Here is a 461,373-nt window from a genome sequence, read left to right as displayed (position 1 = left end):
AAATGTAGCCGGTCACAGGATGTCGTCGGCAAATCTTTTGTGTTAATTTGGCGGCGCATCAGGATGCAAAAATAGAAATCGTGTCAATAATCGTACCAATTCTAGCTTTATAAAAAATGAGGTTATATAAATCATATGCTTACAGTTAAGTCGGTTCCGACCCTCGTACCATCTACTCTTCCAGAGTAGTCCAAAGAAATTAAAAAACCCGCTAGCCGCAAGGCTTAGCGGGTTTTTTATTGTCCAAAGAAAACCAACAAAATGCAGTAACAGCTTGCATTTTTTGTAGTAAGTCGAAATTCAGTAACAAAAGTTACTGAATTTCCGCTGCTGAGTTACTGTAAAAATCGGGGGTTTGAATGGCAAAACAACTGCTTAAAGACATTTCAGTTTGCAATGCCAAGCCAGCTAGCAAAGATCTCCGTCTAAACGACGGTTCCGGTTTGTATTTGCTGGTTAAGGCCAGTGGCGCCAAATGGTGGCGCTTCGATTATTCCGTTGACGGTCGTCGAAAAACTATTTCTCTTGGTGTTTATCCCTCCGCCGGCTTGGCTGATGCTAGGCGTAAAGCGGACGAGGCCAGAGTGCTCGTAGCAAGTGGCGTTGACCCCAGCGATAGCCGCAAAGCCGATAAAACCGCTAGAAAAGATGCAATCGAACAGGAAATGCGCCTCGATGCCGGTCTGCCGCCAATCAACAGCTTCGAATACGTCACGCGCGAATGGTTAGCTTCAAACGCTCACACCGTCCGCGACATTACCCGCCAAAAGAAACTTCGCCGATTCGAGCTGTATGTGTTCCATGCAATCGGCCAAATGCCGATCGGCGAGGTGAAGTTGCTGGATGTTTTCGCCATCGTGCGTCGGTTGATTATCAAAAACCAATTGGAAACCGCGCACAGGCTGCGCTCTGATATCAGTGGCGCCTTTGCCTATGCCATCCCACGGCTTCACCGATTACGACCCAGCGCAAGCTATCGGCGCCCAGATGCCCGCGCAAAAAGTTACCCATAACGCCGCTTTAACCGATCCCAAGGAGGTCGGCCAATTGCTGCGGGACATTACTCACTATCAAGGCACCTTTGTTGTGCGAACCGCGCTCAACCTGTCGTTGTTGGTGTTTGGTATCGCCCAATTACGACGTGAAAGCCGGTAGCCTTTGCGGTTATCGATTTTTCTTTTGGGGCATATTTACCTTAATTGATGCATAATCACTGTTCGGTTGTTGTAGCAAACAACCGGGAACACACCAGTAATGGTTTTTTTAAAGTTAAGAGTAATTTATGGCAGCATTAGTACAAGGCAAAGTTAAGTGGTTCAACGATGACAAAGGCTTCGGCTTCATTGAACAAGATGGTGGCAAAGATGTGTTTGTACACTTTAGCGTTATTCAAGGTAGCGGGCGCAAAACCCTGAGAGAAGGCCAGAGTGTAACGATGGAAGTGACCGCCGGAGCCAAAGGCCCTCAAGCGGAAAACGTGACTCCTCTATAGTGGTCATTTGGTTGCTATCATAGCGAAGCATCGAAGCCGGGTAACACCGGCTTTTTTTTTGCAAACACAAAAATCCAGATTCCGGTAATGCCCCTAGTCTATTTTTATCCCTCTGTAAGCATCGAGTTTTAGCATATCGATCCCCCTGAAAATTATGCCTCAAATATCTGGCTCCATATCAAAACACACCGATTCTAACCGCAAGATCTCTACACTAAAGGCATTATGGCCGTTTATGCGCCCGTATCGGGGCAGAATGCTTCTGGCTTTTTGTTTGTTGTGCTTGGGTTCTGCGACGATTCTGTTAGTGCCGTTGGCGTTCCGCGACCTGATCGATTTTGGTTTCGGGCAGCGGCAAACTGAGCAGGGCGGTTTGTTGGGTTCGCTGAGTATGGATGGGCATTTTCTGGCTCTATTTGGTTTGGCCTGCCTATGGGCGTTGACGATAGCCGCGCGTTATTACACTGTTAGTTGGGTCGGCGAACGCGTGACCGCGGATTTGCGCAGCGCGGTATATGAGCGGGTGCTGGCCCAGTCCCCGCAGTTTTTCGAAACCTTGCAAACAGGGGAGGTGCTGTCACGACTGACCGGCGACACCACCTTGATCCAGACCGTGGTGGGCAGTTCGATTTCCATGGGTTTGCGTAGCGTATTCCAGTTCATCGGCGGTATGATCATGTTGGCGGTTACCAGCTTACAGTTGTTCTCGCTGATTCTTGGGTTGATGATTTTGCTGGCTTTACCTATTCTGGCAATGGGCCGAAAAGTGAAGAAGCTGTCGCGCGAGTCGCAGGATAAAATTGCAGACGCTTCGGCGCTGGCCGGCGAGATTCTTAACGCGGTGCCTACCGTTCAAGCTTATACCCAGGAGTGGCGCGAAGCGGATCGCTTTAGCGAGCGTGCCGAAATCGGTTTTCTCACGGCAGTCCGTCGTAGCCGATTCCGCTCTGCGTTGACAGTCATCGTCATCACGGCCGTGATGGGTTCCATTATTTTCGTGTTGTGGATAGGCGCCAACCAGGTCAACGCGGGCGTCATGACCGGCGGGCAACTGGCTTCGTTCGTACTCTATGCCACGCTGGTTTCCGGCGGTGTCAGCACTATAGCGGAAGTCTGGGGCGACGTGATGCGGGCAACCGGCGCTACCGGGCGCTTGCTGGAGCTGCTGCATGCCCAACCGGCGATAGTCGAGAATGCCACACCCCAGCCTTTGGCGGATAGGGACAAGGCAGAGATTCGATTTCAGCAAGTCGGCTTCAGTTACCCGTCGCGCTTGCAAACCGCCGCGCTGGACGGTATCGATCTGACTATAGCGGCGGGAGAGAGCGTTGCGTTTATCGGGCCGTCCGGGGCCGGCAAGACCACGTTGTTCCAACTGCTGCTGCGTTTTTACGATGTTAGCCAAGGCACTATTCTTCTAAATGGTCAGGATATTCGCGACCTTTCCTTGCAAGAACTGCGCAGCAAAATTGCTATTGTGCCGCAAGATGCGGTGATTTTCTCGGCCTCCGCACTGGAGAATATTCGCTACGGCAAGCCCGGCGCCAGTGACGAGGAGGTAATGGCGGCCGGGAAATTGGCGCAGGTGGAAGAGTTTATTAAGCGCTTGCCGGACGGTTACCAAACCTTTCTGGGCGAGCGCGGCACACGGCTTTCCGGCGGTCAGCGCCAACGTATTGCCATCGCGCGCGCTATTTTGAAAAACGCGCCGCTGTTGTTGTTGGACGAGGCCACTAGTGCGTTGGATGCGGAGTCCGAAGTTTTGGTGCAGCAGGGATTAAATGCCGCGATGCAAGGGCGGACTACTCTGATAATTGCCCATCGCTTGGCCACCGTGCATAAAGTCAGCCGCATCGTGGTGCTGGAACACGGGCGTATTGTGGAATCCGGTTTGCCGGAAGATTTGCGCAAACAGGGCGGGCTGTATGCGAGGCTGGCGAATCTCCAATTTGACGTGCAATAAGCCGGCATAATTACTTTGTCAGAGCCGGTAGCTTCGGAAACGTGATCGCCCTGCTTATTCAGGTAGCGTATTTTTTCCAGCAGATAAGCTACTTTTTCCGATGCGAATATGTGTGTGGCATTTTCAATTTATACTGTTGCTGCATTAATTTTTTGTTCTCGCAATTCTTAACGGCCAAATCAATTCATGCGACATAAACTAATTAATTTTATTCGAGAAGATATCTGGTTGTTACATGAACAAAAGCTGCTGGGTGTCCAAGAAAAACTTATCAAGTCTTTAAAAGTTATTATTTTATCTTTGCAGGGTTTTGGACGAGATCTTTGTCTATTGCGAGCCTCGGCCTTAACGCTATACAGTATATTATCGATAGTGCCGGTTATTGCGATGCTGTTCGGTATTGCCAAGGGGTTCGGCTATGAAAAAATTTTGGAACAGCAACTGCTTGAGCAGGCACCGAATCAAGATTCGCTGGTGTTGCAGTTAATCGGATTTGCGCAAAATCTATTGGATAGTACAAAAGGCGAAGTAGTTGCGGGTATTGGCTTGGTGGTGTTGTTTTGGACGGTTATCACCCTGATCGGCAATATTGAAGAGTCTTTTAATTATATATGGAAAATAGCCAAAGGCAGGCCGTTAGGCCGGAAATTCAGCGATTACTTGTCGCTGATGCTACTGGCGCCGGTGCTGTTGATTGCTGCCAGCAGTATAACTGTGTTTGTTGGCACCCAGGTAACGTGGCTGATAGGTGTGATGCGCTTGCCGGAGTTTGGCACTTGGCTGGTGATTAACGCACTGAGTTTATTGCCTTTGCTGCTGATGATAGGGTTGTTTGCCTTTATCTTTATTTTTATGCCTAATCATAAAATAAATTATCGGGCGGGTTTGATTGCCGGTGCGGTTACAGGACTTATTTATCATCTATTGCAATGGATTTATTTAAGTTTGCAGATTGGTGTTTCGAGTTATAACGCCATTTACGGCAGTTTCGCGGCTCTGCCGCTATTCGTGGTTTGGCTGCAAAGTTGTTGGATCGTGGTCTTATTTGGCTGCGAGATGGCTTTTTTTATCCAAAATTATCAAACCTACCGCAACAATAACCGCTTTTCCAATTTAAGTTTTGCTTTAAAAAAATTCATCGCTTTACAAGTTATGCATTTGATAGTGAAAAACTTTAGTCAATTGAATGTGCCTTTATGCGCGGCCGAAATTGCCGGAAGATTGGTAGCGCCAATAGAGATTGTCCAAGCCATATTGTCTAAGTTAATCTCCGCACATCTTATTGCAGAGCTCAAAGGCCCGGATGAAAGTGAAGAGATTTATCTGCCTGCCGTGGATATTAATATACTCAGTATCTACTTTGTGATTAATGCGCTTGAGCAGTGCGGACAAAATTATTTGCCTGACAGCCAGCAGGTGCCGCGAATAAGCGATGCGCTGGAGAGCTTTGCCGGAGTAATTCAATCATCGGCATATAATTGTTTGTTAAAAGATATTTAATTCCTCGCATCGGTTGGAGAAAGTCTCCTTAAGGCATTCCGGGCGGATTTTCACCGACTGACAGTCTCCAGGCGAAATTTTTGGTGTCAGTGTGGCGATTTTCGGGTCCAATTTTCGCCTTGTGGCAAAAAAAATTAACTGCCTCCGTAGTCTGGAGCAAGATAAGCCAAATTGTTTTTCGGCTGTAAAAAAGTCATTAAAAACAATTGGATAGTTAGGTGCTTTGTTTTGTTACCAGATATTTTTAATCTTGGTAAACGATTCTATTAGATAAGCATTTCTAATATTGTCATAAGCGCTATTTTTCTGGCTTTGCGCGCCTTGACAGTCGTTAATCCGACAGCGTATCTTTACCGCAGTCATCTGCTGACCGGACCACCGGAAGCCAATGAATTCTTTTGAGTTCATTGGCTTTTTTTTGGTCTGAAGAAATTCAGAACGCGGTATGGCCTGGTCATTTGCCGGCTACAAGTTCGATCGGTCCGATGATTTATTACTCAAAATTGATGGCTTTCGTTGGGCACTTAAACAACGCATTGATCCATTGACCTTAACCATTATCCAGGGATATACCATGTCAGATATTCATCAAGCTCATACCGCGTTAGGCGACGTTGCCGCGCGTACATTATCGAACGCAACGAAAACAGTACCTATGATGGGTACCATTACCCCACGTTGGTTGGTACATCTGCTGCAGTGGGTGCCGGTCGAAGCGGGTATTTATCGAGTCAATAAAGTTAAAAGCGAAACCAGTATCGCTGTCGACTGCTCAAGCCTGGACGAAAAAGTACTGCCGCAAACCTTCGTCGATTACGAAGAGTGGGGCCGTGAGTACCGTTTGAATGCCGTCAACACCGTGTTGGATGTTCATACTCGAGTCGCCGATCTTTACAGCAGTCCGTACAACCAAATCCACGAACAGTTGCGCCTGACTATCGAAACCGTGAAAGAACGTCAGGAAAGCGAACTGATCAACAATACCGAATACGGTTTGCTGAACAACGTCGCGCCTTCGCAAAAAGTGCAAACCCGTAAAGGCTCGCCAACACCCGATGATTTGGACGAGTTGATTGCCCGCGTATGGAAGGAGCCCGGTTTCTTCCTGGCTCATCCTCGCGCGATTGCCGCATTCGGCCGCGAAGCGACCCGTCGCGGTACTCCGCCACCAACCGTATCGCTGTTCGGCTCGCAGTTCCTGACTTGGCGCGGTCTGCCACTGATCCCAACCGACAAACTCAAAATTGTAAACGGAAAAACCAATATTCTGCTGCTGCGCACCGGCGAAAGCCGTCAAGGTGTGGTCGGTTTGTATCAGCCTAACTTGACCGACGAACTGAGTATGGGATTGTCTGTCCGTTTCATGGGTATCAACCACAAGGCGATTGCCTCTTATTTGGTGTCCTTGTACTGCTCGTTAGCGGTATTGACCGAAGATGCCATTGGCGTATTGGAGAATGTCGAAGTAGGCAACTATTATGACTACTCATAACAGCGAATTGTCTGCGTTGGCGCAACAGGCGTTGAGCGGCGGGACTGTTCCTGACGGCTTGCCGGATGTCGCCGAGCTGACCCGGTTGGCGAATCAATTTTTTCGGGAGGTGCCGAACGCTAACGATGCGATCGACACCGTGCCGGTTTCCGCCGCAACATCCGAGTCGTTTAACACAGTGCCCGCCGGTTTTAATTCTCGGCCCGGTATAGACGATAACGCATTGTCGGCTTTGGCTTTGCGCAGCTTCGGTCTGCCCGGTTCTAATGACCTGCAAAAAGCGTTGGCAACGCCATTCGGCGGCAAGCAACCTTCTGCGGTCGAAGGATCGTCGTATTATTTTATAAACAACGTGCCCGACTTGGCTAAGGCGGCGCAGATTCCCGGTTTGGGATCGGCCCATCCGGCGTTCGACGTTCATGCGGTGCGCCGGGATTTCCCGATTTTGCAAGAACGGGTTAACGGCTATCAACTGGCCTGGTTGGATAACGCTGCAACCACGCAAAAACCGCAGGAGGTAATCGACAGAATTTCCGAGTTTTATAAACACGAAAATTCCAATATCCACCGTGCGGCGCACGAATTGGCAGCACGAGCCACGGATGCCTACGAAGGCGCACGCGACATCGTTGCTCGTTTTATCAATGCGTCATCGTCAGGTGAGGTAGTGTTCGTACGCGGTGCCACCGAAGCCATCAATCTGGTGGCAAAAAGCTGGGGCAAGCAAAACATCGGCGAAGGCGATGAAATTATCGTTAGTTGGTTGGAGCATCATGCCAATATTGTGCCCTGGCAACAGTTGTGTGCGGAAACCGGGGCCGTATTGAGAGTAATTCCGGTGGACGATAACGGCCAGGTAATTTTGGCCGAATATCAAAAACTGTTGAATGCCCGCACCAAGCTGGTGTCGTTCACTCAAGTCTCCAATGCACTGGGTACCATTACCCCCGCACAGGAAATTATTGAGTTGGCGCATCGGGCCGGCGCTAAGGTACTTTTGGACGGCGCGCAATCGGTATCGCATATACGGGTTGATGTGCAGTCCTTGGATTGCGATTGGTTTGTGTTTTCCGGACATAAAATATTTGGACCGACAGGCATTGGCGCGCTTTACGGCAAGGCTGACATTCTGGATGCCACCCAACCCTGGCAGGGCGGCGGTAATATGATCGAAGATGTCACGTTCGAGAAAACCGTATACCAGCCGGCACCCGCGAAATTCGAAGCCGGCACCGGCAATATTGCCGACGCGGTGGGATTGGGCGCGGCTTTGGAGTATGTCAGTAAATTGGGTATCGAGAACGTTGCCCGTTACGAGCACGAGCTGTTGGTGTATGGCATGCACGCCTTGCAGTCCATACCGGGGGTGCGCTTGATAGGTACCGCGCCGGAAAAAACCAGCGTGCTGTCGTTTGTATTGGCTGGGCACAGCACCCAGGATGTGGGTAATGCGTTAAATCAAGCCGGCATCGCGGTGCGTTCGGGCCATCATTGCGCGCAACCCATCCTGCGCCGGTTTGGTCTGGAGAGCACGGTGCGGCCATCGTTGGCGTTCTACAATACTTACGAAGAGCTAGACAGACTGGCGGGTGTTGTAAAGCGCTTGCAATGCAGCAAACGGAGTTTTGCGATTTAACGCTACCGCAATTCGCTGCTTTTAGCCGCCGAATCCACTTGGATAGGCGGCTTTTTTATATGTATTTGATGGCCGAAAATTACAGTTCAGGCCCCCACTTACCTCCGAATTTCAATACATCTGGTTGTATGTCGTGATGCAACAAAGCCGTTTTCCGTCGGCAACGCGTTTATTGGTATTCTGCCACCTTATTTCACTCAATAAGGGCAAACTATGAACGATTCGGATGAAGCCAAAAAAGTCATCGTGGTGGATTTACAGATGCCGTTTTTTTCCATTGTGGTGTTGATGGTGAAATGGGCGTTGGCATCCATCCCCGCCATAATTATTCTGGCCGTGATCTTTAGTTTGGTCAGCGGTTTGATGGGCGGATTGCTGTTTCCGCGAATTTGAATCTTCGCCACAGCTGCCGCCGCGTTTAGTTTCAATCGGATTGCGCGGAATTGTCGGGCGTCGACCGTTTTGCGGTTTGCCGTTTCTTTCTGATGGCATAGAAGTAGGTCATGCCGGAAATGGTGCCGCATACGGTGGCCAATTTATCCAGGATAGGGGCCACGGTTACGATCAAGGGTTCATCGATTAACCCCAACCACACGCCAAAAGCGGAAAGTCCGGTCGGGGTGGCAATCGTCGCCGCGGCAGCTGAAAGCCCGGCAATGATACCCGTCGCCATCGCGACATGTTCTACCCGGGCGGCAACGACTTCGTGATTCATTTGAGTTTTTGGCGCTTATAAATTTATAGATGGCGTTTTTCGAATCTTCGTATCCGGATTGCCCAGTGGCGACCTGAGATACGGTTTTCTGTATTTTAGCCAGTTTCGAACTGAGTGTCAGCGCTTGAGATAAGCTTATCGAACTGAGGTTTCCCGGCAGAATTGTGTTTGCTTAAGTCGCAAAAATGGGAGTTGACTTTTTTTGTGGCGAAGAGTAATACGGTGGCGTGCGGGTTCAATCAAAAATGTGTGGTCAACCTTTGTATTAGCATTAAGGGAGTTTGAGATACGCCATGTCTTCTCTCAACGTATCCAGCGTCAATCAATCCGGCTTTCAACAGCTAAGCGCGCTCACGGCCAAGAGAAATGCCGATCAGGCTCAGCAAATGGCGCAAGCCCTGAGAAAACAGGCGGATGCGGTTCAAGCGCAGGCAGATCAATACGAAGCTAAGGCCCAGTCTTTGAATTCGCAAGCCAATAAAGCACAAGTGAATGCCGATGCCGAGCACTTGCGGCTGAATCTTTCCGACGCATTTCAAGAAGCGGGTTCCCAAGTAAGCAATATGATCCAAAATGCGGTCGTTAAGCCGGCGGCTTATGCTCCGCAAGCTACGGCTGCGGCCATCGCTTCGGCGGCCAAGGACACGCGCACCGTTGGAACCAATATCGATACCGTTGCCTGACCGGCAAACAAACGGCCTGACCAAAATCACGGGGTCCCATTAGACAACTCGGGGCTTTAGGTGCGATTAAGTTCCGCTGCTGGCCTTAGTGCCGTCAAAACGAACGAATTTATATCTCGAGACCATTTATTTCTGCTACTGTGCGGACAGCCTATAAATCCTTGTGGGTCGATATTAGCATCCCCGCTAATAACAGCTGGAAGGTTAAAATGGTCAATAAACGCGTATTGCTGAGTGTCATTTGCTTGGCGGCTCTGTCAACAGCCGCCCAGGCTTCGTCTATTTCAGCCGAGTCGCTGGTGTGTTACGGCTACTTTGGCTCCGCCTCAAATCCCCAACCGGCTTGCGCGCCCGGCAATGCCGGCGGCGGGGGCGGGGTTGTGATTGGCGGCAGTGGCGTAGGGTCGGGTATCAACATTCCTTTTCAGACCGATAGTGCCAATTCCGAGTTCTCGGCCTCCGCGGCGGCCTTGCAAGATTACGGCATCTTTCGCGGCTACGCCCATGTGCATGTCACCGATCAGAATCCAGGCATTTTCGGCGGCGGTGCCGGTGCGCAGGCTAGTGGTGAGTTTGTTGAAATGTTGACAATCAATGGCGGCACGGGTCAGGGCAGGCTCAATCTAGGCTTCACCCTCACCGGCAGCGGATCGGCCAACGTATTCTCGTCAGGCGGAACCGGCACTACCAGCGGCCAAGCCGATTTGGCGATCTCGGTGCGCTTGAACGATGTATTTGGCGGCGCGATTGTGGCGAATCGGGGCGGCACTTACGATCTGCCGCCGGATGGCCCCAATGCCCTGCTGTTTACGTTCGGCGTGCCATTCAAACTGAGTGTGTTGAGTGTGGTAAGTGCGGGCGGCGGTTACGATAGATACAACCCGCCGATTTTCTTTCAGGCGGATGCGAATGCGTCGTTCGAGCATACCGCTATCTTATCCAGTATCGCGGCCACCGATATATTCGGCAATAAAATTCCGAATATATCCTTGATTGCGGAGTCCGGGACTCACTATCCGCTGACCGCTCCCGATCCGACCGTGGTTCCGATTCCAGGCGGCTTCGCACTATTTGGTTTCGGCGCCGCCACTATCGGCTTGCTTGGACGCCGCAGAAAACGCGCCTGATTTTTCTTACCAAGCACCCTGATCAGGCGATGTCGAGGGGCCACCTGTGGCGGTCTCCTAATCAGCCACTTCTTCGGTACGAACCATAAAGCTCTGTAGGGTATTCGGACCGAAGCTACAGCTAATCGGTACATCGGCCGCATCGCGGCCGCGAGCGATTAGCACCCGGCCGATGCGCGGGATATTGTTACGGGCGTCGAAGGTATACCACTGGCCGTCAAGGTAAGCCTCGAACCAGCCGGCGAAATCCATCGGGCCATAGGGCGGCGGCATGCCCATGTCGCCCAGATAGCCGGTGCAATAGCGTGCCGGAATGTTCATGCAGCGACAAAAGGTGATGGCGAGATGGGCAAAATCGCGGCAGACACCGGTCCGTTCTTGATAGGCCTCCCAAGCCGTCTTGGTGCGTCTGGCGTGTTGATAGCCAAACTCAATATGCCGATTAACGTAGTCGCAAATCCATTGCACCCGCGCCCAGCCGGTCGGTGCACTATCAAACAGCTGCCAGGCTATTTCGGTCAATCTATCGGTCTCGCAATAGCGGCTGCCAAGCAGGAATACCAGAGTGTCGTCGGGCAGATATTCCACCGGAGTTTGCTTGGCTTGCGAAATGAGTCGATCCGGCAAGCCGCTATCCCTGACCAACCCATCGGCAAATAGCCGGAGCCTGCCCTTGGGAGCGACGATGCGGCTGCACCAATTGCCGAAGTTGTCGCGATAGGCAGTGATGGGGATAGCCGGTTCCGTCATTAGATAGTCGGGAATAATAACGTCGGAGACGCGGGTGTAGTGCACGCCCAAAGTCAGCAGCATGGGGGTGGGTTGCGGACAGTCGTAAATGATTTCATAGCCGATACGGATCTTCATGGTAGTACTCCAGGGTGGGCTGAATAGTTTGCTAAGGCTTGGTGTAGCGATGCGACGATCTGCCGGCGCAAGGCCGGCCAATGCGGGCCTGCCGTTAAAATGTGCTTTTGGTTAATTTCCAGTTCGATACCCAGATAGATATCGGCAGGTAGCCGGCGGCGAAACCAACGGGTTTGACCATCGGCTTTGCCGGCATACGGATAGTTTCGGCGGATTATCAGTTCTGGGGCACAGGTAGTTAACGCTGATTTCCAGTGCTCACAGAACGCCACTTCGCCAGGTCGAGACGGATCGTAAAGCAAGCCGATGTCGGCGTTTCGCCGCTTGCCGTCCAGTTCGGGCGTAAAACTGTGAGAGGCAAGGTGAATCACCTGGCGATGATCGGCCAGCGATTGCCGGACAAGGCGATCAACCCGTGTCCGATAAGGCTGGTAATAACGCTGCACGATTTGTTGACGCAACTCTGCCGGTGCATTTTGAATACTGCTGAAGTGCAGAGTCGGATGGCCTAGGGATCGATTCAGGTCTACCAGCAGACGGCTGATGCTGGAGGCCACTAGCGGTGCCGAAAATGCCTTTGCCAAGGCTTCAGCCATAATCAGCGCGCCGGGATCGAAGCCGCGATGGGTATTCAGCAAAGCCTGATAGCCGTCAAAATAAGCTTGATACGGTTTGGGAATCCGGTTGCCGCCGTGTTCGCAGGTAACAACTAGGCCATACTCCCCGAGTTGATCGTTCACCGCCGGCTCGGGCCCCATGTGCGCGACTCACCAATCCAGATCGGACAATTGATCGAATACTTGCCGGGTGCCTTCAGTCCATTGTTTACCCAGTTCAACGAAGTAGGCATCGCCTTCGCCAAAACGCCGCCGCATCTTTACAGTAAGGCTGTCGCGTTGATAACAGAGCAGATCGATAGGCATGCCCACCGACAAATTGCTGCACATCGTCGAGTCGAACGAGACCAGCACGCATTTCGCGGCATTGTTCAACGAGGTCGAGCGGGTAATCACTCGATCGATAATCGGTTTGCCGTATTTGGTTTCGCCGGTCTGAAAATACGGTGTCTCGATACTGGCCTCGATGAAGGTGCCCTCGGCATAAATCCGAAACAGACGCAACGATTCGCCGGCGATTTGGCCGCCCAAAATAAAAGAAGCGTTAAAACTGATTTTGCTGGCCGCCAAATGCGGACTATCGCGCTGATCGACCTCGCGCATCGCGTCGGACACCAGCAGCGCGGCATCGAACATCGATTCCGCGTTCCACAGATTCGGCGAGCCGGGTTTGGCATTTCTTTGTTTCAAAATGCTGATGACGGCCTGCGTGCCGGCCAAGTTGCCGGAACTCAATAGCACGATTACCCGATCACCGGCCTTTTCAAATACGGTCATTTTGCAGAAGCTGGCGATGTTATCGACCCCGGCATTGGTGCGCGAGTCCGATGCGAACACCAGGCCGGTGTCGAGCATGACGCCTATACAGTAAGTCATGAGTGTGTCTTCTTGTTTCGATTCGATGAGAAAGCGCGTCGCGGGCGGGCACGCCGCTTTAGGTATGGATGTTAGCCCGTTGATGCGGCTTTATCTGTACGCTGTCGCACCTAGTGCGGCACCAGCAATCCGGGCCTTGATCTTTCGGCCGGCACTTACGCAATTTGAGCGCTTTAACAGGGAGAGGGAAGGGCGTAAATAAGCGCACCAGCCATTTCCCGAATGACGCCAAGCTGAACGAACGATCCGGCTATTAGTCAGGCTAGGATTTCCGAACAGTGCGGGCGCGTTTCCATAGGCCGCGAACGGACGCTAACAGACCCGGAAGGCGTATAAAAACTGTTCGAAGGTGCGTTCACACCCCAGGACCGCGCATCCGCAGTTCCGGAAGGCGTATTCGAGGTAGCCGAAGGTATGCGCCAACTCTCGGAGGGTGCCTTCGCCTGGTTTTTATATGCCTACGCGGTGACAGGATATGCGTTCGCCGGCATTTTATAGACCAACAAAGCGGTGGGAAGTCCGTATATCGCCGAATATTGTGCCTTCGGCGCCGCTTTGCATGCCTAAAGCCGAGTTAGCGGTACGACTTAAATCGAATATTAGGCATATTCGGACGGTTTCGTCCCGCTCCATAGCAGAACCTTTCCAAGCGGATTCATGGCAAATACGAACGCGGATATTGGGCGGGCGCCAAAAATTTGCCTCGTCACTCTCCTTCTCATCGTTGAGCAGCTAGAATTAGTTTCCTACTAATCAGCTTTGGTAATCGGGACCATGTTTAACGATCAAATCGCGCTATACCTCAATCTTGCCACCACCAAAACCCGCGGGGCCGGAGGCAGCCTGAGCTGGTTGACCGGGAATGAAGAACCCAGGATAGAAGTCGGTCATTCCACTTCGCAGGAAACGCAATGTATGGTGATAGGCAGCAGTATCTGGATCGCCAATAACGAAGATGTGGATACGGACTTTCAACTGCTATTTCTGAATCGTATCGGGGTGGATAGCTATCCGAAGCTGAAAGCGCATGTGGAGGCAAACAGCATTCGCTTGTTGCCGTCGCATGCAGGCCGGATCAATGTCGTGGGCGGGTCCCGGCCGGGTGAAAAATTGATGGCACGCTTGACCGGCACGGAAAATCGCACACCGGCTCTCGCCGACGGATTTGCGATGCCGGTCCAGCAGGCAGCCTGTCAGTCCTACAGTTTATCCAGCGTCAATGCGCCACCCGCCAGCGGGATTGTCTTCGTCAAAGGCTCGTATCAGGGAGCCGGCGGTGAAAATGAACATGCCGAGCAGAAATTGCTGGCGGCTTTTGGCCACTATCTGCGCGGCTACGGTACTTCGCTGTATTCCAAAACCCTCGATGTTTCGGGTTGCAAGAGTGCCTGTTCCACATGCCGTGGCGTATTGGAAGCGGTAAGGGAAAGGCTGCGCCAGGCTCCATCGAGAAACCGGGTTTTTTTCGACGAGCCGGACATGGTGAATCATCGCGGCGAGGTTGGTATGGGCGCCGCGCATCCTCATGGGATAAAAGCCTTGGATGTGGATCATTATTTTCCGAATTAACGGCCCGTGGGGTTTTGGCTTCATGAGCTTGAGGCGGCTGTCACTAAGTGTGGACGGGGATTTTAGCAAGGCGCACCCGCAGACCCGCACATTAAGCCGTTGAGCAATTTTTATATTCTCTTTACGGATAACTGGCTGATTTTTACGATCTTTTAATTTGTGTTTCGGTAGATTATGCGACATGCGATCAAGGACGGTCGCTTAATGGTGCAGGGATGCATTTATATTTCACTCACTGCTATCGACATTTAGAGTTCTTATCGTCAGCAGCGTCCTTTAGGGGGCAAAATGCACAAATCGAACAATTTCTACAGAGACCTATTCACCGGATTGACTTTTACCACGGGACTGTTTGTGTTTATGTCCGGCGAATTTATTATCTCCACCCTGCTGTTTTGCCTGGCGTCCATCTCCAGCAATCTCGATTTCGGTTCATCGTTCCGCGCTTGACGTCCGGTCCGGCTTCATATTGTTAAATCCTGGTAACGCCGGTTTTTAAGGTGTTGCCGGCGGTAACTCGTTGCCAATTTATAACCGGCTGGGGGTATTGAGAAAATCTCCCCCGTCCTCTCTTGTTCAATGAGGGAATTAACAAAGCCAAGGCTTGCGTATTCTCAAATAGGCATCGCCATATCGGCGTCATTTTATCGATGGTAATTGCCGCCATACTGCTTTCAGTGTGGGGTAATTCTTATGATTCATGTAAGGCTCCTGCTTGTCGGTCGGCGCTAAGCCGTTGATTGACCTCGGCCCCTCCATTCCGGTGGAGGGGCTATTTTTATGCCGAAATTCTGGGCTCGTAACGGCGAGAAATTACAGAGACGAGTTTTTTACTTTTCCTTTACATCGGCTGTGGATATTTTTACGACTTTTTTATCGGTCGTTCTGTACATTGTTTAACAGGCGGTCGCGGCTGATTGCAATCGTAGTTTTTTCAATTTTAACGAGGTAATCCAAATGGATATTGCGTATTTGCTGTTAACGGCGGTGTTCTTTGTGGCGACCGCATTATTGATCGGCGCTTGCGAAGCGCTGAGGGGGTAATCATGAGCTGGATTTATTTACTCAGCGGCGGCTTGACGCTGGCCGTATTTGTTTATTTGGTCGTGGCATTGTTTTATCCGGAGAAATTCTGATGACAGGTCAAGGTTTTTTACAGATTGCCATTTACGTCTTTACGCTGTTGGCTTTAGCCAAACCGCTGGGCACTTATATGGCACGGGTTTATCAAGACGAGTCGGTGGGCTTGAACCGCTGGTTTGGCGGCGTTGAAAGACTGTTTTACCGCCTCAGCGGCGTCGAACCGGAACAGGAAATGCGTTGGTCGCAGTATGCGCTGGCGATGCTGGCGTTCAATTTGTGCGGTTTGCTGGCGGTTTACTGCCTACAACGTTTTCAGGACGTGTTGCCGCTGAATCCGCAAGTCTTAGCGGCAGTGACGCCCGATTCGGCGTTCAATACGGCGGTCAGCTTCGCCACCAACACCAACTGGCAAGGCTATAGCGGCGAAGCGACGATGAGTTATCTGACCCAGATGCTGGGGCTGACCGTGCAAAATTTCGTCTCCGCCGCCAGCGGCATGGCGGTGCTGGTGGCGCTGATTCGCGGCTTTAACCGCCGCAACAGCAACAGCATCGGTAACTTCTGGGTGGACATGACACGTAGCACTTTATACATCTTGCTGCCCTTGTCGTTTTTGCTGGCGATCGTATTGGTCGGGCAGGGCGTGGTGCAGACGTTTAACCCTTATCAGACCGTCAATTTGCAGGAGGCGGTTAGCTATTCGGCACCGAAACTGGATGCCGATGGTAAAGCCGTTGTCGACGCCGAGGGCAAACCGATGACCGAAACCGCGTCCACGCAAACGCAAACCCTGGCGATGGGGCCGGCGGCTTCGCAAGTTGCTATCAAACAATTGGGTACCAACGGCGGCGGTTTTTTTAACGTCAACTCCGCTCATCCGTTCGAGAACCCCACGCCGTTGTCCAATTTCCTGGAAATGTTGGCCATCCTGCTGATCCCGGCAGCCTTGTGTTACACCTTCGGGGTGATGGTCGGCGATACCCGCCAGGGCTGGGTTATCCTCGGTGCAATGACCCTGGTGTTTGTCGCGCTGATCTTCGTGACGGTGCCGGCCGAACAACGTGGAACGCCGGCCCTGACTTTGCTGGGTGTCGATCAAACCGCCACCAGCCAACAGGCCGGCGGCAATATGGAAGGCAAGGAAACCCGTTTCGGCATCGTCAACTCCGGCCTGTGGGCGGTGGCGACGACTGCGGCATCCAACGGCTCGGTCAACGCCATGCATGATTCTTTTACGCCTATCGGCGGCATGGTGCCGATGTGGCTGATGCAATTGGGCGAAGTGATTTTTGGCGGCGTCGGTTCCGGCCTGTACGGCATGATTGTGTTTGCCATCGTCGCGGTGTTCATCGCCGGCCTGATGATAGGCCGCACTCCGGAATATTTAGGCAAAAAGATCGAAGCCTATGAGATGAAAATGGCCGCCATCATTATCCTGATTCCGCCGTTGATGGTATTGGGCGGTACGGCGCTGTCGGTGATGTTGGATGTCGGCAAAGCTTCGATCTTCAACCCCGGCGCTCACGGTTTCAGCGAAGTGTTGTACGCCTATTCCTCGGCCGGTAACAACAACGGCAGCGCCTTCGGCGGTTTGTCGGCCAACGTGCCGTTCTATAACTTCATGCTCGGTCTGGCGATGCTGTTTTCCCGCTACTGGCTGATGATTCCGGTGTTGGCGATCGCCGGTTCGCTGGCGGCTAAAAAGACCGTGCCGGTCGGCCCCGGCACCCTGCCGACCCATACTCCGTTGTTTGCCGTTTTATTGATCATCACCGTGCTGATGGTCGGCGCGCTGACCTTCGTCCCGGCCTTGGCCTTGGGGCCTATCGTCGAGCATTTGCAAATGATCGGTCATCAATAATTTCAGGACAGGTAACCCTATGACTAGCAAACCCGTTTCAACGTCCTTACTGGACCCGCAAATTCTGCAACAAGCCTTGTTCGACGCTTTTGCCAAACTGACGCCGCAACAACAATGGAAAAACCCGGTGATGTTCGTGGTCTACCTCGGCAGCTTGTTGACCACCGTGTTGTGGTTGCAAGCGCTGAACGGCGAAAGCGAAGAATCCGCGGGTTTTATACTGAGCATCACTCTGTGGCTGTGGTTTACCGTGCTGTTCGCCAACTTCGCCGAAGCGGTGGCGGAAGGCCGCAGCAAAGCCCAAGCCGCGTTTTTGCGTAGCGCCAAACGCGACATCGCCGCCAAAAAGCTCGACGAACCCAAATACGGCAGCAACTACAGTAAAGTCGAAGGCTCCAGTCTGCGTAAAGGCGATGTGGTGCTGATCGAAGCCGGCGATTTCGTGCCTGGCGACGGCGACGTCATCGAAGGCGTGGCATCGGTGGACGAAAGCGCGATCACCGGCGAAAGCGCGCCGGTGATCCGCGAATCCGGCGGGGACTTCAGCTCCGTCACCGGCGGCACCAGGGTGCTGTCCGACTGGCTGGTGGTGCGTATCAGCACCAATCCCGGCGAAACCTTTCTGGACCGCATGATAGGCATGGTGGAAAGCGCCAAACGGCAAAAAACCCCCAACGAGATTGCGTTGACCATTTTGTTGGTGGCGTTGACGCTGGTGTTCCTGATGGCGACCGTGACCTTGCTGCCATTCTCGCTGTACAGCGTGCAGACCGCGGGCGCCGGCAACCCGATCAGCGTCACCGTGTTGGTGGCTTTGCTGGTGTGCCTGATTCCTACCACTATCGGCGGTTTGCTGTCCGCCATTGGCGTGGCCGGCATCGGCCGGATGATGCAAAAAAACGTGATTGCCACCTCCGGCCGGGCCGTGGAAGCGGCCGGCGACGTCGATGTGCTGCTGTTGGACAAAACCGGTACGATCACCCTGGGTAACCGCCAGGCCTCCGGTTTCTTTCCGGTCAAAGGCGTGACGGATCGCGAACTGGCCGATGCCGCGCAACTGGCATCCTTGGCGGACGAAACCCCCGAAGGCCGTAGCGTCGTGATATTGGCGAAGCAAAAATACAATATCCGCGAACGCGATATCCATTCCCTGGGCGCCACTTTCGTGCATTTCAGCGCCCAGACCCGGATGAGCGGCGTCAACCTGGAAGGCCGGCAAATCCGCAAGGGCGCGGCCGACTCGATTCGGCAACATATCGAAGAACAAGGCGGTAAGGTGCCGCAAGAGCTTAAGAAAATGGTCGACGATGTCGCACGCCGGGGCAGCACGCCGCTGGTGGTATCGGATGGCGCTAAAGCGCTGGGCGTTATCGAACTGAAGGACATCGTCAAGGGCGGCATCAAGGAACGTTTTATCGAGCTGCGGCAGATGGGCATTAAAACCATCATGATCACCGGCGACAACCGCCTGACCGCCGCCGCGATTGCCGCCGAAGCCGGCGTCGACGACTTCCTGGCCGAAGCTACTCCGGAAGCCAAGCTGAATCTGATTCGTCAACATCAAACCGACGGCCGCTTGGTGGCGATGACCGGCGACGGCACCAACGACGCCCCGGCCCTAGCGCAAGCCGACGTCGCGGTGGCGATGAACAGCGGCACCCAGGCCGCCAAGGAAGCCGGCAACATGGTCGATCTGGATTCCAACCCGACCAAGCTGATCGAAATCGTCGAAACCGGCAAGCAAATGCTGATGACGCGTGGGGCGCTGACCACGTTTAGTATCGCCAACGACGTCGCCAAATATTTCGCGATCATCCCGGCGGCCTTTGCCACTACCTATCCGGCCTTGAACGTGCTGAACGTGATGGGTTTGGCGACGCCGGCCAGCGCGATTCTGTCGGCGGTAATCTTTAACGCCCTGATCATCATCGCGCTGATCCCGTTGGCTTTAAAAGGCATCAGCTATAAACCGGTCGGTGCGGAAAAACTGCTGCAAAACAATTTGCTGGTCTACGGCGTCGGCGGTCTGATCGTGCCGTTTATCGGCATCAAGGCGATTGATTTAATTCTGGTTGCGATGAACCTGGTGTAAGGAGAGAACATGTCTACCTATTTAAAACCCGCAGCGATGATGCTGTTTCTGCTGACCCTGGTGACCGGCGCCGCTTATCCGGCGCTGGTGACGGTGCTGGCTCAAGCCTTGTTCAGCGACCAAGCCAATGGCAGCCTGATCAAAAACCAGCAAGGCCAGCCGATCGGTTCGGAACTGATCGGCCAAACTTTCGGCGAGCCGAAATATTTCTGGAGCCGGCCCTCGGCCACGGGTCCCTATGGATATAACGCCGCCGCTTCCAGCGGCTCCAACCTGGGGCCGACCAATCCGGCCTTGACCGACGCGGTCGCCGCCAGGATACAAGCGCTGAAAGACGCCGATCACGGCAACAACTCGCCGGTGCCGGTGGATCTGGTCACCGCGTCCGGGAGCGGCCTGGATCCGCATATCAGCGTTGCCGCTGCCGAATACCAGATCAAACGTATAGCCAAGGTACGTAAAATTAACGAAGCCACGCTGCATGAACTGGTGGATGCGCATACCGAAGGCCGGCAATGGCTGCTGTTCGGCGAACCCAGGGTCAACGTGTTGAAGTTGAATCTGGCTTTGGATCAAACCGGCCGCTAGTGGCGGCCGAGGGGAAACAGCGATGAACACTTTCGGGCCACCTAAACCGTTAACAAAAGCGCATCAAGCCATCGCTGCGCTAAAGCGATGCTCGGTCGATCATCGGTTAAGCAAATTTGGACGTGGAATTTACAATATGCGGAAGCTGCTAATGAACCTTGGATGGGGCTTACTATTGCTGCCGGCGTTGCTGCAAACGGCTCATGCCGAAGTTAACTATACCGACCGCTACGCCTTGCCGCCCAGTAAGGTCAACCTCGAAACTTGCCAACGCGAGGCGCTACGCCTGCATCCGGGTTTTATCGACGAGTTACGCATATTGCCGCAGCCGAAAACCTTCTGGATTCGTTACCAAATTCATATGCGAGGCGGCTTGGAATGGTCCGTCGTTTGCGATCTAAGCGACGGACGAATCGCGCGCGATCAAGCGCTGGATTCGAACTAAGGGATCGTGGTTGCGCCTGATTTTGAAAGTTTTGGGTCGGCCAATAGCTGACTGCAGTATTTCGACGATCAGTGACCGCACGCGAATGGATAGCTGTCTTAAAGTAGCTTCATTGCGCAAAACTTTCCCAACTAACTCGTGCTTTTCAATTTTATTGCGCCGGATTTGCTGGCCTATTCAAAACTGCCAGTTTCCCGTCTCTCCAACTCTAGCTCCCATCGCTCTTCGGATGAAATTGCATCTGACAGTCGCTTTTTTTCTGCTGAAATCAAATTCGAAAGCTCGGGATCGTCAATGGGATTGAATTGATCAATTAGGGAAAACCTCTGCCGCATAATTGCAGCGCGAGAGCCGGACCAATGACTAGGAGAAAAACGTCGTACTAGAATTTCGAGAATTTTGTGTTTGTCGGGCGCTATTTCTAATAGGGAAATTGCATCCGCAGAAATAGAAAGAACATTCTCGTTGTTCGGATCGTTAGTATTTTGCCGTTCAAATAGCTTGCAACCTTCAGCGACGAATTTACATCTTTCAACTGGGGAAGCCTTACACCATTCGATAATCGCATCTATCGGCACATCAGCCAAAGCTGCTTCGTCATTCCTACTCGTCTGCAAAATAAGAAAACGCTGCATCGAACTGACCTCATCATTGCAATAGACCCCATCTAGCGCATCAATTGGATTTTCCTTGAAAAACGGCCTAAGCAGGTCTCCGCAGCGCATCATAAATTTGAAATCATCTTGCGCAAACAAACGTTTTATAGAAAGTTTCGTGATTTTGTAAGGGTCATTTCCTGATAGCGCAAACTCGATGACGTTCTCAAGATGGTATTCAAAATTGTGGTTTTTAAAACTCAATCGCGCCCAATCTATTTCAGCCACAAAACCCGAGACATAGGCTTGCAATTCCTGTCGATAGTTCGCGTCTTTGTCAGTAGCGCAATGAATCACCATATAAATTATGTCGATCACCGCCTCCATTCCGTTGTCCGGCCTAGACTTCAGCAGATTCAGCAGCGCAGCAAGTTGTTCTACTGAAAGTGCGTCCGTTCTGGGCCCTAAACTAAGCTGAATGTAGCGCCAACTGGGTGCCAGTCCTATTTCCAGCGACTTGATTAGCCTGCCATACGCAACGTCATCGACAGGCACCGAAAGTTGCAGCATGGGAAAATAGGCAGCCCAAATCGGATCGCCGATAGCCGAGTCCATAAAAATTCCGACTTCTTGGGGTTTTACCGAATGCCATCCTACTAACAAGCCGTGCACAAAATTTAGGTCGAATGCCCGGTTAGGATTACTATTGATAATTCCACAAATTTGAGTAATGAGAGCGCCGACCGCGGAATGATCCTTACCTACGCCAATACCAAAACAATACGGTTTGGTTGTGTGTCCTGAGTGAAATAGAAAAGGATGTAAGTCGGATAGCACTGTTTCATCTGTGGCTGCGGCTTTTCCAAGCGCTTCGGCTTCTCTTGAGATCTTCTCATACCAGTCAAACCCAGAGTTTTTATCAGGCTCATCCTCATATTCGCCGTCCAGTTCAACACTATAGTCGCCGCGCCGCAATATTTTCGCCTGAATTTCCCCCCACAGATCGCACGGAGCTAATTGTTTTTCGAGCATTTTCAATTGCTCCAGGGATTCCCCGTTTATCGCCTCTTTTTCCCACCTCAGCGCGTTGCGGATACCTATCCATCCGTCAGGCCAGCCATCTACAGCCGCCAGTTCTCGAGCAACTTCGATTAATCTTTCATTCAGCCATTCGTCCCCCCAAAGGCCGCGAATGGCTCTACCCAATATGCCTCTGGCGTCCAACCCAACCGGGGTGTCGGATTTTCCAATCTGTGCGGCAAGTTGGACGAAAGCGCCATACCAGTTTCGAAAATCATCAAGTGTTCTTGGATACCATCCATAGCTCCGTTTACGTGCGCCAAAATCGAAGCTGAAACTGGACGAGCAGTGGTATGCCTCAAGTCCTGCCTCCAACAAACTAATTGCCAACTTTAACTTCGCATCGTCGTTCGACAAAACTAACGCATTTACAAATTCAGTTCGCTGTTTTGGCGAAGCTAGTGTTCCAGAGAAATGCGAATAAAATAACGATTTTAGGATCTTACGTCCTGAATTAGAGCTTCCTTCCTCGGGTTCGGCCAAAGCAAATTTCAATAAAGTGGAAGCTGCCTTTTCGAATAAATCAGCCTCGTATGCAAGGGATCGAAGCAATAGGGTAAATTCCGCGCGCTTCTCATTGGAATGCGATATGAGTTCTTCGTTCTCGGTTGCCCGAAGCAGGGTATCAAGAGCGGCAGATTCGTTAACCGGCGCAATGTTTTCCAGCATTTGCCATTCGAGTTCGTTGAGCCTAGTCGCATCCCCTAATAAGCCTCTAAGTTTTAACCACTCGCTAACTATAGCGGCGGCTACTTTTGATTCGTGCAAGTAACCCAACCGACGGGAAAATGACCGCGCTACGCGCGCAGACGCTTCGGAAACAAATTTTTTTATCAAAAATTGTGGTGAAAAATCCTCCAAACATCGCATCGCTAGACGATTTGCAATGGCATGAGGCAATACCGCGCGCCATTTACCGCGTGCCTGAATCAAACCTCGTCGTTTTAACTCTGCAACATTCCTCAAAAATGCCAATATTGAAACGTCGCCGACAGCGGCGAGTATGGCCAACTCAGAAGTTTCCGAATCGTCTTCAGCGTCGAACGAATAAACCAGGCTTGCAGCCTTTGCGCATCTAAGAAGTTCGTCGCTTTCGGATTGCTTCTGAATAAATAAGCGCCTGAAAAGTTCGTCATCCCTGAGTTGAGCCAACTGTCCTTTCATCGAAGAGGTTGACGCGAGGGCAAATGCGACCCTCGCGTTACCCGCGGAAAACTCGACAATCTTATGCACGTCCAAGTCGGACAGCATTTGGTAGTGACGCTTAAGTAATTTTGCGATCACTTCATCAGACGATCCTTCCAGCCGGTAGCATGCTGTGCCGGTTGGCAAATCTTCTCTGATGTCGTATTCAACAGTTACCAAGCGTATCTTGCTCTCTGGACGCTGGACGATTTCGGTGAGTTTTGCATGTGCGTTCTGTCCGCAGTTGTCGATTATTACCACGCAACTCGATTCATCTTGAATCAATGCTTCGAGCATTGCGGTTGGCTGAGGGTTTGGATCGTCCGATAAATCGGTATAGAGAACGTTCTCTCGATCTAGCGCGCTTGATGCTTCTATACGGATGTCAAACAAAGCTTGAACGAGCCGCGTTTTTCCAACTCCCGAGAGTCCGACTATTCGCGCTGAGGTGCGCGGTGTTGCCAGTTCCGCGCGAAGGCGTTTGAGAGCGTCGATTACGGAAATCGCTTCATCCGTATTTGGAACGAATACCTTAATCTTATCGTCAAGCAGATACTCATCATCAATAGAAATCTCTTGATAGGCCCAAGGTCCATAAGGTTTCCAGCCTTGGATAGGCCTACGCAAAACGTCCCGTAACCAGACCAAAACACCAGGATGACTTCCGGCCCAGTCGGCAATCCGTCGGCTATCATAAAAGTCGAGTTCAAGGTGTTCATTTAGTCCGTGTTCCTCCAGACACTTCGACATGGCTTGTTTACGACTGATTAGAAACGAGTCGGAACAATTGTCTATGGTCGACACGATGATATACGCGCCGGAATTCTTGCTCAGCTCCACGATTGCCGGACGTAATTTGCCTTTTGGAGCCATTTCACCGGGAATTTTTGAAGGTTCAAACTTTTCGGCTTTGACCTGATAAGCAGTTACACCCTGGGGGATATAGCCAGATAATGCGGATGATGGTGGAATATCGACTCTAACATCAACTCCGCCGTCTTTCGCTCGTTGATCGCCCCCCCATGTGACTGGAGCTGTTCCAATACCTAAGGCCTGAAGTTCGGCTTTACAAAGGCGAGCAATCAATTCACGAGCTTGCTCATCATTCAGGTTTTGAATATCTGAGGCTGTGACTTCAAAAAAAGGGTGCATAACTGTGAGTAAAATATTATCAAGGTTTTAGCGTGATCTGCATGGTCAGTATAAGGTTTAAACCAGACGTTTAAATTAAAAACACGAACTTCAGCTTGGAGTCGGTTTTGCCCGGTCAATTCCGACTGATCAGCTTTTGCCGATTTCCAAATGTCGGCCTGGTAACATTTCAATGCGGATTCCGGCAGTTGACTAAGCGCAACTGCCACCATTCAAACATCGACGTGCCAACGGGGGCTTATTTGTTACAAACGCAACATATAAGCTCAGCCGTTCTTGTAAACTTATCAATCGTTTATAAGTTGGTGCAAAATTTGAATTAAGCAGTTATACAAAAAATCAATGCGGTGTTTGCTTGCTTATCATTTTACGGTGCTTATGTCCGAAATCATCCAGTTCCCCGTTTCCAACAAACAACAAAAATCAGATCTTGATGCGTTTATCGATGAAGCACTAAAGGCCATCCCGAGGGCGGACAGAGAGAAGCTCAGGTTTGAGTTACTCAAAACGATAGACAGCTACGGCGGTTTTTTTTCGGAATGGTCCTTGAATCTACCAGACGATAGTGACGAAACGCTGAGAAAACAAATCTACGATATTGCGCATCAGGAACATGATCGAAAGATACAAATGTTGAAAGACATTATGCGGTTAAAGATCAAAGTGTTGGTTGCGGAATACCGGCAACGAAGGTAACGCGGTTTGTACTGAGCGATCCGGCTCCGTGTCCGCTGGATTCGGCGGGGCGCGGATTAACAACGCCAAAGACCATTGTTGCAAGACCTTGCCATGGTCGTTCTTTGGTCCAAATATTCAATAAAGGAGTGTCACATGAATCAACTTGCTGATGTAAATAGTGTTGCGGAGCTTGAAGTCGATGTTAATCAGCTGATCGTGGCTTTCGCCAGTTCGGACGGGGATATTGTCAATCAGCATTTCGGTTCGTCTTCGGGGTTTCATGTATACGGTATCGATGGTAGTACCGCTACGCCATTGGCGGTTAAGTCGTTTGCTAAAGAACAACGCGACGGCAACGACGACAAACTAAAACCCAAGCTTGCCTGGTTAGCCGGCAGCGATATGGTTTATTGCGGTTCCGTCGGCGGTACGGCGACCAATGAGTTGATCAAATTGGGCGTGCATCCTGTCATCGTTAAAGGCGGCCCCGACATCGAAGAAATCATTACCGAGTTACAACAAGAAATCGCCGGGACTATGTCGCCGCTGCTGGAACGCATTTTTAAACAAAAAGCCGGTAAAGATCAGAGCCGTTTTGCCGAGATGGCCGACGAAGGATGGGATGAATGAGGCTGTCCGTCAATTTTGCCTAAATGCAATTTAAGGCAGCTTTGCCGGGCTTTTGAGCGGATCGGGCTTGTGCGTGGCAAGCCCAACGTTCATTCATTATCGCCGGCCAGTGCTGTGTCCACTGCTCGCAAAATATAGTCGTTGTTACGAATATCCTGTGCGAGCGCTACGATCTCTTCATAGGCGTAGTTCTGCAAATTGAAACTCATCTTGTCGATGTGTTTGTCGTCAATAAAAATATCGAGTACCAACAGCACGGCGTTGTCGTGCTGATGCGCGTCATCAAGCACCTTAACGCTGGACACGATTCTCATATATTCGTCAATGGTATTGATATATCGCAACGACGATAACTGCTCGATTTGGGTGGGGGTGAATGCGGTTTTATTGGTCATCATGATGTGAAATAAAGGCTAGCGCAGTTGTTGGCTAAACAAAGTTCATGCCAGATTTATTTTTCTAACTTAGTAGGTGGTCGAACTCTTTCGTTACCTGGCTCCCGATTTTCAAAATAGCCAGTCCTATAGCTAACTCGCGTGCCGTGGTGCGTTCTGCTTGTGGGGGGAGGAATTCGATCTGAGTGCGCCGTTTTATTGGTGTGCAATTTGCTTGATCATTAAAACTTCGTGTTGAACGGGCTAATTTTGTAGTGTTTACCTCAATCCTTCCCACATTTGTTGCAAGCTATCGGACGAGAACCGACCGGCGCAGTACCTGCGTCAGCGCTTGGCCCGGTGGGCATTGCAACGGCGAAGTCGAGGAAGCAATATATGGCTGACAGGGTTGTGGTCGATGAAGAATGGGTGATCTGGAATGGCGCGCTCGGCCTCGTCACCACGGTGACGATTCAGCGGGTCGAAGTCGGCACCTGCGGTAGAGACGCCTGGCTGGATGAACCCTTCGACATGGTGGGTCCTTTTAGTTTCGACGAGCTAAAGACGCATGGCCGCATCGCCTTCGCCGCCTGTATCGTCATGTCGCGCCAAAGATGGCAAGACGAGCAGGTGGAACTGCGGCGGGAGTCCTTGAAAATTCGTCGTGCTGCGGAACAAGAATTAAACGAGAAGTTTGAGCGCCTTTACGGCGGCCACGGCCGGCATCAAGTCAACCGCAAGCCACACGACGAGCGGCAACATCGCGAGACCCTAAAGCTGCCAATCGACGGGGCGCTGGAGTCAGCCCAGATCAAGGCTGCTTTTCGGCGGCTCGCCCAAAAGGCCCATCCCGATGCCGGAGGCAGCAACGAGCAGTTCATTCGCATCACGGAAGCGCGCAACGCCTTGCTTGCGTATATTTCGTGAGTGCTGCGAGCGAACGGAGTTTTAGCTTGTTGGTATTATCGAATTTGACGTTTCGGCCATTTTGCCGCAATCAGAAAGCCGAAAAACGGTCGCTCGCCAGCGACCGTTTTTGGATGAATCTGACATCCGTTTCATGTCTATTTTGAAAAAAGACAGGTAACCGGATGTCAGAGTATTAACGACTGTAATCGCCGGCGCGGCCTAGACTGCTTGGACACCGGTGTGAATGATTGTGCCGACGTGCTCGCCTCGTAGGGCTGCGGTGAGCCGCCCCGGTACCAGCCCATTCACGATTTGCACGTGCTCAAGGTGGCGCGCGGTTGCCATCACCTCAAGAAGCGCTCGGTCAAACGGCAACGTGTCCTGATGCGCTGCCAGATCGGCGACAGTCGTCTCTCGAACAAGTTGCGCTTTTTCTCCGTCGGGACCTTTGGGATCGCCGGTGTATAAGCCATCGACGTCTTCCACGATGGTGAGACCCGCCGCCCCTAGCGCGTCGGCCAGCAGGAATGCGCCGGTATCAGCCCTATGCGTCGGAATTCGCGAGTGGGGAAACTCGTGATGATGATAGGGTGGAAAGGCGCTGCCGACGACCGCGCGCGCCGCTGAAAGGTGAATAGCTAGTTGGCTCTCGATGGTGGGGTGTTCGACGTAAGAAACTCCCTCCGGTGCCAGTAGAGACGCAAGAATATGACCGTTTTGACCAGCCTCGCTGGCAGCGAGCGGGGCTAGCGATCCAACCGGGAGGCCAAGGTCGAGACCGACGCTGTAGAGGTGTCGGGCACGGATACCCGCGCCAGTCAGAATTAACAGACGGTGCTCGGGTAATACCTTACGAATCTCGTCAACGATAGGCAGAATCGCCGCTGCGCCGCGGTCCATAATGGCGCGGCCGCCAATCTTAACGACCTGCAGCCAAGGCAGGAGCCGAATCGGGCGCACACCGGCAACAGGGCGGGTAAGCTCGTTGTCCTGTAAGGTTTGGCGTGCGAGTGGCGAGGCAACGTGCTTGATAGTGTTTGTGGTTTCAGACATGACAGTAACTCCCTAACTCGCGGTGATGATGGTGCCGACGTGCTCGCCAGCGAGGGCGCGGGTCAGATTGCCTGGGACAAGACCGTTCACAATTTGTACTTGACGAATGTGGCGCGCAGTCTTCAATAAGTCGAGCATAGGGAATTCAAGAATCGAATCGTGAAGTCCCTTCGCTTTCATTTCGTCAACCGAGATCCGAGGAATGAAGGTGGCGTTTTTCGATGTCTTGGGATTTGCGGTGAAGAGACCGTCTTCGTCCTTGACGAAAACCATGGCTTTACAACCAAACTGTTCGGCCAGCAGGAAGCAGCCGGCATCGGTACGGTAAGGCGGGATAACGCCTTCTACCGGAGGGCGCGTCCAAAGTTTGTAAGGCGGCATGCCGCTAAAGATAACCGCATTCACCTCGGCAAGATAAAGCGGCACTGCCGAGAGTCCCGCCCCCTCAACTGCGGAGATCCCGTGCTTGGCGAGTAGTTGTCCCAGCATTATTGCATTCTGATCGGCAACCGAAGAACCCAACTGCGAAAGCACGCCTGCCGGCAGGTTAAGCCCGGCGGCAATGGAATAGAGGTGTCTGGCCCGAGTGCCCGCGCCGGTGCCGATAAGTAGTTTATGAGCTTTGCGGGCCTCGACAATTTCGTCCACCAGTGGGTAGACGGCCGCGCGGCCGCGGTCGATGATGCTCTGTCCACCGATCTTTATCACCGTGGCGTCCGGCAGAATTCTAAAGTCCTCGGCTTCTTCCGCCGCAGCTAGAAGCTCCGCATCTGTCAGCGATCGCTGCATGAGGAGCTCTTCGAGCTTAGATGTTGTTGTGTCGGTCATGCTTGGGTCCCCTTCATCACCATGATTCACTGCAATAAGTTTCGGTGGAGTCTGGTATTGCTCCGACAACCCCGAGGTAAAATTTCCAAGGCTAGCTTTCGCGAGATAATTCAGCGCTTGTCAGACCTGCCTGAAATATCAGCATGTCTGCAAAACTAGTACAGACTACACCTTCATTCTATTACACGTTTGAGGGCAACACTACACGAAACCTTGTTTTTTCTAAGCGATTAGACGACTAGGTATGGTGGGTTAGATAGCCCTCTAGGTATTGATTCTGGGTCGGGTTACAGGATTTATTTGGGAAAGGACGGCGAACGACTCGTGATTCTGAAGGCTGGCTGCACAAAAAAGTGGCAGCAAGGCGACATTGAGGATGCACAAAACAGATGGAACGATTACAAGCAGTGAAAACGCCAGAGAGCTGACAAATGACTTTAACCCGCAGTTTCAAAGATACCGTGATAGCGAGCTTCGGGCGGGTCACAGAGTTTCGCGATGCTTCGCTACGCGACGGAGTTGAATCTCTTTTGCCAGGGGATGTGGATACAGGCATGTGCGGGGTTCGGCTGTTCCCAAGTGTCCTTTGCCGTAGTTTTCCTTGCCGCAGACCGGACGGATGCAACAGCCCAAGCGCCACATTACTGTTCGCCATCGTGCAAGCGGTAACCGACCCCGGCTTCTGTCAGCAAATAGCGGGGGCGAGTGGGGTCGGCTTCCAGTTTATGGCGCAATTGCCCCATATAAATCCGCAAATAGTGGCTGTGTTCGACGTAGCTCGGTCCCCAGACTTTTTCCAACAATTGCCTATGGGTGACGACAAAGCCGGCATGGCGAACCAGTTCCGTCAATAATCGGAACTCGATGGGCGTCAGGTGAACTTCGCGTTCGCCGACAAACAAGCGGCGCCTGCTCAGCTCTATCCTAAGGTCGCCGGCATGGAAAGACATTTGCTCATTTAAGGCGGGGGCAGTCACGCGCCGGAGCAAGGCTTTGATTCGGGACAAGAGTTCGGCGTTGCCGAAGGGTTTGGTTAGGTAATCGTCGGCACCGTTATCCAAGGCCAGGGTGATGTCGCTTTCCTGATTGCGCGCGGATAAGACCAGGATGGGCAGATTCGACCACAAGCGCAGCCGACGGATCACCTCCTGGCCGTCGAGATCGGGCAAACCCAAATCCAGAATCAATAAATTGGGGTGTTCGTTGCGCGCCGCGTTGAGGCCTTCCCGCCCGGTTGCGAAAGCCGACACTGCATAATCTTGGTGCTCCAGTGTCGTCGCCAATAACTGGCGAAACGGCGGATCGTCTTCGATCAGCAAAATTTTGGGTTTGTCGTGTTTCATTTATTCCTCTTCTTCCACGGCGATACAAGGCGGGCATTCCGCGCAAGGCAGCCGCAGATCGAAAATCGCTCCGCCGCCTTCGCGTTGCCTGGCAACGATATTTCCGCCATGAGCCTCCGCGATGGCCCGGCAAATGGACAATCCCAGTCCAACGCCGCTTTGCGCGCCCTCCGGATGCATTTGAAAAAATTTGTCGAAAATTTTTTCTTCGAATCCCGGCGTTATGCCGATGCCGCGGTCGGCAACTCGAATGCTGACGCCTTGCTCATCGGTCGAGACCGCGATGTCTATGGGATTGCCGACGGCAGAATATTTATCGGCGTTATCGAGCAAATTGACTAAGACTTGTTGCAGCAATACGGCGTCGATATGGATCAAGGCGTGGCTGTCGGCGATCTGAATATTGATTTGACGATTTTTCAGGGTTTTGTCGAGTCTGTGCAATGCGCTGCCGATGATTTCTTCCGTTTCGTACCATTGTCGATTCAGTGTGACTTCGCCGGCTTCCAAACGCGCCATTTCCAAGATTTTGGTGGTCAGATCGGCCATGCGCCGCGCTTCGTTGCTAATCGTCCGTACTAACTTTTTCCGTTTGTTGTCCGGCAGCCGCTCTTCGTCGGTTTCCAAGGTGCTGGCGGCGCCGACGATAGTTGCCAATGGCGATCTAAGGTCGTGGGAAATGCTGCTGAGTAAAGAGTTGCGCAAGGTTTCGGATTGAATTTTTAACGAGGCTTCCTTGGTTTGCTCGACTAAATATGCCCGTTCCAAGGTATGCACGATCTGGCTGATAAACGTGTCCAAAAACAAACGCTGTTCAGTTTGGGCGATGCTTTCGGCTGCGGCGGGCTCCAAGACCAAGACGCCAAGGCTGCGAATCACGCCCTTGAGCGGAAAATATAGAGCAGCGTTTTCGTTAAAGTAATCGCACCCTGGGCCGGCGGTTTTGCCATGGTTAAATACCCAAGCCGCAATCCTTAGGTCGGCGTTGCGCCAGGAAATCGACCATGGCGGCTGTATGGGGTAGCGCAATTGCCCATCTCGGCCGGCCAGCAGAACGGTATTTTTACCGCCGAACTCCGCATGAATATGGCGCACGCCGATTTCGACGATATCCGATTCCAAGCGAGCTTCCGCCAGTTCCTTAGTCAAACGGTATAGCGCGGAAGCGCGTTGTTCCCGGCGTGCGGCTATCCAAGCTTGGGTGCGTACGCGCTCGGCAAGGTTACTGGTCACGGTGCCGATCAGGAGCATGACGGCGAGTCCGACGATATTTTCCTGATCCGCGATCGCAAACGAGAAGATGGGCGGGGCAAAAAAATAAGCGAATGCGGCGGCACTGGTTAACGATGCCAGCATCGACGGCCACAAACCGAATCGTAACGCCACAAAAAACACGCCCAACAAATAGACCAACAGAATATTGCTGGGTTTGAGAACTCCGCGGAACGGCCAGTCGAGCAAGGTCAGCAGTAACGGTGTCAGTAGGCTGACCAGCAGCTTGCCGAACACTTTTGGGATATTTCGGGGCGAAGTTTTCATCGTGTGATGGCTGATGCTACTGGGACGCACTGAATGCTGTGCTGGCGTATTCCTGTAATTTTTTATCCTTTTCGTAGATCAGCAGCACTTTTAGATTTTCGGTTTCGGCGATTTGCATGGCTTGGGTTTCGCCGGCACACAGCAATGCGGTGTCCCAGGCATCGGCCCAGGTGGGGTCCTCGTGAATCACTGTCACCGAACGCAAACGATGAGTCACCGGCCGGCCGGTCTTCGGATTCAAGATATGGGAATAGCTAAGGCCATTTTCCTCGAAGAAATTGCGATAGGTGCCGGCTGTCATCACTGCCGTGCCTTTGGTCTCCTTGATGTCGATGATTTTCTGCAGTCCCCGGCCGGCGGGTGTTGGTGTTTCGATACCGATACGCCAATCTTCACCGTTTGCCTTGCGGCCTTTCACCATCATTTCACCGCCAATCTCGACCAAATAATCGCTAATACCTAAGGCATCCAGCTGTTGGGCCACCTGTCCGACACTATAACCTTGGGCGATGGAGGACAGATCGATTTTGATTTTTGGATCTTTTTTCCTGATCCGTTGCCGAACCGAGTCGATTTCCAGTAGCGGCATGCCAATATGCGGCATTAGCGCGGCGATTTCCTGGTCGTCAGGTACTCGATTCTCATGGCCGGAAAATCCCCAAAGATCGAATAAGGGTTTTATGGTTAAGTCGTAACAGGCTTCGGAATGCCGATAAATGTGGTTCGCAATAGTCAGCAAAGTAATGATCTCCGGAGAGGCGTCTAACCATTCGGCAGTTTCCTGCCGGTTTAAATATGATATTTCGGAATCGTCCCGGTAATTGGACATTTTGGCATCTATATCGGCCAGCACGCTGGCAATTTGCCGGCGGGCATCCTCCAATTCAGCGGAATGTTGGTTCAATACCAGCTTGATATGATAAGTCGTGCCCTGAGCGGCGCCGGATATTTCGGTTTCGCGCGGGGTGTTTTTACACCCGGTTAAAAGCAAGCTGAGGAGTAGAAATGGAAATAACTTTTTCTTTTTGAAAGCTGTCGTTATATGGCGCATGACGATTAACCCGTCTTAGAACTGAAAGCCGTTAACGATATAGAGCGTGAAAATGCTGGCGATGAAGCCCAATAAAATGGCGGGCATCCAGCGTAAATGCAGGGTAAAGGTGTAGCCTTCACCTTCGTTCATATTGCCTTTCATTAAGCCCAGTACGTGGAGTGCGGGCGCGGAACCAATGGCTAGCAAACTCCCGCCGACGCCCAGGGTCAAGGTTAACAATAGCCATTGGCCCATCGGAAAGGGCGGGTGCATGTTTAATACCGCAAACATCAATGTGCCGTTGTCGATACATGCCGATGACAAACCAATCAGCACGTTTGCTATCGTAGGGCTGATTTGGGTGAATAAATAATGAGCCATGGCATCCAAATAACCCAGGAAACTCAGGGCCCCGACAATCATCATTGCGCCATAGAAGAATAATAAGGTGTCCCAGTCGACGCCGGCTATACATTTAAACACGTCGAAGCCTTTTTGCGATTCAAGATAATCTTGTTTTTCATGGTAGGTTAAAAAATAATGAATTCTCGCTGATTTGCGCTCGGATTTCGTTAGGTAATAAGCAAAGAATTGCAATATCGCTAAACCGAATATCATGCCCGCTATTGCCGGCATATCGAGAAAGACGTTAGATAAAATGGTAATGCTGAATGTGAGAATAAATATAAAAATTATGCGTTTGCTGCCGCGTTTTAAAACCGGCGTCTCGGGAGAAAAACTTGGTGTGTCTTTAGTCACCGAAAAGTGCATAATCGCTGCCGGGACCAAAAAATTTACCATGCACGGAATAGCTAAGATAAAGAAATCGGTAAACTGCAGCATATTCTGCTGCCAAACGAAGAATGTGGAAATACCACCTAAAGGACTCATCGTGCCGCCGGCATTGGCGCCGATCACCGCGTTTAATCCGGCTAAACCGATAAATTTAGGTTGGCCTTTTCCTATCTGCAATATGATGTAGCCCATCAACAAACCTACTGTTAAGCTACTGATAACCAAAGACAATAAAAAGGCTAGCCCGCCGGTAATCCAAAACAATTGCCGATAACTATATTGTTTATTGGCTAATACAATACGCAACCCGTCGAAAATGCCTCGTTCGGTCATTGAATTCAAAAAAGTCATTGACACAGTGATAAACAAAAACAATTCCGCATAGGCCGTTAAATTGCTTTGGAAAACAACAGCGACATTCTTTGCTGTACCGTATTCCGACGAATAATAGATAAAAATTACAAACCAAATTAAGGCGGATCCTAAAACCATGGGCTTGGCCTTGCTCAATTGGTGCAAATCTTCCGTCATGGCAAGGATATACGCAATAATAGTTACGGCAATCGCGAAATAACCGACAAAATGCGTCTTTAAATCCAATTGATTTGTCTCTATGGCTTCTTGAGAAAAGCATAACTCCGGAATCAGGAGAGCCAATATTAATACGGTTATCCGATATAAACTGATGTGCTGTGGTTTATTCACTTGATTTTTCCGGTTAATTAAATAGGTTTATATTTTGTTTATGCAATAATATAGGTGCGGCATAAATTATCGATATAATAGGTATTTTGGTGCCGGGTTTTATTCATGGTTATAGGATTAATTAAGCCGTTTATATTAATTTCGTGGTGTGGGGATATTAAATTTTTCGAAATAAAGATTTCGTTAAGATAGGGTTACCATGGTGCAATTCATTGTTGCTGATGGGTAAACAATGGAGAGAGCTGGCGGTTTTGTGAGAGGGGAAATGAAGGGTAGGAGAAAAGTCTTCTGCAAATGCCTTAATGCCGGGCCGGTTCAGTAGCCAACTTAAGCGAAAGGTATTGTCCGGCGATAAATCGCTGTTGATTTTTATGGCACGCTGGCCAGCCATTTCGGAGCGGGTAGACACGAAACTCTTTCATGAAATGGCGCCTCGCGAATTTTTATATTTTCTTTATGTTTCCGCTCGGAATATTAACGACCTTTTTACGGCCTTATTCGTAGACTATTGCCGTCCTCAACAACGCGGGAAATTCCATGAACGAGCGAAGTTACGTAGGTATAGACAACACGGATAAAAATGAGTGGATCGCGGTTTTGTGGTGCGACGGGAAAAGCGTTTTTTCCAGACCTTATCGGAACACGCCAACAGAACTCGAGGCCTTGGTGCGCTTCATTACCGAACGTTGCGACAGGCCGAAAATCTGCCTGAATCCTGCGCATCCCCGCGCGTTTGAATTGGTGAAATGTATCAGCGGCATTGCCGGCGTCGAAGTGGTGTTGATGTCCAACGCCGGTTTAAGACTGCATTTGGATTGGCTGCCAAGCGATACCATGGCACCGGTATTTCAGGCCGATTCGCGCCGGGCTTATCTATTGGCCTGTTGCGCCGAACGCATGATTTGATGAGGCCATTATCCAAAACTCATTACACCTGGGGCCAGGAACGAGCAATTTTTCCAGACGTGCATAGGGCTTAAGACGGCAGGATTGTGCTAGCTCTCCAATGCAATTCCAGACATACAGCGAATAACGGAAGGCGATGATGAATACGGAACGACCCGATCCTGATCAATTGCTGGCCCGCGTCGAGCGGGACAAGGCTAAAGCCAAGCGCGGTCGCTTGAAAATATTTTTCGGCGCGGCCGCCGGGGTCGGCAAAACTTTCGCGATGCTGTTGGCCGCCAAAGAGCGGCGTGCCGAAAATCTGGATGTGATTATCGGTGTTGTTGAAACTCACGGCCGCAAGGAAACCAAGGCCTTGCTGGATGGATTGGAAGTGCTGCCCCCGCGCAAAATCGATTACAAAGGTACGGTCCTGCACGAATTCGATATCGATGGCGCCTTGAAACGCCGGCCGGCGATTATTTTGGTCGACGAATTGGCGCATTCCAATGCACCAGGCTGCCGCCACCCGAAACGTTGGCAGGATATACACGAGTTATTGGAAGCCGGTATCGACGTTTATACCGCGCTAAACGTGCAGCATCTGGAAAGCCTGAACGACGATATCGGCCAGATCTCGGGCATAAGGGTGTGGGAAACGGTACCGGACACGGTGTTCGAAGAGGCGGATGAAGTGGAGTTGGTGGATCTGCCGCCGGACGAATTATTGCTACGACTCAAGGAAGGCAAGGTCTATCTGCCGCAACAAGCGCAGGAAGCGGTGAATCACTTTTTCCGCAAAGGTAATCTGATCGCGCTGCGGGAATTATCGCTGCGGCAAACCGCCAATCGCGTCGACGCGCAGATGCTGGATTATCGCGAAGACAATGCGATCCGCGAAGTATGGCAGGTCAGCGACCGCATCTTGGTTTGTATCGGACCTAATGACCTGGCCGAACGCCTGGTGCGGGCCGGTAAGCGTTTGGCCACCAGTCTGCGCGCCGAATGGATCGTCGCTTACGTGGAGACCCCGCAATTGCAGCGGATGCCGGCCGTGAAGCGCGACGGCATCCTGCGAATTTTACGGCTGGCGGAGCAACTCGGCGCCGAAACCGTCACCCTCAGCGCGCCGGAGATGAGCGAGGCCCTGATTCGGTTCTCGCGCGAGCGCAATATCAACAAAATCGTGATCGGCAAACCCAGCCGGCGCGGCTGGCGGCGCTGGCTGATGGGTTCGGTGGTCGATGTCTTGATCTCGCATGCCCACAATATCAATATTTACCTATTGGGTAGCCCGCAGATCAGAGGGCGTACCACCGAATTGCAGTCCGAATTATCCTTGCTGAAAAAAAGCCCATTGCCCGGGCTAAAGCAACGCATACCCTCCAAAACCAAAAAGCGCTACGGCGGTTATGTCTGGGCTGTTGTGGTTACCTTATTGAGCACGGCCGTGGGCAGTTTGATGTTCGAGCGCCTGGAGCTGGCGAATCTGGTGATGGTGTATTTATTGGGCGTGGTGTTCGTCGCCACCCGTTTCGGCCGCGGCCCTTCGATACTGGCATCGGTCCTCGGCATCGGTTGTTTCGATTTTTTGTTTGTACAACCCTATTACAGCTTTTCGGTGTCCGACAGTCAGTACCTGATTACCTTGCTGGCAATGCTGGTGGTCGGTATCGTCATTAGTAATTTGATGATTAATGTTCGCTCGCAGGCCAAGGTGGCGGCGCATCGGGAGCGGCGAGCGGCGGCGTTGTACTCGATGAGCAAGGAATTGAGCAGCAGCCAAGCGGAAGATGAAGTTGTGCGCATCGCCGTCAGGCATCTGTATTCGGAATTCAGCAGTCCCAACGTGATTCTGTTTCCGAATAATAGCGGACGCGTGGTTTTTCCCAGGAAACAGGGCATTGCCGAATCCTTGCGCGGCGCCGATCTGAGCGTGGCGCAATGGGTGCTCGATCATAACGACATTGCCGGACACGGCACCAATACCCTGCCGGGGGCAGCGGCGGTCTACTTTCCGATTCATAACGACGACAAGGTATTGGGCGTGTTGGCCTTGTTGCCTGTGAATCTGCGCCGGGTGTTTTTACCCGAGCAGCAGAAGCTGCTGGAGACTTTTTTACGGCAAATCGGCCAGGCGGTGGCGAGAATCCGCTTTTCCGAGCAGGCCCGCTCGACGCAAATGCAGATGGAAGCCGAACGCTTGCGTAACTCTTTGCTCAGCGCAATTTCGCACGACTTGCGCACGCCGCTGGCGACCATCATCGGTTCGGCGAGCGCACTGCTGGAAGACGGCGGGAAATTGATGCCGCAAGACAAACTGGAACTGAGCCGGGGCATCGTTGACGAGGCCGAACGCATGTCGAATCTGGTCAACAATATTCTGGACATGGCCAAGTTGGAAGCGGGGGTGCTGGAGTTGAATAAGCAGTGGCATCCGCTGGAAGAAATCGTCGGCACGGTGTTGACCTTACTGCATACCCAATTGACCGGCCGGCCGGTAAAAGTCAAACTACCGGAAGGCATACCGATGATATTGGCCGACTCGGTGATGATAGAGCAGGTGTTGATCAATCTGCTGGAGAATGCGGTGCGGTATACGCCGCCCGGCAGCGGACTGGAAATTATTGCAGAAATCAACGAATCCGCCGCGGAAATAATTGTTGCGGATCACGGACCCGGTATTCCCAAAGGGCAGCAGGAGCGCCTGTTCGAAAAGTTTTACCAGACCCGTCACGAAACCGCACAAAGCGGTGTCGGCTTGGGGCTCGCGATTTGCCGGGCCATTGTCGAAGTGCACGGCGGCCGGATTATTGCCCGGAATCGGGCCGAAGGCGGCGCCGAGTTTGTGATTACCTTGCCGCTGGATCAAGCGCCGCCCAGCGTGGAACCGGAAGAATGACAGAGGCCGGAAATGCAAAAGCATACGGGCGGATACCGAATTTTTTACAAGTAAGTCGATTTCACTTTTTCGCCTAAATTAATGACTCATGGCTAAAACCGACCCCGTTATTATCGTGATAGAAGACGATCCCTCCATCCGGCGGTTTCTGCGCACCAGTCTGAGTACCCAAGGTTTTAACGTCTTCGAAGCAGCCGGCGGCAAACAAGCCATCGTCGAAGTCGGGGTGCGCAAGCCCGATTTGCTGATACTCGATTTGGGCTTGCCGGATATGGACGGTATCGAGGTGATCAAAACCGTCCGGCAATGGTCGGCCGTGCCCATCATCATCCTGTCGGCGCGCAGCAGCGAACAGCAAAAAATCGACGCGTTGGATGCCGGCGCCGACGACTATTTGACCAAACCCTTCGGTTTCGGCGAGCTATTAGCCCGGATAAGGGTAGCGCTACGGCATGCGAACCGGCCGCAGGAACAAAGTCCGAACGATGTTTTCGTTACCGCCAATCTGAAAGTCGATCTGCTCAATCGGGTGGTCAGCGTGGACGAGCAAGAAATCCATCTCACCCCGATTCAATACCGCTTGCTGACGGTATTGGTAAAGCATGCCGGCAAAGTCATGACCCATCAGCAAATCCTCAAGGAAGTTTGGGGGCCGTCCTATCAGGAAAATGCGCATTATTTACGGATTTACATGAGTCAACTGCGCCAAAAACTGGAAACAGACCCCACTCAACCCAAGTTTTTATTGACCGAGTCGGGCGTGGGTTATCGGTTAAAAGTCTGGTAACGGGCAAGTCGTAAGCCCGCTTAACGCGACTTTGCCGTCCGCAATGGGATGGACGCTACGAATTATTTCACTCGAAAGCGTGGCTGCGGATGACAAATTTTTACAACTTTTTTAGATGCGATTCCGTATAGTCCGCGCCCTGGCGCCTGTTCGGCCGGTGATCTTTGGTCAACGGCCGTAAAGCTTGCCATTTTTTCCGGATCCAAGAATTCGATTCATCCTCCCGTTACCCATGCGATTTTGCGATGTCCGCCGATAACAAAACCCAACCTTTAAGTGGATTAACCCTGAGCGCGATAGGCGTCGTCTTCGGCGATATCGGCACCAGCCCCTTATATGCCGTCAAGGAAGTGTTCCATGCCGGCCTAAGCACCGACATTACGCATATCCTGGGCGCGCTGTCGCTGATATTTTGGTCCCTGGTGCTGGTGGTCACCACTAAGTATGCGATTTTCATCATGCGCGCCGACAACAAGGGCGAGGGCGGCATCATGGCTTTGCTGGCCTTGGCGCTGCAAACCGCCAAGAACAATCCGCGAAAAACCCGTTTTATCGTGACCACCGGTTTAATCGGCGCGGTGTTGTTCTACGGCGATAGCATTATCACCCCGGCCATTTCGGTACTGAGCGCGGTGGAAGGTCTGCAAATCGTTGCGCCGCAGTTGGAACACTATGTGTTGCCGGCGACTTTTGCGGTCTTGGGCGCTTTGTTCCTGATTCAGTCCAGAGGCACCGAGGCCGTCGGTAAATTGTTCGCGCCGATTATGTGTGTCTGGTTTGCGGTATTGGCGCTGATGGGGGTGATTAATATTTGTCAGCAGCCCGAGGTGTTAAAGGCTGTCAATCCGTATTATGCGATCAGTTTGTTAGGTGCGCTGGGTTGGAAAGGCTTTTTAATCATGGGCTCGGTGGTGCTGGTGATTACCGGCGCCGAAGCGCTGTATGCCGATATGGGGCATTTTGGCTTGAAGCCGATACGTTATGCCTGGTTCAGCTTCGTATTCCCGGCCTTGTTGCTGAACTATTTCGGGCAAGGTGCGCTGCTGATCGGCCATCCCGATGCGATCGAAAATCCGTTCTATCTGCTGGCGCCATCCTGGGCGCTGTATCCCTTATTAATATTGTCGACTCTGGCGACGGTGATCGCCTCGCAGGCGGTGATTTCCGGCGCGTTTTCGCTGACTCGGCAGGCCATTCAATTGGGTTATTCGCCGCGCATGAACATCCTGCATACCTCCGGCGACGAAATGGGCCAGATCTATATTCCGGCCGTCAACTGGCTGTTGATGTTCTCGGTCTTTGTGCTGGTGGCGGGTTTTAAGTCGTCTACCGCACTGGCTTCCGCCTATGGCTTGGCAGTTACCGGCACCATGATTACCACGACGATATTGGCCTTCATCGTCATTTCCGAATTGTGGCGGTGGAACAAAGTCACCAGCATCCATTTTCTGTCGATTTTTTTGACGCTCGACATTTTGTACTTTCTGGCTAACAGCTTGAAAATTCCGGAAGGCGGCTGGTTGCCGTTAACGGTCGGCGCTGTATTGTTTGTGGTGATGACCACCTGGATTAACGGGCGCGAGTTGTTGGCCAGGCATATGGATGAAAAGCGGCTGATGTTCGAAGAGCTGGAGCGTAGGATTCAGGGCCGCAGTCTGGCAAAAGTACCGGGTACCGCCATTTATTTAGCTAAAAACCTGCACGGTGTGCCGCAAGTTTTACTGCACAATCTGGAGCATAACCATGTGCTGCACGAACAAATGATCGTGTTGACGATAGTCACCAAGGACGAGCCGTATATCGATGAAGCGCATCGCTTAAAAATTAGAACCTTCGGCGAGGCGGGCAATTTTTTCCGGATCAAAATGTATTTTGGCTTTCAGGAGCAGCAGGACGTGCGCCGGGCCTTGCAGTTATGCTGTCACGAAGGCTTGACCATCGATCAAAAAATGGCCTCGTTTTTTATCGGCAACGAGCGGCTCTCGTTCCGCCGCCGCAGTCCGATGCCGAAATGGCGCAGGGCGCTATTCAGATTCTTGCTGCACAATGCTTCGAGTGCGATCGAATATTTCAAAATTCCGGTCGAGCGTGTAATCGAGGTTGGGATTCGGATCGAGCTTTAGAGCCGAGGAGGGACGCGGAAGGTTTATGCAAATCTACGACTATTCAAGCTGAGGACAATGACATTCAGTTTTGCTTGAGTTCGATATGGTGTTGCCGGCATTCGCGAGGACTTAAAATATGGCACAAAATACCAAGCAAAAATTTACCTGAACCTGACGGCCGAGGTTTTAAGACTGTCCCGGCTGAACACCAATATCAAGTCGGCGGAACTATCGCTGGGAAGAAAGCGGATGCTTTCATCGCAATGTCAGGAAAATACTTACGACTTTCGGGAATGCCGTGCAAACGGAGTCCTATACGGCCACAAGGTAGAGGAAGATTTAGGTTCTATACCGGCCACGTTCACCGCATACGACAGGCAAATTAAAATTTGATTGCGTTTTAGAACCGGTAAGGTAAAAAGTTAAGCAATTTTGCCGGATATAAAAAATAACTGAATGAGTTTCCAAGGTTATTACTCACCAACGTGTGCCAAACTCGCACTTAGGTATTTTGCCGAATCAGCTGTTGCTGAATATAGCCCGCACCCATCGGCATCACGCCATGCATTTCACCGGCGTTTTCAATATCGACGCCACCTTCAACTTTCAGTTCAATGCCGGAGCGAGGCCGGCGCTGCGATGACTTCGGTGTCCGGCGAGTTAAGATTGAATGGCGGCAATCTGAACGGCGTTTATCTTTACAAGCCTTGCGACCGCGAGGGCTTTATATCATTGTGTTAGGTATTTCAAATAACCATGACCGATCTGGCGCAACCGGGTGCGCCGGAAATCACTATTTCCAAATAAGCGGGAGAATTTTTTGACCGAGACTATCGATAACAGCATGGTGATGCGCTGTGTGGCCTATCAAAAAGGCGTAGGCATCGGCGACGTGACCATCGAAGACATCAGCGAAGTTCTGCTCAATGAAGATACCTTCGTCTGGCTGGGTTTACGCGAGGCCAACACCGAGATACTGAGGAAAGTGCAGCAGGAATTCGGTCTGCATGATTTAGCCATCGAAGATGCCTGCTCGGCCCATCAGCGGCCAAAAATCGAGGAGTACGGCGATTCGCTGTTTATGGTGTTGCATACCGCCCAATTGGTTGAAAACAGCGTCGAATTTGGCGAGACGCATATCTTCATGGGACCGCGTTTTCTGGTCACGGTTCGTCACGGCGCATCGCAAACGCTGAGTAAAGTACGGGAGCGCTGCCAGGCTATGCCGCACCAACTGAGCAAGGGGCCGGGTTTTGCGTTGTATTCGATTATGGATTTTATCGTCGACAATTACATGGTGGCGATTGCCGGCTTGCAGGACCGCTTCGATTTGCTGGAGTCGGCGATTTTTCAGTACCGGCCCAGCCGGCAAACCATGGAAGACTTGTACCAGTTAAAGCGCGAGTTATTGTTACTGGAGGGAGCAATCAATCCGGTGATCGACATTTGCAACGAATTGATGCGCTTTCACGGCGGATTGATTCATAAGGATGTAAGAGTTTATTTTCGCGACATCGCCGACCATATCAAGCGTGTCGATCAAGCTATCCAGGGCATGCGCGAGATGTTACTGGCGGCGATGCAGGTGCATCTGACTTTCGAAACGGTGCGGCAGAATGAGGTGGTAAAACGCCTGGCGGGCTGGGGGGCGATTTTGGCAATACCGACCATGGTATTCAGTTGGTACGGGATGAATTTCCGGCATATGCCCGAGTTGGATTGGCCTTACAGCTATCCGCTGGTGGTCGGTGGCGTGGCGCTTTGCAGTCTGGCGCTGTATTTGCGTCTGAAACGGGCCGGCTGGCTGTAGGTCGAAGCAATGAACGGCGAGCGTCCCAATCCAGATCAATTATTGGCGCGCGTCGAACGGGAGAAGGCCAAGGCCAAGCGCGGCCGGCTGAAGATTTTTTTTGGTGCGGCGGCAGGGGTTGGGAAAAGCTTTGCGATGTTGCTGGCGGCGCGTGAGCGGCGCGCGGAAAATCTGGATGTGCTGGTCGGTTTAATCGAAACTCACGGCCGCAAGGATACCGAGGCTTTGCTGGAAGGGTTGGAAAGTTTGCCCATCCGCAAAATCGAGTACAAAGGCACCACACTGCATGAATTCGATCTGGACGCGGCTTTGAAACGGCGGCCGGCGATCATCCTGGTTGACGAACTGGCCCACACCAATGCGCCGGGCTGCCGGCATCCGAAACGCTGGCAGGACATTCGCGAATTGTTGGAAGCCGGTATCGATGTTTATACCGCGTTGAACGTGCAACACCTGGAAAGCCTGAACGACGACATCGGTCAGATTGCCGGCATTCGAGTGTGGGAAACCGTGCCGGATACGGTCTTCGAAGACGCCGACGAAGTTGAGCTGGTGGATTTGCCGCCGGACGAGTTATTGCTGCGGCTCAAGGAAGGTAAGGTCTATCTGCCGCAACAAGCGCAGCACGCCATCCAAAATTTTTTCCGCAAGGGTAATCTGATTGCATTGCGGGAGTTGGCGCTACGGCAAACGGCCAATCGCGTCGATGCGCAGATGCTGGACTACCGGGAGGACCATGCGATTCGGGAGGTTTGGCAGGTCAACGAGCGGATATTGGTCTGCATCGGTCCTAATTTGCTGGCCGAGCGGTTGGTGCGGGCCGGCAAACGCCTAGCCACCAGCCTGCGCGCCGAATGGTTGGTGGCTTATGTGGAAACGCCGGAATTGGCGCGGTTACCGGCCGATAAACGTGACGGCGTGTTACGGATTTTAAGGCTGGCGGAACAGCTAGGCGCGGAAGCGGTGACGCTAAGTGCGCCGGACATGAGTGCAGCGATCATCCGTTTTTCCCGCGAGCGTAACATCAACAAAATTGTAGTCGGCAAGCCTAGCCGGCGCGGCTGGCGGCGCTGGTTGCTGGGCTCGTTGGTGGATGCGTTAATCAGCCGTGCCCATAACATCAATATTTATCTGTTGGGCAGTCCGCAACTGGGCGAGCGCGATGCGCTGGATGCCGAATTATCGTTGCTTAAAAAAAGCTCGTTGCCCGGATTGCGGTCGCGGATACCCGCCAAAACCAGGAAACGATACAACGGTTATCTCTGGGCGATAGCGGTTACCGCTATCAGCGCAGCCTTGGGCTGGTCCATGTTTGGCCGCCTGGAGCTGGCTAATTTGGTGATGGTGTTTTTAATGGGCGTGGTATTTATTGCGACCCGCTTTGGACGCGGGCCGTCGATTTTGGCGGCGGTGTTGGGCGTGGGTGTGTTCGATGTGCTGTTCGTGCAGCCGTTTTACAGCTTTTCGGTGGCCGACAGCCAATATCTGATTACCTTGCTTGCCATGCTGGTGGTCGCCATCGTGATCAGCAATCTGATGGTTAACGTGCGTTCCCAGGCCAAGGTGGCGGCGCATCGCGAACGCCGCGCCGCCGCGCTGTATGCGATAAGCAAGGAATTGGCCGGGAGTCAGAGCGAGGAGGAAATCGTGCGGATTGCGGTGCGGCATTTACACGCCGAATTCAGTAGCCGCAATGTGATTCTGTTTCCGGATCGCAAGGGCCGGGTGAAATATCCCAAGCAAAAAGCCTTGGCGCAATCGTTGCTCGGTGCCGATATCAGCGTGGCGCAATGGGTTTTGGATCATAACCAAACCGCCGGCCAGGGCAGCAATACTTTACCGGGAGCGGCGGCGGTGTATTTTCCTATCCACGATGAAGAGCGGGTATTGGGCGTACTGGCCTTATTGCCGGTTAATTTGCGTCGGGTGTTTTTGCCGGAACAGCAGAAATTGTTGGAAACCTTTCTACGGCAAATCGGCCAGGCCGTGGCGCGGATTCGTTTTTCCGAGCAAGCGCGGCTGACGCAAATGCAAATTGAAGCGGAGCGTCTGCGCAACTCGCTGCTCAGCGCGATTTCTCACGATTTGCGCACGCCGCTGGCTACCATCGTCGGTTCCGCTAGTACTCTGGTTGAAGGCGATCAACATCTACAGCCGCACGATAAGCTGGAATTGAGCCGGGCGATTGTCGAAGAAGCCGAGCGTATGTCGAATTTGGTGAATAATATTTTGGACATGGCCCGGCTGGATGCCGGTGTGGTGGAATTGAATAAGCAATGGCATCCGGTCGAGGAGATTATCGGTACGGTTTTGACGCGCTTGCAAAAACAACTGCTGGGGCGGCGGCTCAAGGTCAAATTGCCGCCCGGTATCCCGATGGTGCATGCCGACGCGGTGATGATAGAGCAGGTGTTGATCAACCTGTTGGAAAACGCGCTACGCTACACGCCCGCCGGCAGCGATTTGGAGATTGAGGTCGAAATCGGCGCAAGCGCGGTGGAGATTGCCGTGGTCGATCATGGTCCCGGTATCCCGCAGGGAATGGAAAGTCGTTTGTTCGAGAAATTTTATCAAGCCCGTCATGAAGCCGCACAAAGCGGAGTGGGCTTGGGCTTGGCGATTTGCCGGGCCATCGTCGAAGTTCACGGCGGTCGCATTCATGCCCGCAACGGCACGGATGGTGGCGCCGTGTTCAGCTTTAGCCTGCCGCTCGATCAGCCGCCGCCAGTGATGGCGTTGGATGAAGACGAAAGATGAACATGGTTGTGGATGGAGATTTCTCGGGCATGCTCATTACCGCGGAACTCAAACTGCCAATTTATAATTTTTGCGTATTAAGCAGCTTCTTTTAATCGGTCAATCGCCTGTCGCAAAATCGTTTTCATGGCGATGCCGACATGTTGCCAGTGACCGACAATTTGGCGGCGAATACTGTTAGTCATTTGGCGTGGATATGTTTTTCCCCGCTTGTCCCGAACCAAAGCTGCTTGGTCAAGAAGCATAAAAAGCCTCGCTTCGTCTAAATTTTGCCGGAACCGTATTTATGGCAAATCACCTTTTGCCTGAGTCATATCCCATAATCAGTAGGGTAATAGGCAGCTAATTTATCGTGTAGGCTAATGTTTTTTAATGAATTTTCAATGAGGCCTGCATTTTGCTGTACCGATAACGGCCCCTTGCTATGGGGTTGTCTCGCCGGTGGCGGTTCGGCAAGGTTGAGATTGCCATTCGGGAGATTTATCAGGAAGCAGTAAATATTGAGTATCGGACTCTGGGGGGAGGACGCTCAACAACTGCTTTTACCGAAATCGTTAATCAGGAAATATTGATATGAAACATGTTAAAAAAGCTGTCGCGCAGATTTTGACCGGTACCGCATTAGTCTTGACGGCATCCCACGCCGGCGCCGTGAGCGTGAGTTCTTCGCCGGAGACATTTGCCGCAACCGGCACCATCACCGACATTAACGGGGCGACCACGACTATAGGTACCAGCTTAAATAATGCCAATGGCCATATTTATACCGTGGGCGCGTCGCAATCGGCTGTGTATCATGATTACACCACTGTTAAATCCTGGGCGGATTTGGCAATCGATTTGGGTTGGATGCATAACGTCGATTGGGTGCAAATCAACGTGACCGATTCAGGTACCTACAACATCAGAAGCCAAGTTTTGGGTTACAGAAATATCGCAACGGCCGCAGATGCGACAAATTCCGCAACCGTTCTGGATAACTCTATCCATCCGGCGTTCTCCATCTGGTCATTGGCCGGCAATACCTTCACCAGCAGCGGCTCCTCCAACAATCCAACCACGGTGCAAAGTCCTTTGGCCTATGGATACACTTCCGGCGGCAACAACAGCACAATGGGATTCAATCAAGTAGCCGCACCGTCGGCAACCAACAACAGCAAGTTTTTATTGGCTGGCGGTGTAAACGGTATTGTCGGTTATTCCAATTCCGGCGTATCCGGTTGGTATAACGGCAACGGCGACCTGGTCGGCTCAGGTTCCGCCGGCGCCTCATCGGGTACCGGCGCCAACGGTTTCCTGTATGCCGATTTAACGACCTATCTCGCGGCCGGTAGCTATCTGATCGCTTCCGGAGGCAGTTGCGTCGATGTGGTGGACTGCGGCCCTTACAGAACCAATTTGACCACCGGGGCGAAATCCTGGGGTACCGGTTGGTACGAGTTGAAAGTTGCCGCAGTGCCCGTTCCCGGCGCAGTCTGGCTGTTCGGTAGCGCCATGGCAGGCATGATCGGCTTTGGTCGCCGTAAACAAGCTTTGGCAGCCTAATCGCGCAAGTTAGGGTTAGTAGGGGTGGGAGGACAATCTTGCCCCTATTTCTATCCCAACGGCATTTGGCAACTGTTTAAGGCTAAGTACGCGCCGGTGGTTGAAAGATTGCCGGTACCGGCGCCATGACCGATTAACGCTGACCGGGCATGGGCTAAGGTTGCCTGGGTTTTGACCTTGAGCCGTTGTAAACACGCCTGCGAAAGCGACAAGCATTTTTTCGATTTATAACATGGGTAAACATTATGAAATTTCTCGCAAGATTGTTAGCCGTCCCCGGCTTGGCGAGCCTGGCTTTGGCCTCTCCGGTACAGGCCAACACCTTACTGCTTTCCGGGACGATTTTCAAAAATACCGGCGGTACGACTTTCGACACCTGGAATTTAAATTTGCAGGTTTCCGGTAGCTTTACTGTCGATGTCGGTGCCTATGAAGCCTCGCAGAACAATATTGCCACCGCCGGCTACGCTACGGCCGACATCAACGGCGACGGCGAGCTGACTTGGCTGGATCCCGACACCTATTTTTACAAAAACGACGGTCATTTGGATGCGGTCGACGCATTGGTCCGTTGCGATGACGTCGCCAATAATTGCGCGCTTTATCAAAACGGTTTGACTGCCGCGACCAGTCCCGTCGTGGTCACAACCCATTTGCAATCCGAAGCGCCAACCGACGGTTCGATTCACTTTCGCCGCGATCCGTGGTACGACGTAAACGCTTTGGCGGGCAATTATTCGCTGTTGATAGCCGATTACCGGCTCGATCCGGCCGAGGCGGCCGCCGGCATCAACCCGAGCGATAGCTTTTCGCCGCCGACCAATTATGTCAACCCGATTCTCGATCACGCCGATTACCAAATAAAACTAAGCTCCGATACCCTGAATTTTTCAATTTCCGGCAACACCATTACCGTTTCCCAGGTGCCATTGCCTGGAGCCTTCTGGTTATTCGCCAGCGCAATAGCCGGTTTGCTTGCCACGGGCCGGCGCAAATTCGCACACACTTGACTTAAAAACTACCTTGGCGGGCAAGGGCTCGTCCCTGTACGGGAAATTTCGGTTTCCCGTATTTTTTTGCCGGACGATTTTTGTTCGCGGTTCGTTCTGCGGTCCGCTGCGATTATCCGGCGCTATTAACGCCTTAAGCCGGGTAAAATGCCGCAACAGACCCATTTCCACTCATTATTTGACCGGCAATGAATCAAGCACTGTCTCAAAAAACCGGACGTAACGACCCTTGTCCATGCCGTAGCGGCAAAAAATACAAGCATTGTTGTGCCGCGTATGCGGCCGTCGATCCGGCAGGCGCCGATGTCGAGCTGCAGCATTTGCTGGAAAGCGCGCGTAATCATGCCTACCGGCAAGGCAATTTTGCCGCCGCCGAGCAATGCTATCGCGACGTGCTGGCGATTAAGCCTAATAATGTCGAGGCTTTGGCTGGCGTCGGACAAGGTTTGTGTTGGCGGCATCGGCGCGCGGCAGGCCGGCAATATTTGGTGAAGGCGGCCAAGCAGATGCTACGCCGTGCGGAAAAAACAGAAGGCCGGGTATTGCTGGAATTGGCGGAACAACTGCAAATGTGGGGCGATTTGGATGTGGCGCTACAATTGGCCAGGGCGGCGGTCAAGCGCATGCCGGAAAATCCGTCGGCCCAATTCGGCCTGGCGGCCTGCTTGCATCGCCTGAATCACGCAGACCAAGCCATCGCGGTCTTGAGTAAAGTGTTGACCTTAATCCCCCAAGATGCCGGATGCCAAATTTTGATGGCGATACTGGAGTTCGACAAAAAGCAGTATGTCGAAGCGCGGCACCGATTGGAACGGGTGTTGGCCAGCGAAACCGATCCGAAACAACTGGCGCGGGCCAGCTTGGAATTGTCCAAGGTTTACGACAAGCAGCGGGATTATGCCGCCGCATTTGCGATGTTAAGCAAGGCCGGTACGCTAAATGCGCAATTGCCGGAAACTCGGCAGATCGATGCCGACTATATTTTCAATAAAATCGCCTTATTTAAACACGGTTACGACGACGGTCTGCTAAAACGCTGGTCGGCCGCGGATTTTGCGGACGATTTGCCGGTGCCGGTGTTTTTAATCGGATTTTTACGCTCCGGAACGACGCTTACCGAGCAGGTATTGGCGGCGCATCCGGAGGTATTGACATCGGATGAGAATCAGCTGATCGAGGAAGTGCTGGCCGAATTGGCCGCGATCACCGGGATTCAACACAATCCGCCCGAGGCCTTGCGCTGTCTGGATATTGATCAGGCTCGACGCCTGCGTCGTTTCTACTGGCAACGCGTAAGCGAAGAATTTACTCCGGCGGCTTTGCAAAAGCGTTTTGTGAATAAAGTAGCGTTGAACAGCATCGAAACCGGCTTAATCAGTTCCCTGTTTCCGGAAGCTAAAATCCTGTTTGCATTGCGCGATCCGCGCGATATTTGTTTGAGTTGCGCGATGCAGTCTTTTACCGCGTCTCCGGCCACGGTGAACTTGAGCTCTTGGCAGGGTATCGCCAAACAATATGCCGCGGTAATGGATTTGTGGCTGAATTTAAGGGAGCGAATTGCCCCCGAATATCTGGAATTGCGTTACGAAGATGTAGTTGGCGATTTTGAAACCAGCTTCCGCCGGGTGTTTGCTTTACTAAATGTAGCCTGGGATCCGCGAGTGATTCAATATCATGAAAAGGCGGCGGGCCGCTACGTTGCGACTCCGAGTTTTGCTGCGGTATCCCAGCCATTATACAATTCGGCCGTAGCGCGCTGGCAGGGCTATGTCGAATATTTTCAGCCAATCATGCCGGTGCTCGCCCCCTATATCGAAGCATTCGGTTACCGATAGTTTTTACATTATCGGCTCGGTTCGCTTAGCAGTCCGGGCCGATTTTTCCCGGCATCAAACTAAGTTGGAGTGTTGTTACGGCAACAGTTGCTTTAGCTTTGTATATCTCATTATTAGATTTACATTTCTATATATATCGTTTTCAATCGTTTTCCGGCTTTCTTATCATGCCGTCCATGGTCACCGGTGTTTGCTTGTGACTCTACATCATCAACCCAAGGTAACCCACCAAACCAGAGGAGGCTATATGGCGATTGAACTCAACAGCCATGCTGTCAAGCAGGGCGACAACAAGGAAATCGCCTTGCAAATCGCATCGATATTGCAAGGTATCCGTTTCGGCTCGGTCGAAGTCGTCGTTCATGACGGACGGGTCGTGCAAATTGATAAACGAGAGCGGTTTCGGCTCGGTCCCCAAAAAGAGTCCGCATAGACAATAAGGCTATTTCCTAACGGATTAAGATCGCTCTGCTATTTTTATCCGTTAAGCCGCCCGGCCCATGGATGGGGCGGAGTGGCAAGGCTTGTTTTATAAACAAGAAATCAAATCCCTAACCCATAAGTAAAAACATGAAACGTCACTTATTCAATTCGGTGTCGGCATCGGGCGCCCTAGGTCTGATACTGGCATGGTCAGGTTCGGCGGCTGCCGAGGATTATTACGTAAAAACCAAAGGCTATCGGGTCGAGCCGGAGCCGGATCCGCCCAGCTATGTGCGTAATTTAAGCAAAACGCAGTTCGAGCAATTTCGCGACGTGAAATGGCTGGATGTGGGGCTGGATTTTCGCACCCGTTACGAATACCGGGAGAACGACTACCGTCCGACCGGCAGCCGCTTCAAAAACGATCCGGATAACGTTTGGTTGTTGCGGACTCGGGCTTATATCGGTATCCATGACATTCTTGACCCGTTCCGCTTCGTGGTGGAGGCGCAAGACTCGCGCAGTTACAACAGTTTGTACCCCAAGACCAGTCAGGACGTTAACGAATTCGATCTGATTCAGGGCTACGGTGAGTTGTATTTTGAAAATGCCTTGGGTCACAACCGGCCGCTGAGTATTCGCGCTGGCCGCCAGAGCTTGGAACTGTTGGATAGGCGTTTGATCGGTAACAACCAGTTCCGCAACACGACCAATAACTTCGAAGGTTATCGGGTGCGTTTCGGCAAAAAGCAAAACAACTGGGATTTGGATACCTTTGCGCTGCAGCCTGTCGATCGAATCATGAACGAATTCGACCAACCCGACGAAGATACCTGGATTTACGGTGCGGTGTTGAGCATAAAACAGTGGTCGGAGTTTGTAACGATTCAACCGTATTTTTTGGGTAGAAAAGTGGACGGCGACCCTTTGAACCGGGTCAGCGCCAATCGTAAAGCGGATATGGATATTTATGCGCCTGGCCTACGGGTTTACGGTGTGGTTCCCGATACCGGGTTCGACTACGATACCGATATCAACAAGCAATTCGGTCGTTTTGGCAAGCTGGATGCCACTAAACGTAATGGAGAGGTATTGCAACAGGACGATGCGATCGCGTACTCCCTGGAATTGGGGTACAGCTTCGATCACGACTGGAAACCCAGGGCTAGCGCTTATTACGGTTATGGCTCGGGTGACAAAAGTTCCAGCGACAGCACTAACCAGAATTTTGATGTGTTTTACGGATTCAATCAGCCCTGGTCGCGTAACGATTATTTTTCATGGAATAACATCCACGCGCCCAAAGTCCGCTTGGAGTTTACGCCCTATAAGGATGTGCAAATCGATACCGGTTACAACGCCTATTGGATGGCCAGCGACGGCGGCGGCTGGAACCGCGCCGGCTTAACCAAGGCAAACGGCAAGACCTTTTTGGGGCATGAATTCGATATTCGCTTACGCCATAAACTCAACCCCTATGTGGACTGGAGTTTAAGCTATGCGCGCTTTACGCCGGGCGATTACACCACGTCGCAAAACGGCGTTCTGCAATCGGCAACGGCAACCGGCGCGCCGTTTACCAACGAGCCGAGCAACTTCTTCTATTTCGAAGTCTCGCTCAACGCGTTTGGCGACGGTAAGCCTACCTATAAGTAGAGCATTGCAAGGTGCCGGGATTTTTCATCCGCATCCCGGCCTTGCTCGAAATGCAGCGTGGCTGATGCCATAGGAAACGCGAGATGTATTTGAGGCGTTATTGCTAAACGCCGGGGCTATTTCCGGCATTTAGTATCTAATTATTAGATATTAAATTCTAAATATATCGTTTTTATTGTTTAATTGCTTTGCATAACATAAATATCGTGGCCAAACAAAACCGAGCTTGCCGCGAGATTAACCCGATAATTACTTTTCAGGAGCAACCATGAAATTATCTCAATCAGTAAAGCCTTTACTATTCGGCATCGCGCTGGCCTTAAGCGGCAATGCGATGGCGGAAAGAACTCTGCTGAACGTATCTTACGACCCGACCCGCGAGTTGTATAAAGAATACAACCAGTTATTTACTAAATACTGGAAAGGCAAAACCGGCGAAGATGTGACCATTCAGCAGTCGCACGGCGGCGGCGGCAAGCAAACCCGAGCCGTTATCGACGGTCTGGAAGCGGATGTCGTGACCTTGGCGCTATCCGGCGATATCGATCAGATCGCTGAGAAAGCCAACTTGTTGCCTAAGGATTGGCAAACCAAATTACCTAACAACAGCTTACCTTATACCTCGACCATCGTGTTTCTGGTTCGCAAAGGCAATCCGAAAGCCATTAAAAACTGGGACGATCTGGTAAAAGAAGGCGTATCGGTAATTACCCCCAATCCAAAAACCTCGGGCGGCGCACGTTACAATTATCTGGCGGCCTGGGCCTTTGCGGAAAAGAAAGACGGCAGCAAGGACGCCGCCAAGGCTTTCCTGACCAAGTTGTTTAAAAACGTGCCGGTACTGGATTCCGGCGCGCGCGGCTCCACCACGACCTTTGCCGAACGCGAAATCGGCGATGTGCTGATCACTTGGGAAAACGAAGCCTATCTGGTGTTGAAGGAATTCGGCGCGGATAAGTTCGAAGTCGTCACCCCGCCGTTCAGCATCCTGGCCGAGCCGCCGGTGGCCGTGATCGAAACGGTTGCTAAAAAGAACGGTACGCAAGATTTGGCGGTCGAGTACTTGAAATATCTGTACACCAAGGAAGCCCAAGATATTATCGCCAAAAACTTCTATCGCCCTACAGATAAGGAAGTGGCTGCGAAATATGCCAAGCAATTTCCAAACTTGGAATTGGTTAGCGTAGGTCAATTGGGTGGCTGGGGCGCAATCCAAAAGGAACATTTCGACGATAACGGCGTGTTCGACAAGATATACGGACGTTAAGTCCAGTTAGATGGCGGAGGGTGTAGCGATGGTGGAAAATACAATCGAATTGATTCGGGAAGATCTGGAACGCGCTTTGTATCTGGATCTGGACGAATTCAAACTGGAAATTGAGCAACAGGAAGTGCTGAGCCGGTTTATCGGGCTGCGCATGCGCAGCGAGTTTCAACCGATATTCGATGCCGGCAAGTCCGAGGGCTTGCTGGGCTACGAAGCCTTGCTACGCACTTCCACCGGTCTGGAAGCTGTGAGTCCGGACTTTGCATTCAGTTGGGCCGACAATCAGGGCAGGTTGGTGAAGTTGGATCGGGTGGCCAGAACCTTGCACATGCTGAACTATCTGAATTTGCCGGCGGATAAGGGATTGTTGTTTTTGAATGTACATCCCAAGTTGCTGGTTAGCGTGAATACGCACGGCAAGGTGTTCGAGCACATTTTGCATCTGCATTCCGTGCCGACCACGCAGGTGGTGTTGGAAATCATGGAAAACGCGGTGGAAGCCGATCAACAGTTGCTGGAAGCCGTGGAAAATTATCGCGATCGCGGTTTTCAGGTGGCAATCGATAATTTCGGCAGCCGGCATTCCAATTTGGATAGGTTGTGGCGGCTGTCGCCCAGTTTTGTGAAGCTGGATTTAAGCATCATTCATCAGGCGCAAACCGATGCCAAAATCCGGCGGGTGTTGCCAAAATTGATCGAAATCGTCCATGCCCTTGGGGCGCAGGCCATTATCGAAGGCATCGAAAATGAAGTGCAGCTGGATATCGCCCTGGATGCCGGCGGCAAATTATTACAAGGCTATTTTCTGGGCAGACCGGCACCGGCCGCCCATTGGAACAAACCCAGACACTTGCATCAGGACAACCCGTTAATGCCCGGCGCGCCGCATCATTTCGGCAGTTTCAGCGTCGCCGCCCAGCACGGGATGTAAGCTCTAGCGGCGAATTAAATCGCCGCCAAGCCTAATGGCAGCGTTTGCCGGCTTCGACGGGGTCTAGGTATTGCGGCCGCTGCTAGTCAAGGCCGGCCGCAATAAGCAATCCGTGTGAGGTTCTCTCCTGTGGCAATCCTGCTAACCCCGCTGTTAAGGCGGGTTTTTTTTGGGCGCCGACAGCGCGTCCGCCGCCTCGGTTTGGATAAATAATCCGCTGCCGGTCGCCTAACCGCGTTTAAGGCCTACACTAAGTCTGTCGTTCTTTCAGAGGAAAACCGCATGCCGTCCTGGTTCCCGGACAATTCGTTATCGATAGGCCGTACGCCCCTGGTACGGCTGAATCACATCAGCCGCGGATTGCAGGCGACGCTGCTAGCCAAGATCGAAGGCCGCAATCCGTCTTATTCGGTGAAGTGCCGGGTCGGTGCGGCGATGGTGTGGGCGGCCGAACGTCAAGGCTTATTGACGCCAGGCAAGACTTTACTGGAAGCCACCAGCGGCAATTCCGGGATTGCGTTGGCTGCCGTGGCTGCCGCGCGCGGTATACCCATTACCTTGACCATGCCGGACAATATGAGCGCGGAACGCCGCAAATTACTGCTGGCTTACGGCGCCGAGCTGTTGTTGACCGACGGCGCGTTGGGCATGCAGGCGGCGGTCCGGAAAGCCGAGGCTATCGCCGAGGCCGACCCCGAACGCTATTTGTTGCTGGAGCAATTTAAAAATCCGGCCAATCCGGCGATACACGAGCAAACCACCGGCCCGGAAATCTGGCGCGATAGCGGCGGCATAGTCGATATTTTCGTGGCGGGCGTTGGCACCGGCGGTACGATTACCGGCGTGTCGCGTTATCTGAAACGCAGTTGCGGCAAGCCGGTAATCAGCGTTGCCGTCGAACCGGCCGGCAGTCCGGTATTAAGCCAGACTCGCGCCGGTCTGCCGCTGCAAGCCGCCGCGCACAGAATTCAGGGCATAGGCGCCGGCTTCGTCCCCAGGAATTTGGACTTTTCGTTGATCGATCTGATCGAGCCGGTTGAGGACGACGAAGCGATAGCCTATGCCCGGCGTTTAGCCAGGGAAGAGGGTATCTTGGCCGGTATTTCCAGCGGCGCGGCGGTAGCGGCGGCAGTTAGGCTGGCTAAATACCCGGAACACGCCGGCAAGACAATTGTCATGGTGTTGCCGGATTCCGGCGAACGATATTTGAGTTCGGCGTTGTTTGCGGCTTAGCCGCGGCAATTTAACCGCTGGTGCCTCTGTTATGACATTATTCGATGCTAATTTCGAATAATGTCGTTTTCTAATATACCGGTCCGTCGCTACCATCGCCTTGTATCGTCAACTACAAGGAATGGACTATGCCCCACCGAAATAAACTGCTGTTATTAAGCGGTGCGTTCGCAATCATCACTCTTTCTCCCTCCGGCGCAAGCGCTACTAACGGCTATTTCGCCCACGGATACGGCGCCCGCAGCAAGGCCTTGGCGGGAGCGAGCACGGCATTTTCGCAGGACGCGATTGCGGCGGCGGTCAATCCGGCCGGCCTGGTTTATGTCGGCGACCGGGCTGATATAGAGCTGGAATTGTTCGCGCCGTTTCGCGAATATCAAGTTAACGGAGGTGCCTCGCCATCCTCCGTATTTCCGCTGAATCCCGGCACACAAGAAAGCGAAAGCAATTTCTTTCCGGTCGGCACGCTGGGCTGGAGCCACAAACTGGACGAACAACAGAGCATCGGTCTTACGTTGTACGGTAACGGCGGCATGAACACCGACTGGCGGCAAGTGAACAATACCTCACCGTATTGTGGCGGCCAACCCGGCGTGTTTTGCGCCGGCCGTACCGGGATCGATATGGCGCAGGCGTTTTTGGTAGGCACCTACGCGCGTTCTTTCGATCATGGCCGTTATGCGATCGGTATTTCGCCGATTTTTGCCGCGCAAACTTTCAAGGCGCGTGGTTTGGCTAGCTTTGCCGCTTTTTCCAGCGACCCGAATCATTTATCCGACAAAGGCCGTGACTACTCCTTCGGCGCCGGTTTTAGAATCGGCGGGCAGGCGGAGTTGATACCCGGTTTGCGCTTGGGCGCGTCTTATAAAAGCCGGATTTATATGTCCGAGTTTGAACGTTACTCGGGATTGTTCGCGCAGCAAGGCGGGTTCGATATCCCGGACAGCTTCAATGTCGGCCTGTCCTGGGATGTAAATCGTGAGCTGACCACCAACTTCGATATCGAGCACATTCGCTACAGCGAAATTAAATCGGTCGGCAATACCCTGCAACCGCTGACGCCGGGCAGCTTGGGCACCGGAGCGGGACCGGGCTTTGGCTGGAACGATATGACGATTTATAAATTCGGCGCGCAATGGAAACAAAACGCGGAATGGATTTGGCGCGGCGGCGTCAGTTACGGCCAACAACCGATCGAAGGCTCGGAAGTGTTGTTCAACATTCTGGCGCCAGGCATACAGGAATGGCATTTGACTGGCGGCTTCAGTCATGCCTGGAGCAAACAGGACGAGTTAAGCTTTGCGTTCATGTATTCGCCGCAGAAAACCATCACCGGGCCGAATCCTTTGAGTCCGGGCCAAACCATCGATCTGTCGATGACGCAATTTTCATTGCAATTCGCCTGGTCGCGGCGTTTCTGATTCAATACCGGGTTTTTGCCTATACAGACGCATGAATAATTTGACTATCCTAAGCTCGCTGGCCGGCGGCGCACTAATCGGTTTATCCGCGGCATTGTTGCTGTTTACCCATAAGCATACCGCCGGCATCTCCGGAATAGCGGCCGGGATTTTGCCGCCTTGGCGAGCAGGGACGGCGGGTTGGCGCTGGTGGTTTCTGGCCGGCCTGCTGGCCAGCGCGCCGCTGTATCGCTTGAGCGGCGCCGGCATCCCATTGGAGCTGGACGCCTCGCCGGGCATACTGGCGATTGCCGGCCTGCTGGTGGGTTACGGTACCCGGCTTGGTGGCGGCTGCACCAGCGGGCACGGCGTTTGCGGCATAGCGCGCTTGTCGGTGCGCTCCATCGTGGCGACGCTGACCTTCATGCTAGTTGCAGGCATTACGGTGTTTATCGTTCGTCACCTAATCTGAACGGGAAGATCTTGATGAAAAATACCGCGTATTTATTCGCTTACGGTTTGTTGTTCGGATTTGGCTTGATCGTCGCCGGCATGAGCAATCCGGCCAAAGTCTTGGCATTTCTGGATGTGGCGGGGGCGTGGGATCCCAGTCTAGCCTTGGTGATGGCTAGCGCCTTATTCACACTAGGAGTGGCCCGCTATTTGATGCATCGCAATCACGAAGCAGCAGACCGGGAACAAGAACCATCGGCCGCCGTGCCCATGGGCATAGACGGTAAATTGATAGCCGGCGCGGCGATTTTTGGAGTCGGCTGGGGCCTGTCCGGCTTCTGTCCAGGGCCGGCTTTGCTGGGATTGACGGCCGGCGTCTTGGGTAACTATGCCTTTGTCGCGGCGATGTTTGCCGGGTTTTGGGTATTCCGACTGTTACACCAGCGTTAACGGGCAGCCGTCCTCGGCTGCCGGCCTTTGCTACATCCTTCGGCACGGCTTAATCCTCTCATTTGACCTAGTCCGTCACCATCATCTTTAGTCGGCGGATTCGATCCGCGCGAGTGCATCGCGGAGTATGCCGTTGCATCGGCATTGTTTCGCAAGTGGGCTTTTGCGGTTTTAATATCTCGATTAAAGATATAAGTTTCAATTTATATCATTTCACAAGCTATTGAGCATTCTTTACCATCTCTACCGGATATAACGCCCTAAACCGTATCTGCTTAGAGAAACTAAATGACGCAAAGCAACATCATGCCGGGATTTCGACCGGCGCTGGCTTACACCTTGTTCTACCTGACGCTGGTGGTGCTGATTCCGTTGAGTACCCTGGTATTCAAAAGTTTGCATTTAGGTTGGGACGAGTATGTGGACATCATCACTAATAATCGGGTGGTATCGTCGTTTCGGGTCAGCTTCGGTACGTCCTTGATCGCGGCCTTGGTGGCCGGTGTGTTCGGCTTCGTAATCGCCTGGGTACTGGTGCGTTATCCGTTTCCCGGTAAACGCTTTCTGGATGCGTTGATCGATTTGCCGTTCGCTTTACCGACCGCGGTGGCGGGCGTGATATTGGCCACGATATTTCAGCCTAGCGGTATGCTCGGTAAGTGGTTGATGGGTACCTTTGGGGTGCAGGTAGCCTACAAACCGTTAGGTATTGTGGTGGCCCTGATTTTTATCGGCATTCCGTTCGTGGTACGGACCATAGAGCCGGTTTTGCAGGAGTTCGATACCACCATGGAAGAAGCGGCATCCAGTCTGGGCGCCACCCGCTTGCAGGTGTTTACCCAAGTTATATTTCCCAATATTTTTCCGGCTTTGCTGACCGGCGTTTCGCTGGCTTTTGCGCGCGGCGTTGGCGAGTACGGTTCGGTAATTTTCATCGCCGGTAATCTGCCTTATGTCTCGGAAATCGTGCCGTTGTTGATCATCACCAAACTGGAACAGTACCAATACGCCGGGGCCACCGCCATTGCTTTGACCATGTTGTTGGTGTCGTTCTTGTTGTTGCTCATTGTCAATTTATTGCAACTCTGGGCGCGCCGTCGCTCGGGGCAAATCTAGGAGAAATCATGCATGCTAATGTTCATGTAATCGGCGACGCCAGCGGTCAGGCCAATTTCAAAGCCCTGCACGACCCATTTTGGGTGCGTTGGAGCCTGGTCGGCGTGGCGGTAGGTTTTATCGCCTTGTTTCTATGTGTGCCGTTGGGCTTGGTATTGTTTCAAGCTTTTTCCAAAGGCTGGCAGGCCTATTGGACCGCGCTGTCCCAGCCGGATGCGATCGCGGCGATGCAGCTTACTTTATTGGTGGCACTGATTACTGTGCCGTTGAATACCGTGTTTGGCGTGGCGGCCGCTTGGGCGATTACCCGTTTCGAGTTTTGGGGCAAAAGCCTGCTGACCACGTTGATCGATCTGCCGTTTTCGGTGTCGCCGGTGATTTCGGGGTTGATATTCGTATTGATGTTCGGCGCCCAGGGCTGGTTCGGTCACTGGTTTGCCGCCCACGAGATTAAGGTCATTTTCGCGGTGCCCGGCATCGTGCTGGCGACGATATTTATTACCTTTCCGTTTGTGGCGCGGGAATTGATCCCGTTGATGCAGGAAATGGGCTGCGAGGAAGAGGAAGCGGCGTTATCGCTCGGCGCCACGGGCTGGAAAACCTTTTTTCTGGTCACGCTGCCCAATATCAAATGGGCCTTGTTATACGGCGTGTTGCTGTGCAATGCCAGAGCCATGGGCGAATTCGGCGCGGTGTCGGTGGTGTCCGGACATATCCGCGGCGTGACCAATACGCTGCCGCTGCATGTCGAAGTCAGTTACAACGATTATGACGTGATCGGTGCATTTTCCAGCGCCTCGATATTGGCCTGCCTGGCGATCGTGACCCTGGTTTTGAAAAGCTTTTTGGAATGGAAGCAGGCCAGGACTTAATGGCGAACGGCAAATCTTGCCATTCGCCCCCGAACCAAGAAGCAGGTCAGGGGTTTTGCATAAGCCAACTAATATGAATTTCGAGAGATAAACATGAGTATTCTGCTAACCAACATCAGCAAAAACTTCGGCAAATTTGCCGCGCTGTACGACGTCAGTTTGGAAATTCCGGAAGGCGAATTGGTCGCCTTGTTGGGTCCTTCCGGCTGCGGCAAGACCACCTTGCTGCGGATCATTGCCGGTCTGGAAACCCCGGATTTCGGCAGGGTGTTGCTCAGCGGCGAGGACAAAACCGAACAACATGTCAGCCGCCGCGGTATAGGCTTCGTGTTTCAGCATTACGCCCTGTTCCGGCATATGACCGTGTTCGACAATATTGCCTTTGGTCTGCGCGTCAAGCCGCGCAAGGAACGCCCGAATGAGGCCTTTATCAGCAAAAAAGTGCACTCCCTGCTGGAGCTGGTACAACTGGATTGGCTGGCCGACCGCTTTCCGGATCAGTTGTCCGGCGGACAGCGGCAGCGGATTGCTTTAGCTAGAGCTTTGGCGGTAGAACCTAACGTGTTATTACTGGACGAACCCTTCGGCGCCTTGGATGCCAGCGTGCGCAAGGATTTGCGGCAATGGCTGCGTAATCTGCATCATGAATTGCACGTCACCAGCATTTTCGTGACCCACGACCAGGAAGAAGCCATGGAAGTGGCCAGCCAGGTGGTAGTGTTGAATCAGGGCCGCATCGAGCAACAAGGCGCGCCGGCGGATATTTACGATCATCCGGCCAATGCCTTCGTTTCCAAATTCATCGGCCAAACCAATATCTTCGATTTGTCGGAAAGCGAGAGCAACTGGCTGCAACGCGCCGGCATTTTAGCCGAAGAGCCCAAAGGCATTTTTGCCCATGTGCGGCCGCACAACATCGATATTGTGAAAGCCGACGAGGCATCCGGTTCGCCCGTGACCCTGAAGGACTGGCAGCATTTGGGGGCGACGATACGCATCGAATTGTTCAATCCGCAACACAACGGTTCCGGTGCGACATTGTTTGCGGAAATGCCTAACGAACGTTTCCGCGAGTTGAATTTACATAAGGGCGACCGCGTGGCTGTGCATATCAAGCAGGCGCACTGGTTTAATTGATAACGGGAAGGACAGGCTCGGGCTATCGGCAGCGTAGCCCGGCATGGATGCAAAAACGGTTCGGTAGTGCTGCCGATCGCTCAAATCACCCCACGGTAAGGCCGGTATGAATCTTAATCAGCTTGAATTATTGCGAGCCCTGCAGGAAACCAATTTCAACCAATCCAAGGCCGCCGAGAAAATGCACGTGGTGCAGTCGGCCGCCAGCCGCCAGCTACAGTTGCTGGAAGAGGAATTGGGCTCGCCGCTGTACGAGCGCCATGGCAAAAAACTGCTGGGATTGACGCCGCTGGGCGAGCGGGTCATGGAACAGGTGGATAGGATCAATCAGGCGAAAAAAAATATCCAGTCTATCGCCGACGACTTTCGCGACAATCGCAACGGCACCTTACATATCGCCACCACCCACACCCAGGCCAAATACCTGTTACCGGTGCCGGTGCAAAAGTTTCGGGAAAAATACCCAGGCATTACGATTTACATGGTGCAGTCGTCGCCGGAGGAATTGATCGAGCAACTGCATCATCACAAAGCCGATATCGCGATTTGCACCGAAAAACTGGACGAGGACGACAAACTGGTAGTGACGCCTTGCTATGAATGGCAGCACATCGCCGTGGTGCCGCGTCACCATCCGTTGGCGCAGGGCGACATCACGCTGGGCCGTCTGGCTTCGTTTCCGATTTTGACATACTCGCAGGGTTTTACCGGCCGCTCCAATATCGAAAAAGCCTTTAAGAACGTTGGTAAGGAGTTGGACATTACCTTGTCCGCCGCCGATTCCGATGTGATTAAAACCTATGTGCGGCTGGGTTTGGGAGTGGGGATTATCGCCGGCACTTCTTACGAAAGCGCCGACGACGAAGATTTGGTGGCGCTGGATTTATCACATCTGATTCCGCGCTCGGTGACCAAGATCGCGTATTTGAAGCAATTGTATTTGCCGACCTATCTGCAATATTTCATCAGCGAATTGCTGGCGCGGGCCGGGCAAAACAGCTAAGCATATTCCGGTAACTGTTGCTCAAGCCGGTAACACGGATTTGGTTTGCGCCGGATCCACCGGCCAATCCGCGGCATCCACCGAGTCCAGCGGCAGGTTTTGAATTTCGGCTTGCCAGCTGCGGATAAATTTCCCGTGCGGATCGTATAAACGGCTTTGTTTCGCCAGATCGAAATGCCTTTTGCCGCGCGGATCGGCGCCAACGCCTGCCAGATATTGCCAGTTGCCCCAGTTGCTGGCGACATCGTAATCCAGCAGTTGCTGCTCGAAATAAGCCGCGCCGAACCGCCAATCCAGTTCCAGTTCGTTTACCAGACAACTGGCCGCTATTTGCCGGCCGCGGTTGGACATAAAACCGGTGGCGTTCAACTGCTTCATGCAGGCGTTTACCAACGGGAAGGGCGTATTGCCTTGGCACCATTTTTGAAAGCGTTCCGCGTAAAAACAAGTCAAAGGCTTGCGCTGCGTAATACCGCGAAACGCAAACAAGCGCTTGCCGTACTGGTGGGCATACCATTGAAAATATTCGCGCCACAGCAGTTCCAAATATAGCCAATAGGTCGATTCGTTGGCCCCGTGATCGTGTTCGTAGCGGCGTAAATCGGCGTGAACCTTACGCACCGACAGATTGCCGTGGGCCAGCCATGGCGAAAACTTGGTGGAGTTTTCCCAGCCGTCCAGTTCGTCGCGCAAGTCTTTGTAACGGCTGGCATAGCCGCTATGAAAATAAGTTTTTAGGCGTTTGTTTCCCGCTGTCTCGCCGCCGTGAAACGGCAGATCCGGGTCGAGCGCGTAGCTGGCCGGCAAATACACCGGAAAATTCAACAGCCAATCCGATTTGGGTTCGGGGCAGGGCGGCAGCGCATCCGCCGCCGGCAAGGGATGATCAACCGGTAAGTGCTCGACCAGTTCTTTAAATTGAGTGAAGGTCGGCGGCAATTGGGCAAACGGCAAGTCTTTCAGGTTAAACAGAGTGTGCGTATCCGACTCGATAAAACGCAAGCCCGGTATGTGCTGCTGCAGTGCCAGCCACTGCTGCCGTTCCTGAAAGCCGCAATGGCGGCTACGATAAACCACCGATACGCCATGTTTGGCAACCAGCGCGCCGATGGCCGTCACCGGCGCGTCGTAACAAACCAGCAGGCGTTGCCCGGCTTGCTGTAGATTCTTATCCAGGTCTTGTAGGGCTTCCTTCAAAAACCGCCAACGCTGGGGCGAGAGCCTGGCCAGGCCGTATTGATTGGGGCTCAGCCATTGCGGGTCCAGACAATACACGCACAGCAACTGATCGACGACCGCGCCGGCTTGTTGCAGGTTGGCGTTATCGCGAACCCGCAAATCGTTACCAAACCAGTAAAGTCCCACTCTGCGCATCGATATTTCATCCTGAATAAAAAGTACCGGCGTTTCGCCGGCGAGAGCTAAGGCTTATCGCTTTATTTCTCCGATAACAAGGCGCCGATCTTTGCATCCAGCTGTTCCGGCGTCACCTCGCTGGAAAAGGCGGTCACGGCAGTGCCATTGCGAGCGATCAAATATTTATGAAAATTCCATGCCGGCGCCTGACCGGTGGCCTTGCTTAGTTTTTGGAAAAAGCCGTTCGCCGCGGCGCCTTTCACCTGACTTTTTTCCAGCATCGGGAAGGTGACGCCGTAATTGATGTAACAGACGTTGGCGGTTTTTTCCGCTTCGGCGAACTCCTGATTAAAATCGTTGGACGGAAAGCCGACCACCACCAAGCCCTGATCCTTATACTTTTGGTATAAGGCTTCCAGACCTTTGAATTGCGGCGTGTAACCGCAGTTGCTGGCGGTGTTGACGGCCAGGATCACCTTGCCCTGAAAAGCCTGACAAAAATCGATTTGCTCGCTGGAGCGTAATTTAGTCATTTTGTAATTCAACAAATCGGGGCAAGGCTCTGCTTCGGCTATGGACAGTGAACACAGCCACAGGCTGGCGGCTAACAATAGAACCTTCATCATCATTCCTCCTGATTGACTGTTAGCATACCAGCTTAGGGGCAAAGTCAACCCGGTCCGCTTAGCGGTTTACCGTGTCATGGCAGGGCATGGCCGGTTCCTGCAATCAGTGAGTTTGCAGCATGCCTTGTTTGATAATAAAGTCGGCTATCGCGTCCAAACCATTGCCGGCTTTGATGTTGGTGAATACAAACGGCCGCTCGCCGCGCATCTTCTTCGCGTCGCGGTCCATTACTTCCAGCGACGCGCCGACGTATGGCGCCAGATCGATTTTATTGATCACCAACAAATCCGAACGGGTAATGCCGGGGCCGCCCTTGCGCGGAATTTTGTCGCCGGCCGACACATCGATCACGTAGATAGTCAGGTCGGCCAATTCCGGGCTGAAGGTGGCGCTGAGATTGTCGCCGCCGCTTTCCACCATCACAAAATCCAGCTCCGGCCAGCGCTCGCAGAGTTCGTCTACCGCTGCCAAGTTCATAGAGGCGTCCTCGCGGATGGCGGTATGCGGACAGCCGCCGGTTTCTACACCTAAAATCCGCTCTTCCGGCAAGGCCTGGCTACGGATCAAGAATTGCTGATCCTCGCGGGTATAAATATCGTTGGTGACCACGCCGATCTCATAATCGTCGCGCATCCGCTTGCACAAGGCATCTACCAATGCTGTTTTGCCCGAGCCGACCGGGCCGCCGATGCCTACTCTTAATATTTGTTTGTCGCTCATAGTATTTTTCTCAAGATGGTGTTTGGGTTATTTAAAAGGGTAGGTCAGGGTACGCGCAGCGCTCCCTGACAATTTCAGAATATTTTTACCTTGTTCATCAAATCAATTGGCGTAAGTTTTACGAGCGAAACAGCCGCGAATACTGCATTTCATGCCGGCTGCTAGCCAAGGCCAAACCAAAACAACTGCCGCCGATTTCGGCGTCGTTTAGGTTTAAAGCACGTTCCACCAAAGCCGGCAATTCGTCGGCCAGATTTTTTAATAGCCGCTGCCCGGCCACTTGCCCCAGAGGGACCAATTTGACCGCGCACAACACCTGATTCTCCAACCAGCCCCACAAATAGCCGATGAGAGCATCGGCTTTGCTGATTTGCCAGCGTGCCGCCGCCAACGCGAACATGGTCCCCAAGGTCGCATCCGGGCGTTTTAGCCAGTCATTGGCCTCAGGTAATTCCAAATTCACCAGCAAGCGCGCTAGCGCCTGGCCGGTTTGTCTATCCTCCGCGCGCAACTCGGCGGTTTCCCGGCAGGCGGTCAGGGTTTGGCTCCAATGTTCAACCGCCGCCATGTCGTCAACGCTCCAGGCATCGTAAAGCCGCGCCAGAATCGGTGCATCGACCAAACCCAAACCGTTTTGCAACAAGCCTTGCAGCCAGCCGTCAACTTGCTCGGCGTTGGTAAGCCAGCCATCGTCCACTGCGCGTTCCAGCCCCTGCGAATAACTGTACATGCCGATCGGCAAACCGGGGCTGACCAGTTGCAGCAGCCTTAACAGCGATAAATCAGTGACCATGGCTGTGATACGCGCCGCTTTCCGGTTCGAAGGGCAGGGTGTGATGTTCGACCGTCAATCCCAAACCGACCAGCATTTGATCGAGCACGTGATCGGCCAGATAGCGCAATTCATCCGGCAAAATTTGCAGGGCGATGTGGCGGTTGCCTAGGTGGTAACACGCTTTAGCAAACAGCAGTTGATCGGTGCATTTCACCACCGACAGTTGTTCCGGGGCGGCATCAATGCGTACTTTAAAGCCTTGGCTGTTGGTGAGGATTGCGCCGTGTCTCAGGGTTTGTCCCCTTGGCAGGAACACGCCGACTTGGATGCCGCCTTTGGTGGTGGCGGGTTGTCTTGATTTTTGGCGGGCTTCGAAGGGGAGGGTTAGGGTGTCGTCAGGGGGTTCTTGGGTTTGGGTGGTTTCGGTGAGTTTTAGCATATTTGTTTTGGTTAGATTTTGCTTGGCACGCTGGTTCCCAAGCTCCCGCTTGGGAACGATGTCTCGAAAGCTCTAGCTTTCATTGGTGTTGTGTCGCTAGCGCGACGGGTTGTTTGGGAGTCGGGTCTCGGCCCGACAGCCGAGTGACTTTTCTTTGTTTGGCCAAAGAAAAGTCACCAAAAGAAAGGCCACCCCATGCCGCTTGTATCCTGCGCTCCGAAGGGTTTGAGCGGGGTTTTTCGAAGGGGCGTCCAGCCCCTGCGAAAAACGGGCGGCGTCCTTGCCGCGCCCCTTCGGGCTGATCCGCCCAAACCCTCCAGTGCTCGGCGCGGCATCAGGGGATAAAAACCGTTCCCAAGTTTGAAGCTGTCTTGTTTTTTATCGTTCCGATGCCCCAATTCCGGAATGCGTTTAACCTAACGATTCACAACCAAAGCGCGGGTTTCTAATCAGATTCCAATGAGTTTTTTAGTATTTGTTGAAACATCTGAATAGTTTCGTCAGTATTGACAAAAGACCACTCTAAGGATGCCATAAGCACTCTTGTCAAATCATCAGTATTTTTTAAGAAGCTATGACTAAATCCGTCAATATGAAGTTTTCGGCCTAATGCAGCGACAAGATCATGTCCATGAAGTTTTTTTGATGAATCAAGTTTTTCAGCTCTAATAGTCAATATATCAATGGCTTCGGGTAACTTTTCTGCTATTTCCTGTCGCGCAGCATTTTTGTCGCCAACTTTATTGCAATAATTTTCAAAAGAGAATGGCTCCTTTTTTTTAATAACATCTTGAATGTCTATCAGTTTCCAATTGGCGCCTATGTACTCTTTAGCCGCTCTGAAAATGCATATTTCATGTACTATTGGCTCAATAAAGTACATTAGCTCGTCCCATTTTTTTTCTGGGTTTCCACATCCAATTCCTAATGACAAAAACTTAAGAATAATATCCTTTTTCCAAAATATTAATTCAATGCTCGTTCCTTTGGTGCCATGGAGAGGTGGAGCGTAGTTTGCTTTTTCTAATAGATAGTCTAAATCTGAATCTATTACAAAAATAATCTGCGAGTGAAGGTCTATATCAGATGCTAATTTTTTTGCGGCCGCTATTACACGTTGCCTGCAGCCTGATGTTAATCCATGTTCTTCAAGAGCCGAGTCTGGTATATCTAAAGTTGATATAGGATACACGCACAAATTAGCAAATCCTAGGTGCTTGAAAATCCATCTATATATATCCCTGTCAAATGTTCCTTCTACATAAACCTCCTGTATGGTTTTTTCTAGGCGTAATTTAACCCTTGTTTCATTGATCGTTCTTTTTGGTAATTCCATATTTATGACCATCTGTCCTATATATTTCAGGATCGAGAGCAATAACCATGTCGTCGTGTTGAGACAATAACTCAATTGAATGTGTAGCGATAATAATCTGTAAGCTCGAATCGCTAATTATTTCGCGCATCGCATTTATAAGCTCTCTTTGCCATTTGATGTTTAACGATATCTCTGGTTCGTCGATGATAAATATGCTCTGTTTATCTTTGGCAACCAATAGGTAGCAAAACAATAAAAGCAACTGCTGTTCTCCAGAAGACAACTTTTCAGGACCAAGTGGCTCACCTCCGTTAGTGCCATAAATCATAAAGCCATTGGAAGGAGAAAAGCTAATGGTTTTATGCTTAAACAAGCTGTTTAATGTGTTTAGAAAATTCTCAATTACCATTCCAACTGGCTGTAGTGCTTTCAATCTTGCAGTCAAGCTATCGATATAAGGTGAAAGAATTTTGTTTAAAATAACTCCGTTTCCAGTTGAGGATTCTTTGATGGCCTTATTTATATTAATAAAATCAAGCTCGGGTGCTAAACCTAAATCTGAATATTTCCTATTTTGCGCAGAAAGTTCTGTTAAGCTCGTTACTAGGTCGTCTACATTAGAAGTAGAATTATCATCAAAAAACTTTTCCGTAGAAATTCTATAAATTAGATCTGCATAAATATCATTTGTGCTTTTTGACCCTGTGTTGGACGCACCTATTATTTGTCTATTTATATATTTCGCTGCACTGTTTAAGGCTTCTTTTATATATTGCGTGCGTATACGTGTAATTAAATCTGTGCCAGAATTTTCATTAGCTTGCTGATATGAAGGTGCTTTAGTATCTTCAATCGAATCACATGCCATTCTCCTGTCGGCAGCCATAAAATAGCAAGTGATTTGTAAGTCTTGCAACGCATTAAGGTATTTTTTATGGGCGTCATCATCAACATTAAATAAAGAATACTGCAGGCTATTTAATAAATTCTTTTGATAAAGTTTTTCTTTGACGGATTTTGTGGCTTTAGCACTGGCTTTTCCTTGCATTTCTCTTTCAACAATATCTAACAGAGATTGATTTCTAAGTGTTTCTGGAATAAAGCTATACTCAACGCCCTTTGAATTAGCTCTTTGTATTTTAAATAAAATTGGCAAGCTGTTTGAGTTATCGTGTCTTTCTGCGCTTACCACACTTCCATCAGAAAGAAAAACGCGCACATGTTTAAATTGCACCTTAGCTATTGAGTTTAAGTGGCCTTTATTGGTCTGAGAAGATAGAAGGTGGAACAATAAATATAATATTGTTGTTTTTCCGCAGCCGTTATCACCATATAAAATTATAAGGTCACTAGACAGGTTGCTGAGGCTACAGTCGCGGTAACTGTATAATCCATGTAATGCCTCAATTGAGAAACTGGATATTCGTATCATAATATTCCTTGAATTATGCAAAAGCATAGAAAATAACAATAGTCCGTAGGCTGGGTAGAGCAAAGCGAAACCCAGCGATGTAGGCTATCGTTCCAACTCAGCCTACCAAAAAGCCTTTGCTACACGCAATAACCGTTGGAGTGAAGCATTCCCGTTATTTCGCCCCGAGCATCGCAGCTTTTGGCGAGATTAGCCCGCAGGGGAGCGGCAGGGATGCCGCTCGTTTTCGGAGGGCCAGGGATGGCCCTTCCGAAAACCCTCGCCAAAAGTGAGAAGCGCAGGATAAAGGCGGAATGTCGGGTGGCCTTTTCTTTGGACACTTTCTTTTGGCCAAGCAAAAGAAAGTGTCTCGGCTGTCGGGCCGAGACCCGACTTAAAACTGCCCGTCGCGATAGCGACACAAAAAACAAAAAACCAAAACCCAGCAAAGCTTTCACCATAACCCATTAAAACTGTGAAAAACCTCACACTTTCCCAGCCAACAAGTTAACAGAGAACTCCCCCCGATTTCCCTAAATTAACACCGTCCCCGCTAATTACGCAGCCACCAAAACAGAAGCGCTAATGCCGCCGGACACGCTGCCCTTGAATTTCCGGGAAAGCCAATTTTTACCCGAGAAGCAAGTACAGCGTTAATTCCTCAACTCTCGTGTTTAATTTACAAAAGGTGAAGGTCATGAAAACAATCAAAAATCTATTCTTAATGCTATCTATCGTTGCCGCTTCCATGTTTGGCGCCAGTGCGGCCAATGCGGCGAGTTGTTCCGCCGGTTGGGTGAATGTCACCGGTGTTTACGAATATAACGTTAACGGTACGACATACGGCTATATCTACACCGTACCGGAGCACAGTGTGTTGCCGGCCTATACCAATTACTTCGTGACCTACAATCAAAACGCCTTGAGTCAGGCCAAATTGGCGCTGCAAAACCATCAAACCTACTATTTGTATGGTGACTTAGGCACTGCTGCCTGCCCAACCTCCGGCTCTTACCGCTACTTGGGTACTTTAACCTATCTGTACGAGTATTAATCGCTGCATCCGATCATGCGGAATCTTTGGTCCGGCTTATTCGACCGAGATTCCGCTCTGAGCAAACTCAACCAAAAGGTCAAGATCATGAATAAAATTGTCTCCATAATGGGTGTGGCTAGTGTTTTTGCGAGCGGATATTTTGCCGGTCAGCAATTTACCGGTCCCAGCGAGAGCCAATCCGTGGCCCGGCCGGAAAAAACCGCTTCGCTTCCGGCTCCTGCCATTGAAATCGGCGAAAATAGCAATCTCCGTATTTCGCCAATGAATGCCGGAATGTCTTCGGCGGCGCGATTGCCCCCCCACGAGCGACAGCTAGCCGAGCTTGCCAACCCCTTGTCACCTCAGGACGAGGCGGCTCGTGGCGAGGCCAATGCCGAGATGATCGCATCGATGCGGGCCAACCACTTACCGGAAGAGCAAATTGCTCAGCTGGAGCAGACTCTGAAAGAACAAGAATCTGCTGGCCCCGTTCAGCCCGGAGAACCGGTAGCAGAACGAACTAGCGCGGAATTGAGCGCTGAGTTACGCGAAAGCCTAAAGCAATCCGGTGCGCCACCGGAAATCATAGAAGCCATGGCTCACCAAATCGAAGCCGGCGTAACCACCTCGGATGAACCGGTTCTACCGCACAAAAACAATACCCCAGGTTCTTAGTTTTAACTGATGGCAAATGCCGCGATCGCTTCCGCCTGATACAGTTTGTTTTCGGCTGGGCCACGGATGGCTCTACCGAAAACCCTGACCCATCTCAAAACAAGAAATACCGCTGCGCCATCGGTAACACCACCGCCGGTTCGCAAATCAACAACTCCCCATCTGCCCGTACTTGATAAGTTTGCGGACAAACCTCCATCACCGGCTGATAGTCGTTCAGCTTCAAATCCGCCTTACCGATAGTCCGGGTGTTTTTCACCGTACCCACCCGTTTTTGTAGACCCAATTGGCCAGCTAAGCCGGAGGTCACCGCTACTTGCGGCAAAAAGATCATCGAATTGTGGGCGGCGGTGCGGCCGAAGCTGCCGAACATCGGCCGGTAATGCACCGGCTGCGGCGTGGGGATAGAAGCGTTAGCGTCGCCCATCGGCGCGGCGGCGATCAGGCCGCCTTTGATGATCAGGCTGGGTTTAACGCCGAAAAAGGCCGGTTGCCACAGCACCAGATCCGCCAGTTTGCCGGCTTCGACGGAACCCACTTCGTGGGCGATGCCGTGGCTGATGGCTGGGTTGATGGTGTATTTGGCGATGTAGCGTTTAATGCGGAAGTTGTCGTTTTGCGCAGTGTCGCTACCCAGCGCGCCGCGTTGCGTCTTCATCTTGTGCGCGGTCTGCCAAGTGCGGATCACCACTTCGCCGACTCGGCCCATGGCTTGCGAGTCCGAGGAGATCATCGAAAACGCGCCCAAGTCGTGCAGGATGTCTTCGGCGGCAATGGTTTCGCGGCGGATGCGTGATTCGGCGAAAGCCACGTCTTCCGGAATGCTGGGGTCGAGGTGATGGCAGACCATCAACATGTCCAAATGCTCGTCGACCGTGTTGACCGTGTAAGGTCGGGTCGGGTTGGTCGATGACGGTAAGACGTTACTCAAACCGCAGGCCTTGATGATGTCCGGCGCATGGCCGCCGCCGGCGCCTTCGGTATGGTAGGTATGGATGGTGCGGCCCTTAAAGGCGGCGAAGGTGTCTTCCACAAACCCAGATTCGTTCAAGGTGTCGGTGTGGATCGCCACCTGCACGTCGTAATCGTCGGCCACGCCCAGGCTGCAATCTATCGCCGCCGGCGTGGTGCCCCAGTCTTCGTGCAGTTTCAGGCCCATTGCCCCGGCTTTGATTTGTTCTTCCAGTGCGCCGGGCAGGCTGGCGTTGCCCTTGCCCAACAAGCCAAAGTTCATCGGCAAGCCGTCCAGCGCGGTCAGCATTTGTTGCAGATGCCACGGCCCCGGTGTGCAAGTGGTGGCGTTGGTGCCGGTCGCCGGACCGGTACCGCCGCCGATCATCGTGGTCACGCCGGAACACAGCGCTTCCTCGATTTGCTGCGGGCAGATGAAATGGATATGGGCGTCGATGCCGCCCGCGGTCAAAATCTGGCCTTCGCCGGCGATGACTTCCGTGCCAGGGCCGACGATGATGTCCACGCCGGGTTGAATGTCAGGATTGCCGGCCTTGCCGATTTTGAAAATTCGCCCCTGCTTGATGCCGACATCGGCCTTGACGATGCCCCAGTAATCGATGATCAGCGCGTTGGTAATTACCAAATCCACGGCCTGATCGTTGCCCAATTGGCTTTGGCCCATGCCGTCGCGGATCACCTTGCCGCCGCCAAATTTCACTTCGTCGCCGTAGACGGTGTAATCGGCTTCCACTTCCAGAATCAAATCGGTGTCGGCCAGCCGCAGACGGTCGCCGGTGGTGGGGCCGAACATGTCGGCATAAGCCGCTCTCGAAATCTTGCTCATGCGGTTTTCTCCAGTGCGCCCATTACCTCACCTCTAAAGCCGTACACCTCGCGCTTGCCGGCGAAGGTCACCAATTGCACCTCGCGCTGCTGGCCCGGCTCGAAACGCACGGCGGTACCCGCCGGAATATCCAGCCGAAAGCCCAAAGCCACGCTGCGCTCGAAATGCAAAGCCGGGTTGGTTTCGTAAAAATGATAATGCGAGCCAACCTGAATCGGTCGGTCGCCGCTGTTGGCGACCAGGACTTTAACGGTCGCACGGCCGGCATTGAGTTCGATGTCGCCGGCGGCGGGGAAGATTTCTCCGGGGATCATGGGGGGCTCCTTTTATATTTGGTTTTCCGCGTGGGCACGATAAATCGTGTCCACCCTACATATTGGGTTTTCTAGCGGTTCCGACAGATTTTCGTAGGGTGGGCACACGCTTTTTGTGCCCACGCGATGACTAAACAATCGGCTCATGCACCGTCACCAATTTTGTGCCGTCAGGAAACGTAGCCTCCACCTGCACCTCGGTCAACATCTCGGCGATGCCGTCCATCACGTCGTCGATGCTCAATAGTGTTCGGCCATAAGCCATCAATTCGGCGACGGTCTGGCCGTCGCGCGCGCCTTCCATGATCGCGGCGGAGATATAGGCCACCGCTTCCGGGTAATTGAGTTTCAAGCCTCTGGCTTTGCGGCGCTCGGCGAGGAGGGCGGCAGTGAAGAGGAGGAGTTTGTCTTTTTCTCTGGGGGTTAATTGCATAGTCGTTTCGTTAATGTGACGTTTTCGTGGGGTGGGCACGTTTAATCGTGCCCACGCGTTTTTCCAATTTGCAGTAGCCAACCGTCGGCGTTAAGCTATCGTACACTTTTTCGTACAACAGGAGCATCAATGGACGCCATCAGTTACAGCGCCGCGCGCGCCAATTTGGCTAAAACCATGGACAAGGTTTGCGCCGACCATGCCCCCATCATCATCACCCGCAAAAGCGAATCCCCGGTGGTGATGCTGTCTCTGGAAGATTTCCAAGCCATGGAGGAAACCGCCTACCTGCTGCGTTCGCCAGCCAACGCCCGCCGCTTGCTGGAATCCATCGCCGAGTTGGAATCCGGCCAAGGCACCGAGCGCGAACTAATCGAGTGAAAATCACCTTTTCCTCCGATGCCTGGGATAGCTACCTTTACTGGCAAACCACGGACAAGGCCATTCTTAAGCGTATCAACCAACTGATCAAGGAAATCCAGCGCCAGCCCTTCGAGGGCATCGGCAAGCCGGAACCTTTGAAACACGGTTTGTCCGGCTATTGGTCGCGGCGAATTAACGACGAGCATCGGATCGTTTATAAAGTTGCCGGGGATTCGTTGTTGATTGCGCAGTTGCGGTTTCACTATGAGTATTGACGTTGGTTGTTTATGTTGTGTCGCTGCCGCGACGGTTTTTTAAATGTCGGTTCGCGGACCGACAACCGCGATACTTTCTTTTGTTTGGCCAAAAGAAAGTATCCAAAGAAAAAGCCACCCCATGCCGCTTAGATCCTGCGCGCCGAAGGGTTTGAACGGGGTTTTCGGAAGGGCTATCCCTAGCCCTCCGAAAACGAGCGGCGTCCCTGCCGCTCCCCTGCGGGCTGATCCGTCCAAACCCTTCGGTGCTCGGCGCGGCATCAGGGGAGAAAACCCTCCCAAAATCTTAAGTACTAAAATCTGGATAACAGTATCTACCACGCTAGTTATTGTCATTTTGAAAAACTCTTGAGAACAACGACAAGGGATATGAACACCAGACAGAAAATAAATGAGCGACAAGCGCATATGTAAGTGCTTCGGATGGATGAAGAGGACTAGGTATAAAAAAATACACTGCTGATAAAGTACTTAAAATCGAAAAGACTATTCTCGAAATAGTCATCTTTTCACTTAACTGTGACAGTGCCAAAAGCCAAGGCCAACATGCTACGCCCGCAAGCAACAACAAAACTCCTATTGAAAGTACTAGTTCTGTGCCTCCATAACTTGAAAACTCGTCATGCATTCCCGGATGCTTAAAGAACGCAATTCCAACTAGCCCAACATTTATAGATAATGATGTAAGTACAAAAAACTTTAATAATAAATATGTTCATGGGCGATTTTTGAATTTGAAAGTTCGCAAGCTGGGCTGAACAAATTGAAACGCATCGTTCGCGACAGATTAGCCTCCTATCGTCGGTATCCTACGATAGAACTTGAAACCCAAAATACAAATTTATCCAACAACTTTTCTCCGCGCCACGGTTTTCTCCCCTGATGCCGCGCCGAGCACCGAAGGGTTTGGACGGATCAGCCCGCAGGGGAGCGGCAGGGACGCCGCTCGTTTTCGGAGGGCTAGGGATAGCCCTTCCGAAAACCCCGTTCAAACCCTTCGGCGCGCAGGATCTAAGCGGCATGGGGTGGCTTTTTCTTTGGATACTTTCTTTTGGCCAAACAAAAGAAAGTATCTCGGCTGTCGGGCCGAGACCCGACATTAAAACAAAGCCGTCGCGGCAGCGACACCAAAAATACCCCTCACCCCAACCCTCTCCCTCAAGGGGGAGAGGGAGCTAAAACCCTAGCAAAAACAAAATCTCACGTAGCCCAAATCCTCGGCGCACAAACGGCCTTGCCAACCACATCCCCCCTTACCAATCCCCAAACCCTCTCAAAAAACCCCTTCAACAAATCCGCCCGACGATCTAAACCACGACAAATCAACAAACCCTCAATCAAAGTCACCCCGCGATTAGCCTCATCCCCAATCATTTCTTGCACCGCCGTCAACTGCGAAGCCGTCGCCGGATAAACAAACATCGTTCCGCAAGCCGAATGCCCGAACAAACCCCAGCGGGCTTGAAATGCTGCTGCATCCAGGCGCAAACGCTCCATGTAGACCAAGCGCCCGGCGAGGCTGATGCGCCAGTTCAGGCTGGCGGCCCCGTTGTCGAAGCCTTCGCCGGCAGCGGGGCGGCCCAGGGCCAAGATTTCCCAGCCGATGAAGTGGGCGTGATCGGCCAAATCGATATTCATAGAAGAATTCAACTTAGCGCCTTGGTAAACAATGGTTTCCTGCGGCAACCATTCCAAACTGGCGTTTTCGCCGATTGTTAAATTGACGGTTTGCTGTGCTTCGCCGCCGCCGCTGCGATAAAACTTGCCGGCGGCGGGCGTGGTGATGAGCGCTTGAGCATCGGCTTCCACATCGGCGGTAATGCTCAACTGATCGCCGGCTACCACGCCGCCGGGCGGGTGCAGCAAGTACACATGGCAGACGCCGCCTTCCGGATAAAAAGGCCGTTGCACGGTTAATGGGCCGCGATGCTGGCGTTTGCCCAATACGGTTTTGTCGCCGCGTTGGGCAAAGCCCAGTTTCAATTCGGCTTCCCAGGCCGATGAATCGGCTATGGAGTCAGTATTGGAAGGGACAGCAAAGTCTGGACGCATGGCGGCTGAGGCGATTGATTTACAGTTTATTAGCCTTCGGCGCGACGGCTGTTTTCAACTTGAGGGCAGATTGATTCGGGATAGTGCCAATCGGGCGCCGAACTATGTGCAATATAACCGGGCCAAGTACCAATCCCAAAATCAATGCGCTAATCAGCAAGGCCGGGAGATAAGGGGTTTCCAATATCGGATGGATTAAAGCGCGGGTTAATTGCAGAAAGTTGCCGCCTTGCATCATGGCTTCGTGACTGTCGTGTGCTTCGCCGCGCATCGACCAGATCAAAAGCAAGGCGCTGAAAGCAGATAGATATTTTTTAGAATTCATCGTAAGTTCTCCCAAATGGATGTAATCGGTAGGGCAATGCCGTAAAGTTTAGACAGATATTTCCTTCTCCCTCAGGGAGAAGGTTAGGATGAGGGAATCAAGTAATTTACCCTTTTTAATTCTCCTCACCCAACCTTCTCGGCAACTGCTACCAGCGTTGCCCTACCTCCTGCGTCCGTGCAGTCGTCCAGCGGGAGATGGCGGCTACCCACCTTATGTGTATTGCAGTTATACCGTCAAATACCGCTTCACCATATCGTCTGCCAATTCGTTCATCGCCCCCACCGCCACATGCCGGCCACGGTCCAAGATGCAGAATTGATTGGCCACTTTGCGCGCAAACGGCAGTTTTTGTTCGACCAGCAATACCGTCACGCCCAGTTCTCTATGGATACGATCGATGGCTTGGTGGATTTCGCCGGTTTCCGGTTTGGGTATTGGGCTGGACACACCGCGCGATTTGTTCAGACGAATGATCACGTCGCCGATTTCGCTGACGATGTTGGGCTGGATGCCTTCGGTGGGTTCATCCAAAATCAACAAGCGCGGATTCAATACCAGCGCCCGACCTATCGCCAATTGCTGTTGCTGGCCGCCGGACAGGTCGCCGCCCCGGCGCTTCAGCATTTGTTTTAACACCGGAAAAATCTCGAAAATACTGTCCGGGACTTTTTTGATGCCGTGCTTGTTGGCGGCGCGCAGGCCGGTTTTCAGGTTTTCTTCCACGGTTAATAGCGGAAAGATTTCCCGGCCTTGCGGCACGTAACCGATGCCCAGTTCGGCACGGGATTCGGCTTTGGCTTTGGCCAGTTCCACGCCGTCGAATTGAATGCTGCCGTCCGCGACCGGCAACAGGCCCATGATGGCTTTCAGTAAAGTGGTTTTACCGACGCCGTTACGGCCCATCAGGCAGACGCAGGCGCCCGCCGGTACGCTCAAATCCAGGTCCCACAGGGTGTGGCTGGCGCCGTAGTATTGTTGCAATGCGCTGATATTTAACATCATCCCCCCAGGTAAACTTGAATCACGCGAGTATCGTTTTGGACTTCGTCCATGGTGCCTTCGGTGAGCACCGAGCCTTCGTGCAGCACCGTCACTTTGCGAGCGATGCTGCGCACGAATTCCATATCGTGCTCGACCACCACGATGGAATGCTTGCCTTGCAGGGACAACAACAATTCGGCGGTACGCTCGACTTCCTGATGGGTCATGCCGGCGATAGGCTCGTCGACCAGCATCACTTTCGGGTCTTGCATCAGCAGCATGCCGATCTCCAACCATTGCTTTTGGCCGTGCGACAGCGCGCCGGCCAATTGCCGTTGTTGAGCGGGCAGGGCGATGGTTTGCAAGACGTCCTGGATGCGGTCGCGTTGCTCGCTGTTGAGTTTATGAAATAAAGTCGGCCAAGTGCGTTTGTCGGTTTTTAAAGCCAGTTCCAGATTCTCGAACACGGTCAAGGCGTCGAATACGCTGGGCTTTTGAAACTTGCGGCAAATGCCGGCCTGGGCGATAGCCGGTTCGTCCAGTTCCAGCAAATCAATGGTCTGGCCGAAGAATACCGAGCCGCTGTCGGGCTTGGTTTTGCCGGTAATCACATCCATCAGCGTGGTCTTGCCGGCGCCGTTGGGACCGATTAGGCAGCGCAATTCGCCGTCGTCGATGTACAGGGATAAATGGTTTAGCGCCCGGAAGCCGTCGAAGCTGACGCTGACGTCTTCCATGTACAGAATAGGGCCGTGGCGGGCGTCGACTTCGCCGTCCAGCGGCAGGCTGGCGCCGCCTTCTGTGGTAGTTGCAGCCGAGATCATCATGCCGGTTGTCCTCCGGTAGCGTTAAGAGTGGGTTTGGGTTTACTGCGACGGCGCAGCAGGCCGACGATGCCGTCGGGCATTAACAAGGTGACCAGGATGAAGGCGCCGCCCAGGCAAAACAGCCAGGCATCGGGCATCAGACCGGTCAACACGGTTTTGGCGTAATTGACCAGCACTGCGCCGATGATCGCGCCGTACAAAGTACCGCGTCCGCCGACCGCGACCCAGATGACGATCTCCAGCGAGTTGAGTGGTGAGAATTCGCTGGGGTTGATGATGCCGACCTGCGGCACGTAAAGCGCCCCGGACAGCCCGGCCAGCATCGCCGCGAACACGAATACCCAGAGTTTGAACAATTCCACCCGGTAACCGAGAAAACGCACCCGCGATTCCTGGTCGCGAACCGCGGTGACCACCCGGCCCAGCTTGCTGTTCACAATCCAGCGGCACAGCAGCAAAGCACCGATCAGGCTCAGTCCGGTCATTAGTAATAACACCGAGCGGACCGCTTCGGATTGGATATTGAAGCCCAGGATGTCTTTGAAGTCCGTCAAACCGTTGTTGCCGCCAAAGCCCATTTCGTTACGGAAGAAAGCCAGCAACAATGCGTAAGTCAACGCTTGGGTGATGATGGACAAATAAACGCCGGTCACCCGCGAACGAAACGCCAGCCAGCCGAACACGAAGGCCAGCAAACCGGGCGCGAGCAATACCATCAGCATCGCGAAACCGAAGTTCTCGAAGCCATGCCAATACCAAGGTAGTTCGGTCCAGTTTAGGAACACCATAAAATCCGGCAGTTCGGCATTGCCGTAGACGCCGCGGGTGCCTATCTGCCGCATCAAATACATGCCCATTGCATATCCGCCCAAAGCAAAGAATGCGCCCTGGCCCAGAACCAGAATCCCGGCGTAGCCCCAGACCATGTCCAGCGACAGGCCGAGCAGGGCGAAGGTGAGGTATTTGCCGATTAGGGATACGCTGTAAGCAGAGAAATGTAGGGCCGAGTCTTCGGGGAAGATTAGGTTACAGAGGGGGATTAATAGGGTGACGCTGGCTAGGGCGATTAGCACAGAAGCGTAGGTTTTATCTTGGGTCAGATTGGTAATATTCATTTTTGACTTCCGTCTAATTTAAAGTGTCGCTATCGCGACGGCTTTTTTGGAGTCGGGTCTCGGCCCGACAGCCGAGGTACTTTTCTTTGCTTGTCCAAAGAAAAGTACCCAAAAGAAACGACACCCGGATGCCGCTTTTATCCTGCGCGCCGAAGCTTTTATCGAGGGTCGGCAGAAGGGGCTTCCCAGCCCCGCCGCCGACGCAGCGCATCCATGCGCTGCCCCTTCGGGCTGATCTCGATAAAAACTTCGGTGCTCGGCGCGGCATACGGGATCAAACAACCTCAGCCGCCCAGATTTGCGTAGGGTGGGCAACTTTGCCCACCGTTGGCTGTGGACTCCGCTTGGGCACTTAATAGTGTCCACCCTACGACTCCTATTCGAAATTACTTAAAATATTATTCAATTCTCTAATTTGTTGTTCAGCCATACCTGACTTGCAATATGTGTAGGATGATGCAACCCATGATGATGAACCTCCATTAATATCTGCCTGAACAGAGCAAAACTGTTCTCGATATTTCATCCAAGTCATTTGAGATTCCACTAAATTGTCAGCTTGTTTTTTATATGAGTCTGACTTAGAAAGAATTTCCAATAACTTTCTATATGTAACATCTAGATCTTTTTCTGTAGTTTCTAAAGATGATTTAGCATCACAGTCGGACCTTATTCCACTACCTGTTGGAAGTTCGTCGCATTCATTTGAAAACGCGTTTAACGGAAATAACACTAGGATAAATTGCAAAACGACCATTTTCATTGGAACCCCCCGTAACTTGAATCGTGTGTCAACAGAGTGTAGGAGTTATCTCTTCGTTTTGTACATCCAATAAGCTTTCTCTCGTTCCAACTCGGCGCATATGACGGCTAGCCCGTAGGATGTGCTGAGCGAATGCGAAGCGCATCTGTCGCGAGCGATGCGCCTCCTATCGTCGGCACATCCTACAAATTCTTACCATAGTCAAGCTATCCATCCACTCAAAATCTCGCGAGGTATATACTCCCCTCTGCCGCGCCGAGCACCGCAGGGTTTGAACGGAATAGCCCGCTAGGGGCGTCGCATGGATGCGGCGCGTTGCATGTAGGGGCTGGGAAGCCCCTTCAGGCAACCCCGTTCAAACCCGAGGAGCGCAGGAAGCAAGCGGCGGCGGGGTGGCTTTTTCTTTGGATACTTTCTTTTGGCCAAGCAAAAGAAAGTATCTCGGCTGTCGGGCCGACACCCGACTTCAAAACAACCCGTCGCGGTAGCGACACAAACCCCAAAACCTTAAGACTCAGCAGCCCTCCCTTTCTGCGGAAACAATCCCCTAGGCTTCTTCTGAATAAACAAAATAATAAACACCAACACTAAAATCTTCGCCAACACCGCCCCCGCATAAGGCTCCAACACCTTATTGGCAATGCCCAGCGAAAACCCAGCGACCAAGGTACCGAACAAATTCCCCACGCCGCCAAACACCACGACCATGAACGAATCCACGATATAAGCCTGACCGAGATTCGGCCCGACGTTGGTGATCTGACTCAAGGCTACCCCGGCCACGCCGGCGATACCGGAACCCAAACCAAAGGTCATCGCGTCTACCCGTGCGGTGGGGATGCCCATGGCCCTCGCCATGCCGCGATTTTGCGCGACGGCACGTACTTCCAATCCCAATTTTGTGCGTTTCAAGATTTGCAGCAGCGCGGTAAACACCAGCAGGCAGAAGATCAGGATGTAAAAGCGGTTCCAGGTCAGCGAGAGGAAGTCGTTGATCTGCCACGAGCCGCTCATCCACTCGGGTGTGGAGACGCTGCGGTTCAGCGGCGAGAAGATAGAGCGCACGCTTTGTTGTAAAAACAAACTAACACCGAAAGTGGCCAACAGTGTTTCCAGCGGCCGGCCGTACAGGAAGCGAATGATGCCGCGCTCGATGGCGATACCCACCAAGGCGGCAACTAAAAACGCCATCGGGATCGACAAGATCAAGGCCGTGCCCAAATAATTAGGCATGATTTGTTGCATCACGTAAGTGGTGTAAGCGCCCAGCATCATCAGTTCGCCGTGAGCCATGTTGATCACGCCCATTACCCCAAAAGTGATGGCTAGACCAATCGCTGACAGCACCAGCACCGCGCCCAGACTCAAGCCAAAGAACACGGTTTCGGCGGCGGCGTAAGCTTGCATGCGTTCGCGGATTTTGATCAGTGCCGCTTCGGCCAAATTGCGTACGTCGCTGTCGGCTTCCAGGAAATTGCCGTCGGCGTCTTTCTCGATGACCGCTTGCAGTTTGTTGACCACGTCCTGGCTGTCCAGGTCTTTTAAGGCGGCGATAGCAGCTATGCGTTGGTCTTTTTCCGGGCTGTTGATGTCTTGCAATAACAGCATTTTATTAATCGCGCTTTTGATGTCGGCGTTGGTTTCGGTGGCCAGATGATCGCGCAATAAAATCACGGCTTTGTCGTCTATTTCATTGGCCAATGCTTGCACGGCCATCAGGCGCAGCAGCGGATCGGCGTCGTTCAATTGCAGCAGCGCGATGGTTTTGCGCAGCACGCCGCGCAGTTTGTTGTTTAAGCTGATTTTTCCTACCGCGCTGCGTTCAACTTCCGCCAATGCCGCGCCGCTGAGCGGATCGCTGAGTTGGTAACCGGTCGCGCTTTCCTGCGCCAGAACCAGTTTGCTTTCGGTTTTGAAGTCGAACAATTTGCCATCTTGCAGGGCTTGCAGCAGCTTCAGGTTATTGCTGTCGCCGCCCAGGGTTTCGATGGCTTGCTCACGCTCCGGCATGCTGCCTGTTCTGAGTTGTTCCAACGCGCTGCCGGCGTCTTGGGCCAAGGCCGGTTGCGCACTAAGGCATATTATCGCCAGTAGCCAAGCGGCCAGTTGTGGAAGCCGTTTAAAAACGCCGCCGGCTCTCAATCCGGCCTGAGTAGAAGCTATAGTCATCATGCTCAAGAAGCTGTCCTTGGGGGAACGGTAAGCCGGGTGCGAGCCGGACGGCGTTTTTAAACGGGTTCTAAAACGGGGTGTGTGCATCGTCTGGCCTCTTTTGGGGGGCGAGGCCCGCGGCATCCTGCCGTGAACCTCGCGGGTAACATCCGCTGTTAATAGTTCTGTCCTGAACACTTTTTGGTTTTGGTGTTGTAGTTGCCGCAGCTGATAGGCGCGGTCCAGTCGGCGATGATCGGTTTGCTGTCCGGCAGGAAGTCGGACCAAGCGTCGCCATCGACCAGTTTGTTGGTTTGCCAGACGGTAACGAATTGACCGTCGTCTTGAATCTCGCCAATCAACACCGGTTTGCTGATGTGATGGTTAGGCAGCATTTTCGACATACCGCCTGTCAGGTTGGGGTATTCGACGCCGATCAAAGCTTTTTGTACCGCGTCAGAATCCGTGGTGCCGGCTTTCTCGACGGCTTTCACCCACATGTTAAAGCCGATGTAATGGGCTTCCATTGGGTCGTTGGTGACGCGTTTCGGATTTTTGATGTAGTCCTTCCATTCCTTGATGAACGCGGCGTTCTTCGTGGTATCGACGCTCATGAAGTAGTTCCAGGCCGCCAAGTGGCCGACCAAGGGTTTGGTGTCCATACCGGACAATTCTTCCTCGCCTACAGAAAAGGCGATGACCGGGATTTTTTCCGCAGAGATGCCTTGATTGCCCAGCTCTTTGTAGAACGGAATGTTGGCGTCGCCGTTGATAGTGGAAACCACTGCGGTTTTCTTGCCGGTAGAGCCGAATTTTTTGATGTCGGCGACGATGCTTTGCCAGTCGGAATGACCGAATGGCGTGTAGTTGATCATGATGTCCGCCGGTTTAACGCCTTTGGATTTCAGGTACGCTTCCAGGATTTTGTTGGTGGTGCGTGGGTAGACGTAGTCGGTACCGGCCAGTACCCAGCGTTGCACTTTCAGATCGTTCATCAGGTAATCGACCGCCGGAATCGCTTGCTGGTTGGGCGCGGCGCCGGTATAGAACACGTTTTTAGACGACTCTTCGCCTTCGTATTGCACCGGGTAGAATAGGATGCTGTTTAACTCTTCGATGACCGGCAATACCGATTTGCGCGATACGGAAGTCCAGCAGCCGAAGATAGCCGAGACCTTGTCTTTAGTGATCAGCTCACGGGCTTTTTCCGCAAACAAGGGCCAGTTGGAGGCCGGATCGACCACCACTGCTTCCAGCTTCTTGCCCAGCAGGCCGCCTTTTTTGTTTTGCTCGTCGATCAGCATCAACATAGTGTCTTTTAGCGTGGTTTCGCTGATCGCCATGGTGCCGGAGAGGGAGTGCAGCACGCCGACTTTGATGGTGTCTTCGGCGCGGGCGGTCGAGGCGCCTAGCAGCAGCGACGTTAGCGCGGCGCCCAGTGCCAGTTTACGTAAGGGATTGCTCAGTAAATTCATCGTGATAGTCCTCTGTTATTAGAAAATTAGATTTGCCATTGGAAGCCGACCATGACCTGGCTGGCGTTTGTACCCGAGTCGGTTGATTTAAAGTCGCTGGCGACGCCTTTGGTCAACAGATCGCCGTATTGGTAGGCGGCAAAAATTTTGGCGTTGTGGCCGTCGATGATGTAGTTGACGCCGCCTTCGTAGACTTCGCGGGTGCTGCTGGTGCTAGGTGCGACGTTGACGTAACGCAGATAAGGTTGGAACTGGCCGATACCGATTTTTTGCGGGAACAGATACATACCGCTGACATCGTAGGCATTGCCCTCGAACATGCCGAAGGTATTGCTGGAGAAAGGTACGTCGGCGTCGCGGCTTGCCTGGCTGAAGCCATTGGAAATGCCGTAGTTTTTGTATTCGCCGTTCAGCGTAACGACGCCGCCGCCGGGTAAGACTTTTTCCATCAACACGTCCGCCGTGGTGCCGCGAAAGTTACCCGGATCAGCCGCCGTGCCGGCGCCGCCTTCTTGATATTGATTGGAGACGCCGACTGTCAGAATGTCGCCGCCTTTACCGTAATAAGTGCCAGAGGTGTAGTAGCCGGGGTTTTTTTCGACTTCCCAGAAGTTATAAGCAAAGCGTTGGGCGTAGAGGATGTTGTGGTTTACATTGGCGCCGCCGCGCAAGCCGCGGAAGAAGCCGGTCGCGTATTGGAAACGGCCGTCGAGTACGGCGCCCCAGAAGGTGACACCGTCGTCGCGGCCGAATGAGCCGGCAGAGTTGCCGTTGGAGCCGATGGTCAGGTTGTAGTCGGCCGGTTCGAACGGGGTGCCGGCGGAGAAAATGTTGTATACCGCGCTATAAAACGGACCGTTCATTTCCCGGCGTTCGGCGGGAACCAGCATCCGGCCTACCCACAAATTGGCGTAAGGCGTTACCTCGAATTTACCGATCGCATCCAGCACCCGCACTTCGCCGCCGTTGCCGCAGGTTTGGCAGTCGGTGTTGAATTCAACTTTCAGGTATTTGTGAATCTGACCGTTGATATATAAACGGATATTGTCCAGGTTGAAGTCGTTATTCCATTTTTCGCCATTGGCCCCGGCGCCGCTTTCCTGGGCGCGGAAGCTGGTCCTTAAGCCCGCGCCGACGCTGACCCATTTGGTGTCGTCGATTTTAAACGTCGCGCCGGCCTGCGCTTCCGGCGCCTGTACCAGGCCGATGGCACCCAAAGCCACCCCGCTCAGCAAGCCGATGGCCCGGCCGCTTAATTTTTGTGGGTTAAAACCAGTCATTTGCATTCCCCTTTATCTGGATTAAACAAACCATTGCCGGCGGCGATGGCGATTGAAAACGTCGGGGAGATTGTTGAATTTTGCCGGCAGCGCCACAATCGGGTGAATGACTCATCAGTCATTTGACGTATGGCCGGTAATAGGCGGCTTCCGTAGAGTGCGGCTTAACTTGGGAGATTTACGATGATGAAAAAAACATCCGATATTGGTTTTATTGCCGGCCTGGCTTTATCGGCATTGATGCAAAACCATCCGGCGTCGGCCGAGCCGGCGGCCGATGCCGTTAAACCGTTGCAGGCTATCGAGTTTGTGTTGGCGGAAGACAACCTGCGGCAATTTGCAATGCCAATTGACGCCGCGCCGATAGTTGAACGCGTGCGGGCTAATTTGGCGGAGTGGGAGTTTCCGTTAGCAACCAAAGGCCCATATAGCTATAGCTTGCAGGCCAAATTGGGCAAAGTCGCCCACCGTGAAACGCCGGTGGGTTTTTCCTTTTCCAGCGGTAACTCCGATCCGCGCGCGACCGATTTCCAAAAAGCCGATGTGTTGCCTATTACCTGCACCTTGCGCGATACCGGCAATCAAGCCGTATTGCTAGAACGGGAATCGACCTTTAGCGCCCATGCCTTGGACAAGGACATGTTGCCGGCACGGATTGTCGATAAATTGGTGGATCAGATCGGCACCGCCTGTCTGGATGTACTGGAACATGCGCCGTTGCCGAAACAACCCGGTCGCGTGAAAACCGAACTGTTCAAACCCAAATGGATGCCGGATGTGCGGGTGGAGGTTCGGGAAGTTCCTGCTGCAGCGTCTGGAGTGGGTACGGCAGCGCAGCCGGCAGCCATTGCTGATGAGCCGAAGAAGGAGATTATTATTCATAACCAGGGAACGCCGGTGATATTTCAGTTTGGGCATGAGAGGAAGTGATTGGTTGTTATGCATCTCAGGGATGCGGGCATCCAGGGCCAGGGATGGTGGATTTGATTTTTGTGTTTTAGAACTTGTTGATCCTATTATTGGGAAGGCCTGTTCCTTCTCCCTCAGTCCCCACAGGGCATAAAGGAGAAGGCTAGGATGAGGGGGTAAGAAGGTGTCGCTGGCGCGACGGCTGGTTTTAATGTCGGGTCTCGGCCCGACAGCCGAGATACTTTCTTTTGCTTGGCCAAAAGAAAGTATCCAAAGAAAAGGCCACCCGGAATTCCGCCTTAATCCTGCGCTTCTCGCTTTTGGCGAGGGTTTTCGGAAGGGGCTTCCCAGCCCCTCCGAAAACGAGCGGCATCCCTGCCGATCCCCTGCGGGCTATTCTCGCCAAAAGCTCCGATGCTCGGGGCGGAATAACGGGATCAACCCCGTCTCGAGATTGCAAGAGTTTAGATGATGTTGATCGTCTTCATTTTATTGGAGCATTCATGAAATTATGTTAGTAACATGTCTTTAGTTACCAACACATCTTAAATTAATAATGAAACTTCGAAATCATTTAACTCCAGAACAAAATATTATTCGTTTAATCTATTTAAGGGTCCTTTCTATAAGTTCGCCAGTAGGCGAATTCGCCACTTGGGTTCTTACAGGAACCGCGGCGATCTTGGGTGCAATTGTCGTTAAGGTAGAAACCATATCGAAAGTGCTCTCTGCACCGAGTCTAAAGTGGGGTTTGGCTTTACTAGTAGTTTCATTGCTAGCCGGTGTTATCACCAAACATCTCAGTATCGCTTTGTCAGCAGCTTTATCGCTATCTGAAGAAGTTTATGAAGAACTCATTTCTTCGGAGGGTATAAAAACGATACAAAGTATGACGTCTTCATTGAATGAATTGAATTTGGAAATGGTATCGGTCTTTACCCTTCCATTACGTAGGATCATGAAAAACTCTTTCGAGCATGGCTGTGTGGATCAATTAGCAAGCGAAAAAAGATTAGTGCGACTTTTTAATATTCAGTTTTATGCCTTTTTGTGCCAAGGACTTTTGGGAGCTTTGGGGTTGTTAGTTTTAGTATTAGGTATTAATTGATTTGGTAAGCTGCGTAGGGTGGGCACGTGCTTTTTGTGCCCACGCGGGGAAACCACAAACCCTGATTTAACCACCGAAAATTAACAACCAAAAATGTCCCGTTACCGCCGCTCGCAAAATCCCGGAGCAACGTATTTTTTCACGGTGGTGACGTATCGGCGGCAGACGATTTTATGCGATGAACCGATACGGGGGGCTTTGCGCAAGGCGATTGCAAGCACTCGTGCGAAACGGCCGTTTACCATTGATGCTTGGGTTTTGTTGCCGGACCATTTGCATTGCATTTGGACATTGCCGGTTGGCGATGGAGATTTTGCAACTCGTTGGGGCATCATCAAACGGCAGGTGAGCGTGGCATGTGGTGACGCATATCGGCGGGCCGAATGGATCAATGCGTCCAAGCACAAACATCGGGAATCGACCTTATGGCAATGTCGGTATTGGGAGCATCAAATACGGGATGAAACCGATTTTGCCCGGCATATGGATTACATTCATTACAACCCGGTGAAGCATGGTTATTGCCAGCGGGTAAGCGAGTGGCCTTATTCGACGTTTCATCGTTATGTTAAGGAAGGTGTGTATTCGATGGATTGGGGCGGTGATGGTGTTGATGAATTGGTTGCGGGGGAAGAGCGGTCTGTCCGCGTGGGCACAAAAAGCCGTGCCCACCCTACGCCTACGAATCGGGATGGTTTTCCTCCCGTTATTCCGCCCCGAGCATCGCAGCTTTTGGCGAGAACAGCCCGATAGGGGAGCGGCAGGAATGCAGCTCGTTTTCGGAGGGCCAAGGATGGCCCTTCCGAAAACCCTCGGCAAAAGCGAGAAGCGCAGGATTAAGGCGGAATTCCGGGTGGCCTTTTCTTTGGATACTTTCTTTTGGCCAAGCAAAAGAAAGTATCTCGGCTGTCGGGCCGAGACCCGACATACAAAACAGCCGTCGCGGTAGCGACACAACAAATGACAGCCATTCACCAAAACATCACCAAAATCCGCCGCGACTATAACGCCCTGGTCGCCAACGAAACCCTGGAAGACTATGCGCTTCGCTACGCGCCGCGCAGCTTTCGGAAATGGAGCGAATTCCAGGTCGCCAATACCGCGTTCGGCTCGACGTCGTTTCTGGTGTTGGAAGCGATCGGCGGTTTTCTGTCGATCAATTACGGCTTTACCAACGCCTGCTGGGCGATTTTGATCGTCGGCATCGTGATTTTCATCACCAGCTTGCCGATCAGTTATTACGCGGCCCGTTACCATATCGACATCGATTTGCTGACCCGTGCCGCCGGTTTCGGCTACATCGGCTCCACTGTCACTTCGCTGATTTACGCCTCGTTTACCTTCACGCTGTTTGCGCTGGAGGCTTCGATCATGTCGTTGGCGATCGAACTGTATTTCCAGATTCCGCTGGCCGTCGCGCATGTGGTCAGCGCAGTGATCGTGGTGCCGCTGGTGACGTTTGGGATTACTACCATCAGCCGGATGCAGTTATGGACTCAACCTGTCTGGTTGGCGCTGTTGATTGCGCCTTACATTGCCGTGGCCCATGCCGAGCCGGAAGCGCTGATGACCTTAAAGACTTATTTTTGGATCGCCGGCAGCGGCCAGGGTTTCGATTGGCTGTTGTTCGGCACTGCCACCACCGTGGCGTTTTCGATGGTGGCGCAAATCGGCGAACAGGTGGATTTTCTGCGCTTTATGCCGGATAAAACCAAGGCCAATAAATTCAAATGGTGGGCAGCGATGCTGGCGGCCGGTCCGGGCTGGATCGTGTTTGGGGTGGTCCGGCAAATCGCCGGTGCCTTGCTGGCGCATCTGGCGATTCGGCACGGTATCAGTCCGCAGCATGCCCACGAGCCGACGCAAATGTATCTGGTGGCCTATAACGCGCTGTTCGAGAATCCGCAATGGGCCTTGGCGACCACCACCTTGTTTGTGGTACTTAGTCAGATCAAGATTAACGTCACCAATGCATATGCCGGCTCGCTGGCTTGGTCGAATTTTTTCTCAAGGTTGACGCATAGTCATCCGGGCCGGGTAGTGTGGTTGTTGTTTAATGTACTCATCGCTTTGTTGTTGATGGAGTTTGGGGTATTCGGCGCGCTGGAAAAGGTGTTGGGTTTGTTTTCGAATATGTCGATTGCCTGGATCAGTGCGGTGGCGGCGGAATTGATGATCAACAAGCCGTTGGGACTCAGCCCGAAGGAAATCGAATTCAAGCGCGCCTATTTGTCCGACCTGAACCCGGTGGGGATGGTCGCCACGTTTGTGGCGTCGGTGGTGTCGATTCTGGCCTATGTGGGTTTGTTTGGCGAATGGCCGAAGGCTTTTTCGGCTTTTATCGCCTTGGGGCTGGCCTTTTTACTGGTGCCGATCATCGCGTATTGTTGCGGCGGCAAGCACTATCTGGCGCGCGACCGGAAAAAGCATAATCGTAAATCGCACGACAAATGCTCGATTTGCGAGAACGAATTCGAACACGACGACATGGCCTATTGTCCGGCCTACGCCGGTAGTATTTGCTCGCTGTGTTGTACGCTGGACGCGCGCTGTCTGGATGCCTGCAAACCGGGCTTCCGCTTTGACGATTATTTGGAGAGTCTGGCCAAGAGCCTGATGCCGGATTTTATCGGCATCACTGCGCGTTTGCGCTTGTTGCGCTTTGGTCTGTTATTCGGTTTTTTGACCATCCTGACCGGGATTTTTATCAGTATCATTTATTACCAGGATTTATTGAGCGTCCAGCATAACCAGCCGGCCTTTGGCTTGTTGATCAACAACTTCCTGAAGATATATGCGTCCTTGCTGGTGTTCATCGGCCTGTGCACCTGGTGGTTGATTCTGAATGCCGAGAGCCGGCGGGTGGCGCATGAGGAAACCGCCAAGCAAACCCAATTGCTGCTGCAGGAAATCGAACAACATAAACAGACCGATCTGAAGTTGCAGCAGGCGCGGCGCATGGCAGATGCCGCGAATCAGGCCAAGAGCCGCTTCTTGAGCAATATGAGCCACGAGATTCGCTCACCGTTGAACAGCATCGTTGGCTACGCGCATATTTTGCATCAGGACCCGAATATCCCGGACAACCGCCGTCAGGCAGTGGACACCTTAAAGCGCAGCGGCGAGCATTTGAGTGCGCTGATCGAGGATATTCTGGACATTGCCCGGATCGAGGCGCGCAAATTCGACTTCAAATACCAGCCTATTGATTTTCCCGGCTTTATCGAACATTTGGTGCATGTCTACAAAGCGCAGGCCGAAGACAAGGGGTTGAGTTTCAATTGTCAATTGACTACGGTGTTGCCACAACGGATACGCGGCGATGAAAAGCGGGTGGGGCAAATATTGATGAATTTGCTCGGCAATGCCATCAAGTTCACCAGTCAGGGCGGCATCGTGTTTCGGATCGGTTACAGCAGTGGCGTGGCCAGCTTTCAAGTTTCGGACACCGGCAGCGGCATCGACGAGCAGCAATTGCAAAATATTTTTCAACCGTTCACTCGGCTGGACACGCCGACCGGCAACGCGGTGTCTGGCAGCGGTTTGGGGCTGACTATCAGCAAAATTCTGACCGAGGTGATGGGCGGCGAGTTGACTGTGCAAAGCGGATTGGGCTTGGGTTCCACGTTTAGCGTGCGGCTGTTGTTACCGAGCCTGGGGGTAGAGAACGAGGCCGAACCGCATGCACCCATCATCGGCTATCAAGGTGCGCGCCGTCGTATCATGATTGTGGACGACCAGCGCGAGCATCGGGAGTTATTATTGTCCTTACTGGAGCCGTTGGGCTTTTATCTGGAAGAGGCCGATTCCGGGGAGGCTTGCTTGGATAAAGTGGTGGAACAGCACCCCGATCTGATTTTGTTGGATATTTCCATGAGCGGTATAGACGGCATCGAAACCGCGATGCGTCTGCGCGAACGCGGTTTACAGATGCCGATTGTGGTGCTGAGTGCCAACGCCTATCCCGGCGATCGGCTGGCGGTGTTGAATGCCGGTTGCAACGACTTTCTATCCAAGCCGATTCAGGTGCCGCAGTTGATGAGCAAGCTGAAGCTGTATTTGTCGCTGGCCTGGGTCTATCAAGACGATGCCGCGCCAGCGGTTTCCGAAAAACTATCCGAACCGATGTTGGTGCCGCCGCCGGAATTGTTGCAAGCCTGCGTCGAATGCGTGCGAATCGGCGACTTGTTGGGCTTGAAGAAAGTGCTGGCGCAACTCGGTCAAACCGAACCGCGCTATAGTGCTTTCTTTGCCAAGCTGACGGTCTTGGCTAACCAATTTCGAGTGGGCGAGATCAGGAAATTGTTGAATATGCAAAAACAGGAGGTTTCCCGATGATGGATGTATCCGCCAGCAATGGCACAGTGTTGATAGTCGACGATACGCCCGGCAATTTGGCCCTGTTATCCGATACGCTGTCCGAAGCCAATTACCGGGTATTGGTGGCTACCGACGGTTGTTCCGCGATAGAGCAGATTCAATACATCAAGCCCGATATTATTTTGCTCGACGTGATGATGCCGGGTATCGACGGTTTCGAGACCTGCAGCCGCTTGAAAGCCGATCCGGACACCGCGCCGATTCCGGTGTTGTTCATGACCGGCTTGAGCGAGCTGGACGATTTGCTGCGTGGCTTTGGCGAAGGTGCCTTGGATTACATTGTCAAACCGATTCGGCCGGCCGAAGTGTTGGCGCGCATTGAGGTACATTTGACGCAAACCCGGAATTTGCGGCGGGCGGAAAGTTTGTTGGATCACCATGAATTTGCTGCCGTGGCTGTCGACGCATCCGGGCAAATGGTTTGGTTAACGCCGGCCGCCAGCGAATGGTTGACTGACTTTGCCGAATTGCAGGGCACGGCGCCGCCCGAGAATAGTAGGCTGCCGGAAACGCTGCACGGCTGGTTTCAGCGTTGGTTGCGGCAAAGTGGGCGGAATGATACAGAAGCGGAATCCGAAGCTCATCGCTTGGCGCCAGGGTTTACGCTTAGAGTGAGTGCTTGCCAGAATCCGGATGAGTTCCTGCTATTGTTGCAGCGCGACGACGCGCAATGGACGCCGGAAACCTTGCGCGATAAATTGAAATTGACCTTCCGCGAAGCCGAGATTTTGATGTGGATCGCCCGCGGCAAGACCAATAAGGAAATCGGAATTATCCTCACCACCAGTCCCAGAACGGTGAATAAACATCTGGAACATATCTTCGAAAAGCTCGGTGTTTCCACGCGAGCGGCGGCAGTGGCGATGGTGTTGCAGCGCGCTTAGTTTAAAGCCAACAAAAAGGCCGGTAACCTTATGGGTTGCCGGCCTTTTTGGGGTCTGGAGAAAGCTTGCTGCCTTTAAGGCATGTACATGCCGCCGTTCACATGCAAGGTTTCGCCAGTTATATAGGATGCTTGTTCCGAAGCCAGGAAAGATACGGCATGAGCAATTTCTTCCGGCTGGCCCAAACGGCCCAGCGCAATCGAGCCAAGCAGTGCGTTTTTAATGTCTTCCGACAGTTCCTTGGTCATATCGGTATCGATAAAGCCGGGAGAGACGGTGTTGACGGTGATGCCGCGCGAGCCGACTTCTTTCGCCATCGATTTGGCAAAGCCGATCATGCCGGCCTTGGCTGCCGCGTAGTTGGCTTGGCCGGCGTTGCCGGTGGAACCCACTACCGAGGAAATATTGATGATGCGGCCGTAACGGACTTTCATCATGCCGCGCAACACGGCTTTGCTCATCCGGAAAATTGAGGTGAGATTGGTGCTGATGATGTCGTCCCATTCCTCGTCTTTCATTCGCATCAATAGGTTGTCGCGGGTGATGCCGGCATTGTTGACCAACACCGCCGGTGTGCCATAGACGTCGCCGGTGGTTTTGATAAAGCTTTCGATGTCCGTGGCGTCGGCCACATTCAGTTTATAACCTTTGCCGTTGTCGCCCAGATACGCGGAAATGGCTTCGGCACCGCTGTCGGAGGTGGCGGTACCGACGACCCAAAAACCGTCGGCGACTAATTTTTCGGCTATGGCCCGGCCTATGCCGCGGCTGGCGCCGGTTACGATAGCAAGTTTTTTATCCACGGAGTTGCTCCACAGCATTGTTGATGGTATCGGTGTCGAATAAGGTCAGATGAGCCGCGTCCGGCGCGATGCGTTTGTTTAAGCCCATCAATACTTTGCCTGGTCCGCATTCGACAAAGGCGGTAACGCCTTGCTCGTGCATGAATTTGACACTTTCTACCCAACGCACCGGCTTGAATAATTGTTCTTTCAATGCGTAACGAATCACTTCCGGCGAGCCGTGCGATTTAACGTCGGCGTTGTGGATGAGCGTGCTATTCGGCATCTCGACATTAATGCCTTGCAGTATTTCGTACAATTGGTTGGAAGCGGCTTCCATTAGCGCGCAGTGCGACGGGACACTTACCGGTAATTTCAACGCGCGTTTCGCGCCCAATGCTTTCAGCGCTTCCATGGCCCGTTCTACCGCCGCAGTTTCGCCGGCGATGACGACCTGGCCCGGAGCGTTGAAATTGGCGGCGGCAACAATTTCGCCTTTGGCGACTTCGGCGCAAGTGTTAACCACTTGATGATCTTCCAGACCCAGTATTGCCGCCATCGCGCCCTTTTCGGCCGGTACGGCTTCCTGCATCAATCGGCCGCGTTCGGCCACCAGACGAATGGCGTCTTCAAAGCCCAGTGCGCCGGAGCAAACCAGAGCGGTGTATTCGCCCAAGCTGTGGCCTGCCATCCAGGCCGGTCTGATCGCGGTTTTTTCGCACCAGGCACGCCATACCGCGACGCCAGCCGCCAGCATAGCGGGCTGGGTATTGTGGGTTTGATTCAAGTCGGTATCGGGGCCGTTTTCGACCAGATTCCATAAGTCAAAACCCAACACGTCCGAGGCTTGTTCGAAGGTTTGTTTTACCAGGGGGTTGGCGGCAGCCAAGGTACCCAGCATGCCGACGGCTTGTGAACCTTGCCCTGGAAATACGAACGCCAGATTGTAACTTTGTTCTATCGTAGTCATGTTTAGTACCTGATTAATGCGGAACCCCAGGTGAAGCCGGCTCCAAATGCTTCCATTAATACGGTTTGTCCGCGTTGAATACGGCCGTCGCGCACGCCCTCGTTAAATGCTAGCAACACAGAGGCGGATGAGGTGTTGCCTTGAGTTTCCAAGGTCAGTATCACTTGATCCATGGACATGCCCAGTTTCTTGGCGGTAGCGGCGATGATGCGGGTATTGGCTTGATGCGGTACCAGCCAATCGATGTCGCTTTGCTGCAAGCCGTTGGCTTCCAGGGTTTCGTCGACAATCCGTCCCAGCGTGTTGACCGCCACTTTAAACACTTCGTTGCCGCGCATACTGATGTAAGCCGCTTCGTTTTGTTTGGCGGCCGCCGCGACTTGCGGATTGGGGCAGTACAGTAAATCTTCGTAGCCGCCGTCGGAATGAATATGCGTCGAAAGAATACCGGGTTGATCGCTCGCGGTCAGCAATATTGCGCCGGCGCCATCGCCGAACAGGATGCAAGTGCCGCGGTCGGTCCAATCGACAATCCGCGAACAGACTTCCGTGCCGACCACCAACACATTTTTGGCAAAACCGGTTTTGATGTATTGATCGGCAATGCTCAGGCCGTAAACCGAGCCGGAGCAGGCGGCTTGAATATCGAAGCCCACGCATTGTTTGATGCCCAGGCGCTCCTGCAATAGGCAGGCGGTGCTGGGGTAGACCCGATCGGGGGTGCCGGTGGCGACGACTATCATGTCGATGTCTTCGGCGGCAATGCCGGCCATTTCGACGGCTTGTCTGGCGGCAATTTCCGCCATGCTGGACGCGGTTTCTTCCGGTCCGGCTATACGGCGGCTTTTGATGCCGGTTCTTTCGTAGATCCAGCTGTCGGACGTATCCACCATGGTGGATATGTCGTCATTGGTGCGTATGGTTTCAGGCAGGTAGCCGCCCGTACCGATAACATGAGTCCAGCGTGTCATTCCTCAACCTTTTGGGCCAGCGCGAGTTCTAATTTTTCGCTGATTTTACGAATAACGCCTTGCGCAACTTCGACTTCGGCCAAATGGATGGCGGTTTCGAAAGCCAGCGCGTCGGCGCCGCCGTGACTTTTGATAACCAGGCCGCGCAGGCCGATGAAACTGGCGCCGTTATAGAGGCGCGGATCGATGCTGTCCTTGAAGCGTTTCAGGACAGGATAAGCAATCAATCCAGCTAATTTGGTCAGCCAGTTCTGTGAAAAACTGTCTTTCAATTTGCCGCCTATCATTTTTGCCGCGCCTTCAATCGATTTTAGCGCCACGTTACCGACGAAACCGTCGGATACGATTAAATCGACTTTGACGTTGCCGGCGTTGATCGAGTTGCCTTCCACGTAACCGATATAGTTCAGCGATGAATTTTCCAGCAATTTGGCGGCGGCTTTGACTTGTTCGTTGCCTTTCATATCTTCTTCGCCGATGTTCAGCAAGCCGATGCGCGGGCGATCGATTTTTTCCACGGCCTTGACCACTTCCTCGCCCATCACCGCGAATTGGTAAAGATGTTCGGCGCTGGAGTCGACGTTGGCGCCCAAATCCAGCATGTGGGTATGGCCGAAAACCGATGGCAGGGTGGAAATGATCGCCGGGCGCTCGATGCCCGGAATCATTTTTAAGACAAAACGGGCTGTAGCCATTAAGGCACCGGTATTGCCGGCACTGACGCAGGCATCGGCCTTGCCTTCCTGGACCAAGTTAATCGCAACCCGCATTGACGAATCCTTTTTGTTCTTCAAGGCTTTTTGCGGTGCTTCGTCCATTTCGACGACCTGCGAGGCGTGTTGAATACTGATCCGACCTTTAAACTCGACCAGCGCTGGCGACAACAGCTTATTGAGAATTGCTTCATCGCCTACCATGATCAGATTTAAATCAGGATTTTTTCTTAAACAGGCCAGTGAGGCGGGAACGGTAACTTGAGGACCAAAATCCCCACCCATGGCGTCAATTGAGAGAGTTGAGCTCACGCTTAGGACTAACTCCAGTAGTTGAAAGGAGCCAAGCGCTGTCGAAACGCGTCGGCTTTACCCAGAGACTATAAAAATCGAATATTACTGCTTGCAGTTATGACGCTTGCGGGGGAAGCGGGATACTTGCGGTCAGTATCCGAGGCTTACCCGACTCGTTCCTTAATAAGCAGCGAGCCAGGACCTACGGCAGTTTAAAACGGTTAATCTTCGTCGTTGCCGGCAATGATTTGACGGCCTTTGAAGAAACCGTCCGGCGTCATGTGATGACGCAGATGGGTTTCGCCGGTCAACGGATCCTGAGCCAGGGTTTTGCCGACTAATGCATCGTGTGAACGACGTTGACCGCGTCTGGAACGCGATACTTTGCTCTTTTGTACTGCCATTTCAATCTCCAGTTTTTTTAAGTTTTGCTAAAACAGAAAAAGGGTTATTCGCCTTAGTCTGACTATCTGTTGCGCTGTAATCGGCGTCTTGCGAACGGTTGTGCGCGAGACAATCGTGTTCGTGCCGGGGGTAATCGGGTAAGGCCAGCAAAATTTCGTCTTCGACCAGCGCGGTTAACGAAATCGTGTCACTGTCCAACAATAGCGGTTCACAATCGTCCAGCTGCTTCGCTTCTTGTAGCGAAGAGACAACAGCCAATTTAAAATCGATATCCAGCGGCCACACCAATGGCTGTAAGCAGGATTGACATTCCAGCTCGACAGCACCTTCGATACGGCCGGAAACGACAATGCGTTTGCCTTCCTTACCGAACTCGATCTTGGCGCTAACATTGCCGCCGTGATCGATCACGCTATCAGACAAGCGCTCGAGCGTCGCGATTTTTAATTCCCCGGACAAAGCGCTTCGTCTTTCGGCGAAGAGTAGGGGATCGATAAGGTCGGGAAACTTGTCTGACATAACTGTACAATCATACAGATAACTATCTGTTGCGTCAAACGCACACTTTCTTAAATCAATACTTAGTCATGACCGCCATTGTTCTCGCCTCAAGCTCGAAATACCGCCGCCAGTTGTTGGAAAAACTGGGTATCGACTTTCTCAGTTTCAGTAGCGAGATTGACGAGAGTCCGTTAACTGACGAGTCGCCGGAGGCTTTGGTAAGCAGATTATCGATTGCGAAGGCTGAAGAAGTGGGTAAAACATACTCCGACCACTTAATTATAGGCTCCGATCAGGTTGCCGTGCTGGACCGAGAGATATTGGGAAAGCCGGGTGGGCGCGATGCGGCGATAGAACAGCTTACCAAGCAATCTGGCCGGATAGTGCAATTTTATACGGGCATCTGCGTGTTGAATAGTGCCAGCGGTCTACACCTGACGGATCTGGATATTTGTAGCGTGTATTTCAAAGCGCTGGAGTATGCTCAAATTCAGAGATACATCGAGCTGGATCAACCGTTCGATTGCGCCGGTAGTTTCAAGTCGGAAGGTTTGGGGATTGCTCTATTCAGCAAAATTGTCGGCGAGGATCCTAATGCCTTGGTCGGTTTACCGTTGATAAAACTGGTGGCACTGCTGGAAAAGTTTGGCGTTCATGTGATTTAGCCTAAAGCTTTCTCAGTGAGCCTTAGGCGGCCTTCAAGATCAAATTCAATGGAATTTTTTGTTCGGGCCGAGCAATTCGAACATCTGTAAAAACTCTTCGTCCACTTGCTCCATAATCGTCGCTATATGTTCTCGGCTTAGGCGTACCAGTTTTAAGGACTGATTAGAAAATTCCGCAATAGCGGTGTTGACGCCGTCGGCAAACCGGCCGCTATCGGCTAGGCGCGCTGCCATATGCAATAGATGAGCGTCCAATTTATGCACTTGGGCTTCCGCTGGGGCCAGATAGCAGCCTATGGTTTCGTACAAGGATTCCGGGAGTCCCCACGATTTCAATAACTCCCGTCCGACGTCCGCATGGGTAAAACCAATCAAATCCAGTTCGAAATCCGGTAGTAATCGCCTGTCATGATTGGCCGCTCGTAATACGCTTAGATATTGCTCTGGCATATTTTGACTCAACACCAGCGAACCGATGTCGTGCAGCAAGCCTGCAATAAATAGGCGTTCACTATGCAGCACCGCGCTTTGCTTTGCCAGCAAACGCGAAATTACCGCGCAATGCATGCTGCGTATCCAGAACGAGGTCATATCGATCAATTCACATGGGATATTGCTGAAACGATCCACTACGGTGGTGGCAAGCACTAAATTGGATAAATCGTCGATGCCAACTACCGCGACGGCTCGAGAAATAGTATCGATTTTGGCTTGAAAACCGTAGAAAGGGCTATTGACGACCCGTAACAAACGTGCGCTTAATGCCGGGTCTTTTGCAACAACCTTGCCGATGTCGGCTAGCGAGAAACGCGAATCGCGGATCATTTCGCTGAGTTGAAAATAAATGTCGGGCAGGGAGAACAGTTCGGTCGAGCCGGCGATTAATTGCTTGACAGCGGCCGTTTTCAATTAGCTTTTCCGATACAGCGATAGTACATGCTGCACATAATTACGGGTTTCAGGATAGGGTGGTACGCTGTTATTGTATTTCATCACCGCGCCTTCGCCGGCGTTATAACCCGCTACCGCCAGGGTTAAATTGGAATTGAACATCGCCAGCAAGTCTTTCAAATAACGGGTGCCGCCATCGACATTCTGCTCGGCATCGCGCCTATCGGTAACGCCGTAGCGGCGCGCCGTGTCGGGCATTAGTTGCATCAAACCCACCGCGCCGGCCGAGGATACGGCATTGGGGTTATAGGCCGATTCGGCTTGAATCACTGCGTGCAGTAGTTTTGGGTCTATTTGATGCTTGGCGGCGGCTTTGGCGACTAACTCGTTGAATTTAAGTTTATTGCCAGACATGAATTTTAGATCCCGGTTATAGGTGCGCGGCCGGGTACGGATGATCAAGCGGTAATCGAAACCTTTTTTCGGCTCATCGGTGTAATACACGTGACCGCTAGGGTCGGTATATTTAAAAATATCCGCCGCCGCGTCCGTGATCAATCCTAGGGATAAAGTGGCGATCAGCAGTGGTTTCATCGCAATCACCTTTAACGAATTCAACTCACTCAGTGACGCTGATCAGGCTGGCAGCTCGAACCGCTTTGGCGCGTGCATCATCGATGTTGTCGGCCGTGGCGAGTGCCACACCCATACGCCTCGTTACAAAAGCTTCCGGTTTGCCGAACAGGCGAATCTCGGTATCGGCGACAGCCAGAGCTTTATCCAGGCCATGATAGCTCACGGCTTTGGCGTCTACGCCGCCCAAAATCACCGCGCTGGCGGCGGTTTTATCCAATGCGGTATTGACCGGCAAGCCAAGAATGGCGCGGGCATGCAAATCAAATTCGCTTTGCCGCTGGCTTGCCATCGTGACCATGCCGGTGTCATGTGGCCTCGGGCTGACTTCGCTAAACCAGACTTGGTCGCCGGCAATAAACAATTCCACGCCGAACAAACCCAAGCCGCCCAAAGCAGTTGTTACTTTGTCGGCGATTTGTTGAGATAACGCAACGGCTTTGCTGCTCATCGCCTGCGGCTGCCAACTTTCCCGGTAATCGCCGTTTTCCTGACGGTGGCCGATAGCTTCGCAGAAATAGGTTTGTACTTGGCCGTCAGAATCCAAGGCTCGCACCGTGAGCAGTGTGATTTCAAAGTCAAACTCTATTTTGGCTTCGACGATAACCTTACCTGTGTCTGCGCGACCGCCGGCCTTGGCGTAATCCCAGGCAGCTTGTAACTGGTCCGCGCTTCTCACCATGGATTGGCCCTTGCCGGACGAAGACATCGTCGGTTTGATAAAGCAGGGGTAGCCGATGCCGCCATCGACGGCGGCTTTTAGTTGTTCGAAGGTTTCTGCAAATGCGTACTTCGAGGTTGGTAGTCCGAGTTCGGCCGCAGCCAGTTCGCGGATGCCCTCGCGGTTCATCGTCAACTGAATTGCTCTGGCATTGGGTACGATGTTGGTTTGGCCTAGGGCTTCAATCTCCGCCAGGGCATCGGTAGCAATCGCTTCAATTTCGGGGATGATGTAGTGCGGTTGTTCACTGGCGACTAGGGTTTTTACCGCTGTAGCGTCGGTCATGTCGATCACGTGGCAGCGGTGTGCGACTTGCGTGGCCGGTGCGCCCGCGTAGCGATCGACGGCAATCACTTCCACGCCGTAACGTTGTAGGGAAATGGCGATTTCTTTGCCTAATTCGCCGCTGCCTAGTAATAAAGCTTTGGTGGCGCTGACGCTGTCAGGGGTGCCTATTTTCATGATTTTGCTAAATAGTTATCGATGTCTTGTTTGGAAAAACCAATTTTTTTCGCCACCCGGTCGGCGTGGCTGACTCTGGAAATACCGGCGATCAATTTAAAAGTCGGCAAGTCGTCTGCAAATTCCACTTGTTTGGGCACGGCGATTTTTCTCTTTACGAATACATCCACCAATTGATGGTTGTGGGTAATTAAAATGGTGCTGTTGCCCTTGCGGTAAAAACCGTCCAGGACGTCGATAGACGACTGCATCTTCTCTTCAAAGGTAGTGCCTTCCGCCATTTCGTCAAGCACCACCAAGCTTTTTGCGGTGCTGGTCAGGAAAATATCGCGGGTGCGTTTCAGTTCGGTACCGAAACGGCCTTCGCCGTCGTCGAGGTGACTGATTTCCGGGCATTGATAGAATATCCTGTCGGCGACGCTCAAGCTGGCTGCCTGAGCAGGTACGAAACAGCCGATCTGCGCCAGCAATTGAATCTGGGTGACGGTTTTGCAAAAAGCGGTTTTGCCGCCGCTGTTGGGGCCGGTTACGCACACCAGACGCTCGTCGTCCATACTAAAATCGTTGCCGACATAGTCCGGATTTTTCTGACCCAGTACCGGGTTCTTTGCGGCGACCAGCTTGATATTGTGACGTCCGCTGGCGTTTAGGTTCGGCAGAACCATCTCGCTACCGTAATCTTCGGCATATTTTATAAAGGCGAGCAATTCGTCGAGTTGGCCCAGGCCGTCCAGCATGTCGCCGAGCGCCTGCGAATTTTTATAGATGTTGCGTAGCGGAATGATGCAGTTGTCTCGGTCGTAACCGCCGATTACCGGAATATAAGCCAAGGCCAAAGGCAAGAAAAACACCGAAGCCACCGACAAACCGTCGCGGGTGACCTGGAACATATCTGTGGGGAAAATCTGCATCAAGCCCCAGATCGCCGCAATTAACAAACCGATCAGCATCGGCTTGAACAGGGTCGGCCGGAAGATCGTGGCAGGGGAGAACGAATTTTTGCGTTCTTCCTTGCTTTGCAGGCCTTTCTCGCTGTTGTAGACCGGGCCTACCATCAGTGAATATTCGTTGCTGTGCGAAAAATTGCCGATTTTTTCGAATACGCTTTGCAGATAAGGGCTTTGCGGTTTACCGGAGTTGTAGATCGCGCCGACCAAATTCAATACGACGCGTACGCCACGTACATATTGTTTGTAGCCGTAACCTTCGATTTGATTATCCTGGCGCGCGGTGCCGAAGCCGCCCAGAAATTCGCCGAATAATAATAGGTAGAGCCGGTTTTCCGAAGCGGCGGCATCGGCGACGATATTTTCGACATTGGCGCGCACATCCGGATTGTCTTGAATTTCCCGCACCGCCGCTTGTTTGGCGGCTATCGCCTCCAGATTGTCCAAGGGTTGGCTGAGCGAACGGTACAGCACGGTTTTTCCGGCGGTGGTGCTGGCATAGTTCACGTAATCGAACAGCTCGTCCACTTCTATCGTGTTAAACGCGCCCTGATCGATCACGCCGTCACCGGTAGGTAAGGGTTGGCTTGTGCGTACCGCCGGCCATTCGTCGTTCCAGCTTTGTAAGATGTTTTGTTGCATGTTGCCCCCCGGATTATGTAAGCCGCGCTTTATTTAGTGCGCGTTTTTGATTAAATCAAGCATCACCTCGACATGAGCGTCGCTGTCGTTTAAACACGGAATGTAACGATAACCCTCGCCGCCGGCTTCCAAAAAAACTTCTCGGTTAGCAATGGCTATCTCTTCCAGCGTTTCCAGACAGTCTACCGAGAATCCCGGACAAATCACGTCCACGTTTTTGATGCCTATTGTCGGCAATTCCTGCAAGGCCTCCACACAATAAGGTTTTAGCCATTCGGCTTTGCCGAAACGCGATTGAAACACCAGTTTCCATTGTTGCTCGTTCAGTCCCAATTGCTCGGCGAGCAGGCGACCGGTGGTTTGGCATTGATAAAAATACGGATCGCCCCATTCGGTGAGCTTGGCCGGCAAGCCGTGGAACGACAGTAGCAACAATTCGGCCTGGCCGTTGGCTTGCCAATGCTGACGCACAGATTGCGCCAAGGCTTCGATGTAACTTGGGTGTTGATGAAAGTCGCTGATGAAATGCAGGCCGGGCATGTGCCGCCAGCTGACGAACTCTTCGGCAACCACGTCGAAAATCGAGGCAGTTGTGGTTGAGGAATACTGCGGGTACAAGGGCAGGATGACGATTTCGTGGACGCCTTGCTTCTGAAAGTTTTGCAATTTCTCCCGTAAGGCGGGTTTGCCGTAGCGCATTGCGCAATCGACTACTAAATGCGCGTCGGCGACTCCTGCCAAGTCCTGCAGTTTGGCGGTCAATTTCTGAGTGAACACGATCAATGGCGAGCCTTGCTCGGTCCAGATCGATTGGTAAGCGTGCGCCGACTTTTTCGGCCGAAAAGGCAGTACGAATAAATTGAGGATCAGCCACCACAAAGGGCGGGGCAGATTGACTACGCGCGGGTCGCCGAGAAACTCGCGCAGAAAACGGCGCACGTCGCCGGTTTTGGGAGAGGCGGGCGAACCCAGATTGACCAGCAATACGCCGGTCTTTTTTGCGCCGGTTTCGGTCATGATTATTTACGGTTGATCAGGTTTAGAAATTCGGAGCGGGTGCTGATTTCTTCTCTGAAAATCCCTAACATCACCGAGGTAGTCATTACGGAGTTTTGCTTTTCGACGCCGCGCATCATCATGCAGAGATGTTTCGCTTCAATGACCACCGCTACGCCGCGGGCATCAATGGCCTGCTCCACCGCCGTGGCGATTTGCCGGGTCAATTGTTCCTGAATTTGCAGGCGGCGACCGTACATATCAACGATCCGTGCCAACTTTGATAAGCCTAGAACTTTGCCTTTCGGCAGGTAACCGATGTGGCATTTACCGATGAATGGCAATAGATGATGCTCGCATAGCGAATACAGCTCGATGTCTTTTACGATCACCATGTCTTCGGTATCGGCCTGAAAAATTGCGCCGTTCAGTACTTCTTCCAGGGTTTTTTCGTAACCGTTATTCAGGAATTTAAAGGCTTTCGCGGCACGTTTCGGCGTGTCGCGCAAACCTTCCCGATTCACGTCTTCGCCTATTGCTTGAATGATTTTGGAGAAATATTCTTCCATTGCCGCCCCCGAGTAAAAAAATGTCGTGAGTATACAGCATCAAACTGTAAATTCTAAGGCGTCCAAAACCACCTGGCTGCCGGCTCCGAAACGGGTGGCATTTTCGCTGAGATGGCGGCGCCAGGCCCGCGCGCCGTCAACGCCGTGAAACAAACCCAGCATATGGCGGGTAATACAATGTAGCCTGACCCCTTGCTGCAATTGTTGTTCGATATACGGTAACAGCGCCAATACCGTTTCCTTCCGCGATTTGATCGGATGTTCGTCGTTGAAGATGAGTCCGTCGACTTCGGCTAATAAGTAAGGATTATGGTATATCTCGCGGCCCAGCATTACGCCATCGACTTTTTTCAACATATCGAGCGAAACCTCCAAAGAATTAATGCCGCCGTTGATGACGATTTCCAGTTTTGGAAAGTCTTGCTTGAGTTGGAACACCACATCGTAACGTAGAGGCGGAATGTCGCGATTTTGCTTGGGCGATAAGCCGGATAGCCAGGCTTTACGGGCATGCACGATAAAAGTCTCGCAACCGGCTGCCGCTACAGTACTTATGAAGCGCGTCAGTTCTTCATAAGAGTCGCGGTCATCGATACCGATCCGGGACTTTACAGTGACCGGTATAGATACCGCCTGTTGCATAGCAGTTACGCATTCGGCGACCAGCTCGGGTTCGGCCATCAAACAGGCGCCGAAGCGGCCGTTCTGTACCCGGTCGCTAGGGCAGCCGACATTCAGATTGATCTCGTCATAGCCGTAAGCGGTCGCGATCCGGGAACACTCAGCCAGATCGGCCGGATTACTGCCGCCGAGTTGGAGGGCGACCGGGTGTTCTTCCGCATTGAACTGCAGGTGCCGGTCGCGGTTGCCGTGCAAAATTGCGCCGGTGGTGACCATTTCCGTGTATAGCAGGGCGTGTTGCGACAGGGTTCTATGGAAATATCGGCAATGCGGATCTGTCCAATCCAGCATGGGGGCAATCGAGAATCGGCAGGATGGTCTATTGTCGGCGTTGCGCCGTTCATGGTCGCGGTCAGCGGTCATTTAGGGTTTTAGTAGTTAGGGAATGCGATTTAAATATCAAGGTCCAATTATACTGTGCCGGGCGCAATAAAAATCGTCCACACTTGCTTGGCAGGAAAGAAGACTTTAAACGGCGAGGTATGAAATGTGTTGTTGGCGCGAGTGCGCGAGCAAGAATGGAATGCTCAGTCGGATTTATCCGTATAAATTTTTTCGACTAAATCTTTAAACCAGCGCGGGCGGAAAATGACCACGTACAAACCTATGCTGCTGGTGATGGGGACAGGGCCAATACTGAACAGTATCAACACGATGAACAATGCCGCACATTTAAATCTGGTAAGACTTGAAGAGTTCATGCCTCAACGCCGATTCCAATTGATTCCTAACGCTAACATGTTGCTAATGGTGTGGCTAGCGAAAGCGATGTATTTGGAATGTTTGTTCGTCTGCTAAAGGGCTGCGGTGCTTGGCGGCCGGCTATCTTCTGATTTGTCCGCGCGGACGTTTTAATTTTACCCAGAGTGCCGAAAACACTTATTTATATTGCTTGCCGGCTTTGTTTCCAGACAGGTTGGGAATGCATTTGCGATCCACTGGCTTGGTATGAAACCGATTCAGAGTGTTGCCAACGGGCTGAACCAGTGCCTGGGTGGCGGATTTGATTGGGCGTGAGGCCAGGGTGTTTATTATTGCTAAGCTTTCCAGGCATTGGTTCTGATTCGGCGAAGGGGCTGCGGGGGCATTTTGCGTCGCCAGAAATACGCCGATAACGATCAGTAAAAAACTTATGCCGCAACGTTTTAGTTCGCGTATACAGGTTTTTAGGATTTCTTCAGAGTTCATACGTTTGTCTCCATGAGTGTGAGGTTGAGAAATATCCAGCAGGGTTGTCCGTTTGGGGCTGTCGTACCATCGGCGTGTGTGATTTCGGCGTGACCGGCCAAAACCAGCAGCCAACTCTTGCGCAAACGCAATCGGAACAAATTTGTAGCTAACCACATCTTCTGGTCGCAAACTGCGTGATGCGGCCGGACTTATAACAAAACAATCCTTAAACCAATCTGAAGCGATTTTTTTCGACATGATTTTTTGCATGCATCTCTTGGTAAATTTCCAAGGCTTCGCTACGCATGTGTTCGCAGAATGCGCATAGATCGCCATTTTCGCTGTGTAATTTTTCGTGAGCCGACAATAGATCGCCGCATCTTTTACAACGAGTAATTTTATGGATTTGCATGGTGATCGCCTCGTAATTGGAATTAATGGAAATTTTTATATCCGGCCCTCTTCAATCGGAGGGATGTGCTATCTATCGCAAAACGGGTGCCACCATTGAGCTTGCTATGGACACTAATTTGTAACTACTTGTTTGTGTAATATTTTATGAAAGAACAATCTTGGAACGGAGTGAAAAAATACACACTGAATTGTTTATTTCAGCACTAAATATCGTGCCGATTACGAAATGTCGTACAAAGCGATAAAATGCGCCGATGAATTAGATGTATCAGAGGTTTTCGTGAGCTGCCGATCACTCATGTCCTGAGTTTACGTGTTGGTGCCTACCGGCCCAGTATCGGATGTGAGCGGCCCTCGACATAACGGACAAGTTAACGGTATCGGATTTTTGTTTGCACGACGGTCGGCGGGGATTGAAGAAGGCGTTAATAATCCTGAGTTACTTCAGGTTGTTGGGGCCGCTCCTAGTGAATTGGCTAGTGAATAGGGTAATTGCTCCGAGATTTCTGGTACTAGGTTTTGCGGTCTGGTTTTTGACGAAATGTCGTCAACTATTCCGAGAAATGTGATACATTTCTCTTTAATTGCATCGCGAGGTTATTCCCGCTTAACTTAGGTAGTGTCCGTATCCTACCGATTAAATGCTAGAGAGCAAGCATGCGGCAACGATACTATCCAAGCCTATTTCAAACCCTAAGCGGCATCGGCGTTTATTTTTTCTGCGGACTCATGGCGGCAATGCCTGCTACGGCTGTGGCAAGCGGCCACGCGGGCCATATGTCCGGGGACGATGCCAGTGGGTTGCCTGGGGATTTTCTATTGTTTCCGGCCGTGACCGGTATCGTGCGTTTCGATCAAGAACCGCAAAAAAAACTCAGCAATAGCGATGTTATTCCCGAGCTTAACATGTTTTACACCATGGACTATCAACGCTTTCGTTTCCTCGGCGAATGGCTGGTCAGCACTAAAACCCATAATCTGGAAAGATTCCAACTGGGCCTGCATGCGGGGGATGAAGCTACTGTCTGGCTAGGACGTTTCCATAACCCGATTGGCTATTGGAACATGCAATTCCACCACGGCGGGTTTTTACAGACCACGATTACTCGGCCGGGCATTATGGCCTTCGAAACAGCCGGCGGCGTGATACCCAACCATTTAACCGGATTTTTATGGGAAGGTTTACACGAACTGGGCGAAGGCGGACTGTATTATACGGTCGGAGCCGGCGCCGGACCGCAAATCAATAAAGGCTTGGAAGCCTTTAATCTTGTCGAACCGGGGGGCTCGCACCGGCCGGGAGTGTCGTTCCGCTTGGGCTACCAACCCATCAGCTACGGTATCGATGAATTCGGCGTGTCCGGGGCCTATAACCAAATACATTCCGACGAGTTGGCCGTGAAAAACGTCAACCAATTTGTGGCTAGTGCCTATGCCAACCGGCAAATCGATTCGGTGCGTTTGTTAAGCGAGGTCGTCTATCTCAACAATACGCTGGAAAGTCCGTTGGGCGGCAAAACCCACGACGACTTTCTCAGTGCCTACGGGCAAGTCGAATGGCAGCTCAATCCGACATGGACCTTGGTGGGGCGGGTTGAAGGCACCTTTGGCGCGCGTAACGATCCTTATCTGGCAATGTTTCCCAAATATGTGGAGGACAGGTTTCTGGGCGGCGTGCGCTTTAAACTCAATCACTCCAACGCGTTAAAGGTCGAGGCCTCTAGAGATCACTTGCGGAACGATCACTTCGGTCAGGTCATGTTTCAATGGAGCGCGGTGTTTCCATGAAAATCGTGCGCGTTCTCGGCATCTTTGGCTTGCTGTTCTTGCTCGGCGCGCAGAGTCTTAGGGCCATTACCCGCCATTCTTTGGTGTTAGCCACCAGTTCCCACTCGTCGATACCCGCTTTAACCGTACAGGAAGCCAGAAAGCTGTTTCTCGGGGTACCGCTGGAGAAGGGCGGCGAACATCCGGTACCGTTGCTGAATATCAGCGATCCCCTAATTTTCGAAGTATTCCTGCAAAAAGTGGCCTTTATGTCGGCCAATACCTATGAAAGCCAAACGATATCGGTGGTATTCCGCTTGGGCGGTAAACGTCCGGAAAGCTATAACGATCTGAAACACTTGGTGGACGCATTGCAGCAAAATCCGGGTACGGTGACGTATTTGTGGGAGGATCAGGTTCAGGCTAATCAAGGTCTTAAAGCGGTTAACGTGTTATGGCAAGGAGCCCTCGAATGAGTCGGTTTTTTCACAGTTTTAACGGCCGGATGATCCTGGCGGTGGTCGGTATACATTTGTTGTTGGTGCCGGTGTTGTTGTTCGGGATTTATCGGGTGATCAAGCCCAGTTTGGAATCGCAATTCGTCAATTATGTCAGGTCGGATGCCTTACTATTCAGCAGTCTGGTCACGCCAAGGCTCGCGCCGGCCAAGTCTGCCGAATTGCAGGGTTTATTGGGCGAGTTCCTGCTGAACGGCCGCTTGGCATTTGCGGAAATCGCCACCGAGACCGGCATTATCCGCGCCGATATCGAGCTCAACGCCGAGCAGCAATTTCAAGAAGATTTTTTCTTTGGCGAACACGACGACGATATTTATTTTCTGGCTGTGCCCATCGTCAGTCCCGAAGACGGCTCGTCGGCCATGTTAAGGCTAGGGTACGACGAAAGGCAGATTCAGCGGGACATCGCGACGATTTATCAGCGTAGCGCTTATTTCGTGGCGATCTACATGGGTTTGACGCTATTGGTGGTCGGTTTATTCGGCCGCAAACTGGTGTTGCCGTTGGAACGCTTGCGCGACGAAGCCGAGCAAATCGCCGCCGGCAATCACACCGGACAATTCAATTCCGGCACTAAGATTACCGAGGTGGCGGCCTTGGCCGAACATCTGGAGAAAATGCGGCAGGCTTTGCTGTCCGCCCGCGATGCGGCGCTGCAGGCCGCCGGTGCGAAAAGCGAGTTCCTGGCGAATATGAGTCATGAAATCCGCACACCGATGAACGGTATTATCGGCATGATAGGCCTGGCGTTGCGTACCGAACTCACGCCGCAGCAACGCGAGTTTTTGGGGATGGCAAACAGTTCCGCCGATGCCTTGCTGCGCATCGTTAACGATATTCTGGATTTTTCTAAAATCGAGGCTCGTAAACTCGAACTCGACCATGCGCCGTTTAAAGTGCGCGAAAGTCTAGGCGATACGTTAAAGTTGTTAGCCGGCCATACCCACGAAAAAGGTCTGGAATTGATGCTGCGCATCGATCCGGAAACGCCCGACGATTTGATTGGCGACATCGGCCGCTTGAATCAAGTCATTATTAATTTGGTCGGCAATGCCATCAAGTTCACCCAGCACGGCGAAATTGTCGTCCAGGTTAAACCCGAGGCCGTCGACGAAAATAAAGTTTGTCTGCAGATTTCGGTGACCGATACCGGTATCGGTATTTCGCCCGATAAGCAACAGCTGATCTTCGAGGCATTTGCGCAAATAGACGCTTCTTCGACCCGAAAATTCGGCGGCACCGGTCTGGGCTTATCGATTTCTTCGCGGCTGGTCGAGTTGATGGGCGGACATTTATCCCTGGAGAGCGAGGAGCATAAAGGGAGCACGTTTTTCTTTACCGCCGTGTTCGACCGGCATAGTAAGGATGAACCCGAGGCGCCGTTCCAACCTTTGATCGATGTTAAAGGCCTGCCGGTGTTGATTGTCGATGATAACGCCATCAATTTACGGGTGTTTTCGGAAATCTTGAATCATTGGGGCATGCGGCCTACAACGGTTGATAGCGGCGAGGAAGCTATCCTGGCTTTGCGCAATATGGCTGAATCAGGTGAGGCTTACGCGCTGATTTTACTGGATGCGATGATGCCGATTATGGATGGTTTTATGGTTGCCCAGACCATTCGGGAGGATCAACGCTTTGAGCCGGTGACCATCATGATGTTGTCTTCGGCCGATCGTCCGGACGATTGCGAGCGCTGCCATGATTTGGGTATCAATTTGTATGTGCGTAAACCGGTCAAACATTCAGAACTGTGGAATGCCATTCAATCGGCGTTGGGTAAATCGGCTGCCAAAGCACCGGAAGCCTTGCCCGCGGCGTTAGCCGAACCGCCTCGCAAATTGAAAATTCTACTGGCGGAAGATAATCCGGTTAACCAATATATGGCAGTGGTGTTGTTGGAGGAACGCGGCCATCGGGTGCAAGTGGCCAATAACGGTCAGGAAGTGCTGGATTTATTGGCGACCGATGCCGAATTCGATTTGATTTTAATGGACGTGCAGATGCCGGTAATGGACGGTTTTCAGGCGACCGAAGCCATTCGGCTGCGGGAGCGCGATACCGGCGCGCACATGCGGATTATCGCGATGACGGCGCATGCCTTAAAAGGCGATAGGGAGCGCTGCTTGGCGGCCGGGATGGATGACTATATCGCCAAGCCGGTGCAAGAGGAAGATTTGTTATCAACCGTGGAGTGCTGGAATATGACGGAATCCGGGCAAGGGAACGACACCGATGGCGCGCTGGCCGTCTTGGCCGAGCCGGCCCTTGATTGGCAGCAAGCTTTGAATCGGGTCCGCGGCAGGCAGCAAATGTTATGCAAAATGATGATGCTGTTTCAGGAACAGTCGGGGCCGTTGTTGAATGATTTAGCCGATGCGATACAGCGCCGGGATGCGGATTTGCTTCGATTATCCGCCCACACGCTTAAAAGCTCCGCCAACAGCATCGGTGCCTTTCCGTTCGGCAAAATAGCCCAGCAATTGGAAACGATGGGGCACGAGGCTATGTTCGCCGATGCCGCCGCCAGCTATGAGTTGCTGCAGCAAGCCAATATTCGGCTGGAGCCGGCCATTCAAGACTATTTGTACGAATTTCAGGAATGACAGCTGCGGATAGCTCAGGGGAAATGCATGACAGATAAACGGCAGCGGGAAAAACCGTTAATTTTGATGTTGGACGATAATCCGGTTAATTTGGAAGAGTTGGCTGGATTGGTCGATGAGGCTGGGTTTGAAGTGCTCCGCGCGGAAACCGGGGAAGTCGCTTTAGTACAGGCAGTGGCGCATCTGCCCGATCTTATTCTGCTGGATGTAATGATGCCAGGCATGGACGGCTTTACCGTCTGTCAACACTTGAAAGCCATTCCGTCGACTCGCGATATTCCGGTGTTATTCATGACCGCATTGGCCGACACCGCCGATAAGTTGAAAGGCTTTCAAGTCGGTGCGGTCGATTACATCACCAAGCCGTTTCAATACGAAGAAGTACTGGCCCGGGTGCAAACCCATCTCACGCTGCAAAAGTTGAAACTGGAACTGCAAGAAAAAGAGCAGCGTCTGTCGCGGATTTTCGAGAACGCGATGGATGCGATTCTGACCTTGGATGAAGCCGGGCGGATAACCCTGTTCAACGCGGCGGCGGAACAGATGTTTCGCTGCAAGGCCGCCGACAATATCGGCCGGGCCGTTGATCGATTTTTGTCGCCCGAGCTTTATAAAACCCTAGTCAACTTTCGCAACGGGGTGCCGCCGGAGCAGGCTATTTGGGTCTCGGAAGGCTTGAACGCGGTGCGGGCCGATGAGAGTAATTTTCCGATCGAAGCGACCATCTCTCGGGTGGAAGCCATCGGGCAGCAACTTTACATTCTGATTCTGCGCGATATCAACGAACGCAAAGCCAGACAGCAGGCGGAAGCGGAATGCAATACCTTGCGCGGCATTAATCTGTATCTACAAGAAGAAGTGTTGGCCAGCCGCGACGGCGAGGAATTGATCGGCAATTCCCCGGCGTTGCACCAGGCCATGGATCTGGTGAGGCAGGTAGCCAATACCGATGCCACAGTGTTAATTACCGGCGAGACCGGCACCGGCAAGGAATTGATCGCGCGGGCGATACACAATCTCAGCGCGCGCAAAGACAAGACCTTGGTGAAATTGAATTGCGCGACGATTCCGGAGAATTTGGCGGAAAGCGAATTGTTTGGTCACGAAAAAGGCTCATTTACCGGCGCGATTGCCCGCAAGCTGGGCCGTTTTGAATTGGCGGACGGTGGCACCTTGTTTCTCGATGAAATCGGCGAATTGCCGCTGGAAATGCAGGCCAAATTGTTGCGGGTATTACAGGAAGGCGAGTTCGAACGGGTGGGAGGTACGCAAACTCTGACCTGTAATGTACGGGTGATCGCCGCTACCCACCGGGATCTGGCGCAATTTTCGCAGCAGGGTAAATTTAGGGCCGACTTGTATTACCGTTTGAATGTCTTTCCCATCAATCTGCCGCCGCTACGCGAGCGTAAGGAAGACGTGCCGTTTTTAGTGAAGCATTTCATCGATAAGTATGCGGCAAAGTTCGGCAAGAAAATCCAATCGATTCCGGAACGGATGATGGCCGATCTACAGAGCTATTTCTGGCCGGGGAATATTCGCGAGTTGCAACATATCATCGAGCGCGCGGTGATTTTAACCAAGGGCAGTCAGTTGGCCGCCGTGGACTGCGTGAATGTGATGGGTGCCGGCGCGCCTACCGCAGCGCCGATTGTCACGCTGGACGAAGCGGAGCGCGCGCATATTCTGAAGGCGCTGGAAGCGACTTCCTGGCGAATCGCCGGCAATCAGGGCGCCGCGAAGATTTTGGGCGTGCCATCCACGACCTTGCGCTCGCGGATGGAAAAGTTGGGGATCAGTAAGCCGGTCTAAAGCCGCCTAGTTTTCAAACACATCCACGCCTTTCGGCGCTTTGAAATTAAACAAGGCCTCGTCCAGTTTGGGATTGAGCTGGATGTTGGAAAAATAAATCCGGGTGAGTTGGCCGAAATTATCGCTCAACTCCATGCCGCCCAATTGGTTGCCGTTCAGGCCGATCAAGATGTATTTAAAACCGCTTTCTTCGTTTTTGGGCGACAGTTTTACCCAGTTCATCCCGTCGTCCTCCTTACCTTGTTCCTTTAGGATAAACTTTTCCTCGATATCCACTTCGCCGGTCAACAATAAGGCTGGGGTCGAGCCAAGCGAATCATCGAGTTGCTTGACCGTCACCTGTTCCAAGTCGGCATCGTAAAACCAGACTTTTCCGGCATTCGACACAATCTCTTGCACAAACGGTCTTTGGTAATTCCAGCGAAATTTACCCGGCCGGCTTAAATAAAATTTGCCGAAGCTGTTTTGCGCCGGCCGGCCGCTTTTATCGAAACTGATTTGTTTGAAATCAGCCGCCAAGGAGGCACTGCTGGCTAAAAAGCTTTTCAATCGAGTAATCGGGGTATCTTCAGCCCGTGCCGGGCTGGCAATGGCAATCAGGAAAACCAGGGTGGAAATTATCTTCAGTAGCATAGTTAAAAGGGGTTCAAGTTATTAAGCCAGCTTTCGCCGGATTCCGGGCTTGCGCCGCAGTCGGCGAATTGGCTGGGCGCCGAGCCTTCCACGAAAGGCATTAATTTGGCGCCGGGGCAGCCTTCTTGGCTGAGCAGGCCGCTGGCCTGATCTATCCAGGTCATTTGTATATTATCCGGCGGCACCAGCGTGACCGGTTTTTTCGACACTTGGCGCATTAGCTCGGACCAGATTTGCAAGGCACCAGTTCCGCCGGTCAGGCCCGTTGGTTTGTTATCGTCGCGGCCGACCCATACGACCGATAGAAAATCGCCGCTAAAGCCGGCAAACCAGCTGTCGCGCAATTGATTGGTGGTGCCGGTTTTGCCAACTAGGGCCATGTTTTGCGGCATGTAATTGTAGGCGGAATGACCGGTGCCGGCGTACATCACTTCCTGCAAAATCGTATTGGTGATAAAGGTGGCGGCGGGATCCACGGCTTGTCTTACCGTAAACGGATAACTTTGCAGCGCTTTGCCGTCGGCGGCATTCACCGCACGGATCGAACGCAACGGGGTGGCGTAACCGTCGCCGGCCAAGGTTTGATAAAGCTGAGTCACTTCCAGCGGCGTCAGCGGTTGCGCACCCAGCAGGAAGGACGGAAACAAATCCACCGGCCGGCTGACGCCCATGTTTTTTAAAGTATTGGCGACTTTGGCCAAGCCGATGTCCATGCCGATCCGCACTGTGGCCATATTGTAGGAATGGGCCAGTGCGCTATGTAGCGGCACGATGCCGTGTTCCTGATTGTCGTAATTGTCCGGCGACCAGGTTTTGCCTTTTTCGGCCGGAATTTCCAGGCGGGTGTCGCTGATCGGTGTGGCTATAGTGTAGCGATCGGAATATTCCAGCGCGGTAAGGTACACAACCGGCTTGATCAGGGAGCCGATAGGCCTTACCGCATCCAGGGCGCGGTTGAAACCGATGTCGTCGGCCTGACGGCCGGCGGTTAGCGCGACGATCTCGCCGCTGTCGCGGCGCGTGACGATGGCAGCGGTTTCCAGGTCGTTGCTTTTCGGGCTTTTCTCCAGCTGTTTCAGTTTGCTGGCGATGGCCTGCTCCAGAGTGTCCTGTATGTGCGTATCCAGAGTGGTGACGATACGCAAGCCTTCGGAGGTCAGGTCTTCTTCTTTATATTCCTGCTTAAGTTGCCGTTTCACCAGATCTATAAAGCCGGGATAGCGATTGGCTGAGCGATGAATGACCGTTGCCACGCCAAGCGGCTGTTTTTTTGCTTCATTGGCTTGCTGTTCGTCGATGTAGCCTTCGTTGTGCATCGCATCCAGCACGATGTTGCGGCGCTCCAGCGTATGTTCGGGATTGCGGCGCGGGTCGTATTCCGAGGGCCCGCGTACCAATGCCACCAGGGTGGCGACTTGATGCAGATTTAGTGTTTTCAGCGATTGGCCGAAGTAAAATTCGCTAGCCAGGCCAAAGCCGTGTACCGCGCTACCGCCGTCTTGACCCAGGAAAATCTCGTTCAAATACGCTTCCAGAATTTCGTCCTTGCTGAAACGGTATTCCAGAATCAGCGACATTAAGGCTTCCTTGAGCTTACGGCGCAGGGTGCGTTTGGGGTTCAGGAAAAAATTCTTCACTAACTGCTGGGTGATGGTGCTGCCGCCCTGCACCATGCCGCCGGCTTTTAGGTTCGACCACATGGCCCGGACGATGCCTTTGGGCGAAATGCCGAAATGGTTGTAGAAATCTTTATCCTCGGTAGACAGCAGGCCTTGTACCAGCGTCGGCGGCGCCTCGTCCAATTTGATCAGAATGCGGTCTTCCTTGCGAGTCGGATAAAAACTGCCGATCTGCACGGGATCCATTCGGACAATGGCCAGGCTTTCGTCAGTCGTGGCGTCGTTCAGGCTGGCAATGCCGCCAGCGCCGAAGCGTACGCTGATTTTTCGGCTTTCCTGGGGCGTGTCGCCGAAATTGAAGGCGCGGGTACGGATGTTAATCTGGCCGCTTTTCACGACATACGAACCTTCGCCGGCCAACTGCGGGTCTTGCCGGTAATGTAATTCCAGCAGCAGGTCTTCCAAGTTTTTACTCGATATTTCGTAGCCGGCATACAATTCCACCGGGCTGGCGTAAACCCGGGCCGGGATAGACCAACGTTTGCCTTCGAATTGCTCGCGTACCGTATAATCAAGGTAACTGACGTATGCCGCGAGCACGAATCCCGCGATCAATATCACCGAGATCAGGCTGCGTTTCAGCCAGGATGCTTTAGGTTTCGATCTACTGCGTCTAGCGGTCGATTTGCTGCTTCTGGGTCTTCTGGCCATTAAGTTTGTATGTGATGCTCACGCTGCCGGCGTTAATCGGCACGTGTTTGAATAGGATGGAAATCGCGCCTGCCGGTTCGGCGGATTCGTAGAGGCAGATATTATCTAATAAAATTGTAACTTCCGTACATATTGCTGGACCGATCGAAAAGGAGCGGGGCATGAATAGGGTGAAGGCGATTCCGGAATGGCCGATGTGGCTATTGCCGGTGATCATGCGGCTAAGTCTGGTGTTGTTGATAGGCATCGGGACGGCAACGCACGCCCGTGGCGACCATCTTGATAATACAGCGGATATTCAAGCGTTTGTCCGCGATGGTTGTGAACATTGCGAAAAAGCCGAACAGTTTTTGGCCGATCTGCAACGCAATCAGCCCGAATTACGGATTGTCATCAGCAACGTCAGTCAAGATCAGGAAGCGATTGAACGTTTGCGGAGGCTTTTCGAGATTGGGAAGGCGGGGCCGGTGCGGTTACCGGCGATCGTCGTGCGGGGCGAGTTGATCGTGGGATATGCGGATGAAGATACCAGCGGAGCCTTAATCCGCAACGCGTTACGTGCGGGTGCGGCCGAAAGTAAAACGCAAGGCGGCGAACAAGCGGGCAGTTGCGAATTGGATGCAGGTTTGTCGTGCGAAGCCCCTATCAGCCGGCAAACCGCTGTCCCGGCGGAACAATTTACCGTGACCTTACTGGGCCGGCGCATCGGTCTTGAAGATGTCGGATTGCCTGCCTTTACGTTGGCGATGGGTTTGCTGGACGGTTTCAATCCTTGCTCGATGTGGGTGTTGATTCTGATGATATCCATGTTGGCGCCGATGCATAATCGGCCCAGAATGTTGGCGGTGGCCGGGATTTTCGTCGCGGTGGAAGGGCTGGCTTATTTTGTGTTCATGGCCGCCTGGTTGAATCTGTTCTTGTTGATCGGTTTGTCGCGGGCATCGGAGTTAGCGATTGCGGTGATCGCTATTGTGGCCGGCGTCATCAACCTGAAAGATTTTTGGGCATTTGGCGCGGGGATATCCTTGTCGATTCCCGCCTCCGCCAAACCCGGTATCTACAATCGAATGCGACGGATACTGTTGGCCGAGAATCTGGCCGGCGCCATGCTGGGCGCGGTGGTATTGGCCGCGCTGGTGCAGATTGTCGAATTGCTTTGCACTTCAGGTTTCCCTGCCTTGTATACCCGCATACTGACGTTACGGCAAATGCAAGGCTTGGATTATTACGGCTATTTATTGCTGTACAATCTGGCTTATATGTTGGATGACCTGATAGTGCTGGGGATAGGTGTGGTTACCTTAAGTCAGCGCCGTCTGCAGGAAAAGGAAGGTCGCAGGTTGAAATTACTGAGCGGATTGGTGATTCTGGGATTGGGTATATATTTGTTTTTGCGGGGTTTTGTACAGTAAGCGTTTCATATGCTCACTGGTCTTAGAGCCTAACCGATAAAGGAGAGTTCGTGGTTGATAACAAGCGCAGGCACCCGCGCCTTAAGCATCGTGCCAAAATCAGACTGACAGGAGCGGCGTTCTCCGAGGCTGTGGTTGTGGATATGCGGGATTTTTCGGAAACAGGTCTGTTTTTAATCTGCGCCAACGAGTTAATGCCGCCGGTAGGTACGCTCGTGGAAGTGCAAACCACCGAATTCGACGACGCGCCGATACAAACGGCCGTGGTGGTCAGAGTTGAGCCGGGTGTGGGTTTCGGCCTGGAGTTTGCGCCGCGCTGATCAGGCGGTAAGGTCGATGAGGCGGCCGTTACGGCTGGGCTCTTTTTGCAAATTTAATAATTCGGCGCGGGCCTTGTTAGCCATTGCCGCCGCTTTGGCGGCAATGCTTTGATCGGGGCTCGACGGATTGGTCGGCGCCAGTGCCGCGCGGCGGATGATTTCGGCTTTACGCAAGGTGGCTTCAGGATCCCCGGCAACCTCGGAAACATCGATTCCAACTTCACCGCCGCTGGCGTAGCGTTGGCCATCCGGTCCCGTGACATAACTGAATTGCGCACCGCTGACGGCAAGATTGCCGGCGGCGCTTAAATGGGCCTGCTCATGGTTGCGTACTTCCCGATCACGCGCTTTTAGGTTGTCGACTTGGCGTTGTTGCTCTTCGGTGAGTTGAATGCCGCCGGCCTGTGCGGGATTGGCGGTCTTAACCGAGCTCTTATCGCCGGGCGCGGCGCCGGATTGGCTGTGAAAGCTGTAGAGTGCGGGAAGATTGGAAGAGGCGGCGACAAGCATGCTCGCTCCGATGTTCTGTTAACTGCTTCACAGAATATACCCGTCGACGACAAAAACTCAAGCGGCGTTTAAGCGTTGCAACGCCCAGATAATGTGCTCGCGCACCATCTCCGCATCCTCGTTCAATCTGCTAGTCAGTGCGGCTTTAGCTGCATCCGTCGGTTTGCCGTTGCCCAAGGCGACGGCGATATTGCGCAGCCAGCGTAAATGACCGATGCGGCGAATCGCCGAGCCTTCGGTTTTTTGCAGAAATTCGGCTTCGGTCCATTGAAACAATTCGATTAAGGTTGCCTGATCCAAACGATGTCGGGGTTTGAAATCGCTTTCCGCGCTGAGTTTGGCGAAGCGGTTCCATGGGCAAACCAGCTGACAATCGTCGCAACCGTAGATGCGGTTACCCAGCAAGGGCCGCAACTCCACCGGAATGCTGCCGTGTAGTTCGATGGTTAAATACGATACGCAACGGCGGGCATCGACCTGATAAGGGCCGACGATGGCTTGCGTCGGGCAAATGTCCAAACAAGCCTGGCAGTGCCCGCAATGATTGCCGGCCGGCTGATCGCTGGGTAAAACCAGGTCGGTATAAATTTCGCCGAGAAAAAACCAGGAGCCGGCGCGGCGATTGATCAAATTGCTGTGTTTGCCTATCCAGCCCAGTCCGGCTTTCTCGGCGATGGCTTTTTCCAGTACCGGCGCGCTGTCGACAAACGCCCGATAGCCGAACGGGCCTATCGCTTCCGCGATTTTGTCGGCCAGCTTTTGCAATCTATTGCGCAGCAGCTTGTGGTAATCGCGGCCCAAGGCGTAGCGGGAGACAAATGCGGCGGCCGGATCGTCCAATAGCTGTTGGCTGGCAACTGGCGATTCCGGCAAATAATCCATCCGCGCCGAGATAATGCTGCGCGTGCCTTCCTGCAATAAAGCCGGCCGGCTGCGTTTCAAGCCGTGCGCGGCCATGTATTGCATCTCGCCGTTAAAGCCCTTATCCAGCCAGTCATGCAGATGCCGTTCGGCGGTATTTAAATCCGTGTCGCTGATGCCGATCTGCTGAAAACCCAATTCCTCGCCCCATAGTTTGATGCGTTGGACAAGCTGTATCGGATCTTCGGCTTGGGACAGAGGAATATTCAATTTAATGAAACCTTGGGCTTATAAACAACTGACAGGCCGAGTCAATTCGGCTCTACATTCCAACATTAGAAGAGGCGATCCGTTAAAAAGTCTACCAAAACGTTTTTGACAACCAGGCACTCGTTCTTCCCGGTTATTTATCTTCCTTCTTATCAAATACCCCGCTAAAACTAAAGCCGATGTCGATTTTGCCGATTTCTTCGATCACTTTTTGACTCAATTCATTCACCGGCTTATCGGAAAACACTGTGTAGCGCATCAGGTTTTCCGTATAGGTTTGTTTGTCTTTGTATTGGCTGTAAAACGCGAACATCAACGCCGCAATGCCGGTCACCGTGGTTTGCACGATAGCCGATTTATACCATTCGCGCTCGCCCAGCCGGTCTTTCATCAACACCCCTAGCGACGGCCACAGAAACACCGCCACCGCCGAAACCAGCGAGAGCCAGAAAAACACTTTATTTAAAATCGCATAGCTTCTGGCTTTGGCATACAGATCGTAAATCAACACCAACTTGCGCTCTTCGTCTACTGTTGTAGGTTTAACTTCGCCTGCCGGGCCAGTTTTACACACGGCGGTTTTGGCGTAATCCATCAGCAATTTTGCACTGGTTTGGTTGGGATTGAGGATATTGATGACATCCTTGTCGCAGGATTCCGACGCGCATCCGCTCAGTGCAATCAGTGTCGCGGTGATCAACAGAAACTGACGCATGGTTTTGCTCCGTATCGATTTAGTGCGGTAATTGTGACACAGCTGATTTGATAGATCGTGGGAGAAATTGCACAAGGGGGACTTGGATTTCTGGTGATTTGTCGAGATTGTGTCTCGAAACCTCCTATAATCCGTCCGCTCGCGTAAATTTGGATATGCTTTTCTAGCTGCTCAATTTCAGTTAGACGGGGTTTCATTAGGACACCATCCAATCCAACAACGTGTTGAGATCTATTTTTGATCAACAAAAACGCGCCCCTTCTATAGGCCTCGAAATTATTGAGGATAAACATGTTTCATGATAGATATAAGGCACTAACTAATTCCTTTTAGGGCCTCATTTTGGCTACTGCAACAGCGCTTTCTATTTTCGTAGAAACCCTCAAAGTGTTACCTGGGGCATTATTGTTCCCGTTCTCCATTTATTTTGCTTGGAAAAAAGTAGGGCAAAGCGTTGGTGATCTTGCCCTGATCTATCGGACACTCGGCTAAGAGAGTAATCTCTAACCCCGAGGAAAATCATGAAAGCCCAAAACGAATCAAAGATCCCCGTTGTCCGCAACAAATATACCGCGCAGTTTAAAGAACAAGCCCTGGAGCGTGCCGACAAGGATGGCATCCCAAAGGCGGCCAAAGATTTAGGGCTCGCCGAATCGATGCTGTACAACTGGCGAGCCAAGCGTCGCCAAACAGGACAGCCCTTCGAAGATCAAAAGCTACAGCAGGCCGAAATGGCGCGGCTTAAACGAGAAAACACCCGCCTGGAAGAGGAAGTCGCCTTTTTAAAAAAGGCGGCAGCGTACTTTGCCAAACAGCCCAAGTGAAGTACGCCATGATCAAAGCTAATGAAGATCAATTCCCTGTGGGACTCATGTGCCGCCTGTTAACGGTCTCACGGAGTGGCTACTACGACTGGAAGTGCAGGCCACTTTCCGATAGAGGCGAAGCGAATAAATGGCTAGCCAATGAGATTAAACGTATTTTTGAGGATGAGAAAGGCCGTCCTGGTTCACCCAGAATTACACAGCGACTACAAGACGAAGGAAAATCAGCAGGCCGACACCGGGTAGCCAGGATCATGCGAAGCCATGGCTGGAGAGCGAAGGCGGCTAAGAAATACAAAGCCACAACGAACAGCAACCACTCGTTACCGGTCGCCCCGAATCGGTTGGAACAAAACTTCACGGCAGACGGCCCCGATCAAAAATGGGTATCGGATATCACCTATATTTGGACGGAAGAAGGTTGGCTGTATTTAGCGGTGGTACTTGAGCTTTATTCACGTCGAGTGATCGGTTGGGCCATTTCCGAACGGATGACGGCAACGTTGGTTTGTGATGCCCTGATCATGGCGTTATGGCGTCACCGAATGCCTAAAGGCGTCATTGTCCATTCGGATCGAGGCAGCCAGTATTGCTCTGCCGCCTACCAGAAGCTTTTCACCAAACACCAATTGATTTGCAGCATGAGCAAGAAAGGCGATTGCTATGACAACGCCGCCATGGAAAGCTGGAACCACAGTTTTAAAGTCGAGGCGATTCATGGTGAACGGTTTTTAACCCGATCAGCCGCCAAGTACCAAGTGTTTGAATATATCGAAGTGTATTACAATCGAAAAAGGCTTCACTCCAAATTAGGCTATATCAGCCCGGAAAATTTTGAAGCTAAAAAAGTCGCTTAGTTGAGTGTCCGTCAAATCCGGGCAAGATCATCGCTTATGCACCCTACGACTGCGGACAATCATATGGTGGCAAACGAACAGTTAGAGTTCATTGAAGTTGCGTCACCAAGAGACAGCTTTTGGCTGACAGGCACCGGAGCAAACCATTTAACCAATCTCTGTAAAATCTGCGGAAAAAACCTATCGAATCCCCAAGGCCAAGCCATGCAAATACCCCCAATCAAACTCTACTGCACCGCCCAAATCCGCGAAGCCGAACGATATGCGATCGACGAGTTAGGAATTCCCGGCCGGGAATTGATGCGCCGGGCTGGTTACGCGCTATTCGAGCAGTTAGGACAGCGCTGGCCGGAACAACAGGCAATCACAGTGTTTTGCGGCGCCGGCAATAACGGCGGCGATGGTTACGATGTTGCGACGCGGGCCTTACAAGCCGATTATCAGGTAACCGTTTATGCCTTGACCGATCCGCAAGGTTTACCGGGTGATGCTCTGAGTGCCTATCAAGATTTTTTACAGGCTGGTGGCAGTGTCAGCGACTTCGAAGCCGGACAATCCAAACTGCAAGGGGTCATAGTCGATGCCTTGTTCGGTATCGGCTTGAGTCGTGATGTAGGCGAAGCTTTTGCGTTAGCCATTGCGGCTATCAATGCTTCGAGCTGTCCGGTGGTTGCCGTTGATGTGCCGTCCGGTTTACATGCCTACACCGGCTCGGTATTGGGTTGCGCGGTCAAGGCCGATGTGACGGTGACCTTCATCGGTTTGAAGTGCGGCTTGTTTACCGGCGAGGCTCCCGAGTATTGCGGCGAGATTATTTGCAACACCTTGGATATCGATGCGGCAGTGTTGGCGGCGATGCCGCCGTTCGCGCTGTTGCTGGATAAACTCGATTTGCCGCGCCGCGCGCGGGTTGCTCACAAAGGCCATTTCGGTCACGTATTGTTGATCGGCGGCAACTTGGGTTATACCGGGGCGATACGCTTGGCCGGCGAGGCGGCCTTGCGTTCCGGCGCCGGCTTAGTTAGCATCGCCACCCGCGCCGCGCATAGCGGGCTGATCAACATCGGCCGGCCGGAGCTGATGTGCCACGGCGTGGAATGCGGCGAAAGCTTGCAAGCCTTGCTGCGCAAAGCCAGCGTGGCGGTGATCGGGCCGGGACTGGGACAGGACGATTGGGCCAGGGAAATGTTTAGCACGGTAATGGCTAGCGATAAGCGCTGCGTGCTCGATGCCGATGCGTTGAATTTGCTGGCGGAGCAGCCGACGCGGCGCGAAAACTGGGTTTTAACGCCGCATCCGGGCGAAGCAGCGCGCTTGCTGGACTGCAATACCCGGCACATCTCGGCAGACCGTTTTGCGGCGTTGGCGGATTTGCACAATCAATACGGCGGCACTTGTTTGTTGAAAGGCGCCGGTACTTTGATTACCGGTGGCGAAACCGTGTATGTCGGCACCACCGGCAACCCCGGCATGGCTAGCGGGGGTATGGGCGATGTGTTGTCCGGCCTGATCGGCGGTTTGCTGGCACAAGGTTTGAGTTTGGAGCAGGCGACCCGGTTGAGTGTCTATGTGCATGGCGAAGCGGCCGACAGTCTGGCGGCGGAATTTGGCGAGCGCGGCTTATTGGCCGGCGATTTGTCGGAACGAATTAGGAAATTATTGAATTAATGAACATCACGCTGGAAACTCCCGAAGACACCGAAGCGCTGGGTGCCGCGCTCTGGCAGGCACTGCCGGAAAAATGTCTGCTGTTTTTGTACGGTGAATTGGGTGCCGGCAAGACCACGCTGGTGCGCGGCTTGTTGCGCGCCGCCGGTCATCAAGGCGCGGTAAAAAGCCCAACCTACACCTTGGTTGAAGAATACGAAATCGACGGCCGGCGCTTGTTTCATTTCGATTTATATCGGCTCAAGGACCCGGAAGAGCTGGAATGGATGGGGATGGACGATTATCTGAATCAAGATGCTTTATGCTGCATCGAATGGCCGCAAATGGGTGAGGGATTTCTGCCGGCGGCCGATCTGGAAGTAAGGTTGAATTATTTTCAACAACAACGTTCGGCTGAAATCAATATGTTAGCTAAAAACGCCGGGCTTGGCATAAAACTAAACTGGAAAAACAAAGACCTACTGCTATAATCTCAACAATATTGTCACTAGCGGTCGAGTGGGTCATGCAGCAAATTTATCGAATTTTCTGGATATGGGGCATGTTATTGCCTTCGTTCTCGGTGTTTGCGGCCCAGACCGAGCTGGGTGCCGTAAGCTATTCTGCGTCGAATCAGGTGGCGTTTAATCTGCCGGGCGCGGTGCGGCATAAGGCATTCGTATTAAAAAATCCTAGCCGTTTGGTGGTCGATTTTATCGATGCCAAAATGTCGCAAGCGATTGCACAACCGTCCGCCGATCACCCGCTGTTCGGTTTCGCCCGGAGCGCGGTGCGCAATACCGGCGATTTGCGTGTGGTGGTGGAGTTAAAAGCCGAAGCCGATGCCAAAGTGGCGCTGGTGGGTAAATCCCTGCAAATCGATTTGGCGACCAAGTCGGCGCAGCCTGAACCGGTAGTGCTTGTCAAACCTGAAAAAGCGGCAGTGGTGGCTGCGGCGGCCATGCCGGAAAAGCCCTCCGCCCCCGCCAAAAAACAGGAAGCCGTTCTCAAACCCTCTGTGCTTAAAGCCGCGGGCAAAGCCAAGGGCCGCCATATTGTCGTGGCGATCGACGCCGGCCACGGTGGTAAGGATGTCGGAGCGCAGGGTGCGAACGGCACACAGGAAAAAGACGTGGTATTTGCGATTGCCAAGAGTCTGCAAGGTATGGTCAACAGCCAGCCGGGCATGAAGGCGGTGATGATTCGCGACGGCGATTATTTTGTGAAATTAAACGAACGCCGCCGTATTGCCCGGGCCGCGAAAGCCGATTTGTTCGTGTCCATCCACGCCGATGCGTTTAGCGACAGCCAAGCGCACGGCGCATCCGTCTATACCTTGGCCAGCAACGGCGCGTCCAGTGCCGGCGCCGGGTGGTTGGCTGCCAGCGAAAACGCGGTGGATGGCGGCGCTGCGGAGGACAGGGACGATACCTTGACCTCGGTGTTGATGGACTTATCCAATAAAGCGGCGAAAGAAGCCAGCCAGAACGTCGGCAACAAGGTTTTAAGAAGCGTGAAAAGCGTCGGCCATCTGCATAGAAGCGCAGTGCAAAAAGCCGGGTTTGTGGTGTTGAAGTCCGCAGAAATTCCGTCGATTCTGGTGGAAACCGCGTTTATCTCCAATCCGGAAGAAGAGCGTCGCTTAAACACCAAGGCTTATCAAAACAAAATGGCGTCGGCGGTGTTTAGTGGGATAGTCGGTCATTTTAAACAATACGCGCCGGCAGATACGATGATGGCGCAGCTAAATCGTTCCGGCAAATCCAAAGCCGTGCAACTGGCTAGTGCCGATATAGAAGACAGTGCGCCGGCTGTTGTTAAGTCGAAAGTCGAGCAAAAACCGGTCCTGGCGGTTAGAGAAGCGGATGCGAGTCCGACCTTGGTGGCTAGCAACGCGGCAACCCAGCATGTGATCAATCGCGGTGAAACTTTATCTGGTATCGCCCAGCAATATGGGATAAGCATGCGGGCTTTGCGGATGGCGAATGCGATGAACGACGGCAATGTACGCGTCGGCCAGGTATTGCAGATTCCGCGAGACAGCTAATCAGGCTGAAGCACACAATATTTCTTCTTCCGCGTACATGCAGGGCGTAGAGGAAAGGGGGAAGCTGGCAAAACAGGGTACCGATCAATTCTTATCTACCCAATCCTCCCGGCAACTACCCCCTGCGTTGCGCTACCTGCTGCATCAGTGCAGTCGTCCATCAAGGGAGCAATTTCTCGGTGATTTGGAGAGTTTTGTAATTCGCTGAATCATTTCGCCCCGTTTCATTTTCATCCGCTAAAATACGCGCTTTTTCCCGAGCACAGCCCATGCGGATTCACGCTTTACCTACTCAATTAGTCAATCAAATCGCTGCCGGCGAGGTGGTGGAGCGCCCGGCGTCGGTGGTGAAAGAGCTGGTGGAAAATTGTTTCGATGCCGGCGCCACCCAGATTCAAATCGACGTCGAGCAGGGTGGGGCGCGGCAAATCAGAATTCGCGATAACGGCTGCGGCATCGTCAAAGACGACTTGGCTTTGGCCTTATCCCGGCATGCTACCAGCAAGATTGCTTCCTTGGACGATTTGGAGCATGTGGTCAGCATGGGTTTTCGCGGCGAGGCCTTGCCTAGCATCAGTTCGGTGGCCCGTTTGACCTTGATTTCCCGCGCCGCCGATGCCCAATGCGCCTGGCAAGTTAGCGCCGACGGCACCGAGCAAAACTTCGATCCGCAACCGGATCCGCATCCGCCCGGCACCACCGTCGATGTGCGCGATCTGTTTTACAACACGCCGGCCCGCCGCAAGTTCTTAAAAGCCGAGAAGACCGAGTTTGCCCATATCGAGAGCCTGATCCAAAAGTTGGCGCTGGCGCGTTTCGATGTGGGCTTTGTGTTGAATCACAATCAGCGCGAAGTACTGAATCTCAAGCCCGCCGCAACGCAGGCCGCGAAGGAAAAACGCATCGCCGCGATTTGTGGCTCGGCGTTTGTCGAGAACAGCGTGAACATCGATTTTGCGGCGTCCGGTTTGCATCTACACGGCTGGGTCGGCTTGCCGACTTTTTCCCGCAGCCAGCAGGATATGCAGTTTTTCTACGTCAATGGCCGCTTGATCAAGGACAGGCTTGTCGCCCATGCGGTGAAGCAGGCTTATCAGGACGTACTATATCATGGCCGGCATCCGGTGTTTGTGTTGTTCCTGGAACTCGATCCGGCCTTGGTTGATGTGAATGCTCACCCAACCAAACTTGAAGTGCGGTTTAGGGAAGGGCGGATGGTGCATGACTTTCTATTTCAGGCTTTGCATCGCAGCTTGGCCGATCAGAGACCCGGCGGGGCGCAAGTGGCACAGCAGATCGAAACTGCCTCCGATTTTTCGGAAACACAAACTTCGGTAACACCACTACTAACGCCGTTGAATCAACAAACTTCCCTGCCGCTGGCCTTGCCTGAGACGGGTTTGGATAGCATGCAACAGCGAACCGCGCCGGAGGCCTTCGGCGCTTATCGCTATCAGCCCGAGCGAACGAATTTGTCCGACGTGGCTGAGCAAATCAAGGCTTACGGCAAACTTTATCCGCAAACTGACCGGTCAAATCCGATACAGGCACCGACCGACTCGGCGATGCCGCCCTTGGGTTTTGCCTTGGCGCATATTCACAATATTTACATCCTGGCCGAAACCGCCAACGGCATCATTTTGATCGATGCCCACGCGGCCCATGAACGGGTGACGTATGAGCGTTTGAAACAGCATTATCACAATCGGGCCATTGTCTCCCAGCCCCTGCTGCTGCCTATCAAGTTACAAGTCACCGCCGCCGAGGCCGACTTGGCCGAGCAAGAGCATGAATTTTTTACGGGTTTGGGTTTTGAAATAAACCGCTCCGGCCCGGAAACCGTCGTGCTGAGAGCCACGCCGGCCTTGCTGGCAAAAGCCGATGTCGATCAGTTGGTGCGCGATATTCTGGCCGATCTGGTCACCCACGGCGTCAGTCATAAAGCCCAGGAAAGTATTAACGCGATTTTAGCGACCATGGCTTGTCATAGCTCGGTGCGCGCCAAGCGCAAACTCAGCATCGAGGAAATGAACGCGTTGTTGCGTGATATGGAGCAGACCGAGCGCATCGGTCAATGCAACCATGGCCGACCGACCTGGGTGGCGCTGAGCCATCAGGATTTGGACCGGTTTTTCATGCGCGGTCAATAAATGACTGAAATACACAAACCCTCGGCCATCCTGTTGATGGGGCCGACCGCATCCGGCAAGACCGCGCTCGGTGTGGCGATGGCTCAAGCCTTGAACGCCGAGATTATCAGTGTCGATTCGGCCTTGGTTTACAAAGGCATGGATATCGGCACCGCCAAACCCTCGCTAGCCGAACGCGCGGGCGTACCGCATCACTTAATCGACATTCTCGATCCCCGCGAGGCGTTTTCCACCGGCCAATTCCGCAACCGCGCTTTGGAATTGATGGCGGATATTACGGCGCGCGGCAAGCTGCCCTTGCTGGTCGGCGGCACCATGCTGTACTTCAGTGCCGTGACGCAGGGCTTGGCGCAATTGCCGGAAGCCGATACGAAAATCCGGCAACGGCTGGATGATGAATTGCAGCAAATGGGTAAGGATGTTTTGCATGCCCGCCTGGCGCAAGTCGATCCGCAAGCGGCGGCGCGGATTCATGTGAACGATCCGCAACGGATTCAACGGGCCTTGGAAGTTTATGAAATCAGTGGCCGGCCCTTATCCAGCTTTTTTGATGCGGATCAGCAGGCCGAGCAGCCTTACCGGTTTATCAAACTCATTGTCGCGCCTGAACATCGTAAAACCTTGCACGACAAGATTGCCGAGCGTTTCGATCAGATGTTGGCGCAAGGCTTTCTGGAAGAGGTTCAGGCTTTATGGCAACGCGGCGATTTGGATGAAAGCATGCCGTCGATCCGCTGCGTCGGTTACCGGCAAGCCTGGTCCTATCTGAGCGGCGAATATGATTTCGAGACGATGCGGGACAAGGCCATCATCGCCACCCGGCAACTTGCCAAACGTCAGTTTACCTGGTTGCGCAAGGAGCAGGATGCGCATCATCTGATCACTGGTTCTGAAGGCTTGTTTGAGCAAGCTTTGGCATGCTGCCGTAACCATGAATAAAACCGAACAACGTCAGATCGCCTACGCGGCCCGCAACGCTCAGGCCGATAAGGATGAAGTCAGTGTCGAAATCTGTCGTAGTGTTGTTGCACAGCCTTGGTATCAAGCCGCGCGAACGGTGATGTGGTATCTGCATTGCCGTTCCGAAGTGCGCACCCTGTCAGCGGTGGTCGCCGAGCTGGATAGCGATAAACGCATCGTTGTGCCTTATTGCTCGGTCGATGCCGAGGGTCAAAAACAACTGGGTTTGTGGCATTTAGAAACGCTCGATGAATTACAACCTGGCATGTGGAATATTCTGGAACCGCCGCGCGAGCGTTGGCTGGAGCAGGGTAAACAGGTTTGCGCGGATGAGCTGGATGTGATCGTGGTGCCAGGTGTGGCGTTTGACGAGCAAGGCGGGCGCTTGGGTAACGGCGCGGGCTATTACGACCGCTTGTTGCGAAAAGTGCGGCCCGACACGGTGTTGGCAGCGGTGTGCTACGAAGCGCAATTGCTGCCGCGGGTCGCGATGGATACGCATGATGTATACATGGATTTTGTTATTACCGAAGGGGCGATTTACCCTGGAAAGGGCCGCGCTTGACTATGAACCCCACGGCGTTGAAACGGCAAATTCCAAGTTCGCCGGCCTTTGTGCTTAATGAAGAGCAAGTGCTCGCCAATCTACAACCCTTGTTGGCCTTACGTCAGGCAACGGGTTGCAAGATTTTATATTCGATGAAAGCGCTACCCTTGGCGTCTTTGCTGGAACTGTTGTCTGGGAGAGTGGACGGCATTTCGGTCAGTTCCCTGTTCGAAGCGCGGCTGGCGAACGAAGTTTTGGGGGCAGAAAGCGGTAGCATCCATTTAACCTCTCCCGGCATACGTTCCGACGAATTCCACGAGCTGGGCCAGCTTTGCAGCCATATCAGTTTCAATTCGCTGTCTCAATTTCAACGGTTGCATACGTTAGCCGACGGCTATTCGAAAGGCTTGCGGGTCAATCCCAAGCTGTCGTTTGCCAACGACCAACGCTATGACCCGTGCCGGCCGCATTCCAAACTGGGTGTGGATATAGCGCTATTGCAAAACGGAGTGCCTGACGGTATCGAAGGGCTGCATTTTCATACTGTGTTCGCTTGCCTGGATTTCGCGCCGTTGCAGCAAACCCTGGAAAAACTGCTGCCGATTTTGAAATGCAGTCAACTTAAATGGATGAATCTGGGCGGCGGATATTTGTATCACGGCATTGCCAATCAGGGGCAGATCACAGAATTGATCAAACGGCTCGGAGTTGAGTTCGGCGTCGAGGTGTATTTGGAGCCTGGCAAGGCCGTGATGGGTAACGCCGGTTATTTGCTGACCACCGTGCTGGATCGATTTGTCAGTGATGGCAAGGAGGTATTGATATTGGATACCTCGGTCAATCATCATCCGGAAGTGTTCGAATATCAGCGCAAACCGCGCTTGTTGGAGGAAGATGAGGCAGGCGAGCGTACGGCAATTTTAGCGGGATCGACCTGCCTGGCCGGCGATTTGTTTGGTGAATATCGATTCGAGCAAATTCCGGAAGTGGGCGACAAACTGGTATTCGCCGATGTCGGCGCGTATTCCTTGATCAAGGCCAACCGCTTTAACGGCTACAACTTGCCGGATGTTTATGGTTTAAAACAGGGTCAAGTAAACTTGTTAAAACGCTATGAGTTTGATGATTATCGCCGGCAATGGGTAAACGGCGGCGACAAGCTTTGATGAAACCGGTTGTTCGTCTAAGGGTGCCCGTGCGGCGGCGCTTGGTATTGGTCCAGGCCGGCCATTAAGGCTTCCATCTTTTGAATGCTGGCATCGCAGCCTTCGATGCTGGCTTGTACCTTGGCTTTAAAGCGCAAGCCCATGTGTTCGCCGTCGCTTTCGCGTTCGGCATATTCGTTCAGCAAATGGCAAGCATCGTGCATCGCTTGTTCGGTGTTTTCGAATATGTCGTTGTCCGGCAATTGATCGGCTTCGTTCAGCATCATCAGCCGGCTCAGCACGGCATTCTGGTGGCGAAACACCGATTCGGCGTAGTCGGCAAAGCTATCGTGCTGGCTATTGGCCGGTACGCTGGCGCAACCGCTTAAGCCGCAGCCCAATATTGTAAACAGTGTCAGAAACTTCAAACGCGGTAAAACCATCGGCATCTTGTTTAAGCCTTTTGTGCAGTAAATATGCAATATTCGGTCAGTTTTTCGGTAAATAACCGGTGCTGTGCCAGACCGACCAAATAGTTGGCGGTTTGTGCCTTGGAACGCAATCCCAGCCAGTGGCTGATAGTTTGTACCGGTTTCAGGCGTTTGGCTACTTTGTACATATGTTCGACCGAGGCCTGGGTTTGCGCGGTGATGTCGTGGCAAACGATGGCTTGAAAACCTTGTTGTTCCAACAAACCGCTGAATTCGTCGCGCGCGCACAGATTCGGCACGGCCCAACCGTTCAAGCAAGTGACGACAGCCTGCCATTGCTGTTCGTTAAATTGCCGCTGCAATACAAAGCCGTCGCAGACCACAACCCGCCCGCCTGGCCGCAATACCCGCCAAGCTTCGCGTAAAAACTCGCCTTTATGCAATGCATGGCATGAGCTTTCCAAAGCCCAGACTACATCAAACGATGCATCAGGAAATGGCGTGGCACAAAAGTCAGCGACTTCGAAATCGACCAATTCCGCAACGCCGTGGCGTTTGGCGTGTTGCCGTGCATAGTCGGCTTGTTTGGTGCTGATGGTGATGCCGGTTACCCGGTTGCCATGCTGTTTTGCCATCCAGATCGTGCTGCCGCCGATACCACAGCCGGCGTCCAACACTTTATCGCCGGCTTGAATGCCGGCCTTTTTATAAAGAACCTGATTTTTGTTCAGCAGGGCTTGGTGTTGGTCGTAAGGCTTGCCTTCGTCCCAATAACCGTAATGCAAGGCCAGATTGTCGCGGTTGCACCAGGCTACCAGGTAGTCGTTGTAACAATCATCGTAGTGCTTAGCTGCATCGGCTTGCAGTTCGGTACTGGATAGTTCGGCGTTATCGCGCAGGCTTTGGTCGCGGTAATCTTGATTGGGTTCTAGGGTGTACATTGTAGCGGGAATCGAGGAAGGGGACGGCTGAGCGTAAGGCAAGGTAAACGGCCGGATTAGTTAGATTGGCGGCCATTATAATTCAGATCGGCGACTTGCTTCATGTTAGCCGAGAGATTATTGAATTGCGTGTGATTGATTTCCAGCAAAGAAAATATCTGTTTTATCGGTAATGCCTTGATTTGCGCCGGTTCCATACCGAAGCGAATCTTAAATAGGCTTCGCTGTTTGCCGACCGGTAGTGCCGCCATAATTTCGCTTAAGCGCTGATCGATCAATTGCCTAGCCAAGGTCAGCTCCGGACTCAGGTTTTCGTCTTTCGCTCGGAACGTCGGTTGAGTAGGCGCGGGTGCCGGCTGATTTGCCGTGGTCGCGCGCTGGCGCATCTCTTGCAAACGCGAGCTTTTGCCCGGATTAACCAACAGTGAATCCGCTGGACGGCTGGGTGATTTAGCCATGATGTTTGTTGTGGGTCGAATGGGCTGGATCGTGAATCAAATTGCGTATCACCACCGAGGCGCAAACCCCGCCGAATGCCGCCGGCAAATAGGAAATCGTGCCGTAAGCCGATTTCTTATAATTGCTGCCGTCGGTAAACATCAACGAATCCTTGTTGACTACTTCGGGCGAAAACACCACCTTCACGCCGCGGCTGATGCCGTGTTTGCGCAACCGTGTGCGAATGAATTGCGCGAACGGGCAGTTATAGGTTTTGGAAATATCCACCACTTTTAAATGGGTCGGATCCATCTTGCCGCCAGCGCCCATCGAACTGACGATTTTCATGTTGCGGGCCTTGGCCGCGCGGATTAACGTGATTTTCGGCGTGAGGCTGTCGATGGCGTCGACTACATAGTCATAATGCTGGCTCAATAGCTCGTCGGCGGTGTCGGGTGTGATGAATTCGTGTTTGATGGTCAGTTTTAAATCCGGATTGATAGCCAATAAGCGTTCGCCCATGATGTCAGCCTTGGACTGGCCGTGCGTCGTGGATAGTGCCGGCAGCTGTCGGTTACGGTTGCTGGGATCGACCACATCGCCATCGACGATGGTCATTTCGCCGACGCCGGCCCGGCAAATAAATTCGGCCGCAAACGAGCCCACACCGCCCATTCCGACCACCAGCACATGAGATTGCTGCAGTTTGTCGAGTTTCGGCTTGCCGATCAATAGTTCGGTACGGGAGAGCCAGCTTAAATCAGTCATTCAGAAATACTCGTTTGAAATTGCTTAGGCTTTGTTGGCGCAAGGTCGCGATGTCTAGGCCGAGCATTTTAGCCGCAGTGGCGTATATTGCGTCAATGGATACCTTCGCGGCGTCGGTTTCCAGAAACAAGCGATCAATTGGCGTGCCCCGCAAGGCTTCCGCGGCATGACTGCGAGGATGCAGCAAGGCGGCGCCAAACGACAGATAAAAGCCGTGTCCTATTAATTGCCCAGCCAATGTGGGGTTGCCGTTAAAGCCGTGAATGATCCAGGGTGTCTCGGCGTTTGGCGTGGATTTTTTAATTTGGATGAGTTCGTTAAAAGCGCGTACGCAATGGATGATCAGCGGTTTGCCAAGTTGTTTGGCGAGATCGATTTGGCTGGTAAATGCTGCGGTTTGCAGCGGCAAAGGCGCAGCAATTGCTTTATCCAGTCCGCATTCGCCGATTGCCAGTAATTTGGGGTCCTGGCTTGCGGCACTAATTTTCATTAAAGCGGTTTGCGTGTCTTCTCGGTCGAGATACCAGGGGTGCAGGCCCAAACTATAAAAACCCTTTTGCGCTGCCACGAGGTCGATATCCTGAGTGCCGATACTGATTATTTCAAGGGTCTGATTTGCACGGGTTTGGTGGCAATGGATGTCGATATAGGCATCGGCTAAGCTAAGCGCCTCTGGATCTGATTCAATTTTCATTGATTTGCCACCTGTTGCCCGATAAAAATTAACACCCTTAAAAAACCGTTATCGCACGGTATAATGCCATTTTATTTTCTTCAGCAGAAAAACAATGGCGCAATATATTTTCTCGATGAACCGGGTCGGCAAGATCGTACCGCCCAAAAAGCATATTCTTAAGGACATTTCTCTATCGTTTTTTCCAGGCGCGAAAATCGGCGTGCTGGGTTTAAACGGTTCCGGTAAATCCACGCTGCTGCGCATCATGGCCGGCATCGACAAGGAAATTGAAGGCGAGGCGATTCCGCTGAAAGGTACCAAGATCGGGTATTTGCCGCAGGAGCCGCAACTTGATCCAAACAAAACCGTGCGCGGTAATATCGAAGAAGCGGTTGCGGAAATTAAAGATGTGCTGGTCAGATTGGATGCGGTCTATGCCGCTTATGCCGATGCAGACGCCGATTTCGATGCGCTCGCTGCCGAACAGGCCAAGCTGGAAGACATTATCAACGCTTGCGACGGTCACAACCTGGATCGTACGTTGGAAGTCGCCGCCGATGCCTTGCGTCTGCCGGATTGGGATGCCGACGTCACTAAGTTATCCGGAGGCGAAAAACGCCGCGTGGCGCTGTGCCGTTTGTTGCTGTCCAAGCCCGACATGCTGTTGCTGGACGAACCTACCAACCACTTGGATGCCGAATCGGTGGCCTGGCTGGAGCGCTTCCTGCACGATTATCCCGGTACTGTGGTGGCGGTCACCCATGATCGCTACTTCCTCGACAACGTCGCCGGCTGGATTTTGGAGCTGGACCGGGGGATGGGCATTCCTTGGGAAGGCAATTATTCGTCCTGGCTAGAGCAGAAGGAAAAACGCCTGGAGTTGGAGGAGAAGCAAGAGTCTTCTCGGCAAAAAGCCATGAAAGCCGAGTTGGAGTGGGTGCGCTCAAACCAAAAAGGCCGTCATGCCAAGAGCAAGGCGCGTCTGGCGCGTTTTGAAGAATTGTCGTCGGTCGAAACGCAAAAACGTAACGAGACCCAGGAAATTTATATTCCACCCGGTCCGCGTCTGGGCGATGTGGTCATCGAAGTTGATAACATCAATAAAGGTTTCGGCGACAGATTGTTGATCAATAACCTCAGTTTCAAACTGCCGCCGGGCGGCATTGTCGGTATTATTGGACCTAACGGTGCCGGTAAAACCACGCTGTTTCGGATGATGGCCGGCTTTGAAAAACCGGATTCTGGCGACATCAAATTTGGCCAAACCGTGCAGATGGCTTATGTGGACCAACTACGCGACGACATGGACAACAATAAAACAGTTTGGGAAGAAATTTCCGACGGCCTGGATATGATTACAGTCGGCAAATACGAAACGCCATCGCGGGCTTATATCGGTCGCTTTAATTTTAAGGGTGGGGATCAGCAAAAGCGTATCGGCGAATTATCCGGCGGCGAACGAAATCGCGTGCATTTGGCCAAGCTGTTGAAAAGCGGCGGCAACGTGCTGCTGCTCGACGAACCGACCAACGATTTGGACGTGGAAACTTTGCGGGCCTTGGAAGAGGCTTTGTTGGCGTTCCCTGGTTGCGCGGTAGTGATCTCGCATGATCGCTGGTTCCTGGACCGTATCGCCACGCATATGCTGGCATTCGAAGGCGATAGCGAAGTGGTCTGGTTCGAAGGCAACTATGCCGATTACGAAGCCGATAGGCATCGCCGCTTGGGAATCGATGCCGATAACCCGCATCGTCTCAAATATAAAAAAATCGGCTAAGCTGAACTTAAGCGGCCGTTGTTATTTTCGCAACGGCCCTGCGAATAAAGATCGGATTGAACTTGAAATAGCGCAGGCCAGTCCCAAACTCATTAAAAGTTTTTTATTGATCCGCATCCCGCGTGTTGAAATTGGCGGGGGTAGCGGGTAATGTATTAATAGCGCACCGAAAAATAATAAGGAGAAATAGGATGTCGAAAGCACAAAACTTGCAGGACAACTTTTTGAATGCCCTCAGAAAAGAGCACACGCCTGTGTCGATTTTTTTGGTTAACGGTATCAAACTGCAAGGCCGCGTCGATTCTTTCGACCAATACGTGGTGATGCTGAAAAACACCGTGAATCAAATGGTTTACAAGCACGCCATATCCACCATCGTTCCCGGGAAAAATGTCACGATGCACCGTGAGCCCGACGTTAGCGATGAAAGCTAAGAGGTTTATTTTTGTTTGAACGTCCCGATGCGGGTGAACGAGCCATTCTCGTTCACCTCAATTTGCAAGTTGGTCAAGAAGACCTCGACGAGCTGAAAGAATTAACCAAATCCGCAGGCGCCCAACCCACGCACGTAGTAACTGGTAGCCGTCATCGGCCCGATCCGAAATATTTCGTTGGTACCGGCAAGGTTGAAGAAATCCGGTCGGCGATCATCCAGCACGAAGCCAATATCGTTATTGTCAATCATCCGCTAACCCCCAGCCAAGAGCGCAATCTGGAAAAAGCGTTGGAAGTCAGGGTGGTGGATCGCAATGGCCTGATTCTGGATATTTTTGCGCAGCGGGCGCAAACCTTCGAAGGTAAATTGCAGGTGGAACTGGCGCAGCTCAAGCATTTGTCTACTCGCTTGATTCGCGGCTGGACGCACTTGGAACGGCAAAAGGGCGGTATCGGTTTGCGCGGACCTGGCGAAACGCAGCTGGAGACTGACAGACGTCTGTTAGCGGTACGCATCAAACAGATTCAACAGCGCTTGGGGAAGGTTGAAAAGCAGCGTCATCAAGGCAGAAGTAAACGTAAAAAGGCCGAAATTCCCACCGTGTCCTTAGTTGGCTATACCAATGCCGGTAAGTCGACGTTGTTTAATACTTTAACCGGTGCCGGTATTTATGCGGCCGATCAATTGTTTGCCACTTTAGATCCTACCTTGCGGCAATTGTCGCTCAGTAATGGCGGGGAGATCATTCTGGCGGATACCGTCGGTTTTATCCGGCATTTGCCGCATGAATTAGTGGCGGCTTTTCGTTCGACTTTGCAGGAAGCCAGCGAAGCGGATCTGCTGTTGCACGTAATCGATGCCGCCGCCGAAGATCGTGAAGATACGATTTATCAAGTTAATCAGGTCTTAAACGATATCGATGCCGCTAAAATTCCGCAGCTGATGGTTTTCAACAAAATCGATTTGCTCGAGGATGTTGCTCCGCATATTGACTACGATGCCGACGGCAAACCCGCCAGTGTCTGGATTTCCGCGCAAAACGGGGTAGGCTGTGATTTGTTGCAGCAAGCCTTGTCTGAATTATTTGCTAGCAGCAAGGTAATTCGGAAATGCTTTTTACCTGCCGGACAGGTTGGTTTAAAGGCTAAATTATTTAATTTTGTGAAAATAATCAATGAAGTAAATAACGACAGCGGCGATTGCGAATTGACGATAGAAATCGACAGAAAGCATTTGGGGTTGTTGAAGGATATCGAGCTAGACGAACCGGTTTAATCGGGTAGTGGCCGTGCCAATCACCCAGTTATTTGCTCGGAAATGGCTAATTTACGATAGAATGGCCGCCTTTGCGGATAGACAAGTCTATGGCTCGAATCTTCGAGCGGGTAGTTTTCTGCAAGATGCAGTTTTTAGAGTTTTCAAATCCAATTATTGGAGTGTTTGGTATGTCTTGGAATGAGCCCGGTGGTGATAAAAAAGACCCCTGGAGTGGTCGTAATGAGAAGAATGATCCACCCGATTTGGACGAGGTAATTCGTTCTTTACAGGACAAGCTGGGCGGTATCTTCGGTGGCGGCTCCAAAGGCGGTTCCAGTAACGGGCCTTCTATGAAAGGTGTCGGTTTATTGGCTGCCGGTGCTGTAATTCTTTGGGGGTTGAGCGGATTTTATACGGTCGACGAAGGTACTCGCGGCGTAGTGACTCGTTTCGGCGCATACGTGAATACCACGCAACCCGGTTTGAACTGGCATATGCCGGCGCCGGTAGAGCAAGTGTTGGTCATTAACGTCGAGCAACAACGGTTTATCGAAGTCGGGTATCGTTCCGGCGGCGGGCAGGGTATGGGTTCCGTGCCTAAGGAAGCCATGATGCTGACTAAGGACGAAAACATTGTCGACGTGCGTTTGGCTGTCCAATACCAAGTCAAGGATGCCAAGGACTATGCTTTTAACGTACTCGATCCCGCCTCAACGTTGAAACAAGTCACTGAAAGCGTACAGCGCGGAGTAATCGGCCGCAGCGACATGGATTTTGTGCTAACCGAAGGCCGTAGCGACATCGTGTTGGCTGTCAAATCCGAAATTCAGTCGGTAATGGATGCATACAAAACCGGTATCTTAATCACCAGCGTCAACTTGCAAGACGCTCAACCGCCGGAACAAGTGCAAGGTTCATTCGAGGATGCGATCAAAGCCAGAGAAGACAAACAACGCTTGATTAACGAAGCGGAAGCCTATTCCAACGATGTGGTACCCAAGGCACGCGGTGCTGCGTCGCGTATCGTACAAGAATCAGAAGGTTACAAAGAAAAAGTCATTGCCCGTGCTAACGGCGATGTCAGTCGATTCTCGCAATTGTTGACCGAATACAGAAAAGCCCCCGCGGTAACCAAGCAGCGCATGTACATCGAAGCGATGGAATTGGTGTTGGGCCGTTCCAACAATGTATTGGTTGATGTGAAAGGCGGTAATAACATTATGTATCTGCCACTGGAGAAACTTACGAACAAAGTGGCCGAAGAATCGTCGCCTGCGCCGGTAGTCAGTCATGAACCGGTTTCTTTGCCGTCGCCGCCCGTGAAAGAAATTAAAACCGATACGCGCGCGTCAAGCCGCGAACGCGATGTGAGAGGACGCTAAGATGGGAAATAAGATTCTAGTCGCCGTTGGCGCAGTAGTGGTCTTGCTGTCGATGTCGGTATTTACCGTCGCCGAGACCGAGCGGGTCATAAAATTTCAATTAGGTGAGATTGTCGGTGCGGATTTTCAGCCCGGCATGCATTTTAAGTTGCCGTTCATCAATAACGTCAAGAAGTTCGATGCGCGTATCCTGACCATGGACTCGACGCCGGAACGTTTTTTAACTGCCGAAAAGAAAAACGTTATCGTCGATTCTTTTGTGAAATGGCGCATTGGCGATGTTAAAACCTTTTATACCACCGTTGCCGGTGATGTGAATCAGGCCAATATTCGTCTCGATCAAATCATCAAGGATTCCGCGCGTAGCGAATTCAGTAAGCGTGAAATTAAACAACTGGTTTCCACGGATCGCAGTGCGATTCGCGATGCGCTGATTACCAATGTGTCGCCGCATGCCGCAAAACTGGGTATCACTATTGTCGACGTGCAAGTAAAACGTATCGATTTGCCTAGCGAAGTCAGTACCTCGGTATATCAACGTATGGAAGCGGAACGGGCCAGGGTTGCTCGGGAGTTTCGTTCTCAAGGTTCGGAAGCCGCCGAGCGGATTCGCGCCGATGCCGATAAGCAACGCGAAATTATTTTGGCCAATGCTTACCGCGATTCCGAAGTAATGCGCGGCGAAGGCGATGCGAAGGCTGCCGATATTTTTGCTAAAGCGTACAGCGAGGACAGCGATTTCTTTGCTTTCTACCGCAGCCTGATTGCTTATAAGGAAAGTCTGGGCAAGTCCGGCAACATCATGGTGCTGGAACCGAATTCCGATTTCTTCAAATATTTCAAGAATCAGAAATAACCCCCCATTTGGATTATGTATAGGCAAACGCCCCGCCATGCGGGGCGTTTGCTGTGTTTGAGACAGACAAAAATGCAAAGAAAAGACACCTGGCTATTGCCGGAAGGTATTAGTGAAGTATTGCCGGAACAGGCTGCGCACCTGGAGAAGTTGCGGAGAAAGCTGCTGGATACTTTTGCCTGTTGGGGTTATCAATTGGTCATTCCGCCGTTTGTAGATTTCCTGCACTCTTTATTGATCGGTTCCGGTCATGATTTGGAGCTGCAGACTTTCAAACTTACTGATCAGTTAAGTGGCGAAATGTTAGGTGTACGGGCGGACATGACACCGCAAGTGGCCAGAATCGATGCACATCATCTGCAACATGAATGGCCGACTCGGCTGTGCTATGCCGGTACTGTGCTGCACACCCTGGGCGACCCCCTGGAAAAAAGCCGCAGCCCGATGCAGATTGGCGCGGAATTATACGGTCACGCCGGTTTGGAGAGTGATTATGAAGTGATTCAGCTGATGCTGGAAATGCTGGCAATCACCGGTCTGGAAAATGTACATCTGGATTTGGGGCATGTCGGTATCTATCGAACTTTGGCCAAACGAGCCGGCCTTAATTCACAGCAGGAAGGCGAGTTATTTGACGTTTTGCAGCGTAAGGCCAAAACCGAACTGGCGGAGTTGTTGGCCGAGTTTGCTATAGATCAGTATTACAAAGACATTTTTAATGCTCTGCCGAAACTGAACGGTGGTATCGACGTACTTGATAAGGCCAAAACCTTGTTAAGCGGTTTTGATGGTGCGGAAGGGATCTCCACGGCCCTGGCCGATTTGCAAGGCATTGCGGATAAATTGCGCCGCGATTTTCCGACATTAACGATCAGTTTTGATTTGGCCGAGTTACGCGGTTATCACTATCACACCGGCATGGTGTTTGCCGCGTTTGTGCCGGCGCTGGGTAAAGAAATTGCCCGTGGCGGCCGTTACGATAACGTTGGCAAGGTATTCGGTCGCGCGCGTGCCGCCACGGGTTTCAGTGCCGACTTAAAAACTTTGGCTGCGATGTTCAATGTCGATGGTGACGAGCCGGCACAAGTCGTGTTTGCGCCGATTGCCGAGGACGCCGATTTGCGGGAGAGAATCAGGGATTTGCGCGCGCAAGGCTTGACCGTCATTCAGCGGCTGCCGGAGCAACAGGGCGGCGCCGAACAACTGGGCTGCAATGCTGTTTTAGAAAAACTCAATCAACGCTGGGTCGTTAAACCACTAGTTTAAGGTTAGTAAATATGGGTAAGAATGTTGTTGTTATCGGCACGCAATGGGGCGATGAAGGTAAAGGTAAACTGGTCGATCTTTTAACCGAACAAGCTGCTGCCGTGGTGCGTTTTCAAGGCGGTCATAACGCCGGCCATACCTTGGTGATTAACGGTGAAAAAACCGTGCTGCATTTGATCCCTTCAGGCGTCTTGCGGGAAGGTGTTCAGTGCATGATCGGCAATGGTGTAGTGCTTTGTCCAGAAGCGCTATTGAAGGAAATCGAGATTCTGGAAAAATCCGGCGTGCCGGTCCGGCATAGATTGCAAATCAGCGAAGCTTGCGCATTGATTCTGCCAATACACGTTGCTATTGATCAGGCCCGCGAAAAAGCCCGTGGCAGTAAAGCTATCGGTACTACTGGTCGCGGCATTGGGCCGGCTTATGAAGATAAGGTCGCTAGACGCGGTTTGCGAGCCGGCGATTTGCGTAACCGCGAAGAATTTGCCGCGCGCTTAAAAGAGCTGATCGACTATCACAACTTCATGTTGGTCAATTATTATCACGCCGAGCCCGTCGATTATGACGAGGTGCTGGCGAATACCTTGCGCTTGGGCGAGATCATCAAACCTATGCTGACCGATGTTGGGGAGGCGATATACTCTCACCAAAATCAAGGACATAACGTATTGTTCGAGGGAGCGCAAGGCGCGTTGTTGGATATTGACCACGGTACTTATCCGTATGTAACCTCATCCAATACTACTGCGGGCGGCGCAGCTACCGGCACTGGCGTCGGGCCTTTGGCGCTGGATTATGTATTGGGTATTACCAAAGCCTATTCGACCCGAGTGGGTAACGGCCCGTTCCCGACTGAATTGCTGGATAACTACGGTGAGCACCTAGGGGTGATTGGTCACGAGTTTGGCGCCACCACCGGTCGTAAACGCCGTTGCGGTTGGTTCGACGCGGTATCTATGCGTAAATCGGCTCAGCTCAATAGCCTAAGCGGTATCTGCCTGACCAAGCTCGATGTGCTGGACGGGCTGGATAAAATCGGTATCTGTACTGCTTATAAAATTAACGGCCAAATTACTGAAACCGCACCGCTGGGAGCGGATCAATACGCTGCTTGCGAGGCTGTGATCGAGGAAATGCCCGGTTGGAGAGGGACGACGGCCGGCGTTACCGATTTTGCGCAATTGCCGGAAAACGCCAAAGCCTATATTGCCCGGATCGAGCAATTGGTTGGCGTAAAAGTAACCATTTTGTCTACCGGCCCGGACCGGAACGAAACCATAGTCTTGGAAAATCCGTTCCAGGCTTAACGCTTAAGTAATACACGCTAATTTTAAACGCTGAATATATTCGATGAATGTATTCAGCGGCTTTTTCAATTTCTGTCTAGTGAATATTGGGTTTAAGCAATCTTCTCAAGCCTCGGGTTTTGTTGGTTAGGTATTTAATCTGTTGCGACGGGTCTATTCCGGTTAGTGATCCATTCGCTCCATGAGCCTGCATAAAGTTTCGAACCACTTAATCCGGCAATTTCCATTGCTAATAGGTTATGACAGGCTGTTACGCCGGAGCCACACATGTGAACCACTTGTGTGGCAGGATGGGGAGCTAGTAGCTTGCCAAATTGCTGACGTAGCTGGTCGGCGGGTAAAAACAGTCCGGATTTATCCAGATTCGATTGTAATGGTCTGTTTAGCGCTTTGGGCACGTGCCCTGCTATGGGGTCTATTGGTTCTTGTCGGCCATGGAAGCGCTCCGGCGTTCTGGCGTCTATCAGCGTGATTTTTCGTGCCGCCAGACCGTCCGCAACTTGAGTGGCGTCCAGCCATTGTTGATTGTCCAGGTAGACGCGGAATTGACTGGTTACAATTTTCGGAAGTGAGGTGGTGACTGGCGAACCTTGTTTTCGCCAATGCCCAAATCCGCCATCCAACACCGCGACTTGGGTATAGCCCATGCTACGCAGCAGCCACCACATGCGGCCGGCAAATGCGCCACCGGCATCGTCATACACCACGATTTGACTACGGCTGCTAACTCCCCAATCGCCTAGCTTTTTGCCTAATAAGGTAAAGTCCGGCAATGGGTGGCGGCCGGTATAGGATTGCACTTGCGAGGACAAATCCCGGTTTAAATCGGCGTAACGCGCCCCGGGAATATGCCCTTGTCGATAGGCTTTATGGCCAGCTGTCACGTCAGCCAGAGAGAATCGACAGTCGAATATTCGCCAATCCGGGTTGTTTAGGTTAGCAGTTAGAGTGTCTGCGGAAACCAATGTGGTGTAGGACATGCTTATACCTCCAGAATAATTTTACCGATATGTTGACCATTTTCCATTCGTTCGTGGGCTTGTGCGGCTTTGGCGAGCGGAAAAATTGAGTCGATGATGGGTTTGATCCTGCCCGCTTCCAGTAGCGGCCAGATTTTGTCGTAAAGTTGCCGGGCTATATTTGCCTTGAAGTCGTCGCTACGGGGGCGTAGGGTTGAGCCGGTAATGCTGAGGCGTTTCATCAGTACGGCAGTCAGATTGATTTCGCTCTTACCGCCGTGTTGGATGGCGATCTGTTGTAGTCGTCCATCCACGGACAGGCATTTTATATTGCGGGACAGATAGTCACCACCAATCATGTCCAGGATTACATCGACGCCTTGGCCGTGGCGATACTGCAATGCTGCTTCGACGAAGTCTTGTTGCCGGTAATTTATCGCCAGATCTGCGCCCAGTTCTCGACAATAACTGCATTTGTCGTCGCTGCCGGCAGTGACGATGACTTGGGCTCCGAAAGCTTTAGCGAGTTGAATGGCGGCGGTACCTATGCCGCTGCTGCCGCCGTGCAGTAACAAACATTCGCCGGGTTTCAACTTTGCGCTATCAAAGACGTTACTCCAAACCGTAAAAAAAGTTTCCGGTAATGCGGCTGCTTCGTTAGGATTAAAGCCCTTTGGTATTGGTAGGCAGCAACAGGCGCTGGCGAGGCAATATTCGGCATAGCCGCCGCCGGTCAGTAGTGAGCAGACCGAGTCGCCAACTTTAAAATTATGTACCTCGCTACCGAGTGCGGCGATGGTGCCGGCCACTTCCAATCCGAGTACGCTGGATGCGCCTGGCGGCGGCGGATACAAACCTTGACGTTGCAGCAGGTCTGGCCGATTTACTCCGGCTGCCGCGACTTTTATCAACACTTGATGTGAAGTAGGGGTGGGTAGCGGCTGATCAGTCAGGATTAAATCGGTCGATTCGGCAGTGCGATAAATATCGATAGCGCGCATGGTTTTAAGTTTTGCGGAGAGAGTGTCGTATTATATGCGCCGCATTAGTTCAACAGTATATTTTCAGCGAGAGCATTCATGATACGTGCAGGTATTGTCGGCGGTACCGGTTACACCGGAGTCGAATTGTTAAGAATTTTGGCATTGCACCCGCAAGTCGAAGTTGCTGTAGTCACTTCGCGCGCCGATGTGGGATTGCGAGTTGATCAGTTGTATCCGAGCCTGCGCGGATATTGCGAGGTAACATTTAGTTTGCCGGAGCTGGAAAATTTAAAAGACTGCGATGTGGTGTTCTTCGCGACGCCGAATGGCACCGCAATGCTGATGGCGGAGGCGTTGTTGGCGCTAGGGATCAAAGTCATCGATTTGTCTGCCGATTTCAGAATTAAAGACCCGCAAGAATGGGAAAAATGGTATGGCATGCAGCACGCCAGCCCGGATTTGATCGTGGAAGCTGTCTATGGTTTGCCGGAAGTCAATCGCGAGCAGATCAAAGATGCGCGCTTGATTGCATGTCCTGGATGCTATCCGACTGCCGTGCAATTGGGTTTTTTACCTTTACTTGAAGCATGTGCGATTGATGAGCAGCATTTGATAGCCGATGTGAAATCCGGCGTCAGTGGAGCAGGGCGCAAGGCGGAAATTTCTTCGTTGATGAGCGAGGCGGGAGAAAGTTTTAAGGCCTATGCGGTTGCGGGGCATAGACATTTGCCGGAAATCAGGCAGGGTTTGCAAAATGTCGCTAAGCAGGCGGTTGGCCTAACTTTCGTGCCGCATTTGACGCCGATGATACGCGGTATTCATGCGACGCTGTATGCGCGTTTAAACCGGAAGCTGGATTTACAATGTGTGTTTGAAGAGAAGTATCACGAAGAGAGATTTGTCGATTTATTGCCGTTTGGTAGTCATGCCGACACTCGCAACGTGCGCGGTAGCAATCGGTGTCAGATTGCGGTACATCAACCTCAAGGCGGCGATACGGTGGTGATTTTATCCGTGATTGACAATCTGGTGAAAGGTGCGTCAGGACAGGCTGTACAGAATATGAATTTGGTCTTTGGGTTGGATGAATGCCAGGGTTTAGAGACAGTGGCCCTTTATCCCTAGTGCCCACAAGGCTTGGAGCATAAAAAAACCGCCTTCCGGTCTGGTCCGGAAGGCGGTTTTTCTTTTGAGGGCTTCTGTGGGTTTATGCGGTAAGGGCTTGGTTTTTGCGATTCATTCTCCAGCCCAGGACGCCGCTAGCCAATAACAACATGCTGGTTGGTTCTGGAACGCTGCCGGCGCCACCGCCACCGCCAGAGGAACCGGCAGTGCCGGTTAGTCCTGACAACTTAAAATAATCGTTGCCATTATTTACGCTCGAGTCGCCTTTTCCGCTACCGTATGCACTACTGTAGGCGCTTATCAGCCAGTAGCTGGATGATACATTGGCGCTATTGATAGTTTTTGCGGTGTTCAGCGCCATATCGTAACTACCGATAAACGACCAGCCGTTGGCTAATAACGTGGCGATACTATCTCCGGTAACGTTGGAGCTAGCGGGCAGTGAGCCATTGGTCAATGTACCGGTATATGCCAGGACAGACAGGTCGGCATCGCCTCCGTTATTCCAACCGATAGTTAAGCTATTTAAAATGGTGCTAGAGTTGAAATTAAAAAGTAACGCCTCTATCGCGCCAACGTTATCCATGGCGTGCTCGGGCGAGGTAGTTGTTTCATTAATAGCAGTGGCCGTTACGCCCAAGTTTCCGCCATAATTTGCCCAGGTAGCAGATGCAAATGTCGATGTTGTGGTTGTTGCGGAAAATGCATTAATGCTGGTGATGCCCTGCGGCGGTACCACCGAGCCTGAACTTGGGAAAGACCAAGCCGTGGCGTGAGCAGAAAGCGGCGCCAGTAACAGCACGGTTATAGCCAAATAATTCCTATTCATGATGATTCCTCACTTTTTCGAAGTCTTTTTCGCATTGTCGGTGTTGGACCAGTAATAACTATTGTACTTCTGGGCAGGCACTACAAGTCGCGATTTAAAACTTACCAGCAAGTTATGGGCCTATAGTATTTTTTATGATAGAAATCATTCTATTACGGCTTATAAGTCGGGAAGGCTGATCAAAAAAGATCAGGGATGTAAAATAAACCGACAATTTTTTCAAAATTAGGCTACTCACGGAGCTTTTCGAGTAGCGCTTTGGCTTGTTCCTGACCATTGAAAGAAGTCTTGGATTTTAGCGCTTCAACTAATTCCTGCTTGGCTTCTTCTTTGCGCTGTAACTTACTTAGTGCAACTGCAATGTGGTAGCGAATCTCAGGATCTTGCGACAAACGCGAATGGGCGTTACGCAGATAGTGCAGACCCTGTTCGGCTTGGCCTTGGTTGACCATTATCCAGCCCAGGGTGTCGTTGCTGGCTGCCTGATCCGGTGCTAATTTTTGGGCTTGCTCGGCATAAGATAAAGCTTTATCGTTGCCAGTATTCAAGTAAATATAGGCGAGATTGTTGAGAAACTGCGGTTCGTTGGGGAATTGTTTTAATAACGCGTCGTAGTGCTTTTCCGCCTCTTTAAACTTGCCATTTTTAAGCAATTCGTTCGCGAAGGCTACCGTCGGCCGTTGGTCTTGCGGGTGCTTTTTAATCCACTGATCCAGCAAATTAAAGGCTTTGTCCAGTTGGCTGGTTTTTTTAAGACTTTCATAAAGTTGCATCAACGACGTTGTGTCCGGCTCCAGTTCGAAAGCGGATTGGTAATGGCTGGTGGCCAAACTGAAGTTTTTGTCGTGATCGGCAATATCGCCTAATAGCTGGTGAGGAAAAGCGCGATTTGGATATTGCTTTAGTAGGCTTTCCGCGCGGTTTAACGCAAATACCGGTTTTCCATGGTTCAGTTCCATTTCCGTTAAGGCAATTTGCGAAGGTATATGGTTTTCGTCGACCAAAACTGCTTTTTTTAAGGTCTTTATGGCTTCAAAATAGTCGCCGGCATCTATTTGATAACGAGCCGCTTTGTAAAGCTGTTTGACATTAAATCGAGCTTGGTCCGCCATGCGGATAAATACGCCCAAGGCTTTCTCTCGGTTATTGTTTGCCAAGTAGCTACGAGCTAAAGCATCGATAACCTGAGGGTTATTCTTGTCGATCATTTCAGCGGCTTGCGCTGCGGTAATAGCTTCAGCGGCTTTACCCATTTTCAGATCCAAGTCGACCAGCGCCAAAAGTGTCGGTAATGATTTTTGGTCTATCATCTTTGCTTTTGTTAACCAGTCATTGGCTGCCTCAAATCGCCCGGCACTTTGTTCCACTCTGGCCAATTCAATCAGAATATCTATATTGCCCGGTTGATTCTGTTGCAGGGCTTGCAGGCGTTGTCTGGCTTGATCGAAGTTTTTCTCGCTGACGTCCAGTTTACTTAAGTTAATTTTAGCGTCGTGAAAATTGGGGTCCAATTCAATCGCTTCCTCGAAACTTTGCCGCGCCTGTTTGTACTGTCCGGTATTGAATTGGGCAATGCCTAATAAATTTAGTAGTGTAAAGTTTTTCGACGCTTTTTCGTGTAGCGCTTGTGCTGTTTTTAACGCTTTTTCCGGTTCGCCGCGGCTCATGTAAAGTGCGACGAGAGGAATACCTGCTTGAATCGCATCCGGGTTTCTTTTGAATGCTGCTTCAAAGTCTTGAACTGCCGCTTGTTCCTGGCCCATGGCCAATCTGTTCATACCGATTTCAGCTTGGAGACTGCCGCTATCGTTGCCAAGCGAGGTGGCTTTGCCGAACATTGTATTGGCCATGTCGTGCTTGCCGGCTTGCATGAACGCGCTGCCCAATAAAAAAGCGAGTCGCTGATCCTGAGGATTACGGATTTGCAGCGGACGAAGCAAATCGATTGCTTGTTCCGGTTCGTTTTTTTGTAAAAGAATGCTGGCCAGCAATTTGTACGGGCCGGATTGTTCCGGGTATTGCTTAACATATAGACGCAGATATTCGGCGGCCAGATCGAACCGTTGCAGGCTGTAGTTAACCAAGCTGGAGAGCATTAGAGTCGGACCGTGCGCCGTCAGATATTCCGGTTTGATACCCGTGATGATGTCGGCCGCTACCTCCAATTCCTTGGTTGCCGCTTCCTTTTGATTATTGCGCTCCAGTAAAACCGCATGCAGATAGGCGGCTTTGGGTTCGAGCGGATCGGTCCGGCGCAAATATTCTAAGTCTTGCATTGCCTTTTCATCCTGCTTTAAATCCATTAGCAAGCCGGCTCTGGCAAGTCGGGTGTCTACATGTTCGGGATTCAACTCAATCGCCTTGTCATAAAACTTCAGCGCGTCATCCAATTCCATACTGGCGTGCTTGATTGAGCCTTTCGCGAACCAGGTGCCAGGGTCGTTGGGTTGAATTTGTAAAGCCTTTTCGGCGGCCTGATCTGCACCTTTGATATCGCCGCGCTTTAACAAGGCATTTGCGCGCCCAATTACGGCATTAATTTGGTCTGGAGCAATTTGCAACGCAATGTCAAATTCGTTCAGCGCTTCGCTAATTAGATTAAGTTGCAGGTACGCGTTTCCGCGGTACACGTGTAAAACCGGGCGTACCTCAGTGTTAAAGTGCACCGGATCGATTTCTCTGAGTAAGTCGTTGTAGCGGATTTGGTAGGTGTAAAGTTTGGCGAGGTTTTCAACGATTAAAGATGGGTCCGCGCCTAATTGTTTGGCCAGACTAAGTTCAACTTCCGCTGCAGATAACGATTTCTGTTGCAAGTAAATGTCGCCAAGCAATACGTGAGCTGCAACATACTTTTCGTTTTGTTGTAGTGCATTCTTTAATTGGATGATGGCTTCGGCGTTATTTTGATTTCTGTAGGACTGTAACGCCTCTTCGTAAAATTTTCCGGCCTGGACGTCATCGGCATAGCTCATCTGTATTGGGTTGAGCGCCAGAATCAGTAACAGTTTTTTTAGCGGGAAATTGGATGTCATCGGATGTTTGCGCATAACGAAAGTGGGGGTTGCTCAAGTGTGTGCATAGCATAGCCGTAAAGCCAATCCGTCACCAGTCCGGAGCCGATAGCGGTTTTTCGGTTGTCAAAAACTTGACTGGTATTTAATAAGTGTTTGTTTTTATGTGAATATTTAAGTGGTCTAAATTTTGCGTGCAGTGCTTTAACTATCAAATAGGCGACTAAATATGGGCACTTTAGAGCTTCATCAACAACAAAAAACCGAACGCTTAACAGATGCGTTCCGGATTTTTAACGAACTTTCGGAAAATCTGGCGCATTCTTATCAGGGCTTGGAAGAGCAGGTGGCCAAGCTCAATCGGGAGTTGCAGGCGGCGCGTAGCGAGCGCTTGACCTCGCTGATCGAGAAAGAAAAGCTTGCCAGTCGCCTGCAGCAGATTTTGGCGGCGTTACCGGCGGCAGTAATCGTGTTGAATGCGCAGGGCGTAATTATCGATTGCAATGCCCATTCCTTGGATTTTTTGGGTGAACCGCTGCTGGGGCAATTATGGGCGAATGTGGCCGCACGCAGTTTGCAACCGGTTTTCGAATCGCCGCATGAACGCCAACTCAGAGACGGTCGCAAAGTCAATATCACCCATAGTGCGTTGGGTAACGATGCCGAACAAATTATTTTATTGTCCGATGTCAGCGAAATACGCTCCTTGCAAGATACTTTGGCTCAGCATAAACAGTTGAGTGCGATGGGGGAAATGGTGGCCGGTCTGGCGCATCAGGTTCGGACGCCGCTGGCAACGGCGATTCTCTATGCTTCGCAAATGAGCAAGCCGGCGGTAGCCGAGGAGAAGCGGCAACAGTTCTCCGAGAAAATTTTAGAACGCCTGCATTACTTGGAGCGGCAAGTCAACGATATGCTGATCTTCGCCAAACAGGGTCGTATGGCGATGCAGAGTTTTTCGTTGCAACAACTTTTGAATCATCTTGCGGAAGCAGCAGATCATTTTGCCGGCGAATTCAGCATCAAAAATCGAATCTCCACCGATCAGTTGCTGGGAAATGAAGATGCTCTGCGCGGGGCGTTGTTGAATTTAGTAAATAACGCGGTTGAAGCCGGTGCTCGCAACATTACAGTCAGTATTCAGCCAGGCGATTTGGGTGGCATCGGTATCGTGGTTATGGATGACGGTCCCGGCATAAGCCCTGAACAGCAAAGTAAATTATTCGAACCGTTCTACACCACTAAGTCCAATGGCACGGGCTTGGGGTTGGCGGTAGTCGATAGTGTGGCGCGCGCGCACGGCGGCAGCGTGACGTGTCGTTCAACGCTAGGGCAGGGCACGCGCTTTACCCTGAATCTGCCTTGTATCAGTCAATACACTTTGGGATTGTCCACCGGTATAGTCAAAATGGAGCAAGATTATGAAACAGTATGACTTACTTGTCGTAGAAGACGACGTGGCTTTATGCGAAGCGCTGTGCGATACCCTGGAAATAGAAGGTTATCGGGTAATTGCCGCAAAAAACGGCATTGAGGCGCTGAGCCAGTTGGCCAAGTATCCGGTTAGGTTGGTGGTCAGCGATGTACAAATGCCTGTAATGGACGGGTTTCAGCTATTACAAAACATTCAGCAAAAATTCGAGCAGTTGCCTGTGCTATTGATGACGGCTTACGGCACCATACCCAAGGCCGTGGAAGCCATGCAATCAGGGGCGGCCGACTATCTGATAAAACCGTTCGAAGCAGCCATGCTGGTGGATAAGGTGGCGTCGTTAATCACACAACAAGCGCCGATAGCCAGTGAGCGGGTAGTAGCTGACGAACGTATGAAAAAGTTGTACGGATTGGCCAGTAAAGTTGCAAAAACCGATGTGACCATGTTGCTGGAAGGTGAGAGCGGTACCGGTAAGGAAGTATTGGCCCGCTATATTCATAGAAACTCACATTATCATGCCGGTCCGTTTGAGGCCATCAACTGCGCGGCGATTCCGGAAAACATGCTGGAAGCGATGTTGTTTGGTTACGAGAAAGGTGCATTTACCGGCGCCATTCAATCGGCGCCCGGCAAATTCGAACTGGCGCAAGGCGGTACCTTATTGCTGGACGAGATTTCCGAGATGGATATCTCGTTACAAGCCAAGTTGTTGAGGGTATTGCAGGAAAAAGAAGTCGAGCGCTTGGGTAGTCACCGCAAGATAGCGTTGAACGTCAGAATTTTGGCGACCACCAATCGTAAGTTAAAAGACTATGTAAACGAAGGTCGGTTTCGGGAGGACTTATATTTCCGCTTAAGCGTGTTTCCGCTCAGGATTCCGCCGCTTCGGGAGCGGGTTGGCGATATTTTGCCGTTGGCGCACGAGTTGTTGAGCAAGCATAGTCCGGCTGGCAAAGCGGTTTGCAGTTTCGACGACGATGCAAAGGCTAAGCTATCTCAATACAGTTGGCCGGGTAACGTCAGAGAGCTGGAAAATGTCGTGCAGCGCGCTTTAATCCTGCATAGCCGAGGTCAAATCGGCGCCGACGATCTAATTTTTGAAGAAGACATGCTGGTTTTGCCGAGTTTACCCGCCGCTGTGCAAAATATTGCCGTAGAATCCGGGCAAGCCGATGCTGACACGGGTTATGCCGAGCCGGGTAGCTTAGGCGACGGTGTGCGTTCAGCCGAGGAAAAAATTATTTTGCAGATGTTGCGCGATGTCAGCGGTAGCCGGAAAACCACGGCCGCCAAGCTCGGCATCAGTCCGCGCACCTTGCGCTACAAGATTGCCAGGATGAAGGAAGCGGGAGTGATGGTGCCTGGTTAATGTTTTTGGCTTAAAAAATGCTAGGTATAGGTAAGGCAACCAAATAGAGTCATTATCATGTCAGATATGAATGTTAACCAAGTGCTCGCCCAGATGCGGGCCATGTCCATCGAGGCCGGCTCCAAGCCGCAAGCTGGCGACACCTCCGGCGATTTTGCGGCTATGTTGAAACAATCGATCGATGCCGTGAACAATACCCAGCAAACCGCCAGTGGATTGGCGAAATCGTTTGAAATGGGGCAGAGCGACGTAAGTTTGGCGGAGGTAATGATCGCTTCGCAAAAAGCCAGCGTTTCCTTTCAGGCCATGCTCCAGGTAAGAAATAAACTGGTGGATGCCTATAAGGATGTGATGGGTATGTCCATGTAGGATATTGGAAGATAAGCCATGAGCGAGTTAGACAGAAATCTACCAATGGAGGCCCACAGCCAACTAAGCGTCACGAACGCCGACAAAATGCATCCTGCCTTAAAAAGCTTAAGCAAAATGTCGGTGACCCGCCAGCTTGGCTTGATGTTGGGTTTGGCGCTCAGCGTTGCACTGGGTGTGGCCGTGGTGTTGTGGTCGCAGGCGCCGTCCTACGATTTGCTGTTTTCCGGTGTGGCTGAAAAGGATTCCGCGGAAATTCTCGATGCGTTAACCAAGCTGGATGTCGACTACAAAGTCGAAACCGGCTCCGGCGCAATTATGGTTCCCGCCGATAATGTCCGAGAATTGAAGTTGAAATTGGCCGCGCAAGGTTTACCACGCAGTACCAGCCTGGGGTACGAACTGCTGGATAAAGACAACGGCTTCGGCGCCAGCAAAAATGTTGAGCAAATGCGTTTTCAGCGCGCCCTGGAGGGTGAAATCGCGCTGACGATTCAAACCATCCAAAACGTCAAATCCGCGAAAGTGCTGCTGGCGATTCCGGTGCAGTCGGTATTTGTCCGCGAACGTAAAAAACCCAGCGCCTCGGTGGTGGTGGAGCTATATCAAGGCAGAACGCTCGAGAAAGAACAAATAGAATCCATCGTACATTTAGTCGCATCCAGCGTGCCTCTGATGGAAGCCAGTCAGGTTACCGTCGTCGATCAGAAAGGCCGCTTGCTGAACAGTAAGGAAGGCGGCGAAGATATGTCCTTGTCCAGCAAGCAGTTCGAGTACAAGAAAAATATAGAAGAACATCTGCGCGAGCGCATCGAAAATATTCTGACGCCACTGGTCGGCGGCGACGGTATGCGGGCGCAAATTTCCGCGGACGTCGATTTTACCGTTACCGAAAAAACGCAGGAAATGTTTAACCCGGATTTGCCCGCTTTGCGCAGCGAGCAAACCCAGGAAGAAAATAACTCGCTGTCCAAAGTGCAAGGGGTGCCCGGTGCCCTTTCCAACCAGCCGCCGCCCACCGGAACCGCGCCGGAAGTGGCCAGTGGTCAGGAAAAGCAAGCTGCCGCGGAATCCGGTTCGTCCAATAAAACCGCAACCCGCAATTACGAACTCGATAAAACCATTACCCACACTCGGCTGGCCACTGGTGCGCTAAGACGCTTGTCGGTGGCGGTAGTGGTTGATGACAAGAAAGTAGTACAAGCCGACGGTAAGGCTACTCTGGCGGCGTATTCGCAAGAAGACCTCAATCAACTTCGCGATTTGGTCAAGCAGGCGGTGGGGTACGATAATAGCCGAGGCGACCAAGTCACTGTTACCAATGTTGCCTTTAGATTGCCGGATGCGCTGGAAGAAGTGCCGGCCGAGCCTTTTTGGCAACAAGCCTGGTTTGCCGGCGCAATGAAACAGCTGGCGGCCGTCGCGGTGGTGTTGTTGCTGATCATGGGGGTATTGCGCCCAGGCCTGCGCACCTTGATTGACAAAGAAGAACAATTAGAGGCGCTTGAGCAAGCCAAAGCAATCGCGGAGGCGAGCGGCGGGGTGGTACGTTTTGACGAAACCGGCAAGCCGGTGGCAGTAGCCGTATCGGTTGACGAGGAAACCGGCGAGGTGCGCACCATTACCACCGGCGTCGAAGACCTGTTATTACTCGAAGCGCCGCAAAGCTACGAAAAACGCCTGGAATATGTACAAAAACTGATCGACGAAGATCCTAAATTAGTCGCGCAAGTGATTAAAACCTGGTTAAAAGACGATGGCTGAGCAAGAGAAATTAACACACGCGCAACGGGCTTCGCTGCTGCTATTGGCGGTGGGACAGGATAGGGCGGCCTCGGTATTGAAGCATATGGGTCCGAAAGAAGTGCAATTGATCGGTTCGAACATGGCTCAGCTCGGACCCATTAGCTCGGGCATGGTTGACGAGGTGCTAGAAGAATTCATCATCGAAATCAAAAATGAAACAGGCTTGGGTCTGGATTCCGACGAATACATCCGCAACATGCTCACCAACGCGCTGGGCGCCGACAAAGCCGGCAGTATCATCGACCGGATCCTGCTGGGCGCCAATAGCAAGGGTATCGAGCAATTGAAGTGGATGGATACCCGCTCGATTGCGGACTTGATCCGCCTGGAACATCCGCAAATTATCTCCATTATTTTATCTTTATTGGATGCCGATCAGGCTGCCGATGTGCTGACCTTGTTGCCGCAAAATATGCGCTCCGATATTTTGATGCGCATCGCCACCCTGGAAGGCGTGCAGCCCGCCGCCTTGCGTGAGCTGGACGACATCATGGAAAAACAGTTGACCGGCAGTGATGGCGTCAAATCCTCGCAAATCGGCGGTATCGACGCCGCGGCCAACATCCTCAACTTTATAGAAAGCGGTGTCAGCGATCCGATGATGCAAGATATCAACGAAGCTAACGCCGATCTGGGGCAACGCATCCAGGATAAAATGTTCGTGTTTGGCGATTTGATTAACGTCGATGATCGCGGTATTCAAACCTTGTTGCGTGAAGTCTCCACCGACCAATTGCTGCTGGCCTTGCGCGGCGTGGAAGCCGGCTTGCGTGATAAAGTCTTTGCCAATATGTCCAGACGTGCGGCGGAAATGTTGCGGGACGATCTGGAAGCGGCGCCTCCCGCGCGTTTGAGCGAAGTGGAAGCGGCACAAAAAGATATTCTGGCGATAGCCAAACGCCTGTCCGATGCGGGTGAAATAGCCTTGGGCGGCGGTGGCGGTGGTGATGAGTTCGTCTAAGGGCAATAAATTTTCCGAGTCCGAGCTACAGGCTTTGGATCGTTGGACCAATCTGCAGGATTTTAGTAATCCGCGTTCCGAGTCCGTCGAGTTGGAGGACGTGACCGAAGTTCTAACTGCCGAGCAAATTGAAGAAATTCAGAAGCAGGCTTATGCCGAAGCCTTTGAACAAGGCAAGCAGCAAGGTTACGCGGACGGACAAAAGGCAGGTTTTGAAGCTGGACTTAAACAAGGTTACGAGGAAAATCTGCACTTATTGCAAAAGCAGGCCGCCGAGCTCACCAGTTTGCTGGAAGCTCTGAGCGAACCCTTCAAGCAACTCGACGAATCGGTCGAACAAGAACTAGTGAAATTGACCATCGCCATGGCCAGTCAATTAATCCGCCGGGAATTGAAGTTGGAGCCCGGCGAGATTGTCGGTGTGGTCAGAGAGGCCATTAATGCCTTGCCGTTGGCCTCGCAGAAGGTCACCGTTAATCTACATCCCGAAGATGCCGCTCTGGTGCGCACCGCGTTAAAACTCGATGAAAACATGCCGCCCTGGCGTTTACATGAAAATCCTTTGTTGAGTCGTGGCGGCTGCACCGTGGAAACCGAAGTTTCCAGAGTCGATGCCAGTGTAGAAAGCCGGGTGGCTGCGGTTATTGCCACAGTGTTGGGCGGCGAGCGCCGCGAGGATTTTGGGCGATGATCCCCAGTGCCGACCGTTCAGATTCGTGGCTGGCGCGCTTGCAGCCATACCGGGAAAGACTGGCTGCGGACCCGCTGGAGTTGGTAGTCGAAGGCAAATTGTCGCGCATGGTGGGTTTGACCCTGGAAGCGGAAGGTTGTCGGGCGGCAATAGGTTCGCTGTGTCGGGTAATTACCAAGTCCGGCAAGATTATGACGGCTGAAGTGGTTGGTTTCGGCGGGTCGCGTTTATTTTTGATGCCAACCGGCGATACCCATGGTCTGGAGCCGGGGTGTCGGGTGGTGCCCATGGGTAAGAACAGTCTGGCAAATGTCGGTTTCGGTTTGTTGGGACGAGTATTGGACGGTGCCGGCAATCCCTTGGATAGCAAAGGTCCGCTCGATACCGATGCCAAGGTGTCCTTGGCTGGTGTCAATATCAATCCACTTAGCCGCAAACCGATCCGCGAAGCGCTGGATGTCGGGGTGCGGGCGATCAATGCCATACTCAGCGTCGGCCGTGGTCAACGCATGGGTTTGTTCGCCGGTACCGGGGTTGGTAAAAGCGTACTGCTCGGGATGATGACCAAGTTTACCAATGCCGATGTGGTGGTGGTTGGTCTGGTCGGCGAGCGGGGCCGGGAGGTCAACGAATTTGTGTTGAAAATTCTTGGTGAAGAAGGTTTGCGCAGAGCCGTAGTGGTGGCTTCGCCGGCCGACGATTCGCCGTTGATGCGGGTGCACGGGGCTTTGCTGGCGACCAGCATCGCCGAGTATTTCCGCGATCAGGGCTTGGATGTATTGCTCTTGATGGATTCCTTGACCCGCTACGCTCAGGCGTATCGGGAAATCGCGTTGGCGATAGACGAGCCGCCGGCTACCAAGGGCTATCCGCCCTCGGTGTTTGCGAAATTGCCGCAACTGGTGGAGCGGGCCGGAAACGGCGACGAAGGCGGCGGTTCGATTACCGCGTTTTACACGGTGTTGGCGGAAGGCGACGATACCAACGATCCGATTGCCGATGCGGCGCGCGGGGTTTTAGATGGTCACGTGGTGCTGTCGCGCGGCTTGGCGGAGTCGGGCCATTACCCGGCAATCGATATCGAAGCATCGATCAGTCGGGTGATGCCGGATATCGTCGAGCCTGAACACCTGCAAATGGCTCGCGATTTGCGGCGACTGTATTCCACCTATCAACAGAATAAGGATTTGATCAGTGTTGGTGCCTATCGGCAGGGCGCCGATCCGCGCATTGATAAGGCGATAGAAAAAAATCCGGCGATTATGGATTTTCTGCAACAAGGCATGGACGAGTCGGTCGATTTAAGCCGCAGTCTTGGCGATTTGGCGCAGTTGCTGGCTAGCTGATGAAAAAGTCGCAACGGCTTAAAGTCATTATCGATCTGCATGCGCGTCAGGAACGTGACGCATTGGAAGCTTTGGGGCTTAGCCAAAAAAAGTTGCAGGATCAGCAAAGTCAGTTGGAAAGCTTGGAAAGTTACCGTCTGGATTATTTGGCTAAATTTGCTGCCAGACAACAGGCCGGTATCAATGTTAGTCAATTGATGGAATTTAGGGCCTTTGCCGATAAGCTCGATAATGCTATCGATGGCCAAAAGCAAGCGGTAAAGAGTCACGAGCGGGACGTGCAGCGCGCCCGCAAGCACTGGGAAGAGGCGCACCAACGGACTAAAAGTCTGCAAAAAGTCAGCGATTTGGCGCTGGCTGAAGAAATGAAAGTCGAACATAAACGCGAGCAGGCCGAGCAAGACGACCGGGCCGCGCGATCAGGGCGTAAGGATGGCACGGGAAGTGCTTGATTAACTAAAAGTGTTAGGAGAATTGCCATGAACATCCAAGGTTTAAATCCACTGTCTTTATTATCCTCGGTAGATGGAGCCGGTACTACGGCTGCCGGTTTGGCGGGCGAAGGCGGCGTGTTTTCGGCGACGCTGCTGGAGCAGTTAGCGCAATTGCAGAACAGTTTGTTAAGTAAGGGCGTCGCGGGCAGTGCCGGACTGGCGGAATTGCAGCAGCAGTTCGGCGCTTTGGGCGGCGATACCTTAAATAGCCAAAACATGCAGAACTTTGCCGCATTATTCGGAAATAGTTTGCCGACGGCAACCAAGTTGAAACCGGACATAAATCTGGATGATACGCTGCATACGCTAGCGGATGTTTTGCAATATTTGCAAAGTTTGGAAGCAGTGCCAGCGGCGCAACAAAGCCCGGTTTTACCAACCGCGCCGGAAAATAAAGAAGATTTATCCGACACCGTAGCGGAAAATGCGGAATTGGCCGGGCAACAAGTGGCCGCGCCAGCAATGACGGCCGGCGTGCAAGTGCAGCCAGCAGCGGATAACGGCAATAATGTCAACGATGCGTTAAAGACAGCGTTAGTCACCAGTCAGGCGTTGTCTGCAATGAAGAAAAACCCGCAATCACCCAGCATGGAGACAAAGCAAGATGTTTTAGCGGCGCTGAGTGGCGATGGCGACGGACAGAAAGGCCAGATTCCGGATGGTGGGTTCGCCAAGACGTTAGCGGCTCACGATGGAGGGGCTCAGCAATTTGCTCAGGATACCTCAACTGGTAACGCTTTTCAGAGCGAGCAGGCCGCCGCGACGAAAACTCAAACCGGCGGTGGGGAAGCGGAGAGTAGTATATCCAGAATGACTGCCGATATTGCCCAGCTTAATAAATCGGTCAATAACGCCGATCAAACGCCGGCTCCGGCGATACAGAAACATTTAACGCATCCGGAATGGAATACCGAACTAGGTGACAAATTGTTATGGATGCACAAGCAAGCAGTGCCTTCGGCGGAAATTCGATTGAATCCCGAGCATCTCGGTCCGATTTCCATCAAAATCGATGTGAATCAGGATCAGGCCACTGTGGCGTTCACCGCCCAACACGCAGCGGTTAGAGATGCAATAGAAGCGGCTATCCCTAAGTTGCGGGAGATGCTGGGTGGACAGAATTTGAATCTGGCCGATGTTAATGTGTCCCAGCAGCAATCCGAACAAAAACAAGGCCGGGAGTTTTTTCAAATGGCCGGCGAGCAAAACCGTGGCGGCAACGGTCAGTCGCGGAATCAGCCAGAAACGCCGGCAAACGAATCAGCCGCCACTATTCTCGATGAAATTGCCGCCGGTAGAGCCATTGCCAGCAACGGTTTGTTAAGCCTGTTTGCCTAGTCTCCATAGGCGCTGTTGAAAAATTGCTTTGCAAAAACAGCGCCTATTTCTATAATGCCCAGCTTTTTGGGGAATTTATCCCCATCCCTTGCTTCACTGTCCCCGCGGACGGGAAGCTTTTAAACCCGTAAGGAGAAATCATGCGACATTATGAAATTGTCTTCTTAGTCCACCCTGATCAAAGCGCTCAGGTTCCGGCTATGATAGAACGTTATAAATCCACCGTTGAAGAAGCCGCCGGCAAAATTCACCGTTTGGAAGATTGGGGCCGTAGACATTTGGCTTACCCTATCAAAAAAATTCATAAAGCACATTATGTGTTGATGAATATCGAATGCGACCAAGCCACTCTTGAAGAACTGGAAAGCGGTTTTCGATTCAATGACGCTATTTTGCGCAGCCTGACCTTGGCGCAAAAAGCCGCTGTCACACAACCTTCCGCGATTGCCACCAGCGGTAACGACGGACAAAAAGCCGGCAGCCGCGTTAAGGAAGAAGTCGAAGAAGAGACAGAAGAAGTCGAAGTGGGAGTCGTCGAAGAGACTCAAGCTGAAGCCGATTCCGAATAATCCATATTGAACCAAGAGAATAGCCATGGCACGTAATAACATTAGACGCAAAAAAGGTTGCCGTTTTAGCGGCGAAGACGCGATCGTAATCGATTATAAAGATTTAGATTTGTTGAGCGAGTATGTCACCGAAACCGGCAAGATCATTCCCAGCCGTATTACCGGTACCAGCGCGAAATATCAAAGACAGTTGACATCCGCTATTAAACAGGCGCGTTTCCTGGCTTTGTTGCCGTTTTGCGACGCACACAAGTAATTTAGCGCGGAGGAGGGCGGTAGCGTGCAATTTCTGGCCACTTTCATTATGAAAGGACGGATGCAGGCCATGACGGTCGCATCCAGTTTGGCCTTGCTATCCTTGCTTTTTCCTCCTGTAAGTATCGTAAGTTCGGCCGCGGTAGCGCTAGTGACGTTGCGGCGCGGCGCGGGTGAAGGCTTGTATGTGTTGGTCTGTTCCTGTATGGCGGCGGCAGCTTTAAGTACCCTGCTAATCGGCAATTACCAATACGCTTTGCTTTACAGCTCGGCGTTTTGGCTGCCGGTTTGGCTGATTTCGATCGTGTTGCGCGAGGGACGATATCTGGCGCTCGCAATAGAGATAGCCGTCATGTTGGGGGTTGCTGTAGTCCTGGGCGTTTATGTGCTTCAGGATCAGCCTGTGCAGTTGTGGCGCGAAGTACTGAACTTCATGATGCAACCAATGCTTGAAGGCAAAACCGATGTGCCGCTTGAGCAGATTAAGCAATCAGCGGAACTTTTGGCGCATTTTATGACCGGGGTCGCCGCTGCAGGCAGCGTTTACGGTCTGCTGTTCGGTTTGTTTCTGGCTAGATGGTGGCAGGCGGTACTTTATAATCCCGGTGGTTTTAAAGCCGAGTTTTTGGGCTTGAAAGGGCATTTTCAGCTGACATTAATTACCCTGCTTGTAGCGGTGGCGGCGTACTTGACATCCGGTAAGACTGCCGAGTTGTGCTGGAACGTCTTGTTGGTGCTATTGGTGACTTACACGATGATAGGCACCGCAGTGTTGCATTCCGCGTTTTCGGTCATGAAAGGCAGCCGTTTTATGGTGCCTTTTTTGTATGTCACTTTAATGTTAATTCCGCATGTGATGATAGTGATTGTGTTATGCGGACTGACCGATACCTGGCTGGACTTACGTAATAAACTAAAACCAAATGGAGCGTAAGCTCCCGATTTTTCGACAATAAAGTCGATTTAAGAGGTAAAAAACGATGGAAGTCATTCTTCTGGAAAAAACCGCGAACCTGGGTAATCTGGGCGACAAAGTAACCATCAAAGCTGGTTACGGCAGAAACTATCTGATTCCGCAAGGTAAAGCAGTTCCTGCTACACCTAAGAAAATCAGAGAATTTGAAGAACGCCGCGCCGAGCTGGAAAAACAAGCAGCTGAAAAATTGGCTGCAGCCAATGCCCGCGGCGAAGCAATCAGCAAACTGAACGTGTCTATCGCGCACAAAACCGGCGACGAAGGTCGCTTGTTCGGTTCTGTCGGTACGCAAAACATTGCCGATGCGATTACCGCTGCCGGCGTAAAGGTCGAGAAGCACGAAGTGCGTTTGCCAAACGGCGTAATCCGCAATATTGGCGAATACGATATCGCTATCAATCTGCATACCGACATCGTTGTCACGCTGCCGGTTAAAGTGGTAGCCGAGTAAAATCCGTGATCATCGTAACCGGTGGCGCCGGCTTCATTGGCAGCAATCTGGTATTGGGGCTAAATGCCCGCGGTTATGATGAAATTTTAGTAGTTGACCATTTAACCAACGGTATCAAGTATCGGAATTTGGTTGATTGCAAAATCGCGGATTATCTGGATAGAAGCACCTTTTTGGAACGACTGCAACAAGGTGCTTTCCATGCCGAAGCGATAGAAGCCATATTCCATCAGGGCGCCTGTTCCAGCACGACTGAATGGGACGGCCGCTACATGATGGACAACAATTATGAATACAGCAAAACGCTGTTTCATTATTGCCAAAGCCATAAAATCCCGTTCATTTACGCTTCCAGCGCCGCTACCTACGGTGCGGATTTAACCTTCAAGGAAGAATTGGCCTACGAAGGTCCGTTGAATGTCTACGGCTATTCCAAGTTTCAATTCGATCAATATTTGCGCAGACACACCAAGCTGACGGCGCAGGTGATTGGTCTACGTTATTTCAACGTCTACGGTCCGCGCGAAGCCCATAAAGGCAGCATGGCCAGCGTTGCCTTCCATTTGAATAATCAAATCCAGCAATCCGATGAACTTAAGTTGTTTGAAGGTTGCGACGGTTACGGCAACGGCGAGCAGCGTCGAGATTTTATCTATGTCGGCGATGTGGTAGATGTCAATCTCTGGTTTCTGGACAATCCGCAAGCCTCTGGTATCTTTAATTGCGGCACCGGCCGCAGCCAGACCTTTAACGATGTGGCCAATGCGGTAATTCGTTATCACCAACGTGGATGTATCAAATACATACCGTTCCCCGAACATCTGAAGGGTTGCTATCAAAGCTTTACCGAAGCTAACCTGGAAAATCTGCGTGGCATAGGATGTCAGCATCAATTTAAAAGCGTTGAACAAGGCGTTCAGCTTTATATGGAGTGGTTAAACCGCTAGCAAACGCAGTCTGCTCATCAGTGAGCTGACGGAGTTAACGTACTCCTAGCGTTTTCTGTTCATTCTCAGGCCGTGCAGCAGCCAAACTGCAATATTTCCCCTTCGTATAAATTGTAACTGACTGAAATATCAGGTATTTGCATCCCCTTCCAGTTTGTCCAGCTCGAATCCCGTTCTTGTATTAGTTTGCCCTGCCTAGTCTGCGGCCGCGATGGGGTGCAGTCTCTCAAACATAATCGGTTTCGGTGCCTATTCTTGTATCCCAGGACAAGTTGAATCAGCCTGTTCTATCACAGTACGCACTTGCCGATTGTCCGCAACGGCGTATGCTTATAGCTATAAGCATAACAATAGCCAAGGAGCGCATCATGTCCGAGCAAAATCAATATATTCGCTGGTTTGAAGAACTCACCATTAATGATATCCCATTGGTCGGTGGCAAAAATGCCTCGCTTGGCGAGATGTATCGCGAGTTGGCCGGGCAGGGGGTGATTGTGCCCAACGGTTTTGCGATTACCGCCGAAGCTTATCGGTATATGTTGGATCAGGCTGATGCCTGGCCTCGGTTGCACAACTTACTGGATAACGTGGATGCCGACGATGTCGAGGAACTGGCGCGCCGGGCGCAACAAGCCCGGGATTTGGTTTATGCCGCGCCGTTACCTGCCGATTTACAGCGCGAAATTCACGATGCTTTCGCCAAATTGCAGCAGGAATACGGCGAGGACTTGACAGTCGCCGTGCGCAGCTCAGCGACAGCCGAGGATTTACCCACTGCCAGTTTTGCCGGTCAGCAGGATACTTACCTCAATATTCGCGGCGGTCAGGCCTTGCTGGATGCCTGCAAACGTTGCTTCGCCAGTCTTTTTACCGACCGCGCCATTCATTACCGGCTCGACCAAGGTTTCGATCATTTCAAGATCGGTTTGTCGATAGGGGTAATGAAAATGGTGCGTTCCGATTTGGCTGCAAGCGGCGTGATGTTTTCCTTGGATACCGAATCCGGCTTCAACGATGCGGTTTTCATCACAGGTGCCTATGGTCTGGGCGAAAACGTGGTGCAGGGTGCGGTCGATCCCGATGAGTTTTATGTGCATAAACCCACTTTTGCTAAAGGCTATCGCGCCGTATTGCGGCGAACGTTGGGCGCAAAAAAAATCAAAATGATTTATAGCGATGGCCGCACCCGCGAACCGATTCGCAACGTGGCTACTTCAAATCACGAACGCCGGCAATTTTGTGTTGATGATGCCGAAGTTTTGCAACTGGCGGATTACGCGCTGAAAATCGAACAGCATTACGGTCGGCCGATGGATATGGAATGGGCCAAGGACGGATTGGACGGTAAGCTTTATATTGTTCAGGCGCGTCCGGAGACTGTCGCCTCGCAAAAGGTTGGTAATGTGTTGGAACAGTATCAACTTAAACAAACGGGTGGGGCAATCGTTAAGGGGCATGCAGTCGGCAGTAAGATTGCAGTCGGCGAGGCGCGGGTGATCGGCAATGTGGCCAAGCTGGGAACATTCAAACCGGGAGAAGTGTTAGTGGCGGACATGACTACCCCGGATTGGGAGCCGGTGATGAAAACCGCTGCGGCCATCGTTACCAATCGCGGCGGGCGCACCTGCCATGCGGCAATAATTGCCCGCGAATTAGGTGTGCCGGCCGTGATCGGCTGCGAGAATGCGACGTCGGCGATAAAAAGCGGCGGTTTGGTAACCGTATCTTGCGCGGAAGGCGATGTCGGCAAAGTTTATGAAGGGCGCTTGGATTTCGAGGTGAAACATACCGATCTTTCGCAACTGCAACGGCCGAAGACCAAGATCATGCTCAATCTCGGCAATCCGGAATTGGCTTTTAAACACAGTTTTTTGCCCAACGACGGTGTTGGTCTTGCCCGGATGGAGTTCATTATCACCGAGTACATCAAGGCTCACCCCTTAGCATTGATTCATCCGGAAAGCGTTCAGGATGCAGGTGAAATGGAAAAACTGAAGCATTTGACTGCTGGCTACGCCAAACCGGAAGAATTCTTTATTCAGCGTTTGGCGGAAGGTGTCGGTACCATAGCAGCGGCGTTTTATCCCAAGCCGGTAGTGGTTAGGATGTCCGATTTCAAGACCAACGAGTATGCTACTTTGCTGGGCGGCCGCTGGTTTGAACGCGACGAGGCAAATCCGATGATCGGATTTCGCGGCGCCTCGCGGTACGTGCATCCGGCTTATGCCGAAGGTTTCGCACTGGAATGCGCGGCGATGAAAAGGGTGCGCGAGCAGATGGGCTTGAAGAACGTGGTGTTGATGATCCCTTTCTGCCGGAGGATAGACGAAGCTGAGCGGGTGTTGGATTACATGGCGAAACTGGGATTGAAACGCGGTGAAGAGGGGCTGGAGATCTACGTGATGTGCGAGATACCCAATAATGTGATTTTGATCGACGAGTTCGCTAAGCTGTTTGACGGTTTTTCTATCGGTTCCAACGATTTGACGCAATTGACGTTGGGTGTGGACCGCGATTCGGAGATTGTCGCCAATGACTTTGACGAGCGTGATGCCGGGGTCAAGACCATGATCCGCATGGCGGTAGAGGGCGCTCGCCGCAATGGTAGGCATTCAGGTTTATGTGGTCAGGCGCCGTCGGATTACCCGGAAATGGCCGAATATCTGGTAGAAATCGGTATCGATTCGATGAGTCTGAATCCGGATACGGTACTGCAAACCACCCAGCAGGTGCTCGATTTGGAACGGAAATTAGGGTGCTATAGGGGTTTCGCCGTAAGCTAGTAGGGGAGTCCTTCAGCATGGCGGTCTAAATCCTATGCCAGATTGCGGGCTTGGCTTAAATTCTTTTAGATAGATCTGCCAAAGAACGATGCCGATAATGTTAGCTGGGTCGTTGCCAAGCGCCGATGTATACTTTGCCAGATGGAAAACGGATGTGGGCCGAGATGGATCTAACTTAAACTAGCTCAAGTGTACTAGCTCAGACTTGATCTGACAGAGAGCGCACAATCGGTAACTGCCAGGTCGAATCCTGGCTATTGCAAACAACGGCGTCATTGCTTCTTCGTTTAATTTGTTCTATCCCATGATTTTCCTGCCGTTTAAAATTTCCAGCGAATATATTTCGTTGCCGAGCAAAAAAGTTAGCTTATTCATCGGCGGGCGTAGCCAGGGATGCACCGCGACCTAGAAACGTTCGAAATGGTTTATGTCGAACCCTTCAGGGTTCTCCGCGTGATTAATGTGAAGTGGCGGCGCTACAGGTCTCGGCGTTTTAGGCGTGGTTCTCGTGGAAGTGCGGGAAAAAACCGTTTGCGCATTTTCGATTTTGAAAAAGCTCATCAGGCTTTGTAATTGTGCGGCTTGACTGGTCATTTCTTCGGCGGTCGCCGCCAGTTCTTCGCTTGCGGAAGCATTTTGCTGGGTAATTTGATTCATCTGACTCATCGCGATATTAACCTGCTTAACGCCAGCCGATTGTTCCTGGGAGGCTGCGGCAATTTCTTGGACCAAGTCAGAGGTTTTGGCAATGCTGGGTAAGATGGCGTCCAGCAATTGCCCGGCACTTTCCGCGGTTTTCACACTACTTTCCGCCAGTTGACCGATTTCTTGCGCCGCCACTTGGCTGCGTTCCGCCAGTTTTCTGACCTCCGCGGCCACCACCGCGAAGCCTTTACCGTGATCGCCCGCTCGAGCCGCTTCGATAGCCGCGTTGAGGGCCAGCATATTGGTCTGATAGGCAATGTCGTCGATGATGCCGATCCGATTAGCGATATCCTTCATCGCTGCTACGGTCTGTTTAACGGCCGTGCCGCCCGCGGTCGCTTCTTGGTTGGCTTTACCGGCCATGCCGTCGGTCACTTTGGCATTTTCCGCATTCTGGTTAATGCTGGCGGCCATTTGTTCGATACTGGCGGTGGTTTCCTCGACGCCGGCCGCCTGTTCGCTGGATGCTTGCGATAAGGATTGCGAGGTCGCGCTGATTTGTCCGGAGGCGTTTCTTAATTGATCGGCGGCACTGATAACTTCCGAGATGGTTTGCGAAAGTTTGACGATGGTATTGTTAACCGTGTCTTTAAAGTCATTGAGTTGACCTTTGTAGTCTCCCTTGATTTTACGGGTCAAGTCGCCTTGTTCGACCAGGGTCAGTACTTCGACAGCCTCATTCAGAGGCAGAATGACCCCGTCCAGGGTGTTGTTGAAACCTTCCACTATCTTACGAAAGTCGCCCTGATGTTTGCTGGCGTCGGCGCGGGTCTGTAAGCGGCCTTCCACTGCCGCTATCGAGAGTTTGTCGGCGTCGGATACCAAAGCCTGAACATTGCTTTTTAGCAGCATTAGCCATTCATGAATCTGGTCGTCGTTTGAAGCTTTGCCCATCGCCGCCGTCATGTCGCCGTTGGCGAGTTTGGTGACGTAAGCGATCAAATCCGATAGCCAGGTATGTACGCCGTTAACGGCTTGCTTCATCTTGTCATGGTCGCCTTTACAGGCGATTTCGACGCGTTGGCGTAAATCGCCGCCGCGAATCATGCTGAGAATTCGGTTGCCTTCGCCGATCGGCACCAGAATCGCGTCCAGCATTTCGTTGACGCCAGCAATTATCTCGGCGTATGCGCCTTTAAACTGTTCGGGTTTTCCTCTATCGGAGAGCTGGCCATCCCTCGAGGCTGTGGTTAGGCGGTGCAATTCTTTCTGCAGACCTTGCAAGGTGACGGCCATGTTGTTGACGGCCAGTTTCATTTTTTCGTGATCGCCTTGGTAGGTTTGTTCGATCAATTCGTCGATCTTGCCGCCGGAAATTTGCGCCAGGATGCGATTGCCCTCGCCAATTGGCAATAGAATGGTGTCCAGCATTTCATTGACGCCGGCGATGACTTCGGCGTAGGCACCTTTAAATTGCACGGTATTGCCGCGTTTGGATAATTGCCCTTCTCTGGACGCTGCTTGGAGTCTTTGCAGCTCTTTTTGCAGACCTTGTATCGAGATGGCGACGTTATTGACCGCTAGTTTCATTTTTTCGTGATCGCCCTGGTAGGTTTGTTCGATCAATTCGTCGATTTTGCCGCCGGAAATTTGCGCCAGAATACGATTGCCCTCGCCAATCGGTAACAGAATGGCATCCAGCATTTCATTTACTCCGCCGATGACTTCCGCATAGGCGCCTTTAAAATGTTCGGCTTTACCCCGCTCGGTAAGCTGTCCCTGTCTGGAAGCGATGGTGAGACGTTGCAATTCATGTTGCAAGCCTTGCAGGGTGGAGGCCACATTGTTAACGGCCTGTTTCATTTTCTCGTGATCGCCCCGATATGTTTCGCCGATCAATTCATCAATTTTGCCGCCGGAAATCTGCGCCAGAATGCGATTGCCTTCCCCGATTGGCAGCAGAATGGCGTCCAACATTTGATTGACCCCGTGAATCACTTCGGCGTAAGTGCCTTTAAATGCGGTCGCGTTGCCTCGCTCTGTTAATTGACCATCCTTGGACGCGCCGGTCAAACGCTGTAGTTCGTTTTTCAAGGCCTGCTGCACATCGATAATTTTGACCAAGCTCTGCGCCAAGGTATCGTGTTCGGAACGCACGTTAATACGGGTAGTGAAATTGCCATCGGCAATTGCCTGCGCGGCGGCCGTTTGCTGGGTGATGGCGTCTATGAGCTGATTGAGATTGTTCTTTAGCGTATTGAAGTCGCCACGATAATGAGTGCCGATTTTAGCCGGAACCGCGCCGGCGGCTATTTGTTCGACGCAGTCGGCAACCGTATTGTACGGCTGAGTGATAGCGTCGAGGATCTGATTAATCGCATGACCAAATTGTATGTTGTTCTCGGTAAATCCGGCGGTATTGACTCTTACATCCAATTGTCCGGCGATGACGGCTTGAGCGACGCGTTCGATTTCGGCGCTGGTAAGTTTTTCCACTTCTTGCTTGTGGTTTGAAAAAATGTGAGTCAACTTCATAAATATATCTCCTCGGTTGGGTTTATTCAGAATTTAAACTGTCGTTGCAAGTTGCCGAATGATCTATCGCGCTATCCTCCAGTCTCAGGAGAAAACGGGAAGAGCAAAGGCAGGGCGGAAAAGTTCTGGTGTGGTATCGATTCAATGCCAAGCCTACATCCGAAATTGAGCACGCCCGTAAAAGCAAGATGCTTGGAATCAGCGGTATCGAAAGCCGGTATTTAGGCAATTCGATCTATCATTCCAAATGGGTTGACTGGTGCGTGATCTGCTGAAATGAAACATAAATTTACCTCTATTTATCTAGCGTGACGATCAGTATAGACGGTAATTGAGTATTGGCGACGACTAATGAATAGTGTTAGTTATGAGGTTGCGCGAAGTGGTTTTCATCCTGAGTTTGGGCGAAAAATGTTTGCCGCTAAGTAGCGTCTGCAGTGGCTGTCATGCATGGTTAATGCCTTCGGCGGGAAAATATGCCGCATCGCTGGGGTGGATAATTAAACCTTACGCTTTCCCACCTTAGGACCGGATACCGGATTGTTGTTCGTTATATTAGGGCGGATTCAAAACCGAAGTGCAACACCCCAAACACCAGTAAGGTATGCACATGGAATCCACCTCAAAACATTATCAACAGCTTCAGCCTGAAGATCGCATCACGATCAGCAGCCTGAAGCAACAAAACTACAGTCTTCGGGCGATAGCACGGGTTCTGCAACGGTCCGCCAGTACCATTAGCCGAGAGCTTCGTCGTAATGGTGCGGGCGATCATTACATCAGTGTCCAGGCACAGCAAACCTGTCAACGTCGTCGGCGTCAATCGCGTCCACGAGAGAAGCTGCATGCTGAGGGACTGCTGTTTGGCGTCGTCCAGTATTTTCTGCAACTTCGCTGGTCGCCGGAGCAGATCGCACTGGTGCTGGCACAGCTTTATCCCAAAGGCCATGAGTATCGCGTGTCACACGAAACCATTTACAACTGCATCTATGCGCAACCGGTCGGCGAACTAAAACGTGACCTGATTGCCTGCCTGCGCCAGGCTAAAAACAGACGTGTCCCCCGCAGCAAAGGACAAGACCGTCGCGGCCAGATACCCGACATGCTCAGCATCCATCTAAGACCACCCGACATCGAAGATCGCCAGTTTCCGGGACATTGGGAAGGCGACCTCATCAAAGGCGCGGCCAACGCCAGTGCGGTGGGTACCTTGGTGGAGCGGACCAGTCGCTTGCTAATGTTGATCAAACTACCCCATCCGCAGCCTGCCAGTGCCGCTAACGTGCTGCAAGCCTTTACCGACATGCTCAACCGCATTGCTCAACCAATGCGGTTGAGCATGACCTATGACCAAGGCCGCGAGATGGCTTTACACAAGCAGTTAACTGCGAATACCGGCATTGCCGTGTACTTCTGCGATCCCCATAGCCCTTGGCAGCGCGGCTCCAACGAAAATATGAACGGCTTGATCCGTCAGTATTTACCTAAGGGCACCGATCTATCAGGCTACACCCAGCAACAACTGGATACGATTGCCGATCAAATTAACGCTCGCCCTCGAAAAGGTCTTGGGGTACGCTGCCCGCTTGCTGTCTACAGGGAATTACTGCTGAACAGCTCACAACCGTCAAATCTCATTCATTAATAGCGTGGTGTTGCACTTCGGTTTTGAATCCGCCTAGCTTAAACGGTTTCGATGCGGCAGGTATATTACGGTGGGATGATGGGCGAGATTTGTCGGGTAATCGTTTAAGATTGCATGGGATTAATCCAATAATTTATGAGAACGGATGTAATGCGTTATCTATACACGCTAATTTATGGTTTGTTGTTGCCCGCTATTTTGTTGCGACTGTATTGGCGTGGCTACAAGGCGCCGCAATATCGGCAACGCTGGTTAGAGCGCTTAGGCTGTTACAAAGGGTCGCCCAGTCTGGGAGTGATTTGGGTACATGCCGTTTCGGTGGGGGAGGCGGAAGCGGCTTTCCCATTAATCGGACAATTGCGCAGTCGGTATCCGCAGTTGCCGGTACTAGTGACCACCACTACGCCAACCGGTTCGGCCCGGGTGCTGTCGGTATTGGCTAGTCAAGTGGAGCACGTCTATCTGCCCTATGATCTGCCGTTTGTGGTCGCGCGCTTTTTCAAACATTTTCGGCCTCGGCTGGCAGTCATGATGGAAAAGGAAATCTGGCCCAATTTGTTCGCCGCCTGCGCGGCGCGAAACATCCCGCTTTTCGTGATCAATGCGCGATTGTCGGCACGTTCCGCGCGGTCGTATCGAAAAATTCCCGGATTGGTAAAGCCGGCCTTGGCTTGCGTCACCACAGTCGCCGTGCAAACCGAGGAAGACTGCTTACGATTTATTGAGATCGGCGCGGCTCCTCAACAAGTTCAGGTGCTGGGTAACATTAAATTCGACGTGATGATAGAAGCTGCCTTGATCGCGGAAGGGCGTGTACTGAAGCAGCAGTTATTTGCAAACCGCTGGACTTGGATTATTGCCAGTACTCACCAGGGCGAAGAAGAGACGTTTTTAGCGCTTTACCCTGTTCTTAAAGCGGCGATACCGGAGTTGCTGCTTATGATTGTGCCGCGTCACCCGGAGCGCTTTCAAACGGTGAAAAAACTTTGCGAACAGCAGGGCTTGATGGTGGTGATGCGCAGCGAACGGCGGGCTTGTCAGCCGCAGACAGATGTGTTTATCGCCGACAGTATGGGCGAGTTAAAAATGTTATATGCGGCGGCCGATCTGGCTTTCGTCGGCGGTAGTTTGGTGCCGGTGGGCGGGCACAATGTTCTGGAGCCCGCCGCCGTCGGTGTGCCGGTGTTGTTTGGGCCGAAAATGTTCAATTTTCAGGAAATTGCTGAACGGATTTTAGCTGTGGAAGGCGCGATACAGTGTTCCGATCGTCAAGCTCTGATTGATGCCGTGCTGCGAATATATGGAGATGACGCGTTTCGGAACAGGCTGGTCGATAACGGCAGACTGTTTGTGCAAAATAATCAAGGAGCTACCGTTCGGGTGGCAACATTGCTGGGTAAATACTTGTAAGTTTTACGCTACTTTGAGCGCGGTTTGCGGGCAATTTATTGAGGTTTTCCGTTATAATTCGCCGGTTTTTAATTTGTAAAAGGTGTGAAGCGCGTTATGTCGGATATTAAAAAAGTGGTGTTGGCCTATTCCGGTGGTTTGGATACCTCGGTTATTCTGAAATGGTTGCAAGATGTGTACGGCTGCGAAGTCGTGACATTTACCGCCGACATCGGTCAGGGTGAAGAGTTGGAGCCGGCCCGCGCTAAAGCAACTGCTGCCGGCATCAAGGAAATTTATATCGACGATTTGCGTGAAGAGTTTGCTCGCGATTTCGTATTTCCGATGTTTCGCGCTAACACTATATACGAAGGCGAGTATCTGCTCGGGACCTCGATCGCCAGGCCGTTGATCGCCAAACGGCTGATCGAAATTGCCAACGAAACCGGCGCCGACGCGGTTTCTCATGGGGCTACCGGCAAAGGTAACGACCAGGTCCGCTTCGAGTTGGGGGCTTATGCCTTGCGCCCGGATATTAAAATTATCGCGCCGTGGCGCGAATGGGATTTGAATTCCCGGCAGAAATTGCTCGACTATGCCGAACAGCACGGCATTTCCGTGGAAATGAAAAAAGGCAAAACCTCGCCTTATTCCATGGATGCCAACTCGCTGCATATTTCTTACGAAGGCCGTATCCTGGAAAATCCCTGGACAGAACCTGAGGAAGATATGTGGCGCTGGACCGTATCGCCGGAAAATGCGCCGGATCAAGCCACCTACGTCGAGCTTACCTATCAGAATGGTGACATCGTCGCCATCGACGATGTGCCACACACGCCACATCAAGTGATGGAAAAATTGAACAAAATCGCCGGTGCCAACGGTGTCGGTCGTCTGGACATCGTTGAGAACCGCTATGTTGGTATGAAGTCCCGAGGTTGTTACGAAACCCCGGCAGGCACCGTGATGCTGAAAGCGCATAGAGCCATCGAATCATTGACGCTGGACCGCGAAGTCGCGCATTTGAAAGACGAACTGATGCCACGCTATGCGTCCTTGATTTACAACGGTTACTGGTGGAGCCCGGAGCGGGCCATGTTGCAGACCATGATCGACGCTTCGCAGGTTAATGTTAACGGCAAGGTGCGGGTGAAATTGTATAAAGGTAACGTGATCGTGGTCGGTCGGGCATCGGAAACCAATAGTCTGTTCGATGAAAATATCGCGACTTTTGAAGAAGATGGCGGCGCTTACAACCAAAAAGATGCCGAAGGCTTTATCAAACTGAATGCGCTAAGAATGCGGATTGCCGCAAAAAAAGGCCGTTGATTGCGGTTTGCATAAAACAGGACATTTTCGATTTAGCTTGTATAATGCCGCGATGTATTTCCATTGTGCATGTGGTGCCGTTTAGGTGCTACATGATCTAGGTAGTACCAATAGGGCTTCCCGATTAGCAACACTAAAAGAATAATGAGCGATATGCCTGAGATTAATCTGGATGATGTCAATACCGATAAGCATGAGATAGTCTATCTGCGCGCCCATCAGCATCAGGCGCTGATCAAGGCCAATCGCTTTTTGTTAATGTTGGTTTTAGGATTGATGGCAGCGGTTTTTTTGCTGGGTTTTGTATTGTTGCCTAAACAGAATTTGTTGACCGAAATCCAAAAGCATCAAGCTGTTTCTATGGCTTACGCTACGCAGAATCCGGCGCTATCCGCTGAAATCAGCGCATTGAAAGGCCAATTATTCGGTTTGCTGAGTGGTTCTATCGACAGCAAGTTAAAAGCGCTGGAAGAGAGTATCAAAAAGGGTAGCGTCGCCGATTCTTTGGATACCATTCAGGACTTGAAAGGCGACGTGAAAATACTCACTACCTATTCCGTCGATTCTCCGGCTAAGGTTGACGGTGTAGCTGCCAATCAAGCTCTGATCGAGGAATTGAACGACATTAAGGATTTGGTATATTTGACCTTTGTGTCTTGTGGGCTGATGATCGCGTCGATTGCCGGGGTCTGGCTACGCAACCGTTATCGTTTGAGTCATCAGCGCGGTAATCAGGTCTATATCGGGCGACAAGATTAAGTCTTAGTTTTATGCCGGACATAAAAAAGCCGCTATCCGAAAGGGTAGCGGCTTTTTGTTTGCCCGGGGGCGACGATTATTTTTTCAAATATTCGTAAACGGCATCGATAGCTTGGTCTTCGGTGTAACCTGCTTTTTTCACAGGACCGACTTCCATGATGGCTGCAACAGCTTTAGGCATACCGTTTTTGCCTTCTTTTAATACTTTGGCGAATTGGTCTTTAGGCAGTTTGCCTGCGCCAATCAAAGCGGAAAGTTGTGGGTTGGAAGCGATGTCATGGCAGGCGCCGCAACCGCGACCGAAAGCGCGTTCGTAAATTTTTGCGCCGATTTCTTCTTGTTCGTTAGCGGCAACTTGGCCGCTGATAGCGATTAAAGCAGCGCCTACTAATAAACCGAATGATTTTTTCATATGATTCTCTCGTTGTGATAAAAAAAGAACTGCATATTGTTATTTGAATAGACAGTTCATTGGGAAATTAAGCGGGTAAAGGATAGGGAACTTTAACGAAAAATTCAATCGATTTTCTCTTTCGTAAATACCTTCACCGGGCCTGCGGACTGATTTTTCCAAGTAAAACTTAACATTATCTGAATTAGGGAAAAACTCACAAATACTTAGATGCGATCGAGTTGAAACCATTCCAACTGTTTGCGCAGGTGCACAACAGTGCCTACGATAATCAAGGTGGGTGGCTTGATATCGGCGCCCTCTACGCGCTTAGGCATATCGCTCAAGGTGCCGGTGATTACCCGTTGATGACGGGTGGTGCCTTGCTGAATAAGCGCTATAGGTTGATCGGCCGGGCAGCCGTGGTCGATCAAGGATTGGCAGATAGTTTCCAGTCCAACCAGCCCCATATAAATTACGATGGTCTGGTTGGGCGAAGCTAGCTGGCTCCAGTTAAGATTGATATTGCCGTCTTTCAAATGTCCGGTGACGAAGGTGCAAGATTGCGCATGATCGCGATGGGTTAACGGTATCCCGGCGTAGCTGGCGCAGCCGGCCGCAGCGGTAATGCCAGGTACGACCTGAAATTGAATGCCTTGCTGCATCAGGGTTTCGATTTCCTCGCCGCCACGGCCGAAAATAAACGGATCGCCGCCTTTCAGGCGCGCGACACGTTTGCCGGACAGGGCTAAATTCGCCAACAGTTCGTTGATCGACTCTTGCGGTAGGCTGTGATTGCTGCGTTGTTTGCCGACGTAAATTTTTTCGGCGTCGCGGCGAGCCATCTCCAAAATTTCTTCGGAAACCAGTCGGTCATAAACAATAACGTCCGCTTGCTGCATCAGGCGCAAAGCTCGGAAGGTCAACAAATCCGGATCGCCGGGGCCGGCCCCGATCAAATACACTTCGCCGCGATTTTGCGTTTGTTCCGCTGTATCGAGTTTGGCTTGTAATTCTGTTGCGGCTTGTTCGCGGCGGCCTGAGAACACTAATTCGGCGATATGTCCCTGCAAGGCGTCTTCCCAGAATACCCGGCGGCGATTGGGTTCTTTCAACCGTTCCTTGACCAATGTTCGAAAATCCTCGGCAAACTGCGCTAGCAGGCCGAAAGCGGCGGGGATGGTGCTTTCCACCTTGGAGCGCAGTAAACGTGCCAGTACCGGCGATACGCCGCCGGACGACACCGCGATGAGCAGTGGCGAGCGATCAACGATCGCTGGAAAGATAAAGCTGCATAAATCGGGATTATCGACCACATTCACCGGAATATTCTGTGCCGTCGCGGCCCGAGCCACCGTTTCGTTGACCGTTCGGTTGTTGGTGGCGGATATAACCACGCGCATGCCTTTTACATCGTCCGCGGTAAAGGCCTTTTGTTGGATACGCAATTGATTATTCCGTCCCATCTCCTCGACACTGGTGCCAATTTCAAGTGCCACCACCGTAATATGTGCTCCGGTTTTTGCCAAGAGTTCGATTTTACGCGAGGCGATTTCACCGGCGCCTACTACTAGGCACGGCTGGTCTTTGAGTTTTAAGAAGAGCGGGAAGTAATCCATGGTGCTTGATTTTCGTGGCCTGAGGTTGGTGTTATTATAAGTGTTGTCTAACGAACAGTTGAGTGAACACTGATATGATCGAATTTGATTTGGAAGTCGATGCCAGCGGATTGCAATGTCCGTTACCCTTGCTGCGTTTGAAGAAGGCAATTATGGAAGTTGAAAGCGGTAGAGTGGTCAAAGTGATCGCTACCGATCCGGCGGCCCATTTGGATTTCGGCGTCTATATCGATCAGGCCGGACATATTCCGTTGAAGATATTCAAGGAAGCCGACAAACAAGTTTTCTTTATACAGAAAAAGTAGAAGCGATTCAATATTATCAGGATTCAAAATGGCGATCCCCTTGAGTCTTGCCTTCCTTGCCTATATCCGCAAACTGATGATCGGCCAGTTTGCTTGTTGCGCCGCCTGCAGCAATTTTGCGTCCGGGTCGACGGCGACAGGCTTATCGACCAGACTTAACAGCGGTAAATCGTTATGCGAATCGCTGTAGAACCAACTACCCGCCAGCGTTTCTTCGGAATGGTTTAGCCACTCTTGCAATAGAGTGACCTTGCCTTGTTGGAAGCAGGGCGTTCCGTTGAATTTGCCGGTGTAACGGCCGTCCACAAATTCCGGTGTAGTTGCCAACAGGTTGTCGATACCGTAAAGCTGCACAATCGGCTCGGTGACGAAGCGATTGGTCGCAGTAATCACCAGCAAGGTATCGCCGTTTGTCCGATGTTTTTCCACTAAATCCCGGGCGGCGTCCAGCATGATAGGCTTGATTAGGGTTTCGACAAATTCCGCTCGCCATTGATAGAGTTGCTCTGCGTCGTGTTGGGCAAGGGGCGCCAGCGAAAAATGCAGAAATTCGACAATGTCCAAGGTGCCTTGTTTGTAATCTTCGTAGAACTTTTTATTGGCTTGTTCGTACCGGTCCTTATCTACGATGCCGCGGTCAACTAAAAACTGGCCCCATAAAAAGTCGCTGTCATCGGCGATCAGCGTGTTATCCAGATCAAAAATCGCTAAGCTCACGGCAAATCCGTCATCGAAAAGAAAAAGTAGCGGCTTGTGGCATCCGCCGGTTATTTGTGGAACAATTGCGCCATTCATTTTAATGGCCGTGCCGTTGTTAATTTTAACACTCAGGCATTAGCAACAGGGCGGCAAATAATACAGGTTTTTTACATGATAGACTCGAAAGGATACCGGCCTAATGTCGGCATTATCCTTTGCAATGACGAGGGTCGTGTGTTCTGGGCAAAGCGCAAGGGCGCTAATTCTTGGCAGTTTCCGCAGGGCGGAATCGATGGCGACGAGGATCCGGAAACCGCGATGTATCGGGAGTTGTGGGAGGAAACCGGCTTGTGCGCGGAACATGTGCAACTGCTGGGGCGCACACGCTATTGGTTGCGTTACAAATTGCCCGATCGCTATATCCGCAAGAATTCCACGCCGTTGTGCATCGGACAAAAACAGATTTGGTTCATTCTACGCCTGACGACCGACGAATCGATGGTGCGGTTCGATTGTGGGCATAAGCAGGAATTCGATAACTGGAAGTGGGTGGAGTATTGGTATCCGCTGAAGGACGTAGTTTATTTCAAGCGGCGGGTGTACCGCAAAGCCATGGACGAACTGGGGGCTTTGTTAGTCAGCAACGATTTGGGTATCAACACCGAGAGTTATCTATCCGGCAGATTGGCGGTCGGTTAATAGCTGTGAACGTTGATTTGAAGAGCGCTCATACCAATCGGCACTCTATGGCAGTCAGAGTGTAGGCTACCGTCCTCAAATAGCTCAAATATTCGATAACCCGGCGGCAAGGAGTCCAGTTCAAACTCGGTCGCAAACGGTTTGAACTGAAAACAGCTAGCCGGCGCGGCGAATATCGCCATGTGCTTATAACTGGTCTGCATTTCCTGATGTAAATGGCCGCATGTGATAGCTTTAACTTGCGGAAAACATTCCGCTACCGCCAATAATTCCTTGCCGTTCTCGATTTTCATCGTATCCATCCAGTCGCTTTGGCTGGCAATGCAATGATGATGTACCGCCAACAGGGCAGGCATCTGATTTGCCGCTAGGGTCTGCTCCAAAAACACTAATTCTTCCCGAGTTACAAGCCCGACAGGGCTTGCTGGTTTTTGGCTATTTAACGCAATAATCTGCCAATTTTTCAGCAACAGGTGTTTGCGGCAACTTACGAAACCCTCGTTCAGTTCGGTTTCCATCAGTTTCCAGTCGTCATGATTGCCGGGCAGGCATAAGCAAGGAGTGGCATAGGTTTGCAGATGCCGGCAAATTCGCCGGTAACTATCTGCGCTAGGGTCTTGGCCCAAATCGCCGGTCAACAAAATCAGATCGAATCCGCCATGCGTGGCATGGGCATGTGCCAGAGTTTTTTGGAAATACTGCTCCGTATCGATTCCCAGCATTTTGTCGCCGGCACGCGGCAGGATGTGTAGGTCGGTTAGTTGCAGGACTTTTAGCGCGGACATTATTTAACGCAGATAAGGAAAGTAGGCTTGGCTGTTAACGTGTACTTCATCAAGGTCTTCGTGATCGGCGAACCAGCGATAGCCACAATGCTGTTGTTGCGGCAGTTTTCCCCGATCTATATCCAGCGATAGCTGATAGGCTAAAACCACGTAATGGGTGCCAATACCGGGCACGTTGGCGAAATTATTGTCGTATAAATGGGTGAAAGCATTGAGGAGCAGGGCATTTTCAATGCTATGGGCTGTGCCTAATTCAGTTTCCGTGATTCGCAAAAAGGCCGCTTCCAGCGTTTCGGATTTATAGATTCTGCCACCCGGTACAAACCAGTAGCCGGCGGCGGGCTGATTGAGCCGTTTGCCCATCAGTATCTCGTTCTTCCTTGAGCGTACAACTAAATCGATGGACACTAAGGGTGTGTGTTTAACGACAGTAAGAAAGTCCTGTTTGTCGAGCATCGGAAAATCCCGTTTCGGTGAATTGATGACAGATAGCGCGGTTGGTTTATTGCACGTCTTTATACAACACCTTGGAATTACGCTGGTAGTTGTAAGCGCTTTTCATCGGCTCCGGCAAGTCCTCGATTTCGCAAGGTGTGAAGCCGCGCTCGACAAACCAGTGTACGGTTTGCGTGGAGCGGACGAATAGACGCCGGATTTGTTCGGTTTCGGCTTTATTACTTAGATAGTCCAATAAGCTGTTGCCGCGCGCGCCTTTTTGATAATCGGCATGCACCGCCAGACAAGCAATTTCCGCGCTTTTGCCGTCGTTCATCGGATGAAAGGCCGTGCAGCCGATGATCAAACCGTCGCGCTCGATGACGATATAATCGCCGATTTCCATTTCCAGCTTTTCCCGGGAACGCTTGACCAGGATGCCTTGCTGTTCCAAAGGTTTGATCAACTCCATGATGCCGCCGATATCGTCCAATGTCGCCGGCCGTATTGTTTCGAACGCCGTCGAACTGACCAGCGTACCGATACCGTCGCGGGTAAACAGTTCCAGCAGCAGGGCGCCATCCACATGCCGATTAATCAGATGCGCGCGCTGCACGCCTTTCTCACAGCTTTGCATGGCGGCACTTAACGAACGGGCCACTTCATCAGGCAGGGTTGGAGTATCCTCCAATAACTTTGAAACTTGATCCGTGGTGAGCTGTTGGATCGGCTGCTTATCGTCAGGCGATAAGCAGTTTTGTTCAGTTAACAAAATTAACTTTTCGGCTTGCAAAGCGATGGCGACTTCGGTGGCAACTTCCTCGGCCGACAGATTGAATACTTCCCCGCTGGGCGAATAGCCGATGGGCGAAATCAGCACCACATTCTGCTGATCCAGCTGTTGATGAATGCCTTGCGCATCAATGCGCCGCACCTTGCCGGTGTGGCAATAATCGATGCCGTCCAACACGCCCAAAGGTTTGGCGGTAACAAAATTGCCGGAAGCGACGCGGATCTTGGCGCCGGCCATCGGTGAGCCCGATAAGCCCATCGACAATAAAGCTTCTATTTCCACCCGCACCAAACCTGCTGCTTGTTTGACGTATTGCAGAGTAGTGGCGTCGGTGATGCGTAAATGATGGTGAAATTGCGGTGTGTTGCCGTGTTCGGTTACTTGTTCGTCAATCTGCGGTCGAATACCGTGCACCAATACCAGTCTGACGCCCAAACTTTTCAGCAATGCGAAATCGTGAATCAGATTGTCGAAATCCGGCTCGATGACCGCATTGCCGCCGAAAAAAATCACGAAAGTGCGGTTGCGATGGGCGTGGATGTAGGGCGATGAGTTTCTGAACCAGTTGACGAAGGTCGATTGATATTCCATTAAGTATTTACAAATTGGTTGCGGCGTTTCTAATTAATAAGTTTAACCTTGCCGGCGTTAAAACCCAATTGACGACTGCTTACTTGGAATTTTTCCAACGGCTGGCGACATAATCCAACGCTTCCTGAATGTTAAGGTCTCGGGTGCCGCCGCCCGTGCGCACGAAGAATTTGGGTGTGTTGCCTTGGGTCAAAAACACCGGTCGCCGTGACGGTAAAACGATCACGCGGCAGACGTCTTTATCGGCAACTTTATGAAACAGCACATGCACCAGCGGGCACAGGTCGGCGCCGAGATTGGCGGATATGCTTGTGATCAGGGTTTGCTCGAAGCCGTCCTGGTCGGTTTTTTTCAGGGTTTGAAAATCGGCCTCCAGGCCGAGGATCTCGCCGTTGTCCGCCACGCCGATCAGCAAGGTGCCGCCGACCGAACTGTTGAAAAATCCGGCCAGGGTTTTCAGAATCACGCCTTCCAGCGTTTTATTCACGCGCTGCTCCTGAATGTCCCAGCGCAGCGAAGATTTAAACTCCAGCAACGGCCCTTCGCCCTGGCGAATGATGGTCGGCAAATCCTTTTCCAGCTCGGCCTTCAGTGCGTCCAGGTCGACCAGACGCCTGTGCAATATCTGATAAAAACCCAGTGACAGCAGGCCCAATATCGCGCCGATTTCGGCATAAAACAAGATCAGATTGTTTTGATTGATCTGGCCGGACATTACCTCGGTGAATTGGCCGAGCACGAATTCTATCGATGAAATAGGGTCGGCGTTGCGCTCGCGCGAACTTATGTAATCGTAACTGGGCGCCAATAAAAATATCCCCATCCCGGCACCTATCCAGCCGGCCAGGACATATATTTTTAGTTTTTGTTTCCAGATATAGAGAAGTTGGAGCAGAAAGCGTTTCATTGCGTGTATTCGTCTTTACCCTATGAGGATAAGGATGCATCTTCAATTTGTTTAATGGTTTGTCCGTTGACTGTTTTCCAGCTTTGAGGACCGCTTCTCGATGTGCCGGCCACAATTGCAGCTGCATAGGTTGAAGAACTTAATAAGATGTTCTCACTGGATACGAGAATATCGCCCTGTTCTACAAGTGCACCTTCTTTGATCAAGCGTGCTTTGATAGTTGCAAGTTTACCTGGCATGCTATGGGTGTTTGTTTTGGAAAGTTGCGAGCCTCTTTTAAGTACAAAACCTTCATCGGTAAATGCACCATAGGCTATTAACTGATTGACCGTAAAAACAAGTTCCCGCAGAGGGTCGATAATACCGTTATTATTATCGATTGGAGTGTTTGGTTCGGGGTTAGAAAGAGATTTTAAGATTGGTTCAAGGACGGGATAGCCTAGTATTCCCAATACCATTCGAATATTTTCACCGAATTCTTGCATGGCGTCCCGATCAGCACGAGGAAGGCTTGATTCAGGGGGGGCATTTCCATTTTCTAACTGGTATCTGTCTGCTTTTTTCGATAAGCAGGTTAAAGTAGACTCCAAGTACTTTATGTGGGCCTTAGTAAGGTTTTCATCCTTGCTAGTAAAGATAACGACTTCATTCCAAAAATCCTTGTTTCTGTCATGTGAAGTGAGCCGTTGTGAGACGTTCTCTGACTCACCAATATAAGCAACTGGTTTTGAGTCAACAAAGCGACTTTCAAAAAGAAAATACACTCCTGGTTTTGCTGCTTCATGCCAATTTGTTAGTTCGCTTAATCTGTTGCGAGGGCACGCAATTGCATGCCCTGTCCAGTTTACTAACTCTGCATATCTAATTCCTGTAACTGTGCCATCAGCTAAATAGACTCGGATAGATTTACCAATTGCCATGGTTCATATCTCAATATAAGTTTGGTATTACTAGATGGCATTGTAAATCCGAAATATCCGTTACTTAGCTTTAAATGCTCTATTTTCTAGTACGCATCCAGGGTCCCCGCGTATTAATCCTCAAGCTTTGACAAATCCCGCACCGCGCCCCTGTCGGCGGATGTAGCAAACATGGCATAGGCTTTCAGTGCCACCGAAACTTTGCGGGCACGCGGCTTGACCGGTTTCCAGCCTAGCTGGTCCTGCTCCACGCGGCGTTGGCCCAGTTCCTCGTCGGATAGCAATACATTGATGGTGCGGTTTGGAATATCAATTCGAATACGGTCGCCGTTGCGCACCAGACCGATGGCACCGCCCGCGGCGGCCTCCGGCGAACAATGGCCGATGGATAAACCGGAAGTGCCGCCGGAAAAACGGCCGTCGGTTAATAGGGCGCAGGCTTTGCCCAAGCCCTTGGACTTGATGTAGCTGGTCGGATAGAGCATTTCCTGCATGCCGGGCCCGCCTTTGGGGCCTTCGTAGCGCACGACTACCACGTCGCCGGCTATGACTTTATTGCTGAGGATATTTTCCACCGCTTCGTCTTGCGACTCGACTACATGTGCATTGCCTTCAAACACCAGCAGGCTGTCGTCTACACCGGCACTTTTAACGACGCAGCCATCCAGCGCGATATTGCCATACAGTACCGCCAGACCGCCCTCTTTGCTGAAGGCGTGCTCAAAAGAACGAATACAACCTTCGGCACGATCCAGGTCCAGGCTGGGCCAGCGCGTGTTTTGACTAAAGGCTATTTGGGACGGAATGCCGGCAGGCCCTGCCAGATAAAAGTTTTTTACCGTTTCGCTCGGATTAGCGGCAATATCCCATTGCGCCAAGGCATCGCCCAGAGTTTTGGCATGCACGGTGGGGACATCGGCATGTAATTTACCGGCCTTGTTAAGCTCAGCCAGAATCGCCATGATGCCGCCCGCGCGGTGCACGTCTTCAATATGGTATTTATTGGTGTTGGGTGCCACTTTGCATAACTGCGGCACTAGTTTGGACATGCGGTCGATATCCGCCATCGTGAAATCGATGCCGGCCTCTTGGGCGATAGCGAGTAGATGCAATATTGTGTTGGTTGAGCCGCCCATCGCAATATCCAGCGCAATGGCGTTTTCGAACGCTTTAAAGCCGACGGAGCGCGGGAGTACAGATTCGTCGTCCTGCTCGTAATACTGTTTGGCCAATTCGACGATACGCCGCCCGGCTTGTTTGAACAACAGCTCCCGGTCGGCATGAGTGGCGACCACCGTACCGTTACCGGGTAAGGATAGACCTAAGGCTTCGGTCAGGCAGTTCATGGAATTGGCGGTGAACATGCCGGAACAGGAACCGCAGGTCGGGCAGGCGGAGCGTTCGACTTCCGCCAAATCGCTGTCGGACACTTTGCTGTCAGCCGCCATTACCATCGCGTCGATCAAGTCCAGTTTTTTGATTTCGATCGTGTGGCTTTGCGGATTGGCCAAGCTGACTTTACCGGCCTCCATCGGCCCGCCGGAGACAAAGATCACCGGGATATTGATACGCATCGCCGCCATCAACATGCCGGGGGTGATTTTGTCGCAATTGGAGATACAGACCAGTGCATCGGCGCAATGCGCATTAACCATATACTCGACGCTGTCGGCGATCAAATCGCGGCTGGGCAAGCTATACAGCATGCCGTCGTGGCCCATCGCAATGCCGTCGTCGACCGCAATGGTGTTGAATTCTTTCGCCACGCCGCCGGCTTGCTCGATTTCGCGCGCCACCAGCTGGCCCAGATCTTTTAAATGCACATGGCCGGGCACGAACTGCGTGAAGGAGTTGGCAATCGCGATAATGGGTTTGTCGAAGTCGCCGTCTTTCATGCCTGTCGCGCGCCATAACGCGCGCGCGCCCGCCATGTTGCGGCCTTGAGTGGTGGTATGAGAACGATATGCGGGCATGGTAATTCCAACTGAAAGCAAAAAGCGGCACTAAAACTGCCGCAGTGGAAAGGATGTCATCAACCGCGGGGCAAGCCGGCGGTTAAATCCGCTAAAAATTAAAAACTGTCCCAGCCGCTGGAACGGCGGCGCCAACTAAGTTTGGGCAGAATAAATCCCAATAATACGCCGAATAAGGCCAAGCCGCCGCCGTATAAAAACCAGTCCTGGTTGCTGCTGTCGGTCAAAGCCTGGTTTTCGCGCTTCAGTTGTTGTAATTCGCGTTCGACGGCGATCACGCGCTCCTGCAATTGGTCGCGTTGTTGTTTGAGTTGTATCGCATTGGCAGCGGTTTGCTGTAATTCGCTGAGTTCGGTGCTGAGGCGGTCACGCTCTTTGCCGGCTTCCTGGCCGGTGGCTTGCGCGGACTTCAACAGTTTGTTTTCTTCTTGCAGCACTTCCAGTTTTTTGGCGGCCGCTTCCAGTTGGGTACGGGCGCTGGGCTCGCCTGTCAAGTAACGGCTAAGAATGAAGCCCTCCGCACCGTTATTGGTTTGAATATAGGTGTAGCCGTTTTCGGTGCTTTCTTGCAAAACGCTGACAGGAATGCCGTTTTCCAACATTTTGACGATCTTGGTGCGCTCGCTTTCGCCGCTGCGTAATGGCACCTCGACCTTGTCCGTTACATAAGCGGTTCTGGCCGTGGCCAGCGGGCTAATCAGCAGACAGGCAAAAATGTAGGCAAAAGACTTTTTCACAGTATCACTCTTTGTTCGGCTTAATAAGAAAGCGGCGATTCTAGCGAAATTATCGGCAGATGAGAAATTCCAATAGCGCTTTCTGAGCGTGCAGCCGGTTCTCGGCTTCCGGAAATATCACGCTTTGCGGACCGTCGATGACCTCGGCAGTGACTTCCTCGCCCCGGTGGGCCGGCAGGCAATGCATGAACAGCGCGTCGGATTTAGCGGCAGCCATGGTTTTGGCGTTGACCTGAAAATCCTTAAACACGGATTCGCGCTTTTTCTGCTCTTCTTCCTGACCCATGCTAGCCCAGACGTCGGTCACCACCAAATCGGCTTGCTGAGCGGCTTGCTCGGGCGTATTGAAAAACGCCACCCTATGCCCGGCGGCATCGACGATGCTTTGTTGCGGGCGGTAATCGATAGGGCAGGCGATGTTCAACTTAAAGTCGAATTGGCGGGCGGCGTTGATATAGGAATGGCACATATTGTTGCCGTCGCCGATCCAGGTCACGGTTTTGCCGGCAATGTCGCCGCGAAATTCGAAATAGGTTTGCATGTCCGCCAGTAGCTGGCAGGGATGCAATAAGTCGGTCAGGCCGTTGATCACAGGCACCCGTGAATGTTTGGCAAAGGTGGTGACCGTGTCATGATTATTGGTACGCAACATGATGCAATCCACCATGCTGGAAATAACTTTGGCGCTATCTTCCAAAGGTTCGCCGCGGCCAAGTTGGGTGTCGCGGGGCGATAGAAAGAGTGCGCTACCGCCGAATTGGGCCATGCCGGCTTCGAAAGAAATGCGGGTGCGGGTGGATGATTTTTCGAAAATCATCGCCAGCACTTTGCCTTTGAAAGGTTGATAATCCGGATCGCGATGGTTCTTGAGCTGAATTGCCCGTTGGATCAGAGTGTGTAGTTCTGCGCTGGACAAATCCAGCAGGCTGATGAAATGTTTGGGTTGCATGGCGAGCTACCTGCTAAATTCCTGAATGAGCGCCGACAATGTCTCGGTCAGCATGGCTATTTGCGCGTCGTCGATAATCAACGGCGGCAATAAACGAATAGTGCTATCGGCGGTGACGTTGATCAACAAGCCTTGTGCCAGGGCTTTGCCGACCAATTCGCCGCAAGGGCGATCCAATTCAATGCCGATCATCAAGCCTTTGTGGCGAATATCGACAATATGCGGGTTGTCGGCCAGCGCTTTTTTAAACTGATCGCAAATCCGTTCGCCCTTGGCCTGTGCATCGGTAATCAATGTGCCGGATGTTAACGTTTCCAATACCGCCAAAGCCGCACTACATGCCAGCGGGTTGCCGCCAAACGTCGAACCGTGATTGCCGGCTTGCAATACGTCCGCCGCTTTGCCGCGTGCCAGGCAGGCGCCGATCGGCACGCCATTGCCTAAAGCTTTGGCCATCGTACATACATCCGGCAGGATGCCGTTATGTTGATGGGCAAGGAAGCGCCCGGTTCGGCCGACGCCAGTTTGAATTTCGTCCAGCATCATCAGTAAATTATGCCGGTCGCATAGCTCGCGAATTTGATTCAAATAATCCGCCGCCGGGATATTCACGCCTCCTTCGCCCTGTACGGGTTCGACCAGGATTGCAACGATGTTTTTATCGGCGGCGACGGCGGCTTCAATGGACGCAATGTCGTTGTAGGGCGCATGGACAAATCCTGCCAGCAGCGGGGCGAAACCCTGCTTGATCTTGCTATTGCCAGTTGCGCTCAGGGTGCCCATGGTACGGCCATGGAAGCTTTTTTCCATGGTTAATACCACGGGGTGTTCTATGCCTTGTTGGTGGCCGTATTTGCGGGCGATTTTTATAGCCGCTTCGTTGGCTTCCGCACCGGAGTTACTGAAAAACACATTGTCCATGCCGCTCAGTTCGATCAGTCGATCCGCTAATTGCGACTGCAACGCCACGCCATATAGATTGGAGGTGTGCAGCAAGGTTTTGCTTTGCCGGCATAAGGCCTCATGCACGGCCCGATGGGCGTGGCCGAGGTTGCAAACCGCGATGCCTGCAACCGAGTCGAGATAGCGGCGGCCATCGATATCCCACAGCCACGCGCCTTCGCCGCGTGCAAAAGTGACCGACTGGCGGGCATAAGTAGGCATGATGTGATTGGGCATTTTAATAAGGCTCTGAAAGTGTTTTAAAAAACGCTATTCGCTCGAAAAAAGCGCGCGATTATATTTTTTCCAACCGATATAAGCAATAAATAGTTTTTCATGGAAACCCGGCCGTTTTTATCGCTGAAAAGTGCCGTTTGGGAGGTGCGGATCAATGTCAAAAGTGCTGATTTTGTTGTAAAGGTTTTAGTCAGCGGCGGTAGTCGCCGTCGTCGGCATAGCGGATAGGGTTGTTAGGTCGTTGAAATTTCAGAGGCATGTATTCCGGAAGTTGGGTTTTAATAGCGACTTTTAGAGATCGCCCTAAGTCGGCTTGGATAGTACGGTGGATTCGGCGTTTCTGCTGGTGACCTGCTTTTGTCAGTCTCTACGCTGGACACCGGTCTTGCCATTTAGCTATGCTGCCGTTTGATTTTACAGTTACGCAGGAGGTAGCGTGTCATTGACCCCTTTAATATTTCCGGAATTGATTCAGGCGCTCCTCGACAATATTGAAGCGCATGCCGAGGAAGTCACCGAGCTGGATCAAGCAATAGGAGATGGTGACCACGTGTTTAATTTGCAGCGCGGGTTGCAAGCCTTGCGCGAACATGCCGGCGAGATCGCACAGTTAGACTGGGTCGCGGCATGGCAAAAAATCGGTATGACGGTAATGGCCGCTGTCGGCGGTGCTTCCGGCTCCTTGTACGCCACATTGTTTATAGCGTTGGCGAAAAACGGTAAAGATAGGGTTGTGGATTTAGCCGGGTTTGCCGACGTATTTTTGCTGGCGGTGGAGGCCGTCAAGCAGCGCGGAAAAGCCGATGTCGGCGAAAAGACGATGCTGGATGTGCTGGTGCCAGTGGGGTTGGCCTTGCGGGATGAGGCTGCCGCCGACAAACCGCTGGCGGAGGTTTTGGATAGGCTTTGCGCCGTGGCGGCGGATGGAGTGGAGGCTACTCGCGAGATGCTGGCTACCAAAGGCCGGGCTTCGTTTCTGGGGGAGCGCAGTAAAGGCCATATCGATGCCGGCGCCAAGACGGCGCAATTGATGATCGCGGCGATAGCCGGGGTGTTGAAAAAGTCCGGTAATTAGGCGTTCCGGACCGGTCGGTTACGGTTTTCTCCGGGCGCCAATTCAAATTTCTGGGGCTTTATTTTTTCTTTAACAGCCCCAGCGCAGCGCGGCGGTATTTACCGGTGCATCCCACAAAGTCAGCATTTCTTCATCCAGCAGCGTCAGGGTCAGTGAGCAACCGGCCATGTCCAATGAGGTGGTGAAATTGCCGACCAATGAACGCTGGACTTTCACACCGCGCTGGCTGAAATATTGCCAGGCCAGCTCGTAAATCAAATGTAATTCGATTAAGGGAGTGGCGCCGAAACCGTTGACATGTAGTAACGCGGCTTGGCCGGCCGCCGGTCTTAATTCGTCGAGAATATGTCCGGCCAATTGCTTGACAATTTCGCTGGCGCTCACCAGTTTCGCGGTTTCGCGGCCACGTTCGCCATGGATGCCGACGCCCATTTCGATTTCGTCGTCAGCGATGGCGAAAGTCGGATGGCCTAGCGCCGGCACCGTGCAGCTACTTAAGGCTACGCCTAGCGAGGCGGTAGCTTGATTGACGCGTTCGCCTAGTGTTTTGCAAGCCGCTAAATCCGCGCCTTTCTCCGCGGCTGCGCCGACAATTTTCTCGACGATAGTGGTGCCTGCCACTCCGCGCCGGCCGATGCTGTGGGTTTTGGGCAGGGAAATGTCGTCGTTGATTAAAACGCTGGTGTTAGGTAAATCCAGCATTTCGCCGGCCATTTCAAAATTCATCACATCGCCGGCATAATTTTTCACGATAAACAGTACACCTGCGTCGCCATCCACGGCGTGCGCCGCCGCCAACATCTGGTCCGGCGTCGGGGAGGTAAATACTTGGCCGGGACAAGCGGCATCTAACATGCCGACACCGACAAAGCCGCTGTGTAAGGGCTCGTGGCCGGAGCCGCCACCGGAAATCAGCGCTACCTTGCCGGTTTTGCGAGTGTTTCGATAAACGAAACGCGGTTCCGGGTTGAATTGCACGATGTTGGCATGGGCCTTGGCAAAGCCTTGCAGACTGGTTTGCAATAAGGTGTCCGGGCTGTCGATAAATTTTTTCATGATTTGCCTCCGCTGTGTTGGCGTGGACCGAAATTAAAGAGTGTTAGTACGCAATATGGCGGTAATGTCGCGGATGTCCGGCACGACCCAGGTCGGTCCGAAATCGGCCGCCGCGACGTCTTTTTCGGTGGATACGCCGCTAAGTACCATCAAACTGCGGATGCCTGTGCGCACCGCGCCGAGAATATCGGTGTCCAGCCGGTCGCCGATGGCGACAGTATAGGCCGGGTCAACATTCAACAGGCTCAATGCTTGCCGGTAAATAATAGGCTCCGGTTTGCCGATAATCATCGGCTTAATGCCGGTGGAAGCAGTCAAGCCTGCCAAAATAGCGCCGTTGCCATGTGTTTCACCGCGTTCGGTCGGTAGAGAAAGGTCGCCATTAGTGCCGATAAAATGCGCGCCCGCCCGCAGATTCAGGGTGGCGGTCGCCAGTTTGTCCCAGCTCAGCTCCCGGTCCATACCGCACACCACCAAGTGCGCGCGCTGGTCGGGTTCGGTCTCGTAGAGCCCGGTAAGCTTAAAGCCCATATCCAACAGCGGCTGTCGGGCGCCGATGCCGCCTATGACAAATACGCGCGTCATCTGTGGATCGTAGCGTTCGGATAGATACAGCGCGGTGGCCATGCCTGAAGTCAGAATCTCGTTCAACTCGACCGATACACCCATTTTCGCCAGCTTGCCGACATATTGTTCCGCTGTCAGGCTGGCGTTATTGGTGGCCAGAATGAACGGCAGCTTTAGGTCGCGCAAAGCTTGAAAAAAATCAACCAGGCCGGCTTGAGCTTGGTCGCCGTGCCACAGTACACCATCCATATCGATGATCAGGGCGCGGATGTCGGTAAAAGCTTGCATAAAGGGTCTCGGGTATATGGGCGATTTGAAAAATAGACGTGTGTACTGCTGGTGTCAGATGTTTCATAGTTGAAATGCAGATATTCTGCGCTGCGCAAGAATTGCACAAATCGTCGCTTACTGTCCAGCGAGGCGCCGCTAAAGGTATTTTCCTTGACTATTCGTGTATAACCTAGTTTAATGTGCGGCTCTTGACGCCCAGGTAGCTCAGTCGGTAGAGCAGAGGACTGAAAATCCTCGTGTCGACAGTTCGATTCTGTCCCTGGGCACCATGTTTTCTTTTTCGCTTAGATCGCCGCCCAGGTAGCTCAGTCGGTAGAGCAGAGGACTGAAAATCCTCGTGTCGACAGTTCGATTCTGTCCCTGGGCACCATGCGAACAGCTAATGGCGATAATCAGCCGGTTCGGCTAAAAATTTTCAAGTTCTGTGTTACACAGTGCCGAGCGTTCGATCAATTGTGTCTCCTGGTCTCGAGAGCCAAGTCCGGTACATTGTTCCCGACAAAATTCATATCCGATCCGTCCTTGACGTAATTTTGTTCAGGCGGTTGAAATGGTGTGACTGCCGAAAGCCGGCTTCTGTGATTGCTTCCAGAATACGCGACACTTTGGGCTTGTTATCCGAGGAAGACGGGTTAAGCTGTTTAATGCGTTTCGTTTTCTTAATCCAGATTGTCGAGCTGTCTGGTAATGTTCGTTTACATTTGTAGGGAATTCCGTTACAATTCGGTTTTTATTTTCTGTCGGAAGATGTTCTGGCGGGAAATTTTTCCAGGATCGCGCGGCTTCAAGATTGAAAGTCTGTCTAAGCTGCATTAAATCCTGGACGCTGGCTACCAGCGTGGTTTTAATAAATAAAGCCCCTATTTGGGGTTTTTTGTTTTGTGGGCTTTCGAAAACGTAATGCCCATGGGTTTTTGGTTGTTTATGGAAGAGCCTGCGGCTCTTTTTTTTTGGGTTTGAAAAGGCGAGGCGTTAATGAAACAGGCTCCTGAACATTTGGTGGATTTGATCGAGCCAATTGTGGAAGGTCTTGGCTACGAATGCGTGGGTATCGAATATAACCCGCATCCGACACACGGCATGTTGCGCATCTATATCGACAGTGAAAACGGTATTTTGCTGGACGACTGCACCAAGGTTAGTCATCAGCTTAGCGGTGCGCTGGATGTTGAAGATCCGATCCAGGGGGAATATCAGTTGGAAGTATCCTCGCCCGGCGCGGATAGGCCGTTTTTCAAACTTAGTCAGTTTCAACGCTTTTTGGGTAGTACCGTGCTGGTGAGCCTGTTCAAGCCTATCGATAAGCGTCGCAAAATTACCGGACAGATCAAGGCCGTCGAAGGCGAGACTGTTCTGCTGCAGGATGGTGAACAGCTGTTAAGCGTTCCGTTTCAGGCAATGAGCAAGGCACGTTTGGTGCCGGATTACTTACTCAATAAAGGAGGTCGCAGTGGCAAATAAAGAAATTTTATTAGTAGCAGACGTTTTTGCTAATGAAAAAGAAATAGACAAGGAAATTATCTTTCAGGCCATTGAGTCCGCATTGGAAGCTGCGACTGTCAAGCGTTACGAAAATCCGATCAAGGCTAGGGTGGCCATTAACCGTCAAACCGGCGATTATTTAACTTACCGGCGCTGGCAGGTGGTAGATGCCAATCCGGAAATTAATGGGGACGTCGAGCACCCTGGCTGGCAGATATTGTTGGAAGCGGCGCAAATCGACGATCCCAATATTGAGGTCGGCGATTATGTCGAAGAAGAAATCGAGTCGGTCGATTTTTGCCGGATTGCCGCGCAAACAGCCAAGCAAGTGATCATCCAAAAAGTGCGAGAAGCCGAGCGTAAGAAAATTGTCGAAGCTTATCAAGACCGCGTCGGCGAATTGGTTACCGGCGTAGTGAAACGTTTGGAGAAGGGCAGCGTTTATCTGGATCTGGGCGGTCATGTTGAGGCCTATATTGCTCGCGAAGATATGATTCCGAAAGAGCCGGTGCGGATGGGCGATCGCGTGCGCGGTTACCTGAAAGCCGTGCGTTCCGAACCGCGCGGTCCGCAATTATTTGTTAGCCGCACCGCGCCGGAGTTGTTGATTGCACTGTTCCGTCTGGAAGTGCCGGAAGTCGGCGAAGGTTTGATCGATATTTTGGCCGCGGCCCGTGATCCTGGCTCCAGGGCGAAAATCGCCGTCCGAGCCAATGACCCGCGTTTGGATCCGGTGGGTGCTTGCGTAGGTATGCGCGGGTCCAGGGTGCAGGCTATTTCCAACGAATTGGCCGGTGAACGCGTTGATATTATTCTATGGAATGGTAACGATGCCCAATTCGTCATCAATGCGATGTCGCCGGCGGAAATTCAATCCATCGTGGTGGATGAGGACAAGCACAGCATGGATGTCGCGGTTGCGACCGACAGTTTGTCGCAAGCCATAGGCCGCGGCGGTCAAAACGTGCGTCTGGCCACCGAGCTGACCGGTTGGGAATTGAATATTCAAGATGCCGCGCAAGTGGATAAAAATCACGACGAAGCGGCCGCCAAATCCAAGCAGCAGTTCATGGAGCTGTTGGATGTCGATGAAGAAATTGCCGGTATTTTGGTGGATGTAGGTTTGAATAATATCGAAGAAATCGCTTATATCCCGGTCGATGAAATGTTGGAAATCGAAGGTTTCGACGAGGAGTTGGTGGAAGCTTTGCGCAGCCGCGCTAAAGACGCATTGTTGATCAGTGCGATTGCTTCCGAAGAAAAAATCGAAACCGCGGAGCCGAGCGAGGAGTTGCTCGCTATGGAAGGGATGGACGAAGAATTGGCGCATCAGATGGCGACCAAGGGCATCGTGACCTTGGATGATCTGGCAGAGCAGGCGATAGACGACATTATCGAATTTACCGGTATGACCGAGGAGCGTGCTGGTAAACTAATCATGAAAGCCCGCGAATCTTGGTTCGCAGAGGATAAGGGCTGAGGCAGGAGGATACTATGAGTGATAAAACAGTACAGGAATTGGCAGAGGTTGTTGGCATCCCTTTGGATCGTTTTTTGGAACAATTGAAGGAAGCCGGTTTAACCGCCAGCGCGCCGGACGATGTGATCGATGATGACGAGAAAGTTAAATTACTCGCGCATTTGCGTAAACGTCACGGTAAGTCGGACGCCGATCAGGAAGCCGCCGCACCCAAGCGCATCACCTTGAAGCGCAGTACCAAAACCGAATTAAAACAGTCCACACCGCCGGGTACCGCAGTGAAAACAGTCAGTGTTGAGGTGCGGAAGCAGAAGACTTACATTAAGCGTAGTGACGCGCATGTCAGCGATGAAACGAAGCAGGCCGAGTTAGCCAAGCAAGCCTTGGAAGAGCAAAAACGGCAGCAGGTTATCGAAGAGGAAAAGCGCAAGCATTTGCACGAGCAGAAGCCTGCCCCGGTTGTCCAGGAACAGGCTGTGGCCGGTCAAGATGGCGATAATGCCAGCGAAGCAACGCAATCAATCCCCGCGGAGCTGCCGTCGGCAGCAGTAGTTGTCGAGCAATCGGAAGTCGAAAAGCCGCAAGCGGTTGCGGAAGTTCGGCCGGAAACGGTTGTCAAGGTTGAGGCTCCTGTTGCAGTCCCTGCGCCGGAATTAACCGAAGAACAGCGTTTGGAGAAAGAAAAGAAGGAAAGACTGGAAGCCGCAGTACAAAGAACCGCTGAAAAAGTCAAACAGAAAGCCGAAGCCAAACAACAGCAAACCACGCTGCACAAGAAAAAAGCCGAATTTAAACCTACCCGTGGTCCGGCGACTGACGGTGATATCGGTGGCGGCGGCGATGCAGCGCGGCGCGGCGCCAAAGGCAAAAAAGGCAAAGCGCCTTCCCGTCGCGAGAAGCCGGAATTTGAGATCGATATCAATCAGGCTCGGCATAAATTCGAAAAGCCGGTCGCGCCGACTGTTTACGATGTGACCATTCCCGAGACCATCGTGGTTTCTGATTTGGCGCAAAAGATGAACGTCAAGGCCGCCGAAGTTATCAAGCATTTGATGAAGCTGGGCATCATGTCCACGATCAATCAAACCATCGATCAGGAAACGGCGGTGATCTTGGTCGAGGAAATGGGCCACAAAGCCATCATGCAGAGCGAGGACGACTTCGAACAGGAAATGCTGGCCGAAGTACAAGGCGAAAGCGACGAACGTAAAGTTCAACTGAGAGCGCCTATCGTTACCATCATGGGTCACGTCGACCACGGTAAAACCTCCTTGCTGGATTACATCCGCAAAACTAGGGTGGCTGCCGGCGAAGCGGGCGGGATTACTCAGCATATCGGTGCTTACCAGGTCAAAACCGACCATGGCGCGGTTACCTTCCTGGATACTCCGGGCCATGCGGCGTTTACCGCGATGCGGGCGCGTGGCGCGGAAGTGACCGACATCGTCATCGTAGTAGTTGCGGCCGACGACGGCGTAATGCCGCAAACCAAGGAAGCAATCGATCATGCTCGTGCCGCTAATGTACCCATTATAGTTGCGTTGAATAAAATCGATAAACCGGAAGCGAATCCGGATAGAGTGATGCAGGAATTGGCTACGCTAAATGTGGTGCCGGAAGAGTGGGGCGGAGATGTGCAATTCCTTAAGGTATCGGCCAAGGTTGGTACCGGTATCGACGAATTGATCGAGGCGTTGATCGTACAAGCCGAGATTTTGGAATTGAAAGCGCCGGTCGATGGTATTGCTTCCGGTATTTGTATCGAATCTCGTCTGGATAGAGGCCGCGGTGCGGTAGCCACTATATTGATTCAGAAAGGTACTTTGAGCAAAGGTGAATTTGTCCTTTGCGGGCACGAGTATGGCCGGATTCGGGCGATGTTCGACGAAAATGCACACGCAATCAAATCGGCCGGCCCCAGTATGCCGGTGGAAATTCTCGGTTTGTCCGGTACCCCGGACGCTGGCGATGAATTCCTCGTCGTACAAAACGAACGTGTCGCTCGTGAACTGGCTGCTCACCGGGAAGACCGCAAGCGCTCCAATCGTCACGCCGCGCAGCACGCCTCTAAACTGGATGACGTGTTCTCGCGGATGTCCGCCGGTGAAACTTCCACGCTCAACGTCGTTATCAAAACCGATGTTCAAGGTAGTTTGGAAGCCTTGCGCGAATCCTTGGTCGGCTTGTCTACCGAAGAAGTACAAGTTAAATGCATCTTCGGCGGTGTCGGCGGTATTAACGAAGGCGATGCCAACTTGGCATTGGCGTCCAGCGCGATTCTGATCGGTTTCAATGTCCGTGCCGATGCGGTAGCCCGCAAATTGATCGAAGAAAAAGACATCGATTTGCATTATTACAGCATCATCTACGAAGCGATCGACGAAGTGAAGCGGGCTATCAGTGGTATGTTGGCACCGGAGATCCAGGAAAAAATCGTCGGTCTGGCCGAAGTGCGGGATGTATTCCGTTCGCCGAAATTCGGCGCGGTTGCCGGTTGCATGGTTATCGACGGTTTCGTCAAGCGCAATCTGCCGATCCGAGTTCTGCGCAACAATGTGGTGATTTACGAAGGTCAGCTGGAATCCTTGCGCCGCTTCAAAGACGATGTTAATGAAGTGAAAATGGGCATGGAATGCGGTATCGGCGTGAAAAACTACAACGATGTGCAAAACGGCGATCAGATCGAAGTCTTCGAGCGTATCGAAGTCAGACGGGAAATTTAAGTCATGGCAAGAGAGTTCGGCCGCAGTCAGCGGGTGGCGTCGGAAATGCAGAAAGAGTTGGCGTCGATACTGCAACGTGATGTCGACGACAGCCGCTTGGGTTTTGTCACCATCAACGACGTTGAGTTGTCCAAGGATCTGGCGGTTGCCAAGATTTACGTGACGGTGTTGGATGCCCAGGACGATGCCGCTAAGCGTGCGAATGTGAAGGTATTGAACGAGATATCGCCGTTTATCCGGCATGAGCTGGCCAGACGTATGCGTTTGCGGCATATCTCCGAGTTGCATTTTTACTATGATCATTCCTTCGATACCGGTATGCGCGTTGCCGAATTGCTTGGCGATTTGCATCACGACGAAGCGGCGGAAGCTAGTTCGGCGCCGGAAGCAGGTGCCGATAAACCGCAACAGGACGATTAATGGCAAAACGTAAGTCCGGGCGCGATGTGCATGGCATTGTGCTGCTCGACAAGCGATTAGGCGCATCGTCCAATCAGGCCTTGCAGGAAGTCAGACGGTTGTTCAATGCCAACAAGGCGGGGCATACCGGGGCGCTGGATCCGTTGGCGACCGGTTTGCTACCCTTGTGTTTTGGCGAGGCCACTAAAGTATCGGCGTTAATGCTGGATGACGATAAACGTTATCAGGTGACGATGCAACTGGGTGTAATGACCGACACCGGCGATAGCGAAGGTAAAATTGTTGCCGAAATGCCGGTGCCGTTGCTGGATGACGAACGCTTACAGGCTTGTTTGCAGCATTTCACCGGGCCGATCGAGCAGGTGCCGCCGATGTATTCGGCGCTTAAGCATCAAGGCAAGAAATTGTATGAATTGGCTAGGGAAGGCAAAACCGTCGATAGGCAGCCCAGAGCCATTACAATTTATGAAGTGCAGTTATTGCATGTCGATGTTGGGGCCGGGCAATTGAGTTTGGATGTATTTTGCTCTAAAGGTACTTACATTCGATCGCTGGCGGAAGATATTGGGCATTGGCTAGGCAGTTGCGGTACGGTAACCGCGCTACGCAGAACCAGGGCCGGCATGTTCGGGTTGGATCAGGCTCATACCTTGCAGCACTTGCAGGGCATGGACTTCGCGCAATTGCAGAATACCTTGATCCCGCTGGATATGCCTCTTAAAAATATACCGGACGTGTCCTTATCCTCGGAGCAGGCTGAAAAGATCAAGCAAGGGCAACGCATAGCCTTTAGCGGGGGTATGGCCGGCCAGGTCAGAATATACTCGCCGCAGGCCTTTTTGGGGTTGGGGGAAATCCTAATGGATGGTAAACTAGCGCCGAAAAAACTGTTTCATTTGGATAGCCAATTAACTTGATTATCCAGGAAAATACCGCAAAGTTTCTACACCCTATTGTGGAAATGCGGCTACACGGTCATCACACGATGGCCTTTATTTAATCAAAATTAATCGATAGGGATTAAGAATGTCATTAACCGCAGAACAAAAGAAAGCAGTCGTTGAAGAATACCGTTTGTCGGACAGCGACACTGGCTCAACCGAAGTACAGGTTGCTTTGTTGACCGCCAATATCAACCAATTGACTCCGCATTTCGCTGCTCACAAAAAAGACAATCATTCGCGCCGCGGCTTGTTGCGCATGGTAAACCAACGCCGTAAATTGCTGGATTACCTGAAAAACACAGATGTGGCCCGTTATCGTTCGTTGATCGAACGCTTGGGTATCCGTAAGTAGCACAAAACTGGAAACGGCGCATCGGGCGCCGTTTCTGCTTTAAGGCAAATTTTTAGCATAACCTTTAAACAAAGGAACCTTATAGTGAATCCTATCAGGAAAGAATTTCAGTACGGCGATCGTCTCGTCACCTTATCCACCGGTGAAATTGCCCGCCAAGCCAACGGCGCGGTAATGATCGATGTCGAAGGCACCTCGCTGCTGGTGACAGTGGTCGGTAAAAAAGAAGCTAGCGGTGGCGATTTTTTCCCGCTCACCGTTAACTATCAGGAAAAAGCCTTTGCGGCCGGTAAAATCCCCGGTGGTTTTTTCAAACGCGAAGGCCGTCCCAGCGAAACAGAAACCCTGATTTCCCGCCTGATCGACAGACCGATTCGTCCGCTGTTTCCGGAAGGATTCACCAACGAAGTACAAATCATCGCCACGGTAGTGTCGTTGAACCCGGAAGTGGATACCGAAATTCCAGCCTTGCTGGGTGCTTCCGCCGCGTTGGCCGTATCCGGCTTGCCTTTCAACGGCCCGTTGGGCGCGGCTTGCGTCGGATATAAAGACGGCGCCTATTTATTAAATCCAGACAAACCCGCGCTGAAAGAATCGCAACTGCAATTGGTAGTTGCCGGTACTCAGCATGCGGTATTGATGGTTGAATCCGAAGCGGATTTGTTGTCTGAAGAAGTCATGTTGGGCGCAGTATTGTTCGGTCACGAGCAAATGCAAGTGGCCATCAATGCTATCAATGAATTTGCCGCTGCAGTTGGCACGCCAGCTGTCGCCTGGACGCCAGCGGAAACTAACACCGAATTAAAAGCGGCGGTAGCCGCCGAAGCCGAACAAAGCATCAAAGCGGCTTATCAGGTTGCGGAAAAACTGGTTAGACAAGACACGCTGAGCGCAATCAGAAGCGCGGTAGTTGAAAAACTGACTGCCGATGGCCTGTATAACGAAAAAGACATCCGTAACGTCATCGAACATTTGGAATACGACGTGGTGCGTGGTGCGATTCTTAATGATCGTAAACGTATCGACGGCCGCGATCTGACCACCGTCAGACCGATCACCGTTAGAACCGGTGTGCTGCCCAGAACTCACGGTTCTGCGTTGTTTACCCGCGGCGAAACTCAAGCCTTGGTAGTAGCGACCCTGGGTACTGAACGCGATGCGCAAATCATCGATGCGTTGTCTGGTGAGTACAAAGATCCGTTCATGCTGCATTACAACTTCCCTCCGTATAGTGTCGGTGAAACTGGCTTTGTCGGTTCGCCGAAACGTCGGGAAATCGGTCACGGTCGCTTAGCGAAACGCGGTGTGGCGGCAGTATTGCCTAACATGGCGGAGTTTCCTTACGTGATCCGTGTAGTCTCGGAAATCACCGAGTCCAACGGTTCCAGCTCCATGGCTTCGGTCTGCGGCAGCAGCTTGGCCTTGATGGACGCCGGGGTGCCGATCAAAGCCCCGGTTGCCGGTATTGCGATGGGTCTGATCAAGGAAGGCGATAAATTCGCGGTATTGTCCGACATCCTGGGTGACGAAGATCACTTGGGCGACATGGACTTTAAAGTGGCCGGTTCCGAAAACGGCGTGACTGCGCTGCAAATGGACATCAAGATCGATGGCATCACTGCCGAAATCATGAAAGTCGCGCTGGAACAAGCTAAACAAGGCCGTCTGCACATTTTGGGGGAGATGAACAAAGCCTTGTCCAGCACCCGCTCCGAAATGTCCGACTTCGCGCCGCGCATCATCACTTTCAAAATCGATCCGGCTAAAATCCGCGAAGTGATCGGTAAAGGCGGCGTCACCATTCGCGCCATTACCGAACAAACCGGTGCCAGCATCGATTTGACCGATGACGGCGTGGTTAACGTTGCCTCTGTCGACAGAGCGGCCGGCGAAGAAGCCAGACGCATGATCGAAGAAATCACCGCCGAAGTTGAAGTGGGTAAAACCTACGAAGGTAAAGTCGTGCGTCTGATGGACTTCGGTGCGTTCGTGACCATTTTGCCGGGCAAAGATGGGTTGGTGCATATTTCGCAAATCTCCGACGAGCGTGTGGAAAAAGTCAGCGACAAACTGTCGGAAGGCGATGTGGTAAAAGTCAAAGTGCTGGAAATCGACCGTCAAGGCCGGGTGCGCTTGAGTATGAAAGAAGTCGATAGCGAGTAAAAAGCATAAGACTGCGAAATAGAAAGGGCCGTAAGGCCCTTTTTTATGGACATAGCTCAGGCTAAAGTGGAAAGATAAAATACACAAGCCGAGCCAACCATCAATTGCCCGTTAGCCTTTATTGCCAAAAAATGTCGATCGCAAACTACTTCAATCAAGACTGTAAACAATGCTCACGACTTGCGGAATTTCTCTGCGATGTGAAGAGCAAGTATCCGGTTTATCATGCCCAACCGGTGGCGCCGTTCGGCGATGCCGACGCACGGCTCTTGATCGTCGGATTGGCGCCCGGCATGCATGGCGCTAATGCGACAGGCAGACCGTTTACCGGCGATTATGCGGGTCTGTTGTTGTATCAGGCCTTGTATGATTTCGGTTACAGCAATCAACTGCACTCTACCGATTTGGCCGACGGGTTAAGGCTTAGCAACTGTCGGATAACCAACGCCGTCAAATGTCTGCCGCCGCAAAACAAACCGACCGGTGACGAGATCAAGCAGTGTAATCCTTATCTGGCCGCCGAGATAAAAACGCTGCCGCCGCGCTCGGTTATTTTGGCGTTGGGCAATATCGCTCATCAGGCCGTATTGCGCGCGTACGGTTTAAAAAGCAATGCAGCTAAATTCGCTCATCATGTAAGCTTCGGCTTGCCGGACGGCAATACTTTGGTCAGTTCTTATCATTGCAGTCGCTATAACGTGCAAACCAAGCGCTTGAACATGGAAATGTTATCGGCGGTATTTGCCACCATTCAAACTTTGTTGGCAACATGTGACTGAGATGGAGCAAGTCAGCTTTGACGCCAAAGCGTTTTTAAAGACCTTGACCCAGCGTCCCGGCATATACAAGATGCTGGACGATAAGGGCGAGATTATTTATATCGGCAAGGCCAAAAACCTGAAGAACCGGGTCTCCAGTTATTTCCGGAGTCAGGGCGCGTCGCCCAAGCAACAGGCCATGGTAGCCAAGGTCGCCGGGATAGAAATCACGGTGACACATACGGAAGGCGAAGCGCTACTGCTGGAAAGTCAGCAAATTAAGCGTCACAAACCGCGTTACAACATTAGTTTGCGCGACGATAAATCCTATCCTTACGTTTTTATTTCCAGTTTTCACGAATTTCCGCAACTAGCCTACCATCGCGGCGCGAAGAAGCGGCGCGGCAAATATTTTGGGCCTTATCCCAGTGCCAGTGCGGTGAAGGAAACTTTGAAATTGTTGCAGAAAATTTTTCCGGTGCGCCAATGCGAAGACTCCTATTACAGCGCCCGCTCCAGGCCTTGTTTGCAGCACCAGATAGAGCGTTGTACCGCGCCTTGTGTCGGCTTGGTGTCCAAGGAAGACTATGCCAGCGATGTGGAAAACACAATTTTGTTTTTGGAAGGTCAGGGCGGCTTGTTAATAGACCGTTTGGTCGGCAAGATGGAGGCTGCGGCTGCGCAATTGGAGTTTGAGCAGGCTGCGTTTTATCGGGACCAAATTGGCCGATTGCGTGCCGTGCTGGAAAAGCATTGCGTCGAAGGCGAAAAAGGCGATGTCGATATCTTGGCGTGCGCGGCAAATGTGGGCATGGCCTGCGTGCAGGTGTTTTTTATCCGCAACGGTCAGCATTTGGGCAATCGGCAGTTTTTCCCGAAAGTTGACGATGAAAATCAAGTTGCTGAGATTCTACAAGCGTTTATCGCGCAATATTATCTGGATAAAACGGTGCCGCACGAGTTGATCGTCAGCCATGCGTTGCCCGAATCGGCTTTAGTGGCGGAGGTGCTCGGCCAGCAGGCCAAGCATGCGGTAGCGATAGTTAATAACGTCCGCGGTGAACGGATGAAATGGCTACAAATGGCGATGACCAATGCCGAAAACGCCTTGGGAGCTCGATTAGCCGATAAGCAGGGATTGCAAGGGCGCTTTATTAGTCTGCAGCAAGAGTTGGGTTGTGCCGCCACACCCAGTCGCTTGGAGTGTTTCGATATCAGCCATACCCAGGGAGAGCAGACGGTGGCGTCGTGCGTGGTGTTCGATAGAGAAGGGTCCGTAAAGTCCGACTACCGGCGCTTTAATATCGAAGGCATTACCGCCGGCGACGATTATGCAGCGATATATCAGGCGGTTTCCAGACGATTTAAAAGGCTGAAGCAAGGTGAGCATCAGGCGCCGGATATTCTTTTTATCGATGGGGGTAAAGGTCAAGTGGCGGAAGCTGAAAAGGCTTTGGCTGAATTGGAGATAAACGATGTTATGATAGTCGGCGTCGCCAAGGGGCCTGATCGTAAAGCCGGCATGGAGAAAATCATCCTGGTGGGTAACCAACAGCCATTGGATGTAACACCTGGTGCGTCCGCGTTGTTATTGATTCAACAAATTCGCGATGAAGCGCATCGTTTTGCCATTACCGGGCACCGGCAACGACGCGGTAAGCTTAAAAAGCAGTCGGTATTGGAAGATATTGCCGGGCTGGGGCCGAAAAGAAGACAGGTTTTGCTGAAACAGTTTGGCGGATTACAGGGTGTATCCAGCGCGGGTGTGGATGCTTTAGCCAGCATAGATGGCATTAGCCGACAATTAGCGCAGCGAATTTACGATACATTTCACCACCAAGATGGCCATTAGATTCACCATTCCGACCTATTTAACTTTATTACGCATCGCCCTGATACCGTTGTTGGCGATTGTGTTTTATTTGCCGTGGCATTATGCCAATGTTGCCTGCACCGCCATTTTTTTGATCGCCGGTTTTACCGATTGGTTGGACGGTTATCTGGCGAGGAAGATGAATATGCAAACGGCATTCGGAGCGTTTCTGGATCCGGTGGCCGATAAATTAATGGTTGCTTTTGTCTTGGTATTGGTAGTGCAAGCGCAGGGTAATCCATATTTGGCTATTCCCTCCGCAATCATTATCGGCCGGGAAATCGCAATCGCCTCGTTAAGGGAATGGATGGCGGAGATCGGTCAGCGCGCCAAGGTCAAGGTGTCGCAATTGGGGAAATGGAAAACCACGGCGCAGATGACAGCTGTCAGCTTGTTGCTTTATCGGGACGATTTATTAGGCCTACCTATCAATGTTATGGGTTACTGGTTGTTATACTTGTCGGCGATATTGACCTTGTGGTCTATGGTTAATTATCTTATCGCGGCGTTCTCCACCATCAACGAATAATAAAAGCAGTATCGATACTGCCACAACAGAGAGTAAACAGCAGGTAAAGCTGTATATAAGAGCATGGAACAAGAATTAGAACTAGAAAATACAGAGATCAAAACCGTCAGTCAGGATGAAGTGTTGCAGGCAGCGTTAAAACTATTTGCGAAGAAAGGGTATTTCAATACTTCATTAACTGATATTAAAGAAGCCGCGGGTATAACAACCGGTAACGGCATTAACCAATTTTTCAAAACCAAGCAAGCGATAGCACAAACGCTGCATGAGAATATTCTGGATAGTCTGAGTATCTCCATTGACGATATTCGCCGCAGGAATCGAAAAGCGGCAGAGCAGTTGCGAGAAATCGTCGACTTGCTATTCAAATTAACCGATGACGCCCCGGAAATTGTCCAGTTTTTACTTTTTGTCAAAAGTGAGGAGTTTTTGGCGGAACCCAAGCCGCTATTGGAAAGTGCGGCGTTTATTAAAATAAAGCGGATTTTTCAAAACGGTGTCAAAGACGGTGAAATGAAAGCTATAGATCCATTATTGGCCTACACTTATTTCTTCGGCATCATCAACCACACGTTAGGCATGGTGTTGGGCGGCAATTTGCCAAAAACGGCGGAAAGCTATCAGGCTCAAGCCTGGTTGACGGCATGGGGCTGTATCGTCAAAAAATAATTTAGTGTCATTAATACTCAAAGCTGGGCAGAGGAGGAGTTACTAGATGTTAGATAACATTAAAATCGGCATGATTGGGCTTGGTTACGTGGGATTGCCGTTAGCTGTCGAGTTTGGTCGTAAATATCCAACCGTGGGTTTCGATATCAATCAGCATCGGATCCAAGAGTTGCGTTCGGGTCGGGACCATACCCTGGAGGTGAGCGAAGAAGAGCTCGCCGATGCCAAGTTGTTGACTTATAGTGCGGATTTGCAGGATATTGCCGATTGTTCGGTTTATATAGTGACGGTGCCCACGCCGATCAACGAGCACAAGCAACCGGATTTGACACCCTTACAAAAGGCCAGCGAATTACTGGGCAAGGTAATTAAAGCCGGTGACATCGTCATTTACGAATCGACCGTATACCCCGGTGCCACGGAAGAAGTTTGCGTACCCATTCTGGAAAAAGTATCCAGTTTGGCATTTAACCGGGATTTCTACGTCGGTTATAGTCCGGAACGAATAAATCCTGGCGACAAGCAGCACCGGGTTACCAATATTCTGAAAGTGACCTCGGGTTCAACGCCGGAAATAGCGGAAAAAATCGACGCATTGTATAAAAGCATTATCACTGCCGGTACGCATAAGGCAAGCAGTATCAAGGTTGCCGAAGCCGCTAAAGTGATCGAAAACACCCAGCGCGATGTCAATATAGCGTTGATCAACGAACTAGCCTTAATTTTTAATAAGTTGGGTATCGACACCGAAGAAGTGTTGTTGGCCGCAGGCACTAAATGGAATTTTTTGCCGTTTCGGCCGGGTTTGGTTGGCGGACATTGTATAGGTGTCGACCCTTACTATCTGACGCACAAAGCCCAAGCCATAGGCTACAACCCGGAAGTCATCCTTTCCGGCCGCCGAATTAACGATGGTATGGGAGTGTATGTTGTATCACAGTTAGTAAAGCTAATGCTGAAAAAGCGCGTGCATGTGCAAGAAGCCAATGTACTGATCATGGGACTGACCTTCAAAGAAAATTGTCCGGATATACGAAATACCCGGGTGGTGGATATTGTTGCGGAGTTGAAAACCTATGGTGTAAATGTCGAGGTTTACGATCCTTGGGTCAACCCTCAGGACGCGGAACATGAATACGGTATTTCGCCGGTCGAGAAACCAGTCCCAGGCAAATACGACGCGATTATTCTGGCTGTCGCCCATGACCAATTCAAAAAAATGCCAATTTCGGAAATCAGGGCTTTGGGCACGCCGCAGACCATCGTTTACGACCTAAAATACTTGTTCCCTACTGATCAAACCGACGCAAGGCTTTAAGAATGAAGATCATGGTGACCGGTACTGCCGGGTTTATAGGTAATCATCTGGCACTGAGACTATTGGAGCGCGGTGATGAAGTCATTGGCGTCGATAATCTGAACGACTATTACGATGTTAACCTGAAATTAAGTCGGTTAGATCGGATCAAGGATTTTACCGGTTATACCGATGTCAGGCTGGATATTGCCGATAGAGCCGGCATGGATGAACTGTTCAAAAAACATCAGCCGCAAAAAGTGGTTAATCTGGCCGCTCAGGCCGGTGTACGTTACTCCATCGAGAATCCGCATGCCTATATTGATAGTAACATCGTCGGTTTTATCAATATATTGGAAGGTTGCCGGCATAATCGGGTGGAGCATTTGGTGTATGCCTCCAGTAGTTCGGTATACGGTGCGAACGAATCGATGCCGTTTTCCGTGCATGACAATGTCGATCATCCGCTTAGTCTGTATGCGGCATCCAAAAAAGCCAATGAACTGATGGCGCATACCTATAGCAATCTCTACCAACTACCTACGACGGGTTTGCGCTTTTTTACCGTCTATGGTCCTTGGGGACGCCCCGACATGGCTTTGTTTTTGTTCACCAAGGCTATTTTGAACGGCGAGAAAATTAATGTATTCAATTTCGGCAAACATCGGCGTGATTTCACTTACATAGACGATATTGTCGAAGGTGTGATTCGCACGCTGGACCATAATGCTTTGCCCAATCCTGAGTGGAGCGGCGCGAGTCCCGATCCTGGCACTAGTAGAGCGCCTTGGCGAGTCTATAACATCGGCAATCAAAGCCCGGTGGAATTGATGTCTTATATCGAAACCTTGGAACGCTTTCTCGGCAAAACCGCGGAGAAAGTATTGCTGCCGCTACAACCGGGCGATGTGCCGGATACGTTTGCCGATGTAGAGGCGCTGGTTGCCGATGTTGGTTACAAACCTAATACTACTATAGAGCAGGGTATAGAACGGTTTGTTACTTGGTATCTCGATTATTATCGTTAAGTAGCTTTTTCAGGTTGCGTAATATAGGGTTTAATTCTTAAATCGCGCAACCTGGAAATCCGTGTTATACAATTCAAATACATGAATTGTTTACCGTAAATAATGGGTCGCTTTTCAGAAAGTCATCCAATACGGCTTTAAGATTTGTAAATATATCGGGATGTAAATCTATTACATCTTGATACGGGTCTTGTTCTAAATCATATAGCTGGTAAACGGGTTCGGTATAAGTGGCTATATAAATTAGTTTCCACTTTTCGTTTTGCACAGAGCGGCTTTTTGCACGAATAACGGTAGGGTAGTGTTTTTCATTGACTACTAACGTACCCGTTTTTTCATCCGGAATATCCAATAATTCGACAATATTAGGATAAAGAATTTGCTCTGGATGTAATCCCGGGACTTTTCCTAACCAAATTCCCGTTTCCTGAAAGGCAAAAAGCTCTGGCGATTTCAGTGCATTAACATAAGGCATCAAATTAACGCCATCCAAGTTTGTTGGGATTGGAATATTCAATAAATTCAACAAGGTCGGCATTACATCGATTGAGCGGGTGACGGGCTCGAAATTTATACCTTTAGGCACTCCAGGACCTTTGATTACCAGAGGTATTCTGCCGCTGGGGTCGTCTCCAACCAAGGTATTGCCTTGGCCCCAGCATCCGGTCTCAAAAAAGTCTGCGCCATGATCGCTATATATAATTATGATGGTGTTATCAGACAGACCCGATTTATCAATATAATCGACTATTTTTCCAACTTCATCATCGAATTGTTTGACGCAGCTGTCGTATAAATTAATGATTTGTTGTACATCAAAAAACTCTGCGCCTCGTTCTTGTTTGTTGACAATTTCTTCCGCGGAAGCCAGTCGGGTCATGATAAATCTGGACTCGCCTTTGTAATTTTTCGGGGTGAATAGATTGTAATAAGGGTATTCCGAATTGAAAGGAACGTGCGTGGACGAAGTAAATAGATTAATAAAAAAAGGTTGCGAATTTTTCGCTGAACGTGCGATCGCTTGACGGCATTCGCGGCCTAAACTACGGGTTAAAGGTACGCCGGCCAGATAATAAAATTCGGGTAAAAAGCGTTTTCCCAAAGGATTATTTGTGAATAAAGACAGGACGTTTCGAATTAAGGAAGGGCCTTGCCGCAATAACAGCTTTATATTCCATTGATCTTCCGCTACGGAAGTTTCCTGAAAGTTGAAACTTAACTTTGCGAAATCCGCGCCGCACCAATCTGATATCGCTGCGGTGAGGTAACCGTGATCGTTCAAGATGTCCACTAAAGAAGCTTGCGGTAGTTTACAGTCTACGTCCGCAGGATAATTGTCCCGAACTTTATGGTTATGAGGCCATAGTCCGGTGAATAAAGATGCCACGCTGGGAGCTGTCCTGGCGAGAGGTGTAATACATTTTTTTAGGCGCAACCCGTTGGCGGATAATTTATCAATATTAGGGGTCAGATTTCTATGATAGGTCCCTCCGCCTATTCGGTCATGGCGTAATGTATCCGAGCCTATCATTATTACATTGGGTTGTGCCTGAGATGGCGAGTGCACGGCGGCCGGCTCAGTGCTGATTGCTGAATAATAAATAAAGGCGTATAGAAAGGCGACCGTTAATATGTAAAAAGTGAACAGGGTATTGTTTTCTTGAGCGGCAAAAAATAGAGCAATCACCGATGTGGCAAGAAATAGTAGGGCTAATAAGTATTTTATGCCGCTTATTAGTCCCGGTGAAAGTACTTTCCATAAAACAAACAATCTGGAAAATCGATACTGAAAAGATAGCTGAATAGTGCCTGGAGTATACAGTAATTGATATAAAAAAAAGTAAGAAGTGATAGCGGTTGTCGATAGAAAACCACCAAGTAAGCCGGATATAAAGTTAAATTCAATCGACGGCGCCAGCTTTGATAAAGAATATGCAGCAATAGTGCCGGATAAAGAGGTCAGGAAAAATATTACAAACAGCCATAATGCAAGTCTGGATAATGCGAAAGCTACATAATAGCCAAATTTTTTTTCTATTTCTTTTTGGATGCCTGGGCCGGTCCGAGAGTAGTTGTGTAATGTAAGTAGTATTAATGTAATAGTACAAAGCAGTGCGGTAATGGATGGGCAGTAGAGGGATAATAGTATTTTTTCCATCTCTATTTATTGTATTAGGTTAGGGCGATAGTTGATCAAATAGCGAGCTTTCGATTTTTTTGGGTTTTCTGATCAGCTATTTTCGCTTTTTCTGAAAACTCTTCCAGTGCGAATTTTTTTATTAATACCGATATAAATATTAAATGATATAGCAAGTCCCAATAGGATAAGCCGAGAAAAGCTGTACCAACCATATAGCAAACTATCGATGTTCTGACCATTAAGCTGTAATGATTAACCCACTCCATGCCTTCAATGCGCTTTGCTTGTCTGGATAGAATGGTTAAATTAAAAACGCTGCCCAATATCATGGAAATCCAAAGGCCGAATGCAATAAAGCCGTGTTCCGCTAGCATTTCGACATAAGAGCTATGCCAGTCGCGCATGGTGACGTGTATCCAGCCATCGAATCCCGCGCCGGTAAAGGGATGGCTCAGGGCATAGTTCCAGCCATCGGTCCAAGCCTCGATTCGGGACATTGCGGAAAGATCTTCTTCGTAAGTTTCAAGGGTATGCATTCGTCCGAACCATTCGTCGGGTAAATAAGGTATGACGAAAAACGTACCGATAATGACTAAAGGAATCATCATGTATTTGCGCTTACTGTTTGAAATCAATGTAAAGGTTAGCGCAATCATGGTCAGCAAAGCGCCGCGAGACCACGACGATAAGGATGCGGCGTAAATAACTGGAATGGATAATAATATTCCCTTTCTTAACCAATTTTTTTGAACTTCTTTTTCCCAGATTAAGATAAGGGGGATGGCAATAAGCATGGCTACAGCGAATAAATTGTTATCCTCGAATTGGGTATTTGGCGGTCCATAAACACGATGGCTAAATCCGGTCAAAATTGCAAAAATACCGCCTTTAACAGCGACAACGCCAATGGATGCGCCTATTGTGGAAATTAAATAATAAAGTTTTTCCCTAGTGTTTATGAGAACCCAGGTAAAATAAAAAGGTAAGAATATTTTACAAATTAACCAGAATTTACTTAAAGATATATCAAACAATGGCGCTTGGGTTGTGGTAAATGCAAAATAAAACCAAAGCATGATAAAGGTGGTTATACGCCAGTCCTTGGGAATGGGTTGTTTGTCTTTTGTCCACATGGTGCCAAATGCCACTACTAAAAACAATACGTAATAAACCGGCAGGGAGCGTACGAATCCCCACGCATAGGCATGGGGATTCAAGTAGCTGAATACGGCTAACGACAATACGCCCCACCACGGTTTTTTTATCGCGGCAACTATGCAGGCTAACAAAAATATAAAGACAACTATGTCGCGCAAGGAGTTTTTTAGGTATGTTGAATCAAGAAAATAAGCTTTTTATATCGATTTAGCCGGCTTAGCTTTCAGATGACTTTTTTTTCCACCGCAAAAAACAGCCGGAAATTTGTCCTAAAGAATAACTAATATTCATAGCCTGTCGCAGACTATTTTTCAGTGAGCAGGCCAGTAATAACCACTGCCATATTTGTCTGATAAGTTGTGCGACTAAGAATGGCGGTATGCCGAGGTGAGTACGATTATATGCAGGAAAGTCATTAATTGCCCCACGGAAACCGGCAAGAAAATGTACCTTGATGAAATAGTGTCGCTGGAGCCGCCAAGGTTCCACCGCATGAAGTATTGCCATGTCCGGGCGATAACGGATCCTGCGCTTTTGTTGAAGCAGAAGATTAAACATCATTAAATCTTCGCCGCCGCCTATGGTCTTACCTTTGCGATCGTATCTTCGATCGAAACGCAATGTCGGGTCTCTGCGGAACAAGTCCATATCGTAGGCAATGTTACCTGCCCAGACGGGTGTTGTGTTGTCTTCTATCCAAAAGGCGCAGTCTCCATGATCCAAGGCACCAAGAAATCCCAGTAATTCGTCGTCGAGCCATCGTGGCCGATTTTGGTTGGAAAAATCTATATCAATACGCCCACCCACGCATTCGGCGCCTTCGTTAATGACGGCATCCACTGTAGCATTTAATAGCCCGGGAAGTGGTAATTCGTCATCGTCAACAAAAACTAGAATGTCCGAATTGAGAGCTTCTTGGATGGCTCGATTGCGTGCCGCGACAATCCCCTGCGTGGGTTCATGCACCCAATGCAATTCGGGGCCAGCTAGCTGAGTGAGTTGATTTAATATGTCACTTGTGGAGTCGCTACTGTTGTTGTCGATTGCAAGAATTTTGAACGGAATCGGGCACGATTGAGCGCGCATGCAAGCTACCAGTTTCTCCAATCGTTCCACACGGTTAAAAGTGCAAAACGCGAATGTCAGGATCTTGTCAGTTTTTTCCGGGCTCATTTGCGGTATTAAGGGTCGGGTGTAATGAAGTGTTGTGCGCCACAAAACACGTTTTTTGACCGGGAGGATTGGGTCGATGCCAAGGCTATGGAAAGCGAAATGATTTTAGTCAACAGAATCCCTGGAGATTTGCTCATCGTATCTATGTTAGAGGGTAGTGGCTGAAAACGTGGCTCGGATTTGCACTGAAATTTCAATTCCAAGAACTGCGAGATAGTTTATCCCAGGCCCGGCCGGCATAATATCGCGCCATTTTTTTCCAGGAGACATCGTTGTCTGCAAATGTTAATTTGCGGGCCAGGGTACTTGCGCTGTCGCCGGAAAATATTGCAATTCGCCTAATCATATAGGGATTGTTTTCACTACCGAACCAGCCGGGTCGGGTGGTACAGGCAAGGTTGTATCCGGTCTTTTCGGCCGCAGTTACCGAATCGGCGTTAAATCTGCCAAACGGATAAGCCAAGCTGGTTACTTGGGTAGATAACAGGTCTTCGAGTACGCTTTTCGCCTTTGAAAGTTCAGCTTGCTGTTGATTTAAGCTAAGTATTGAAAGATCGGGATGCGAACATGTGTGTGAAGCAATTTCCATCCCTGCGGTATGCATTTCAAGTAGACGTTCCGAATTCAGCATTCGGGTTTGCATGGATGGCTTGCCCAGCCAGTGCGCATGGCCGCTTATACAGTCGGTCGCGATAAACCAAGTGGCTTTCATTTCGTGTTCCAATAGTGGTAAAAAAGCACCGAGATAATTATCGTCATACCCATCGTCGAAAGTTAGAACAACGCTCTTTTCTGGTAGATTTTCGACATTTCGCAGATCCTTAAACAGTGCGGTTTTCCAGCCCGCTTGCTTCAAATACCCTAAATGTTTGGCAAATAAGTCGGCGCGGATCGAGTAATGGGAATCGGGCTGGCTGTCGGGAGTGCCGTGATACATCAAAACGATGGGGCTGCGGTATTGGCTCATGGCTTTTTCTGCTTGGATAAGGTTTGCAATGGCATTGGTGGAAGTGTATTGCATATAAGCAAGAATTTCAGGGAAAAATTGTCGGCAGCTGTTTGGCTTCGATGTCGGAGATTCTTAAAAGATGGTTTGTGGTATGCGGAGGCGCCCTTAAAAGATACGGTGGTATCCGAAAGTAAATTTTTAATAACCAAGTTATTTACTCGGGATTTAAATAAGACTAAAATAGTCCTAAATGAAAAGAGAGAGTAATGTTACGGCTAAGTAAGTTAACGGACTATGCGACGGTGATCTTGAGCTATATGGCCCAGGACAGGAGTCGCGTACATGGCGCTCTGGAAATCGCCGAGGCGACAGGCATCGCGCAGCCTACGGTCAGCAAAATATTGAAAATATTACTCAAGGCCGGTGTGTTGAGCTCCATGCGTGGTGCTAAGGGCGGTTATGCATTGGCAAGAGAGCCTAGCCGAATTACCGTGGCAACCGTAATTAGTGCTTTGGAAGGGCCGATTGCTCTGACTGAATGCACTGTGTCGCACAAGAGTTGCGACCAAGCCAGCGGTTGCCGGATTCAAGGCAATTGGCATTTGATCAACCAAAAGATCGCCAATGCACTCGAATCGGTGACCTTAGCCGATCTGATTTTGCCGTTTAAGCCGCCGGAAGAAGTCTCGATTCCGGTTAACCAGTTGTTTCGCTAATTATTGAAAAGATTATGTCTACAAGCGCACAAGAAATTGAACATCTCATCAGTCAGGAATACAAACAAGGCTTTGTGACCGAACTGGAAGTCGATACGTTTCCGCCAGGCTTGGACGAAGACGTGATTCGCCGGCTTTCCAAAGTCAAAAACGAGCCGGAGTTTATGCTGGAGTATCGCCTCAAAGCTTTCCGGCATTGGCAGAGCATGCCATCGCCGGACTGGGCGCAACTTAAAATTGATCCGATCGATTACCAAGCTATCAGTTACTACTCGGCGCCAAAATCAAAAAAAGCCGGTCCGAAAAGCCTTGACGAAGTCGATCCGGAGTTGCTGGATACCTATAAAAAGCTGGGCATCCCGCTCGACGAACAAGAGCGTCTGGCTGGCATTGCGGTGGATGCGGTGTTCGATAGCGTTTCTGTCGCCACCACCTTTAAAGGCAAGCTAAAGGATGCCGGGGTGATCTTTTGTCCGATTTCCGAAGCCTTGCAGGAATATCCCGATTTGGTGAAGCAATATCTCGGGACGGTGGTTCCGCCTGGAGACAATTTTTTCGCGGCTTTGAATTCTGCGGTATTTACCGACGGCTCCTTTGTTTATATCCCTGCGGGCGTTCGTTGCCCGATGGAGTTATCGACCTATTTTCGGATCAACGCCGCCAACACCGGTCAATTCGAACGCACCTTGATCATTGCCGACGCCGGTTCGCACGTTTCGTATCTGGAAGGCTGCACCGCGCCAATGCGCGACGAAAACCAGTTGCATGCGGCGGTAGTAGAGCTGGTAGCCTTGGACAATGCCCAGATCAAATACTCCACCGTGCAGAACTGGTATCCAGGCGACAAGGACGGCAAGGGCGGCATCTATAACTTCGTCACCAAGCGCGCCGAGTGTCGCGGCCACAATTCCAAAGTGTCTTGGACCCAAGTCGAAACCGGCTCCGCGATTACCTGGAAATACCCAAGCTGCGTGTTGCTGGGCGACGATTCGGTGGGCGAGTTTTACTCAGTGGCCTTGACCAACAACCTGCAACAAGCTGACACCGGCACCAAGATGATCCACATCGGCAAAAACACCCGCAGCACCATTGTGTCCAAGGGTATTTCCGCCGGTCGGGCGCAAAACACTTATCGCGGTTTGGTGAAAGTGGCTAAATCCGCTGAAAATGCCCGTAACCATACCCAGTGCGATTCGCTGTTAGTGGGTGATAAATGCGGCGCGCATACCTTTCCCTATGTGGAAGTGAAACAGCCGACCGCGCAGATTGAGCATGAGGCGACCACGTCTAAGATCAGCGAAGATCAATTGTTCTTTTGCCAGCAACGCGGATTATCTGCCGAAGATGCGGTGTCGATGATTGTGAATGGGTTTTGTAAGGAAGTGTTTAAGGAGTTGCCGATGGAGTTTGCTGTGGAGGCGCAGGCGTTGTTGGGGATTAGTCTTGAGGGGGCTGTGGGTTAAAAGGGGTTTTTCTCGTTCCCAAGCTCCGGCTTGGGAAAGCGATCTTGAAAGCTCTAGCTTGCATTGCTGTTTGAGGTGTCGCTGTCGCGACGGGTTTTTTATAAGTCGGGTCTCGGCCCGACAGCCGAGATACTTTCTTTTGCTTGGCAAAAAGAAAGTATCCAAAGAAAAGGCCACCCGGAATTCCGCCTTAATCCTGCGCTTCTTGCTTTTGGCGAGGGTTTTCGGAAGGGCCATCCTTGGCCCTCCGAAAACGAGCGGCATCCCTGCCGCTCCCCTGCGGGCCAATCTCGCCAAAAGCTGCGATGCTCGGGGCGGAATAACGGGAAGAACCCCGTCGCGGGATTGATAGTGGTTAGATTATTTTGTTTGTGTTGGATGTGGGATGGAGTTTTAAGATGCTGCCGACGATATGAGGCGCATCGTTCGCGACAGATGCGCTTCACTCCGTTCAGCACATCCTACGTATTTTGATTTTTTAGCATGGATAGCTTCGGCGGCGGATGGTTTTGGTCCTGTATGCCGCGCCGAGCACCGGAGCTTTTGAACGGAATAGCCCGTAGGGGTGCCGCATGGATGCGGCGCGTTGCCGAAGGGGCAGGAAGCCCCTTTCGGCAACCCCGTTCAAAAGCGAGGAGCGCAGGGGATAAGCGGCATCCGGGTCGCCTTTTCTTTGGATACTTTCTTTTGGCGACGCAAAAGAAAGTATCTCGGTTGTCGGGCCGAGACCCGACATTAAAAAAACCGTCGCGTCAGCGACACAAATTAAAGGTTTAAATGCTGGGTTTCACTTCGTTCTACCCAGCCTACATTTTAAAAACTTAGGTAAAAAACGTATGCTCAGCATAAAAAATCTCCACGTAACCATCAACGACAAACCTATATTAAAAGGCCTAACCCTGGACATTAACCCAGGCGAAGTCCATGCCATCATGGGTCCCAACGGCGCCGGCAAGAGTACCTTATCGCATGTGTTGTCCGGCAAAGCCGGTTACACGGTCACCGAAGGCAGTGTGACCTATAACGGCAAAGACTTGCTGGAATTGGCGCCGGAAATCCGCGCCCGCGAAGGCGTTTTTCTGGCCTTCCAATATCCGGTGGAAATCCCCGGCGTCAGCAATATCTATCTTTTAAAAGCCGCGCTGAATGCGATGCGTAAACATCAAGGCCTGCCGGAAGTGGATGCGATGGATTTCCTGACCATTGTGAAAAGCAAGGTCAAGTTGTTGCAAATGGACGAGAAGTTTTTATATCGGGCGGTTAACGAAGGTTTTTCCGGCGGCGAGAAGAAGCGTAACGAGATTTTGCAGGCAGCGATACTGGAACCCAAGCTTTGCATCCTCGACGAGACCGATTCCGGTTTGGACATTGATGCCTTGCGTATCGTCTCCGAAGGCGTGAATTCCTTGCGTAACGCCGAGCGTTCTTTCTTGATGATTACCCACTATCAACGCTTATTGGACTACATCAAGCCTGACGTGGTGCATGTGTTGGCCGACGGAAAGATCGTCAAATCCGGCGGGCCGGAACTGGCATTGGAGTTGGAAGAACGCGGTTATAGCTGGCTGGAAGGGCAAGCGGCATGAGCGGCGCAGCGTATTTAACAGAATATTCTGGCTTGGCGGCGAGTCTGCCGGGGCTTGACTTGCCTTGGCTGCAAGGCTTTAGAAAGCAGGCCTTGCAGGTGTTTGGCGTCAGTGGCTTTCCTGGCAATCGCGAGGAAGAGTGGCGTTACACCAATTTGTCGGCGCTAAACAAAACCTTGTTTGCACCCAGCGCTAGCCAGATTGTCGATGAGGACTGGTTGAATCAATACCGGTTGGACGATGCCGCGAGTGTGGTGTTGGTCAACGGTCAGTTTTCCGCGTCGCTGTCACGCCTGCAGGACTTGTCAGGCCAGGTGTCTGTTTCCAGTCTGAAACAGGCTCTGCAAGACCGTCCGGCCTGGTTGGAAAGTCGTTTGGGACAAGCTGTTTCCAGTTCCGAACACAATTTGGTGGCGTTCAATAATGCCTGGTTTGCCGATGGTGTGGTGATCGAAGTGGCGGCCAAGCAGCAATTGGAAAAGCCTCTGCAGATTCTCCAGGTGGTTACCCAAGCCGATGCGCTGGCAGCAACCCGGAATTTGTTTGTCCTGGATGAGCAAGCCGAAGCGGAAGTGATAGAAACCTATATTGGCAGCGTCGATAGCTATTTCACTGCCTCGGTCAATGAATGTCTGTTGGGCAACAATGCGGGTTTGACGCTGTATAAAGTGCAGCTTGAAGCGGAAAAAGCTCAGCATTTTGGCGGTACCTACGTAAAACAGTCGCGAGATAGTCGCTTTAACCATCACAATTTTGCCTTGGGCAGCGGGCTGGCGCGCAGCGATATTCATAGTGATCTGGATACTGCCGCGGAATGTTCTCTCAACGGTTTGTTTGTAGCCAGCAAACGCCAACATATCGACAATCACACCCGCATCAACCATCTTAAACCGCACGGCATTAGTCGCGAGTTTTACAAAGGTGTGCTGGATAACAAGGCGCGCGGAGTGTTTCAAGGCCGGGTGGTCGTGGCAGAGGACGCTCAGCAAACCGATTCGGAAATGAATAACCGCAACCTGCTGTTATCGGCGGACGCGGAAGTAGACACCAAACCGCAGTTGGAGATTTATGCCGACGATGTGAAATGTTCGCACGGCGTCACGGTGGGGCAGTTGGAGGAAAAGTCGGTGTTTTATCTGCAATCGCGCGGTCTTGATGAAGAGGCGGCCAGAAACATTCTGACTTTTGCGTTTGCCAATGAGATGGTGGATAAGGTCGAGAACGCCGAATTAAAGGCTTTGCTGCTGAAAGAGTTGTTGGAGCGGTTTCCGGCGATCAGTTTATAAGATCGAAGCGATTGAGACTTCAAGCTCCGGTAAGGCCGCTAGTTTGATGCTATCAGCCTTGGTCAGTACGGATTTATCCAGATAATCGCCGTCCTGCGGTTGCCGATACACTTCCAGGCAATTGTCGATCAGGTTGACGATCCAGTATTCGGTAATACCGTGGGTAGCATAGAGCCGCAGTTTTTGGGTGCGGTCGAAGCGCAGGGTACTGTCTGAGACTTCGACCAGTAGCAAGACGTCAGCAGCGGCAGGGTGACGGGTAGTGTAATCATCGGCATCGGGTTTGACTAAAGTCAAATCCGGCTCCGGTTCCGATAGGTCGCCAAGTTGGATTGGGCTTTGGACGCGGACGTTTACACCTTCATTCCATAAACGGGCAAAAATACGATTTAAACGATTAACGTGACCAGCATGATTGAATCCTATCGGCGCCATAGTGAGAATTTCTCCTTCAATCAGTTCCAGTCGGCTTTCGGGCGGAAAAATCCCGGCCTCGCCCATGCGATGCCATTCGGCGATGTCGGTGAGGTGTTTTTGCGGAAAGACGGCGACCATAGTTTTATCCCATTAGCGAATCGACTGGCTCGATTCTAGTGTTTAGTAAAAACGAAATCAATTAAACCAAATAGTTAGCGATGAGCATATTTCCAGTAGAACAAATCCGCGCCGATTTTCCTATCCTCGGCGAAACCATTCGTAACAAGCCTTTGGTTTATTTGGATAACGCCGCCAGCTGTCAGAAGCCGCAAGCGGTGATCGACAGTATCGTGTACACCTATAGCCACGAATACGCCAACATCCATCGTGGCGTGCACACTTTGAGCGTGCGGGCTACGGACAAGTTTGAAGGTGCTCGGGAAAAGGTCAGGGCGTTTATCAACGCCGCCAGCACTAAAGAGATCATTTTCGTGCGCGGTGCCACCGAAGCGATCAATCTGGTGGCGCAGAGTTACGGTAAGTCGCAGCTTAAACACGGCGACGAAATTGTCATTAGCGCCATGGAGCATCACGCGAATATCGTGCCTTGGCAAATGCTTTGCCAGCAAATGGGTGCGGTATTGAAAGTGGCGCCGATGAATCAGCAAGGCGAGTTGTTGTTCGACGAGTTTGAGCAGTTGTTGAATGCCAAAACCAAGCTAGTGGCCATCACCCAAATGTCGAACGCGCTAGGTACGATCAACCCGGTGGAAAAAATTATTGCTGCTGCCCACGCTAAAGGCATTCCGGTATTGCTGGACGGTGCGCAGGCGATTCCGCATATGGCGGTGGATGTACAAGCCTTGGATTGCGACTTTTATGTGTTCTCCGGTCACAAGCTGTATGGGCCATCGGGCACCGGTGTGCTGTATGGCAAGCAGGCATTACTGGAAGCCATGCCGCCGTATCAGGGCGGCGGCGACATGATACGGCAGGTCACTTTCGAAAAAACCGAATACGCCGGCCTGCCGCATAAGTTCGAAGCCGGCACCCCGGCCATTGCTGAAATCATCGGCTTGGGCGCGGCAATCGATTACGTCACTGCCATCGGCATGGATAACATCGCAGCGTATGAAGCCGAGTTGTTGGATTACGCCACCCAGCAAGCCGAGCAGATCAAAGGCCTCAACATCATCGGGCAAGCGGCGCATAAGGGCGGCATTTTGTCGTTCACGCTAGATCGGATTCATCCGCACGATATCGGCACCATGCTGGATAGTTTGGGTATCGCGATTCGGGCCGGCCACCACTGTGCGATGCCGGTGATGGACTTTTACGGCGTACCGGCCACGGCGCGGGCTTCGTTTGCCATGTACAATACCCGCCAAGAAATCGATGTGTTGATGCAAGGCATCAAATCCCTAATAGAGGTATTCGGCTAATGTTTGAAGATTTACGCGATCTATATCAAGAGGTCATATTCGACCACAACCGCAATCCCCGCAATTTTCGGGTGATGGACAATGCCAATCGCCAAGTGGAAGGCTTTAATCCCTTGTGCGGCGATAGGCTGACTTTGTTTTTGAAAATAGATGATCACGTCATCAGCGATGCCAGTTTTCAGGGCTCTGGTTGCGCGATTTCCACGGCGTCGGTGTCTTTAATGACCGAAATCGTCAAAGGTAAAACGGAAGCTGAAGCCGATACCTTGTTCAAGCAGTTTCATGAAATGACTACCGGAAAAACCGAAGATATTAATCTGGAAGCGATTGGTAAATTGGCGGTTTTAGCGGGTGTGCGCGAGTATCCGGCGCGAGTGAAATGTGCGACGCTGGCTTGGCACACTTTAGATGCTGCCTTAAAAAACGAAGCCCAGTCTATTTCTACCGAGTAACTTATACTGCGTGACGAGTTTGTCGGAACAAGGCGTGGTGGTCTATGCCGATGACGCGTTATTTGCCCCCAGTCAGGCGCTAGCCGAGCGTTTGGGCTGGCCCTTGCTGGCTTTGCCAGCGCTATCCGCAGAATCCCCGCAAGCGTTTTTCCTTTGTTACCGGGATGCTTGTCTGAAGTTATTGGATAAACAGACCCTGAAAAAAGGCGGTTTGGCTGTCGATGTCGATCCGCGTCCCGGCGAGCAACACTCCTATCCAGCCCCCAAAAAAGACTTGTTAGCCCAGGCGATCGGCAAGAAAACTAAAACAGTCGTCGATGCAACGACGGGCTGGGCACAGGACAGCTTGGCTTTGTTTCGCATGGGTTATGACGTGCAATGCATTGAGCGATCGCCGGTAATGGCCGAATTGATTCGAGATGGCTTTCAGCGTTTGGCGCAAAAAGACTGGGTGCAGAGCCGGCAATTGCAAAGGCCTGCTCTGATGGTGGGTAACGCAATTGAGCTGTTGGCCCGTTTGCCTGATGCGCCGGATTGCATTTACCTGGACCCCATGTTTCCTCCCAAACGTAAGCAAACCGCAGCGACGCGCAAATCAATGGCTATCCTCCGCGAAATTTTAGGCGACGACCTGGACAGGGCCGATCTGTTTGCGGCTGCATGGCAGGCGACGGGTAAGCGGGTTGTAGTCAAAAGCCCGGATTATGCGGAGCCGCTGGGCGGCAAGCCAAGCGAAAGCTATCAGGGCAAATTGCTCCGATACGACGTTTATCTAAAATGAAATTGCAGACGAAACTTAAACCCAAACGAGGCAAGCATGAGCGATTGGATTGATGTAGTGACCGAATCGGCACTGGCAAATGGCGAACATGTACTGGTTGATATCGACGGTACCGATGTGGCAATTTTTAAAATCGATGATCAACTTTATGCAATCGAAGACGTGTGCACCCATGACGGTGCTGAAATCGCTAGCGGCGAGCTGGATGGCGATGAAATTGTCTGTCCGCGTCACGGGGCGCGGTTTTGCGTTAAAACCGGCGCCGTCAGATGCGCGCCGGCTTATGAAGATGTCGCCACCTTTCCGGTACGGATCGTCGACGGCAGAATTCAAGTAGCCGATCCAAATTGACCTGCGCAAGATAAACGGCGAAAAATCCCAGTCGGCGTTAGAATCGCCGATCATTTGCTTAAACCGTACCCACTTTTCGCATAATCATGGAACATTTGATCTGGAATATTGACCCCATTCTCGTCGATTTCGGCTTTCTGAAAATTCGCTGGTACGGCTTGATGTTCGCATCCGGCTTTGTCGGCAGTTTTTTGACCATGCAATGGATTTATCAGCGCGAAGGTAAAAATATCGAAGAGCTTGATACGCTGCTTTGGTATATGGTGATCGCTACCATCGTCGGCGCGCGTCTGGGGCATACCTTGCTTTACGATCCTGCCTATTATTTATCGCACCCTTTAAAAATTCTGGCAGTCTGGGAAGGTGGATTAGCGAGTCACGGCGCGACGCTAGGTATCATTTTGGCCTTATATCTATATCGGCGCAAATACGGCGATAGCTATTTTTGGTTGTTGGATAGAGTCAGTATTCCGACTGCCTTGGCCGGCGCCCTAATCCGCGTCGGGAATTTCTTTAATTCCGAGATTCTTGGGGTGCCCTCCGAGCAACCGTGGGCCGTGGTGTTTTCTCGGATCGATCCACTGCCGCGTCACCCCGTACAGCTTTATGAAGCGGCTTGTTACCTGTTGATATATATGGTTTCCCTGGCGATTTATAAAAAACAAGCCGACAAGCCAGGCTTTGTGTTCGGTTGTTTCATTAGCATGCTGTTCACTGTGCGTTTTTTCCTGGAATACTTCAAAACCGAGCAAGCCATGTACGATACCGGTGTGATGTTTACCACCGGCCAGTTGCTTAGCGTGCCGTTTGTGTTGGCGGGCATTGCTTGCATCGTCTGGTCTTTAAAAAACCGTCAGCCCAACCCGGTGGCGTAATCGTTTATAATCCACGGTTTTTTGAATGCGCCGGGCATAGGTCGGCGTCTCGTGCCCCGTGTGGGTATTGGCTTGGGTTTTGAGGTTCATGCAAGAAATTAATCCGATTAAATACAAGATAGCCGACCTGCGCGAGCGCAGTGCGGGCCTGAAAAGCTATCTTGATTTCGACAGCAAAAGTGAGCGCCTGGTGGAATTACTGCGCGAGTTGGAAGATCCGGCGATCTGGAATAAGCCGGAGCAAGCACAAGCCATGGGTAAGGAACGGGCCATGTTGGAAGGCATCGTCAACACTATCCTGGAATTGGAACAAGGTTTGTCCGACGCCGAAGAGTTGCTGTTGATGGCGGTGGAAGAAAACGACGAAGAAACCGTCGATACCGTCGCTGCCGATCTGGAACAATACGAAAAGCAAGTGGCCGGTCTGGAGTTTCAACGGATGTTCTCCGGTGAGATGGACGCCAACAACGCCTTCCTGGATGTTCAGTCCGGTTCCGGTGGTACCGAGGCGCAGGATTGGGCATCAATGATCGAACGGATGTATCTGCGTTGGGGCGAAGCGAAAGGCTTTAAAACCGAATTAATCGAGGAATCGCCGGGCGATGTGGCCGGGATCAAGAGTGCAACTATCAAATTCGAAGGTCCGTATGCCTTTGGTTGGCTGCGTACCGAAACCGGGGTGCATCGTTTGGTCAGAAAGTCGCCATTCGATTCCGGCAACCGCCGTCACACTTCTTTTGCCTCTGTGTTCGTCTCACCGGAAATCGATGACGACATCGAAGTGGATATTAACCCTGCGGATTTGCGCATCGACGTTTACCGGGCCAGCGGCGCCGGCGGCCAGCACGTCAACCGGACCGAATCGGCGGTGCGGATTACCCACGGTCCCAGCGGTATTGTGACCCAATGTCAAAGCGATAGGTCGCAGCATAAAAACAAAGACACGGCGATGAAGCAGTTGAAAGCCAAGCTGTATGAGATGGAAATGCTGAAACGCAGCGAAGGCTTGCAAGCGATTGAAGACTCCAAATCCGACATCGGCTGGGGCAGCCAGATTCGTTCCTACGTGCTGGATCAATCCCGCATTAAAGACCTGCGCACCAACGTGGAAACCGGGAATACCCAGGCGGTATTGGATGGGGCGCTGGATCAGTTTATTGAGGCTAGTTTGAAGAGCGGGTTGTAAAAGTGCCAACTTACTTTATCCATTTTCTCAGAATTACCAATTTTAAAAGTATCGATTCCTTGGTGTTGGAAAATGTCCAGCCGTTTTCGGTATTTGCTGGTGCGAATGGTTGTGGAAAAAGTAATTTTTTTGATGCTTTAAACTTTATCAGTTTGTTTGTTCGAAATGGTATTCATGATGCGCTGAGGAAATACGGTGGTTATGAGCATGTCCATTCACAAAAGCGTCGTAAATCAAAGGCTCGTAGATTTGATTTTGAAATTGATGTTAGTCTGGAAGATCATGGGCATACAAGTCGATTTAAATATTTATTGAGTATTGATGGCTTTGATAAAAATCCATCAATTTCGGAAAGTCTGTATTTAAATAATACACCTCTATTTAAGCGAATTAGGAGTGACTTCCCTGTAGTAATTCAAAATTATAAAAACGGCGAAGCCGAATTAATAGCAGTTGAGGGAAGTTATGGTGCTTTGGAAGTAAAAAATTTTCCTGTTGATTATTCGGCGTTGCTTTTGTTTTCCGAAACACCTATAGGCCTTTTTCTTAAAAACATACGTCTCTATAGAATCGATCCGATTAGATCAAAAGAACCAAATAGTTCTGATCAAGATCCTTCTAATTTGAATAGCAAGGGCGATAATCTTGCAAGTGTCTTGGGACGTCTGGAAGGAGACGAGAATTTTCGCGGTATTATTCTGGAGTGGATGGAAACCCTGGTTCCGGGTATAGAAAAGATTAATACTGAAAGGCAAAAACTGGATAGTAAAACCGCTATTTTATTCAAAGAGCTAGGTACTAGACGGCTATTTCCGGCAAATATGGTTTCGGACGGAACTATTTATGTATTGTGTTTGCTGGTGGCTGTATTGGATAGCCCTGAATATGGTTTGACTTTAATTGAAGAGCCGGAAAGAGGTTTGCACCCCAAAGCTATTAACGAGTTGGTGGGTTTGATCCGGGAATATAGTCGGCCTGGGTCGGCAATTTGGATGTCGACACATAGCGAAGCCGTCGTGCGAGCCTTGCAGCTCAAGGAATTATGGTTGGTCGATAAACAGGAAGGCAAAACCCGAATGAGAAATGCCGTCGAGCAAGGATTGACGGACGAAGATTTAGCGCCGTTGGGATTAGATAAGGCTTGGCTATCTAATTTGCTCGATGGAGGATTACCTTGGTAACGGTTGGATTCGTTGTTGAGGGTGCTTCTGATAAAAAACTTGTTGAAAGTCAGTCTTTCAGGGACTGGTTGATTCAAGATTATCAATTGCAAGTTATCGATCAGGTTGTCGATGTAGGAGGCAACGGGAACCTTTGCGCTCGAAACATCGCATTCTATGTCAATTTGTTTAAAAAGCAGCATAACCCAGATAAGGTCGTTGTTATTGCCGATTTAGACCCGGAGAAATGCGCTCCATGTATTACCAAACGAAAAGAAATTATCGGTAGCGAAAATATCGATTTGGTGATTATTGCCCGTAAAGCAATGGAGTCTTGGTTTTTAGCTGATACCGACGCAATGAAAAGCTGGACTAAGCGAGGTTCGTTTTTCGAGGAATATCCGGAGAAAACGCTTTCTATGCCTTGGGATAGATTAAAGGAAATTGGATTGCAAACTATTGGTCGTGGTCCCGGAAGCAGCAAAATTGCTTTTGCTGATAAATTTATCAAACATCATAGATTCAGCGTAGTAAAAGCTGCTCAGCATCCTAATTGTCCTAGTGCTAGGTATTTTGTAGAGAAATTGGAGCTATTGGGCTAATCGGATTTTTTATTAAGCATTAGAAATTTACTAAGAAAACATGTCAGAACTCGAACACGACGAACAAGAACAGATCAAACAACGCCGCGAAAAACTTAACGCTCTGCGCGAAGAAGGTATCGCATTTCCGACCGATTTTCGGCGGAATGTGGTGGCCGGCGAACTACTGGCCGAATACGGCGACAAAACCGAGGAAGAGCTGCTGGCCGAGCCGATTCGAGTGAAGATAGCCGGGCGAATGATGACGCGTCGTATCATGGGTAAGGCCAGTTTCTGTCACTTGCAGGATATGTCTGGTCAGATTCAGGTTTACGTCGCGCGCGACAATCTGCCGGAAGGCGTATACAACGATCAGTTCAAGAAATGGGATATTGGTGACATTGTCGGAGCCGAAGGTACTTTGTTTAAAACCAAGGTCGGCGAACTGAGCGTTAGGCTGGACGATATTCGCTTGCTGACCAAAGCCCTGCGGCCCTTGCCGGAAAAGTTTCATGGCATTGCCGATCAGGAGATCAAATATCGTCAGCGCTATTTGGACTTGATCATGAGCGACGAGACGCGCAAGACTTTCCTAATGCGATCAAAAATCGTCAATTACATCCGCGAATTTTTGATTGCCCGCGACTTCATGGAAGTGGAAACACCGATGATGCAAGTCATCCCCGGTGGCGCGACCGCTCGGCCGTTTACTACTTTTCACAATGCGTTGGATATGGAACTGTATTTGCGCATTGCTCCTGAACTGTATCTGAAACGTCTGGTGGTCGGCGGTTTCGAACGGGTGTTCGAGATCAACCGTAACTTCCGCAACGAAGGTTTGTCCACTCGGCATAATCCCGAGTTCACGATGATGGAGTTCTACCAAGCGTACGCCGAATACGGCGACTTGATGGATTTGACCGAAGCGATGTTGAAAGGCATCGCCGAAGATGTGGTCGGCAATAGCGTTATCGAATATCAAGGCGATCAATACGATTTCGGTAAGCCGTTCGCGCGGATGACAGTGTTGGAATCCATCCTGCATTTCAATCCGGAATTGACTTTGGTTGATTTGACGACTCGCGAAGCGGCGGTCAAGGTCGCCGAGAAATTGAAAATTCCGGTTAAAGACAGTTATGGTTTGGGCAAGGTACAAATCGAAATTTTTGAAAAAACCGTCGAACACCGCTTGATGAACCCGACTTTCATTACCGCCTATCCGGTGGAAGTATCGCCGCTGGCGCGCCGTAACGACAATGATCCGCATGTCACCGATCGTTTTGAGTTTTTCGTCGGCGGCCGCGAGATTGCCAACGGTTTTACCGAGTTAAATGATGCCGAGGACCAAGCCGAACGCTTCCAGAAACAGGTGGAAGAAAAAGAGGCCGGCGACAATGAAGCCATGCATTTCGATGCCGATTATATCACCGCGCTGGAACACGGCATGCCGCCGACTGCCGGCGAAGGTATCGGTATCGACCGTTTGGTGATGTTGTTCACCAATTCGCCGAGCATCCGCGATGTGTTGTTGTTTCCGCATATGCGCCCCAAAAACTGATAATGCAAGCAGACGTTTGTTCTGCGTTATTGCTATTGACGATTGCTGCTTAAGTAGTAATCGTCTCAGGACCTAAGAGAAAATTATGAGCGTTGAAGCCAAACAATTTAAAAATGCCCTCAAGTTGTGGGCCAGCGGCGTGACCGTGGTTACCACTCGGGGTCGCGACAATCAGCTTAGAGGTATGACCGCGACTGCGTTTAGTAGCGTGTCTCTGGAGCCGCCGCAAATTCTGGTATGTCTAAATCAAGCGACCGATACCGGTGCTGCCTTATTGGAAAGCCGCCATTTCGCGGTGAATATTCTCAACAGCGGGCAAGAAAGCGTTTCCAACCAATTCGCGGGCAGTATTACCCAAGAGCAGCGTTTTGCCAGCGTTGCCTGGCAAGCAGGGGAAAGCGGCGCGCCGATTTTGACCGAAGCCCTGGCTGCACTGGAGTGCCGGGTTGTGCAACAAATTCAGGCCGGGAGTCATTGGGTGATCATTGCTGAAGTCGATAGCGTGGTTTGCCGGGAAGGCGACCCTTTGCTGTATTACAATTCAGCTTATCGTTCGGTCGCGGCGCAAGATTAAGTCAAAACATTCCGGCAAGAGTTTGTTGCGTCAATATTGTCGACAATTGTCGTGTTTGCTACAAATATCCTAGTTTTTGTGGGTGAATAGATGCGGCTTTTTAGATGCGTTTTTTGTAACTCTATGAACTGCAAGCGAATTAGCTGGCTTTGGAAAATGGCAGTTATTTTGCATAGATAACTTTGGATTTTATCCATCCTTCAGAGTTATCACGGAGTTATCAATGTCAATTAAGGTCATCAAAGAATTTTCTGAAAAAGCCAAGGGCGACGAGGGGCTGAAAGAAAAGTTGAAAGCCTGCGTCAAAATTAAGGAAATGCTGTTATTGGCTAAGGAAAACGGGTTTGAAATCGAGGAAGATGAACTGTACCCACCTAACGAACCGCAATTCGTTGAAGAACAGCTTTCAGAAAAACTTGCTAAAGCTTTACTAAGAGTTTAGCGACTGAAATTGCCATCCTGCCGCCCGGCAGGATGGTAGCCCGTTGGTTGTATTGTTTAAAACGGCTAGCCGGTAAATTTAAAAATCCACTCGACAACGGTAAACTACAGGTTTGCTGCTATCGAGGATTTTTAAAGCATGTTTAACGCGATCGACAGACCCCAATTAATGGGGATACTCAATGTCACCCCCGATAGTTTTTCCGATGGCGGTAAATTTACCGGCTTGGCGGCGGCGATAGCGCAAGCCGAAAAAATGATAGCCGAGGGTGCGGATATTATCGATGTCGGCGGCGAATCGACTCGGCCGGGCTCGGATCCTATATCCGCTGATGAGCAAATCCGCCGGGTTGTTCCGGCAATAACAGCGATCAGGTCTATCGGCTCTACTGTCAAAATCAGCATTGATACTACTTCAAGCCAAGTGGCGGCGGCCGCTTTGGACGCCGGAGCAGGTATCATCAACGATGTCTCAGCCGGGCAGGGCGATCCCAATATGTTGGCTTTCGCGGCTTCGGCCCAGGTTCCCATAATCCTGATGCATATGCAGGGTACTCCCAAAACCATGCAGGATCAGCCGCACTACGAAAATGTGCTCGCCGATGTGATTGCCGCATTGCAACAACGTATCGCTGAAGCTTTAGTGGCCGGCGTATTAGCCGAAAATATTGCGATAGACCCCGGCATTGGTTTTGGCAAAGGTAAGCAAGACAATATTGATCTTTTAGCGCATTTGCGTACATTTGTCGATTTGGGTTACCCGGTGTTACTTGGTACCAGCCGCAAGCGCTTCATGGGCAGCATTTGCAATGTCGGCGAGCCAGCGGAATTGGTCACTGCGACGGCCGTGACCACCGCGTTGGGAGTGATGTCCGGCGTGCAGATGTTTCGGGTACACGATGTTAAAGCCAACCGCCAGGCGGCGGATGTGGCCTGGGCGATCAAACAAGCGCAGTGACGGTTTTACATCCTCGCCTGCAAGCTTTAGAACGGCAACTGCATCCCTCGCCGTTGACCAGGGTCGTAGACACTGCGTTGAGCAGTCGCGGGCTGGCGTTGTGGATCAAGCGCGACGACATGCTGCATCCGATTATATCCGGCAATAAGTGGCGCAAACTGAAATATATTCTCAACGACGCGTTATACAGCGGGGCCGATACCATTGTCAGCATGGGCGGGGCCTATTCCAATCATTTACACGCTCTGGCTTTTGTGGGGCGGGAATTGGGTCTGAAAACGGTCGGCTATATTCGAGGTGAGCGCCCTGCTCAACTTAATCCCACGCTTAGTGACTTAATCGATTGGAATATGGAGTCGCGTTTTGTATCGCGTAGTGACTTCCGGCAATTGCGAGAGTATACACAACACGAGAGCTTTCCTGAGCTGCGGCAAGGTCAGTATTGGTTGCCGGAAGGCGGCGCCACTGAGTTAGCCTTGCGGGGCGTTGCCGAGTTGCTTGATGAAATTGAACTGGAATTTGATACATTGGCCGTGGCCTGCGGTACCGGTACGACCTTGACGGGTCTGGTGGCCGCTGCGCCGCCTGCCAGCCAAGTACTGGGTGTAGCGGCTTTGAAGGGCGGCGACTTTCTGGCCGACGATGTTAAGCAAATGCTGGATACCCGGGGTATCACCGCTTACGCGGACTGGAGGATTTTATTGGATTACCATGGCGGCGGCTTCGGCAAAACTTCGTCCGCATTGCTAGGGTTTATTCGGGACTTTCAGAATCGGCATGACGTGGAGTTGGAGCCAATCTACACGGGCAAACTGATGTTTGCGATTTATGAGCTGATCCAGCAAGACTATTTTCCGGCAGGGCAGCGGATAGTGGCTATCCATACCGGCGGTTTGCAAGGCAAGCGAAAATAGTATTCACAGTCGTTTTACCGGTTAAAAATCAGATAGATATTGAGTCGTAACTCAAAATAGTGATAATAGCCATTGCCTAAAAATAACAAAAAAGGTGGCATTGTGGTGGCGCAGATCATTTCATTTCCCGAGCAGAAAAGCGGCAATAAGCTGGCGGTATCCTTCCGCTTTTTACTAAGTTTGTATGCGATTGTGCCTTTGTGTTTGCTGGTACTTTGGTTGGACAGGTTCGGTTTCAATTACGCGCTTCGAGATATGCTGCCCAGCAGCCCGACCCATTTTTTGTTGTTTCAAATTCTGTTCGGTACGCCGCATATCGTTGCCAGCAATCTATTACTGGTCAGTCAAAATGAGTATCTGCAAGCCTTTAAAAGCAAATTGATCCTGATGACCTTGGTCATCATTGCGTTTTTTGGCATCGGCAGTTTGTTTATCCCTTACCGCGTGCTTTACATCATTACTGCCTGTTGGACGGTTTACCACGTTTTGAAGCAGCAGCACGGCATTGCGAAGGCGGTTTGCCGTTTGCCGAGTTGGGCGTTTTATTTGCAGTTATGGCTTAGCGTCAGCGCCGGAATTTTTATTTATATGGGGATATTTCTAAAAAATAGCCTGGAGCCGGACCAAGCCGCGTTGGTGTTACAAGTGGCTAGTGCGTTAACGATGGCATTAGCGATCAGCACGTTAATTTGTCAGCGCATTGTTCCGAGCCGTTTCGGCCAATATTTTCTGTGGGCCAATACCTTGCTGGTGGTGAGCAGTTGGTATGTTTACAGCGAGCAATATTATTTTCTGGCCATCCTGATGCCGCGTTTGGTGCATGACATTACGGCCTACAGTTTTTACGTCAGCCACGACGTCAACCGCCACGGCGAACAGCCGCAGAATAATTTGTTTAGAGCGGCCACGGCCTTTAGATTACCGGTCTGGCTGGTATTGCCTTTACTATCTTTCCTGTTGACCTATTTATTGCAGGCCTATGGTGACGATTTGGTCAATCTGTTGCTGCAGACTTTGTTTGCCACTCAAATTTACAAAGCCGTAACCCTAGGTTTTCTCGGCTACTTGGCCCTGATGCATTACTACACCGAAGCCTTCGTCTGGGCTGCGGGTTCGCCGCTAAGACGCTATATTCGCTTTAGCGGCATCTAATCGGCTTAGTGTGGTAGCGTGTAACCCACTTTAATCGTCACTTGCCAATGCGCGACTCTGCCGCCGTCTATATGGCCGCGGGTTTCGATTACTTCAAACCAGCGCATGTTTTGGATGGTCTCGCCGGCTTTGGCCACGGCGTTTTCGATGGCTTGCTGGATGCCTAGGCTGGATGAGCCGGTCAGTTCGACTTTTTGATAGACATGTTCAGGCATGATGTTTACTCCGGTGGCTGGTTGAATAGGGCTTGGTAGGCGCGCGCCGCCGCTTCCGGTTCATGGTCGAAAACGCCGCCTATCACCGCCAGTAAGTCTGCGCCCGCCGTCAGTAACTGTCCACCGTTTTCCGGCAGAATGCCGCCGATAGCGACAATGGGGACGGTTATCGATTGTTTTGCGCGTTCCAGACTGATAATTTCGGCCGGCGCAGCCAGCGGTTTGGTGCCGGACGGGAAGAAGCGGCCGAAAGCCACATAATCCGCACCCGCTACGGCCATGGCCCGGGCTTTTTCAACATCGTTATAACAAGATACACCGATGATAGCGTTCGGACCCAGCTTACGCCGAGCCGCGGAAATTTCGCCGTCGTCGCGGCCCAGATGTACGCCGTCTGCGCCGACCGTCAATGCCAGCTCGATGCTATCGTTAATTAATAGCGGAGCATCGTAGGTGTGGCAGATTTCCAATAACAGGCTCGCTAATTGCGAAGCATTCACCGGGTTTTTATCGCGGTATTGAATCACTCTTGCGCCGCCGCGCAAGGCAGCTTCCACGTCTTTTACGACTTGGTTGATCGTTTTGTTTTCCGGTTGGGTGATGGCGTACAAGCCACGGCGCGGAAATTTCATGCTTCCACCCAAAATAACCGGTCCGGATTGTATTGGCCTTGTCCGGGGCGGTAAGCGGCGGCCAGCGACTGCCAGGTAAACTCCTGGGCTTCGCTGACGGCGGTAAACACGTCCAGGCCTTGAGCAAGCAGGGCTGCGCTGGCGCTGGCCAATGTGCAGCCAGAGCCGTGATAGCTGTGTGGCAGACGCTCCCAGTTAAAGGTTTCATGCAGACCGTCAGGCATGTACAAACGGTTATGCACCAGCTCCGAGCTTTCGTGGGTGCCGGTGATCAGCACGTATTCGGCACCCTTGCCTCGCAATAAACGGCCGCAGTCGCCAAGATCGCTTTGCCCTGATAGGCTGCGGGCTTCTTCGCTGTTGGGTGTTAATAAGGTGGTCAACGGCAGTAGTTGCTCGACGATCACGTCTATCAATTGCTGGTTGGCTAATTCCGTGCCGCCACCGGCCGCTAGAACCGGGTCCAGTACTACCGGTATAGCCGGATGTTGCCGCAAAATTTGCGCAATCGCTTCGGCTACGCCGGCATCGCCGATTAGGCCGATTTTGAACGCGGAGACTTTAACGTCGGCCAACAGCGTTTGCGCCTGGCTGAGAATGTCTTCCGGCCGTTGCGGAAGCAGCTTCTTCACGTTACGGCTGTCTTGTTCGGTTAAGGCAGTAATCACGCTTGCCGCATGGCATTGATGGCCGATGATGGTTTCGATGTCGGCTTGCACGCCGGCACCGCCGCTGGGATCGTGACCGGAAAAACACAGTACCACCGGGCGGTTGCGGCTCATAGGTCATCTCCGGCCAGTAATTTCAGAAATTCCTGCTCAGTAATAACAGTCACGCCTTTTTCTCGCGCAGTAGTGATTTTGTTGGCGCCGACATTGTCGCCGGCTACTAGATAGTCGGTTTTCGCCGATACCGAGCTACCGACTTTAGCGCCTTTGGCTTTGGCCTGTTTACTCAAGTCGTCGCGGCTACCGCTGTGCAAGGTGCCGGTGAATACCAGCGTGTTGCCTGCTAATGGATGGGCGTTGTCGGTGGCCTGGTTTTGTGTTGGTGTCAGAATAAAACCCAGCCCGATCAGAATATCGAACAAGGGTTTGATTTTGGCAAAGCCTTCCGTGATCACCGCTGCGGTTTTTTCCGCAAAGCCTTCGATGGCGACGATGTCGGCTTCGCTGAGGTTGAAAATATCCGGCAAGGCATAATGTGCTAGCAGCCGTTCGCAATTGCCCAGCCCCATTCGAAACACCCCAAACGCCGCCAGAAAGCGCCAGTCTTCAATGGCTTCGTTACGGCTGCGCACCAATTGATCGACCAGGTTTTGCGATTGCTTGGGGCCGAAGCCCATGCTTTCGAATTGTTCCGCGGTCAATGCGTAAATTTCGTCTACCCTGCGGATGCCGTATTCGTAAAGCTTTTTGATCGTCGCGGCCCCGAAGCCGTCGTTGTTTTTCAGCACTCGGAAGAAATGCTCCATGCTGTTACTGATTTGCGCCGGACATTCCAAGTTATTCGGACAGATCAGATAGTCGTTGTCCCAAATTAATTCGTGCCCGCAGCTCGGGCAGGTGCTAGGTATTTCCGGTTCGGCGGGACGCAGAACTTCCTCGATTTTGGGTATTACTTCGCCGGAGCGAGCTAAGCGGATCAGCGCGCCGGGGCCTATACCTTTTTCAACCACCATTTTGTAATGATGGGCGGTTGCTCTGGATAGCAAGGCGCCGCTAAGACGGACCGGTTCCAGTTCGGCAACCGGGGTGATGCGGCCGGAGCGCGAGGTTTGCGGCGTGACTCCGATGACGGTGACTTCGGCAGTTTCCAGGTTCTCCTTATAAGCCAGCTGCCAGCGGTGATGGTGGCGGGTGGCGCCCATCGCTTGCTTGAGTTGCTCGTCGACGATTTCCAGAATGACGCCGTCGACGTCGTAATCCAACTTATGCCAGATGTCTTTGACGATGGTTTCGAAGCTATCGATCAGGTCCTGCCAGATGCCGGTCCAGCAGGGCAGTATCGCAAACGGATAAAATACTGCGGCATGATCGGCGATGGCGCGTTCGGCGTGCTCGTCCAATTCCTTTTCTTTGATGACGCTGGCCTGGAAATTACGGGCATTGTCGAAAAACTCTGCCAGATTCTCGTCGAAATAACTGCGGCTGACCACGATTTCGCCGGCACCCAAGCCGCGTGGGCCCTGATTCGCGACTTGCAAGCCGCGTTCGAATACGCGGGTAATATCGGTGCCTTTGCGACCGTCGCCACGGGTATACAGCATCTGTCCATCGTCGTAGGCGGCGTAGCCATCCAGCTTGGGCGTGACCTTAAAGATCAGCTCGGCGAAGTTTTTGTCCAGATCGATAGCGGCTTTTTCGATACGGCCGGCCCAGCGTTCCACTTCTTCGCGGTTGTAGGCTTTATCGGTGGACAGCATGATGGTCGGCAGATCGACCGTTTTGCCGGCGAATGCAGGTTCCGGTTCGACGGTATCCAGCAGCGGATGCTCGGGCTGGCGTTTTTTTAACTCCGCCAAATACACAAAATCGTAATCGGCATCGCTGATGATCGGTTCGCCGCCGCGATATAAGGCGTTGGCTATTTGCAGGAATGCGATTAATTCGCTATCGGTTGCGGTATTCAGCAAATCCGCTTGTTCGCATAATTCGCAAAAACGTTGCTCGCCAATAGCGTTCGGATCGAGGGTGGTTTGCAAAAGAATGGTTTTTTGACTGTCGGTAAGCATGCAGGATAGATGAGTCTGGTCGGGCGGCGATTATAGGATAATACCGCAAAAAAAAGGCGGGAGAGAAACTCGCCCGCCGAAGCATCTATCTTTCAAGAGGATCATGTCAACGGTAGGAAAGCGCGTGACATGGGCTTAATATAAAGTTTTTTGCCGAACGGGCGTTGATCTGGGTCAATGTTTATCGGGTTTTTATGCGGGCGTTTTCGCAAGACTATTGGCAACGGATTTGCAAGACTTACATAAGCCGTGAATTTCGATGGTTTTACGTTGCGGCATAAAGCCGGCCTCGCTCAATTCGCCGGCAAGCGCGCTTAGCACCAACGGCGCCGACCTTTCTTCCACGGTATTGCAGGCGGTGCAGATCAATAACAACTGATCGTGCTGGGTGCCGGAACAGTGGCAACCCACGAAGGCATTTAAACTTTCCACGCGATGAATCAAACCCTGTTCCAGTAGAAAGTCCAAAGCCCTGTAGACCGTGGAGGGCTTTGCGGCATCGTTCACCGGTCTGATTTGATCGAGCAAGTCGTACGCTTTAACCGCCTTGTGGCTATTCCAGATCAGCTCCAAAATCTTATGTCGAATGGGGGTTAGCTGCACGCCGCGTGACAAGCATAGCTGTTCGGCTACACTTATGGCCTTATGTATGCATATGCTATGGTCGTGCTCAGGTTCCGGGAGGAGTGCTGTGTCGGTCATTTTAGAAAGGGTGATTAGGTTCATTCATTTCGGAAGCTCGGTAAGTTATAGTGCCAGCATAAACAAGCCATTTCAATTTGTATTGTTGAATCCCCAATATACAGGTTTTTAGTGGTTAGTCGGGCGCCATAGTATGGTTGTTTGGTAGTCCTGGATGGATTTTAGCGAAGCGGCTATAAGCATTTTCGAGGCAATAAATGAGAAGGATTACATTCCTGGTTTATACAGTGCTATGGATTTTATTGATTAGCCTGAATCTCTACCAGCAAGTAACGGATACCAAACAATACGCGCAAAAGATTGCCACCCGGCAAGCCGAGATGTTTTTTGATCATATTGTGTCGGTCAGAAAATGGAATGCTTCGCATGGCGGCGTCTATGTGCCGATTACCGAAAAAACCCAGCCAAATCCCTATTTGGACGTGCCGAACAGAGACGTCGAAACCACCAACGGCAAACGGCTTACCTTGATCAATCCCGCTTATATGACTCGGCAGTTAGCGGAAATGAATGAAGGTAGCTCTGGAATTGCTTTTCATCTGACCGGTTTCAACCCGCTTCGCCCGGAAAATCGGCCCGATCTCTGGGAGTCCGAAGCGCTGCTGGCTTTTCAAAAAGGCCAAAAAAGCGTCAGCGACATGGGCACGATCAACGGCCGATCCTATTATCGCTATATGGCGCCGCTGACGGTCGACGAAAGTTGTCTCAATTGTCACCAAGGTTATAAGGTCGGAGAAGTGCGCGGCGGAATTAGCGTCAGTATTCCCAGCGCCAATATGGATGCTTTCGTTAATGAGCGCCTGGAGCATCTGATTATTACCCATGCGATTGTGACCTTGATCGGTTCGATCGTTTTGCTATTGTCTTATTTGGCGCAGGCGAGGCTGAGCCAGCGTCTGGATAAAGCCAAAAGCCGTTTGCAATTGGCCTATCTGGATTCTTTGACCTTGCTGCCCAACCGGCGCTACTACGATGCTTTTGTGAAAAGAGAATGGAAACGGGCCTTGCGGCATCAGTATCCGATTTCGATGATCATGATCGACATCGATTTTTTCAAGTTATACAACGACAACCTCGGTCATATCGAAGGCGACCACTGTTTACGGCAAGTGGCCAGAACTTTGAAACGATTCTTTCGTCGGCCGGGCGATTTGATTGCTCGCTATGGCGGAGAAGAGTTTTGCGTGGTCGCGGCCTGCGATGCCGAGCAAATCATGGTGCTGGCGGAGATACTCAGAAAAGCCGTGGAAAGTATGCGCTTGCCGCATCCGGCTTCAAAAGTCTCGGAATTTGTCACGATCAGTTTGGGCGTGGCCACCATCGTTCCGGGAGACGATCAAGCGTTTGAACGTTTATTGCATTGCGCGGATCAGGCGCTTTACGACGCGAAAGCTTCCGGTCGAAACCGGGTTGGTCAGTATCGGGGCTAAATTGGCAAAGGGCCGGCGTAACCGGCCCTAATCATGCTGACTTGCTTAAGTACGTTTTTCCAGAAGCTTGGCGTGCGCCGCCGCCAAGCGCGCCACCGGAATGCGTGGCGCGGAACACGATACGTAGTTCAAACCCAGGTCGTGAACAAAACGAATCGAGCGTGGGTGCCCACCATGTTCGCCGCAGATGCCGATTTTTAAATCGGGCCGTTGTTGACGCCCCAGTTCCACGGCCATTTTCATCAGCTTGCCCAAACCTTCTACGTCCAGCGTTTCGAATGGATTATCTTCCAACAGGCCGGATTCTTCATATAAAGGTAGAAATTTATTCTCGGCATCTTCGCGGGAGAATGAGAAAGTGGCCTGGGTTAAATCGTTGGTGCCGAACGAGAAGAATGCGGCGGTTGCGGCCAACCGATCGGCGCGGGTACACGCCCTGACGGTTTCAATCATGGTGCCGAATTTGAAGTTGAGTTTGAGTTTATATTGAGCTTCCACTTCGGCTTGAATTTCGTCCACATAGGCTTTGACGGTTTTCAATTCCTGTGCGGTGATTACTTGCGGTACCATAATCTCCGGTTCCACTGGAATCTTCTGCTTCACGCAACGCGCCGCCGCTTCCAGAATCGAGCGGATCTGCATTTTGTAAATCTCCGGATAGCTCATGCCCAATCTGACGCCGCGATGGCCCAGCATCGGATTGACTTCGTAAAGTTCCAATACTTTGTCCAGCATCATTTGCTTTTTACCGATCGCTTCCAGGATGACGTCTTCATTCAACATATTGAACGGCGGCGGCATTTCGGCGGGATGCAGCAGGGTATCCAGCGTCACGCGCTGGCCTTTGACGATGGTCAGATAATGTTTCAGCGCATCCAGTTCTTCGATTAGCTGATGCTCGTTGGGCAGGAACTCGTGCATCGGCGGATCGAGCAAGCGCACGGTCACCGGATGCGGCGACATGGCTTCGAACAATTGTTGGAAGTCGTCGCGTTGGATCGGGAACAATTTGGCCAATGCGGTTTCGCGTTCCTCGGTGTTGTGCGCCAGAATCATATCCACTACTAATGGCAAACGGTCGGCGGCATTGAACATGCGTTCGGTCCGGCACAAACCGATACCTTTGGCGCCGTAACTGACCGCTAAGCGTGCGGTTTCCGGCGTATCGACGTTGGCATGTACCCGCAGGCGGGCGATGCTGTCCGCCCAGCCCAGCAAGGTTTTAAGTTCCTCTGAGAATGAAGGCGGAATGGTCGGGATACGGCCCAAATAAATATTGCCGTTGCTGCCGTCAATAGTGATCAGGTCGCCTTCTTTGATATGGATGTCGCCAACGATGGCCAAACGGGCGCGCACATCGACTTTGATATCTTCGGCGCCGGCCACACAGGCTTTACCCATGCCACGCGCCACCACTGCCGCGTGCGATGTCTTGCCGCCGCGGCTGGTCAGGATGCCTTGCGCGGCGAAAAAGCCGTGGATGTCCTCGGGTTTGGTTTCCTCGCGCAGCAGAATCAGGTCTTGGCCAGTTTTGCCCAGACGGACCGCGGTATCGGCGTCGAATACGCAATGGCCGCAGGCGGCACCGGGTGAAGCCGGTAGGCCTTGCGCGATGGCTTTGAGCTCGTGGTTGGGGGCCAATTGCGGATGCAGCAGCTGCTCTAGCATATCCGGGTTGATCCGCAACAGCGCTTGTTCCTTGTTTATCAGACCCTCGGCGACCATGTCGATGGATGATTTTACCATCCCCGCCGCGTTCATTTTACCGTTGCGGGTTTGCAAGCAATACAGAATGCCGCGTTCGATGGTGTATTCGTAGTCTTGCACTTCGTGATAATGAGCTTCCAGCTTGTTGCGCAGTTCGACCAGTTGTCGGTATTGCTCGGGCATTTCCTTAGCCATTTCATGCACCGGTTTGGGAGTACGAATGCCGGCTACGACGTCTTCACCCTGAGCATTGACCAGATATTCACCGTACATTTCGTTAATGCCGGTACCCGGATTGCGGGTGAAACCGACGCCGGTGGCGCAGTCATCGCCCATATTGCCGAACACCATCGTGACAATGTTCACGGCGGTGCCATTAGCAATGTCCGGGGTGATGTGAAATTCGCGGCGATAATCCACCGCGCGTTTACCCAGCCAGGAATTAAATACCGCGCGGATGGCGATTTCCAGTTGTTGGTACACATCTTCCGGGAAAGGCCGGCCTGTTTCTTCGTGAACCACTGTCAGAAATTGTTCGCTGATCTCTTGCAGTTGATCGGCTGTTAACGCGACATCGGCTTTTATGCCGGCAGCGCGTTTGACGTTATTGAAATGCACGTCGAATTTTTCGTCGTCGATGCCCAGCGCGACTTTTCCAAACAATTGGATGAAACGGCGATACGCATCGTAAGCGAAGCGTGGGTCGTCGGTCATTTCAATTAAGCCGGCCAGGGTTTGCTTGTTCAAGCCTAAATTCAGGATGGTATCCATCATGCCGGGCATCGATATGGCGGAGCCGGAACGTACCGAAACCAGCAGCGGGTCGGTTGCGCCGCCAAAGCTCTTATTGCTGGCGCGCTCGATTTCGGCGATTTGCTCACGCACTTCGTCCATCAGATCGGCGGGTAATTGTTTATTTTCCAGATAGGTCAGGCAGGTTTGCGTAGTAATCACAAAGCCGGGCGGTACGTTAAAACCCATTTGTGTCATTTCGCAAAGATTGGCGCCTTTGCCGCCCAGTAAAGCCTTGTTTTTGCCGTCGCCAGTATTGAATGAATAGCTGTATTTTGGAGTCATTATGGCCTTGTCGAAGTGTTGAAGTTGGGTGATGGCTGCGGGAAACGCGTCGGTCAGAGGATATGCGTCTCGGTACCCTGGGGTTTCCGGTTAGAATACCCTACTTTTTACCGATTTTTTTATGTCTTTACAAGCAATGCTCCATGGATAAAGCAGACGTCGTTATTGTCGGTGCCGGTGCCTCCGGTCTTATGTGCGCTATCGAAGCCGCCAAGCGTGGTCGTCGGGTGCGGATACTGGAGCACGCCAATAGGCCGGGTAAAAAAATTCTGATGTCCGGCGGGGGGCGCTGTAATTTCACTAACTATAGTATCGAGCCGGCAAACTACATCTCGCACAATCCGCACTTTTGTAAGTCGGCGCTCAGCCGCTTTACGCAATGGGATTTTCTAGGGTTTGTGCAACGCCACCAGATAGCGTTTCACGAACGCTTGCACGGGCAATTATTTTGTGACCACAGTGCCAAAGACATTCTGGATGCGTTATTGAAGGAATGTCGGGCAAACGGCGTGGCCCTCGACTCAAATTGTCGGGTGGAACAAATAGAGAAACTGAGCGAAGGCGATTTTTTATTGCATACCGGTAATGCTGAGCTGACAGCGTCGGCATTGGTGATCGCCAGCGGCGGTTTGTCGATACCCAAAATCGGCGCCACACCCTTTGGCTATAAGGTGGCCGAACAGTTCGGCATCAAGGTTTGGCCGACTCGCGCCGGTTTGGTACCTTTAACGCTACAGCCTGACGACAAGCAACGATTTACGCCGTTGACCGGTATTGCGGTACCCTGTCGGGTAAGCTATCAAAAGCAGTCGTTTAAAGAAAATATTTTGTTTACCCATCGCGGTTTGAGCGGTCCGGCCATCCTGCAAATTTCGTCGTATTGGCAGCCGGGCGAGGCGCTGACCTTGGATTTGTTGCCGGATACGGATTTGCTTCGTGAGCTTAAGGAACATCGCCGGCAGGGCAGTAAGCAAAAAGTACAAAACCTGTTAGTCGAATATTTACCGAAACGTTTGTTGCAGGCTTTATTGGACGAACGCTATCTGGAGATGACCGTTGCCAATTGCGCCGATAAAGACCTGAGCGCTATAGCGGAAAGTTTGCACAACTGGACGATCAAACCCAATGCTACCGAAGGTTATCGCACGGCAGAGGTGACCGTCGGCGGTGTCGATTGCGATGCTATCTCCTCGAAAACCATGGAGAGTTTGCAGGTATCCGGTCTATATTTTATCGGCGAGGTTTTGGACGTGACCGGATGGCTGGGAGGATACAACTTTCAATGGGCCTGGTCTTCGGGCTGGTGCGCGGGTCAGTATGTCTAACTTTGTTGGACGCTGTTTTTTATAATACAGCCAAAAAATAGGCGGAATGATTGCCCATACGCTGAGCAACGAACATGTGTCTTAATTTGGGATGCATTAGTCCACAAGGGTTTGGCCTAATTGGCTGCCTGTGTGATAATCGGAACCAACTGCTAAGCTTCTGCTAACAGAAAACTGAGGAAACCATGTCAAACGATACTTTACTGGTCAGGCGTAATGCCACCGGAAAAGAAGTGGAATATCCGTTGTTGAAGGGGTCTTTGGGTGCAGATACCGTTGATATTCGCTCTTTGAACAAGGATTTGGGGTGTTTCACTTACGATCCGGGCTTTATTGCTACTGCCGCTTGCAAAAGCAAAATTACTTATATCGACGGCGATAAAGGTATTCTTTTGTACCGCGGTTATCCGATTGAGCAACTGGCGGAAAACTGCGAATTCACGGAAGTTGCCTATCTGTTAATGAACGGCGAGCTGCCTGACGCGACGCAGTTGCGCGACTTTAACGAAGAAATCAGCGACCGGGCCATCATTCACGAAGCCTTGCGCAAGTTCTTCGATGGTTTTCACTACGACGCTCATCCAATGGCGATGCTGGTCGGCGTGGTGGGGTCCCTGTCCGCGTTTTATCATAGTGACCTGAATATCAAGGACCCCGCTAGCCGCAGAGTCTGCGCGACGCGCATGATAGGCAAAATGCCGACCATAGCCGCCGCATCCTATCGACATTCGATCGGTAGGCCGTTTGTCTATCCGCGTATGGATTTGAGTTATTGCGAAAACTTCCTGAATATGATGTTCTCGCGTTCATCGCAAAACTATATCGATCAGGAACACTATATCGATCCCAATTTGGTTAAGGCGCTGAATCTACTGTTTATTCTGCATGCCGACCATGAGCAAAACGCCAGTACTTCGACCGTGCGTATGGCGGGCAGTACCGGGGCCAATCCTTATGCCTGCGTTGCCGCCGGGATAGCGGCACTATGGGGACCCGCGCATGGCGGCGCCAACGAAGCCGTTTTGAATATGTTGGCGCAAATCGGCAGTGTCGAAAACGTACCGAAATATATTGCCAAGGCCAAGGACCATGACGATCCATTCCGTTTGATGGGATTCGGCCATCGCGTCTATAAAAATTTCGATCCGCGCGCCACCATTATCCGCAAAACTTGCTACGAAGTATTAAGTCGAACCAACACCAGCGATCCGCTGTTCGAATTGGCATTGGCTTTGGAAGAGTATGCGTTGAAAGACGAATACTTTATCGAGAAGAAGCTTTATCCCAATGTCGATTTTTACTCGGGTATCATCTACAAAGCCCTGCACATCCCAGTCGATATGTTTACCGTGATGTTTGCTATTGCCAGAACCGCGGGCTGGGTGTCGCACTGGTTGGAAATGATGGAGGATACGGTGACGCCGATCAGTCGGCCTCGACAGCTATATGTCGGCCCGCCGCGACGAGATTTTGTGAATATCGGCAATCGCTAAATAGTCATCGAACCATATGAATTCGGACCAAACTACGCAACAAGAATCGCTTGAAGGCGCACTGCCGAAAACGGACAAAATCTTGCCGGATGAAAAGTCTGCTGCAGTTCCGGAAGAAATCAACGGCCCGAAAGGGCCTGAGCCTACGCGATTCGGCGATTGGGAACGAAAAGGGCGCTGTGTCGACTTTTAACGATCTATTTTTTCAACTATCACCAAGGGTAAATCATGTCAGCTAACAGACCACTTTCACCCCATCTGCAAGTCTATCGATTGCCCTTAACCGGCTTGGTTTCCATCACGCACCGCATGACCGGGGTCTTTCTGTCCATGGGTCTGGTACTGTTTGTGTATGTGCTGTTCGCCATTGCTGCGGGCGAAGGCGCTTACGGCGCGATGCAGAGCTTTATGGCATTCTGGTTGTTCAAGCTGGTTTATTGGGGCTTTATCTATGCGCTATTTTTTCATTTGGTGCATGGTATTCGCCATTTGATTTGGGATACGGGTAAGACTTTTGATCGCGTGACCCTGGATAAGTTTGCGGTTTACGAATTGATTGCGTCCGCATCGCTGACGCTGATCACCTTTGTTGTGTCTTAAGAAGAGGCTGTTTATGGATTACAAAGCATCGCTGGAAAAAGCCGCCGATTTTTTCTCGGTACATAGCGGTTCAGGACATTTTTGGTACCAGCGGGTGACCGCCGTGGCTTTGGTGCCATTGTCGATTTGGTTGATTGTTTTACTAAACAAAGCCTTAACTGCGCCGTATGCGGAAACGGTCAATTGGTTGTCTTCGCCGTTCAATACCCTGGCGATTATCGCCTGGACTGTGGCGGTGGTATATCACGCCGCTTTGGGTGTGCAGGTGGTGATCGAAGATTATGTGTCCACAATCCCGGTAAGAAACTTGGCGATACGCGCCACTAATCTGACTTTTTTAGTTTTGGGCGTTGCGGCATTGCTCGCGATTATCATCATTCTTTTGGCAAGGTAACCCATGGCCTCAGCATATAACATCATCGAACACCAACATGACGTCGTGGTGGTTGGCGCCGGCGGGGCCGGCTTGCGGGCCACTTTCGGCATGGTGGAAAAAGGTCTAAAAACCGCTTGTATCAGTAAAGTGTTTCCCACCCGCAGTCACACCGTGGCGGCACAAGGCGGTATCAGCGCCGCGCTGGGGAATATGGGCGAAGACGATTGGCGTTTTCACATGTACGACACGGTAAAAGGTTCGGATTGGCTGGGCGATCAGGATGCCATAGAATACATGTGCCGGGAAGCGATTCCGGCCATCATCGAATTGGAACACTATGGCGTACCATTTTCGCGGACTGCGGAAGGGAAAATCTACCAGCGGGCTTTCGGCGGTATGTCCACGCATTACGGCAAAGGCCAGGCGCAAAGAACCTGCGCGGCGGCAGATGTGACCGGGCATGCGATTCTGCACACCTTGTATCAACAGGCCTTGAAGCACAAAGCCGAATTTTTCGTCGAGTACATCGCACTGGATTTGATCATGGAGGACGGCGAGTGTCGCGGCGTCCTGGCCTGGTGCCTGGACGACGGCTCCATTCACCTATTTCGCGGTCACCAGACTGTATTGGCAACGGGCGGATACGGCCGTACCTTTTTGTCCTGCACCTCGGCGCATACGGTGACGGGTGACGGCAACGGCATGGCGTTACGGGCGGGATTGCCGTTGCAGGACATGGAGTTTGTGCAGTTTCACCCTACGGGTATTTATGGTTCCGGCTGTTTGATGTCCGAAGGTGCGCGCGGGGAAGGCGGTTATTTGACCAACTCCGAAGGCGAGCGATTTATGGAACGTTATGCGCCGCATGCCAAAGATTTGGCCTCTCGCGATGTGGTCAGCAGGGCGATTACGGTCGAGGTTAACGAAGGACGCGGTATCGGGCCTAAGAAAGATCATGTGCATTTACATTTGGAGCATCTCGATCCGGCGATTATCCACGAGCGTTTGCCCGGCATCACCGAAACAGCCAGGATTTTCGCCGGTGTGGATGCGACCAAACAACCGATTCCGGTTTTGCCGACCGTGCATTACAACATGGGAGGCATTCCAACCAATTACAAAGCCGAAGTCGTTACCTTGAAAGACGGTAATCCCGATTATGTGGTACCGGGCTTGATGGCAATCGGCGAAACCGCCTGCGTTTCAGTGCATGGCGCCAATCGTTTGGGTTCTAATTCTTTACTGGATTTGGTGGTATTCGGCCGGGCGGCGGCGATTCGCTGCACCGAGTTAATCAAGTCTGGTATGCCGCATAAGCAGTTGGCAAAAGACGCCACGGATCAAGCGCTCTCTCGCTTCGATAAAATCAGACACGCCAACGGTAGCCGTAAAACCGCAGAAATTCGTATGGATATGCAGACGGCGATGCAGTCCAAGGCTGCGGTGTTCAGAACTGAAGCTACGCTAAACGAGGGGATTAAAGCCATAGGTGAAATTGCCGCATCCTTCAATGACGTAAATGTTGGCGATAAATCGTTGATTTGGAACACCGATCTGGTGGAAACCTTGGAATTGGACAATTTGCTTGGTCAAGCTCAGGTTACCATTACCGCTGCCGGTAATCGCCAGGAAAGTCGCGGCGGTCATGCACGCGAAGATTTTCCGAAACGCGACGATAAAAACTGGATGAAGCACACCCTGACTTGGCGCCACGACAATCAGGTTAAGATCGACTACCGTCCTGTCCACCTGTATACGCTCACCGACGAAGTCGAAGTCGTTGCGCCTAAAGAGAGGGTTTACTAATGGTTGAATTTACACTGCCCAAAAACTCGGTGATTAAAAAGGGTAAAACCTATAAAGCCGAAGGCGCCACCAACATCCGTCATTTCGAAGTTTATCGTTGGGATCCTGATTCCGGTGAGAATCCGCGCATCGATACTTATGAAATCGATATGGACCAGTGCGGTCCAATGGTGCTGGATGCGATTCTCAAAATAAAAAATGAGATTGATAGCAGCCTGACGTTTCGTCGCTCCTGTCGCGAAGGTGTCTGCGGATCCTGCGCGATGAACATCAACGGCAAAAACACGCTGGCGTGTACCAAAGCGATTAGCGACTATAAAGGCACCGTGAAAATATTCCCGTTGCCGCATATGTCGGTGGTCAAGGATCTGGTCGCGGATATGACGCATTTCTTCGAGCAATATACGTCGATAAAACCCTGGTTAACCGCCGAATCGGCTGCACCAGCGGAAACCGAACGTCTGCAAAGCAGGGATGAGCGTGCCAAACTCGATGGCCTTTACGAATGCGTACTCTGCGCTTGTTGCTCAACCAGTTGCCCAAGTTATTGGTGGAACAGCGATAAATATTTAGGCCCTGCGATCTTGTTGCAAGCCTATCGCTGGTTGGCCGATAGCCGGGACGAAAACGATAAAGAACGTCTGGATGAGCTTGACGAGTCGTTTAAATTGTATCGTTGCCACACCATTATGAATTGTACAGATACTTGTCCTAAGGGGCTTAACCCTGCCAAGGCGATTGCCGAGATCAAAAAATTATTGGTCCAGCGCGACCATCTGTGAGCGAAAATATTAACAAACTGCGCTGGCGTTGCCGGCGCGGAACCCTAGAGCTTGATTTGATGCTGCTAAGGTATTTGGATAGTCGCTATATTGTTGCCGATGGGGCTGAACAGCTGGCTTTTTTGCAATTGTTGGAGCTGGAAGATACCGATTTGATGAGGTATTTGATGGGGGAGCAGTTGCCGAAAGATCAAAACCTGGTGCGGCTTGTGTTAGCCATAAGGGCTTTGACAGCTTAAATCCGCAAATTCTAAGTATTGATTTCAGATAAAAGTGGCATATCTTACGTCAGTGTCTCTCGTTTAAGTCTTTATCATTCCCAAGCATCTTTTTTACGGCCCGCCGGTAGCTAACCGCGTAGGGTGTATCCAAATTCAAAAAACATTTTATGAAAAAGAGCGACTTTAATTACCAGTTGCCTGAGGGACTCATTGCGCAATATCCGTTGCCGGAACGGAGTTCTAGCAGACTGCTGCGCTTGGACAGACAAGCAGCATGTATTTCCGATTGTCGGTTCGCCGATTTTGTCGATATGGTAAGCAGCAAAGATTTACTGGTGTTTAACAACACTAAGGTGATCCCGGCCCGCTTATTTGCAAATAAGGCGAGTGGCGGAAAAGTCGAAATTTTGATCGAGCGTCTCGAAGATACACAGTGTGCGCTTGCTCATGTCAAGGCGAGTAAATCCCCCAAAACCGATACGCTGTTACATCTGGAAAACGGCTCGCTCTGCCGGGTGCTTGGGAGAGAGGGAGATTTGTTTCGTTTGCAGCTTGAATCCGAGACTAGCTTGTTGGAGTTGTTGGACGAAGTTGGGCATATTCCGCTGCCGCCTTATATCAGCCGTGCCGACGAAGTCAGCGATTTAGACCGTTATCAAACCGTCTTTGCCGATCAGCTTGGCGCCGTTGCAGCACCGACAGCTGGTTTACATTTTGATCAATCGATATTGGACCGGTTAGCGCAAAAAGGTGTGGCCCGCAGTTTTGTGACTTTACATGTCGGTAGCGGGACTTTTCGACCGGTACGTGTCGAGAACTTGTCCGACCACGTAATGCATAAAGAGTTTTACAGTGTATCTCAGGCTTGCGTGGACGCAATAAATCGGACCCGAGAGCAAGGAGGGCGGGTACTGGCAATCGGCACTACAGTCGTCAGAGCGCTGGAGTCGGCTTCGACTAGTGGTGTTTTGCAGGCTGGATTTGGCGATACCAATTTATTCATTACACCGGGTTATACTTTCAAAGCGGTCGATGCCTTGCTGACCAACTTCCACTTACCGGAATCGACTTTGCTGATGTTGGTGTCGGCGTTTGCTGGTTACGATGTGGTGATGAACGCTTATCGTCATGCCATCGAGCAGCGTTATCGGTTTTTTAGTTATGGGGACGCGATGCTGGTGATTTAGTATCAATATAAGCTAGCTGCAATTAGTCCCATTGAGTTTCATCGGTATCTAAAAAGTCGCCATCATTGTTTCTATCCCAGCGTCTTACCCCCGTATTTGTAAGTTCAAGTACTCCGTTTCCAGTCTGAGGACCAGTGGGTGTAGCTCTTAACGTGTAGCTGGTTGTCGATGCCGCGCTAATGATTATTGTGTAATATTTGGCAGTGTCAATTGGTATGGTGTAGATAGAGGGCGTTCCTGTATCTTCTGTTCCAGTGCCGCAATTAGCTACCAAGGTGCCCCCGGCTGCACTATCACAGTAATTATTATTTTCAGTGTAATGCCGTTCCATAGCATTTCCTAACGCCAATAATGCACCAGTTGCATCTGCTCGACGTGATTTGCTCACACTAGCCTGATAGCTTGGAATTGCTATGGCAGCAAGCACTCCAACAATCACCACTACCGTCAGTAGCTCAATTAAAGTTACGCCTTGTTGTTTCAGTTTCATAGTTAAATTGTGTACTTTATGAGTAATTTTTGAATTCCAGGGATATTTCTAACCGCTACGGCCAAAAATATCCCTAAGTCTAATAAAATTTTTGGCTGGTTATCTTAATTGGCGCCAGGAGACTCTTTTTCCTGAAGTTGAACTGCCGGTTGTAGTGGTAGCGCTACTTTTTAACGTAATATTTCCAAGATCCCCACTAGAACCGGAAGCGTATCCATGTGAGGCAACGATACTCAGGTTTTTGTGTATGCCTATTCCCAAGTCAATACCTGACGCCGCAATTAACTTACCGTTCACTTTAATTAGATCCGCATTATCTACTTTGTTATCTTTTGATAGGCTGGGTGAAGACGCTGTACCACCAAACAGATCAAAGTTGGCGCTGCTTGATCTTTTGCCAGTAACTGCTTCAAGGAGCATTAGTCGGCTCTGTCCTCCACTTGCACATGGATCTGCACTTGGAATAATGGTAGAAAAAATTACCATATCTTGGTACATGACAGGCGGCGTTACAACACGCTCCCCTTTCGGAGTATTTGCGGGTTTTACTATCAAATCTATTAACCAGCCGCGCTTTAGGTTTGATGAACTACAAGTGGTTGTTAGTGTATCGTCATCGTTTGCCGGAGTAGTGGATGTTGAATAGCACACTGTATTTCGAGACGTTGCACGCACGACTGTCGAACTTGTCGAGCCTGAGTTGTTAACAGCTACACCTTCAAAATCGATGGTTTGTGTCTGAAGATTTGCTCTATCGGTGATTTTTCCAGTGTTGTTATCCCATAAGCCGTAAAACGTTTCCACTTGCGGATTCGTTGGTACTATCCCATCGGACGTTTCAAAATATTTGCCGGTGCCAAAGTAAACCATAATGCCGGCAGACTGATCAGGGCTTATGGCGCCAACGCTAGGTTTGCCGGTGATAGGTTGAAGATCACTTGATGAACATGTCGCGCCTGCTGCTGCACAAGCAACAAACAGAGGCGATCCACTGTTGGCTACAGCCCAACTGGTGGGCGAAGTGGCGCTGACATCGAACTTCCATAGATTTCCGTAAAGATCACCCGCATAAATCACATCAATTTTCTTATCGTTATTTGTGTCTACGGCAACTGGAGAGGACAGTCCGTTCTTATTCGTCGAAGTACCCACGCCAGTGTCAATTTTCTTGATTAGAGCGCCTGTTTTTGCGTTGAGGATAAACAGTGCGGCATGACCCGCATCACTGTTATAGCCATTAGCGGCGATGACAACCCAACTGCCGTCATTCATTTTTCCTAGAACTGGCTGCCCAAAGGTATATCCTAGATCACTGTCATTGACGTTGGTGAATTCCCAGAGCGCGCTGCTGGTGCCAAACGTATCGGGATCAGTCACGTTGAGGGCGAATAAGGCACGACCACCGGCGCCCGTAGCGCCTGCCAGTAATGTATGCCATGCCGAATCGTAATATACGTCAGAAACATTGGAGATCCCATCCACGTAGTATTGGTGTTGATAGGTGGGTAATGTCAGTTTGCTCAATTCAGGAAATAAAGCATTGGGAACATACGCAAATATTTCTTTACCGCCCCCGGTAAAAGTACCTGTATTTTTTCTCGCATCAAAGCCATGTAACATCCCATCGTTAGCCCCCATATAAACCATAGGCCTACGATTTACGTAACTACTACTCGCCCGAAAAGCCGTGTAATCGGTGCCCTCAGCGCCTGGTAAACTGCTAAAGCCAAAATCATCCGTGCCAACGTAAATCGGATCTGAGTTGACGATATCGCCTAATTTATTGGTCTTGATAGAGCCATCGGCTAGATCTGTTGCAGACGTAAGAAAGCTGTCGTTCACAAAACGCTTGATTCTATTTCTAAAGGTACCGCCTAAACGATATTCTTTGGAATTGTCGCCGCGCAACCAGTTAAGGCGATCTGAACCTTTCGTATCGGGAACGCCTGATAATTGATTCAAATAGTCTTGCTGAGATGTGCCGCTGGGTGTGCTGGTTAAACTGGCCCAGAGGAATGGAATACCTCTTGATCCGGAGGTCGCCGCCGGGTTGTAAGTGTATATATTCCGGTCTGATGCCGCGGGCAGGACAGTTGCAGCTTCCCAGTTTGGAGTTGTAGTGTCAGGAATGCCGGTAATTGAATCTACAGCGAGAGCCAACAATTGTCCACTCCAATCTCTAGGGTCAAACCGGGCCTGATAAACAAGTGTGCCAGTATTTAACTTGGTAGTGTTAGCAGCCACGGCTGAAGCTGAACTTACGATGTTGATCAGGCGTGCAAATGCTTTGCCCAACTGGACGGAGAGCTGGCTAGCGTTGGTGACCAGAAAATAGCCGTCCGGTACGCCATCAGGTAGGCCATTGGGGGTTGTATTGTTTTCTGCGTCCCATTCGTTGGTGTCGAGAATACCATCGCCATTTTTATCTGCTACGCCCCATTTGGCGGCATACCAAAGCGGATCGTGCGCAACGAAGCTTGCAGAGGTATTGGTGCCTAGCGAATAATTTCTAGTATGCGTAGTGGGTAAGGCTACACCTGATCCGCGGTTGTGTGGAGTGTCTAGGTAATAGTCTATATCACTACCGGAAGCGGTGTCGGGGTCTCTTACTTCTAAGTAAGTGCCGTCGGCGGATGTGCCCGAAATAACGTATCCCATATGCTGTATACAACCTCCGGCTGCATAATTTGACGCAACCTTGACATCCACGGTGTTGTTTGAGTTTGCCGTTAACTCGTACTCGGCAATTGCATCCATGTCGTGATCCGAACCATATTCTGAATCTTCGTAATTGATTCTAAATTTTGCATAGGCCCTACCCCCGTTTACCGTTGAGTCAACATTTGATACGTCGGTGTTTTTAATGGTATCCACATAAAAGTCGACAATAGTATTGGTAGGTTGGTAGCTGCCGACGGAGGTTGAGATACTACCGCACCCACCAACGGTTTTAGCGAATGGCACCAGTGTAATTATACTGTTGGCAAGTGGAAATCTAATACGTGGTAGCGGCGACGCCAAAGCGACGCTCAGCGTATCTGGTTGTTGCTTGCCGGTAGCCGGATTGACATCATTAAGTCTACCGAATAAGCCAATACTTCCAGGATAGTAGCCGCCTTGTTGTGTTGGTCCTTCCGGAGCAAGACCGCGTATATTGCCAAAACTTGTCACTGTTTTAGCTGTGGGTGCGCCATCGTAGGTGCCGCCAGATTGCCCAATAAACAAAGATTGAGACGAGCCATACTCTGTTGCCCAAATGGTATCCGCAAGGCTTTCAACGTTTAAATTCGTAATATCGCCGGTAAATGTCGGAGTAGTTGAAGGTACTGTGTATGTGTGTCTTCCTGGTAATAGATCGGTGTCGTAATTTGGGTTGATGTCGCTAATTACTAATTGCGATGGCTTGGCGCAGGAAAGGTAACCGCCTGATGCGGTACTCCGATAAGGATCCAACCAGGTTGGTAGCGGCAATCCCAGATTACTGTCATCGGTACCGGTACTTGCTATCGAAAACTCGGTCGTAGGTGTGGCTTTCCCAGCAAAATACCGCAGGCCTTCATACATCATTTCGCCAGTAGGGTTGCCCCACATACGGCAGCGGCCTTCCGCCAGTGGGCCGCCCACTTCAGGAACGCCGCAATTATTGTTGTAATAATAGTCTCCGGCAAAGTCGACGATTTTAAGGGCGTTAATTGTCTTAATAACGCCGTTGGTACTGGTGAATACGCCCGTAGCTGCGTCAATCTCATCGGTTAGGGAAGATATGTTTTTTCGTAGGACGCCACCTGAGACATTTTTGGCATATGACCCCGTAATCAAACCAAATGCCATCTTGTCACCCTCGCCGTATTCCTGTAAAAGTCCGGCGGGTTTATATGAAGTTGGGGCCGTAGTAGGGTAACCTCGGCATTGGCTTTCTAATAAGCCACTTACACAAGCGTCGACTCGTACCACATAATCGGTTATTACAGATGACGGTAGGGTTTTTTGCCAATACAGGTAATAATTGTCCCCTCCTGTGTATTCCTGATGACGAAATCTGATGGTGTGGCTTCCTTCAGATAGAAATTTGCTAGCGGAGTGACTGGTAAGCGAACTGCTACTATTGTTATTCCCGTGACCACCATACCATCCGACTAAAACACTGCCATCGATAATCACCTCGACGGCGTCGTCACCATCAACCGCAAAACTGTACGTTCCACCCTCTCCATTAGGAATGACCAGATTTCCATCGAATATGGTTAGATAATTGTCTTGTGAACCACTGGCGCCTGAGTTTGGATTGCCGCTACCGTTGATTTGGTTAGCGGTGGTAGTGCCGAATTTCTTTGCAGTAATCCCGTAAGTACTAACTAGAGTGTCAAATTGGGTATGGTCATTTGGCCATGTATTGTATCCGGTGGTGTTATAAGTTGTTTGTGTGAGGTTTGAAAAGTAACTGCTAGGCACAATAACCCAATTGGCGATTGCAGCAGCAACAGCACAGTTACTGCGTACATTATTGCCGGTTGCACATTGAACCCCTGCTACCGGGCGCTCAATTGAAAGCCATTCCCAAACTCGAAAAGCGGTGTCGTTAAGCACGCGTAACAAAGGCAGACCTGAGTTGCTGTTGCAACCCGGATCTGAATTGCCGGATGGACAGAGTAAAGTGGTATTTGCAAACAGGTGGCGAGTTCCGTTTGTCGGTTGTAAAAGAGGGGTATAGTCAGTAATTTTGTAGCCATCAATTAATTCGCTGGTATATTCCTTTCCCCAACTGTGAGCGTCTTGAGGAATGTATGAGCGTTCAAGTATTGTGCTCGTCGTAGTATCGGTACTGCGTTTGCCACCGTATAAAACGCGACGCAGCGCGTCCATGCGAGAGGTGGTCAGGTAATTGAGAAAATCTCCACTCCAGGCGCTGGAACATTTTTTATTCAAAGTGACTGTTGCGGGCGTGAATTTACCTGATGCGTAGCTGTAACACTTATGTGAGTCGAAATAGCCAAAATAGTCGATTGCCGGGTTATAGCGAACATCTAGTACGCCGTCGCCATTGATGTCCGACGCGTCATTGTATGCTTCATAGTAAAGTTTGTGATCGCGTTCCATTGTCAGCATGACGATAGGAGGCACGCTGGATGTCAAGAACAGAGGTTCCTTTGCGATTGTTGCCGCACCAGCCTTGAAAATCGGGCAATTCAACATTACAAAAATTAAAAAAACTGTTGTTTTCATTGATGGAGCAAGTTGTATCTTCATAATCGTCGTCCTCGATTTCTGTCTGTCGTAAGGGACAAGACGGTCTAATCGATTAAATTTGATAAATTGATTGCAGCATAACAATCGTTTCCGCTGAACCACCGATGGCACGGGCAGTAACTCGGTAATTGTGTACGCCAGGGCAAGCAGCGGGTGCGGGAAGGCAGCCTAGGTCTTCGATAATATAGCGGGGGTTAGCGCTTAAATTGGATAACACGCCAGTGTAGGCAACCGAATCAGTACTTGCCCAGGTGATGCTATCCCATACTTCGCTAGTCTCAGCTGTGCCGGAATTGCAGTCTTTGTCGCGTGGGTTGAATCTGCCGCTTGTTGGAGTACAGGTAAATGTATTGCTCGCAAGCCACGATTCCCCGGCGTTTAACGCTGACTCTGCGGCTTGAAATGCCAAATTGCGATCACGCATATTGCCGGCCATTTTCTCTTCAAGCCCCGTCACATTAGAGCCGGCGACTCCAATGACAGTTAGTAGAAGCAGCATCACCAGGGCGACAATAAGCACAACACCGGATTGGGTTTTGGAAATATGTCGTTTATCCATTTTCGCGGCTCCAGGTTAATTCAAGCGATTTCGCACAGCAATAGTTGCCTCAAAAACGCGGCGGATGCGATTATCGGTAGGAATAATCCCTGTCGTGCCGTTATAGTCGTAAGTAAGTGCTTGTGATGCGACATTGTTTCCGGTTCGCGCTAATAGCGAGACGCGGATGCTCACGACATTAGCCATATTGGTGACATTGGGTGCAATAAAATAGCGGTTGGCGACGCCATCAGCGTCAGTGTCTTCACCGTAAAGAATTTGCATGTTTTCTATTCCTTCGATTAATTCCAAAGGGTTAGTGCTGCTGGTAGATATAGTGTTGTCATATCGCCATAACGATGGCTCGCCGCTCGTACCCGTGCGTATAAAATAGCTGTAGCTTCGATAAGCAAATACTTCGGCTTTGGCTGTATAACAAGGTGGAGTGGTGCAAGTGGCTGGCAATGCTGGGGTGTGTTTTATTAAGGTAGAGGTTGTGTTGGCGGCTGCACGAAACATATCGGCTTTCGCGCAATCAGATATCATGACGGCATCCCCGCTGCTTATTCCGCAGCTATTAGTCGCCGGAATGGTCACATCTGCTGTCGAACTTGCCATATCAGCAGTTAGATATCCCCCACAGCTTTCCCCATACATAACACTTATAACGTCTGTGCCGTAAGTAATAGTCGGACTGCTTAAACCGGACAAGGTGGCGGGTAATGCTGGCGTCCATGTGCTGGTGGCCGGCGATGCCTGACTACCGTCATAACCAACAAGGACGGTGGCAGTCGTCGGGGCTGAAACGGTAGGCGACGTAATGGTACTTACCGGCGTTATGGATGTTACGGATGAACAGCCTTGAAAACCACTCAATCTCAGGTCTTTCCCCAATACTTCAAGAGCAAAGCGACTACTTTCTTGCAATCTGGAAAGATCTTCTTCCATGCGGTAAGTTTGTTTGGCATTAATGAATATGTTGATTAAACCCCCAAGTAGGAATGCACCGAGTAGCAATGCCACCATGATCTCGATGAGGGTCATACCTGACTGAGCGTAACGGGCAGAGTGTCTTTTCATGGCTGAAAACTCATAACAAATCGCTGGGTTGTAACGCCATCCTGATTGGCATCGCCGATGTCGTCCGTCCACCAGATTTTGACCGCGAATGTCGTGCCTGATCCGTCGCAAGCAGGGGTGGCGGACGTTCCGTCGAGAGGCGTATTGTCAAGGCAAACAACACCGGCCCCACTGGGCAGGCTAGCTAAATGGCTATTCCATTGCGTCAAGTCGTAACCGGCCATTTGCGTTGGAGTGCAAACATTCGCTAGGCAGTCGCTATTGGTGCCGGCTTGATTGTTATAGTTTCCAAGCGGGTTGGCGCGAATCCGATCGGTAATGTCATAAGCAAGCTGGGTTGCCTGTGAGCGCATATAGGCACTTTGGTTGTTTCTAAGTGTAGCTGTCTGTAGGCCTGCCAATCCGAGCAAACCTATAGCCAATATGACGACTGCTACCAACACCTCTATCAATGTAAAGCCGGATGCCTTGTTAATCATTTTAGAACCCCGAGGTGCAGGAACTGATTTCGACGCCACCATCTTTTTCCGGGATGCCGTCGTGGTCGGCATCGGGTGCTATTCTGATTCTCCCCGTACCTTTAATGATGATTAACCTGGACTTGGCAACATTCAGGGCATTGCAGATTACGAAACTGCCGCCACCAGGATTACTTAAGAAGCCAGTCGGGGTATACCGGACAAAATATGTGAAATTATTGTTTCCTCTTAAACTATAAGAAGAGGGTAAAGCTGCGAAAGTTTTAATCAGAATATCGCCAGTTTCAAAACTGCCATCACCATCCGTGTCGGTAAACACATCCCACCCATCTTCCCAGTTCGCGCCACTCCAGTTGGCGGTGTCTCCTGAATGGGTTGACGAGTTATCGTCAACTTTACGGACTGTGACAGACTGACCGCGCCTAATCGCTTCACTACGTGCCAAATTTAATGCCGAGATCAACTCATTGGTAGAAGCGGTCAGCCGGCTGCTCGTGATGATTGATTGGAAACCAGGAACGGCAATACCAACCAGAATGCCGGCGATGGCGATAGTGACCATCAACTCGACCAGGGTAAAACCATTAGGTTCTCGCTTAGTCATGGTCTTCATAAGCTTTGAATTGGCTACTGGGGCTTTGCAGCATATTTTTGTTCTCCGATGGTTGTGTTGCCCCTTAGTCTAAATATTTCCCGCTAAATTCTAGGGTTCTGCTAGGCAATATGTTGACGAGTCAAAATCCAGCTTCAAGATAGCACAGGATTTAACAAAGATATGCGAGTTAAAGCACAATCGTAATGTGCTAGGCATGGATTTCGCTAATGTCTGAAACTAGTGCGGACTTGGCAAATAAAGTTTCTGGAAATGAGGATTTTTTGGCAAGAACGCGTTTCTGTGGCTACACTCCTGGGGATACTTAAGTAAACTTTGATATGGATTTGAGGTGCCCGTTATAGAGTTTTGGATGCGTACACTCAGAGTTAAAGAAAAGGTTTTAAAAATATTTGATTAAATTGGAGGAGAAAAACGTGGCAACAATTCTAGCTGTAGACGATTCCGCCTCGATGAGGCAGATGGTGGCGTTTACCTTAAAAGGCGCGGGTTATAACGTGGTTGAAGCGGTAGATGGAGCGGATGCCTTGAATAAGGCTAAGGCGCAAGCATTCGATTGCGTTGTTACCGATGTGAATATGCCAAATAAAGACGGAATTGAGTTGATTAGAGATTTGCGCGCTTTACCGAACTACAAGTTCACGCCCATGTTGATGCTGACGACCGAAGCCGGAACCGATAAAAAACAGCAAGGTAAGGATGCCGGCGCGACGGGTTGGATAGTGAAGCCGTTTAATCCCGATCAGCTGTTGAAGACAATTAAAAAAGTGATGGGTTAACTGTTAGCTTTTTCAGAGAATCCATCAAACGGGTAATTCTATGGCTATCGATATGGCACAGTTTCATCAGGTTTTTTTCGAAGAAAGTTTCGAAGGGCTTGATGCGATGGAGTCGGGGTTGCTGAATCTTGATTTAGGGGATGTCAATGTTGAGGATATCAACACGATTTTCCGCGCCGCACACTCGATAAAAGGTGGCAGCGGCACGTTTGGATTTACTGCCGTGTCCGACTTTACGCACGTCATGGAGACCTTACTCGATGAAATGCGCGATGGGCGCCGAAAAATCACGCAACCGGCAGTCGACGTTTTGCTGGGGTCGGTCGATTGCCTGAGGGATATGTTGCAATCGATACGGCACGGTAGCGCGATTGACCAAACTGATGTGGCTGAGCATAAGCAAGCTTTGGACAACGAACTTATTAATGCCACACCAGCCAGTGTTCCTGCCGAAAAACACCCGATTAAACCAATCTCAGAAGATTCTGTTTCGCGGGTTAATGCTTTCTCGAACGTCGTGGGGTGGAAAATTGCCTTTAGCCCGCACCTGCACTTGTTAAAAACCGGTAACGAGCCGGTGAGGATGTTCCGGGAACTGGCGACTTTAGGTGAATTTACGTCGACAGTGGATCTGCAAGGTGTCCCCGATTTTTACGATTTGGATCCGGAGGAATGCCACTTATCTTGGAAACTTGAGGTAATGGGCGATATACCCGAAGCCGAAATTGATGAAATTTTCGATTGGGTCGAGGACGATTGCGATTTGGCGAAACAGCCAGTCTATAGTGCCGTGAGTCCGACCGCGGATGCGCCAAGCACCCGGCAAACGGCGGCGGAAACTTCCACCGACGGCGGTCAAACCGTAAATGCCGAGCTTTCTTCCAATAGTGACGAATTGAATTCGAACTTGAAAGATCGCGATAGCGGCAAAAAAGAAGACACAAAAACCGCAACCAAGGGTTCCAGTTCTATCCGTGTGGACACCGGTAAAATCGATACCTTGATTAATATGGTGGGAGAGTTGGTTATTACACAATCAATGCTCAGTTTACTTGGCGAGCATTTTGAATTGAATAAATTGGATCAGTTAAAAAACGGCCTCTCCCAATTGGAACGCCACACCCGCGAGTTGCAAGAAAGCGTGATGAACATTCGTATGTTGCCTATCAGCTTTGTGTTCAGCCGATTTCCCAGATTGGCGCACGATATCAGCAGTAAATTAGGCAAAAAAATTGAACTCAAATTGGTCGGTGAAAACACCGAAGTCGATAAAACTGTTGTCGAATTACTCAGCGACCCTTTGGTTCACTTAGTTAGAAACAGCCTTGATCATGGCATCGAAATGCCAGAAGTCCGGCTTGCCGCCGGCAAGCCGGAAACGGGCACCGTTACACTGGAAGCGTATCATCGCGGCGGCAATATTGTGATTGAAGTGGCTGATGACGGCAAAGGCCTGGATAAAGACAAACTGCGGGCCAAAGCGATAGAGAAAGGCTTGATCGATGCAGATGCGATTTTGAGCGATAAGCAAACCTACGAGTTGATTTTTATGCCCGGTTTTTCCACTGCCGAAAAACTCACGGATATTTCCGGGCGTGGCGTGGGAATGGACGTGGTGCGGCGCAATATCCAGGCTTTGGGCGGCAATATTGAAATACTCTCGGAGTTGGGCAAAGGCTCCACAATATCCATACATTTGCCGCTAACCCTGGCGATATTGGACGGGCAATCGATTGCTGTCGGCGATGAAACCTATATTTTGCCGTTGGGCTCCATTATCGAATCGCTTCATGTGAAAGAAGATAGGCTGAATCGGGTAGCCGGCAAGGGCGAAACATTCTGGCTTCGCGGTCAGTATCTGCCCATCATTAGAATGCACGAGATTTTCAATGTACCTAGTGCCAGAACCACAAAACTAACAGAGGGACTTATAGTCGTCGTCGAAGGACAAGGGTTGCGTTGCGGTTTGTTCGTGGATGATCTGCTTGGACAGCAACAAGTTGTGATCAAGTCTTTGGAAGCCAATTATCGGCGTATCGAAGGCGTATCCGGCGCGACTATTTTGGGCGACGGTTCGGTGGCTTTGATCCTGGATATTCCCGGTTTAGTGCGTTTGGCCAATCAATAATCCGATTCGAATACATCATGTCAGAACTAATCGAACACAGCAGCGCGGACCGGCAAGACGGAAAAAGACAGGAAAGTAGTCTGCAATTTCTCAGCTTTACTTTAGGCCAGGAAGAATACGGCGTGGATATTCTGCGGGTGCAAGAAATCCGCAGCTGGGAACCGGTATCGAGAATTCCGAATGTTCCGAGTTACGAAAAGGGTGTTGTCAATCTGCGAGGGGCCATTGTGCCTATCATCGATTTACGCGAGCGCTTTCAATTGCAGCACAGTGATTATTCGCCGTTGACGGTGGTGGTCGTGTTGCAAGCGAAAGTCGCCGATAAAACCAGGATCATTGGGGTAGTAGTGGATTCAGTTTCCGATGTGGTAGATGTCAATAAAAAAAGCATCCAGAGCGCACCTAATTTTGGAGGCAAAGTCAGTACTGAATTTATCAACGGACTGGTTTCGGTAAATGGCCGAATGGTGATGCTACTGGATGTTGATAAATTATTAAAACTTGATGGCTTGGATGGTGAAGATGAAAGTTGAAAAAAAAGCTATTTATGGCTGGGTTGTAACGGAGAATATGCAATGAAACTCAATCACCCTGTGACCGATCGCGAAGTCTTGATGAAGCCCGGCACCATTTTGGTAACGCGTACCAATTTGAAAGGCATCATTACTTATGCAAACGACGCTTTCATCGAAATTAGCGGTTTTGGCAAAGACGAGCTAATCGGTGCCAACCACAATATGGTCAGGCATCCGGACATGCCGCCGGCGGCGTTTGAAGATTTATGGGTGTGTTTAAAAGCCGGGCGTCCCTGGACCGCACCGGTTAAGAACAGAACGAAATCGGGCGATTACTATTGGGTGGAAGCTAACGTTACGCCCGTCTTCAAAAACGGCAAAGTCCAGGAATATTTGTCCGTACGTTACGCGCCGTCACGTGAGCAAATCCAGCAGGCCGAGTCCTTATACGAAAAACTAAATGCCAATAAAGCAAGCATACGCCCGACAGGGATCAAGGCAGGCGTCAAAAATTTGCTGAAATTAGGTTTGTGGAAAAAAGTCGGGATAGTTTATCTGATCTTTTTGTTACCGATCGTCAAATCGATTTACGATCATTATGCCAATGAAAGATATATCGAAATGTCGGTGTTTTTGGGCTTGGCTGTGTTGGCCTCAATAATTGGGTATTCGGTGATTCGGCATGTAATCGATGCCTTGGAGAAATCGAGAAGTATTTGTTATCGCATGGCCGATGAGCAATTCAGGAACACCATCGACCTGGATCGTGGCGACGAAATAGGCGATTTCTATCGGGCTCTGTATGGTATGCAAGTTAAATTAAATTCCGATTTGGCTTATTCCAAACAAGTGGCTTCGGAGGCGATGCGCATTAAACAGGCTCTGGACAACGTACAGTCCTGCGTAATGGTGGCAAACAACGATTTAGACATCATTTATATGAATAAAACCGTTGCCGATATGTTTCAAAACGCCGAATCCGACATTCGCAGGCAATTGCCTGAATTCGACGCCAGTAAATTGATGGGGGCCAATATCGATCAATTCCATAAAAAACCGGCTCATCAACGTGGCCTGCTGGCAAATTTAGCAAGCACATTTAGTTCTGCATTGGTAATTGGCGGCAGACATATGAACATCGTCGCCAATCCAGTCAAGAACGAAGAAAACGAGCGAATTGGGGTTGTGGTCGAGTGGCTGGATAGAACGCACGAAGTAAAAATCGAGCAAGAAATTGCCAGCATTGTGGAAGCGGTTAAGGCCGGTGAGTTGTCCAGCCGAATAGAGTTGGCGGATAAACATGGCTTTTTCGAAACCCTTAGCGAAGGCATTAACGAACTGACCGATGTGATTGAAAACGTGTTTAGGGATGTCGGCAGTACCATGCAAAGCATGGCGGCAGGTGATTTAACCAATCGGATCACCAGCGATTATCAAGGCGTCTATTTAAACTGCAAGAATGATATCAATGCCACTATCGATAAATTGAACGAGATTTTCGGCCAAGTTAGCGAGTCGGCTCACTTCATCAACAACTCATCCCAGGAAATTGCCAGCGGCAATAACAATTTGTCGCAACGTGCGGAACAGCAGGCAGCAAACTTACAACAAACCGCGGCCAGTATGGAAGAACTGACCAGTACCGTAAAAAACAATGCGGACAATGCGCAGCAAGCGAATTTGGTCGCCAATAATGCCAAGGAACTGGCTGAAAAAGGTGGTAACGTGGTGAAAGCTGCGGTCTCCGCCATGCAAGAGATCAACGAAAGCAGCAATAAAATTGCCGATATTATCAGTGTGATCGATGAAATTGCTTTTCAAACCAATTTATTGGCCTTAAATGCGTCGGTGGAAGCTGCCAGAGCGGGCGAGCAGGGCCGAGGATTCTCGGTAGTTGCTACGGAGGTCAGGAATCTGGCGCAACGCAGTGCCACCGCTGCCAGGGAGAGTAAGGAACTCATTCAAACCAGCGTGCAAAAGGTAAGAGCCGGCACCGAGTTTGTGAATGAAACCGGTAAAGCGCTTAACGAAATCGTGGCCGGTGTGAAAAAGGTTGGCGACATAGTCGCCCAAATTGCCGATGCCAGCGTCGAACAATCCTCCGGTATCGGACAAGTCAATCAAGCTGTTGCGCAAATGGATGAAATTACCCAGCAGAACGCCGCATTAGCTGAAGAGGCATCGGCGGCCAGTGTTTCGATGAGCGATTTGTCGACAAATATGGTTGAAATGTTGGCGTTCTTTAAAACCGATAAAAAAAATGTTCAGCATCAGGGGATACATCATGCCGAAAGTACCAGTGTTGTTCGCGCGGAAGCCAATAGAGCAGCGATCTCGCAGCCGGGCCGCCAATCCAGCGCATTCAAGTCGGTAGCACAAGCCGATGAAGAATGGCAGGATTTTTAGCGAAGAGGATCGATTGACCATCATATCGTATAGGAAACTACAGCCATGACAGCCGACTTAGGGTCTGATAAACAAGTTGAGCAATTTCTGACCTTTGAGTTGGAAGGTGAAGCGTATGGCATTGAAATCTTGAAAGTGCAGGAAATAAGAGGCTGGGAGCCAATCAGAAAAATCCCAAATACGCCGGATTTTGTGAAGGGAGCTTTGAATTTACGTGGTTCCATTGTGCCCATCATTGACCTGCGCGAGCGTTTTCAGATGGAAAAAGTCGAATACACACCGATTACCGTGGTTATCGTGATGAGTGTTAGGACCCATTCCGGGACCACTGTAATGGGAATAGTGGCGGATGCGGTGTCAGACGTTCTGGATATTAATCCGCAGGAGATCAAAGAGGCTCCGAATTTGGGGTCAAAAATCAACACTCAATATATGCGCGGAATGTTCGTGGGTAAGAAAAATATGGTGATGCTGTTGGATGTAGACAAATTACTGAACCCCGAGGAGTTTGTAGAGATTTCGGGGCTTGCGATTATGCCAGAGGGTAAATGAGCGTCAGGATTGTAGCGGTCCTTAATCAAAAAGGCGGTGTTGGAAAAACCACAACTTCGGTCAATTTGACTCATGCTCTGGCTAAGCTGGGTAAAAGGGTTACCGTAATCGACCTGGATCCGCAGAGTCATTTGGCCGTTTCGCTGGGGGTGGTCGATTCCCGGAAAAGTGGTATCGATGCGGTGATGCTGGGGCTTTGTAGTCTGCAGCAACAACTCATTCCGGTAAGAAAAAATCTCAATTTGGTGGTTGCCGGTCCGCGCTTACAGGAAATCGAACAATTAATGGATGGCGGCGCCCGGCGTGGCGATTTACTGCGCAACGCCTTGCTCGACGGCTATTTCGATCAGGATTTTATATTCGTCGATTGTCCGCCTTCTTCCGGTGTGTTGGTTGCCAACGCCTTGTTTGCCGCCGACGAAATATTAGTGCCAATGACTAGCGATTATTTGGCGCTGCAAGGCGTTTCACATTTGATGGGGACCATCAAAAAATTCGAAAATGCTCTGAAAAAGCCATATAAATTTTCTTTGGTCATGTCGAGATATATTCCGACGAGACGCATTTCAAAAGAAGTATTGGGTGTGTTGCAAAAATATTTTCCAGGACAAATTTTGGCGACGACTATCCGCGAAACGGCATTACTTGCCGAATGCCCTAGTTTCGGCAAAACCATATTTGAATATCGTCCGGGTTGTCGTTCGGCGAGAGATTTTACTGCGCTTGCGAAAGACTTTTTGGAAGGGAGAATGATGTGATGGCGGAAAAAGACGAAGAAAGTTTGATCGGTTACGATCCGTTGGCTTGGATGCATCAAACTGATTTTAAGCAAGTGTATCAGTCGGACGATATTCCTAATTTGGAATCCGGGTCCGCAGCCAAGTTTTCAGATTTAAGCCCTGAAAACGTTATGATTTCAGAAACAGAAACAGAAACAGAACAGCGCCAAAATCTGCCGGGGAGCTTCGCGGATGACGGCAACGAAACAGGGAGGATAGCATTAGCCCCGGTGCTCAATATTCAAAATGTTACTGCTTTGCATCAGCAATTGGCGCATATGTTGGCTAATTTCGATCTTATTGAAATCGATGCATCGGCAGTTACCATGATAGATACATCCACTTTGCAACTGCTATTAATCTTGAAGCAGACAGCCATTGGCTTGCAGAAGTCAATATCAATCGATTTCCCATCCGATAAATTTATCGAAGCAGCCGAGTTGTTGGGTATCGCCGAAATGCTGGAAGTCGATCAGGCTGCGTCCGGCTTATTCTAATAGCGTCGTTTCGCTTAACTGCTAAGGGCGATCACTAGATAATGAAAGAAAAGTCACGCGAATTTGAATATACCCAAGCGGATTTTGATGTCTTAAGGAAAATATCCAACCAATATTCCGGGATTTTAGTCCCGGACGATAAATTCGATATGTTTTATTCGCGGCTGTCGAAACGTCTCCGCATGTTGGGATTTACCCGTTTTCAGCAGTATTGCCAGTACTTGAAAAATAACCCGGATAGGGAATTTACCGAATTTATTAATGCGGTCACCACTAATCTCACTTCGTTTTTTCGCGAAAACCATCATTTTGAATATTTAAGCCTAACGGTTGTACCCGAGTTGCTTAAAAAAAAGGCTGCCAAAAAACAAATTAGAGTATGGTCTGCCGGTTGTTCAACCGGCGAAGAGCCTTACTCCCTGGCCATGACATTGAAAGAATGCGTTCCTGCGGATTGGACCATTATTATTCTAGCTACCGATCTGGATACCAATGTGCTGGCGACGGCTTCGGCAGGAATTTATGTGGCCGATCGGGTCTCTGGCATAGCCGATCACCGACTAAAACGCTGGTTTCAAAAAGGTGTGGGCCGGCAGGCGAACAAGGTAAGAATTAAAGCTGAGTTAAAAGAGTTGATAGAGTTTAAACAATTGAATTTGATTCAGGAATGGCCGTTTAAAGAGTATTTCGATTTTATTTTTTGTCGAAATGTGCTGATTTATTTTGATCGGGAAACCAAGATAAAGTTGGTTAACCGATACTGCGGCTTATTGGAAGAGGGGGCGTATTTGTTCATTGGACACTCAGAGTCCTTGCATCAACTTGATGCCGGATTCAGCTTAATAGGAAATACCATTTACAGGAAGTCGAGCAAGTGAGCCATATACAACCTGTCGAAAGATCGCTCATTGCAGGTTTCGAAAGCGTCAACCGCTACTGGGATCAGGAAAATCAGATAATCGCAGCGAAATTGATGCCGGGCGACTATTACGTCACCAAGCAAGACGAAATGATCACAACGGTACTGGGTTCTTGTGTCGCCGCTTGTATTCGTGATGCCGTATCCGGCGTAGGCGGCATGAATCATTTCATGCTGCCTGAAACCAGTAAATGCCGCTTAAACGATAGGGACGAAGCGGTGGTTGGCAATGCCTTGCGATACGGGAATTACGCCATGGAACATTTAATAAACAGTATTTTGCAAAATGGCGGCAAGCGTAAAAACTTGGAAGTTAAATTGTTTGGGGGCGGCAAAATCATAGCCACGCTGGGCGATGTCGGTGCCAGAAATATCCAATTCGTATTGGACTATGTCGATACCGAAGCATTGAATTTGGTGTCGCAGGATTTGGGCGACATATACCCGCGTAAAGTGAATTTCTTTCCGCATAGCGGACGGGTCAGAATGAAAAAGATTAAAGACCTGCATAATCAAACTATCTTCCTACGCGAGAAACAATACAGTTCGAGTATCAAGGATGCGCCGGTTGAAGGTAGCGTTGAACTGTTTTAGGAAGCGTAAATGAAAAAAATTAAATTACTGATTGTTGACGATTCGGCATTGATTCGCCAAATGCTGACCCAAATTTTCAATGAATCTGGGGACATTGAGGTCGTGGGGACTGCTAGCGACCCTATTATTGCCAGGGATAAAATAAAGGCGTTGAATCCCGATGTGTTGACCCTGGACGTGGAGATGCCGCGGATGGACGGGTTGACCTTTTTACGGAATTTGATGCGCTTGCGGCCCATGCCGGTGGTGATGATTTCGACGTTGACGGAAAAAGGCGCGGAAGTGACGTTAGAAGCGTTGGCGTTGGGCGCAGTCGACTTCGTCGCCAAACCCAAGGCCGATGTGTCTCATAGCTTGCGCGCCTACGCCGATGAAATAGTCGCTAAAATCAGGATGGCCGCTCAGGCCAAAGTGAAAGCGTTAGAAACCAACAAGGCTAGTAGCTCGGCGACTAGTGTTGTCAACGACTCTGCGAACCTCGGGATGAAAAGACATTTTAAAACCACCCATAAAATTATTGCCGTGGGTTCGTCCACAGGCGGCACCGAAGCAGTCAAGCAATTGGTGAAAAACTTGCCGAGAACGGCGCCGGCTATCGTAATTTCGCAACATTTGCCGCTTGCTTTCAGCGCATCGTTTGCCAAGCATGTGGACGAGGCATCCGAGATGACCGCTTGCGTGGCAAACGACGGGCAATTAATCTTACCGGGGCATATCTATATCGCGCCCGGGGATCAGCATTTGCTGGTGGTTCGGGATGGTGCACGCTATGCGTGTCACCTGAATGACGGGCCGCCGGTTAATCGGCATAAACCCTCCGTGGACGTATTGTTTCGATCGATTGCCGAAAATGTGGGCAGCAACGCCATAGGCGTGATGTTGACCGGAATGGGAGCCGATGGTGCAAGATGCATGTTGGAGATGCGAGATGCCGGTGCAATCAATATAGTTCAAGACGAAGCATCCAGCGTGGTATGGGGTATGCCAGGGGAGGCCTATAAACTGGGCGCCGCTCATCATGTGTTATCCTTGGATAAAATAGCCGAAAAAATTCTGGCCCTGGTGGATTGAGTTTATGTTGCAGTTCCTCAAAGACAACGCTCTACTCGTTTTATTGACGGTTGTCGTTTTGTTTTTGCCGCTTTTGTTTCCAAGCCCTCTTGCATATGGCACAGCCGAGGTATTTGCGACATTGTTGTGGGTTTTTAAAGCTTTTCAATTGCATTGTTCCGGATTGATCGCCGCCACTATCCAGGGCGAAAACAATGAAGCGGACTTGGTGCGGGCGATTGACGGTTATTTACTAAACCTCAACGACTGCATCGGCCAAGAGTCAGGTTATTTTCGCGCTGAACTGAATCAATTGAAGTCGATGCTCGCCGATGCGGTGAGGACCATGTCGGACAGTTTCAATAGTTTGGCCAGTTTGACCTCGGGGCAATCGTCGATCGTTTATTCATTGGTAAACGATTTAGAAGGCACTACCGATAAGGGGCAAAATAGTCTGAATTTCAGCGGTTTTACTAGGGAAACCGACTGTGTCTTACAGTTTTTTATCGACCATATTTTGCAAATCAGTAAGCAAAGCATGGAAATGGTGGCGGTGATCAATGATGTGGGCGGCCACATGGCTCATGTGGAAAAGCTGCTGGGCGACGTACAAAAAATAGCCGATCAGACTAATTTATTGGCATTGAACGCGGCGATAGAGGCAGCCAGAGCAGGCGAGGCCGGCCGTGGGTTTGCCGTGGTTGCCGGCGAAGTGCGGAATTTATCGAAAAACTCGGATAAATTTAGCGAAGAAATAAAGGTGGTCGTAAAAGCTTCCAAGGAAAATATTCGCGATGCGCAAAACATGATCGAGATCATGGCGTCCAAGGACATGAACGTGGCGATTAGTTCCAAAGCCAATATAGATAAGATGATGGACGATATAGCCTTGATCAATGCCAATATAGGCCGGAATGTTGGCGAGATTTCGCATTTGACTAACAAAATTGAAATGAGCGTTGGCAATGCCGTGCGGGGTTTGCAATTCGAGGATATGGCCAGGCAGCTCATCGAATATTTGCAGTTCAACTTACAGCATTTTGATGCACTCTCCGATGAGATCGGTATCGGATTGGGTGCGTTCAAAACCGGCAATAAGTCCACATGGCGCGAGCAACTGCTGCAAGGTACGGCACGTTTGCAGGCCATGAAACAACAGTGGCAGGTCAGAAAATCGAATATCGTTTCCCAGTCTTCAATGGATGAAGGCGATGTGGATCTGTTTTAGTAAAAATATGGGGCAAGCATGTTAAATGTCGAGGACAGGTACTATGGCTATTGATGCACGGGTCGACTCGGGTGTACTGACCATTAAAATAAACGGCCGGTTCGACTTTGGTGTGCACAATGAATTTCGCGAGGCGACCAAACTCGTGGAAAGCGGTGTGAAACTGATAGAGGTTGACCTTGGTGGTACCGATTATCTGGATAGTTCGGCGTTGGGAATGCTGTTAGTGCTGCGCGACAGGATGGCTGGCGATAAATCGGCGATTCGCATAAAAAATGCACGTGCCGAAGTTAAAAAGATTTTGGAAATCGCCAATTTTGATAAGTTGTTTACGCTTTCCTGAGCAATTCCGCATTCAAACCTAAACTTAGTGGCGTTATTAAGCCGGTATCATATCGGCGAATCGCTCGGCCCTCATGACTCAACAAACTGATTTTTCCAGCTCCGATTTCATCAGAAATTTTTTCCAGCGATTTCTGCCCAATTCCCAAGTAGTCTCACTGGCCATTGTGCTGTTGGGCGGCTTTTTATTGATATACGGTTTGCTGGATTTATTAATGCCGGTGTTTGTGGCGATTGTTTTGGCTTATCTGCTTGAAGGATTGGTGGTAAAGGCGGAACAACGCCAACTGGGCCGCTTGATTGCCGTGCATCTGGTGTTTTTTGCGTTTTTGGCAGCGCTAGGTTTTGTGTTGTTTGTGTTGGTGCCCATGGTGTCGGAGCAAACGGTGCAACTCGTACAGCATATCCCGGAGATAGTTTCCCGCGCGCAACTGGAAATCATGCGCTTTCCCGAGCGTCATCCCGAATTGATTTCCGATGCCCGCATTCGAGAGATCATGTACTCCATCCAGAAAGACTTGCTTAAGTATGGACAGGATCTAATCTCCGGTTCCGCCCAATCGTTCGTAGGTTTGGTCGCGGTGATCGTGTATTTGTTTCTGGTCCCCCTGATGGTGTTTTTCTTCCTGAAGGACAAGCAGGTGCTACTCGCTTGGTTTGTACAGTTTTTGCCGAAAGACACCAGTCTTAGCTTGCGGGTATGGCACGAAGTGGACCGGCAGATCGCCAATTATGTTCGAGGCAAGTTTCTGGAGGTCTTCATCCTTTGGGCTATCAGTTTCGTAGTTTTTTGGTGGCTGGGTTTGAATTACGCGATGTTACTCGCGGTGTTGATGGGTTTGTCCGTTGTCATTCCTTATGTCGGTGCCACGTTGGTGACATTCCCGGTTTTGGCGGTGGCCTATGTGCAATGGGGCGTCGGCGGCGGGGATCAGTTTATGTACGTGTTTATAGCCTATTCGGTCATACAGGCTTTGGATGGGGTGATTCTGGTGCCGCTATTGTTTTCGGAAGCGGTAAATTTGCACCCGATTGCCATTATTGTGGCCATCCTGTTTTTCGGTGGGCTGTGGGGCTTTTGGGGGGTGTTTTTTGCGATACCTCTGGCCACGCTGGTTAAAGCGGTATTAACGGCGTGGCCAAAGCTGGAAAGCGAACGAACGCTAGCTTGAGCGCTTATAAGTTGTCGGAGGCAAAATCGGCTAAACGCGAGCGCTCGCCACGGCGTAAGGTGATATGCGCGCTGTTAGGCCAGGCTTTGAAGCGATCGACTACATAGGTTAAGCCTGAACTGGTCGCGGTGAGATACGGGGTATCGATTTGCGCCAGATTGCCAATGCAAATGATTTTGGTACCCGGACCGGCGCGCGTGATCAATGTTTTCATTTGTTTCGGCGTCAGGTTTTGTGCTTCGTCGATAATCAAATAGCGGTTAAGGAAAGTTCTTCCGCGCATAAAATTCAGCGAACGGATTTTTACCCGGTTCATCATCACGTTTTGCGAAGCACCCTGTTCCCACTCGGTGCTACCGGAGCGGCTGCCGAGCAATTCCAGGTTGTCCATCAGCGCGCCCATCCACGGTGCCATTTTTTCTTCTTCGGTGCCGGGCAGAAAGCCAATATCCTCGCCGACCGGCATCGTTTCTCGGGTCATGATGATTTCCAGATACAGTTTGCTTTCCAGCGTCAGCGACAAGCCGGCAGCCAAAGCCAGCAAAGTTTTACCGGTGCCGGCGGAACCGATCAGCGTGACGAAATCCACGTTGGGGTCCAGTAAGGCATTCAACGCAAAGTTTTGTTCCCGGTTTTTGGCGGAAATACCCCAGATACTATTATGTTTGGTCCGATAGTCGCGGGCCAGTTGCAGCACCGCCGTATCGCCCTCGCGGCTTTTGACGATGGCTTCGAAATTGTCGTCACCGTCCATATACAGATATTGGTTGGGATACCATTCGGAAACCAGCGGACCGTTGACCCGGTAATAGGTATGATCGTTTTCCTGCCACGATTCCATCTTGCCGCCATGCTCGTCCCAGAAATCGTTATCCAAGGCCATGGTGCCGTTGTAGAGCAGATCGATGTCTTCAATGGTTTGGTCGTTGTGGTAATCTTCGGCGCTAATCTGCAAGGCTGCCGCCTTGATGCGCATGTTGATATCCTTGGATACCAGGATAACGTTGACATCGGGATATTCTTTTCCCAAGGCCAAGACGATACTCAGAATCGAGTTGTCGGCGATCTGGCCCGGCAGATCGTCAGGTAATAAATGCGATAATTGCCGGGTTTGAAAATACAGGCGGCCGTCGAATTCCCGTTCGCCCGTTGGGTTATGTTCGATGCGCGATAGCGGCAAACCCTCGTTGATGGTCTTCTGATCGGCGTCGCGAATTAACTCATCCAGGAAGCGGCTGACTTGGCGAACATTTCGAGATACGTCGGATAGTCCTTTTTTCGCATGATCCAACTCTTCCAACACCACCATAGGTATGAATACGTTGTGTTCCTGAAAACGGAAGATCGAAGTAGGATCGTGCATCAATACGTTGGTGTCCAATACGAACAGTTTTTTACCGGCGGATTGAATATTCATACTTTCCTTATAAAGGTGATCGGGAGATGGTTTCAATCAGGAAACCCTGTGCTGTACGCGTCTTTCTACCTCATCTGCGGAGTTATCGTCAACTTGGCCGTCGCAGGGGCTTAAGGGACTTGTGGGCCGGTTATTAGCGATCCGAAGAATGCGGAGTTTTCGTCAAATATCGGATTTTTCAAAAAAACCGGTCTATAAGCCTACGTCTCGTCTAGTTTTTCTATACTTAACCCAGCGTCATTCCGATCGCATAGTCGGTTACAATATCGCCAATTCGTTGCGACCACTTATTTTGAATCTGTAATTTTAGGATTGCCATTTATGACTTTTTCAGCATCAAATCAACCCGACTTGGATTGGAGCCAAATCCGCGAAACCATCAAGCTATTGACGGTATCCGTCGCGCAGGTTGAGGGGAGTATGAAAGCGGGCGACGAATCGGTGACTGCCTTGGCCGACTCGTTTAGCGGCATGGTCGACGACATGAAAAATATTCATGAAATATTGAGCGGCTTGCAGCAAAGCGATAGCCGCGACCATGCGTTGAAGCATTGCGAAGCTACCCAGTTCAGGATTAACTCGGCGCTTGTCGCGTTTCAATTTTATGATCGCTTGCATCAGTGCTTACAGCATGTTTCCAACAACCTAAAAGGCTTGTCGGTTATCATCGATACCCCGCATAGGTTATATAATCCCGTCGAGTGGGCTAAGTTTCAGGAAAACATCCGTAAACAGTACACTATGGAATCTGAAAAAGTCATGTTCGATGCCATCCATCAAGGCAAAAGTATCGACGAAGCTCTGGCTTTGTTTGAGGAAGCAAACCGGCAAAGCGATGATAACGAAATCGAATTGTTTTAATTTTTACGTGCTTATTTAAATCGTAGATGAATAATAAATCTCTATTAGTGGCGTGTCCCCTGTTACTGACATTAGCGGCTTGCACCAGCATGTCCGGCTCGGAACCGCCTGCCGTCAGCAACGCGCCCGCTAAAAAAGCGCCTGCCAAAAAAACGGCAAACAACAAGCCAGCCGCTCCCGCCGTAGCCAAAAAACTGGCATCCAGTCCGAATACGGCAACTTACGCCATCGAAAGCGTGACCAATAATTTTAAAGACGAGCCGAATTTGCCGGCATTTCGTGCCGAGCCGTTAATGCCGCCGGCGGATATTCCGCCTACCCCAACGCCAGCCCCGGAATCGGTGCCGGCAGCGCCAAGTACAGTTGCGACGGCCGCGGTGCCTCGATTCTCGATCGAAGATGCAACCATCCCCAATGGTACCCCGCCGGCTGTGTTGGCCTTGATCAGCGAGTCGGACCGCAGTCGCAATAGTGGCGATCTGGATGCCGCGGTGGTGGTGATGGAGCGTGCCCTGCGTATCGATTCGCGCAACCCGACCCTGACCTACAAACTGGCTCAGCTCAGAATTAAGCAGAACAAACCGCAACTGGCGGAAGAATTGGCCGGCAAGGCGGCATTGCTGGCCGGCGGCAATCTCGATCTGAAACGCAAAAGTTGGCTGTTGATTGCCGAAGCTCGGCAAATGCAGCAAAATCCGCAAGGCGCCAAAGAAGCTAAAGCCAAGGCGGACAGCTTTTTCGGTCGCTAGTGGCTGAGGGTTCCAAGCCGGCGCTTACCAGCGCCGCCGCAAAATTGGCCGACATTTTTGGCGACGGCGGCGCCTTGGCAGAAGTTATTAACGGTTACTTGCCGCGTGCCGCGCAGATAGAGATGGCGGAGCAGATTGCCCATGCCATCGAATCGCAGCAAAATTTAATTGCCGAGGCCGGTACCGGTACCGGCAAAACCTTTGCCTATTTGATTCCCGCCATTCTGTCCGGCAAGAAAGTCATCGTCTCCACCGGCACCAAAAATCTACAGGATCAGCTGTTCAACAAGGACTTGCCAGTGATCCGCAAAGCCTTGAGCAAGCGGCCGTTCAAAGCCAGTTTACTCAAAGGCCGCGCCAATTATTTATGCACATACCGGCTGGAACAGGCCTTGAACTCCGCGTTCGGTTATAGCCAGGAAGACGCGGCGGCGTTGGCGCAGATCAAGGCCTGGTCGAAACGCACCAAGGCCGGCGACGTTTCGGAAGTGGCCGATGTGCACGACGGCGATCCGGTCTGGTTTCACGCGACTTCCACGACCGATAATTGTTTGGGGCAGAATTGCCCGGACTATGCCGATTGCTTTCTCACCAAAGCGCGCAAACAGGCTCAGGAAGCTGACATCGTTGTAGTCAATCACCATTTGTTGTGTGCCGACTGGTCGATTCGCGAAACCGGTTTCGGCGAGCTATTGCCCGACGCCGAAGTCGTTGTCATCGACGAAGCACATCAACTGGCAGATACCGCGTCCAATTTTTTGGGGGTGACGATCAGCGGTAAGCAGTTGGTCGATCTGGCCGACGACAGTCTGGCCGAATATTTCACCGACGCCAAGGATATGCCGGATTTGCGCACTGCCTGCGAAGATTTGCAGCATGAGGTCAAGGATCTGCGTTTGGCGTTTGGCCTTGAACTGCGGCGCGGCGATTGGCAGGACATCGAAACCAACCCGAAAATTGCCGGCGCGTTGGAATCCCTGCAAAAACAATTGGCCCGGCTGACCGATCAATTGGAACGCGCTTCTGTACGCAGCAAAGGCCTGGAATCGTGCTTTGATCGGGCTGAAGCACTGGACGCGCAGTTGGAAACCCTGATCAACGACAAGGACGGGCAGTGGATCAAATGGTACGAGACTTATAGCAAATCCTTCACTCTCAGCCGCACACCGCTGGATATTGCCAAGGAGTTTCGCGGCTTCATGGCCCGGCATAAAGCCACCTGGATTTTCACCTCGGCGACGTTGAGCGTGGCCAACAATTTCGTGCATTTTTCCAAGAATCTGGGTTTGAGCGGCGCGCTCAGTCAAAGTTGGGAGAGCCCGTTTGATTATCCGAACCAGGCCTTGTTTTATCATCCCAAAGGTTTGCCGCAGCCCAGCGATCCGGATTTTACCGATAAGATCGTTGAATTCGCGTTGCCTGTGCTGGAAGCCAGCCGGGGCAGGGCGTTTTTTCTGTTTACCAGTCACCGCGCCTTACAACGCGCCGCGCAATTGCTGGAAGGCAAGCTCGATCATCCGATATTGGTACAAGGTACTCGTTCCAAGGGTGTGTTGCTGGATCAATTTAAGGAATTGGGCGACGCGGTATTGTTGGCAACCGCCAGTTTCTGGGAAGGCGTGGACGTGCGCGGCGATGCCTTGTCCTGCGTAATCATCGATAAGCTGCCGTTCGCTTCGCCCGGCGATCCGGTATTGAAGGCCCGAATGAATGCGATGGAAAAACAGGGGCGTAACCCGTTTTTCGAACATCAATTGCCCAGCGCCATCATCATGTTGCGTCAGGGTGTGGGACGTTTGATTCGCGATGTTAACGACCGTGGGGTGCTGATGGTCTGCGATCCCCGCTTGTTAAAACGTTCCTACGGTCAGATGTTTCTGGATAGCGTGCCGGCGATGAAGCGTAGCCGGGAGATCGAAGACGTGCGGCAGTTTTTTGCATTAGAGGAAAGCAGTTGAAATTATTGGCAGTAGAAACCTCCACCGACGCCTGTTCGGCGGCTTTGTTTATCGATGGCGAGATTCGGGAAAAATTTGCCATAGCGCCCCGCGAACATACCAAGCTGATTTTGCCGATGATCGATGAATTAATGGCCGAGGCCCAGCTCAGTCCGCAACAGCTCGATGCCATTGGCTTGAGTCGTGGTCCGGGGTCTTTTACCGGTGTCAGAATCGCTGGCGGCGTGGTGCAGGGTATTGCCTATGGCGCCGATTTGCCTGTGGTGCCGGTATCGACATTGGCGGCAATCGCGCAAGATTTTTTCAACCATCGTGCCGGTGCCGAGCTGAGTTTCACCGCGATGGATGCGAGGATGGACGAAATCTTTTGGGGCGTGTATCGGCGTAATGCCTTGGGGCTTGCCGAACTGTTGGGAGAGGAAGCGGTCACGCCCGCGAGCGAAGTGATCTTTCCCGACCTCGCCGGCTTCGGTGTCGGATCCGGTTGGGGCGTTTATGCGGAGCAGTTGGGTCAGCGTTTAGGTGGTTGGGTGGGAGGTGTCGAAGATGATGTTTGGCCGCGCGCCGGTTGCGTCGCTCAATTGGGCGCTTATGGATTTGCTAGCGGTTTAGCCGTGCCTGTCGAGCAGGCCATGCCGGTCTATCTGCGCGATAAAGTCGCCAAAAAACAATCGGAAAGATAGCGGGCTTCGTGGCGATAACCCTTCGCCGAAACTGTCTCGGGACGTTTTTAGATGCCTTCTAAGGTACAATGCTTAATTTTAAGCCGCAACTTTTAGCCGATGGCGCAATATTTCGAAATTCACCCGAAGAACCCGCAGCCGCGTTTGATTCAACAAGCGGTGAATATCCTGCGCGATGGCGGTGTCATCGTCTATCCCACTGACGCCTCCTATGCACTGGGCTGTCAGATAGGTGATAAAGCGGCGATGGACCAGATTCGCAGCATCCGCCGCCTCGATGACAATCATAACTTTACCTTGCTGTGTACCGACCTGTCGCAAGTCTCCACTTTTACCAAAATGGGCAACGAGGCCCATCGCCTGATTAAAAAGTTAACCCCGGGACCGTTTACGTTTCTGTTGGACGCGACGCGGGAAGTACCGCGCCGTTTGCAGCATCCGAAAAAGAAAACCATAGGCGTCAGAATCACCGAACACCCGATTGCTCAGGCTTTGGCCCAACAACTTGGCGAACCTTTGTTAAGCTCCACCCTGATGATGCCCGGCGATAGCGAGCCATTGGCCGACCCTTACGAGATCAGAAAACGGCTGGAAAAAGAGTTGGCGCTGGTGATAGATACCGGGGTGATCGAATATCAACCTACCACCGTCATCGCTTGCGGCGATAAGTCGATTGAAATTGTGCGACAAGGCATCGGTATCGCGCCGATGTTGGAGTGAGGCTGCCATGATGGACGAATTAACTCTGATACAAAGGATCGTAGTCTGGATTTTGCCGGTCATTTTTGCGATTACCGGTCATGAGGTAGCGCATGGTTGGGTGGCAAAGAAGCTAGGCGACACTACTGCCTCCGACCAAGGTCGCCTGACCCTGAATCCGCTGAAACATATCGATATTTTGGGTACGTTGATTATCCCCGGCTTGTTATTACTGACTTTCACCGGTTTTGTGTTCGGCTGGGCCAAGCCGGTGCCGGTCGATCCCCGCGCGTTTAAAAAGCCGCGTCAAGCGATGGCGATTGTGGCGTTAGCCGGTCCTTTATCCAATTTATTGATGGCGGCGGCCTGGGCTTTGCTGGCTAGAATCGGCGTGACGCTGGAAATCGAATATATCTCTTTCCCCTTGATCTACAGCGGTGTAGCCGGCATCAGCATCAACTTGGTCTTGGCTTTAATCAATCTTTTGCCGATTCCGCCCTTGGACGGTAGCCGGATATTGTCTGGGTTGCTGCCGGATTATTGGGCTTGGCAATACAATCGCTTGGAGCGCTTCGGGTTTATTTTTTTATTGATTCTGTTGGCGACCAATGCCTTGCAATACATCCTGGCTTATCCCATGTATTACGTCCAACAGTGGTTTTTTAGTCTGGCGGGCATGTAGTTTTGAACGACGTGGTATTACCGGTCGAAACCGCGCTGCCGCCTCTGGCGCTGGTACAAGGCCAGCCCTATCAGGATTTACCGGACGACCTTTACATTCCGCCGGATGCGTTGGAAGTCTTTCTGGACGCGTTCGAAGGACCGCTGGATTTGCTGTTGTATTTGATTCGCCGGCAGAATCTGGATATTCTCGACATCCCTATCGCCCAGATCACCCGGCAATATATAGCCTACATCGACATGATGGAAAATATGCGTCTGGAACTGGCCGCAGAATATCTGGTAATGGCCGCGCTGCTGGCGGAGATCAAATCGCGGATGCTGCTGCCCAGGCAGCCCGAAAGCGAAGAAGAAGAGGAAGATCCCAGAGCGTTTTTGATTCGCAAATTGCAGGAATACGAAGCGATCAAAAAAGTCGCCGAAGAAATCGATCTGTTGCCCAGAAACGAGCGCGATACCTTTGAATTTGGTGTCGATACCTCGACTGTGGATGTGCAGCAAATTTTGCCGGATGTGCAACTCAAGGAACTGCTGCTGGCTTTCCAGGACATATTGAAGCGTGCCGAGAGGCTTAGTCACCATCAAATAACCAAAGAACCCCTATCAGTCCGTGAACGAATGGCAGCCATTTTGGAAAAACTTAACGGAGCAAATCAGCTCCCTTTCGCAGCGTGTTTTACCCGAAGTGAAGGAAAAAACGGAGTGGTTGTCGCGTTTCTTGCCATCCTTGAACTCTCCAAGGAACGCATCATCGACATCTTCCAGTCCGAGCCTTACGCCGGCATCCAAGTCAGAATCCGCGTCGATAGCGGCACCGGGGACTGACCCGCAGTTAGCTGAAACCGTCGTCGATGATGTTATTCCCGCACCCAAACCCAGAACGCCCCGCAAGCCTCGGATTAAGCCCGAGCCGGTCACGATATTCGTGCCGGTCAAGCGGCGGGCTGTGCGTTTTCCGGCTATCTGGGCTAGAGAGCCGCGCGTTGCGGTTTTACCAGTCATCGAGCCAAGTCAACCAGTCGCTGTGCCCACGTTTCGTCGGCGAACGGCGCGCCTGCTGCCGGTTTGGCAGACTAGCTGGCAGCCAGTTACGCCGGAGCCTACGGCTGTTAGCGCGGTTAGGCGCGCAAGCCGTTTACCGGAACGTTGGGCGGAAATCATTCGCGCCAGTACTTACGAACCTATCCTCGTCGAACGCCACCGATTACAGCCCGACAGAATTAAAGAGTGCGATATGAATACCAAGCGCATCGTAGAAGCCATTTTGTTTGCCGCTAATCGACCGATGACGATTCGGCAGATCCAGGAAACGTTTCCGGAATTGGAGCAACCCGATACCTTGACCGTGCAAATGGCTTTGGAAGACATCTCCCGCGACTATGCTGATCGACCGATTGGACTTCGGCAATTGGCCAGCGGTTATAGGTTTCAGGTGCGCGAAGGTCTGTCGCCTTATGTCACCCGCTTGTTCGAGGAAAAGCCCGCGCGTTATTCGCGTGCGCTGCTGGAAACCCTGGCTATCATCGCCTACCGCCAGCCGGTGACGCGCGGCGAAATCGAAGACATCCGTGGGGTCAGCGTCAGCAGTTCCATCATTCAAACCCTGTTGGAGCGCGAGTGGATTCGCGTCATCGCCCATAAGGAAGTACCGGGCCGACCGGCCTTGTTCGGCACCACCAAACAATTTCTGGATTATTTCAATTTAACCTCATTGAGCGAATTACCGACGCTGGAAGAAATCGTCAATTTCGATTTCGGCAACTCGCCTCAACCGCAACCCGAGCAGGACCACAGTGAAAGACCGCAAACCGCCGAGATCGAACAACCCGTCAGCCCCACAGGACAAACGGACCCAGAAACCGCAATCTCGGAAACCGAGTTCGACGCCCAAACCGAAGCCGGCCTCGGCGCCGAAAACCTCACCCTCCACTAGCAACACCCTGCCCGGTGGCGAGCGCATCCAGAAATTGCTGGCGCGGGCCGGCGTCGGTTCGCGGCGGGAAATCGAGCGCTGGATAGAAGAAGGCAAGCTCACCGTCAATGGCAATCCGGTACAGCCGGGTTACCACTTAAAGCCCGACGATCATTTGCAAATCAACGGCCGGGTGGTGAAATGGGAAAAATACGCCGAGCAACCGACCCGGGTGCTGGTGTACCACAAACCGGTCGGCGAACTGGTCACCCGCCGCGACCCGGAAGGCCGCCCGGTAATCTTTACCCAGTTGCCGCGCTTGCAAGTCGGCCGCTGGATCGCGGTCGGTCGCCTGGACATCAACACCTCCGGCTTGATTTTAGTCACCAATAACGGCGAGCTAGCCAATCGCTTGATGCACCCTTCGCGGGAAGTGGAACGCGAATACGCGGTGCGGATATTAGGCGAAGTGGACGACGCGATGCTGGCGCGTCTGAAGCAGGGTGTGGAATTGGAAGACGGTCCGGCGCATTTCGAAGACGTCAGCTTTTATGCCGGCGAAGGCGCAAACAAATGGTTCTATGCCACCGTGAAGCAGGGTCGGAATCGTTTGGTGCGGCGCTTATGGGAATCGCAGGGCGTCAAAGTCAGCCGTTTGATTCGGGTTCGTTACGGCGATGTCGGCTTGCCGGAGCGGGTTAGGGCGCATTCGTTTTATGAACTTGAGCCTAAGAAATTGCAGGGGTTGATGGAGTTTGTGGGCTTGTAGATCATGATTTTAAGGAGGACAAGCTAATAACTATAGCTGATGCCATTCGGACTAATTGTTTGCGCTGGACCAGTGTTTTATTTTGTTGACTAATTGCGGACTACCATGCCTATTGGTCTGGTGTTTATTTAGATGCTCGGCAAAGGTTCAGAATGGGCTTCGGCAACAGACAAAGCGAATGCAGATTTGCGACGCTCCTTGCTTATTATTCATATAGAGACTTTTCGGTTAGATTCATCAAATAATCTGCGATAGGTTTTGGTATAAATGTCGTCATGAAAAACACACGTCAGTGACTTTAGAACTAGATTAAGTCCTCGGGTTTGAAAAAATCCCCGTTGGGTGATTTTGAACTGCTTTAATAGATCTGTAGATGTCGGTATCCATCTTCTAAAGCCAAATCTTCCTTTAGAGCTCTGGAAATGAACGTATAAGTATTCACAGCCAATTTTGCTATCAGTAAGGCAGCCATGGTCCCAACGGACATTAAAGCATTTCCTAAAAGGCATATCTGGATCATTGACAATTGGTAAGCCAAGATGTGCCTTTAGCATACCGGAATCGCGCGCGACCCACACCACTTGGCTCATCGCTTCAAGTGCTCCTTCCGTCCCTAACGTGAAGCCTGGAAAATGCCAGATGGCTGATGGACCAAGCTCGTCGAAAGCCGTATGATTGTCCGTAGATAATATATAGTCAATGTCTTTGCTTCTTTCAAATAATCGCTGTGTTAGACCTTCATTTCGAAATACTACAAAATGGCCGGCCAGACATCCATTGCCTGATGAGATTACATCGTAAGATTTTAATAGCTCTTCTGTTAAAAATCGACGTATATTACCCAGGATAATGTCGACATCGCAGTATCCCCAAAATCCTGCATCTTTCAGTTGTTCTGAAAAAATCGCTCCCATCATCGGTCTAAAATCGCAAACTCGCCTTGCGGAGACTATAGATATCTTTTTCCCGAGGCGATCAGCCGCAGCATTGCTAAATTCCGACAAGTTCATCGGAATCCTGTAGACATTTGGGGGAAATAGTGGATCGAAAGAAGCGTCGTCTCCGATCAACGTAAATTTCACGCTTGAATTGGCAGCGCAAGATGTTAAGAAGAGTCCGAACCAAGGCGGCAGTTTACCAAAATAAGGTATTAGCAAATGAATTGTAGTCATGAGTATTGGGCCACTTAAAAAAATCTTATTATATTGTTAGATGGTAGCACAGTTGTTTTAAACTTAATGGTAGGAGACGCTTCTGAAGAGGCTTCATTAAATGGTGCGGCTTTTTGATTCAGCTCATGGCTTAATGAAAATCCCTGGATTTACTCTCCAAATCGCCAATCCAACTGCTCCAATCCTCCAACTTACCGGCCACCAAATGCAGCACGCCGTCCTCCTGTTGGATCGTCCCGCTCACCGACAGCAGGCGGGCTTTCAGTAAGGGTTTGCGCTGAGCCAGAGCTGTGGCGGGCCAGACGACTAGGTTGACTTGGCCTGTTTCATCTTCCAGCGTTACAAAAGTCACGCCGGATGCGGTCATCGGTCGTTGCCGGCAGATCACCAGACCGGCGACCTGGGCGATGCTGCCGTTGCGCCGTTGCCATAGGGAGGCGGCGGTGGTCACGCCGCGGCGGCGCAAGCGTTCGCGCAGCAGGCCTAGTGGGTGTTCGCGCAGGCTGAGCCGGGTGCTGGCATAGTCCGCCAATACCTCTTGGCCCGGTTTGGGTGCTTTTAATAGCGGCGTCGCTTCGGTGATTTCCGCTACACCAAATACCGGGGTGGCCGTTTCCGCGCCGCCGGCCGCCCAAAAGGCGCGATGCCGGTTGCCGGCCAGGGTTTTCAAGGCATCGGCTGCGGCCAAGTGTTCCAAATCTTGCCGATCCAGGCCGGCGCGGGCGGCAAGATCGGTAACATTGGCAAATGCTTGCCGGCCTCGGGTTTGGACAATTTTGATCGCCGCTGTTGTCGATAAACCTTTTACTTGATTAAACCCCAAACGTAAGGCTGGCGCGGCGTTGGCGGGAAATTCCAATGAACATTGGGATAAACTGTTTTGTACATCCACCGGTCTGACCTCCACACCATGCCGGCGGGCATCCTGCACTAATTGCGACGGCCCATAAAAACCCATCGGCTGGCTGTTCAGCAAGGAGCAGCAAAACGCCGCCGGATGATGGCGTTTCAACCAGGCCGAGACATAAGCCAGCAAGGCAAAGCTGGCGGAATGCGATTCCGGAAAGCCATAATCGCCAAAGCCTTTGATCTGTTGGAAAATCCGCTGGGCAAATTCCTGGCTATATCCACGTGCGCGCATGCCGTCCAATAATTTACGTTCGAAGGGTTCCAGGCCGCCCTTGCGCTTCCAGGCTGCCATGGCTCGGCGCAGTTGGTCGGCTTCGTCGGCAGTGAAGCCGGCCGCGACCATGGCTAGTTGCATGACTTGTTCCTGAAAAATCGGGATGCCCAGGGTGCGCTCTAGCACGGCTTGGACTTCCAGGCTGGGATATTCGACTTCCTCCAATCTCTTACGCCGGGCCAGATAGGGATGCACCATCTCACCCTGAATCGGGCCGGGACGGACGATGGCGATTTCAATCACCAGGTCGTAATAGTTTTCCGGTTTCAAGCGCGGCAGCATGGTCATCTGCGCCCGCGATTCGACTTGGAACACGCCGATGCTGTCGGCTTGTTGCAGCATGGCGTAAACGGCCGGGTCTTCGGCGGGGATGTCGGCCAAGGTCCAGGTGCGGCCGGTGTATTCGCCAAGATAGACTAAGGCTTTGCGAATCGCGCTGAGCATGCCCAGCGCCAGCACGTCCACCTTCAACAAGCCCATCGCTTCCAAATCGTCTTTTTCCCATTGAATCACAGTGCGGTCGGCCATTGCGGCATTTTCCACCGGCACCAACCTTGATAATTCGTCGCGAGCGATCACAAAACCGCCGACGTGTTGCGAAAGATGGCGCGGAAAGCCCTTGATTGCCTGAACCAGCATGGCCAAGCGTTGTACGGTGGGGCTGTCCGGGTCGAAACCGCATTCTTTTAATGATTCCGGCATCAGCTGATACCCATCCCAACGATCCACGCTGTCGGCTAGGCGTTCCACTTGTGATAGGTTCAAGCCCAGAGCTTTGCCAACGTCACGCACCGCGCTACGAGTGCGGTAAGTAATCACCGTGGCAGCCAACGCGGCTCGATGCCGGCCGTATTTTTGGTAGATATATTGAATGACTTGTTCGCGGCGTTCATGTTCGAAATCCACGTCGATGTCCGGCGGCTCGTTACGTTCGCGAGACAGGAAACGCTCGAACAACAGATTCATCCGGCTCGGATCGACTTCGGTAATCCCCAGGCAAAAACACACGGCCGAATTAGCCGCCGAGCCACGGCCTTGGCAGAGTATGCCTTGTTCGCGGGCGTATCTGACGATGTCTTGTACGGTCAGAAAATAAGGTTCGTAAGCCAAGTCGGCGATCAAGGCTAATTCGTGCTCGATTTGCTGACGTACTTTTTCCGGCACGCCATACGGCCAGCGGTTTTTGATGCCGGTTTCAGTCAATTGTCGCAGCCAGGAAGTTGGGGTATGACCGTACGGCACCAGTTCTTGCGGATACTCGTAGCGTAATTCATCCAGAGAAAAGCCGCAGCGTTTCGCGATAACCAAGGTTTGCTTCAGCCATTCCGGTGGATAAAGCTGGGTCAGTCGGGGCAAGGGTCGAAGATGCCGCTCGCCGTTACCGAACAAGGCGTAGCCCAGTTGCGACAGAGGTTGTCCTAAGCGAATCGCGGTGAGCGTGTCTTGCAAGGTGCGGCGCGAGCGGTGGTGCATATGCACGTTGTTGCAGGCGACTATCGGAATGTCTAATTGCCGGGCTACGGCTGTGGCTTGTTGGTAATGGATTTCGTCGTAGCCCGATAAAAATTTGCCGACGCCCAGCCAAAGATCGTCGGTAAACAGCTGTTTCAACCAGCGGCCATCGTCTGCTTGAAATTGATCGTTGGCTAACCAGATCGCCAGACAACCTTGCGGAAAGTGGCTGGCTAAATCGGTTTGACTCAGCCGATAGCTACCTTTTTCGGCTTGACGCCGGCCAAGGGTGATCAAGGCGGACAGGTTGCCGTAGCTGCTTCTATCCGTCGCCAGCAAGATCAGTTTTAGACCGCACTCCAACACAAATTCACTGCCGATGATCAGTTTGATAACGTGTTTGCGGGCTGCCAGATGCGCGCGCACCACACCGGCCAGCGAGCATTCGTCGGTCAGCGCCAGTGCCTGGTAACCCAGCCGGGCGGCTTCCGCGACCAACTCTTCCGGATGCGAGGCACCGCGCAAAAAGCTAAAGTTGGACAGACAATGCAGTTCGGCAAACCCGCTTCCCGGCTCGATGGCATCATCCGAACAGGCCATGTATAAACCACTGGTGTTTGGTGTTTAAATCGCGATAAACCCATAGCTTGCGGCCGCGCGTGTCCTTAGCGATGTAGTAGTCGCGGCGTATAGATTGATCGTCCCACCAACCCGATTCGATGCGTTCCACTGCGGACAGCAGATGAATATCGTCGATCCCTATCGGGTCGGGATTAGGCAACAGCCACAACGGCCGCGGCGGCAAACCGGGATTTGCATTCAACAGGTTTGGCGTGTGGGTCATGGCGCGTTCCGGGCGATGGTCGGCTTGCGTACCCGGAAAGATCAAGGCGTTATGGCCCAGTCTGGCTTGTAATTGATCCAAAACAGCTTGCCATTCCGCTTCGCCGTTAGGTTGTTCACTGTTGTTAAACAGGCTGAAGCGCTCCGGCTGAAACGGAACTATGGCTGTGCCGAGCAAGCTAACGCCCAGCACCGGGGCTGGCAACGGCGAACGTTCCAGTTTCTCGTACAGCAAACCGCACCAGTGTTGGAGGTCGCGGCTGCCGGCGCGAAAATCCAATGCCAACCGAGTCGCCGAGCGGCCGTGATGATGCAGTTCCAGGGTGATGTCTAATGTCGTGGCGTCGCCAGTTTGCAGAAACGCGGCAAATTCGCCGGCCAGTTGTTCGATGGCCGGAAAGAAATGCTCGATACGTTCCAGCTCGATCGGCATCTCTCGGCTGGCCTGGAAGCTTGGCGGCCTATGGAAGGCTTGCAAAATTTGGGTTTGCTGGCCGGCCAGTCTATCCAGTTGTTGCAATAACAAGGCACCATAGCGCTTGGCCAATCCGTCGCGCGGCAAGCGCCACAGGTCGGTGAGTTGGCGAATGCCGGTGCGGAATAGCCGAAGTAAGATTTTATCGTCCAGTTCCAGAGCGGTTATGGGCAGCGGACCCAGTGCCGAGCGCAAGGCCTGGCGGTCGCTGATGATGGTTTCCAGGCTTAGTCTTGCCAGTAAGGTGCTGGCAGTTGGGGATGGACTAATGGCGATGACGGGTTTATACCCGCCGGCCTGTAAGGCAAGTCGCAGTTTATCTTGTAAGCGCTCTACACCGCCGAACAGGGTCAGACAGGAACGAATTTCCAGCAGCAGGCAGTCCGGCTGATCCAGGCTGACCCAGGGGCTGAAATTTAGTGCAATTTCGGCTAGTTGTTGTAATGCCCGGCGTTCGGCGAGCGGATCTCGACTACGAATAATCAAGCCTGGGCATAAAGCCAGAGCGGCAGCGGGGGCCATGCCCGGCTCGACCCCGGCTAGCCGGGCCGATTCCGAGACCTTATACAAACGAGTTTGGCCTTTGCTCAGCACCGAACTGGCGACGGCCTGATCTAAATCCAAATGCAGCGCTGCCAAAGCCAAGTCGGGAAAATATGCGCATAGCCAAAGTTGGCTGTTGGCCGCGTTGGGTTTTACGAGAGCATCGACTCGGTCGGTCGGCGTGGGTAATAGTGCCCTGGCGGTTGCAGCCATGTTGGGCTTATAGCGGCAAAGTTAAGGATGCGCGTTGCAAGCTGCCGCGCGCTTTCAAAATGTGCAAGGCCAGACCGGTCTCCGCGGGCCTGACTTCCAGACGTAATGCCGTATAACCGCTGCCGCTACGTTGTTTGGGAAACAGTACTGTCAATGCGGAGCCGGCTTCGGCGGCCAGTTGTAAACGGCGGATTTGATGATCGCTGAGCCGGCGTGGCCAAGCCAAGGTCATGCCGCAGCGGCCGCTACGCAGCAGTTTTTCCAGACTCCAGGGGATGTCCTCCGCTTGCCGGCAGTCCACTACCAGAACATAAGCTAAATCAATGCCGGCCTGTGCCAAGGCCGGTGCGTAAACTTGCTGCGGCGGTGCGATCCAGGCTATCCAGCGTTTGGCTTGTGTCATGCCGGCCATGGCCGGCAGCAGCAGGCTTAATTCGCCGATACCTAAACAGGGCGATAAGACTTCCAATACGCCTCCCAGCGGCCAACCTCCACCGGGCAGCAAGGCGTCCAACTCGGTAAAACCGGAGGCAATTGTCCGCCAGTTTTGCTGCTCCGAATGCAATCCGCGCCAGATCCCGGTTTGGGAGCGTAAGAGTTGGTTTAGGGAGCTTACGTTGTTCATAGCCCGCTGCGAATCACGCCGACTACCACGCCTTCGATTGCCAACGGTTCGCGTTGCAAATTAACTTCAATGATCGCGAAATCCGGATTGGCCGGCTCCAGATAAGCCATGTGGGCTTGGGTGTCCAGGCGCAGTCGTTTTACCGTGGCTTCATCGTGAATCCGGGCGACGACGATTTGGCCGTTGCGCGCTTCCGGCGTGCGTTGCACGGCTAATAGATCGCCGTCCAAAATGCCGGCATCGCGCATGCTCATGCCGTGTACCCGTAGCAGATAATCGGCGCGGTTATCGAACAACTCCGGTCCCAGGCGGCAATAACGCTCGATATGTTCCTCGGCCAGAATCGGCTGGCCCGCCGCCACTCGGCCGATCAGCGGCAAGCCTTGGTCGGGATCGAGTGTCGGCTTGAGTAGGCGGATGCCGCGCGATGCGGCCGGCACCAGTTCGATTGCGCCCTTACGCGCCAAAGCCTGTAAGTGGCCGCGGATGCTGTTGGTCGAGCGCAGGCCAAAGGCGTTGGCGATTTCGGCGATAGTCGGCGGAAAGCCATCCTGCATCAGGCTTCGTTCTATGAAGTTCAGGATTTCTTGTTGGCGGTCGGTAAGTGGTTTCATGTTGTTTTTATAGATACTGCTTTTATAGGCAGTATAGGTTGGCCATTGGATATGTACAAGAAATTAAAATATGCCTTAGCCCCTTAGCCCCTTAGCCGTAGTGGCGATATCATAAATTGGCGAAAGCCTGCATTTATCGATTGCGCGAGGATGTAGCAAACTGCGTTTCAAACGCTACAAGTATTTCTAATTAAAACAATGCGTTATTGTGTGAGATAGAAGTTATGCTCAGCGTATTTATATTACAAAGTACAGCGAAGCTCTTGAGCGGTGTATGCCTTTCACGCTTTGTATGGTTTTATAGGTAACGATGTATCCAGTAAACTAGCGGCAGCAGTAAACTACAGGCCGACTTTATGCTTTTCAACTCTTATACGTTCATCCTAGTTTTTTTGCCGGTAACGCTACTGGTATTTTTTACTCTGGGTCGGCATGCCGGGCGCCGAGTGGCCATCAGTTGGATGGTAGCCGCCTCGCTGTTTTTTTACGGGTGGTGGAACCCAGCCTATCTGGGGCTGATTGTTGCATCAATTTTGTTTAACTACTCAATAGGAACCGTACTTGGTGACGAACGCCGCCAAGCTAGCACTCGCCACCACACGTTCGTGTTTGCCGTGGTGGTGAATTTGGCGGTATTGGGTTACTACAAGTACGCTAATTTCTTTTTAGAGAATCTCAATGCCGTGTTGGAAGTCGGTTATGTCCATACCGACATAATTCTGCCCCTAGGCATTTCCTTTTTCACCTTTACTCAGATTGCCTTTCTGGTAGACGCCTATCGGGGCGAGGCGCGAGAATACAACTTCCTGCATTACGCCTTGTTTGTCACCTATTTCCCGCACCTGATTGCCGGCCCGGTATTGCATCATAAGGAAATGATGCCGCAGTTTGGACAAAAGAGCATTTTTCATTTCGATGCCCTGAATTTCTCCGCCGGACTGAGTTATTTCGTGCTGGGTCTGTTCAAAAAAGTCATCGTAGCCGATAGCATTTCCAGTCTTGGTTCGCCGATATTTGCGGCCGCAGCCAAGGGCCAACCGATTTTGACATTGGATGCCTGGGGCGGTGCTTTGTCATATACTTTTCAGCTGTATTTCGACTTTTCCGGCTACTCGGACATGGCCATTGGCCTAGCCTTGATGATGGGGGTACGCTTACCTCTAAATTTCAACTCGCCTTACAAAGCCGTCAATATCATCGATTTCTGGCGCCGCTGGCACATGACGCTTTCTCGGTTTTTACGCGATTATTTATACATCTCGCTGGGCGGCAATAAAAAAGGCCCCGTCCGACGGTACGCAAATTTATTGATTACGATGCTGCTGGGTGGTCTCTGGCATGGGGCGGGTTGGACTTTCATCATTTGGGGTGCGCTACATGGGGCGTATCTGATCATCAATCATGGATGGCATGCTTTTCGTCGGCAGTTAGGACACGATCTGAACTCATCTAGCCGTCTGGGTCGTGGCCTTTCCAAGATATTGACGTTTCTGGCGGTATTAGTCGGCTGGGTGTTCTTTCGCGCTAACGATGTTGCATCTGCGCACCGCATTCTGAAAAGCTTGTTATCATCGTCGGATTTTCGACTCTCGCCATTTTATGCGGATATAGTGATGCAATCATCGTTGGGACATTGGGTTGGCGTCACCGGTATTGCTGCTAGCGCGGAAGTAGTATTGCTGTTAGCGCTAACAGTCATAGCTGGCATTACTTTTTACTCCCCCAACACTCAGGAAATCATGGGGCGCTTTTACTTTACACCGCGTGGTTGCGAGGAAGTGACCGCATCGGTTCCCGCCGCCATCTGGGCTCCCACTTTAGGTTGGGCCTGTCTCATCAGCGTGGCGACGGTCTGGTCCTTGCTTGGCCTGACCCAGATCAGCGAATTTTTATACTTCCAGTTCTAAAATGGGATAGCCATCATGAAACAGGCAAACAACTATTTACGGTGCTGGAGCGGTTGCGTGGTCGGATTACTATCGCTGGTCGCCGGCATGAATTGGTTTGTGAATCCATTCAGTATATTCAATCCGCCCGCCATTCCCCATTTCAATGTCTATAAACCGGACTATGCTAGCCACTTGCGCTTAACGCATGTTTACCGCGTCGAAAATCTGAAACCGGACTGCATTGTGCTTGGTACATCCCGAGCTGGGCGTGGTTTGTCTCCCAATCACCCATCGCTGGCAAACTTAAATTGCTACAATATGGCCGTGCCATCGGCAAGTATGTATCAGCTACATCGTAGCTTTCAACATGCGCAAGCCATCAATCCTCAAAAACTGGTTATCCTGACTCTGGATCTTCGAGTGTTTCATCCGGAAAATGACACCAGCGGCGCTTTTTCTGACAAGCGTCTAATCGTCGACGAGGCAGGGAAAAAACAATTTAACTTATTTTCCGCACGGCTACCCGATCTGGCTTCATCGCTGATCTCGATATCGGCTTTGCAAGCCAGCTTGACCACAATTCGCAAGCAATCCTGGGTCAAAGATACTCTGGCGACAAATGGATTTTGGCTGCCATTGACGGACGAATTTGACCATGTCAAAACCTTCAATTTCTATACGCGCACCTATGTGGGGCAGTTTAAGGAAATGCGCCAAAACTTGGCGGGTTTTCAGAAAAGTCTGGACGATTTTCGGCTGTTATTGCGAGATGCATATGCCCAAAATGTGGAAATGAAGCTAATCATTCACCCCGCTCATGCTTGGCAATGGCAAACACTTTGGCTATCGGATTTATGGTCGCGATTTGAAACCATGAAATATCAAATGGTTGAGATTAACGCCCAAGAAGCAAGTCGGGCGAGCCTGCAACCTTACCCCATATGGGATTTCAGCGGTAGCTACGGTCCGGCGTTGGAACCAGTGCCGACCAAACAAAGTGCATTAATGCATTGGTTCTGGGAGCCAGCCCATTACAAACAAACCCTTGGAGATTTGATTTTAGATCGAGTGTTCGAAGAGAAATCTTCTTCCGACGCAGCATTTACAGACTTCGGTGCACGATTGGATAGTGGTGGGCTTGAACCGCATCTTGCTAAGCTACGCGATTTTCAGGAAGTCTACGCGACGAATCATCCGATAGACATGGCGAAAATCCAATCGATAGTTAACGAAGCGCAGAATAGTTTAAATAACGCCAACACGGTAACGGGATTTTAGTTGATATGACTGTTCGGATCGTGTTAGCAGTTGTTTTGATCGCGTCTTGTGCCTATATCGCGGGAGCTAAGACTTACCCGATGCTATATAACTGGTTGCATCCCGCAACTGTCTCTGAGCCTTTCAATTGGCCCGATGGTTTTACCGTTTGGGATATCCCTAGCTCTGTAGATGGTAACTTGCAAAAAGCCTATTTTTATTCTGCACCTGGTGTAACAAAACGACCCTTGTTGATTAGTCTGCATTTCTGGGCGGGAGATTACGCTACGCCTGATCCTCTTGCGGCATATGTAAAAATGCATGGCTGGAATTATATTCATCCGGATTTTCGCGGACCTAATATCGGGACTAATAATTGCCTAAGTGATAAGGTAATCGCTGATTTAGATGATGCAATTGAATTTGCTTTACAAAATAGCATCGTGGATACGCAAAACATTTTTGTGGTCGGTTTTTCCGGTGGCGCCTACGCGACACTGGGCTGGTATGCCAAAACTCGTCATCCGGTCAAGGCTTGGCTGGCATGGGCGGCGATCTCCGATTTGGAGACATGGCAACGTGAAACTGCCTCGCATGGTCACATCGAATTGAGTGAAAATGTGCTGCGTTGCACAGGAAGCGGCTCGCAAATCGATGTGGCCGCTGCAAGGCGTCGTTCGCCGTTGTATTGGACTCTACCCAATGCCCCGCACGGGCGAATAGAGTTGTATGCGGGTATCAAGGATGGACATAAGGGAACCGTGCCCATCTCGCATTCGATCGGTTACTTCAATACGCTGATGAATCAATATGGCAGATTCGATGCGGTGGTCGATTTGAAAGAAGCGATGCCGTTACTTACTCAGGGTGCAGCTCCCACCTCGCTAAGCATCGGTGATAGAACGGTATTTCTCAGACGTGATATTGGTTTCGCCGCGTTGACCGTGTTCAACGGCGGGCACGAAATGCTGCACGGTTATTGTTTTGAACATCTGCTCGAATTAGCACGTTAAGAAACTGCGGATGACCAGGGGTTGCATGAAAATCAGAGACTTTCGGTGTGTAAAACCAAAATCCCGCACGCTGTCCTTGAACATGGTCAATCGGGTTCCAGCACTCGAAACAACATTTCCTTCACGGTCTGCGGGTCGAAGGGTTTGTCGCAGATTGCCGAAACCCCGGCTTTATGCACGTTGCTGAGACGGGTTTCGTTTTCTTCGCTGGTGACCATCAAGATCGGCACGATGGAATTGCCTAAACCCTGGCGGATGGTTTTAATCAATTGCTGACCGTCCATTACCGGCATATTGTAATCGGTAACAATCAGATCGAAGGCGTTCTGATCTTGGCTGAAAATGTCTACGCCTTCCTTGCCATCCTGGGCCTGGGTAATCTTGACGATCCCCATATTATTCAAGACCCGGCTAATGTGCTTGCGGGCCAGCGGGCTATCGTCCACCACTAAAACTCTCACGTTTTCGATGTCGTAATGCTCCAGGCTGATTTCTTGCGGATCGATGAATTCGATAGTCGCACGCAACGCGTTTTTTAAATCGTCGTGAGCGAACGGCTTGGGCAAAATAGCCACCACGCCGGCCTGGCGTATGGTATCCAGCACCGCAAAGCTGGACTCGCTAGATATCAGCATGAAGGGGACATGGTTCAAAGTCTCGTCGCCGCGCAGACTTTCGACCAGTTCGGTCGCCATCATATCTGGCAGATACAAGCTGCTGATAATTAAGTCCGGGCGGTGGTTTTGCAAGCTTTCCAGCGCCGCCGCCGCATTGGCGACGCCTTCTATTTTGGCGATACCTTCGTCGCGTAAATGTTGCATGATGACTTTTAACTGTGTGGTCGAAGGTTCTATCAGCAAGATCGATAAGTCGGCAATATCTATGGCGTGCATAATGGTGTGGCCCGGTTAATGTTGATCGAGAGCATCCTGCATGCGTCGGCGAGAAAAAAAATCCCACAGCTCAGCCGGCGAGATTAAAATTGCGCGCTGGGTTGCCGGTAAAACGGCAACATTTCACGCTTCAGGATAGACCTAAACAACCATGATTCAAGAAACCCTCGTCACCACCGTCAATCTGCAAGGCGATACGCACATCGCGCCGATGGGGGTGCATGTTGAACAAGATCAATACATTATCCTGCCGTTTCGGCCTTCGACCACGCTGGATAACCTGTTGGCGACCGAAACTGCCGTGATTAATTATTGCGACGATGTGCGGATTTTTGCCGGTTGTCTGACAGGGCGTAGGGATTGGCCCTTATTGCCGGCCCGGCAAATCGCGGGGTATTATTTAGCCGATACCTTGGCGCATACCGAACTGAAACTCATCCGGATCGAAGATGACGACATCCGGCCGAAATTGTTCTGTCGGGCCGTGCAGACGTTCAATCATCAGCCGTTCCAAGGTTTTAACCGGGCGCAATATTCGGTGCTGGAAGCGGCGATTTTGATCAGCCGGCTGGATCGGTTGCCTTGGGAGAAGATTCAAGCCGAACTGGATTATTTGCGCATCGGCCTGGAAAAAACCGCCGGTGAGCGGGAGCGGGAGGCTTGGGATTGGATCATGGCGGTTATCGAGCAACATCGCCAGGGAGTGCAGGTATGACCGCGATGTTGGCAAGCGTGAATAGTCTGGCCGAAGCGTTGTTGGTTGAAGCCGCCGCTGTCGATATTATCGATTTAAAACAGCCGGCTCGCGGGGCATTGGGCGCGTTGGATGTTGTCACGGTAGCCGAAATTCTTCGAAACTTGCAACCGGGAAGCTGCGTTAGCGCTACTATCGGCGATTTGCCGATGTTGCCCGATCTGGTGCTCCCGGCCGTGCAAGCCATGGCGGCTACCGGCGTGAATTATGTAAAGATCGGTTTTTTTCCCGGTGGCGATTGGCAAGCCTGCATCGATCGTTTGCAAGCCGTTGCCGCGCAGGGCGTGGCCTTGGTCGCGGTGTTGTTTGCCGATACCCGGCCCGATTTTGCAATTGTCGAAACCTTATATAAGGCCGGTTTTCGCGGGGTGATGCTGGATACTGCCGATAAGCAATGCGGCCCGTTGACGCAGTTGATGACGCTCGACGAGTTGCAAAGCTTCGTCGAGCGAGTCAATGGTCTGGAACTGTTGAGCGGTCTGGCGGGATCGTTGCGGGCCGAAGATGTAGCGCGGTTGCTGCCGTTGGCTCCCGATTATTTGGGATTTCGCGGCGCCTTATGCCGGCGGCATTGCCGCACCGAGCAACTGGACGTCACGCAAATTGGCAGGCTGAGAGGCTATTGGCGGGGCTTAAGCCATTGATACTCACCAAATTTGTTGTAGTGTCTCAGCGTTATCAAACTGAAAATAGCAGTCACTAATAGATTCAGTTCTACATAATATCGGCAGGCGGGCAAAGCGTAAGGGAACTCTGTGGAGCAATTTAGCGAACGAAACCAGGCAAGATCTCTGCTTTGGACAGTGTTAATCCTGTCGCTGATCCAGTTAGGTAGCCTCTATTGTCCTCTCTCGGAGCAACTGCAGCACACCGTTAGCCAATCGTTGGGCGCCCATACCTTAATGGAGGGTTTCTCCATCGTGATTTCCGCGTTGGTGTTTGCGGTTGGCTGGAGCGTTTACCAGAAAGAAAACTCCGCCGGTTTCATGATATTGGCCAGTTGCTTCTTGGGCGTCGCCATCCTGGATTTACTGCATACTTTGGCTTTTCAGGGGATGCCGGCTTTTATTACCGAGAGCGATACGGAGAAAGCTATTGCCTTTTGGCTAACGGCGCGCGGATTTGCGGCCTTCGGCTTATTGATGGGGTTGCTGATACCGCGTCGGCAAATAACCCCCGGCATGCGCTGGCTGATGTTGGGGGTGGTGTTGCTCAGCATTTTGCTGATCTGTTGGCTGGTGTTTTTCCATCAAGCTTGGTTACCGCATACCTTCGATAAAAATACAGGTTTAACCTCATTCAAAAAAGTCTGCGAATATGTTCTTGCCGCTGTCTATAGCTTCAGTGCCTTAGGCTATTTACGCCAAACCAGAGGCGGGGCATCGCATGACCCGGCCGGTCTGGCCGCAGCGGCGGCCATCATGGCGATGAGCGAGTTCTTCGTTACCTTTTATGCCAGCGTTACCGATTTGTTCATCCTGCTCGGGCATGTCTATAAACTTATTGCCTATGCCCTCATCTACCGTTCGGTTTTTCTCAACAGCATTCAATTGCCTTATCAAAGGCTCTATCAAGCCCATCAAGCGTTGTCGGGCAGCGAAGCCAAATTTCACGCGATTATCGAAGAATCGCCAATTGCGTATGCGCTGCATGATAGTCAGGGCAATATCAACTATTTGAATTCGGCTTTCGTCAAAACCTTTGGTTATACGCTATCGGATATTCCTACCTTGGCGGAATGGTGGTGGCATGCCCATCCAGATGCCGATTATCGGCAGCAAGTCATTCAAAGCTGGCATACCTATCAGCATGTACCCAATTCTATAGACGAGTCGGCCGAATCCCCGGAGTTGAAAGTCTGCTGTAAGGATGGCCGATGCCGAATGGTGTTGATCAACATCGTATTGCTGGGCGATAACTTTGCGGGCAATCAATTGCTTATTTTGCGGGATATTACCGAGCGTCTGGAAGCCATGCGCAAATTGGCCGACTCGGTGAACATGCTGCAAACCGTCATCAACACCATCCCCAGCCGGGTTTTTTGGAAAGACCTCAATTACCGCTTTTTAGGCGCCAATTTGGCGTTTAGCCGCGATGCCGGACTTAAGAGTCCGAGCGAATTGATTGGCAAACTCGACGACGAAATGCTTTGGCGTGATCAGGCCGCTTCATATCGTGCCGACGATAAACAGATCATCGACAGCAACACCGCAAAATTGGATTACGAAGAGACGCAAATAGGTCCGCAAGGGGAAACCCTATGCGTGCGCATCTCGAAAGTGCCCTTGCGAAATTCGCAGCAACAGGTGATCGGTGTATTGGGTGTTTATGAAGACATTACCGCGCGGAAGAGTGCCGAAGAGCAGATGCAGCTGGCGGCCATGGTGTATCTGAATAGCAGCGAGGCGATGATGGTTACGGACGCCAAAGGTACCATCATCACGGTTAACCCGGCGTTTACCACGGTTACCGGATATACCGCCGACGAAGTGATAGGTCGCGCGTTCGCCAAAGCGGTTGGAGATCTGCACGATCAGGCGTTCTATAAAACCGTGTTGCGGGTTATCAATACCAACGGACATTGGGCCGGCGAAATCAGCGGGCGCCGCAAAAATGGCGAGGATTGTATTCAATGGGTAACGATTAATTCCATTCTTAACGAAAGCGGCGGCGTACACAGACGGGTGGCGTTGATCGCGGATATTACCGACCGTAAAAAATCCGAAGAACTGATATGGCGCCAAGCCAATTTCGATCCGCTTACCGGTTTGCCGAATCGCAATATGTTTTTAGATCGGCTCAACCAGGAAATCAAGAAGGCTTTTCGCCGCGGTCAGCGGGTGGCCTTGATGTTTTTGGACTTGGATCGTTTCAAAGATGTCAACGACAGTATGGGCCACTTCATGGGCGACGTGTTGCTGAAAGAGGCGGCGCGGCGCATTGCCGGCTGCGTGCGCGAGTCCGACAGCATTGCCAGACTGGGCGGTGACGAATTCACCGTCATTTTGGGGGAGCTGGATCATGTCGATAGCGTGGATCGGATTGCCGGGGCTATTTTGCAGCGGCTTGCCGAGCCGTTCAGATTAGGCAACGAAACGGCCTATATCTCCGGCAGTATCGGCATTGCGCTGTATCCGGACGATGCGATGGACACCGAGGCCTTGTTGAAAAATGCCGATCAGGCGATGTATGCCGCTAAAAATCTGGGCCGGGATCAATACCATTATTTCACGGTCTTGATGCAGCAAAATGCCCAATTACGCATGCGTCTGGCCAACGATTTGCACGGTGCGCTGGCCAGGCAACAGTTGTTGTTACACTACCAGCCGATAATTGAGTTTGCCAGCGGCCGCATTGTGAAAGCCGAAGCCTTGCTGCGTTGGCAACATCCGACACTGGGCATGGTCAGTCCGGCCGAATTTGTTCCGATTGCGGAAGATACCGGAATTATCGTCGATATTGGCGATTGGGTTTTTGACAGCGCCGTGCGCCAGGCAGGACTGTGGCGGCAAACCTATATGTCGGATTTCCAGATCAGCGTGAATAAATCGCCGGTGCAATTTCGTAAGCAAAGCGCGGAAAGCAATCGCTGGTTAACCACTCTGCAAGAGCTGACTTTGCCGGGACAGTGCGTAGTTGTCGAAATCACCGAAGGCTTGTTGCTGGATGCCACCAACACGATACGCGAGCAATTGCTGGCATTTCGCGAGGCCGGTATTCAGGTGGCCTTGGACGACTTCGGCACCGGCTACTCGTCTTTGGCGTATTTGAAGAAATTCGATATCGACTATATTAAGATCGATCAAACTTTCGTTAGGAACCTGCTGGCCGGTTCCAGCGATATGGCATTGTGCGAGGCCATCGTAGTGATGGCGCATAAACTGGGTATTAAAGTTGTCGCCGAGGGCATCGAAACCCCGGAACAATACGATCTGCTGCAGCGAATGGGCTGCGACTACGGTCAAGGTTATTTAATTTCCAGGCCGGTCCCAGCGGAACAGTTCGAACAATTACTCCTCAACGCAGTAGCGACATAGATAAAAGTTAACGCCAAAAAGCCAATGATCATGACTTGCCATACTCTGAATATCAAAAATCTTTAGGGGATTACGATGAATTCGAAACAAACGGAATTGCACGCACTTTATGTTCACAGCGATAAAGTGATGCTGATGGTAATCGGCTTTTTATATCTGTTTTCCCTGGCTTTGGCCGACTGGCACGATACTTGGGGAATTGCCCTGTTGATTGGGTCTCCGGCCGCTATATTACCGGCTTTGCTGATATTTTCGGCACCCGGTTCCGTGCCGACCCGTCTAAGCGTCAGCGCGTCCTTCATGGTGTTTTCCGCGCTGGAAATCCAGCAGGCTAAAGGCATGATAGAAATGCATTTCGGGATTTTCGTATTGTTGGCTTTTCTGCTGTACTACCGGGATTGGCTGGTCATTGTGGTCGCGGCAGGAATTATAGCCGTGCATCATATTTTGTTTAATTATTGGCAGAGCATGGGCTATCCCATTTATGTGTTCGAGCATGAGCCGAGCTGGCTGATGGTGTTTACGCACGCCGCTTATGTGGTGTTTCAATCCGCTTTGCTGGTATACATGGCGATACAAGGCGCCACCGAAGCGAAGCGTAACGAAGAATTGCTGGAGATTAGCAAGAATTTTGCGATTGTAGACGGCAAGATCAATCTGGCCTATCGAAAAGCCAATGCCAACAGCGATTTTGCGAAAGATTTTAACGGTTTTATGCATGCTGTCGATCAGGCTATCGGCAGTTGCCAAGATGCGGCTACTCGATTAATTTCAGCCAGCCATCAGTTACATACCTTAAGCCATAGCGCCAGGGAGGAAGCGGAATTGCAGCGTGGTAAGTCCACGCGCATTGCGGATTCGATCAATCAAATGGCCACTACCATTCAAAGCGTTGCGAAAAGCGCTACCGATGCGGCTTCTGCAGCCAGCCAGGCCGATCAACTGGTGAACACCGGAGAGAAAGTGGTCACGCAAACCATTTCCTCGCTCGACGGCTTGGCGACCAGCGTCGATCAAGCGTCCTCGGTGATTCAGCAGTTGGAGCAACATACCGCTAAAATCGGCACGGTACTGGAGGTCATCAGAAGCATTGCCGATCAAACGAATCTGTTGGCGTTGAATGCCGCTATCGAGGCTGCGCGGGCGGGTGAACAGGGCCGCGGTTTTGCCGTGGTGGCGGACGAAGTAAGAACGCTTGCCAGTCGTACGCAAAAGTCGACCGAAGATATTCAGGATATGATTCAAGACCTGCAAACTCAAGCCAAAAATGCGGTTAACGTCATGAAAAATGGACGAGAACAAGTGCATGCTGGCGTTGAACAAGCCTCGCACACCAATGCCGCATTCAATTCGATCGCGCAATCGGTAGCCGTCATTAATGACATGAACGCGTCTATCGCCAGCGCTGGAGAACAGCAAAGGCGGGTCGTTGACGAAATTCAAACCAATATAAAGCAGATTACCTCGATAGCCAGCGACACAACCCACGACGTGGGCGTTATCGATACGCTTTGCCAGGAACTGGTCGGCTTGTCAGATCAGTTGAAGGCATTGGTGGACAAGTTTACCGTCTGATTTTTTTAGTTGGCTAAGCGGCGATCCGGCCGCTTTAGCCAACTGTCCCGGCCGCCAGCCTGCTAAAATGCGCGGCATGAATACAACCTTGATGCAAATGACCGTGCTGATGCTGTGCGGCGCCGGTTGGCGGGTCTTGACGCCTAACCGTCTGTCGGCGGATCAGACCCGGCTGGTTTTAACCACTGTGGTTTACTATTTTTTCCTGCCGGTTATGGTCTTGGATGTGTTGTGGCAAGCCAATATCGGTTGGCAATCCCTGCAATTCAGTGCTTTGGGCGGCGTCAGCGTGTTAGTGGCTCTGGGCTTGAGCTGGTTAATTGTGCGTCTCTGCCGCTTTAAAAACCCGCAAATCGGCGCGGTGATCTTGGCGGCGGCTTTCCCTAACGTGACTTACCTGGGTTTGCCTGTGTTGGAACAGGCTTTTGGCAGTTGGGCGCGGTCGGTTGTGATTCAAATCGATTTATTCGCGGTAGCGCCCCTGGTATTCTCCATTGGCATCATGTTGGCCCGGCATTACGGCGAATCCGCCGAAGCTAAACCCAAATCGGTATTGGGTTTTTTGAATGCACCGCCATTCTGGGCGGCATTCCTGGCGGTGGCGTTAAATCTGAATCAGGTGCCTATGCCATTCTGGCTGGCCGGCTTGCTAAAAACCTGTGGCGGCGCGGTAGCGCCACTGATGATTTTTTCCTTGGGATTGGCGCTTAGCTGGCGGGACGTGCACGTGCGCAATCTACCGTTCGTGATTCCGGTGGTGGTAATTAAATTGCTGTTGATGCCCTTGTTCGCCTTATGGTTGGCCGCGTATTTACAGCTGACTGGCCAGTTTAAAGCCGCCGCTGTGATGGATATTGCCATGCCCAGCATGGTGCTGGGCATCGTATTGTGCGATCGTTATAAGCTGGACAGCGGTTTATACGCGATGGCGGTAACGGTGACGACGGCTTTGAGTTTAGTGAGTTTGCCGCTCTGGTACCAGTTGTTATGAAACCGCTTGCCGAAATATTCTCGCAAGGCGAGGAAATCGTTTGCGGGCAGACCGTGGACAGCAACGCCGCCTGGCTATCTCAGCAATTGGTCGAGCTGGGCTTCACGCTAAAACGCCATACTGCGGTGGGCGATAACTTGGAAGATTTGGTGGCGTTGTTCACGGAAATCGCCGAACGCGCCGATTGTTGCATCTGCACCGGTGGTTTGGGGCCGACTATCGATGACTTAACCGCAGAAGCGGTCAGTACCGCCAGCGGTCAACCCTTGCAATTCGACGCCCAGGCGTTTGCCGAAATTCAACAGTATTACGCCCGCCGCAATCGGGTGATGCCGGAAGCCAATCGCAAGCAAGCCATGTTGCCGCAGTCCGCAGTAAGTATCGACAATGCTTACGGCACTGCGCCAGGCTTTGCCTTGCAATTCAAGCGTTGCTGGTTTGTGTTTCTGCCGGGCGTGCCGTCGGAAATGAAACAGATGTTTACGGCCTTAGTACGTCGGCAACTGCTGCAACGCTTTCCCCAGCAGCCGGATTGTCTAGTGACCTTGCGCAGCATAGGCATAGGCGAATCGGCGATTCAGCAATGCTTAGCCAATTTTGCTTGGCCCGATGGGGTACAACTGGGCTTTCGTGCTGCGCCCGACGAGGTGCAAACCAAGCTGTTATTTCCCGGCGGTTTCCCGGAAGCGCACAAACAGACTTGCGTGGCCGACATTGCGGAACGTATTGGCACTTATGTGTTTGCTATCGACGGTTTAAACGAACAGCAAGGCGATCTGCTGGAGGTGGTAGCCAGCGCGATGAGCGCAAAACGCTACTCCCTGGCGCTGCTGGAAACCGCCAGTCAAGGCCTGCTGGCCGGCAAATGTCTGGGGCGCGAGTGGTTGACTAGTGTTGAAGTCAATCTCGATTGGGGACGCAACACCGGATCATGGTCAGGTATTGCGGGTGCCGGCGATTTACAGCCCATCGCCAAAGTTTGGGCCGAACAACTCAAAGCCCGCGAGCAAACGGTTTTCGCTTTGGTGCAGCTTTATAGCGGTAGTGCCGAAGACTATAGCGATAAAGATAAAACCATCGTCCTTTATAATGCCCTGGCCACGCCTACGGGCGTGGTCTCAACCAAGCTCAACGCCCACGGCACCCTTAAACACAAACAAAACCAGGCCGCCTTACTGGCGCTGGACTTACTTAGACGTTACCTTCAAAACAAATGCCATTAATCCGCTTAACCAATGTTTCCATCGCCTTCGGCACTCATGCGCTGCTCGATAATGCTGCTTTTCAACTCGATGCCGGCGAACGGGTCGGCCTGCTGGGCCGCAACGGCGAGGGCAAGTCGACATTGATGAAAATCATCGCCGGCGATATTCATGCCGACCACGGCGAAATCTGGAAGCAGCCGGAATTGCGTTTAGCTTGGCTGGAGCAATCGCCCAATCTGGACGAAAACGAAAGCATTTACGAAGCGGTGGCCGGCGGTCTGGGTGAGTTGGGACACTTGATTGGCCGTTATCACGAACTATTGCGGCACATGGACGGCAGCGAGCAGTCGCTGCAAGCCTTGGGTGACGTGCAGCACAAGCTGGAAGCCGACAACGGCTGGGAGTTTCAAACCCGCGTCGAAGCTGTGTTGAGCAAATTGCAATTGCCGGCGGATGTATTGGTCGGCAGTTTGTCCGGCGGTTGGAAGCGGCGGGTGGCCTTGGCGCGGGCTTTGGTGATCGACCCGGAAGTGTTATTGCTGGACGAGCCGACCAACCACTTGGATTTCGAAAGCATCGCCTGGCTGGAAGAACAAATCCTGGCCTTTCAAGGTGCGGTAATGTTTGTCACCCACGACCGGGCGTTTTTGCAAAAACTGGCGACGCGCATTATCGATTTGGATCGCGGCCAATTGACGTCCTGGGCCGGTAATTACCAAGATTATCTGGCGCGCAAGGCAGCGGCTCTGGAAGATGAAGCCAATCAAAACGCTGAATTTGATAAGAAGCTGGCTAAGGAAGAAGTCTGGATCAGGCAAGGCGTCAAGGCGCGGCGGACGCGTAACGAAGGTCGGGTCAGAGCATTGAAACGCTTGCGCGCCGAACGCTCCGAACGCCGCAATACCCAAGGCACCGCCAAACTGAGCCTGAACAAAGGCGAAGCCTCAGGCAAGAAAGTTGTCGAAGCCATCGACGTGAATTTTAATTATGGCGATAGAACTATCATCAAGGACTTTTCGTTGCGCATCGAACGCGGCGATAAGATTGGTTTGATCGGCAACAACGGCGCCGGCAAATCAACCTTATTGAAATTATTGCTCGGTCAATTGCAACCGACCACCGGCACCATCGAACTGGGTACCAATCTACAAATTGCGTATTTCGATCAATTGCGCGAACAACTTGATCCGGAAATTTCTGTGGCCGACAGCGTGCTGGATGGCGGTGAGTTTGTCGATACGCCGGATGGCAAGCGCCACGTGATGTCTTATCTGGCCGATTTTCTGTTCGCGCCGGCCCGCGCCAGGTCGCCGGTGAAAAGCCTGTCCGGCGGCGAGAAAAACCGCTTGCTGTTGGCGCGCTTGTTTACCAAAACCGCCAATCTGATCGTGATGGACGAACCGACCAATGATCTGGATTTGGAAACCCTGGAGATTCTGGAAGAAAAGCTGGTCGAGTATCAGGGCACGTTGCTGTTGGTCAGCCATGATCGGGAGTTTCTGGATAACGTTGTCACTAGTGTGTTGGTGTTCGAAGGCGAGGGCAGGGTGGAAGAATACATCGGCGGCTACGCCGACTGGTTTGCGCTGATGGAACAGAACAAAAAAGCCGAAGCGGTAAAAGCCGCCGAACAGACGGTTAAAAAGGAAAAACCCAAAACCAGCCCGGCCAAGAAGCTGAGCTTTAAAGAACAGCGGGAACTGGAACAATTGCCGGCGCTGATCGAACAACTGGAAACTCTGCAAACCCAGCTGACAGAGGAAATGAATGAAGCCAATTTTTATAAGCAAAGCCCGGATGCGGTGGCCGCCAAACTGGCGCAATTGCAAATCGCCGAGGCGGATTTAAGCTTGGCTTATCAGCGTTGGGATGAATTGGAAGCCATGCAGGGCTGAGGGGCATTCTAAGACAGTTCGATATTCAGGAGAGTAACCAAGCTGTTGGGTTGGCCTTGCAGGAGTTTGAGGATCTCTGTCCTGGCCGCGTCGGTTGCGATATTGCGGGCTTCCAGGGTTCGCAACATATTGTCGAAAGCCAGACGTCGTTTTAGGCCGGCCGCGCTTTGGTCGCGCCGGCAACCGAACTCGTCCATGAGCGTGGAGCCGCAGCGGCAATTTCTGAATACTTCGACCAGGATCAGGCCGTCGTCCTCGATGGCAGATCGCAGCGACGAACGGCCTCTGGGCATGTCTTGGGTTTCGATAAAAAACTGCTCGGCGGAGATGTAGACATAGCCGCAACTGGCACAGACTTTGGGAAATGCCGAGTCCAGCAATGCGCGCAAGCCTTCGAAATCTTGAATTTCCATGCAAATAAACCTGAGTCTTGAAAAATCCGGCAGAGTAGAAGGGTTGTGCCATAATGCTGGAGTGGGTAATCAGCCAGGACCCTTCCGATAACGGATCGCAGATGAGTATTTTAACGTGGAACGATCAGCTGTTGGTCGGTATAGACAGCGTGGATAATCAGCACCGGCATTTGGTGACGCTGATTAATCGGCTGGACGAATTAAACGCGGTAGGCGCGGACTTACAGACTGTCGTCGATACCGTTAAGCAGCTGGTCGATTACACGGTAGATCATTTTCAGCACGAAGAGCAACTGATGGCGGAGGCTGGGTTTAATTCGCGGCTGCAGACCGAACACCGCCAGCAACATCAAGAGTTTATCGAGAAGGTGCAACAGGTGCATATCGGGGCGCAATCCGATGTTTCGGTGCTTTCCAAGGATCTGTTGGATTTTTTGGTCGACTGGCTCTGCCACCATATTTTAAAAACCGACAAACTGATGGCGATCAGCCTCAAGCAAGGTATAGACGCTGAGCAAGTGAGTCTCAACAGGGACGAACATGTCGATATTCTGCACAGCAATTTGTACTCGGCATTGCGCGAAAGCGAAGAGCGTTTCAAGGAGCTTGCCGATAATTTGCCGGCCCTGATCTGGGTAACCAATGCCAAGAATCTGCCGATTTTCTGCAATCGTTTTTGGTTTAAAACCTTCAACATCCAACGCGGATTTGTCGATCGGCGGCAATGGCTGAATACGATCCACCCCGAGGACAGGGATAGGGTGGTGCAGACCTATCAGCAAGCCGCGCTTGAGTTGACCAAATTCAGGATCCAGTATCGGTTGTGTCCGCCGGACGCCGGGGAACTCTGGATTTTGGAAACCGCCGTGCCGCGCGTCCGCAAGAACCGGGAATTTGCCGGCCTGATGGGCTGCGGTATGGACATCAGCACGCAAAAGCAGGCTGAAGAGGCCTTGCTGAAAGTCAATCAGCAATTGGAAGAGCGGGTCAGGGAGCGTACCCAGGCGTTAACCGCGGCCAATCAAACCTTGGAACGGGAAAAGAATCAGCAAACCCTGCTCAATCAGCAACTGCAAGAGACTCAGGCGCATTTGGTGCAGTCCGAAAAAATGGCTTCTATAGGTCAGTTGGCGGCGGGTGTAGCGCACGAAATCAATAATCCGCTCGGTTATATTTATTCCAATCTGAACAGCCTGAAGCAATATATAGAAGAGCTGACCGAGGCCGCTGAATTGGCGGAACGTCTCGCCGGGCAATTACCCGACAACCATCCGGATGTGCTAGCCTTTAAGCAGTTTAAACAAACTATCGATTTAGCATTTGTGAAGGGCGATGCCGCCGACCTGGTGGCGGAGTCCATGGAAGGCGCGAATCGCGCCAAGAAAATCGTGCAGGATCTCCGCGATTTTTCCCGGATCGAAAAGCAGGGCAGAGATATGTTCGATCTGGAAGCCGGCATCGATGCGACGCTGAATATCGTTAACAATGAACTGAAATACAAAGCCGAAATAGTAAAGGAATATTCCGGTATCAAGCCTTTTGAATGCGTCGGCGCGCAACTGAACCAAGTGTTCATGAATCTATTGGTGAATGCCGCGCAGGCTATACCCGATTTCGGCAAAATCACGGTACGTACCGGCTATCAGGATGCCGATTGGGTTTGGGTGGAGGTGGAGGATACCGGCCAGGGGATCAGCGAAGCCACCCAAGCCCGAATGTTCGATCCGTTTTTTACTACCAAGCCGGTTGGTAAGGGTACCGGTTTGGGCTTGTCCTTATCGTACAAAATAATCCAGGATCATCGCGGCCGCATTGAGGTGCATTCCGTGGTCGGCCAAGGCACGAAATTCCGCATATATTTGCCGACTCGTGCGCCTGCCAGTTAACCATTATCGAAAATGTGCCCATGACTGCGCTTCCCTTGGATACCGACACCATAGCCAATTTGCTCTTCGTCGATGACGAGCCCAATGTATTAAAAGCCTTGCGGCGGCTGTTTCGCGGCGCCGAATATAAAGTACATATGGCGGAAAGCGGCGCCGACGGCCTGGATATATTGGAACGGCATCCTATCGATCTGATTATCTCCGACATGCGTATGCCGCAGATGGACGGTGCGGAGTTTTTGACGCGCGCCGCCGAGCGCTGGCCGGATGCGGCGCGGATTCTGCTGACTGGCTACGCCGACATAGAATCGACTATCGCGGCGGTTAACAAGGGCAAGATATACAGTTATTGCAGCAAGCCCTGGGAAGACAACGAGCTGAAAATACTGGTGAACAACGCATTGGCACAAAAGCGCCTGCGGGACGAGCGCCGGCAACTGTTCGATATTATCAACCGACAAAATCGGGAGTTGAAAGAGCTGAATGCCGGTTTGGAGGAAAAGGTCGAAAAGCGTACCGAACAACTGAGAAAGTCTTTGCAGTTGATCGATCAAGCGCACGATGCGTTGAAAAAGCAGTACGCCGATTCGGTCAAGGTATTTGCGAAAACCATCGAAATGCGGCCCGGCATCAAAAGCGGTCATGCCAAGTACGTTGCGGAAAACGCGCGAGAAGTCGGGCGGCGGCTGGGTATGGATGCAGCCGATTTAAAAGATCTGGTCTACGCCGGCTTATTACTGCAAATCGGCAAAATGAGTTTGCCGGACAGCCTGTTGACGCAAGCCTTATTAGGCATGAACACGCAGCAACGTAAACGCTATTTAAATCATGCCTTGGAGGCTCAGGCTTTGTTGAGGGGTCTGGAGCCCTTGCATAACGCCGCCGAATTGATTGCCGCGCAATACGAACATGTTGACGGTTCCGGGCAACCTCTGGGTTTGGTTGGCCGGGAAATCCTGTTGGGTGCGCGGATACTCACGGTAGTTCGCGACTATATCAATTATCTGGACGGTTCGATTACCGGCACCGCGATGACGACCGAGCAGGTGAAAGCGCGCTTGCTCGGCAAAAAAGACAAAGATTACGATCCACTGGTGGTCGATACGTTTCTGGATTTGCTCGCCGAGTCCGAAACCGTCGACGAACGGCCGATTATCGAAATTTCCTGGACCCAACTACAACCGGGCATGGAAGCGGCCGAGATTGTTTGTAACGAAGTGTTGTATCTGAAAAATCAGATTCTCAGCGAAAAAAATGTCGAGGACATTCTGCAACTCAGGAAACATGCAAAAAACCTGATTTTGCGAATACGCATGGGCAGCGACCAGGGAAAAGCGGATATTGCCCGCCGTTAGCGCCGAATCTGGCGGCAGCGGGCGTCGATTGCATCTGATTCAATCCAGCTTTCCACCAACGGAAACGTCATCTTAGTGAGGCCGGTAACATGAGTAAAAAACACGAACCCAAAGTCGGTAAACAAGTGTACAAAGACACCTTGCAGCAGCTGCAGGTGGAATTGGTGAAGTTGCAGAATCACATCATCAGGCATGGTGACAAGATTTTGATTATCCTGGAAGGCCGCGATGCCGGGGGCAAAGACGGCACCATCAAGCGCATCATCCAACATCTCAGTCCTCGGGAAATCCGGGTGGTGGCGCTGGGTAAACCGTCCGACCGCGACCTAAGCACCTGGTATTTTCAACGTTATACGCATTATTTGCCGGCCGCTCAGGAAATGGTGTTGTTCAACCGCAGCTGGTATAACCGGGCCGGGGTGGAGCGGGTGATGGGGTTTTGCAATGACGACGAATATCACGAGTTTATCGAAACCGTCGCGCATTACGAACAACTGCTGGTGCGTTCCGGTATCACGTTGCTGAAATATTACCTGGACATCAGCAAAGCCGAACAGAAAGAGCGTTTAAAGCAGCGGGAAAAAGATCCGTTGAAACAATGGAAAATCAGTCCTATCGACAAGGAAGCGCAGAAACACTGGCAGCAATACAGCGAGGCGCGCAACATCATGTTTGCCAGAACCCACCATTTGTCGGCGCCCTGGACCATTGTTAGATCGGATGACAAGCAAGCCGCGCGGATCAATATCATCAAGGATTTATTGTTTCGTTTGGATTACAAGGGCAAGGACGAAGCATTGGTCTTGCCGGATGCGAATATCGTGTTTAACTACGAAGAAAGCTATTTGCACAATGGTATGATTGCGCCTTGATTTGAAATTGATATGGTGTAAGCCCTGTGGGTATCGCGCCTTTAATCCTGGCCGAGCAAGTTCGGCCAAAACCCGCCAGACGAAACAAAAGCGCCAATGTCAACTGTCCAGCCAAAAGCAGCTGTGGGGTGTGGTGAGTTTACGAACCGCACCAATCGCGAAAGATGCGCTTCAAACTGTTCAGCACATCCACAGCCCTACAGCCTAAACCTGGATGCCAGTTTGTCTAGGATTTCTGCTTGGCTAGCCAGTTCTTCCGAGTTCTTTCTGGTTTTGGATACTGTTCTCGAGAGTGATTCGGCCCCTTGTGAAACCGTCTCTACCCGTGATGTCATATCGTGTGTGGCGGCGGTCTGTTCTTTCAATGCTCGGTTAATACCGTTGATTGAAATCGTTACCCTGGATTGAGCTTCAAGTATTTCCTTTACCGATTTTCCGGCTTGGCTGGATAGCTGTACTCCCGACTCCACCCCTTTTACCCCGCTTTCCATTGCTAAAACCGAAGCCTGAGAAGCTTCGCGAATCTTCTCGACCATGACTTTGATTTCATTACTTGAAGTACTTGTCCGTTCCGCAAGCGTTCTTACTTCATCAGCTACCACGGCAAACCCCCTACCGTAAGAGCCGGCGCGAGCCGCCTCGATTGCAGCGTTAAGAGCCAGCAAATTAGTCTGTTCAGCAACACCGTGTATCACATCAACAATTGTGGTGATTTGCGAGCTGATATTTTCCAAATTACGGATATAACCCGCGGCGTTGAGCACCAATTCAGAGATTTTATGCATTTCCTTAGCAGAATTCTCTATGACCTTGGTTGAATCTTGGGCGCTTAGCCCTGATTCAGTCGCTATGCGTATGGTATCGATTGCGTTCTCATTAACCTGATCGAGCGAAACGGAGAGTTGCTCAATGGAGGCGGCCATGCTGCTAGCCGCATGCAATCCATCCAACGCGATAGTGTCACAGTCCGCGGCAGCCCTAAGCAATTCGGCCGAATGTCTATTCAACTGAACGACACCATTTCGTATTTCATAGATCAGAGAATGCAATTTGTCACGCATTTCGTTCAGTCTTTGAAACAAAAGACCTATTTCATCTTGACCGTAGGTCGGCACAGAAACCGTCAAGTCGCCATCGGCGATAGCTCGCGCCACTTGGCCGGCTAACGCCAAACTTGCACGGATTTGTTTAGTAATCAACAAGGCCATTGCCATGGATACTATTGCGCCAATCAACGCTAGACCCACAAGAAATCCAGTGGTAGTACTGACAACGCTATTTAAATTGTTAAGGGTATCTGCGGCAAATTTCGTGGAACTATTGACGGTTTTATCTACGCCTTGTCGGTGCAAATCATAGTAATTGTCTAACTTGGTCATTGAGTCATTCTTGGATGCTCTATCGCCACGTTCAATAGCAGGGAGGTAATGCTCCTCGACTTCCTGCCACCACAAATCAGCATATTTTCGCTGATCACCGAGCAGTTGCTGCTTTATCTCGTCTGTTAAATCATGGTTGGTTTCCCAGTAGCGATTACGGGCGTCATAATCAATTTTGAGTTCCTTCAAACGTTTAAGTAAAGGTGACATATCACTATCATGGACCATACGCTCCACAATTAATTGACCTTCCACCAAGTACAAAGGTGGAGGAAGAACATCGGCGACAACATCTTTGCCTTGACCCATGCGTTGAGCGGCATCACTTACGCTTTGTAAAGAGTGGTATCCAAGAAAAGCGACCCCAACTAAAACCAATGAAGCAACCCATGCCATTAATTGTAATTTGGCTGCTAGCGGCAAGCGGTTAAGCATGATTTTGGCACTCCGTTGAGTTCTACTGCCCGTCCAACAAAAGTAGACCAGATTTTTCGGTAATGCAATGTAAGATTTATCTGTCAGATAACGTAACCATGGCGTACATATTCCGATGTAAACCTTTTGTAGCTGGGTTTTGGCCGAATCTGGTATTGAGTAACCGCAATGCGCCAAGAAGCGGACATCAGAAATTTAGCCGGAAATGACCGATCAGGGTCGGTTTTGAGCCTTCCCATCCCAATTCCGAATAGTATTTGTGCTGAAAGTTTAGAGTTCAAATAGGCGAAAAAACAAAAGCCGGGACCAGAGCACCTACTTGATAACACAATCGCTCCGGTCCCTGCCTATTCGCAATGAAAGGCTTACTTAGCCGGTTCCGTAGGCTCGGCTGGAGTCGCTGCCGGAGCAGGCGCATCAACTTTAGCTGGCGCCGCTTTTTCCTCAATCTGGGCTGCTTTTTCCGGTTCTTGCTGAGGTCCAATATAGCCTTTATGCCAAGCGTAGGCCGCGCCGGCTAGCAGGATCAGCAAAAACACGTAGCTTTTCCAATGGCTTTGCTTTTCGCCGAATGGATCGACCATTTGCATTTCCGCGTCTTTCGGCAATTTGGCGACGCCGGTCAACAAGCGGCCGAATGGGATGTTGATATAGGCTTTGGCGTTTACCGCCCAGCCGCAGGCGTCCAGTACCGGCGCCAGATTGCGTTGGCGCAGTTTCAAATAGGCAATAAACATGGATGGGCCGGAAATCGCCAGCATCACGCCGATGATGGCCAGCGGCATTTGCCACCATTGCAAGCCCATGAAACTGCTCATCACTGCGGCTAGTGCGGTGCCGATGGCGCCGATTGCCAAACCGATGGCGGCGAAAATCCCGGCAAATTTACCGACATCGAAGGGCGCTGGCGGAGTTTTACCTTGCTCGGCATGCGCACCCGCCTCGGAAATACCTTTAAAAGCATTGGCGTTAGCGGCTTTGTCGCGGGCCGCTGCGCTTTTTTCCAGTTGTTCGTTAATCATGCGCGCGACGCGTTTGTACGGCGACCAGAATGCTTCTTGGATACTGATCGGATTTTCGATGATTTTGACGATGGTCGCGTCCCAATCCAGGCCGCTGCGGTCGTAAAACACGCCGTTGCGGCCGACGCGTAAATTGTCGCTGTCGCCGCCGGTAACGGCTGCGGCAATGGTCAGTGTTTCGTCGCTGCCTTGTCGACGGCAGACACAGTAGGCCAGAAAGATTTTGCTCAGTTCCGCCAGTTTGCTGTGGCTGTCCACGTCATCCACTTTTACGCACAATTGACAGCTTCTGCCGTCCAGATACAAGGTGCCGGCCTGGAAAATACCATGCGGCTCGGCACTGTAAAAATCGCGAAACGACACGAAGTTATTTAATAAGGTGTTCAGATCGCGGTAGTAATGCAGCAAGCGCACGACCGAGTCGATGGCTGTGGCTTGCGGTTCCAAGGCCAGATCCTGTTCGATCAAGCCGGTCAATTTGGCTTGCGCATCGCTTTGCAACAGGGTTTTGATGCGCTCCAGGCTTAAGCCTTCCACGGCGTTGGCCGGTTTTTTCTGTAGCCAGGCTTGATAATCAGCAAACTGACCGACCACGCTTTGCCATTGCGCATAAGACAAGCTGTCTGTTGCGCCCAGCAATGGCGCCAGCACCGTGGTTTTTAACTGATCTACCGCTGCCCGCCAAGCCGGATTCAAGCCGATATTCAACGGCAAGTTAGCGCCGGCGACGATGGCGGCCAGCGGCAATTTAGCCAGTTCTTCGTTGCTTGCCGACAGATCGATGCCGGCCAGTTCTTCGTAGCGGCTGTCGGCCGGATTCAACAACTCGGTCGCGCCGGTGTCGAATTCCGCCAATTGGCAGCGGGTAAAAAAGTCGTCTATTTTCGGTTTTAATTGGGCGAGCAACGCTGCCGCCACTTCGGTGTCGGCGATTTGATTGCGAATCCGCACGGCTTCGGCGTCGCTCTGTTGCCACCAATCGAAATTAGCTCTGGCATCCTTGAAAAATTGCTCGATTTTTTCCAGATTAATGCCGGGTTCGCCGCAGCGATCCTGAATCTCGCCCAAGCAGTTGATGATGTCCGTGATGGCTTGTTGACCGGCCTCGTCGCTTGCGGCTTTAACCGGAATAATGCCGTCGCCGTTGAATTGGGTGTTGGCGAAAATCTTGGTCATATCGGCCAGATCGTCGGCAGTGATTTCGGTAGCGTCGGCCTTGCCCAAGTTTTTTAGGATCTCAATCGCCGATGCCAACAACTGTTGACCTTCCGGATCCTGATCGTTAATCGCCGCCAGCGGCAAGGTGGATTTTTGTTGAATTAAATCGGCCGGATTTTTTAGTACCTTGCCGGCCCAGCGCACTGCGTCGATAACTTCATTGGCTCTGATTCTGCCGTCTTTATCGGTATCCAGCAGGGTCAGGGTTTGACTGTCGAAAAACAGGCCGTGCGTCGGGCAGCTCAACGCGGCCCATAATTTTTGATCCAGTTCCGGCAGTCCGAGTAAATCGCTACCGCGCTTTAATTCAACCTGATCGAAACCGCCGAGTCTGGCAAATCGCCATTTTTCGGTAGCTGCAGGGCTGGATATTGGCGTCATAATCTATCTCCTGATCTGAGTTTTTGTTATGTGTATCACGAAGTTTTGCTAGTTTTACAGACTTAGGTCGCTTGACGCAACTTGCGTTGCTAGATGGCATCCGAATGGATAAAACGGCTTTTACGCTGTCGAGGATTTATCAGCGGGCCTATGGAAAAATTTAAGCGGCAATTTAAATCGGGTTGTAATGACAGTCTGCTAATTTATACGAGGGCGAGTCAAGCGCCGGTAAATATCGAAAATGGTTCACAGTAAATCCGGTTACTATTAGATCTAATGATACTTTTACTCGGGTGCGGCAACATGCCGCACCTCGAGCATCCCTGATTCACGGAAAGCCTTAAGGTTTGTCCGCACAAATAAGTTAGAATTCCCGGCGGCGGCGCTCCCTTATGGCGGCTAAATAATCAAACGCAAGACTCATCGAGAAACTAATGACAACGAAACAAAATTTTTTAAAAAATCTAGGCATTGTTGTGTTATCGACCGGCTTGGTGGCCTGTAACGGCGCCGATGAACGGAAAGCGAAATACATGGAAGAAGGTAAACAGTTATATCAAGCGGGTGATTATGAGAAAGCTTTGCTCGCCTACAAAAACGTGCTGCAAATCGATCCCAAGGATTGGGAAACTCACTTTCAGATTGCGGAAGCGTTGAGTAAGCAAGGCAAAATTGAAAATGCCTTTAGAGAGTACAGTACTGTTGTTGCCGGCAATGAAAATCATGTGATGGCCCGGGTTCGGGTTGGGCAGCTGCTGTTACTGAATCGAGCGGTAGACGATGCCGAGAAAATGGCCGGAGAAGCCTTGGCTAAGGAACCGAATAATGTTGAGGCTTTGGTATTACTGGCGGGGGTGCAAGCAGCCAAGAATAACAGCGACGGTGCGATCATGACTGTCGAGCGCGCCTTGAAACAGAGTCCGGACGATGTGCCTGCCACTTTGATGATGGCTTCTATTCAAGCCAGGTTGGATAAAGTGGATAGTGCGATTACCTTGTTAAAACAGGCAATCGAGAAGAAAGCCGACAATGTGGCTTTGCGCAGTATGTTGGCGGGTCTGTATGCCAAGAAAAATCAAGTGGCCGATGCCGAAAATGCGTTGGCGGACATCATCAAACTTGAGCCGCAACAATTACAACATTATAGAACTTTGGCCTTATTCCAAGTCGGTACCAATCAGGTGGATAAAGCCGAGTCCACTTTGCGTAATGCGGTACAAACCTTGCCGGACAACGATACCGCGAAAAGTTATTTAGTGGATTTTTTGCTGGAAAAACGCAGTCCGGAAGTGGCGATCGCCGAATTGCTGCCGATGATAGAGCAGAAACCGGAAGCCTACGAATTGAAGTTCAAATTGGCAAATATACATTTGGCCAAGAAAGAAATAGACAAGGCTGAAGCGGCCCTGAAAGAAGTGGTGGATCAGGATAAGTTGGGTCCCAGCGGCATAACCGCGCGTAACAAGCTGGCGGCTTTGTACGCAATGACCAAGCGCGGCGACGAATCCAAGGCCCTGATTAAGGAAGTGCTGGACAATAATCCACGCGATGCCGAAGCCTTGACGTTACGCGGGCAATTTGCATTGGGTGAAAATAAAACTCCCGAGGCCATAGCGGACTTTCGTTCGGTATTGGTCGATCAGCCCAATAATATCGGCGTGTTAAAAATGTTGGCGGCGGCTCATCTTCGCAATAACGAGGAGGAATTGGCCCGAGAGAATATGGAAAAGGTAGTGGCTGCGGCACCGGCCGACGAAACCGCTCGACTGGATCTAGTGGGATTACATCTGAAAGCCGGGCATCAAGATCAAGCTAAACAGCAGATCGAAGCGCTATTGAAAGCAAATCCGCAAAGTATAAAAGGCTTGGAAGCCTTGTTTAAGATCGAGTTGTCGCAAAAACATTGGGATAAGGCGCAGGAAATTGCCAAGCAAGTGCAGACGTTATCCGATAAAGACGCTACCGGTTTTTATATGTCCGGTCTCGGATATCAGGTCGAAGGCAAACTGGAGGCTAGTGCCGAAGCATTTCAAAAGGCATTGGCGCGTAAGCCGGATGCTATAGAACCATTGACCGAAATGGTGAAAAGCTATTTGGTGCTTAAGCAATCCGATAAGGCTATTGCCAAACTTCAGCAAATTATCAAACAGCAGCCGGATCATTTTATTGCCTACAATTTGTTGGGCGGGGCTTATCTAAACGAACAAAAGTTTAACGAAGCCAAAGCCGCCTATACCAAAGCCCTGGATATTAAGCCTGACTGGTACAGCCCGTATCGCAATTTGGCTTTGATTGAGTTGGCGCAAAAAAATAAGCAGGGGGCAATAGATATCTATAAAAAAGGTATCGATAAATCCAAGGGGGCTTTGGAGTTGGTCGACGACTTGGCGCGCTTGTATCATCATGAAGGCCAGCACGAACAAGTTTTGGCCTTGTACGAGGAGTCTTATAAACAGCATCCGGATTCGCCTGTCGCTATAAACAATCTGGCCAGCTATCTGTCGGATTTCTCCACGGCGCCGGATAGTTTGCAAAGAGCGGCTACTTTGGCGGAGCCATTGTTGAAAACCAATAACCCTAATATGTTGGATACGGTCGGCTGGATTGCCTATAAACAAGGCAATTACGACAAAGCTAAAGAACAATTGCTGAAAGTACTGGAAATGCTGCCTGATTCAGCAATCAGTAATTATCACTTAGGCATGATTTACTTCAAACAGAACGATACGGTTAAAGCCCGTGAGTATCTGCAAAAAGCAGTCGATAAAAAGGCCGAATTTGATGGCCTGAACGAAGCCAAGGCTGTTTTGAGTAAACTCTGATAGGAAATGTTGAAAGGTGTGGCTGCGGCGCGGCCACACCCGATAGCTTTTTTATACCCCGGTAAAGCTGATTTTGTTATCGGTAGCTTTATTGAATACCGTTCCCAGCACGTTAGTATCTTTCAGCAAAGTCGCTGCGTGTTTCAATTCGTCGGTTTTGGTATGGCCTTCGTCGATTACCAATAACACGCAATCTACATAGGGTGAGAAACCCAAGGTATCGTCGTGCGACAGGATGGGGGGCATATCGAAAATGATAATCCGGGATGGATAACGGCTTTTTAATTCGTTAACCAGGCGTACCATTTTCGGCGAACGCAGCATTTCCGTGGAGTTAAACAAGGGTTTTCCGGCCGGCAATACTACCAAGCGTTCTATGCCGGGATTGATCAGCATCGAACTGAATTCGGTATCGTTCAGCAAATAATCGCTTAAGCCGGAAGTGGCTTGTATGCCGAATAGTTTGTTGATGCTGGGGTTCTGAAAATTGGCGTCGACCAGCAAGGCGGTGCGGTCAAGCTCCATCGCCATACTGATCGCTAAATTGGCGGCGGTCAGGCTATTGCCGGTGCCTTCGCCGGTGCTGGTGATCGCTACCGTCTTCCATTCCATCGCATCCATTTGCTGCAAGCAGCGGGTGCGCAACATCCTATAAGACTCCAGCCACTTGCCGGGCGAGGTTGCGGAAATGATTCGATTTTGCTTGAGCAGATTCTGATCGGGGCTGTGTACCCGAGTCTGGGTATAGGCGATGCTAACCTTGTCGCCGGGTTGGTTGGCTGATCCGGCAGCTGTGGGGTTATTTGTTTCCGTTAGGGTTTGAATGGAGTTCATGAATTTTCCCTTGAGTGATTAGTTGCCCACAACACGCAGTAATTTGTACCAAAACACATCCAGCGGCATGACGATGAAATGAAAGGCCAGTATTGCCACCACTACGGCAATAGCACAGCCGATCAATAGTATACGGCGTTCGTTATTGCGGTCTTTGTGCTCGGTTTGGCTTTCAAGATAAGGGATGGACGCCAACGGTTCCACGCCCAGGATGGCTGTGACTGCTTTCGGACTATTGATAGTCGAGTCGAGCATTTCGGCAAGCGCCACGGCGCCGAAGCCGCTGGCTAGGGCCAGCACGATGCCCAGCACCAGGATCGCGATCCGATTGGGACTAACCGGTTCTAGCGGTTCTTGCGGCGGATCGATCAGGGTGAAACGCTCGCCTTTCCTTTCCATTTCCAATTGTTGCGAAATTTGCGCTTCCATTTCGCGGGTGCTGACTTCGCGGTAACGCAGATTGGTGTTGTCGAGGTCTTGGATTAAATCCATATATTCTTTTTCAACCAATGGGGATTGCCGCAAACTTTGGCGTAACTCTTCCATTTTGCTTTGCACGCGGCCGCGGGTGAAATTCAAAGACTCGATTTCGGTATTCACCGAAGCCAGCTGAGACTTTAAGGTGATGTAAGCCGGGTTATCGGGTTGTATATCGGTATTGCTATACTCGCTTTGCTTGGTATTAGCCAGGCTTTGTTGTAGGGCGGAGATTTGCTTTTGCAGTTTCACGACGTCCGGATGTTTATCGGAATATTGCTTCAATAACAAAGCCAGCTCGGCCTTTCTATCGGTCAGTTCGGCGTTCATTGAATTGACATCGGTATTGGAGCCGATTTCTTTCTGCAAAGACTCAATCTCGCGTTTGATCTTAATCACATCCGGATGGTTCGCCGAATGGCTGGATAACACCGAAGGATATTGCGATTGCAATTCTTTCAGCCGGTCTTTCATATCGAAAACCCGGTTGCCGACAGCATTGGTCGCCATGGCATTGGGGTCGATTTGCGCCAATTCGCCTTCCAGATAAAAACGGCGGTCTTGTAGGGAGCGTTCTTGGCTGTCCAGTTGCAATAATTGGTTGCTTAGCGAGGTTAGTTCTTGTTGATTGAGGGCACTGATTTGCGGCAATTGATTCAGGTTTTTTTCTTTGAAAGTGGCTAGGCTTTGCTGGATTTCCTGAATTTTGACTTTCAACCGTTTCGATTCCTCGCTCAAAAATAAGGCTGCATTTTCCGCAGATTCGGTACGCGATTTGATGTTTTCTTTGAGAAATAGGGAGGTTAATTCATTGGCCACTTTTTGCGCCAACGAGGGCGATCTATCGTCGAAAGTCAGCGTGAAAGCGATAGTCGCTTGTTGGGCCGGTCCGCTTTTGTTATTGGCGACATCGGCACTGATGGTTTCCACCTTGATGCTTTTACGCATTTTTTCCAGAATCACTTCCTCCGGCTTTTTTTTACGGTCATCGGCGTAAAGGTCGTATTTTTTGATGATTTCGCTCAAATTCGGCCGGGTCATGATCCGTTGGCTGATCATCTGAATGCGTTGATCCGCAAAGGTCGTGACGGTGGAGTGCACCAGTTCGGCGGGAATTTCCTGGGCCTCGATCAAAATTGTCGATGTGGAACGGTACAGGGCCGGCAGCAAGACCGCCAGCAATACACTGATAACCGCTACGACTAGAAACGGAATCAACAAAAACTTTCTACGTCGCTTGATGATTTTTAGATAGTCCTTGATGTCGATGGCTTGATTTTCCACGCTATTTCACCTGACGATTGATTTGAGGTTGATAAGAGAATTGCAGCTGCACGCTATCGCCGACCGCGGTTTGGTTGGTTGACTCGTAAACTTGTTGCCGATAACTGTAAGAAAAGTCCAAATTGATTTCCGGGGTCCAGCGCCACTGAATATTCGGTGATAGCGTTATGTAAGTTCGGTTATTACTTCTGCTAGTGTTGTTGCTAAAAGCGGATACCGATTCGGATAACAAATAATTGGCGTTGAACCCCGTGGATAAGCGTTCGGTGAGATTGTAGCGACCCTGAGCGGAAAAGGTGGTAGATGTTTGCTGTTGGCCGGTGCTGGCTGGGTTGAGCTGTTGTCCTGCACTCAAGCTAAAGTTTCCCCATTCACTTTTGCGAGACAGGTTTGCCGAAAACACGTTGCCCATGGAGTTTTTAGACGAGGAAGACTGTTGGCTAAGCGGAAACGGAATTGTGGTGTTTCGGAAATATGTGAATTGAGTGCTTTCGGTGGTTGTGTCGCGAATACCCGCTGACAGTGCTAATTGAGTTTGTTCGTCAAATAGATATTGCAGGCCAGCTTGGTAGGTAAACGTTGTTGATTTTTGACTAAAGCCTGAAGTTATAGGTATTACTCCTAAAGCTAATCCTGGATTTTGGTTTGCCGATTCATAGTCCGAATACGCCCCCGTCAGGTTAAACGATAGGCGTTCAGTGTAAGTGTGGGTAGCCGTTGCCGAATATTGTTGATAGCTATAGTCGGAGTAGTTTAAGCCGTTAATTAAATTAGGTTTCCGCTCATATGCTACATCCGTGTAACTATAACCTAGCTGTATGGAGTTTTTTTCACTTAGGCTGTAAATCACTGTCGGCGCAATGGATTTGGTATTGCGAGGTACCAGTGTTTGTACGCCGCCTCTTTCATTGATTTGGGTCGGATCAATTTGGGTGGGGTCCAATTGGGTATTGATCGAAGACTCTTCGGCGTAGCTTGCAACCAGATCGGTTTTGAAAAGTTCGCCCTGGTATTTATGATTTAGGTTGACGAGTTTTTCGGAAAAATCTAACGCCGAATCGCTACTATAAATCAACTCATTCCATTTGAAGCGTGTATTCAATTCGTTATCGTCTGCAAGGTAACCGAACAATACTCCAGGGGAAATAGTGCTGATCAGATTGCTATGATTTGGATGAATCTGCATGCGCACGTTATCGTCATAGCGTTCCTTAAAGCTGAACTCGGGCTTAAACAATAAATCCAGCGCAGAACTGTTACTGCTGAACAAAACCAGCGCAGATAGTAAAAAATCCGTTTTTATCTTCATAGATAGCGATTCTATCTAATTCCGCTTAGGGTACGGTGACCGTGTCTCCCGGTTCCAGCAGGATGTTTTGTTCCAGATCCTCGCCATCAATCACATCGCTATAGTCGAAAGGAAACACTTTAACTTGATCGCCGCTGCGGCGAATGATGCTGATTGAGCCCTCTTTGGCAAATATTGTCAAACCGCCGGCGAGGCTGAGGGCCTGCAATACATCCAGGCGTCTGCCGGAGAACACTTGGCCGGGTTTATTGACCTTACCGATCACGAATACGGAATTGCCTTGGTTATTCAGTAATTTGACGGCAACCGAGGGATCGGAGATATAGTCGGAAAGCCGGGTGGTGAGGTTGTCTTTAAGTTCGGTAATGGTTTTGCCGGCTGCGCCAACAGTGCCGATCAAGGGGAAAATAATGGTGCCGTCCGGTGAAATCAAGATCTGTAATTGTTGCAAGCCTTCTTCTTTCCAGACGGTTACTTCGAGTGCATCGCCTGGCGACAGTAGATAAGAGGCATAATTGGTTTGCTCGATAATCACATTAGGTGCCGAGCCGATTGCGGCGTTGACTGATTCTATCGGCGGCGGCGGGATTTGAGTTTCCGGGGCCGCGAAAGCGGCATTCGAGCAAAGCAGACAAAACGATAAAAGAGTAATTATCTGTTTCAAAATGTATTCCTTTATGATGTTATTGAGGTTGCAATCCGTAAGATCCGAACCAGCCGACAGGGCAGTGCGCGATTGTATTAACGGAATATAACAATAATAAGACGATCCCGAACTCAGCCCGCAGTGACAAAATAATGCGGACTCATGGCTCGATTATAACTGTTTATGCCGCCGTTTTGGTCAATTCCGGTGGCAATGATTCGAATAATAAGGGAAATTAAGGGTTAAGCCAATGATGCTGAACGATTTTTTACAACGCGTTAAAACTAAACAAGATATTGATTTTCAAGACACCATGGCAATAATTGCCGAACATTACCATTATCAGCCCACCGAATTCAGCAACGGGTTGCATCAGCCGCTCGTTAACGAAGCCGGGCGCAACGAAGGATCCTGCAAGATTTTTGCGTTTGCTCAATTGCAGCAACTAACTGTCGAACAGACTCTGGCGCTATTCGGCGATTATTACCGCAAGGATGTGTTGCATAATCCGGCCGGCAACGACCATCAAAATATCAGAAATTTCATACGCGACGGTTGGGATGGCATCGTGTTTAAAGGCGAGGCCTTGCACGCCAAATAATCCTGATGCAAATCGATGTATTGCTGATTGGGCAGGGGTTGGCCGGTAGTTTACTGGCTTGGGAGTTGCTTAAGCGGCGTCTTCGGGTGTTGGTCGTGGACGACGGTTTGCAAAATGCGTCGCAAGTCGCTGCCGGTTTGATCAATCCTGTGACCGGGCAACGTTTAGTCAAACAACCGGACATAGAAAGCTTGTTGCCGGCCGCCTTAACGGCTTATCGGCAACTCGAATCGGATTTTCGGCAGAATTTCTATGTGCAAGTGCCGATGCTGAAAATTCTGCTCAATCGCAAACAACGGGAATTGGCCGAGCGGCGTTTGGCGCAGCCGGATTATTTTGCCTATTTATCCGATATGGCGCCGGCGCCTAAAGGCATAGAAGCAGCGTTCGGCGCACTGAGGCAACGGCAAACCGGTTACCTAAAGACCGAGGCTTTATTGACAAGTTTGCGCGATTTTTTGATCAGTAATGGTTGTTACCGGCAGACGGTGGTGGAATACAGCGATATTAGGCTGGAAAATGATTTACGATGGGGAGAGCTTAAGCCTAAGCATATCGTGTTTTGTGAAGGGCATAGAGCTTTGAGCAATCCCTGGTTCGGCGGTTTACCGTTTCAATTGGCGAAAGGCGAAATATTAAGCTGCCTAAGCCGGCAAGACATTCCGGATCACATTTTGAATTATGGGCATTGGCTGATTCCGCTGGAAACTCGGCGCTTTAAAACCGGCGCCACTTTCGAAGTCGACCGGATAGACAATTCACCGACGCAACTCGCGCAAACGGTTTTGCTGAATAGCTTGCGGTCGGTTTATCCGCTGCAGCAATCCTGTGAAGTCTACCAGCACCGGGCCGGAATTCGGCCGGCTACGCTGGATAAACAGCCTTTTATCGGCACTCATCCCAAGTATAAACAGTTGCATATTTTTAACGGTTTCGGCGCCAAGGGCAGTTTGGCGATGCCCTGGCATGCGGCGCGCTTTGCCGAATACTTGCAACAGCAAGCCGGCTTGCCGAAAGGCTGCGATGTAAAACGCTACTATGAAACGCATTTCGCTACTTGAGCTTGCACACAACATCGCCGGCTCATATCTAAAGCCGGGCGATATCGCGGTGGACGCCACCCTGGGAAATGGCCATGACACCTTGTTTCTGGCTCAAAGCGTCGGGGTGAAGGGGCTTGTGTTTGGTTTCGATATTCAACAACGAGCGTTGATCAAAAGTTATCAACGTTTACTGGAATACGACTTGCAGAGCAGAGTGAAGCTATGTCTCGCCAGTCATGCCGACATGCGGCGTCATATTCCCGAGCAATGGCACGGTAGGGTGAGGGTGGCGATGTTCAATCTCGGTTACTTGCCGGGAGCCGACAAAACCGTGATTACGCAAATCGATTCGACACTGGCTGCGTTGCATGAGGCTTGCGCATTGTTGGCGCCAGTCGCGGCGATCACCGTATTAGCCTATCCCGGACACCCCGGTGGCGAATTGGATGCAGAGCAATTGGCGGCATGGTGTCAACGATTAGATAAAGCCAATTTTACGTCGGAAGAGATTTTGAGTCATCACGATAAGCCCGGCGCACCCCGGCTTTTTGTTATTCGTAAACAAAGCGATCTGCTATGATTGCGCTCCTTTTTTTACTAGTAATAGATTTACATCATGTCAGAATTCAATAATGTCACTATCGTCAAACAGGCCAACGTCTATTTCGACGGCAAAGTGAATAGCCGCACGATTCGTTTCGCGGACGGTAGTTCGAAAACCTTGGGATTCATGCAGCCCGGCGAATATACTTTTAACACCTCTGAGCCGGAGTTAATGGAAATCCTAGCCGGCGAACTGGAAGTATTGTTGCCGGGTAACGATGCCTGGCAAGCCGTGAAAGGCGGAGAATCTTTCAATGTGCCAGGCAATGCGCAATTCACGATGAAAGTCAGCACTGCCAGCGATTATTGCTGTTCTTTTTTGAAGTAAGCATTGGATGGAAAAGGTAGCGATTTTTGTCGACGTTCAGAATATTTACTACACCACCCGGCAACGTTACCAGAAACATTTTAATTACAGCGTGTTTTGGCAGCAGGCAACCGCGGGCAAACAGGTTGTCGCTGCCTTCGCCTACGCCACTGACCGTGGCGACAGCAAGCAGCAGGGGTTTCAACAAATCCTGAAAAATATCGGTTTTACCGTCAAGTTGAAACCTTATATTCAGCGCCGCGACGGCACCAGTAAAGGCGACTGGGATGTGGGGATTACCTTGGACGTAATGGATTACGCGGCCCAGGCCGATCGAGTTATTCTGCTGTCGGGAGACGGGGATTTCGAGTTGCTGTTGCAAAAGATTCGCAACGATTTCGGTACCGCCAGTGATGTTTACGGTATCCATAGCCTGACCGCCCCGGCACTGATTCAGGCCGCAGACAACTTTATCGCGATTGCCGGGGCGCTGCTGCTGTAAAGCGTGTCTACGAGTCGGTTTATTTTTTGTCCGAAGCTTCTTCCACTGTTTCTTTGTCTTTCTCCGTAGAACTTCCGGCTTCTTTCTGCTCGTTAGCTGCTTGATTGTTTTTGCGAATGGGGGTGTCGGGTTCCCCGCCGAATAAGCCGCTGACTTTTTCCCACATCGAACGCTCGAGATCGCGTTTCGGGACGTCGACGCTGGTTTCCGTGGATTCTTTCACCACCGGTAGAGCACTGGGTCTAAAGTCGCCTTGTACGCCCATCAAATTGTCGCCGTTGAAAAATAGAGAGATCCGCTTTTGTACTCTATCTTCGCCGCCAGATTGTTCCGAATATAAATAATCCCAGCGTTTTTCATGGAAAGCGTCCGCCAACATCGGCGAGCCCATGATGTAAAGCACTTGCCGTTTGGTCATGTTCGGCCGCAGCTGGTTGACCATGTTTTGATCGATAATATTGCCTTGTTCAATATCCAAGGTGTAAACCCCGGGCAGATTATTCAGGATGGTGTTGCAAGCGGTAAGGGGCAGGCTGGTGGCGGCCGCAAGCAATAAAAGCGATTTTTTCATGAGGAGTGGGTTAAGTCCGACGACAAACGATGAGGCATTATCCCATAATTCTGTCAGCGGCTTAGCGCAAAAAACGATACAATGCGACCGATTATAGGTTTAAAGGAGACGCGCTTGTGGAAACTCAGGATTTGCGTAATGCGGGCTTAAAAGTGACATTGCCCAGGATCAAAATTCTGGAGATTCTGGAAAAGCAACAAGACGACCGGCATTTGTCGGCGGAAAAGGTCTATAAAATCTTGCTGTCGGAGGGCGAGGAAATCGGTTTGGCCACTGTCTACCGGGTGCTGACCCAATTCGAGGCAGCCGGTTTGGTGGAACGGCATCATTTCGAAGGCGGCAACTCGATTTTCGAATTGAATAAAGGCAACCATCACGATCACGTGGTCTGTATGAAATGCGGCAAAGTTGCTGAGTTTACCGATGAGATCATCGAGAAACGCCAGTCCGAAATCGCTCAGAAATTAGGTTACACACTCACCGATCACAGCCTTTACCTCTACGGTTATTGCGCCGCTTGTAAAAACCCTTAAATCTCATAGCATGTTCAAACCACTCATCCTGTATATCGGGTTACGCTATACCCGTGCCAAAAAACGCACCCAATTCATCTCCTTCATTACCTTAACATCCGTGCTCGGTATCGCGCTGGGCGTGACGGCTTTGATCACCGTGTTGTCGGTGATGAACGGTTTCGAAGCCGAATTGCGCGAACGTATTCTGGGCATGACCGCGCACAGCACGATTACCGGCCGTTTCGGTCAGCTGGACGATTGGCAGGCTTTGGAGCAACGTACCAAAAACATGCCGCATGTCGAAGGCGCCGCGCCATTTATCCACGGTCAAGTGATGATCAATGCCGACCGCCAAGTCAGCGGGACTTTGCTGCAAGGGGTTTTGCCCGAATATGAAGCCAAGGTATCGGAAGTGGCCAGTAAAATGATGTTCGGCAGTCTCAACGATTTAGTCCCCGGCGAATTCGGCATCGTGCTCGGAGCCGAGCTTGCCAGTTATTTAGGAGTGATGATGGGCGATAAAGTGACCGTGATCACGCCGCAAATCAACTCCACGCCGGCCGGAATTTTGCCGCGCATGAAACGCTTTACCGTGGTCGGTGTGTTTAAGGTCGGTATGTACGAATACGACCGGAATATGGCCCTGATGCATCTCGACGATGCCGGCAAATTATTCAGACTGGAGCAGGCTGTATCCGGTTTGCGTTTGAAATTGGATGATCTATTCAATGCGCCGCGCATCACCCAAAGTCTGGCCGACAGTTTAGGTGACGAGTTTCGGGTCAGCGACTGGACTCAAGCCCACAGCAATTTTTTCCGAGCGGTACAAACCGAAAAACGGGCGATGTTCATTATTTTGCTGCTGATCGTCGCAGTGGCGGCATTCAATATTGTCTCCACGCTGGTGATGGTGGTGACGGATAAGCGTGGCGATATTGCCATTCTAAAAACTCAAGGATTGTCGAACAGGTCGGTGATGGGTATTTTCATTGTGCTGGGTTGCGTGATTGGAAGCATAGGTACGCTGCTAGGCACGGTCGGCGGCGTGTTGCTGGCGCTGAACGTGGAAACCATCGTGCCGGCTATTGAAAAAACCTTTGGCGTGCAATTCATGGCCGCCGATGTCTATTACATCAGCGAAGTACCCTCCAAACTAATCTGGACCGATGTCTACTGGATAGCCTGCGTGGCTTTTTTGCTGTCCCTGCTGGCGACGCTTTATCCGGCCTGGCAAGCAGCCAGAGTCAATCCGGCCGAGGTATTGCGTTATGAATAGCCCCGTCATTTTACAGTGTCAAAAACTGACCAAGCGCTATGCGCAGGGCGACCTGAACGTCGAGGTCTTAAAAGGCGTGGACTTGGCTATTCATGCCGGCCAACGCGTGGCGATCATGGGCGCCTCCGGTTCCGGTAAAAGCACCTTGCTGCATTTACTAGGCGGCTTGGAAAAACCCAGCTCCGGTTCGGTGATCCTCGACGGCGCGGATTTAAATCAAGTCAGCGCTAGCAAATTAAGCCAGTTACGTAATCGCTCCCTGGGATTTATTTACCAGTTTCACCATTTGTTGGGCGAGTTCACCATTCTGGAAAACGTGGCGATGCCTTTATTGATAGGCAATCATTCGATTAAGCAGGCACAGCAGCAAGCCGCTGAGCTGCTGAAACGTGTGGGTTTGGGGCATAGGCTGTTGCACAAGCCCGGCGAACTGTCCGGTGGCGAGCGGCAACGTGCCGCCGTGGCGCGGGCTTTAATCAATAAGCCAAAATGCGTTTTGGCCGACGAGCCGACGGGCAACCTGGACAGTAAAACCGCGGAGCAGATTTATCAGCTGATGTTGGAGTTAAACCGAGAACTACAGGTAAGTTTTTTGGTGGTTACGCATGATCCGGATTTGGCGGCGCGTATGGATCACGTGTTGTATATGGAGGATGGTTTGATTGTACCTGATCGGATTCATCACTCTTAACTGGCTCTGACTGTTGCTGTCTCATCGGTATCGCCTTCAGGACTGATATGAAGGGCGAGCTAGACGGAAGGCTTTTGCATTAAATCTCGCTATCGTTTTGGGTAGCGTCAGAAAAATCCAAGCTGCACTTATTTACTAAGCCTGATCGAATGCTGCGTAAATAAAGGCAGCCGCCCTATAGTGGCTTTGCTTAGGCGCTACGCCGGACTGAGCGGCTTATGTTGAGAAATAGACTTTTTTCACGGCCTATTTTCTTTTGGGCTCATGGCAGGCTGTTTCTTATTTTCTTTATTACTTTTCGGCGCTGTGCTCATCATGTTCATTCCAAGTTATTAGTGGGATTTATGCAAATACTGGAAATGATGCCTGTACGCCATTGAACATCATCTAACCGATACAATTCGAAGCCAAGCTATACTTCTTTTCGCCGACAGATATAGACATTGTTGCCGGTTTGCCGAATGGGGCCGTTGGCTAATTGTTCGGTTTTGCGAATGAAGTGCTAAATTTAGTAAGTTAGGTACTATTCTAGGGATAGGAGGCTAGCAGCCGGGGGTAAGCGCGTTTCGGCGCATCCCAATAACAGGCCTAAACATTTACATTATTTTGTCCCATGAATGAATTTACCTACGACGTTAACAGTTTACTGATAGCCGGATTGTTGTTCGGCTCCATGGCGCTGGCGATTGAGCTGGGTTATCGGTTGGGTTTAAGGATCAAGCCGAAAGTGGACGATAACTTTAAATCCCATGTCAATTCGGTCTCGGGTTCTTTGCTTGGCATATTGGCGTTACTGCTGGGGTTTACCTTTTCGCTGTCCTTGCAACGCTACGACAGCCGCAGCGAGGCAGTGGTTGACGAAGCCAATGCCATAGGCACCGCGTATTTGCGCGCACAATTATTGCCGGCGGCGGTGCGCGAGGAAGTAATCGGCTTAATGCGCAACTATGTGGATTTACGGGTGCGTACCGGCTCCGTCGACCTCACGGAGCATGATCGCCGCGCCGCGCTGATCGCAGAGGCCGGAGGCATGCAAGCCAAGCTCTGGAATTATGCCCGGCAAGCGAACGAAACTGCGCCGAATCCGGTAACCACCGGTCTGTTTATTCCCGCCTTGAACGATTTGATCGATAACTTCGGTAAACGCGATGCCGAGATTAATCGGCATGTACCTGAGTTAGTGCTGGTGTTGTTATACACCACCTTCGTGATGAGCGGCGCTATCGTCGGGTACACCAATGGTTTGGCCGGGCATCGCACGTCTTTCGTTACTTACATCATGGTGTGGTTGATTGTGGTCATGGTGTTCATTATTCTGGATTTGGACCGTCCCTATCGGGGCTTGATTCAGGTCAGCGAACAGAGTCTGATCGATTTGCAAACCGCGATTCGCGAAGACGCACTGTCCCAGATTCGCCGCTGAATCATTCCTGTCATTAACGTGGATGGTAGACGCCTCCAGGCGCGGCAAATTTTTAAACACTCACGTCAACGTTGTATTCGTTGCCGTCTGTTAGTCTGCGGAATGGACATACCAATGTCGGAGATGCACCTTCGAGGTTTGAGTTGGCGCGTTCGAAGCCTTGGAATGCATGGGCGAAACTTGCGAACGCACATTTGCAGCCTCAGAGCGCACCTTCACGGCTTGCGTTGACTCGCTCGTAGCATTGGGATGCGCCTTCACAACTTGCGTGTCTGCGGCCGGCAGGTTGGAATATACCTTCGCGCGATTCGGCGACGCATTTGCAGTGCCAATGCGTCCATTCGAGACACGCGTAGGTGCATTCGAAACATTTGGTGGCGTCTATGAAACCGATCGTAACGGCAAAATATGAGCGGTGGATGTGGCAGGCAATCAAACCATCGATAGATACTTTTGGGCGTGGACGACAGCATCTGCCGGCACGCCCTTAAAGTTTACAAAGGTTTTTACTTGGGATCAGGCTCGTTGTTTCAGCCAATACAAGGCATAAATACCGGCAATCAAAGAATAAATGCTTAGCTCGGTTTTTAGATCGTCAAACTTTTCAGAGGTCTTGGTATGAAGTGTGGGTAAGGTGCTGGCAGGGATTACGTTTTCCGAGAATGATTGCGGCTGAGCATTGACGCCGTTTGCGTTCAGCACATTCAACATTAAAACGCCGCTTATTATAATTATTTTGCGCATGGGTGGCTCTCCGATAAATGTATTGCATCGATATAGTAGCGATACAATATCTTTTGTGCAAATAGTTTTTTTGAGGTCATTCGCGGGTAAGCTTTGCCGGTAATGCTCGTAAAAGCGTTAGGTAAGCATGGTGCCGTACATTTAATCTGGATCGGGGAACATGGATAGCAGGGTATGCAGGGCTAAAGTCGGGCTGCGGTGTCTCATGTTGCTGACGGTGCTTGCCGCAAACCTGCCGGCAAAAGAACGTGCCGATGCCGGTCAGCACAAAAAACCTGTGCGCAATATGCCGGAAATCGATGCTACCGATGTCGGTACTATCGATATAGAGCAGGAAACCAATATTTTCGCCTCGGCAGCCGTTGCCAATATTTCCGCAAATTATGGTCTGGCGGCCGGTTGGGATTTGGGTTTGAGTTTGCTGAACGGACAATTTGTTTCCACAGCCGTACCTTCGGTACCCTTTCAGCCGGATGTGATGCTGAGCGTGGAAAAACACTGGTTGGCGCAAGATACCCAATTGATCGCCGGCACTCAGAGCGGCCTTGGCATGCTGACGCAAGCCACATTATTTATGAGTTTTTCCTACCTGGAATATCAACGGCATTTGCCGGACTGGGACACCGACGTCGATACCGGCCTGTATTACGCCAATGCGGCGCTGGCCGGCTTTCAAAGCGTGGGGGTGCACCTGAACATAGAAGCGCCGATGTTTGAAAAGCTGCGGATCAATGGCGATTATTTATCCGGCAGCAATGCCTTGGGTGCGGCCACGGTCAAATTGCTTTATCCCGTCGTCGGCGACTGGCGACTAGGCCTGGGCGTTCAGCGTCCCAATGTCTATACCGGCGATCATTGGGTCGGATTGGTCGGGATTTATTGGCATTAAAGAAAGATTGCCGGCAATCGCCTGGTTGCGGCTTTTGTTAAAGGACTCTTTAGTGGTCAACTTCTACAACAGGCGGCGGGTATATTCCGTATTGGTTTACCTGCCACCCATTAGCTAGCCATGGAAATGGCAGATAAACAACCTCATCTGGGGTCCGAAAAAACCGACTGCTACAATTTCGCACGACGAATGACACACGCTGGTCTGCTTTAAGGCTCCAAAACGCTTTTTTCTTCTTGCGTTTCGGTTGCCGGGAGTTCGGTCGCGGAATCCTTGGAATCGACTTTACTTTGCTCGCATTTTCCCTTCAATAAATCGATAGCGCCTGCCCAGCAAGAAGCCTCCACGTAAGATTTGGCATACCAAAGAAAGGCAACGCCTGAACAGTCTTCATAGACAATTTTGGCCGGAACGCTTACATCGTCGTCGTAAACTCTTTCAACTTTGCAAAAGTTGACCGGTTCAGACCACGCGATATTCGTTGTCAGACATAAAAGTAATAGAGCAGATGTTTTTTTAAGGAGCTTCATCTTTGTTATCCGAAAAGTCTAAATAGTAGAGGCAATAGTCGGCTTAACCATCTCGATTGTCAAAATTTACACATGATCTGCTGCGCAAAAAGCCAAAAAAGTCAGTGAGGTTCTGCCGAAGTGTTTAGCGCGATAGCATTTACCGTTTTCGATGGTGGGTGAAGGGTAGAGCTTAACGATGAAGGATGATGGCGACATGGCTCGGCATAAAAAATTGACTTGCCCCCCGCCTCGAACGCATCGCCAACAAAGTCCCGGAAACTTTGATATTCGGTTCTTCAGGACGGATAACCAGGCCGCTACAGCGGTAACTATTGGATTGGCGACTTGGCTGGCGGAAAAGGTTTTTATTACGCCGTTAGCTATCGATGTTATCCGTCTGCTGGCTCTGCAAATAAAGCGCCTCAACCTTTTGCCGCGCCCACGGTGTCTTGCGTAAAAACTTCAGACTGGACTTAACGCTGGGGTCTTTAGCAAAGCAATTGATGTCGATGCGGCTGGCCAATTCCGCCCAGCCGTATTTTTCCACCAGAAAAATCAACAGCGCTTCCAGCGTGATGCCGTGCAGCGGATCTTGTCTGCCGGGTTTAGTCATCGGCAGCTTCGCCCGGGTTGGTTTCGGCCTTTTTCACGCGAATGCGATTGCCGTCCATGTCCAAACCGTTCAGGGTTTTGATGGCGGCCTTGGCTTCGCCGGCTTTGGGCATCTCCACAAAGCCAAAGCCTTTGGAGCTGTTGGTGTCTTTGTCCATCACCAGCGAACAGGATTGCACGCTGCCGTGTTCCGCGAACATGGCCCGCAGTTCGGTTTCGGTGGTGGTGCGGGGAAGATTGCGGATCAATAGTTTCATAGGCTTGCTTGGATATCGATGTTGAAGGTTTGCAACTATACAACTTATCGGATGAGCGCTTTTTGTTAAATAGGCACCGTGCTGCAATCGGTTTAGGTTTTGTCGGATAAGCGACAATCCAATCTCGACCGCTCGGGCGTAAATACAGCGTAAATCTGCATAGACCCTACAATTTGCCGATTCGGGTTACTTTGCTAATGGCCGGCTAGCGTGGTGCGATTATTGCTGTAATCTAATTTTCCATCACCGGATCGGTACTATGCGCTACGAACCTTACCAAGAAGAATATGATGCGGCTCAATCGATGAGCGATGAAGAGCTGTTGGAGTATTTCATGTATCGCATCATTGAAATGGACGAAGTCTGGGGTTTGAAAGAAAGCCGGCAATGGATTTTTCGGCAGGTGGACGGTCATGAAACCTTGCCGGTCTGGCCTTACCGGCGTTACGCCGACGAGGCGGCGGTCGGCGAGTGGGAAAACATGATAGGCGTGGCGGAGACGCTGGACTTTTTTATGTATCAGGTTCTGAACAAGCTGACGGCGCAGGGCGTGCTGGTAGAAATCATGCCCAGAAAAGCGGCGGCCGGCTGTTTGATTGCTCCGCAACGGTTGTTTAATTTTCTGGAAGGCATGCGCGACTCGCGCGATTTTGTGGTTGACGATTAATACGGGGTGATCCGGAGCACCGCCCGGTGTTATTAGATTGTCAATCGTCATCGTTAGCCGCAAGTATCGGACCCGGTAAAAATGTTAGAGTAAACGCCTTCTAATCGTTAATCAGAGGTGTTATGCACTATTGGGATTTCTCCCGCAGCCGAAGTCCGGCGGCTTGGCTGTTACTGGCAATTTTGGTTTCCGGGGTCACTCAGGCAGACGTTTATCGTTTGGCAATTTCGGAACAGTCCATCAATCTGATCGGCGAAGCCCAGCAGGCTGTAGTGGCGGACGGAGCCTTGCCGGCCCCTACCTTACATTGGCGGGAGGGCGAGGACGTCACCCTGCAAGTCAGCAATCAGCTTAAAACGCAAACCTCGATACACTGGCACGGCATTATTCTGCCGTACCGAATGGACGGCGTGCCGGGCATCAGTTTCGACGGCATAGAACCCGGTCAGACCTTTACCTATCAATTCAAAGTCAAGCAAAGCGGCACCTATTGGTATCACGGCCATTCCGGCATGCAGGAGCAGCAGGGCTTGTTCGGCGCGCTAATCATAGCGCCGCAAAACGAGCAGCAAACGGTAGATCGAGATTATGTGGTAATGCTATCGGACTGGGCACGCGCCGATCCGGAACGAACCATGGCGCGCTTGAAAAAGCAAAGCGACTATTACAATTTTCAAAAGCGCACGGTCGGCGATTTTTTTGCCGATATTCAACGCCTGGGTTTTTGGGAAACCATTAGCGACCGCCTGGCCTGGGGTGAGATGCGTATGGAGCCCACCGATCTGGCTGACGTAACCGGCGCCAATTATCGTTTTTTGATCAACGGTCAAACCGCTGAATCCAACCTGCTTTACCTGTTCAAGCCCGGCGAAAAAATACGTTTACGTTTCATTAATGCTTCGGCAATGACGCATTTTGACGTGCGTTTGCCGGGTCTGAAAATGACGGTGATTGCCGCCGACGGGCAGCCCGTTGAGCCGGTCGATGTGGATGAGTTTCGCATTGCGGTGGCGGAAACCTACGATGTCTTGGTACAGCCGCAAACCGAGCAGGCTTACAGCATTTTTGCGGAAGCGATGGATCGCAGCGGTTACGTAAACGCGACCCTGACGCCGCGCGCCGATCTGCCGGCCGAGTCGCCGGCAATGCGGCCCATGACTCTACTGACCTTGGCGGAGATGGGCGGCGCACATGCCGGCCATCAAACATGGGCTGATGCGACTGCCGACAAGGGGCTTAGTCATGCGCATACCGAACATTCCGCTATGCCCGAACAGACCATGACGGAACACGCCGCTCATCAGCATGCGGCAGCCGAGGTGCCGATAAGTGCGCACGCCGGACACACAATGTCTGACGCCGATAGCGGCGACAGAACAAAGCCATTGAGTTATAGCCAGTTAATCGCCACGCAACCCAATCATTCGCTGATGGGGCCGCCGGATCGGGAAATCACGTTGCGGCTAACCGGCAATATGCAACGCTACATCTGGTCGTTCGACGATATCAAATACGCCGATGCCGAGCCGATCCGGGTCAAATTCGGCGAGCGGATTCGTTTTACTTATGTCAACGAAACCATGATGAATCATCCGGTCCATTTGCATGGCTTATGGCAATATCTGGACAACGGTAACGGCATGTATAACCCGCAAAAACATGTGATCAACGTCAAGCCCGGCCAAACCGTCAGCGTCGATGTGCCGGCCGACGCGGAAGGCGAGTGGGCCTTTCATTGTCATTTGCTGTATCACATGGACAGCGGCATGTTTCGTAGATTGATCGTGGAAAGGGCGGAACATGTGCATCCGTAAGGTTTTGTTTAGCCCCCGAAATGTTTGGTTTTGTCTGACATTGTTTTGTTCCGCCGCAGCGGGGCACGACAGCGCTATGGTATTTAATCATTTCAAGGCCGACAGGCTGGAATACGAAGGTAATCAAGGCTTGCATCTGTTCAAATGGGATGTGCAGAATTGGACCGGCACCGACGAAAACAAACTCTGGCTGAAATCAGAGGGGGACTATTCCGCCGATCAGAATATCTTCGGCCGAGCCGATTTGCAGGTGTTGTACAGCCGTAATATCGACACCTTTTGGGATTTTCAAATCGGCGCCAGGCGGGCAATTGAACCGGAGCGTACCTTTGACGCAGTAATCGGCTTTCAAGGATTGGCGCCGTATTTCATCGAAGTGGATAGCGCGATGTTCATTAACGAAAAAGGCAACGTATTGGGGCGTTTGACGCTGGGTTATGAAATGCTGTTGACCCAGCGGCTGATTTTTCAGCCGCGTGTGGAAGTGAACGTGGCGGCGCAGGACATACAAAATCGTGGCGTGAAATCCGGGGTTACCGAATTCGAAGCGGGCTTTCGCTTGCGTTACGAGATCGAACGTGAGTTTGCGCCATACGTGGGTATGGATTATGTCGAGGAAGCTTCGCTACGCGAACACCAGCATAGCTTACGCGGTGTGGTGGGGGTGCGGGTTTGGTATTGATTGCCGCGACGCCTATTTTTAACTGTACCTGATTATGAACCGTATCCGGTAAAGCTTTGTCAAAGCCAGTGATCGAATAACTAAATAAAAATAAGTTATTAGCTTTAACTAAACGAGGAGAACGGATATGAACAGATTTACAGTCGCAGTAGCCGGATTGTTAATTTTTTCCGCAAGCGCCCTGGCATTGGACCACGCCAGCCCGAAACCGAGCAATGTGCCGGTATTGCCTTATCCGGCAGAGCAAACCGTACAAACTTTTAGTAAGACCGTGCATGGCGGTGTCCAGCATATCGTGGCTAAGGCCGCCGACAATGTGCAGGTCGTTAAAGCCATCCAATCGCATCTCTTCAAAATTGCCGGTGATTTTAGAAAAGGCGATTTTTCCGTGACCGAACGTCTACACGGCGCGAATATGCCGGGTCTCGCACAATTGAAAAAGGCCGAGCAGGGCGATATTCGCTATGAATACAAATCCCTGGATAATGGCGGACAAATCCATTACTCCAGTGAATATCCGCAGTATGTACAAGCCTTGCATGAATGGTTCGACGCGCAGGCCAGCGAACACGGCGCCGCTGTGGTACCCGGACATAATCAACATCATCTGACTCCCGCGGAATAAACCGGACGCCACGTATCCGCCGGCAACGGTTGCGTGGCGTTTGTTCGGCAGGGCCGGCCAAGTGCTAGTGAGCGCGGCTGCCAGCTGAATATGGCAGAATGACGTTCGTCAATTGCTACGTTGATGGTAGGCGTTGTTAAATTGGTTTAGAGCAATAACTCATGCCTGCACCACTAACACCAATAATCCAGGCCCTTGTTGCTGGAAGGATAGCTGTTGCATGGGAATTAAAAAGTAATTTCCCTGGCCTAAAATAATATTGTAATCACGAGGAAAAGTTTTTTGAAGCAATCTTTTTACGACCTAAATTATTCTGATTTAGAAGCGATTATAAATCAGAATAATTTAAACTGCTCGGCAGCGGCAGTGCTGTTTAATTGGCATTATAAGAAAAAAGAAACGGCGCAGTGCCATGACAATATTGCCAAAAGCTCATTGGCCTTTATTGAAAAGAATTTCGACTTTTCTCTGCCCGAAATCGATTTGGTTCATGAGTCGACAAAAGATCGAACGGTAAAATTTCTTTTTAAGCTTAAAGACCAGCATAAAGTCGAAACTGTCCTTATTCCGTTCAATAATAAGTATTCTATTTGCCTTTCGTCGCAGGTGGGCTGCGCAATGAATTGTTCTTTTTGCTTTACCGGGGAACAAGGGCTGAAAAGAAATTTGATTACCAGCGAAATTGTTGGCCAGTTTCTACAGGCTTGGCGTTGGTTGGCACGCAATAGGCCGGGAGAAGAGCGGATTTTAAATATCGTTTTTATGGGGCAAGGCGAACCTTTACATAATTTTGATGCCGTTAAAAAAGCCTGTGAAATTTTTTTATCGCAACACGGCACGTCAATTGGCGTGCAAAAAATTACGATTTCGACGGCGGGTTATATTCCTGGGCTTAAGAGATGGAGCGAAGAAATTCCTGGTGTGAACCTGGCGCTATCGCTGCATTCGCCGTTTGCGGAAAAGAGGAATGAACTAATTCCGATTAATAAAAAATATCCGTTGGATGAGGTGTTGACGTATATCGACAAGATACCTTTAAATAAAAAGCAGTTTATTACTTATGAATATATTCTGATAAAGGATTTTAACGACTCAGCGGATGATGCGGAAAAATTGGGAACGATACTGGCTGGTAAAAGTGCGTATATAAACTTAATTCCGTTTAACGCATTTCCCGGATCGCGTTACGAGAGTCCGGATTTGGCTAAAATTGAAAAATTTAAAGAAGTTTTAGATACGTTTAAAATCCCGACTTTGATAAGAATCGCGAAAGGCGACGATGTATTGGCGGCATGTGGCCAGCTCAATTCGAATAATTAAATGGCCATCAAGTGCCGGTGCATGGGAGCGGAGAAAATCGATCGGATCGGGTCTGCGCACTACCGATTATGGATTCAGCTTCGATGTTTTCATGGACTCTTTCATCGTTAGAGCCACGATCAGAGACAAGGCGGCACAGGCGCTGACGTAATAAGCAAACCACTCAGGATGCCCCTGGCTTTTCATCCATAAGGCCAGATATTCGGCGGTGCCGCCGAACAAAGCCACCGTCAGGGCGTAAGGAAAACCCACCCCCAGCGCCCGGATATGCACCGGAAATAATTCGGCTTTGACTATGGCATTGACCGACGAATATCCCGAGACGATCAGCAAGGCGCAGATATACCAAAACAAGGCGGATTCGATACTTTGCGGCTGAGACAGCAAGGCCAGGATGGGCACCGTAAAAACCGTCGCGCAAGCGCCGAATGCGATCAACATAAAGCGGCGGCCGACAAAGTCCGAAATCAAGCCAAAGATCGGTTGTATCAGCATAAACGCGATCAGGGCTATCGTGCAGATCAGCGTGGCGTCGTCCTTACTGAAGCCGGTGGTGTTGACCAGAAACTTCTGCATGTAAACCGTAAAGGTATAGTAGGACAAGGTACCGCCGGCGGTCAGCGCCACGACGGTGAAAATCTGCTTAGGGTATTTAAGTAATTCCCGCAAATTGGCATGCCGGCTGGAATAGGTGTGCTGCTCCACAAAGGCGGCTGTTTCCGCCATATTGCCGCGCAAACCCATGGCGACGACCGCGAGCAGGCCGCCGACGATAAACCCAATCCGCCAGCCCCAATCATGCAGCTCTTCGCTGGTCAAAAGACACTTTTGCAACAGCATCAACAACGCTAATGCCAAGATCTGGCCCAAAACGATGGTGACATACTGAAAGCTGGAGTAATAGCCGCGGCGATTTGCCGTGGCCATTTCGCTGAGGTAGGTTGCCGAGCTGCCATACTCGCCGCCGATGCTAAAACCCTGCAACATGCGGGCGAACAATAGCAAGGCCGGCGCCCAGCCTCCGATCACCGCATAACCCGGCGTACAGGCGATGATTAAGGAGCCCAAACACATCAGGCTGACCGACAAGATCAGTGCACTCTTGCGGCCTTTGCGGTCCGCCAGACTGCCCAGCAACCAGCCGCCCAAGGGGCGAAAGATAAAGCCCACGGCAAATATCGCCGCGTTATTCAGCAATTGCGCGGTCTGGTCGCTTTCCGGGAAAAAGGCGGGGGCAAAATACAAGGCAAATGCGGCATAGATTGCCCAGTCGAAGTATTCCACCAGGTTGCCGACCGAACCGCTAAAGATATTCAGCAAGCGTTTTCTGTGGGAAATATCAATAGTTTGCTGCTCAGGACGATTAGGCATATTTAAGAGATAGGCAGGTTTGCGGCAACGGGGGATTCGACATGCTAAGAGGCAAGCCTGGGGGGTTCTTTATGTCCACGCTCGACAAATTTGCCGATGACCGGTAGGAACCGATTGAAATGAATGTCGGCGGGTTTTGCGATTACCAGGATGTTATTCATAAAGCCGGTTCATGGTGGTTATGCCGTTTGTTGTTACGCATCATTACCTCTCTTCGCAGTTTACGGATTTCCGTTGCGCCCGCCTAATCCAATTGGCCAAATAGTCTCAGGATTGTTCAATTATCGCAAAGCGAACCGGCATGCACTTGCCGTCGGAGGCTGCTTGCGTGTGATGATAGCTAATCGGCCGCTTGCTCGTGCTAGACTCTGAGCAGACCTTCGGTACTTCGTCAGGATAGCAAAATGACAGCTGCGCGAACCAGCCATACACACCCTCTTCAGATCGCGGAAGTACGTGCGAGCCCGTCGCATGGACGCATAGGAATTACCTTCTGTCCCGGCAAACACGATCACTTTGCGTACACCGGTGCCTGGGAGCGCGACCTCGGCATCGATTTGGATGCCATCGCTGCCTGGGGGGCGAAGCTGGTGCTGACACTGGTCGAACCCGCTGAACTCAAAGCCCTCAAGGTGCCGCAGCTTGGTCATGAAATACGCAGACGCGGCATAGCCTGGCTACATCTGCCGATTGCCGACTTTTCCGTGCCTACCCAGGCATTCGAACAGCAGTGGGCCACGCAAGGCCATGAGATCCGCCAACTATTACGCAATGGCGACGATGTGCTGGTGCATTGCAAGGGTGGTTTGGGGCGGGCGGGCATGATCGCCGCGCGGCTAATGGCGGAATTGGGCATGGACCCCGAAGAAGCAATCCATGCCGTTCGTCGCGTGCGTAAGGGCGCCATCGAAACGCCGGCGCAATTGGCTGTGGTGCGGCGAACCAAGCCGACTTCCTGAGCCGGAGCAGAACGATGAACGCAGACACGCCAATGATCGACACCACCGCCATGCAGCGGATTGGCGGGCAATTGGGCACTAACCCGGCGGGTATTTTTCAGGACGGCAACGGACGGCGCTACTACGTGAAGACGCTGGAGTCTCCGGCGCATGCACGTAATGAACTGATTGCCGCCAAGCTCTACCAATTGGCTGGCGCGCCGACTTTGACCTATATAAACACAAAAGCGCCGGAGCAGATCGCGACCGAGTGGGTCGAACTCGACAAGAAATGCATCGCACATCTCAGCGAAAGCGAACGCAAACAGGCGCAGCAGTGGTTTGCTGTGCATGCCTGGACCGCCAACTGGGACGCCGCCGGCTTCAATGGCGACAATCAGGGCGTCGTCAACGGCAAAGTACTGACGCTTGATGTAGGCGGCGCACTGGCATTCCGGGCTCAGGGCGATCCCAAAGGCAAAGCCTTCGGCATCCGCGTCGACGAACTCGACGTGCTGCGCAGCGACGACGGCAACCCGCATGCAATCAAACTCTTCGCTGACATGAATGCTGACGACATCAAACAGGCCATCATGGTAGTGGTACAAATTCCCGATGAAAAAATGCGTAGGGTCATTATTGATAACGGTGGCAGTCACGCGCTGGCCGAGAAGATGATTGCACGTAAAGCGGATATGGCTGGTAGGTAGTTAGTTTTCTCATAAGAACTGCGGTCGGCCGCCTCCAGCCAAAACCGCCGGAAGAAGCAAGGCTATGTGCCTTGATAACTGAGGCTTTTGGAGTTTTTCACCGGCCTGTTAGACACGGCTTGTAGAAGTATATATTTTACAAATATAGAGCGGCGTTAGGCAGGCGGTTTGGCGTAAGCATCCAACGGCTCCACCTATTTAAATTCGTCGAAATTGTCGATGCTCAGCCTTTTTGATGAGGCAAAGCAATGGCATATCAGTGGACTGGGGTCAACAAATTCAAGCTTGGCAGTGTAGTGGATTAAGCCAAGCGGCGAATTGCCGGCAACAGGGATTAAACTATGGCAGTTTACCCCGCGTTTATCGGTGTATCGTAAACAGATGTGTGATGCGGCTGCATCGTCTGCGCCCGACAAGACACTGATTCCGGTACAAATTCAGTCACCCGTCACGCACGCAGCGCCGTTGGATTATGACGTGATTCGGCTGATGCACTCAGGAAGCCAAATAGAATTGCAGATGTCTACGCCGGCGGGTTGGCGGGCCGAGTTGTTGCGATGTCTGGTTTGATCGATTATCCGGCGCAGATTTGGTTAGCAGTGGCACCGGCCGACATGAGACGCGGACTCGACGGTTTGTCGGCCATCGTGCAACTGGCTATAAAATAAGGGTTCTGTTCTTAAAGCTACACTAAGCGACTAAGTATAAAATATGGTAAAAAACTCAAGGCGATGTATTTTAAATCTTTAAAACGCCAAATGCCAGATTGAAAAATTTTTCGGAATAAATGCTGAGCGGAAACTAAATCTCTTTTCCAAAATGCTGAATAAGCCTGGGTAAAAACATAACCATCTACTAATTCAGTTATTTTTTCCTTGGAAAGGTGTGAAATTAGTTTTGGATTTTGCAATACGAAGTCTTTTCTAACTTGCCAAGCATCCAAAACTTGTCGCCATTTTATGGAGGATATTTGTCCGTGATTATGCCATCGATAAAATGCCAAAACCTCAGGTACTATGGCAATATTCTGTGTGATGGCGGAAATGCGGATCCAGAAGTCGTAGTCCATGGCGCTAAAACAGCGCAATGAAAATCCTTCGGCTTTGTCGATAATTGAACGGCGAACAAGCGCCGCATGTATGGGCCATGGGCAGCTTGAAAGAAATGATTGAAAAATATCGCCTTTTTCGTAAGCTGGTGGAACATATGCTGGACCATTCTCACCACCCTCCACAATATTTTGCCACCCGCAATAAGTGAGGTCCGCATTTTTTTCTAATAAGTTTTTTAGAAGTTTCTCGAGGAATTCCGGAACCCAATAGTCGTCGGCGTCCAAAAAAGCGATAAATTCTCCTTTAGAATTTGCCAAGCCTAGGTTACGAGCAGGAAATGGCCCGAGATTTTCTTGCTTAAAAACAACTAGTTTCGGGTACTTTTCTTGGCAGCTAGTTAAAATATGAAAGCTTTGGTCATTCGAGCCATCATCGACGACAATCAACTCGACATTTGGATAACTTTGTTCAAAAACACTTTCAATTGCTTTTTCGAGGTAAGCTTGAGCATTGTAACAAGGCATAATTATCGAGATGAGCGGTTCGTCCATTCCGAACTCCTTATTATTTTAAATATTTAGATATTTGTGGGCATTGTTCTAGAATGCAATAAGCCCACCGCTTATTTGGAATAATATTTGCATGTCTTAAGTAGCCGTTTTTTTTCCAGGCAGAAAAATTATTTGAGTTATTTAGCCAGCGCCAAATAGGAATAGTGAAACCGGTTTTGGGGCGTTTTATAATATTTTCATCGAGTTTTGTCGATAATGAGCTGGGTAATATTTCTTTTTTGTAGCCAATTTTTCGGTTTGCTGCTAAGCCGACCAGTGAATTCAGCAAAACATGATCGACCAAGGGGACGCGTATTTCCAAAGAATGTGCCATGCCTATCCAGTCAGTATCGCGCAACAATTGATTCCGCATGTATTTCTTGGATTCGAGCGCAACAATTTTCCCAAAGTCCGAATCAATGTTACTGACAGATTCGAATTCAGCTGATTTTGACAATCTATTAATGCCTTCCAGCATTATATCGTAATCAATAAGATGCTTAAGCTCCCAGGGCATGAATAGACCTTTTTTAAGTTGATAAGCCGATGTTATATTCCTGGACATATTCAAAATATCGGAATTATTCGGATTTAAATGGCTAAAATTAGTGGCAAAAAAATAATGTATATTAAAAAATAAATAATTTAGGAGTGGATTTGAGTTATATCGGGCTGAATGATTGACAATGTCCGGAATTGTCTCGAAGGTGTCATAACCGCCAAGCATTTCGTCACCGCCCAAGCCGGATAAAACAACTTTTAAACCTGCGTTTTTGGCGGCTTTGCTGACAAACCAAGTGTTGATGCCATCAATACTTGGTTGATCCATAGTATTTAAAAAAGTAGACAACTCATTTTCGACCTCGTCCATGCGCGCTGTGACGATGTTATGTCTGACTCCCAGAATACGTGCTATTTCCGTTGCCACAGGAACTTCGTCTAGTGAACGTCCAATAAATTCTTCAAAAGCAAGGGTTATAGCTGTAACGGGTTCACTAACAAGTTCTTGCGCTAGGCCTGTGATGGTTGCGGAATCCAGTCCGGCGGAAAGGAATGTACCAATTGGTACATCGGCTACCATATGGGCTTTGACGGAGTCTCGAATGCTATTTATGCCGGCGGAAAAACTTTCTTCGGGTGATGCGTTCAGTGAGTTTTCAATCGCAGTATTGACAATTGTGTTTATATTCCAGTATTGACGAATAGTTTGCTTACCTGATTCGTCGATTTCCAGAATATGGCCTGCATTTAATAAGCGGATATTTTCATAAATGCTAAACGGTTCGGAGATACTACCCCATAGTAGAAAGCTTACTAATCCAGCTGGGTTTATTGTTGAATCGATGGCATTGCTGGCAATTAAGGATTTTGTTTGAGATGCGAAGCGAAATATTCCGTTGTGATGAGTGTAATAAATAGGTTTGATGCCATAAGGGTCACGAGCTATAACCAACTTTCTGTTTTGATTATCCCAAATTGCAAACGCAAACATGCCGCGCAAATGGTTAACCATTTCGGTGCCGTGGTAACGATATAGTTGTAATAGTACTTCAGTATCGCTATGACTTTTAAAAGTAGCTCCTTTGGATTCTAAAGTTTTTCTTAACTCTTGATGGTTGTATATCTCGCCATTGAAGGTAATCGTTAATTGACCATCTGTTGTTTGCATCGGTTGAGCACCTAACTCTGTCAATTCGATAATTGCCAAGCGTCGGTGTCCAAAACCGATTCGTTTGTCGGCGGAAACCCAGGTGCCGAATCCATCTGGCCCTCGAGCAAACATGAAATCTCGGGTTCTTTCCAGCTCTATTTGGTCGACAGGCGGCGCTTGGTTTCCGTAGGCGTATATGCCGTTAATTCCGCACATGTTTAGATACCCTTGCCGGCAGAAAATTCTGAGAGCTCATCGCGAATAGCTTCAAGATAACCATGACCATGCTTTTGATCGGGTTCTAAATAATTGCCTTCTGCCCATTCGTTCCAAGCTTTTACGAAAACGATACGTTTTTCCGGGTCCTGATTTTCAATTAAAGATAATGCCCGGTGGAATAACTGGCGAAATAGTTCAGGCGTGGAGTTGTGGAATACTAGGCCGCGCTCACCTGCTCGTGGAGTGTTGTCCCAATTAGGTAATACGGTTGGGAAATCAGGGAATTCTGGCGCGGTTTTGCGGATTAATTTATCGAGTATGTCTTCGTAATCATGAACCGTTAGCAGAGATTTTTTTCCGGATAAAAACTGTTTGATTTTCGTGGAAAAATATCGGTTTGGCATATGTCCGTCTTTAGGTGGCAATGGTTGCAAAGTAGATGCATCCAAGCCCACACTAAGCGGATTCCAATCAGGTCGTAGCTTATAGTTGACTCCCACTAGATACAGTCCTTTAAGTCCCGCCTCGGCTGCTAGTTTACGCCAGTATGCTATTACGTCGGCAAGATTGGGAATATCGGTAGGACTATAAATCAAGAATAGAGGCTTACCCTCCACAGTTATGTAACGCCGATCAGTAAAGGCTTTGAGTAACCACTCAAAATGCTCTCGATGGTCGTCCATGCCAGGATAGGTTTGTTCGACTAGGGTGCGGTCTGCAACGCCTTGCCAGATATTATTCCAACTATGATTAGCCCAGCACAGGCAAAAAGGAAAATCCGGTTCTCTACTGGCGAGAATCTCATTAACAGGGCGTTCCAGCATCCTCCGCCCATCACCAAACCAGTAATGATAGTAACAAAAACCTTCGATACCGTACTCTTTAGCTAGCTCCGCTTGAGCATGGCGCGATTCCGGCAAGCGTAAGTCGTAAAAGCCTAGGTCAGCTGGAATATGCGGTTGATAGTGACCAGGATACAACTGTTTTGCTTTTGCAACGTTTGTCCATTCCGTAAACCCCTTGCCCCACCATTCGTCGTTTTCGGGGGTGGGGTGAAATTGGGGGAGGTGGAAGGCAATAATTCGCGCGTTATTAGTCATATAGAGAAACAGGAGTTGAATTTTTCAAGTATTGAGCGCCAAGCCGCAAGGATCTCTTGTTCTTCAAGTTCCGGAGAATAGGTATCATGGATATAGCTTGCGGCCCTTCGGCCTTTTTCAAGAATAGGCTCTGGGTTTTGGTTGTATGAGTGGATGATTTCTTCTACGGTTTTAGCGAAGCTCAGTATATCGCCTTGTTCAATAGGGTAAGAAAACTCGGGGTTAAAAAACTCCTTGCCGCCACCACCATGAAAACCGATCACTACGCAACCTGAAGCCATAGCTTCTGCTGCTGGCAGACCAAAGCCCTCTGGATACCCGAAACTAAGAAATAGCAAAGAGTCTTGATAAATTTGTGCAACTTCCGATTGCGGTAAATTGATGAACGGGACAATATCAAAGTCATGAAGTGCGCCGCGAAACTTGAGAATATTTATCACCTGCATCGCATCGGCTTGGTTTTTTATCCGTGAGAAACACAATTGCTTTTTTTTCGTAGCTTGAAATTTAAATCGCTTTGGGTCAATGGACAGTCGGAATCGATATAAGGGAAGATTTGGAAAGGTATGTTTGAGATACAGCGCGCCGTCCTCAGAGTTAACCAAAGTAGCCAATGCATCTTTATGATGATAAGGACTTATTAATCGATCCTTATTAAAGGAGTAACCATTAAATGTTAGGTAGCAGTTTTGATTCAGAATCACTTTTTTGATGCCACGCCCATAAGCGGCAGCTAAATCAGGGCCATACATTTCCGGGATAACCAAAATATCAGAAGCACTAATAATTGAGCGTTGCCCACCTTTAATCGGTAATTCCACAACTCTATTTGGGGCGCTACGCCGCTTGTATTTAGCAATCAATCGATCCAAAAACGTATCGCGCCAGTAGACTATCGGTGTCTGGTTTTCAAACCAATTCACTCTAAAGCCTTTAGTTTTGTGTACAACATAAGCGGGTATACCATTGCGATTTAAAACATCTACGTGTTGGTAGATAACGCGCACGCCGCCAACCGGGGTGGAGTGTTCTGGGCAAAGGTAATAAATGGTCATTTATTATTCTCGATATTCAAATCGTATTGATATTGCCGTGTAACGGCAGTGTTTTGGGCTTGGTTGAGTTTATTGTTACTAGTAAAATGGTTTAAAACTTAGATGCTCTCTAAATAAAAAAACCGTTTTTAAATAGTATGCTTATATTATGTTTAGTATTTTTTAAATCGCCATAGCAGATGCTTATTCAATAAATCTTGTATCCGCTTTTTTAAACCTTTCCACCCGAAATAGTTAAAATCCTGTTGAGCTTTTCGCAATGCCAATAAATTTGTAGTTTTATTCTGATTGCGGCGTTGTAAAAGTCTTTTTTCATCTAAAATGACCTTGAGTTCATCCATAAAATCGAGTCGCTCAGCAGTTGCATGATATGCCTGGGCATCCCGCATGGCTTGTAATCCAATCCGTTCTCTAAGAGCGGGATCGCTGGCGAGTGCTTTCATCCAGTCGGCTGCCTCATCTAGGTGGGGGGCTGCCCAAACTGCTCGTTTGCCCAATTGATCTGGCCCATTGGCTGCCATGCCTGTGTAAGGGACTAAATCATATCCCGCCAAGCACGAATTCGTATGTTTCATAAACGACATAACGCCAGACCAAGCGGTGGCAATGACTGGTTTTCCTATCGCCATGCATTCCAGCGACCCTAAGCCCAGGCCTTCCGCACGATGCATCGATACAAAAACGTCGCAACTAGCGTACAGACTTAAAACTTCCCGATACGATAGAGATTTGGCAAGAAAGTGAACACGAGGATTACCCGCACATCGTTGTTTCAATTGTTCGATAAGCGCCATGGGATCAACATCCTTGCTTTTGATTTCCGCATTGTTCAATTTAACAACCAGGTGAGGTAAGTCATCAGCAGAATGTTCCGGAAAGGCTTTTAGAAAAGCGTCAACCGCCCCGAATGGGTTTTTTCTGGCCACATCATGATGCGGATCGAAGCTGGAAACGAATAACAAACGGTTTTCTGGCAAACCGAAATATACGCGGTTTGCCTCGATACCCGCAGGCAGGAATAATGGATGTACACAATCCAAAGTTAATACGTCAGAGAGATTGGTATCGAAAACTTGTTTGACAAAATGAGACCCAGCCAATACTACATCAAACAAACGTAAGGCCTCGCAATAGCGTTTCGGAAGAATAGTTTCTTCGCACCAGATCAACCCAGCATTCAATCGTTCAGTCGAAAAAATGCCGGGTGGAGGATTTAAGAACAGATTCGGTAATTGCCCCATCGATAAAAAAAATAAATTGATTGAATAGGGTAGCTCAGCCGCAGTTTTTACACTGAGAGACTCGTATTCGTATACGCGGGCATCCGGTGATCGCTTGTAATCGATATCATAGATTGCAACTGGTATTTCTTTGTTGAGAAACAGTTTTATGAAATGACGGGCGGTAATGCCGAGGCTGACATTACTACTGACATAGCCGATTACATTGATGCCGAAGGGAGAGGTCATTTGAATAAATTGGTTAAAATTGGTTTATTAGGTGCGAAAACGCCAAAGTAAATGTAGTTCTGCTTGTTGTCGTAGAAAGCTTTTTAAGCGTCTCCAAAGCAAAGTCAGCCACGGTCTGGGCGCTGCTTCCAACGCAATAAACTGTTCGATGATTCTATTTTTAACCACTGCTTCGGAAAAATTACTTTCCAAAAACTGACGACCTGATAGGCTAATTTTTGAGTGCAGTACCGGGTCTCGAAGTAAATTGATGATGTGATTGGCTAGGTCTTGAGGTGTATCGCCAACCAGCACGTCTTTGCCAGGGGTCAAACCGAAACCTTCTAGACCAATCGAAGTAGTCACCACAGGTAGCCCATAGGATAACGCCTCACCAATTTTTCCTTTGACACCGCTACCATAGCGTAATGGCGCGACTGAAATATACGCATTCAGTAAATAGGGTTGCATCTCCGGAACGCGCCCTAAAATTTCAACTGCACCACCGTTTAGATTGATAACTTCTTCAGGGTAGTCTCCGCCGACCACTTTCAAACACGCTTGAGGAATTTCTTTTAAAACTAAAGGCAAAACTTCTTTGGTAAAGTAAAGCACAGCATCAACGTTGGGGCCGTAAGCGCCCCAGCCCACAAACAATAACGATTTTCCGTCCCTGGCGTATGTTGGGGTAAATTCTCCCATGGGGTGAATATTTGGAATTATGCCAATTCGCTTTTGGGGTAATTCGGGAAGCAATAATTGCCGTTCGGGTTCCGAAACCACAATAATGAAATCCGCCTCTCGATACGCAGCGAGTTCTTCCAGTTTAACTTGCTCCGCATGATCAAGATCCCGTTTGTCTTGAGTTAGTCTAGCTTTGGACTGATAACGACCGAATTGTACGTCCACCGAATCGATCACCAGGCGAGCTTTGGGTGCCCAGTAATGCACAGCAGCTATATTTTTTGGTGTAGCCGTAACGAATAGAATGAATATTACTGTATCGAAACTATCTGATTTTAGTGCGGAAACTAGCCCAGAATCTGCAACCTTGACTTCTTGGTCGATCAAGGCGTGCCTATAAAAATTGACCGCTGCCTCCCCTAGTTCTTGCCTCATATAAGGAACGTCCAATGGGCACAATGTAACTTGATGCGTTTGCGCCAGAATTTGCACGAACCTAGAGAATCGCAGCTCGTAAGAGGATCGATCAAAGGCGGGATAGGAGTCTGATACGATGAGTATATTCATTCAATGTGTTTGTTTGGTGGTCTGATATTAATGCTAGAAAGGGAGGGGAATAGTTTTAGCGAATGGGCGCTGCTATTTAAAAATCTCATTGATACAAACGTTAAACAGGAAGGTCAGATTTCTTAGTTCGGAAACGCCAGAATATTCGCCGATTAATTTCGTGTTGGAGGGTCAATAAAAATCGTTTAAATCGGCTAATTTTTCGTAGATATTGTGCGTACTCAAAACGTCCCTTACTTTCATAAGCGTTTCTAATAAGAATCTCTTTATTCCTTTTCGGTAAAAAATTTTGGCTTTCCCAAATGGCTTTTAAGTCTTCGACGAAAAACGCTTTGTTAGCTGACTCATTGTATTTATTTGAATCTAAAGACGCTTTTGAACCAATTTTCACTCTAAAGTCAATGTCCTCGGCTAATTTTTGTAGCCAAGCTGCTGCTTGAGTAATATTGGGTTCAGCCCATTCACATTGAATACCAAGAAAATCTGATCCGAATGTTTGTGAGTTCGGGTTTACCGGTACAAAGCTAACTTCAACTAAACATGCATTAGTGTAGTTCATGTAACTCATGTTTCCCGACCACGCGGTGGCCACTACCGGCTTTCCAAGGCGCATAGCTTCTAAGGGTACCAATCCCAAACCTTCCGAGCGGTGCAGGCTTATAAAAGCGTCGCAACTTGAGTAAAGGCACAGCAAATCGCAATAACTGAGAGCATCCTGTATTAAAATAATTCTAGCGTCTGTTCTTACGTAAGCATGCAATCGTTTTAAGTAGCCTTCAACTTTTTCAGTATTGTTGTCAGAGCAATTAGCCTTAACGACCAAATACCGGTCAGCTTGATCAGGAAAAGCCAATTTGAAAGCTTCTATAGCGGCGTAGGGGTTTTTTCTATCAATATTGCCGTATGGGTCAAACCCCATATATACAATAAAACCATTATCAGGTAAGTTGAAACGTTTTCGATCTGGATATATTTGATCTGGAAGTGAAATTGGATGGGCGGCTTTGAGGATGGGGATTCCTGTCACGTTATTGGAATATACTGAATACAAAAAATCAGAGCCGGCAAGGAATACATCAAAGACCTTGGCCGCTTCGATAATATATTCTGGAATTCCAGTTAACTCCCACCAAGCAAAAGCAACATTCAAGCGATTTTCGGTAATTAGTCCATCGGGTGGAGAGAATACAAAAAAGGGTAGGTCGGGTAGGCCTATTATAAAGATATTGACCGCGTAAGGTAAATCTGCGGCAGATGAAACAGTCCATTTTTCTAAACTTGTATCAAATCCGCTGCGATTATACCCAGGTTCTAAATCTAAAACGCTGATATTCTCGCCTCGGGCCAGAAGACATTTAACGAAATGTCTAACCGTATTACCCAAACCAAGATTTGCACTGGCATAACCAATGATGTTGAAGCCGAATGACGGTTGTTTTAGCTGCATATTGAAGGGCTAATAAATGAGTCAATTACGTTTTACGAAAACGCCATAGCAAATGGCGTTCTAATTCATCTATGGTTTTAACTTTTAGCCTATCAATGACGTCCAAGCTTCTCAAATATTGTTGGTGTTCAAAAAACTTTTTGGACTGTATGGCTTTTTTTGTAAGGATACTCTTATCTTTTTTAGGCAGAAACTCTTGGCTCAGATAAATTGATTTTAGCTCTTCAACAAAGTCAACTCTGCATGCGCGTTCGTGATAATTTTTAGCATCAACTGCGGCGATTGCGCCAATATTTGAGCGGAATGTAGTGTCCTCAGACAATTTTTGTAGCCATGCGGCAGCTTGTGTAACATTAGGTTCCGCCCATTCACATTTAATGCCCAGGTCATTTGAACCATAAGTTTGCACGTCTGCTTCAATTGCTACTAACTCGAAATCTACCAAACAGGAGTTGCTGTAATTCATAAAACTCATGTTGCCGGACCAAGCCGTCGCGACCACAGGCTTGCCAAGACGCATGGCTTCCAAGGGAACCAAACCTAATCCTTCGGAGCGGTGTAGGCTTATAAATGCATCGCAACTCGCATAGAGGCAAAGGAGATCATGATAGGATAGGCTTTCTTGTATAAGATGTATACGCAGGTCAAGTTCGGTATAATTTTGTAACCGTTGCAAATTTTCTTCTATGTTTTTACCTCCGCCGCCAGAATAATTAACTTTAATTGCCAAGTGACAGTTGTAATTATAAGGAAAAGCAAGTTTAAATGCCTCTATTGCAGCGAACGGATTTTTTCTATCTATACCGCTATAGGGGTCAAATCCCATAAAAACAATAAAATCATCTTTTGGTAGTCCAAATTTATTGCGGTCAGATTGAATATTATTAGGTATCGATAAAGGGTGTGACGCTTGGACTGCAGGAACTCCAGTTATATTATTGTTTAGCGTAGCATGTAAAAATTCTGATCCGGCAATGAATGCATCGTAAAATTGTAAGCCATCGATCAAGTGTTGAGGAAGATTGGCTAATTCCCACCAAACAAAGCCAACATTCATTCTGTTAGTGGTTATTAACCCTTGAGGAGGGGTAAATGATAGTTTCACTAGATCAACTACGCCAAATATTAATAAGTTAATGGCGTAAGGCAGTTCGTTTGCAGATGATACAAAGAGATGTTCCTGTCTTTTGTCGAGATCACTATTGCCATTTCCAGTATTGATGTCGAGGATACATACTTTTTCACCACTGGCGATAAGATTGTCTACGAATTGGCGAAGTGTATTTCCTAATCCACAGTTGGCGCTTGCATATCCAATAATGTTGAAACCAAAGGGAGGAGACTTTTCAAGCATGGAAATCTAATGTTAAACAAATAAATATATTGCAGCTAAGTGTTTGGTAAGAATACGCGTATGTCATTGATATTTTAAGTCATTTTTCTGAATAAATGATTAATTAGATAGGTGTGGATGCCGAGAAAATATGATATCCATGTCTTTTGTCTGCATTGGTGTATCTATTTTAGTGTTGTCATCTATCATGTTTTTCATTTCCTCAATTATTTTGTTGACCGGTATAAGACATGGAGCAAAGTTTGTTGAATCTTGATTTCGTTCATAAATTGCGCCATAGGGAAACTGCTGAACAACTTTAATAAGTTCATCAGGACAACAACCAAGCTGAAGAAGTCCATACGGCCAGAATTCAAGGATCAAGTAGTCGACCTTCTTAAGAAAGTGTTCGGCACCTTTTAAGACCTGGAGTTCAGCGCCCTGAGTATCAAGCTTTATGACTATGGGTGATAAAAGATTTTTTGGATCTAATATTGTATCCAATTTCTCCGCTTTTACCTTTATAACTCTTCTTCCGGTTTCACCATATACGTTTTTTTGTTGGAGTGATGAAAAAGCTCTGATACGATGGTCACCTAAGTTTTCATTTGATAGCTCAAAATCAAGTGTTGCTTGTTCTGAATATAATGCGCAATTTATAGCAGTTACCTTAGATTCAACTGAGTTAGCAGCAATGTTTTTATGTAAAAGTAAATAATTATTCGGTTCTGGTTCAAAAGAGTAGATTGAAATGTCTTTCTTTATGGCTAGGGGTATTGAAGTTAATCCAATGTTAGCGCCTATATCAATATAAGTACCGTGACCCTTTTGAAAAATGTGGTCTGATAAAATTTCTTGGAGGACAGGTTCCCAAGTACGATTAAATAAATAACCGGGGAAAACCCATTTATCTTCTATATAGCCCTCGTAGGTTCCTAGCTCTCCAGAGCATGTGTACGAAAGTACATTTAGTCGTCTAGCCGCCATACGAAATACTTTCAACTGAGCAGATTCGGATATTTTCCATAAGAACCATGAGAATGCTGTGTCGATTATTTTTTGCGCAAATAACTTAAGTTTGTTATGCATGGGTATCTCAATAATTATCTATTAAAGGTTAATTGATGTTTTTGATAGAGTTAGAAATACTCCATTCACCACCAAAATTAAAAAAACCTTGATTTACAGTGCGGCTTCGACTTAAACTGTCTGAATACACTTGAAAATGATAAAGGTTTTCTCCGTAAAATAACCCGAAGTCACTATCTTTATGCGCTATGCCTATTCTTAATGAATAAATTCCGGGAAGTAAGGAAAATTCTGATATCTGATAATTAATTTGAAATATTCCCGATTCTATTGTGCATTCTTTAGAGGACGAAAGGCTGCTGTCATCATTTGCTACGAAGATCATGTCAGGGGTATGTGCGCCGATTCCAAATGCAAGGTTTTTTAATGCCCTCTTCGCTTTGAATGTTGCGCGAATTGTGATTTTTGAACGATACCTAATGCGATCACTTTTGTGATTGTTTGAATCTAAAATGCTAATGTCAAGAAGTTCAAGCTCTCCGTTAGAAGAAATTACCGAATTGGACTTAGTAGACTGTTGAGTATGAATGTTTTGTAATTTAATTTTTTCGTCGCTTTGTTCGTAGAATTTATTGCAGGCAGACGACGAATCTCCATCCACAATTATTTTTCCTTTGTCAAGTAGCAATACGCGCTTACAGAGCCTTTCGACCTGTCTGATATTGTGACTTACTAACAAAACTGTTTTTCCTTGCTTATTAATTAAGTCTTCCATTTTGTCGAAGCATTTTCGCTGGAATGCCATATCGCCAACCGCTAAAACTTCATCAATGATTAATATATCGGCATCCATGCTGGTGGCGATGGAGAATCCCAATTTAACCGTCATCCCAGAACTGTACCGTTTAACTGGCGTATCGATAAACTGTCCCAATTCTGAAAAATCAATTATCTCGTCCAGTTTTTGTTGAATAATCTTTTTGGGGATGCCTAAAATAGCACCATTTAAAAAAATATTTTCTCGTCCCGTCAGTTCCGGATTCACGCCTGCGCCTACCTCGATTAGCGGCGCAACGCTGCCGCGGACTATAACTTCACCCTTTGTGGGTTTGCTGATATTCGCGAGGTGTTTAAGTAAAGTGCTTTTTCCCGCTCCATTATGGCCGATAATACCAACCACTTCACCTTCTCTTATATGAAAATTGATATTATCTAGAGCTTTGAAGCGTTCGCGCTCATGTATAGGTCGAAATGTCAAGCGACTTAAAGTATTGAGCGCAGTTTCTTTTAAACTCGAGAGGTGCCCCAACTGGTATTCTTTAGTAAGATGATTGACTTCTATGATGGCCATAAATTGGGTTGAGGATGTTTTAATGTCGAGGATGTTGTGTTGGTTTACTAGATAACGTCTGCAAACCAGTTCTCAGCACGTTTAAAAAACCAATAGCTAAAAGGTAGTATGATTAGCGTTAGAATCAATCCTGGATATAACGCAACAAAATCAGGCTCCGCGTTTTTAAGTAGTACTCGCTGAAAGCCGTCGATAATGCCCACTAATGGGTTAAGAGTATATAGAGTATACAGCTTATCTGACCATTCTCCCGCAACTTGTTCAAGTAATAATTTCTTTTGAACCAGACTTAAGGGGTAAATAACTGGTGAACCATACATTAACAGAGATAGGGCAATTGGTATGGCCTGAGCAACATCCCGATAATATACATTCATCGCCGCACCAAAAAAACTAATGGTTAGCGCAACAATCATGGTGTAAAGAATGAATGCAGGTAACCACCAAGCGTAAATGCTCGGCAATACCTTATAGTAAATCATCAGACCAGCTAGTATGACAAAGCTAATCGATAATTCGACTAGTTTAGTCACCATGGCTGTCAGCGGAAAAATTTCGCGAGGGAAGTAGATTTTTTTTATGAGCGCAGCATTCGATGTGACGCTGTTTATGCCCTCGGATACCGATTCTTGGAAAAAAATCCAGGGGATAAGCGCTGCAAAAGTAACCAGTGGGTAGGGCAGTCCATTAGTTTCAATTTCAATAAAGCTCTTCATCAATGTAAAAACTAGCATTAACATAACCGGCTTTAAAACTGCCCATAAAATGCCGAGATAGGCCTGTTTGTAACGTATAACAATGTTTTTATACGTTAATGCCGAGATTAATTCTCGATATAGGTATAGGTTTTTTACAATTCCGATCATATTTTATGTTTAAAGTTACAGGCGGCGACTGTCGCAGGCAGTTATTTTTTTAATTTGGCTAAACGTTTTAAAAGCGGCTTTGAGTTTGGTTTGTGCTCTAAACCTTTTTCCAAAACTTCTATTGCTTCTTTGTTTTTATTTAGTTTGGATAGCAAATCGCTCAATGCGGCATAAGTCATCCACACTTTCGGGTTTTTCTGGACGCTTTTTTGATACGACTCGATCGCACTTTGATAATCGTCCAGTGCTTCCTGAACTTTTCCCATGTCGTAATACATTTTAGGTAGTAACACAAAGTTTGGTGCTATGCCATGATCAAAGGGATAGCTCATCTCATTTAGTGCCAGTTTTAACTTATAGATTCGGTCTTGGTTGTTGTTTGTTTTCCATGCCAGATTATATGTAAATAGCCCAGCACAATAATGATGTATCCCGCCGTTACCTGCTAAGCGTTTTTCCCATTGTAACGCACGCGCAGTGCCTTTATAGGTGTCTTGATGCATTTCCTTGCAATAAATTGGTAAACCTAGATAATCGTAATCGGTTTTTGGGTAGTCTGCTTTAGCGTTTACAGAAAGTAAAGAACTGATTACCGAAAATATTGTTAAAGAGGTTGTTAGATTAATTTTCATAGAAGCAATAAATTAAACCGTTAATTGTTTGTTTTCTTTATTGTCGAATGGCCAAAACATGGCTGTAAATATCCTGAATTTTCTGGGTATGCGCGGTTATTGAAAATATATCAAATGCTTTCTTGTGAGCGTTTTTTCCTAACTTTTCTGCAAATTCAGGATTTTGATGTAATTTAATAACCGACGCAGAAAAGGCTTCAGCATTTTTGGCTTCAAACAAGAGGCCTGATTCGTCGTGATCCAACATTTCCGGAGCGCCCCCGTGATTAGGGCCAATTAACGGTCGTCCCATTGCCATCGACTCTATAACTACTGTACCAAGCGGTTCCGGGGTGGTGGAAGCTGATACAACAATATCTAATCCGTTATATACGCTTTCCATTTTTCCAATATGACCAGTGAATACGATAGTGTCTTGAAGGTTTTTAGTTAGTACCTGTTTTTTTAGCAGGTTTTCATATGATAAGCAATCATCCGGGGTGCCGCCGATTATCATCATTTTAAGATTAGGTATTTTATCGGCTAGCAAGTTTGCTGCTTCAATGAATAGCTCTTGCCCTTTCCAGGGGATTAATAATCCAACTAGCCCAACGGCAAATGCGTCATCGGGAATATTAAACTGCTCTCTAAACAGTCTGCCGTCTGCATCCAGATTTAGTTTATCAAGAGCGATACCATCATAAACCACGCTAATTTTTTCCGTGGGAATGCTCAACTTTCCTCGCATAGTGTTTGCAACCCAATGCGATACAGATATGAAATGGTCGGGTAAAGAATATGCCCAACGGCCTAAACGGGAGTCAATTGGATCGCCGCGCACGTGGCAAACGCTCGATATATGCAGAATCTTGGCAACCAGTAACGCCGCTCTATTACAAAGCGGTTCGTTGTTGGCGTGAATCAAATCGGCTTTAAAGCGCCAACAGGTCCAAAGTAGGCGAATAAAAAAGGGTAAAAAATTAAATAAGTCATCGCTTCTGGCAATCAACTGATTGACTAAAAAGCGAAGCAGAGGAACTTTATTCAGCCATTCTATCGACTCGGCTTTAGTCCGCCAGGATACGATATCGATATGACGGTCCGGGATGTGTTTCCATATGGCTTCATCGGCGATTTCCTGGTATTGCGGACCGTTACGGCCCGTCACCACTAAAGGTAGGAAGCGATCGCGATCCAGTTGTCTAACTAAATGACGTAGACAGATAATGGCGCCGCCGTAACCGATACCGTTTTCCACGTAGACAATTCTTTTGGGGGCGCTATTGCTTGGCATTGAATAGGAGTTTGGTGGTAATCATGGAAGAAGTACTATGAATGAATGTTCTCATATACTCAGGGTTTTGCGAATTTTTGTTTAATGCTTCGTAGCGTAGCGATCAAACTGGCCGGAAGCCCACTGAAGATCAGATAGAGTAATGTGCGGACTCTAAATTTTTGCTTTAGGCTGTCGAGAAAAGCCTGTCGTGCTTTTGCGGTGTTGCCGCGGGCAAAATACCAGTAACCCAGTGTCCATTGCGCGTCCGCTACCATGCCGTTGGGACATACGCCTTGCTGAACGAGTTGGATCGATGCGTAGCTGCGAATTGAGCCGGTGACTTTAGTCAAGTCGATTAGCATGCCTTCACTGGCTTGGGTGGCGTTGTTGCCGTGCTGGCGGCGTAACATCAAAATATCCGGCAGGCAGCTAATGGGGTGATGGGCGGCGATTTTTGCCCATAACTCCAAATCTTCACCAAAGCGAACATCGGGATTGAATAAACCTGCGTCAACTACCGTTTGGCGTTTAACCAAAACCGTGCCGGTCGGGATGAAGTTTTTCCTCATTAGAGCTGCCAGCGCGTAGGGGACCGGTTTGCCGGCCAGTTGCCGGAAATTTTCCAGCAACTGGTGCTTAGCTAATACGGATTCAGTAATCAGTTGGTCGTTGATATCGATTTCCGCCATATCGCCGGCGATGAGATGAAGCTCCGGATAAGCTCTTAAAGTGGCTAATTGTTTGGTGATTTTATCCATGGTCCATTGGTCGTCGGCATCCAGAAACGCAATCCAGTCGCCGTGCGCCAATTCTATGCCTTTATTTCGTGCGGCTGATGGGCCTTGATTGGCTTGTTTGTGGTAGATGATGGTTGTTGCGATGCCGGTCACGACTTGTTCCGTGTTATCCGTCGAACCGTCGTCTACCACGATAATTTCATCTACCGCATGGCTTTGCGCCTGAATGCTGTCGATTGCGGCGCGAATAAATTTAGCGCTGTTATACGCGGGAATGACGGCGCTGATTTTCATATTTCGCTATGCAAAATTTTCGATAATTTAAAGTATTTATGAACTGGTTTTGCAAATCAGCCACGCCGGAACAATCAAGCCTGTGCAATAACCGATCAACACTAATTTTTTATGCCGATAGTATAGACGGTATAAAAAAGCCCCGGTTTTACGATAAGCCCCAGCCATTTTAAGCGCCGGCCATTGCCGCTGATTGAAATGATTAACGATATCGCCGGTTTTTTTTTGCAAAAACTCGCCCAGTTCCGGGGATGCCAGAAAGCGAACATGGGGCAACTTCGTACTAATTTCTGTTAAAAGCTGATCCAGCCCGGCAACAGCCTGTTCGCACTGCGTTTCCGAACGTGTGTAATTATAGCGGTGCGTGGAAATGCTGACGGGCAGGGCTTGGCGGTATGCGATTTCGGCTTCGGCAAAGGCACTGTTCGGGGTGTTTTTACCATCGACCGGTTCGAACATGACATTGCGCACCAGATAAATCTGGTTGTAGCTGTTGGTGTTGCCAAGGCGAATTAACGGCGGATTCTGTAAATATTGTCCGGTGTGATCGCGCCCGGTACATCGGTAGCCTGCGGTTTGAATGGCGATGATGTTTTGCCGTTGCCAACTCTGTTCGATTTCATCGTTCCATAGGTAGCAAGGAGCGACGGTACTGATGCTGGGATAACCGAACATGCGCGTGAAGCAGCGCATTGCGTCGGCGACCAATGCGTTAGCGTCGGACACATCGATGGGTTTGGTGGGTAAATCGCGTCCGTCGACATAATGGCCTTGCAGCGGCGAATCCAGTTTTTCCCAGTCCCACCAATCATTAGTCGAGCGCGCGGCTGCCAAGCGCGGGTCTTGCTGTTGGCATAATTCGGCGAACGCTTTGCCATTTAGATGCTCCATGCCATGGAGTTGCGGTACCAAGGTGTCTTGCTGTATGCCTTGCTGTAGGGTTTGATAGATGTCGGGGAAATCTTTGTCAAGTAGGCGTCTGTGGTATTGGCCGGTAGTGTCCGACTCGATTTTTTCGATATCCGGCACAGCCAAGACCATGTCTGCCGTCAGTAAAGCAGAGCGATGCACGGAGTCTGTATGCTTACCAAGCATCCTTAGCAACTGCGCCAAGCGGTCCGCATGGAAGTCGCCGCCAGGTCCCCAATCGTCACTTTCGATCAAAACCGGTGTGTCGGCAAAATAAGGTTCTCGCCAGGTAGCGATAAATAAAGATTTTTTCCACAACCAGAGTGCGGCTAGGCACATGGGCCAGAGACCTAAAAAAAACAGAACTGCCATAGATTTTGTTTAATAATTAAAAAAGCTTGATCGCTACGTCGGCTAAAACGCTAGACTTAAATCCTAGCAGAGATCGAAGGTAGCGCCGAAACTCTAAAGTAAACTTTAGAAGCAGTCGATACATCGTCTGTTAATGATAGCAGCGGTAAATTGAGACGAGTTAAAAATTGGAATTGGTCTAGGCTCGTCGCTGTATACCCCGGTTTTTATCCGCGAAGAGTTGTGCAAGGTTGTTTAATTACAGAGGAAAGAAGATGTTAAAAACGCTGGAGCTGCCGGAACAATGGCGGAAACCGTTTGCGGCCGTGTTATTGGTTACGTTGGTTTCGATAGCAGTTTTTTATCAGACATGGGAGTCTATTGTAGCGATTTGGTCTCGATCGGAGACCTTTGCGCATGGTTTTTTGGTGGCACCGGTTAGTTTTTGGTTGATTTGGCTGCGCCGGAACAATTATCGAGAATTGCAGCCTGCCTTCAGTAAAGCCGGCTTGCTGTTTATTGTCGCTTGCGGATTCGTTTGGTTGATTGCCGATCTGGTTCACGTGTTGGTGATTCAACAATGGGCGGCGGTCGGCGTTTTAGTCTGCGGTTTCTGGGCAGTGTTAGGCAGCCACGTTATCGCGCAAATGTTATTTCCGACGCTGTTTTTATTTTTGATGGTACCGTTTGGGGAGGCCTTCATCCCGCCTTTGATGGAGTATACCGCTAACTTTGTGGTCGGTTTAATCCGTTTGACGGGCATGAGTGTTTATCGCGAAGGCTTGTTTTTTACCCTGACGTCGGGCAACTGGTCTGTAGTCGAGGGCTGCAGCGGCTTACGTTATTTGATTTCCTCGCTGACCTTGGGCACGGTATACGCTTATTTGAACTTCAGCAGTTACAAAAAGCGCAGCATATTTATTGCAGCTTCTTTTTTAGTTCCCATTTTAGCGAATGGCCTGCGCGCATATTTAATAGTGATGATCGGCCATTTTAGTAATATGAAATTGGCGGCGGGTGTCGATCATATCGTCTATGGATGGGTGTTTTTCGGCTTGGTCATGTTTGCCTTGTTCTACGTGGGTTCTTTTTGGCACGATAAGGAAGATCAATTGGTATCTGTTCCAACGATCGACTCAACGCTAGAAGCCAAGGGGGCGGATTCCAAAATTGGCTACAAGTATTATTGGCCGGCGCTCGCGGCGACAATCCTATGTGTTTCGATTTGGCCCTTTGCTTCTCAAGGATTATCGGCAATGCAAGCAGTTCATGTAGAAGTGCCCGCGCGCTTTAGCCAGCCGGCTTTGCCGGAATGGCAGTTGGCGATTGCGCCGGATTGGGGGTGGGAACCCGGCTTTCAGGGCGTCGTAGCCGACGCAAAAACCTATTTGACCGATGGTCAAACAGTGGTGGGGATGTATTTTGCGAATTTCGGCGACGAAACTCAGGGTGGTGAATTGGTTAACTCGCAAAATTATTTGGTGCCGCAAAAGCACAAAGTGTGGCGGATAGCCCAAGACAATATCGTCGAACTAAACGATACGCTCAATTCGCTTGGTGAGGTTGAAGAGTCTGTATTGGACAGTTCACAGCGGGCTTTATTGGTCCTGCGATGGTTTCGCGTCGGCGACAAAAGTACAGCTAATGCGTATGTAGCCAAATGGTGGCAATTGTTGAAACGTTTGTCCGGCGACGCGTCACCGGAATTGCTGGTGGTGTTGTTCACCGATATAAAGAATGAAGATCACGATACGGTCAGGCAAAAATTGAGGAAATTCGCAGAGGCTTGCTGTAGTTAGCGGTGGCAGCGGGCAAACGAGCCAAGCGTCGATTGCCGGCGATTTTTAAAGATTCAGCACCGGAAAAAATTCGGAGCAAGCTAATATGTCAATTTAATGAAAGCCCTGGCCTTACATACTCGGCAAAATATGCCGGTAGGTAAGGGCTTGACGCTGGCTGTTGCCCTGATGTTAGACTAATCCAACTTTTATTTTTAGCCCGTAAGGAAAACGACATTATGATCCCGGTAGTTTTATCAGGTGGTTCAGGAACTCGGCTATGGCCATTATCTCGTGGCCAGTATCCCAAGCAATTTTTACCGTTGGTTTCCGGCAATACGATGCTTCAGGAAACCATATTAAGGCTCGATGGCATTGCCGGATTGCAAGCGCCGATCGCGGTTTGCAACGAAGATCACCGGTTTATGCTTGCGGAGCAAATGCGCGAAATCGGCGTAAAGCCGGCAGCGATTATTCTGGAACCGGTGGGCAAGAATACCGCGCCGGCGGTTGCAATGGCGGCATTGAGCGCCAGTTCGGAAGATGATGTGTTGCTGATCTTGCCCGCCGATCATGTTGTCGGTAATCGTGCCGCCTTTCATCAGGCCGTAATTGCTGCGCGGCAACTGGCCGAACAGGATTTGCTGGTGACTTTCGGCATTGTGGCGACCGAACCGGAAACCGGCTACGGCTACATCAAACGCGGCGATACTCGTCATGGTGCGGCATATCAGGTAGCGGCCTTTGTCGAAAAGCCGGATTTACAGACCGCGCAAGCTTATCTGGACAGTGGCGAGTATTTTTGGAACAGCGGCATGTTTGCCTTTAAATCCGGGTGTTTCCTGCGCGAATTGGAAAAATTTAACCCGCAAATGCTTGCGGTCTGCCGAGCGGCTTTAAGTGCGGCAAAGCCTGATTTGGATTTTGTTCGCTTGGATAAGGAGATATTTTCGACTTGTCCTTCCGATTCCATCGATTATGCGGTGATGGAGAAAACCGATAAAGCGGTGGTCATTCCTTTAGATGCTGAGTGGAACGATGTCGGCTCCTGGTCGGCGCTTTGGGACGTGACCGAAAAAGACGCTGCCGGCAATGCCATTAAGGGTGATGTGCTGACGGTAGATACGCGTAATTCTTTCATTCACTCCGCCAACAAGTTAGTGGCCGTAATTGGAGTGGAAAATTTGGTGGTGGTCGAAACCGACGATGCAGTCATGATCGCCGCCAAGGACAGAGTGCAGGATGTCAAGGAAGTGGTCGATCAACTGAAAAAATTAAAACGCAGTGAAGCCAACGTGCATCGAAAAGTCTATCGGCCCTGGGGATACTACGATTTGGTCGATAGCGGCGATCGTCATCAAACCAAGCGTATTGTTGTGAAGCCGGGCGCCAAATTGTCGGTACAGAAGCACCATCACCGTGCCGAACATTGGGTGGTTGTGAAAGGTACTGCGTGGGTCGATAAAAACGGCGATAAAATTTTGGTCACGGAGAACGAGTCGATTTATATTCCGTTAGGAGTTGTGCACAGTCTGGAAAATCCGGGCGTTATTCCACTGGAAATGGTTGAAGTTCAATCCGGCAGTTATCTCGGTGAAGACGACATCGTGCGTTTCGAAGATCAATACGGCCGAATTTAGTGCTGATTGGTTGGCGAGCCTCGCCTATCAGCGCGAGGTTTGCCGATCGTTATAAATTGTTGATTATCTGTTTTAACGGGTGATTTACACGAATATTACGATTGATGCGTCATCAAAATTAACTGTAGTTGTCTAATTTACTGAAGTTCGTCGTTCAGCAAAGAACGGCGACAGGCTTTTTTGGCAGCGTTTTGGTTTAAAGTTAGCCGTTTTATAACCGCCGAATAACAGTTTTGGTGCTTACTTTATTCCGGAGTTGTTCTTGTCTCTACAAACAGTCAACGATCTGTTGAAAAAACATAAGCTTGTCGAAGGCATGCTGAATAATCAGGCGATGCCTCGGCGTAAGCTGATCACAGCCTTGGTACAGAAGCAGCACATGGTCGAGCTTCGTAGCGTGTTGGCGAAGCTGAGCGCTATCGAAATCGGGCAAATACTGCATACACTGGAGTTGGAGGACGCGCTCCTGGTTTGGGAGCAAGTCGAGGAAGCCAGACAGGATCACGTGCTTTGGGAGCTCTCCGATGCGCTACGAGAACAGCTGGTGGGCGATCGCGAACCGCACTGTGGTGTCGGTCAGATGAGTGCCTTTGAGTTGGTCGAAGGCCGTTTATCCAAAGTGGCGATTACATGCCGGCACGATTTATATGCAATCAAGCCGATCTGGATCGATTTGCTGGCGCCCAGTAAGGCGCAGCGCTTGCTTATAGGGCAACATTACGGCTTAGAGTTACCCGATCCGTCGGATCTAACCGATTTGGAGGCTAGCGCGCGGTTCTATGTCGAGGATCAGTATGAAATTCATATTCATTCGGATTTTCTACTGGATCGCGAAGGTAAGTCGCGCAGTGTGTCGGTGGCGTTTGTGTTGCGCGGCGATATGCTATTTTCGGTGCGTAGCGAAGAATTGCCCGTGTTTCGTTTACAGCGTTTGCGGGCACGTACCCAGCCGGGTTTCGTTTCGGATTGCAAAGATATGTTGCTGGATTTATACGGTGCCGAGGCGGAATATTCCGCCGATGCGTTAGAGAATATTTACGAGCAATTGGAAATCGTCAGCAAAAAAGTATTGAGCCAGGATATTAGCGATGAAGAGGCCGCGGATATTCTGACCGATATCGCGGAGGAAGAGGACTTGAATGGCCGAATCCGCCGAAATATGCTGGACACACAGCGCGCGGTATCGTTTTTGATTCGACGTAAATTGCTCAATGCCACGCAATTGGAAGATGCTCAGCAAATCCTGCGCGACATCGAGTCCTTGAACAGCCACACCGCTTTCTTATTCGATAAAATTAACTTTTTGATGGATGCGACAGTCGGGTTCATTAACATCAACCAGAACAAGGTGATCAAAATTTTCTCGGTTGCTTCGGTGGCGATGCTGCCGCCAACATTGATTGCCAGTATTTATGGGATGAATTTTGACTATATGCCCGAATTAAAATGGATGCTTGGTTATCCTTTTGCATTGGGATTGATGACTGTTTCGGTGTTGCTGCCGTTTATTTTCTTTAAACGCAAAGGCTGGTTGAGGTGATGAATAGTCGGTGAGCGATAACTCGAATTGACTCCTGCACAGGCTGCGACAATATGCCACATTTTAATTTGTGATTTGACCAATTATTATTAGCCTAACTTTTTCGTTTTGTTTGACAGCTAAAAGTTGCGTTATATTTCTTCCTATTGCTTCAAGGCGGTTATTTTAATAACCGCCTTTTTTTTGCCAAAAAAATGACCCTTAGCGTTTAGGATTGAATTTTATAAGTTTAATGGCGTTTTCGTCGCGCTTTATTATTTCGATCACGTGTCCGTGTAGTTTGACGCTAGTGCCTGGCTCCGGAATGGTTTCCATGTATTCTATAACCAAACCGTTGAGGGTTTTTGGACCCTCGGTTGGTAAATCCCAGTGCGTGATGCGATTAAGTTCGCGAATGGTTACGCCAGCGTCCACCAGATAACTGCCGTCTTTCTGCATCTTTATATTTGGTTCTTCGGACACCAATTCACCGACAATTTCCTGCAATAAGTCGTCAAGCGTCACCAAACCCTGAACATCGCCATATTCGTCGACTACCAGGCCTATACGCAGTTTTTCAGCCTTAAAGATTTGCATTTGTTTGTGAATGGAAGTGCTGGCAGGAATGAAGAAGGGCTTGGATAGACTATTGGTGATATTCTGTTTATCGAAATCCGGTTGACTAATCTGCGACAAAATTGTTCGTAAATGTAGAAATCCGATAACTCGATCTATGTTTTTTTTGTACACCGGCAGCCGAGTATGCGGACTGTTTTGCAATTGTTTAATAATATCCGCAACCGATTCTTCCAGATCGATACCGACGATGTCGTTACGATGAGTCATGATATCGCTAACGCTCGCAGATTCCAGATCCAGAATGCTCAGCAGCATGTTTTGGTAACGCGCAGGCATCAGATGATTCGCTTCCGACACAATGCTTTTTAGCTCGTCCTTGTTGAGTGATTCGACAGTAGGGCTATTGGTGCTTTTGATACCTAATATCCATAGTAACAAACTGGATATGGAGTTAATGGCCCATACCAAGGGATAAAAGACTTTCAACAAGGGGATATAGACCCAGGACGATAGAAACGCCAGTAATTCCGGTCTAAGTGCTCCTAGGGTTTTTGGCGTTACTTCCGAAAAAACCAGCATGCCGATAGTCAGCAAAGCGGTCGCTGGTGCTATTGCGTTATCGCCGCCAATCCGGATTGCGATTAGCGTCGTTAACGATGAGGCTAGAATATTGACAAAGTTGTTGCCAAGTAAAATCAGGCCTATCAAACGATCCGGCCTTTTTAGAAGTTGATGGGCCTTGATGGCACCCTTATGATTTTTTTTGACCAAATGCTGCAACCGATAACGGTTCAGCGTCATCAAAGCTGTCTCGGAACCGGAAAAAAAAGCGGAAAGTATCAGTAACGCCGCTAGTATACCGAACAGTATACTCAGAGAGATGTCGTTCAAAGCAGCAATGCTCTTAGTTGTTTAACATCCGGCTAGTTTCTATGTTGCGGAAATTTTGTCAAGTTACAAAATAGCAGCCCTTATTAATTATTCTATGTAAACAACATGAACTAAACTATGCAATAGCTTGAAATGGAGCGATTTTGACAATAACCGGATTCGATGCTTAACTTAAAAATTAGCAATATCCTTCCGACTTAACACGTAGTTTGCAGAGAATACACGCATGGCTTTGCCAGAAATTTTGCTGATTGATGACAACACCAACCGCATTCAACAAGTGGAGTGCGTACTCCAGTTTTTAGAATATCGCGTTGAAACGGTCGCCACCGGCAATTTTGAGGTCGCGCTCCAGGGTAACGAGAATCTCGGCGCGGTGTTTGTCGGCGGTGGCGGCGAAAAACAAGCCAGCCTGATCAAAACGGTATCGGAAAGCGCGGGTGATATTCCGGTGGTTTTATTGCTGGAAAGCGGTGCGCCACAAGTCGTTAGCGCCATTCAGCAAATGGTCGATAAAACCCTGGAGTGGCCGACCGTCTATTCGCAATTGATTCAATTGCTCGACAGTTTGCCTCAGCCGACGCAAACCGCGAAGAAGTCTTTGCCGGACAAGGGATTAGCGGGAAAAAGTAAAGCCATCCAGAAAACCCGGTCCCAGATTGATCAAGTTGCCAAATCCGACGCTACGGTGCTTATTTTGGGTGAGTCAGGCACCGGCAAGGAAGTGGTGGCCCAGGCGCTGCATCGCGCCTCTTCGCGCAGAGACAGGCCTTTTGTGCCGGTCAATTGCGGCGCTATTCCGGGCGAACTTCTGGAGAGTGAATTATTCGGACATGAAAAAGGCGCGTTTACCGGTGCTTTGTCGTCGCGCCAGGGCCGCTTTGAAATGGCGGAAGGCGGCACCTTGTTTCTGGATGAAATCGGCGATATGCCGATGCCGATGCAAGTGAAGTTACTAAGGGTTCTGCAAGAACGAACCTTCGAGCGGGTCGGCAGCAATAAGACCATTCATTGCGATGTCCGTATTATTGCGGCGACGCATCGGCATTTGGAGCAGGAAATTGCCGAAAAGCGGTTTCGCGAGGATTTATTTTATCGTCTGAATGTGTTTCCAATTGAAGTGCCGGCCCTACGGGAAAGAGCGGAAGACATTCCCTATCTGATCAACGATCTGGTCGCCCGCATGGAGGCGGCTAACCGCGGAACGGTGCGCTTACTGCCTCGAGCGGTTGCAACCTTAATGCAACATACTTGGCCTGGTAACGTGCGTGAGCTGTCGAATTTGATCGAACGCTTGGCCATCATTAGTCCGGACGCTAGTGTCGATGTCGGCGATTTGCCGGAAAAATTTCAGGCCTACGAAGTACCTGAAGGACTACAGGTTTCACTGCCGGAGCAAGATATTCATATCGTGCGGCCGGCAGAGCGGGAGGCATTGGCGATGCCGTCACCGGGAACGGCCGCCGCGATCCATTTGCCGGAACAGGGCATAGACTTAAAGGAATACTTGACCGATCTTGAAAACGAATTGATTCGTCAGGCATTGGAGGAGTGTAACGGCGTAGTGGCCCATGCCGCCAAGCTTTTGAATATGCGTAGGACGACATTGGTGGAAAAACTGCGCAAAGTCGATGCCGCCTAGTCTTTTTTGACAGCAACCGTAACATCTTAAGATATGATCAACATCGCTGCCGATTCAATTGATCCGGCTATTCTGAAGGCCAACCTAATACCCGAGATAGCGGCCAATATTGGCGCTATTCGCGACCTGCGGCGCGATATCCATGCCTATCCGGAGCTGTGTTTCCAGGAGCTGCGTACTTCTGATTTGGTTGCCGAAAAACTCAGCGAGTGGGGCATTCCTATTCATCGTGGCCTGGGTAAAACAGGTGTCGTGGGGATTATCAAGGCCGGTAGTTCCGGTCGAGCAATTGGCTTACGCGCCGATATGGATGCCTTGCCGATGTATGAGCAAAACAGTTTTGCGCATGCCTCTCGGCATCCCGGCAAAATGCACGGTTGCGGCCATGACGGCCACACCGCCATGCTATTGGCCGCAGCGCAATATTTGGCAACCCGGCGTGATTTTGACGGCACCGTATATTTGATATTCCAACCGGCGGAAGAGGGCGGTGGCGGCGCCGACGAGATGATTAAGGATGGCCTGTTCGAATTGTTTCCGATGCAAGCGGTTTACGGTATGCACAATTGGCCCGAGCTGCCTGCTGGACAATTTGCCGTTAGCCCTGGACCGGTTATGGCGTCTTTGAATACCTTTCGCATCGTCATCCGCGGGAAAGGCTGTCATGCGGCTCTCCCGCATCTTGGTCTGGACCCGGTGCCGGTAGCGGCGCAACTTATCTTGGCGTTGCAAACAATCTTGACGCGCAACGCGAATCCGTTGGATACCGGGTTGATTTCGGTGACTACGGTGCATGTCGGCGACGCTACGAACATTATTGCCGATACCTGCGAACTGGCCGGTACGGTGCGCACGTTTTCCGATCAAATGTTGGATTTGATCGAAACCCGCATGCGGGAAATTTCACTGTATACCTGTATGGCACATGGCGTGACATGCAATTTTGAATTCAATCGTCGCTATCCGGCCACGGTTAATCATGGCCAGCCTGCCGAAGTGTCTCGGCGTGTAATGAGCGCTATCGTTGGCGAACAGCAGGTGCTGGAGCAAAAAGCCACAATGGGCGCGGAGGACTTTGCGTTTATGTTGCAAAAGTTACCGGGCAGCTATTGTTTTATTGGCAACGGTTCCGGTGAACATCGGATTCCAGGTCATGGCGCCGGGCCTTGTACCCTGCATAACACCAGTTACGACTTTAACGACGATATTTTGCCGCTGGGCGCGACTTACTGGGTAAAGTTAGCGGAACATTGCCTGAGCTTCGGATAGTAGCAAGCTGCGATCATCATGCCACTCATCCCCAAAGCGTCTTATACGTGAGATTAAACCTGCCGGAATTGTGACAAATCTGGCAGTTTTTCTGACAGAAAAGCCAGACTGCGAAAACATTGAAAAGTAATTCATTGTTCGTTTGTTTTCAATATGTTGAATAACCATTAGATAATGAAATTGGCGCGGATTCTGCTGATTGATAGTTGGGTTTATCCAGCAAGCAGGTGAATGTCATGAAAACGCCAAACGAAATCAAACAACTCAGCAACACGCGTACCCTGTTCATCGAAACCCTGAGTCAGCAATTTATCGCGTTGACCGGATGCGGCGTGTATGTGTATTTGAACCCGGTCGATATAAACGGTTTATTCAGCCAGTACTTAAGCGATACCCTGTCTATTGATACTTTTGCCAGGCAATGTGTGAAAAACGTATTGGAATAGAGCCGGCAACTGGCATTGGGGTATAAAAATCCGATTTCGGAAGCGGGGGTATGCTACTTACTCCTGCTTCCGCACCCGTTGCGGATGCTGACAAACCGGCTTTAGTTGCGCGCGAATGCGACCTGATAGCCACTTAAAAAGTCGCAGCGTTCCAAACTTTCCGCTATGTCGGGTATTGATATTTTCTGGCTGCCGGTCGCGATAAATACCAGATGCCACTCTTCTTGACTCTTCTCGCTGATGACTGTGATGGAGCCGACCGCCAAGCGATAACCGCAAGCGCGCGCCAGCTCTTCGATTTTAGACTGCTCGGGGTGATAGCCCGGTTGAAAATGCAAAATGACCGCGGCAGCATGACGCGAAGGTAATATTGCTTCGATTTGTCCGCCCCAGATCATGGTTGCCGACGCAATCAGCGATAACATGATCGCGGCAAAATAAAATCCGGCGCCGCACAAGATGCCAATCGCGGACGATGCCCAAATCGAAGCGGCCGTAGTCAGACCGCTGATATTCAGACCTTCCTTCATAATGACACCGGCACCTAGGAATCCGATACCGGTGACGATGCCTTGAATTACTCGCGTGGGGTCCGCGGTAGCAGTGAGCGGCAATAAGCCGCCGAACCAGAACTGCGGATAGCCCACGATCACCGTTACCGCCGCGGACGCCATGCACACCAGCCCATAGGTGCGCATGCCGGCGGCGCGGCCGTGGTAGGAGCGTTCGTAGCCGACAATCATGCCCAAAAACAAGGCGCCGACGATGTTCATCAAAATCACCAGGCTGGCTTCGATTTGGGCAGTTGACCAGTAGGAAATCAGACGCTCGGGCGAAATTGGGTTCATGATTCAGTTCTGCAAGGTCGGCGGCTAATGATAAAAGTCGGTCGGATGCTATTGAACCGTTTCGACTTCAATTTGCATGGGTTGCTGGATATAGATACCGGACAATTTTCGTTTGAATTCGTCGGTAATCTCTCTGGCATCTTGACGGCTTTTCATGACACGGGGAGTGAGCAACACTACTAGTTCGGTTTTATCATTATTTCGAGTCGTACCTCCAAATAGTGGCCCTATTAAGGGTATTTCATGCAATAACGGTACCCCGTCACGTAGGTAGTTGTTCTTGTCTTTAATAAGACCTCCAAGGACGATAGTCTCTCCGCTTTGAACTGCAACACTGGTCTCGATTTCTCGTTTTTGTATAGTTGGAGAATCGATAGTTTTGCTGGTTGTTGTTTCGGTCGCTTCATTTACACTTTGTAAAATGTCCATCAGTACTAATCCGCCGGCATTGACTCTGGGCCTTACCGCTAGATTAATACCGGTGTCTATCATCTGAATAGAGCTAGTTTGAACGATACCGGCAGTGGTGCTACTGCTTAAATTACTGGAAACTGATGACCGAATCGGCACTGAATCACCGACCTTGATAGAGGCTTCCTGATTATTTAGGACCATGAGCGATGGTGATGAGATCACATTTATATTGTTATTCGTTGCGCTGGCATTCAAAACTGCCTGTATGTCTTTTGATCCGCTGGAGAACGCATAGGAAAAACCGCCTGTTGACAGAGTTTTTGCAGTTTCTGTTGTCAGGTTAATTAAATCTATACCCTGAGCTGATCCACCATTTATGTGATTTGCTCCCCCATTATTGTGACTAAAATACCATTGCAATCCATATTTCAGATCGTCGTTCAGAGTCACTTCTACAATGGTCGCATCAATCATTACCTGCAACGGTAACACATCCAGTTGTTTCAATACCCGTTGAATCACCGCATACTCCTGAGCGGTCGCGACGATGATCAGCGCGTTATTACCTTCGTCGGCAATGATTTTAACGTTGGGCATGTCATTGCTGTTACTGCCGCCGGTCCCGCCATTGCCGCCGCTCAGGTTGCCGCCCACACCGCCGGTGCCGCCGGTGCCGCCGGTGCTGCGATTGGTATTGGTTCTGTCGCTCAAGGTGCGCTCACTGTTGGAGTTGCTCCCGGAATTCATGCCGGTACTACTGCCAGTGGCGCCAGTGCCGCCGCTATTATTGCTGCTACCGGATTTTTTATTGCTGGCGGACAAGGATTTACGCCCAGAGGCGATAGACGCTTTACTGCTGCGTCCGGTACCGCCGCTGCCGAAAATACTGCTCAAGGTGTCGGCCAAGTCCGCCGCGCTGACGTGTTGAGCCCGATAGACATTGACGCCGCCAGCGGCCGCAGTGTTGATTCGGTCCAGGCGTAACACCCAATTTTCAATATCCTTCAAATAATTGGCTTGGTGGGTAATCGCCAATACCGCATTCAAGCGTTCTATCTCGATAAACCGGAAAAAGCTGGATTCGTCCTCCTTGGCTTTTTTGCTGTTGAAGATTTCCTCCAGCTCTTCGATGATCTTGCCGGCGCTGACGTTGGCCGGCGTAAACAACGCGAAGGAACGGCCTTTTAGAATATCCACATCGAAGGTATTCACTACCTCCAATGCTCTGGAAATCTCCGTGCCGGAGCCGGCTATCAGGATCAGATTTCGATTCGGGTCGACGTGCAATAAAGACTTTTCCGGCAGCAGCGGCTTTAATATTTCCGCCAACTCGGCGGCCGCGACATTTTTTACCGGAATTATTCTGACCTGATAGCCGTTGGGCATTTTTGCGCCCGATAGCGAGCTGATCGAACTGCTGTATAAGGCTTCGTTGGACGGCTTGATCAAATACATGCCGGCTTGCTCGGTCAGCGCGGCATTGTTCAGGCTCAACAACATGTCCAGGGTTGGAATCAATTCGTCTTTGCTTAACGGTTTGGATGTTTGCAAGGTCACTTTGCCCACCACTTGGGGACTGATGGTGTAGTTTTTGCCGAGGATGTCGCTGAGTATCACCTTAGCCACTTCGCCAAGATCGGCGTCGTCAAAATTCAGACTGTATTCGCCTTTACCGCCGGTTTTGCCGCCGGTGGAATGGTTGACTTGAGGCGCGATACTGGCTTCGCCGCTGGGAAACAATTCGACTTTAGTGGTTCTATTTTCAGCCGCTTTATTGGCGTCGTTGGCCAGTTCGGGAATCAACACGGCCTCTTCCTGGGCGGGTTTGTTGTCGGCAATTGCCAGTTTTTGATGTAGCTGCGGACCGATAAACTCACAGCCCGTCATGGACAGCGCCAACGCCAACATAGGAGGAATGTTGATTTTTTTATTTCTCATTGATGTTCTCGGGATTTTCATCGGGTACTGGTTCGATAGGTTTGGCAATGGCATTGGGTTGAGGCGGTCTAGGCGGTACCGCGGGTTTGCCGGGTATCGGCGGTTTGACTTGCGCACGGGGTTTTCTCAATACAACGGATCTCTCCTGACCGGCTTGTAGCAGCAATACCCGGTCTGCCTGTATTTGTTTCAGCTGCCAACCGGCGATGGTTTGGTCTTCGCTAATTTTTTGAAATTTTCGGGCTTCGTTGCGTTTGCTAAACAACGCTATCGGTTTTTTGTCCTTGATGTAAATCCCGATTAAGGCCCAGTCGTCGATTTGCCCCGAGTCTGCATTTTGTAAATTTTCGGTCGGGCTGGCTTCGGCTATTGGCTTTCTACCTTCTATGAATAAGGGCCGCTCGACGATTTCGCTATACGTTTCTATAGAATTCTTGCTGTCGGCAATGCTGGGCAATTCCTCGGCCTGAAATGCAGTTTGGCTGCGCGGTTCCAGCAGACTCTGCAATTCCCGAGCGGTGAACCGGCTATAAGCCCATTCTGCCAATAAGGCGATGCTCAGTATGCCGCAACCCAATAATTGCAATCTGATCAGCTTTTGGTTCATGAGGTTTTGGCTCGCATAAAGCTGATGACTTCGAAACTGACGTTCAATTGTGCGCTGGGGTCCATTTTGTTGGTGGTGCGGTTACGGGCGCCGCGTACCGGCGAAATATCCAGTTGATCGACCAATAGCAAGGGTACGTTCGCATCCAAACTATGCAATACGGTGCGCAAGGCTTCGATGCTGCCGCTCATACGGACTTTTACCGCGATTCTGACAAAATCGTTTTCGGCTCTGCCGGGCATGCCCTGGGTACTGGTCAGCTGACCGCCGGCTTCGGTGACCGCGGTTTTGACGATGTTTTGCAGTTCGGCCGACGCCAGCGCTTCGGTATCGCTGTTGCTCAAGTAGCCTTGCTGTTGATATTGCTGATTCAACAGTTCCAAATTTTGCGCGACGCTGTCCCGACGAGCGACGATGGTTTGTTGCCGCTGTAAACGAAACAACAAATCGTTTTTTTGTTCCCGATAATCCAGCCAACTAGTCAGCAGGGGCAGCAAGACTAAAAATGTTATTGCCGATAGCACCACTATCAGCAGCGATACCGCCAGCCAGCGTTGATAGCGTGCATCGTTCATTGCATGGGCTCCATTTCCGGTGTTGCCGTTGGTCCCGGTTTGTTTTCTGCGGGTGATTCCGTAGCCGGAGTGGTAGAAACCGGCGGTACGCTGGTGTCCATGCTGATTTGAAAGCGTTCTCTTCCGGTCGCTTTATCCTGAGTCAACGGGGAGACGAAGCTGACATTACTGAAAAAGCCGGAGCCTTCCAGCAAGCCGATCAACGAAGATGCGGCCGGCGACTGGCCTTGGATCTGCAGGCGTTTTTCCGCATATTGAAAGTGGGTTAACCAACTGTCGTCTTTCAATAGCGTGCTGAGTTCATTCAATACCGCTACCAGAGAAGGCGTTTGGGTTTTGACATCGATCAAGCGCTGGGTTTGCTGGCGCAAGGCATCGATTTCATGTTGCTTTTCCTCAATGACGCGGGTTTCTTTTTCCAGGGTTTTGATTTGGTTTTTCAAGGTGTCGACGGTTTGGCCTTCTTGCCAAACCGGCCAAATCAGCACAGCCATAAACAGCAGCAACAGGACGCCGTTCAGCAGCCAATGCAGGGCTTGAACCAGCGGATTGCCGCGCGGACGATAGCGTTCCGGGAGTAGATTGTACGCTGGTGCCGTTGCGGGACAGGTAGTACTGGCCTGGGAATAATCCACCCGAGCGGGCTGTACTCCTAAGGTTTGCAATCTGCCGAGCTGCTCGTCGAGCAAGGTTCTGGGTGTAAATACCAGCAATACTTCAATCTGTCCATGCTCGGTTTTACCGAGCGGGACGGCGGTAAAGTAGACTTGTTCGGCCTTGAACGGCGTATAGCGATCCAACTCGAAACCGACCACTTGCTGCAGGTTTTCCTGCGCCGCGGCGGGCAAATAGACGATCTTTTTCAGAGCTTGGGAATCGTGCAGCCGCAGTATACATTCGGCTTTTTCAAAATCGGGATTTTGGGTCTTGACCGTTTGATAGCTGTCGGCACTATTTGCGTCCAGGGGCCAAGTCGTAGGGTTGGACTGGTCGGCGTGATTGTAAAAGCGGATTTGAAAAGCGGTGTCGGCGGCAGTCAATACCAATACGCCGGATTGGTCGCTGAATAAGGTTTTTAGCTTATTGGGCACCAAAAACGTCAGCTCTCGCCCCCACCACTGGAAAAAACGTTTCAGGTCGAAATCAATGGTCGTTTGTAAATTCATCTTGAACGGTAATTAACTGGGATTCCTTCGCCGGGTCGAATAACGACAACACTTGTCGACCTTGTTTCCAATCCAGGATTTGAGAAGGCGCTTGGCTGGGATCTTGGTTCTGGACTTTTAATACTGCTTCGATAGCGGCGGTAGCCTCATCCTCCTCCAGCAGTGTTTGCACCTCAATAGTATACGTTTGTGGTGCATCCGCCAATCCGGGATCGCTCTGATCGCTCTGGTTATCGCCGGTTTGGGAGGTGTCGGCCACGCGTTTTTCCAAGTATACATCATGAATATTCTGTTCCTTCAGCCGTTCGCCGACCATTTGCAACAATTCCGGCGCCGCTACCCTTAAGTTCAACTGAGGTGCGCCGGAATAAATCGTTATCCAAGGTTGTAAGCGCTCAAAGATATCGGCGGTAAAACCTTGTACCAGTTGCAGCTCTTCCAGCGCTTGAAAGGGTCGGTTGCTGGGTTGATAGGCCAGGCCAGCCTGCCGGTATTGTTTTTTTTCGGCGCCTTGCGGCCGCGGCTCGTCGTCGGCATCGCGCCAGTCGAGCAAGGCGTCTAACAGCTGCTGTTGCTGCTTGCTGTCGTCGCTAATCGAATTGATCACGGCTTGCAGCAAGGGTTCCTCCGCGGTGTTGATATCGACCTTGCCGGATTCCGCGAGAATTCTGATGCGGATTTCGCTATCGCTGCGCGCAATGCGGTAGAGGGTGCCATCCGCCAGCCAACGTTGTTCGGGGTCGGGATTTTGCAACATGAATTGGGCGATGCTGAGGCCGGTCTCCGCCAAGGCTTGGGCCTGGGCATTATTTTTCAATGCGCCGGCCACACTGCTTTCCCGGCGCATGCTCAGTGCAAAACTACCCGCCATCAGGCTGAGCAGCGTTAAAATCCAAATCACGATTACCAGAGCAAAACCGCATTGCCGCAGACGGGGCGGTGGATTGATGCGCATATCAGTTGTTGTCTATGCTGGGCAGATTTTGTTCGCCGGCGAGCGCATCTGCGCTGGTCTGCCCGGATATTTTCAGCGGAAATATCATGTCGGGCCAAAAGCTGCCGTCTTCCAGTGTGATGCCGATCTTGACCAGTTTGGGCAGCTGAGCGGCATCTTGCCAGTTGTCCAACCAGCTGCCCGTGCCGTCGTTAGTGTCTATCGCCGAGCCGAGATAGCTGATTTTGAAATTTTTTATCCGTTCCAGTAAAACTACCGGATCCTGGTCAGCCGAATTATTTTCGGTTTGTCGGTAAGGGCTTAGCCTGACTTTAAGAATGGACGGTTGGCGTGGGTCCAGCTCGACCTGAAATATCTGCAAACCCTTACGCGCAGAAGCCGCGGACAGGGCGGAGACAAAGCGGATACTTTGCGGCAAACCTTGAAAAGCCAGCTTCGGCGGCTCTTGCGTATCTTGTTCCTGGCTTTGCAGCGTCGGGTTATCCTGGATTTCCGGCAGTGGTTTGACGTTGCTCAAATGCCGCTTGAAAAACTGATACACCACGGCTTTTTTGTTCACTTCGCTGATTTTAGCTTCGCCGCTATTCCAGCTTTCGGCGGCAATCCGTAAGCTGGCGAATAGCAGCACCACCATAATCCCCAGCAGGCTAATGGCAATCAGCATTTCGATCAGCGTAAATCCGTTTGCATTCCAGCGCTTCAGCACTATCCCTGGCCTTGTTGTTGCAGTTTTAAGGTATTCAATTCAATGCTGCGGGCTTGTTCCTCGTCGCCCCAACTTACCCGCACACGTACCGACATCAGTTCCGCTGCCGGCGTTTGCTGGTCCGACTCTTCGTCTTTCAATCTGCGTTTGGCGGCTGGCGGCGTTGCGGGGCTGACAACGACTTGCCAGTCGTATTTATCGCCTTCGTTGCCCTGGCTTTCGCCGGCTGTCAGCGCGGTTTCGACGCCGGTGCGCGCCATCAGCGATTCGGCGATTTGCACCGCGATAGTGTATTCCTCGGATATGACGGCATTGTTAACGCCGGTGCCGAAGATACGCAACAATACGGTGAGGGCGATCGCCATGATGGAAAAGGCGACCAGAATTTCCAGTAACGAGAAGCCTTTATGCCGCCGCATCGGAAATACTGACTTCGCCGGTAATCCAGTTGACGTCTATACGGCGCAATTGATTGCCCCATTCCAGCGTGATCCGGCCGCCGGTGGAAGAGCCATCGCCGAAGAAACGAATATTGCCTTGTTCGCCCTCGGAAAACTCTTCCTCCGCGACCACCAGCGACACGTCGATATCCTCGGCAAACGGGTAAGTCTTATCGCGGTTGCTGATCGAATAACTATTGTCTTGCAGATCGATGGCCACGCTGACCGGTTTTTGCGTCATCAAGGCTTGACCATGGGCGTATCTCAACGCCGATGCAATGTCTCTGGCCACGGCTTGCAGTTTGGCGCTACGGTTACCGGAGCCGATATTGCTGCCGAGTACCGCAAAACCCAGGACGCTGATCAATAATACGATGATCAACTCGATCAACGTAAAACCTCGATTATGATTCGGCAAGCGTCCAGAATGCGGCTGTTGCAAAGACGCGAAGTCCGGTGTCGCTATCGGCGTAATGCTGGGCAGGGCGGTCATTTATTCCCAGCTGTTAATGTCCTGGTCTTCGCCTTCGCCGCCTTCTTTCTCGTCGGCGCCAAAACTGAACAAATCGAATTTGCCGTGTTGGCCGGGGAAGACATAGTGGTAGTCCTGATTCCACGGATCTTGCGGAATTTTGTCCTTGCGCAGGTAAGGCCCGTTCCAGCGTTTCGCGTCCGCGGGCCTTTCCACCAAAGCGGTCAGACCTTGCTGGCTGGTGGGGTAACGGCCTTCATCGAGTTTGTACATATCCAGCGATGCTGCAAGATCCTCGATTTGTACCCTGGCAGCCTTGGTTTTGGAGGCGCCCATATGTTTCATCACCTGCGGTCCGACAATCCCGGCCAACATGGCGATGATGCCCAATACCACCAACAGTTCCAGCAAGGTAAAACCGCGGTGGCGGCGTAACATGTGTCTCATTTGAAAAACTCCTTCTATTAAAATTTGGATTGTAGGGGGCGAGTCGATTCGCCGACGGGCCTAAACAGCCAGATCGTTCACGCTCAAGATCGCCAGCAGAATCGAAACGATGATGCCGCCTATCATCAGGCCCAGCGAAATAATCAAAGCCGGTTCCAGCAGTGCCAACATGCGCTGGATGGTGGTCTTCAGCTGCTTATCGTAAATCACCGCAACCCGCATCAGCATTTCTTCCAGCCGGCCGGTTTCTTCGCCCATTTTAATCATCTGCACCGCCAGTTTGGGAAACAAGTTTTGCTGCGCCAATGCGTCGGACATGGTGCGGCCTTGTTTGAGCTGCGCTTCGGCGTTTTCCAGCAAATCGGCCAGCACGGTATTGCCGACCGTTTCGCGGACGATGCCCAAGGATTTTAAGATGGACACGCCGTTACCCAATAAAGTGCCGAAGGTGCGGCTAAAATTAGCGACTTCCATAGTCAGAACGATGTCGCCGAACAGCGGAAACTTCAGCAGGCGGCCGTCCCAGGCTTTCTTCCCGGCCGGATCTGCCAACTGCGATTTTATAGTTTGCACACTGCCGAGCACGACAATCAGCAGCACCCACCAATAACTTTGCAGAAATTCGGCCAGACCGACCACAATCTGGGTCGGCACCGGCAAGGCCTGACCGGCGCTATCGAACATCTCTTTGAATTGCGGCACCACGAAAGTCAGCATCACAAACAAGGATGCCAGCGACATTACCAATAAAATCGCCGGATAAATCAATGCAGTGCTGACGGTGTCTTTCAATTCCTGCGAGCGTTCCATGTATTCCGACAAGCGCAGCAATACGCCGCCGAGATTGCCGCCCATTTCGCCGGCGCGAATCATGTTCAGATAAAATTTGGAAAATACCCCGCTCTGGCTTTCCAGCGCATCGGCCAGCGCTTTGCCGGCTTTCACCTTTTCCAATACTTCGCCGACCAGCTTATTCAGTTTCTGATTTTCCTCGGTCAGCTGCATCAGGATCGTCAACGAGCGGTCCAGCGGCAAGCCCGATTCCAGCAAGGTTGCCAATTCGCCGGTCAGCATGCCGATTTCTTTCTGGGAAAGCTTGACCCCGGCGGACTTTAATTTAAAACCCAGGAAGGTTTTATCCCTGGCCAGTTCGATGCGGATCGGAATCAGTCCTTGGCTTTGCAACTCGATTAACAATGCCTGCTCATCGGCGGCATTACGCACGCCTTCTTCGGCAATGCCCTGGTTGTTGACGACTTTGTAGGAATATAAAGGCATGGAATGGGTTAACGATTGGCGATTAGCTGGATTTGCGGTTGGTAGAAGGCAAGGTTCACGTCGGAAGAAATAATCGGCATATTTTCATTGAATAATGGTGATGCTCTATTTGTTTGCCGAATCGCAAACTGCGACGTGCGCTCAACAAAGCCACTAAGAAGAGGGATGCCGGAATAGAAGGAAACCCCTGCTCCAAGGATGAACACAGTGTCTGTCATTTTTTATAAAGTTAAGCTGATCAGGCAACACCGCATGAAAAATTCGAAAATAAAACAGACAAGCCAAAGGTTGGCACGATTTAATACCCACGCGGAATTTAAGCTGTTGCTATAAATGGTGGGTAGAAAAGCGTTGCCTACACTGATAGACATCAGGTTCATGCTTCCGTCGTCACTCGCAACACTTCCTCCAGCGTCGTAATGCCTTGCAAGGCTTTACCCACGCCATCTTCATACATAGTCTGCATGCCTTCCTGGATCGCGGTTTGCTGGATCACGAAGGCTTCTTCGTGTTTCATGATTTGTTTGCGGATGGTGTCGGTCATCGTCAAAAACTCGATGATGGCCAACCGGCCTTTGTAGCCGATGCCGTTGCAGGCCGGGCAGCCGACGGGTTTGTGTAGCAGGATTTGCCCGGTCGGTTGCCAGTGCCGCAGGTTCATTTCCTCGATCAGCGTGTCCGAAGCCGGATGGGCTTGTTTGCAATGCGGACACAGCCGTCGCACCAAACGCTGAGCCAAGATACCGTTGATGGTGGAACTGAGTAGATATTCTTCCAGGCCCATGTCCTGCAAGCGGGTGACGCCGGCGGCGGCATCGTTGGTGTGCAGGGTCGATAATACCAAATGGCCGGTCAGCGCGGATTGCACCGCGATTTTGGCGGTTTCCAGGTCGCGCATCTCGCCGATCATGATTACATCCGGGTCCTGGCGGACGATGGAGCGTAGCGCCGAGGCGAAGGTCAATCCAATCTGCGGTTTGGCCTGGATCTGGTTGATGCCTTCCAGCTGATATTCCACCGGATCTTCGACGGTGATGATCTTGCGTTCCGAGGTGTTCAGGGTTTTCAAAGCAGCGTACAGGCTGGTGGATTTACCGCTACCGGTCGGGCCGGTAATCAGCAGGATGCCGTGCGGTTGAGCCAGCACTTCGATAAAACGCTCGGCTTGTCTGCCGACGAAACCCAGGGTTTCGAAATCCAGCACCGCGTTTTCCTTGTCCAGCAAGCGGATCACGACGCTTTCGCCGTGCAGGGTAGGGATGGTCGAAACCCGCAAATCCAGCTCCTTGCCTATCATTTGCAGCTTGATGCGGCCGTCTTGCGGCAGGCGGCGCTCGGCGATGTTGAGCTTGGCCATGATTTTGAGCCGCGACAGTACGGCGGCGGTGGAGGCGACCGGCGGCGAGTCTATGTCCTGCAACACGCCGTCGATACGCAAACGCACTTTCAGGCTTTGCTCGAACGGCTCGATATGTACGTCGGAGGCCCGGCTTTCCACGGCTTTTTGCAGAATGAAGTTCACCATCTTGATGATGGGGGCTTCGCTGGCCAAGTCTTTTAAATGTTCCAGGTCTTCGCTGCCTTCTTCCTCGACGTTGAGGTTATCCATCAGCTTATCCATTTGCGACTTGCCTTCGCCGTATTGCAGTTCCAGCGCGGCGTCGATTTCCGAAAGCTGGCCGATTTGCAGCTTGATCGGCTTGCCGGTCGCAAGTTGCAGGGCTTGGCTGACATAGTCGTCTTCCGGATCCATTACCGCGACCTGGATTTGATCGTCGTCGGCCGTCAGGCCCACCGCATGATATTGCTTTAAAAAGCGTTGAGATACACTGTCGGGTAGCGGCGATTGCGGCGGGTAGTGTTCCGGTGTGACGCGGGCGATACCGCTGGCTTCGGCGAAGCTGACGGCAATGTCGCTGTCCGAACATAAACCCAGTTTTATCAGCAGTTGCGGCACGGAGTCGTCCAATGCCGTTTTCTGCATGCGGCGGACTTTGCCCAGGTCACTGTCGGAGAGTTTGCCCTTGCTTTTTAATAAGCTGAGAAAGGCGGCGTATTTTTCGGATTTTTCGAGGGTTTCCATGTTCACTGTATCAGCCTAAACTTGCAGAACTCGGGCGCATTGTAGCGATTTTCCAAACAGTCCGGCAGTAATTGTTTAGAGGGCGGCGGCGACTCTTGCCGCGCGCTTGAGAGGGAATATTGAGCCGCTCGAACAGATCCTTATTTTTTGGGATGGCGAGCGTGAGGGTATTTGACTCGCTTGAGTTCCCGCGTTTTTCAGACCGCACCGTTGTGAAATGAAATCTCAATACTGAGAAATGCTTTGCCGGTTAAGAATGGTGGCAAGCTTTAATTGGCTGGCATCGACCCTAAGCCGCCCATAAAAATTCACTTGGGTTTATGACGGCTCTCTGATCATTTTGCGGACAGTTGATTATCCTAGCATTAGTCTTACATGAGACACGAGAGCCATCTTAGGAGAATAACCATAATTAATTGCAAACAAGCTATGGAAAGAAGATATACCTATGCATTCATCATCTGCTATATTTTTACTATCCGAAGAAATTGTACTTTTGAAGTAAACTTATGTTATTTTTGAGTTTTTAGCTCATGATGAAATTGATTGAACTGTTTTAGATAAATTTAAATAAATGCTGCGTTTTAAGGAGAATAACATGTCGTTTTCTGTCCTTTCTGATGCGCCTGCTAAGCGCGATCTTCTGAACTTTAATCGGTATTCTGAGCCGTTAACTTCGGTATTGATTAATCCTGCATTGGAAACTCCTTTTACTATAAGCATATTTGGTAGTTGGGGAAGCGGAAAAAGCACATTATTACATATTATAAAAAGGAACTTATCTAAGAAAAATGGAAATCGATTTCTATTTGTTGAATTTAACCCTTGGGTATATCGTCGCGAGCCCAATATGTTAATTCCACTATTAAACTGCCTTCATGACGCATTGGCAAATAACAAAATTACGAGAATACAGCAGTCTGCTGACAAGATAGTCGATGTTCTTTTACACCTAGGTGCTGATTTATTCTTGAAGAGCGTTTCAGCTGGTACGATAGATTTAGAGAAACTTGAAAAACTTGAAAAAACATATCTCAATCGTAGGATGCAGCTTGATAGCCAAATGAGAAATTTGCGATTAGCTCTCGCAGAGCTTGCGAAAACCCTTGGCGAAGAAGGTACCCGCATCGTATTTCTAATAGATGATTTAGATCGTTGTGATCCAACTGAAATTATAGATGTGTTGGAAAGCATGAAATTGTTCCTAGACCTAGAGAATGTTGTACATATTCTTGCTCTAGATAAAGAAGTTATTGATCGAGGCATAGAAGTCAAATATGGAAAGTTTGCTTTTGGTGCCGGACGTTCAGCAGTTCTCGGCTCTGAATATCTTGAAAAAATGATCCAAATGCCGGTTTATCTATTCCCGTTGCATCCAGAGCAAGTACGCGGCTATATTGAGTCGATCGATGCTTCGTCGTGCATTGGGGAATATCTAGAATTACTAGTATCAAGTCTTAGTCCAAATCCCCGGAAAATTAAACGTGCACTAAACATGCTTGCACTAACAAATCAAATACTTGATAGCTCCCCAGACAAATATGGAAAATTTGACCGTTTTGTCACAACCGCTTTGACTATTCTTAGGATTGAAGAGCCGGAACTTTATCTAAATGCCGCGGTTTTACCCACGTTATTGCCTGTACTCGAAGATGTTTACTTAGAAGAACGTAGTGTTTCAAATGCCGATAATTTCATTGATTTTGGGATGGACAAAACAACCATCCAGGCGATTTGCGAAAAGTATTACCGCCCTTCTAGTTACCTAGCACATATCTTTAAGAATCCAGATCGAAATTTTCGTCTTAATGCTGGTCAGTTAAAAAATCACTTCTCGGTTGTGGGAGGATTTTAAGTATGCCAAGGATGTGGGCTCGTTATGGTGTAGAAGATGATCCGTTTAGTGGACCAGTTCTTGATTGTGTTCAGAACACCAAGGATCAAGAGCGTTTCGGGAGTTTACACTTGGATACAATAGACCGGGAAAAGCTAGGTAAGTTCTTGGCTAGTGCCAATAAGGAACAGCGAAATGCTTTTTTAGTTGTTGTTGGGCCAAACGGGTCAGGTCGCACTGCTTTTGCTCGGTATGTGTGCGCACTATATGCTGAGCTAAATTCAAACAAGAAATTCGTAAGAGCTGAACATGATCCTAAACAAAATGTGAGTACTAAACAGGTACTCCTTGACCTGTTAAGTCGATTAGTCGGCGCTACTCGCCGGCTTGGACCAACATTTTCAGAGGGGCCGGCAAAGACTCTAACAGAAGAGTTAAAGTCTGAATTTGGTGGTAGTTTCGAGATAGAAAAACAAAACGCACTTGAGAGTTTTTCGCAGGTACTCAATCGTGCAAACGGGGCATTTTGTTGCATTTTAGAGAATATCCCTACGAGAGAAATGCTGACGGCTACTCACACGATATTCGAAAGATCTAATAGTCTCGTAGTATGCACAGTTACGGATCAGCAACGTGAAGAGGTTGCGTCAGCTTTCTTGAAAGTACATTCTGATACTGTAATGGAATTACGATTATGCCCTCTACCAGCCGCAAGTGTCTTTCAACTAGCATCTCACAGATGGGAAAAATGGGGTGCAACCATGCCTTTGCCATTTGAACGCTCTGATCTTGAAGCAAATTTTGAAAGCCCGCAAAGAACAGTAGGGCGGGTATTGTCCTTATTGAGCGGTATTTTTGAGATTAAGCTTGTTAATAACTCAGAAGGGGATCCTTGGCCAGTAGCTGAATTAAAACTAACTGGAGATCAGATCAAACAATCAATTAAGGTGATTGAGAAGTTGGAGAATAAATGATGTCCGAACAAATAGGAGGTTATCCATCAAGAAATCCATTCCCTTACTTGGGCACACTACGTTTAGCTGGTCAGCGTCTTGAAGGAGGGGTCCCCGTTATCGGAGATTTTCGAACATTAGACCGAGGACCAGTTACGAAATTAATTACGAGATCAAATGAGTTTATCGATCGATTTGAACCGAAATGGAGTAACCAGGGAGAAGTAGTAGTTATACGTGGAGCTCATGGTTCAGGAAAAACACACACTATTTGCGCTACTTGGCGAATGCTTAGGAAACAAGCATTTCCAATTTACGTTCTCCTGCAAAATTCAGATTTCCTTTCGCTGTATACGCAAATTGTTCAAAGACTTTCACCAACGCTCCTAAAAGAGATGAGCCTTAGCTTTCTTGGTGCTATTACTGCGGAGCAGTTAGCCAGTCAGGCAGGAAGTTCTGAACCAACTACAGATTTAAACTTTAGGCTTCAAAACAGTCCCGATCTCGTCGCGTCCCTTTTTAGTAGTTATAAAGTTGAAGAACGTGTTGCCGTAGCGAGGCAGGAAAAAGCTTTAGATGAGCTTAGCCAGGGTGAGAAGAACCTACAGCGAGCAGTTTTTTGTTTGCAGGGCGACCAATTCGATAATGATGCTGCTGCATGGTTTAGGGCTGAACCAGTTGCGAGGGAAAGGCTCGATGCAATGGGAATCTCCTCTGAAATTGAGACTCCTGAACAAGCAGTGTCTGCAATCCAGATGCTGGCAGCCTTGTTTGCAATATCAAATCGCCCCCTTGTACTATTCATAGATCAAATAGAAAGATTGGTTGTTGATGACGACTCAGTCACTGCAACTGCAAACATGGGATATTTACGCTCAATATTAGAAATGTTTGTGTCCAGAAACGCCATGCTAGTGCTTTCTGGTAATGAAGAAGCGTGGAAGAAGCTGCATGTTGACTTACGATCTCGAGTCGCCCTAAGTGTAATCGATTGCCCGCTCTTAGGTCTAAATGAAGCCATTGATATTGTAAGACTTTACGTTATGCCGCTAGGTACTCAATTTAAACCGGGTGCCGGTAGTTTATATCCTTTTACCGAAGGCGCCGTGCGTACGATGTTGACTCTTGGTGCGGGCAATCCGCGTAGGTTTTTGCAATTCTGTTACAGTGCATTTGCCAAGGCAGCATCGTCTAATACCGTTATCGATGAATACTTAGTGACATCTATGACCCGTGAGGAATACAGCGAGCAATTTTTCGATCGTGCTCAAGTTGATCAGGAAACTCATCTTCTCCTTTCTCGCGAACCATTCCGATTTGAACAGCGACTAAATTTGCATGGAATTACGTTTGACTATGCTCTTCTGAGCAATACTGGTGGTCCCTTGCTTCTCTTAGACGTTAAAGATGCAATTTTCGCCGATGAAGAGGCCGCTAATGCCATTTCAAGTGCTGATGTCGCTGAGAAACTAAAGGCATTTAATTCAACCGCTTATTATGTTGTAGTGGTGAAAGGTTACGTAAGTCCTGAAATTGTGGAAAAACTACGTAATGCTGTTCACGAACTGATAATTTATACGAAAGATACATTTGAACAACAACTGAATGCTTTGCTCATGCGTGTTCGCGAGAGAGCTTTAGGTATTCTGCGTGAAAGCAGTCCATCCGAACAAAGTATCCGAGATATTCGTGAAGCCTTGCTCAACCTCAAATTAGAGAGGGCCGGTGAAACAAATTTAATAAATTCTAGAGTCGAGGATTTTTCTAAATCACATACCAGACGTAGGTATGAAGAACGTTACGAAAAAGCTCGTTCAGAATGGATTGCTATGAGGCGTAAAATAGAAGAAGACATTATGAAAGGCCGCAAGGAATGTGCAGAAAAAGCAATTTCTGAGATGAATACACAGACCCATCAAAAACTTCGTAATCTAAAAATTCGCAGTGCAGTGATTTTTTTTAGTCTCTTTTTCTGGATATCTTCCAATGTTGCCATAGATTTTAATGATGCACTGAAAATTCAATCCATTTCTGAAATTAAAATCGCAGATTCTTATAATTCTATAACCAAAAATACTATGGATTCTGCCGATAAAGCAGAGATTCCTGTAGGCAATATTTACCGTAGTATTCTAAGAGAACACATTATTAGAAATCCGTTTTCACTGATATTAATCTATTATCTAATAATAGAGTGGCTCCCGGTTTTTATATCACCAGGATTCACGCAGCCAATTAAAGATTTGCGACAAATAGAGCAGTTTTTAATGAGCCGTCGTGGATTTTACGTAAAATTATTCCCATTTATTTCTGGATTTCCTGCTATTAGGCTTTATAAAAAAGCAAGCCGTATTCGTAAGAATATTGGTTTTACAGAGTTAGAAGAGTTAGTGGTTTCTGAGCCGCTAAGCATTCTACGTCAGCTATTATGCAAAATGATCAGTGGTAAGGAAATATTTAACCCTAAGGGTTTAGTTGTGGGTGAAGAGTTGATGCGAGTCCCGGAGATTTCTATTCTAATACAGAAAAAGCATTTCTTGGAAAACGTTTCAACTGACTCCTTACAGCATCCAATCGATCTAGTATATACATTAGCGACTGGGAAAATAATTGAAAAACCTCGCCTAGCGATGACTCTATGCGCGCTAATAACAGATAATTATGAGAACACCTCCAATATAGCGAATGCATTTCGAATAGGTTTAGATAAAGCAAAACTAGAAACATTGTCCTTTCTTTCTGAAAGAGATATTCAAGGGGCTATTCGCGATTTAACACCATTTGAATCAGGTGGTTTAGGGACTTACGATTTTCTCGATAATATCAAGCGGATAGATGAATTATTTCTATTTTGTTTGCAGCTTAGATTATATTATGAATATGACTTATTGCTAGAGGGCGAATTATAAACAATATATAAATCATATGATTTTTTTAATAAGGCTGTATGGTTGTCAGACATTTTTATAGCACTCTGACGCTCATTTTTTTTGAAAAAATTATTTATTTACAATAATTTTAATGCAAAATTGAGTTTTGTTAGGGTTTGAAAATATAGCACTTAGTTGTGCTGAGTCAAAATTAATAATAGTGACCATCGGTTAGCTAGGTAATGCTTTTTTGAATGAGATGCCATAGTTAGTGAAATTTAAGGCATTGACTCTAAAGGAATTTGATTTTTCTCAAACGTAACTTTGCTTATTTTAAGAGCAGTAACAATGTCTGTTTTGCGATCGGATTCCGGTCATTCAAAGTATTTCATTCAAACAAGATTGAATGTCGCATAGTGGCCGATTGTGTTGAAAAACTCCTAAGATAACTGGTTTCGAGAGGAGTAAAATAAGGCCTAACTCGGATGAGATCGAGAGGTGCCGCCATGATGGGACAACAATCCGGAATACAGGAACAACTGTTTTTCTGTTTCAGTCTGGAAAACCACGTGCCGAAAGATCATCTGTTGAGAGGGATTCACCGCCTTCTCGATCTAGGAGATTTCCGCCAGCAATTATCAGCGTTTTATAGCCCAATAGGGCGGCCATCAATCGATCCCGAATTGATGATTCGGATGCTGATTCTTGGTTATTGCTTTGGCATTCGTTCCGAGCGCCGCCTCTGTGAAGAAGTCCATTTAAACTTGGCATATCGCTGGTTCTGCCGTTTGGATTTAGACGATCCCGTGCCCGATCACTCGACCTTTTCCAAAAATCGCCATGGCCGTTTCCGTGAGAGTCAGGCCTTCCGCTTGTTGTTTGAAACCGTCTTACAGCGGTGTATGGCTGAGGGTTTGGTGAAGGGTGAAGGTTTTGCCACCGATGCCAGTATTATCAAAGCCGATGCGCAACGGCAACGCCGGGTTGAAGGTGGTGAGACGGTAGACTGGGGCGATCCCTTACAAGCCTCTCGTCCAGTGCGTGAATACCTGGCCGCGTTAGAAGACATTAACGATCCCAAAGAGTCCGCACGGACCTTGTCATTGACCGATCCAGCAGCGCCTGGCGGCCCCGCTTTCTTTGCATTTTGCACGAATTATCTGATCGATCTTGAAACCGGTATCATCCTCGATGTCGAAGCGTCTAGGGTCAACAAAGCCGCCGAAGTAGAGGCGACGCGGACCATGATTGACCGAGTTGAAGACAAGTTTGACCTCAAGCCCGAGCGGCTGGTCGGTGATACCAATTACGGTAGCGCCGCCATGTTGGGCTGGTTAGTCGATGAAAAAGGTATAGAACCGCATGTGCCGGTCTTTGATAAATCGGAACGGACTGACGGCACCTTCGGCCGATCCGACTTTACCTTCGATGCTGACAATAATCGCTATATCTGTCCTGCGGGGAAATTCCTCAAGACATCCTGGCGGACCAAGAAGAAAGATCCATTGCGTTATCGTGCCAGCCAATATGATTGCTTAGCCTGTCCGCTGAAGGAACAATGTTGCCCCAACACCCTCAACCGCAAAATTGTCCGCAGTCCTTTCGAATCGGCTCGGGATGTCGCACGTGCCATCACTAAAACCGAAGCCTACAAACAGTCCCGCAAGGAACGCAAGAAAGTCGAAATGCTGTTCGCACACCTCAAGCGTATCTTGCGATTGGATAAACTACGATTGAGGGGATTCACTGGGGCACAGGATGAGTTCCTGCTGGCGGCGACTGCCCAAAATCTGAGGCGAATGGCGAAAAGGTTGGCAATCCATGACCCATTAGCCCAAGTAACGCCCGCGTAACGGCCAATCAGGCCGTCTTTTACCCACCGAAACCCAAATTAAGCCAGTTGGTATCCGATAAAACGGCTCAGCCGCGCAATTGGCCGCCGTCACCCTCCCGAAAAAATAACGACTTTTTCAACAGAATCGGCCGAGAGTTGCCAATCATGATTCTTTTAACGAGTCTATAGGTTTGGGTGAGGCAGCGATCCCCAACATCTCGACCGGCACGACCTTCCAGTATCGATGGCTGTTTGCTGGATTGATGTCTAGCTGTCGGAGTTTGCTGGGTAGATGGGGCTTGTCGTGTTGGGGTTCCTGCCGTGAACCGACAAGCTAGTATTTTGTACCCAGTCTTGGTATTGATCGTTCCTAATTGGGATTTTGTAAGGTATTTTTGCCAGTCGCGAAAGGCTTGGCGGCTTGCGCGCAAGCTTGAGTTGCTTTGCGTTTTGAGCGATTTGGCTGGCGCGAATAGCTTTTTACCTTGCGCGCAAGCTTATCCTGGTTGGCGATTAAAGCGATATACCATTGACGGGCGCCGTTTTGGCTTGCGCGCAAGCTTGTGTAGCTTTGCGTTTGCAGCGATTTGGCTTGTGTGAATAGCTTTTTACCTTGCGGGCAAGCTTATCCTGGCTGGTGATTAAAGCGATTTGCCATTGACGAGCACCATTTTGGCTCGCGCGTTGGCTTATGCAGGTTTGCGACGGTAGCTATTGGCTTGGCGCGAATGGCCTTTCGGCTTGCAGGTATGTCAAAATGCTTGGCGGTTAAGGATAAAAGGTATTCGGGAGCAGCGAAAAGCGGATCTCGGCCAATCGGCTTAGACATTTTGCTGAGCCGTCTTCCGCAGCCGGCTGCGAATTTCGCCACAAAGCAACAAGCAATTAGTCCGAACGGAATCGAGGGTTCACAGCCGAGACCGGCCGACCAGGTTCTTTTACTAGACAAATACCACAGTGTTTGCGGCAAGGATTAAACTAGGAATCTTTTATACAGAGGACGTGGAGGCGGGAATATGCGAAGAATTAAAGCTATAAACTGTGTGCCCTTGGTGTTGGGTTTGTGCAGCGCTTGCAGTGCGGATTGGCCCCAGCGTCTTGGCTATCATGCGCTGCAAAACGCCGGACAATTGCAGTGCCAAAAAGCCATGTCTAACGATTGCGAACGGCGGCAGAGCTACGACGCGTATCAGCGCGAGCGGGAGCAACTGCAATAGCGGTTAAATACTGTTTAACAGGGACAGTTCAGCCGGATGCGGCAACATGTAATAAGAGTTGTCGATAAACGCGTCAGGCTCTCTACGGAAATGATGGCGGAGTAGGGTGAGCGGCACGATCAGCGGCAATAAACCGATCCGGTAATTTTCGATGGTTTCCACCAGTTCCTGCTTGTCGTCGCTGTCCAGCTTGTGTTTCAGATAACCTTGAATGTGTTGCAAGACATTGACATGGTTGCCGCGGGTGGCGACGATTTTCAGACAGGTCATCAGCGCGGCAACGTAGGCGGCGCCTACACTTTCAATATCAGCGTTGGTGACGCCGGCAATAATCCGCCCCAGATCACGCGCCTGGTTTTGTTCGTGACTCATTGCGATCAATTTATGCCGGCTGTGGAAAGTGATCAAACCGTGCGCGGTCAAACCTTGTTCGCATAGATCCTGCCAGCGCCGCATCACAAACACGCGTTGGATAAAGTTTTCCCGTAAACCCGGATCGCCCAGCCGGCCTTCTTCTTCCACCGGCAGGCTGGGGAAAGTACGCTGCAGATAGTCGGCGAAAATGCCGGTGCCTTGCCGCGCGGGTATGTCGTTTTTATAGACTTTAACCCGGGTCATGCCGCAACTTGGCGAGTCTTTTTTCAGAATGTAGCCGCACAAGCCGCCCAGCCAATCGTGTTGGCGGGCGGAAGCGTCTTCCAAGCGTGCCGTCACGTCCAGGCTATGATCCTTGACGCCGACGCAACGGATGCCGTCGGGCGTTTCCCGCAATTGTACGCAGGGTCGCGGGATGCCCAAGCCGGCCTCGACTTCCGGGCAGAACGGTTTAAAGTCGAAATACTGGCCCAGCGTGCGTTCGATGTAGCTATGGTATTTGTGCGCGCCGTCGTAGCGTACTTCATGACCTAACAGGCAGGCGCTGATGCCGACCGCAATTTTCTGCATGCTTAATCCTTAGTTACTGCTTGGGGTGGGTGTCGAAAATCAGTTTTTCGGTGGCAAATCCGAGTGCTTTCGCCTGCTGAATCAGGTTTTGCCGGATGTCGGGTTCCAGTTCCGGACCGCGAGCCAGTATCCATAAATAGTCGCGATCCGGGCCGGCGATCATCACGTAACGGTAGCCGGTTTTATCTAGCGCAATGATGTTATAGGCGCCGTAAAACGGACCGAAGAACGAGACTTTCAGGCGGCCAATGTCCGTTTTATCGATAAAATAAGCTTTGCCTTCAGCAATTTTACGTTGGCCTTGCTCCGTGTCGTAGCCGCTGTTTAACACCTTCACCCCGCCGTCATCGCGCAGACTGTATTCGGCGCTGATGTCGGTCAGCCCACGTTCGAAGCTGTGATCCAGGCGGGCGATTTCGTACCAGGTGCCCAGATAGCGCGGTAATTCAAAACCCTCCACCACTTTTACGCCTTCGGGGACGCCGGTGCAGGCGCAAAGTAGGCTTAACAGCACTAACGATAAATTACGCATGATTTATTCTGAGTTAGTTGCGGTGGCGGGCAAGGCTTTGAATTGGGCTTTGATCGATTGGCTTTGCACGGCATGATCGACTCGCGGCGCGGGGTAAGCACCGGCTTGCGGATGTTTTTCCCATTTATGTATTACCGCAGCCGGATAGCCTTGTAATTCCGGAATCCAGGTCTTGATATACAAGCATTGCGGATCAAATTTTTTTTGTTGCAGCCACGGGTTGAAAATCCGGAAATAAGGTTGGGCATCGCAGCCGGTGGATGCGGCCCATTGCCAGTTGCCGTTATTGACGCAGGGGTCGTAATCCAGCAGATGCTGCGCGAAATAGCGTTCGCCCCAGCGCCAGGATACATGTAAATCCTTGACTAAAAACGAGGCGACGATCATCCGCAAACGGTTATGCATCCAGCCGGTTTGGTTCAATTCGCGCATCGCCGCGTCCACTATCGGGAAACCGGTTTGACCGTTGACCCAGGCCCAAAAATCGTCTTGGCCGTTGCGCCACAGCAAACCGTCGTAACGGCTGTCGAAGGCGTGACCGAATACATGCGGAAAATGAAAACCGATATGGGTGAAAAAATCGCGCCAATACAGTTGGCGCAGCAATGGGTGATCCGGGTCGAGCTCGGTTTTGATGCTGTGAAATGCTTCGCGCACCGAGCAGCAGCCGAATTTCAGATATGCCGATATCTGACTGGTGGCAGCCATGGCCGGAAAATCCCGCAGGTTAAGATAGTTTCTGCAGTTGCCGATGACGGCCAATCTGTTCAATGCCGCCTGTCGGCCGCCGGGCAGCGCGTTATGGTGAGCTTGTTTTAGTCGCGTTAGCAGTTCTGGTTTATGGCCGGCATAGTCTTTGGTGAAAAATTTGCCGGTCGCCAGCTTTTGCGGCGACGCGACCGGCTGCTGTCTAGCTTGCCGATGGAAGGCAGTAAACACCTGATAAGGTTCGCCATTGTGTTTGAGGACGGATTCGGGTTCCGTCAGCAGCAAATCGGCATGGCTGTGAAAAGCCAGGCTTAACTGTGCGCAGCGTTGTTGCAGTTCACTGTCCCTCTGTCGACTGAACGGACTGTAATCGCGATTGACGAATACGGCCTCGATACCGAAATCCAGTTTCAGCGGCTCCACCAGATGTGGGGGCTGATCGTTGAAAATATAGAGCAGGGCGCCTCGCTGTTGCAGTTGCTGCTGCAAATCCGCGAGAGACTCCAGCATGAATTGCAAGCCGGGCGTGCTTTGGTAAGGATGCGCTTGAATTTGCCGGGGATCGAAAATAAAACAGGCGATGACTTGTGCGGAATCGCGCAAAGCTGCGTTGAGGCCGTTGTTATCTTCCAGCCGTAAATCGCGGCGGAAAATAAACAGCGAGGTTTTATAGCGCTTTGTTGCCATCGGTGTTTAGCAGTCGCCCCAATGAATAATCATCTGCTGGCAACTGAACAGGATGTTGGGGTAATACTGATAAATCACCCAACGCAGCAGCAAGTCGAAATAGGCCGCCACGGTCAGCATGCGAGCCACGGCCGCCCAAGCTCTGGAAGTGCCCTTGTCCGAACAGCGCCACACCGCGCCGGTCCAATAGATCAGCGGCATCGCCATGATAATGTGGATAGTCACCCAACTCGCTACGGTGAAATTGCCTTCGTCTATCCGATAATCGATAAAAAAAAGCACTGCGTTGTACAGGATAAAAAACGGATAAAACGCGTCTTTCAGTCTTAAATACCCCAGCCAGCTCCATTGCAGATAAAAATACAGCGTTGCCGGCGTGCGCTCTTCCCACTCATGCGCGGGTGCGGGGGTCAGATAAAACACCAGCACACCCAATGCCAGCGCCACCGACAGCGCTTCATACCAAGTGATAAAAGAGGTAAAGGCAAACAATAAGGAAAGGCTGTCGATCAACATAGGAGGTTCCCGTTGTTTATCTAAGATTTATGCAGGATATTGCGCAACGCGGTACCCAGTTGCGAGTATTTAAATTCAAAGCCTTGTGCCAGCAAGCGCTCCGGTATTACGCGTTGACTACCCAGAACCAACACGGCCATCTCTCCCAGCAATAATTTGAGGGCCTTTTCCGACATCGGTAACAGCTGCGGCCGCTTCAATTCGCCCGCTAAGGTGGCGCTAAATTTCTGATTGTTAACCGGATTGGGAGCCGTGGCATTGTAGGCGCCGCTCATTTTCGGGTGTTCGATCATTGTTTCGACAATGCTCACCCAGTCGTCCAAGTGTATCCAGGACATCCATTGCCGGCCATTGCCCAGGCGTCCGCCCAAGCCCAATCTGAACGGCAGCAACATGCGTTTCAGTATGCCACCATTATCGCCCAGCACCAAGCCGGTGCGTATCAGGCAGACGCGGCTACCGTGTTTTTCGGCCTGCAACGCCGCCGCTTCCCAGTCCGAGCACAATTTCTGCGAAAAATCAGTGGTATGAAGCGGGCTGATTTCTTTGAGCACATCGTCGCCGCGATCGCCGTATACGCCAATGGCAGAGCCGCTTATCAAGATCGGCACGGGCTGAGCGGAAGCAGCAATCCAGGCTACCAATTGATTGGTTAGATTGATGCGGCTGTCGCGTAATAGCTGTTTACGGGTTTCGTTCCAGCGCTGATCGAAAATGCCCGCGCCGGCCAGATTGACTACAGCTTTAAAGTTACCGGCATTCGGCAAATCGGCGATTACGCCGATAGCCTGCACGTCGGGTCCGAACGTCTCTATCACTTTTGCAGGGCTACGGCTGAGCACCGTGACCGAATAGTTTTTTTGCAGCAAACGCTTCGTCAGCGCGCTGCCCAAAAAGCCGGTGCCGCCGCTGATTAAAATAGAATTTTGGTTCATGGGATTACACTCCGGAAACTGCTCCGCTCAAGCAATAGCGCGAGCAACACAGGGCATGGGTTAATCGGATTCCGTATCAACGGGTTCGCGGCGCTTGGGGATCATCATTTGGCTTATTTTTCTGTTTTTGAGCCAGTTCAAAGCCCGAAAACCCAACAGCATAAATATGATCAACAAATAAAACAGAGGTTCGGCCAGATTGCTTTTAAGTTGCCAGAAATAGTGAATAATCGCTGCTGTAGCGGCAACATAAATAAAACGGTGCAGTTTTTTCCAGCTTTTTCCTAAACGTTTTTTCGCAGACTTTGGCGAGGTGATTGCCAGGGAAAAAATAATGATATAGGCAATTAAACCAAACCAAATATAAGTGCTTTCGATAATATCGGTGCTTATCATGCGCCATTTGAAAACATGATCCAGTGCTAAATAAGCCAGTAGGTGCAGACTGGCGTAAAAAAACGCATAAAGGCCGAATAGTTGCCGATAGTCAGTCATGCCGCGCCACTTAGTAACCGTTTGTAACGGTGTTATCGTCAATGTAATCCACAAAAAACGTAAGGCCCAGTCGCCTAACCGAATATGCAGGGCCTGAAGTTGATTGGCGCCCAGATTATCGAAGGCGATATCGAAAAAAACCCAGATTAGCGGTATAAAACAAGCCCCGATGGTTAAAGAACGCAAATGGTTAATTTGCATAGCCATTAGAAAAAGTGCCTTAAATCCATGTCGCGATACATGTACGCAACTTGCTCGCCGTAGCCGTTAAATAATTCGGTTTGCCGGCGTGGGGTAAAAAAGCCGCTACCCAGTGGCCGCTCGCTATTTTGGCTCCAGCGCGGATGCGGTACTGCCGGATTGACATTGGCGTAAAAGCCATATTCGTTGGGAGCGGCCTTGGTCCAACTGCTAATGGGCGGCCTTTTCAATAGTTCGATTTTGACTATGGCCTTGATGCTTTTAAAGCCGTATTTCCAAGGCACTACCAGACGCAATGGTGCGCCGTTTTGTTTGGGCAAGTGGTCGCCGTACATGCCGACCGCCAAAATGGTCAACGGATGCATGGCTTCGTCGATACGCAGACCTTCGACGTAAGGCCATTCCAGCATGGTGTTGCTACGTTGCTTGGGCATCGTATCCGGTTGATACAAAGCGGTGAATTTGACGAATTTGGCTGTCGATAAGGGCTGAACGGACTGTAACAAATCGCCTAAGGCAAAACCTATCCAGGGCACGACCATGGACCAGGCCTCCACGCAGCGAAAACGGTACACATATTCTTGTAATGCCGACTGCCGCAAAATATCCTCCAAGTGATAAATGCCGGGCTTTTCGACTTCGCCGCCGATTTCGACCGACCAGGGATCAATGCGCAGATTTTGGGCCAGACCGCTGGGATCTTCCTTGTTGAAAGCCAGTTCGTAGTAGTTGTTGTAATTCTTGACATGGCCGGCGGGCGTGAGGTCCAAGCCATCGCCGGACAGCGGACTTTTAGGCAAATTGTTCCAGATTGCCTGGGGTGTGTCGCCCCAACTGGCCCTTAGGCTGCCGCCGGTCAGCATCATGCTCGCCATTGCTTTGAGAATGATGCGGCGCTGCCGGAAAATTAGTGGATCGGTAATCTCGCTGCCGGGAATATCATTTGTTGTTTTTATTATCATGGCTTTACTTTCCGGCAACTTATGCAGAGCGTTTCATTACTTTTTGCCTTTTGGAATCCAGCTGAATAATTGCCGAATTTTTCGTTCCGTGATAAACGCCAGCGAAAATAACTGAATAAAATTTTCCGCTTCGATTAAGTCCAAACCGACATTGGCCGGTATCAGTTCTTTTCGAGTGCCGAATATTCGGTCCCAAAATGCCAATACGATGCCGTAATTACTGTCGTGTTCCGAACGCAACGTGGAATGGTGAGTGCGGTGCAGGGAAGGTGTGATAATGACTTGGGAAATGGCGGCTTCGTTAGGTACGCGGATATTGCCGTGGTGAAAAAAAATAAAAAATAATTCGATAATTTCTATGGAAAGTACTAGATAAGCATCCACGCCAATGACCACAACGAATACGCACTTATAAACTATTTCCAACAGTAAATCGAAAACATGGAAGCGAAATCCGGTGGAAACATTAAAACATTTGTCGCTATGGTGAATTTTATGAAACCGCCACAAATATTCGTATTTGTGACTGGCGTAGTGCCAAATATAAATGGCAAGATCGAAAAAGGCGAAAGCCAAGAGCCATTTGAGCGGGCCGTTATCCAAACCGCTTAATAAACCGAAACTGGAAAATTGCTGAGCGATCAAAAATAAAGACGATGCCCTAAGTGCGGTTAAAATCAAGTTATTAACTAAAAATGCCGTGGTATTGGTGACGAAAGACTCTTTATAAATTTTGGCCGGAAACTCGCGGTAAGGTTTGGTTTTTTCGATGACCAGCAACACTACGAAAGCCAGTACGGCCAAACCGAATAAGGCTTCGTTAAAAAACAGACCATCGTTGGCATTAGCAGTTGTATTCATCAAATTTCTCTACAGTATGAATGTATTTATCGCACGGTAAATTAATTCCCTTGTATGGCGTTCAATAGACTTGTTAATTCTTTTATTTCATTGTTGGCATTTATTTGCTGGGTAATATCATATTGAACTCCTAGATAATAAATTACACGATTTTTTTTATCCAATAATGGGGTTATCTTTAAATGATTATGAAATAAAGTGCCGTCTTTTTTATAATTTCTTAACGTCACTTCAACCGCTTCGTGGTTTCGCATGGCTTCGGCAATTTTAAAACGTGCCTCTTGTTCTCTATCGTCGCCTTGCAAAAAACGGCAGTTGTGACCAATTATCTCGTCATGACCATACCCGGTTAAGCGTTCGAACGCCTTATTGGCGTAAATGATGGGCGCATCTTCCAGGTCCGGGTCCGCCAAAGTGACGCCGTTTACGCATTCATCCAAAATAGCGGAAAGTACTTGCGGAATTAGTCCGCTATCTTTTTCAACAATAAAAGCCATGGTTAAACTCCCGGTTTTATAATAATTATGAGTTTTTATATACTAGTTGCATTCTACTAGAATTAAATTCTTGATATTTTCGACTGTGTTTTCCGCACCGTCTTCTATTGCGCAACGAATGAGCTTTTCAAATGGGCGCATGAATACTTCAAGTTCCAAAAACTCGAAGCGGAAAGTCAAGCGCGTAGATTGATGTTTTTCTTGGTCGGACGCTAAAAAATAGCTGTGCTTATAGGGCTGTGTGATACCTTGAAAGATAAGCGAAGATTGAGGTTGATAATCGGTAATTTCAAAAACCGACTCGATTTCGTTATTATTGTCTTTACGGATTTGTTTGGCTTTGGCGCCGACGAATACCTCTTTGCCGTCGAGTGGTTCGAAGTCGACGACTTCCACCGCCCATTTGGGATAGTTTTCAAAAAAGTTTTTGCCAATGAAGTGAAAAACATCGTCAACTTGTTTGTCGATGTCGACGCTGGCTTCGCCGGCAACGGGTTTTTGTGAGTCGAATGGAAATTTAATATGCATTTTACCCTTCCCCCTCGCTGAACTTGCTGTTCAGCGTTATTATAATTTTTCCTGAAAAATTAAAACCTATCGAACCGTTTTAAATTAACAGAAATATTGCTTTTAGCCGATGTTAGCGCTATGCGTTATTGCTGAGTATACCTCGTAGTTTTACGGATGGAGATAAATTTTATTAATTTGATGAAGATGAGTCAGTCATTTTTTAATTACTAGGCCCGAATAATCGGCTTCTCGCTGGAATTATTGTTCCTTTGTCTTAACACGTTCGTGCTGTTCTTGCCGCATTGCCGCGCAGCCACCGTAAATCAGGTGAGACAAACCGGAATAAATAAATAATTGGCTATAGTTTTCATCGATTTCAATTTGATTTATCGAGCAGTAAAACTGGAGGGAGCCTATTAGTAACAAAAGAAAAATACCTAAGGCGGCTAGCGCTTCCGGGCTATTGCTTAATTTATAAAAACTATAGGTCGCAATTTGAATTAAACATAAATAAAACATCATTAAACGCATATTATTTGCTAACGGCCCATACAAGTCGCTGTTGTCTTCAAAAAACAGCGTATTACCCAGTATGGTCGCGGCGCCGCTAATTAATAATAAAATCACCGCGACATTCAAGTTAATCTGCAACAGCAGTTGCAGTAAATTCATGGTTTTTGTCGTTATGGATCGAGTATGCATAATGCTGCCACTGAAAAAAGATACCCTCCAGGAGTACAGCGTTTGGAGGGTATATAGAGGAGGACTTTTAGGACGCCAGCACTTGTCCTTGAGCTGGCTGTTCGCCGGTTTCGTCGTTTATGGCGTCTTCAATCTCTGCAAACGATTGCGGTTCTTCCACTTCCGGTTCCGGCGGAGCAATCATGCGGCCTTGCAATAGTTCATCGATCTGGAATTTATCGATGGTTTCCCAATCCATTAAGGCTTGAGCCATGTTGTGCAGGATCTCGATATTTTCTTTCAAGATGGTTTCCGCCCGGTTGTAATTGGCGTCTATCACCAGCCGTATTTCTTCGTCGATAGTTTGTGCCATTTTTTCGGACATCGGCTTGGATTGCGGTCCCATATAGCCGCCTTCGCTGTCGCCGTAATCCATTGGGCCCAGACGATCCGACAAACCCCATTTGGTCACCATGTTTCTAGCCAATTGCGTGGCGCGCATGATGTCGTTGGAGGCGCCGGTGGTGACTTTGTTTTTACCGTAGATCAATGCCTCTGCCACCCTACCGCCGAACAAGCTGGCTATTTGGCTTTCCAGTTTGTCCTTGGACGCGCTGTATTGGTCTCGCTCAGGCAGGAACATTGTGATACCCAAAGCGCCGCCGCGCGGCATGATGCTGACTTTATAGACCGGGTCGTGCTCGGGCACTTTACGGCCGACGATGGCATGGCCGGCTTCGTGATATGCCGTCATTAGCAGGTCTTCTTTAGTCATTACCATGGTGCGCTTTTCCACGCCCATAATCATTTTGTCGCGCGCCTTATCCAGATCGTTCATCGTTACCACGCGTTTTTTGTTGCGTGCAGCGAACAATGCGCCCTCATTGATTAAATTGGCCAGTTCCGCGCCGGAAAAGCCGGGCGTGCCGCGAGCCAAATCGTTGATATTGACGTCGTCGGCCAGGGGCACTCGGGCGCCGTGTACTTTTAGGATTTGCTCGCGGCCCTTGATGTCCGGCAAGCCGACCTGAACCTGGCGGTCGAAACGGCCGGGCCGCAACAAGGCTTTGTCCAGCACGTCGGCGCGGTTGGTGGCGGCGATGACGATAATGCCTTCGTTGCCGCTGAATCCGTCCATTTCCACCAAAAGCTGGTTGAGGGTTTGTTCGCGTTCGTCGTTACCGCCGCCGATACCGCTACCGCCACGTTGGCGGCCGACAGCGTCGATCTCGTCGATAAAGATGATGCAAGGCGCGCGTTTTTTCGCTTGTTCGAACATATCGCGAACCCTGGAAGCACCGACACCGACAAACATTTCCACGAAATCCGAACCGGAGATGGAGAAGAAGGGCACGCCCGCTTCGCCGGCAATCGCTCTGGCCAGCAGGGTTTTACCGGTGCCCGGAGGCCCAACCATCAGCACGCCGCGCGGAATTTTGCCGCCTAGTGCTTCGTATTTGCCGGGATCTTTCAAGAAATCGACCATTTCCACGACGTCTTCCTTGGCTTCTTCCACCCCGGCTACATCGGTAAAGCGCACTTTCACTTGATCTTCGGCCATTAATTTGGCCCGGCTTTTACCGAAGCCCATTTGACCGTCGCGACCGCCCATCGCCGCCTGCTTGCGCATGAAATACACCAGCACCATGATCAGTAACAGGGTAGGGGCCCAGGAGATGAGAATATTCATCAAGGTGGACGGTTGTTGTGGCTTCTCGACTTTGATTTTCACTCCGTATTCCAGCAACTCGTCGATCATCCGGGAGTCGTTAGGATTATAGGTGGCAAAGCGGGTGCCGTTTTGGCGGTGGCCGTCGACGTAATTGCCGTTGATCACCACTTCCGTGACGACTTTGTTGCGTACGTCTTCGATAAAGTCGGAGTAGGAGATTTCATAATGCGGATCGTATTCCGGCATGTTGCGGTTCATTACCGCCGACACCACCAATCCAACCGCCACAAGAATACTGAGAAAAATGAACAATTTTTTCATGATAGCTATCTCCTAACTTACTTTTCGCTGGAGAAGTATTTGAAAAAGTCGGAGTTCGGTTTTAACACCAAGGTATCCTGAGTTTTTTCAAATGAGGTTTGGTATGCCTGCAAGCTGCGGTAGAACGCATAGAACTCGGGATTTTTACCGTAGCTTTTCGCGTATATCTCCGCCGATTGCGCATCGCCGCGGCCGCGAATGTTTTCTGAGTCGCGTTGGGCGTTAGCGACGATCACGTGTTTTTGCTTATCGGCTTCCGCACTGATTTGCTCCGCGCTTTCCGCACCTTGTGAACGAAATTCTCTAGCCACCCGTTCCCGTTCGGCGCGCATCCGCTGATACACTGAGCTGCTGACTTCCGGCGGCAAATCGATGCGTTTGACGCGAATATCGATCAATTCGATGCCGAATTTTTCCGCAGTGGGCGACAATTTGCTGAGTAAGGTTTGTCTTAACTCATTCCGGTCTTCGGAGATCAATTGCTTGATGGTCCGCACCCCGAATTCGCTACGCATCGCGTCTTTCATGATTTGATCGAGGCGTAAATTGGCTTGAAATTCATCGCCGCCGACCGTGGTATAAAAAAGACCCACATCACCGATTCGCCATTTGACGAACGAGTCAACAATCACGTTCTTCTTTTCGGAGGTAAGAAAACGCTCGGATTTGGCATCCAAGGTCAGCACACGCGCATCAAATGTACTGACGTTATTGATGATGGGGGTCTTGAAATGGAGCCCTGGCGTGTAATCGGAGGTAACCATCTCGCCGAGACGAAACAGAATGGCTTTTTCGTTTTCTTTTACGTAAAAAACCGACATATAGGCCAGAACGCACAGGGTCAAACCGGCCGGAATTAAAACTTGGGTGGTTTTGCTGCTCATGGTTTGCTCCTGCTAGGACGTAATTCGTTGCCGGCGGATTTACGGACGCTGTTTTTGTCGTTGTGCGGTTCGGCGTTAAGCTCCGGTTCGGTGTTGTTTGCGGCGGGCTGCGCATGTTGCGTCATGGTTTGCGGCAAGGGCATGTACATCATCGGGCTGGACTGATCGTCGTTCAGCATGATTTTATTGGTACCGCTGTACAGTTTTTCCTTGGCTTCCAGATACAAGCGTTTGCGGGTGATGGCCGGGCTCTTTTCGTATTCCACCAGTAACTGATCGAAGCGTTCGGTTTCGCCCTTGGCTTTAGCCACTTTCTCGGCTTCGTAGGCTTCGGCTTCTTGAATGATCCGCGATGCCGCGCCGCGCGCTTTTGGAATCACTTCGTTACTGTAAGCTTCGGCTTCGTTGATCAAGCGCTGCTTGTCTTCGCGGGCCCGAATCGCATCCTCGAAAGCGCCTTGTACTTCTTCGGGCGGTTGCGCGTCTTGCAGATTGACGCTGGCGATGCTGATACCGGCTTTGTAGCCGTCCATCGCTTCCTGAATTTGCTGTTTAATTTCCGCGACGATTTGGCTGCGGCCTTCGGTTAGCACGAAGTCCATATTGTTGCGGCCGATGACGCCCCGTTCCACGCTTTCGGTGAGCTGTTTCAGCGTGTTTTCGTTATTTTTAACGTTAAACAAATAATCGCGGGCGTTATTGATTTGATATTGCACGGCCAGACGCACGGTAATGATGTTTTCGTCGCTGGTCAGCATTAAGGATTCTTGCGGAATAACCGACGATTTGTTCACCCGGTTAGTATCGGTGTAACCAACCTCGATAAAACGTTGTTGTTCGACGTTGACGATTACGACGTTTTCGACAGGCGCTGGAATATGCCAATGCGGGCCGGGCAATGTGGTTTCCGAGTAGGCGCCAAAGCGGCTCACCACGCCCCGGTTGCCTTGGTCCACGATATAAACCCCGCTGGCCAGCCAGACCAGAGTCAAGGTGCCGCCTATGGCCGAGGCTATTTTGGTTAAAGAAAACATCTCTTTATGATCGTTAAAGTAGTCGCCGGCTCTAGAGGAGACTTGCTTCCACTGCTTATCTAGTTCCAACTTCCAGTCGGACTGCGGCGTTTGCTTACTGGTATTTTGTTTTTCTGATGACATAATCACTCCTCTTGTAGTGTTAGCCTGACCTGGGTCATTGATTGTTATTGTTAGCCATCCTTGGGTTCGAGAAATAGCATAAGGTCAAAGCCAAATTGTTGTTTTAATTTTTTTAAAGCTTCGTTTTGAATTTGCCTGACTCTTTCCCGAGTAACATGCAGCTGATCCGCCACCGCCTGCAAGGTCATTTCCGTGTGATCGCGCAGACCGAAACGCATGGTTAAAATCGCCGCCTGTTTTTCGGGCAGCGACGCGACTGCTTTGTCGACATATTGAGCAAGGTCCTGATCAATTAGTTCATCGAGCGGCAGACTGAATTGATGCTGCTGCATTTTTGCCATCAATTCCAGGTTATCGTCGTCATCGCCGATAGCGGCATCCAGAGAGTGGGTGGCCTGGTAATAACTGCTAATGGTTTTAATCTCTTGTTCGGATAAGTCGCAGGCTGCCTTTAGCTCCGCGATACTTGGCCAACGTTCATATCTAAGGTAGCAATTGCGCATTGCCTCGAATACGGTGGCGGCTTTCTCCGCCAGAGCGACTGGTAGGCGTACGATTTTTTCCTGTTTAACGATCAAACGAGATATAGCTTGCCGTATCCAATAGATAGCATAGGTAGAAAAACAGATGCCGCGATCCGGATCGAACCTGTCCACGGCTTTAATTAAGCCCACCAAGCCTTCCTGCATTAAATCGTCGAAGCTTAGATTGCTGGTTTTGTACTTATGAGCCACAAATGCCACCAAGCCGGTGTTGGCGGAGATCATTTGCTGGCGCAAGTTTTTCAAATCGCGTTTGGCTTGGCCCAGACGTTTTTTAAAATCCGCGCCGTCTTCGGTGTCGGTGCTTAATACTCCATCCGCTTGCGCCGCGCTGTCCAGTAAAAATACCGGTAATAAATGCAGGCTGTACAGCAAACGGTTGACCGAGCGGGCAATCAAGGATTGTTGTGCAAATTCCGATCCCATAAGTTGTACAACATTCTCGACTTGTACAACTTTACCGTGTCCGTTATTCTCACCGAAAACAACCTGATGCTGTTTAGCAGCCGCCTGGCTGTTGACCAGCAATTGCAGCAATCTTTTATAGTCTTCGGAGTTCTTGGCAACGATCAGATCGGAGCAGTCCACTCCCGAATTAAGATCGTGCAAAAATCTGTTGATTATCAAAGCGTTGGTTTGCTTGTTTTCCAGCAATAACGCTAGCAGAGTCTGCCTGGCCTGTTCGACTTGAACGGCAAGTGAGTTGGGTTGGGATTCTGCTCCGGAATCCATCTCGCTATCGATTGGCAATGCGGCTAAGTTGGACATAATCAATTCACTTGGTGATTTAAGGTGTTGGCAAATAACTTACTAGATTGTAGAATGTTTGTCAAAATATATTCTATACAAAAGTTGGACAATGTACTCAATTAAAGCGATTACCTCCTTAACCGGATTGACAGCGGAAACACTTAGAGCCTGGGAACGTCGCTACGCCTGCATCACGCCGGTGCGCAACGGCACCGGTCGGCGGTTCTATTCGCAACAGGATCTGGAAAAACTGACGCTGTTGGTCAATCTGACCCGGAAGGGTCATCCCATCGGCAAGCTGGCGGCTTTGGACAACCAGCAACTGCAGGATTTTCAGAAGCAAGTCACCGTACAGCCGGCACCGGAACAATCGCCGCTGCTGGCGCAGATCATCGATTCGTTGAAACAGTACCGAATCGAGCGCTGCGAACAGCTGTTAAAGAAGGCTCTGATAGCTGCCGAACCGTTGGACTACGCCAGAGACATTTTGTTGCCGGCCTTGCAAACAGTCGGCGAACTTTGGCATGACGGGAAGTTGAATATCGCCCAGGAACATATGTTTTCGGGCTGTATCAAGCGGATAGTATTGAGCATGGTGAACAACTTGCATCACCATTCAAAGAATAATCCGGGGATGTTGTTTGCCACGCCAAGCGGCGATCCGCACGAATTCGGGATTTTGGTAAGCTGCCTGATCGCCGCCAATCAGGGCTACAACTGTTATTACCTGGGCGCGGATCTGCCGGCCAAGGATATTATCGAAGCCGCCCAGCATTTAAAACCGGACGTGATTGTGATGGGCTTGGTAAAGACGCCGCCCGAGCAGGTTACCGTCGATGAGCTGCAGCTGATAATCGACGCGGTTAGCGGCGAGGCTACAAAAGTCTGGCTGGGCGGTAGTGGAGCCTGTTTTTACTACGCGCAATTGCAAAAAGATTTAAGCAATTGCGTGTTGATCACCGATATCGATCATTTCAACGCCAAAGCCCAGCAACAACAACTGACCAATTGACCACCTATAAGGCTGGCGCATCAAATTAAAAGGCTAAGGCAAAGGCCGACGCTTTACGGATATATTCCCAAGCCAAGCCTCCGCTAGGTGTCAATCGCCGAATAATTGGCAATTTCGCGATTTTGCCAGTAATCTTGAGTGGACAATACGATACGAATTTCAATTGTTCCGAGCGCTTATGATTATTTTTGTCAGAAACATTCCGGCAAACAGCCACCCCAGCGAATTGCAACAATATGTCGCGTCGGCCGTGAAACGAAATTTCTTTTTCCGTTCCGGAAAAATCCTAAAGTGTGAAATTCTGGTGTTGCAGGATAAACGCACCAAAGTCTTGGAGTTTCATGGCATGGTGCATGTCGACTCCGATCGGGCGGGCGAACGGGCGATACAGCAATTGAAGGGACGGCGCTTTAAAAACAAATTGGTAATTGTCAGAGAATATAAATGTCGCAGCTGGCATAACGACCGCCGCCTCATACACGAGGGAGTAGCGTTAACCGTCAGCGAAAAACTCCTTACCGAACGTCGGCGTGGGCAGGGTGTGGAAATTATTAAGGACATTTCCAAAATGTTCAGTTCGCCCGAGGATTTTGCCCGTAAGCTAATTTAGTAAGGCTCGGACGTTAACCAATCCAATACTTTCAATTCAAACAGGTAATAGGTGAGCAGTATGAACGAAGATACGTTTAATATGGAAATCAGAAAATTTCTGAAAACAGTCGGCATCAGCTCCCAACGGGAAATCGAACACGCGGTGGCCAAAGCCCTGGAAGCCGGAACCTTAAACGGCTCGGAAACCGTCTCGGTGAAAATGACCTTGGAATTGCCCGCCGCCGGCATTAATCACTTTATCGAGGGGACGATTGCGTTGGAATGACTATAGGCACGGCAGAGTGGTTCGCCATTCCGACGCTGCTTTCAAGTGCGTATTCCGATCAAAAAACGCGCATCTGTTCCGACGACTGGCAGCCACAAATGAGTTGTGCCGACGTAAGAAGGCATAACAGTCGCGAACGATGCTCCTAACGGCAGCATCCTGTTGGTTACCAGGATTTAGAGCAGGTTATCGCATTAAAATATTAGGCAAAAGGAGTAAAAGTTGGCCTCTCAAGATATATTCAAAATCGCTCAGACACTTGATTCGTATACTACATACGAATCGGAAGGTGCAGATGCGCTCATTGAGGCTGCAAGTGAAATAGGGAAATCATGGTCAGGCTCTTGGCTTGGTTACCACTCTAGAATCTATTACGAAAATTTTCTGGCACCGCCACCTGGTGCGGCATTTAGTCAAGAATGGGGACTAATGGATTCATATTCAATGGGCTCTCGTGGCGCTTGGTGTGAGTATAGGTTTGATGACGTTGTATCACTTATTAATAGCAAAGCTGGTAATCCGTCTATTGAAAATTTATTTGAGCTAGGAAAAAAGGCTGAGGAAGCATTTGATCAAGCCAAAACAGCGACGCTATCTCTAATTCATGCTCAACAACACAATTTAGAAAAAGACAAGTTTCTTACGAGTCTTGTGGAAAAAATTGAACAGGCAAAGCTCTTAGATGAAAGTGATTTCATAGATTATTGGCGTCCTAAAGGACAAATTATATCGCGAGATATGGTGGCCATCGAAAAAGGGCAACTAGTGCCTCCTCACTTTTCTGTTTTGGCGAGAGTTAATGCAGCTATATTTCCTTTTAAGGCATGTGAGGAATTGAAAAAGAAAATTTTCAAGGTGGCTAGCCATATTAAGAATTTAGAGGCCAACGCAAAAAGAGAAGAGCGTATTGGAACAAATATCTTCATCGGCCACGGCCGATCGCCAGATTGGAGAGAGTTAAAAGATTTTGTAAGTGATCGCCTTAAATTGCCCTGGGATGAATTTAATCGAGTTCCGGTGGCCGGAGTAACGAATATTACTCGTCTTGCTCAAATGCTCGACCAAGCTTGCTTTGCTTTCTTGGTAATGACAGCAGAAGATGAGCAAGCGGACGGAAATCATCACGCGCGCATGAACGTCATACATGAGGTTGGTTTGTTTCAGGGGCGCCTTGGATTTGAAAGAGCGATAGTTCTACTAGAAGATGGTTGTGAAGAATTCAGCAATATTCAAGGACTTGGCCAAATCAGATACCCGAGAGGAAAGGTCTCTGCGATATTCGAAGATATTCGTGCAGTTTTGGAGAGAGAAAGCATTGTTGAGTAATTTGCCTAACGAGGCCGTTAACTCCGATGCATTTTTCGTTCGTTGCACTAACTACAAATGCGCCGGTTACGGCCGGCGTTAAAAGGCAGCCTTTGAATGCTTACCTACTGTTAGTAGAACTATTTCGACAGACAGCTTTTGGCAGGTCGGGGTCAACGGCGGATTTCATCGGAAAACGCATCTAAGGAACTGCATTACGGTGACCCCGCAGAGCTTTCGTTTACTGCCCCCAAGCTGCCTTCAACCGTAAAATTTCCGGCATATCGGCCATAAATAACGCCAGCAAGCGCGGATCGAAATGGCTACCGGCCATGTCTTGCATCGCCTTTAGGGTGTCGGCCAATGGCCAGGGTTCTTTGTAGGGACGTTTCGTGGTCAAGGCGTCGAACACGTCGGCAATTGCAACAATTCTGGCTGATTCCGGAATCGCTTCGCCGGTCAGGCCCAGTGGGTAGCCGCTGCCGTCCCATTTTTCATGATGATAGCGGGCGATTTCCGCCGCCAATTTGAAGACCGGATTGTCGCTTTTGTTCAAGATGTCGTAGCCGATTTGCGAATGCGATTTCATGATGGCCCATTCCTCTTCGTTCAGCGCCCGTGCCGCCTTCAGTATGCCGTGCGGAATGCCGATTTTGCCGGTGTCGTGGGTGGGCGCGGCCAGTTCCATCATCGCAACTTGGGAAGATGTCCAGCCGGCAGCGCGGGCCAGTGCCGCCGAATAAGCGGCCATGCGCCATATATGATCGCCGGTGTAAGGGTCGTTATAGTGGCCGGCGTCGCCAAGCATTTCGATAGCGGCTCGCGCCAATTGGTCCAGTTCGTCAACCCGTACCAAGGACAGATGCGTTTGCACCCGGCGTAACACGATAGGGCCGGAGACCGGCTTTTGGATGTAATCGACCGCGCCGACATCGAAGCCGCGCGCCTCGTTTTCCATTTCCCCCATCGCCGTGACGAAAATGACCGGGATATTTGCTGTGATCGGTTCGGCTTTTAAACGGGTGCAGACTTGGTAACCGTCCATATCCGGCATCATGATATCCAGCAGGATAATATCGGGGCGATGTTCTCTGGCTGCTGCCAGGGCTTTTTCGCCGTTGATGGCAAACAGCAGTTGAAAGCGGTCTTTGAGTATTTGCTGGAGCACTTTTAAATTGTTCGGCTCGTCGTCCACCAGCAACACTTTGTAACTGTTTTTCATATCTAATCTCCCTTGGGCGTGTTCGCCAATTTATCCAGCAATAGTTTGGCCTGGGTTTTTGCGCCGTCGAAATCGAAACTGTCCACTTCGAAACGTATCGGTTTCAGCTCGGATGCGCCGAGAAATGTGGTTAGTTGTTGCAGAATCGGTTCGACATGATCCGGATTCAACGCATCCAGTGCGGTATTTAATTGCTGCAAAAGACTGCCGACCCTTTCCACATCGAACGCTTCCGTGGAAACTTGCGCCGGCTTCAGCGGCAGTTTTAAGTTGCGAATGTTCCGTGCTGCATCGTTTAACGCGTTGTCCAGCTTATCGATAAGTTGAACAATATTTTGCGGATCGGCTGTTTTAAATTGGGCGTCGATTTCGGTTGCCAAACCGGCGACAGCCGATAGCGCCAGATTGCCGGCTACGCCTTTTAAGGCATGGGTGATGCGTCTTACCGCTTCCGAGTTATCCGGGGTTTCCCGCAGGGTGCGCCGCATCTTCACGGCGTCTTTGCTATGTTGCTCGGCGAAGTTCAGTAAGGCGTCGGCGTATATCAAGGGGTCCAACCAGGTTGCCAAGCCTTTTTCGTAATCGGCGACACCGGCCAAAGGCGTAAAGTCCACCGCAATTTTCGGCGGTTCGGCGATGCTGATGCCTGTATTGGCAATGCCATGGCCTTTGGCCACCAGTCGTTCCATCTGCGTCAACAAATCGTCTACATCGATAGGTTTGCCGACAATAGTGTCTATACCGGCGTCCAGCGATTCCCGGCGTTCATGGCTTAACACGCTGGCGGTCAGGGCCAAAATCGGGATATGGCCGCCATTGGATTTTTCCAGCTCGCGAATTTGCCGGGTGGCGGCGATACCGTCCAGTACCGGCATTTGCAAATCCATCAAGATCAAATCGTAGCTGCCGGCGCAAAAGGCGTCCACCGCTTCCTGGCCGTTTTTTACCCAGCTGACTTGGTGGCCTTGCTGTTCCAGACGCAAACGGGCCAGATTGGCATTGGCTTCAATGTCTTCGGCCAGCAATACCTTAAAGCGGCGCGGCGAGAAATAAGCCACGGTATGCACGGGGTTGACGTCGTATAGGCAGTTTTCCGCGCTGGCCGATTCCGGCATATGCACGGTGAAATGAAACACCGAGCCGACACCGATTTGGCTCTCCACCCATATTCTGCCGCCCATCAATTCGACAATTTGTTTGCTGATGGTGGTACCCAAACCGGTGCCGCCGAAGCGGCGGCTGGTAGTGGCGTCCGCTTGCGAAAACGATTCGAAGATGCGCTCGGATTGTTCCTGGGTCATGCCGATGCCGGTATCGCTGATCGCAAAATGCAACATCTCGATGCCTTCCGCGCGCTTGATGGTTACGGTGATATTGCCGGTGTCGGTGAATTTCACCGAGTTGCCGACCAGATTCAAAATCACCTGCCGCAAACGGTTCGGGTCGCCGACGAAGTGGGTGGGTAAACCGGCTTCTATCGCCAGATCGATACGCAAGCCTTTTTCGGCAGCGCGCAAACCCATGATTTGCAGCGCCTCTTGCACCGCAAACGGCAGGTTGAAACAGACTGATTCCAGTTCGACCTTGCCGGCTTCGATTTTGGAAAAGTCCAGAATGTCGTTAATGACGCTCAGCAGATGCCGGCCGGAACTAAGGATGGTTTTTATGTGGCCGCGCGTATCGCCGGACAAATTTTGGTCTTGCAACGCGACTTCGGCAAAGCCGATGACCGTGTTCATCGGGGTGCGGATTTCGTGGCTCATATTGGCCAGGAAATTGGCTTTAGCTTTGGCGGCTGCCTCCGCTGCTTCCTTGGCCAGTCTCAGTTCCTGCTCGGCTTGTTTTTGCAGGCTGATGTCGGAAATAAAGCCGACGAACAAATGCCGGTCCTCCGAGATGATGCCGTGACCGACCGCCAGATTGGCGGGAAAGCGGCTGCCGTCCTTGCGCTGGGCGATGACTTCCCTCTCGATTCCGAGAATTTTAGCCTGATTGGTGGCCAAGAAATGTTGAATGTAACTGTCGTGCGCGGACGCATCCGGTTCCGGCATCAGTAGCGAGACATTTTTGCCGACGATCTCGGCGTTGGTCCAGCCGAACAGTTTTTCGGCAGCGGGATTGAACATACGAATCAGGCCACCGCTGTCGATGGAAATCACACCGTTCACCGCGGTTTGCACGATGGCTTTGACCTCTGTCGTGGCCATTGCTACCAGTTCTTCCAGGTGCTCGCGATATTTCAGCAACTCCGCTTCCGCCGCCTTGCGTTCGGTAATGTCGGTGATGGAACCGACCATGCGCACCGGCTGGCCGCTCTCGTCGCGCAAGGCCTCGCCGCGATCCAGCACCCAGCGGTAACTACCGTCCTTGTGGCGTAGACGTAGCTCGGTGGCGTAACGCTCGTTGTGTTCCAAATGGCGCCGAAAGCTTTCGGCGGCCCGGTGTTTGTCGTCCGGATGTATCAATTCAAAAAAAATCGATTCCACATTGGGCAATTCGCCGTCGCCGTAGCCCAAAATTCTGTTCCAGCGCGGCGACAGATAATAATCGTGGGTGACAATATTCCAGTCCCAGATACCGTCGTTGACGGCGCGTTCGGCCAGCATATAACGTTCTTCGCTGGTACGCAGGGCTTGTGTGCGTTCGGCGATTTTCGCCTCCAGATTATGCTGGGCATCCGCCAGAGCATCGGTCATATGATTGAAGGAGCTGGCAAGTTCGGCAATCTCGTCCAAGCCGTATACTTCGGCTCGGACGGACAGGTCGCCGTCGCGTATGCGCCTGGCGGTGCAACTCAAACGGGAGATCGGCCTGACGATGCGCCTAGCCAAGGCATTGGCGATGGCGGTTGTGAAGACGATGAAGAGTAATACGATTATTAGCATTTGCCGTTCCAAGGCCTTAATCGATGCCAAGGCTTCGGCTTGCTCGATATGCGCCATGATACAGCCGCCGCCGGTTTCTGGAATGTAGCGAAAACCGTGAATAATCGCGTGGCCGCGATAGTCGCTATCCATCGTTTCGGCATTTTCTTGATTCAAACAGGCGTGCATCGGCCGAGCCGAGATCGGGTGACTATGGTCTTGCGTGCCGGGATAGCGGGCGCTGGTGACAAAAAAGCCATTGTTGTCGGCCAGAAAGGACTCGCCGGATTGACCCAGATCAGGATGAGCGGCAAAGATGCTTTGAATTAGACTGACCGGGTAGCTAACCAGCAATTGCCAGGGTAGTTTTGTATCCTTGGCAACCACATAATACAAACGCTGCTTATCGGCAGCCGGTTGGCTGAATCCGGCTAATTGGCCGGGTTTGAAGGGCTGAATATCGGCCACAGCCACTGTTTGCTCGCCGACGCTGACCGGCATGGTCTCGGCGGTATCACGGCGGAAAAAAGTCGCGCCGCCGGCACCCTCGGTGAGTACGTAGTCGTTTAAAAACGCCTTGGCGCAATCTTGATTCAATTGGTCGGCGGCCACGCATTTCATTAACACTTCGGCCAGGAATGCGTGAGCGCGGCTGTCGGCGCGTTGCAGCACCAGATTGAGCTGTTCGTGCCGGCTTTCGGCCACGCGGCCGACAATCTTGAAACGATCTTCGCGGATGTTGTCGATGGCAAACCGATACGCCATATAGCCAACCAGCAAGGTGGGCAGCAGGATCAGTAACAACAGCAGAGCAATCAGGCGTTTTTGCAGCATGTTGGCCCCCGGATATGGCAAATAGGTTCGTCCGCCGACGTTATGCCAAGAACACTGGTACTGCTAAGATTCCTTAGTGCCGAGAATTGTCAAATTGGCGTTAACGAGGATTCCGGGTGTTCCATAGTTATGTATTACCTGAACGAGACGGGGTTGCTCGTGACTGGAAAATATAACATCGTATAAATATATAGGTAAATGAAACCACCTGCTACCTTTTTCAAAAGGCGGCAGGTCAGGCTTCTATGTTACTAACTTGTTTGATATTTCCCCCTTATTAGCTTATCGATTCTGTATCTTGACGTTGCTTGGATATGGGTTTTCTGATATGAATCGTCGGAGAAGTCCAAATCGGATGGCGGCGTTCCTGGCGGAAATAGGTTTCGTATAGCGCCTGATAAACCAATTCCGATGCGCTCCAGCGTTCCTTGAAAAAACTGCTCAGCATTAGTGTTGCGATAAGTCCGCAAACCAACGCCAGTAAAAACAATTTGGCCAGTAGCAGTACCGCAGTAAAGATAGCCAAAATCAAGCTTAAACTTCTGGCGAGTTTGGATTGAATTTGCATTGCATCAACTTGGGCGACGATGGGGTTATTGTTGTCCCGGAGTCTGCCAAGTGCCTCATGGTATTTGCTGAGTAGCGGGTCGTTAGTGGATAAGGCCAAATTTTGCGCGCGCCGATACCAGCTATCGGCTTTTAGGCGTTTACGGTCGCGATAAAAACGGTCATATGTAGTGTTCAACACGTCGTGAGATAGTCTTTTGATGACCAGAGACAGCGCGAGCGTAAGGAATAGGAAAATTAGCGCTCCCGAGGTACTGGCGGCGAAAGGGTCGGGTAATTGCTGAAGGGCCGGGTGAATCCGCTGCCGGTAACAGAAAAAGACCGCCACCAATGCGGCGGACGGTAAAGCTATGCCGACCTGTTCGACCGGATCCGTGAATGTACTGCCGATCAACTTGCTAAGGGGGGTTGACATTTTGTCCCTCCATTCAAAGTTGGGAAAAATGAGTTGCTGGACGCAGGGCGTCCGGTTTGCCTTGATCGGTATTCATTAAATAGCAAACGCAGCCGAACAGCAACTCTATTGATATAGTGATTGTGCAAGATTATGGTTTTTCTTGATGTACGAAATTACCTAAAGCTTGGATGCAAATTTCACTCTCCGGCAACGGTTGTAAGTTTGGCGCGGGCTTGAGGGCGGCGTTTATTAGTAATCTCGGTGCCGATTGATTACTCCCCAAAATCTGGTAAAACAGGAGTAGAGTGGAGCAATAAAACCAATGTCGGGGGCAATGCATCATGATAGATAAGCAAAAACTAACTCAGCTTTATCAAGCGTTAATCGAGTGGTTGCGCGTGGTTTGGGTTTGGCTCAAGTCAACCTGGCAAGCCCGATCAAAACCGAAGCCGAATTCCGAGAAACCCGAAGCTAGCGAGCCTAAACGTTCGCCTGTATGGCTCTATGTATTGCTGGGAATTTTCGTGCTGTCGCTATTTGCCGGCGGCGAACGGATCCAAGGCCAGGAGATTCCGTATAGTCAGTTTCTGACACTGGTCAACGACAGCAAGGTCGAAAATGCCGTCGTCACACAGCGTTTCATCAACGGTACGTTAAAAGAAGAAGACAAAAAAATCGGCAAACATTTTTTTACCGTACCTCTGTGGGACGAATCGCTGGTTAAAAATCTGCAAGAGCATAAAGTTGAGTATGCGGTCAGAAGTGGCGATAACTGGCTGAGTAATTTGTTGTTTAACTGGGTGATTCCGCTGGCGATCTTTGCCGGTATCTGGATGTGGTTGCTGCCGAAAATGACTGGTGGAGCAGGGCGCGGCTTTTTGAATTTGGGCAATAAAATCAGAATTCAGCAGGAAACCTCCAACACGACCTTCGACGACGTCGCCGGTGCGGAGAGCGCGAAGCAGGAATTGAAGGAAACCATAGAATTTCTAAAATCCCCGGAAAAACTGCAAAAGCTGGGCGGACGCATGCCGAAAGGCGTGTTGCTGGTCGGCTCGCCCGGTACCGGTAAAACCCTGTTGGCGCGCGCGGTGTCCGGCGAAGCCGGGGTGCCGTTTTTTAACATCAGCGCCTCGGAATTTATCGAAATGTTCGTCGGTATCGGCGCGGCGCGGGTGCGGGATTTGTTCGAACAGGCCCGGCAAAAAGCCCCTTGTATCATCTTCATCGACGAACTGGACGCGATTGGCCGCTCGCGCGGCGGCCCGGCGATGCTGGGCGGCAACGACGAACGCGAACAGACCTTGAATCAATTACTGACCGAAATGGATGGCTTCGACGCTACTTCCGGCGTGGTGGTGATGGCGGCAACCAACAGACCGGAAATACTCGATAAAGCCTTGCTGCGTGCCGGCCGTTTCGACAGGCAAATTGTGGTCGATAAACCCGATTTGATCGACCGCGTGGCTATTTTGAAACTGCATAGCAAAGCCATGCAACTGGACAAAGACATCGATTTAAACACGGTCGCCAAACGCACCCCTGGTTTCGTCGGCGCCGATCTGTCCAACATCGCCAACGAAGCGGCTATTATGGCCGCGCGCGGCGGCCGAGACACCGTCAACATGGCCGATTTCGAAGCCGCTATCGATAGAGTGATGGCCGGGCCGGAAAAGAAAAACCGCATCCTCGGTCCGGACGAAAAGCGCCGGGTGGCTTATCACGAAGCCGGTCACGCCTTGGTTGCCGAAAACGTCCCCACCGGTCAGCCGGTGCATAAAATCTCCATCATCCCGCGCGGCGTCTCGGCGCTGGGTTTTACCTTGCAATTGCCTGTTGAGGAAAAATATCTGTCTACCGAAGCCGAATTAAAGGATCAACTGGCGATTCTGCTCGCTGGCCGCGTAGCCGAACAACTGGCGCTGCAAAGCGTCTCAACCGGTGCCCAAAACGACTTGGAAAAGGCCAGCGAAATTGCCCGCAACATGGTCTGCTTCTTGGGTATGAGCAAAAAACTGGGTCCGCAAATCTACGGCCAACGCCAGCAACAGCAATTCTTGCCAGGCGATATGTCAGAACAACGCAACTATAGTGAAGAAACAGCGCAGGTGGTGGATGCCGAAATTAAAACCTTGATCGAAGATGCTGAGCGTCGGGCCCATCAAATCTTGAGCAGCAAGCGCGGCTATCTGGACAAACTGGCCGAGTTACTGCAAGAGAAAGAGGTGATTCAGCGCGAAGAAATGGTCAAGCTGTTTGGTGGTGGAAAATAACGCTTTAGTTAATAGACGTTTTCGATACCCCCCACGCCCTTCGGGAGAATGGTCGAGGGGCGTATCGAGTTTAAAATCTTAAACCATAGAGGACTTTGTCAATCCCCTCCTTGGCAATCCGTGGCCTTGCCTAGTAATTGCGTCTTGATCAGTTTGCGGTAACTGGTGGCGTGGTGTTGCAGCAGAATATCCGGGCGGTCGCCTATAGTATAGCAATCGCCGCCTCCAGTCAGACCGAACACCGGTACCAGCTGGCCGGCCAGCGTGTAATTAATGACGGTAAACCCCGGCTATGCTGGGGGACTCCCAAAGGTTTGACCTATGAGGCGGTCAATCGGATTCTCGGAAACTTGATCAATAGTTTGGAGAATCCGAAATGAGGGAGTACCAAAGTCTGAGTCACACGAGATGGAATTGCAAATATCACGTCATGTTTATTCCGAAACGCAGGCGAAAAGTGATGTTTGGTCAATTGCGCAAGCATTTAGGATCGGTATTCCATGAGTTGGCGAAGTAAAAGGGGCTGTGAAATTGTGGAAGGGCATTTGATGGCTGATCATGTTCATATGTGCCTGAGCATCCCGCCCAAATATGCGGTATCGAACGTTGTAGGCTTTATCAAAGGCAAAAGTGCGATATCGATTGCCAGAACATTTAGAGGGAAGACGAAGCACTTCACGGGTGAAAATTTCTGGGCAAGAAGTTTCTTTGTTTCAACGGAGGGTCTGGATGAAGAGATGGTTAGAAATTACATCCGAGAGCAAGAACGTGAAGAGGAACGTTACGAGCAGTTGAGCCTTTGGAAAAGCTGATCGCCTTCAGGCGATTCCGGTAATCGGCCCCTTTGAGGGGCTAAAAATAATAAGCCCCCGGCTTTGCCGGGGGTGATTTAACTGGGCTTGACTTTAAGGGCGAGACGATGGCGAATTATTATTGTGTTTCCAGGTTGATATTATCCGAAGCCTATCAATCAAATACCTCATCTCCAGTCGGCTCTATATGAGTAACCCCATTCATGTGCTGGCGGAAGTTGGATAATTCGTAATATAATCTGAACCGGACTCGATTCAGATTGCCCAGTGGCCGATGTTCGGGCAAGCAATGCCAGGGATTCATTTTCAGCCGCTTGGTGAATTCGATTAGGGCTTCCGATTCGATTTGTTGCTTAGGTATATGCACGGTGGCCACCGGGATGAAAGGCGACAGTTTCTCCGGCCAGCGTACCGAACTGTCTTCGATGGGCATCAAATGCGGGTCGGTTTGAAACTGGATCATCAGTTCGAATTCCACATCTTTCTCGTTCAATGTTTTGATCATGTTCTCCCGCAGATAATTGAACGGTACTTTACCGAATGGCAGTCCCGGTATTTTTGTGTAGATATCTTTGGTTTTTGGTACGAAAGAATACATAACAGCTTGACCATCACCTAACAGATAAGGTGTACAACTCCAGTAACGTTTGCCTAGCGGGTTGGACTGGGTTTCATTCCATAGGCTTTGCATTGCCATGTCCAGAAAGTGGGAATCAAATGGATTAATGAAATAATAGAGCGTCATGTCCATCAAACTCCAATACTGCAACTTGGCGTTTTCCCGTGTGTTGGGAGTCACGAAGGTGGGACCGCCGCTGGTGGTGATAATGTCCTGAGTGAATTTCTCTTCATCCATCAATTTGTCGCCGGGTACGTCCATCAATTTGACCGCCATGCTCAAAAAGCCGACATCCTGAATGTCGGAAGGCACATTCGGGCCGGGGCCGGCGTAGCGCACATAGGCCGGATAACTGCGCTGCTCGGCAAAAATGCCTATGCGGCAACGTTCCGGTAGGTTGTCGTGTATGGTGACGGAGGCCTTCACAACACCGTGCGTTTTGGTGTTGCCGCCCCGTTCGTAGCCGCCGGGCTTGAACCGCCCGCGCATCTGGTCGGCCATCAGGTCGATGATTTTATTCAGACTGCCCTCTTCATCGGCATCGAATTTTTCCTCCGCAATTTTCAGACCTTCTTCTTTCCGGCGTCGATTAATCAAATATTGCACCAATCTGACGGATGGCTCGCGGAACAGTGCGTTCAACTGGGGGCGAAACCAGGGTTCGAAGCGGCGTTCGATGTAGAGAAGTTGCAATAAAAAACGGTGAATGGTCTTAAGTACGCATGTTTTGATCGTCATGGCGCGGTATCACTCCCTTGGGCAGGTAAGCTTGCAATATATTTCAGCGCACTCAATCCAGGCATAAAAAAATAAGCGCCACCACGCACGCGGACAAACTGCGGCAGATGGCAGGTTTTCTGCGTTGGACCGGAAAGGTCTGGGCGATGGAATTGATCGGTGGCAATGCCGCTTTTTAGTGCTTGGCGATGCCCCAGTAAGGGATCTCGTTCTTGCTGGACGCCGCCGAATTTGCTGCTCATCATCCAGGCATTCTGTACAAATTCAAATTGTCTGTTGATGTTGGCAACCAGACAAATAAATTGCAGTCCGCGCTCGGCGGCGGGCGCATTGGCTTTGGTGGCGTTTCCCGGGGTCAGCACCTGACCGTACGCGCGACCGCGTCGCAGTAAACGATGGAAACGCGAGGAGCCTACCAGATCCTCATCGGGGTATTTTTGGCCGAATCCCAGGATTTTTTTCAGGCGGGAAAAAAAGCTGTCCACGCCGGGAGGTAAATCACCGGTGCGCGGGTTGGCTCGACGAATATGTGCGCCTATCGGGCAGCGGTTGCCGTAAGGGTCCGCCGCGTAATTAAAGCTATTTAACTTGTCGTCACTTGGGATTCCGGGAATGTGCTCATCGGCAAGGGGCAGTAGTGCCGAACCGTCGCGTTGTCGGCCCACCATGGCCGCGGCTAATTGTTCGCGTTTTTCGGGATCACCGCCACTCGTGTGATCTAAAAACTGCCAGAAGCCGGGAACATCTTGATCCAGGTGGCGGAGTACCAGATAACTACCGTTACGGCCCAAATCTTTCAGCGTCGGTTGATCTTCCGCGTCCGGCAAGTTTGCTGCGCATGGGTCGGTCTTCGGATCAATCAGTGGTCTGGCTGTGTATTGCTGGTATTCGTTACGGTAGCCCAGCACCACCTCGCCCACTCCTAATAGATTGGAATAGCCGTCGCGGTCATGCGGGTCTGTACTTTGTTGTTGCGACCAATCAATTGAGGGCTGGCTGACGCCGTCAATAAAACCGAAAGGCTCGATATTGCCGATATCCAAGGTGGGCAATTGCCGTATGAGTTTAAAAGCCGATGCAAATTGCTTGCCTTCAACTGTTTTCCGCCAAGCTTTTATGCCATTTTTGGCGGCATACAGCAGTAATAGAACGTGCGGCACTTGTTGCGCATTGCCGCCCCAATCCCAGTATTCCGGGGAATTAGCGCCTATATCTCCCAAGCGGCGGGAGCGGCTTTCATCGCCCGACATACCAGTGATGAATTCATCTGAAAAACCGTCCAGCAAGGATTGCTTAACACCCAATACTTGTAATCCGCTGACAGAAAATGCGATTTGCAAGGCGGTATTCGGCGGGGGCTCCGTAAACTGGGCGGCGCTAATGGGCGCATTACCAAGCCACCGTTTGGCCGCATCCGTGTCCACAACATTAAGCAACAGAAAGCAACTGTCTGTTAAGTTTTTGTGGCCGAAGCGCAGCAAGGCTTGTAGATCAGCAAAGTTGAAATCGTCGGCATGCTTCATCGGTTTGACTCTCCGTTCAGATTAAACTTAGCCATTCGCGAATTTCCGCATCGTTCGATTGGCGAACTTCCACACCTCGTCGAATCCGGCTGTTATGCGCCAAATCAGTCGCAGTTAAGTCCGGATAGGCTTTGTACCAAACTTCCGAGGGCAATTGATGTCGCCGTTGGGTATATTTGAATTGCTGTTCTCGCTCCGCGCCTTCCTTGATTAGCCAACGAGTCGTTGGGTAACCCACGGCATTTCCGAAAGCAATGTTCAAACCCCAGCCAGCCTTGTTGATGAAGTCGTCCATATAGCTTTCATGGCTACCGTCGTAATTACTGGCAAAAAACGCTCTGCGGTTATTGTCCATGAATACCCAGCGGGCAAAGTGTATGGACCTAATGCGGGTCAGGAAGCCATGGTTGTATATATGTCTGGCGACATAGTCGGTCAACAGCATCAAAAACTTGAAGGTCAGCAGGCGGAACCAGCCCGGTTTTATATCGCCGAATACATTAAACTGGTTGGTGACATCCCAATCTTCCAGTGCCGAGAGTGTCCGGATATGCTCGCGGGTCGGGCGGATGAACAACTCGGGATCGGAGCTTTCCAGCATCCGTAGGCGTATCGCAAAAAAAGGTGCTGCCAGCAGGAACAACGGCGACAGCAGCACCAAGATGAGAGGTAGGCCAATCTTGTGTAGCAAGTTAAAGACTTTCCAGCAGAATGGGGTGCACGCCGGCGGTGTTAATGTTAGCCTGCCAGCCTGTTTTTCCAGCTCGACATGCGACAACAGTTTTTGTCGTAAATCATAGATATTTTCCCGTCCGAGTTTATCGACGATTAGCGGTAAATATGCGGACAAGCTCTGATGCAGTGCGGCCTCTTCATGAATTTGTTTGACGGTTCGGCCCAACCAGTTGACGTAATTGGCGGCGGGTTTGATGTTATGGGCCTGCATCCATTGCAAGAGGGTATTGCTATTGGCATCTGGAAAGCCGAGACAGAACGAAAATATCTTTTCCAGTCCCGGGCCGGCGTGCTCTGCAAGTTCTGCTAGAAAACTGTCTCGGTCGCCATCGCAATCGCCAAGAAATGCCAGCGCTGGTTGCCAGGGCCTTGGGGCGACGCCGAAAGCTTTAATTTCCTCGGCGGTGATCGCTTCGATGATGGTAAAACGCGCAAAATGCAGACGCTCAAATCGACCGAAAGGTACTAAGGCATTCTCCGGATCGGCTAGGCCAATACTTTTGTTCATACCGGCAAGCAAGGCTCGCAGTTTGCCTAGCTGGCCGTCATGAATGGTGGCAACAATCATAAAATTAGACTGAGGTGTCATGGTAATGTGCTCAATCTGCAGCGTAATCAAGTTCTATTGAGTAGTGTTTCGGGTCAATGCAAAATCCAGAACGCGCTTTTTCCCCAACCAGACTTTGCCAAGATACACACCCGGTTCGATTTCGCGAATTTCGTCGCGTATGGTTCTGGCGAGAAACGACGTGCGCGAATAATCGATAACGATAGTGTCGTTTCCATCCAGCCAGCTTTTGTCTCTATAGACCTTGGCGACGATAAACTTCAAGCTGAACGGCGTAATCTTGTTGACCAAAATTCCTGCCTGGCCATTAGGGCAAAACAAGTCAAAGACTTTTCCTTGCCAGGCCAACCAGCGGGCCAGCAGTGCAACTAGCTTAGCGAATGACGACCCCGCTAAAATAGCCGTGCCGCAGGTATCCCCAGTAGGTATTTCGCCGGGCGTGGCGTTGCGATAGATGTCATCGAGTTCATCCTTCGATTTGCTCAACCAGCTGTTGACGGTTTCGTTCATTTTTATTGCTCCTTATTGCGAAATGCCGCAGCGTTGGCATAAACCAAGCGCCGTACCTGATTCATTCTGCCAAGTGGTTCATGCGCCTCTAGACTTTGCCAGGGGTTAAAACTGCTGCGTTCGCAGGCAGCTAACGATCCGGGATTATCAAAATCCTGTTGCTCAATTTTGATGGTTGCGACGGTTTGAAACGGCGAAACAGTTTCGTCCCAAATCACCGAAGCATCCTCAATCGGCATCGAGACCGGATCGGTTTGTTTTTGCACCGCAAACTGAAACAAGGCCGGACCTAGCTGCAAATGAGCTTTGAGCGCTGCTCGCAGTTGGTTTACGCCCGGTTCAACCGCTTCAGTGGTTTGATAGCTCGAACACGGGATGACCGAATATTTGACGACGTGACCGTTTGCACTACCAAAACGAAAAGGAACCGTACTCCAATACCTTACGTCAAGCGGGCTTAAGTGTTTTTGACTGGCTTTAAACGCAATCCATAGTGACTTCAGATGGGGAGCCACGGGATTTAGGAAAAACAGTAATTTGTTGTTCGCCTGCCTAGCGCGAGTAAAGGCGAGAAAATCCTCCGGGGTTGCCACAAACAGCGCTGGATAACTGTTTAGGACAAAGTCCTGTAAGCCAGATTCACCCCATAGTGCCGGGCCTTCAACTCCGGATAAGCGAATGGACAAGCCGCGAAGATCCTTTTTGGAGTCATCGCGGTTGGTGGCATTGGCAAAGCGCAGTTTGGCCGGGTAAGTGTTAGGTCGAGAAAAAATACCCTGCTTCAGATCCTCCGGAATATCGTCATGCACAATAAACTCGGCATTGACACAGGCAATAGTCTTTGGCTGATTGAATCTGGGAATAACATGGTCTTCCGCTTCCGCCGAGGTAATAGCTTCGATACGCTGGCTGAATTCGGCAACCAGTTCATCAATGGCGATTTCTTCTTTCATTGAGTCCCCCCGCAAATCATGTAGCGCTCGTTAACGAAAGCTTTCGTCTGCAACAGATTCGGCCTTAGCTTTCCACTGCAATGAGTAATATTCGCCTCTGTCTCGCGCCCATGGATCGAAGATATTGACCACGTCGGCAAGTTGGCCGGCCAGTTCAGGCATGGTACGCAGCATGATCCGTTTTAGGGGTGAAACTTCTACCTTATGGCCGTTGGACATATTGGCTTCCCATTGTTTTCCGCCTGGCCCGTTGTCCATCACCCACTGCCAGCCCAGCGTCGTGTAAAACTCAGGCCGAAAGCTGGATGTAAAGAACCTATCGCTGAATAAACGACGGGACGCATTCAGAATAAACACATGGAACTGAGTTTCGGAGATCGCGAAACCATGAGGGCGGGTAAATTCTGACAACCAGCCCACCACGGTATCCAAGTCTTCGATATTGTCGACCATCGAGCCGTTTGCATGTCCCAGGCAATCGTTGATGGCAGAACCGTCTGCATTCAATTGTGCATCGGTTATGATTTTGCCGGCATCGCATTTATGCTGGCCATACACTTCTCGAAGCAGACCGATTAGACGTTCCTGCTCTTTGCGTTCAGGGCTGTCAGCTTTGAGTTTGCGATCAAGGAAATCATCAAAGCTGGTTAATTGGGTTAAACCGTATTGTCGGCGAAATTCGTTAAACCGAGGCACACCACGTTCTCGGTCACGAATCAAATCCAACGCGGGTATATCGATTTTATTGGTTTCGGTTTGCAAACGCGGCATCTCTAAATTTTGTAGAAACTGCGCGTGATTTTGTAAAGTAAGCAAGCCAAGCCGTTGTCGCCCCAAACTCAATGCCCAATTGCTCAATCCGCCATCGGTCATGGCTTGAGTAGCCTTGCCACGGAAGGTGCTGACCACAGGCACTTTTTTTACGATGTCATTCGGTTTTTGCAAATCTCGGAATTCAAGCAGATCAGGTATTAATGGGTGTAAGCGATAGACAGTGGGAAATTCTTCCGGAAAATTAAACGGTGAACCGAAGTGATTGACACCGCCGTTGATATGCTCAGGATTACGCAAATCCCAGATATCTTTCTTACCGGGCAAATAGCCGAGAAAACCGGGAAGATCTTTGTAGCGATGACTACCTAATCCAAAGATACCCGCGCCAGAGGCAAACACGGAATAAAATTGGTTGGCTTTGGTTTCGCTGGGCGACTTAGCTAACCGATTAACCACGATTTTTCCTAGAACGTTGGAAACCGGGTTATCTCTCTCAAGTAAGCCGTTCCAGTTGGCATTCATTCCCAAAAACATGGGTTCGCCGTAAAGAAGTTGTGTTGTCCATTCGGTCGTATGAATTTTGGCTATTTCCGCCGCTACTACGAGTCTTGCAGCCTGATATAACTCTTCATCACTAACGTTTTTGTAGGTGATTATTTGGTCAGGTTTTACGGGATTACGCAATCCCGAGTCGGCTTGAGGTGTTGCCGCGGCTTTTGCCCGGAACGCATCCACAAACAAGTTATGCTCGCGGACAAACAGGTTGTGATAAAAACTCAAACCGACCGTCCAGTTATCCGCAAATGCCGCAGCTTCCTGACCTTTCCAGGCCGGATTAATCGGATCGGTCACACAATCAGTACTTGAACTGTCGCAACTATTGAAAACCGGGAGATAACCGAACTTTTCGCCGGCCCCGCTATGGCTACCACGCGGCGCCATTTCAAGTTTTGCCCCATCTTTTGGATCGCGTTTCACGCGCTTAATGGAGGTCTCGTCAAATCCATAAATTTGCGAGGCGTCCCACCAGGCAGTTACGGTGTTTTCCGTGGTTTTTGGGGCCCGCTGCAAATAGGTTTTGCCGTCGTATTCAAAGCTTGGTGCCGGATTTTGTTGCGCAATAACGGCCGCATCAACTTTGTCATTTGGTCGGCATCCCAGTTTGGCTGCCTGCTCCGGTGTAATCGGCTGTTCCTGGTTATTGACTAACTGACTGGCACATCCGACTGATATTTTGGTCGGGCTATTTTGGCCTTCACGCAGGTGATAAAACCAATCGTGAGTCATGAATTGAATCCAGTAAGCGGCCAGGACATTAAAAAATGGGGCTTTTTTATAGTCGCATTGCGCTTCTTTGGCGTTATCAGGAAGACCTTGACCAAAGTTACAGGCATCCGGCTTTTGCTGAGCACGTGTAAATAGTTTGCGCGAGATGACCTGTGGATCGGGCTTGAGCAGACTAAGTCGATCAGCATGCCGATTACGAGCCAATTCATTCTCTCCCAGGTCTGGGAAAGTGGCTTCAAAACGCATGTTGCGAGCGAATAGCTGATTAGTCGAACCCATTGCCGGGTTGTAAATGTCGTTACAGATACCCGTTAAATTTCGGAAACGAATCAGGTCGTTTTTACACAACTGTTCGCCTTTTTCGTTTGAAACTTGTTGGAATTGCGGATGGGTGGGTGGTAGGCGCATTTCCTCCCAGGTTTTTATTACTGGTCCTGCTATGTTACCTTGACCTTTGATGTAACTTTCAAAGGTTTTATTGTCATAAAGATTAAATCTTAGCAGCTCCATCCGCTGGTATTCCAAGTCCATCAACGCACCATCCACGCCCCGCCCATTGGGGTTGAGGTGTTTGCCTAATTTAGTCAAGGTCGGCAAGCTTTGCGCTTTACTGCTGCTGTCGCCAGTAGCCCAGTAATTAGCCCAATCGACCCAAACAGTGCCGCGATTGGCCAAAGCCTTCTCGCCGCCTCGGCAATTCGCCGCAGCCTCACTGACTTTACCGAGAAAACGTTGCACCTGTTGCTCGGCTATGGGACGTAACCCCTTGGCTGCAAGCTCGACACAGGCTTTGTCCGCGTCAATCAATTCCTGACTCACGAAAGGCTCTGCCAAGCAAGTAGAGGCCAACAGCCAGGGTAATACAAAAACGATCCGCAATTTATGATATGCCTTCATTTTCCAGCCTCCCAAATACACGAGACGCTCTGCAAGCAGAACTAATTACTATTGCAGCCAGCTTACAGTAAGCGTTATCAAATCGTCATGACCCAAATGGGTCAATGTGCAATTTTTTCATCTATTTAGCTGTGAAAAAATGACGTATAAATCAGGTAATAAGGACCAGTTTTAGGCGATGAATCTCAGTTAATCTGTTGCTGTTAGAGGGCATTGGGCAGGCTGATCTAGCCCGATTTGTTGAGCAATAGTGGCAAACATCAGGCCTAAACCCTATGGTATCGGGTTCGGGCATTCAAAAAGTCAGTTCAATCTAGTCGACTTATCCGATTACGTGATGTACGCTTGAAACTGAACGCCAAATCAGTTTTCACTCAAAGCCCGTGGTTTTAGGCATCAATAAAAATTATAAGGAGAACTCAATGGATCGCACTGCTGACAGTTCGCATCTCAGATCGATACTTGCTAAGGCACCTGGAAACTCTTTGATTTGGAAACAGTTTCTTGTAGAACTTATTCGACAATTGAATTGTGACTCCAGCGCGTTACTGGTTACCGATCCTGTTAACGGCGATAAAACACATTTTCTTTTTACGGCGCAAATTCCCAAAGAATATCAAGAACTCTATGAAACAAAATTAAGTGGATTGGACTTGTTTAATAGCTTTATTAGTAAAAATTCATGGAGGGCATTTTATAATCAGTCCTTAGGCGATGAGTATGTCGAGGATAATAATAAAGGTTTTATCCCCGTATGCGATCAAACTCATCGTTTTGGTATATCTATTCCCTGTAACCATAAACATGCTATTAGCCTATTGTTAAATCGTAATAAGGCGTTTACTAAAATAGAGCAACAACAGATCGTTAGTGTTTTGGAAAATATTGTTGAGCCTATGGATGAGGCTATACATGCGGAACAACGGCATAAAATACATAGTCAGCTCACTCATTATATTGATGGTCATTTTGACGGATATATTATTGTTGATCATAAATTAAATATTATATCTTCTGACCCAGTTTTTATATCAATAATTGGTCAACTGGATTGCGTAAAAATCTCACAAGACCGGTTTGGGATGAAAGCACTGGCCATTGAACAGAGGTTGTTATCGCTTATTCAAAGCAATCAAGGGGCTGCATCTATTCATAGCCACTGTAATTCTTGTCAGATTACGCTTATTCCCATGTCTTACTTAAAAAACCTTTATCAATGGGAGTGTTATAAGGATGGGTTTATCCTTACATTTACCCACGAAAAAGAAAAAAATCCGGCAATTAAGCGACTGATAGAAATTTATCACTTGTCGCGATGTGAGGCGATTTGTGCATTGCATTTTGTGCAGACTCCTTCAATTTCAGATATTGCGAGCAATACTTATCGATCGCAAGAAACTGTCAGAAATCATATAAAACATACCATGCAAAAAATGGATGCACATAGTCAGGCGGAGTTGATGAAAAAATTGATTACACTGACTGCGTTGTGATTAGTGGTTTTGCCCAAAAATAAGGATTGCATGCAACGCATAAAATGCTTTGCAATATTTTGAGAATAAAAAGGCATATTTCATTGTTTGGAGGGATTGTAGGACAATGCAATTTATGTTGTATTTCTTACGTGATAAAAATGAACAATATTAAGAATATGCGGGCTCGAGTATCTGTTCGGGTCGTGCCAACAAAACTATACTCTCTTATCTCCGGCCTGATATTGGCCGGAAATTCATCGGCGTCCGCGCAAACGCTCGATCAACAAATTAGAAATTTGTTAGAGGTGGAGGGCGGTCAAAATGTTTGCGGAAAGTTGGTAGGAAACTCGGCGCGGGATTCGCAAACTTTGCTTCCGCTGAATTTCGGGCCGCAACTGGCCGGTATTTGCCGAAATATTGCGGTATCGCCCGAACCGCCACCAATGGGAGCCGGGCCAGGTGGTGGCGCTCAAGGCGGGGCTGGCAGCACTGCTTTTTCCGCATTGGGTCAAGCCGATCAGGTTTTGAAAAAACGCAGACTCAGAACCGGTAAAAATGAAGCGCCGCCAGCTGGCGGCGGCTCCGGCGATGCCGACCGGATGACGTTGGCATCGAATATCAATTTGTTTTTCAACGCGGATTATCGCGAGTTGGATCGGCGGCAAACTGTGTCTGAACAGGGTTATAACTCCGATGAAAAAGGCTTTACCTTGGGAATGGATACGATGCCGGCCGACTGGCTATTAACCGGTGTGGCTTTCAATTATGCGCATTGGCGCGGCGAGCAAATAAACGGCGGTTTCGAGACCGATTCTTACGGCCCGACCGTGTTTGCCTCGCTGTTCCCATGGCAAGGTTTTTTTGCCGATCTATCGTTTCAATACACGCGTAAAGACGGCTCAAGTAGGAATCAGCGCAACTACACCAGAAACTCCACTCTATACGGCGGTGCGATCAGCGGCAGCCCCGGCGCCGATCAATACGAAGGAAATTTTAGTACGGGTTACGACTACGCCATTGGCGGCTTGACGATCGGTCCGCGTGCTACGGTACGCTATCGTCACGCCAATATGGATGCTTACACGGAACATGGCGGCTCGGGCCTGGAATTAAGGTTTCAGGAAGATAAGTTAAGCTCCTTGCAATCCAGTATCGGGGCACAGGCTTCGTTTGCAATCAGCACCGGCTGGGGCGTGTTGGTACCGCAAATCAACGCCGATTGGACCCACGAATACGGCAACGGTCAACGTTCGATTTTTGTGCAGTTTGCCCAAGACAATCGGCCGGTGCCCACTACTTTCGGTTTTCAAACCGACAAGCCCGATCGCGATTTCTTCCATTTAGGCACCGGGCTTGTTGCGGTACTGCCGAACGGTTGGCAAGCCTTTGCCAATTTCGAAACCTTGTTAGGCCACGCTTATTTCGATAATTATGTCGGTACGCTTGGCATAAGGTTGGGCTTATAACAGGCGCGTGCTTGGCTTGAGTGCGATAGACTCGAGCGTACAGTGTGTCGAGCTTGGGGTAGGGCTAAAAAAGCAGCGATTGGTGCACCAGCCGGAGGATACTGCGTTTTGGTGTTTTAAGCGCATGCCGATAGAATTGCGGCTGTTTTTTATTCTTGTGCACACCGCCGAAATTAAGCTTATGACCAACGCTATTGAAACGCACGCTTCCAACGATATTTTTTCCGAAGCCTTCTTGCTGGGCAATTTAGGTGCGCCGTTTATTCTGGGAATGGCGGTGGGCTATTTCGCCAAAAAAATGCTACGCACGGCCTTGTTTGTGGGAGGGGCGATTGTGTCGATTTTGTTTGTTGCCGAATATTACGACCTGATCAATATCAATAATCTGGCTTTGGAAAATGCGGCCAGTTCCGCCGCCGAGGCCGCCAAGGAGTCCGGCGGTTTCTTGCTGGACCGCCTAGCGGTATTTAGCGCTCGGGGCGTTAGTGGCGCGGGCGGTTTTTTTGTGGGGTTTAAACTCGGATAAAGCGGTTTTTATTTGCTTTGTTGCGTGTGTAACTCGGGGCGTTCATATTTAGAATCTAAATCTATCAGGGGTTTTATGCCGGTTTTCATAGTTCCCACAGTCTAATGGCACTGCGATTTAGTTAAGAGCGGAAGGTTCCCTCTCCCTCCAGGAGAGGGTGAGGGAGATAAATAAAGAAGCTTTGTTTTGATCCCCTCATCCCAACCTTCTCCTTGATGCCCCGTGGGTACGGAGGGACAAGGGGCTTCTTCCATAACTAATTGGCAGTGACGGCTGGCTGTGGGAACCATCAGTGTTGTGGCCCCCCCGTCAAACTATTCGCATACACAGTGCAGATTTATACGATTCCAGCCGTTAATTTCGGCTAGGAAAAATACCTTGCGTGGCTACACAATATTTGACACCCAAAACAGGGGAGCGGATATATAGCGGCTGGTTTCCGCCCGCAATGCCGACCGCGGTGGTTGCTGAGGCCGAAGTAGTGATGGCGCCTTGGCCCAGCGAGGTATTAGGTGTCGCGTTCGAATAAAGATTATCTCTGGATGCCGAGGTTGCCAATACTTTTCCGGATGGATTGCTTGTGTTGCCGGCACTGCTCACCGCGTTAATCGAAGTCGACACAGTAATGTCGGTGTGGGCGGCATGGCTGTGCAGGGGCATTTGGCTTTGGAGTATCGTGACAAATTCCGCGCCGGTTTCTTCGCCGACCTCGATAGGTGATAGCCCCGGGCCTTGCCCAGCGCCAATCGGCGAACGGCCGCGCAGATCCGGCAAGGCAAAGGTCTGCCGCCCATCCCCGCCAAACTGCGTGCCCAATAGCGAAAACAAGGCTGAATTTTGCGCAATACTCAGGGTCTGCCCAGCGGCCTCGGTGAAGCCTTGAGGGCAGAAGTTATAGGTAAATGTGCAAATTTCGCCGAGAAAGGGCTGCGATCCGCAAGCGGCGGCGGATAGCGGTAAGCCGGTGACGGCGACCATCGCCAGTTTCAATAGTGGTTTTTTGAATGGTTTTGACATGTTGAGTACCTTTAAGTTGAATTGAAATTAATTGAAAGCGTAGCTACGACGTTTGCTGGTAAGGACTGAGACCAAGCCGATAGCCAGTAGCCAAAGCGTTTCCGGCTCCGGTACTGTGTTATTGGTTTGCTTGGTGACCGAATCGACTGTAATCAGGCTGGAAGCGCTTATCGAAAATCTGCCTGAGTCCGCGCCACCAGATATCCTCAGATCGGGGTTGCTATCGCCAAAGCTGATTAAATCGCCTGGGTTCAGCAGAAACGACAACAGCAGAGTGCCGACATCGGACAGCGGACCGCCTTTACCGCTACCTATATTGGTATTCGGATCGCTGGGTATGCGTTTTTCGTTGCCGAAAACGGTATCCGAGATGACTTTGGAAAATGCCAATTCGGTGCCGTCCGCTTTGTAAAAGGCAATCAGAGATTGTGCAAATTCGCCGTTATCGTTCGCCGGGAGGGTGTCGGTTGCTTCGACTTGATGGCTAAATTGGAATTGCAAACTCACGATAAAACTATCCATGGCAGACTTATTTTCAATTGAAAAGGTATAGTCGCCGAACAGCGGACTTATGCCGGACGGCTCTGTGCCTGAGGTGCCACTGGCGTTCAAACTGATGCCGAAGCCGTCGCCGATCTGGCTTAGGGTGCCCGACAAGGGATCGGGGCCAGTGACAGTGGAGCCGTTTAGCGTGGTGGTGGACGTGGAACCGGCGATAATACTGGTCAGCGAGCCGGTCTGCGTAGCGTTTATCGGACTGGCTGGAGAGCCAAAACTATCAAACTCCGCCGAGCCGCGAATGACAATATTGGAATCGAAAGCAGCGGCAGACGTGGTCGCGGAGTACCCGCCTAATAACAGCGCCATCGCCAATGCCAAACCGGACAATTTTCCGCTGCCGTGGTTGATCGGTGCGAAGTTTGCGGGCAGTGTTGTCTTAATATTGCCATTCCTGTATTGCTTGAATTTAATTGGGTTCATTTGATACCTCTAATTTAATTGAGTAGATTTATTGCGCTATGTTTTATTAATAGTCTTTAAAAATTAAACCAAGACATTTTCTAAAAAAGCCGAGTGATTGTCGGTAAGTTTTTGCTAAAAATATAACCGACAGCCAACCATAAGCATTCAGTATTAATTTAGATATTTCTTATTGTTTTATCGAAATATCAGTTATTAACTATTCAGTTTTTATCGAGAAATTTATCTTTCCCGGATTGATAGCCAATTCTTGTGCCAGTTGTTTTCATAAAGCTGATTTTTTATTCAAGTGATTGTTATTAAAGTAAATATTATTTATATTTTGAAGCTGGTTCAAACGAAAATGGCTTGGCGTGAAGGCGCATCGGCACGATATGCCGTTGAGCGATACGAAATATCGTTTTTTTGACGGGTGAGGCGAAAGATATTGAACCGTTAAATTTAGCGGCTGACAAAAAGCTGGAAGGTAATGGATTACAAATAATTTGAATTTAATTATGAGTTATTAAACGACGGCAAAATTCCACGCCGCACCAGATAGTCGGTAGATGGGAGATTTTTAGGCCCGTAGTTAAAGAATTGGGTGTTGAGCCTGTTCCCAAGCTTTCGCTTGGGAACCTTGTATAGAAGCCTGGATTGTTGAGCATGGGCGTGTTTTACCCATGGCTTTTTACGCTTGGTTTAAGGCCAAGCTAAACCCGCTAACTATGGATTGTGCGGATGCTAACGGTACGGTACCCGAGGCAAATCGCGTTCCACCTTGGGGTTGCTCTGCGATAAAGGAATATATTCCGGAATTTTGGGAGCCGGGGTAATTTTGATTTCGCCGCCGGACACCTGATTGACCTGTGCAGCTGAAATCTCATATCCAGCTTGGTCAAATCGCGGTTGGCTCTTAACTATTTCCAAGGATTTCGAATGATTTGCCGAGGCCTTATTCGAACTAAGCGATCTAATCTGTTGATTCGGATTCATTTTTTCTCTCCTGATGGCTTTGCGGAAACGAATGGGCGGGAAATTGGTCCGATGAAAAGCCTTGCTCTTGAAAGAGCCTAAATCCCGTCCATCTCGCGACTTCAATGTAGGCAATAGACTGTACGGTTTCTATTGATTAGTGCACGAGCTGAGTACGCAATAGTTCACTGCGCTAGGCTGTTTTTCCCTGGGAAGTAACTTAATGGCATTGATGATTAGGGCCGGTTTTCAATCACTTTGCTTTTTGAGAAGAATGGTGCGCTGTTGATCTGTCAGCAGGCGGTCAACAATCGTTGTCCGTTCCGCAGCATTTTGGATAGGATCAAGAGCGATTTTTTTATCCGGCAGTACTTAGGCGGCGCCATTGGCGCGAACAGCCTAAGAATTTATGCCAGTAGTACTCGGCATGGAAACTGCTGCTGTTAACCGTTGCCTAATAAGGCGTTGATTTCAATTGCGGCGCCAGGCTTTTTGAGAGGTTTAAGTGTTCATCCGTAAATTAAATAGTTTGGTTCTGCTTTTTACGCTGATATTCATCGCGCAGTCGGTTTTGGCCGAGCCGGGGCCCGAAGCTGCCACCGAGCAAGTACGAGCCACCTTGATCGCTGCGGTATCCGCTGTGCATCCGGGTGATGAAATCCTGATTGGCGTGCATCAGCAGATTATTCCGCATTGGCACACCTACTGGAAAAATCCCGGCGATTCCGGCCTGGCCACCAAGATTCAATATCAGTTGTCGCCTGGTTCGACGGCGAGCGAGATTCAATGGCCGACGCCGAGCAAGATCGTATTGGGGCCGGTGGTCAATTACGGTTATCACGATGCGGTGACTTTATTATCCACTTTGCGGGTTGCGGACAATGCCGAAGTGGGCTCGGAATTGCCGATCAATGCCAAGGTGAAATGGCTGGTTTGCGAGCTGACCTGCATCCCGCAGCAAGTCGAATTGGCGCTGCGGCTGCCGGTGGTGGCGAAAGGCGTAGCGGTGGCGCCGGGCAGCCCGTTGGTTGAAGTGGCCAAAGCCAATTTGCCGACCGATTTACCCTGGAAGGCCACCCTAAACGAAGATGCGACGGGGCTGCTTTTACGATTGACTGGCGAAGGTCTTGCGGCGGCGCAAAACCAGGCCGTTTTGTTTTACCCCGAGCAATGGGGACCTATATCCCATGCCGCGGAGCAGTCGGCGGCATTTACCGAAAACGCCATCGAATTACGCTTGAAGCCCGGTGACCAACCGCTGCAGCCCGGCCAGACTCTTAACGGAGTATTGGCGATCGGTCCCGATGGCGCCGCGCGCGGCTATCTGGTCAGCGTGGTCTGGCCCGGTGTGATCAAGCCTGTAGCCCCTCCAGTGGCGGAAACCGCCGATTTGGCCCTGCCGTACGCATTATTGCTGGCCCTGGCCGGTGGTCTTATTTTAAATTTGATGCCTTGCGTATTTCCGGTGCTGTCGATCAAGGCCTTGGCGGTGTTGCAGCAGGCTGGGCATGACCGTTGGCAGACCCGGCTGCACGGTTGGGCTTACGCGGCGGGAATTTTGGTCAGTTTTGCCGGTCTGGCAGGTTTGTTGATTGCGCTGAAAGCCGGTGGCGCCAGCATCGGCTGGGGCTTTCAATTTCAATCGCCGCTGTTTGTATTGGCGGTGGCATATGTGATGTTCGCGGTCGGCTTGAGTTTGTCCGGCGTGTTTACCATCGGTGCCTCGGTGTCGGGCATCGGTTCGGGATTGGCGGCACGATCCGGGTATTCAGGGAGTTTTTTCACCGGAGTATTGGCCGCTGTGGTGGCGACGCCTTGCACCGCGCCGTTTATGGGCGCGGCGATAGGCTTTGCGTTGAGTCAGCCGGCCCTGGTGATGTTGGCGGTATTTTTAAGTTTGGGCGCGGGCTTGGCCTTGCCTTACTGGCTATTGTGTCATTGGCCGGCCTTGCAACGCCGTCTGCCCAGGCCCGGATTGTGGATGGAATATCTCAAACAAGGCCTAGCGTTTCCTATGTATGCGGCTGCGGCCTGGTTGATTTGGGTCTTGGCGCGGCAAGCGGGTCCGACTGCGGTAGCTGGGGCTTTGATCGGCTGCGTGGCGATCGGGTTTGCGGCCTGGCTGTATCAAATCAGCCGCAATTCAAGCGATGGCAGACGCCGCTTGGGCGGGGCCAGCGCCGGTTTGTTGTTGGCGTTGGCGGTCAGTGGCGGCTATTTTTCGGTCGATGCGCCCGCTCTTACCGCGCAGTCAAATCAGAGTTCGGATAAAAACTGGCAAGTCTATAGTGCCGATGAGTTGCGGCGTTTACGTGCCGAAGGTAAGCCGGTGTTTGTGAATCTGACCGCCGACTGGTGCATCAGTTGTCTGGTCAACGAACAGGTGGCATTGAGCGGCGAGGCGGTGTTGAACACCTTTCGCGAGGCAGGCGTGGTTTATCTGAAAGGTGACTGGACCAACCGCGATCCGGCCATCGCCACTGTGCTGGCCGAATACCGCCGCAGCGGCGTACCCCTGTATTTATATTTCGCGCCCGGCGCGCAGACTGCGGAGGTATTGCCGCAAATTCTGACGCCTGACATCGTCATCAATGCCGTCAAAGGCATCGTCAAACTTTAAGCTAACCAAGGAGTGTTTATGTTTTCGCAACGTATAGTGGGTTTTTTCGTATTGGGTTTAACTTTGTTATTGGCCGCCAGCCCCGCGCGGGCGGAGCCGGTAGTCGGCCAGCCTGCGCCGGCCTTTTCCGGAGCCGCCGCCGAGGGTGGAACGCTGAATCTGGCCGACTTGCGCGGCAAGACCGTGATTCTGGAGTGGACCAATCACGAATGCCCGTTCGTGCGTAAACATTATGAGTCCGGCAATATCCCCAAGGTGCAAAAACAGGCTGCCAGCCAGGGTGTGGTCTGGCTGCAAGTGATTTCCTCCGGGCCGGGTAAGGAAGGTTTTGTGGATGCTGCCACGGCCAAAAAGCTGAATCAGGAACGCGGCGCCACGCCGGCCAATGTGGTATTCGATCCCAGTGGCACTATCGGCAAGCTTTATGCCGCGACCAATACTCCGCAATTGTTCATCATCGATCCTAAAGGCGTGTTGCTTTACAAAGGTGGAATAGACAGCATTCCATCCGCCGATCAGGACGATATTGCCACCGCCGAGAACTATATTTCCTCGGCCTTGAAAGAGCTGGCAGCGGGTAAACCGATCAGCAAAGCGGTAACCAAACCTTACGGCTGCACAGTTAAATATGCCGGTTAATTAAATATGCCGGTTAATGCTTTTGTTAGTTCAGATTGTCTGTTATCGGAAGGGTAGGGATGCAAATCTTGCCTCTCTACAATAGTCACTACCCTATGCACAGATTGCTGTTCGCCATGCTGCTATTGCTGTCGGCTTGCGCTCCGAAGGAATATTTTCGTACCGAGATCGGCGCTACGCCCTGCTTAGCCAGTGCCGGTACGGATTGCAGTGCCGCTAATTTAGTCGTCGATCAACAAGACGATTATGCGTTGGGTTTCGTGGAGTTCGACGACGACGGCGGATTCTACGATCAACGCCAGGCCGAAGCCGTGTTAGCGTGGTTGCAAGACCGCGGCCAGCCGCAATATGTGGTGCTCTATACCCACGGCTGGCATCATAACGCCAAGGACAGCGACAACAACGTCCGCCGTTTCAAGGAAAGTTTGCGCGACATCAAGTTGCGCAATCCGCAATACAGAGTGATTGGCGTGTACTTGGGCTGGCGCGGCGAAACCGTGGAAACTCCCTGGTTGCGGGCTTTGACCTTTTGGGGCCGGCGGTCGGTCAGCGAACATCTGGGACAAAAGCAATTTTTGGATTTCTTGTTGGATGTCGAAATTGTCGTCAAACGCGATGCCGCGCCGGATAACCGCTTGCTGACTATAGGCCATAGCCTGGGCGCTTCGGTGATTTTAAACGCGTTGCAGCCGGTCTGGCTGCAACGCTTGCAACAGGGGAGCGGCGACCGGGAGGCCCGCTTTGGCGATTTGGTGCTGCTGGTCAATCCGGCGATAGAAGCTCGGCGCTTTGCCGACCTGCGCGCGGCGATCCGTCGAGTGGGTTCGACAAATAGCCTGGCGCATGCAAATCCGTTAGTAGTGGTTGCCAGTTCGGAAGCGGATACCATCACCAAGAACATGTTTACCTATAGCAGGGCCGTGCCTGCCTGGTTCGAGTCGGTATTGAATCCTGTGGAGCAGGTGGACATGCAGGGTGCCTCGCAATGGGATTTAGCCGTGACCGCCGTCGGGCATTTTCGCAGCTTTATCACCCACAGGCTGGAAGCCACAGATTCCGCATTGGCGAATCAGGCCTGCATAGCCGATTCGACTATCGGGGCTAAGACGTCGGCCAATTCCTTAAAGGTAGCGGGACCGAATGGGGTCATGACCAGCGCTTTGGTTTGGCATATAGCCGAGGGTTTGCAATTGCGTCCCGTAGCCGATGCGCCGACGGACAACCCGCTATGGGTGGTGCAAACCGATAAATACGTGCTCCCCAATCACGGTTTCATGGCGCAGAAGCCGTTCTGGTGTTTTATCGACGGTGCTTTGAGTCTTGCCGTTAGCCGCGATCCGGCGTTGGCGCGCAATTAAGCAGCCTGCTGGAACCTGCTGAGAATGTTGTGTTGTAGGGCATATGCACCCCACTTACGGCATGTTTTAGCTAATAGATGCGTTGAGTTAAATAAATGATTATCACGGAGCGTTTAATAATCAGAAGTTTTGAAGATGCCGACGGAGAAAAACTAATCGCAATGCTTCAAGACCCTGTTTTTATGGAATATTCCGATTCCGGGGCCTTTGACGCTCATTCAGCTGCTATTAGATTTGACAAGATTCTCGACAACTCGCAATCAGGATTGGGCAAAAAAGCTTTAATTTTAAAGGACGCAAACGAAATTATCGGTTATTGCGGGATCGAGCCATTCGAACTTGATGGGACGCGGGAACTAGAGCTTGGTTATCGTCTGCTTGCCTCATATCGGGGTAAGGGGTTTGCAACTGAAGCTGCACAAGCTGTGATTTCTGTATTTATAGAGGCTAAATTGTTCGCGTATGTCGAACCAGAGAATATCAACTCTATAAGAGTTTTACTTAAACTGGGGTTTGAAAAATTGGGCTTGAGACAAATTAAGGAGAAATCATGCCTGCTTTTTCTATATCCCCGAGACTCATCGCAGGCATCTAGACCAGTTCATTAAACGTCTAGGCTATTCACACCCAAGGGCGAAGCCCGGCTCCAGCTTTGGCGGGCAACTGTCGTGCCGTTGACGGGGAAATGACGTCACGGAACGCGCAAGTCAAGCGCTAGACTGTAGGCCAGTGATAAAAAAGGAGTTCCAAATGCTGATACAAAAACTGAGATTGCAACACGGCTGGTCGCAACAACAACTGGCCGATTTAAGCGGCATCAGCGTCCGCACCATTCAACGCATCGAACGCGGACAAACGGCAAGCGTGGAATCCCTGAAGTCACTGGCGGCGGTCTTTGAGATCGATTTTTCACTGTTAAATTCGGAGTCGGGCATGAACGGCACTTTAAGTCAGGGCATTAGTAAAGAAGAAATCCTCGCGCTGGAACACGTGCGCAAACTGCGGCGGTTTTATACGCATTTGATTCAATACATCGTGGTTATCGGTGCGTTGGTCATTTTGAATGCAGTCCAGACACCCCGCCATCTCTGGGTCATCTGGCCGGCGCTGGGCTGGGGTGTGGGCTTGCTGACTCACGCTGCGTCGGTATTCGACATTCTGCCTTTCTTCGGCGCGGACTGGGAGAAAAAGCAGGTTGAGAAGCGACTGGGGCGGTCGTTGTAAATTGCTCGTGGCACGCGGGACCGAGTATGTTATCGACCCTTTAATTTAGAGCCAAGTTTAGCGCTTGCAAGGGTGGGCACGCTTGTTGTGCCCACGCGGCGGCATTATTATTTCTAATTGCGCGTAAGTGCTAATTTACTTAGAAAATGCCGCAATAAAACGGTCACGCAGCTTGTCCATACCCCATGCCGGCGCCTTCTCGGCCGGCAGCATGCCGTCGCTCCATTGCCAATCGTTGATCGCGTTCATCACCTTGGGATCGCGGCTGATCAGATGTACCGGCACGTCGTGATTACCCGATTCGCCGGTGACAAACGGCGCCGGTTGGTGGTCGCCCAACATCAGGAGCACGAGATTGTCGTCGCCGTACTTAATGACATACGACACGATATTTGCCAACGCATATTCGATGGACTTTCGATATTGCTCGCGAATGCGTTCGGTATTTTGCCAGACTATCTCCGGCGTATCGCCGGCTCGGGCCTGATTGAAAATGCTGCCGTCGCCGACTTGCTCCCAATCCACTAACTGCGGCAACGGGGTCCACGGTGCGTGTGACGAGATCAAAGCCAATTCGGCCATTAGCGGTTGACGGTCGCCCGCTTGGCGCTCCAAATTCTGCAAAGCCGCCAACGTGTATTGGTCCGGCATGGTGATCCAATTGAAGGACTGGCCTTTATAGCCCAGATCTTGCGCGGCGTAGATGCGGTCGTAACCGAAGTATTCGCCTTGCGGCCAGGCCATGGTATGCGCCGGCTGTACCGCTATGGTGCGCCAGCCGGCCCGGTGGAACAGCCGGTTTAAGGAGGGGCGTCGGCTCATCACCAAACGGTCGTAACGGGTCTGGCTATCGATCCATAAGCCGGACATCAGGGTGCCATGCGCCAGCCAGCTGATGCCGCCGTATGTCGGCGACGTCAGATAAGCGCTACGGACCGCTAAACCGTTTGCGGCAAGATCGGCGCTGCTTTGCTGCAGCAATGGACGGATATGGGTGGCGTAATCGGCTTTGTCGAGTACGGTTCTGCCGTACGATTCGACGAACACCACCAGCACGTCCTTGCCTTTCAGTTTCCGGAACAATTCGCTGTCCGCTACTTCGGCATAAGGTTCGCTATCGACGATACCTTGAAAGTTTTTCAGATCGGCGGCAGTACTACGGATATTGCCGACATGAGCCGCCAGCAGCTCGTAAAACGGTTTGCCGGCATAAGACCAGCCGGCGAAGCCGCCGCCGGTCCAGACCAGTGCTGCCGCGAGCAAGCCGGCGCCGTAGCGCTTCGCCGAGGATTGCACCCGAATTTGGAGCCGGCGCAGCAGGGCGTTGGTCAGCAGGAATATACCGAGCAAGAGCGCGACTATCAGACCGGCAACGACAAACGCGCCAATCCGGCCGATGCTGCCTTGCAACAGATTCATGCCGTCGGCCTGGAAGCGGGAGTCCAGCACCGGATTGAACGGCCGGCCGAAAACCTGATACGCCGCCAGATCAGCCACTTTAAAGATGATCCCGGTCGCCAGCAGGCAGGCGGCGATTTGGCGGAGCAGAGAGCCTGTTGTGCCCGGCACTAGCAAGACTAGACCGAGTAAAACCCCCTCCAGCGGTAAGCAGGCAAAAACCGACGGTTCGATCAAGCTAATGCGGTTGGGGATAACTAAGGCTGCCAATACATAAACCAAAGCAAAAATTGTCAAGCCTGTGCCGGCGCGGCTGGGTCCGCCGCTATTGAACATCCTGATATTACTTAACATGCATGTCCTTGCCGGGCGGAATCGCGGAAATTGAGACCTAAGACGCTTTGTTGCCGGCGGAGGATAAAATTTAATAAGACGGGCATGTTGTTTAAGTAACAGTTGATTGCCGAGCGACGGCGGATAATGTACGCGGTTTTATAAGCAAAAACGGCGCCATACTTATTGCTTGAATTTCGATTGCAAAACGCTTCGTAAAATTTGGCACGTCTCATGCTTAAGCATATCGATTAATCTGACGCTATTTACAAATATCTATGCGGCCCCTCCAAGACGTAGCCTTTAATACTACGAAACACGAATTGCAAGCGATAGGCATGATCGGCGTTGGCATTTTGTTAACGGGTTTTTCCGCGCTATTGCTGTTTAAGTTCGATTGGAGCGCTGCCGGCCAATGGCTGCTGCAGGCCGGGCTGATCTGGGTATATGTCTTGGTCTGCGCGTGGCGGCGACTGGCGCTGAATCGAGCGGACGCGGAATCGCCGCTATATCGCAGTCTCGGCTGGGGTAATCGATTGACCATTCTACGGGGCGGTTTGATTGCACTAACCGGCGGTTTTTTGTTTATGCCGCAAAAACTTGCCGATCTGGCATGGCTGCCGGCGTTGTTGTACACCTTGGCCGCTAGCCTCGATCGCCTGGATGGTTTCGCCGCTCGCCGAAGTGGGCAGGTAAGCCTGCTGGGTAACGAGCTGGATATTACTTTTGATGCCTTGGGTTTAATGGTGGCGCCGCTGCTGGCTATCGAATTCGGAACGCTGCATGGCTCTTATCTGCTATTAAGCGCGGCATATTATGTTTATCGCTGGGGTCTGCAACGCCGCCATAGACTGAATTTGCCCGTGCAGGCACCGCCGGAAAATCCGCTGCGCCGGACTTTGGCCGGCTTTCAAATGGCTTTTGTGGCGCTGGCGCTTTGGCCGCTGCTGAACCCAGCGCTGACTGTGGTGGCGGGTATTGCCGTCATGTTGCCGGTGTTGTTCGGTTTTGCCGCGGATTGGTGGGTAGTATGCGGGCGCTTAAGGCCGCAGACTTACAGTCGCATGGCCCAATGGAACGCGCAATTCCTGCTGCCAGGGTTGCGGTTATTGTTGTTGTGGCTGTTGTTTTTGCAGATGCCGGCTGCAATCGATTCAGCCGGCAATCTACCGCTCTCTGGATTGGCGCTAGGCGTTGGTCTGATCGCGCTTGGCTGTGCCGGACGCGTGGGGGCGCTGATTTTGATCGCTGTCTTGAGCGAGAATTTTCCAAGCGGCTATGGTGTTGTAATCAGTTATTTATTGATCTTCTCCGCCAGCTGGATTTTGTTGTTGGGTACCGGCCGCTGTAGTTTGTGGTCTTGGGGTGACGAATGGATTCAACGCTATGACGGCGCCTGATGTCCTGGCGTAAAACGGTTCCGGTTTTGTGGTGGTTGCCGGCATTGATTCTGGCGGGATTGGTGCTTAGCCAACTGCCGCTTGCCGCGATAACCCGGAGTATCGGCGCGTTATCGTTTGTGCAATGGCTGGCTTGGGTGGCGCTGAATCTTGCAATTATTCTGCTGGCGACCCGGCGCTGGTGGGTGCTGAGCGATTTGCTGAATTTGCCCGTCGGCTTTGGTGAGTTAGTGGCGATACGTCAGGCCGGCCAAGCCGTCAGTTTCATAACGCCAGGCCCGCAGTTTGGCGGCGAGCCATTACAGATCTTTTGGTTATACCAGCGTTGCCGCCTGCCCTTGCACGGCGCTTTATTGGCCTTGGGGCTGGATAGATTTTACGAGCTGTGGATCAACTTCAGCATCTTGCTATTGGCGGTACTGTTACTACTGGTTTCGCCGGCCGGCAATGTGGCCGACTGGCCGGCAATCCTGCCGATACTGAGCGGTATATTGCTGACCTTGTCCTTATTCGGCGGGATTATGCTAAGGCAGCCGCAACGGGTATTTGCCTGGCTAAAGCATCTGGTCCGACGCTGGCAACATCATCCTCGATTACAAAATCTAGAAACGCACTGGCAGTTGCTGGGTAGCAGCTTAAAGGATGCCGTAACCGAGCGTAAGCCGAGGGTGTAAGAATTTTTGTGTAAACGGTCATTAGGCAGGACACTGCCCTTACTTTGAGGAGTAACCATGACCGAAACCCAATCTATCCCAACTGACCTAATCGATACCTTATTGTCCGGCTATCAAAAACCGGAAGACCTGCTGGGCGAAAATGGCCTGCTGAAACAACTCACCAAGGCGCTGGTGGAGCGGGCTTTAGAAGCTGAAATGACCGAACATCTGGGGCATGGCAAGCATGAGTCTGTCAGTAATGCTACGGGGAATACGCGCAACGGCAAAAGCCGTAAAACGCTGAAAGGTGATTTTGGCGCATTGCCGATTGAGATTCCACGTGATCGTCATGGTCAGTTCGAGCCGCAAATCATTGGCAAACACCAATCCCGTTGGACGGGCTTTGACGACAAGATTATTTCGCTTTATGCCCGAGGGCTGACGGTCAGGGAAATCCAGAGCCACCTGGAAGAGCTGTATGGCACTGAAGTGTCGTCGAGCTTGATTTCCTCAGTGACGGACGCCGTGATTGAGGAAGTGAAAGCCTGGCAATCGCGACCGCTCGATCCGATTTACCCCATCGTTTATCTCGACTGCATCCACGTCAAAGTGCGTGATACCGGTGCAGTGCGGGTCAAGGCTGTTTATCTGGCGATTGGCGTCAATATGAACGGCGAAAAGGAAGTGCTGGGCTTATGGATAGCTCAAACCGAGGGCGCCAAGTTTTGGTTGCAAGTCGTCACCGACCTCAAGAACCGCGGCGTCCAAGACATCTTCATCGCCTGTGTCGATGGCTTGAAAGGCTTTCCCGAAGCGATTGAAACCGTCTATCCACACACAGCCGTTCAACTGTGCATCGTGCATTTGGTCCGCAACAGCCTCAACTATGTCGGCTGGAAAATGCGCAAACAGATCGCCGCCGATCTCAAACAGATTTACCAGTCAGCCACCGTCGCCGAGGCGGAGCAGAAGCTGGCTGAGTTCGAGGTGCAGTGGAACGATGCCTATCCACCGATTGCCCAAATTTGGCGACGTCATTGGGATCGGATCATCCCCTTTTTCGACTATCCGCCGGAGATACGCCGCATCATTTACACCACCAATGCCATTGAGTCGGTCAACATGAGTTTGCGGAAAATCACCAAGAATCGCGGTTCATTTCCCAGTGATGAAGCCTTGTCGAAATTGTTCTATTTGGCCCTGATGAATATCAGTAAAAAATGGACCATGCCTTTGCATGACTGGAAAGCCGCGTTGAATCGGTTTAGCATTCAGTTTGAAGACAGGATGCCCAATCGATAATTAAATCCCGTTTACACAAAATTCAGGACACCCTCTGGCAATGAGATGGAGTAGTGTTTGGTTTCTATCCGCCAGATTTACCGTAAAAAATAAGTGCCACCTTGGACACGATGGCGACGGTATTCGGTCATTTTTATTTTTTCAGGATAAATTTGAGGTTAGCGATGGGTTTCGCTTTGCTCTACCCATCCTACGGAATTGTATTTAATTTGTTAAAACATGCCGTGGCTTAAAACTAAAAACGTTGTTTTCCAAACACCCAAGCAACAGTATCAGCATCGGCAACAACATTGATTTGCCAGTCAGGCATAACAAAGCCAGTCTTGGCACGGCTTAAAAACATGGCATAAATAATGATAGGAATTAGCTTATATCAAGACTTTATATTGAAAAACCATGTTTCGAACCGAACGATTTCTATCCGTGGTCAATCCTAATACCGGGCTACCTACCTGGTATTTTTTGACCCGGGAAGGCCGCAAAGGGCCGTTTTCCTCTAAAACCAATGCGCAGGTGGCGCTGCATCATTACATCGATGGCTGCGCCCGACAGGGACTTGCCAGCCGGCGTACACGATTATTGGCCAACGGGTGATCGTTTATCTGCTTTGCCAGGGGTTGAATTGGCTGGATAAAAAAGCGCGGATGGCGGCGCAACTTGCCTCCCATTGGGGCTGAGCAGTGTAGGCTTGCAAGGCGTTAGCGCCCAACTGCGCCAGTAGCGGCCGATCATGATGCAGGGTCCGTAACAAATAGCCTAGGGCGTCATGCGCTTTAGGTTCGATCAAATAGCCGTTTTCCCGCTCACGAATAATCTCCCAGGCCGCGCCGGCCTTGGTGCCGATCACCGGCAGACCGAATTGCTGGGCTTCCACATAGACAATCCCGTAACTTTCGTAAGCGGACGGCATCACCAGTAGATGATGTTGCCGGTACAGATCGGCCAAGGCTGCGCCTTGCACGGCACCGAGTAAGGACACGCTTTTTGCCAGTCCGGCTTCGCGAACCAGTGTTTCAATCTGCGACACATAGTCGGGTTCCATATCCAGTCGCCCGGCCACGCCGAGTTGGTAGTCGTCTACAGGTAGTTGGCTAAGGGCTTTTAGTAGCACATGCAAACCCTTACGGCGGATAACATTGCCTACCAGTAATATTCTTAGCGGTCCCGGCCCCAGCGCGCGGTTTAACACGGCTATGCGATCGATATTTACATCGGCAAAGTTGTCGCCGGCCGGTACGGCAATGCAGTGCGGTGGTAAGTCGCCAGCCAGTAGCTGATTGATTTGGCTTAGCGTGGTCTGGCTGTTGGCAATTATGCCGTCCACCGTTTGTAAATAACGGCGCTCGATAATCCGGTACAGCCGGGCGCTATGCCAAGGTGCTTGGTCGATGTTGGCCAGTAGATGCACCAGGGCGATTAGCGGGATGCCGAGTTGTTTTCTGATGCGCCGATTCAAATAAAACACGGCCGGATGCACCATGGTGTCTTGAATCAGAATATCCGGCTTGGCCGCGGCGATGTTTTCCAATAAGTCGCCGGTAATATTCTCAGTCAGCTGCCGCCAATAATTGCGCGGCGGCAGGCTGATGATGCTGACCTGATCGCCCTGGTTTTGCAGGTAAGCCACCAGCTTGCGGTTATATAGATAGCCGCCGCTGACGCTATCCATGTCGCCAACGATCAGCAAGCCTATGTGCATGATGTTTGCCGGTTTAGAAAATTAAGCGGTAAGCCGCCCAGCAAGTGGCGTTTTCCCAGAGCTTTACCCGCAATCTACCGGTTCCGGGCGGATTAATAGCGGTGGCAATTTTTTCGCAGATAATGCGACTGAAATGCTCGATGCTGGGATTTAAACCGGCAAACTCCGGTTTGTCGTTGAGCATTTGATCTCGAAAATCCGCCAGGATAGCGTCCAGCGCGGCTTCGATCGCTACGATGTCCACCAGGTAGCCATGCCGGTCGAGTTGCTCGCCGTCGATACGCACTTCCGCGATGTAATGGTGGGCATGCGGCTGATTTTCGCTGCCCCAGTCGCCACCGATCAAGTAATGGTTGGCGATAAAGTCCCGGCTGACGGCTACGCTGTACATAGTGGTTTTCCTAAAAGTGTTGGTTGCTAACTCCTCTTTGAAAAAGAGGGGTAGGGGGAGTTTTTTAATAAATAAAAATGGCTTGTAAGACTTGTTCCGGCGCTTGATCCAGCAGCTCGTAAATGTCTGCGGCTTGATCAATCGGGATCCGGTGGCTGATTAGTGCTTGCGGCTTCACTCGTCGAATCATCTGCCAAGCCTGCTGGAAACGTCGGGCTTTATCCCAGCGCCCGGATAATTCCGGCGCAATACTGCTGACCTGACTGCTGATGAATTTGATGCGATTGCGATGGGCCGCGCCGCCCAGTTGCACAGCAGCAGATTTGTTGCCGTACCAACTGCCGATCACGATACGGCCGGAATAGCTGCATAACTCGATAGCCAGATTCAACGCTTCCGGTGCGCCGCTGACTTCGTAGATCAGATCCGCGCCGGCGTTCGGCGTTGCCGATAGTTCCACGGGCAAGCGTAAAGCGTCTTTCAATTCCGCTATTTGCATATCTGACTTTGGGTCGAAAGTTCGATGTACACCCAGCCACTCGGCGTAATTGCGGCGTTTGCCGATTTCATCCAAAGCAAGCAATTGCGCCAAGGGAAAACGGGCCAGTATGCTGGATAGCAATAAGCCGACGATGCCTTGCCCTAAAACCGCGACTCGTTCCCCCAGGGCCGGATTGCCGTCCAGAACCAGATTTACCGCCGTTTCCATATTGGCTAAAAATACCGCCGCCTCGGGTTCGACATCCTCCGGCAAAGCGATCAGTTGATCGGGTGCCGCAATAAAATGACTGGCATGCGGCTGAAACGAAAACACCTGCTTAGTTAACCAAGCCGCATCGACGCCAGCGCCGATTTGTTCGACGCGGCCGACACAGGCGTAACCGTACTGCAAGGGATAAGCGGCTTGCTGCTGCAACGCTGTCAATGAGGCATCCAAAGCAATATCCGTGGGCAGTTGTCCACGGTAAACCAGCATCTCGGTGCCGGCACTGATCGCCGAGCAAAGACTCTTTACCAGCATTTTCCCAGATTCCAGCGGCGGTAAGCGCTGCTCGAGGATTTCCACGGCACGCGGATTGGTAAACCATAACTGACGGGCTCTCACGCTAAGGCCGGCTCCCGATAGTGCAGATTGCCCCACATGATCAAATCCTCTCCCAGCATCTGTGAATGCAGCGGGCGAATTTGCGGGAGCTGGCTTTTGCAATCCAATTCCAAATTGCCGACGCCTTTGTATCCGCCCACTAACGTGGGGGCAATGGTCAACACCAACGCATCGGCCAGTTGCGCTTTTAAAAAGGCGGTGATCACCTGGCTGCCGCCTTCCACCATCAGCGTCCGAATGCCTTTCTCCCACAGCAGTTGCAGGGCTTCGGACAAATCGACGCGCCCATTGCTATCGCCCTCAAGGGTGATGATTTCAGCATTGCCGTCGAATTCGCTATCGTCTTTTAAGCGGGTCAACACCCAGCAGTTTTTATCGGCGCGTTGGCAGAGGCGGGCCGTGGGCGGCATCCGCAGCTGGCTATCCAGCACGATGGGTTGCGGATTGTCGCCGCGCCATTCGCGCACCGTCAATTGCGGATCGTCAGTCAACACCGTGCCGATTCCGACCAGGATGCCGTCGTGCAGGCTGCGTAGTTGATGAGTCAGGCGCCGCGATTCGTTACCGCTCAAACCCAGGGTTTCGCCGGCGCGGGTAGTGATGCTGCCGTCCCAGCTTTGCGCATAACTTAGCGTGACAAACGGCCGTCTGGCTGATTCGGAAAACGCCTGTTGGGCGTTCAGCCAACGTTCAATCTGCTGGTTCACAATCATGCGCGGTTCTCACGCTTACCCTGGCAGCGGCAGGTTTGATTTGCAACAGGTGATCCATGCGCCGGGCCTTGGTCAGCAGATAGCCTTCGTTGTCCGCATTAACCGTGGCTTCCAGCGGAAAACGGGCGTTGACCCGGATACCTTCGCTCTCCAGGGCTTGAATTTTTACCGGGTTGTTGGTCATCAACCGTATCGAGTTGATACGCAAATCTTCCAGAATACGCGCGGCCAGCGAATAATCTCGCTCATCGGCACCATGTCCCAATAGCAGATTGGCATCCACCGTATCGTAGCCTTGGTCTTGCAGATTGTAAGCGCGCATTTTTTGCAAGAGGCCGATACCGCGGCCTTCCTGACGCAGATAAACCAAAACGCCGGCACCCTGGCTGGCGATCAATTGCAGCGAACGGTCCAGTTGTTCGCCGCAGTCGCAGCGTCTGGAACCCAGCACATCGCCGGTAAAGCATTCCGAATGGATGCGCACCAATACATTTTCGGCGTCGCTGACACTACCCATCACAAAAGCCAGATGTTCTTTGTTATCCAGGGTATTGCTGTAGTAGCAGAGTTGAAAGTCGCCATACGCCGTGGGAATGCGGGCGCTGGCGAGTCGGGAAACGGTGGATTTGGACATGTTGTTCAATAAACGCTTAATTCCTTTCAATAGTCAATTTGTATGCCATTTTTCAAGTCATTGTTTACGTGGATAAAAAATGAGGCAGCTGTAAATGATGTGTTGATAATGAAACAGTAATTGTTGAATGGTTGTTGGTTTATAAACTTATCGCCAGCATTGTTGCGATAGGCCGGGGAGCTTTAGCTGTAGCGGGTTTTTATAAAGTTATCCATAAGTAATTCATGGCTAAAAACCAAGTCGAGACCATTAGTTTGGGCATGATTCGTGGCATGTTCGACCGATCCAGCGCGTAAAGCCAGGTTAAAGCGGCCACACCAATCGCGCCCAAAGGCAGTACTAATGCCGCGCGACTGCCCAGAATAGAGTGCAGCACCGTGATTGGTGCCAGCGCCAGCAGCGAAAACAGTGTTTCCAATATCAGCAGATCGGCGATCAGTAAGCGTCGTTGGCCGATGCCCAGCGAGGCGTATAAAGCTTGTATGGATTTGCGGCCGTTACGTAGCGTAATTTCCAGGCACGCGGTTTGTAGAATCAGCGGCACCACGCCTATTAGCAGTAAACCGATAGCCACCGGCGCATGTAAGCCAAGCTTTTGCCAGATATTGCCGAACCAGACAATGCCGCCCGGATAAATCAACAATGGCAAACGGACGCTGAGCTCTTGGTGCTGTACCAAGGCGTGTAGATTGATCAGTAGCAAATTGGAGAGCGGATGATAGTGTGGGGACAGCTTGCCGAAACGCCGTTTCGGGCTTGGTTTTCCGGCGGTTATCCGCTTATCCCATTGTTTTTGTAATCCGGTCGCAACGATTGGAGCGCTTAATAGCAAGCCTAGCACCGTAACGCCGGATCCTCGATGACCGTGTATTTCTAGTGCCCATAGCGAGATAGCGAACGTGAAAAATGCGCTTATTAGCTGCGCGCCGCGCAATAGGCGTTGTTGCATTAGTAATAACTGCATTGCCAACGAGGCTGCCAGCAGGCAGTCGAATTCAAAATCCCGAGTGGTTCGATAGCGGCTGAATTCGTAAGCGATAAACGGCAGTAACAGCGGTAAATCGGCGATTAGCAGCAGACACGCATCGGTCTTAGTTTCCAGTGTCGCGATATAGGGTAGTGAGCACAGATAATTCCAGGGCGCGCCACCGCGCAGCGCGTCGGCTTGTACCGAAGTCCAGGCTGCCGCCAGCACCGATACGCCCAACCAAGCCAAAAGCGTATCGTCCCCGGTCAACAGGTAGTCAACCGGTTTGGCCAAGACCTGTATTTGCGCGGCAAACGGCATATCTGCCGGGGATAGGCTAAACAGCAACAAACACCAGATTTGCCAGCGCCGAATCAACAATTTCAAGCTGGCATCGGCGTAAAAGCGTAAACGCCAGCCCAACAACTGAAAAAACAATACCCTGCCGCCGAAGGCTAAGGATTTCACTGCAAGGACAGGGTGCGCTCCCGGCTGATGTCAAATCCCAGCTGCTGTGCCGGCTCGTGGCATGACAGGATAATCAGACGTTGCCGGGCCTGTTCCCTCAAGACCTGTTGCAGTGCCGCCAATGAGCCGGCGTCCAGACCGTTGCTGGGTTCGTCCAATAGCAATATCTCCGTATCGGCGGCGATGCTGCCGAGCAAGAAAATCTTGCGGGCCGTGCCGAGCGAGAGTTGATCGAAGCGAGTGCGTAGGTGCGCGTGCAATTGAAAGCCATCAAGCAATTGATCCAAAACCCGGCGATTTAATTGCCCGCGCACTGACGTTAACAGCCCTAGCCAGTCTTGGCCGGTGAGAAACGGAAACACCGGGCAGTCCGCCGGACAGAAGCTCAAGCGTCGCCGTGCCGTCAACGGGCTGGTTCTGAGGTCGGCGTCGCCGACAAATACCTCGCCGGCGTCGGCGGCCAGCGCGCCAGCTAGTACCGCCAGCAAGGTCGATTTGCCCACGCCATTGGGGCCGGCGATCAAATAAATACCGGGGGCAGTCCAGGCAAACGAAAAGTCTGCAATGACGTGTTTTCCGGGGAAATGTTTCGACAAGGCAACGGCGCGTAACATCGGCAAATTAAGCTGTGAGGGAAGTCGGATTATCGATGGTCTATTTTACGATCCGCTTGGAACATGTTTTTGTCGCACGCCAGTCGCAGGGCCAATCTAAATGCGAAATTTGCCCAAACGTTTGACCGCTTCGTGCAAGGTGGCGTCGTCCTTGGCAAAGCAAAACCGGATCAAGCCTTCACCGGCGCTGCTTCGGTAAAACGAACTGCCCGGCACGCTGGCGACACCGGTTTGCGTCAAGATAGTTAGTGCGGCGGTTCTGGCATCGGCAAAGCCCAGATGGGCGATGCTGGCCAATACGTAATAAGCGCCCTGAGGCACTAGCGGCGTCAGTCCGGCTTGGTGCAGGCCCTCGCAAATAATGTCGCGTTTGCGCTGGTATTCGTTGCGCAGGCTTTGAAAATATTCCGGCGGAGCCTGCAAGCCGGCGGCGGCGCCGTATTGCAAAGGCGACGGCGCGCAGACATATAGCAAGTCGTTGACTAAATTGATGGCCTTGGCTAAAGCCGCGTCCGCCACTGCATAGCCCAGGCGCCAGCCGGTAATGCTGAACGTCTTGGAAAATCCCATGATGCTGACCGTACGCTCTCGCAAACGGCCGACACTGGCCGGCGAGATATGCCGCCGCTCGTCGTAGGTGATGTACTCGTAGATTTCGTCGGAAATGATCAACAAATTGTGATGCTCCGCAACGCGCTCGACGATAGCCAATTCCTCCGCGCTAAACATCTTGCCGCTGGGATTGGAAGGCGTACACAGCACCATCGCCCTGGTATTCGGGCGAATGGCGGCTTTCAGCGCGGCTTCATCCAGGCTAAATTCCGGCGGCGTTAGAGTAAGAAATTGCGGTTCCAAGCCATTTAACAAAATGGTGTTCAGATGATAACCGTAATAGGGTTCCAACAATAAAATGCCGTCGCCCGGATTGAGCAGGGCGGTTAAAGTCGCGGCGAAGGCCCCGGTAGTGCCGCTACTGATCACGATTTCCGTTTCGGGATCAACATCCAGACCGTTGTGGCGCTTCAGTTTTTCCGCGATGGCCAGCCGTAAAGGCGATACGCCCTCGGATGGTGTGTAGGTATTTTGCCCTTCCAGAATAGCCTTGATCGCTCCATCCCTGACCAAGGGCGGCGTCGGTAAGTCGCCTAAGCCCTGACCTAAATTAATGCCGCCAACGCGCTCGCATTCTTTGGTCATTAAGCGGATGTCGGAGGGGCGTAAATCGGCAATGCGTTGGGCTATCGGAAAATTCATGTGATAGTTGATCGATGACAATGCGGTGGTCGGCTGTTTATATAGCCGGTATTGGTTTAATGACGGCAGTTCCGCCTATGTAGACCAGCATACTGAAACGCCAATCTCGCACCAAACGATAAGATCAGATATTCATATCACCTGCGGTAAAAAGAGCAGTAGACAGATTTGCTACGGCAACCTGATTGCCCTGCAAAATTCGTCGGACTGCAAAGCACTTAAACGGTATTATCTGTTTCAGCTTCTTTATCTCCTTCGATATTCTTATGGGAGCCTCTAACAGTTCCCTCTCCCTCCGGGAGAGGGCTAGGGTAAGGGATGTAAATAATTGACTTTATCCCCTTATCCCAACCTTCTCCCGGAGGGAGAAGGAGCTTTTTTGATTCCAAGAGATCCACTTATGTCCAAGCCCCTGATTTACAAAGGACGTGCCAGCATCAGCAATGCCGCCGGCCGCTTTGAAAAGCAGAGCAGGGCAGCCGAGGACGATGGTTGGGGCAGCTCGGACGCAGAACTGCCGCCGTTGGCAACCGAAGTCATCGTCGATAGCAGCAAGTCGGTGATTACCTATAACGATTCGCCGGATATACCGTTCGACAGGTCGATCAATCCTTATCGCGGCTGCGAGCACGCTTGTATTTATTGCTTTGCCAGACCGACCCATGCTTACTTGGGCTATTCCGCCGGGCTGGATTTCGAAAGTCGTATTTTGGTCAAGCCCGACGCCGCCCGGCTGTTGCGCGAGGAACTGGTTAAACGCAGTTATCGCTGCGCGCCGCTGGCTCTGGGAACCAATACCGATCCTTACCAACCGTTGGAACGGCAACAGCGCATCATGCGGCGGATTTTGGAAGTGCTGTTAGAGACACGGCATCCGGTCAGCATCGTGACCAAGTCGGCGTTGGTTGAGCGCGATATTGATATTTTGACGGAGATGGCGGGGCAGGGTTTGGCTTCCGTCTACCTGTCTATTACCACGCTGGATAGGACGCTGGCCCGAACCCTGGAACCGCGCGCCGCCGCGCCGAAACGGCGGTTGGAGGCGGTTGCCCGCTTGCGGGCAGCCGGTATTCCGGTTGGGGTGATGGTGGCACCGCTGATTCCGGTGCTGACCGATTACGAATTGGAAAGCATTGTCGGTGCCGCCCATAAGGCCGGCGCGCAGAGTGTGCAATACATCCTGCTACGCCTGCCCTTGGAAACTGCGGATCTATTTGAAGAATGGCTGCAACAAAATTATCCATTAAAAGCCGAGCATGTCATGAATCGGGTGCGGGATAGCCGGGGCGGTAAAGCCTACGATGCGGCGTTTCATCAACGTCAAACCGGCAGCGGCAGTTATGCCGATTTGATCGCGCAGCGCTTCAGGTTGATTACCAGAAAGCTGGATTTGGCGGGTTCGCTGCCGGCATTGCGTAGCGATTTGTTTCGGCCGCCAAACTTAGGCGGACAGATGAGCTTCGATTTTTTCGATTGAGCGCCGATCAGGCATCGGTTTCCTCTTCCTCTCGCCGTTCCAACAAGCCCTGCTCGCGGATCATCGCCTTAAAGCCTTTCATCACCGGCCGGGAAATTGCGGTTTCCGCCATCAGGCGCTTTTCGTAAATCAGGTTTTTCAAAGCTTCGTCATTGTCGTTAGCGCGGGCCGTCGCTATCAAGGGATGTAGATCGGCTTCCAGAATTTGCCCTGGCAAGTGTTTGACGCAGTCATAGAGCAAGGCCATCACCACTTTTTCGGTTGGCCGCATTTTGCATTTGCCGTCGATGATTTTCAGCATCACCGTCACCGCGCAATCGACATGGATAGGACTTAATGGATGGCTGGTCACCCATTGCCGCACGTGCTCTGGCGTCATCCGATCTCCTCGCCGGCGGCGGTGCGTTTGGCATAGTTCAACAAGGATTCCTCGACCGCCGCGTACGCATATTCCGAAACCGCGCGCACGCCGATAGCGTGCACTTTTGCGGTGGGCCCGTCGCCGATGCGCGCTACAAACACCGCATAACAATCCTTGATCGTTTCCAGGATGCCGGGCATTGCCGACTCGTCGGCATGTTGGCCCAAACAGTAGTTAGCCACTTCCCGGGTTTCCAGCAGTTCGCAGCCGGTTTCGGAGACGCTGTACACGGAAAACTGCTTGGCATGGCCGAAATGTTCGTTGATGGAAATATTGTCCTTGGTGGCGACGGCCAGTTTTAACGGGAACTCAGGCATGCGTTTTCGCTGGTTTAGATTTCATTTAAGAGGCTCTTGCTTAGGTTTGGTTAAACGCAAGCAAGACCAATACCAAATTCGCCTAGGCCTTAATTTCGGGGGTGTGGCAGGATTAATGCGGAGAATGGGGTAAAGATTTGTCGAGTTTACGACAAGCCTCGCCGACAAACGGTTTAGTCTTCGTGCTTTTTTAACGTGTTACCGGCCGGCTTGAAGGTATGTAAATCCACGGCCGGCTCGGTGCCTTGCGCGGCGCAGCCCCAGTTGAGTTGCTGATCCTGGGTGAAGCGCTTGCCCAGTTGCCAGGCGATTTCGGCGCGGGCCAGTTCCACGCCCAAGTAAAAGGCATGGCCGCCGTCGGTTTCGACATGCAGCTTGGGATAAAGATCGAATGGGTCTTGCGCGGTATGCAGGCCGTCCCGGTTAAACACATGGATGCCGTCGCTGCTGACTTGGATGCGATAGCTGGGGTCTTTGATTTCCGCCGCCAGGCTTTCGATTTCTTCGCGGCTGTTCAAAAATGGCGAGCTGTCGTGCACGGTCAGCAAATCCGGTGCAATGTGTTTGGGTAGGGCGTTGTGCTGCTTGGCGGTGTACATGATACGGCGGGCGCTGTCGGCTTCCTTGATCGCGCGGCGCGCGTGCTTGCTCACTTCAGTCGCCAGAATGTGGTTGATATTCAGTTCCGAGCAAATCCCCAGCAGCATGGCATTAATGCCGGAGGTGTCGGCGTGGGTCAGTTCGGTGAGGTTACCGACCCCCATCATCATCTCCACTTCCGGATAGCGGCGGCGGAATTCGTGATTGCGGACGATGGAGTCGGTGAAGCCGAAGTGGATAGGGTCGAGGATGGGATCGACGATGAAGGCGCGGCCTTTGCGTTGCAGAATCTCAATGGCGGCGTCCAATGTACTCAAGTCGCCGTGCGTTTCCGGGATCAGAATCGGTGTGGTCGCCACTTCGTCGGCAATCCACAGGCTTTTGCCGGTTAAGCTCAGCATGTAATCAGCGCCAGCCTGGCCGCCGGCCAGTAGGTCGGCGTCTTCCAGGGAATCGATGCTGACGCTGAAGCCTTCCTGTTTCAAAGTGCGGATGCACTCGGCCAGATGCGGAAACGGCGTGCCGGGCAGGCAGCCGATGTCGATTACATCAGCGCCGTTGGCTTTGTAGTAGTAAGCACGCTCGATCACCGCCTCGACGCTGATGTTCGGGGCGTCGGTGATTTCCGCGAAAATTTTGGTTTGGTATTGGCTAAGATCGTAATGCTGGGCGGCCATGCCGAAGTACTGCGGTAAATCTTTGATTTCTTCCGGGCCGCGTTCGAACGGTACGCCAAAATGTCGGGCCAGGGCATCCAGGTCGCCCCGGCAGCGGCCCGGCAAAATCACGCGGTCGGCGCCTTGCGCATCGGGCATGCGGCGGATAATCATATCGCTGGTAATCAATGCGGCTACCGTCACGCCCATCACATACACTTTGTACTGAAAGTCCGGCTGCATTTTTTCCAATACCTGCCGGACTTGCTTTTCCGCCAGCCGGCCGGTGATAAACAGGATGCGCTCGGTCATAGATTAGCCAGCCTGGCATTGACTGCAACGATCAGTTGCTCGACATCTTCGACTACTTGGGTATAAGGAAAACTGCGGATTTTGTCGGTGGCTTCCAGATCGATGGGGCGCGGATAGACCATGAATTTTTTCTTGCCGGGTGCGGTGGTTTCGATCTCCGGCATGGTGTCGCAAGGGTAGACGATACTGGGCACGCGGCATTTGCCGGCCTGGGAGTACAGATTGGTCACCAATGAATCGGCAATTCCCAGCACGCATTTGGCGATGGTATTGGAGGTGGTCGGGGCCATCACAAAGGTATGGTAATAGCCCTTGTAGAACAAGCCGACCGGCGGCGCCGAAGCGGCCTTGTCGCGGTAGACCGGCATTTTTGCTCTGACATCGTCCAGGCGAATCCCATACATTTTCAACACTTCCTCGCCGGCCTGACTCAAGTACAGATCGACATTGTCCAGCGTCAACATGAATTCGAGACATTCTTCTATATAGTGTCCGGAGCCGGTAATAGCCCAGGCGAGACGCGGCGTGGTCATGGCAGGTGTAGTCGTTTTGTGGACGTCGCATTATACGTGAACACAGGTGCTATCGACTATCCCGCGACCAGAGGTTAGCATGCAGGCCGTTCATCCCGCATTTCTGCTGTCGCGCGATAGATGAATTTGTAAGTTTGGACTTACAATTAATGCCTTGGATGCCGACTAAACTACCTCTTTCCTTGCCGTCATGGACAGTCTAAATTCTTTAATGCCTAACCCCGCCCAAACCGAGAAAAAACCGCAGGTCATTGCGTTTGCCGGAGCCAAGAACGGCGTCGGTAAAACCAGTGTGGTCGCCAATGTCGCGGCGGCCCTGGCCTTGCGCGGCAAGCGGGTTTGCGTCGTTGATGTCGATACCGGCCTGTCCAATATCAACGCTTTGCTCGGCTTGCGGCCGGCATATCGCTTCGATCAGTTGCTAAGCGGCGAAAAATCCCTGGCGGAACTGTTGCTGAAAACCAGCGACGGTGTGGCAGTGTTGCCGGCCGCTTACGGAATCGGCACCGAGTTGCCGTCCGGCGAGCAATTGTCTCGGCTGACGGAAGCGTTGAGCGAACTGGAGGCACAATACGATTATTTTCTGATCGACACGGCCGCGACGCTGACCCCTAGCGTGTTGCGCTATATCGAATTCGCCCGGTCCGCGTTTGTAGTGGTGAGCGGCGACCCTGCGGCGCTCACCGATGCCTTTGCCTTGCTGAAGGCCTTAAATGCCCGGCAGTATGCCGGCAATCTGCGCGTGGTTGTGAATCAGGCGGTCGATTATCCGGCGGCGACCGACACCTATCGGCGCTTTGCCGCCGTGGCGGAAAAATGCTTGAAATTGAAAGTGGAATACGGCGGTTTTGTGATTCGCGACGAGACTTTGCCCAAAGCCGTGGCCTTGCAAATGACGGTGGTGGATTTAGCCGCCAACTCTCCGGCCAGCCGTTGTTTGTTTGCGTTGGCCGATAACATTATCAAGCATATCGGTAGCGATACGGCTGGTGGCGGGCTGTTGGAATATTGGCAAACTTTGTTAAACGCCGAATCCGCGCATCATGCGGCGGCGGCCGATGGCGATAACCAAGCTTTACCGAGGGCGAATTCGCCGATTGCGGCCGATAAGACGGAGCCTGGCATCGGCGAGTTGAGTCGGCGCCTGCTGTCGGCGATGAAAAATCAATTACTGGATCAGCCGGAACTGGAACGTTTTACCGGCGAATTTGTAGAGTCATATTGTGAGCATTTCGGGCGTTTTCCCAGCGCATTTAAACAGCTGTTTTATCGTTGGTTGGAAACCGAAAATTACGCGGAGTCGCGCTTGGTCGAGTTGGCCGCGACCTTGGAAGCCTTGCACGCCATGCGTTATCAACGGCCGATGTTTAGCCTGGAAGAAAATGCGGCGCGTTTGGTGGCGCAATTGCAAGGCCGGCAACAACAGCATCGCGACTTGGTCGAGCAGTTATGCGCGGCCTACCGGCAGGCTTTTCACGAAGAGGTGTTCGATGCCGAGCAGGTCTTGTTGGAGCGCATGCAAGCCGAGGATTTTACGGAACAGCATTTCGAAGAGTTGTTGCAAAAATTGCGAAACGGCTTTCAAGCCCGCTTCCATCGGCCCTATCAAAGCCGGTGTGAGGTTACTCTGGCCTCTACCGTCGAAGCCTTGCAGGCGATGGGGATCGATCAACAAAATCTGCAGGATGAAATCACCATGCTGATGCACGGTTTTCAGCTGCTGGGTTCGCGGCGGGAAAAATTGCTGAACGCGATCAATACGGTGCAAAATGCCGACGTTCCGCCCATGCCTTCCGACGCCCTGGATGGCTGAAATACGGTATTAGCCGCAGGTGCCAATTCGGCTTAGACTCGCCTCTTGCAGGTTTTTAACGGGGCAGGGGCGTTATCTCGGCAATAATCGCAACATATTCAACTTTACCGGCTGAACGGCCCGAAAGCTAAGCCGTCTGTCTTCGACTCCGCCGCTCCGGCAGCCGGCTTGGCTTTGCATGCCTGTGTGGGTAAGTCGGACATGATGCGGCCGGGTTCGCTATCATCCATTTAACCTAACGGTATTTCTGATGCCGCATAACCGCTAAATTCCCGACTTTAAAGCGTTTCGATAAATTGCGCCATATCCCGCATGTAGTGTGCTATTTGCCGGGCTGTTATCGCTTTGATGCGTAGTATCAATAAGTTGGGTGTTAGAGTGAATGTGCTGAAATCCGCGATTTCCCGCATTCGTTGTACTTAAGGACAATTCCCAACCGATTTCCAGGCGCTTGATCCTCGCACTCAGCAAAATCGCTTGTTTTCACCTTTCTTCAATAAATCAATTGCTTACCGCCAATTCGTCACTGTGTTGGCACCCGTTGACTGGCCCCGTCGGCATCCTGCTTCGCTTTTGGTAATAACTTAAGCTTGGCACATGCATTGCTAAACCTCCGGAAACACTGAGTGGACTTTCGTCGATAAAAACCGTCCAGGTCAATACCCAGGCCGGAAAGGCGTTCGGTACCACGGAATCTGTTCAATACCGGCGCTGTTACCCAAACCGGTAACGGCAACCGTCATTTAACATAGGATAGGTTACGCGCTCATGCCCATAAAAAACCGGCAGCTTCAACAGACCCGCGCGCCCATATTCTCGTTTGTGCCCGGCCCGCCGCTGTAATCGAAACCAAGCCATTTCCGGCATCGCTAACCCATCGCCCCGCAAACCCAGGAACTTAATATGCACACACCGTATTGGCCCTCCGCCTTTTGCCGCACCCGCAACCGCCAACAAGCCGTGCGCCGCGTATCCACCGCCCGGATAATGCTGGCGCTGCTGTGGCCGTTGCTGCCGGCCACCGCTTGGGCGGCAACAACAGCCGCAGTGCCAGCCACGGTTGCCGCCGCCCAAGCCACTATCCAATTCAGCCAAAGTAAAACTCCGGGTGCGGAATTACAACTCAACGTCAAACAAGCCCTGTTGGCGGACATCATTAAAGAAGTCGCCGCCAAAACCAAAGTAGATATCCATTATTCCGTGCTGCCGGCACCCCCGGTCACCGCCACCTGCGTCGCCGACAAAGTCCAACAGCTATTGGAATGTCTGGTCGGCAAGCAAATCGGCGTCGTCAGCCAAAAACCGGAAGGCAGCCCGCAAGAACAAGTCTGGCTGCTCGGCTCCAGCATGGGCGGCTGTCCGGCCACGACCGCCAAGGCCCAGGAAGCGCCGGCCCCCATCGCCCCACCCACGCCGGAACAACAAGCCGAAGCCGACCAGGCCCAACAAGAACACACCCAGGCCATGCTCAAGCAGGCCAAATCCAAAAACCCCGACGAGCGCTTCTCCGCCCTTGGCAATCTGGCTGACCCCGGCAATCAAGACCCGGCCATCGACCAAACCCTGCGCGACGCCTTGAAAGACAAGGACGCCAACGTCCGTTCCCAAGCCGTGGCCTCGATGGCGATGCGCGGCAGCGACGACATGCTTGAACAACTAGGCCTGGCCCTGCAAGACGCCGACGCCGGGGTGCGCATGGCCGCCATCGGCGCCACCAACGACAACGGCCTGCTGCAACAAGCCCTGCGCGACAAAGATCCAGCCGTTAGAGGTTTGGCGCAAAGCCGTTTGAACCAATTGGAGCGCACCGCCGCCCGGCAAAACCAATAAGCAGGCGCGATAAATGAAGGGCTAATTGTCAGCAAAGTTGGCTGGGTTTACCCAAGGGCATAAAAGCACAGCGTAACCCAGCATCATCAAAACATACGCTCCCTCTCCCTCTGGGAGAGGGTTGGGGTGAGGGCGTGAGGTTAACCCAACAAAAAAGCCGCACGCCCAACGGGCGGCGGCGCAAGGGAATCAACGCCACGGACGGCATTGGCCCAGGGCCGCAAGGCCCTAGGCAAGCGGCTCCGGAAATGGCAGTTTCCGGGGCCAAACGCCGGCAAGTCGCAAGACTCGGCGCATTTTAGTGTTGTAGTCATTTAACCGGGCTTAACGCCCAAGGAAATTATATGAAATTCAATGCAATAAAACTGGCTTTATCCGCAACCGCTCTGTTGGCCGCTTCGGGCTTTGCCATGCAGGCGCAAGCGCATTGTTTAAATCAATCCATCAGCACCGCCAACCCCAGCGCCTTTCAACAAGACGTATATATGTTGGTTTGTCCGTCGGGCACCGCCAGTTTGCAAGGTAGGGCCAGTTTGATTTCCGGCACCCAATTGGCCTACCAGATCGGCAAGGGTGGATTTACGGCGGCATCTGTGACCGATACCGGCTCTTCAGCCACTGCCACTTGCGGCACATTATCCGATGGCACCGGCAGAGAAGGAATTACGACCGGTACGCCCACCAGCTATATCAGCGTGAATGGTGGGGTGGGCGTTTACACCCTGGTGGCATCTAAAAGCACCACTGCCAGCGCTACTTACGGCATCGAATTTCATTGCATGTCGGGTAACAATGGGACAGGTAGCGAATTGGGCGCCGTTGTCTGGGAACAAGGTGGACCGTTGTCGGTAGCCGGTACTGGCCTGACCGACGGCTTGGATGCGGTTAGCGGCAGCAGTAGCGCCGCTAACGATACCAATACTGATGTCAACTTAGCTATTAACCACTAAGCATCCGCGCTTGGCCGCGCCCGTTTGGGCGCGGTTTTTTCAGTCCCTCTCTGTTTCGCAATCATAACTGGACTTTCATTGATGACAGATTTGAATTCTAAAATTGGCGGCTATTTAGGCAGTGCTCAGCCTTCTTTAGTCGCCCTGACTGCCGCCGCGCTGGCCTTGCCCGGCCTATTGGCCGCGCCGCCTACGCTGGCCGAAGACGACGAGGTGGATTTCAGTTACAGTCATTACCAGGAAGGCTTGCGCGCTTCATCTGGTGTTTACCTGAGCAATGCTAACACCGGCGAATTTAAGCGTTATACGTTACCTAGAAGCGCGCCGATCGAAGCTGACACGATACGCGGCGACGCCCGAGTCAGTCTGTCTGATCGTATCAAATTCGGCTTCAATTACATCGAAGATACCTGGTCGGGTGCAACGCCTTTGGGCAGCGCGCCTGAAGGTTCGAGAGCTTACGACCTAAAAAATCTTCCCTTTCCCGACGCCAACGGCGATTATGGTGTCCTTACTACCGCTTCACCGTTAGCAAAAGATGCGGGTGTGGCATTTGTCGATGTTCAACGCAACATAAATGTCCGAAGCGGTTATGACGCCGCGAACGATAGGAACCTGTATACCACGGCGCATCCAATACACGTGATGGGCTATGCCTCGCCGGAAACCCGCAAGCAGGGCGATTTTAAACTCAGTTACGACTGGGACAACGCTCAGGCTCGTGCCGGCGGCGGAGTCTCCGACGAGCGCGATTTTTATTCGCGCTTCGTCAACCTCGGTGGCCGCCTGGATTTCGACCAAAAGCGCACCAGTTTGGATTTGGCCTTGAGCTACACCGGCAGCGATATTGATGCCATCCGGTCAAACGGTATCTTTCCTTATAGCCTGGACCCTACTACTCTCGAAGGTCATTCGAATACCCGCGTGCGTGGCAATCGTCAGGACTGGAGCGCGCAACTGGGTCTGACTCAGGTGGTCAATCCCAGCGGGGTATTGAACTTGGGCGCGGGCTTTAACCGCAACACCGGCTTTTTGTCCAACCCCTATAAAGTGACATGGTTCGGCGGTATCGACCCTACCGAAGATTTGCAGGACGGTTATCAAGTAGCGCATCTACGCGGTTTTTACGACCACCGCCCGACCGAGCGCAACCAGTGGAGCGGCAACCTGGGCTGGACCCAATACGTGCAACCGTTGGATGCGGCCCTACATTTTAACTACCAGTTTTCCCACGACGATTGGGATGTCAATGCCCACACCTTTGATGCCGATTGGGTGCAACCCTTGGGGGAAGGATGGACGTTGACCCCGCGAGTGCGCTATTACTCGCAATCGGCGGCCAGTTTTTACAATGCCTTTCCATTGGTCGGTTACGACAACGCCAATACTCGCTGGAACGTGCCGGCGCACTTTAGCAGCGACCAGCGTCTGTCCGGTTTCGGCGCGCTCAGCGGCGGCGTGGTACTGGCCAAGCAATTCGCCAAGGGCGTTAGTTTCGAGACCGGTTTCGAGTACTACAGTCACAAGGGCCACTGGGCATTGGGCGGCGGCGGTGAGCAAGCCTTTGCCGACTACGACTACTGGGTGGCCAATGCTGCGCTCAAGGTCAAACTGTCGGCGCTGGGCCGAGCCTTCGACAGCGGCGGGGCAGGCGATGAGCATGGCCGCCATGCCCAACACGCCAACGTCCCGGCTGGCTTGATGTTTGCCCATACCCTAAATAAGGCCGGCGACGTAATGGCCGGCTACCGTTACCAGCACACCCGCCAGGCCGGCGATTATCTGCACGGCTCGCGCAGCGTCAGCCAAGACCAATCCGCGCTCAGCGGTTGCCCGCGTATGCTCACTAGCGACGCGGAGGGGAATAACGTGTTGGGCGGCGCTTGCCCGATGTTGCCGACCGACATGACGCAAAGCATGCACATGCTGGAGCTGATGTACGCGCCGACCGACTGGCTGACCTTGATGTTGATGCCGCAGTTCATGGACATGCAGTCAACGATGACGATGCCGCAAGCCTACTTGCGCGAACAAAATACGGTGGGAATGAGTATGGAACCAATGTTGATGGAAGTCGGCGGCATTGGCGACACCGGATTCTATGCGCTGGTCACGTTGTTCGATACTCCCAACCACCACCTGCATGCCGGTTTCGGCGGCACCGCGCCGACCGGCGATGTAAAGCGGAAAGGGTATAACAACCCCGTCTCGGGGTTTTTCCAATACGATAGAGATTATAGCATGCAACTGGGTAGCGGCACGTGGGACCTGAAACCCAGTTTGACCTATATCGGCAAGGCCGAGGCCTGGAACTGGGGCGCGCAATTGGGCGGCACCTGGCGTACCGAGGCCCGCAACGCCAACGGCTACAAATTGGGCGACCTGTTCGAGACCAGCGTTTGGGGCGGCTACGACTGGACCGACTGGCTGTCGTCCAGCCTGCGCCTAGCCTACACCTGGCAAGGTGCGATCAAGGGCCATTTTCCGCAGGAATTGCAAACAGTTCCCGCCTGCAACCATGACGACTTCGTTTACGACGATGGTACCGGCAACCTGGTGTTTGATCAGGACAGTTACAACGGTTGCTTGCAATCCATCGTCAACGCCAATGTTACTAATCAAAGTTTAAGGCACGTGAGTTCCCAAGACGAACCCCGCAACTACGGCGGCCACTACCTGGACCTGGGGCTAGGTGTGGCGGTGACCATCCCCAACGGCGCTTTCGCCGGCCACCGCCTGGCCTTCGAATGGCAGCAACCCTTGTATACCAACGTCAACGGCTACCAGCCCGACCGCGATCACGCCCTGACCTTTACCTGGAGTTACGGGTTTTGATGGCCGGTTCGCGTAGGTCGGGTTAGGCGCGAGCCGTAACCCGACAACTTAGCCGATAGATGTGGTGTCGGGTTACGCTTCGCTTTTATGCTCTCGGGCAAACCCGAGCTACGCCTACGCCGATTCTGTAAAAGCTGTTAATCGTTTAACGGGAGAAAAGTACGATGACAAAAACTGTTTTAACCCTGGCCGTGCTGGCAACTCTGGCCGGCTGTGCCGCGCCGCGCGATCCGCAAATTCCGGCGGCACTGAGCCGCGATCTGGACGGTGCCGATGCCAAGCAAAAGCTGGCGTACGCGGCGGGCTATCAACATGCCAAAACGCTGCTGGCCGCCAACAATCGGTTCGACAAGGATGCTTTCAGCCAGGGCTGGTACGACGCCTTGCTGGAGCGCCAGCCGCGCTTGGCGGTCGGTGAGGCCGAGCAGGTCGGTATCGGCCAGTCGCTGATGCAATTCAATTTGGACGCGGCCCGCGAGGTGGCGTTGAAGCAAGGCCGGCAATTCCTGGCGCAAAATAAAACCCGGCCCGAGGTGAAAACCCTGGACAGCGGTTTGCAGTATCAAATCGAAGCGGCGGGCGCCGGCAATCGTTCACCCAAGCTCGAAGACAGTGTGCAGATTATGTATCGGCTGACCCGCATCGACGGTAGCGAATTGGCTAAGGACGCCTTGCCCGGCCTGAGCCTGCGTAAATCGGTGGTCGGCAAACTACCCAAAGGCTTGCAGGAAGCCTTGGCCTTGATGGTGGAAGGCGCCAAGTGGCGCTTGTACCTGCCGCCGGATTTGATGCACGGCGCCAATGGCTCGCTATCTCACGGCATTTTGCCGAATGAGACGCTGATTTGCGAGTTGGAGCTGGACAGTATTCAGCCGGGTCAGCCGTAGATCGGGTTAAGGCTCGCACCTAACCCGACAAAGAAAGCCGTCAAGAAGCCATTCAAAAAAATAAAGGAGTTTATCAATGATCAAGCAAGGCATTTTGTTATGCGGCGTATTGGCCGGGTTGGCCGGTTGCGCCGACGTGCAACCCTGGGAGCGAGGCAATCTGGCCAAGCCGCAGATGGCCATCGACGCAGATCCGCTGCAGAGCGCGATCCGCCAGCACAACTACAGCAGCCGCGAGGCGGCCTCGGCCGCCGGCAGCGCCCAGGGCGGCGGTTGCGGCTGTAATTGATGGCCGCCTTGGGCTGTGCTGGAACATTTCACTCAGGGGGCATCATGAGCAAATCCGCCAAGCAAACCATAACCAATGCGCCGCCGTTCGAGCCCGGCTTGTTTCCGTCGGTGCGTTATTTTCAGGTGCATTTTGAATATCTGCACGAGCAGTTGCAGTTTGCGTCCCGGCAGATGGCGGCGTTGGCCGAACAGGTACAAGGCCTGGAAGCGCAATTGGCCCGGCAGCGCGAGACGACTACGCCGTGGCCGGCCGAGGGACGGGCCGACGTCCGCCCGGTTAACCGGCGGCGTTCGAGTTAAAACATACCGGTAAACGGGTTTTGCCGCTGGTGTTGCGGATGTCGGTGGTGGCCTGTGAGGGTGGGGTGTTCGCCGCTTTTAGTAGGTCGGTTTTACCCGAGGGCATAAAAGCGAAAGCGTAACCCGACAACCTTAATTTGGGATTTTGTTTTGAGGACGGCCGCCGGTTGTCCTTATATCCGCCGGCGGCTGGTCCGCCGGGTTTTCAATCTAGAACCAGGAGTGTATCCATGTCCAACGATAATCTGATTTCCGCCAGTATCAGCAACGACGATATTCAAGCCATCAAGGATGCGCTGGCCTTGATACGCGGTAAGTTGCCGTTTTTGGTGTCGCTGAGTCCGCAGGATCGGCGGGAGATGGTGAAGATGGGCGAAAAGTCTATCGGCTTCGATGAAAAATGCACCTTATACATGAGTAACCATACCGAGTTTGTGCCGGGTTTTCTGGACATGGAAGAGGTGGCGCGCGACCGGGCCTTGCGCGCGCAGATTCTGGGGTTTTGGAGTTCCTTGCATGCCTTGACCGAGCAAGTGGACGATACCTTGATGGTGGTGAACCAGGATATCTGGATGGCGAATCTGGCGTATTACCAAAGCGTGCGCGAAGCCGCCAAACGCGGCCGGCCCAATGCTCAAACCCTGTACGAGGATATGCGTACCCGTTTTCCCGGCAATAGCAGCGCCAAAGCGGCTGCACCGGCAGCCACTTAGATTAAAGAGATGGGGGTCAGGAGAAAGCCTTAATGCCATTAAGTTAAGAAAATCCAGAGCTTCTCGCTTCTGCAGTTGTCCGTTAGGGCGTTTATATAAGGCCATGGGATAAACTCGAAACGGGCAATCGCCGGCTCGACGGCGAGATTTATTTGTTCGAAGCGGGAGCTCCGATACTCGACAGGCTAGTTCGTATACTCGACGAGGCCGCTCAAATACTCGACGGGGTAGCTCCGAGCTACCCCGTCGGTGAAATTTACTGCCCGGCCGGGTATTTGAATTGCGGCGCCGAGCGGCGGAGACTGCTCGCCGAACGGAGTTATTACCCGGCCGATATTTTGTACTGCCGGCTCTACGCCTTTTTGACGGCGCCGATGCCGGCATTTTTATTAACCTTGGGCGGCGTAAAGCCGGAGACGGAAAAAATTATGATGCAAATTCAATGGAAAGCCAGCCGGTATTGGCTGGCGACCGCCGCGGCGGCTTGCGGTTTAGCGCTATTACCGGTGGCGGCGCGGGCGGGAAGCGTCAATCAAGCGGCCCCGGTCTGCGCCTTGCAAGGTATGCAGGGCGGCCAGCCGTATCAATTGCAACAGTTCAAGAACAAAGTGGTGTATGTGGATTTTTGGGCCTCGTGGTGTGGCCCCTGCATGCAGTCGTTTCCGTTCATGAACGAGCTGAGCCGCTTGCATAAAGCCCAGGGCTTGCAGGTGGTGGCGGTTAATCTGGATGAAGAAACCCAGGAGGCCGAGGCGTTTTTGGGTAAAGCGCGGCCCGATTTTACGGTAGTCGCCGATCCGCAGCGGCAATGCGCCAAGGATTTTGCCGTGGAAGCCATGCCCTCGTCCTATCTGATCGACCGCCAGGGCCGGCTGCGTTACATCCATAAAGGCTTTCGGCCGGGCGAGGTTGACGAGTTGCGCGGCGTACTCAAACAGTTATTGGACGAACCGGCAAGCCTGTAACGATAATTGCAGGGTTACGTAACGCAGTTATGCCCTTGGGTAAATCCGACTACGGCTAGTCCGCATCCGCAAGAAGAGAGGTTTATTAGAGCTTCTCTTTATCGAGGAAGCGGAATTTGTTTAAATCCTCGGCAAATATTATTTCAACGCCAGCCCCGTGAAACCCAAAAAAACCAGCAAGAGCCAGCCGCTTAAATACTATCGCCGCGAATTTAAGGCGATGGGGACACCCTGCGAAATTCAGTTGTTCGCTGTCAGTTCGGCCGCGGCCAATGCCGCGGCAGCCGCGGCGGTGGCGGATGTGCAGCGCCTGGAGGCGCGTTATTCCCGTTACCGGGCGGACAGCCTGTTGTCGGAGATTAATCGGGTGGCGGCGGTAGGCGGTTCGATACAGGTCGACGACGAAACCGCCAGCCTATTGGATTATGCGGTGACCTGTTACGATCAAAGCGAGGGCTTGTTCGACGTGACCTCCGGGATTTTGCGCCGGGCCTGGAAGTTCGATTCCGGCCGCTTGCCGGAACCGTCGGCGTTGGCGGCTCTGTTGGAAAAAGTCGGTTGGCGCAAGGTGTCCTGGCGGCGGCCGGTGTTGTCGTTTACGGTTGCCGGCATGGAGATCGATTTTGGCGGCGTGGTCAAGGAATACGCCGCCGATTGCGCGGCAACGATCTGCCGTAGCCATGGCGTCAAGCGCGGGGTGGTGAATTTGGGCGGCGATATTCGGGTGATCGGTCCGCGCGGCGACGGCAGTCCCTGGCGAGTGGGAATCCGCGATCCGCGTCAGCGCGACGGTTTGCTGCAGACGCTGACTGTTTACGAGGGCGCGGTCGCCAGCAGCGGCGATTATGAACGCTGCATGGTGATCGATAACGTCCGTTACGGCCATATTCTGAATCCGAAAACCGGCTGGCCGGTGCGGCATTTGGCGGCGGTGACCGTGGTTGGCGATTTTTGCGTGGTTGCCGGCAGCGCTTCGACGATTGCAATGCTGAAGGAGGCGGACGGCGTCGACTGGTTGAGCCAGCTGAGTTTGCCCCATATCTGGGTGGATGTGCACGGCGCTAGCGGCGGGTCGCTGTTTTCGGATGCGGAAAATCTTGGCGACCGAGTCGAGCCGCATCGATAACGATTGGATGTGTCGGGTATTGGTCGGGCCTGGGTTGGCCGTATCCCCCGAGTCGTTGAATTTTTTCCGCGGGGCGTGAGCACGCAAGCGCGGCTCGAAACCGGCGGTTTAAGCCCGGGCGCAAACCCAGACATCCACCCGGCCGACACCGGCGCGTTTTAACGCCGATGCCATTGCGGAGGCGGTGGCGCCGGTGGTCATCACGTCGTCGATGATCGCGATGTGGCGGTATTTTACAGGCTTTACCAATTCGAAGGCTTGGCGCATGTTTTTCCGCCGCTGTTTGGCGGGTAAGCCGGTTTGATGAGCGGTATCGCGTTGGCGGATGCAACTGCTTAAATCCAGCGGAATGCGGAGTTGCCGGGCTATATGCCGGGCAATTTCTATCGACTGATTGAAGCCTCGGTCCCGATAACGCTTGGGATGTAAGGGGACGGGCATCAGGCCATCCGGCAACTCCGCGTTGTCGGCGATGTGTTCGGCCAGCAAGGTAGCCAGTAAACGCGCATTTTTATAATCGTGGGCAAATTTTAACTGTCCGACTAAATAGCGCATCTCGCTTTGGTATAAAAACGGTGCATGGGTCTCGTCGAAAGCCGGCGATTTTTTTAGGCATCGGCCGCATAATTGTGGGACTTCGATGGCGATTTCGAAATGTTCGCCGCAGCGGTAGCAGCTTGACAGGTTACGCGGCAGATCGGTCAAACAACCCGCGCATAAGTCCATGTCGCCATATCCGGCGCTGCCGCATAACACGCAACGTGGCGGCAGCAATTTCTTCTGTATAATGTTCAGCCAGTTGTTTACCATAATTTTAAATATAGGTTGATAAGTCGGTGCTTGGCGCCGCTTTGTCCTTACTCTCGGAGATTATCAGAATGTCTGCAAGCCAGAAACCCTTGGAATCGGCGGCTACCATCCGCCACGACTGGCAATTACACGATGTCGAAGCATTGCTGGCGCTACCGTTTAACGATCTGATTTTTCAGGCGCAAAGCGTGCACCGGGTATTTTTCGATCCTAACGAGATACAGGTTAGCAGTCTGTTGAGTATCAAGACCGGTTCCTGCTCCGAGGATTGCGGGTATTGCCCGCAAAGCGCGCGCTACGATTCCGATCTGAATCCGGAGGCCTTGATGCCTGTCGATGCCGTGTTAAAAGCCGCGCAACAGGCCAAAGAGCAGGGTGCATCCCGGTTTTGCATGGGTGCGGCCTGGCGCAGCCCGAAGGACAGAGACATCGAAAGAGTCGTGGAAATGGTGCAGGGCGTGAAGGCGCTGGGTATGGAAACCTGTGTGACATTGGGCATGCTTAGCGATAAACAGACCCAAGCCTTGAAAGACGGCGGCCTGGATTATTACAACCACAATCTGGATACCTCGGAAGAGTATTATTCCGAAATCATCACTACCCGGACTTATCAAGACCGCTTGGATACGCTGGAGCGGGTGCGCGATGCCGGTATTAACGTTTGTTGCGGCGGTATTGTTGGGATGGGCGAGTCGGAAACCGACCGGGCCAAATTGCTGTTGCAACTGGCGAATATGCCCAAGCATCCGGAAAGCGTACCGATTAATATGCTGGTGCAGGTGGAAGGCACGCCCTTGCACGGCATTGATGCGTTGGACCCTATCGTGTTCGTGCGTACCATCGCCGTCGCCAGAATTTTGATGCCGCAGTCGCGGGTGCGTTTGTCGGCCGGGCGTAAGGCAATGAGCGACGAGATGCAGGCCTTGTGTTTCCTGGCGGGTGCTAATTCCATTTTCTATGGCGATAAACTGCTGACTACCGATAATCCGATGACCAACCACGACCAGCAGTTGTTCGAGCGTTTGGGTGTGAGGATGGGCGGCTCCAGTTACGCCTAATGGCCAACGCTTTTTACGACTTTGCCGGTCAACTGCGGCAACTGGAACAGGATGGCCTGTATCGCCGGCGACGCGTCGTCGACGGTCCGCAAGGCGTATCTGTGAATACTGATGGCCGGGAACTGATCAATTTTTGTAGTAACGATTATCTGGGGTTGGCCAATCATCCCCAAGTTATTGCAGCGTTTAAAGCCGGGGTCGATCGCTACGGCGCCGGCAGCGGTTCCGCGCATCTGATCTGCGGTCATAGTAGTGCGCATCATGCCTTGGAAGAAGAATTGGCGGCTTTTACCGGACGGGAGCGGGCCTTGCTGTTTTCCACGGGCTATATGGCTAACCTCGGTGTGATTTCGGCATTGTTGGGCCGCAGCGATACTGTGCTGGAAGACCGCTTGAATCATGCTTCGCTGCTGGATGGAGGCTTGTTGTCGCGGGCGCGCTTTCAACGCTATCGCCACGCGGATATCGAAGATTTGCGGGCTAAACTGTCCAGTGCCGTAGGCAAGGCTTTAGTGGTCAGCGACGGCGTATTTAGCATGGATGGCGATTTGGCGCCGTTGCCGGCAATGGCCGATTTGGCAGAACAGCACCACGCCGGCTTACTGATCGACGATGCTCACGGTTTTGGCGTGTTGGGAAAAAACGGTGGCGGTATAGTCGAGCATTTTGCTTTGACTCAGGATGAGGTGCCAATTCTGATTGGCACTTTAGGCAAGGCGTTTGGCACGTTCGGCGCGTTCGTGGCTGGTTCCGAGGATTTGATCGAGATGTTGATTCAAAAAGCCAGGAGTTATGTGTTTACGACCGCGCTGCCGGCGGCGGCGGCCGAAGCAACCCGGACCAGTTTGCGCTTGTTGCAAGCCGAAACCTGGCGCCGCGAACAGTTGCAAAATCTAATCCGCCGGTTCCGGCAAGGCGCGCGGCAGCAAGGCTTGCAACTGATGGACTCTTTCACCGCGATTCAACCCATCTTGATAGGCGACAGCGGCCAAGCTATGGCTGCGAGCCGGTGTCTGCGGGAACAAGGATTCTGGGTCAGCGCGATTCGGCCGCCGACCGTGCCGGCCGGCAGCGCCCGTTTGCGGATCACTTTCGCCGCCGATCATACCGAACAACAGGTCGACGCCTTGCTGGATGCGCTGGGGAGAGTTTTGTCATGACCGGTATTCATCGGGAAATATATGGCCACGGCCGGCCGTTGGTGATGCTGCACGGATGGGCGATGCATAGCGGGATCTGGCGCCAGTTTGCCAGGCAGCTGGCGCAACAGCGTCAGATAATATGCCTGGATTTGCCCGGTCACGGTCGTAGCGCCGAATTGGAATCGTTCGATCTGCCTACAATTGCTAATGCGTTGCTGGATGCCATTCCGGTCAATCGGTTCAGTGTGTTGGGGTGGTCGCTAGGTGCCACGGTGGCACTGGAGATGGCGGCGCGTTTTCCCGACAGAGTGCAATCCTTGTCGTTGTTGGCCGGTAATCCGAAATTCGTCAAAAGCTTTGGTTGGCCGGGGGTACGGTCGGAGGTGTTGGACGGTTTCGCCGGTCAACTCGGCGAAGATGCCCGGCTGACCTTGCAACGTTTTTTGAGCTTGCAAGTCCAGGGTTTGGCTGAGAGCCGGCAGCTGTTGCAACAGTTGCGCTTTGCGGTGCATGAGTGCGACGCCCCGGCTATCAATGCGTTGCAGGGCGGATTGCGTATTTTGAAATACAGCGATTTGCGCAAAGCCTTGGCGGGTTTGCGTTGTCCGATTACAGTAGTGCAGGGCGATAAAGATACTTTGATACCGTTGCAAACCGCGCAATCGATAAAGAAGCTAAATCCGCGCGTTGATTTACATGTCCTGGCAAATGCCGGGCACGTGCCGTTTTTATCGCATTCACACCAATTGTGCGAGATCATCGCGGCGGCTGTATGAGCCTTGCGGTATTGGATAAAGCTGGCGTTCGGCGCTCGTTTGCGGCGGCGGCCGGTAGTTACGATTCGGCGGCGATGTTGCAGCGCCGGGTAGCGACAAGCTTATTGCAAAAGTTTCCGTTGCAGCCGGCTCCCGGCAGGGTGCTGGATTTGGGTTGCGGCACCGGTTTTCTGACGCGGCAATTAATGGCGGATCGGCTTGCCCAGCCTATGCTGGCCTTGGATATTGCCGCGCCCATGTTGCAGGTGGCGCGCATCAATAATCAAAAGTTACCAACCGCTTATATCTGTGCCGATGCCGAAAACATGCCGTTTATCGGCGATAGCGTTCGGCAAATCTACTCAAATCTAGCCTTGCAGTGGTGTCAGAATTTGTCGGCGGTTTTTGCCGATGCCCGGCGAGTATTGGCGCCGGGTGGTCAGTTGGTGTTTTCGACTTTCGGGCCGGCGACTCTTGCGGAACTGAAAGCGGCCTGGGCGGCGGTTGACGACTTCGCGCACGTCAATGATTTTTATAGTCTCGAACAAATCAGTGAGTTTTTACAAGTCAGCGGTTTGGCGGCTGTTGATTTGGAATCCAAGATCTATCGATTGCAATATCCTTCGGTATTGGCTTTGATGCGGGAATTAAAAGACCTGGGCGCGCATAACGTCAGTCAGGCCAGAAAACGGCGGCCGACGACGCGTCGGCAGTTGCAGCGGATGATCGGCCATTATGAAAGCGGCGCGGGCGGTGAGCGGATTACCGCGAGTTACGAAATTCTTTTCGTACGGGCGCGGGTATGAAAGCCGGATTTTTTGTGACCGGTACCGATACCGATATAGGCAAAACCTGGACGACGATTGCCTTGATGCGCGGGTTTCAGCGGCAGGGCTTGACGGTGGCGGGGATGAAGCCGGTTGCAGCCGGTTGCGTGTGGCGCGACGGTGTCTTGCAAAATAGCGATGCGCTCATGCTGCAAGCCTATGCGTCTCAGCTTTTAC

Annotated in this window: 418 protein-coding genes, 2 tRNA genes and 3 pseudogenes (1 of these 423 cut by a window edge); 239 read left to right on the top strand and 184 right to left on the bottom strand. The window is 50.9% G+C overall.

Annotation, left to right across the window (positions count from 1 at the left end):
- The first annotated feature begins 359 nt into the window (after positions 1 to 359).
- The 8 genes from ACH50O_RS10955 (at position 360) to ACH50O_RS10920 (ending at position 8,476) form a co-directional block, all read left to right on the top strand.
- Positions 360 to 1,013 carry a tyrosine-type recombinase/integrase gene (locus ACH50O_RS10955; protein WP_446812045.1) on the top strand — a complete coding sequence of 218 codons (654 nt, stop codon included), beginning with the start codon at positions 360 to 362 and terminating at the stop codon, positions 1,011 to 1,013.
- The gene (locus ACH50O_RS10950) at positions 988 to 1,155 is read left to right on the top strand and encodes a hypothetical protein (protein WP_446812044.1); all 168 of its coding nucleotides are present in this window, start codon (positions 988 to 990) and stop codon (positions 1,153 to 1,155) included. Before ACH50O_RS10955 ends, ACH50O_RS10950 begins: the two co-directional genes overlap by 26 nt.
- 127 nt (positions 1,156 to 1,282) lie before the next feature.
- Entirely contained in the window at positions 1,283 to 1,492 is a 210-nt protein-coding gene (locus tag ACH50O_RS10945) for a cold-shock protein (protein ID WP_064010690.1), read from the top strand.
- Between the two features lie 256 nt (positions 1,493 to 1,748).
- Positions 1,749 to 3,455, top strand: a complete 1,707-nt coding sequence (locus ACH50O_RS10940) for an ABC transporter transmembrane domain-containing protein (protein ID WP_446812043.1) — start codon at positions 1,749 to 1,751, stop codon at positions 3,453 to 3,455.
- 186 nt (positions 3,456 to 3,641) lie between these two features.
- On the top strand, positions 3,642 to 4,955 hold the full coding sequence (locus tag ACH50O_RS10935; RefSeq protein ID WP_446812042.1) for a YihY/virulence factor BrkB family protein: 1,314 nt from the start codon (positions 3,642 to 3,644) through the stop codon (positions 4,953 to 4,955).
- A 445-nt stretch (positions 4,956 to 5,400) separates the two neighbouring features.
- The gene (locus tag ACH50O_RS10930) at positions 5,401 to 6,447 is read left to right on the top strand and encodes a family 2A encapsulin nanocompartment shell protein (protein WP_446812041.1); all 1,047 of its coding nucleotides are present in this window, start codon (positions 5,401 to 5,403) and stop codon (positions 6,445 to 6,447) included.
- Positions 6,434 to 8,083, top strand: a complete 1,650-nt coding sequence (locus ACH50O_RS10925) for a family 2A encapsulin nanocompartment cargo protein cysteine desulfurase (RefSeq protein ID WP_446812040.1) — start codon at positions 6,434 to 6,436, stop codon at positions 8,081 to 8,083. The genes ACH50O_RS10930 and ACH50O_RS10925 overlap by 14 nt, the downstream gene beginning before the upstream one ends.
- Positions 8,084 to 8,296: 213 nt before the next feature.
- Positions 8,297 to 8,476: a hypothetical protein gene (locus tag ACH50O_RS10920; RefSeq protein ID WP_446812039.1), complete on the top strand. Its 180-nt coding sequence runs from the start codon at positions 8,297 to 8,299 to the stop codon at positions 8,474 to 8,476.
- A gap of 31 nt (positions 8,477 to 8,507) precedes the next feature.
- Here ACH50O_RS10920 and ACH50O_RS10915 read toward each other — a convergent pair whose 3' ends face one another.
- Complete coding sequence (locus tag ACH50O_RS10915; RefSeq protein WP_446812038.1) at positions 8,508 to 8,798, bottom strand: hypothetical protein; 291 nt, start codon at positions 8,796 to 8,798, stop codon at positions 8,508 to 8,510.
- A 293-nt stretch (positions 8,799 to 9,091) separates the two neighbouring features.
- Here ACH50O_RS10915 and ACH50O_RS10910 point away from each other — a divergent pair, with 293 nt between their 5' ends.
- Together ACH50O_RS10910 and ACH50O_RS10905 are read left to right on the top strand one after the other, a co-directional pair.
- A complete protein-coding gene (locus tag ACH50O_RS10910) occupies positions 9,092 to 9,481 on the top strand; it encodes a hypothetical protein (protein ID WP_446812037.1) in 390 nt (129 codons plus the stop codon).
- Between the two features lie 209 nt (positions 9,482 to 9,690).
- Entirely contained in the window at positions 9,691 to 10,608 is a 918-nt protein-coding gene (locus tag ACH50O_RS10905) for a hypothetical protein (RefSeq protein WP_446812036.1), read from the top strand.
- A gap of 57 nt (positions 10,609 to 10,665) precedes the next feature.
- Here the strand turns inward: ACH50O_RS10905 and ACH50O_RS10900 are convergent, their stop codons facing one another.
- Genes ACH50O_RS10900 through ACH50O_RS10890 form a run of 3 tightly spaced genes read right to left on the bottom strand, consistent with a single transcriptional unit; the run spans position 10,666 to position 12,968 of the window.
- Positions 10,666 to 11,475, bottom strand: coding sequence for a transglutaminase-like domain-containing protein (locus ACH50O_RS10900; RefSeq protein ID WP_446812035.1), 810 nt, complete (start codon positions 11,473 to 11,475; stop codon positions 10,666 to 10,668).
- On the bottom strand, positions 11,472 to 12,215 hold the full coding sequence (locus tag ACH50O_RS10895) for an N-formylglutamate amidohydrolase (protein ID WP_446812034.1): 744 nt from the start codon (positions 12,213 to 12,215) through the stop codon (positions 11,472 to 11,474). The genes ACH50O_RS10900 and ACH50O_RS10895 overlap by 4 nt, the downstream gene beginning before the upstream one ends.
- 27 nt (positions 12,216 to 12,242) lie before the next feature.
- Positions 12,243 to 12,968 (bottom strand): peptidase, encoded by a 726-nt coding sequence (locus ACH50O_RS10890; RefSeq protein WP_446812033.1) that lies wholly within the window; start codon positions 12,966 to 12,968, stop codon positions 12,243 to 12,245.
- A gap of 774 nt (positions 12,969 to 13,742) precedes the next feature.
- Between ACH50O_RS10890 and ACH50O_RS10885 the strand changes: the two genes are divergently transcribed.
- The 7 genes from ACH50O_RS10885 to ACH50O_RS10855 all read left to right on the top strand — a co-directional run bounded on the left by ACH50O_RS10885 (position 13,743) and on the right by ACH50O_RS10855 (position 20,606).
- Positions 13,743 to 14,537 (top strand): hypothetical protein, encoded by a 795-nt coding sequence (locus ACH50O_RS10885; RefSeq protein ID WP_446812032.1) that lies wholly within the window; start codon positions 13,743 to 13,745, stop codon positions 14,535 to 14,537.
- Positions 14,538 to 14,825: 288 nt separating this feature from the next.
- Positions 14,826 to 14,987, top strand: a complete 162-nt coding sequence (locus tag ACH50O_RS10880; protein ID WP_446812031.1) for a hypothetical protein — start codon at positions 14,826 to 14,828, stop codon at positions 14,985 to 14,987.
- 596 nt (positions 14,988 to 15,583) lie between these two features.
- Positions 15,584 to 15,673, top strand: a complete 90-nt coding sequence (locus ACH50O_RS10875; RefSeq protein ID WP_064025021.1) for a potassium-transporting ATPase subunit F — start codon at positions 15,584 to 15,586, stop codon at positions 15,671 to 15,673.
- Positions 15,673 to 17,481: a potassium-transporting ATPase subunit KdpA gene (kdpA, locus tag ACH50O_RS10870; protein ID WP_446812030.1), complete on the top strand. Its 1,809-nt coding sequence runs from the start codon at positions 15,673 to 15,675 to the stop codon at positions 17,479 to 17,481. Before ACH50O_RS10875 ends, kdpA begins: the two co-directional genes overlap by 1 nt.
- 19 nt (positions 17,482 to 17,500) lie before the next feature.
- The gene (gene kdpB, locus ACH50O_RS10865) at positions 17,501 to 19,573 is read left to right on the top strand and encodes a potassium-transporting ATPase subunit KdpB (RefSeq protein ID WP_446812029.1); all 2,073 of its coding nucleotides are present in this window, start codon (positions 17,501 to 17,503) and stop codon (positions 19,571 to 19,573) included.
- Between the two features lie 9 nt (positions 19,574 to 19,582).
- Positions 19,583 to 20,161, top strand: coding sequence for a potassium-transporting ATPase subunit KdpC (gene kdpC / locus ACH50O_RS10860; protein WP_446812028.1), 579 nt, complete (start codon positions 19,583 to 19,585; stop codon positions 20,159 to 20,161).
- A 151-nt stretch (positions 20,162 to 20,312) separates the two neighbouring features.
- Entirely contained in the window at positions 20,313 to 20,606 is a 294-nt protein-coding gene (locus ACH50O_RS10855) for a hypothetical protein (protein WP_446812027.1), read from the top strand.
- 173 nt (positions 20,607 to 20,779) lie between these two features.
- Here the strand turns inward: ACH50O_RS10855 and ACH50O_RS10850 are convergent, their stop codons facing one another.
- Positions 20,780 to 24,619, bottom strand: coding sequence for a hypothetical protein (locus ACH50O_RS10850; protein ID WP_446812026.1), 3,840 nt, complete (start codon positions 24,617 to 24,619; stop codon positions 20,780 to 20,782).
- A 378-nt stretch (positions 24,620 to 24,997) separates the two neighbouring features.
- Here ACH50O_RS10850 and ACH50O_RS10845 point away from each other — a divergent pair, with 378 nt between their 5' ends.
- Together ACH50O_RS10845 and ACH50O_RS10840 are read left to right on the top strand one after the other, a co-directional pair.
- Complete coding sequence (locus tag ACH50O_RS10845) at positions 24,998 to 25,315, top strand: hypothetical protein (RefSeq protein ID WP_446812025.1); 318 nt, start codon at positions 24,998 to 25,000, stop codon at positions 25,313 to 25,315.
- 135 nt (positions 25,316 to 25,450) lie between these two features.
- The gene (locus ACH50O_RS10840; RefSeq protein ID WP_446812024.1) at positions 25,451 to 25,927 is read left to right on the top strand and encodes a NifB/NifX family molybdenum-iron cluster-binding protein; all 477 of its coding nucleotides are present in this window, start codon (positions 25,451 to 25,453) and stop codon (positions 25,925 to 25,927) included.
- An 89-nt stretch (positions 25,928 to 26,016) separates the two neighbouring features.
- Here the strand turns inward: ACH50O_RS10840 and ACH50O_RS10835 are convergent, their stop codons facing one another.
- Positions 26,017 to 26,325, bottom strand: coding sequence for a hypothetical protein (locus tag ACH50O_RS10835; protein WP_446812023.1), 309 nt, complete (start codon positions 26,323 to 26,325; stop codon positions 26,017 to 26,019).
- 372 nt (positions 26,326 to 26,697) lie between these two features.
- On the opposite strand from ACH50O_RS10835, the gene ACH50O_RS10830 reads away from it, so the two are divergent.
- Positions 26,698 to 27,228: a J domain-containing protein gene (locus tag ACH50O_RS10830; RefSeq protein WP_446812022.1), complete on the top strand. Its 531-nt coding sequence runs from the start codon at positions 26,698 to 26,700 to the stop codon at positions 27,226 to 27,228.
- Between the two features lie 201 nt (positions 27,229 to 27,429).
- Here ACH50O_RS10830 and ACH50O_RS10825 read toward each other — a convergent pair whose 3' ends face one another.
- From ACH50O_RS10825 to nhaD, 6 genes are all read right to left on the bottom strand, one after another.
- Positions 27,430 to 28,263, bottom strand: a complete 834-nt coding sequence (locus ACH50O_RS10825) for an amino acid kinase family protein (protein WP_446812021.1) — start codon at positions 28,261 to 28,263, stop codon at positions 27,430 to 27,432.
- Positions 28,264 to 28,275: 12 nt separating this feature from the next.
- Positions 28,276 to 29,091 carry an amino acid kinase family protein gene (locus ACH50O_RS10820; RefSeq protein ID WP_446812020.1) on the bottom strand — a complete coding sequence of 272 codons (816 nt, stop codon included), beginning with the start codon at positions 29,089 to 29,091 and terminating at the stop codon, positions 28,276 to 28,278.
- A gap of 641 nt (positions 29,092 to 29,732) precedes the next feature.
- Positions 29,733 to 30,434, bottom strand: a complete 702-nt coding sequence (locus tag ACH50O_RS10815) for a response regulator (RefSeq protein ID WP_446812019.1) — start codon at positions 30,432 to 30,434, stop codon at positions 29,733 to 29,735.
- Complete coding sequence (locus tag ACH50O_RS10810; RefSeq protein ID WP_446812018.1) at positions 30,435 to 31,973, bottom strand: DUF4118 domain-containing protein; 1,539 nt, start codon at positions 31,971 to 31,973, stop codon at positions 30,435 to 30,437.
- Between the two features lie 16 nt (positions 31,974 to 31,989).
- Entirely contained in the window at positions 31,990 to 33,024 is a 1,035-nt protein-coding gene (locus ACH50O_RS10805) for an FAD:protein FMN transferase (protein WP_446812017.1), read from the bottom strand.
- 15 nt (positions 33,025 to 33,039) lie between these two features.
- Complete coding sequence (gene nhaD, locus ACH50O_RS10800) at positions 33,040 to 34,506, bottom strand: sodium:proton antiporter NhaD (protein ID WP_446812016.1); 1,467 nt, start codon at positions 34,504 to 34,506, stop codon at positions 33,040 to 33,042.
- 537 nt (positions 34,507 to 35,043) lie between these two features.
- Here nhaD and ACH50O_RS10795 point away from each other — a divergent pair.
- The 7 genes from ACH50O_RS10795 to ACH50O_RS10765 all read left to right on the top strand — a co-directional run bounded on the left by ACH50O_RS10795 (position 35,044) and on the right by ACH50O_RS10765 (position 45,752).
- Positions 35,044 to 35,412 (top strand): hypothetical protein, encoded by a 369-nt coding sequence (locus ACH50O_RS10795; protein WP_446812015.1) that lies wholly within the window; start codon positions 35,044 to 35,046, stop codon positions 35,410 to 35,412.
- 139 nt (positions 35,413 to 35,551) lie between these two features.
- Positions 35,552 to 38,293, top strand: a complete 2,742-nt coding sequence (locus ACH50O_RS10790; protein ID WP_446812014.1) for a DUF4118 domain-containing protein — start codon at positions 35,552 to 35,554, stop codon at positions 38,291 to 38,293.
- Between the two features lie 88 nt (positions 38,294 to 38,381).
- Positions 38,382 to 39,080, top strand: a complete 699-nt coding sequence (locus ACH50O_RS10785) for a response regulator (protein WP_446812013.1) — start codon at positions 38,382 to 38,384, stop codon at positions 39,078 to 39,080.
- 245 nt (positions 39,081 to 39,325) lie between these two features.
- A complete protein-coding gene (locus ACH50O_RS10780) occupies positions 39,326 to 41,203 on the top strand; it encodes a potassium transporter Kup (RefSeq protein ID WP_446812012.1) in 1,878 nt (625 codons plus the stop codon).
- Between the two features lie 469 nt (positions 41,204 to 41,672).
- Positions 41,673 to 41,828: a hypothetical protein gene (locus ACH50O_RS10775; protein WP_446812011.1), complete on the top strand. Its 156-nt coding sequence runs from the start codon at positions 41,673 to 41,675 to the stop codon at positions 41,826 to 41,828.
- Between the two features lie 177 nt (positions 41,829 to 42,005).
- Entirely contained in the window at positions 42,006 to 42,995 is a 990-nt protein-coding gene (gene corA / locus ACH50O_RS10770; protein ID WP_446812010.1) for a magnesium/cobalt transporter CorA, read from the top strand.
- 9 nt (positions 42,996 to 43,004) lie between these two features.
- Entirely contained in the window at positions 43,005 to 45,752 is a 2,748-nt protein-coding gene (locus ACH50O_RS10765; RefSeq protein ID WP_446812009.1) for a DUF4118 domain-containing protein, read from the top strand.
- 77 nt (positions 45,753 to 45,829) lie between these two features.
- Here ACH50O_RS10765 and ACH50O_RS10760 read toward each other — a convergent pair whose 3' ends face one another.
- The gene (locus tag ACH50O_RS10760) at positions 45,830 to 45,997 is read right to left on the bottom strand and encodes a hypothetical protein (protein ID WP_446812008.1); all 168 of its coding nucleotides are present in this window, start codon (positions 45,995 to 45,997) and stop codon (positions 45,830 to 45,832) included.
- Between the two features lie 328 nt (positions 45,998 to 46,325).
- Between ACH50O_RS10760 and ACH50O_RS10755 the strand changes: the two genes are divergently transcribed.
- The 15 genes from ACH50O_RS10755 (at position 46,326) to ACH50O_RS10685 (ending at position 62,083) form a co-directional block, all read left to right on the top strand.
- Positions 46,326 to 47,297, top strand: a complete 972-nt coding sequence (locus tag ACH50O_RS10755; protein ID WP_446812007.1) for a hypothetical protein — start codon at positions 46,326 to 46,328, stop codon at positions 47,295 to 47,297.
- A 245-nt stretch (positions 47,298 to 47,542) separates the two neighbouring features.
- Positions 47,543 to 48,307, top strand: a complete 765-nt coding sequence (locus ACH50O_RS10750) for a hypothetical protein (RefSeq protein WP_446812006.1) — start codon at positions 47,543 to 47,545, stop codon at positions 48,305 to 48,307.
- Between the two features lie 188 nt (positions 48,308 to 48,495).
- On the top strand, positions 48,496 to 50,142 hold the full coding sequence (locus ACH50O_RS10745) for a sulfotransferase (protein WP_446812005.1): 1,647 nt from the start codon (positions 48,496 to 48,498) through the stop codon (positions 50,140 to 50,142).
- Positions 50,143 to 50,389: 247 nt separating this feature from the next.
- The gene (locus tag ACH50O_RS10740; RefSeq protein ID WP_446812004.1) at positions 50,390 to 50,575 is read left to right on the top strand and encodes a YezD family protein; all 186 of its coding nucleotides are present in this window, start codon (positions 50,390 to 50,392) and stop codon (positions 50,573 to 50,575) included.
- Positions 50,576 to 50,712: 137 nt separating this feature from the next.
- A complete protein-coding gene (locus tag ACH50O_RS10735; RefSeq protein WP_446812003.1) occupies positions 50,713 to 52,221 on the top strand; it encodes an alginate export family protein in 1,509 nt (502 codons plus the stop codon).
- Positions 52,222 to 52,489: 268 nt separating this feature from the next.
- Positions 52,490 to 53,488: a sulfate ABC transporter substrate-binding protein gene (locus tag ACH50O_RS10730; protein ID WP_446812002.1), complete on the top strand. Its 999-nt coding sequence runs from the start codon at positions 52,490 to 52,492 to the stop codon at positions 53,486 to 53,488.
- Positions 53,489 to 53,516: 28 nt separating this feature from the next.
- Positions 53,517 to 54,419, top strand: a complete 903-nt coding sequence (locus ACH50O_RS10725) for an EAL domain-containing protein (RefSeq protein WP_446812001.1) — start codon at positions 53,517 to 53,519, stop codon at positions 54,417 to 54,419.
- A gap of 282 nt (positions 54,420 to 54,701) precedes the next feature.
- On the top strand, positions 54,702 to 55,652 hold the full coding sequence (gene cysK, locus ACH50O_RS10720; protein WP_446812000.1) for a cysteine synthase A: 951 nt from the start codon (positions 54,702 to 54,704) through the stop codon (positions 55,650 to 55,652).
- Positions 55,653 to 55,780: 128 nt separating this feature from the next.
- Positions 55,781 to 57,073: an OmpP1/FadL family transporter gene (locus ACH50O_RS10715; RefSeq protein WP_446811999.1), complete on the top strand. Its 1,293-nt coding sequence runs from the start codon at positions 55,781 to 55,783 to the stop codon at positions 57,071 to 57,073.
- A 31-nt stretch (positions 57,074 to 57,104) separates the two neighbouring features.
- Positions 57,105 to 57,524, top strand: coding sequence for a YeeE/YedE family protein (locus ACH50O_RS10710; RefSeq protein WP_446811998.1), 420 nt, complete (start codon positions 57,105 to 57,107; stop codon positions 57,522 to 57,524).
- Between the two features lie 14 nt (positions 57,525 to 57,538).
- Positions 57,539 to 57,955, top strand: coding sequence for a DUF6691 family protein (locus ACH50O_RS10705; RefSeq protein WP_446811997.1), 417 nt, complete (start codon positions 57,539 to 57,541; stop codon positions 57,953 to 57,955).
- Positions 57,956 to 58,243: 288 nt separating this feature from the next.
- Entirely contained in the window at positions 58,244 to 59,071 is an 828-nt protein-coding gene (gene cysT, locus ACH50O_RS10700; RefSeq protein ID WP_446811996.1) for a sulfate ABC transporter permease subunit CysT, read from the top strand.
- Positions 59,072 to 59,079: 8 nt separating this feature from the next.
- A complete protein-coding gene (gene cysW, locus ACH50O_RS10695) occupies positions 59,080 to 59,943 on the top strand; it encodes a sulfate ABC transporter permease subunit CysW (RefSeq protein ID WP_446811995.1) in 864 nt (287 codons plus the stop codon).
- A 93-nt stretch (positions 59,944 to 60,036) separates the two neighbouring features.
- Positions 60,037 to 61,080: a sulfate/molybdate ABC transporter ATP-binding protein gene (locus ACH50O_RS10690; RefSeq protein WP_446811994.1), complete on the top strand. Its 1,044-nt coding sequence runs from the start codon at positions 60,037 to 60,039 to the stop codon at positions 61,078 to 61,080.
- A gap of 106 nt (positions 61,081 to 61,186) precedes the next feature.
- Positions 61,187 to 62,083, top strand: a complete 897-nt coding sequence (locus tag ACH50O_RS10685) for a LysR substrate-binding domain-containing protein (protein WP_446811993.1) — start codon at positions 61,187 to 61,189, stop codon at positions 62,081 to 62,083.
- A gap of 21 nt (positions 62,084 to 62,104) precedes the next feature.
- Here the strand turns inward: ACH50O_RS10685 and ACH50O_RS10680 are convergent, their stop codons facing one another.
- The 7 genes from ACH50O_RS10680 to ACH50O_RS10650 all read right to left on the bottom strand — a co-directional run bounded on the left by ACH50O_RS10680 (position 62,105) and on the right by ACH50O_RS10650 (position 68,750).
- On the bottom strand, positions 62,105 to 63,457 hold the full coding sequence (locus ACH50O_RS10680; protein WP_446811992.1) for a DASH family cryptochrome: 1,353 nt from the start codon (positions 63,455 to 63,457) through the stop codon (positions 62,105 to 62,107).
- A 62-nt stretch (positions 63,458 to 63,519) separates the two neighbouring features.
- Positions 63,520 to 64,065, bottom strand: coding sequence for a glutathione peroxidase (locus ACH50O_RS10675; RefSeq protein ID WP_446811991.1), 546 nt, complete (start codon positions 64,063 to 64,065; stop codon positions 63,520 to 63,522).
- 103 nt (positions 64,066 to 64,168) lie between these two features.
- Positions 64,169 to 64,786, bottom strand: a complete 618-nt coding sequence (gene ureG, locus ACH50O_RS10670; protein WP_446811990.1) for an urease accessory protein UreG — start codon at positions 64,784 to 64,786, stop codon at positions 64,169 to 64,171.
- Positions 64,787 to 64,904: 118 nt separating this feature from the next.
- On the bottom strand, positions 64,905 to 65,579 hold the full coding sequence (locus ACH50O_RS10665) for an urease accessory protein UreF (protein WP_446811989.1): 675 nt from the start codon (positions 65,577 to 65,579) through the stop codon (positions 64,905 to 64,907).
- On the bottom strand, positions 65,569 to 66,000 hold the full coding sequence (gene ureE / locus ACH50O_RS10660; RefSeq protein WP_446811988.1) for an urease accessory protein UreE: 432 nt from the start codon (positions 65,998 to 66,000) through the stop codon (positions 65,569 to 65,571). Before ureE ends, ACH50O_RS10665 begins: the two co-directional genes overlap by 11 nt.
- A gap of 445 nt (positions 66,001 to 66,445) precedes the next feature.
- Positions 66,446 to 67,336, bottom strand: coding sequence for a DUF4435 domain-containing protein (locus ACH50O_RS10655; RefSeq protein ID WP_446811987.1), 891 nt, complete (start codon positions 67,334 to 67,336; stop codon positions 66,446 to 66,448).
- Positions 67,308 to 68,750, bottom strand: a complete 1,443-nt coding sequence (locus tag ACH50O_RS10650; RefSeq protein ID WP_446811986.1) for an AAA family ATPase — start codon at positions 68,748 to 68,750, stop codon at positions 67,308 to 67,310. Before ACH50O_RS10650 ends, ACH50O_RS10655 begins: the two co-directional genes overlap by 29 nt.
- Positions 68,751 to 69,426: 676 nt before the next feature.
- Between ACH50O_RS10650 and ACH50O_RS10645 the strand changes: the two genes are divergently transcribed.
- Together ACH50O_RS10645 and ACH50O_RS10640 are read left to right on the top strand one after the other, a co-directional pair.
- Complete coding sequence (locus ACH50O_RS10645; protein WP_446811985.1) at positions 69,427 to 69,783, top strand: hypothetical protein; 357 nt, start codon at positions 69,427 to 69,429, stop codon at positions 69,781 to 69,783.
- Between the two features lie 87 nt (positions 69,784 to 69,870).
- Complete coding sequence (locus tag ACH50O_RS10640) at positions 69,871 to 70,440, top strand: hypothetical protein (RefSeq protein WP_446811984.1); 570 nt, start codon at positions 69,871 to 69,873, stop codon at positions 70,438 to 70,440.
- A 94-nt stretch (positions 70,441 to 70,534) separates the two neighbouring features.
- Here ACH50O_RS10640 and ureC read toward each other — a convergent pair whose 3' ends face one another.
- The 3 genes from ureC to ureA form a co-directional block, all read right to left on the bottom strand.
- Positions 70,535 to 72,238 carry an urease subunit alpha gene (ureC, locus tag ACH50O_RS10635; RefSeq protein ID WP_446811983.1) on the bottom strand — a complete coding sequence of 568 codons (1,704 nt, stop codon included), beginning with the start codon at positions 72,236 to 72,238 and terminating at the stop codon, positions 70,535 to 70,537.
- Positions 72,235 to 72,552, bottom strand: coding sequence for an urease subunit beta (locus tag ACH50O_RS10630; RefSeq protein ID WP_446811982.1), 318 nt, complete (start codon positions 72,550 to 72,552; stop codon positions 72,235 to 72,237). Before ACH50O_RS10630 ends, ureC begins: the two co-directional genes overlap by 4 nt.
- 130 nt (positions 72,553 to 72,682) lie before the next feature.
- A complete protein-coding gene (ureA, locus tag ACH50O_RS10625) occupies positions 72,683 to 72,985 on the bottom strand; it encodes an urease subunit gamma (RefSeq protein ID WP_020482653.1) in 303 nt (100 codons plus the stop codon).
- 129 nt (positions 72,986 to 73,114) lie between these two features.
- Between ureA and ACH50O_RS10620 the strand changes: the two genes are divergently transcribed.
- Entirely contained in the window at positions 73,115 to 73,366 is a 252-nt protein-coding gene (locus ACH50O_RS10620) for a type II toxin-antitoxin system Phd/YefM family antitoxin (protein WP_036278825.1), read from the top strand.
- Positions 73,363 to 73,623, top strand: coding sequence for a Txe/YoeB family addiction module toxin (locus ACH50O_RS10615; protein WP_446811981.1), 261 nt, complete (start codon positions 73,363 to 73,365; stop codon positions 73,621 to 73,623). The genes ACH50O_RS10620 and ACH50O_RS10615 overlap by 4 nt, the downstream gene beginning before the upstream one ends.
- A gap of 1,200 nt (positions 73,624 to 74,823) precedes the next feature.
- Here the strand turns inward: ACH50O_RS10615 and ACH50O_RS10610 are convergent.
- From ACH50O_RS10610 to ACH50O_RS10570, 9 genes are all read right to left on the bottom strand, one after another.
- Complete coding sequence (locus ACH50O_RS10610) at positions 74,824 to 75,675, bottom strand: urease accessory protein UreD (RefSeq protein WP_446811980.1); 852 nt, start codon at positions 75,673 to 75,675, stop codon at positions 74,824 to 74,826.
- A gap of 19 nt (positions 75,676 to 75,694) precedes the next feature.
- Positions 75,695 to 76,000 carry a hypothetical protein gene (locus ACH50O_RS10605; protein ID WP_446811979.1) on the bottom strand — a complete coding sequence of 102 codons (306 nt, stop codon included), beginning with the start codon at positions 75,998 to 76,000 and terminating at the stop codon, positions 75,695 to 75,697.
- A 228-nt stretch (positions 76,001 to 76,228) separates the two neighbouring features.
- A complete protein-coding gene (locus tag ACH50O_RS10600) occupies positions 76,229 to 77,002 on the bottom strand; it encodes an ABC transporter ATP-binding protein (RefSeq protein ID WP_446812139.1) in 774 nt (257 codons plus the stop codon).
- A complete protein-coding gene (urtD, locus tag ACH50O_RS10595; protein ID WP_446811978.1) occupies positions 77,002 to 77,811 on the bottom strand; it encodes an urea ABC transporter ATP-binding protein UrtD in 810 nt (269 codons plus the stop codon). The genes ACH50O_RS10600 and urtD overlap by 1 nt, the downstream gene beginning before the upstream one ends.
- On the bottom strand, positions 77,808 to 78,926 hold the full coding sequence (gene urtC / locus ACH50O_RS10590; protein WP_446811977.1) for an urea ABC transporter permease subunit UrtC: 1,119 nt from the start codon (positions 78,924 to 78,926) through the stop codon (positions 77,808 to 77,810). Before urtC ends, urtD begins: the two co-directional genes overlap by 4 nt.
- Positions 78,927 to 79,302: 376 nt before the next feature.
- A complete protein-coding gene (locus ACH50O_RS10585) occupies positions 79,303 to 79,689 on the bottom strand; it encodes a lysozyme inhibitor LprI family protein (protein ID WP_446811976.1) in 387 nt (128 codons plus the stop codon).
- Positions 79,690 to 80,196: 507 nt separating this feature from the next.
- Entirely contained in the window at positions 80,197 to 81,861 is a 1,665-nt protein-coding gene (gene urtB, locus ACH50O_RS10580) for an urea ABC transporter permease subunit UrtB (protein ID WP_446812138.1), read from the bottom strand.
- 155 nt (positions 81,862 to 82,016) lie between these two features.
- Positions 82,017 to 83,315, bottom strand: coding sequence for an urea ABC transporter substrate-binding protein (gene urtA, locus ACH50O_RS10575; RefSeq protein ID WP_446811975.1), 1,299 nt, complete (start codon positions 83,313 to 83,315; stop codon positions 82,017 to 82,019).
- A gap of 26 nt (positions 83,316 to 83,341) precedes the next feature.
- Positions 83,342 to 84,601 (bottom strand): hypothetical protein, encoded by a 1,260-nt coding sequence (locus tag ACH50O_RS10570; RefSeq protein WP_446811974.1) that lies wholly within the window; start codon positions 84,599 to 84,601, stop codon positions 83,342 to 83,344.
- A 177-nt stretch (positions 84,602 to 84,778) separates the two neighbouring features.
- On the opposite strand from ACH50O_RS10570, the gene ACH50O_RS10565 reads away from it, so the two are divergent.
- The 5 genes and pseudogenes from ACH50O_RS10565 (at position 84,779) to ACH50O_RS10545 (ending at position 91,876) form a co-directional block, all read left to right on the top strand.
- Positions 84,779 to 85,525 carry a hypothetical protein gene (locus tag ACH50O_RS10565; protein ID WP_446811973.1) on the top strand — a complete coding sequence of 249 codons (747 nt, stop codon included), beginning with the start codon at positions 84,779 to 84,781 and terminating at the stop codon, positions 85,523 to 85,525.
- Between the two features lie 535 nt (positions 85,526 to 86,060).
- Positions 86,061 to 86,612: a hypothetical protein gene (locus ACH50O_RS10560; RefSeq protein WP_446811972.1), complete on the top strand. Its 552-nt coding sequence runs from the start codon at positions 86,061 to 86,063 to the stop codon at positions 86,610 to 86,612.
- A 93-nt stretch (positions 86,613 to 86,705) separates the two neighbouring features.
- Positions 86,706 to 87,245, top strand: a pseudogene (locus ACH50O_RS10555) (REP-associated tyrosine transposase); the annotation flags it as partial.
- A gap of 327 nt (positions 87,246 to 87,572) precedes the next feature.
- The gene (locus ACH50O_RS10550; protein ID WP_446811971.1) at positions 87,573 to 90,950 is read left to right on the top strand and encodes a hybrid sensor histidine kinase/response regulator; all 3,378 of its coding nucleotides are present in this window, start codon (positions 87,573 to 87,575) and stop codon (positions 90,948 to 90,950) included.
- The gene (locus ACH50O_RS10545) at positions 90,947 to 91,876 is read left to right on the top strand and encodes a response regulator (RefSeq protein ID WP_446811970.1); all 930 of its coding nucleotides are present in this window, start codon (positions 90,947 to 90,949) and stop codon (positions 91,874 to 91,876) included. The genes ACH50O_RS10550 and ACH50O_RS10545 overlap by 4 nt, the downstream gene beginning before the upstream one ends.
- Before the next feature lie 74 nt (positions 91,877 to 91,950).
- On the opposite strand, the gene fabG is transcribed toward ACH50O_RS10545, so the two are convergent.
- From fabG to ACH50O_RS10515, 6 genes are all read right to left on the bottom strand, one after another.
- Positions 91,951 to 92,679 (bottom strand): 3-oxoacyl-ACP reductase FabG, encoded by a 729-nt coding sequence (gene fabG / locus ACH50O_RS10540; RefSeq protein ID WP_446811969.1) that lies wholly within the window; start codon positions 92,677 to 92,679, stop codon positions 91,951 to 91,953.
- Complete coding sequence (gene fabD / locus ACH50O_RS10535) at positions 92,672 to 93,628, bottom strand: ACP S-malonyltransferase (RefSeq protein WP_446811968.1); 957 nt, start codon at positions 93,626 to 93,628, stop codon at positions 92,672 to 92,674. The genes fabG and fabD overlap by 8 nt, the downstream gene beginning before the upstream one ends.
- A gap of 2 nt (positions 93,629 to 93,630) precedes the next feature.
- The gene (locus ACH50O_RS10530) at positions 93,631 to 94,599 is read right to left on the bottom strand and encodes a beta-ketoacyl-ACP synthase III (protein WP_446811967.1); all 969 of its coding nucleotides are present in this window, start codon (positions 94,597 to 94,599) and stop codon (positions 93,631 to 93,633) included.
- The gene (gene plsX / locus ACH50O_RS10525; RefSeq protein WP_446812137.1) at positions 94,596 to 95,597 is read right to left on the bottom strand and encodes a phosphate acyltransferase PlsX; all 1,002 of its coding nucleotides are present in this window, start codon (positions 95,595 to 95,597) and stop codon (positions 94,596 to 94,598) included. Before plsX ends, ACH50O_RS10530 begins: the two co-directional genes overlap by 4 nt.
- Positions 95,598 to 95,827: 230 nt before the next feature.
- Entirely contained in the window at positions 95,828 to 96,010 is a 183-nt protein-coding gene (rpmF, locus tag ACH50O_RS10520) for a 50S ribosomal protein L32 (protein WP_020482631.1), read from the bottom strand.
- A gap of 1 nt (position 96,011) precedes the next feature.
- Positions 96,012 to 96,530, bottom strand: coding sequence for a YceD family protein (locus ACH50O_RS10515; RefSeq protein WP_446811966.1), 519 nt, complete (start codon positions 96,528 to 96,530; stop codon positions 96,012 to 96,014).
- Between the two features lie 68 nt (positions 96,531 to 96,598).
- On the opposite strand from ACH50O_RS10515, the gene ACH50O_RS10510 reads away from it, so the two are divergent.
- A complete protein-coding gene (locus ACH50O_RS10510; protein ID WP_446811965.1) occupies positions 96,599 to 97,177 on the top strand; it encodes a Maf family protein in 579 nt (192 codons plus the stop codon).
- A 45-nt stretch (positions 97,178 to 97,222) separates the two neighbouring features.
- Here the strand turns inward: ACH50O_RS10510 and ACH50O_RS10505 are convergent, their stop codons facing one another.
- The 10 genes from ACH50O_RS10505 to ACH50O_RS10460 all read right to left on the bottom strand — a co-directional run bounded on the left by ACH50O_RS10505 (position 97,223) and on the right by ACH50O_RS10460 (position 105,301).
- Positions 97,223 to 98,086 carry an HDOD domain-containing protein gene (locus tag ACH50O_RS10505; protein WP_446811964.1) on the bottom strand — a complete coding sequence of 288 codons (864 nt, stop codon included), beginning with the start codon at positions 98,084 to 98,086 and terminating at the stop codon, positions 97,223 to 97,225.
- A complete protein-coding gene (locus ACH50O_RS10500; RefSeq protein ID WP_446811963.1) occupies positions 98,087 to 98,662 on the bottom strand; it encodes a transglycosylase SLT domain-containing protein in 576 nt (191 codons plus the stop codon).
- 25 nt (positions 98,663 to 98,687) lie between these two features.
- A complete protein-coding gene (gene purT, locus ACH50O_RS10495) occupies positions 98,688 to 99,884 on the bottom strand; it encodes a formate-dependent phosphoribosylglycinamide formyltransferase (protein WP_446811962.1) in 1,197 nt (398 codons plus the stop codon).
- Positions 99,881 to 101,473 carry a MutS-related protein gene (locus ACH50O_RS10490; RefSeq protein WP_446811961.1) on the bottom strand — a complete coding sequence of 531 codons (1,593 nt, stop codon included), beginning with the start codon at positions 101,471 to 101,473 and terminating at the stop codon, positions 99,881 to 99,883. Before ACH50O_RS10490 ends, purT begins: the two co-directional genes overlap by 4 nt.
- A gap of 33 nt (positions 101,474 to 101,506) precedes the next feature.
- A complete protein-coding gene (gene hemH, locus ACH50O_RS10485; RefSeq protein WP_446811960.1) occupies positions 101,507 to 102,490 on the bottom strand; it encodes a ferrochelatase in 984 nt (327 codons plus the stop codon).
- Positions 102,491 to 102,492: 2 nt separating this feature from the next.
- Complete coding sequence (gene folE, locus ACH50O_RS10480; protein WP_446811959.1) at positions 102,493 to 103,038, bottom strand: GTP cyclohydrolase I FolE; 546 nt, start codon at positions 103,036 to 103,038, stop codon at positions 102,493 to 102,495.
- A 39-nt stretch (positions 103,039 to 103,077) separates the two neighbouring features.
- A complete protein-coding gene (gene dusA / locus ACH50O_RS10475; protein WP_446811958.1) occupies positions 103,078 to 104,082 on the bottom strand; it encodes a tRNA dihydrouridine(20/20a) synthase DusA in 1,005 nt (334 codons plus the stop codon).
- Positions 104,083 to 104,246: 164 nt separating this feature from the next.
- The gene (locus ACH50O_RS10470; RefSeq protein WP_446811957.1) at positions 104,247 to 104,420 is read right to left on the bottom strand and encodes a hypothetical protein; all 174 of its coding nucleotides are present in this window, start codon (positions 104,418 to 104,420) and stop codon (positions 104,247 to 104,249) included.
- A gap of 178 nt (positions 104,421 to 104,598) precedes the next feature.
- On the bottom strand, positions 104,599 to 105,147 hold the full coding sequence (locus ACH50O_RS10465; protein ID WP_446811956.1) for a hypothetical protein: 549 nt from the start codon (positions 105,145 to 105,147) through the stop codon (positions 104,599 to 104,601).
- Complete coding sequence (locus ACH50O_RS10460) at positions 105,116 to 105,301, bottom strand: hypothetical protein (protein ID WP_446811955.1); 186 nt, start codon at positions 105,299 to 105,301, stop codon at positions 105,116 to 105,118. Before ACH50O_RS10460 ends, ACH50O_RS10465 begins: the two co-directional genes overlap by 32 nt.
- A 659-nt stretch (positions 105,302 to 105,960) precedes the next feature.
- Between ACH50O_RS10460 and ACH50O_RS10455 the strand changes: the two genes are divergently transcribed.
- The 4 genes from ACH50O_RS10455 to ACH50O_RS10440 are packed head-to-tail and all read left to right on the top strand — an operon-like array spanning position 105,961 to position 112,006.
- Entirely contained in the window at positions 105,961 to 107,091 is a 1,131-nt protein-coding gene (locus tag ACH50O_RS10455) for a hypothetical protein (RefSeq protein ID WP_446811954.1), read from the top strand.
- The gene (locus tag ACH50O_RS10450; RefSeq protein ID WP_446811953.1) at positions 107,088 to 107,546 is read left to right on the top strand and encodes a hypothetical protein; all 459 of its coding nucleotides are present in this window, start codon (positions 107,088 to 107,090) and stop codon (positions 107,544 to 107,546) included. Before ACH50O_RS10455 ends, ACH50O_RS10450 begins: the two co-directional genes overlap by 4 nt.
- Positions 107,543 to 110,194: a response regulator gene (locus tag ACH50O_RS10445; protein ID WP_446811952.1), complete on the top strand. Its 2,652-nt coding sequence runs from the start codon at positions 107,543 to 107,545 to the stop codon at positions 110,192 to 110,194. Before ACH50O_RS10450 ends, ACH50O_RS10445 begins: the two co-directional genes overlap by 4 nt.
- A 27-nt stretch (positions 110,195 to 110,221) precedes the next feature.
- Positions 110,222 to 112,006: a sigma 54-interacting transcriptional regulator gene (locus ACH50O_RS10440; RefSeq protein ID WP_446811951.1), complete on the top strand. Its 1,785-nt coding sequence runs from the start codon at positions 110,222 to 110,224 to the stop codon at positions 112,004 to 112,006.
- Between the two features lie 6 nt (positions 112,007 to 112,012).
- Here ACH50O_RS10440 and lolA read toward each other — a convergent pair whose 3' ends face one another.
- Both lolA and mrcB read right to left on the bottom strand, forming a co-directional pair.
- Positions 112,013 to 112,639 carry an outer membrane lipoprotein chaperone LolA gene (gene lolA, locus ACH50O_RS10435; protein WP_446811950.1) on the bottom strand — a complete coding sequence of 209 codons (627 nt, stop codon included), beginning with the start codon at positions 112,637 to 112,639 and terminating at the stop codon, positions 112,013 to 112,015.
- 2 nt (positions 112,640 to 112,641) lie between these two features.
- Positions 112,642 to 114,969: a penicillin-binding protein 1B gene (mrcB, locus tag ACH50O_RS10430; RefSeq protein WP_446811949.1), complete on the bottom strand. Its 2,328-nt coding sequence runs from the start codon at positions 114,967 to 114,969 to the stop codon at positions 112,642 to 112,644.
- 161 nt (positions 114,970 to 115,130) lie between these two features.
- On the opposite strand from mrcB, the gene ACH50O_RS10425 reads away from it, so the two are divergent.
- Positions 115,131 to 116,381, top strand: coding sequence for a glutaredoxin family protein (locus ACH50O_RS10425; RefSeq protein WP_446811948.1), 1,251 nt, complete (start codon positions 115,131 to 115,133; stop codon positions 116,379 to 116,381).
- A gap of 50 nt (positions 116,382 to 116,431) precedes the next feature.
- Entirely contained in the window at positions 116,432 to 116,701 is a 270-nt protein-coding gene (locus ACH50O_RS10420) for a PilZ domain-containing protein (RefSeq protein ID WP_446811947.1), read from the top strand.
- Here the strand turns inward: ACH50O_RS10420 and ACH50O_RS10415 are convergent, their stop codons facing one another.
- The 3 genes from ACH50O_RS10415 to ACH50O_RS10405 form a co-directional block, all read right to left on the bottom strand.
- The gene (locus ACH50O_RS10415) at positions 116,702 to 117,211 is read right to left on the bottom strand and encodes a putative metalloprotease CJM1_0395 family protein (RefSeq protein WP_446811946.1); all 510 of its coding nucleotides are present in this window, start codon (positions 117,209 to 117,211) and stop codon (positions 116,702 to 116,704) included.
- Positions 117,212 to 117,268: 57 nt separating this feature from the next.
- The gene (queG, locus tag ACH50O_RS10410; protein WP_446812136.1) at positions 117,269 to 118,336 is read right to left on the bottom strand and encodes a tRNA epoxyqueuosine(34) reductase QueG; all 1,068 of its coding nucleotides are present in this window, start codon (positions 118,334 to 118,336) and stop codon (positions 117,269 to 117,271) included.
- A gap of 139 nt (positions 118,337 to 118,475) precedes the next feature.
- On the bottom strand, positions 118,476 to 119,057 hold the full coding sequence (locus ACH50O_RS10405) for a hypothetical protein (RefSeq protein ID WP_446811945.1): 582 nt from the start codon (positions 119,055 to 119,057) through the stop codon (positions 118,476 to 118,478).
- A gap of 521 nt (positions 119,058 to 119,578) precedes the next feature.
- Here ACH50O_RS10405 and ACH50O_RS10400 point away from each other — a divergent pair.
- The 8 genes from ACH50O_RS10400 to ACH50O_RS10365 all read left to right on the top strand — a co-directional run bounded on the left by ACH50O_RS10400 (position 119,579) and on the right by ACH50O_RS10365 (position 129,255).
- Positions 119,579 to 120,738, top strand: a protein-coding gene (locus ACH50O_RS10400) for an IS3 family transposase (protein ID WP_446807918.1) whose coding sequence is annotated in 2 segments (ribosomal slippage) — positions 119,579 to 119,852 and positions 119,852 to 120,738 — 1,161 coding nt in all. Because the reading frame shifts where the segments join, the coding sequence is not laid out codon by codon here.
- A gap of 204 nt (positions 120,739 to 120,942) precedes the next feature.
- Positions 120,943 to 122,406: an NAD(P)H-hydrate dehydratase gene (locus ACH50O_RS10395; protein ID WP_446811944.1), complete on the top strand. Its 1,464-nt coding sequence runs from the start codon at positions 120,943 to 120,945 to the stop codon at positions 122,404 to 122,406.
- Complete coding sequence (gene tsaE, locus ACH50O_RS10390) at positions 122,406 to 122,876, top strand: tRNA (adenosine(37)-N6)-threonylcarbamoyltransferase complex ATPase subunit type 1 TsaE (RefSeq protein WP_446811943.1); 471 nt, start codon at positions 122,406 to 122,408, stop codon at positions 122,874 to 122,876. Before ACH50O_RS10395 ends, tsaE begins: the two co-directional genes overlap by 1 nt.
- 35 nt (positions 122,877 to 122,911) lie before the next feature.
- Complete coding sequence (locus tag ACH50O_RS10385; RefSeq protein ID WP_446811942.1) at positions 122,912 to 124,432, top strand: N-acetylmuramoyl-L-alanine amidase; 1,521 nt, start codon at positions 122,912 to 122,914, stop codon at positions 124,430 to 124,432.
- Positions 124,433 to 124,701: 269 nt separating this feature from the next.
- Entirely contained in the window at positions 124,702 to 126,582 is a 1,881-nt protein-coding gene (gene mutL, locus ACH50O_RS10380) for a DNA mismatch repair endonuclease MutL (protein WP_446811941.1), read from the top strand.
- Positions 126,583 to 127,521 carry a tRNA (adenosine(37)-N6)-dimethylallyltransferase MiaA gene (gene miaA / locus ACH50O_RS10375; RefSeq protein WP_446811940.1) on the top strand — a complete coding sequence of 313 codons (939 nt, stop codon included), beginning with the start codon at positions 126,583 to 126,585 and terminating at the stop codon, positions 127,519 to 127,521.
- Entirely contained in the window at positions 127,514 to 128,107 is a 594-nt protein-coding gene (locus ACH50O_RS10370; protein ID WP_446811939.1) for a 5-formyltetrahydrofolate cyclo-ligase, read from the top strand. The genes miaA and ACH50O_RS10370 overlap by 8 nt, the downstream gene beginning before the upstream one ends.
- A gap of 2 nt (positions 128,108 to 128,109) precedes the next feature.
- Positions 128,110 to 129,255: a carboxynorspermidine decarboxylase gene (locus tag ACH50O_RS10365; RefSeq protein WP_446812135.1), complete on the top strand. Its 1,146-nt coding sequence runs from the start codon at positions 128,110 to 128,112 to the stop codon at positions 129,253 to 129,255.
- A 17-nt stretch (positions 129,256 to 129,272) separates the two neighbouring features.
- Here the strand turns inward: ACH50O_RS10365 and ACH50O_RS10360 are convergent, their stop codons facing one another.
- From ACH50O_RS10360 to ACH50O_RS10340, 5 genes are read right to left on the bottom strand one after another with little or no spacing between them, the layout of a single operon-like run.
- Positions 129,273 to 129,683 (bottom strand): hypothetical protein, encoded by a 411-nt coding sequence (locus ACH50O_RS10360; RefSeq protein ID WP_446811938.1) that lies wholly within the window; start codon positions 129,681 to 129,683, stop codon positions 129,273 to 129,275.
- Between the two features lie 5 nt (positions 129,684 to 129,688).
- Positions 129,689 to 130,606 carry an SAM-dependent methyltransferase gene (locus tag ACH50O_RS10355; protein ID WP_446811937.1) on the bottom strand — a complete coding sequence of 306 codons (918 nt, stop codon included), beginning with the start codon at positions 130,604 to 130,606 and terminating at the stop codon, positions 129,689 to 129,691.
- Positions 130,607 to 130,662: 56 nt separating this feature from the next.
- Positions 130,663 to 131,064 carry a hypothetical protein gene (locus ACH50O_RS10350; RefSeq protein ID WP_446811936.1) on the bottom strand — a complete coding sequence of 134 codons (402 nt, stop codon included), beginning with the start codon at positions 131,062 to 131,064 and terminating at the stop codon, positions 130,663 to 130,665.
- Complete coding sequence (locus ACH50O_RS10345; RefSeq protein WP_446811935.1) at positions 131,057 to 131,812, bottom strand: tRNA threonylcarbamoyladenosine dehydratase; 756 nt, start codon at positions 131,810 to 131,812, stop codon at positions 131,057 to 131,059. Before ACH50O_RS10345 ends, ACH50O_RS10350 begins: the two co-directional genes overlap by 8 nt.
- Positions 131,805 to 132,506 (bottom strand): TatD family hydrolase, encoded by a 702-nt coding sequence (locus ACH50O_RS10340; protein WP_446811934.1) that lies wholly within the window; start codon positions 132,504 to 132,506, stop codon positions 131,805 to 131,807. The genes ACH50O_RS10345 and ACH50O_RS10340 overlap by 8 nt, the downstream gene beginning before the upstream one ends.
- A 94-nt stretch (positions 132,507 to 132,600) precedes the next feature.
- Between ACH50O_RS10340 and ettA the strand changes: the two genes are divergently transcribed.
- The 7 genes from ettA (at position 132,601) to ACH50O_RS10305 (ending at position 140,769) form a co-directional block, all read left to right on the top strand.
- Positions 132,601 to 134,265, top strand: coding sequence for an energy-dependent translational throttle protein EttA (ettA, locus tag ACH50O_RS10335; protein ID WP_446811933.1), 1,665 nt, complete (start codon positions 132,601 to 132,603; stop codon positions 134,263 to 134,265).
- Positions 134,266 to 134,456: 191 nt separating this feature from the next.
- Positions 134,457 to 134,699, top strand: a complete 243-nt coding sequence (gene hfq, locus ACH50O_RS10330) for an RNA chaperone Hfq (RefSeq protein WP_192373921.1) — start codon at positions 134,457 to 134,459, stop codon at positions 134,697 to 134,699.
- An 11-nt stretch (positions 134,700 to 134,710) separates the two neighbouring features.
- Entirely contained in the window at positions 134,711 to 135,976 is a 1,266-nt protein-coding gene (hflX, locus tag ACH50O_RS10325; RefSeq protein ID WP_446811932.1) for a ribosome rescue GTPase HflX, read from the top strand.
- Between the two features lie 170 nt (positions 135,977 to 136,146).
- A complete protein-coding gene (hflK, locus tag ACH50O_RS10320; RefSeq protein WP_446811931.1) occupies positions 136,147 to 137,340 on the top strand; it encodes an FtsH protease activity modulator HflK in 1,194 nt (397 codons plus the stop codon).
- 1 nt (position 137,341) lies between these two features.
- Positions 137,342 to 138,196 carry a protease modulator HflC gene (gene hflC, locus ACH50O_RS10315; protein WP_446811930.1) on the top strand — a complete coding sequence of 285 codons (855 nt, stop codon included), beginning with the start codon at positions 137,342 to 137,344 and terminating at the stop codon, positions 138,194 to 138,196.
- A gap of 72 nt (positions 138,197 to 138,268) precedes the next feature.
- Positions 138,269 to 139,462 (top strand): ATP phosphoribosyltransferase regulatory subunit, encoded by a 1,194-nt coding sequence (locus ACH50O_RS10310; RefSeq protein WP_446811929.1) that lies wholly within the window; start codon positions 138,269 to 138,271, stop codon positions 139,460 to 139,462.
- Between the two features lie 11 nt (positions 139,463 to 139,473).
- Positions 139,474 to 140,769 carry an adenylosuccinate synthase gene (locus tag ACH50O_RS10305; protein WP_446811928.1) on the top strand — a complete coding sequence of 432 codons (1,296 nt, stop codon included), beginning with the start codon at positions 139,474 to 139,476 and terminating at the stop codon, positions 140,767 to 140,769.
- A gap of 134 nt (positions 140,770 to 140,903) precedes the next feature.
- Here ACH50O_RS10305 and ACH50O_RS10300 read toward each other — a convergent pair whose 3' ends face one another.
- Both ACH50O_RS10300 and ACH50O_RS10295 read right to left on the bottom strand, forming a co-directional pair.
- Complete coding sequence (locus ACH50O_RS10300; RefSeq protein WP_446811927.1) at positions 140,904 to 141,749, bottom strand: sulfurtransferase; 846 nt, start codon at positions 141,747 to 141,749, stop codon at positions 140,904 to 140,906.
- Between the two features lie 2 nt (positions 141,750 to 141,751).
- Positions 141,752 to 142,729: an NAD(P)H-quinone oxidoreductase gene (locus tag ACH50O_RS10295; protein ID WP_446811926.1), complete on the bottom strand. Its 978-nt coding sequence runs from the start codon at positions 142,727 to 142,729 to the stop codon at positions 141,752 to 141,754.
- A 78-nt stretch (positions 142,730 to 142,807) separates the two neighbouring features.
- On the opposite strand from ACH50O_RS10295, the gene argC reads away from it, so the two are divergent.
- A complete protein-coding gene (argC, locus tag ACH50O_RS10290) occupies positions 142,808 to 143,836 on the top strand; it encodes an N-acetyl-gamma-glutamyl-phosphate reductase (protein WP_446811925.1) in 1,029 nt (342 codons plus the stop codon).
- An 82-nt stretch (positions 143,837 to 143,918) separates the two neighbouring features.
- Here argC and xdp1 read toward each other — a convergent pair whose 3' ends face one another.
- Together xdp1 and prsT are read right to left on the bottom strand one after the other, a co-directional pair.
- Positions 143,919 to 144,665 carry an exosortase-dependent surface protein XDP1 gene (gene xdp1 / locus ACH50O_RS10285; protein ID WP_446811924.1) on the bottom strand — a complete coding sequence of 249 codons (747 nt, stop codon included), beginning with the start codon at positions 144,663 to 144,665 and terminating at the stop codon, positions 143,919 to 143,921.
- A 230-nt stretch (positions 144,666 to 144,895) separates the two neighbouring features.
- Complete coding sequence (gene prsT, locus ACH50O_RS10280) at positions 144,896 to 147,697, bottom strand: XrtA/PEP-CTERM system TPR-repeat protein PrsT (RefSeq protein ID WP_446811923.1); 2,802 nt, start codon at positions 147,695 to 147,697, stop codon at positions 144,896 to 144,898.
- A gap of 208 nt (positions 147,698 to 147,905) precedes the next feature.
- On the opposite strand from prsT, the gene ACH50O_RS10275 reads away from it, so the two are divergent.
- From ACH50O_RS10275 to ppsA, 15 genes are all read left to right on the top strand, one after another.
- Positions 147,906 to 149,111, top strand: coding sequence for a sensor histidine kinase (locus ACH50O_RS10275; protein WP_446811922.1), 1,206 nt, complete (start codon positions 147,906 to 147,908; stop codon positions 149,109 to 149,111).
- On the top strand, positions 149,098 to 150,480 hold the full coding sequence (locus ACH50O_RS10270; protein ID WP_446811921.1) for a sigma-54-dependent transcriptional regulator: 1,383 nt from the start codon (positions 149,098 to 149,100) through the stop codon (positions 150,478 to 150,480). Before ACH50O_RS10275 ends, ACH50O_RS10270 begins: the two co-directional genes overlap by 14 nt.
- Before the next feature lie 57 nt (positions 150,481 to 150,537).
- Positions 150,538 to 150,849: a flagellar hook-basal body complex protein FliE gene (gene fliE / locus ACH50O_RS10265; RefSeq protein ID WP_446811920.1), complete on the top strand. Its 312-nt coding sequence runs from the start codon at positions 150,538 to 150,540 to the stop codon at positions 150,847 to 150,849.
- Between the two features lie 18 nt (positions 150,850 to 150,867).
- The gene (gene fliF, locus ACH50O_RS10260; protein WP_446811919.1) at positions 150,868 to 152,613 is read left to right on the top strand and encodes a flagellar basal-body MS-ring/collar protein FliF; all 1,746 of its coding nucleotides are present in this window, start codon (positions 150,868 to 150,870) and stop codon (positions 152,611 to 152,613) included.
- Positions 152,606 to 153,616, top strand: a complete 1,011-nt coding sequence (gene fliG / locus ACH50O_RS10255) for a flagellar motor switch protein FliG (protein ID WP_446811918.1) — start codon at positions 152,606 to 152,608, stop codon at positions 153,614 to 153,616. The genes fliF and fliG overlap by 8 nt, the downstream gene beginning before the upstream one ends.
- Entirely contained in the window at positions 153,603 to 154,307 is a 705-nt protein-coding gene (locus ACH50O_RS10250; RefSeq protein ID WP_446811917.1) for a flagellar assembly protein FliH, read from the top strand. The genes fliG and ACH50O_RS10250 overlap by 14 nt, the downstream gene beginning before the upstream one ends.
- Positions 154,304 to 155,653 (top strand): flagellar protein export ATPase FliI, encoded by a 1,350-nt coding sequence (fliI, locus tag ACH50O_RS10245; RefSeq protein WP_446811916.1) that lies wholly within the window; start codon positions 154,304 to 154,306, stop codon positions 155,651 to 155,653. Before ACH50O_RS10250 ends, fliI begins: the two co-directional genes overlap by 4 nt.
- On the top strand, positions 155,653 to 156,105 hold the full coding sequence (gene fliJ / locus ACH50O_RS10240; RefSeq protein ID WP_446811915.1) for a flagellar export protein FliJ: 453 nt from the start codon (positions 155,653 to 155,655) through the stop codon (positions 156,103 to 156,105). Before fliI ends, fliJ begins: the two co-directional genes overlap by 1 nt.
- Before the next feature lie 27 nt (positions 156,106 to 156,132).
- Positions 156,133 to 157,485 carry a flagellar hook-length control protein FliK gene (locus ACH50O_RS10235; RefSeq protein ID WP_446811914.1) on the top strand — a complete coding sequence of 451 codons (1,353 nt, stop codon included), beginning with the start codon at positions 156,133 to 156,135 and terminating at the stop codon, positions 157,483 to 157,485.
- A 140-nt stretch (positions 157,486 to 157,625) separates the two neighbouring features.
- Entirely contained in the window at positions 157,626 to 158,054 is a 429-nt protein-coding gene (rpsF, locus tag ACH50O_RS10230) for a 30S ribosomal protein S6 (RefSeq protein ID WP_446811913.1), read from the top strand.
- Positions 158,055 to 158,079: 25 nt separating this feature from the next.
- Positions 158,080 to 158,310, top strand: coding sequence for a 30S ribosomal protein S18 (rpsR, locus tag ACH50O_RS10225; protein ID WP_036274687.1), 231 nt, complete (start codon positions 158,080 to 158,082; stop codon positions 158,308 to 158,310).
- A gap of 69 nt (positions 158,311 to 158,379) precedes the next feature.
- Positions 158,380 to 159,243 carry a hypothetical protein gene (locus tag ACH50O_RS10220; RefSeq protein WP_446811912.1) on the top strand — a complete coding sequence of 288 codons (864 nt, stop codon included), beginning with the start codon at positions 158,380 to 158,382 and terminating at the stop codon, positions 159,241 to 159,243.
- Positions 159,244 to 159,289: 46 nt separating this feature from the next.
- Entirely contained in the window at positions 159,290 to 159,736 is a 447-nt protein-coding gene (gene rplI, locus ACH50O_RS10215) for a 50S ribosomal protein L9 (protein WP_446811911.1), read from the top strand.
- A 5-nt stretch (positions 159,737 to 159,741) separates the two neighbouring features.
- Positions 159,742 to 160,683 carry an ADP-glyceromanno-heptose 6-epimerase gene (gene rfaD, locus ACH50O_RS10210; RefSeq protein ID WP_446811910.1) on the top strand — a complete coding sequence of 314 codons (942 nt, stop codon included), beginning with the start codon at positions 159,742 to 159,744 and terminating at the stop codon, positions 160,681 to 160,683.
- 368 nt (positions 160,684 to 161,051) lie between these two features.
- Complete coding sequence (gene ppsA, locus ACH50O_RS10205; protein WP_446811909.1) at positions 161,052 to 163,466, top strand: phosphoenolpyruvate synthase; 2,415 nt, start codon at positions 161,052 to 161,054, stop codon at positions 163,464 to 163,466.
- 405 nt (positions 163,467 to 163,871) lie between these two features.
- Here ppsA and ACH50O_RS10200 read toward each other — a convergent pair whose 3' ends face one another.
- Complete coding sequence (locus ACH50O_RS10200; protein WP_446811908.1) at positions 163,872 to 166,646, bottom strand: methyl-accepting chemotaxis protein; 2,775 nt, start codon at positions 166,644 to 166,646, stop codon at positions 163,872 to 163,874.
- 610 nt (positions 166,647 to 167,256) lie between these two features.
- Between ACH50O_RS10200 and ACH50O_RS10195 the strand changes: the two genes are divergently transcribed.
- The 4 genes from ACH50O_RS10195 to ACH50O_RS10180 all read left to right on the top strand — a co-directional run bounded on the left by ACH50O_RS10195 (position 167,257) and on the right by ACH50O_RS10180 (position 171,768).
- Positions 167,257 to 168,291, top strand: coding sequence for an IS30 family transposase (locus ACH50O_RS10195; RefSeq protein WP_446809065.1), 1,035 nt, complete (start codon positions 167,257 to 167,259; stop codon positions 168,289 to 168,291).
- A gap of 135 nt (positions 168,292 to 168,426) precedes the next feature.
- Positions 168,427 to 169,701 carry a lipid IV(A) 3-deoxy-D-manno-octulosonic acid transferase gene (gene waaA, locus ACH50O_RS10190; RefSeq protein WP_446811907.1) on the top strand — a complete coding sequence of 425 codons (1,275 nt, stop codon included), beginning with the start codon at positions 168,427 to 168,429 and terminating at the stop codon, positions 169,699 to 169,701.
- A gap of 96 nt (positions 169,702 to 169,797) precedes the next feature.
- Positions 169,798 to 171,009, top strand: coding sequence for an argininosuccinate synthase (locus ACH50O_RS10185; protein ID WP_446811906.1), 1,212 nt, complete (start codon positions 169,798 to 169,800; stop codon positions 171,007 to 171,009).
- Between the two features lie 144 nt (positions 171,010 to 171,153).
- On the top strand, positions 171,154 to 171,768 hold the full coding sequence (locus ACH50O_RS10180; protein WP_446811905.1) for a hypothetical protein: 615 nt from the start codon (positions 171,154 to 171,156) through the stop codon (positions 171,766 to 171,768).
- 76 nt (positions 171,769 to 171,844) lie between these two features.
- Here ACH50O_RS10180 and ACH50O_RS10175 read toward each other — a convergent pair whose 3' ends face one another.
- Positions 171,845 to 172,180 carry a c-type cytochrome gene (locus ACH50O_RS10175; protein WP_446811904.1) on the bottom strand — a complete coding sequence of 112 codons (336 nt, stop codon included), beginning with the start codon at positions 172,178 to 172,180 and terminating at the stop codon, positions 171,845 to 171,847.
- A 206-nt stretch (positions 172,181 to 172,386) separates the two neighbouring features.
- Complete coding sequence (cysG, locus tag ACH50O_RS10170) at positions 172,387 to 173,778, bottom strand: siroheme synthase CysG (protein WP_446811903.1); 1,392 nt, start codon at positions 173,776 to 173,778, stop codon at positions 172,387 to 172,389.
- A gap of 74 nt (positions 173,779 to 173,852) precedes the next feature.
- On the opposite strand from cysG, the gene ACH50O_RS10165 reads away from it, so the two are divergent.
- On the top strand, positions 173,853 to 174,083 hold the full coding sequence (locus ACH50O_RS10165) for a sulfurtransferase TusA family protein (protein WP_020482444.1): 231 nt from the start codon (positions 173,853 to 173,855) through the stop codon (positions 174,081 to 174,083).
- A 60-nt stretch (positions 174,084 to 174,143) separates the two neighbouring features.
- On the opposite strand, the gene ACH50O_RS10160 is transcribed toward ACH50O_RS10165, so the two are convergent.
- Complete coding sequence (locus ACH50O_RS10160; protein WP_446811902.1) at positions 174,144 to 174,800, bottom strand: HAD family hydrolase; 657 nt, start codon at positions 174,798 to 174,800, stop codon at positions 174,144 to 174,146.
- A 153-nt stretch (positions 174,801 to 174,953) separates the two neighbouring features.
- Between ACH50O_RS10160 and ACH50O_RS10155 the strand changes: the two genes are divergently transcribed.
- Entirely contained in the window at positions 174,954 to 175,481 is a 528-nt protein-coding gene (locus ACH50O_RS10155; protein ID WP_446811901.1) for an RNA pyrophosphohydrolase, read from the top strand.
- Here ACH50O_RS10155 and ACH50O_RS10150 read toward each other — a convergent pair.
- The 9 genes from ACH50O_RS10150 to ACH50O_RS10110 all read right to left on the bottom strand — a co-directional run bounded on the left by ACH50O_RS10150 (position 175,478) and on the right by ACH50O_RS10110 (position 184,750).
- A complete protein-coding gene (locus ACH50O_RS10150; RefSeq protein ID WP_446811900.1) occupies positions 175,478 to 176,266 on the bottom strand; it encodes a metallophosphoesterase in 789 nt (262 codons plus the stop codon). The two genes, ACH50O_RS10155 and ACH50O_RS10150, sit on opposite strands and share 4 nt — an antisense overlap.
- A gap of 3 nt (positions 176,267 to 176,269) precedes the next feature.
- Complete coding sequence (locus ACH50O_RS10145; RefSeq protein WP_446811899.1) at positions 176,270 to 176,722, bottom strand: GDP-mannose mannosyl hydrolase; 453 nt, start codon at positions 176,720 to 176,722, stop codon at positions 176,270 to 176,272.
- Positions 176,723 to 176,768: 46 nt separating this feature from the next.
- A complete protein-coding gene (argA, locus tag ACH50O_RS10140; RefSeq protein ID WP_446811898.1) occupies positions 176,769 to 178,085 on the bottom strand; it encodes an amino-acid N-acetyltransferase in 1,317 nt (438 codons plus the stop codon).
- A 79-nt stretch (positions 178,086 to 178,164) separates the two neighbouring features.
- Positions 178,165 to 178,992 (bottom strand): AlbA family DNA-binding domain-containing protein, encoded by an 828-nt coding sequence (locus tag ACH50O_RS10135; RefSeq protein WP_446811897.1) that lies wholly within the window; start codon positions 178,990 to 178,992, stop codon positions 178,165 to 178,167.
- Positions 178,993 to 179,012: 20 nt separating this feature from the next.
- On the bottom strand, positions 179,013 to 179,912 hold the full coding sequence (locus tag ACH50O_RS10130; RefSeq protein ID WP_446811896.1) for a GIY-YIG nuclease family protein: 900 nt from the start codon (positions 179,910 to 179,912) through the stop codon (positions 179,013 to 179,015).
- A gap of 113 nt (positions 179,913 to 180,025) precedes the next feature.
- The gene (gene ilvD / locus ACH50O_RS10125) at positions 180,026 to 181,885 is read right to left on the bottom strand and encodes a dihydroxy-acid dehydratase (RefSeq protein WP_446811895.1); all 1,860 of its coding nucleotides are present in this window, start codon (positions 181,883 to 181,885) and stop codon (positions 180,026 to 180,028) included.
- Between the two features lie 98 nt (positions 181,886 to 181,983).
- Positions 181,984 to 182,622, bottom strand: coding sequence for a TIGR04211 family SH3 domain-containing protein (locus tag ACH50O_RS10120; RefSeq protein WP_446811894.1), 639 nt, complete (start codon positions 182,620 to 182,622; stop codon positions 181,984 to 181,986).
- Between the two features lie 49 nt (positions 182,623 to 182,671).
- Positions 182,672 to 183,571 carry an ornithine carbamoyltransferase gene (gene argF / locus ACH50O_RS10115; RefSeq protein ID WP_446811893.1) on the bottom strand — a complete coding sequence of 300 codons (900 nt, stop codon included), beginning with the start codon at positions 183,569 to 183,571 and terminating at the stop codon, positions 182,672 to 182,674.
- 6 nt (positions 183,572 to 183,577) lie between these two features.
- Positions 183,578 to 184,750 carry an acetylornithine transaminase gene (locus ACH50O_RS10110; RefSeq protein ID WP_446811892.1) on the bottom strand — a complete coding sequence of 391 codons (1,173 nt, stop codon included), beginning with the start codon at positions 184,748 to 184,750 and terminating at the stop codon, positions 183,578 to 183,580.
- 436 nt (positions 184,751 to 185,186) lie between these two features.
- On the opposite strand from ACH50O_RS10110, the gene dhaL reads away from it, so the two are divergent.
- On the top strand, positions 185,187 to 185,825 hold the full coding sequence (dhaL, locus tag ACH50O_RS10105; protein ID WP_446811891.1) for a dihydroxyacetone kinase subunit DhaL: 639 nt from the start codon (positions 185,187 to 185,189) through the stop codon (positions 185,823 to 185,825).
- A gap of 69 nt (positions 185,826 to 185,894) precedes the next feature.
- On the opposite strand, the gene dhaK is transcribed toward dhaL, so the two are convergent.
- Both dhaK and ACH50O_RS10095 read right to left on the bottom strand, forming a co-directional pair.
- On the bottom strand, positions 185,895 to 186,881 hold the full coding sequence (gene dhaK / locus ACH50O_RS10100) for a dihydroxyacetone kinase subunit DhaK (protein ID WP_446811890.1): 987 nt from the start codon (positions 186,879 to 186,881) through the stop codon (positions 185,895 to 185,897).
- Between the two features lie 33 nt (positions 186,882 to 186,914).
- The gene (locus tag ACH50O_RS10095) at positions 186,915 to 187,736 is read right to left on the bottom strand and encodes an HAD-IIA family hydrolase (RefSeq protein WP_446811889.1); all 822 of its coding nucleotides are present in this window, start codon (positions 187,734 to 187,736) and stop codon (positions 186,915 to 186,917) included.
- Positions 187,737 to 187,932: 196 nt separating this feature from the next.
- Here ACH50O_RS10095 and ACH50O_RS10090 point away from each other — a divergent pair.
- The 15 genes from ACH50O_RS10090 (at position 187,933) to ACH50O_RS10020 (ending at position 203,457) form a co-directional block, all read left to right on the top strand.
- Positions 187,933 to 188,008: transfer RNA gene (locus ACH50O_RS10090), tRNA-Phe, on the top strand.
- A 25-nt stretch (positions 188,009 to 188,033) separates the two neighbouring features.
- Positions 188,034 to 188,109, top strand: a tRNA-Phe gene (locus ACH50O_RS10085).
- 605 nt (positions 188,110 to 188,714) lie between these two features.
- Complete coding sequence (gene rimP / locus ACH50O_RS10080; protein WP_446811888.1) at positions 188,715 to 189,200, top strand: ribosome maturation factor RimP; 486 nt, start codon at positions 188,715 to 188,717, stop codon at positions 189,198 to 189,200.
- Positions 189,190 to 190,701 (top strand): transcription termination factor NusA, encoded by a 1,512-nt coding sequence (gene nusA, locus ACH50O_RS10075; RefSeq protein ID WP_446811887.1) that lies wholly within the window; start codon positions 189,190 to 189,192, stop codon positions 190,699 to 190,701. Before rimP ends, nusA begins: the two co-directional genes overlap by 11 nt.
- A 14-nt stretch (positions 190,702 to 190,715) precedes the next feature.
- Positions 190,716 to 193,424 carry a translation initiation factor IF-2 gene (gene infB, locus ACH50O_RS10070; RefSeq protein WP_446811886.1) on the top strand — a complete coding sequence of 903 codons (2,709 nt, stop codon included), beginning with the start codon at positions 190,716 to 190,718 and terminating at the stop codon, positions 193,422 to 193,424.
- A gap of 3 nt (positions 193,425 to 193,427) precedes the next feature.
- Positions 193,428 to 193,844, top strand: coding sequence for a 30S ribosome-binding factor RbfA (gene rbfA / locus ACH50O_RS10065; RefSeq protein ID WP_446811885.1), 417 nt, complete (start codon positions 193,428 to 193,430; stop codon positions 193,842 to 193,844).
- A complete protein-coding gene (gene truB, locus ACH50O_RS10060; RefSeq protein WP_446811884.1) occupies positions 193,844 to 194,761 on the top strand; it encodes a tRNA pseudouridine(55) synthase TruB in 918 nt (305 codons plus the stop codon). Before rbfA ends, truB begins: the two co-directional genes overlap by 1 nt.
- 109 nt (positions 194,762 to 194,870) lie before the next feature.
- Positions 194,871 to 195,140: a 30S ribosomal protein S15 gene (gene rpsO / locus ACH50O_RS10055; RefSeq protein WP_446811883.1), complete on the top strand. Its 270-nt coding sequence runs from the start codon at positions 194,871 to 194,873 to the stop codon at positions 195,138 to 195,140.
- 84 nt (positions 195,141 to 195,224) lie between these two features.
- Positions 195,225 to 197,303, top strand: a complete 2,079-nt coding sequence (pnp, locus tag ACH50O_RS10050; protein ID WP_446811882.1) for a polyribonucleotide nucleotidyltransferase — start codon at positions 195,225 to 195,227, stop codon at positions 197,301 to 197,303.
- Positions 197,304 to 197,434: 131 nt separating this feature from the next.
- Positions 197,435 to 198,082 (top strand): uracil-DNA glycosylase, encoded by a 648-nt coding sequence (locus tag ACH50O_RS10045; RefSeq protein ID WP_446811881.1) that lies wholly within the window; start codon positions 197,435 to 197,437, stop codon positions 198,080 to 198,082.
- 1 nt (position 198,083) lies between these two features.
- Positions 198,084 to 199,913 (top strand): excinuclease ABC subunit UvrC, encoded by a 1,830-nt coding sequence (gene uvrC / locus ACH50O_RS10040; protein WP_446811880.1) that lies wholly within the window; start codon positions 198,084 to 198,086, stop codon positions 199,911 to 199,913.
- A complete protein-coding gene (pgsA, locus tag ACH50O_RS10035) occupies positions 199,903 to 200,463 on the top strand; it encodes a CDP-diacylglycerol--glycerol-3-phosphate 3-phosphatidyltransferase (protein ID WP_446811879.1) in 561 nt (186 codons plus the stop codon). The genes uvrC and pgsA overlap by 11 nt, the downstream gene beginning before the upstream one ends.
- A gap of 63 nt (positions 200,464 to 200,526) precedes the next feature.
- Complete coding sequence (locus tag ACH50O_RS10030; protein ID WP_446811878.1) at positions 200,527 to 201,132, top strand: TetR/AcrR family transcriptional regulator; 606 nt, start codon at positions 200,527 to 200,529, stop codon at positions 201,130 to 201,132.
- Between the two features lie 46 nt (positions 201,133 to 201,178).
- Complete coding sequence (tviB, locus tag ACH50O_RS10025; RefSeq protein ID WP_446811877.1) at positions 201,179 to 202,450, top strand: Vi polysaccharide biosynthesis UDP-N-acetylglucosamine C-6 dehydrogenase TviB; 1,272 nt, start codon at positions 201,179 to 201,181, stop codon at positions 202,448 to 202,450.
- Positions 202,451 to 202,452: 2 nt separating this feature from the next.
- The gene (locus tag ACH50O_RS10020) at positions 202,453 to 203,457 is read left to right on the top strand and encodes an NAD-dependent epimerase (protein WP_446811876.1); all 1,005 of its coding nucleotides are present in this window, start codon (positions 202,453 to 202,455) and stop codon (positions 203,455 to 203,457) included.
- Positions 203,458 to 203,530: 73 nt separating this feature from the next.
- Here ACH50O_RS10020 and ACH50O_RS10015 read toward each other — a convergent pair whose 3' ends face one another.
- The 4 genes from ACH50O_RS10015 to ACH50O_RS10000 all read right to left on the bottom strand — a co-directional run bounded on the left by ACH50O_RS10015 (position 203,531) and on the right by ACH50O_RS10000 (position 208,895).
- Positions 203,531 to 205,615, bottom strand: a complete 2,085-nt coding sequence (locus ACH50O_RS10015; protein WP_446811875.1) for a sulfatase family protein — start codon at positions 205,613 to 205,615, stop codon at positions 203,531 to 203,533.
- Positions 205,616 to 205,650: 35 nt separating this feature from the next.
- Complete coding sequence (locus tag ACH50O_RS10010; protein ID WP_446811874.1) at positions 205,651 to 206,913, bottom strand: putative O-glycosylation ligase, exosortase A system-associated; 1,263 nt, start codon at positions 206,911 to 206,913, stop codon at positions 205,651 to 205,653.
- Between the two features lie 58 nt (positions 206,914 to 206,971).
- Positions 206,972 to 207,928 carry a glycosyltransferase gene (locus ACH50O_RS10005; protein ID WP_446811873.1) on the bottom strand — a complete coding sequence of 319 codons (957 nt, stop codon included), beginning with the start codon at positions 207,926 to 207,928 and terminating at the stop codon, positions 206,972 to 206,974.
- A 193-nt stretch (positions 207,929 to 208,121) separates the two neighbouring features.
- Complete coding sequence (locus ACH50O_RS10000) at positions 208,122 to 208,895, bottom strand: polysaccharide deacetylase family protein (protein ID WP_446811872.1); 774 nt, start codon at positions 208,893 to 208,895, stop codon at positions 208,122 to 208,124.
- 248 nt (positions 208,896 to 209,143) lie between these two features.
- Between ACH50O_RS10000 and ACH50O_RS09995 the strand changes: the two genes are divergently transcribed.
- From ACH50O_RS09995 to sufD, 4 genes are all read left to right on the top strand, one after another.
- Positions 209,144 to 209,593: an SUF system Fe-S cluster assembly regulator gene (locus ACH50O_RS09995; protein ID WP_446811871.1), complete on the top strand. Its 450-nt coding sequence runs from the start codon at positions 209,144 to 209,146 to the stop codon at positions 209,591 to 209,593.
- A gap of 14 nt (positions 209,594 to 209,607) precedes the next feature.
- Positions 209,608 to 211,056, top strand: coding sequence for a Fe-S cluster assembly protein SufB (gene sufB, locus ACH50O_RS09990; protein ID WP_446811870.1), 1,449 nt, complete (start codon positions 209,608 to 209,610; stop codon positions 211,054 to 211,056).
- A gap of 836 nt (positions 211,057 to 211,892) precedes the next feature.
- Complete coding sequence (gene sufC, locus ACH50O_RS09985; protein ID WP_036277688.1) at positions 211,893 to 212,642, top strand: Fe-S cluster assembly ATPase SufC; 750 nt, start codon at positions 211,893 to 211,895, stop codon at positions 212,640 to 212,642.
- The gene (sufD, locus tag ACH50O_RS09980) at positions 212,639 to 213,928 is read left to right on the top strand and encodes a Fe-S cluster assembly protein SufD (RefSeq protein ID WP_446811869.1); all 1,290 of its coding nucleotides are present in this window, start codon (positions 212,639 to 212,641) and stop codon (positions 213,926 to 213,928) included. Before sufC ends, sufD begins: the two co-directional genes overlap by 4 nt.
- On the opposite strand, the gene ACH50O_RS09975 is transcribed toward sufD, so the two are convergent.
- Positions 213,923 to 214,483, bottom strand: a complete 561-nt coding sequence (locus ACH50O_RS09975; RefSeq protein WP_446811868.1) for a Uma2 family endonuclease — start codon at positions 214,481 to 214,483, stop codon at positions 213,923 to 213,925. The two genes, sufD and ACH50O_RS09975, sit on opposite strands and share 6 nt — an antisense overlap.
- Positions 214,484 to 214,563: 80 nt before the next feature.
- Here ACH50O_RS09975 and ACH50O_RS09970 point away from each other — a divergent pair, with 80 nt between their 5' ends.
- From ACH50O_RS09970 to ACH50O_RS09905, 14 genes are all read left to right on the top strand, one after another.
- Entirely contained in the window at positions 214,564 to 215,787 is a 1,224-nt protein-coding gene (locus tag ACH50O_RS09970; RefSeq protein ID WP_446811867.1) for a SufS family cysteine desulfurase, read from the top strand.
- A complete protein-coding gene (gene sufU, locus ACH50O_RS09965; RefSeq protein ID WP_256606217.1) occupies positions 215,787 to 216,239 on the top strand; it encodes a Fe-S cluster assembly sulfur transfer protein SufU in 453 nt (150 codons plus the stop codon). Before ACH50O_RS09970 ends, sufU begins: the two co-directional genes overlap by 1 nt.
- A 19-nt stretch (positions 216,240 to 216,258) precedes the next feature.
- Positions 216,259 to 217,020, top strand: coding sequence for a class I SAM-dependent methyltransferase (locus ACH50O_RS09960; RefSeq protein WP_446812134.1), 762 nt, complete (start codon positions 216,259 to 216,261; stop codon positions 217,018 to 217,020).
- A 36-nt stretch (positions 217,021 to 217,056) separates the two neighbouring features.
- Entirely contained in the window at positions 217,057 to 217,371 is a 315-nt protein-coding gene (locus tag ACH50O_RS09955; RefSeq protein ID WP_446811866.1) for a non-heme iron oxygenase ferredoxin subunit, read from the top strand.
- 86 nt (positions 217,372 to 217,457) lie between these two features.
- Positions 217,458 to 218,246 carry a prolipoprotein diacylglyceryl transferase gene (gene lgt / locus ACH50O_RS09950; RefSeq protein ID WP_446811865.1) on the top strand — a complete coding sequence of 263 codons (789 nt, stop codon included), beginning with the start codon at positions 217,458 to 217,460 and terminating at the stop codon, positions 218,244 to 218,246.
- An 88-nt stretch (positions 218,247 to 218,334) separates the two neighbouring features.
- Positions 218,335 to 219,432, top strand: coding sequence for a peptide chain release factor 2 (gene prfB, locus ACH50O_RS09945; protein WP_446811864.1), 1,098 nt, complete (start codon positions 218,335 to 218,337; stop codon positions 219,430 to 219,432).
- 2 nt (positions 219,433 to 219,434) lie between these two features.
- Positions 219,435 to 220,613 carry an AAA family ATPase gene (locus tag ACH50O_RS09940; RefSeq protein ID WP_446811863.1) on the top strand — a complete coding sequence of 393 codons (1,179 nt, stop codon included), beginning with the start codon at positions 219,435 to 219,437 and terminating at the stop codon, positions 220,611 to 220,613.
- Positions 220,607 to 221,194, top strand: coding sequence for a DUF4276 family protein (locus tag ACH50O_RS09935; protein ID WP_446811862.1), 588 nt, complete (start codon positions 220,607 to 220,609; stop codon positions 221,192 to 221,194). The genes ACH50O_RS09940 and ACH50O_RS09935 overlap by 7 nt, the downstream gene beginning before the upstream one ends.
- Before the next feature lie 40 nt (positions 221,195 to 221,234).
- On the top strand, positions 221,235 to 222,731 hold the full coding sequence (gene lysS, locus ACH50O_RS09930) for a lysine--tRNA ligase (protein WP_446811861.1): 1,497 nt from the start codon (positions 221,235 to 221,237) through the stop codon (positions 222,729 to 222,731).
- An 85-nt stretch (positions 222,732 to 222,816) separates the two neighbouring features.
- Complete coding sequence (locus tag ACH50O_RS09925; RefSeq protein WP_446811860.1) at positions 222,817 to 223,305, top strand: flavin reductase family protein; 489 nt, start codon at positions 222,817 to 222,819, stop codon at positions 223,303 to 223,305.
- Between the two features lie 223 nt (positions 223,306 to 223,528).
- Positions 223,529 to 223,747, top strand: a complete 219-nt coding sequence (locus ACH50O_RS09920) for a Nif11-like leader peptide family natural product precursor (protein WP_446811859.1) — start codon at positions 223,529 to 223,531, stop codon at positions 223,745 to 223,747.
- 138 nt (positions 223,748 to 223,885) lie between these two features.
- Positions 223,886 to 224,704, top strand: a complete 819-nt coding sequence (folP, locus tag ACH50O_RS09915; RefSeq protein WP_446811858.1) for a dihydropteroate synthase — start codon at positions 223,886 to 223,888, stop codon at positions 224,702 to 224,704.
- A complete protein-coding gene (locus ACH50O_RS09910) occupies positions 224,701 to 225,618 on the top strand; it encodes a 1-aminocyclopropane-1-carboxylate deaminase/D-cysteine desulfhydrase (protein WP_446811857.1) in 918 nt (305 codons plus the stop codon). The genes folP and ACH50O_RS09910 overlap by 4 nt, the downstream gene beginning before the upstream one ends.
- A gap of 102 nt (positions 225,619 to 225,720) precedes the next feature.
- Positions 225,721 to 226,770 (top strand): hypothetical protein, encoded by a 1,050-nt coding sequence (locus tag ACH50O_RS09905; RefSeq protein WP_446812133.1) that lies wholly within the window; start codon positions 225,721 to 225,723, stop codon positions 226,768 to 226,770.
- A gap of 5 nt (positions 226,771 to 226,775) precedes the next feature.
- Here the strand turns inward: ACH50O_RS09905 and ACH50O_RS09900 are convergent, their stop codons facing one another.
- The 5 genes from ACH50O_RS09900 to ACH50O_RS09880 form a co-directional block, all read right to left on the bottom strand.
- Positions 226,776 to 226,985 (bottom strand): dodecin, encoded by a 210-nt coding sequence (locus tag ACH50O_RS09900; RefSeq protein WP_446811856.1) that lies wholly within the window; start codon positions 226,983 to 226,985, stop codon positions 226,776 to 226,778.
- A gap of 5 nt (positions 226,986 to 226,990) precedes the next feature.
- Positions 226,991 to 227,617, bottom strand: coding sequence for a thiamine phosphate synthase (gene thiE, locus ACH50O_RS09895; protein ID WP_446811855.1), 627 nt, complete (start codon positions 227,615 to 227,617; stop codon positions 226,991 to 226,993).
- On the bottom strand, positions 227,614 to 228,399 hold the full coding sequence (thiD, locus tag ACH50O_RS09890; RefSeq protein WP_446811854.1) for a bifunctional hydroxymethylpyrimidine kinase/phosphomethylpyrimidine kinase: 786 nt from the start codon (positions 228,397 to 228,399) through the stop codon (positions 227,614 to 227,616). The genes thiE and thiD overlap by 4 nt, the downstream gene beginning before the upstream one ends.
- Positions 228,396 to 230,351, bottom strand: coding sequence for a BRCT domain-containing protein (locus tag ACH50O_RS09885; protein ID WP_446811853.1), 1,956 nt, complete (start codon positions 230,349 to 230,351; stop codon positions 228,396 to 228,398). Before ACH50O_RS09885 ends, thiD begins: the two co-directional genes overlap by 4 nt.
- A 192-nt stretch (positions 230,352 to 230,543) precedes the next feature.
- Positions 230,544 to 231,077, bottom strand: coding sequence for a transcriptional repressor (locus ACH50O_RS09880; RefSeq protein WP_446811852.1), 534 nt, complete (start codon positions 231,075 to 231,077; stop codon positions 230,544 to 230,546).
- A gap of 173 nt (positions 231,078 to 231,250) precedes the next feature.
- On the opposite strand from ACH50O_RS09880, the gene ACH50O_RS09875 reads away from it, so the two are divergent.
- The gene (locus ACH50O_RS09875; RefSeq protein WP_446811851.1) at positions 231,251 to 232,483 is read left to right on the top strand and encodes a diguanylate cyclase; all 1,233 of its coding nucleotides are present in this window, start codon (positions 231,251 to 231,253) and stop codon (positions 232,481 to 232,483) included.
- A 45-nt stretch (positions 232,484 to 232,528) separates the two neighbouring features.
- Here ACH50O_RS09875 and ppdK read toward each other — a convergent pair whose 3' ends face one another.
- On the bottom strand, positions 232,529 to 235,267 hold the full coding sequence (gene ppdK, locus ACH50O_RS09870; protein WP_446811850.1) for a pyruvate, phosphate dikinase: 2,739 nt from the start codon (positions 235,265 to 235,267) through the stop codon (positions 232,529 to 232,531).
- A 143-nt stretch (positions 235,268 to 235,410) separates the two neighbouring features.
- On the opposite strand from ppdK, the gene ACH50O_RS09865 reads away from it, so the two are divergent.
- From ACH50O_RS09865 to queA, 9 genes are all read left to right on the top strand, one after another.
- Entirely contained in the window at positions 235,411 to 236,592 is a 1,182-nt protein-coding gene (locus ACH50O_RS09865; RefSeq protein WP_446811849.1) for an NAD(P)/FAD-dependent oxidoreductase, read from the top strand.
- Positions 236,593 to 236,777: 185 nt separating this feature from the next.
- Entirely contained in the window at positions 236,778 to 238,085 is a 1,308-nt protein-coding gene (locus ACH50O_RS09860; RefSeq protein ID WP_446811848.1) for a citrate synthase, read from the top strand.
- A 16-nt stretch (positions 238,086 to 238,101) separates the two neighbouring features.
- A complete protein-coding gene (locus ACH50O_RS09855) occupies positions 238,102 to 238,278 on the top strand; it encodes a DUF1674 domain-containing protein (protein ID WP_446811847.1) in 177 nt (58 codons plus the stop codon).
- 35 nt (positions 238,279 to 238,313) lie between these two features.
- Positions 238,314 to 238,685 carry a succinate dehydrogenase, cytochrome b556 subunit gene (sdhC, locus tag ACH50O_RS09850; RefSeq protein WP_446811846.1) on the top strand — a complete coding sequence of 124 codons (372 nt, stop codon included), beginning with the start codon at positions 238,314 to 238,316 and terminating at the stop codon, positions 238,683 to 238,685.
- A gap of 13 nt (positions 238,686 to 238,698) precedes the next feature.
- A complete protein-coding gene (sdhD, locus tag ACH50O_RS09845; protein ID WP_446811845.1) occupies positions 238,699 to 239,079 on the top strand; it encodes a succinate dehydrogenase, hydrophobic membrane anchor protein in 381 nt (126 codons plus the stop codon).
- 3 nt (positions 239,080 to 239,082) lie between these two features.
- A complete protein-coding gene (gene sdhA / locus ACH50O_RS09840) occupies positions 239,083 to 240,867 on the top strand; it encodes a succinate dehydrogenase flavoprotein subunit (protein WP_446811844.1) in 1,785 nt (594 codons plus the stop codon).
- Positions 240,867 to 241,649 (top strand): succinate dehydrogenase iron-sulfur subunit, encoded by a 783-nt coding sequence (locus ACH50O_RS09835; RefSeq protein WP_446811843.1) that lies wholly within the window; start codon positions 240,867 to 240,869, stop codon positions 241,647 to 241,649. The genes sdhA and ACH50O_RS09835 overlap by 1 nt, the downstream gene beginning before the upstream one ends.
- The gene (locus tag ACH50O_RS09830; protein WP_446811842.1) at positions 241,646 to 241,888 is read left to right on the top strand and encodes an FAD assembly factor SdhE; all 243 of its coding nucleotides are present in this window, start codon (positions 241,646 to 241,648) and stop codon (positions 241,886 to 241,888) included. Before ACH50O_RS09835 ends, ACH50O_RS09830 begins: the two co-directional genes overlap by 4 nt.
- 149 nt (positions 241,889 to 242,037) lie before the next feature.
- Positions 242,038 to 243,057: a tRNA preQ1(34) S-adenosylmethionine ribosyltransferase-isomerase QueA gene (queA, locus tag ACH50O_RS09825; RefSeq protein ID WP_446811841.1), complete on the top strand. Its 1,020-nt coding sequence runs from the start codon at positions 242,038 to 242,040 to the stop codon at positions 243,055 to 243,057.
- A gap of 22 nt (positions 243,058 to 243,079) precedes the next feature.
- On the opposite strand, the gene ACH50O_RS09820 is transcribed toward queA, so the two are convergent.
- The 6 genes from ACH50O_RS09820 to ACH50O_RS09795 form a co-directional block, all read right to left on the bottom strand.
- Positions 243,080 to 243,547, bottom strand: a complete 468-nt coding sequence (locus tag ACH50O_RS09820; protein WP_446811840.1) for a type IV pilin protein — start codon at positions 243,545 to 243,547, stop codon at positions 243,080 to 243,082.
- A 99-nt stretch (positions 243,548 to 243,646) separates the two neighbouring features.
- Entirely contained in the window at positions 243,647 to 248,794 is a 5,148-nt protein-coding gene (locus ACH50O_RS09815) for a PilC/PilY family type IV pilus protein (protein WP_446811839.1), read from the bottom strand.
- A 52-nt stretch (positions 248,795 to 248,846) separates the two neighbouring features.
- A complete protein-coding gene (locus ACH50O_RS09810; RefSeq protein WP_446811838.1) occupies positions 248,847 to 249,353 on the bottom strand; it encodes a pilus assembly PilX family protein in 507 nt (168 codons plus the stop codon).
- A 15-nt stretch (positions 249,354 to 249,368) separates the two neighbouring features.
- A complete protein-coding gene (locus tag ACH50O_RS09805) occupies positions 249,369 to 250,412 on the bottom strand; it encodes a PilW family protein (protein ID WP_446811837.1) in 1,044 nt (347 codons plus the stop codon).
- Positions 250,409 to 250,891 (bottom strand): type IV pilus modification protein PilV, encoded by a 483-nt coding sequence (pilV, locus tag ACH50O_RS09800; RefSeq protein WP_446811836.1) that lies wholly within the window; start codon positions 250,889 to 250,891, stop codon positions 250,409 to 250,411. The genes ACH50O_RS09805 and pilV overlap by 4 nt, the downstream gene beginning before the upstream one ends.
- A 1-nt stretch (position 250,892) precedes the next feature.
- Positions 250,893 to 251,504 carry a GspH/FimT family pseudopilin gene (locus ACH50O_RS09795; protein WP_446811835.1) on the bottom strand — a complete coding sequence of 204 codons (612 nt, stop codon included), beginning with the start codon at positions 251,502 to 251,504 and terminating at the stop codon, positions 250,893 to 250,895.
- A gap of 452 nt (positions 251,505 to 251,956) precedes the next feature.
- On the opposite strand from ACH50O_RS09795, the gene ACH50O_RS09790 reads away from it, so the two are divergent.
- The 13 genes from ACH50O_RS09790 (at position 251,957) to ACH50O_RS09730 (ending at position 264,465) form a co-directional block, all read left to right on the top strand.
- Positions 251,957 to 252,283, top strand: coding sequence for a response regulator (locus ACH50O_RS09790; protein ID WP_020482362.1), 327 nt, complete (start codon positions 251,957 to 251,959; stop codon positions 252,281 to 252,283).
- A gap of 40 nt (positions 252,284 to 252,323) precedes the next feature.
- A complete protein-coding gene (locus ACH50O_RS09785) occupies positions 252,324 to 254,411 on the top strand; it encodes a chemotaxis protein CheA (RefSeq protein WP_446811834.1) in 2,088 nt (695 codons plus the stop codon).
- Between the two features lie 17 nt (positions 254,412 to 254,428).
- Positions 254,429 to 254,944 (top strand): chemotaxis protein CheW, encoded by a 516-nt coding sequence (locus ACH50O_RS09780; RefSeq protein WP_446811833.1) that lies wholly within the window; start codon positions 254,429 to 254,431, stop codon positions 254,942 to 254,944.
- Positions 254,945 to 254,986: 42 nt separating this feature from the next.
- On the top strand, positions 254,987 to 257,332 hold the full coding sequence (locus tag ACH50O_RS09775) for a methyl-accepting chemotaxis protein (protein ID WP_446811832.1): 2,346 nt from the start codon (positions 254,987 to 254,989) through the stop codon (positions 257,330 to 257,332).
- A 45-nt stretch (positions 257,333 to 257,377) separates the two neighbouring features.
- The gene (locus ACH50O_RS09770) at positions 257,378 to 257,884 is read left to right on the top strand and encodes a chemotaxis protein CheW (protein WP_446811831.1); all 507 of its coding nucleotides are present in this window, start codon (positions 257,378 to 257,380) and stop codon (positions 257,882 to 257,884) included.
- Complete coding sequence (locus ACH50O_RS09765; RefSeq protein WP_446811830.1) at positions 257,881 to 258,642, top strand: ParA family protein; 762 nt, start codon at positions 257,881 to 257,883, stop codon at positions 258,640 to 258,642. Before ACH50O_RS09770 ends, ACH50O_RS09765 begins: the two co-directional genes overlap by 4 nt.
- Positions 258,642 to 259,160, top strand: coding sequence for an STAS domain-containing protein (locus ACH50O_RS09760; RefSeq protein WP_446811829.1), 519 nt, complete (start codon positions 258,642 to 258,644; stop codon positions 259,158 to 259,160). The genes ACH50O_RS09765 and ACH50O_RS09760 overlap by 1 nt, the downstream gene beginning before the upstream one ends.
- Positions 259,161 to 259,201: 41 nt before the next feature.
- Complete coding sequence (locus ACH50O_RS09755) at positions 259,202 to 260,038, top strand: CheR family methyltransferase (protein WP_446811828.1); 837 nt, start codon at positions 259,202 to 259,204, stop codon at positions 260,036 to 260,038.
- Positions 260,035 to 260,673, top strand: coding sequence for a chemoreceptor glutamine deamidase CheD (cheD, locus tag ACH50O_RS09750; protein ID WP_446811827.1), 639 nt, complete (start codon positions 260,035 to 260,037; stop codon positions 260,671 to 260,673). The genes ACH50O_RS09755 and cheD overlap by 4 nt, the downstream gene beginning before the upstream one ends.
- A gap of 9 nt (positions 260,674 to 260,682) precedes the next feature.
- Positions 260,683 to 261,744 carry a protein-glutamate methylesterase/protein-glutamine glutaminase gene (locus ACH50O_RS09745; protein WP_446811826.1) on the top strand — a complete coding sequence of 354 codons (1,062 nt, stop codon included), beginning with the start codon at positions 260,683 to 260,685 and terminating at the stop codon, positions 261,742 to 261,744.
- A 4-nt stretch (positions 261,745 to 261,748) separates the two neighbouring features.
- The gene (locus ACH50O_RS09740; RefSeq protein ID WP_446811825.1) at positions 261,749 to 262,951 is read left to right on the top strand and encodes a methyl-accepting chemotaxis protein; all 1,203 of its coding nucleotides are present in this window, start codon (positions 261,749 to 261,751) and stop codon (positions 262,949 to 262,951) included.
- Between the two features lie 43 nt (positions 262,952 to 262,994).
- Positions 262,995 to 263,294, top strand: coding sequence for an STAS domain-containing protein (locus tag ACH50O_RS09735; RefSeq protein ID WP_446811824.1), 300 nt, complete (start codon positions 262,995 to 262,997; stop codon positions 263,292 to 263,294).
- A 73-nt stretch (positions 263,295 to 263,367) separates the two neighbouring features.
- Positions 263,368 to 264,465 (top strand): AI-2E family transporter, encoded by a 1,098-nt coding sequence (locus tag ACH50O_RS09730; protein ID WP_446811823.1) that lies wholly within the window; start codon positions 263,368 to 263,370, stop codon positions 264,463 to 264,465.
- Positions 264,466 to 264,469: 4 nt separating this feature from the next.
- Here the strand turns inward: ACH50O_RS09730 and ACH50O_RS09725 are convergent, their stop codons facing one another.
- A complete protein-coding gene (locus ACH50O_RS09725; RefSeq protein ID WP_446811822.1) occupies positions 264,470 to 265,882 on the bottom strand; it encodes a PhoH family protein in 1,413 nt (470 codons plus the stop codon).
- 321 nt (positions 265,883 to 266,203) lie between these two features.
- On the opposite strand from ACH50O_RS09725, the gene ACH50O_RS09720 reads away from it, so the two are divergent.
- The 9 genes from ACH50O_RS09720 to rluB all read left to right on the top strand — a co-directional run bounded on the left by ACH50O_RS09720 (position 266,204) and on the right by rluB (position 274,194).
- Positions 266,204 to 266,743, top strand: coding sequence for a hypothetical protein (locus ACH50O_RS09720; RefSeq protein ID WP_446811821.1), 540 nt, complete (start codon positions 266,204 to 266,206; stop codon positions 266,741 to 266,743).
- A 26-nt stretch (positions 266,744 to 266,769) separates the two neighbouring features.
- A complete protein-coding gene (locus tag ACH50O_RS09715; RefSeq protein WP_446811820.1) occupies positions 266,770 to 267,492 on the top strand; it encodes a tetratricopeptide repeat protein in 723 nt (240 codons plus the stop codon).
- Complete coding sequence (locus ACH50O_RS09710) at positions 267,492 to 269,450, top strand: ATP-dependent DNA helicase (RefSeq protein ID WP_446811819.1); 1,959 nt, start codon at positions 267,492 to 267,494, stop codon at positions 269,448 to 269,450. The genes ACH50O_RS09715 and ACH50O_RS09710 overlap by 1 nt, the downstream gene beginning before the upstream one ends.
- Complete coding sequence (tsaB, locus tag ACH50O_RS09705) at positions 269,447 to 270,133, top strand: tRNA (adenosine(37)-N6)-threonylcarbamoyltransferase complex dimerization subunit type 1 TsaB (protein ID WP_446811818.1); 687 nt, start codon at positions 269,447 to 269,449, stop codon at positions 270,131 to 270,133. The genes ACH50O_RS09710 and tsaB overlap by 4 nt, the downstream gene beginning before the upstream one ends.
- Positions 270,134 to 270,232: 99 nt before the next feature.
- Positions 270,233 to 270,853, top strand: a complete 621-nt coding sequence (locus ACH50O_RS09700) for an L-threonylcarbamoyladenylate synthase (RefSeq protein WP_446811817.1) — start codon at positions 270,233 to 270,235, stop codon at positions 270,851 to 270,853.
- Positions 270,854 to 270,860: 7 nt separating this feature from the next.
- Entirely contained in the window at positions 270,861 to 271,514 is a 654-nt protein-coding gene (locus tag ACH50O_RS09695; RefSeq protein WP_446811816.1) for a site-2 protease family protein, read from the top strand.
- Positions 271,515 to 271,516: 2 nt separating this feature from the next.
- Positions 271,517 to 272,338: a segregation and condensation protein A gene (locus ACH50O_RS09690; protein ID WP_446811815.1), complete on the top strand. Its 822-nt coding sequence runs from the start codon at positions 271,517 to 271,519 to the stop codon at positions 272,336 to 272,338.
- Between the two features lie 199 nt (positions 272,339 to 272,537).
- On the top strand, positions 272,538 to 273,446 hold the full coding sequence (scpB, locus tag ACH50O_RS09685; RefSeq protein WP_446811814.1) for an SMC-Scp complex subunit ScpB: 909 nt from the start codon (positions 272,538 to 272,540) through the stop codon (positions 273,444 to 273,446).
- Positions 273,447 to 273,480: 34 nt separating this feature from the next.
- On the top strand, positions 273,481 to 274,194 hold the full coding sequence (gene rluB / locus ACH50O_RS09680) for a 23S rRNA pseudouridine(2605) synthase RluB (protein ID WP_446811813.1): 714 nt from the start codon (positions 273,481 to 273,483) through the stop codon (positions 274,192 to 274,194).
- Positions 274,195 to 274,403: 209 nt separating this feature from the next.
- Here rluB and ACH50O_RS09675 read toward each other — a convergent pair whose 3' ends face one another.
- From ACH50O_RS09675 to lexA, 5 genes are all read right to left on the bottom strand, one after another.
- Entirely contained in the window at positions 274,404 to 275,366 is a 963-nt protein-coding gene (locus ACH50O_RS09675) for a DUF6625 family protein (RefSeq protein WP_446811812.1), read from the bottom strand.
- Between the two features lie 130 nt (positions 275,367 to 275,496).
- Positions 275,497 to 278,601: an error-prone DNA polymerase gene (locus ACH50O_RS09670; RefSeq protein WP_446811811.1), complete on the bottom strand. Its 3,105-nt coding sequence runs from the start codon at positions 278,599 to 278,601 to the stop codon at positions 275,497 to 275,499.
- Complete coding sequence (locus ACH50O_RS09665) at positions 278,585 to 280,075, bottom strand: Y-family DNA polymerase (protein ID WP_446811810.1); 1,491 nt, start codon at positions 280,073 to 280,075, stop codon at positions 278,585 to 278,587. The genes ACH50O_RS09670 and ACH50O_RS09665 overlap by 17 nt, the downstream gene beginning before the upstream one ends.
- 7 nt (positions 280,076 to 280,082) lie before the next feature.
- Positions 280,083 to 280,700 (bottom strand): translesion DNA synthesis-associated protein ImuA, encoded by a 618-nt coding sequence (imuA, locus tag ACH50O_RS09660; protein WP_446811809.1) that lies wholly within the window; start codon positions 280,698 to 280,700, stop codon positions 280,083 to 280,085.
- Positions 280,697 to 281,314: a transcriptional repressor LexA gene (gene lexA / locus ACH50O_RS09655; protein ID WP_446811808.1), complete on the bottom strand. Its 618-nt coding sequence runs from the start codon at positions 281,312 to 281,314 to the stop codon at positions 280,697 to 280,699. The genes imuA and lexA overlap by 4 nt, the downstream gene beginning before the upstream one ends.
- 356 nt (positions 281,315 to 281,670) lie before the next feature.
- Between lexA and ACH50O_RS09650 the strand changes: the two genes are divergently transcribed.
- From ACH50O_RS09650 to ACH50O_RS09640, 3 genes are read left to right on the top strand one after another with little or no spacing between them, the layout of a single operon-like run.
- Positions 281,671 to 283,221, top strand: a complete 1,551-nt coding sequence (locus tag ACH50O_RS09650) for an MBOAT family O-acyltransferase (protein WP_446811807.1) — start codon at positions 281,671 to 281,673, stop codon at positions 283,219 to 283,221.
- Positions 283,222 to 283,236: 15 nt separating this feature from the next.
- Positions 283,237 to 284,481 (top strand): hypothetical protein, encoded by a 1,245-nt coding sequence (locus ACH50O_RS09645; protein ID WP_446811806.1) that lies wholly within the window; start codon positions 283,237 to 283,239, stop codon positions 284,479 to 284,481.
- Between the two features lie 5 nt (positions 284,482 to 284,486).
- A complete protein-coding gene (locus ACH50O_RS09640; protein ID WP_446811805.1) occupies positions 284,487 to 285,473 on the top strand; it encodes an alpha/beta hydrolase family protein in 987 nt (328 codons plus the stop codon).
- 86 nt (positions 285,474 to 285,559) lie between these two features.
- Here ACH50O_RS09640 and ACH50O_RS09635 read toward each other — a convergent pair whose 3' ends face one another.
- Positions 285,560 to 286,366: a response regulator gene (locus ACH50O_RS09635; RefSeq protein ID WP_446811804.1), complete on the bottom strand. Its 807-nt coding sequence runs from the start codon at positions 286,364 to 286,366 to the stop codon at positions 285,560 to 285,562.
- 151 nt (positions 286,367 to 286,517) lie between these two features.
- Here ACH50O_RS09635 and ACH50O_RS09630 point away from each other — a divergent pair, with 151 nt between their 5' ends.
- The 7 genes from ACH50O_RS09630 (at position 286,518) to ACH50O_RS09600 (ending at position 296,823) form a co-directional block, all read left to right on the top strand.
- Positions 286,518 to 287,081, top strand: a complete 564-nt coding sequence (locus ACH50O_RS09630; protein ID WP_446811803.1) for a DUF447 domain-containing protein — start codon at positions 286,518 to 286,520, stop codon at positions 287,079 to 287,081.
- Positions 287,078 to 287,764 (top strand): (5-formylfuran-3-yl)methyl phosphate synthase, encoded by a 687-nt coding sequence (locus ACH50O_RS09625; protein WP_446811802.1) that lies wholly within the window; start codon positions 287,078 to 287,080, stop codon positions 287,762 to 287,764. Before ACH50O_RS09630 ends, ACH50O_RS09625 begins: the two co-directional genes overlap by 4 nt.
- 159 nt (positions 287,765 to 287,923) lie before the next feature.
- Positions 287,924 to 291,157 carry a bifunctional diguanylate cyclase/phosphodiesterase gene (locus ACH50O_RS09620; RefSeq protein ID WP_446811801.1) on the top strand — a complete coding sequence of 1,078 codons (3,234 nt, stop codon included), beginning with the start codon at positions 287,924 to 287,926 and terminating at the stop codon, positions 291,155 to 291,157.
- A 75-nt stretch (positions 291,158 to 291,232) separates the two neighbouring features.
- Positions 291,233 to 292,732 carry a methyl-accepting chemotaxis protein gene (locus ACH50O_RS09615; RefSeq protein ID WP_446811800.1) on the top strand — a complete coding sequence of 500 codons (1,500 nt, stop codon included), beginning with the start codon at positions 291,233 to 291,235 and terminating at the stop codon, positions 292,730 to 292,732.
- 76 nt (positions 292,733 to 292,808) lie between these two features.
- On the top strand, positions 292,809 to 293,723 hold the full coding sequence (locus tag ACH50O_RS09610) for an AEC family transporter (RefSeq protein ID WP_446811799.1): 915 nt from the start codon (positions 292,809 to 292,811) through the stop codon (positions 293,721 to 293,723).
- A complete protein-coding gene (locus ACH50O_RS09605) occupies positions 293,720 to 294,946 on the top strand; it encodes a competence/damage-inducible protein A (RefSeq protein ID WP_446811798.1) in 1,227 nt (408 codons plus the stop codon). Before ACH50O_RS09610 ends, ACH50O_RS09605 begins: the two co-directional genes overlap by 4 nt.
- Positions 294,937 to 296,823, top strand: a complete 1,887-nt coding sequence (locus ACH50O_RS09600; protein ID WP_446811797.1) for an ATP-binding cassette domain-containing protein — start codon at positions 294,937 to 294,939, stop codon at positions 296,821 to 296,823. The genes ACH50O_RS09605 and ACH50O_RS09600 overlap by 10 nt, the downstream gene beginning before the upstream one ends.
- A gap of 8 nt (positions 296,824 to 296,831) precedes the next feature.
- Here the strand turns inward: ACH50O_RS09600 and ACH50O_RS09595 are convergent, their stop codons facing one another.
- Positions 296,832 to 297,236, bottom strand: a complete 405-nt coding sequence (locus ACH50O_RS09595) for a hypothetical protein (RefSeq protein ID WP_446811796.1) — start codon at positions 297,234 to 297,236, stop codon at positions 296,832 to 296,834.
- Positions 297,237 to 297,337: 101 nt separating this feature from the next.
- Here ACH50O_RS09595 and ACH50O_RS09590 point away from each other — a divergent pair, with 101 nt between their 5' ends.
- The 3 genes from ACH50O_RS09590 (at position 297,338) to ppk2 (ending at position 301,349) form a co-directional block, all read left to right on the top strand.
- Positions 297,338 to 299,122, top strand: coding sequence for a bacteriohemerythrin (locus tag ACH50O_RS09590; RefSeq protein ID WP_446811795.1), 1,785 nt, complete (start codon positions 297,338 to 297,340; stop codon positions 299,120 to 299,122).
- 20 nt (positions 299,123 to 299,142) lie between these two features.
- Positions 299,143 to 300,477 (top strand): HD domain-containing phosphohydrolase, encoded by a 1,335-nt coding sequence (locus ACH50O_RS09585; protein ID WP_446811794.1) that lies wholly within the window; start codon positions 299,143 to 299,145, stop codon positions 300,475 to 300,477.
- An 89-nt stretch (positions 300,478 to 300,566) separates the two neighbouring features.
- Positions 300,567 to 301,349: a polyphosphate kinase 2 gene (ppk2, locus tag ACH50O_RS09580; RefSeq protein ID WP_446811793.1), complete on the top strand. Its 783-nt coding sequence runs from the start codon at positions 300,567 to 300,569 to the stop codon at positions 301,347 to 301,349.
- Positions 301,350 to 301,546: 197 nt separating this feature from the next.
- Here ppk2 and ACH50O_RS09575 read toward each other — a convergent pair whose 3' ends face one another.
- Positions 301,547 to 303,163 (bottom strand): methyl-accepting chemotaxis protein, encoded by a 1,617-nt coding sequence (locus ACH50O_RS09575; RefSeq protein ID WP_446811792.1) that lies wholly within the window; start codon positions 303,161 to 303,163, stop codon positions 301,547 to 301,549.
- Between the two features lie 365 nt (positions 303,164 to 303,528).
- On the bottom strand, positions 303,529 to 305,784 hold the full coding sequence (locus ACH50O_RS09570; protein ID WP_446811791.1) for a hypothetical protein: 2,256 nt from the start codon (positions 305,782 to 305,784) through the stop codon (positions 303,529 to 303,531).
- A gap of 434 nt (positions 305,785 to 306,218) precedes the next feature.
- On the opposite strand from ACH50O_RS09570, the gene ACH50O_RS09565 reads away from it, so the two are divergent.
- On the top strand, positions 306,219 to 308,606 hold the full coding sequence (locus tag ACH50O_RS09565) for a tetratricopeptide repeat protein (protein ID WP_446811790.1): 2,388 nt from the start codon (positions 306,219 to 306,221) through the stop codon (positions 308,604 to 308,606).
- Between the two features lie 51 nt (positions 308,607 to 308,657).
- Here ACH50O_RS09565 and ACH50O_RS09560 read toward each other — a convergent pair whose 3' ends face one another.
- Genes ACH50O_RS09560 through ACH50O_RS09545 form a run of 4 tightly spaced genes read right to left on the bottom strand, consistent with a single transcriptional unit; the run spans position 308,658 to position 313,174 of the window.
- Positions 308,658 to 309,440: a CpsD/CapB family tyrosine-protein kinase gene (locus ACH50O_RS09560; protein ID WP_446811789.1), complete on the bottom strand. Its 783-nt coding sequence runs from the start codon at positions 309,438 to 309,440 to the stop codon at positions 308,658 to 308,660.
- Between the two features lie 18 nt (positions 309,441 to 309,458).
- On the bottom strand, positions 309,459 to 311,201 hold the full coding sequence (locus ACH50O_RS09555; protein WP_446811788.1) for a lipopolysaccharide biosynthesis protein: 1,743 nt from the start codon (positions 311,199 to 311,201) through the stop codon (positions 309,459 to 309,461).
- A gap of 1 nt (position 311,202) precedes the next feature.
- Complete coding sequence (locus tag ACH50O_RS09550; protein ID WP_446811787.1) at positions 311,203 to 312,510, bottom strand: hypothetical protein; 1,308 nt, start codon at positions 312,508 to 312,510, stop codon at positions 311,203 to 311,205.
- 25 nt (positions 312,511 to 312,535) lie between these two features.
- Entirely contained in the window at positions 312,536 to 313,174 is a 639-nt protein-coding gene (locus tag ACH50O_RS09545) for a polysaccharide biosynthesis/export family protein (protein ID WP_446811786.1), read from the bottom strand.
- Positions 313,175 to 313,406: 232 nt separating this feature from the next.
- Here ACH50O_RS09545 and ACH50O_RS09540 point away from each other — a divergent pair, with 232 nt between their 5' ends.
- The 5 genes from ACH50O_RS09540 to ACH50O_RS09520 are packed head-to-tail and all read left to right on the top strand — an operon-like array spanning position 313,407 to position 316,212.
- Positions 313,407 to 313,757 carry a HopJ type III effector protein gene (locus ACH50O_RS09540; protein WP_446811785.1) on the top strand — a complete coding sequence of 117 codons (351 nt, stop codon included), beginning with the start codon at positions 313,407 to 313,409 and terminating at the stop codon, positions 313,755 to 313,757.
- A 5-nt stretch (positions 313,758 to 313,762) separates the two neighbouring features.
- A complete protein-coding gene (locus tag ACH50O_RS09535) occupies positions 313,763 to 314,818 on the top strand; it encodes an NAD(P)/FAD-dependent oxidoreductase (RefSeq protein ID WP_446811784.1) in 1,056 nt (351 codons plus the stop codon).
- On the top strand, positions 314,796 to 315,380 hold the full coding sequence (locus tag ACH50O_RS09530; protein ID WP_446811783.1) for a class I SAM-dependent methyltransferase: 585 nt from the start codon (positions 314,796 to 314,798) through the stop codon (positions 315,378 to 315,380). The genes ACH50O_RS09535 and ACH50O_RS09530 overlap by 23 nt, the downstream gene beginning before the upstream one ends.
- Before the next feature lie 36 nt (positions 315,381 to 315,416).
- On the top strand, positions 315,417 to 315,731 hold the full coding sequence (gene ppnP / locus ACH50O_RS09525) for a pyrimidine/purine nucleoside phosphorylase (protein WP_446811782.1): 315 nt from the start codon (positions 315,417 to 315,419) through the stop codon (positions 315,729 to 315,731).
- Positions 315,732 to 315,738: 7 nt separating this feature from the next.
- Entirely contained in the window at positions 315,739 to 316,212 is a 474-nt protein-coding gene (locus ACH50O_RS09520) for a LabA-like NYN domain-containing protein (protein WP_446811781.1), read from the top strand.
- A 19-nt stretch (positions 316,213 to 316,231) separates the two neighbouring features.
- Here ACH50O_RS09520 and ACH50O_RS09515 read toward each other — a convergent pair whose 3' ends face one another.
- Entirely contained in the window at positions 316,232 to 316,783 is a 552-nt protein-coding gene (locus ACH50O_RS09515) for an outer membrane protein assembly factor BamE (protein ID WP_446811780.1), read from the bottom strand.
- Between the two features lie 116 nt (positions 316,784 to 316,899).
- Between ACH50O_RS09515 and fur the strand changes: the two genes are divergently transcribed.
- The 4 genes from fur (at position 316,900) to ACH50O_RS09495 (ending at position 320,688) form a co-directional block, all read left to right on the top strand.
- On the top strand, positions 316,900 to 317,316 hold the full coding sequence (gene fur / locus ACH50O_RS09510; RefSeq protein WP_192374097.1) for a ferric iron uptake transcriptional regulator: 417 nt from the start codon (positions 316,900 to 316,902) through the stop codon (positions 317,314 to 317,316).
- 10 nt (positions 317,317 to 317,326) lie between these two features.
- On the top strand, positions 317,327 to 318,574 hold the full coding sequence (locus ACH50O_RS09505) for a lipoprotein-releasing ABC transporter permease subunit (protein ID WP_446811779.1): 1,248 nt from the start codon (positions 317,327 to 317,329) through the stop codon (positions 318,572 to 318,574).
- Entirely contained in the window at positions 318,567 to 319,265 is a 699-nt protein-coding gene (gene lolD, locus ACH50O_RS09500; protein ID WP_446811778.1) for a lipoprotein-releasing ABC transporter ATP-binding protein LolD, read from the top strand. The genes ACH50O_RS09505 and lolD overlap by 8 nt, the downstream gene beginning before the upstream one ends.
- A 613-nt stretch (positions 319,266 to 319,878) precedes the next feature.
- Positions 319,879 to 320,688 (top strand): bestrophin-like domain, encoded by an 810-nt coding sequence (locus ACH50O_RS09495; protein ID WP_446811777.1) that lies wholly within the window; start codon positions 319,879 to 319,881, stop codon positions 320,686 to 320,688.
- Between the two features lie 516 nt (positions 320,689 to 321,204).
- Here the strand turns inward: ACH50O_RS09495 and ACH50O_RS09490 are convergent.
- Positions 321,205 to 321,432 carry a hypothetical protein gene (locus tag ACH50O_RS09490; RefSeq protein WP_446811776.1) on the bottom strand — a complete coding sequence of 76 codons (228 nt, stop codon included), beginning with the start codon at positions 321,430 to 321,432 and terminating at the stop codon, positions 321,205 to 321,207.
- Between the two features lie 205 nt (positions 321,433 to 321,637).
- On the opposite strand from ACH50O_RS09490, the gene ACH50O_RS09485 reads away from it, so the two are divergent.
- Positions 321,638 to 322,321: a hypothetical protein gene (locus ACH50O_RS09485; RefSeq protein ID WP_446811775.1), complete on the top strand. Its 684-nt coding sequence runs from the start codon at positions 321,638 to 321,640 to the stop codon at positions 322,319 to 322,321.
- Between the two features lie 209 nt (positions 322,322 to 322,530).
- On the opposite strand, the gene ACH50O_RS09480 is transcribed toward ACH50O_RS09485, so the two are convergent.
- The 3 genes from ACH50O_RS09480 to ACH50O_RS09470 all read right to left on the bottom strand — a co-directional run bounded on the left by ACH50O_RS09480 (position 322,531) and on the right by ACH50O_RS09470 (position 323,702).
- Positions 322,531 to 322,851: a hypothetical protein gene (locus ACH50O_RS09480; protein ID WP_446811774.1), complete on the bottom strand. Its 321-nt coding sequence runs from the start codon at positions 322,849 to 322,851 to the stop codon at positions 322,531 to 322,533.
- Positions 322,852 to 323,209: 358 nt separating this feature from the next.
- A complete protein-coding gene (locus ACH50O_RS09475) occupies positions 323,210 to 323,446 on the bottom strand; it encodes a VF530 family protein (RefSeq protein ID WP_446811773.1) in 237 nt (78 codons plus the stop codon).
- Positions 323,439 to 323,702 carry an RNA recognition motif domain-containing protein gene (locus ACH50O_RS09470; RefSeq protein WP_446811772.1) on the bottom strand — a complete coding sequence of 88 codons (264 nt, stop codon included), beginning with the start codon at positions 323,700 to 323,702 and terminating at the stop codon, positions 323,439 to 323,441. The genes ACH50O_RS09475 and ACH50O_RS09470 overlap by 8 nt, the downstream gene beginning before the upstream one ends.
- A 259-nt stretch (positions 323,703 to 323,961) precedes the next feature.
- On the opposite strand from ACH50O_RS09470, the gene ACH50O_RS09465 reads away from it, so the two are divergent.
- The 5 genes from ACH50O_RS09465 to rlmN all read left to right on the top strand — a co-directional run bounded on the left by ACH50O_RS09465 (position 323,962) and on the right by rlmN (position 328,810).
- A complete protein-coding gene (locus ACH50O_RS09465; protein ID WP_446811771.1) occupies positions 323,962 to 324,369 on the top strand; it encodes a DUF2750 domain-containing protein in 408 nt (135 codons plus the stop codon).
- Between the two features lie 122 nt (positions 324,370 to 324,491).
- Positions 324,492 to 326,183, top strand: coding sequence for a copper resistance system multicopper oxidase (locus ACH50O_RS09460; protein ID WP_446811770.1), 1,692 nt, complete (start codon positions 324,492 to 324,494; stop codon positions 326,181 to 326,183).
- A 76-nt stretch (positions 326,184 to 326,259) separates the two neighbouring features.
- Positions 326,260 to 326,865, top strand: coding sequence for a copper resistance protein B (locus tag ACH50O_RS09455; RefSeq protein ID WP_446811769.1), 606 nt, complete (start codon positions 326,260 to 326,262; stop codon positions 326,863 to 326,865).
- A 127-nt stretch (positions 326,866 to 326,992) separates the two neighbouring features.
- Positions 326,993 to 327,490, top strand: a complete 498-nt coding sequence (locus ACH50O_RS09450) for an aspartate carbamoyltransferase (RefSeq protein ID WP_446811768.1) — start codon at positions 326,993 to 326,995, stop codon at positions 327,488 to 327,490.
- A 282-nt stretch (positions 327,491 to 327,772) separates the two neighbouring features.
- A complete protein-coding gene (rlmN, locus tag ACH50O_RS09445; RefSeq protein ID WP_446811767.1) occupies positions 327,773 to 328,810 on the top strand; it encodes a 23S rRNA (adenine(2503)-C(2))-methyltransferase RlmN in 1,038 nt (345 codons plus the stop codon).
- A gap of 66 nt (positions 328,811 to 328,876) precedes the next feature.
- On the opposite strand, the gene ACH50O_RS09440 is transcribed toward rlmN, so the two are convergent.
- Positions 328,877 to 330,181, bottom strand: a complete 1,305-nt coding sequence (locus ACH50O_RS09440; RefSeq protein WP_446811766.1) for an MFS transporter — start codon at positions 330,179 to 330,181, stop codon at positions 328,877 to 328,879.
- 404 nt (positions 330,182 to 330,585) lie between these two features.
- Between ACH50O_RS09440 and ACH50O_RS09435 the strand changes: the two genes are divergently transcribed.
- From ACH50O_RS09435 to tnpA (ACH50O_RS09425), 3 genes are all read left to right on the top strand, one after another.
- Positions 330,586 to 331,140: a cyclin-dependent kinase inhibitor 3 family protein gene (locus ACH50O_RS09435; protein ID WP_446811765.1), complete on the top strand. Its 555-nt coding sequence runs from the start codon at positions 330,586 to 330,588 to the stop codon at positions 331,138 to 331,140.
- A 14-nt stretch (positions 331,141 to 331,154) separates the two neighbouring features.
- Positions 331,155 to 331,829 carry a hypothetical protein gene (locus ACH50O_RS09430; RefSeq protein WP_446811764.1) on the top strand — a complete coding sequence of 225 codons (675 nt, stop codon included), beginning with the start codon at positions 331,155 to 331,157 and terminating at the stop codon, positions 331,827 to 331,829.
- A gap of 235 nt (positions 331,830 to 332,064) precedes the next feature.
- A complete protein-coding gene (gene tnpA / locus ACH50O_RS09425; RefSeq protein ID WP_446811763.1) occupies positions 332,065 to 332,253 on the top strand; it encodes an IS66 family insertion sequence element accessory protein TnpA in 189 nt (62 codons plus the stop codon).
- 261 nt (positions 332,254 to 332,514) lie between these two features.
- On the opposite strand, the gene ACH50O_RS09420 is transcribed toward tnpA (ACH50O_RS09425), so the two are convergent.
- The 15 genes from ACH50O_RS09420 to ACH50O_RS09350 form a co-directional block, all read right to left on the bottom strand.
- Entirely contained in the window at positions 332,515 to 333,432 is a 918-nt protein-coding gene (locus tag ACH50O_RS09420; protein WP_446811762.1) for a glycosyltransferase family 2 protein, read from the bottom strand.
- 13 nt (positions 333,433 to 333,445) lie between these two features.
- A complete protein-coding gene (asnB, locus tag ACH50O_RS09415) occupies positions 333,446 to 335,299 on the bottom strand; it encodes an asparagine synthase (glutamine-hydrolyzing) (RefSeq protein WP_446811761.1) in 1,854 nt (617 codons plus the stop codon).
- 2 nt (positions 335,300 to 335,301) lie between these two features.
- Positions 335,302 to 336,402: a glycosyltransferase WbsX family protein gene (locus tag ACH50O_RS09410; protein ID WP_446811760.1), complete on the bottom strand. Its 1,101-nt coding sequence runs from the start codon at positions 336,400 to 336,402 to the stop codon at positions 335,302 to 335,304.
- Positions 336,399 to 337,457: a glycosyltransferase gene (locus ACH50O_RS09405; RefSeq protein ID WP_446811759.1), complete on the bottom strand. Its 1,059-nt coding sequence runs from the start codon at positions 337,455 to 337,457 to the stop codon at positions 336,399 to 336,401. Before ACH50O_RS09405 ends, ACH50O_RS09410 begins: the two co-directional genes overlap by 4 nt.
- Before the next feature lie 152 nt (positions 337,458 to 337,609).
- The gene (locus ACH50O_RS09400; protein WP_446811758.1) at positions 337,610 to 338,926 is read right to left on the bottom strand and encodes a glycosyltransferase family 4 protein; all 1,317 of its coding nucleotides are present in this window, start codon (positions 338,924 to 338,926) and stop codon (positions 337,610 to 337,612) included.
- A 27-nt stretch (positions 338,927 to 338,953) separates the two neighbouring features.
- Positions 338,954 to 340,156 (bottom strand): glycosyltransferase family 4 protein, encoded by a 1,203-nt coding sequence (locus ACH50O_RS09395; protein ID WP_446811757.1) that lies wholly within the window; start codon positions 340,154 to 340,156, stop codon positions 338,954 to 338,956.
- A gap of 100 nt (positions 340,157 to 340,256) precedes the next feature.
- Positions 340,257 to 341,603 (bottom strand): glycosyltransferase, encoded by a 1,347-nt coding sequence (locus tag ACH50O_RS09390; protein ID WP_446811756.1) that lies wholly within the window; start codon positions 341,601 to 341,603, stop codon positions 340,257 to 340,259.
- A 25-nt stretch (positions 341,604 to 341,628) separates the two neighbouring features.
- Entirely contained in the window at positions 341,629 to 342,957 is a 1,329-nt protein-coding gene (locus tag ACH50O_RS09385) for a glycosyltransferase family 4 protein (protein WP_446811755.1), read from the bottom strand.
- 99 nt (positions 342,958 to 343,056) lie between these two features.
- Positions 343,057 to 344,025 carry an FkbM family methyltransferase gene (locus tag ACH50O_RS09380; RefSeq protein ID WP_446811754.1) on the bottom strand — a complete coding sequence of 323 codons (969 nt, stop codon included), beginning with the start codon at positions 344,023 to 344,025 and terminating at the stop codon, positions 343,057 to 343,059.
- A 28-nt stretch (positions 344,026 to 344,053) separates the two neighbouring features.
- Complete coding sequence (locus ACH50O_RS09375) at positions 344,054 to 345,316, bottom strand: ABC transporter ATP-binding protein (RefSeq protein WP_446811753.1); 1,263 nt, start codon at positions 345,314 to 345,316, stop codon at positions 344,054 to 344,056.
- 47 nt (positions 345,317 to 345,363) lie between these two features.
- Complete coding sequence (locus ACH50O_RS09370) at positions 345,364 to 346,182, bottom strand: ABC transporter permease (RefSeq protein WP_446811752.1); 819 nt, start codon at positions 346,180 to 346,182, stop codon at positions 345,364 to 345,366.
- Positions 346,183 to 346,223: 41 nt separating this feature from the next.
- Entirely contained in the window at positions 346,224 to 346,814 is a 591-nt protein-coding gene (locus ACH50O_RS09365) for a tetratricopeptide repeat protein (protein ID WP_446811751.1), read from the bottom strand.
- A 37-nt stretch (positions 346,815 to 346,851) separates the two neighbouring features.
- The gene (locus ACH50O_RS09360; RefSeq protein WP_446811750.1) at positions 346,852 to 348,051 is read right to left on the bottom strand and encodes a glycosyltransferase family 4 protein; all 1,200 of its coding nucleotides are present in this window, start codon (positions 348,049 to 348,051) and stop codon (positions 346,852 to 346,854) included.
- 95 nt (positions 348,052 to 348,146) lie between these two features.
- Positions 348,147 to 349,100, bottom strand: coding sequence for a glycosyltransferase family 2 protein (locus ACH50O_RS09355; protein WP_446811749.1), 954 nt, complete (start codon positions 349,098 to 349,100; stop codon positions 348,147 to 348,149).
- 36 nt (positions 349,101 to 349,136) lie between these two features.
- Complete coding sequence (locus tag ACH50O_RS09350) at positions 349,137 to 350,381, bottom strand: hypothetical protein (protein WP_446811748.1); 1,245 nt, start codon at positions 350,379 to 350,381, stop codon at positions 349,137 to 349,139.
- A gap of 254 nt (positions 350,382 to 350,635) precedes the next feature.
- Between ACH50O_RS09350 and xrtA the strand changes: the two genes are divergently transcribed.
- The 3 genes from xrtA to corA (ACH50O_RS09335) all read left to right on the top strand — a co-directional run bounded on the left by xrtA (position 350,636) and on the right by corA (ACH50O_RS09335) (position 355,318).
- Entirely contained in the window at positions 350,636 to 352,159 is a 1,524-nt protein-coding gene (xrtA, locus tag ACH50O_RS09345) for an exosortase A (protein ID WP_446811747.1), read from the top strand.
- A 218-nt stretch (positions 352,160 to 352,377) separates the two neighbouring features.
- Complete coding sequence (locus tag ACH50O_RS09340) at positions 352,378 to 353,778, top strand: mannose-1-phosphate guanylyltransferase/mannose-6-phosphate isomerase (protein WP_446811746.1); 1,401 nt, start codon at positions 352,378 to 352,380, stop codon at positions 353,776 to 353,778.
- 262 nt (positions 353,779 to 354,040) lie between these two features.
- Positions 354,041 to 355,318 (top strand): magnesium/cobalt transporter CorA, encoded by a 1,278-nt coding sequence (gene corA, locus ACH50O_RS09335; RefSeq protein ID WP_446811745.1) that lies wholly within the window; start codon positions 354,041 to 354,043, stop codon positions 355,316 to 355,318.
- A gap of 201 nt (positions 355,319 to 355,519) precedes the next feature.
- On the opposite strand, the gene ACH50O_RS09330 is transcribed toward corA (ACH50O_RS09335), so the two are convergent.
- Positions 355,520 to 356,767 carry an HlyC/CorC family transporter gene (locus ACH50O_RS09330; RefSeq protein WP_446811744.1) on the bottom strand — a complete coding sequence of 416 codons (1,248 nt, stop codon included), beginning with the start codon at positions 356,765 to 356,767 and terminating at the stop codon, positions 355,520 to 355,522.
- A gap of 226 nt (positions 356,768 to 356,993) precedes the next feature.
- Between ACH50O_RS09330 and ACH50O_RS09325 the strand changes: the two genes are divergently transcribed.
- The 3 genes from ACH50O_RS09325 to ACH50O_RS09315 all read left to right on the top strand — a co-directional run bounded on the left by ACH50O_RS09325 (position 356,994) and on the right by ACH50O_RS09315 (position 360,124).
- On the top strand, positions 356,994 to 358,409 hold the full coding sequence (locus ACH50O_RS09325) for a sigma-54 dependent transcriptional regulator (RefSeq protein WP_446811743.1): 1,416 nt from the start codon (positions 356,994 to 356,996) through the stop codon (positions 358,407 to 358,409).
- A gap of 33 nt (positions 358,410 to 358,442) precedes the next feature.
- A complete protein-coding gene (locus ACH50O_RS09320) occupies positions 358,443 to 359,678 on the top strand; it encodes a M20 aminoacylase family protein (RefSeq protein ID WP_446811742.1) in 1,236 nt (411 codons plus the stop codon).
- 236 nt (positions 359,679 to 359,914) lie between these two features.
- Positions 359,915 to 360,124 (top strand): hypothetical protein, encoded by a 210-nt coding sequence (locus ACH50O_RS09315; protein ID WP_446811741.1) that lies wholly within the window; start codon positions 359,915 to 359,917, stop codon positions 360,122 to 360,124.
- A 101-nt stretch (positions 360,125 to 360,225) separates the two neighbouring features.
- Here the strand turns inward: ACH50O_RS09315 and ACH50O_RS09310 are convergent, their stop codons facing one another.
- From ACH50O_RS09310 to gspE, 12 genes are all read right to left on the bottom strand, one after another.
- Positions 360,226 to 360,972, bottom strand: a complete 747-nt coding sequence (locus ACH50O_RS09310; protein ID WP_446811740.1) for an MgtC/SapB family protein — start codon at positions 360,970 to 360,972, stop codon at positions 360,226 to 360,228.
- Positions 360,973 to 361,020: 48 nt separating this feature from the next.
- Complete coding sequence (gspD, locus tag ACH50O_RS09305) at positions 361,021 to 363,324, bottom strand: type II secretion system secretin GspD (RefSeq protein ID WP_446811739.1); 2,304 nt, start codon at positions 363,322 to 363,324, stop codon at positions 361,021 to 361,023.
- Positions 363,314 to 363,931: a hypothetical protein gene (locus ACH50O_RS09300; RefSeq protein ID WP_446811738.1), complete on the bottom strand. Its 618-nt coding sequence runs from the start codon at positions 363,929 to 363,931 to the stop codon at positions 363,314 to 363,316. The genes gspD and ACH50O_RS09300 overlap by 11 nt, the downstream gene beginning before the upstream one ends.
- The gene (gene gspM, locus ACH50O_RS09295; RefSeq protein ID WP_446811737.1) at positions 363,928 to 364,506 is read right to left on the bottom strand and encodes a type II secretion system protein GspM; all 579 of its coding nucleotides are present in this window, start codon (positions 364,504 to 364,506) and stop codon (positions 363,928 to 363,930) included. The genes ACH50O_RS09300 and gspM overlap by 4 nt, the downstream gene beginning before the upstream one ends.
- Positions 364,503 to 365,672, bottom strand: a complete 1,170-nt coding sequence (locus ACH50O_RS09290; protein ID WP_446811736.1) for a PilN domain-containing protein — start codon at positions 365,670 to 365,672, stop codon at positions 364,503 to 364,505. Before ACH50O_RS09290 ends, gspM begins: the two co-directional genes overlap by 4 nt.
- On the bottom strand, positions 365,650 to 366,627 hold the full coding sequence (locus ACH50O_RS09285; protein ID WP_446811735.1) for a general secretion pathway protein GspK: 978 nt from the start codon (positions 366,625 to 366,627) through the stop codon (positions 365,650 to 365,652). Before ACH50O_RS09285 ends, ACH50O_RS09290 begins: the two co-directional genes overlap by 23 nt.
- 1 nt (position 366,628) lies before the next feature.
- Positions 366,629 to 367,333 carry a prepilin-type N-terminal cleavage/methylation domain-containing protein gene (locus tag ACH50O_RS09280; RefSeq protein WP_446811734.1) on the bottom strand — a complete coding sequence of 235 codons (705 nt, stop codon included), beginning with the start codon at positions 367,331 to 367,333 and terminating at the stop codon, positions 366,629 to 366,631.
- Positions 367,333 to 367,752 (bottom strand): type IV pilus modification PilV family protein, encoded by a 420-nt coding sequence (locus tag ACH50O_RS09275; RefSeq protein ID WP_446811733.1) that lies wholly within the window; start codon positions 367,750 to 367,752, stop codon positions 367,333 to 367,335. The genes ACH50O_RS09280 and ACH50O_RS09275 overlap by 1 nt, the downstream gene beginning before the upstream one ends.
- The gene (locus ACH50O_RS09270) at positions 367,739 to 368,266 is read right to left on the bottom strand and encodes a GspH/FimT family protein (protein WP_446811732.1); all 528 of its coding nucleotides are present in this window, start codon (positions 368,264 to 368,266) and stop codon (positions 367,739 to 367,741) included. Before ACH50O_RS09270 ends, ACH50O_RS09275 begins: the two co-directional genes overlap by 14 nt.
- Positions 368,267 to 368,692, bottom strand: a complete 426-nt coding sequence (gene gspG, locus ACH50O_RS09265) for a type II secretion system major pseudopilin GspG (RefSeq protein WP_446811731.1) — start codon at positions 368,690 to 368,692, stop codon at positions 368,267 to 368,269.
- 60 nt (positions 368,693 to 368,752) lie between these two features.
- Entirely contained in the window at positions 368,753 to 369,970 is a 1,218-nt protein-coding gene (locus ACH50O_RS09260) for a type II secretion system F family protein (protein WP_446811730.1), read from the bottom strand.
- 376 nt (positions 369,971 to 370,346) lie between these two features.
- Entirely contained in the window at positions 370,347 to 372,053 is a 1,707-nt protein-coding gene (gspE, locus tag ACH50O_RS09255; protein ID WP_446811729.1) for a type II secretion system ATPase GspE, read from the bottom strand.
- Positions 372,054 to 372,651: 598 nt separating this feature from the next.
- On the opposite strand from gspE, the gene ACH50O_RS09250 reads away from it, so the two are divergent.
- From ACH50O_RS09250 to ACH50O_RS09230, 5 genes are all read left to right on the top strand, one after another.
- Complete coding sequence (locus tag ACH50O_RS09250) at positions 372,652 to 373,908, top strand: KAP family P-loop NTPase fold protein (RefSeq protein WP_446811728.1); 1,257 nt, start codon at positions 372,652 to 372,654, stop codon at positions 373,906 to 373,908.
- A gap of 110 nt (positions 373,909 to 374,018) precedes the next feature.
- Complete coding sequence (locus ACH50O_RS09245) at positions 374,019 to 374,861, top strand: hypothetical protein (protein ID WP_446811727.1); 843 nt, start codon at positions 374,019 to 374,021, stop codon at positions 374,859 to 374,861.
- Positions 374,858 to 377,749, top strand: a complete 2,892-nt coding sequence (locus tag ACH50O_RS09240) for a hypothetical protein (protein ID WP_446811726.1) — start codon at positions 374,858 to 374,860, stop codon at positions 377,747 to 377,749. Before ACH50O_RS09245 ends, ACH50O_RS09240 begins: the two co-directional genes overlap by 4 nt.
- 467 nt (positions 377,750 to 378,216) lie before the next feature.
- Positions 378,217 to 379,563: a transposase gene (locus tag ACH50O_RS09235; protein ID WP_446811725.1), complete on the top strand. Its 1,347-nt coding sequence runs from the start codon at positions 378,217 to 378,219 to the stop codon at positions 379,561 to 379,563.
- Between the two features lie 997 nt (positions 379,564 to 380,560).
- Entirely contained in the window at positions 380,561 to 380,761 is a 201-nt protein-coding gene (locus ACH50O_RS09230) for a hypothetical protein (RefSeq protein ID WP_446811724.1), read from the top strand.
- A gap of 3 nt (positions 380,762 to 380,764) precedes the next feature.
- On the opposite strand, the gene ACH50O_RS09225 is transcribed toward ACH50O_RS09230, so the two are convergent.
- From ACH50O_RS09225 to ACH50O_RS09155, 15 genes are all read right to left on the bottom strand, one after another.
- Positions 380,765 to 381,706, bottom strand: a complete 942-nt coding sequence (locus tag ACH50O_RS09225; RefSeq protein ID WP_446811723.1) for a YbgA family protein — start codon at positions 381,704 to 381,706, stop codon at positions 380,765 to 380,767.
- Positions 381,707 to 381,719: 13 nt separating this feature from the next.
- Complete coding sequence (locus ACH50O_RS09220; RefSeq protein ID WP_446811722.1) at positions 381,720 to 382,238, bottom strand: lipocalin family protein; 519 nt, start codon at positions 382,236 to 382,238, stop codon at positions 381,720 to 381,722.
- A 3-nt stretch (positions 382,239 to 382,241) separates the two neighbouring features.
- On the bottom strand, positions 382,242 to 383,633 hold the full coding sequence (locus ACH50O_RS09215; protein ID WP_446811721.1) for a cryptochrome/photolyase family protein: 1,392 nt from the start codon (positions 383,631 to 383,633) through the stop codon (positions 382,242 to 382,244).
- 6 nt (positions 383,634 to 383,639) lie between these two features.
- Positions 383,640 to 384,149, bottom strand: coding sequence for a hypothetical protein (locus ACH50O_RS09210; protein WP_446811720.1), 510 nt, complete (start codon positions 384,147 to 384,149; stop codon positions 383,640 to 383,642).
- A gap of 20 nt (positions 384,150 to 384,169) precedes the next feature.
- Positions 384,170 to 385,084, bottom strand: coding sequence for a TIGR01777 family oxidoreductase (locus tag ACH50O_RS09205; RefSeq protein WP_446811719.1), 915 nt, complete (start codon positions 385,082 to 385,084; stop codon positions 384,170 to 384,172).
- 60 nt (positions 385,085 to 385,144) lie between these two features.
- Positions 385,145 to 385,786: a sulfite oxidase heme-binding subunit YedZ gene (locus tag ACH50O_RS09200; protein WP_446811718.1), complete on the bottom strand. Its 642-nt coding sequence runs from the start codon at positions 385,784 to 385,786 to the stop codon at positions 385,145 to 385,147.
- Positions 385,786 to 386,742, bottom strand: a complete 957-nt coding sequence (gene msrP, locus ACH50O_RS09195) for a protein-methionine-sulfoxide reductase catalytic subunit MsrP (RefSeq protein ID WP_446811717.1) — start codon at positions 386,740 to 386,742, stop codon at positions 385,786 to 385,788. Before msrP ends, ACH50O_RS09200 begins: the two co-directional genes overlap by 1 nt.
- Positions 386,743 to 386,778: 36 nt before the next feature.
- Positions 386,779 to 387,603 carry a sterol desaturase family protein gene (locus tag ACH50O_RS09190; protein ID WP_446811716.1) on the bottom strand — a complete coding sequence of 275 codons (825 nt, stop codon included), beginning with the start codon at positions 387,601 to 387,603 and terminating at the stop codon, positions 386,779 to 386,781.
- 41 nt (positions 387,604 to 387,644) lie between these two features.
- Positions 387,645 to 388,100, bottom strand: coding sequence for a PAS domain-containing protein (locus ACH50O_RS09185; RefSeq protein WP_446811715.1), 456 nt, complete (start codon positions 388,098 to 388,100; stop codon positions 387,645 to 387,647).
- Positions 388,101 to 388,142: 42 nt separating this feature from the next.
- On the bottom strand, positions 388,143 to 388,628 hold the full coding sequence (locus ACH50O_RS09180) for an SRPBCC family protein (protein WP_446811714.1): 486 nt from the start codon (positions 388,626 to 388,628) through the stop codon (positions 388,143 to 388,145).
- 240 nt (positions 388,629 to 388,868) lie between these two features.
- Positions 388,869 to 389,282, bottom strand: coding sequence for a hypothetical protein (locus tag ACH50O_RS09175; RefSeq protein ID WP_446811713.1), 414 nt, complete (start codon positions 389,280 to 389,282; stop codon positions 388,869 to 388,871).
- A gap of 97 nt (positions 389,283 to 389,379) precedes the next feature.
- Positions 389,380 to 391,284, bottom strand: a complete 1,905-nt coding sequence (gene ftsH, locus ACH50O_RS09170; RefSeq protein ID WP_446811712.1) for an ATP-dependent zinc metalloprotease FtsH — start codon at positions 391,282 to 391,284, stop codon at positions 389,380 to 389,382.
- A 17-nt stretch (positions 391,285 to 391,301) separates the two neighbouring features.
- The gene (gene hflC, locus ACH50O_RS09165) at positions 391,302 to 392,168 is read right to left on the bottom strand and encodes a protease modulator HflC (protein ID WP_446811711.1); all 867 of its coding nucleotides are present in this window, start codon (positions 392,166 to 392,168) and stop codon (positions 391,302 to 391,304) included.
- Positions 392,165 to 393,325, bottom strand: a complete 1,161-nt coding sequence (hflK, locus tag ACH50O_RS09160) for an FtsH protease activity modulator HflK (RefSeq protein WP_446811710.1) — start codon at positions 393,323 to 393,325, stop codon at positions 392,165 to 392,167. Before hflK (ACH50O_RS09160) ends, hflC (ACH50O_RS09165) begins: the two co-directional genes overlap by 4 nt.
- Positions 393,326 to 393,375: 50 nt before the next feature.
- Positions 393,376 to 394,635, bottom strand: coding sequence for a sigma-70 family RNA polymerase sigma factor (locus ACH50O_RS09155; RefSeq protein WP_446811709.1), 1,260 nt, complete (start codon positions 394,633 to 394,635; stop codon positions 393,376 to 393,378).
- A gap of 91 nt (positions 394,636 to 394,726) precedes the next feature.
- Between ACH50O_RS09155 and ACH50O_RS09150 the strand changes: the two genes are divergently transcribed.
- The 4 genes from ACH50O_RS09150 (at position 394,727) to ACH50O_RS09135 (ending at position 397,832) form a co-directional block, all read left to right on the top strand.
- The gene (locus tag ACH50O_RS09150; RefSeq protein ID WP_446811708.1) at positions 394,727 to 395,629 is read left to right on the top strand and encodes a MerR family transcriptional regulator; all 903 of its coding nucleotides are present in this window, start codon (positions 394,727 to 394,729) and stop codon (positions 395,627 to 395,629) included.
- A 178-nt stretch (positions 395,630 to 395,807) separates the two neighbouring features.
- On the top strand, positions 395,808 to 396,239 hold the full coding sequence (locus ACH50O_RS09145) for a hypothetical protein (protein WP_446811707.1): 432 nt from the start codon (positions 395,808 to 395,810) through the stop codon (positions 396,237 to 396,239).
- A 60-nt stretch (positions 396,240 to 396,299) separates the two neighbouring features.
- Positions 396,300 to 396,506: a DUF6494 family protein gene (locus ACH50O_RS09140; RefSeq protein ID WP_446811706.1), complete on the top strand. Its 207-nt coding sequence runs from the start codon at positions 396,300 to 396,302 to the stop codon at positions 396,504 to 396,506.
- Positions 396,507 to 396,728: 222 nt separating this feature from the next.
- Positions 396,729 to 397,832 (top strand): TIR domain-containing protein, encoded by a 1,104-nt coding sequence (locus ACH50O_RS09135; protein ID WP_446811705.1) that lies wholly within the window; start codon positions 396,729 to 396,731, stop codon positions 397,830 to 397,832.
- A gap of 220 nt (positions 397,833 to 398,052) precedes the next feature.
- On the opposite strand, the gene ACH50O_RS09130 is transcribed toward ACH50O_RS09135, so the two are convergent.
- From ACH50O_RS09130 to ACH50O_RS09120, 3 genes are all read right to left on the bottom strand, one after another.
- Positions 398,053 to 399,033 (bottom strand): response regulator, encoded by a 981-nt coding sequence (locus ACH50O_RS09130; protein ID WP_446811704.1) that lies wholly within the window; start codon positions 399,031 to 399,033, stop codon positions 398,053 to 398,055.
- Between the two features lie 2 nt (positions 399,034 to 399,035).
- Positions 399,036 to 402,731, bottom strand: a complete 3,696-nt coding sequence (locus tag ACH50O_RS09125) for a PAS domain S-box protein (RefSeq protein ID WP_446811703.1) — start codon at positions 402,729 to 402,731, stop codon at positions 399,036 to 399,038.
- Positions 402,732 to 403,008: 277 nt separating this feature from the next.
- The gene (locus tag ACH50O_RS09120) at positions 403,009 to 403,713 is read right to left on the bottom strand and encodes a hypothetical protein (RefSeq protein ID WP_446811702.1); all 705 of its coding nucleotides are present in this window, start codon (positions 403,711 to 403,713) and stop codon (positions 403,009 to 403,011) included.
- Between the two features lie 323 nt (positions 403,714 to 404,036).
- Here ACH50O_RS09120 and ftsH (ACH50O_RS09115) point away from each other — a divergent pair, with 323 nt between their 5' ends.
- The 3 genes and pseudogenes from ftsH (ACH50O_RS09115) to tnpA (ACH50O_RS09105) all read left to right on the top strand — a co-directional run bounded on the left by ftsH (ACH50O_RS09115) (position 404,037) and on the right by tnpA (ACH50O_RS09105) (position 406,780).
- Complete coding sequence (gene ftsH / locus ACH50O_RS09115) at positions 404,037 to 405,968, top strand: ATP-dependent zinc metalloprotease FtsH (RefSeq protein WP_446811701.1); 1,932 nt, start codon at positions 404,037 to 404,039, stop codon at positions 405,966 to 405,968.
- Positions 405,969 to 406,105: 137 nt separating this feature from the next.
- Positions 406,106 to 406,348 (top strand): hypothetical protein, encoded by a 243-nt coding sequence (locus ACH50O_RS09110; protein ID WP_446811700.1) that lies wholly within the window; start codon positions 406,106 to 406,108, stop codon positions 406,346 to 406,348.
- Positions 406,345 to 406,780, top strand: a pseudogene (gene tnpA, locus ACH50O_RS09105) (IS200/IS605 family transposase). Before ACH50O_RS09110 ends, tnpA (ACH50O_RS09105) begins: the two are co-directional and overlap by 4 nt.
- A gap of 154 nt (positions 406,781 to 406,934) precedes the next feature.
- Here tnpA (ACH50O_RS09105) and ACH50O_RS09100 read toward each other — a convergent pair.
- From ACH50O_RS09100 to ACH50O_RS09075, 6 genes are read right to left on the bottom strand one after another with little or no spacing between them, the layout of a single operon-like run.
- Positions 406,935 to 408,137 (bottom strand): catalase family protein, encoded by a 1,203-nt coding sequence (locus tag ACH50O_RS09100; RefSeq protein WP_446811699.1) that lies wholly within the window; start codon positions 408,135 to 408,137, stop codon positions 406,935 to 406,937.
- On the bottom strand, positions 408,134 to 409,660 hold the full coding sequence (locus ACH50O_RS09095; RefSeq protein WP_446811698.1) for a Dyp-type peroxidase: 1,527 nt from the start codon (positions 409,658 to 409,660) through the stop codon (positions 408,134 to 408,136). Before ACH50O_RS09095 ends, ACH50O_RS09100 begins: the two co-directional genes overlap by 4 nt.
- Positions 409,661 to 409,676: 16 nt before the next feature.
- Positions 409,677 to 410,984, bottom strand: a complete 1,308-nt coding sequence (locus ACH50O_RS09090; protein ID WP_446811697.1) for a hypothetical protein — start codon at positions 410,982 to 410,984, stop codon at positions 409,677 to 409,679.
- Between the two features lie 33 nt (positions 410,985 to 411,017).
- Positions 411,018 to 411,473, bottom strand: a complete 456-nt coding sequence (locus ACH50O_RS09085; protein WP_446811696.1) for a hypothetical protein — start codon at positions 411,471 to 411,473, stop codon at positions 411,018 to 411,020.
- Positions 411,474 to 411,475: 2 nt separating this feature from the next.
- On the bottom strand, positions 411,476 to 412,426 hold the full coding sequence (locus ACH50O_RS09080; protein ID WP_446811695.1) for a catalase family protein: 951 nt from the start codon (positions 412,424 to 412,426) through the stop codon (positions 411,476 to 411,478).
- Between the two features lie 30 nt (positions 412,427 to 412,456).
- Positions 412,457 to 415,162: a peroxidase family protein gene (locus tag ACH50O_RS09075; protein WP_446811694.1), complete on the bottom strand. Its 2,706-nt coding sequence runs from the start codon at positions 415,160 to 415,162 to the stop codon at positions 412,457 to 412,459.
- Between the two features lie 644 nt (positions 415,163 to 415,806).
- Here ACH50O_RS09075 and ACH50O_RS09070 point away from each other — a divergent pair.
- The 3 genes from ACH50O_RS09070 (at position 415,807) to ACH50O_RS09060 (ending at position 418,851) form a co-directional block, all read left to right on the top strand.
- Positions 415,807 to 416,877, top strand: coding sequence for a helix-turn-helix transcriptional regulator (locus tag ACH50O_RS09070; RefSeq protein ID WP_446811693.1), 1,071 nt, complete (start codon positions 415,807 to 415,809; stop codon positions 416,875 to 416,877).
- A gap of 185 nt (positions 416,878 to 417,062) precedes the next feature.
- Positions 417,063 to 418,325: an autotransporter outer membrane beta-barrel domain-containing protein gene (locus ACH50O_RS09065; protein WP_446811692.1), complete on the top strand. Its 1,263-nt coding sequence runs from the start codon at positions 417,063 to 417,065 to the stop codon at positions 418,323 to 418,325.
- Between the two features lie 181 nt (positions 418,326 to 418,506).
- On the top strand, positions 418,507 to 418,851 hold the full coding sequence (locus tag ACH50O_RS09060; RefSeq protein WP_446811691.1) for an FUN14 domain-containing protein: 345 nt from the start codon (positions 418,507 to 418,509) through the stop codon (positions 418,849 to 418,851).
- 354 nt (positions 418,852 to 419,205) lie between these two features.
- On the opposite strand, the gene ACH50O_RS09055 is transcribed toward ACH50O_RS09060, so the two are convergent.
- The 3 genes from ACH50O_RS09055 to ACH50O_RS09045 all read right to left on the bottom strand — a co-directional run bounded on the left by ACH50O_RS09055 (position 419,206) and on the right by ACH50O_RS09045 (position 421,824).
- Entirely contained in the window at positions 419,206 to 419,868 is a 663-nt protein-coding gene (locus ACH50O_RS09055; protein WP_446811690.1) for a phage tail protein, read from the bottom strand.
- A gap of 27 nt (positions 419,869 to 419,895) precedes the next feature.
- A complete protein-coding gene (locus tag ACH50O_RS09050) occupies positions 419,896 to 420,849 on the bottom strand; it encodes a PEP-CTERM sorting domain-containing protein (RefSeq protein ID WP_446811689.1) in 954 nt (317 codons plus the stop codon).
- Between the two features lie 723 nt (positions 420,850 to 421,572).
- A complete protein-coding gene (locus ACH50O_RS09045; RefSeq protein WP_446811688.1) occupies positions 421,573 to 421,824 on the bottom strand; it encodes a hypothetical protein in 252 nt (83 codons plus the stop codon).
- Between the two features lie 484 nt (positions 421,825 to 422,308).
- Between ACH50O_RS09045 and ACH50O_RS09040 the strand changes: the two genes are divergently transcribed.
- From ACH50O_RS09040 to ACH50O_RS09020, 5 genes are all read left to right on the top strand, one after another.
- Positions 422,309 to 424,423, top strand: a complete 2,115-nt coding sequence (locus tag ACH50O_RS09040; RefSeq protein WP_446811687.1) for a protein-disulfide reductase DsbD family protein — start codon at positions 422,309 to 422,311, stop codon at positions 424,421 to 424,423.
- An 18-nt stretch (positions 424,424 to 424,441) separates the two neighbouring features.
- Positions 424,442 to 425,062 carry a redoxin domain-containing protein gene (locus ACH50O_RS09035; RefSeq protein ID WP_446811686.1) on the top strand — a complete coding sequence of 207 codons (621 nt, stop codon included), beginning with the start codon at positions 424,442 to 424,444 and terminating at the stop codon, positions 425,060 to 425,062.
- A gap of 59 nt (positions 425,063 to 425,121) precedes the next feature.
- A complete protein-coding gene (locus tag ACH50O_RS09030; protein WP_446811685.1) occupies positions 425,122 to 426,420 on the top strand; it encodes a hypothetical protein in 1,299 nt (432 codons plus the stop codon).
- Between the two features lie 95 nt (positions 426,421 to 426,515).
- A complete protein-coding gene (locus ACH50O_RS09025; RefSeq protein ID WP_446811684.1) occupies positions 426,516 to 427,028 on the top strand; it encodes a GNAT family N-acetyltransferase in 513 nt (170 codons plus the stop codon).
- A 142-nt stretch (positions 427,029 to 427,170) separates the two neighbouring features.
- Positions 427,171 to 427,644 carry a 2TM domain-containing protein gene (locus ACH50O_RS09020; protein WP_446811683.1) on the top strand — a complete coding sequence of 158 codons (474 nt, stop codon included), beginning with the start codon at positions 427,171 to 427,173 and terminating at the stop codon, positions 427,642 to 427,644.
- A 135-nt stretch (positions 427,645 to 427,779) separates the two neighbouring features.
- Here ACH50O_RS09020 and ACH50O_RS09015 read toward each other — a convergent pair whose 3' ends face one another.
- Positions 427,780 to 429,396: a sulfatase-like hydrolase/transferase gene (locus ACH50O_RS09015; protein ID WP_446811682.1), complete on the bottom strand. Its 1,617-nt coding sequence runs from the start codon at positions 429,394 to 429,396 to the stop codon at positions 427,780 to 427,782.
- A 257-nt stretch (positions 429,397 to 429,653) separates the two neighbouring features.
- On the opposite strand from ACH50O_RS09015, the gene ACH50O_RS09010 reads away from it, so the two are divergent.
- The 4 genes from ACH50O_RS09010 to ACH50O_RS08995 all read left to right on the top strand — a co-directional run bounded on the left by ACH50O_RS09010 (position 429,654) and on the right by ACH50O_RS08995 (position 433,327).
- Positions 429,654 to 430,775 carry a CDP-alcohol phosphatidyltransferase family protein gene (locus ACH50O_RS09010; RefSeq protein ID WP_446811681.1) on the top strand — a complete coding sequence of 374 codons (1,122 nt, stop codon included), beginning with the start codon at positions 429,654 to 429,656 and terminating at the stop codon, positions 430,773 to 430,775.
- Positions 430,775 to 431,449, top strand: coding sequence for a lysylphosphatidylglycerol synthase domain-containing protein (locus ACH50O_RS09005; RefSeq protein ID WP_446811680.1), 675 nt, complete (start codon positions 430,775 to 430,777; stop codon positions 431,447 to 431,449). Before ACH50O_RS09010 ends, ACH50O_RS09005 begins: the two co-directional genes overlap by 1 nt.
- 57 nt (positions 431,450 to 431,506) lie before the next feature.
- A complete protein-coding gene (locus ACH50O_RS09000) occupies positions 431,507 to 432,733 on the top strand; it encodes an IS256 family transposase (protein ID WP_446811679.1) in 1,227 nt (408 codons plus the stop codon).
- Positions 432,734 to 433,129: 396 nt separating this feature from the next.
- Positions 433,130 to 433,327, top strand: a complete 198-nt coding sequence (locus ACH50O_RS08995) for a DUF6316 family protein (RefSeq protein WP_446811678.1) — start codon at positions 433,130 to 433,132, stop codon at positions 433,325 to 433,327.
- 4 nt (positions 433,328 to 433,331) lie between these two features.
- Here the strand turns inward: ACH50O_RS08995 and ACH50O_RS08990 are convergent, their stop codons facing one another.
- The 9 genes and pseudogenes from ACH50O_RS08990 to ACH50O_RS08950 all read right to left on the bottom strand — a co-directional run bounded on the left by ACH50O_RS08990 (position 433,332) and on the right by ACH50O_RS08950 (position 440,578).
- Entirely contained in the window at positions 433,332 to 434,432 is a 1,101-nt protein-coding gene (locus ACH50O_RS08990; protein WP_446811677.1) for a glycosyltransferase family 4 protein, read from the bottom strand.
- A gap of 13 nt (positions 434,433 to 434,445) precedes the next feature.
- Positions 434,446 to 434,823: a 6-pyruvoyl trahydropterin synthase family protein gene (locus tag ACH50O_RS08985; protein WP_446811676.1), complete on the bottom strand. Its 378-nt coding sequence runs from the start codon at positions 434,821 to 434,823 to the stop codon at positions 434,446 to 434,448.
- Between the two features lie 64 nt (positions 434,824 to 434,887).
- A complete protein-coding gene (locus ACH50O_RS08980) occupies positions 434,888 to 435,928 on the bottom strand; it encodes a zinc-dependent alcohol dehydrogenase (protein ID WP_446811675.1) in 1,041 nt (346 codons plus the stop codon).
- Positions 435,925 to 436,641 (bottom strand): RibD family protein, encoded by a 717-nt coding sequence (locus ACH50O_RS08975; RefSeq protein WP_446811674.1) that lies wholly within the window; start codon positions 436,639 to 436,641, stop codon positions 435,925 to 435,927. Before ACH50O_RS08975 ends, ACH50O_RS08980 begins: the two co-directional genes overlap by 4 nt.
- On the bottom strand, positions 436,619 to 437,275 hold the full coding sequence (ribA, locus tag ACH50O_RS08970; protein ID WP_446812132.1) for a GTP cyclohydrolase II: 657 nt from the start codon (positions 437,273 to 437,275) through the stop codon (positions 436,619 to 436,621). Before ribA ends, ACH50O_RS08975 begins: the two co-directional genes overlap by 23 nt.
- A 199-nt stretch (positions 437,276 to 437,474) precedes the next feature.
- Complete coding sequence (locus ACH50O_RS08965; protein WP_446811673.1) at positions 437,475 to 438,710, bottom strand: hypothetical protein; 1,236 nt, start codon at positions 438,708 to 438,710, stop codon at positions 437,475 to 437,477.
- Positions 438,707 to 438,907 carry a hypothetical protein gene (locus tag ACH50O_RS08960; RefSeq protein WP_446812131.1) on the bottom strand — a complete coding sequence of 67 codons (201 nt, stop codon included), beginning with the start codon at positions 438,905 to 438,907 and terminating at the stop codon, positions 438,707 to 438,709. Before ACH50O_RS08960 ends, ACH50O_RS08965 begins: the two co-directional genes overlap by 4 nt.
- A gap of 3 nt (positions 438,908 to 438,910) precedes the next feature.
- Positions 438,911 to 439,234 (bottom strand): annotated as a pseudogene (locus ACH50O_RS08955) (ATP-binding cassette domain-containing protein); the annotation flags it as partial.
- Positions 439,235 to 439,420: 186 nt separating this feature from the next.
- The gene (locus ACH50O_RS08950; protein WP_446811672.1) at positions 439,421 to 440,578 is read right to left on the bottom strand and encodes a pyridoxal phosphate-dependent aminotransferase; all 1,158 of its coding nucleotides are present in this window, start codon (positions 440,576 to 440,578) and stop codon (positions 439,421 to 439,423) included.
- Positions 440,579 to 440,978: 400 nt separating this feature from the next.
- Here ACH50O_RS08950 and ACH50O_RS08945 point away from each other — a divergent pair, with 400 nt between their 5' ends.
- Positions 440,979 to 442,055, top strand: a complete 1,077-nt coding sequence (locus tag ACH50O_RS08945) for a PA0069 family radical SAM protein (protein ID WP_446811671.1) — start codon at positions 440,979 to 440,981, stop codon at positions 442,053 to 442,055.
- A 7-nt stretch (positions 442,056 to 442,062) separates the two neighbouring features.
- On the opposite strand, the gene ACH50O_RS08940 is transcribed toward ACH50O_RS08945, so the two are convergent.
- The 4 genes from ACH50O_RS08940 to ACH50O_RS08925 form a co-directional block, all read right to left on the bottom strand.
- Positions 442,063 to 442,434 (bottom strand): hypothetical protein, encoded by a 372-nt coding sequence (locus tag ACH50O_RS08940; protein ID WP_446811670.1) that lies wholly within the window; start codon positions 442,432 to 442,434, stop codon positions 442,063 to 442,065.
- Complete coding sequence (locus tag ACH50O_RS08935; RefSeq protein ID WP_446811669.1) at positions 442,431 to 442,793, bottom strand: NifB/NifX family molybdenum-iron cluster-binding protein; 363 nt, start codon at positions 442,791 to 442,793, stop codon at positions 442,431 to 442,433. The genes ACH50O_RS08940 and ACH50O_RS08935 overlap by 4 nt, the downstream gene beginning before the upstream one ends.
- A gap of 173 nt (positions 442,794 to 442,966) precedes the next feature.
- Complete coding sequence (locus ACH50O_RS08930; RefSeq protein WP_446811668.1) at positions 442,967 to 444,361, bottom strand: DUF6513 domain-containing protein; 1,395 nt, start codon at positions 444,359 to 444,361, stop codon at positions 442,967 to 442,969.
- Positions 444,358 to 444,894: a flavoprotein gene (locus ACH50O_RS08925; protein WP_446811667.1), complete on the bottom strand. Its 537-nt coding sequence runs from the start codon at positions 444,892 to 444,894 to the stop codon at positions 444,358 to 444,360. The genes ACH50O_RS08930 and ACH50O_RS08925 overlap by 4 nt, the downstream gene beginning before the upstream one ends.
- A gap of 211 nt (positions 444,895 to 445,105) precedes the next feature.
- Between ACH50O_RS08925 and ACH50O_RS08920 the strand changes: the two genes are divergently transcribed.
- The 10 genes from ACH50O_RS08920 (at position 445,106) to ACH50O_RS08875 (ending at position 456,604) form a co-directional block, all read left to right on the top strand.
- The gene (locus ACH50O_RS08920) at positions 445,106 to 446,707 is read left to right on the top strand and encodes an AAA family ATPase (protein WP_446811666.1); all 1,602 of its coding nucleotides are present in this window, start codon (positions 445,106 to 445,108) and stop codon (positions 446,705 to 446,707) included.
- Between the two features lie 903 nt (positions 446,708 to 447,610).
- Complete coding sequence (locus ACH50O_RS08915; RefSeq protein WP_446811665.1) at positions 447,611 to 448,537, top strand: HEAT repeat domain-containing protein; 927 nt, start codon at positions 447,611 to 447,613, stop codon at positions 448,535 to 448,537.
- 344 nt (positions 448,538 to 448,881) lie between these two features.
- Positions 448,882 to 449,487 (top strand): hypothetical protein, encoded by a 606-nt coding sequence (locus ACH50O_RS08910; protein WP_446811664.1) that lies wholly within the window; start codon positions 448,882 to 448,884, stop codon positions 449,485 to 449,487.
- Between the two features lie 81 nt (positions 449,488 to 449,568).
- On the top strand, positions 449,569 to 452,322 hold the full coding sequence (locus tag ACH50O_RS08905; protein WP_446811663.1) for a DUF3570 domain-containing protein: 2,754 nt from the start codon (positions 449,569 to 449,571) through the stop codon (positions 452,320 to 452,322).
- A 164-nt stretch (positions 452,323 to 452,486) separates the two neighbouring features.
- Entirely contained in the window at positions 452,487 to 453,209 is a 723-nt protein-coding gene (locus tag ACH50O_RS08900) for an FKBP-type peptidyl-prolyl cis-trans isomerase N-terminal domain-containing protein (protein WP_446811662.1), read from the top strand.
- Between the two features lie 76 nt (positions 453,210 to 453,285).
- The gene (locus ACH50O_RS08895; protein ID WP_446811661.1) at positions 453,286 to 453,498 is read left to right on the top strand and encodes a DUF4266 domain-containing protein; all 213 of its coding nucleotides are present in this window, start codon (positions 453,286 to 453,288) and stop codon (positions 453,496 to 453,498) included.
- A 44-nt stretch (positions 453,499 to 453,542) separates the two neighbouring features.
- Complete coding sequence (locus tag ACH50O_RS08890) at positions 453,543 to 453,800, top strand: hypothetical protein (protein ID WP_446811660.1); 258 nt, start codon at positions 453,543 to 453,545, stop codon at positions 453,798 to 453,800.
- 230 nt (positions 453,801 to 454,030) lie between these two features.
- Positions 454,031 to 454,513, top strand: coding sequence for a hypothetical protein (locus ACH50O_RS08885; protein ID WP_446811659.1), 483 nt, complete (start codon positions 454,031 to 454,033; stop codon positions 454,511 to 454,513).
- 152 nt (positions 454,514 to 454,665) lie between these two features.
- Positions 454,666 to 455,478 carry a TlpA disulfide reductase family protein gene (locus tag ACH50O_RS08880; protein WP_446811658.1) on the top strand — a complete coding sequence of 271 codons (813 nt, stop codon included), beginning with the start codon at positions 454,666 to 454,668 and terminating at the stop codon, positions 455,476 to 455,478.
- A gap of 220 nt (positions 455,479 to 455,698) precedes the next feature.
- A complete protein-coding gene (locus ACH50O_RS08875) occupies positions 455,699 to 456,604 on the top strand; it encodes an FAD:protein FMN transferase (RefSeq protein ID WP_446812130.1) in 906 nt (301 codons plus the stop codon).
- Between the two features lie 108 nt (positions 456,605 to 456,712).
- Here the strand turns inward: ACH50O_RS08875 and ACH50O_RS08870 are convergent, their stop codons facing one another.
- On the bottom strand, positions 456,713 to 457,414 hold the full coding sequence (locus ACH50O_RS08870; protein ID WP_446811657.1) for a ComF family protein: 702 nt from the start codon (positions 457,412 to 457,414) through the stop codon (positions 456,713 to 456,715).
- A 68-nt stretch (positions 457,415 to 457,482) separates the two neighbouring features.
- Between ACH50O_RS08870 and bioB the strand changes: the two genes are divergently transcribed.
- The 5 genes in view from bioB to bioD are tightly spaced (each overlapping or abutting the next) and all read left to right on the top strand, a layout consistent with a single transcriptional unit that may run on beyond the window.
- Positions 457,483 to 458,472, top strand: a complete 990-nt coding sequence (gene bioB / locus ACH50O_RS08865) for a biotin synthase BioB (RefSeq protein WP_446811656.1) — start codon at positions 457,483 to 457,485, stop codon at positions 458,470 to 458,472.
- Positions 458,472 to 459,632: an 8-amino-7-oxononanoate synthase gene (gene bioF, locus ACH50O_RS08860; RefSeq protein ID WP_446811655.1), complete on the top strand. Its 1,161-nt coding sequence runs from the start codon at positions 458,472 to 458,474 to the stop codon at positions 459,630 to 459,632. Before bioB ends, bioF begins: the two co-directional genes overlap by 1 nt.
- Positions 459,629 to 460,390, top strand: coding sequence for a pimeloyl-ACP methyl ester esterase BioH (gene bioH / locus ACH50O_RS08855; RefSeq protein WP_446811654.1), 762 nt, complete (start codon positions 459,629 to 459,631; stop codon positions 460,388 to 460,390). The genes bioF and bioH overlap by 4 nt, the downstream gene beginning before the upstream one ends.
- Entirely contained in the window at positions 460,387 to 461,175 is a 789-nt protein-coding gene (gene bioC, locus ACH50O_RS08850) for a malonyl-ACP O-methyltransferase BioC (RefSeq protein WP_446811653.1), read from the top strand. The genes bioH and bioC overlap by 4 nt, the downstream gene beginning before the upstream one ends.
- On the top strand, positions 461,172 to 461,373 hold the 5' end (the start) of the coding sequence (bioD, locus tag ACH50O_RS08845) for a dethiobiotin synthase (protein ID WP_446811652.1). It continues 494 nt past the right edge of the window; 202 of the gene's 696 nt are visible here — the first part of the coding sequence; it begins with the start codon at positions 461,172 to 461,174; its stop codon lies off the right edge, out of view. Before bioC ends, bioD begins: the two co-directional genes overlap by 4 nt.

The sequence above is a fragment of the Methylomonas sp. 2BW1-5-20 genome (assembly GCF_052474515.1).
Note: the sequence above shows the minus strand (reverse complement) of the source record. Positions and strands in the feature narration are given on the sequence as shown.

What these genes read in the sequence shown, in the direction of transcription:
- ACH50O_RS10955 (WP_446812045.1), top strand. Translation starts at nt 360, where the DNA reads ATGGCAAAACAACTGCTTAAAGACATTTCAGTTTGCAATGCCAAGCCA.
- ACH50O_RS10950 (WP_446812044.1), top strand. Translation starts at nt 988, where the DNA reads ATGCCCGCGCAAAAAGTTACCCATAACGCCGCTTTAACCGATCCCAAG.
- ACH50O_RS10945 (WP_064010690.1), top strand. Translation starts at nt 1,283, where the DNA reads ATGGCAGCATTAGTACAAGGCAAAGTTAAGTGGTTCAACGATGACAAA.
- ACH50O_RS10940 (WP_446812043.1), top strand. Translation starts at nt 1,749, where the DNA reads ATGCTTCTGGCTTTTTGTTTGTTGTGCTTGGGTTCTGCGACGATTCTG.
- ACH50O_RS10935 (WP_446812042.1), top strand. Translation starts at nt 3,642, where the DNA reads ATGCGACATAAACTAATTAATTTTATTCGAGAAGATATCTGGTTGTTA.
- ACH50O_RS10930 (WP_446812041.1), top strand. Translation starts at nt 5,401, where the DNA reads ATGGCCTGGTCATTTGCCGGCTACAAGTTCGATCGGTCCGATGATTTA.
- ACH50O_RS10925 (WP_446812040.1), top strand. Translation starts at nt 6,434, where the DNA reads ATGACTACTCATAACAGCGAATTGTCTGCGTTGGCGCAACAGGCGTTG.
- ACH50O_RS10920 (WP_446812039.1), top strand. Translation starts at nt 8,297, where the DNA reads ATGAACGATTCGGATGAAGCCAAAAAAGTCATCGTGGTGGATTTACAG.
- ACH50O_RS10915 (WP_446812038.1), bottom strand. Translation starts at nt 8,798, where the DNA reads ATGAATCACGAAGTCGTTGCCGCCCGGGTAGAACATGTCGCGATGGCG.
- ACH50O_RS10910 (WP_446812037.1), top strand. Translation starts at nt 9,092, where the DNA reads ATGTCTTCTCTCAACGTATCCAGCGTCAATCAATCCGGCTTTCAACAG.
- ACH50O_RS10905 (WP_446812036.1), top strand. Translation starts at nt 9,691, where the DNA reads ATGGTCAATAAACGCGTATTGCTGAGTGTCATTTGCTTGGCGGCTCTG.
- ACH50O_RS10900 (WP_446812035.1), bottom strand. Translation starts at nt 11,475, where the DNA reads ATGAAGATCCGTATCGGCTATGAAATCATTTACGACTGTCCGCAACCC.
- ACH50O_RS10890 (WP_446812033.1), bottom strand. Translation starts at nt 12,968, where the DNA reads ATGACTTACTGTATAGGCGTCATGCTCGACACCGGCCTGGTGTTCGCA.
- ACH50O_RS10885 (WP_446812032.1), top strand. Translation starts at nt 13,743, where the DNA reads ATGTTTAACGATCAAATCGCGCTATACCTCAATCTTGCCACCACCAAA.
- ACH50O_RS10880 (WP_446812031.1), top strand. Translation starts at nt 14,826, where the DNA reads ATGCACAAATCGAACAATTTCTACAGAGACCTATTCACCGGATTGACT.
- ACH50O_RS10875 (WP_064025021.1), top strand. Translation starts at nt 15,584, where the DNA reads ATGAGCTGGATTTATTTACTCAGCGGCGGCTTGACGCTGGCCGTATTT.
- kdpA (WP_446812030.1), top strand. Translation starts at nt 15,673, where the DNA reads ATGACAGGTCAAGGTTTTTTACAGATTGCCATTTACGTCTTTACGCTG.
- kdpB (WP_446812029.1), top strand. Translation starts at nt 17,501, where the DNA reads ATGACTAGCAAACCCGTTTCAACGTCCTTACTGGACCCGCAAATTCTG.
- kdpC (WP_446812028.1), top strand. Translation starts at nt 19,583, where the DNA reads ATGTCTACCTATTTAAAACCCGCAGCGATGATGCTGTTTCTGCTGACC.
- ACH50O_RS10855 (WP_446812027.1), top strand. Translation starts at nt 20,313, where the DNA reads ATGAACCTTGGATGGGGCTTACTATTGCTGCCGGCGTTGCTGCAAACG.
- ACH50O_RS10850 (WP_446812026.1), bottom strand. Translation starts at nt 24,619, where the DNA reads ATGCACCCTTTTTTTGAAGTCACAGCCTCAGATATTCAAAACCTGAAT.
- ACH50O_RS10845 (WP_446812025.1), top strand. Translation starts at nt 24,998, where the DNA reads ATGTCCGAAATCATCCAGTTCCCCGTTTCCAACAAACAACAAAAATCA.
- ACH50O_RS10840 (WP_446812024.1), top strand. Translation starts at nt 25,451, where the DNA reads ATGAATCAACTTGCTGATGTAAATAGTGTTGCGGAGCTTGAAGTCGAT.
- ACH50O_RS10835 (WP_446812023.1), bottom strand. Translation starts at nt 26,325, where the DNA reads ATGATGACCAATAAAACCGCATTCACCCCCACCCAAATCGAGCAGTTA.
- ACH50O_RS10830 (WP_446812022.1), top strand. Translation starts at nt 26,698, where the DNA reads ATGGCTGACAGGGTTGTGGTCGATGAAGAATGGGTGATCTGGAATGGC.
- ACH50O_RS10825 (WP_446812021.1), bottom strand. Translation starts at nt 28,263, where the DNA reads ATGTCTGAAACCACAAACACTATCAAGCACGTTGCCTCGCCACTCGCA.
- ACH50O_RS10820 (WP_446812020.1), bottom strand. Translation starts at nt 29,091, where the DNA reads ATGACCGACACAACAACATCTAAGCTCGAAGAGCTCCTCATGCAGCGA.
- ACH50O_RS10815 (WP_446812019.1), bottom strand. Translation starts at nt 30,434, where the DNA reads ATGAAACACGACAAACCCAAAATTTTGCTGATCGAAGACGATCCGCCG.
- ACH50O_RS10810 (WP_446812018.1), bottom strand. Translation starts at nt 31,973, where the DNA reads ATGAAAACTTCGCCCCGAAATATCCCAAAAGTGTTCGGCAAGCTGCTG.
- ACH50O_RS10805 (WP_446812017.1), bottom strand. Translation starts at nt 33,024, where the DNA reads ATGCGCCATATAACGACAGCTTTCAAAAAGAAAAAGTTATTTCCATTT.
- ACH50O_RS10795 (WP_446812015.1), top strand. Translation starts at nt 35,044, where the DNA reads ATGAACGAGCGAAGTTACGTAGGTATAGACAACACGGATAAAAATGAG.
- ACH50O_RS10790 (WP_446812014.1), top strand. Translation starts at nt 35,552, where the DNA reads ATGAATACGGAACGACCCGATCCTGATCAATTGCTGGCCCGCGTCGAG.
- ACH50O_RS10785 (WP_446812013.1), top strand. Translation starts at nt 38,382, where the DNA reads ATGGCTAAAACCGACCCCGTTATTATCGTGATAGAAGACGATCCCTCC.
- ACH50O_RS10780 (WP_446812012.1), top strand. Translation starts at nt 39,326, where the DNA reads ATGTCCGCCGATAACAAAACCCAACCTTTAAGTGGATTAACCCTGAGC.
- ACH50O_RS10765 (WP_446812009.1), top strand. Translation starts at nt 43,005, where the DNA reads ATGAACGGCGAGCGTCCCAATCCAGATCAATTATTGGCGCGCGTCGAA.
- ACH50O_RS10760 (WP_446812008.1), bottom strand. Translation starts at nt 45,997, where the DNA reads ATGCTTCTTGACCAAGCAGCTTTGGTTCGGGACAAGCGGGGAAAAACA.
- ACH50O_RS10755 (WP_446812007.1), top strand. Translation starts at nt 46,326, where the DNA reads ATGAAACATGTTAAAAAAGCTGTCGCGCAGATTTTGACCGGTACCGCA.
- ACH50O_RS10750 (WP_446812006.1), top strand. Translation starts at nt 47,543, where the DNA reads ATGAAATTTCTCGCAAGATTGTTAGCCGTCCCCGGCTTGGCGAGCCTG.
- ACH50O_RS10745 (WP_446812005.1), top strand. Translation starts at nt 48,496, where the DNA reads ATGAATCAAGCACTGTCTCAAAAAACCGGACGTAACGACCCTTGTCCA.
- ACH50O_RS10740 (WP_446812004.1), top strand. Translation starts at nt 50,390, where the DNA reads ATGGCGATTGAACTCAACAGCCATGCTGTCAAGCAGGGCGACAACAAG.
- ACH50O_RS10735 (WP_446812003.1), top strand. Translation starts at nt 50,713, where the DNA reads ATGAAACGTCACTTATTCAATTCGGTGTCGGCATCGGGCGCCCTAGGT.
- ACH50O_RS10730 (WP_446812002.1), top strand. Translation starts at nt 52,490, where the DNA reads ATGAAATTATCTCAATCAGTAAAGCCTTTACTATTCGGCATCGCGCTG.
- ACH50O_RS10725 (WP_446812001.1), top strand. Translation starts at nt 53,517, where the DNA reads ATGGTGGAAAATACAATCGAATTGATTCGGGAAGATCTGGAACGCGCT.
- cysK (WP_446812000.1), top strand. Translation starts at nt 54,702, where the DNA reads ATGCCGTCCTGGTTCCCGGACAATTCGTTATCGATAGGCCGTACGCCC.
- ACH50O_RS10715 (WP_446811999.1), top strand. Translation starts at nt 55,781, where the DNA reads ATGCCCCACCGAAATAAACTGCTGTTATTAAGCGGTGCGTTCGCAATC.
- ACH50O_RS10710 (WP_446811998.1), top strand. Translation starts at nt 57,105, where the DNA reads ATGAATAATTTGACTATCCTAAGCTCGCTGGCCGGCGGCGCACTAATC.
- ACH50O_RS10705 (WP_446811997.1), top strand. Translation starts at nt 57,539, where the DNA reads ATGAAAAATACCGCGTATTTATTCGCTTACGGTTTGTTGTTCGGATTT.
- cysT (WP_446811996.1), top strand. Translation starts at nt 58,244, where the DNA reads ATGACGCAAAGCAACATCATGCCGGGATTTCGACCGGCGCTGGCTTAC.
- cysW (WP_446811995.1), top strand. Translation starts at nt 59,080, where the DNA reads ATGCATGCTAATGTTCATGTAATCGGCGACGCCAGCGGTCAGGCCAAT.
- ACH50O_RS10690 (WP_446811994.1), top strand. Translation starts at nt 60,037, where the DNA reads ATGAGTATTCTGCTAACCAACATCAGCAAAAACTTCGGCAAATTTGCC.
- ACH50O_RS10685 (WP_446811993.1), top strand. Translation starts at nt 61,187, where the DNA reads ATGAATCTTAATCAGCTTGAATTATTGCGAGCCCTGCAGGAAACCAAT.
- ACH50O_RS10680 (WP_446811992.1), bottom strand. Translation starts at nt 63,457, where the DNA reads ATGCGCAGAGTGGGACTTTACTGGTTTGGTAACGATTTGCGGGTTCGC.
- ACH50O_RS10675 (WP_446811991.1), bottom strand. Translation starts at nt 64,065, where the DNA reads ATGATGAAGGTTCTATTGTTAGCCGCCAGCCTGTGGCTGTGTTCACTG.
- ureG (WP_446811990.1), bottom strand. Translation starts at nt 64,786, where the DNA reads ATGAGCGACAAACAAATATTAAGAGTAGGCATCGGCGGCCCGGTCGGC.
- ACH50O_RS10665 (WP_446811989.1), bottom strand. Translation starts at nt 65,579, where the DNA reads ATGGTCACTGATTTATCGCTGTTAAGGCTGCTGCAACTGGTCAGCCCC.
- ureE (WP_446811988.1), bottom strand. Translation starts at nt 66,000, where the DNA reads ATGCTAAAACTCACCGAAACCACCCAAACCCAAGAACCCCCTGACGAC.
- ACH50O_RS10655 (WP_446811987.1), bottom strand. Translation starts at nt 67,336, where the DNA reads ATGGAATTACCAAAAAGAACGATCAATGAAACAAGGGTTAAATTACGC.
- ACH50O_RS10650 (WP_446811986.1), bottom strand. Translation starts at nt 68,750, where the DNA reads ATGATACGAATATCCAGTTTCTCAATTGAGGCATTACATGGATTATAC.
- ACH50O_RS10645 (WP_446811985.1), top strand. Translation starts at nt 69,427, where the DNA reads ATGAAAACAATCAAAAATCTATTCTTAATGCTATCTATCGTTGCCGCT.
- ACH50O_RS10640 (WP_446811984.1), top strand. Translation starts at nt 69,871, where the DNA reads ATGAATAAAATTGTCTCCATAATGGGTGTGGCTAGTGTTTTTGCGAGC.
- ureC (WP_446811983.1), bottom strand. Translation starts at nt 72,238, where the DNA reads ATGAGCAAGATTTCGAGAGCGGCTTATGCCGACATGTTCGGCCCCACC.
- ACH50O_RS10630 (WP_446811982.1), bottom strand. Translation starts at nt 72,552, where the DNA reads ATGATCCCCGGAGAAATCTTCCCCGCCGCCGGCGACATCGAACTCAAT.
- ureA (WP_020482653.1), bottom strand. Translation starts at nt 72,985, where the DNA reads ATGCAATTAACCCCCAGAGAAAAAGACAAACTCCTCCTCTTCACTGCC.
- ACH50O_RS10620 (WP_036278825.1), top strand. Translation starts at nt 73,115, where the DNA reads ATGGACGCCATCAGTTACAGCGCCGCGCGCGCCAATTTGGCTAAAACC.
- ACH50O_RS10610 (WP_446811980.1), bottom strand. Translation starts at nt 75,675, where the DNA reads ATGCGTCCAGACTTTGCTGTCCCTTCCAATACTGACTCCATAGCCGAT.
- ACH50O_RS10605 (WP_446811979.1), bottom strand. Translation starts at nt 76,000, where the DNA reads ATGAATTCTAAAAAATATCTATCTGCTTTCAGCGCCTTGCTTTTGATC.
- ACH50O_RS10600 (WP_446812139.1), bottom strand. Translation starts at nt 77,002, where the DNA reads ATGTTAAATATCAGCGCATTGCAACAATACTACGGCGCCAGCCACACC.
- urtD (WP_446811978.1), bottom strand. Translation starts at nt 77,811, where the DNA reads ATGATGATCTCGGCTGCAACTACCACAGAAGGCGGCGCCAGCCTGCCG.
- urtC (WP_446811977.1), bottom strand. Translation starts at nt 78,926, where the DNA reads ATGAATATTACCAATCTGACCCAAGATAAAACCTACGCTTCTGTGCTA.
- ACH50O_RS10585 (WP_446811976.1), bottom strand. Translation starts at nt 79,689, where the DNA reads ATGAAAATGGTCGTTTTGCAATTTATCCTAGTGTTATTTCCGTTAAAC.
- urtB (WP_446812138.1), bottom strand. Translation starts at nt 81,861, where the DNA reads ATGATGACTATAGCTTCTACTCAGGCCGGATTGAGAGCCGGCGGCGTT.
- urtA (WP_446811975.1), bottom strand. Translation starts at nt 83,315, where the DNA reads ATGAATTTACTGAGCAATCCCTTACGTAAACTGGCACTGGGCGCCGCG.
- ACH50O_RS10570 (WP_446811974.1), bottom strand. Translation starts at nt 84,601, where the DNA reads ATGCAAATGACTGGTTTTAACCCACAAAAATTAAGCGGCCGGGCCATC.
- ACH50O_RS10565 (WP_446811973.1), top strand. Translation starts at nt 84,779, where the DNA reads ATGATGAAAAAAACATCCGATATTGGTTTTATTGCCGGCCTGGCTTTA.
- ACH50O_RS10560 (WP_446811972.1), top strand. Translation starts at nt 86,061, where the DNA reads ATGAAACTTCGAAATCATTTAACTCCAGAACAAAATATTATTCGTTTA.
- ACH50O_RS10550 (WP_446811971.1), top strand. Translation starts at nt 87,573, where the DNA reads ATGACAGCCATTCACCAAAACATCACCAAAATCCGCCGCGACTATAAC.
- ACH50O_RS10545 (WP_446811970.1), top strand. Translation starts at nt 90,947, where the DNA reads ATGATGGATGTATCCGCCAGCAATGGCACAGTGTTGATAGTCGACGAT.
- fabD (WP_446811968.1), bottom strand. Translation starts at nt 93,628, where the DNA reads ATGACTACGATAGAACAAAGTTACAATCTGGCGTTCGTATTTCCAGGG.
- ACH50O_RS10530 (WP_446811967.1), bottom strand. Translation starts at nt 94,599, where the DNA reads ATGACACGCTGGACTCATGTTATCGGTACGGGCGGCTACCTGCCTGAA.
- plsX (WP_446812137.1), bottom strand. Translation starts at nt 95,597, where the DNA reads ATGGGTGGGGATTTTGGTCCTCAAGTTACCGTTCCCGCCTCACTGGCC.
- rpmF (WP_020482631.1), bottom strand. Translation starts at nt 96,010, where the DNA reads ATGGCAGTACAAAAGAGCAAAGTATCGCGTTCCAGACGCGGTCAACGT.
- ACH50O_RS10515 (WP_446811966.1), bottom strand. Translation starts at nt 96,530, where the DNA reads ATGTCAGACAAGTTTCCCGACCTTATCGATCCCCTACTCTTCGCCGAA.
- ACH50O_RS10510 (WP_446811965.1), top strand. Translation starts at nt 96,599, where the DNA reads ATGACCGCCATTGTTCTCGCCTCAAGCTCGAAATACCGCCGCCAGTTG.
- ACH50O_RS10500 (WP_446811963.1), bottom strand. Translation starts at nt 98,662, where the DNA reads ATGAAACCACTGCTGATCGCCACTTTATCCCTAGGATTGATCACGGAC.
- purT (WP_446811962.1), bottom strand. Translation starts at nt 99,884, where the DNA reads ATGAAAATAGGCACCCCTGACAGCGTCAGCGCCACCAAAGCTTTATTA.
- ACH50O_RS10490 (WP_446811961.1), bottom strand. Translation starts at nt 101,473, where the DNA reads ATGCAACAAAACATCTTACAAAGCTGGAACGACGAATGGCCGGCGGTA.
- hemH (WP_446811960.1), bottom strand. Translation starts at nt 102,490, where the DNA reads ATGACCGAAACCGGCGCAAAAAAGACCGGCGTATTGCTGGTCAATCTG.
- folE (WP_446811959.1), bottom strand. Translation starts at nt 103,038, where the DNA reads ATGGAAGAATATTTCTCCAAAATCATTCAAGCAATAGGCGAAGACGTG.
- dusA (WP_446811958.1), bottom strand. Translation starts at nt 104,082, where the DNA reads ATGACCGCTGACCGCGACCATGAACGGCGCAACGCCGACAATAGACCA.
- ACH50O_RS10470 (WP_446811957.1), bottom strand. Translation starts at nt 104,420, where the DNA reads ATGAACTCTTCAAGTCTTACCAGATTTAAATGTGCGGCATTGTTCATC.
- ACH50O_RS10465 (WP_446811956.1), bottom strand. Translation starts at nt 105,147, where the DNA reads ATGTCGAAAAAAATCGCTTCAGATTGGTTTAAGGATTGTTTTGTTATA.
- ACH50O_RS10460 (WP_446811955.1), bottom strand. Translation starts at nt 105,301, where the DNA reads ATGCAAATCCATAAAATTACTCGTTGTAAAAGATGCGGCGATCTATTG.
- ACH50O_RS10455 (WP_446811954.1), top strand. Translation starts at nt 105,961, where the DNA reads ATGCGGCAACGATACTATCCAAGCCTATTTCAAACCCTAAGCGGCATC.
- ACH50O_RS10450 (WP_446811953.1), top strand. Translation starts at nt 107,088, where the DNA reads ATGAAAATCGTGCGCGTTCTCGGCATCTTTGGCTTGCTGTTCTTGCTC.
- ACH50O_RS10445 (WP_446811952.1), top strand. Translation starts at nt 107,543, where the DNA reads ATGAGTCGGTTTTTTCACAGTTTTAACGGCCGGATGATCCTGGCGGTG.
- ACH50O_RS10440 (WP_446811951.1), top strand. Translation starts at nt 110,222, where the DNA reads ATGACAGATAAACGGCAGCGGGAAAAACCGTTAATTTTGATGTTGGAC.
- lolA (WP_446811950.1), bottom strand. Translation starts at nt 112,639, where the DNA reads ATGCTACTGAAGATAATTTCCACCCTGGTTTTCCTGATTGCCATTGCC.
- mrcB (WP_446811949.1), bottom strand. Translation starts at nt 114,969, where the DNA reads ATGGCCAGAAGACCCAGAAGCAGCAAATCGACCGCTAGACGCAGTAGA.
- ACH50O_RS10425 (WP_446811948.1), top strand. Translation starts at nt 115,131, where the DNA reads ATGAATAGGGTGAAGGCGATTCCGGAATGGCCGATGTGGCTATTGCCG.
- ACH50O_RS10415 (WP_446811946.1), bottom strand. Translation starts at nt 117,211, where the DNA reads ATGCTTGTCGCCGCCTCTTCCAATCTTCCCGCACTCTACAGCTTTCAC.
- ACH50O_RS10405 (WP_446811945.1), bottom strand. Translation starts at nt 119,057, where the DNA reads ATGCGTCAGTTTCTGTTGATCACCGCGACACTGATTGCACTGAGCGGA.
- ACH50O_RS10395 (WP_446811944.1), top strand. Translation starts at nt 120,943, where the DNA reads ATGCAAATACCCCCAATCAAACTCTACTGCACCGCCCAAATCCGCGAA.
- tsaE (WP_446811943.1), top strand. Translation starts at nt 122,406, where the DNA reads ATGAACATCACGCTGGAAACTCCCGAAGACACCGAAGCGCTGGGTGCC.
- ACH50O_RS10385 (WP_446811942.1), top strand. Translation starts at nt 122,912, where the DNA reads ATGCAGCAAATTTATCGAATTTTCTGGATATGGGGCATGTTATTGCCT.
- mutL (WP_446811941.1), top strand. Translation starts at nt 124,702, where the DNA reads ATGCGGATTCACGCTTTACCTACTCAATTAGTCAATCAAATCGCTGCC.
- miaA (WP_446811940.1), top strand. Translation starts at nt 126,583, where the DNA reads ATGACTGAAATACACAAACCCTCGGCCATCCTGTTGATGGGGCCGACC.
- ACH50O_RS10370 (WP_446811939.1), top strand. Translation starts at nt 127,514, where the DNA reads ATGAATAAAACCGAACAACGTCAGATCGCCTACGCGGCCCGCAACGCT.
- ACH50O_RS10365 (WP_446812135.1), top strand. Translation starts at nt 128,110, where the DNA reads ATGAACCCCACGGCGTTGAAACGGCAAATTCCAAGTTCGCCGGCCTTT.
- ACH50O_RS10360 (WP_446811938.1), bottom strand. Translation starts at nt 129,683, where the DNA reads ATGCCGATGGTTTTACCGCGTTTGAAGTTTCTGACACTGTTTACAATA.
- ACH50O_RS10355 (WP_446811937.1), bottom strand. Translation starts at nt 130,606, where the DNA reads ATGTACACCCTAGAACCCAATCAAGATTACCGCGACCAAAGCCTGCGC.
- ACH50O_RS10350 (WP_446811936.1), bottom strand. Translation starts at nt 131,064, where the DNA reads ATGGCTAAATCACCCAGCCGTCCAGCGGATTCACTGTTGGTTAATCCG.
- ACH50O_RS10345 (WP_446811935.1), bottom strand. Translation starts at nt 131,812, where the DNA reads ATGACTGATTTAAGCTGGCTCTCCCGTACCGAACTATTGATCGGCAAG.
- ACH50O_RS10340 (WP_446811934.1), bottom strand. Translation starts at nt 132,506, where the DNA reads ATGAAAATTGAATCAGATCCAGAGGCGCTTAGCTTAGCCGATGCCTAT.
- ettA (WP_446811933.1), top strand. Translation starts at nt 132,601, where the DNA reads ATGGCGCAATATATTTTCTCGATGAACCGGGTCGGCAAGATCGTACCG.
- hfq (WP_192373921.1), top strand. Translation starts at nt 134,457, where the DNA reads ATGTCGAAAGCACAAAACTTGCAGGACAACTTTTTGAATGCCCTCAGA.
- hflK (WP_446811931.1), top strand. Translation starts at nt 136,147, where the DNA reads ATGTCTTGGAATGAGCCCGGTGGTGATAAAAAAGACCCCTGGAGTGGT.
- hflC (WP_446811930.1), top strand. Translation starts at nt 137,342, where the DNA reads ATGGGAAATAAGATTCTAGTCGCCGTTGGCGCAGTAGTGGTCTTGCTG.
- ACH50O_RS10310 (WP_446811929.1), top strand. Translation starts at nt 138,269, where the DNA reads ATGCAAAGAAAAGACACCTGGCTATTGCCGGAAGGTATTAGTGAAGTA.
- ACH50O_RS10305 (WP_446811928.1), top strand. Translation starts at nt 139,474, where the DNA reads ATGGGTAAGAATGTTGTTGTTATCGGCACGCAATGGGGCGATGAAGGT.
- ACH50O_RS10300 (WP_446811927.1), bottom strand. Translation starts at nt 141,749, where the DNA reads ATGTCCTACACCACATTGGTTTCCGCAGACACTCTAACTGCTAACCTA.
- ACH50O_RS10295 (WP_446811926.1), bottom strand. Translation starts at nt 142,729, where the DNA reads ATGCGCGCTATCGATATTTATCGCACTGCCGAATCGACCGATTTAATC.
- argC (WP_446811925.1), top strand. Translation starts at nt 142,808, where the DNA reads ATGATACGTGCAGGTATTGTCGGCGGTACCGGTTACACCGGAGTCGAA.
- xdp1 (WP_446811924.1), bottom strand. Translation starts at nt 144,665, where the DNA reads ATGAATAGGAATTATTTGGCTATAACCGTGCTGTTACTGGCGCCGCTT.
- prsT (WP_446811923.1), bottom strand. Translation starts at nt 147,697, where the DNA reads ATGACATCCAATTTCCCGCTAAAAAAACTGTTACTGATTCTGGCGCTC.
- ACH50O_RS10275 (WP_446811922.1), top strand. Translation starts at nt 147,906, where the DNA reads ATGGGCACTTTAGAGCTTCATCAACAACAAAAAACCGAACGCTTAACA.
- ACH50O_RS10270 (WP_446811921.1), top strand. Translation starts at nt 149,098, where the DNA reads ATGAAACAGTATGACTTACTTGTCGTAGAAGACGACGTGGCTTTATGC.
- fliE (WP_446811920.1), top strand. Translation starts at nt 150,538, where the DNA reads ATGTCAGATATGAATGTTAACCAAGTGCTCGCCCAGATGCGGGCCATG.
- fliF (WP_446811919.1), top strand. Translation starts at nt 150,868, where the DNA reads ATGAGCGAGTTAGACAGAAATCTACCAATGGAGGCCCACAGCCAACTA.
- fliG (WP_446811918.1), top strand. Translation starts at nt 152,606, where the DNA reads ATGGCTGAGCAAGAGAAATTAACACACGCGCAACGGGCTTCGCTGCTG.
- ACH50O_RS10250 (WP_446811917.1), top strand. Translation starts at nt 153,603, where the DNA reads ATGAGTTCGTCTAAGGGCAATAAATTTTCCGAGTCCGAGCTACAGGCT.
- fliI (WP_446811916.1), top strand. Translation starts at nt 154,304, where the DNA reads ATGATCCCCAGTGCCGACCGTTCAGATTCGTGGCTGGCGCGCTTGCAG.
- fliJ (WP_446811915.1), top strand. Translation starts at nt 155,653, where the DNA reads ATGAAAAAGTCGCAACGGCTTAAAGTCATTATCGATCTGCATGCGCGT.
- ACH50O_RS10235 (WP_446811914.1), top strand. Translation starts at nt 156,133, where the DNA reads ATGAACATCCAAGGTTTAAATCCACTGTCTTTATTATCCTCGGTAGAT.
- rpsF (WP_446811913.1), top strand. Translation starts at nt 157,626, where the DNA reads ATGCGACATTATGAAATTGTCTTCTTAGTCCACCCTGATCAAAGCGCT.
- rpsR (WP_036274687.1), top strand. Translation starts at nt 158,080, where the DNA reads ATGGCACGTAATAACATTAGACGCAAAAAAGGTTGCCGTTTTAGCGGC.
- ACH50O_RS10220 (WP_446811912.1), top strand. Translation starts at nt 158,380, where the DNA reads ATGACGGTCGCATCCAGTTTGGCCTTGCTATCCTTGCTTTTTCCTCCT.
- rplI (WP_446811911.1), top strand. Translation starts at nt 159,290, where the DNA reads ATGGAAGTCATTCTTCTGGAAAAAACCGCGAACCTGGGTAATCTGGGC.
- ppsA (WP_446811909.1), top strand. Translation starts at nt 161,052, where the DNA reads ATGTCCGAGCAAAATCAATATATTCGCTGGTTTGAAGAACTCACCATT.
- ACH50O_RS10200 (WP_446811908.1), bottom strand. Translation starts at nt 166,646, where the DNA reads ATGAAGTTGACTCACATTTTTTCAAACCACAAGCAAGAAGTGGAAAAA.
- ACH50O_RS10195 (WP_446809065.1), top strand. Translation starts at nt 167,257, where the DNA reads ATGGAATCCACCTCAAAACATTATCAACAGCTTCAGCCTGAAGATCGC.
- waaA (WP_446811907.1), top strand. Translation starts at nt 168,427, where the DNA reads ATGAGAACGGATGTAATGCGTTATCTATACACGCTAATTTATGGTTTG.
- ACH50O_RS10185 (WP_446811906.1), top strand. Translation starts at nt 169,798, where the DNA reads ATGTCGGATATTAAAAAAGTGGTGTTGGCCTATTCCGGTGGTTTGGAT.
- ACH50O_RS10180 (WP_446811905.1), top strand. Translation starts at nt 171,154, where the DNA reads ATGAGCGATATGCCTGAGATTAATCTGGATGATGTCAATACCGATAAG.
- ACH50O_RS10175 (WP_446811904.1), bottom strand. Translation starts at nt 172,180, where the DNA reads ATGAAAAAATCATTCGGTTTATTAGTAGGCGCTGCTTTAATCGCTATC.
- cysG (WP_446811903.1), bottom strand. Translation starts at nt 173,778, where the DNA reads ATGGATTACTTCCCGCTCTTCTTAAAACTCAAAGACCAGCCGTGCCTA.
- ACH50O_RS10165 (WP_020482444.1), top strand. Translation starts at nt 173,853, where the DNA reads ATGATCGAATTTGATTTGGAAGTCGATGCCAGCGGATTGCAATGTCCG.
- ACH50O_RS10155 (WP_446811901.1), top strand. Translation starts at nt 174,954, where the DNA reads ATGATAGACTCGAAAGGATACCGGCCTAATGTCGGCATTATCCTTTGC.
- ACH50O_RS10150 (WP_446811900.1), bottom strand. Translation starts at nt 176,266, where the DNA reads ATGTCCGCGCTAAAAGTCCTGCAACTAACCGACCTACACATCCTGCCG.
- ACH50O_RS10145 (WP_446811899.1), bottom strand. Translation starts at nt 176,722, where the DNA reads ATGCTCGACAAACAGGACTTTCTTACTGTCGTTAAACACACACCCTTA.
- argA (WP_446811898.1), bottom strand. Translation starts at nt 178,085, where the DNA reads ATGGAATATCAATCGACCTTCGTCAACTGGTTCAGAAACTCATCGCCC.
- ACH50O_RS10135 (WP_446811897.1), bottom strand. Translation starts at nt 178,992, where the DNA reads ATGAAACGCTTTCTGCTCCAACTTCTCTATATCTGGAAACAAAAACTA.
- ACH50O_RS10130 (WP_446811896.1), bottom strand. Translation starts at nt 179,912, where the DNA reads ATGGCAATTGGTAAATCTATCCGAGTCTATTTAGCTGATGGCACAGTT.
- ilvD (WP_446811895.1), bottom strand. Translation starts at nt 181,885, where the DNA reads ATGCCCGCATATCGTTCTCATACCACCACTCAAGGCCGCAACATGGCG.
- argF (WP_446811893.1), bottom strand. Translation starts at nt 183,571, where the DNA reads ATGCAACCCAAACATTTCATCAGCCTGCTGGATTTGTCCAGCGCAGAA.
- ACH50O_RS10110 (WP_446811892.1), bottom strand. Translation starts at nt 184,750, where the DNA reads ATGCCCAATCACATCATGCCTACTTATGCCCGCCAGTCGGTCACTTTT.
- dhaK (WP_446811890.1), bottom strand. Translation starts at nt 186,881, where the DNA reads ATGAAAAAATTTATCGACAGCCCGGACACCTTATTGCAAACCAGTCTG.
- ACH50O_RS10095 (WP_446811889.1), bottom strand. Translation starts at nt 187,736, where the DNA reads ATGCAAGCTTTTACCGACATCCGCGCCCTGATCATCGATATGGATGGT.
- rimP (WP_446811888.1), top strand. Translation starts at nt 188,715, where the DNA reads ATGAAACAGGCTCCTGAACATTTGGTGGATTTGATCGAGCCAATTGTG.
- infB (WP_446811886.1), top strand. Translation starts at nt 190,716, where the DNA reads ATGAGTGATAAAACAGTACAGGAATTGGCAGAGGTTGTTGGCATCCCT.
- rbfA (WP_446811885.1), top strand. Translation starts at nt 193,428, where the DNA reads ATGGCAAGAGAGTTCGGCCGCAGTCAGCGGGTGGCGTCGGAAATGCAG.
- truB (WP_446811884.1), top strand. Translation starts at nt 193,844, where the DNA reads ATGGCAAAACGTAAGTCCGGGCGCGATGTGCATGGCATTGTGCTGCTC.
- rpsO (WP_446811883.1), top strand. Translation starts at nt 194,871, where the DNA reads ATGTCATTAACCGCAGAACAAAAGAAAGCAGTCGTTGAAGAATACCGT.
- ACH50O_RS10045 (WP_446811881.1), top strand. Translation starts at nt 197,435, where the DNA reads ATGTCGATCGCAAACTACTTCAATCAAGACTGTAAACAATGCTCACGA.
- uvrC (WP_446811880.1), top strand. Translation starts at nt 198,084, where the DNA reads ATGGAGCAAGTCAGCTTTGACGCCAAAGCGTTTTTAAAGACCTTGACC.
- pgsA (WP_446811879.1), top strand. Translation starts at nt 199,903, where the DNA reads ATGGCCATTAGATTCACCATTCCGACCTATTTAACTTTATTACGCATC.
- ACH50O_RS10030 (WP_446811878.1), top strand. Translation starts at nt 200,527, where the DNA reads ATGGAACAAGAATTAGAACTAGAAAATACAGAGATCAAAACCGTCAGT.
- tviB (WP_446811877.1), top strand. Translation starts at nt 201,179, where the DNA reads ATGTTAGATAACATTAAAATCGGCATGATTGGGCTTGGTTACGTGGGA.
- ACH50O_RS10020 (WP_446811876.1), top strand. Translation starts at nt 202,453, where the DNA reads ATGAAGATCATGGTGACCGGTACTGCCGGGTTTATAGGTAATCATCTG.
- ACH50O_RS10015 (WP_446811875.1), bottom strand. Translation starts at nt 205,615, where the DNA reads ATGGAAAAAATACTATTATCCCTCTACTGCCCATCCATTACCGCACTG.
- ACH50O_RS10005 (WP_446811873.1), bottom strand. Translation starts at nt 207,928, where the DNA reads ATGAGCCCGGAAAAAACTGACAAGATCCTGACATTCGCGTTTTGCACT.
- ACH50O_RS10000 (WP_446811872.1), bottom strand. Translation starts at nt 208,895, where the DNA reads ATGAGCCAATACCGCAGCCCCATCGTTTTGATGTATCACGGCACTCCC.
- ACH50O_RS09995 (WP_446811871.1), top strand. Translation starts at nt 209,144, where the DNA reads ATGTTACGGCTAAGTAAGTTAACGGACTATGCGACGGTGATCTTGAGC.
- sufB (WP_446811870.1), top strand. Translation starts at nt 209,608, where the DNA reads ATGTCTACAAGCGCACAAGAAATTGAACATCTCATCAGTCAGGAATAC.
- sufC (WP_036277688.1), top strand. Translation starts at nt 211,893, where the DNA reads ATGCTCAGCATAAAAAATCTCCACGTAACCATCAACGACAAACCTATA.
- sufD (WP_446811869.1), top strand. Translation starts at nt 212,639, where the DNA reads ATGAGCGGCGCAGCGTATTTAACAGAATATTCTGGCTTGGCGGCGAGT.
- ACH50O_RS09975 (WP_446811868.1), bottom strand. Translation starts at nt 214,483, where the DNA reads ATGGTCGCCGTCTTTCCGCAAAAACACCTCACCGACATCGCCGAATGG.
- ACH50O_RS09970 (WP_446811867.1), top strand. Translation starts at nt 214,564, where the DNA reads ATGAGCATATTTCCAGTAGAACAAATCCGCGCCGATTTTCCTATCCTC.
- sufU (WP_256606217.1), top strand. Translation starts at nt 215,787, where the DNA reads ATGTTTGAAGATTTACGCGATCTATATCAAGAGGTCATATTCGACCAC.
- ACH50O_RS09955 (WP_446811866.1), top strand. Translation starts at nt 217,057, where the DNA reads ATGAGCGATTGGATTGATGTAGTGACCGAATCGGCACTGGCAAATGGC.
- lgt (WP_446811865.1), top strand. Translation starts at nt 217,458, where the DNA reads ATGGAACATTTGATCTGGAATATTGACCCCATTCTCGTCGATTTCGGC.
- prfB (WP_446811864.1), top strand. Translation starts at nt 218,335, where the DNA reads ATGCAAGAAATTAATCCGATTAAATACAAGATAGCCGACCTGCGCGAG.
- lysS (WP_446811861.1), top strand. Translation starts at nt 221,235, where the DNA reads ATGTCAGAACTCGAACACGACGAACAAGAACAGATCAAACAACGCCGC.
- ACH50O_RS09925 (WP_446811860.1), top strand. Translation starts at nt 222,817, where the DNA reads ATGAGCGTTGAAGCCAAACAATTTAAAAATGCCCTCAAGTTGTGGGCC.
- ACH50O_RS09920 (WP_446811859.1), top strand. Translation starts at nt 223,529, where the DNA reads ATGTCAATTAAGGTCATCAAAGAATTTTCTGAAAAAGCCAAGGGCGAC.
- folP (WP_446811858.1), top strand. Translation starts at nt 223,886, where the DNA reads ATGTTTAACGCGATCGACAGACCCCAATTAATGGGGATACTCAATGTC.
- ACH50O_RS09900 (WP_446811856.1), bottom strand. Translation starts at nt 226,985, where the DNA reads ATGCCTGAACATGTCTATCAAAAAGTCGAACTGACCGGCTCATCCAGC.
- thiE (WP_446811855.1), bottom strand. Translation starts at nt 227,617, where the DNA reads ATGAAATTTCCGCGCCGTGGCTTGTACGCCATCACCCAACCGGAAAAC.
- thiD (WP_446811854.1), bottom strand. Translation starts at nt 228,399, where the DNA reads ATGAGCCGCAACCGCCCGGTGGTACTGTGTTTTTCCGGTCACGATCCC.
- ACH50O_RS09885 (WP_446811853.1), bottom strand. Translation starts at nt 230,351, where the DNA reads ATGCTTACCGACAGTCAAAAAACCATTCTTTTGCAAACCACCCTCGAT.
- ACH50O_RS09880 (WP_446811852.1), bottom strand. Translation starts at nt 231,077, where the DNA reads ATGAACCTAATCACCCTTTCTAAAATGACCGACACAGCACTCCTCCCG.
- ACH50O_RS09875 (WP_446811851.1), top strand. Translation starts at nt 231,251, where the DNA reads ATGAGAAGGATTACATTCCTGGTTTATACAGTGCTATGGATTTTATTG.
- ppdK (WP_446811850.1), bottom strand. Translation starts at nt 235,267, where the DNA reads ATGACTCCAAAATACAGCTATTCATTCAATACTGGCGACGGCAAAAAC.
- ACH50O_RS09865 (WP_446811849.1), top strand. Translation starts at nt 235,411, where the DNA reads ATGGATAAAGCAGACGTCGTTATTGTCGGTGCCGGTGCCTCCGGTCTT.
- ACH50O_RS09860 (WP_446811848.1), top strand. Translation starts at nt 236,778, where the DNA reads ATGTCAAACGATACTTTACTGGTCAGGCGTAATGCCACCGGAAAAGAA.
- ACH50O_RS09855 (WP_446811847.1), top strand. Translation starts at nt 238,102, where the DNA reads ATGAATTCGGACCAAACTACGCAACAAGAATCGCTTGAAGGCGCACTG.
- sdhC (WP_446811846.1), top strand. Translation starts at nt 238,314, where the DNA reads ATGTCAGCTAACAGACCACTTTCACCCCATCTGCAAGTCTATCGATTG.
- sdhD (WP_446811845.1), top strand. Translation starts at nt 238,699, where the DNA reads ATGGATTACAAAGCATCGCTGGAAAAAGCCGCCGATTTTTTCTCGGTA.
- sdhA (WP_446811844.1), top strand. Translation starts at nt 239,083, where the DNA reads ATGGCCTCAGCATATAACATCATCGAACACCAACATGACGTCGTGGTG.
- ACH50O_RS09835 (WP_446811843.1), top strand. Translation starts at nt 240,867, where the DNA reads ATGGTTGAATTTACACTGCCCAAAAACTCGGTGATTAAAAAGGGTAAA.
- queA (WP_446811841.1), top strand. Translation starts at nt 242,038, where the DNA reads ATGAAAAAGAGCGACTTTAATTACCAGTTGCCTGAGGGACTCATTGCG.
- ACH50O_RS09820 (WP_446811840.1), bottom strand. Translation starts at nt 243,547, where the DNA reads ATGAAACTGAAACAACAAGGCGTAACTTTAATTGAGCTACTGACGGTA.
- ACH50O_RS09815 (WP_446811839.1), bottom strand. Translation starts at nt 248,794, where the DNA reads ATGAAGATACAACTTGCTCCATCAATGAAAACAACAGTTTTTTTAATT.
- ACH50O_RS09810 (WP_446811838.1), bottom strand. Translation starts at nt 249,353, where the DNA reads ATGGATAAACGACATATTTCCAAAACCCAATCCGGTGTTGTGCTTATT.
- ACH50O_RS09805 (WP_446811837.1), bottom strand. Translation starts at nt 250,412, where the DNA reads ATGAAAAGACACTCTGCCCGTTACGCTCAGTCAGGTATGACCCTCATC.
- pilV (WP_446811836.1), bottom strand. Translation starts at nt 250,891, where the DNA reads ATGATTAACAAGGCATCCGGCTTTACATTGATAGAGGTGTTGGTAGCA.
- ACH50O_RS09795 (WP_446811835.1), bottom strand. Translation starts at nt 251,504, where the DNA reads ATGAAGACCATGACTAAGCGAGAACCTAATGGTTTTACCCTGGTCGAG.
- ACH50O_RS09790 (WP_020482362.1), top strand. Translation starts at nt 251,957, where the DNA reads ATGAGGCAGATGGTGGCGTTTACCTTAAAAGGCGCGGGTTATAACGTG.
- ACH50O_RS09785 (WP_446811834.1), top strand. Translation starts at nt 252,324, where the DNA reads ATGGCTATCGATATGGCACAGTTTCATCAGGTTTTTTTCGAAGAAAGT.
- ACH50O_RS09780 (WP_446811833.1), top strand. Translation starts at nt 254,429, where the DNA reads ATGTCAGAACTAATCGAACACAGCAGCGCGGACCGGCAAGACGGAAAA.
- ACH50O_RS09775 (WP_446811832.1), top strand. Translation starts at nt 254,987, where the DNA reads ATGAAACTCAATCACCCTGTGACCGATCGCGAAGTCTTGATGAAGCCC.
- ACH50O_RS09770 (WP_446811831.1), top strand. Translation starts at nt 257,378, where the DNA reads ATGACAGCCGACTTAGGGTCTGATAAACAAGTTGAGCAATTTCTGACC.
- ACH50O_RS09765 (WP_446811830.1), top strand. Translation starts at nt 257,881, where the DNA reads ATGAGCGTCAGGATTGTAGCGGTCCTTAATCAAAAAGGCGGTGTTGGA.
- ACH50O_RS09760 (WP_446811829.1), top strand. Translation starts at nt 258,642, where the DNA reads ATGGCGGAAAAAGACGAAGAAAGTTTGATCGGTTACGATCCGTTGGCT.
- ACH50O_RS09755 (WP_446811828.1), top strand. Translation starts at nt 259,202, where the DNA reads ATGAAAGAAAAGTCACGCGAATTTGAATATACCCAAGCGGATTTTGAT.
- ACH50O_RS09745 (WP_446811826.1), top strand. Translation starts at nt 260,683, where the DNA reads ATGAAAAAAATTAAATTACTGATTGTTGACGATTCGGCATTGATTCGC.
- ACH50O_RS09740 (WP_446811825.1), top strand. Translation starts at nt 261,749, where the DNA reads ATGTTGCAGTTCCTCAAAGACAACGCTCTACTCGTTTTATTGACGGTT.
- ACH50O_RS09735 (WP_446811824.1), top strand. Translation starts at nt 262,995, where the DNA reads ATGGCTATTGATGCACGGGTCGACTCGGGTGTACTGACCATTAAAATA.
- ACH50O_RS09730 (WP_446811823.1), top strand. Translation starts at nt 263,368, where the DNA reads ATGACTCAACAAACTGATTTTTCCAGCTCCGATTTCATCAGAAATTTT.
- ACH50O_RS09725 (WP_446811822.1), bottom strand. Translation starts at nt 265,882, where the DNA reads ATGAATATTCAATCCGCCGGTAAAAAACTGTTCGTATTGGACACCAAC.
- ACH50O_RS09720 (WP_446811821.1), top strand. Translation starts at nt 266,204, where the DNA reads ATGACTTTTTCAGCATCAAATCAACCCGACTTGGATTGGAGCCAAATC.
- ACH50O_RS09715 (WP_446811820.1), top strand. Translation starts at nt 266,770, where the DNA reads ATGAATAATAAATCTCTATTAGTGGCGTGTCCCCTGTTACTGACATTA.
- ACH50O_RS09700 (WP_446811817.1), top strand. Translation starts at nt 270,233, where the DNA reads ATGGCGCAATATTTCGAAATTCACCCGAAGAACCCGCAGCCGCGTTTG.
- ACH50O_RS09695 (WP_446811816.1), top strand. Translation starts at nt 270,861, where the DNA reads ATGATGGACGAATTAACTCTGATACAAAGGATCGTAGTCTGGATTTTG.
- ACH50O_RS09675 (WP_446811812.1), bottom strand. Translation starts at nt 275,366, where the DNA reads ATGACTACAATTCATTTGCTAATACCTTATTTTGGTAAACTGCCGCCT.
- ACH50O_RS09670 (WP_446811811.1), bottom strand. Translation starts at nt 278,601, where the DNA reads ATGGCCTGTTCGGATGATGCCATCGAGCCGGGAAGCGGGTTTGCCGAA.
- ACH50O_RS09665 (WP_446811810.1), bottom strand. Translation starts at nt 280,075, where the DNA reads ATGGCTGCAACCGCCAGGGCACTATTACCCACGCCGACCGACCGAGTC.
- imuA (WP_446811809.1), bottom strand. Translation starts at nt 280,700, where the DNA reads ATGAACAACGTAAGCTCCCTAAACCAACTCTTACGCTCCCAAACCGGG.
- lexA (WP_446811808.1), bottom strand. Translation starts at nt 281,314, where the DNA reads ATGAAACCACTTACCGACCGCCAACAAGAAATCCTGAACTTCATAGAA.
- ACH50O_RS09650 (WP_446811807.1), top strand. Translation starts at nt 281,671, where the DNA reads ATGCTTTTCAACTCTTATACGTTCATCCTAGTTTTTTTGCCGGTAACG.
- ACH50O_RS09645 (WP_446811806.1), top strand. Translation starts at nt 283,237, where the DNA reads ATGAAACAGGCAAACAACTATTTACGGTGCTGGAGCGGTTGCGTGGTC.
- ACH50O_RS09640 (WP_446811805.1), top strand. Translation starts at nt 284,487, where the DNA reads ATGACTGTTCGGATCGTGTTAGCAGTTGTTTTGATCGCGTCTTGTGCC.
- ACH50O_RS09635 (WP_446811804.1), bottom strand. Translation starts at nt 286,366, where the DNA reads ATGCACGCCATAGATATTGCCGACTTATCGATCTTGCTGATAGAACCT.
- ACH50O_RS09630 (WP_446811803.1), top strand. Translation starts at nt 286,518, where the DNA reads ATGATTCAAGAAACCCTCGTCACCACCGTCAATCTGCAAGGCGATACG.
- ACH50O_RS09625 (WP_446811802.1), top strand. Translation starts at nt 287,078, where the DNA reads ATGACCGCGATGTTGGCAAGCGTGAATAGTCTGGCCGAAGCGTTGTTG.
- ACH50O_RS09615 (WP_446811800.1), top strand. Translation starts at nt 291,233, where the DNA reads ATGAATTCGAAACAAACGGAATTGCACGCACTTTATGTTCACAGCGAT.
- ACH50O_RS09610 (WP_446811799.1), top strand. Translation starts at nt 292,809, where the DNA reads ATGAATACAACCTTGATGCAAATGACCGTGCTGATGCTGTGCGGCGCC.
- ACH50O_RS09605 (WP_446811798.1), top strand. Translation starts at nt 293,720, where the DNA reads ATGAAACCGCTTGCCGAAATATTCTCGCAAGGCGAGGAAATCGTTTGC.
- ACH50O_RS09600 (WP_446811797.1), top strand. Translation starts at nt 294,937, where the DNA reads ATGCCATTAATCCGCTTAACCAATGTTTCCATCGCCTTCGGCACTCAT.
- ACH50O_RS09595 (WP_446811796.1), bottom strand. Translation starts at nt 297,236, where the DNA reads ATGGAAATTCAAGATTTCGAAGGCTTGCGCGCATTGCTGGACTCGGCA.
- ACH50O_RS09590 (WP_446811795.1), top strand. Translation starts at nt 297,338, where the DNA reads ATGAGTATTTTAACGTGGAACGATCAGCTGTTGGTCGGTATAGACAGC.
- ACH50O_RS09585 (WP_446811794.1), top strand. Translation starts at nt 299,143, where the DNA reads ATGACTGCGCTTCCCTTGGATACCGACACCATAGCCAATTTGCTCTTC.
- ppk2 (WP_446811793.1), top strand. Translation starts at nt 300,567, where the DNA reads ATGAGTAAAAAACACGAACCCAAAGTCGGTAAACAAGTGTACAAAGAC.
- ACH50O_RS09575 (WP_446811792.1), bottom strand. Translation starts at nt 303,163, where the DNA reads ATGCTTAACCGCTTGCCGCTAGCAGCCAAATTACAATTAATGGCATGG.
- ACH50O_RS09570 (WP_446811791.1), bottom strand. Translation starts at nt 305,784, where the DNA reads ATGACGCCAATATCCAGCCCTGCAGCTACCGAAAAATGGCGATTTGCC.
- ACH50O_RS09565 (WP_446811790.1), top strand. Translation starts at nt 306,219, where the DNA reads ATGACAACGAAACAAAATTTTTTAAAAAATCTAGGCATTGTTGTGTTA.
- ACH50O_RS09560 (WP_446811789.1), bottom strand. Translation starts at nt 309,440, where the DNA reads ATGAACTCCATTCAAACCCTAACGGAAACAAATAACCCCACAGCTGCC.
- ACH50O_RS09550 (WP_446811787.1), bottom strand. Translation starts at nt 312,510, where the DNA reads ATGAAGATAAAAACGGATTTTTTACTATCTGCGCTGGTTTTGTTCAGC.
- ACH50O_RS09540 (WP_446811785.1), top strand. Translation starts at nt 313,407, where the DNA reads ATGATGCTGAACGATTTTTTACAACGCGTTAAAACTAAACAAGATATT.
- ACH50O_RS09535 (WP_446811784.1), top strand. Translation starts at nt 313,763, where the DNA reads ATGCAAATCGATGTATTGCTGATTGGGCAGGGGTTGGCCGGTAGTTTA.
- ACH50O_RS09530 (WP_446811783.1), top strand. Translation starts at nt 314,796, where the DNA reads ATGAAACGCATTTCGCTACTTGAGCTTGCACACAACATCGCCGGCTCA.
- ppnP (WP_446811782.1), top strand. Translation starts at nt 315,417, where the DNA reads ATGTCAGAATTCAATAATGTCACTATCGTCAAACAGGCCAACGTCTAT.
- ACH50O_RS09520 (WP_446811781.1), top strand. Translation starts at nt 315,739, where the DNA reads ATGGAAAAGGTAGCGATTTTTGTCGACGTTCAGAATATTTACTACACC.
- ACH50O_RS09515 (WP_446811780.1), bottom strand. Translation starts at nt 316,783, where the DNA reads ATGAAAAAATCGCTTTTATTGCTTGCGGCCGCCACCAGCCTGCCCCTT.
- ACH50O_RS09505 (WP_446811779.1), top strand. Translation starts at nt 317,327, where the DNA reads ATGTTCAAACCACTCATCCTGTATATCGGGTTACGCTATACCCGTGCC.
- lolD (WP_446811778.1), top strand. Translation starts at nt 318,567, where the DNA reads ATGAATAGCCCCGTCATTTTACAGTGTCAAAAACTGACCAAGCGCTAT.
- ACH50O_RS09495 (WP_446811777.1), top strand. Translation starts at nt 319,879, where the DNA reads ATGAATGAATTTACCTACGACGTTAACAGTTTACTGATAGCCGGATTG.
- ACH50O_RS09490 (WP_446811776.1), bottom strand. Translation starts at nt 321,432, where the DNA reads ATGCGCAAAATAATTATAATAAGCGGCGTTTTAATGTTGAATGTGCTG.
- ACH50O_RS09485 (WP_446811775.1), top strand. Translation starts at nt 321,638, where the DNA reads ATGTTGCTGACGGTGCTTGCCGCAAACCTGCCGGCAAAAGAACGTGCC.
- ACH50O_RS09480 (WP_446811774.1), bottom strand. Translation starts at nt 322,851, where the DNA reads ATGAAGCTCCTTAAAAAAACATCTGCTCTATTACTTTTATGTCTGACA.
- ACH50O_RS09475 (WP_446811773.1), bottom strand. Translation starts at nt 323,446, where the DNA reads ATGACTAAACCCGGCAGACAAGATCCGCTGCACGGCATCACGCTGGAA.
- ACH50O_RS09470 (WP_446811772.1), bottom strand. Translation starts at nt 323,702, where the DNA reads ATGAAACTATTGATCCGCAATCTTCCCCGCACCACCACCGAAACCGAA.
- ACH50O_RS09465 (WP_446811771.1), top strand. Translation starts at nt 323,962, where the DNA reads ATGCGCTACGAACCTTACCAAGAAGAATATGATGCGGCTCAATCGATG.
- ACH50O_RS09460 (WP_446811770.1), top strand. Translation starts at nt 324,492, where the DNA reads ATGCACTATTGGGATTTCTCCCGCAGCCGAAGTCCGGCGGCTTGGCTG.
- ACH50O_RS09455 (WP_446811769.1), top strand. Translation starts at nt 326,260, where the DNA reads ATGGTATTTAATCATTTCAAGGCCGACAGGCTGGAATACGAAGGTAAT.
- ACH50O_RS09450 (WP_446811768.1), top strand. Translation starts at nt 326,993, where the DNA reads ATGAACAGATTTACAGTCGCAGTAGCCGGATTGTTAATTTTTTCCGCA.
- ACH50O_RS09440 (WP_446811766.1), bottom strand. Translation starts at nt 330,181, where the DNA reads ATGCCTAATCGTCCTGAGCAGCAAACTATTGATATTTCCCACAGAAAA.
- ACH50O_RS09435 (WP_446811765.1), top strand. Translation starts at nt 330,586, where the DNA reads ATGACAGCTGCGCGAACCAGCCATACACACCCTCTTCAGATCGCGGAA.
- ACH50O_RS09430 (WP_446811764.1), top strand. Translation starts at nt 331,155, where the DNA reads ATGAACGCAGACACGCCAATGATCGACACCACCGCCATGCAGCGGATT.
- tnpA (WP_446811763.1), top strand. Translation starts at nt 332,065, where the DNA reads ATGAGGCAAAGCAATGGCATATCAGTGGACTGGGGTCAACAAATTCAA.
- ACH50O_RS09420 (WP_446811762.1), bottom strand. Translation starts at nt 333,432, where the DNA reads ATGGACGAACCGCTCATCTCGATAATTATGCCTTGTTACAATGCTCAA.
- asnB (WP_446811761.1), bottom strand. Translation starts at nt 335,299, where the DNA reads ATGTGCGGAATTAACGGCATATACGCCTACGGAAACCAAGCGCCGCCT.
- ACH50O_RS09410 (WP_446811760.1), bottom strand. Translation starts at nt 336,402, where the DNA reads ATGACTAATAACGCGCGAATTATTGCCTTCCACCTCCCCCAATTTCAC.
- ACH50O_RS09405 (WP_446811759.1), bottom strand. Translation starts at nt 337,457, where the DNA reads ATGACCATTTATTACCTTTGCCCAGAACACTCCACCCCGGTTGGCGGC.
- ACH50O_RS09400 (WP_446811758.1), bottom strand. Translation starts at nt 338,926, where the DNA reads ATGACCTCTCCCTTCGGCATCAATGTAATCGGCTATGTCAGTAGTAAT.
- ACH50O_RS09395 (WP_446811757.1), bottom strand. Translation starts at nt 340,156, where the DNA reads ATGAATATACTCATCGTATCAGACTCCTATCCCGCCTTTGATCGATCC.
- ACH50O_RS09390 (WP_446811756.1), bottom strand. Translation starts at nt 341,603, where the DNA reads ATGCAGCTAAAACAACCGTCATTCGGCTTCAACATCATTGGTTATGCC.
- ACH50O_RS09385 (WP_446811755.1), bottom strand. Translation starts at nt 342,957, where the DNA reads ATGCTTGAAAAGTCTCCTCCCTTTGGTTTCAACATTATTGGATATGCA.
- ACH50O_RS09380 (WP_446811754.1), bottom strand. Translation starts at nt 344,025, where the DNA reads ATGCATAACAAACTTAAGTTATTTGCGCAAAAAATAATCGACACAGCA.
- ACH50O_RS09375 (WP_446811753.1), bottom strand. Translation starts at nt 345,316, where the DNA reads ATGGCCATCATAGAAGTCAATCATCTTACTAAAGAATACCAGTTGGGG.
- ACH50O_RS09370 (WP_446811752.1), bottom strand. Translation starts at nt 346,182, where the DNA reads ATGATCGGAATTGTAAAAAACCTATACCTATATCGAGAATTAATCTCG.
- ACH50O_RS09365 (WP_446811751.1), bottom strand. Translation starts at nt 346,814, where the DNA reads ATGAAAATTAATCTAACAACCTCTTTAACAATATTTTCGGTAATCAGT.
- ACH50O_RS09355 (WP_446811749.1), bottom strand. Translation starts at nt 349,100, where the DNA reads ATGAAAATCAGCGCCGTCATTCCCGCGTATAACAGCGCTAAATTTATT.
- ACH50O_RS09350 (WP_446811748.1), bottom strand. Translation starts at nt 350,381, where the DNA reads ATGGCAGTTCTGTTTTTTTTAGGTCTCTGGCCCATGTGCCTAGCCGCA.
- xrtA (WP_446811747.1), top strand. Translation starts at nt 350,636, where the DNA reads ATGTTAAAAACGCTGGAGCTGCCGGAACAATGGCGGAAACCGTTTGCG.
- ACH50O_RS09340 (WP_446811746.1), top strand. Translation starts at nt 352,378, where the DNA reads ATGATCCCGGTAGTTTTATCAGGTGGTTCAGGAACTCGGCTATGGCCA.
- ACH50O_RS09325 (WP_446811743.1), top strand. Translation starts at nt 356,994, where the DNA reads ATGGCTTTGCCAGAAATTTTGCTGATTGATGACAACACCAACCGCATT.
- ACH50O_RS09320 (WP_446811742.1), top strand. Translation starts at nt 358,443, where the DNA reads ATGATCAACATCGCTGCCGATTCAATTGATCCGGCTATTCTGAAGGCC.
- ACH50O_RS09315 (WP_446811741.1), top strand. Translation starts at nt 359,915, where the DNA reads ATGAAAACGCCAAACGAAATCAAACAACTCAGCAACACGCGTACCCTG.
- ACH50O_RS09310 (WP_446811740.1), bottom strand. Translation starts at nt 360,972, where the DNA reads ATGAACCCAATTTCGCCCGAGCGTCTGATTTCCTACTGGTCAACTGCC.
- gspD (WP_446811739.1), bottom strand. Translation starts at nt 363,324, where the DNA reads ATGAGAAATAAAAAAATCAACATTCCTCCTATGTTGGCGTTGGCGCTG.
- ACH50O_RS09300 (WP_446811738.1), bottom strand. Translation starts at nt 363,931, where the DNA reads ATGAACCAAAAGCTGATCAGATTGCAATTATTGGGTTGCGGCATACTG.
- gspM (WP_446811737.1), bottom strand. Translation starts at nt 364,506, where the DNA reads ATGAACGATGCACGCTATCAACGCTGGCTGGCGGTATCGCTGCTGATA.
- ACH50O_RS09290 (WP_446811736.1), bottom strand. Translation starts at nt 365,672, where the DNA reads ATGAATTTACAAACGACCATTGATTTCGACCTGAAACGTTTTTTCCAG.
- ACH50O_RS09285 (WP_446811735.1), bottom strand. Translation starts at nt 366,627, where the DNA reads ATGCGCATCAATCCACCGCCCCGTCTGCGGCAATGCGGTTTTGCTCTG.
- ACH50O_RS09275 (WP_446811733.1), bottom strand. Translation starts at nt 367,752, where the DNA reads ATGCGGCGGCATAAAGGCTTCTCGTTACTGGAAATTCTGGTCGCCTTT.
- ACH50O_RS09270 (WP_446811732.1), bottom strand. Translation starts at nt 368,266, where the DNA reads ATGACCGCCCTGCCCAGCATTACGCCGATAGCGACACCGGACTTCGCG.
- gspG (WP_446811731.1), bottom strand. Translation starts at nt 368,692, where the DNA reads ATGAGACACATGTTACGCCGCCACCGCGGTTTTACCTTGCTGGAACTG.
- ACH50O_RS09260 (WP_446811730.1), bottom strand. Translation starts at nt 369,970, where the DNA reads ATGCCTTTATATTCCTACAAAGTCGTCAACAACCAGGGCATTGCCGAA.
- gspE (WP_446811729.1), bottom strand. Translation starts at nt 372,053, where the DNA reads ATGGAAACCCTCGAAAAATCCGAAAAATACGCCGCCTTTCTCAGCTTA.
- ACH50O_RS09250 (WP_446811728.1), top strand. Translation starts at nt 372,652, where the DNA reads ATGTCGTTTTCTGTCCTTTCTGATGCGCCTGCTAAGCGCGATCTTCTG.
- ACH50O_RS09240 (WP_446811726.1), top strand. Translation starts at nt 374,858, where the DNA reads ATGATGTCCGAACAAATAGGAGGTTATCCATCAAGAAATCCATTCCCT.
- ACH50O_RS09235 (WP_446811725.1), top strand. Translation starts at nt 378,217, where the DNA reads ATGATGGGACAACAATCCGGAATACAGGAACAACTGTTTTTCTGTTTC.
- ACH50O_RS09230 (WP_446811724.1), top strand. Translation starts at nt 380,561, where the DNA reads ATGCGAAGAATTAAAGCTATAAACTGTGTGCCCTTGGTGTTGGGTTTG.
- ACH50O_RS09225 (WP_446811723.1), bottom strand. Translation starts at nt 381,706, where the DNA reads ATGCAGAAAATTGCGGTCGGCATCAGCGCCTGCCTGTTAGGTCATGAA.
- ACH50O_RS09220 (WP_446811722.1), bottom strand. Translation starts at nt 382,238, where the DNA reads ATGCGTAATTTATCGTTAGTGCTGTTAAGCCTACTTTGCGCCTGCACC.
- ACH50O_RS09215 (WP_446811721.1), bottom strand. Translation starts at nt 383,633, where the DNA reads ATGGCAACAAAGCGCTATAAAACCTCGCTGTTTATTTTCCGCCGCGAT.
- ACH50O_RS09210 (WP_446811720.1), bottom strand. Translation starts at nt 384,149, where the DNA reads ATGTTGATCGACAGCCTTTCCTTATTGTTTGCCTTTACCTCTTTTATC.
- ACH50O_RS09205 (WP_446811719.1), bottom strand. Translation starts at nt 385,084, where the DNA reads ATGAACCAAAATTCTATTTTAATCAGCGGCGGCACCGGCTTTTTGGGC.
- ACH50O_RS09200 (WP_446811718.1), bottom strand. Translation starts at nt 385,786, where the DNA reads ATGGCTATGCAAATTAACCATTTGCGTTCTTTAACCATCGGGGCTTGT.
- msrP (WP_446811717.1), bottom strand. Translation starts at nt 386,742, where the DNA reads ATGATAATAAAAACAACAAATGATATTCCCGGCAGCGAGATTACCGAT.
- ACH50O_RS09190 (WP_446811716.1), bottom strand. Translation starts at nt 387,603, where the DNA reads ATGAATACAACTGCTAATGCCAACGATGGTCTGTTTTTTAACGAAGCC.
- ACH50O_RS09185 (WP_446811715.1), bottom strand. Translation starts at nt 388,100, where the DNA reads ATGGCTTTTATTGTTGAAAAAGATAGCGGACTAATTCCGCAAGTACTT.
- ACH50O_RS09180 (WP_446811714.1), bottom strand. Translation starts at nt 388,628, where the DNA reads ATGCATATTAAATTTCCATTCGACTCACAAAAACCCGTTGCCGGCGAA.
- ACH50O_RS09175 (WP_446811713.1), bottom strand. Translation starts at nt 389,282, where the DNA reads ATGAATTTACTGCAACTGCTGTTGCAGATTAACTTGAATGTCGCGGTG.
- ftsH (WP_446811712.1), bottom strand. Translation starts at nt 391,284, where the DNA reads ATGAAAAAATTGTTCATTTTTCTCAGTATTCTTGTGGCGGTTGGATTG.
- hflC (WP_446811711.1), bottom strand. Translation starts at nt 392,168, where the DNA reads ATGAGCAGCAAAACCACCCAAGTTTTAATTCCGGCCGGTTTGACCCTG.
- hflK (WP_446811710.1), bottom strand. Translation starts at nt 393,325, where the DNA reads ATGTCATCAGAAAAACAAAATACCAGTAAGCAAACGCCGCAGTCCGAC.
- ACH50O_RS09155 (WP_446811709.1), bottom strand. Translation starts at nt 394,635, where the DNA reads ATGTCCAACTTAGCCGCATTGCCAATCGATAGCGAGATGGATTCCGGA.
- ACH50O_RS09150 (WP_446811708.1), top strand. Translation starts at nt 394,727, where the DNA reads ATGTACTCAATTAAAGCGATTACCTCCTTAACCGGATTGACAGCGGAA.
- ACH50O_RS09145 (WP_446811707.1), top strand. Translation starts at nt 395,808, where the DNA reads ATGATTATTTTTGTCAGAAACATTCCGGCAAACAGCCACCCCAGCGAA.
- ACH50O_RS09140 (WP_446811706.1), top strand. Translation starts at nt 396,300, where the DNA reads ATGAACGAAGATACGTTTAATATGGAAATCAGAAAATTTCTGAAAACA.
- ACH50O_RS09130 (WP_446811704.1), bottom strand. Translation starts at nt 399,033, where the DNA reads ATGAAAAACAGTTACAAAGTGTTGCTGGTGGACGACGAGCCGAACAAT.
- ACH50O_RS09125 (WP_446811703.1), bottom strand. Translation starts at nt 402,731, where the DNA reads ATGCTGCAAAAACGCCTGATTGCTCTGCTGTTGTTACTGATCCTGCTG.
- ACH50O_RS09120 (WP_446811702.1), bottom strand. Translation starts at nt 403,713, where the DNA reads ATGTCAACCCCCCTTAGCAAGTTGATCGGCAGTACATTCACGGATCCG.
- ftsH (WP_446811701.1), top strand. Translation starts at nt 404,037, where the DNA reads ATGATAGATAAGCAAAAACTAACTCAGCTTTATCAAGCGTTAATCGAG.
- ACH50O_RS09100 (WP_446811699.1), bottom strand. Translation starts at nt 408,137, where the DNA reads ATGACGATCAAAACATGCGTACTTAAGACCATTCACCGTTTTTTATTG.
- ACH50O_RS09095 (WP_446811698.1), bottom strand. Translation starts at nt 409,660, where the DNA reads ATGAAGCATGCCGACGATTTCAACTTTGCTGATCTACAAGCCTTGCTG.
- ACH50O_RS09090 (WP_446811697.1), bottom strand. Translation starts at nt 410,984, where the DNA reads ATGACACCTCAGTCTAATTTTATGATTGTTGCCACCATTCATGACGGC.
- ACH50O_RS09085 (WP_446811696.1), bottom strand. Translation starts at nt 411,473, where the DNA reads ATGAACGAAACCGTCAACAGCTGGTTGAGCAAATCGAAGGATGAACTC.
- ACH50O_RS09080 (WP_446811695.1), bottom strand. Translation starts at nt 412,426, where the DNA reads ATGAAAGAAGAAATCGCCATTGATGAACTGGTTGCCGAATTCAGCCAG.
- ACH50O_RS09070 (WP_446811693.1), top strand. Translation starts at nt 415,807, where the DNA reads ATGGATCGCACTGCTGACAGTTCGCATCTCAGATCGATACTTGCTAAG.
- ACH50O_RS09060 (WP_446811691.1), top strand. Translation starts at nt 418,507, where the DNA reads ATGACCAACGCTATTGAAACGCACGCTTCCAACGATATTTTTTCCGAA.
- ACH50O_RS09055 (WP_446811690.1), bottom strand. Translation starts at nt 419,868, where the DNA reads ATGTCAAAACCATTCAAAAAACCACTATTGAAACTGGCGATGGTCGCC.
- ACH50O_RS09050 (WP_446811689.1), bottom strand. Translation starts at nt 420,849, where the DNA reads ATGAACCCAATTAAATTCAAGCAATACAGGAATGGCAATATTAAGACA.
- ACH50O_RS09045 (WP_446811688.1), bottom strand. Translation starts at nt 421,824, where the DNA reads ATGAATCCGAATCAACAGATTAGATCGCTTAGTTCGAATAAGGCCTCG.
- ACH50O_RS09035 (WP_446811686.1), top strand. Translation starts at nt 424,442, where the DNA reads ATGTTTTCGCAACGTATAGTGGGTTTTTTCGTATTGGGTTTAACTTTG.
- ACH50O_RS09030 (WP_446811685.1), top strand. Translation starts at nt 425,122, where the DNA reads ATGCAAATCTTGCCTCTCTACAATAGTCACTACCCTATGCACAGATTG.
- ACH50O_RS09025 (WP_446811684.1), top strand. Translation starts at nt 426,516, where the DNA reads ATGATTATCACGGAGCGTTTAATAATCAGAAGTTTTGAAGATGCCGAC.
- ACH50O_RS09020 (WP_446811683.1), top strand. Translation starts at nt 427,171, where the DNA reads ATGCTGATACAAAAACTGAGATTGCAACACGGCTGGTCGCAACAACAA.
- ACH50O_RS09015 (WP_446811682.1), bottom strand. Translation starts at nt 429,396, where the DNA reads ATGTTAAGTAATATCAGGATGTTCAATAGCGGCGGACCCAGCCGCGCC.
- ACH50O_RS09010 (WP_446811681.1), top strand. Translation starts at nt 429,654, where the DNA reads ATGCGGCCCCTCCAAGACGTAGCCTTTAATACTACGAAACACGAATTG.
- ACH50O_RS09005 (WP_446811680.1), top strand. Translation starts at nt 430,775, where the DNA reads ATGTCCTGGCGTAAAACGGTTCCGGTTTTGTGGTGGTTGCCGGCATTG.
- ACH50O_RS09000 (WP_446811679.1), top strand. Translation starts at nt 431,507, where the DNA reads ATGACCGAAACCCAATCTATCCCAACTGACCTAATCGATACCTTATTG.
- ACH50O_RS08995 (WP_446811678.1), top strand. Translation starts at nt 433,130, where the DNA reads ATGTTTCGAACCGAACGATTTCTATCCGTGGTCAATCCTAATACCGGG.
- ACH50O_RS08990 (WP_446811677.1), bottom strand. Translation starts at nt 434,432, where the DNA reads ATGCACATAGGCTTGCTGATCGTTGGCGACATGGATAGCGTCAGCGGC.
- ACH50O_RS08985 (WP_446811676.1), bottom strand. Translation starts at nt 434,823, where the DNA reads ATGTACAGCGTAGCCGTCAGCCGGGACTTTATCGCCAACCATTACTTG.
- ACH50O_RS08975 (WP_446811674.1), bottom strand. Translation starts at nt 436,641, where the DNA reads ATGATTGTGAACCAGCAGATTGAACGTTGGCTGAACGCCCAACAGGCG.
- ribA (WP_446812132.1), bottom strand. Translation starts at nt 437,275, where the DNA reads ATGTCCAAATCCACCGTTTCCCGACTCGCCAGCGCCCGCATTCCCACG.
- ACH50O_RS08950 (WP_446811672.1), bottom strand. Translation starts at nt 440,578, where the DNA reads ATGAATTTTCCGATAGCCCAACGCATTGCCGATTTACGCCCCTCCGAC.
- ACH50O_RS08945 (WP_446811671.1), top strand. Translation starts at nt 440,979, where the DNA reads ATGTCCAAGCCCCTGATTTACAAAGGACGTGCCAGCATCAGCAATGCC.
- ACH50O_RS08940 (WP_446811670.1), bottom strand. Translation starts at nt 442,434, where the DNA reads ATGACGCCAGAGCACGTGCGGCAATGGGTGACCAGCCATCCATTAAGT.
- ACH50O_RS08935 (WP_446811669.1), bottom strand. Translation starts at nt 442,793, where the DNA reads ATGCCTGAGTTCCCGTTAAAACTGGCCGTCGCCACCAAGGACAATATT.
- ACH50O_RS08930 (WP_446811668.1), bottom strand. Translation starts at nt 444,361, where the DNA reads ATGACCGAGCGCATCCTGTTTATCACCGGCCGGCTGGCGGAAAAGCAA.
- ACH50O_RS08925 (WP_446811667.1), bottom strand. Translation starts at nt 444,894, where the DNA reads ATGACCACGCCGCGTCTCGCCTGGGCTATTACCGGCTCCGGACACTAT.
- ACH50O_RS08920 (WP_446811666.1), top strand. Translation starts at nt 445,106, where the DNA reads ATGCCTAACCCCGCCCAAACCGAGAAAAAACCGCAGGTCATTGCGTTT.
- ACH50O_RS08915 (WP_446811665.1), top strand. Translation starts at nt 447,611, where the DNA reads ATGCACACACCGTATTGGCCCTCCGCCTTTTGCCGCACCCGCAACCGC.
- ACH50O_RS08910 (WP_446811664.1), top strand. Translation starts at nt 448,882, where the DNA reads ATGAAATTCAATGCAATAAAACTGGCTTTATCCGCAACCGCTCTGTTG.
- ACH50O_RS08905 (WP_446811663.1), top strand. Translation starts at nt 449,569, where the DNA reads ATGACAGATTTGAATTCTAAAATTGGCGGCTATTTAGGCAGTGCTCAG.
- ACH50O_RS08900 (WP_446811662.1), top strand. Translation starts at nt 452,487, where the DNA reads ATGACAAAAACTGTTTTAACCCTGGCCGTGCTGGCAACTCTGGCCGGC.
- ACH50O_RS08895 (WP_446811661.1), top strand. Translation starts at nt 453,286, where the DNA reads ATGATCAAGCAAGGCATTTTGTTATGCGGCGTATTGGCCGGGTTGGCC.
- ACH50O_RS08890 (WP_446811660.1), top strand. Translation starts at nt 453,543, where the DNA reads ATGAGCAAATCCGCCAAGCAAACCATAACCAATGCGCCGCCGTTCGAG.
- ACH50O_RS08885 (WP_446811659.1), top strand. Translation starts at nt 454,031, where the DNA reads ATGTCCAACGATAATCTGATTTCCGCCAGTATCAGCAACGACGATATT.
- ACH50O_RS08875 (WP_446812130.1), top strand. Translation starts at nt 455,699, where the DNA reads ATGGGGACACCCTGCGAAATTCAGTTGTTCGCTGTCAGTTCGGCCGCG.
- ACH50O_RS08870 (WP_446811657.1), bottom strand. Translation starts at nt 457,414, where the DNA reads ATGGTAAACAACTGGCTGAACATTATACAGAAGAAATTGCTGCCGCCA.
- bioB (WP_446811656.1), top strand. Translation starts at nt 457,483, where the DNA reads ATGTCTGCAAGCCAGAAACCCTTGGAATCGGCGGCTACCATCCGCCAC.
- bioF (WP_446811655.1), top strand. Translation starts at nt 458,472, where the DNA reads ATGGCCAACGCTTTTTACGACTTTGCCGGTCAACTGCGGCAACTGGAA.
- bioH (WP_446811654.1), top strand. Translation starts at nt 459,629, where the DNA reads ATGACCGGTATTCATCGGGAAATATATGGCCACGGCCGGCCGTTGGTG.
- bioC (WP_446811653.1), top strand. Translation starts at nt 460,387, where the DNA reads ATGAGCCTTGCGGTATTGGATAAAGCTGGCGTTCGGCGCTCGTTTGCG.